This is a genomic window from Nocardia sp. XZ_19_369 (assembly GCF_015355715.1).
In the GTDB taxonomy this organism is placed as follows: Bacteria; Actinomycetota; Actinomycetes; order Mycobacteriales; family Mycobacteriaceae; genus Nocardia.
Genome location: NZ_JACVED010000003.1, coordinates 519045 through 867300, shown reverse-complemented (window position 1 = coordinate 867300; position 348256 = coordinate 519045). Strand labels below are relative to the sequence as shown.

Here is a 348256-nt window from a genome sequence, read left to right as displayed (position 1 = left end):
CAAAAAGATTTGCTGACTAAATGTCCGACCTCTCAACCGGGGGGTATGAGAAGCCGGAACCAATTAAATAATTGGCACTGACATTCATCGACACACTATTGAGTTCTCAAAGAACACACGCACACACTTCATCCCCGGCGCTAACCGGTTCGTCCGTGAGGCAACTTATCCAGCTTAGCTCAGCCGCTCCCCCAGAACCAAATCGGGGTCTCAGTCAAGCTAGTGTGAGCGTCAGGCGCTCCTCGTACTACCTCGTGTCCCTGGCCTTCGCTCAGCGTTTCCGCTGGCTTCTCGGCTCCGGGTCGGTGTCCGTGTCGCTCTGACTCGAATAAAGTTACGTGTCTGCGTGCACGATGTCAAATCGCCTGGTCAGGAAGGGTTTTCGGCGCTAACGCTTCATTCGGCCGCGCCGACTCGCTTTACTTCGCCGCCCAGAGCCTGCAGTTGCTCGACGAAATTCGGGTAACCGCGGTCGATGTGGAAGACGTCGTGCACCTCGGTGGTTCCGTCGGCAACCAGACCGGCGAGTACCAAACCCGCGCCCGCCCGGATGTCAGAGGACCACACCGGCGCGCTCGACAACCGCGGAATACCGCGCACCACCGCGTGATGCCCATCGGTCCGCGCATCGGCGCCGAGCCGGATCATCTCCTCCACGAAACGGAAGCGCGCCTCGAAGACGTTCTCGGTGATCATCGAGGTGCCGTCGGCGATCGCCGCGAGACCGATGGCCATCGGCTGCAGATCGGTGGGGAACCCGGGGAACGGCAGCGTGGAGAAGTTCACCGCGCGCGGCCGCTCGGCCTGCACGACACGGAAGCCGTCCTGCTCGAACGAGATCCGCGCGCCCGCCGAACGCAACTTGTCCAGCACCAGCGACAGGTGCTTCGGATTGACCCCGGTGACCCGGACGTCACCCATGGTCATCGCGGCGGCGATGCCCCAGGTCGCCGCGACGATGCGGTCGCCGATCACGCGGTGGGTGGTCGGCGACAACCGCTTGACGCCCTGCACCGTCAGCACCGAGGTGCCGGCACCGGTGATTCGCGCACCCATCTGCACGAGCATGTTGCATAGATCGACGATGTCGGGTTCGCGCGCGGCGTTGTCGATCACCGTCTCGCCCTCGGCGAGCACGGCCGCCATCAGGATGTTCTCGGTCGCCCCCACCGAGGGGAAGTCGAGCCGAATCTTGGCGCCCTGCAGCTCGTCGGCCCGCGCGACCACGCAGCCGTGCTCGATCTCGCTGGTCGCGCCGAGCAACCGCAGGCCGGCCTGGTGCATGTCCAGCGGGCGGGAGCCGATCGCGTCGCCGCCGGGCAGCGCGACGACCGCCCGCTTACAGCGCGCCATCAGCGGCCCGAGCACACACACCGACGCACGGAACTGCGTCACCGCGGGAAAGTCCGCGTGGTACTTCGGTTCTGCGGGGGTGTCGATGGTGACCACCCCGCCATCGATCGCGACGTCGCAGCCGAGGCCGCGCAGCACGTCACCCATCAGCGGCACGTCGAGAATGTCCGGGCAGTTCGTGATCGTGGTGGTGCCCTCGGCCAGCAAGGCAGCGGCCATCAGCTTGAGGACGCTGTTCTTGGCGCCCCCCACCGCGACTTCACCGACGAGTCTGTTCCCGCCGGTAACCAAAAACCGTTCCATGCCGCCTCTCCGCGTATTCGGCGCACTGTTGGGTGCAAGGATAGTTGCGGCACTGTTCCGCCACTCCGGGTATTCAGCGCACTAGTGGGTGCCACGGTAGTTCGGTTGCGGGCCGCCGGTCGGGTGCCGGGCTGAATTCACCCACCCCGTCGGCTTCGCCTCCTACCGTCCCCCGAGTTCTGGGTCTACCCGGGGTGTAACCCATGAACTCGAGGACATGCGTCCTCGCGTCTCGAGCATTATCAGGTGCTCGACCTGGTTCCGCCGGGCTTCCACAGGATATCGCCGCCGGGATTGGCCACGCGGCTCAGGATGAACAGCAGATCCGAGAGCCGGTTCAGGTACTTGGCCGGCAAAACATTCGTGTCGTCCGGGTGTGTCTCTATCGCTGCCCAGGCAGAACGTTCCGCGCGACGGGCGACGGTGCGCGCCGTGTGCAGCAGCGCCGCCAGTGGGGTGCCACCCGGCAGAATGAACGAATTCAGTGTCGGCAGTTCAGCATTGAACTCGTCGCACCAGCCTTCGAGCCGGTCGATGTAGGGCTGGGTGATGCGCAGCGGCGGATACTTCGGCTCCGCGACAACGGGGGTAGACAGATCGGCGCCCGCATCGAACAGATCGTTCTGTATCTGCAGCAGCACCGCACGCAACGGCTCCTCGGGCTGCCCTAGCGCGATCGCCACCCCGATTGCGGCGTTCGTCTCATCGCAATCGGCGTACGCGACCAGCCGAGGATCGGTCTTCGCCACCCGCGAGAAGTCGCTGAGACCGGTGGTCCCGTCATCGCCGGTGCGCGTATAGATCCGCGTCAGATGAACACTCACAGGACCAACCCTAGCTCCCCCGTCTTCCTGAGCCCTGTGCCGCACAGCGATGCGCTCGACTGTTGCGTTCCGGGCGGGCGGTCGGATCCGGAGGCAGGATCAACGCATTCGGCGGGTGCGGTCCGACGGGCGAGACTCCACCCAGGACAGAAACGCGGTCCGCGAGGCCCGATCCAGGGCGAGTTCGAAGCTGCCCTCCCGATCGGCCACCGCGATCACCGCGATGTCGTCGCTCATGATGTCGAATTCGTCGCCGACGGGTCCGCGGCGGTCACCGATCTCGATGCCCTGACGGTGAATTGTGCAGTCGGGGCCGAGTTTCAGGCTGGTCAACTTGAAAAAGACCATTCGGTCTTCGTCATATCGGAGCAGACCGTGCCGCCAACCCTGACCACCGCGGGCGGGCAATACTCGCAACAGTGCGGCGGTTCCGCCGCGCCGCAACATGATCAGGCGATAGGTCGAGGCCAGGGCCAAGAACACGAGCGTGAGCACCAGAATGATCAGGAGAACCATCCCGGTCTGCAATGCAGTTCGTCCCTTCGCTCTGTCGCCGTGTCGTCGACACCCCGCGGTCATTCAACCACGACACCAAGTTTACAAACTGGGGGGCCGTGTATTAAGACGACCGCAAGAGGTGTGAAGACGACTGTCGGCGGCGAAGGTCTCTTCGCCGCCGACAGTCTCGTGCTCGAATATCCGGTTGTCGCTTACGCGTTCGCAGCCTGCTCCGCCGCGCGGACCTGGGCCTGCGCCGCGAGCTGATCCTCTTCGCTGGCCGCCGAGTCGGCCAGCACGCGCCGTGCCGCCTCGACATCGACCTCGTCCGCGAACTCCGCGGACTCGGCCAGGATCCGGACCGTGCCGGCGGTCACGGAGAAGAAGCCGCCGTGCACCGCCGCGACGATGCGCTCACCCTCGGTGGAGACGATGGCCACCGTGCCGCCCTCGACCAGCTGGCCGAGTAGCGGCTCGTGACCCGGCATGATGCCGATCTGGCCCTCGGTGGTCTGCGCGCTGACGAACGTCGCTTGCCCGGCCCAGAGCCGTCGTTCGACGGCGACCAGGTCAACTGACATTTCCGACATCGGTGACTACTTTCCGGCGATCTTCTTCGCGGCCGCCTCGACATCGTCGAGGCCACCGCAGCTGTTGAACGCCTGCTCCGGGAAGTGGTCGAACTCGCCCTTGCAGACCCGGTCGAAGTCGTCGATGGTCTGCTCCAGCGGAACCACCGAACCGACCTGACCGGTGAACTTCTCGGCCACGATGAAGTTCTGGCCGAGGAACTTCTCCAGGCGACGGGCGCGACCGACGAGGACCTTGTCCTCTTCGGAGAGCTCGTCCATGCCGAGGATGGCGATGATGTCCTGCAGTTCCTTGTACTTCTGCAGGATCCGCTTCACCTCGTTGGCAACGGCGAAGTGCCGGTCGCCGACGATCGAGGCCTCCAGGATGCGGGAGGTCGAGGTCAGCGGGTCGACGGCCGGGTAGATGCCCTTCTGCGAGATCGGGCGGGAAAGCTCGGTCGTCGCATCGAGGTGGGCGAAGGTGGTGGCCGGTGCCGGGTCGGTGTAGTCGTCGGCGGGCACGTAGATCGCCTGCAGCGAGGTGATCGACCGGCCACGGGTCGAGGTGATGCGCTCCTGGAGCTCACCCATCTCGTCCGCGAGGGTGGGCTGGTAACCGACGGCCGAAGGCATGCGGCCGAGCAGCGTCGACACCTCGGAACCGGCCTGGGTGAACCGGAAGATGTTGTCGATGAACAGCAGCACGTCCTGGTGCTGCACGTCGCGGAAGTACTCGGCCATGGTGAGGGCCGAGAGGGCGACGCGCATACGGGTGCCCGGCGGCTCGTCCATCTGGCCGAAGACGAGGGCGGTGTCCGGGAGGACGCCCATCTCTTCCATTTCCAGGCGGAGGTCGGTGCCCTCACGGGTGCGCTCGCCGACGCCGGCGAACACCGAGGTTCCGGAGAACTCCCGTGCGATACGGGTGATCATCTCCTGGATGAGCACGGTCTTGCCGACACCGGCGCCACCGAACAGGCCGATCTTGCCACCCTTCACGTACGGGGTGAGCAGGTCGATGACCTTGATGCCCGTCTCCAGGATCTCGGTCTTACCCTCGAGCTGGTCGAATGACGGGGGCTTGCGGTGGATGCCCCACTGCTCGCCGTCGCGGCCGAGACCCGGGCTGTCCAGGCAGTCGCCGAGGGCGTTGAAGACGTGACCCTTGACGACGTCGCCGACCGGCACCGAGATCGGCTTGCCGCTGTCGGTGACGGGAGCGCTACGGACCAGGCCGTCGGTGGGCTGCATGGAGATGCAGCGCACGATGCCGTCGCCGAGGTGCTGGGCGACCTCGAGGGTCAGTGTCTTTGCCACCGAGGTCAGTTCGATCTCGGCGTGCAACGCGTTGAACAGTTCGGGAATCGAGCCCCTGGGGAACTCGACGTCGACGACGGGGCCGATGACTCGGACGACGCGACCTGAGTCTGCGCCGGTCCGACTCGTGTTGTCTTGCGTGACTGCTGCGGTCATTTTTCTCTTCCTGCGCTTAGTCGCGGTCCGAGCTCGAAGCCAGCGCGTTTACGCCGCCGACAATTTCGCTGATTTCCTGCGTGATCTGGGCCTGCCGCACCGAGTTCGCCTGCCGGGAAAGATCCGTGGCAAGTTCGTTGGCGTTATCGGTGGCTGCCTTCATTGCGGTGCGCCGAGCCGCGGACTCGGATGCCGCTGCCTCGAGCAACGATGAGTAGATACGCGTGTTGATGTACTTGGGCAGCAGGGCCGCCAGCAGCACATCGGCGTCGGGCTCGAACTCGTACTGCGCGTGTACATCCGCCGTGGGCGAATCGGAGACGAAGTCCTCACCCATGTCGAAGTTCTCATCGACATAGCTCACCTGGATGGGCGCCAACCGGCGCACCTCCGGGGTCTGCGTCAACATCGATACGAACCGCGTGTACACGATGTGCAGCTCGTCGACGCCTGCGATCTCGCCCGATCCGTCCGGAGCGGGCACCTGGCCGTCGGCGCCTGCCATGAAGGCGTCCACCAGGTGGTGGCACGCCTCCGAGGCATCGGTGTACTTCGGCTGCTGCGAGAACCCGTGCCACGCGGCGACCAGCGGGCGGTTACGGAAGGTGTAGTACGTGATGCCCTTACTGCCCATCACGTAGATCACCGGCTCTTTGCCCTCGCCACGCAGCGTGTGCATCAACTCTTCGGCCCGCTTGAGCACGTTCGAGTTGTAGCCACCGGCCATGCCGCTGTCACTGGTGATCACCAGCACCGCCGCCCGGCGCGGCTCGGCGCGCTCGGTCAGCAGTGGGTGGGTCAGGTTCTGCGACGCGCTCGCCAGCTCGCCGAGGACCTTGGTGATCTCCTCGGCGTACGGCTTGGCGGCCGCAACCCTGGCCTGTGCCTTGGAGATTCGCGAGGTCGCGATCAGCTCCTGGGCCTTGGTGATCTTCTTGATCGAATTCACACCACGAATGCGGGAGCGCAATTCACGCAAACTTGCCATCAGCGGTTCACACTCCCTTCATTCGTATCGGTACCACGAATAACTCGCATCAGTCCCGAACCTGGGTCACTTCTCGACGTGCTTGCGGGTGACCGACAGCGTCTCGACCTCTTCGTGCTCGAGATCGGCCGCCTCGGCCTCGTTCACCACACGGCTGCCATCGGAGGCGAGGAAGCCCTGCTTGAACTTGTCGGTCTCCGACTTGATCTGGTCGGCCGCCTCGTCCTTGAGGACCTTGCCGCCCTCGATCGACTTGAACGCGTCGCCCGCAACCCGGTGCAGGTGCTCGAGCAGCTCGTTGTTGAAGCGACGGATGTCGGCGACCGGAACCGAGTCGTAGTAGCCGGCGTCGACCAGGAAGATCGAGACGATCTGGTTCTCGACCGGAACCGGCGAGTACTGGTCCTGCTTGAGCAGCTCGACCCAGCGGGCGCCACGCTCGAGCTGCGCCAGCGACGCGGCATCGAGGTCGGAGGCGAAGGCGGAGAACGCCTCCAGCTCGCGGAACTGCGCCATTTCCAGGCGCAGCGAGCCGGCGACCTTCTTCATGCCCTTGGTCTGGGCCGCGCCACCGACACGGGAGACCGAGGTACCGACGTTGATCGCCGGGCGGACGCCCTTGTTGAACAGGTCGGACTCGAGGAACACCTGACCGTCGGTGATCGAGATCACGTTGGTCGGGATGAACGCCGAGATGTCGTTGGCCTTGGTCTCGATGATCGGCAGGCCGGTCATCGAGCCGGCGCCCATCTCGTCGGAGAGCTTGGCGCAACGCTCCAGCAGACGCGAGTGCAGGTAGAAGACGTCACCCGGGTACGCCTCGCGGCCCGGCGGGCGACGCAGCAGCAGCGAGATGGCGCGGTACGCCTCGGCCTGCTTGGTCAGGTCGTCGAACACGATGAGGACGTGCTTGCCCTGGTACATCCAGTGCTGGCCGAGGGCCGAACCGGTGTACGGCGCAAGCCATTTGAAGCCGGCCGAGTCCGACGCGGGGGCCGCGACGATGGTGGTGTACTCCAGCGCGCCACGGGCCTCCAGCGCGGTCTTGACGCCCGCGATGGTGGAACCCTTCTGGCCGATGGCCACGTAGATGCAGCGCACCTGCTTGGCCGGGTCGCCCGAGTCCCAGTTCGCCTTCTGCGCCAGGATCGCGTCGATGCAGACCGCGGTCTTGCCGGTCTTGCGGTCGCCGATGATCAGCTGACGCTGGCCACGGCCGATCGCGGTCAGCGCGTCGATGGCGGTGATGCCGGTGGCCAGCGGCTCCTCGACCGGCTGACGCTCCAGCACGGTCGCGGCCTGCAGCTCGAGCACGCGGCGCTCTTCGGCCTCGATCTCGCCCAGGCCGTCGATCGGCTGGCCGAGCGGGTCGACCACGCGGCCGAGGAAGTTGTCGCCCACCGGGACGGAGAGCACGTCGCCGGTCCGACGGACCTGCTGGCCCTCTTCGAGCTGGGCGTACTCACCGAGGATGACCGCACCGATCGAGCGGTCCTCGAGGTTCAGCGCCACGCCGAGCACGCCACCCGGGAACTCGAGCAGTTCGTTGGCCATCGCCGAGGGCAGGCCGCTGACATGCGCGATGCCGTCGCTGGTGTCGGTGACAACACCGACTTCTTCGATGGAGGTCTCGGGGGTGTAGCTCTGCGTGTAGCTCTCGATCGCGCTACGGATCTCGTCGGAGGAGATCGTCAGCTCCGCCATGTTCTTCCTGCTCTCGCTGTGTCGAATGTCGGGGGTGGGGGTCGGCAGCCGGCAAAGCCGGCGGGGTGGGTGGACCCTGCGTCGTCAGGTCAGGGACCGACGCAGCCGTTCCAGTCGGCCGATGGCGCTGCCGTCGATGACGTCGTCGCCGACGTGTACGACGAGCCCGCTCAGCAGACTCGGGTCGACCTGGACGTGCACCTGGACCGGCTTGCCGTAGATGCGATGCAGCGAGGCGGCGAGCCGCTCGCGCTGCTGCGCCGACAGTTCGATCGCCGCGCGCACGTGCGCCACGATCTGGTCACGGCGGGCCGCGGCCAGGTCGGACAGTTCGTCGAATGCCACCCCGACTGCCGTCTTCTGCCTGGTCACCACTTGCTCAGCCAGGGTTAGGGTGATGGATTCGGTCTTGCCGGTGAGCAGGCGATCGACCAGTTCCCGCTTGGCCTGGGCCGGCTTCGTCCGGTCGGAAAGGGCCTGCTCCAGCTCGGGGTTGTCGCTGATGATCCGACCGAGCCGGAACAGCTCGTCCTCGACCGCGTCGAGACGGCCGCTGTCGGCCGCCGACTCCAGCAATGCCTCTTGCCCGAGCAAAACCAGGGTGTCGACCAGGTCGGCGGTCCGGGACCAGTCCTGGGCCACCGCGGTGGTCAGCACGGCCAGGGTGGCCGGGCTGACCTTTCCGCTGAAGACCCGCTCACTGAGCTCGGCCCTGGCCGAGCCGGGCACCGACACGTCCGCGAGCGCAACACGCAGCGAACGCTGGTCGTCCAGCACGGCGACAACGGCGAACAGTTCGGACCCCGTCGTTGCCGCGACACTGTCGCTTCCGGTCAGAGCGGCCCTGAGCGCCTCCCGAGACCGGGCGCAGGCCTCGCGGCTCGCTGCGTACATGCTTCTCACTTTCGCGTCGCTACCTTCCGACCCCGATGCCGGCTTTCGACTCGTCGTCGAGTTCGGTCAGGAACCGCTCGATCGACGCCGCCTGCTTAGCTTCGTCCGAAACCGACTGCCCGATAATCTTTTCGGCCAAATCTACGGCCGTGTGGCCGAGTTCGGTGCGCAGTTCGGTCAGGATCTGCTGGCGCTGTGCTTCCAGCTGGCTGTGACCCGCGGCGACGATGCGGTCACTTTCGGCCTGTGCGTCCGCGCGCATCTGCGCGAGGATCTGCTGGCCCTGGGTGCGCGCTTCCTCACGGATGCGTGCGGCCTCGAGCCGGGCTTCGGCCAGCTGCTGCTGGTACTGCTGCAGCGTGAGCTGGGCCTCTTCCTGGGCGATCTCGGCGCGCTTGATGCCGCCTTCGATCTTGTCGGTGCGCTCGTCGAGCGTCTTCATCAGACGCGGGATCACGTACTTGTAGAAGAGGACCGCGATGATCGCGACGCAGACAATCGACCACACGATGTCGTACGTCTCGGGGATAAGAGGATTCACATCCTCTCCGCTTTCCGCTGCGAGAACAGAGAACTCGTTCATCGGAATCAGAAGATGAAGCCGGCGACGAGGCCGATCAGGGCAAGCGCCTCGGTGAACGCGATGCCGAGGAACATGGTGGTCCGGATCTGGCCCTGCAGCTCGGGCTGACGGGCGATGCCTTCGATGGCCTTACCGACGACGATGCCGACGCCGATGCCGGGGCCGATAGCCGCCAGACCGAAGCCGATGGCGCCGTATCCCTTGACCTTTTCAGAGGTGGTTGCGGCTTCCTGGGCCAGGTACGCGAGGCTCATGAGTCTTCCATTCCCTTTCTGTTGCACACCCGCCGGTCGGCGAGGTGTAGCAGGTTTTCCGGTAAGTCAGGCAGGTCAGTGTGAATCCGCGTTTTGCGCGAGTCCGATGTAAACGGCGGTCAGCAGCGCAAACACATAGGCCTGCAGGAAGATGACCAACATCTCGAAGAGCGTGAACCCCAGGCCGGCCGCGAGCGAGAACGGCGAGAACACCTTCATCCAGGCAGCGGCGTCGAACAGGAAGAACCAGGTAGCGCTGAAGAACAACACCAACATGATATGTCCGGCCAGCATGTTGGCCATGAGTCGGACCATCAGGGTGAACGGACGCAGGATGAACGTCGAGAGGAACTCGATGGGAATCAGCAGCAGATGCAGGGCAGGCGGCACATTCGGCACCACGATGCTGCTGCGCATGTACTTGACGAATCCGTACTTCTTGATACCCACGTAGTTGAACGCGATGTACGCCACAGCGGCCAGCACCAGCGGCATGCCGATTCGGGCGTTCGAGGAGATGTTCAACCCGGGAATGATGCCGGAGAAGTTCAGAAACAGGACCGTGAAGAAGACCGTCGCGATGAGCGGGAAGAACTTGCGGCCGGATTCCTTACCCAAAACTTCGTCGGAAATCTGTTCCTTGACGAAGACGAGACCGGTTTCGGCGACGTTCTGCAGCCCGCGCGGGATGATGCGGGGATTCCGGAATGCGAGGACCATCACGATGACCAGCACCGCGGTCATCAGGAGCCGGATACCCATCAAACGATCGATTTCGAACGGCGTACCCTCGAACAGCAGCGCTGGAGGGAAGAAGTCGGACAGCGATGGCGCGTGGAACTCGCCCGCCAAAGTGGTGACGCTCAGCGTTCTCTCCCGTGTTCGGGCCGTGGGTTCGGTTGATCCCACGGTTCGATCGGACATTGACGATCAATTTGGGTCGACTCAGGTCGGCTCGAAGTTCGTCAGCAGCTGTGCGGCGGGTTTTGATTCCACCTGGCGTCTGTACGTGTGTCGGCGACATCGTCGACATGCAGAACCGGAACCCTCAGAGCCCGGCACGGCAGTAAGCATAGCGGCACTCGGAGGGATCTTGGCGATCCCCCCTCGCTTGGTTGCTTGCTTACCAACACTTTACCAAGTTATCTACGACAGCGTGTAGGTGGGTGGGGATCAATCTTCCCGAGGCGGCGAATCCGGCGCCGTATCGGGCACCGTCACGTACGGAACGCGCTGCCGGACAACGCCATACGTCTCGGCCCCGAGCACGATGACCAGCGCGCCGATCACGGTAAGGAAAAGGACCATTCGGTCATAAAAATCGAATTGATTCAGTATTGCTATGACCAAAAGGGCCACCAGCATTTTGCCGACCCAGCTGCCGAGCATCACCATGCCCGCTGTGGTCGGCGGCAATTTCGCGCCGAACAACACCACCGCGGCGGTGGTCAGGATGAAGCCGCCGCCGATGGCCGAGCCGATCAACGCACCCCACAGGCCGGGCAGGCCCGCGGCCGCGGCACCGATCGCGACGGACAGCACGACCAGCACGCCGAGCCCGATCAAGCCGTAGCGCAGCGCTGCCTTGAGCGGGGCGTCAGGACCGGGAACGGGGGTGGGAGTAAAGCTCACGTCTGCGAACCTTACCCGGCGGGTGGTCCGTCCTCTGCGGCCTCCCCGCGACGCAGGCCCGGAATGGCCGTCACGACGAGGGCGAAGACCAGTCCGCCTGCCACCAGCAGGACGACCAGGGTGAGGTTCATCAGCGCCGTGCCGACCGCGCCGAACGCCAGGATCCCGACCCACAAGTAGATGAGTAGCACCACGCGCCGATGCGAGTGCCCGATCTGCAGCAACCGGTGGTGCAGGTGCATCTTGTCCGGAGTGGAGAAGCTCACACCGGCCCGCACCCGCCGGACGATCGCCAGCACCAGATCCAGCACCGGAATGAACATGACCGCACCGACCAGCAGCAGCGGCGACAACAGACCGACGATGTCGCGGGTGCCGAAGCCCTGCAGCGGGATGCGGCCCGACGCGCTGGTGGAGACCGCGGCCAGTACCAGGCCGATCAGCATCGAGCCGGAATCGCCCATGAATATTCGCGCGGGCTGGAAATTGTGCGGCAGGAACCCGAGACAGGCGCCGGCCAGCGCGGCGGCGAGCAAGGCGGGCGGGTAGGTGTCGACCGAGCCGCCCTGGTCGTTCATCAAGCCGAGCGCGAACACGAACACCGCGACCGCCGCGATGAGCCCCAAACCGGCCGCGAGGCCGTCGAGTCCGTCGACGAAGTTCATCGCATTCACCAGGGTCACGGTGACCCCCACGGTGATCAGACCACCTTGCAGCGCGTCCAGAAAGACCGTGGTGTTGTTGAACGGGTTGTAGATGCTGTACCAGCTCAAACCCATGACAGCCATCACACCCGCCGCGGTCACCTGTCCGGCGAACTTCGTCAGCGCGTCGAGGCCCCAGCGGTCGTCGACGATGCCGACCGCGACAATGATCGTGCTCCCGACCAGCACCGCGAGCGGAATATTCGGGCTGTAGTCGAAACCGTTGCGCAGCGCGGGCAGTTGGTGGGCGAACAGCATCGCCGCCACCACCCCGACGTAGATGCCGACACCACCCATCCGGGGAATCGGCTTGACGTGCACGTCACGTTCGCGCGGCACCGCAACGGCGCCGAACCCGATGGCGAGCACCCGGATCCCGCCGGTGGCCAGGAAGGTCACGACCGCGGAGATGAGCAGTACGAGCAGGAGCTCCCGTAGGGGAACGACGGCACCCGAACCGGTCATCCGCGGCACCCACCGCTCATCGGGTGGAGGCGCTGGTCAGCGCCTCCGGCGACATACCGAGCACGTCGGCGATGTCGCCGATGGGGACCGCGCCCTCGCGCAGGATGCGCGGCTGGTCGGCGGTCAAGTCGATGATGGTGGAGGCGACGGCGTGGTCGGCGGGGCCGCCGTCGAGGTAGACGCCGACGAGCTCACCCAGTTGGTCGCGGGCTTCGGCGGCGGTCTTGGCGGGCGGCTGGCCGGAGACGTTGGCGCTGGAGACCGCGAGCGGGCCGACTTCGCGCAGCAGCTCCAGCGCGACCGGGTGCAGCGGCATCCGCAGCATCACCGTGCCGCGGGTATCGCCGAGGTCCCAGGCGAGCGAAGGGGCTTGCTGCACAACGAGACTCAGGCCGCCGGGCCAGAACGCCCGGATCAGCTCGCGCGCCTGCGGGCGCACCGAGAAAACCAGGCCGTCGATGGTGTGCCAGGAGCCGACCAGGACCGGCACCGGCATGTCCCGGCCACGGCGCTTGGCCGCGAGCAGCTCGCTCACCGCGGTGGCATCGAAAGCGTCGGCCGCCAGGCCGTAGAGCGTGTCGGTGGGCAGCACGACGAGTCGCCCGGACTTCAGGGCGCTGGTGGCTGCGGTCAGTCCGGCGGCGCGCGTGTCGGGATCCGCGCAGTCGTAGACGGTACTCACGACGATCATCCTGTCACGGCGACCAGTAGGAGCCACCATCCGCTCCCCCGCCACTCCGTGACTTCAGGATTTGGACCGCGTCAGGTTCTGGTCGCGACGACGAAGCGCGGCTTTCCCGCGAGGTCCGGGTGCTCGACGATGTCGGTGAACTCGCCTTGTTTGCCCAGCAGCGCCGCGAGGTCCGAGCCGTTGGAGTCGTCGTGCTCGATCGCGGTGGCGCCGCCGCTGCGCAGCAGACGCGTGATGGTGGGGATCATGCCGCGGATGACGTCCAGGCCATCGGGGCCGCCGAAGAGGGCCAGGTGCGGATCATGATCAGCGACTTCGGGATCCAGCGTCGCGCCGTCCGGAATGTAAGGCGGGTTGGCCACCACGAGGTCCACGCGGCCGTCGAGTTCGGCCAGCAAGTTCGGATCGGTGACGTCGTCGGCGTACAGGGTGATCGCGGTGTCGCCGTTGTCGATGCACTGGTCGGCGTTGCGGCGGGCCCAGTGCAGTGCACCCGGATCGAGTTCCACCGCACGGACATCGGCGTCGGGGCGCGCGTGCGCGATGGCCAGGGCCAGCGCGCCGGAGCCGGTGCACAGGTCGACGACGATCGGGGTGTGATCGTGCGGCAGCGCCTCGAGTTGCGCCAGCGCCCAGGCGAACAGCAGCTCCGTCTCCGGACGCGGCACGAAGACGCCGGGCCCGACCGCGAGATCGATCTCGCCCATCGCCACGGTTCCGGTCAAGTGCTGCAACGGAATTCGCTGCGCGCGCCGGTCGACCAGCGCGCGATACTCGGTCAACTGGTCCGGCCCGATGAGCGGTGTCATCATCAGCCTGCTGCGCTCGACCCCGAGCACATGCGCGGCCAGGTGCTCGGCGTCGGCGCGCGGACTGGGCACCCCGGCCGCCTGCAGCGTCTCGATGGCGTCGTTGACGGCGGGGCGCAGCGCTACACGGGTCATGGACATGTCCTCGACTCTGCCCGAAAGGCCTTTACTCCGCTGCCATTCGGGCTGCACGATCCGCCTTGCCGAGCGCGTCGAGCAAAGCGTCCATGTCGCCGTCCAGCACGGCATCCAGGTTGTGCGCCTTGAACCCGATGCGGTGGTCGGCGATCCGGTTCTCCGGGAAGTTGTAGGTGCGGATGCGTTCGGAGCGGTCCACCGTGCGGATCTGGCTGGCCCGGCCGGCCGCCGCTTCCTGATCGGCCTGCTCCTCGGCGAGCGCCTGCAGCCGCGCGGCGAGCACCTGCATGGCGCGGGCCTTGTTCTGCAGCTGGGACCGCTCGTTCTGACAGGTCACCACGATGCCGGAGGGCAGGTGGGTGATGCGGACGGCGGAGTCGGTGGTGTTGACGCCCTGGCCGCCCTTGCCCGAGGACCGGTACACGTCGATGCGCAGGTCGGTCTCGTCGATCTGCACCGCTTCCACCTCGTCGGGCTCCGGATAGATCAGGACACCCGCGGCCGAAGTATGAATCCGGCCCTGCGATTCGGTCACCGGGACGCGCTGCACCCGGTGCACGCCACCCTCGAACTTGAAGCGCGACCAGACACCGTCGCGCGCGGCGTCGCGGCTCTTGATCGACAGCGTCGCGTCCTTGTACCCACCCAGGTCGGACACGGTGACGCCGAGGATCTCGACCTTCCAGCCGTGCCGCTCGGCATAGCGGACGTACATGCGGGCCAGGTCGGCGGCGAACAGCGCCGATTCCTCGCCGCCCTCACCGGATTTCACCTCGAGCACCACATCGTCGCCGTCGTGCGGGTCGCGCGGGGCGAGCAGATCCGCGAGGGTCTGCTCCAGCTCGGCGACCTGACGCTCCAGGTCGGGCACCTCGGCGGCGAAGGACGCGTCGTCGGCGGCGAGTTCCCGCGCGGCGGCGAGATCGTCGCGCGCGGACTTCAGCTTGGTGTAGGTCGCCATGATCGGCGCGAGCTCGGCGAATCGTTTACCGACCCGGCGCGCGGCGCCGGGATCGTCGTGCAGCGCCGGATCGGACAGCTGCGTCTCCAGCCCGGCGTGCTCGGCCAGAATGTCGTCGATCGCGGACGGTTGCGTCACGATGCTTCCTCTTTCTGATTTCCCAATGAAAGGACGCCATACAAAAACACCGACGCCCGGCCTGCTGAGCAGGACCGGGCGTCGGCGAGGAAGCTACTTGGCTGCGGCGTCGTCCGCGTCGGCCTTCTTGCCCGCACGCCTGCCGTAGCGAGCCTCGAAGCGGGCCACGCGGCCGCCGGTGTCGAGGATCTTCTGCTTGCCCGTGTAGAACGGGTGGCACTGCGAGCAGACCTCGACGTTGATGTGTCCGGACTCCTTGGTGCTGCGAGTCTGGAAGGTATTGCCGCAACCACAGACGACCGTGGTGTCGACATACGTCGGGTGAATTCCTGCCTTCATGGGTGTCCTCTCGATATTGGTCGCCGGGTCGCTCGCGCGGGAATCGCGGGAGCGTGAACCGGAACCGACTAGGCGGGAGGTCTGCTCGAACAGAGCAGACGCAACGACCGTTCAGTATGCCAGAACAGTCCCTACGCTCCCAAAACGCCCCCGGCAAGTGGTTTGTTCCCGCCCTAGGTACTCCCCCTGACGCCACCGCCCAAGGAAGTCCGGGCACGCGCTTTGCCGCTGTCTCAGGAAGCCTGAAGACGGGTAGTCGGCTACTCAGGAATGCGAACAGTTTCGTTCATAGAGTTTGAGACCTCAGCACAGGGCGCTCGTGCCAACGAACGTTCGAGGCCGCAGGAGCGCTCGCGGGAGCGGCGCTCGAAGGCGTAAGGGGCGTGTACCAACGCTCGAAGCCGCACAGTGGCGTGCCGTGACCCGAAGGGAGAACTTGTGAGCATCCGAGTCGCGTCGGCGATTGTCGGTCTGTTGATTCTCGCTGTCGTGGTCGGCTGGTGTGCCCTTCCGGACACCACGACCACGGCCGCACCGGGAACCGCCGTCTATTACGAGGCTCCGAACACCGCTCCGGAGGGGAGCGCGGTGGGCACCTCGGCGATCATTCTGGGTTTCATGATCAGCGGCGCGGCGATCATCGGTCTCATGTTCTTCTGCCCCAGTACGCCGAAAGGGCCCCGCGCTAGCGAGGCCCTTTCGGCAGTACAACTGGCGAACCTATTCGTCCAGAGCGCCCGGCGCGGTCTTGCTGACCTGCATCAGGAACTCCAGGTTGTTCTTGGACTTCTTCAGACGGTCGATCAGCAGATCGATCGCCTGGTGCGAGTCCAGGCCGGACAGTACGCGGCGCAGCTTGTGCAGCACCGCGGCCTCGTCGGGGTTGAGCAGTAGCTCGTCCTTACGAGTGCCGGACGGGTTGACGTCCACCGCGGGGAACACGCGCCGTTCCGCGATCTTGCGGTCCAGCTTGAGCTCCGCGTTACCGGTGCCCTTGAATTCCTCGAAGATGACGGTGTCACCGGTCGAACCGGTCTCCACCATCGCGGTCGCGATAATGGTGAGCGAGCCACCGTTCTCGATATTGCGCGCCGCGCCGAGGAACCGCTTGGGCGGGTACAGCGCGGTGGAATCGACACCACCGGACAGGATTCGGCCCGAGGCGGGCGAGGAGTTGTTGTACGCGCGGCCCAATCGAGTGATCGAGTCGAGCAGCACCACAACGTCTTTGCCCATCTCCACCAGTCGCTTGGCCCGCTCGATGGCGAGCTCGGCGACCGAGGTGTGGTCTGACGGCGGCCGGTCGAAGGTGGAGGCGATGACCTCACCCTTCACCGAACGCTGCATGTCGGTGACCTCTTCCGGACGCTCGTCGACCAGCACGACCATGAGGTAGACCTCGGGGTTGTTGATGGCGATGGCGTTCGCGATGTCCTGCATGATCGTCGTCTTACCGGCCTTCGGCGGCGAGACGATCAGGGCGCGCTGGCCCTTACCGATCGGCATGATCAGGTCGATGACGCGAGTGGTCAGCTTGTTGGGCTGAGTCTCCAGCCGCAGCCGCTGATTCGGGTACAGCGGGGTGAGCTTGCTGAACTCGGGGCGCCGCTTGGCCGCCTCGACCTCACCACCGTTGACCGTGTCCAGCCGCACCAGCGGATCGAACTTCTGGCGCTGGTTGCTCTGCTCGCCGTCGCGCGGAGCCCGCACCGCACCGGTGATCGCGTCACCGCGGCGCAGGCCGTTCTTGCGGACCAGGTTCATCGAGACGTAGACGTCGTTCGGGCCGGCCAGGTAACCGGAGGTCCGGACGAAGGCGTAGTTGTCCAGCACGTCGAGGATGCCCGCGACCGGCTGCAATACGTCGTCTTCGCGGATCTCGAGCTCGCGCGCCTCGCCGCCACCGGTGCCCGGCTCGCGGTCACGACCACGACGCCGCTCGCGGAATCGGCGTCCCCGCCTGCCGCGACCGCCTTCTTCGTCGTCGTCGTTGTTGTTGCGCGCGTTGTTGCGGTCAGCGTTCCGGCCGCCGGCGTTGCTGCCGCCGTTGCCGTTCTGGTTGTTGCGCTCGCCGGACTGGCCGCGCTCACCCTGACCACGCTCGCCCGACTGGCCGCGCTCGCCTTGATTACGCTCGCCCGACTGACCGCGTTCCTGATTACGCTCGCCCGACTGACCACGCTCCTGATTGCGCTCACCGGACTGGTTGCGCTCGCCCTGATTGCGCTCACCCGACTGGTTGCGCTCACGGCGCCGCTCGCCCTGTTCGGCATCCTGCTTCGGCTCGTCACCACGCGCATCGGCCGTCGCGGTCTCGCCGCCGCCGGATCGCGCCTGGTCACGGCCGCGCCGCTGCCGACCACGACCACGCTGACCAGCCTCGCGGCCGGAGTCCTCGGTGGACTCGGCCGTGCCGGCTGCGGGGGCCTCGGCCGGAGCCGAGTTCGCGGAAGCGGATTCCTTGACCGGGGCAGCTGCCTCGGCGACCGGAGTTTCCTTCGCCGGGGCGGTCGCCACGTCGAGGGTGCCCTGCTCTGCCCGGGCGGACGCAGGCCGACCGGCCGGCGCTTCCGAATTATCGGGTGTATCGGCCTTGGCGGAAACCGCGGACTTGGCCTGTCCCCCTTCGGGCTTTTCACCCTTAACCGGTTTTCCGGCCTGATTTTCCTTGATGGCGGCGATCAAATCGCCTTTGCGCATTCCGGAGGTGCCTCGGATACCGAGCTCCCCCGCGAGCGCGCGCAACTGCGGCAACAACATTCCAGTCAGCCCCGATCGTGCGACGTCGGTTTGTTCGCTCATCTTCGAAATCTGTCCGGAGTCACTTTCGCGGTCCCCCGGAGATGTTGGGTTGGATTCCACCCCGGGTGTCGCGAGCAGGTCCGTATCTGTCACGGAAATCCTTTCCTTCCCCCGATTGCCGTGTGCTGTTTCGAGGGTTCGTCCCGCAGTCCGGGCATTCTGCCGGACTCGGATGCGTCCGTCCGCTTCGCCACCGGTGGTGTGAGGTGGGAGAGATCATTCCAGTTGCGCAGCTACGCAGCACCCCCATGGCCTGGAGGCTCGAGCCTGGAGCCTGCTGGAGCGATTGCCCTGATGAAGCACCGGCGTCTGATGCGCACGATGTACGGACTCGCTCAGGATAGCTGCCCATTGGGAATCTCGGCAAGCCAGACGCGCCGTCAGTCGATGAGGACTCCATCGGCCAGTCCTGGTTCGACGACGCGCAACCCGTCGATCGCCGCGAGTTCACGGAGTTCGGCAGGGAATTCGCTGGTACCGAGGGCCAGTACGGTCGGACCCGCCCCCGAGACGGTGGCCGCGATACCCGCCGCCCGCAGCCGGGAAATCCAGCTGGTGGTCAGCGGTAGCGCGGGTGCGCGCTGAGCCTGATGCAACCGGTCAGCGGTCGCGGGCATCAGCAGGTCGGGCCGCTGGGTCAGGGCGACCACCGCCAGCGCGGCCCGGCTGACGTTGAACGCGGCGTCGCCGTGCGGCACCACCTCGGGCAGCAAACCCCTGGTGTGCGCGGTCGAGGAGCGTTCCTCCGGAATGAGCACGATCGGCCGCAGCGACGGATGCGCGTCCAGTCGCACGGCCCGGTAGACCCGGCCGTGATGCTCGGCCGCCGGCATCCCGTCCCGGCCGATGTCGGCGGCGCGATCGGTCTCGGTCCAGGACACCACGATGCCGCCGAGCACGCTGGCCGCCGCGTTGTCCGGATGACCTTCGAATTCCGCTGCGAGCTGCACCAATTGGTCGGCGGAGGTGGCCAGCGCCGGATCGAACTTCGCCGCGATGGCGCATCCCGCGGCCAGCCCGCCCACCACGGCCGAGGCCGAGGAGCCGAGCCCGCGCGAATGCGGAATCACGTTGCGGCACACCACCTCGAGCCCGTCCGCCCAGACCCCCGCCGACTCGAGTCCGCGCTCGATCGCGCGCACCACGAGATGCGAAGGGCCCCAGGGGACATCGTCGGCACCCTCACCCTCGACCCGGATGGTGAGCCCGGAATCGGTAGTGCGCACGTCGATCTCGTCGTAGATCCCCAATGCCATGCCGAGCGAATCGAACCCGGGACCGAGGTTCGCGCTGGACGCGGGCACCCGCGCGGTCACCGAAAGACCGGCGGGCAGCGTGCGACTCATGCTCGCGGTCCGTGGCCGCACCGACAGTTGGCCGTCGCGCGAATCCAATTCAGGCCAGCTCTAGTTCGGCGGCGACCGCGACCGGGTCGACCGGAATCGCCTGGACCTGCGGCATTCCCAGCAGCGCGGTGTCCGGGTCCTTGAGCCCGTTGCCGGTGACGGTGCACACGACGGTCAGGCCGGAGTCCAGCCAGCCCTCCTTGTGCGCGGCGAGCAGGCCCGCGACGCTGGCCGCCGACGCTGGCTCGACGAACACGCCCTCGGTCGCCGCGATCAGGCGGTAGGCCTCCAGGATCTCGTCGTCGGTCGCGGCGCGGAAGGCACCACCCGACTCCTCCTTGGCCGCCATCGCGCCGTTCCAGGATGCGGGCGCGCCGATCCGGATGGCCGTCGCGATGGTCTCCGGGTTGCTCACCGGGGCGCCGTTGACCAGCGGCGCGGCCCCCGCGGCCTGCACGCCGAGCATGCGCGGCAGCTGGGTGGTGATGCCGTCGGCGTAGTACTCGCGATAGCCGCGCCAGTACGCGGTGATATTGCCCGCATTGCCCACCGGCAGCGCGTGCACGTCGGGCGCCTTGCCGAGCACGTCGCAGATCTCGAACGACGCGGTCTTCTGCCCCTCGATGCGGGCCGGGTTCACCGAGTTGACCAGGCCGATGCTCGGGAAGTCCGAGGTGACCTTGCGCGCCAGCTCCAGGCAGTCGTCGAAGTTGCCGTCCACCTGAATGATCTTGGCGCCCAGCATGACCGCCTGCGCCAGCTTGCCCATGGCGATCTTGCCCTGCGGGATCAGCACGGCACAGGTCATGCCGGCCCTGGTCGCGTAGGCCGCGGCGGATGCCGAGGTGTTGCCGGTGGAGGCGCACAGCACCGCCCGCTGCCCCTGGTACTTGGCGTCGGTGATCGCCACGGTCATGCCGCGGTCCTTGAACGAGCCGGTCGGGTTCAGCCCCTCGACCTTGAGATATACATCACATCCGGTCAATTCGGACAGATGCGGTGCGGGCACCAGCGGCGTACCGCCCTCGTACAGGGTGACCGGCTCCCACTCGGCCGCACCCGCGATCCGATCGCGGTAGGCCGCGATCAGACCCGGCCAGCGGGAGTGCACTCCTGCTTGCGGCGCCACGCCGGAGCTCACCCATCCCGCCGGCTCCGCCGTCTGCCGTCCCCGGAGCGTACTCATTCTTCGGTGCCTTCCAATCTCAAAACACTGGTGATAGAGGTGACGGAATCCATTTCCGCAAGAGCGGCAACGGTGTCCGCGAGCGCTGATTCCACGGCGTGGTGGGTAACCACGACCAAGCGAGCACCCGTGCCGTGCCCCTCTTGGCGGACGGTCGAAATGCTCACCCCGTGCTTGGCGAATTCACCCGCCACCGCGGCCAGGACCCCGGGACGGTCCGCTACCTGCAGGTTCACGTGGTAGCGGGTGGGTGTATCGCCGATCGGCGCGATCGGTAGCTCAGCATAAACCGATTCGCCCGGAGCGCGACCACCGTAGAACTTGTTGCGCGCGGCCATCACCAGATCGCCGAGCACCGCGGAGGCGGTCGGTGCGCCGCCGGCGCCCTGCCCGTAGAACATCAGCCTGCCCGCGTTCTCCGCCTCGACGACGACTGCGTTGAAGGCGCCGCTCACGGCGGCCAGCGGGTGCTTGCGCGGCACGAGCGCCGGGTAGACGCGCACCGAGACGCGCTCCTTGCCGCCCTCGGCCACGGTCGGCTCGCCCGGTCCCGCGGCGACCCGCTCGCAGATGGCGAGCAGCTTGACCGTGCAGTTCAGTGCGGACGCGGTCTCCAGGTCCTCGGCGCTGATCTTGGAGATGCCCTCGCGGAAGACGTCGGCGGCGGTCACCCGGGTGTGGAACGCGAGCGAGGCCAGGATGGCGGCCTTGGCGGCGGCGTCGTAGCCCTCCACGTCGGCGGTCGGGTCGGCCTCCGCGTAACCGAGGCGGGTGGCCTCCTTCAGGGTGACCTCGTAGTCGGCGCCGGTCTCGTCCATCGCGGAGAGGATGAAGTTGGTGGTGCCGTTGACGATGCCGACGACCCGGTTGACGCGGTCACCGGCCAGCGACTGGATGAGCGGGCGGACCACCGGGATGGCACCCGCGACCGCGGCCTCGAAGTAGAGATCGGCGCGGTTGCGTTCAGCGGCCGCGGCGAGTTCGCCGGTGTAGTCGGCCAGCAGCGCCTTGTTCGCGGTCACCACGGATTTGCCCGCGTTCAGCGCGGCCAGGATGAGCCGCCGCGGCGGGTCGATGCCGCCGATCACCTCGACCACGATGTCGACGTCGTCGCGGGCGACCAGGGCGTCGGCGTCGGTGGTCAGCAGGTGTGCGGGCAGGCCGCGATCGTTGTCCGGATTGCGGACGGCGACGCCGCGCAGCACCACCGGCGCACCGACGCGCGAGCGCAGGTCCTCGGAGTGATCACGCAGAATCCGCACGACCTCGGTGCCGACATTGCCCATGCCGAGGACCGCGACGCCGATCGGCTGATCTCTCCCCCAGGTATTCCTAGCGAGATCCGTCATGATTCAACCTCCAAGCTGAGCAGGTCCGCCACCGTTTCCCGGCGCAGAATGAGTCGCGGTTGTCCGTCACGCACCGCGACGACCGCAGGGCGGGTCAGCTGGTTGTATCGGCTGGACATCGAATAGCAGTACGCGCCGGTCGCGGCGACGGCGACCAGATCGCCGGGGCCGACATCGGCGGGCATCCAGGTATCGCGGATGACGATATCGCCACTCTCGCAATGCTTTCCGACTACGCGCGCGACCACCGGCGCGGCCTCGGAGGAGCGGGAGACCAGGCGGCAGTCGTAGTCGGCCTGGTACAGCGCCGGGCGGATGTTGTCGCTCATGCCGCCGTCGACGCTGATGTAGCGCCTGCGCAGGCCGCCGTCGAGGGAGACATCCTTGATGGTGCCGACCTCGTACAGGGTGACCGTGCCGGGCCCGGCGATGGCGCGGCCGGGCTCCACCGCGATCTTCGGCTGCTGCAGGCCGATGGCGACCGCCTCGGCGGCGACCAGATCGAGCACCTTCGCGGCGAAATCGTCCAGCGGCGGCGGGTCATCGCTCGGCAAGTACGAAATACCAAGTCCGCCACCGAGATCCAGCGTCGAGATCTGCGAGGTGCGGTCGACGCCGAACTTTTCCACGGCGTCGTGCAGCAACCGCAGCATGCGGCGCGCGGCGATCTCGAAGCCGTCGATCTCGAAGATCTGCGAACCGATATGGCTGTGCAGGCCGACCAGGCGCAGGTTGTCCGCGTCGAAGACGCGAGCGAGCGCCTCCATGGCGTCGCCGCCGGCGATCGAGAAGCCGAACTTCTGATCCTCGTGCGCGGTCGAAATGTATTCGTGCGTATGGGCTTCCACGCCGACGGTGACCCGGACCAGCACGTCCTGGACCACCCCGGCGCGGCCCGCGATGGCTTCCAGGCGTTCGATCTCGATCAGCGAGTCGACCACCACGTGGCCGACACCGGCGGCCACCGCGGACTCCAGTTCGGTCGCGGATTTGTTGTTGCCGTGCAAGGCAATCCGCTCAGCGGGGAAGCCTGCGTGCAGGGCTACCGCGAGCTCGCCACCGGAGCAGACGTCCAGCGACAAGCCCTCGTCGCGGATCCAGCGGGCGATCTCGCCACACAGGAAAGCCTTGGACGCGTAGTGAACTCGCGCGTTGGTGCCGAACGCACGCACCATGTCGCGGCAGCGCGAACGGAAATCGTCCTCGTCCACCACGAACAGGGGGGTGCCGAATTCGGCGGCCAGCTCGTGCACCGGCACACCGGCCAGCCGCACCACGCCGTCGTCGTCGCGGGCGGCGTTGCGCGGCCAGACGTTCGCGGGCAGATCGATCATCTGCTGCGGATCGCGGGGGCGCTCCGGCAGATTGGGGGCGTGCGGGATCTCGGCATGGCGAGGCCCGGCGGGGTGCGCACTCATTACAGTTCCTCCCTGGCGCTCGTCTGAAAGTCCTTGTGCCCGTTCACATGCGCTCCGGCGCGCTGACACCGAGCAGGGCGAGGCCGTTCGCGAGGACCTGACGGGTCGCGTTGACCAGCACCAGCCGGGCGGCGTTGGTGGGGCTGACGGGCTCGTCGCCCAGGGGCAGCACGCGCAGGTTCTTGTTGGTCTGGAAGCGGTGGTAGGTACCGGCCAGCTCCTCCAGGTAGCGCGCGACCCGGTGCGGCTCGCGCAGGCTCGCGGCGCTGGTCACCACGCGCGGGTACTCGCCGAGGGTGCGGATGAGTTCGCCCTCCTCGTCCGAGGTCAGCAGCGCGAGATCCGGTGTCACCTTGTCGTATTCGAACTCGGCGGCATTGCGGGCGATCGACGCGGTCCGCGCGTGCGCGTATTGCACGTAGTAGACCGGGTTCTCGCTGCTCTGGCTGGTCCACAGGTCCAGGTCGATGTCGATGCTGGAGTTCACCGAGGAGCGCACCAGCGAGTACCGACCGGCATCGACACCGATCGCCTCGACCAGATCCTCCAGCGTGACCACGGTGCCCGCGCGCTTGCTCATTTTCAGGGCGACACCGTCTTTGAGCAGATTCACCATCTGCCCGATCAACACCTCGACGGTCGCCGGATCTTCGCCGGACACCGAGGCGATCGCCTTCAACCGACCGATATAGCCGTGGTGGTCGGCACCGAGCATGTAAATGCAGAGATCGAAACCGCGGGCCCGCTTGTTCTGGAAGTAGGCGATATCGCCGGCGACATAAGCGGGCTTGCCGTCGCTTTTGATGACAACGCGATCCTGATCGTCGCCGTATTCGGAACTGGCGATCCACCAGGCGCCGTCTTTTTCATAAAGATCGCCGGATTCGGTCAGCTTCGCCACGGCCTGCTCGACCGCGCCCGACTCGAACAGCGAGCTCTCGTTGAAGAAGACATCGAAGTCGGTGCCGAATTCGTGCAGCGACTGCCGAATCTGCGCGAACATCAGCTCGACGCCCTCGGCGCGGAACAGTTCCTGACGCTCGTCTTCCGGCAGCGACAGCGCCTCCGGGTGTGCGGCCACGATCGTGCTCGCGATCTCGCCGATGTAGGCGCCCGCGTAGCCGTCGTCCGGGGTCGGCGCGCCGGCGGCCGCCGCGACCAGCGACCTGGCGAACCGCTCGATCTGCGCGCCGTGATCGTTGAAGTAGTACTCGCGCACCACCTCGGCGCCCTGGGTCGCCAGGATCCGGCCGAGCGCGTCACCGACCGCGGCCCACCGGGTGCCACCGAGATGCACCGGACCGGTCGGGTTGGCGGAGACGAACTCCAGGTTGATCCGGCTGCCCTTCAGCAGCTCCGAGCTCCCGTAGGCCGTCCCGGCGGCGAGCACCTGCTCGATGATCGCGCCCTGCGCGGACGCGGCGAGCCGGATGTTCAGGAAGCCCGGACCCGCCACCTCGGCGGAGGCCACCTCATCGGTGGAGCTCAGCGCGTCGGCGAGCCAGGTCGCCAGATCTCGCGGATTCGTACCTGCCTTTTTCGCGACCTTCATCGCCACATTCGTGGCATAGTCACCGTGTTCAGGGTTGCGGGGGCGCTCGACAGTGACCTCGTCGGGGAGTACCGCGGGGTCCAGTCCGCGTTCGACAAGCACCTTCGCCGCAGTAGCGCGAAGGAGATCTGCAAGGTCAGCTGGAGTCACGAGTCTCTATCCTATGGTCTTGGCGGGTGTACACCTCGAGTGGGCACTGCGCCGGAACCGTCCGCAACCCACAGCAGCCCGCGGATCCATCACGTCGAGAGAGCACAACGAGCGATGCCGAGCAGTCCCAGCGCCAAATCGGCCAAAGCCGCCGCCAAGTTGTCCGGCTCCCATAAAGGGGGCGGCCGAGGACAACTTCCCAAGAAGAATCGTCAGATCCCCTGGTTGGCCATCGGCGCGGCCGTAGTCATCATCGCACTGATCGGTGCGCTCGCCTACAGCCTGGTACCCAAGTACCAGGAGAAGGCCAGCCTGGAGAAGTACACACCCAGCGCAGAGCGCAAAGACCCGTCGGACTCGATCGAAGGCGTGGTCAAGAAGGAGTACCCGGCCGGGCTGCACATCGGCCCCAACCAGCGGGTCGCCTACGACCAGAGCCCCGCGTTCGGCGGACCGCACGACGCCTCCTGGGCCACCTGCACCGGCGTCGTCTACGACAAGCCGATCCGGATGGAGAACGCGGTGCACTCGCTCGAGCACGGCGCGGTGTGGATCACCTACAACCCGGACAAGGTGGACGCCGCCGGTCTGGACTCGCTGAAGAGCAAGGTGCAGGGCAAGCCGTACTCGCTGATGTCGCCGTATCCCGGTTTGGACACCCCGGTGTCGCTGCAGTCCTGGGGGCATCAGCTCAAGCTGGACAGCGCGCAGGACAAGCGCGTCGGCCAGTTCATCACGGCACTGCGCCTGAACAACTACACGTACCCGGAGGTCGGCGCGGACTGCTCGACCATCGCGTTCGACACCGACAACCCGCCGCCGTTCGACCCGACGCCGCCCGGACCGGACGCGGTGCCGATGGATGGCAAGGGACTGCAGCCGGATCCGTCGGAGATTCCCGGTGGGTTGCCGGGCGTGCCCGGCGTTCCCGGACTGCCGGGTCTGCCCGGCGCGCCAGTGCCCGGACAGCCACGGCCGGGTCAGCCCGTGCCGGGTCAACCTGCGCCCGGTCAGCCCGCTCCCGCGCCGGGGGCAGGGAGCTAGTGGCCGCCGACGTCGAGCCGGACTCCACCGAGTCCGGCCTCGGTGCGCAGGTCCGTCGCCAGCGCACCGCACTGCTCGCCCTCGGCCTGATCGGGGCCATTCTGATCGGCGTCGCGCTCGGCACATTGATTCGACTGCCGCTCGACGGCTCGTCCGAACCGGACCCCGGCACCGTCGACGTCGGCTTCAACCAGGACATGTCGGCCCACCACGCGCAAGCCGTCGAGATGGCCGGCGTCGTGCTGGTCCGCTCCACCGACACCGACGTGCGCCGCCTCGCCTACGACATCATGACCACCCAGCAGAACCAGGTCGGTCGCATGCAGGGCTGGCTCCAGCTGTGGGGCGAACCCGCGCAGAGCATCGACGGCTACATGGGCTGGATGCACGAGCAGCCGACCGGCCACGGACACAACGGCACCACTGCGGCCGCGACCGGCCCCATGCCGACCATGCCCGGCATGGCCACCCCCGCCGACCTCGCCGCCCTCCGCCAAGCCACCGGCCCCGAGCTCGACACCCTCTTCTTGCAACTCATGCTGCGCCACCACCAGGGCGGCCTGCCGATGATCCAGTACGCCGCCGAGCACGCCGAAACCACCGCCGTGCGCACCCTCGCCGAGACCATGGACAAAACCCAGCGCGGCGAAGCCCAACTCATCACCACCATGCTCACCGCCCGCGGCGCCACCCCCCTCCCGCAAAGCTGACCCGCCCCCGAACACCCTTTTTGGCCAACAGCACCCGATGCGATACGCTTTCCCCGCCCGATCGACGGCCCCCCGCCACCGATCGAAAGCTATCCCGCCCTCGTAGCTCAGGGGATAGAGCGTCTGCCTCCGGAGCAGAAGGCCGCAGGTTCGAATCCTGCCGAGGGCACAGCATGAAAAGGCCCCGACCAGTGCGAATCTGGTCGGGGCCTTTCTCGTTCCACGGTGTGAGCTCGCATCGATGCCGCGCGATGACTCAATCTCACCCGGAGGATGCGCTCAGGCCTGAACGTAGCCGTGTGCTACATCGGCAAGATTCCACCACGAGACATGTTGGGTATCAGCAGATTCCATCGACCAGCGTTCGGACAGCCGATCGAAGAACGCATCGTCGCCGGTCTTGCCACCCTTCGGCTCACCGATGTAGACCAACCGCCGACCTCCCCGCGCCTCGAACGCAGCCAAGGCCCGAGACGCCACCGGATCTCCCCACCCCGGCGGCCAGCACAGGAACAACACGCAATCCCCGTTCAGCTCTGCCTCGAACTCGACCAACCCGCCGACCGGATGCCACACGTCCAGCTGACCCGCAGCACCCGGGAACGACACATTCGCAGTGCTGTTAGGCGGCTCCACATCGAACGCGGCCACATCCACACCCCGCGCGGCGAGCTGCCCGGCCCAGTACCCGCGCCCCGCACCCAGCTCGAGTACCCGTCGCCCACCGCTGAACTCCGCCAGCCACCCGATCGATTCCGGCGACGGCACCGCGTACGCGTATGCCGCTTGCAGAATCGTCTGCGCGAACGCCAGCCGCGCGCTGCCGTTTCGCCTGCCACCGTTGATAACCCGACGCCCACCATCCTCGCCAACCGATGGCGAAACGATGTCCCAATACGGATTCCCTGACTCCGACACACCGCCGGTCATGAAGTGCACCAGCCGCAGATCGAATGCGGCATCAGCGGCGGAATCGTCGGTCCCCGGCAACATCGGCGCCGTGTCGAGGTACTCCGCGACTTTCGGATACTCCAGCCGAAGCCGCTGCTCGCCCTCCAGCAGTGCTGCCAGTTCCATGCGTCGCTCGTTGGTCAGCGTGAGCCCGGTCATGCACTCAATTCTCGCTGGCGCACACAACTGCCCTGCCGGACGGCTTCTCATTGAACAACGCGGGCAATCGTCGGGTGGCGTGGGCGAACAGGTACGCAGGCCGATGCCGCGGCGATCAGCTCTGCCGCTGCTTCCGCGCGTACCACCACAGCAGAAGTGCCGTGCTCGTGAAAGGGATGATGCCGAAGGCCAATCCAGTGACCGCCCGGTCGGGATCATCGAGGTCTATGTAGTTCCATTTGCTGCCGAGGAACTGGGTGGTCAGTTGGAAGGTGGCGTGAAATCCTATGCAGGCCCAGAGGTTTCCGGTGGTGGCGCGAAGTGCGCCCTGCACGGCGGAGAATGCGAAGAAGAATATGGCGCGGTCGAGGGACCCTGCGGCGCCGATCAGGACTCCCCATGCCGTGAACAGTGCCGCTTGGCCGAGGACGGTGGCGGCGGTGGGCCAGCGTTCGCGGAGGTTGGCGAAGAAATATCCGCGGAAGATGAGTTCTTCGGGAAAAGCTTCGTATAGCAGTGCCAGTGTGAAGAGTGCGAGCATCGCCAACAAAGTCTGTGGTACCGGTGCCCGCACCGTGAGTTCGGCCCAGCCGAGCCAGATCATTACGGCTGCGGACAAAAAGGCGGGAATTCCCCAGCATGCGGCGCCGAAAAGGAAAGCGCGCCAACCAGGTCCGAACGACGACAAGCCGAGTCCGGACCACGGCCGACGATCGAGGAACCGGCGCGCCGCGTAGATGAACAGCACCGCACCCAGCGTCGCACCGACCGCAGCCGCCACATGGCGGCCCCGGCTGTATTCCGCGCCGAACACCAGGTCTGCCCCGCGAAACAGCACCAGCCACCAGACCGTCACCGCGACGAAAACTACGATCGACCTGACCGCCAACGCAGGCCGACCATCCTCGGAGCTCGCGAAAAACGCCACGTCACGACCGTATCCCGCACTTCAGGCGGTGCACATCCTACGAAATGGTGACTCCCGAACTCACAATTCCATTACCACTGCGGACGCGCGGTAAAGCCGTCGTGCGTCGTTCAGGCGCAGCTGAATTGGAAGGCGGCGGTCTGCGTAGCGTCAGGAATAACGTCCACCTTGACCGAGGTCGTGCTCTTCGGTTCGCAACCCGAAACCGAGGTGAACTGGGCCAGATAGCAACCGGGTGCGAGGTTGGTGGCGGCGGTGCCGTCCGGCCCGGTGGTCAGGGTGGCAAGGATCGGGCCCGCGGCGCAGGTGGTGACACCGATTTGCACGCCGGCGACAGCGGCCGGTTCAGCACCGGTAGTCGCCGCTTGCACCCGCAACACGCCCTGCCCGGCCGGCGCCGGGTCGGCTCCGGCGATTCCCGCACCCTGCGCGATCGCCAGCAAACCCACGCCGAAAACGGACATGCCGATCAATCTGCGCATTCGAATCTCCCTCTGCACGAACAAATATGGGCGGTCATCCGCACTCGGCAAATATAGGTCGCCCGACCGCCCGCCCGGTACCAGGACACGCGAGGCCACGGTCAGCGCCTTTTTCCACTCGACCGGGCGCGGGCTTGCCGTAACCTTCGAGGAAGCCGAAGGGGGCCGACGGAGGCGAGACGATGACTTATCCGCCGGGCGGGCAACCGCCGCAGGAACCGCAGTATCCGCAGCAGCCCGAGGAGCCCACCTCCTATCCGCCACCGCCGGGTGACCCACAGGTCGGATATGCACCGCAGGCCGGCGCTCAACCGTCCCGCAAGAGCAAGATCGGCCTGATCGTCGGCCTGCTGGCGGTGGTACTGCTGGCGCTCGGCGGCGCGGTGGTGCTCGGCGCCGTGCTGACTGCGCAGGGCAAGGGCCCGCTCGCCTCCGATGACAAGCGGATCGAGGTGGCCATCCACGACTTCTACGACACGCTGGAGTCCGAGGGCTTCCGGGCGGCCGCGGCCAAGGCGTGCGCGGCGGACCGGGCCGAGTTCGACGCGCTGCCCGAGGAGCAGAAGCAGGAGTTCGAGTCGGCGACGGTCGCGGTGAACATCGATAAGATCGAAGATGTCGCGATCGACGGTGCGGTCGCGACCGCGCACATCCTGGGCACACTCACCCTGGAGGTGCCGGGTCAGGCCCCCGACACGGACACGAGCACCACCGAGCACCTGAAGAAGGAAGACGGTAAGTGGAAGGTCTGCTCCGCGAGCTCGCCCAAGAATTGACCCCGCGCCGCGCCGATGAGTGACGGCGGCATGAGCGAGCGGACCACAGGCCCATCGTGCTGCGGCCCGTCCAGGCGAACCATGCTCGGCGCCATGGGCCTTGCCACCCTGCTGCCCTTCACGCGCCCGAGTTCGGCTCGGGCCCAACCGCATCCGCTGATCGCCACCGACCTGGAGGTCGTCACGATCACCGACCGCTCGGTGATCATCACCTGGACGACGGTGACGCCCGATGCCGCCGGACGACTGACGCCGGTGGACACCGACGCGGAAGTTCTACTGGCCCCGGCCGATTCGGCCCGCGCCCCAGTTCCCGTGCACGCCGACCCGCAGCCGACACCGTTCCACTACGCCGAAATCGACGGCCTCGAACCCGGCCGCACCTATCGCTTCGAGGCATGGTCCCACGGCGTGCGCGCGATCCCCGCGCTCTCGTTGACCACCCTCAGCCCGGGAACTCCCGAATCCACCGGCGAATTCACCACATTGGTGCCGCCGCCGGGCCGGCCATTGCAAACCCTCGCCCTCGCCAACGATGTGCACTACGGCGAGGAGGTCAGTGGTCTGCTGGTCGCCAACGTGCCGCCCGGCGTCCGTCAGGACATCCCGCCGTATCCCGAGGTGATGCTGGCCGCCCTGCTCGACGATCTGCGCCGGCCGGACCGCGGCGCCGAGCGCCTACTGATCGCAGGCGACCTCACCAACGAGGCGTCGCTGAAAGATGCGCGCGCCGTGCGTGCCCATCTCGACACCTGGGGCGCGCTCGGTACCGACTACTTCGTCGTGCGCGGCAACCACGATCGCCCCCATGTCGGCCCGGACTACGCGAGCTGCCTGCCCGCCCCCGCCGACCACCACGACTGCTGGGCCGAGGCGTTCATCCCGCGTCAGCAGCTGATCGAGCACGAGACCGGCGGCCTGCGCCTGCTCGGCCTGGACACCAGCGAACTCGACGGCTCCGGCGGCACCATCGACCGGCCACAATTCGATCTGCTGGCCGAGCGATTGCGCGCCGACCCCGACCGCCCGACCCTGGTCTTCGGCCACCACCCGGTCACCGTCGAATCGGGTTTCACCAATCTCGCGGGGCCGGGATTCGTCCTCAACGGCCGCGACAGCGCCGAACTCCAAGCCCTGTACGCCCGCTCCCCCGGCGTTTTCCTGCACCACAGCGGACATACCCACCGAAATCGCCGCACCCGCCCGGACGCCGCCTGCGCCGTGGAATTCCTGGAAGTGGCCGCGGTGAAGGAATATCCGGGCGGTTACAGCCTGCTCCGTCTGTACGAGGGCGGTTACATGCTCAACTTCTACAAAACCCGCACCGACGCTGCTCGCCGTTGGAGCGCGACCACCAGGTCCGAATACTTCGGCCTACTCCCGGATTACACGCTCGGCACCACCGCCGACCGTAATCACGTTGTCCTGCGGGACTTCTCGGGTCTGCACTGACCGGCCGGAAATTCCGGAAACGCCGCTGCCGGACCGATATCATCCGCGCACGTCGGACGCGGTATGTTGCTTAGGTAAGCCTCATCAACATGAGGAATTCCAGCGGAAGGACCGAACCGATGCCTGTCGGATGGAAAACGATCTCCGGAGTACTGGCCGTCACGGTAGCGGCGCTCGGCCTACAGGCATGCTCGAATTCGTCGGATGACACGCAAGAGATCACGGTCTACAACGCACAGCACGAATCGCTCACCAAGGAATGGGTGGCGGCATTCACCAAAGAGACCGGTATCAAGGTCACGCTCCGGCAGGGCGGTGACACCGCGCTGGGCAACCAACTCGTCGCCGAAGGCGCCGCCTCGCCCGCCGACGTATTCCTCACCGAGAATTCCCCCGCCATGGCACTGGTCGAGAACGCGGGTCTGTTCGCCGACGTGGACAAGCCGACGCTGGATCAGGTACCCGCGCAGTTCCGCCCGTCCACCGGAAAATGGACCGGAGTCGCCGCGCGCTCAACGGTTTTCGTCTACAACAAGGACAAGGTGGCGGCCGACCAGCTGCCCGCCTCGCTGCTCGACCTCGCGCAGCCGCAGTGGAAGGGCCGCTGGGGCGCGGGCGTCTCGGGCGCCGACTTCCAGGCGATCGTGGCCGCCCTGCTCGCGCTGAAGGGTGAGGACGCGACCCGCGCCTGGCTGAAGGGCATGAAGGAGAACGCGACGCCGTTCCCGAACAACGTGGCCACCATGAAGGCGGTCGACGCGGGCAGCCCGGACGGCGGCGTGATCTACCACTACTACTGGTACCGCGACCAGGCCAAGACCAAGGAGAGCAGCAGCCACACCGCGCTGCACTACTTCAAGAAGCAGGACCCGGGCGCCTTCGTCAGCATCTCCGGTGGCGGCGTGCTGAAGTCGAGCAAGAAGCAGGAGTCGGCGCAGAAGTTCCTGGCGTTCATCACCGGTAAGGCGGGCCAGGAGGTGCTGCGCGACGGCGACTCGATGGAGTACCCGGTCGCCAGCGATGTGGCCGCCAACCCGGCGCTGCCGCCGCTGGCCGACCTGCAGGCGCCCCCGGTCGATCCGTCCAAGCTGGACGCCAAGAAGGTCACCGCGCTGATGACCGAGGCGGGCCTGCTCTAGCCGTGGCCGTCCGGACCGCTGTCGCCTCGTCCCGGGTCGGTCGACCCGGGCCCTTCGTCACGACCGTCGCCCTGCTGCTGGTGGCGGCGACGTTCGTGCCACTGGGCTACATCGTGTCCGAGATCTTCTCGACCGGGCTGAGCCAGGCCGCGGACCTGGTGTTCCGGCCGAGAGTCGCTCAGCTGCTGCGTAATACGGTCGGCTTGGTGGTGTGCACCGTGCCGATCTGCGTGGTGCTCGGAGTTGGCCTGGCGTGGGTGGTCGAACGCACCGACGTGCCCGGAAAGGCTTGGTGGGGGCCGATATTCGCGGCGCCGCTGGCGGTTCCCGCGTTCGTGAACAGCTATGCCTGGGTCAGCGCCTTCCCCACCATGCACGGTCTCTCGGCCGGGGTGGTCATCGCAACCATGTCGTACTTCCCGCTGGCGTATCTGCCCGCGGCGGCCACGCTGCGCCGCCTCGATCCCGCCGTGGAGGAGTCCGCGCGGGCGCTCGGGTCGGGGCCGGTGGCGGTGTTCGCGCGGATCGTGTTGCCGCAGTTGCGGTTGGCTATTTTCGGCGGCGCACTGCTCATCGCCTTGCACCTGCTCGCCGAGTACGGCGCGTTCGTCATGGTCCGCTTCGACACCTTCACCACCGCGATCTTCGAGCAGTACCAATCCAGCTTCGCCGGCCCCGCGGGCAGCATGCTCGCGGGTGTGCTGGTGCTCTGCTGCCTGGTGCTGCTGGCGAGTGAGGCGGCGGTGCGTGGCCGCAGCCGCTACGCCAGGATCGGCAGCGGCGCACCGCGCGCAGCCGCACGAATCCGCCTCGGCGCGAGCACGATTCCGGTGCTGGCCGCGCTCGCCCTGGTGACCGCCGGTGCGCTGGGCGTTCCGCTGTGGACCATCGGGCGCTGGCTGCGCATCGGCGGCGCGCAGGTGTGGGACTTCACCGAGCTCGGCGAGGCGCTCGGGCAGACCATCGCGCTGGCCGCGGTGGCCGCGCTGCTCACCACGCTGTGCGCCTTCCCGGTCGCCTGGATCGCGGTGCGCTCCACCTCGGTGTTCGCCCGAATGGTGGAGGGCGCCAACTACATCACCAGTTCACTGCCCGGCATCGTCATCGCGCTGGCCATGGTGACGGTGACCATCCGATGGGCGCCCCCGCTCTATCAGACGGCGACCATGGTGGTCGCCGCCTACGTGCTGCTGTTCCTGCCCCGCGCACTGGTGAGCGTGCGAGCCGGGCTCGCGCAGGTGCCGATCGGGCTGGAAGAGGTGTCCCGGTCGCTCGGTAAATCCGGTCCGGTCACCTTCGCTCGAATCACCTTGCGGCTCACCGCTCCTGCCGCGGCCGCCGCCGGTGCGCTGGTCTTCGTCGCCGTCGCGACCGAGCTGACCGCGACACTGCTGCTGGCACCCAACGGAACTCGCACGCTGGCCATGCGATTCTGGTCGCTGTCCGGCGAATTGGATTACGCGGCCGCCGCGCCCTACGCCCTGATCATGATCGTCGCGGCGGTGCCGGTGACCTATCTGCTGTTCACCCAATCGCGGAAGGCGGCCGGAATATGAGTGAGCTCGTCGTTGCCGATGTGTCGAAGACGTTCGGTCAGCATCGGGTGCTCGGTGGGATCACCCTCGAGGTGCCGGACCGTACCTCGACTGCGGTGGTCGGCTCCTCCGGCTGCGGCAAGACCACGCTGCTGCGGGTGATCGCGGGGTTCGAGGCACCGGACGCGGGGTCGGTCGCGATCGGCTCGGAAACCGTTGCCCGCGATCGGTTCTCGGTACCGCCCCAGCGGCGCAACATCGGGTATGTCGCGCAGGACGGTGCGCTGTTCCCGCATCTGACCGTCGGCCAGAACATCGCCTACGGACTGCGCGGCGGATTCTACGGCCGGCGCAACGGCAAACACCGCGTCGACGAACTGCTCGACATGGTCTCGCTGGATCCGTCCTACGCGGAGCGCCGCCCGCATCAACTCTCCGGCGGACAGCAGCAGCGCGTCGCCTTGGCCCGCGCCCTGGCCCGCAAGCCCGACGTGATGCTGCTGGACGAGCCGTTCAGCGCCCTCGATGCCGGCCTGCGCGCCACCACCAGGCAGGCCGTCGCCGACACGCTGCGTGCGGCGGGCATGACCAGCATCCTGGTCACCCACGATCAGGAGGAGGCGCTGTGCTTCGCCGAGCAGGTCGCGGTGATGCGCGACGGCCGGTTCACCCAGGTCGGCGCGCCGGAAGAGGTCTACGCCGCGCCGAAGGACCTGTTCACCGCGCGCTTCCTCGGTGACTGCGTGCTGCTCGACGCGGTGGTGGACGGCGACGTGGCGAAGTGCGTGCTCGGCCGGATTCCCGTGCAGAAAGGCGCGCCGACCGGCCAGGTCACCATCATGGTTCGCCCGGAACAGCTTGTCGCCCATGAAGTTTCGGCAGGCGAGCCGGACAGCGGGGTGGTGCGCGATGTCGAATTCCGCGGTGCCGACGTGATGCTCACCATCGCGCTGGACGGCCGCAGCGACGCGGTACGGGTGCGCCGGGCCAGTGTGGCGGCGCCTGCCGCGGGCCGGCGCGTACGGCTCGAGGTGCTCGGTTCGGCTGTGGCATATGCCGAACCGAGCGTTGCCGCCTGAGGCGACCCTCGAACCCCGATGGAGCGAGCGGCGGGAATTGAACCCGCGTAAACGGCTTTGCAGACCGTTGCCTCAACCACTCAGCCACGCCCGCCTCACGATTGAGTGTGCCGTGCGCGAACTCCTGGATACACCGTTGCGCTCAGCCTGATTCGAAGCGCCAGGCTCGATTCAAAGCCACTGGGCCCGACCCGAAGCCACTGAGCTCGATTCGCAGCACGGCCCTGATTCCGAGCATGCGGCCTGATTTGCAGCACGCATGGAATGATCGGACCATGTCTCGGCCACGCCCGCTTCCGCTCGACCCGATCGAGGAGGCCCATCGCCAGTGGGTCGACCACGGCTGGGGGGACGTGGCCGACGGCATGGCCGCGGTGACCTCGCTGGTACGTGCCCAGCAAATCGTGATGGCCCGGGTGGACGAGGCGCTGAAACCAACCGGTTTGACCTTCTCCCGGTACGAACTGCTCATGCTGCTGAGCTTCAGCAAGACCGGCGCGCTGCCGATGGCCAAGGCCAGCGCCCGGCTGCAGGTGCACCCGACCAGCGTGACCAACACGGTGGACCGGCTGGAGGCGGCGAAGCTGGTCGAGCGGGTGCCGCACCCCACCGACCGGCGCGCAACCTTGATCGAGATCACCGCCGCCGGAAGGGAATTGGTCGCGCAGGCGACCGAGGAACTCAACACGAAGGTCTTCGCGCTGCCCGGCCTGGCGCCGGATCGGCTGCACACGCTGCTGCAGTTACTGGCGGAATTCCGACACGCCGCAGGCGACTTCGACACCGGCGGCGAGCAAGCCCGCTGGTCTACGAACCGGCCCGAATGAGACAGACGTACTGGACGGTTCAATACACCCCCTGATCGACCAGGCGGTAACGGTCCGGCATCCAACTAGCGAATTTCCCGCCCCGTCGTCTTGGCAGCGGGCGCAAAAGGGTTCACCATGTAAACCATGGTGCTGGTCTTGGGGGTATCGGCGGGCGCTGGTGGCGCACGCGCGATGCTGACACATTCCGATCAGCCGCATCTCCCGCCGATCGACCGCTGCGAGGTGCCGCGACGCGCCGGTGGCGGCGTCGAAGAACCCGTTTTCGAGGCCATCCGGCAGATGCGCGGCGCCGCCGACCGGCGCGACGAATTGGTCACCGGAACCGCGGTGACCTGCCGTTGCACCCTGCATGCCGACGCCATCCGGACCAGCGCGGGCCGCAATCGCCTCACCATCGTCGACGAACCGCTTGCCCAACTGCGCTACCTGCGCTTCACCGGCCAGTTGCCGGACGAGGGCACGGTGCTGCTCTACGACCTCGGCACGTCCGGGCTGACCATCACGCACGCCGACTGCCGCAACGACACCATCCTGGCCGGTAAACGCAGCACGGTGCTCGGCGGCGACGGCTACGACGCGCTGCTGCGCTGGCAGCTCGCCCGCGGCGGCGTGCTCACCGACAAGCTGACCAGCCGCAGGCATCGGGAGGCGCTGAGCAGCGAGCGGGTGGTCACCGCGATCGACCCCATCTCCGGCGACCGCGAGGTGGTCACCCGCAGTGACCTGGCCGAATTGTGCGCGGCGAGCATCCATCACTCGGCCTCGTTCGTGCGTCAGCTCATCGAGGAGAGCGGTGTGCAGCCCGACGCGATGGTGCTGCTCGGCGGCTGCACGCGCAGCCCGAGCATCCGCGAGGAGCTCGCGGAGCTGATCGACCTGCCGATCATCTACGACCCGGAACCCGACTACGTCTCGGCCCGCGGCGCGGTGTTGCTCGCCGCGGAGCGGCACAGCGGCGACGTGCGGATGCCGCGCGTGCGAGCGGGTGCGGCGCTGTCCGCATCGCTGGCGCACGGCACGGTGGACCGCCGCAAGCTGATCGCCGCGGTCGCGGTGACCGCGGCGCTCGGTGCGACGATCGCGGGAATCCTTGCCATGGACAACTCTTCGGCCGAACCCACCCACGGTGTCCCGCCGACGCCGATGGACATCGTCGGACCGTCGTCGTCGAGCTTCGGCTAGGGCGTCGGATTCTCCCGGCTAAGTGGATAACTATTCTGCCGGGCGCGCGCGGATCAGCGGTTGGTGAACTTCGCGGGACGCTTCTCGACGAAGGCGGTCATGCCTTCCTTCTGATCGTCGATGGCGAAGAGCGAGTGGAACACTCGTCGTTCGAAGCGCAGGCCCTCGGCGAGGGTGGTTTCGAAGGAACGGTTGACCGACTCCTTGGCGATCATGGTGACCGGCAAGGACATCGAGGCGATCGTCTCGGCGACCTCGAGTGCGGTGTCGAGCAGGTCGGCGGCGGGCACGATGCGCGACACCAGTCCGGCGCGCTCGGCCTCCTCCGCGTCCATATTGCGACCGGTGAGCACCAGATCCATCGCCTTGGCCTTGCCGACCGCGCGGGTGAGCCGCTGCGAGCCGCCGATGCCGGGGATGACGCCGAGCTTGATCTCCGGCTGCCCGAACTTCGCGGTGTCCGCCGCGATCAGGATGTCGCAGATCATGGCCAGCTCACAGCCGCCGCCGAGGGCGTACCCGGCCACCGCGGCGATGGTCGGCTTGCGAAACTGGGCGAGCCGGTCCCAGCGGGCGAAGTAGTCGTTGAGGAACATGTCCATATACGACTTCGGCTGCATCTCCTTGATGTCGGCGCCGGCTGCGAACGCGCGCTCCGAGCCGGTGATGACCACGGCTCCGACCTCGTCATCTCGCTCCAGTTCGTCGAGCGCGGCGATGACGTCGTCGAGGACCTGGGCATTGAGTGCGTTGAGCGCCTTCGGGCGGTTCAGCGTGATCCAGCCGACCCGGCCTTTGCGCTCCAGCAGAATCGTCTCGAAGTCGGTCACTCGGCACCTTCTAGGTCGGGGTGGTCAGGAATATCGGTGACGATACAGGAAGCAGGTATCTCACCCCTTCCGCAACGTCCCGCGGAATCTTTGAAGTTGTTGCACTACAACACAATTGGCTATCCGGGCCCGTTCCGGTCGCTCGTCAGCTCCTGGAAGACGCGCAGCCCCTCGGCGATCTTCCCGGCCGCGTGCTCGAGCTGCTCGGGCGGCAGGTACTTGCCGAACGCGGCCGCGTCGAGCAGCTGGTCACGGACCTGTTCGAGGTTCATCCTGGCCCAGTCCTGGCGGGAAAGTGGAGACACGGCCCGAACAATACCTCGAGTCGAACGCATGTTCGAGACGTGTCAACCTTCGCGTCGGAGTCGGTGCGCTGCGGCCTCAGGCGTCCGCGTTCGGGCCGACGCTTCGTTCCCGGATCTCGGTGACGATGGCCGAGAAGTCGCGGCCGCCGGACGACTCGTTGAACCGGTTGTAGATCTCCGCGGCGAGCAGACCGAGCTGACCGTCGATGCCGTTCTCGCGCAACGCGTTCGCGGCCAGACCCAGATCCTTGTTCATCAGGGCGGTGGCGAAACCCGGCTGGTAGTCGTTGTTGGCCGGGCTGGTCGGCACCGGGCCGGGGACCGGACAGTAGCTGGTCAGCGCCCAGCTCTGGCCCGACGCGGTGGAGACGACGTCGAAGAACGACTGGTGCGTCAAGCCCAGCTGCTCGCCGAGGACCAGGGCTTCGGACAGGCCGATCATCGAGATGCCGAGCAGCATGTTGTTGCAGATCTTGGCGGCCTGGCCGACGCCGGAGCCACCGCAGTGCACCACCTTGCCGCCCATCACCTCGAGCACCGGCAGTGCGTCGGCGAAGTCCTCGGCCCCGCCGCCGACCATGAAGGTCAGCGTGCCCGCCGCCGCGCCCGCGACCCCGCCGGACACCGGGGCGTCCAGCGCGCGATGGCCCGCGCCGATGGCGAGCACCGCGGCCGACTTGGCGTCGGCGACGTCGATGGTGGAGCAGTCGATGAACAGGGTGCCGGGCTTGGCGGCAGGCAGCAGCTCGGCGTACACGTCGAGGACGAGTTTTCCGTTGGGCAGCATGGTGATCACCACACCGGCATCCGCCGCCTCCGCCGCCGTACCCACCACGGTGGCGCCGTCCTCGACGGCCTGCTCCCGCGCGGCGGGCACCGGATCGTAGGCCAGCACGTCATATCCGGCCTTGACGAGGTTCGCCGCCATCGGCGCACCCATGTGGCCGAGTCCGAGGAATCCGATCTTTTCAGTCATTGCTCACCAAACCCAGTTCCTGATCGCCCAATTCGGCGAAGTATGCGTCAACCTGTGCGGCGGTGACGTCGGCGAGCGTCGCCGGCGACCACTGCGGGTTGCGGTCCTTGTCGATCACCTGCGCGCGGATGCCCTCCACCAGATCGGCCGAGGACAACGCCGCGATGGAGACCCGGTACTCCTCGTTCAGCACCGCCTCCAGGTTCGGCGCGGACCGCGCCGAACGCAACGATCGCAGTGTGACCTTCAGCGCGACAGGCGATTTCGTGAGGATATCGGCGGCCGCCTTCGCGGCTTCCGGTGCCTCGTGCGCCTGCAGGCGGGCGACGATCTCCTCCACCGTGTCGGCGCTGTAGCAGGCGTCGATCCAGTCCTGCTGGGCGAGCAGGACGGAAGCCGGTGCGGCCGAGGCGAACTTGGCGATCGCGATCTCCGCCGTCTCGGTGCGCAGCGTATCCAGCAGCGCCGGAAGGTGTTCGGAGGCGAGGTAGTAGTCGGCGAAGCCGGCCGCGATGGCGTCACCCGCGTTCATCCGGGCCGTGGTGAGCGCGACGTGCGTGCCGAGCTCGCCGGGCGTACGCGAAAGCAGATAGGTGCCACCGACATCCGGGATGAAGCCGATACCGACCTCCGGCATGCCGATCTTGGAGCGCTCGGTGACGATCCGGTGACTGCCGTGGCCGGACAGGCCGACGCCGCCGCCCATCACGATGCCGTCCATCACCACCACATAGGGCTTCGGGTAGCGGCCGATCAGTGCGTTGAGCACGTACTCGTCGCGCCAGAAGCGCCCGGTCGGCGAATCCGCGCCCGCCGCACCGCCGGTCGCGTCGGTGTGGATGGCGACGATGTCGCCGCCCGCGCACAGGCCGCGCTCCCCCGCACCGGTGACGACCACGGTGCGGACCTCGTCGTCGTCGGTCCAGGCGTTCAGCGCCTCGCTGATGGCCAGCGCCATCGAATGGTTCAGCGCGTTGATGGCCTTGGGCCGGTTCAGAGTGATGAGCCCGAGCCCATCCTGCTTCTCGATCAGAACTTCCGGTTCGCTGGTCATGCCGCTCCTACCACCGCGCGGGCGACGACCACCCGCATGATTTCGTTGGTGCCTTCGAGGATCTGGTGTACCCGCAGATCCCGGACGATCTTCTCCAGGCCATATTCGGCCAGGTAACCGTAGCCGCCGTGCAGTTGCAGCGCCTTGTTGGCGACCTCGAAGCCCGCGTCGGTGGCGAATCGCTTTGCCATGGCGCACAACTCGACCTTGTCCGGCGCGTCGGCGTCGAGCGCCGCCGCGGCCCGCCACAGCAGGGTGCGGGCGGCCTCCAATTCGGTCCGCATATCGGCGAGCTGGAACCGCAACGCGTCGTTGTTCAGCAGCGGTGCGCCGAACGCGCTGCGCTGCGCCAGATACGGCACCGTCTTGTCCAGCGCCGCCTGCGCGCCGCCGACCGAGCAGGCGGCGATATTCAGCCGTCCGCCGTTGAGGCCGTTCATCGCGATGCGGAAGCCGTCGCCCTCCGCGCCGAGCAGGTTGGCGGCCGGGACCCTCGCGTCTTCGAAGATCACCTGCCGGGTGGGCTGGGCGTGCCAGCCCATCTTCCGCTCGTTGGCACCGAAGGAGAGGCCCGGCGTATCGGCGGGCACGATGAACGCCGAAATACCGCGTGCGCCCGGGCTTCCGGTGCGGGCCATAACCACGTACACGTCGGTGGCGCCCGCGCCGGAGATGAATTGCTTTGCGCCGTTGAAGATGTAGTCGTCGCCGTCGCGGACGGCCTTGGTGCTCAAGGCCGCCGCGTCCGAGCCGACACCGGGCTCGGTCAGCGCGTAGCTCGCCAGCAGTTCCATCGACGTCAGCCGCGGCAGCCAGCGATGGCGCTGGGCGTCGTCGCCGTAGCTGTCGATCATCCAGGTCGCCATGTTGTGGATGGAGATGTAGGCCGCGATGGCCGGGCACCCGGTGGCGAGTTGCTCGAAGATGCGCACGGCGTCGAGCCTGCGCAGACCCGAGCCGCCTACGTCCTCCTGGACGTAGATGCCGCCGAGGCCGAGCGGGCCCGCCTTGCGCAGCACATCGACCGGAAAGTGTTTTTGCTCATCCCATTCCAGCGCGTTCGGCGCGAGGAACTCGTCGGCGAAGCCGCGCGCGGTGTCGCTGATCGCTTTCTCGTCGTCGTCGAGGATGAACATTCGTCAGTCCATCGTCGGGATGACAAACGCGTTGCTTTCCTTCATTCCCGAAGGCCAGCGCTGCGTGACGGTCTTGGTCTTGGTGTAGAAGCGGAACGAGTCGGGGCCGTGCTGGTTCAGGTCGCCGAAGCCCGAGCGCTTCCAGCCGCCGAAGGTGTAGTACGCGATCGGCACCGGGATCGGGACATTGATGCCGACCATGCCCACCTGCACGCGAGCGGCGAAGTCGCGGGCGGTGTCGCCGTCACGGGTGAAGATCGCGACGCCGTTGCCGTATTCGTGCTCGTTGGCCAGGCGCAGGCCTTCCTCGTAGTCCTTGGCCCGGACCACCGTCAGCACCGGACCGAAGATCTCCTCTTTGTAGATCCGCATCTCGGGAGTGACCTTGTCGAAAAGCGTTGCGCCGACGAAGTATCCGTCCTCGGCGCCCTCGACGGTCACGCCGCGGCCGTCGACCACCAGCTCGGCCCCCTCATCGATGCCGATCTGGACGTAGTTGTGCACCCGGTCCACGCCGTCCTTGCCGACGAGCGGGCCGTAGTCGGCGCCGGGATCGTCGGAGCGGCCGATGTTGAGCTTGTGCACCCGCTCGGTGAGCTTGGCCAGCAGGCGATCCGCGGTCTCCTCGCCGACCGGCACGGCCACCGAGATGGCCATGCAGCGCTCGCCCGCGGAACCGTAACCGGCACCGATCAACTGGTCGGCGACGTCGTCGAGGTCGGCGTCCGGCATGACGATCGCGTGGTTCTTGGCACCGCCGAAGCACTGGGCGCGCTTGCCGTTCGCGGTCGCGGTCTCGTAGATGTACTGCGCGATCGGCGTGGAGCCGACGAAGCCGACGGCCTTGATCCTCGGGTCGTGCAGCAGGGCGTCGACGGCCACCTTGTCGCCGTGCACCACGTTGAACACGCCGGGCGGCAGGCCGGCCTCGAGGAACAGCTCGGCCAGCCGCAGCGGCACCGAGGGGTCGCGCTCGGAGGGCTTGAGCACGAACGCGTTTCCGGTGGCCAGCGCCGGGCCCGCCTTCCACAGCGGGATCATGGCCGGGAAGTTGAACGGGGTGATGCCCGCGACGACGCCGAGCGGCTGGCGCATCGAGTAGACGTCGATGCCGGTGCCCGCGCTCTCGGTGTACTCACCCTTGAGCAGGTGCGGCGCGCCGACGGCGAACTCGATCACCTCGAGGCCGCGCTGGATATCGCCCTTCGCGTCGGCGATGGTCTTGCCGTGCTCCGAGGAGAGCAGTGCGGCAAGCGAATCCATCTCGTCCTGCACCAGCGTCAGGAACCGCATCATTACGCGCGCCCGCTTCTGCGGGTTGAACGCGGCCCACACCGGCTGCGCCGCTTCGGCATTCGCGATGACGGCCTGCACCTCGGCCGTGCTCGCCAGCGGCACCCGTGCCTGCACCTGGCCGAGATTCGGGTCGAAGACGTCACCGAAGTTGCCGGAGGTACCCGCGACGTGTTGCCCGCCGATGAAGTGAGTGAGTTCGCGAACCATGCCAGTCCTGTTCTGGTAGCCGACCGTGACACCGCAGCGCGGTATGCGGTCATCCTATAGTTGGACGTCCATGTATCTAGCGAGTGTGATTCATCCCACGTCGCACCTGAGGTGCCGAACACCCTGGGGCACGCGGTCTGCCAGGGGTTTCAGCCGGTTCTGCGGGCAGACTTCGAGGAGGGTCCAGCTCTAGTCCGACGGCTTCGGCGATCTGGTGAGCACATACGAGCCGACTCCTAGAGCAACGGCACCGATCACCAGCACAGCGACCGCTACGGCCAGCACGCTGTCGGTCCACTGCGTCACCGCCTGACCGGTTGCCAGGGCGACCGCGAGCCCGCCACCGATCACGAGCACCGTCGAACGCTGCTGCGCGAACAACACGAAGCAGACGGCGGCCACCAGCACGCTGAGCAAGAACGCCCACGGCCGATGGTCCGAGTCGACGACGATCGCGCCGACCAGTGCGATCCCGACCGCGATCGCGTACCCCAGCCAGGTTTCGACGAACGCGCCGATCCTGCTGAGCGCGAACCATATTCCGCCGACCACCAGCATGCCGAGGCCCACCCAGAGGTCGCCGACGCCGAACATTTCGTCGAGCGCCACCGGGATGGCCGACGCGCTGAAGATGCCGCAGGCGAGCATGCCGATCACCGAAGGAATAGCGATATAGCCGAGCACGGCGGCGACCAGTCCGGCGAGCGCCGCCCAGGACCCCGCGTCGGCGGAGCCGTCGTCCAGCGCGGTGCCCACCGCCCCCGTCACCGACCCGGCGGCGAGCGCCAGCAAAGCCCCGGCGAGCCGGATCCGGGAGCCGTGCGGATCCCGGTCGAACAATTTCGACGGTCCGCCGACCACGGCGATCGCGCCGAGGACGAGTCCGACCGATACGGCGATCAGCAGGGCCACTTGCGCACCGCGCGCGAGGTCGTCCCACGATGCGCCGATCACCAGTGCGATGCCACAGAACACCAACCCGGCACCGATGTACGCCGCGATCTCCGCGAGGATCTTCCCGCGCGGCCGCGGCTCGTGCGCGGCCAGCGCGCCCATCACTGCCTCGAACTGCGCCTCGGTCAGCACACCCTGCTCGACCAGCTTCCGCACAGCCAACCTCTGGTGTGTCGCCATCGCCCCATTATGTCCGGCTGCTGCCCCACCCACCGGCGATCGTCGATTCGACGCGCCACCCCGCGCGCCATCTGTTCAGCGAATTCGAGCTCGGGGCAACACGATGTGCACCGTGTCGATGACCCCGGTTGTCAGACAGCGGGTTCGACACGGTGCCGGGGTCGGCAAACGAACCCAGGCGATCGGGCCGCTCCGGGTTCGGCCGGTTCAGGATTCGGGGCCGAGCTCCACCACGGTGCCGGGGTGCGCGAGCGAGGCCACGGTGATGTGGCCACCCTTTGCCTGGTCGATGATCTGGCCTTGCCAGGCCACGAAGCAGGAGGCGATCTCGCTGTTGTAGGCGCGGGTGAGGATGGGTGCCAGCACCTTGGCGAGTTCGCCCTCGGCGGCGATCAACTGATCGCGGTAGGGGCCGTAGTACGGCAGGATTGCTTGCAGGACAACCGCTTCCACACCTTGCACCTGGGTGATGAACGGGTCGATCGCCGGCTGGTACCGCGCGAGCACCGGGGCGACCTCGGCGAGCACCGGGCCCGCCAGCTGCAGGATCGGCTGGTAGACCGAGCCGAGCGCGAAGGCTTCCGAGGAGAACGGGCCCGCCAGCGGAGCCAGTCCGATCAGCGAGGCGAGACCGCCCTGCTGCTTCGGCGCGGGCCAGCCGAGCGGGCAGGCGGGCTGTGCCGGGAGCGGGGCGGCGGCGAACGGGTTCGCACCGCCCGCGCCGCCGAGCGGAACGGAACTGTTCGGTGCGCCACCGCCGAGCGGGACCGAGCTGTTCGGCGCGCCCAGCGGAACAGAGCCGTTCGGCGCACCGGCATTCGCAGCGCCCGCGCCCGCACCAGGGTTGATGGCGACAACGGCGGGCGCACCACCCGATCCGAGCGGCACCGACTCGGCGGGCGCCGGCCCGCCCGGAGCAGGTGCGGCCGCAGTTGGCGCGGGTGCCTGCGGCGCCGAGGTACCCGCCGGAACCGAGGGTGCGGCGGACCTCGCGGCAGCGGCCGGTTGCTCCTGGGTGATCACCACGCTGGTGACCTCGTCGTCCTGGTTGACCGTCAGCGCGGTGACCGCGACGGCGCTGCCGATGACCGTCAGCGCGGCCACCGCGCGAATGGCACCGGCGAGCGCAGGCCGGGTCGTCGTGCGAGAACTCATCGGACCGTACTCCTTCTGATGTCTATTTGACCGGTGCCGCAGGCGAATTCGGTGCGGCCGCGGCGGGTTCGAACACGCCCTCCAGGTGCCAGACGCCGGTGAACCCGTTGAACGGTCCGCCGACGATGAGGCTGGTCCACTGCAGGGTGAACTTGCGGGTCTTCGCGTCGTAGGTGCCGGTGGCCGAGGGGCCCTGAGCGGCATCGGCGGTGGGCTTGTCGAACCACTGCTTGGCGACCCAGTCCCACACTTTCTGCACTTGCTCGGCGCCCGCCACCTGGGCGTCCTGCTTCTCCGGCGGCTTCGGCGCACCCTGGTTGAACTCCTGGTCGTTCCAGGAGGCGGCCCAGGCGGACACGTCCGCGGTCAGCTTGCCGCCGTCGTTCGTCACCGTCGGCGGCGGTACCCGGCGCTGGGTCTGCGGGTCCACCGGATTGGTGGAGATGCCGAACTCGACGGCGAAGAACTTGGTCGGCTTGGTGATCGACGCGGACAACGAATTGCCCTGTGCGAAGCCGGGTTTCGGTTCGCTCTGGTATCCGCCGATGCGCAGGCCGCCCGCCGTGCCCGATTCGAGCAAGGTGGTCGACCCGTTCTGCGCGGGGGAATCACCGTTGGGCATGTAGGGGCCCTTCTCCGGTGTGCCGCCCGGCTGCACCATTCGGAACCACGTTCCGGCAACGCTGTCACCGGACACCGAACCCGGTGTGAATCGCAGCAATCCGACCAGCGGCTCAGGCCCACTCGACGTCGGCGCGTCATCACTGCCGGAACAACCGGACACCACCAACGCCAGTGCGGCCAGCACCGTCGCGGCGATCATCTTGCGTGCGCTCATACCGGATCCCCTCCTACGTTCAGTCGGCCGAGTGGCTCGCGTTCTCATTTCCGGGCACCGCCAATGGGATTCGCACGCAGTGCCACGCGCTTGGCCGGCACGCGACCCGGCAGCCGAATGCCCTCCACCGCGGCGGCGAGCGCGAAAATGCCCGGCACCAGATAGCAGAAACCCAGCCCGCGGAACGCGCCGAACCCGAGCGGGCGGGTCGAGTCGTTCAGCGCGACAACGGCATCGAAGTTCCGGACGTTGTCGTTCATCGCACCGATGAGGGCGGCGAAGCGCGAAGTCATCGGCTGCCACCGGGTTTCGAGGGTGGTGATGCCGGTCAGGTCGGCCTCCGGGTGGGCCGTCCGGACGTCCGCGGTGTATCGACTGTTGAGCTCGCCGTCGGCCGCGACGAGAGTGACGAAGTAGCCCTGTAGCTTTCGGACCTCGTCGTGGGTGAGGATCGGGCCCAGGTCGTTGATCAGCGGTTGCGCCGCGGGTGAGGCCGGGAACAGGCCGCCGAGCAGCGGCACCGCGATCAGCCCGAGGGCGGCGAGCGCCGCGGTCGAGCGCCAGACCAGCGCCTGCTTACCCTGCTGCGCGCGCCGGAAGCCGAGCACCCCGGCACCGACGAGAATCGCGCCGGGCAAGGCGAGCAACCACGGCAAGGTGCCGAAAGGTGGTACCGCGGCGAGCTTTTCGTAGTTGTGCCGATTGTCGTCGATCGCGGCGATCATCCCGGACATGTGGTAGCGGATCTCCGGGTAGTCACGGACGAACTGGTCGACGCGCGGATAGCTGCCCGGCTGCTGTCCGCGCTGCTGGAGCGTGATGACGTTCGTCCGGGCGTCGTCGAGCACCTGCAGGTCGTGGCGGTAGCCGTCGATGCTCGACCGGGTCATGTACGGCTCGAACGCGTCGATCATCGCCTCCCCCTTGACCGCTCGCGGAAACATGCCGGTGCCGACCGGGGCGAGGACCAGCAGCGCGCCGAGCACGATGATCAGCACGAACGGCCACCGCTGCAACGGCCGCGGCGGCGCGGCCTCGGGATTCGAGACGAACTCCGAATACGCGGGCAGCCCCGACACGGTGGTCACTGCCGTTGCCGACGGACGATCCGGTCCGCGTTGAAGAACACCCCGGCCGCCGCGACCGCGACCACGAACAGCGTCGGCACCACCCATGCCGGGGTGTGCCGTCCGCGCGGGACCTCGACGGTCTTGGAGGCGAGCACCGGATCGGTGCGCGCGGGTTGCGCCTGGGCCACCGGCACCGCGGCGTCGACCGGAGGCTGAGTTCCGGCAGCAGGAGCAGCGGCCGGTGCGCCGGCCGCAGGTGGAGCAGCCGCCGCAGGAGCGCCGGGAGCCGGTGCCGCAGGAGCAGCCCCGGGAGCACCGGGCGCAGCGGCGATCGGTGCGGCCGCCGGTGCCGCCTGCGGCACACTGCCGCCGCGATACTGACCGGCCAGATGCCACAACCCGGTGAAGTTGTTGAACGGACCGCCGACGATCTGACTGGTCCACTCGATCACGAAATTGCCCGCGCCATCGATGGTGCCGTGCACCGGGCTGGTCTTGCCCGGCAGCCCGCCACCCGGTTTCGGCGCACCCTGGTTGAACACCTGGTTGTTCCAGGTGACCCCGAGACTGCTCAGATCACCGGAGAGCTGCCCACCGTCGGAGAACAACTGCGGCACCGCGGTACCGCCGCCGGTCTGCGGGTCGGTGGGGTTGGTCGCGGTGGCGAAATCTACGCCGTAGAAGCGGACCGGCGTGGTGACCCGGCCGGACTGGGCATTGCCCGCACCGTCGAACGCCGCGGCGGGCTGCGGCTGATAGCTGCCGCTGACCAGGCCGCCGTCGCTGCCCGCGGACAGCGTGGTCACCGTCTGGTCGCTGCAGGCCGAGTCGCTGTTGGCCAGGTAGGGACCGCCCGCGTCGCCGGTCGGCAGGATCATCCGGAAGAAGCTGCCGGTCACCGCGCCGCCCGAGCAGACGCCGGGGGCCAGCGCGAACAGACCGTTGAGCGGTGCGGGTTCGGCGTGTGCGAACGGCGCGGCCACTATCGACAGGCCGAGGGCGGCTACCGCGGCGGTGAGCCGATAAGAGTTCCGTCCCATGGATCGTCCTTTTGGTGGATTTGTGCAGATGGATTTCGGATTTAGGGCATCGCGTCCCATCGGAACTCGGCACGCGGCCCGCTGTCGCCCTTTGCATTCACGGTGAGCGCAACCCCGCAGCCACCTTTGTCGAATTGACCGGCCGTGTGGCACCTGGCGCTGTGATGGGCATCACCGTAGGATTAGTTTGACGTCCTAGTATCGGGCGCCAACTGGACTCGCCGGAGGACTCCCGTGGCCGACAGCAGCGCGCTTCATACGCCGACCAACCCCGTCCGTTTCGTGACCGCCGCCGCGCTGTTCGACGGGCACGACGCGGCGATCAACATCATGCGGCGCATCCTGCAGGCGCAGGGCGCTGAGGTGATTCACCTCGGTCACAATCGCGCCGTCAGCGAAGTGGTGGACGCGGTGCTCACCGAGGACGCGCAGGGTGTGGCGGTCAGTTCGTATCAGGGCGGACATGTCGAATACTTCGAATATCTCGCCGACGCGCTGAAAAAGGCCGGGGCGGAGCACGTCCGGATATTCGGTGGTGGCGGCGGCGTTATCGTCGCCGAGGAAATCGCGCGGCTCGCCGAATGCGGCGTCACCATCTTCTCCCCCGAGGACGGACAGCGACTCGGCCTGCCCGGCATGATCAATCAGCTGATCCGCGCCTGCGATATCGATCTCGCCACCGAACCACCGGTGCTGGACGCGGTGCTGGCCGGCGAACGCGCCGCCCTGGCCCGCGCCATCACCTGTATCCAGCAGGACACCCTGACCGACAGCGACCGGCAGACCTTGACCCAGGCCGCCGCCGCGCGCACCGTGCCGGTACTCGGCATCACCGGTACAGGCGGCTCCGGAAAGTCCTCGCTCACCGATGAATTGGTGCGCAGGCTGCGGTCGGACCAGCAGGACAAGCTGCGCGTCGCGATTCTCGCGGTCGACCCGACCCGGCGCCGCGGCGGCGGTGCGCTGCTCGGCGACCGCATCCGGATGAACGCCCTCGACGGCGACCACATCTTCTTCCGCTCGCTGGCCACCAGGGGCGGGCGCGAACTGCCGGACAATATCGACCTGATCGTGACCGCCTGCAAGGCAGCGGGATACGACCTGGTGATCCTGGAGACGCCGGGCATCGGCCAGGGCGACGCCGCGGTGACCGACTACGTCGACGTGTCCATGTATGTGATGACTCCGGAGTTCGGCGCCGCCTCCCAGCTCGAAAAGATCGACATGCTGGATTTCGCGGATGTCGTGGCGATCAACAAGTTCGAGCGCCGCGGCGCGGCCGACGCGCTGCGGGACGTGTCGCGCCAGCTGATTCGCAATCGCGCGGATTTCAGCGCGGCACCGGAGGACATGCCGGTCTTCGGCACCAGCGCAGCGACTTTCAACGACGACGGTGTCACGGCGCTGTACCAGCACCTGGCCGGGCTGCTGGCCGAACGCGGCCTGCGGCTGGAACAGGGGGCGCTGCCCCGGGTGAATACCCGCGTGTCCACCCGGTTCGCGCAGATCATCCCGCCCGCCCGGGTGCGCTACCTGGCCGAGATCGCCGAGACGGTACGCGACTACCATGCGACCACCGCCGCGCAAGTCGTTGCGGCACAGCGGGTTCAACGTATCGTGCAGGTCGCCGCCGAACTGCCCGACGATCAGGCCGTCGCCGACTTGGCCGCGACCGCGCGTGCCGAGCTGACCGCCGAGAACGCCGCGCTGCTCGCCGAGTGGCCCGCGCTCGCCGAGTCCTACTGCGGCAACGAGCAGGTGGTGCGGGTGCGCGACCGCGAGATCCGTACGCCGTTGCGCCGGGAGACGTTGTCCGGCAACTGGATTCCGCGGGTCGCATTGCCCAGGTTCACCGATCACGGTGAGTTGCTGCGTTTCCTGCGTGCGGAGAACCTGCCGGGTCGCTTCCCGTTCACCGCAGGCGTCTTCCCGTTCAAGCGGGACAACGAGGATCCGGCCAGGATGTTCGCCGGTGAAGGCGACCCGTTCCGCACCAACCGGCGCTTCAAGGTGCTCAGCGAGCATGCCGACGCGAAAAGGCTGTCCACCGCGTTCGACTCGGTCACCCTCTACGGCCACGATCCCGCCGAACGCCCCGACATCTACGGCAAGGTCGGCACCTCCGGTGTCTCGATCGCGTCGCTCGACGACATGCGGGCGCTGTACGACGGTTTCGACCTGACCGCGCCGACAACATCGGTGTCGATGACCATCAATGGGCCCGCCCCCACCATCCTGGCCTACTTCCTCAATACCGCGATAGACCAAGCGCTGGAACGCTTCTCGGCCGGCAAGGGACGCCGGCCGACCGACGACGAGGCCGCCGATATCCGGGCGAAGACCTTGGCGACGGTGCGCGGCACGGTGCAGGCCGACATCCTCAAAGAGGATCAGGGCCAGAACACCTGCATCTTCTCCACCGAGTTCAGCCTGCGCATGATGGCTGATATCCAGGAATGGTTCGTGCGCAACGGTGTTCGCAACTTCTACTCGGTCTCCATCTCCGGGTATCACATCGCCGAAGCAGGCGCGAACCCGATCAGTCAGCTCGCCTTCACCCTCGCCAACGGATTCACCTACGTGGAGGCGTATCTCGCGCGCGGGATGAAGATCGACGACTTCGCGCCGAACCTGTCGTTCTTCTTCTCCAACGGCATGGACCCCGAGTACACGGTGATCGGCCGGGTCGCCCGCCGCATCTGGGCCATCGCCATGCATGATCGCTACGCTGCCAACGATCGTTCGCAGAAGCTGAAGTACCACATCCAGACCTCCGGTCGCTCGCTGCACGCACAGGAGATGAGCTTCAACGACATTCGCACCACCCTGCAGGCGCTCATCGCCATCTACGACAACTGCAACAGCCTGCACACCAACGCCTACGACGAGGCAGTGACCACCCCCACCGAGGAGTCGGTGCGCCGCGCGCTGGCCATCCAGCTGATCATCAACCGCGAGTGGGGCGTCGCGGTGAACGAAAACCCGTTGCAGGGCAGCTTTCTCATCGACGAGCTCACCGACCTGGTGGAAGAGGCGGTGCTCTCGGAGTTCGACCGGATCAGCGAGCGTGGCGGCGTGCTCGGCGCGATGGAAACCGGCTACCAGCGCGGCAAGATCCAGGACGAGTCGATGCGCTACGAGCACCGCAAGCACGACGGCTCGCTGCCCATCATCGGCGTCAACACCTTCCGCAACCCGCACGGGGAGCCGAAGCACGACATCGAGCTGGCCCGCGGCACCGAGGCCGAAAAGCAGTCCCAGCTGAGCCGGGTCCGCGAATTCCAGCACCGGCACCGCGATCCCGCGCACGCCGCCCTGGCCCGCCTGGAAGCCGTCGCCCGCACCGACGACAACATCTTCGAGGTGCTGATGGACGCCGCCCGCTTCTGCACCCTGCAGCAGATCACCGACACGTTCTTCACCGTCGGCGGGCAATACCGCCGCAACGTCTGAGGGTTACTCAGAGGATTCGCACCTCGGGGACGGTCGTCATCAGGCGTGCCCACTCCGGGTACTTCCGCAGCTTCGCCTCGTGCAACGCCATGATCTTCGCGCGCAGCGTGGGATCCGGCGCGTCGGAAACGTCGGGCCCGATCGCGAGTTTCGCGACGTGCGGGATGATCCGCGGATCGCCGTCCAGGTGGACCGGGTCGTGCATATACCGCTCCAGCGCCGCCAGATCCTCGACCCCCACGCAGTAGGCGTGCGTCAGCCCCTCGGAGACGTCGCCGAGATTCTGGCCGACGGTGGCGAACGACACCGATTCGACCGCTGCGGTCCGCCGCATCGTCGCGAGCACCTCCGCCTTCTGCTCGTCCGTCGTCTCGTCGCGAAAACCGAAGCGCAACAGGTGAACAATCATGAAACCTCCTTATTTGAACCAGCGGGTTCAATCTAAGGAACGAACCAGTAGATGCACAAGACTGAACCCATGAGTTCATCTCAGGCGAGAGAGGCGCTACCATGCGGGGGTGACGGGAGCATCGACAGCACGGGGGCGGATCGACAAGCGGCAGGCGATCCTCGACGTCGCGTTCACTGTGTTCGCCCGCCGCGGCTACGACAAGACCTGCGTGCAGGAGATCGCCGACGAGGCGGGCGTCGCGAAACCCACGGTGTACAACCACCTCACCGACAAGCAGACGCTCTTCCGGCACGCCGTACTCGCCGCGGCGGATGCGGTAGCGGCCGAGACGCTCACGGTCATCGAGCGGCTCAGAAACCCGGGCGATGACCTACCGGCGGCCCTCATCGATATGGCCGGGGACCTACTGCGGGTGTGCTCCAGCGAACGCGCCCTGGCACTCCGGGCGCTGACCTACGCGCAGTTGGCAGCGTTCCCCGAGCTCACCGACGTTGTGCTGGAACGTACTTCGCAGCGCATCGCCGAGGCGCTGACCGATCGGCTGGCCCGCCTCACCCTGTCCGGCGGCTTGCGGACGACCGACCCGGCGCAGGCCGCTGAACAATTGCTCGCCCTGTTGACCGCGCCGTTGGAGGCGCGTTCGAAGCTCGGCACCCGCGCGGTCCCCGACGCCGAACTCCGGCGTATCGCCGAAGCCGCCATCCACACGTTCCTGTCCGCGTACGGATCCCACTGAATCCGGGTCCGGCACGGCGGCACCGTGTGACAATCGCCGGGTCAGGGCCATCGGCGCGGTTGGGACGACGGATATGAGTCTTTCGGGTATTCGAATCATCGACGCGCACATCCATCAGTGGGACCCGTTCAGCACGCCGCGCGTCTTCAGTTCGACGGCGCGGTTGTTGCGGGCATTGCCGATCCCGATGGATCTGGCCAAACGCCTTGCGCCGCGTCGGGATCGCGAATTCATCGGGGATCCCACCGCCTTCACCCGGCCTTATCTGCCAGCGGATTATCGTGCGGATGCCGGTGGTGAGCCGATCGACGCGGTCGTGCACATCGAGGTGGCCTGGACCGGGAAGGGCGCGCTGGCCGAAGCCGAGGAGACGGCGTGGGTGGCCCGGCTACCGTTCGGTGGCGGCAATCCCGAGCTCGGGGCGATTCTCGGCTGTGCCGATCCGGCGGCGCCCGACTTCGCGGCGCTGCTCGACGCGCATCTCGCCGCCGCACCCCTGGTGCGCGGCATCCGCGCGCACGTGGCGCATCACCCGGATCCGGATGTGCGGCCCTATGCCCCGCGCGCGGGCGCGCTGACCACCAAGGAGTTCCTGAACGGCTTCGGGCTGCTGGCCGAGCGCGATCTCTGTTTCGAGGCCTGGGTGTACTCGCATGCGCTGCCGGATGTGGCGGCGCTGGCCGCGCGGTTTCCCGAGGTGCCGATCGTGCTCAACCATCTCGCTACTCCCGCAGGGCTTTTCGGGCCGGTCGGCAAGCACACTGGAATCAACCCGGGTGTGCGGCGGGCACTGTTCCTGCGCTGGCGCGACGACCTGTCCGCGCTCGCCGAACAGCCGAACGTGGTTGCGAAGGTGAGCGGGTTGATGATGCCGATCCTCGGACATCCGGTGCCGCCCCGCGGCACGAGCACCCCGGTTCCGGTGCTGGTGGACCGTATACACCCGCTGATCGAGCATGCGCTCGACGCATTCGGCGCGGACCGGCTGATCTGGGGCTCGAATTTCCCGGTGGACAAACCGATTACCACCATCGCCGACAGCATCGATGCGGTCGCCACCGCGGTGACCGGGCACGGCGGCGGGCAGCCGGAGCTGGAACACATCTTCCGGAATACCGCGCGGCGCGTCTATCGGATCGATGCCCCGTCCGTGTAAACGCTCGCTACTGAAATCGACAGCCCCGCCGATTGGCACTGAAAAGCTCTACCCCGCATCAGGAATCAGGTCCGCAGGCAGATACTGCGTACCGAGCAAGGCGCCGAGACGGCAGACATGGTCGATGATGTGGTTGCCGTCGATGTCCATCGCGCCGGTGCGCCACGCGGTGAGCAGTTCGATGAAACCGCCGATGCCGACGAGGGTGCTCATCCGGAACTCGAGCTCGTCGGCCGCCGGACGCAGGTACGGACCGGACGTGGCGACCAGCAGGTCGGTGGCGTCGATGAGCATGGTTTTGCGGCGCTGCTCCAGCACGGCGCTGCCGGCGTGGTCGGCCAACAGGATGCGGGCGCGACCGTTGTCGTCGGATTGCAGGCGCACCGCGCGGGTCACGGCCGCACGCAGGATGTCCAGCGGGGGTTGCGCGCCGTGTTCGGTGACGATGGCGGCCAGGTCGGCGAAGACCTCGGTGCAGACGGCGTCCCACGCGACGCCGAGCAAGGCGTCGCGGTCGGCGAAATGCTCGTAGAAGTAGCGGTCGTTCAGCGCGGCCCGCTGGCACACACCGCGCATTGTCACGGCCGCCCAACCGTTTTCGAGCCAGATGTCGAGGGCCGCATCGATCAGCCGCGCGCGTCGTTCGGCGCTCCGCTCCGCGGCGGTGCGCCCACCCCAGGTCCGGGCCGGTACGCGCAGGCTCATGGTTGACAAACTACCGGACCGCGCGCCTAATTGGTGGCACGTGCGGCCAATTGGCTTCGTGGCACATGGAGGTGGCATGACCGAGCGAATCGTGACGCAGAACCCTGTCGGTACGACGGAACCGAGCACCGGCGAGGCGGGATCATGACCGGCACCGGGATCGACCACGAGGTGATCATCGTCGGCGCGGGATTCTCCGGGATCGGCGCCGCGATCAAGTTGCAGGAGGCCGGATTCGACGACTTCCTGATCGTCGATGAGGCCGACGGCGTCGGCGGCACCTGGCACTGGAACACCTATCCCGGTATCGCCGTGGACATTCCGTCGTTCAGCTATCAGTTCTCCTTCGAGCAGCGCGCCAGCTGGTCCCGGACCTACGCGCCAGGGCGGGAGCTGAAGGCGTATGCCGAATCGTGTGTGGACAAATACCAGCTGCGACCACGAATCCGGTTCGATACCACCATCACCGAGGCCGAGTTCGACGAGGACGGCTGCCGCTGGCGGCTGCACACCGCGACCGGTGACGAGCTGACCGCGCGCTTCGTCATCAGCGCCACCGGCGTGCTGACCCGGCCCAAACTGCCCGAGATCCCGGGCGTGGACGACTTCGCCGGCGTCACCATGCACACCTCGCGCTGGGACCACCAGCAGGACCTGCGCGGCAAGCGAGTCGCGATCATCGGCACGGGAGCGTCTGCGGTGCAGGTGATTCCGGAGACCGCGCCGGAGGTCGAGCAGCTCGTCGTGTTCCAGCGCACGCCGATCTGGTGCCTGCCTCGACTGGATCTGCCGCTGCCCAAACCGGTGCAGTGGGCGCTGCGAGTCCCCGGCGCCCGGTCGTTGACCCGGCTGATCAGCCAGACCTATGTGGAGATCACCTTCCCGATCGCCGCGCACTATCACACGAAGTTGCCGACGGCCGCGCTCGGCGAACGCACTGGCCTCGCCCACCTCCGCAACCAGGTGCACGATCCGGTGATCCGCGAAAAGCTCACGCCGCGTTACGCATTGGGCTGCAAGCGACCGAGCTTCTCGAACGACTATCTGGCCACCTTCAACCGCGACAATGTGGTGCTGGAGACCGACCCGATCGAACAGATCACCAGCACCGGCGTGCGTACGGCCAGCGGCACCGAATATCCGGTCGACGTGCTGATTCTGGCGACCGGCTTCAAGGTGATGGAATCCGGCAACATGCCGACCTACGATCTGCGCGGCATCGGCGGCCTAAACCTGGAGAAGTGGTGGGACGAGAACCGGCTGCAGGCCTATGAGGGCGTGAGCGTGCCCGGCTTCCCGAACTTCTTCTCCATCATCGGGCCGTACGGCTACAACGGCTCGTCCTACTTCGCGCTGATCGAGAACCAGACCAGGCACATCCTGCGCTGCCTGCGGCATGCCCGCGCGGGCAACGCGACCATTGTCGAGGTGACCCGCGAGGCCAACGACCGCTTCTTCCAGGAGATGCTCGACCGGCGCGGCGGACAGGTGTTCTGGCAGGACAGCTGCGCGGTGTCCAACAGCTACTACTTCGACAAGCACGGCGATGTGCCGTTGCGGCCGTCGACCACGGTCGAGGCGGCCTGGCGCAGTGGGCATTTCGACCTGTCCGACTATCGGTTCGCGACGTCGGTGTAGCGGTCGCGAGATTGTCGGTGCCCGTCGCTACGATCACCCGCATGAAAGCCACCGGCACCTTCTCCGTCACCTCGTTCGTCCCGACCGAGGTGGTCCCCGATCCGCCCATCGGCACCGCGCTGCCGGTCGGCGTCGCGCACATCGTGAAGGAGTTCGAGGGCGAGATCACCGGTCGCTCGGCGACCCTGTTCACTGCGGCCTTCGATCAGGCAGGCGGGACCGGGACCTATGTGGCGATGGAGTCGTTCGAGGGTGCGCTGAACGGCAACGCAGGCAGTTTCAACTTCGCCCATTCGGCGACGACCTCGGGCACCGACCGGACCGCCGAGTTCTTCACGATCGTCCCCGCCAGCGGCACCGCCGCCCTGGCGGGCATCACCGGCACCGGTGGCCTGAGCGTGGACGCGGAAGGCGGGCACCACATCTGGTTCGACTACGAGCTCGGCTGAGCTCCGCCGAGGAAAGTCGCCGCCAGTTGCCGAGTGAGGGTTTCCCGCGCGGTGGCCAAGGACGGGCCGTACCAGGTGAGGCTGCGGCCCTCGACCAGCGCCACCGGGATGCCCGGGAAAGCTTCGGGGCCATCGGTTCTGGTGAAGACGTAAGGCTCGTCGGGTAGCACGGCGAGCTCGATGCCGGTGGTCAATTCGTCGTCGGAGAGGCGTGGATAGCGGTCCGGGCGGTCGGCGTGCACCAGCCGCAATCCGAGGCGGGCGGCCAGATCGCCGGTGAAAGTGTTGCGGCCCACCACCATCCACGGATTGCGCCAGATCGGGATCACCGCGTTGCGCGGCGGAGTGGGCGGCGGTGGTGCCCAGACGGATTCGGCCGCAGTGAGCCAAGGCGGGACATCGACACCGAGGGCATCGGTGAACAGGCCCGCCAGCGAGACGAGGGCCTCGTCCACGGTTTCGATTCTGGTCACCCACACCGGAATTCCGGCTGCGCGGAGGCGGCCGACATCGATCTGCCGGTTCTCTTCCATATTGCACAGCACCAGATCAGGTGCGAGTTCGATGATGTGGCGCACATTCGGGTTCTTGGTCCCGCGTACCCGTTCGACGGCGAGATCGGCTGGGTGCGTGCACCATTCGGTCGCGGCGAGCAAAATCTCCGGACAGGAAACCGCGACGGCCTCGGTCAACGACGGCACCAGCGATACCACCCGCCGTGGCGGACGGACAATCTCCATCGTGGTGCCGAGGTCATCGGTCAGCGTTGCCTTTCCGACGCCGGTCGACTCGCCGCTCACGAACGGCTGCCCAGCACTGGACCCCACATTCGCCGCGCACTCACGACAACACCCGCCGGGCAAGCACGCGCAGTTCCTCCGGCGACACCGCGGGGATCATGCTGCCCGCCCCGAGCACCAGCAGATAGAGCAACTGCGCGAGCTGCCGCGCGTCGTCCGCGCCATATCCGCTCTCCCCCAGCAGAGTTCGCAGGAAGTCCAGCCGAGCCGCATCGATGCGCTCCTTGACTTCGGCCGCGAGCGGGTCGTCGATCGCCCACGAGCGTATCGCCGATTCCAACGTGGCCGGCCCCTCGTCCCGCAACACCAGATCCAAGAGCAGGTCCAGCTTTTCCCTGGCATCGAGTCGGTCGGCTGCCGTCACCTCACGCAGGTAACGCGTCGTCTGCACCTCCTCGAAGTGCGCGAGTAGCGCCGCTTTGTACCCGCCCATGCTCGAAAAGTGGTGGTAGAACGACCCGGTACTCAGCCCGGTGGCCGCGACCAGCTTGTCGATCGTGAGCCCGGCCGGGCCTGCCGTGCCGAGGATCACCAGGCCGGACTCCAGCCACGAACTCTTGCCTGCCATAACATTCAGCCTATAACATAAGTTTTGTTCTGTTCCTGGAACGTTGGCACGGCACGAGTTACGGAGGTCGCGATGACCGCGATAACACCCTCGTCCACCACCCGGCCCGTCCGCTGGGCCACCCCGGTCCACTTCGCCGGGGCTACCTTGCTCGGTCTGGTCGGTCTGGCCCATCTGCTGGTGGTGCATGTTTTCAACGGCGACGACGGCCCGGCCGAAGAGGTCGTCAACGCGATGTCCGCGCAGGTCACCGGATCGATGTTCGACGGCGGCAGACAGCTCTCCGTCTTCGGCCTGAACACCGGCTACAGCGTCGGAATGGGCTTCCTCGGCCTGCTTTTCGGCCTGCTGGCGATCGCCGCGGCACACGGCGCACCAGGCCTGATCACGCGGTGGTCGCTGTTCAACGGCGTCTGTGTGGCAGCGGCGGGCGGGACATTCTGGCTCGCCTGCCTCTACTTCCCCGAACCCGCCATCGTCGTGTCCGGGCTCGCCACGCTGTGCTTCGTCGCGGTGCTGGTCGGCGGGAATCGCGACACGGCCTGAGCACTGCCCCGGATACGGCCACAGTGGCAGCGGGTGGGCAACCCTCGGGCAGTTCCGGGACCGAGGCGATGCGCGCAGACTTGGTGAGGCATCCGGTGTCGGGAAGTCCCGGTCCCGTGCAACCGGACCAGATCCCGCCCCGAAAAGTCCGGAGGCAACCGCAAGCCCCGACGCCGGATGCTCACCAAACTCGCTCAGCTGTCGAACATTTGATACAGCGCGGTGAGCTCACGCAGCCCCGCCGCGGCGATCGGCTCCTCGGCCGAGGTCATCCGCATCGCCTTGCGCAGCAGCAACGGATCCAGATCGTCGGGGGCAGGCCGGAATTCGACCTTCGGTAGATCCGGCAACACGGCTTCGTTGCCGTAGGGATCGTCGGAGTCCACGGCGCGCAGGTCACGTTCGATACCACCGATGAGCGTGTCCAGGTCGAGGCCGCGCAGCGCGAGGATCTCGCGGGGCCGCTCGTCGAGCCGTTCGGCGAGCAGGTAGCAGACCGCGGCGACGTGCTTGCACGGCCACCCCGGGTCGGGACAGCTACAGGTGAAGTCCAGGTCGGCGGCGGTGGTCGGCAGCAGCAGCGGGCCGAGCGCGGTCGGCAGTGCGCCGGACGCGATCTCGGCGAGCATGCCGGGCGCGTCGCGGATGGTCTCGATGAGCAGCTCGACCTCTTCCTCGCGCAGCGGCCGGACGGTGAACACCGCGGTGAACGGACGCGGCTGACTGCCCTGCACCTCCGCGGTCACCGCGCCCGGCTCGATCCGGTAGCTCACCACCTGCCCGGCCCGCGCGTAGGTGCGCCCGCGCGACATGCGCCCGGCGTCGGCCATCTGCTCGACCGCGTCGATCAGTGCCTTGCCCCACCAGGTGCGCCCGAAACCGCCACGGCGGCTGCGCGCCTCGACCCCGCCGCGCACCGGCCGGCGCTTACCGAACTCGCTGTAGTCGATGTACGGACTCATTCGCCGACCGCCTCCGCCCCGAGCGTGAACAGCTCGCGCAGGTCGTCGGTGCTCAACTCGGTGATCCAGTTCTCCCCCGCACCGACGGCCAGATCGGCGAGTTGTCTTTTGCCGTTGATCATTTCGTCGATCCGCTCTTCGATGGTGTCGACGCAGACCAGCTTGCGCACCTGCACATTGCGCTGCTGCCCGATCCGGTACGCGCGGTCGGTGGCCTGGTTCTCCACCGCCGGATTCCACCAGCGATCCAGGTGCACAACATGATTGGCGGCGGTCAAGTTCAGCCCGGTGCCACCGGCCTTGAGCGACAACAACATCAACGGCGGGCCCGCGGGCTCCTGGAACCGGGTGACCATGGTGTCGCGCCGCTGCTTGGGCACCCCGCCGTGCAGGAACGGCACCTCCGTGCCGAAGCGCTCGACCAGGTAGGGCGCGATGAGCTCGCCGAACTCGCGGAACTGGGTGAACAGCAACGCTTTCTCGCCGTCGGCGAGCACCGCGTCCAGCACGTCCTCCACCAGCGCGAGCTTGCCGGAGCGATGGCTGCCGCGGTGCAGCACCCCGGAGCCGTCGCCGAGGAAGTGCGCCGGATGGTTGCACACCTGCTTGAGCCTGGTCAGCGCGCTGAGCACGGCGCCCTTGCGCGCCATGCCTTTCGCGTCCTTGATCTTGGCCAGCATGTCGTCGACCACCGCCTGGTAGAGCGCAGCCTGCTCGACGGTCAGGTTGGCGCGCACCGTCATCTCCAGTTTGTCCGGCAGATCCGTGATCACCGCCGGGTCGGTCTTCACCCGGCGCAGCACGAACGGCTGGGTGATCATCCGCAGCCTGCTGATGGCGTTCTCGTCCCGCTCGCGTTCGATGGGCACGGCGAAGCGGGCGCGGAACGTCTGCGGACTGCCGAGCACCTTCGGCACCGCGAAATCCATGATCGAGCGCAGTTCTTCCAGCCGGTTCTCCACCGGAGTTCCGGTGAGCGCCAGCCGATGTCGCGCGGGGAGCGAACGCGCCGCACGCGACTGCCTGGTCGCCGCGTTCTTGATGTGCTGCGCCTCGTCGAGCACGATCCGGTCCCACGTTTGCCGCTTCAGCTCGTCGAGGTCCCGTGCGAGCAGCGAGTAGGTCGTGATCACCAGATCGGACTCCGACACCGCCGCGTCCAGCTCCGCGCCCGAGCGCCGGCCCACGCCGTGGTGCACCCACACCCGCAGGTCGGGCGCGAAACGCTCGGTCTCGCGCTGCCAGTTGCCGACCACCGACATCGGGCAGACCAGCAGCGTAGGCCCCGGCATACCCCCGCCGGAATCGCCGGCGGCCTTACGTCGCCGCGCGGCATCCAGTGACAACACCACCGCGCCGTCCGCCGCCTTCGCCCCGGCCGACTTGCGACTCGGCTTCGCGGCCTGCCGGTCCCGCGCGTTCGCCGCCTCCCGCTCGTGCACCAGCAACGCGAGCACCTGGATGGTCTTGCCGAGCCCCATGTCGTCGGCCAGGATGGCGCCGAAACCCATGCGGCTCATGGTGACCAGCCACGCGAGGCCGCGTTCCTGGTAGGGCCGGAGCTGCGCCTTCAGTCCGACCGGCGGGGCGATCGGCTCGAGTTCGCGGGTCCGATCCAGGATGTCGGCGGCCCACCCGGTGGCGGTGACCTCGGTGACCGGCACCTGCTCCACCCGGCCGCCCGCGAGTTCGCCGATCAGGTCGGCGAAGGTGATCTCGGAGGTGTCGGTGTGCGCGGCCACGTAGCGGGCGGCGGCGGCCAGCACCTTGTGGTCGGCCTGCACCCAATCACCGCGCAGCTGCACCAGATCCGACTTGCTGCGGACCAGCCGCTCCATCTCCGCCTTGGTCAGCACGGTGTCGCCGAGCGCGAGTTCCCAGCGGTAGGAGACGAGTCCCGGCATGCCGACGGTGCTCTCGGCGGCGGGCACCGCACTCTCCACGCGCAGCCGCATGGTCGGGGCGCTGACGTTCCAGGCGCGCGGCAGCAGCAGTCGAACGCCTGCGGCCTGTAAGGCGTGCGCGCCGTGCTCGACCAGGTCGACGACGACCTCGGTCGGCAGCAGCAGGTCCATCGAGCGCGGATCGCTCGGCAGGTCGCGCAGCCGGGGGTACGCCCGCTGTGCCTCGCCGAGCTGCTCGACGGCGACCCGGAGCAGATCCGGATCACCCTGCAATTGCACAGGATTCGGCGCTTCGCCGTCGATACGCAGGCAGACCTCCAGCCGCCACAGCGCCACCGATTCGTCCGCGGTGCCGAGGTCGCCGTCCGGCTCCAGCAGGCGCAGCACCAGTTCCGGCTCGTCGCCGGTCAGCGTGGCCCGCCAGTGCTCCAGCGTTTCGGCGACCCGGTAGCTGCCCGCGTCCAGGGCGATATCGCGCACGAGCGCGTCCACCAGCGGATGCACCGAGTCGGGCGGGTCGATCATGGCCCGGGCGATCGGGTCGGTGAGCTCGGTGACCAGGTCGTCGAGCACCGCGTTGGGCCGGCCCGCCACCCGCAGCGCGGCGGGCATGGCCACCGCCAACTCGGCCAGCCAGGCGCGCTGCCGTTCGCCGCCGACCAGGCGCCAGCGCACCCACCACTGGCCGTCGGCGCGGCGCAGTTCCGGCACGATCCGCCCGGCCCGGACCCAGCGCTCGACACCGCGCGCGACGTGCGCCAGGAAGCGCAGGTCCCCCGCCACCGCCTCGGCCGGAAGTCGCTGCCGCAACGCCGCCGCCGCGGCCGCGGGCGCCATCGCGTGCGCGCGGACCTGCTCGGTCGCCGTGCAATCCGGCCCGATGACCAGCACGTCTGCCCGGTGCCGGAATTTCGACGCGCTCAATACGCCGCCCAACGGGTCGGGCAGCGCGGTGAGAGGGGCATCGTGCCAGAGCAGCAACCCGGAGCCCGGCGACCAGAGACCGTGCAGCATCAGCCCATCCAAGCAGGTGGGTCCGACACCGGCGCACCCACCGCGATCGCGCCGGTCTGGCTTTCTGCGGCGCGGCGGAACATACTTGAATATCCGCTGGTCAACGGAGGCAATCATGACGATTCTGCTCCAGGTTCTCGAGCAGAGCTTCACGCCGACGACGCCGTGGGAGCGGCGCAAATTCACCTTCATCAACGCCGAGAAGATGGTCGGCATGCGGCTCGACGGTCAGTCCGGCGTGTGGCTGGACCTGTCCCGCCCCGGTGAATCACAGCGCCTGGCCCGAACCCTCGACCCGCACGAGGCCATCACCTTCCTGCTCGCCACCTTCGCCAAGCTCGCCGAGTGCGAGGAGCGCGGCGGCTCGTGGCTGATCGGGCACGACGGCGCGAACGCCGAGTCGATTTCGGCCACCCGGTTCCCACCGCGGGCAAGCGAGGTCGCCGACGACGACCTGCTCGCCCGCGCCTGGTTGTGAAGGGTTGTTCTGCGCCGTCCCTGACAACTGCTCTCGCTACGGGTTCTACGAATGTCGGTCCATCCGGGTACAGCTGGCGCCATGGACCTTCGGCGTTGGCTGCTCGGCGCGCTCGTCGTGCTGTGCGCCGTCGGCTGCGACCAACTCGGCGTGGCGCCGGTGGCGCCCGCGCCCGGCAGTCCGACGCGGGTGGAGTTGGAGCAGCTGCTCGCCGCCGTGCGGGTGGTGCCGGACCGGCCGCATCCCGGCGGTTACGACCGTGGCTGTAAACCGGGGCAGGGCTGTGTGTTCGGGCCCGCCTGGACCGACGACAACGACGCCCCGGGCGGGCACGACGGCTGCGACACCCGCAACAACGTGCTCGCGGTGCAGCTGATCGAGGTGAGTTTCCGGCCGGGCACCCGCGACTGCGTGGTCGTCGGCGGTCTCTTGAACGACCCGTACACCGGCAAGCAGATCCGCTTCGACAAGGCCGACGCCAACGACGTACAGATCGACCACGTGTACTCGCTGGCCGCCGCCTGGGATCTGGGTGCCGCGCACTGGCCGCTCGAGCGTCGCGTCCGCTTCGCGAACGACGTCGAGGTCAACCTGCTCGCCACCGAGGGACGCACCAATCAGGCCAAGGGCGACAAGACGCCCGTCGAGTGGCTGCCACCGGCCCGCGCCAATCACTGCTTCTTCGCGGGCCAGTTCCTCGCCGCGGCCGCGCGCTACGACCTACCGCTGACCGCGGCCGACAGCACGGCGTTGCAGGGTGTCGCGCGGACCTGTCCCTGAGCTCAGCTGCCGGTCGCGACGGGCCGCTTCGGGTCGTTCGACCATTGCGACCAGGAACCCGGATACAGCGCCGCGTCGATGCCGACGACGGCCAGCGCCGCCACCTGATGGGCTGCGGTGACGCCGGAGCCGCAGTACACCGCGACCGGTTCGGCGGTGAATCCGGCGAAGCGGTCACGCAATTCGGCCGGGTCGCGGAAATGTCCGTTGGCGTCCAGGTTTTCGGCGGTGGGGGCGCTGATGGCGCCGGGGATGTGGCCTGCGCGCGGATCGATCGGCTCGACCTCGCCGCGGTAGCGCTCGCCCGCGCGGGCGTCGAGCAGCACGCCGCGCCAGCGGGCGGCCGCGTCGGCATCGATCACCTTCAGGTGGCCCGGGCTCAGCTCGACATCGCCGGGCTCCGGGTCTGGTTCGGTGCCGGTGGCGAGCTCGCCACCCGCGTCGGTCCAGCCGGGCAGTCCGCCGTCGAGGATGCGCACGTCGGCGATGCCCGCCCAGCGCAGCAGCCACCAGGCGCGGGCGGCCGCCATGCCGCCGGTCGCGTCGTAGACGACCACCGGATCGTCCTGGCAGATGCCCCAACTGCGCGCACACTTCTGCAGCGGCCCGATGTCCGGCAGCGGGTGCCTGCCGCGGGTGGGCGACGGCGGCGCGGCCAGCTCGGTTTCCATGTCGACGAACACCGCGCCGGGGATGTGGCCGTTCAGATAATGTTGCGGGCCGTCCGGGTCGCCCAGCGCCCATCGGACATCCAGCAGGCGAACCCGCTTGTCCGACAACACTTCCCGAAGCTCTACCGGCGAGATCAGTACCGCGCTCAACCCAGCTCCTAGTCCAGTAATCGCACCCTCGCGCACCGAATACCCCTCAGACTACGCATCTGAACTGGGCAATGTGGCTGCACCCCAGCGCTACTCACCGGTAGGACGGCGCGGGTACGGCGTGTCGTCGTAGACCCTGTGTCGAAGTCCGGCCGGATGCGCCGGATGGAAGTTCAGCGCAGTAGCCAGCGGCGACCGTTCCGCAATTCGGTCCAGTTTCGGCCGACTGGCCCGTGACGGAGCAGTCCAGTTACCGGCAGTATCGCCACAATGTCGAACCTTTCCCCGGCCGCCGAGGCACCCGCCGAGCTGGACAAAGAGCCTCTGGCCCCGAAGGTGGGGCTCGCCCAGCCGCTCGGTGCCGGCGCGGTCACCGCACTGGTGGGTTTCACCAGCGCGTTCGCCGTGGTGCTCAGCGGACTGACCGCGGTAGGTGCGAACGCGGCACAGGCGGCGTCGGGGCTGTTCGCGGTCTGCGTGACGCAGGCGATCGGCATGATGCTGTTGAGCTACCGGTATCGGATGCCGATCACGCTGGCCTGGTCCACCCCCGGCGCCGCGCTGCTCGCGAGCACGGGTGCGGTGGTCGGCGGCTGGCCCGCCGCGGTCGGCGCGTTCGTGATCGCCGGGGTGTTGATCGTGATCACCGGCCTGTGGCAGCGGCTGGGGAATCTGGTCGCCGCGATCCCGGTGGAGATCGCGCAGGCCATGCTGGCCGGGTGCTGCTGCCGCTGTGCCTGGCACCGGTGCAAGCGATACGGTCCAGTCCGGCGGTGGTGGTGCCGGTGATCCTGGTGTGGCTGGTGCTGCAACGGGTGGCCAAGCGGTGGGCGGTGATCGCGGCGTTCGCCACGGCGGCGATCGGGTCGGGCATCAGTATCGCGGTGCAGCACAAGCATCTCGACTTCGCGGCGATGGTGCCATCAGTAGAACTGACACTGCCGCACTGGAATTGGCAGGCGATGATCGGCGTGGCGATCCCGCTGTACATCGTCACCATGGCGTCGCAGAACATTCCCGGGACCGCGGTCATGAAATCCTTCGATTACCAGGTTCCGTGGCGGGCGGCCATGACCGTTACCGGTATCGGCACCATCGTCGGCGCGCCCGCGGGTGGTCACGCCATCAACCTGGCCGCGATCAGTGCCGCGCTCTCCGCTGCGCCCTCGGCCCATCCCGATCCGAAGAAGCGGTGGACTGCCGCCTTCACCGCGGGCGCTATCTATCTGGTGCTTGCTCTGGGTTCGGCGGCTCTGGTCACGTTCATCGCCACCGCGCCGAAAGGCGTTCTGGAAACCGTTGCGGGCCTTGCCTTGCTGGCCACGCTCGCGGCCGCGTTGACCGGTGCGCTGGCGTCGGAAAAACATCGCGAAGCAGGCATCGTCACCTTCCTGATCGCCGCGTCCGGTGTCGGTTTCCTCGGGGTCGGCGCTGCCTTCTGGGCACTCATCGCCGGGCTGCTGGTCCGCAAGGTTCTGAGTCACCGCGCCTGAACGCGCCGGACCCCGGCCGGCCGGCCGCGCGCCGATTGGTCAGCCGCCCAGGTTGTGAACAGCCGAGTTGGCGTGGGCATTGCAGGTGCGACCGGACCGTAGTCGCGACACCACCGAGTGCGATGCCGAGAGTTCTCGGCCAATGGCACATGGTGGAGGCAAACGTCGAGAACGCTCCGCCGTGGTGTGCCACTCACGGCAGTCGTCGTCAGGCGGGAGCCGGGGAGGGCATGTCGTGGCGTGGTTCGGCGACGGCCGAGGGTTCAGGGCTGGCCTCGGGGGCGGCGGCTGCGGTTTTCCCTCGGGCAAAGACACCGAGCCTGGTGTGGTTGAAGAGCACGTTGAGGGTGAATGATGTTGCCGCGCCGAGGGTTATGCCGCTGGTGAGCAGGATCTGGGCGGCAGAGGGGAAATGGACGAACATGTCCTTCGCCATGACCGGCAGCAGCCCGACGCCGAGCGCGGTGGCGACGATGGTGGCGTTGACCCGGTCGGCGAGATCCGCTTTGCGCAGCGTGTCGATGCCGACGATCGCGATGGTGGCGAACAGCACCAACCCGACCCCGCCGACCACCGGTTCGGGGATCGCGGCCACGATCGCGCCGAAGCGAGGCATCAGCCCGAGCACCACCAGGATCACCCCGCTGGTGGCGGTGACGTAGCGGCTGAAGACCCGCGTGGCCGCGACTGCACCGACATTCTGGTTGAAGATCGTGTCCACGAACGAGGTGAACACCCCGCCGAGCACGCCGGAGAGCCCGTCACCGACCAGCCCGCGCGCCAAATCGCCCTTGCCGATCGGCTTTCCGGTGATCTCACTGATCGCCAGCATGCTCGCCGTCGACTCGGCGAACACCACCGCCATCACCACGCTCATCGCGACCACCCCGGTGATCGGGAACTCCGGCGCGCCGAAGTGGAACGGCTTCGGCGGCCCCACCCAGTCGGCCCCCGCGATGCCGTCGGTGTCGATCAGGCCCATCGGGATGGCGATGACAATGCCGACCACCAAGCCGATCAGCACCCCCAGCTGGGCGACCATGCCGCGACCCAGGCACAGAAACACGACGGCGATCAGGAAGACGACAGCCGCGAGACCGATATGCGACGGCGCGGCGAACGAGGCCGCCTTCGGATCATTGCCGATGATCAGCCCACCGGCCACCCCGATCAGCGAGACGCCGACCACGGTGAGCACGGTCCCGGTGACCAGCGGCGGAAAGAACCGCACCAGGCGAGCGAACGGCACCGCCAGCGCGACGCCGACCACACCGCCGATCATCATCGACCCGTAGACCGCCTGGAGCCCGTACTCCTTGGCGATCAGAATCATCGGATCGAGGCCGATGAAGGTGGCACCGCAGATGATGGGCAGCCGCGCACCCGCGAGCTTGCCCACCCCCAGGCTCTGCACCAGCGTGATCACCCCGGCGATCAGCAGATCCGCACTGATCAGCAGGCCGATGGTGGCCCGGTCGAGCCCGGCGGCCGCCCCGAACACCAGCGGCACCGTGATGCAGCCGGTGTACATGATCAGCACGTGCTGGATGCCGAAGGTGAGCTGCCGCCCGAACGGCAATCTGCTATCGACGGGATGGGTTCCCTCTGCCATACCTATAGAACTAGCCGGTCTTCTTTACGTCGAGCGCCCGCAATGTTTCCCCCGCGTGACATCACTCGAATGCCGCTCGCCCAGTCAGCTCTCCCTTCGACCAGCCTGGGCGGTCACAGTTCGTCGGTGCCGGGCTCGGCGACCTCTCGTGCGGCGGTCCACTTGCGGCACGCCGACCTGCACCGACGGAGTCGCCCAGCCTTTTCCATCCACACCGCCTCCGGCGACGAAGACCCTATCGGCGCCTGATGTCGGTCAGGCCGATGGTGAACCCGGGCAGCGATCGGAATCGCAGATCGAACGGGCAATGACATTCAGGAGAGGACCCCGAATATGCTAGCGATAAAAAGGATACTGCTTGCGGTACTCACAATCGCCACAGCAGTAATTCTCGGCACCCCGGCAAGCCACGCCGGGGGGTATACCGAAGAACAAGAGCAGCGAATAGCCAGGGAGCTCTACAGTTTTCTGTGCGAGGACGGTGGCCGAGCGCCGCGCAGCCGTGTGTGGTATCAGGAGTACGCCGAAATCCAATGGCGTGCACCGTACGAATGGGACAACACCAACGAAGTTCGCGTAGATCCCAACGGCAATCGCACATACTATTACAACCCGCTCAATAGGACGCTGGTCGAGCTCTATGGCCATGAATTCAATCCCGCGACCAGGGAGGCGATGTGCTCGGACCCAACGTTGTACGCCCGGACGCTGAAAGAGAACGTCATCGCTCACAAGGGCGTCATCAAGGCGTGCTGTGCCACCGAGGACGGCATGGCGGAGTTTTTCAAGAAAAAGCTCGACGATCAAATCGCACTCAATGAGCAGCAAACCGAGGCCATTGAAGATCCGGACGATTATAAAGAGAGCGGCAAAGATCCAAGGTTCCTGGAGATGTGGATCTGTAACGCTGAGGACTTCGATTGCTGGTAAACCCACCTGCCCGCTCGAGCCGCACGCCGATGAGATCTAGACCCACTGAATGATCTCAGCATGACTCGATGATTGATTCGGCGAAACGATCGCACGCCCTGTGGGCTGCGGCTGTCGGCTGACGAACGCCGCCCCGCGGCATCCGCAAGGATGCTGCGGGGATTGAGCTGTTTCCGCCAGGCCGCACTGGGACTGCGACGCATCGACCCGGCCGTTGGCGAAGGCCGTCAGCCGGCTCAGCTTTGCAGGGCGGCCTGGAAGCGACGCATGCCGTCGAGCCAGCGGTCGTAGTCGGTGCCCTTGTGGCGGTACATCTTCAGGACCTCGGGGTGCGGCAGGATCAGGAAGTGCTCGGCCGCGACGCCGGCGACGATGATTTCGGCGACCTGGTCCGGGGAGAGCACCGCCCCAGCGGTTTTCACGGCCTTCACGGCGAGTTCGGCCTCGGCAGCGTGCTCACCAGGGACGAAGCCGGTGTGCAGGAGTTGGGTGTCGACGCCCATCGGGCAGACGCAGCTCACCCGAATGCCCTTGTCTCCGTAAGTGACCGAGAGCCACTCGGCGAATCCGACGGCGGCGTGCTTGGACACCGAGTAGGGCGCGGATCCGAGCTGGGTGAGCAGGCCGGCCGCCGACGCGGTGGACACGAAGTAGCCGGTCCCACGTGTCAGCCAGCCGGGTACCAGCAGGCGCGCGGCGCGGACATGGGCGAGCACATTGACCTCCAGCGCCGCCGACCACTGTGCGTCGGTGCTGTCCAGCCCTGCGCCACCGGCGATGCCCGCGTTCGCGAAATAGAGGTCTACCGGGCCGAATTCGGCCTCTGCGCGATCGATCAGCCCGCGGATCACCTGTTCGTCCGCGACGTCCCCGCCGACCGCGACCGCGGCGGCACCGAGGGACTCGGCGACCCGGGTCGCCGCGTCGGCATCGAGGTCGGCGAGCACCACGCGCGCTCCGTCGGCAACCAACCTGCGCGCCAAGGCCGCTCCGATTCCCGCGCCGGCCCCCGTGACGATCGCAACCTTGCCCGAAATCTCCATTCCCGCACCCTAGCGGGGGTCACACCGGCCCGCGTGCGGTTAGTTGCCGCGCGATAGTCGATGCAGCAGCGGCGCGGTGCGCGGGCCGACCAGCTCACGCATCACCAACGCCATATTGGTGCGCTCCACGCCGGGAATCTTCAATATCTGACCGGCGATTCGGTACAGGTCGTCGGCGTCCCTGGCGACCACTCGCACCGTCAGATCGGTGAGCCCGGTCATGCCGCACACCTCGGTCACCTCGGGCACCTCGGCGAGTTCGTCTACGACGGAGTCCAATTGGTGCTGATCGACGACCACCGCGACGAACGCCGCCAGCGGATAGCCCAGTGCGCGCGGCTGCACCCGGCGCTCGAAACTGCCGAGCACACCGCCCGCCTCCCAGCGCGACAACCGAGCCTGCACGGTATTGCGCGACAGTCCGAGTCGCGCGGCCAGTTCGACGCCGGTGGCTCTCGGGTTGGCGACCAGTTCCAGCAAGAGTCTGGCGTCGGTGGCGTCCAAGGTCACGTCGACGTTTTCTCTGGTCATACGACGCAGTATGACATCGGCGCGCCGGTAAGAATTGAGCATTATGCGTATTCGCGTGTCGATCACTTGCGCACATCGCATTATCGTGGATGCTGTGAGGTAGAGCACACCTGCCTGATGAGGAGGCGGTCACGATGCCAGACAAGATCGAGTACCCGGTTCAATTGGTCCAGCCCGACGGTCGCCGTGTGCTCGATCGAGAGCACGCGGCACTGGTCGCCGACGTCGGGCCCGAACAGCTGCGTGCGCTCTATCGGGACATGGTGGTCACCCGCCGCATCGACACCGAGGCGACCGCCCTGCAGCGGCAGGGTCAGCTCGGCCTATGGGCTCCGCTGCTCGGCCAAGAGGCCACTCAGGTCGGATCCGCGCACGCTCTGCATCCGGACGACTATGTGTTCTGTAGTTACCGCGAGGCCGCCGTCGCCTACTGCCGCGGCGTGCACCCCACCGAGATCACCCGGCTGTGGCGCGGTGTCGCGCACTCCTGCTGGGATCCGAACGCGGTCAACATGACCAACCCGAACATCATCGTCGGCTCGCAGGGCTTGCACGCGACCGGTTATGCCTACGCCGCGCACCTGGACGGCGCCGAGATCGCGACCATCGCCTACTTCGGCGACGGCGCGAGCAGCCAGGGCGACATCGCCGAGGCACTCGGTTTCGCCGCGAGCTGGAGCGCGCCCGTGGTGTTCCTGTGCCAGAACAACCATTGGGCGATCAGCGAGCCGGTCCGGGTGCAGAGTCAGACGCCGATCGTGCGGCGGTCCTACGGTTACGGCATCCCTGGCGTGCAGGTCGACGGCAACGACGTACTCGCGGTGCTGGCCGTGACGCGGCAGGCGGTGGCGCGCGCCCGCTCCGGTGGCGGGCCGTCCTTCATCGAGGCGCTCACCTACCGGATGGGCCCGCACACCACCGCCGACGATCCCACCCGCTACCGCTCGTCCGCGGAGACCGAGGAGTGGGCCCGCCGCGATCCGATCGACCGGCTACGCAGGCTGCTGGAGCGCGAGTCGCTGTTCGACTACCCGTTCCAGCGCGAGGTCGCCGAGCGCGCCGACGAGGTCGCCCGGCAGGTGCGCACCTCCACCATCGAGATGCCGAACCCCGGGCCGATGGACCTGTTCGAGCATGTCTATGCCACCCCGCATGCGCTCATCACCGAGGAGCGACGGGAGTACGCGCAGTACTTGGCCGGCGATCCCAGCGAGGCTGTCGCGAGACCGGAAGGAGTCCCTTCGTGATCACTACTTTCGCAGGCGCGCTGAACACCGGACTGCGCCGCGCACTGGAGGACGACCCCAAGGTCGTGCTCATGGGCGAGGACATCGGCCGCCTCGGCGGCGTCTTCCGGGTGACCGACGCCTTACAGAAGGACTTCGGCAACAACCGGGTCATCGACACCCCGCTGGCCGAATCCGGCATCGTGGGAACGGCTTTCGGGATGGCGCTGCGCGGTTACCGGCCGGTGTGTGAAATCCAGTTCGACGGGTTCGTCTACCCCGCCTTCGACCAGATCGTCTCGCACGTGGCCAAGATCCACTACCGGACGCAGGGAAAGGTGAACGCGCCCATCACGATTCGCATTCCGTTCGGTGGCGGCATCGGGTCGGTGGAGCATCATTCGGAATCGCCGGAAGCCTATTTCGCGCATACCGCGGGGCTGCGGGTGATGACGCCGAGCAACCCCGCCGACGCGTATGTGATGATCCGCCAGGCGATCGCGCTGGACGACCCGGTGATCTTCTTCGAACCCAAGCGGCGCTACTGGGACAAGGCCGACGTCGACTTCCTCGCGCTCGACCGCGACGGAGAACTGCCGGCCGATCGCGCCAGGGTGTGCAGCACCGGCACCGACGCCACCGTCGTCGCCTACGGCGGCACCGTGGCCACCGCGCTGTCCGCCGCGAAAATCGCTGCCGAGGAGGGGCATTCACTGGAGGTGATCGATCTGCGCAGTCTCTCGCCGATCGATTTCGACACCATCGAGGAGTCGGTGACCAAGACCGGCAGGCTGGTCATCACCCACGAGGCCCCCGTTTTCGCCGGTCTCGGCGCGGAGATCGCCGCGCGGATCACCGAACGCTGCTTCTACCACTTGGAGGCGCCGGTGTTGCGCGTCGGCGGATTCGACATCCCGTATCCCCCGGCCAAGCTCGAGAAGTTCCACCTGCCCGACCCGGACCGCATCCTCGCCGCGGTCGATCGAACCCTCGCCGCCTGACGCCGGTCCACCCGTAGTGAAAGGTGTCCACGTGGAAGATCGCGCCGACCAGTCCGGCAACGTCCTGGAATTCCGGCTCCCCGACCTCGGCGAAGGGCTGGCCGACGCCGAATTGGTGTCCTGGTCGGTCGCTGTCGGCGACGCGGTGGAACTGAATCAGACCATCGCCGAGGTGGAGACGGCGAAGGCGGTGGTCGCGCTGCCGTCGCCGTTCGCCGGGCGGGTGGTGGAGTTGCTCGCGCAGCCGGGGGAGACGGTGCTCGTCGGGGCGCCGTTGATCCGCGTGCAGAACGACGAGGCGGAGGCGGAGCAGGCAGGCGGCGCGAACGGTGCCGAGGTGTCGAGCGACGCACCCGGTGCGGGCCGGACGGCGGTGCTGGTGGGTTATGGGCCCGAGGGTGAAGCAATGTCGAGGCGCCGTCGGCCCGTTGCCGCTGTCACAGAAGCGGATTCGCGACAAGGACCGAACGGTGCGCCGGCGGAGAATCGACAGGCTGTTGCGCCAGAGGGCGAATCCGTTGACGCGCCAGCAGATTCGACCGAATCGGTTGCCGCCCGACCGCGAGACAGCACGACCGATGATGCGCGGGACTCCGAAGATGATGTCGCAGAGTCCCTGTCGGACGGCACCAGGCCGCAACTGACAACCACGAGGGCCGCTGCCACTCCTGCCGCCCGCAAGCTGGCGCGCGAATTGGGTATCGATCTGTGGTTCGTCGCGGGTTCGGGGCCCGGCGGTGCCGTCACCGTCGAGGACGTGCGCGGCGCGGTCCCGGTATCGCAACCGCGCACATCGGCGAGTCGACCAGAGACTGCTGCCGCCACCGATACCGGCGAGCCGGCCCGTGAGGTGCGTACACCGATCAGCGGCGTCCGCAAGCGCACGGCGGCGGCCATGGTGGCGAGTGCCCGCACCATCCCGCAGGCGAGCACCTTCGTCACCCTCGACTGCACCGCCTCGATGGAGCTGATCGACCACCTGCGCACCACCAAATCCTTTGCCGGGCTGACGCTTACCCCGCTGGCGCTGGTCGCGAAATCGGCGTTGGCGGCCTTGCGGGAGTTCCCCGGCATCAATACCTACTGGGACGAGGCGAATCAGGAGATCGTCACCAAGCACTATGTGAACCTCGGGTTAGCGGTGGCCACCGAGCGCGGCCTGCTGGTGCCCAATATCAAGGACGCGCACTCGTTGAGCCTGCGCGACCTCACCCGGGAGATCGGCTGGCTGGCCGAGACCGCGCGATCGGGCGGCGCGAGCCCGGCCGACCTGCGCGGCGGCACCTTCACCATCACCAATGTGGGAGTGTTCGGCGTCGACACCGGCGTGCCGCTGGTCAACCCCGGCGAGGCCGCCATCCTGTGCCTGGGCTCGATCCGCAAGCGGCCGTGGGTGTTCCGCGACGAACTCGCGATCCGCTCGGTCACCACCCTCGGCATCAGCTTCGATCACCGCATGATCGACGGCGAACTCGCCTCCCGCTTCCTCGCCACCGTCGCGAGCCTGCTCGAGGACCCGCTCACCTTGCTGAGCCGGATCTAGCCGCACACTTTTTGATTTCCCGCATATCGAATCGCATGCGATTTCGTGTGCGGGAAATCAAAAAGTGTGCGTGAGGATTGGTGGATGCGAGTTATGCACAGGGGTGAGTTGTGCACAGGTGGGCGGTGGGGGGGTAGGGCTGTGGGCGTGGGGAGGTGAGGATGTTCGCTATGGACGAGATACAGCTCCGCCGGAACGTGCTGAGCCGGGGGTATACCGACCACGACATCCGCCAGCTTTACCGCGGGCGGGAGTGGCGTCGCCTCGGTCATGGCTGTTACATCGAGGAAGCTGACTTCAGCAGCCGTGACAGTGCCGGTCAACACCGCATTCTGATCGAGTCGACGCTACCTGCGTTAGCCGCAGACACCATCGTTAGCCATCAGTCCGCCGCCGTACTGTACAAATTGCCTTTGTGGGCAACAGCTTTGGAGCTGGTCCACGTAACGCGGAACCGGCGCAACGGTGGACGGGTACGTCGTGCACTGAAAGTCCACTGCGCTCCTATCGCGGACGGGGTGGTGGAGATCGACGGCTGGTGGACCACTTCGCCTGCACGAACAATCGTCGACTTGGCCCGAACCCTGCCCTTCGAGCAAGCTGTAGTGGCGGGCGACGCAGCTTTGCGGATGCTCGGCGTTACGGGGTCGGAGCTGGCGCTCGAACTCGAATTCGCCCATCGCCGCAGTGGGATCTCGCAGGCACGGAGAACGATCGATTTCCTCGACGCCCGCAGCGAGAGCGTCGGTGAATCGCGGAGCCGGGTGATGTTCTGGCGGAATGGGTTGCCGATACCGTCCCAACAAGGCGAAGTGCGTTCCGCAACAGGGGAATTCCTGGGACGCGTGGACTTCTACGACCCGAAGACAGGCGTTGTCGGCGAATTCGACGGCCAGGTCAAGTACGGCCGATTGCTGAAGCCTGGACAAGAACCCGGCGATGTCGTCTTCAAGGAAAAACTTCGTGAGGATGCGCTCCGCGACGCCGGTCTGCGGATGGTCCGCTGGACCTGGCAGGACCTCACCGGCGAATCGGCGGTTCGCCGGTGGCAACGCGCCACAGACCACTCCCGCCACTCCCCCCACCCACACGTCACCATCACCCCCGCGCCCCTCCCCTGTCCCCCGCGGCCGCAGCTCCACCCGCTACCCACACAGGCGCACACTTTCTGATTTCCCGCACAGGGAATCGCATGCGATTCCCTGTGCGGGAAGTCAGAAAGTGTGCGGCTCGGGGTTAGGCGTCGGTGACGAGGGTGGTGGCGGCGGTGCGGATTACGGCGGGGATCTCTACGGGTTTGCGGGTTTCGGCGTCTACGTAGACGTGGACGAAGGTGCCGGTGGCGGCTAGTTCGAGGGCGTTGTCGGCCTCGCGGAAGATGGCCAGGTCGTAGGTGATGCTGGAGCGGCCGAGGCGGGAGATGCGCAGGCCGATCTGCAGCTGGTCCGGGAAGCTCAGGGAGCCGACGTATTGGCAGGAGGTCTGCGCGACAACGCCGAGGGCGGGGAGTTCGCGGATGTCGGTGCCGGTGGCGTGCATCAGCCACGCGTTGACCGCGGTGTCGAAGTACGAGTAGTACGTCACGTTGTTCACGTGGCCGTAGTGGTCGTTGTCCGCCCAGCGGGTCGGCATCGGCCAGAGGACCGGATACTGCTGCGTCACCCGGCCGACGATAGCTCAGCCGGGGCGGCGCCCTGCCGGTGGTCGCGCGGGCTGACCCCGAACTGGCGTTTGAAGGCGGTGCTCAGGGCGAAGGCGCTGCCGTAACCGACCTGGCGGGCAATGGCTTCGATGGTGGCGTCGGATTCGGCGAGCAGGTCGGCGGCCAGCGCGAGCCGCCATTCGGTGAGGAAGGACATCGGTGGCTCGCCGACCAGGTCGGTGAAGCGGCGGGCCAGCGCGGCCCTGGAAACGCCGACCGCCTCGGCCAGGCCGGCCACGGTCCAGCCGTGCGCCGGATTGTGTTGCAGCAGTCGCAGCGCCTTGCCGACCAGTGGGTCGCTGTAGGCGTGATACCAAGCGGGCGCGTCGTTGCGGGCGAACCAGGCGCGCAGCGCGGCGATCAGCACCATGTCCAGCAGCCGGTCGAGCACGGCGCCCTGGGCGGGCTCGTCCTTGACGGCCTCGTCGACCAGGATGTCGAGCAGCCGGGTATCGAAGTCGCCGCGCTGCAGCACGATGAGCGGCGGCAGCGCGCGCAGCAGGCGCTGACTGGCCGCGCCCGCCGACTCGTATGTTCCGGTGACGATCATGGTCGCGCCGTCGGCGTCGGTGCCCCACTGGCGCACGCCGAGACTCAATGTCTCGCAGAGGATTTCACCGTCGGGCGTCTTTGTCACATTGCCCGGATGGATGATCACCTGCGGCTCAGTGGCCGGATCGTCGGCGACGGTGTAGTGATCGGGCCCGCGGAAGATCGCGACATCGCCTTCGCTCAACTGCCGCGGCTTGTGCTTGCCCATCATGACCCAGGCATCGCCGCGCACCATCGACACCACGGCGAGCGGGGCCTCGTCCTGAATGCGCAGCGACCACGGCGGTTTAAGCAACGAGCACATCAGGAACGCGCCTCGGGCGCGTGGGCCTTCGAGCAGACTGGCGAGCGCATCCACGCCCCAAGAGTAGACGATGACGCATGCTCGTGAGCCGCTGAACTATGTTTCGTCTCGGCTGCGGACGGTGTACTTCAACCATGACAAACAGCACCACAGACCAGCACCGCATCCTCGTCACCGGCGGCACCGGCAAGACCGGCAGCCGGGTCGCGACTCGACTCACCCAAGCGGGCCACCCGATCCGGATCGGCTCACGCTCGGCGGACACCCCGTTCAGCTGGGAGGACCGCGCGACCTGGCCCGCGGCGCTAGCCGGCGTGCACACCGTCTACGTCGCCTACCAGCCCGACCTCGCGGTGCCCGGCGCCCCCGACGCGATCCGCGCATTCACCGCGGCGGCGGTACAGAGCGGAGTGCGCCGGCTCGTGCTGCTCTCCGGCCGCGGCGAGCCGGAGGCGGTGGAATGCGAGGAGATCGTCCAGGAATCCGGCCTCGAATGGACCATCGTGCGGTGCAGCTTCTTCGCGCAGAACTTCAGCGAGGGCGCGTTCAACGACTACATCCTGGCCGGGGAAGTCGCAATGCCCAATGGCGATGTGCCGGAACCGTTCGTGCACGCCGACGACATCGCCGACGTCGCGGTGCGTGCGCTCACCGAGGACGGGCATCAGGGCGAGGTCTACGAACTGACCGGTCCGCGCGCACTGACCTTCGCCGAAGCCGTCGCGGAGATCGCCGCGGCGACCGGGCGAGAGATCGCGTTCATCCCGGTGTCCCGCACGGATTTCGTTGCGGCACTGACCGAATACCAGGTACCCGCCGACGCGGTGAGCCTGCTCGACTACCTGTTCGGCACGATCCTGGACGGCCGGAACTCCAAGACCGCGGACGGTGTGCGCCGCGCTTTGGGCCGGGAGGCCAAGGATTTCACCGACTACGCACGGGAGACAGCCGCGACGGGAATCTGGAACATCCAGGGCTAGTGGATGGTTGGAAGAGGTAGAGGCTGTGCAGACAACCCCGTGGAACCGGATCGCAGCGTCGCGATCCGGTTTCCGGACCGGCGGGCCGACGATGTCTCGCCCCGGATGCCGCGCGGTGGGGCGGCCTCTTGTCGATACCGAGGGGGTGGGGAAACACCGCACTGTGATCGGTACCGTCGAAACTGTGCTGACTCCGACGGCCGATCGACCGACCCGCGTGGCCCGCGTCGCCGTGTTCACGGTGTTCGGCTTGAACGGGTTCTTGCTGGCCATGTGGGTCGTGCACATTCCACTGATCACCGACCGGACCGGTGTCGCGAAATCGACGCTGGGGATGTTCATCCTCCTGATGGCCGGTGCGGGCATCGTGGGCATGCGCATCACGGGCCCGCTCGCGGACCGGTTCGGTAGCCGGACACTGGTTGCCGCCGCCGCGATCGTCATGTCGGCGGCGGTGATCGGGCCGGGACTTGCGACCGGTCCGGTCAGCCTGGCGATCGCGTTGGCCTGCTTCGGTTTCGGCAACGGCGCACTGGACGTGTCGATGAATACCCAAGCGGTGCACGTGGAACGGGCGTACGGGCGCCCGATCATGGGGGCGTTCCATGCGCTGTTCTCGGGTGGTGGGTTGCTCGGTTCGCTGCTCGGCGCGGCGACGCTGCGGGCCGGTTGGGACATGCGGATGACGTTGGGGTTGGCGGCGATTGGCGGCGTGGCACTGACCCTTGCAGTGCTACCGCGACTGCTTCGCGACACCGATACGGCAGGGGCAGCCGAACGCGCTGCCGATGCGCGGATCGCTACGGAGGCCGTGCAGGACTCCCCGTCAGACCCGTCGGCCGCGAAAAGCACCGACCAACGAGACCGCAACCGAAAAGTGCTGGCACTGGCCGTAATCGCCTTCTCAGTGCTGCTCGCCGAGGGTGTGGCCGGCGACTGGAGCACGCTGCAACTCCGTGAACATCTCGGCGCCGACGCGGCCACCGCGGCCCTGGCCTTCGGCGCCTTCTCCGTCACGATGACCGCAGGCCGACTGGCCGCCGATCGGGTGAGCGGCGTCGTCGGCCGGGTCGCCGTGGTCCGCTACGGCATGCTGCTCTCCGCACTCGGCCTCGCCTTGATCATGGCATCCCCGTGGATCCCGCTGACCCTGTCCGGCTGGGCGCTGATGGGTCTCGGCCTGTCCGGCAGCGTCCCCCAGATCTTCACCGCGGCAGGCAATCTCGGCTCCGACAAGGCCGCGACCGACATGTCCCGCGTTTTCAGTATCGGCTACCTGGGCCTGCTCGCGGGCCCCGCGGTGATCGGCTGGCTCACCGCGGTGATCCCGCTGACCGCCGCGATGGCCGTGCCGCTGATCGCGGTGCTGGTGTGCTGCCGCTATGCCGGAGTCGTCGCGCCGGAGCCGACCGACCGGCTACGTCGGTGACACCAGGCACAGCGTGAGCGGGTCCGGTTTCGGGTAGACGATGGCATTGTCGTCGGTGAACGTCTCGCCGCACGCCGATTTGTCCGCGCTGCCGCGGATGATGCGCCCGATCTTGAAGTCGGCCGTGCTCGTGCAGGCGACCTTGGTGCTGGCGGAGAGGACGCCGCTCTCGATGCAGTCGCCTTCCTTCACGTTGAGGCGAAGGCAGAGCGTGTACCCATTCCGGCCGGTCTGGTAGTAGCTGGCGTAATCCTTGGTGGGGCAGTCTTTATTGACGCCGTCGATGCGCTGCGCCACCACATAATTCGCTTCGGCGTCCGAGCAATTCTTGGTGGCGAACTCGGCCTTGTACGTCGATCCCGACAGTTTCGCGCACTCGCCGACATCGACCTTGTCGCCATCAGCGGCGAGCACGGTACGAATGCCGAAGACGACGAGTCCGGCCACCACGAACACCGTGATGAAGGCGATCACCTTACTGAGACCGCTGCGACCGCGCGGACGCTGCGGCGGTGGGCCAGGCGGGAAGCCGGGCTGACCGGGCGGCGGAAAACCGGGCGGCGGAAAACCGGGCGGCGGAAAACCATTGTTGGGCGGCGGAAAACCGGGCGGCGGCGCGAACCCGTTATTGGGTGGGGGAAACCCCTGCGGCGGCGGATAGGCCGGACCGTAGCCCGGCTGCGGCGGCGGATAACCCGGTGCGCCGCCCGGCGCTCCCGGATAACCCGGCGGTCCGCCGTAACCCTGTCCTGGATTTTGATAGTTGGGCGGTGGCGTGGTCATGGATTTCCCCTCCCCAGGGCTCGAGCAATTTCACCGTGTGGCGGCGAACGAACTCCCAGAATCTAGCGGATAACGCGAGATTCTGTGCGCCCGGTAACCAGCGCCTAACGCATCACAGATACAGACCGGAATTCATGGGATCTTCCCGGACCGATTGAATCCGGGTGTCCCCGTCACGCAATGCCACCAGTTCCGCCAAGGTCGCACCGTCCGGACAGGCGGCATCGGCCGGGGTATCGGAATGCCTTTCCTTGGCGAGCCAGGCCGCCGATTCAGCGGGCGAAAGCCGACCGACCTCCAGCTGTGCCAGACAGCGGCCCGGCCGGGTGACCGCCGGATGCAGCCGGGACAAATCCTCGTTGGTAGTGATCGCGACCAGCACATCCCTGCCCTGGCCGAGCATCCCATCGGTCAGGTTGAGCAATCGCGAAAGACCCTGGCCCGCCGTCTCTTTCGCCTCGCCCCGGATCAGCTCGTCGCAGTCCTCCAGCACCAGCATGCGCCAGCGCTTGGTCTCGTCGTCGCCGTCGACGCCCGCCGCCACGTCCATCAGGTAGCCCGGCTTGCCGAACATCACCTCCGGATCGAGCACGCAGTCGAACTGGCACCACGGCGCCCACGCCCGCGCGAGCGCCCGTAGGGCAGTGGTCTTTCCGGTCCCCGGCGGTCCGTGCAGCAGCACCAGGCGGCCGCGCACATCGGCTGCGGTCAGTGCCATCAGCCGGTCCAAGGCACCCGCGACGTCACCAGGGTAGTTGCCGCGGATCGCCGACCACTCCGGCGCCGAGATGCTGTGCCCACGACGCTGCGGCCCATGGCCACTCATGTGCCAGAACCCCATCTCGATGGTCTCGCCCACCTCGGGCTGCGCGGCCGCGCCTTTGATCGACTCGGCCAGCACCGCGGCGGCCAGTTCGTCGGTCTCGGCGGTGACTTCGACCATCGCCGACCCACCCGACCAGCGGATCGCGCGCAACGACCAGCCCGCGCCGACCACCAGGGCCGCGCTGCTGTCGTCGTCCTGCACCGAGCGCACCACGCGACCGTGCGCGGGGCGCAGCAGCGCCTCGGGGTTGATCCGCTCGAACCGCGCGATGTGCGCGCAGGGCTGATCGCCGCGCAGGAACGGACTCACCGCGAGGGCATCGATCGCATCGCGGGTGGAGTAGGCGGAGTCGACGGTGACGGCCCACGGCAGCCGCTCGGCGAGATCGGCCGAGGGCTCACTCGGGTCGATCAACCGAAGAGGCTCATTACGTGCGGACACTCCGAGCATGATCGTGGTTACCGAGCCGCCGTGTCCAGCAAATTAAATCGCGGGCGATCACTGTCACAGCTTCCGCATGCAGAGCGTCATTCGCTCCGGCGTCGGGTAGACCAGGGCCCACTCCGCGGTGGTGTCCGTTCCGCACGTCATCCGATCCGTCGTTCCCCGAACGACTTTGCCCACCCGATATTTACCGAGATCGCAGGTCGTCTTCCGGCTGATCGAGCCGGGCAGGTCCTCGAAGCACTCGCCTTCGGCGGCGTTCAGGGTCAGGCACAGCCGGTAACCGTCCAGCCCGGCGCGCTTGTAGTACGCGTAATCGCCGCTCGGGCAGGCCTCGGTGCCGTTGTCGACCCGCACGGCCACCCGGTAATTGGCCTGCGGGTCAACGCAATCGGCCTTCTCCAGGTCGGCGTCGCTGGTGGTGCCCCATACCTTCGCGCAATCGCCCGCGGCGATCGTGTCGTCGGCGGGCGCCGATGGCATGCTGACCCAGAAGCCGATGACCAGACATACCGCGACGCCGACGACGAGCGCGGCGACGATGCCGATCCGGACCGCGCGCCCCGGCTTCTGGCCCGGCGGCGTCGGAGGGATACCGAGAGCCGTTGCGCCGTAGCCGGGTTGGGTAGGCAGCGAATGGCCCTGCGACATTGTGTGGGTTCTCCTCGAATCGTCTCGGCAGAATCTATCCCAGTACCGACGAACGACCCTCCGCCGGGATCGACGGAGGGCCGTTCGGGTGAAACCTTGTGTGCGCGCGGAGAACCGCGGTGTCTGCGGTGAAACCGCCGGTCTTACAGCGCTTTCAGTTCTTCGGTGACCGCACCGACGGACTTCTTCGCGTCGCCGAACAGCATGGAGGTGTGGTCGGCGTAGAAGAGTGGATTGTCGATACCCGCGAAGCCGGAGTTCATCGAGCGCTTGAGCACGATGACGCTCTTGGCCTGGTCGACGTTGAGCACCGGCATGCCGTAGATGGGGCTGCTGGCGTCCTCGCGGGCGGCCGGGTTGGTGACGTCGTTGGCGCCGATGACCAGGGCGACGTCGGTGCGGGAGAACTCACCGTTGATGTCGTCCATCTCCTTGAGCGCGTCGTAGGAGACCTCGGCCTCGGCGAGGAGCACGTTCATGTGGCCGGGCATGCGACCCGCGACCGGGTGGATGGCGTACTTGACCTCGACGCCCTTGGCTTCGAGCAGCGCCGCCATTTCCTTGACCGCATGCTGCGCCTGCGCGACGGCCATGCCGTAGCCCGGCACCACGATGACCTGGTTGGCGTAGGCCATCTGGATCGCGGCGTCCGCGGCCGAGGTGGCCTTGGCCTGCTTGGCCTCGCCGTCGCCGCCGGCTCCGGGAGCCGTTCCGCCGCCACCGAATCCGCCCGCCACGATGGCCGGGATGGACCGGTTCATCGCCTTGGCCATCAGGTTGGTGAGGATGGTGCCGGACGCGCCGACGATCATGCCCGCCACGATCATCGCGGTGTTGTTCAGCGCCAAACCCGCTGCGGCGGCCGACAATCCGGTGAGCGCGTTGAGCAGCGAGATGACCACGGGCATGTCCGCGCCACCGATCGGCAGCACGACCGCGAGGCCGAGCACACCGGCCAGCACGAGCACCGCGATCATCCACAGTTGGGAGACACCGTCATTGGTGGCGCCGATGCCGATCACCACGGCCGCCGCGACAGCGCCGATGAGCAGCAGCAGGTTCAGCGGCTGCTGCAACTTGCCGAGACCGATCGGGCGACCGGGCAGGATCTCCTGCAGCTTGCCGAACGCGATCAGCGAGCCCCAGAACGAGATCGAGCCGATGATCGCGGCGAACAGCGAGCCGACCACGATGTGCACGGTGGGCTCTTCGTCGAAGTGCGAAAACCCTTGGCTGTTGATGAATTCCGACCACGCGATGAGCGCGACCGTGCCACCGCCGACGCCGTTGAAGGCGGCGACCAGCTGCGGCATGGCGGTCATCTTGGTGAACTTGGCCGGCGGCACGCCGAGGGCGATACCGACCACCAGGCCGGCGATGATCAGGATCCAATTGCTGGTGTGCCGCACCGAGATCAGGGTCGCGACGACGGCGATGAACATGCCGACCGCGGCGATCAGGTTGCCGCGCACCGCGGTCTTCGGCCCGGTCAGGCCCATCAGGCCGTAGATGAACATGCCGAAGGCGATGATGTAGAGCCCGTTGACCAGGTAGGTCACATTGTCGAAGGTATGCATCACTTCTCCGCCTTCACCGGGGCTGCTTTTTTGCCCTTGAACATCCCGAGCATGCGGTCGGTCACCACGAAACCACCGATGACGTTCAGGGTTCCGAAGACGACGGCGACGAACAGGATGATCTGGGTCAGGATCGACGGATCCTGCACGTTACCGAGGGTGACCAGCGCGCCGAGCACGACGATGCCGTGAATGGCGTTGGTACCCGACATGAGTGGGGTGTGCAGGGTGTTCGGAACCTTGGAGATAACGGCGAACCCGACGAACCCGGAAAGCACCAGGATCGCGATGTTCGCAAGCAATTCGGTGTACATCAGGCTTCCACCTCACGTGTGACGCAGGAATCCGCGAGGACCTGATCACTGAAGTCGGGCGCGAGCTTCCCGTCGACCAGCATCAGTTCCAGCAGTGCCGAAATGTTCTTCGAGTACAGCTCGGAGGCGTGCTCGGGCATGGTGGCGGGCAGGTTCAACGGCGAGGCGATGGTGACCTCGTGCTTGACCACGACCTCGCCGGGTTCGGTGAGCTCGCAGTTGCCGCCGGTCTCCCCGGCCAGGTCGACGATCACGCTGCCGGGCTTCATGCCCTCGACCGCGGCGGCGGTGACCAGGCGCGGCGCGGGACGCCCCGGCACCAACGCGGTGGTGATCACCACGTCGAAGCCCTTGATCGCGTCTTCCAACGCCTGCTGCTGCTTGGCCTTCTCCTCGTCGGTGAGCTCGCGGGCGTACCCGCCCTCACCGGCGGCGTCGATGCCGAGGTCGAGCCACTGCGCACCGACCGAACGCACCTGATCGGCGACCTCGGGGCGCACGTCGTAACCGGTGGTGCGGCCGCCGAGACGCTTGGCGGTGGCCAGCGCCTGCAGGCCGGCCACACCGACGCCGAGCACCAGCACGGTCGCGGGCTTCACGGTGCCCGCCGCGGTGGTGAGCATCGGGAAGAAGCGGGTCGACTCCGACGCCGCGAGCAGTACGGCCTTGTAGCCGGCGACGTTGGCCTGGGACGACAGCGCGTCCATCACCTGGGCGCGCGAGATGCGCGGGATCGCCTCCACCGCGAAGGCTTGCACGCCAGCGGTTTTCAGCTTGCCGATCTGGTTCTCCGCGTTGCGCGGGGCCAGGAAGCCGATCAGGGTCTGGCCGTCGGACAGCTTGGCCACCTCGGCGTCGCTGGGCGGCGCGACCTTGACGACCACCTCGGCCGACCACGGATCGCCGATCGTCGCGCCTGCCGCTTCGTAGGCGCTGTCGGGAATGAGCGCGCCGAGCCCGGCACCGGACTCGACCACCACCTGCACACCCTGCTTCAGCAGGGACGGAATGATCTTCGGCACCAATGCGACACGTCGTTCGCCCGCGTTGGACTCGCGAACGACTCCGACACGCGCGCCGCGTGGCGACTCGGCGCCTACGCTCTGCGTTGTCTCCACTATGTCAGTTCCTTCTCGTGCTGAGCTTCAGGCATCAGATGGACGGCCGGACGATGTTACTTCAGAGTAAGGTCGCCCAAATCCTCGCAACTGTACCCGGCGCTTTGTGCAACCCGCTGAGACGCCCGTCACAAGATCATGCCGGATTCCGCCGGTTTGCCGGATTGCCGACTGTGGTGCGGACAACGTGGTCACCTCCCGCGCGTTCGGCTGATCGGATGAGCGCCGGTTCTGATGGTTGTCGGTTCAGGTGATCGCGACAAGAGCGAACCCGCAGGTCCATTACTTACCCGGGGGTTCGACAGCAGGTCAGGACGCGGTCGCGGGCGCGCAGAGTGACGCGCGTCATGCGCGTTTCGGCCGCGGGGGTGTTCCGTACCGCTCGTACGCCGTAAGGTCCAGCGTTGTGAACGACTGCGTCTTCTGCCGCATCGTGGCAGGCGAGGCCCCGGCAACGAAGGTGTACGAAGACGACACCCTCTGCGCCTTCCTCGATATCCGGCCCATCGCCCGCGGCCACATGCTGGTGGTGCCGAAGCAGCACGCCGCCGAGCTGGAGGATCTCGATGCCGAGCTCGGCGCGTACGTGTTCCGCGCCGGGCACCGGCTCGCGCTGGCCGTCCGGCGCAGCACCCTCGCCGCCGACGGCGCGAACCTGCTGCTCAACGACGGCACCGCCGCCTTTCAGACCGTCGCACACGTGCACCTGCACGTGATCCCGCGCAAGCACGGCGACAAGTTCCGCTTCGCGGCCGGCGTCGTACTGCGGCGCCCGCACGACGCGGAGTCCACCGCGGCCGCCATCCAGGCGGGGATCGCGGCGCTGGAGCGCGACGAAAAGCCGGGCCGCAATGGAAAACTGGGGATGGAACGCCCGGAAGAAGGAGCGCAGGAATGACCGACCCGAGCCTGGACCGGACCGAGCTGCCCGCCCGGCTGTCCGAACAGTGGGACGCGATCGCCGCGCTGGTCACCGACCTCGACGAAACCCAATGGCGCACACCGACATCGCTGCCCGGCTGGAGCGTGTTCGACGTGGTCGCCCATGTCGTCGGCACCGAGTCGTGGCTGCTCGGCGAGCGGCCGCCGCCGCACGACCCGACCACGGTGAAGACCGATGTGCGCACGCTGCCGCACATCCGCAACGAGACCGGCGTGCTCAACGAGATCTGGGTGGACCGGCTGCGGCCGCTGTCCGGCACTCGGTTGCTGGCCGAGTTCCGCGAGGTCGTCGACCGCAGGCGCAAGGCCCTTGCCGCCATGGACGAGCAGGAGTGGCAGGCGCAGACCCAGTCGCCGATCGGGCAGGTCAGCTACGGCCGGTTCATGCGGGTGCGGCTGTTCGACTGCTGGATGCACGAACTCGACATCGCCGACGCGCTCGGCGTGCGGGTCGACGAAGGCGGGCGACGCGGCGAGCTGGCGTTCACCGAGTTCCTCGGCAGTGTGCCGCGCGTCGTGGTGAAAAAGGGTGGGGCGCCCGAGGGTTCGCGGATCACGTTCACGCTGACCGGGTCACTGGCCCGCACGCTGCACATCCAGGTGGCGGGTCGCGCGGGTTATGTGGACGCGTTCGATGAGCCCGCCACGGTCGAGATCGCGCTGCCCGCCGAGGTTTTCGTCCGGCTCGGCGGCGGGCGCACGAGCGCGGACGAGCAGCTCGACGCGATCACCATCACCGGCGACGCGGAGCTCGGGCAGCGGCTGGTGCACAACCTCGCCTTCACCATCTGAGATGCGACTCTTCCTGTCCAGCTACCGGTTCGGTGCGCACTACGATCGGCTCGCCGCGCTGGTCGGCGAGCCGGGGCGAGTCGCGTTGATTCCCAACGCCTGTGACGCCTGGCCCGACGCGTGGGAGGCGGCGGTGACCAGTGATGTGGTGCCGCTGCGCAAGCTGGGCTATCAGCCCGAGACCGTCGACCTGCGTGACTTCGTCGGCCGCCCCGAGGAATTGGAGCGGACGCTCGCCGCGTTCCCGATGATCTGGGTACGCGGCGGCAACACCTTCGTGCTGCGTGCCCAATTCGCCCGCAGCGGCGCCGATCTCGTGCTGCCCCGGCTGCTTGCCGCGGACGCGCTGGTGTACGCGGGCTACAGCGCGGGCGCCTGCGTGCTGACCCCGGATCTGCACGGGCTGGAGTCCGCGGACGACCCGGCAGAGGTCGTGTCGGCGTGCGGCATCGAACCACTCTGGCACGGACTGGGTTTGGTCGGCCGCCGGATCGTGCCGCACATCGACTCCCCCACCGACCCGGCCGGCCAGTGCGCCCTGCTCGCGGAGTTCTATCGCGCGGAAGGCATCCCGCACTGGGCGCTCACCGACGACGACGCGATCGTCGTCGACGGCGAGCGCACCGAGGTGCTGATCAGTCGAGCGGCGTCATGAACGACCACAGCCGCTGCTCGAGGTCGCGCGCGCTGTAGTCGCGGTAGCCGTAGAACTGATCGGTGGGCTCGTAGAGGATTTCGGCGCCCGCCGCCTTGGCGTGCCGGAAATGCGCGTCCACGTCCTCGACCACGATCGACATGCCCTCGGTGCAGGCGCCGACGGTGAGCGGCGACTGCAGATTGAACTGCTCGGAGACCGCGTGCAACCAGATCACGCCGTCGCCCGCGGTGACCTCCGCGTGGTGCACGGTGCCGTCCTCGCCCCGGCTGAGCCGGCCGGGTTCCATGCCGAACACGGTGGTCAGGTACTCGTGCGCGGCGGCGATATCGCGGTAGACGAGCGTCGGGATGCGCCGCTGAATCTTGGTGTCGAGCATGGCCATGTCCTCCAGTGTGTCCAGCAGCTCCCGCGTTTCGAGGCTGCGGTGGTCGGTGAGCGTGGCGACCATGGTGGTGAGGCGCTGGCGCAGCCGATGACCGACGGCGAGCCTGCGGTCGAGCTCGGCGACGTGGCGCAGCATCACCCCCGTCAGATCCCAGGCGGGATCGTCGAGGGCGGCGGCCACCTCGTCCAAGCGCAGGCCGAGAGTGCGCAGCAGGCCGATCCGGTACAGCCGCTGCACGTCGTCGTTCGAGTACAGCCGGTGCCCGGCACCGCTGCGCCCGGACGGCGCGAGCAAGCCGATCTCGTCGTAGTAGTGCAGGGTGCGCACGGTCAGTCCGGTGACCGTGGCCAGCTCGCCGACCTTGACGTATCCGTTGGTGTTCGCCACACCTACGACGCTAGGACCTCACGTGGCGTGAGGTGCAAGGTCGGATTTCGGGTCGCGGCGGAACACGACCCAGCGCATCGCGCTGTACATGTAGACGGCCTCGCACCCGCCGGCCAGCAGCCTGGCCAGATGGTATTCCAGGCCCAGCGCGGTCAGACCGCTGCCGACACCGAGGATGAAGGCGACGTAGTTGATCGCGACGACCACCCCGTACACGGCGGCCTGCCTGCCGACCGGTGCGTGCGAATGGAAGTTGAAGGTGCGGTTGAGCACGAAACTGAGCCCGAACGCGCACACGTAGGCGATGGTGACCGACAACCACACCGGCAGGCCCCACCAGCCGTGAAAGATGGTGAGCAGTACCAGGTCGACGGCGAAGGTGAAGCTGTTGATCAGCGCGAAGCCGAGGAAAGTCGCGGGGACCAGAGTGTTCAGACCCCACGGCAAGCGCGCGACCACCGCTTCACACCATCGGGTGAACCGGTCCGCGAGGGTGTCGGTGGTTCTCGCCAGCTCGTGCACGCGGCCAGCCTGCCAGCGGCAGATGTCCGTCAGATGATCAAACGGCAAACCCGCCAGGTGCTCGGCTCTGCCGCCCGCGCCCGCTAGCGTGGATGTCGTGGACCTGCATGACCTGATCGACGCGCTCCCTGACGGTGCGGTCGTCACCGATCCCGACCTGCTCGGCAGTTACCGGCAGGACTGGGCCCGCGATCCCGACGCCGGCACGCCACTCGCCGTGGTGCGCGCTACCAGCACCGATGATGTCGCCGCGACGCTGCGCTGGGCGCATGCACACAAGGTGCCGGTGGTGCCGCGCGGCGCGGGCTCCGGCCTGTCCGGCGGCGCCACCGCGGTCGACGGCGGCTTGGTGCTGACTACCGAGCGGATGCGCACGATCACCGTCGACCCGGTCACCCGGACCGCGGTGGTGCAGCCCGGCCTGTTGAACGCCGAGGTGAAGCGCGCGGTCGCCGAGCACGGGCTCTGGTATCCACCCGACCCCTCGTCGTTCGAGATCTGTTCGATCGGCGGCAATGCCGCGACCAACGCGGGCGGGCTGTGCTGCGTGAAATACGGCGTGACAACCGATTACGTGCTCGGCATGGAGGTGGTACTCGCCGACGGCACGGTGGTTCGGCTCGGCGGGCCGCGGCTCAAGGATTCGGCCGGGCTGTCGCTGACCAAGCTGTTCGTCGGCAGCGAGGGCACCCTCGGCATCATTACCGAACTGACGCTGCGGCTGCTGCCCGCGCAACCACCGCAGACCACGGTGGTCGCTACCTTCGCGACGTTGACCGCTGCCATCGACGCGATCCTCGCGATCACCGCCGAATTGCGGCCCGCCATGCTGGAATTCATGGATTCGGTGTCCATCAACGCGGTCGAGGACGAGCTGCGGATGGGGTTGGATCGCAGCGCCGCGGGCCTGCTGGTCGCCCGCTCGGACGCGCCGGGCGAGTTCGCGAAGCGGGAAGCCGAGATCATGGTCGCCGCGTGCGAAAAAGCCGGTGCGGCCGAGGTTTTCCACACCGAAGATCCCGAGGAAGGCGAAGCCTTCACCGCCGCACGGCGTTTCGCCATTCCGGCGGTGGAGAAGCTGGGCACGCTGCTGCTCGAGGATGTCGGAGTGCCGCTGCCCCGGCTCGGCGACCTGGTGACCGGTGTCGCCGAGATCGCCGCGCGCAACGACGTGCTGGTGTCGGTGATCGCGCATGCCGGGGATGGCAACACCCACCCGCTGATCGTGCACGATCCGGCCGACGCCGCCATGACCGAGCGCGCGCATCGCGCGTTCGGCGAGATCATGGACCTGGCGATCGCGCTCGGCGGCACCATTACCGGCGAGCACGGCGTCGGGCGGCTGAAAAAGGCGTGGCTGCCCGATCAGCTCGGCGCGGACGTGATGGCCCTGACCCACCGCATCAAGGACGCGCTCGACCCGCACGGCATTCTCAATCCAGGCGCAATTCTCTAGTCCATGGAACATTTCCGGCCGCGAAGGAGTTCGACAAGATCATGACCACCAGGCTCGAGCACAATGTCGCCGATACTCGTTTCGAGATCTATCTCGACGACACCCTGGCCGGCTACGCCGACTACGCACAGCGTGACGACCCGAAGGTCCGCGATTTCCACCACACCATGACCTTCCCCGAATTCCGCGGCCGTGGCGTCGCCGCCCAAGTGGTCGAATACGCGCTGAAAGACTCGCGCGACAACGGCTACTCCGTCATCCCCACCTGCTGGTACGTCGAGAAATACATCGCCGACCACCGCGAATACGCGGATCTGATCGCCTGATCACGCGAAACGGGTGACCCGAGGAAAAACCTCGGACCACCCGTTCGGCGAAACCGCTATCCGTCAGCGCAGCAGCGCGCGCGACATGACCAGACGCTGAATCTGGTTGGTGCCCTCGTAGATCTGGGTAATCTTCGCATCGCGCATCATCCGCTCCACCGGGAAATCGGTGGTGTAGCCCGCGCCACCGAACAGCTGAACGGCGTTGGTGGTCACCTCCATGGCGACATCGGAGGCGAAACACTTGGCGGCCGCGGAGATGAACCCGAGGTTCTTCTCGCCGCGCTCGGCGCGCGCCGCCGAGGTGTAGACCATGAGGCGGGCGGCCTCGATCTTCATCGCCATATCGGCGAGCATGAACTGGGTGTTCTGGAAGTCGGCGATCGCCTTGCCGAACTGCTTGCGGTCCTTGGTGTAGGCGATGGCCGCGTCGAGCGCGCCCTGCGCGAGGCCGACGGCCTGCGCGCCGATGGTCGGGCGGGTGTGGTCCAGGGTCTGCAGCGCGGTCTTGAAACCGGTGCCCGGCTCGCCGACGATGCGGTCACCCGGCACCCGGCAGTTCTCGAAATACAGTTCCGCCGTAGGCGATCCCTTGATGCCGAGCTTGTGCTCGAGCGGGCCGACCACGAAACCTTCGTCGTCCTTGTGCACCAGGAACGCCGAAATACCGTTGGCGCCCTTGTCCGCATCGGTCACCGCCATGACGGTGTACCAGGAAGACTTGCCGCCGTTGGTGATCCAGCACTTGGAGCCGTTGAGGATCCAGTCGTCGCCCTCTTGCTTCGCGCGGGTGCGCATGCCCGCGGCGTCGGAACCGGCCTCGCGCTCGGACAGCGCGTAGGAGGCCATCTCGCCATTGACGATGTCCGGCAACACTTTTTGCTTGAGTTCCTCGGAGCCGTTGAGGATCAGGCCCATGGTGCCGAGCTTGTTCACGGCGGGGATGAGCGAGGAGGAGCCGCAGACGCGGGCGACCTCTTCGATCACGATGCAGGTGGCCACCGAGTCGGCGCCCTGGCCGCCGTAGGCCTCCGGCACGTGCACCGCGTTGAAGCCCGCCGCGTTGAGCGCGGTCAGCGCCTCCTCGGGGAAGCGGGAGTTACCGTCGACGTCCTTGGCGTGCGGAGCGATCTCCTTCTCCGCCAGCCCGCGGATGGCCGCACGCAGTTCGTCGTGGAAGTCCTCGAGCTTGAACAGGTCGAAATCGGGGTTTCCCGCCATGGGGCTCTCCTGGTCGTCGGTACACGTCGGCACTCAGTGCCACACCATTCTGGAGTATACGCCCAGGAACGGCCGCAACGTGCGGATACTCCCTGGCACTCAGTGTCAGATTGGTCGCACTGACCTAGATCAGAGACTACCGAGTTTGCGGGCGACGAGATCGGCGACCTGCCGGGGTGGGGTATCGCGGGGAAACACCGCGACGACCAGCTCATCGGCGGCGGGTCGCCGCGCGCCGCGCGGAATCGCGGCCAGTTCGACGCGCAGATCCGCCGCGCCCGCGTCCGACTCCCCGCGCACCATGCGCCGCAGCAGATAGTTGTGCGTGGCGGTCACCGCGGCGGTGTACTGCACCCGCGCCAGATCCGGCTCCTCGGGCAGCCGATCGCGCAGGTAGTCGGTGAACAACCGCTCGTAGCGGAACACGGTCACGATCTCGCGTTCGCGCAGTGCGGGCACCCGCCGCACCACCTGATACCGCCGCGCCGCGATCTCCCGCCACTGGGTGAACCGCTCGAAGACCTGCACCACCGCCTCGCACACGGTCTCCCACGGGTCTCCCCCGTGCGCGGTTAGAAACTCCGCAGCCTGTGCCAGCTGCGACTCGTGATCGGCGAAGATCACGTCCTCTTTCGAGCGGAACTGCCGGAAGAACGTCCGCCGGGAAATCCCCGCCGCCTCCGCGATCTCCTCGACCGTGGTCGCCTCGTACCCCTGCTCCGCGAACAACCGCAACGCCTGATCGACCACGGTCAGCCGGAACCGCGTGTTGTCGTCCCCGCTGCGCGGGCGGATGTCACCAGTAGTCACCCGCTCACCGTAGCGAGCCGAGCACGCGGGTTTACGTACCCGCGATGTTTCCGGGTCAGCCCAGGAGTTTGCTGCGCAGCGCCTGGTCTTTTTCGAGGACCATCTTTTCCAGCCCTGCTTGGAACTGCACCATGCGGGCGCGCAGGTCCGCGTCGTGGGCGGCGAGGATGCGGACCGCGAGCAGGCCTGCGTTGCGGGCGCCACCGATGGAGACGGTGGCCACCGGGACGCCAGCGGGCATTTGGACGATGGACAGCAGGGAGTCCATGCCGTCGAGGTATTTGAGGGGGACGGGGACGCCGATGACGGGCAGCGGGGTGGCGGAGGCAACCATGCCGGGCAGATGGGCGGCGCCACCCGCGCCCGCGATGATCACCTGAAGGCCGCGGTCGGCGGCTTCGCGCGCGTAGTCGAGCATGCGCTGCGGCGTGCGGTGCGCCGAGACGACGCCGACCTCGAAGCGAATGCCGAACTCCGCCAACGCTTCCGCGGCGGCTTCCATGGTCGGCCAGTCCGAATCGCTGCCCATGATCAGGCCGACCTGCGGGTTACTCATGCGTGCGCCTCACTTCGCTTGTCTGCCAGATCGATTCGCGCACCACGCTCACGCGTGCGGATCCCATCCATCGGTCCATACCGCGTGCGACATCCAATGTGCCGCTCGCTCAGCCTTTTCCCGCACCGCGGCGACGTCGTCACCGAGGATGTTGATGTGCCCGATCTTGCGGTCGGGGCGTTCGCCCTTGCCGTACATGTGCACCTTGGCGTCGGGCATCCGTGCGAACAGATGGTGCAGGCGCTCGTCCATCGACATGGCCGGCGCCGCGGCCGCGCCGAGGATATTGGCCATCACCGTGACGGGGGCCAGCGGGCTGGTGTCGCCGAGCGGGTAATCCAAAACCGCGCGCAGGTGCTGCTCGAACTGACCGGTGCGGGCGCCGTCCATGCCCCAGTGCCCGGAGTTGTGCGGGCGCATCGCCAGCTCGTTCACCAGCAGCTTGCCGTCGTGGGTTTCGAACAGCTCCACCGCCATCGCGCCGACGACGCCGAGCTCCCTGGCCAGGTTCAGCGCCAGCGTCTCCGCGGCGGCGGCCAGGTCGTCATCGAGGTCCGGCGCAGGCGCGATCACCACGGCGCACTGACCGTTGCGCTGCACGGTCTGCACCACCGGCCAGGTCGCGGCCTGCCCGAACGGCGAGCGCGCCACCATCGCCGAGAGTTCGCGCTTGAGATCCACCTTCGCCTCGGCGAGCAGTTGCACGCCGTGCGCGAGCTGCTCGGCCACGATCGTCGCGGCCTCGTCGGCCGACTCCGGCATCCACACACCGCGACCGTCGTAGCCGCCGCGCACCGCCTTGAGCACGATCCGCCAGCCCTGCTCGTCGCCGAACCGCACCGCCTCGTCGACGGTCGTCACCGGCGCGAACGCGGGCACCGGCAGACCGAGCTCGGACAGCTTGACCCGCATGGCCAGCTTGTCCTGCGCGAAGACCAGGGCTCGCGGCGGCGGCTGCACGTTCACGCCCTCGGCGACCAGCGCCTCGAGATGCTCGGTCGGCACACCCTCGTGGTCGAAGGTCAGCGCGTGCGACCCGACGGCCGCCTTGCGCAGCGCGGCCAGATCGGTGTGACTGCCGAACACGATCTCGGGGCTGACCTGGGCGGCCGGGTCGTCCGGATGTTCGGCGAGCACCCGTAGCCGCTGGCCGAGCGCGATGGCCGCCTGATGCGTCATGCGCGCCAACTGGCCACCGCCGATCATTGTGACGGTGGGCATAGCAGAGGGATCAAAGGACCGGCCGGTACTCACGTCGGACAATATTGTCATAACCGGCGGAAATGCCCTCGCGCGGGAGCCGCGCAACGGTGTCCGGCGGCAGTCCCCAGCGGTTGGACGACCCGAAGCGAGACCACCGGCTAGCGGTACACTCGGCCCCGTGTCATTCGTCGACGACGTGGTGAGCGTCCTTCCCAGGCCTGTCGCAAGGATCGCGCTCCGGCATCGGGAACTGATCAAGTTCGCCATCGTCGGTGCGACAACCTTTGTGATCGACAGCGGCATCTTCTATGCCCTGAAATGGACGGTGCTTTCCGAGAAGCCGGTCACCGCGAAGATAATCTCCGGTGTCATCGCGGTTATCGCGTCCTACATCCTGAATCGCGAATGGTCGTTCCGGAACCGGGGCGGTCGCGAACGGCATCACGAGGCCTTGCTGTTCTTCGGAGTCAGCGGCGTCGGCGTGGTTCTCGCCTTCATTCCGCTGTGGATCTCCAGTTACGTCTTCGATCTGCGCCAGCCCGATGTCAGCTTCACCGTCGAGAACATCGCGGACTTCATCAGCGCCTTCGTCATCGGCAACCTGCTGCAGATGGCATTTCGATTCTGGGCGATGCGCCGCTGGGTATTCCCCGACGAGATGAACGAGATCGCCGCCGAATTCGAAGACCTGGTCGAAGAGGAATTCGGCCGCAACTGAGCGGTCCGCTCAGCGCGGCTCGGTAACCACCGCGTTCTGCGTGCGATACGCCGACGAACCGAGGAACACCGCGAACAACGCGGGCCTGCGCCGCTGCAACTCGAGCCGCCCGCCGTCGGCCTCCACCAGCGCCCGCGCCAACGCCAGCCCCACCCCGGTCGAGCCACCCGCGGAGAATCCCCGATCGAAGATGTGCGGCGCCAGCTCGTCGCGCACCCCGTCCCCCTCGTCGGCGACCTCCACACACACCAGCGGATCTCGATCGACCCCGGGACGCACCGTCCGCACCGACACCGTGCAGGTCCCGCCGCCGTGCATCAGCGCGTTGTCCACCAGCACCGCGACCGCCTCGCGCAAACGCGAACCGGTGATCGGCGCCAGCAACGACTCGTCCCCGGTGAGGGTCAGCGCCCGGCCCTTCTCGGCGAACGGATGCGTCCACTCGGCGACGACGCCGCGCAGCTCCGCCATCACCGGCACCGGGTCGAGATCGGCGGCGTCCTCGTCGCGGGAGGCGCGGACCAGATCGTCGATCGCCTCGGTGAGCCGATCGACCTGCGCCATCGCCTCCTCCGCCTCGTGCACCACCTCGGGGTCGGCGTGGGTGGACAACTCGTCCAGCCGCAACCGCACCGCGGTGAGCCGGCTGCGCAGCTGATGCGAGACGTCGGCCACCAGGGCGTGCTCGCGCTGGAGCCGCCCGGCGATCTCGACGGTGGCCGAGTCGAGCACGTCGGAGACGCGATCGAGTTCGGAGATGCCGTGCCTGCGCGGGTCCGGCCGGAAATCGCCCATCGCCAGCCGGGCGGCCCTGGCCGCCACATCGCGCAGCGGATCGGCGACCCGGCGCGCGGTGATCACCGCGACCGAGACCGCGGCGCCGAGCGAGGCCAGCACCGCCAGCGCCACCACGCCGACGGCCTGGCGCTGCCGTGCGTGCATCGGCGCCGAGGGCACCTCCAGGCGCAGCGAGCCCTTGGTGCCCATGGACAGCGACTCGACCAGGGGGTCGGTCACCTGGTCCGCGCCGACGTCCGCGCGCGAGGCGTTGTCGTGCGGCGCCGGATAGATGATGGTGAGCTTGCCGTCCTGCGGTAGCAACGGTTCCACCGCGCGGGTATCGAGCTCGCCGAGCACCATGCCGTCGCCGTGTTCCTGGACGATGATCGCCGCGGCGATGCGCTCCAGTTTGCCCTGCAGATCGTCGCGGGTGATGTCCTCCACCCACAGCCAGGCCGTGTAGATCAGCGGCACCCCGAGTACCACCGTGGTGAGCGTCAGCACGGTGAGCATGGACCGCAGGATTCTGCGCCGCACGTCAGTCGGTATTCAGCCGGAACCCGACACCGCGCACCGTGACGATGCGCCGCTCGGCCATCGGCCCCTCGTCGCCGATCTTGCGGCGCAGCCAGGACATGTGCATATCCAGCGTCTTGGAGCCGCGCAGCTCGGCGTCGCCCCAGACCTCGCGCAGGATCGTCTCGCGCGGCACCACCTGGCCCGCCCGGTCGATCAGCACCTTCAGCAACTCGTATTCCTTGTTCGCCAGGCCGATCTCGATGCCGTTCACCAGCACCCGGCGCGCGGCGGGCTCCAGTCGGATGCCGCCGACCTCCACCGTGTCGTCGCCGATGCCGCTGCGCCGCAACAACGCCCGCACCCGGGCGAGCAGCTCGGCGAGCCGGAACGGCTTACCGACGTAGTCGTCGGCGCCCGCGTCCAACCCGACCACGAAGTCGACCTCGTCGGTACGCGCGGTGAGCATCAGCACGGCCAGGTCGGCGCCGCGAGCCCGCACCTGGCGGCAGACCTCGAGCCCGTCCATACCGGGCAGGCCGAGGTCGAGGATGAGCAGATCGTGATGGCCCTCCAGGGCCCGCTCCAGCACGGCGGGACCGAAGCGCTCGACGGTGACCGAGTACCCCTCGCGCCCCAGTGCGCGCGACAACGGCGCGGCGATCGCCTCGTCGTCTTCTGCTAGCAGTACGGCCGTCATTTGACCAGGTTAACGGTAGTCGCCGCGCTCGTCCCAGCGCGCGCCGCGCCCGTTGTCGCTCTGTTCGACATCGAAGACCTGGTGGTACAGCAGCGCGTGCACCTTCTGCACCGCCGGGATGTCGTCGAACTCGAGCGGTTCGGAGGAGGACGACTCGATGATCAGGGTGCCGGTGCCGAGCATCCGGTCGAACAGCCCGTGCCGGAACTGCACGCTCGAGATGCGGCTCATCGGAATGTCGATGCCGGTGTGCGTGAGCACGCCCTGGCGCACCAGCACCCGCCGTTCGGTGATGATGAAATGCGTCGTCTTCCAACTGAGAACCGGTACGACACAACGCCATACGATGATGATCAGCCAGATGACGAGCACCGCGATCAGCAGCGTCGTCCGCGCGGTCCCCTCGGCTTTACGCGAGGCGATTCCCCCGGCGAAACCGGCGAGCGCGGTGGCGACGATCAAGGTCACGATCGGCCAGAACAGCATCTTCCAGTGCGGATGACGATGCAGGATCAGCTGCTCTTCCGGCGCGAGTACGTCCTCCGGATACCCCATGGCCGGAACACTACCGCGTGAAGATGCCGAAATGCCTGACACCGGACCGGGTCGTGCTGCACAATCGTCTGCCTGCGTGTGTCGCACCCGCGCGGCCGCGAGCGTTCGCTCGCGTCGATGCTCTCAGTTGTGGAGTTCTCCGCTCGATCTGGCTCGTAGCTCTGTCCGTAACCAGCTCTGCTCGAACAACGTCGACGAACAACGACCTCGGAGGCATGTGTGACCAAGGACCTGACTCAGCTGGAGATCCTGACCGAACTCCAGCCGGTGGCCGAACAGAATCTCAATCGGCACCTTTCGCTGGCGCGGGAATGGCACCCGCACGACTACATCCCGTGGGACGAGGGTCGCAACTTCGCCGCGCTGGGCGGTGTCGACTGGGCACCGGAGCAGTCGAAGCTGAGCGAGGTCGCCAAGGTCGCGATGATCACCAACCTGCTCACCGAGGACAACCTGCCCTCCTACCACCGCGAGATCGCCGAGAACTTCTCCCAGGACGGCGCGTGGGGCACCTGGGTCGGCCGCTGGACCGCCGAAGAAAACCGGCACGGCATCGCCATCCGCGACTACCTGGTGGTCACCCGCGGCGTCGATCCGGTCGCCCTGGAGCAGGCCAGGATGATCCACATGACCAATGGCGTTTCGGCGCCGGACAACTGGGGCGGATTCCTGGAAAGCGTTACCTACGTGACGTTCCAGGAGCTGGCCACCCGGGTCAGTCACCGCAACACCGGCAAGGTCTGTGACGACCCGATCGCCGACCGCATGCTGCAGCGCATCGCCGCCGACGAGAACCTGCACATGATCTTCTACCGCAACATGTGCGGCGCGGGCATCGACCTGGCACCCGATCAGGCGATGATGGCGATCACGAAGATCCTGACCCACTTCATCATGCCGGGCGCGGGGATGCCCAACTTCCGCCGCAACGGCGTGCTGATGGCCAAGCACGGCATCTACGACCTGCGCCAGCACCTCGAGGACGTGGTGGCGCCGGTGCTCAAGCACTGGAACATCTTCGACCGCAACGACTTCGGGCCGCGTGGCGAGCAGGCACGCGAGGAACTCGGGGTATTCATCGAGAAGCTGGAGCAGGACGTGCTGAAGTTCGAGGAGCAGCGCGACCGCATGTTCGCCAGGGAAGCGGCGAAGGCCGCGTTGCAGCCCGCCTGAGCATTCGAACAGCCGCACAGCTTCCGGCTTTCCGTACTGCGACGCGCAGATGGGAAGCCAGAACTTGTGCGGCTGTTCGGTTTTCGATACGTCAGTAGCCGGCGCGCAGGTGGGTGACGTCGCCCGCGGAGACCGGCTTGTCGCCGATCAACAGCCGGCCCGCGTCGTCGATGTCGGTGGCGATACCGGTCAACGTCTGACCACCGGGCAGTTCGGCGCGCACCTCGGCACCCAGCGTCGCGCAGCGCTCCCGGTAGGCGGCGGCGAGGTCGGCCGTCTGCCAGCCCGCGTCGCGCCACGCGGTGAAGCGGCGGGCGAATTCGGTCAGCATCGACTGCACGATCAGCGTCCGGTCGGTCACCTCGGCCCCGGCCACGGTGAGCGAAATGGCATGCGGCACCGGCAGTTCCGCCTCGGTGAGGCTGACGTTCAGCCCCACGCCGACGACCACCGCCGGTACCTCGTTGCCCGACGCGACCTCAGCCAGGATGCCCGCCACTTTGCGGCCATCGATCAGCACATCGTTGGGCCACTTGAGGTTCGCGGCGACACCGGCCGTCGCGCGCAGTGCGTCCACCACGGCAATGCCGGTGAGCAACGGCAGCCAGCCGAGCACCGCCGGCTCGATGCCGGGCAGCCGCACCAGCAGCGACATCGAGATCTGAGCTCGCGGTGGGCTGACCCACGTGCGTGCGTGTCGGCCACGCCCTTGCTCCTGCGCCTCTGCAAGGAGTACCGCGCGATCGGCGTCCGGTTCGCCTGCTCGCGCGATCAGGTCCGCGTTGGTGGACCCGGTCGACTCCACCACCTCGATGTGGCGGAAGAACGACAGCTCGGGCGATTCGATGAGACTGCGTCGCAACTGCTCTGCAGCCAAAGGGGACCTGGTCACAGGGGCAGGCTACTTGGTGCGGGGTAGTCCGCCCGACGAGGTCGTATGCGACTAACCGACGAGCAGGTAGTCGATACTCGGTGCGCGGGCCGCACCGTCGACGCCCTCAGCGTCGCTGGGCGCCGTCTCGGTCCGGAAATCCGGGTCGACTATCGTCGGCTCGGTCTCGAACTCGTGCCAGCTCGTCCATGACGCCGCGGCCGCGTATTCCGCGACGGTCTTGCTCCATTCCCACATATCTGGGCTCCTCCCCCTGAGCACGAAAACTGGACTCCTCCAGGCTAACTGGACACCCATGGCGGCCGATACCGATTTTCTACCGGCGCAAACGCGCCAAAACGCCTGGAATCGCGCTTCCACATGGCGATCTAGCTGCGCTTTTTTACCCACCGGTAGCCCCTACTGGGTTAGTGGGAAGCACTGCTACTGGTTACACTCCGGAGCCATGACGAGTGTCCAGCAGCAGTCCGCGCAAGATCCGGCGGGCGCCCCCGACATCCACACCACCGCCGGGAAGCTGGCTGACCTGCGGAATCGGCTGGAAGAGGCGCAGCACCCGATGGGTGAGGCCGCGGTCGACAAGGTGCACGCCAAGGGCAAGATGACTGCCCGCGAGCGCATCCTGGCGCTGCTGGACGAGGGTTCCTTCGTCGAACTCGACGCACTCGCGCGGCACCGCAGCGTGAACTTCGGCCTGGACAAGAACCGGCCGCTCGGCGACGGCGTGGTGACCGGCTACGGCACCATCGACGGCCGCGACATCTGCATCTTCAGCCAGGACGTCACCGTGTTCGGCGGCAGCCTCGGCGAGGTCTACGGCGAGAAGATCGTCAAGGTGATGGATCTGGCGCTCAAGACCGGCCGTCCGCTGGTCGGCATCAACGAGGGCGCGGGCGCGCGCATCCAGGAGGGTGTCGTCTCGCTCGGCCTCTACGGCGAGATCTTCCACCGCAACATCCAGGCCTCCGGCGTGATCCCGCAGATCTCGCTGATCATGGGCCCGGCCGCGGGCGGGCACGTGTACTCCCCCGCGCTCACCGACTTCGTGGTGATGGTCGACGGGACCAGCCAGATGTTCGTCACCGGCCCCGACGTCATCAAGACGGTCACCGGCGAGGACGTCACCATGGAGGACCTCGGTGGCGCGCACACGCACATGGTGAAATCCGGTGTCGCGCACTACGTCGCCTCCGGTGAACAGGACGCGCTCGACTACGTCAAGGACCTGCTGTCCTACCTGCCGAGCAACAACCGCGCCGAGGCGCCGCGCTTCCCGGCCACCGACCCGATCGAAGGCGCGATCGAGGACTCGCTCACCGACGAGGACCGCGAGCTGGACTCGATCATCCCGGACTCACCGAACCAGCCCTACGACATGCACGAGGTGATCCGTCGCCTGCTCGACGACGACGAGTTCCTCGAGGTGCAGGCCGAGCGCGCGATGAACATCATCGTCGGCTTCGGCCGGATCGACGGCCGCAGCGTCGGCATCGTGGCCAACCAGCCCACCCAGTTCGCCGGCTGCCTCGACATCGACGCCTCGGAGAAGGCCGCGCGGTTCGTGCGCACCTGCGACGCGTTCAACATTCCGATCCTCACCCTGGTCGACGTGCCCGGCTTCCTGCCCGGCACCGGGCAGGAGTACAACGGCATCATCCGGCGCGGCGCGAAGCTGCTCTACGCCTACGGCGAGGCGACTGTGGGAAAGATCACGGTCATCACCCGCAAGGCCTATGGCGGCGCCTACGACGTGATGGGTTCCAAGCACATGGGTGCCGATGTGAACCTGGCTTGGCCGACCGCGCAGATCGCCGTGATGGGTGCCTCGGGCGCCGTCGGTTTCGTCTACCGCAAGCAGCTGCAAGAAGCCGCGACCGGCGGCGAAGACGTCGATGCGCTGCGGCTGCAGCTGCAGAACGAGTACGAGGACACCTTGGTGAACCCGTACGTCGCGGCCGAGCGCGGTTACGTGGACGCGGTCATCCCGCCCTCGCACACCCGCGGCCAGATCGTCTCGGCGCTGCGGTTGCTGGAGCGCAAGATGGTAACTCTGCCTCCGAAGAAGCACGGCAACATTCCGCTGTGATTCAGACCGCAACACCCGGTTGGGGTACAGCGATACCCTCGGTATGCCGCGCACACTGGTTACAGAGACGCAATGAGTGGATCCGAGGGTGATCGCATCACCCGTCCGCTGGTTTCGCATCAGGGAACACGCCTGATCAGGCAAAGAGAGGATCTGGCACTGTGACGACCGTGGCAGAAGAAGATGTTTTGACCGCCGCCGAACTGGACCTGACCGTCGGCTCGCTCGACGACGAGGTCGAGGCGGCGCACCACGTCGACGGGGCAGCGGCGACCGAGTCCGCGGCCGAGGCGGCCAAGCCGTTCTTCACCGTCGTGAAGGGCAACCCGAGCGACGAGGAGATCGCGGCGCTGGTCTGCGTGCTGACCGCGGCCGCGAACGACAGCGCGGCCGGTCCGTCCGGCCCGCCGGACATGTGGGGCCGCCCCACCTTCATGCACCGGGGCACCTCCCCGTTCTCCCCCTACGCCTTCCCACAGCTGTCGCACCTGCGCGGGTGAAGTTCGTCCTCGCCTCCGCCTCCCCGGCCCGCCGCGAAGTGCTGCGCTCGGCGGGCATCGACCCGATCGTCCGGGTGTCCGACGTGGACGAGGACGCGATCGCGGCCGCGCTGCCCGAGGGCACCGCACCCGACGTTGTCGTCGTCCAACTGGCCAGGGCAAAAGCCGCGGCGGTCGCCGCGACGATCCCCGAACTCGCCGCCGATTGTGTTGTCGTCGGCTGTGATTCGATGCTGCTGGTGGACGGCGAGCTCCAGGGCAAGCCGCACACCGCCGAGGTGGCCAGGGCCCGCTGGGGTGAAATGGCCGGGCGCAGCGCCGATCTGGTGACCGGGCACTGCGTCCTTCGCCTCCAGGACGGCCGCATCACCGCCGAAGCGATCGACTGCAGTTCCACCACAGTGCATTTCGCCAAGCCGGAGCCCGACGAGCTGGACGCCTACATCGCCACCGGCGAACCGCTCCAGGTGGCGGGCGCGTTCACCCTCGACGGGCTCGGCGGCTGGTTCGTAGACCGCATCGACGGCGATCCGTCGAGCGTCATCGGGATCGGGCTACCACTGCTGCGCCGACTGCTTGGCGACGTTGGGGTCGCCGTTACGCAGCTGTGGGGCCACCCGGCCGGCTGACGGCGGCGCGATCAGCGGCTCGGAGCCGCAGGTGTCGCCGACCGCGGGCACCGTGGCGACCTCGCGGTTGTCCGGCTCGCGCCGCAGTTCCGTTTCCCGGCGCAATTCGGTGTCGCGACGCAGTTCCGTCTCCCGACGCGTGTCCTGTTCGCGCCGCGCCAGCATCTCCAGCCGGACCACACACAGTTCCGGCTCGACGAACGGATGCAGGCGCACATTCACGTCGCCGCGTGCGCCGTTGCGGTCCAAGACCTCTTTGATCAGACCCAGGTGCACACCGCACACCACCTCGGAGTGGGTGCGCGCGAGTTCCCGCAGCGGGCAGGCCGTGAGCCGGATCAGCGCCTGCTCGGCGGTCTCGTTCGGATCGCGTTCCGGCGCGAAGCCCAGCTCCGAAAGCAGCGTCATGGTGACGTCTTTGGCGTCCTCCAGCGACTCGACCCGATGGTCACCGGCGTCCAGTTTCGCGCCCCAGGCCCGGCCTGCCGCGATGGCCGCCTCGGACCGTCGGCGCGGGTCGGGGCCGAGTTGGTCGGCGAGCACCTGTGCGAGTTCCTGGTAGCCGACCGATCGCTGCACCGCGCTGTAACCGATGCGCGGACGTCCGCGACCGCGGGGCGGTTGCTGAAATTGCCGCACCAGAGATTCCCGGGTGAGCACGTCCAGATGAAACCGAACCGTGGTGACGTGTTGTCCGGTGATTCTGGCCAGTTCCTGGGCGTCGAGAGGCTCGCTGGCGCCACGTAGGATCGCGAGCAGTCGCCGCCGCGGCCAAGAATCGGACATAGCTCACCCCTCCTCCCGGGAGACTTTATCGGATGCAGGTGCGATTTATTCGCTCATTCAGCCGATTTGTGATCTGAAACGAGAGTCACTAACGCCTCACACATACCATCGCTGTGAGACCTGAACCGCAGAAACTACCGTCTACCACGCGTGAAGGACCCACATCGTGCCCGCTGCTCCGGACCCACATCCCTCATTCGGTTCTTACGCACATCCTCACCGACTAGTAACCACAGAGTGGCTGTCGGCAAACATCGGCACGTCGGGACTCAAGATCGTCGAGTCCAACGAGGACATATTGCTCTATGACATCGGGCATGTTCCCGGCGCGATCAAGATCGATTGGCGGGGCGATCTGAACGATCCGGTCACTCGTGACTACATCGACGGTGCCCGATTCACCGAGTTGATGCGCGCCAAGGGAATCGAGCGAGACGATACCGTGGTCATCTACGGGGACCGGGGCAACGCGCAGGCGGCGCACACATTGTGGGTTTTCACTTTGTTCGGACACCAGGATGTGCGGTTGCTGGACGGCGGTCGCGGCGCCTGGATTTCCGAGGAACGCGACACCACCTTCGACATCCCGCACCGCACCCCCAGCGACTATCCGGCCGTCACCCGCGACGACAGCACCGTGCGGGCGTTCCGCGAAGACGTCCTCGCCCACCTCGGCAAGCCGCTGATCGACGTGCGTTCGCCCGAGGAATACTCCGGCGAGCTCGCCCACCCGCCGATCAACCCCGAGGACGCGGCGTTGCGCGGCGGGCACATCCCCACCGCCGCGAACATTCCGTGGACCGAGGCCTTCAACAACGACGGCCGCTTCCGCTCCCGCGCCGAGCTGGACGCGATCTACGGCGCGCTGGGCGCCGCGGACGATCTGATCGTCTACAGCCGTGTCGGCGAACGTTCCAGCCACACCTGGTTCGTGCTGACCTATCTGCTCGGGTTCGAGACCGTGCGCAATTACGACGGCTCGTGGACCGAGTGGGGCAACTCGGTGCGCATGCCGATCGCCAAGGGGACTGAACCCGGTGCGGCACCGGCCGGTACCGCACGCCGTGGCCGCGGCAGGTAGCGCACGCACGCCTTTCCGCCTGAGAGGGCGAGTGTGATCCACGACCTACTGATGAGTAGGACTGGCCGAGTGCGCCGTCTGTTGGCAGACTGCCTACACTCGCCCGAGACGTAGTTTCGTCGACCACGGGGCGACCAAAGATTGCACACAGGAGGCTCAGTGCCCAGCCATGCCAGCGCACGGATCACGAAGGTACTCGTAGCTAACCGAGGCGAGATCGCCGTGCGCGTTATCCGGGCTGCCAAGGACGCGGGCCTCGGCAGCGTCGCGGTATACGCGGAGCCGGATGCCGATGCCCCCTTCGTGAAGCTCGCCGACGAGGCGTTCGCCCTCGGCGGGCAGACCTCCGCCGAGTCGTACCTTGTCTTCGACAAGATCCTCGATGCCGCGTCGCGCTCCGGCGCCGACGCCATCCACCCCGGCTACGGATTCCTCTCCGAGAACGCCGACTTCGCCCAGGCCGTCATCGACGCGGGGCTGATCTGGATCGGCCCGTCGCCGCAGTCCATCCGCGACCTCGGCGACAAGGTCACCGCCCGGCACATCGCCGAGCGCGCCAAGGCCCCGATGGCCGCGGGCACCAAGGACCCGGTGAAGAACGCCGACGAGGTCGTCGCCTTCGCCAAGGAATACGGCGTGCCGGTCGCGATCAAGGCCGCCTTCGGTGGCGGTGGCCGCGGCATGAAGGTCGCGCACACCATCGAGGAGATCCCCGAGCTGTTCGACTCGGCCACCCGCGAGGCCGTCGCCGCGTTCGGTCGCGGCGAGTGCTTCGTCGAGCAGTACCTGGACAAGGCCCGCCACGTCGAGGCGCAGGTCATCGCCGACCAGCACGGCAACGTGGTGGTCGCCGGTACCCGCGACTGCTCGCTGCAGCGCCGTTTCCAGAAGCTCGTCGAGGAGGCGCCTGCGCCGTTCCTGTCCGACGAGGTGCGCGCGAAGATCCACGCCTCCGCGAAGGCGATCTGCCGGGAAGCCGGTTACTACGGCGCGGGCACGGTCGAATACCTGGTGCAGGGCGAGACGGTGTCGTTCCTCGAGGTGAACACCCGGCTGCAGGTCGAGCACCCGGTCACCGAGGAGACCGCGGGTATCGACCTGGTGCGCCAGCAGTTCCGCATCGCCAACGGCGAAGAACTGAGCATCACCGAGGACCCGACCCCGCGCGGTCACTCGTTCGAATTCCGCATCAACGGTGAAGACGCCGGTCGCGGCTTCCTGCCCGCGCCCGGCCCGGTGTCGGTGTACCGCGAGCCCAGTGGCCCCGGCGTGCGCGTGGACTCCGGCGTGGTGGAAGGCAGCGTGATCGGCGGGCAGTTCGACTCGATGCTGGCCAAGCTGATCGTCACCGGCGAGAACCGCACCCAGGCGCTCGAGCGGGCCCGGCGCGCGCTCGCCGAGTTCGAGGTCGACGGGCTGGCCACGGTCATCCCGTTCCACCGGGCGATCGTCGAGGATCCCGCGTTCATCGGTGACGGCAGCAAGTTCGACGTCTACACCAAGTGGATCGAGAACGAGTGGACCAACACCGTCGAGCCGTTCACCGGCGGTGCACCGGCCGACGACGACGAAGAAGACCTGCCCCGGCAGAAGGTGGTCGTCGAGGTCGGCGGCCGTCGCGTCGAGGTCTCGCTGCCCGGCCAGTTCAGCCTCGGTGGTGGCGCTGCCGCCGCCGCGGGCAACGGCGCCGGGGTGATCCGCAAGAAGCCCAAGCCGCGCAAGCGTGGCGGCGCGGCCGGCGGTGCCGCCTCCGGTGACGCCGTCACCGCGCCCATGCAGGGCACCGTCGTGAAGGTGGCCGTCGAAGAGGGCCAGTCCGTCGAGGCGGGCGACCTGATCGTGGTGCTCGAGGCCATGAAGATGGAGAACCCGGTCAACGCGCACAAGGCGGGTGTGGTCACCGGCCTGTCCGTCGAGGCGGGCGCCGCGATCACCCAGGGCACGGTGCTCGCCGAAATCAAGTGAGGTCGAGTCGGTTCGGCTCGCGCCGGGCCGATACGACCAGGTAGTGCTCGCGTAAACGCAGGGCGAATACCGCTTCGGGCGGGCGCTGGACCATGACGTCCGCGCCCGCTCTGTCGTATCGTGGTCCGGTGACCAGTACGCCGAGCGTCTCCGCCGTCGCGGAGATTATCCGCGCCCGCCGTGCGGCGGGAAGTCGCACCGACGGAAACCGGCTGGTACTCGTCGTCGAAGGCGGCGGGAGTCGCGGGGTCTACTCGAGCGGGATGGTCTCGGCCATCGAGGAACTGGGCCTCGGCGCGGTTTTCGACGCCGTCTACGGCACCTCGGCCGGAGCGATCAACGGCGCCTGGCTGCTGGGTGGACGTGCCGTCGCGGGCATGCGCTCCTGGACCGATCCGGCGATCATGCGCCGCGCCATCGACCCGGCCAGGCTGCTGCGCGGGCGGCCCGCCTTCGACCTGCGCTACCTGGTGCATCAGGTCTACGACGGGATCGAGCCGATGGATTTCCCGGCGATCCTGGCCAACCCCACCACCTTTCACCCCATCGCCACCGACGTCCGCACCGGCCGCGCGGTGGACCTGCACCCGTACATCGTGGACAAGCGCAGCCTCATGCGCGCGCTGCGAGCCTCCGCGGGGTTGCCGATCCTCGCCGGGCCGCCGGTCCCGCTCGGCGGTTCGCATTACTTCGACGGTGGCCTGACCGAAACCGTCCCCATCCGCACCGCCGTTCGCAGCGGTGCCACGCATGCGCTCGTCCTGCGCACCCGTCGCATCGACGAACAGCGCCCGCCCGCGTCTCTGCTGCACCGTGTCGTAGGTGGCGGGTATCTGCGCGCCACCGCGCCCGGTGCCTACCGCGCCTGGATACAACGCCCGCACCAGCAGGCCATCGAGGACCGCGCCCTCGCTGAACTCGGTGGCGCCGTCCTGCAGATCCATCCGCCCCTCGGCTCCCCCGACATCGACAGCGCCGCCCGCGACACCACCCTGCTCGCCGAAGCGCTCGCGATCGGCCGCAACGCGGTCCATACCGCGCTGTCCGACAACGCCCGCGTCGCCTGACCCTTCGCGCGCCGCCTAGCCGCCCGCGTCTCCAGATCGCCGCGTCACCAGACCGCGCCCGCGTCACCAGACTTTCTCCGCGTCGCCTGCGGTCATGCCCTCCGGCCGATCTCACGCACCTCGCCGCGCAGCCGATCCGATTGCCGCACACCGTTTCGTACGCCGCACACTCGCTACAGGAGGCGTGCGGCTTACGTGCAGGCTCTGCGATCGGCTAAGCCTCGCCCGGTGGAGCGGCAGGGCTTAGTCCAGCCGTACGGCGACGCCGTTGGAGAGGACGAAGTCGTGTAGCTCCAGGTGGGTCGGGGTCGTCTCAACTGGTACGTCGAAAACCAGTTGGGTGGTTGCCGATTGGCCCGGTGCCAGTTCGAACGAGTAGCCGTAGCCGTGCTGGGTGGATTGCCACATGGTGGCGGTGGCGTTGTGGTCGAACGGGGTGCCCTGGGTGTCGAACAGGCGCTGCCCGAAGGGCAGGAACCGCTTCGGCTCGGCGGAGATGTTGCGGATCTCGAGCGTGACGATCACGAACGAACCCGACGCCGTCTGTAGTCCCACCCGACGGACATCGGTATCGACGTCGCGCACCACGAACTCGAACTTCCCGTCCCGCACCGGCGTACCCGCGGCCGCCAGCCCCACCGACTCGGGCTGTTCCGGCGGTGGCGCCGGATTCTCCTCCGCCATCGCCGTGGGCGGCGGTGCGCCCGACCCACCCGAGTCCCCGACCCGGCCGGCCGGCGCCAGCAACGCGACACACCCCGCCGCCAGCATGAACGGCGTCAGAAAGACGACGACCAACGCACCGATTACCTTCGACAACACACCGCCACGCTTACGCCGCGGCCGCCGCACCGGAGCAGCCGACGGCCGTCGGCGAGTTCCCGAATACCGCTGCGACTTGGGCGGTTTCGCCGGAGCAGGAAAGACGCGCCGCCCGTATCCGGCGGGGTATCGCTGCTGCGGAACCATCGGACGAGCTTGCGCCCCTGGACGAGCCAGCTCCACCGGACCTGCAGCGCGCTGTTCGGATGAACGCGGCATTACCAAGGCGCGCAGACCCCGTGCCGCCGCACCGAGCTGCCGCGCCCCCGAAACCGGCTGCTGTGCCCGAGGATCCGACGCTTGGCCGACCGGCGCCGAGCCCCGCTGCGGCACTCCGGAATACGCATTCTGATCGGCGGACACCGGGCCCCGAAGAACAGGCCGCGCCGAATACGGCTGTGGTGGCGCATAACTCGGAGGCAACGTCTCGAGCCGAGTCTCTATCCGAGTAGGCGCGGGGCCCGGAGTAGGGAGCACTTTCGTGGACGAAGGCGAGTTCGGCGGACGGGCAGGTGCGGGGCGCTGGGCGTCGATGGCAGCACGCTCAGCGGCGGCTGACCGAGTCGGCGCGGAGTCCGGCACCGGCAGTACTTTTGTCAACGCAGGCGACTTCGGCAGACGGGGAGCGGGCAGCTGGGTGCCGACCGCGGCATGCGCGGCAGCGGCGAAATCGCCTGCGGTGGCATAGCGATCGGCGGGGTTCTTGGCCATGCCGCGGCTGATGACGGCGTCCAGGGTGGCGGGGACGGCGGCGTTGCGGGATGCGGCGCGGGGTGGGTCGGTCATCAGATGGGCGTGCATCTGCTGGGCGGGGTCGGTGTCGCCGTAGGGACGGCAGCCGGTGAGGCATTCGTAGAGGACACACGCGAGCGAGTACACGTCGGAGCGGGCGTCCGCCTTTCCGGTGAACCGTTCCGGCGCCATGTAGGCCAGGGTGCCGATCGCCAAACCGGTGGTGGTGACCGCGGTCTGGCCGATGCCGTGCGCGATGCCGAAGTCGATCAGATAGGCGAAGCCGCTGGCGTGCACGACGATGTTGGACGGCTTGACATCACGGTGTACCAGCCCGGCCCGATGCGCCACGTCGAGCGCGGCCGCCACCTGTCCGACGATGCCGACGGCTGCGGCGGGCGCCAGTGCCCCCGCGGCAATCGTGCTCGCCAGATCGCGGCCCTCGACGAATTCCATGTCGATGAACAGCCGACCGTCGATCTCCCCGAACCGATGGATCCGCGGAATACGCGGATCCCGCAATTGGGCCACCACCTCGGCCTCGCGCTCGAATCGCCTGCGATACCCAGCATCCGCGGCAAGTTCGGTCGGCAAGAGCTTCAACGCCACCCAGCGGGCATTCGCGTCGTCGTAGGCCAGCCAGACCTGCCCCATCCCGCCTTTGCCGAGCAGACGCTCCAGCCGATATCCCCCGAATCGCACCTCCCCCATCGCGAACCTCCAGTCACCGTCGACTTGTCCAGGCCCGGCCCGCCGGCCTCCGATCAACCCGAGGCGTCGCTGAAAATCGCCAGCTCACACCGCGAACACCGCAGAACCCAACCTCCTTCGGAGCCTAACCCCGCCCCGCCGACCCGGCCAGTGTGTCATCGACAACACCCCGCCGGACATTGCGAAGCCCGGCAACCCACCAACGGGACATGACGCGGCCGGAATCGAGCACACACTCACCTGATGTCCCGCTCGGCGAGCCCGCACAACCTGACCATCAGCGAACAGGACATGGCTTCGCGACCTCGTCTACCGGCCGTTGCCAGGCTTGCCCCGCCCATTGCCATTGCCGTTACCCGAGTTTCCGCTGGACTCGTCGCCTTGATCCGGCTTAGTGGTGTCCTGCTTCGGCTTGGGCGTGTCCTGCTTCGGCTGCTCGGCCGCCGGCATCGCGGGCATCCAGTTCGCGGCGCGGTCGGCGGTGCCGATGCAGTGCAGTAGCGTGCCGTCCTCGGCGAGTCCGCGCACATCCACGGTGGGATCGCACGGCTGCCAAGCGACCGGAAGGGTGACGGCCGGCGCGGGAACCGGCGCTGGGGAATTCGCTGCGACCGGGGGCAGGGTGTGCGCGGAGGCGACGTGCGGCGCCATCGTGGACGAAGGCCCGGGGCCCGCGGTCGGCACGGAAGTCGGTGCGGCGGAATCTCTTCCGGGTCCACCCGGCCGCCCCAGCCACAGCGCCATGCCCACCGCCACGAGAAGCACCACCAAAGCACCCGCCGCGACGCGCGATCTCGTCGTCTGCCGCGAACCGTCCTCCTGCGAACCGGGTCCGTGCCCGGCCGAACCGGTGCTACGCCCTGCCGCGTTTGCACGCAACGATTCAGCAGCCGCCCCCTGCCGCGAAACACCCTCGCCCGAACCGACGTCCGCCCGCAGACCACCGTCGCCGACTGAACCACCGAACCGCTCCGACCACGTAACCCTTTGCGCCGCAGCTCCCGCACCCGCTCGCGCCGAGTCACGCTGACCCGGAGCACGTCTCAGCGGCAGTGTCGCAGGCACATCAGCTGCTCGAAACGACTGCGGCAGAGCAGATGTCGAAAATGCCGCAGCGGAGGTCTGCACCGTCGGCACATCGAGCCCGGTGATCGCGGCATACGCGGCCGACGCCAATTCCCCTGCGCTGGCACACCGTTGCTCCGGCACCTTGGCCATGCCGCGCGCGATGACGGCATCCAATCCGGCGGGCACCGCGTGATTGAAGTCGGCGGCGAGCGGCGGGTCGGTCATCAGGTGCGCCATCAGCGACTGTGCGGCATCGCCATTGCCGAAAGGCCGTCGCGCGGTGAGGCATTCATAGAGCACGCAGGCCAGTGAGTACTGGTCGGAGCGGGCGTCGCCCGCACCGGCGAAGCGTTCCGGCGCCATGTAGGCCAGCGTGCCGACCACATTGCTGCTCGTGGTGATCGCGGGCTGGTCGACCCGATACGCCGTACCGAAGTCGATCAGATGCGCGACCCCGGCGGAGTCGAGCATGATGTTGGACGGTTTGACGTCGCGATGCACCAGCCCGGCCCGGTGCGCGGCATCGAGGGCCTCCGCGACCTGCACCACGATCCGCACCGCCCGCGCGGGCGCCATCGGCCCCTCGCACCGGAGCACGGTGGCGAGGTCGGTGCCTTCGATGTACTCCATATCGAGATAGAGCTGACCGTCGAGCTCGCCGAAGGAATGAATCGCCGCCAGATGCGGCCCGCGCACCTGGGCCGCCAGCCGCGCCTCCCTGGTGAACCGCTGCCGGTACTTCGGGTCGGCCGCCACCGAGGCGGACAACACCTTCAATGCGACCACACGATCGGCGCTGCTGTCGTGCGCGAGCCACACCTGTCCGGTGCCACCGCTGCCGAGCAATCGATCGAGGCGATAGTGGCCGAACCACGTCTCACCCATGGTGTTGAACCTCCCGCTAGCCTTCTCCTCATGGAGGAGCTACCCGAAATCCGTATCGGCACCGCGGAGCGTGAAGACGCTATGCGGCGTTTGTCCGATCATTTCGCAGCCGGGCGGCTCAGCGTCGCGGAATTCGACGAGCGCAGCGCGGTGATCGCGGCCGCCGTCACCCGCGGTGACATCACACCGGTCTTCGCGGATCTGCCGGATCCGCTCGTCAAAGCCGCTGCGGTGCCTGCCGAGTCGAGGTCCGGCTTCCTCGCCGGCTGGCCCGAACGGGCGATGGCGGTCGTTCCGATCCTGGCGGTCATCCTGTTCTTCACCACCGGCAGTTGGCTGTGGTTCCTGGCGATTCCGCTGATGGGCGCCCTGCTGTTCGGCAGCGGGCACGGCGGTCACGGTGGGCACGGTGGGCATGGCCGAGGTCACGACCGCCGCAGGGACTCGTGATGGAACCCATCGAAATCAACGCGGGGACTTGGTATTTGCGCGCACTGCGCGCCGACGACCGGATCGACGATCGCCCGGCCCTGGCCGAGGGCGGCATCACCGACCCCGGCTACGTCGCGCTGCGCACCGCCGGGTGGGCCGAGGAATCCCACTTCTCCTGGGCGGTCTGCGAACCGACCACCGCGGAGATGGTCGCCGAGGTCGGCGCCAGACCCCTCGGCGACGGCACCGCCGAACTCACCGGCTGGGCGCGCGCAGGATACGAACCGGCCCTCGAAGCCGGACTGACCACCGTCCGCCGATTCGTCGAGGGTGCCCTGGGCCTGCGCCCCACCATCGACTGAGCAACTACGGGCACCAACAGCAAATGCGCGGGCCGCCGGAGAGATCCCGGCTGCCCGCGCATAGTCGCAATAAGCGGTGTCGCCCTACTCGAAGCCGGCGATCACCCGATCGAGCGCGTCGACCGCGGCATCCAGCTCAGCGACACTGACGGTCAGCGGCGGCCGGAAGCGGATTCCCCGATCACCCGTGCCGAGGATCAGCACACGCTCACGTTCCCGCAGTGCGGTGACCACCTCGTCGCGCAACTGCGCCGACGCCACCGTCACCGCGCACATCAGGCCACGTCCACGCGGTTCGGTGATGCTCGGATGCTGCGCGGCCAGGATCTGCAGCCGATCGAGCAGATGCGCGCCCAGGGCCCGCGACCGTTCGATGAGCGAGTCCTGCTCCAGCACCTCGAGGATGCGCCGGACGCGCACCATGTCGGTGAGGTTGCCGCCCCAGGTCGAGTTGATCCGGGAGTTGACCACGAACACGTTGTCGGGCACCTCGTCGACGCGCCCACCCGCCATCACACCGCACACCTGGGTCTTCTTGCCGAACGCGATGACGTCGGGCTGCACGCCGAGTTGCTGGTAGGCCCAGGTGGTTCCGGTCATACCGACGCCGGTCTGCACCTCGTCCAGCACGAACAGCGCGTCGTTCTCGTGACACAGCTGCTGCATCGCCTGCAGGAACTCCGGCCGCAGGTGCCGGTCGCCGCCCTCGCCCTGGATCGGCTCGGCGATGAAACACGCGATGTCGTGCGGGTTTTCGGCGAAGGCGCGGCGGGCCTGGTCCAGCGCACGGGCTTCGGCCGCGTCGATGTCGTGGTCCTCGCTCAGGTACGGCGAGTCGATGCGCGGCCAATCGAACTTGGGGAATCTGGCGGTCTTGACCGGGTCGGTGTTGGTGAGCGACATGGTGTAGCCGGTGCGGCCGTGGAAGGCGCCGGTCAGGTGCAGCACCTTGGTGCCGAGTTCCGGTGCGCGGCCGTTGCTTTCGTTGTGCCTGCTCTTCCAGTCGAACGCGATCTTCAGCGCGTTCTCCACGGCGAGCCCGCCACCGTCGATGAAGAACAGGTGCGGTAGCCGCGGATCGCCGAGCACCCGCACGAACGTCTCCACGAACCGGGCCATCTCGACGGTGTAGATGTCGGAGTTGCTCGGCTTGTTGAGCGCGGCGGTCACCAGCTGTTCGCGGAACTCGTCGTCCTCGGCCAGCGCGGGGTGGTTCATCCCCAGTGCGTTGGACGCGAAGAAGCCGAACATGTCCAGATAGGAGCTGCCGTCACGTTCGTCGACGAGCTTGCAGCCGCGGGACTGTTGTAGGTCCAGCACCAAGTCGAAGCCATCGGCGAGGATGCTGGCCGACAAGATCTCGTGCACCCGGGCGGCGGGGGTGACCGCCGGGCGGGTGCGTTCCAGTTCGATGGTCACGCCACCGAGGATACGAAAATTTACGGTTTCTGTACAGGAAAGCGGATTAATTACACGTAACAGCTACCTGTCATAGAATGTCTGCAAGATGATGGTGCTTCGGGTCCTGACGTTGGCGGTCGCTCTGATCTCCTGCAGCAGCTGCTCGAGGTGCCGTGGTGAGGCCACCCGCACCAGCAGGACATAGCTCTCGTCACCGGCCACCGAATGGCACGCCTCGATCCCGGGGATGTGCTGCAATACGGCCGGGGCGTCATCGGGCTGCGACGGGTCGAGAGGAGTGATCGCGACGAATGCCGACAACAGCTGGCCGAGTGCCTCCGGGTCGACGTGCGCCGTGTAGCCGCGGATCACCCCGCGCGCTTCCAGCCTGCGCACCCGCGATTGCACGGCGGACACCGACAGGCTCGCCTTCTCGGCCAGATTCGACAGCGTGGCGCGTCCATCGGCCATCAGTTCCCGAATCAGCAGGCGATCGATGTCGTCGAGTGCAGGTCGTGCAGGTGTATCCGCCATCAGCGGAGACTAACCCAGGCGACCCCGCTCGTGGCAGGAACCTCACCCCGATCCTCCCAAGACATGGGACAGATACGCCGCAATGCGGCCGAAAGGTACGGCGGAGCAACAGATGACAGATGTACTCGGCGATCAGACCACTCGGGAACTCGCGGAGCGCGCGGCAGCGGTGCTGCGCGGACTCGGCGTAACGCCCCCGGAATCCGGCGATCTGCCCGCCCGCAGCCCGATCACCGGCGGACAGCTGATGACCCTGCAATCGAGCTCGATGGACGAGGTCGATGCCGCGATCGCACGGGCGGCCACGGCATTCGGCGCGTGGCGCACCGTGCCCGCACCGGTCCGCGCCGCGGTGGTGCGCAGGCTGGCCGAGCTGCTGACCACGCACAAGAGCGAGCTCGCCGAGCTGGTCACGCTGGAGGCGGGCAAGATCGGCGCCGAGGCCGCGGGCGAGGTGCAGGAGATGATCGACGTCTGCGAATTCGCGATCGGCCTGTCGCGCCAGCTCTACGGGCAGACGATGCCCTCGGAGCGGCCCGGCCACCGGTTGATGGAGACGTGGCATCCGCTGGGCGTCGTCGGGGTCATCTCGGCGTTCAACTTCCCGGTGGCCGTGTGGGCGTGGAACACCGCGATCGCGCTGGTCTGCGGTGACACCGTGGTGTGGAAGCCGTCGGAGACGACGCCGCTGACCGCGCTCGCCTGCCACACCCTGTTGCGCCGCGCCGCGACGGACGTCGGCGCGGATCCCGAAGTGCACCAACTGGTTCAGGGTGCGGCGAACGTCGGCGCCCGCCTGGTGGACGACGAGCGGGTGGCGCTGGTCAGCGCGACCGGCTCGGTCCGGATGGGCCGGATCGTGGCGCCGCGGGTGGCCGAGCGGTTCGGCCGCTGCCTGCTGGAGCTGGGCGGCAACAACGGCGCGATCGTCACGCCCTCAGCGGATTTGGAGCTCGCGGCGCGCGGCATCGTGTTCGCCGCGGCGGGCACGGCGGGCCAGCGGTGTACCACCCTGCGCCGGCTGATCGCGCACGCCGATGTGGTCGGGCCGCTGGTCGAGCGGATCGAGAGCGCGTATCAGCAACTGCGCGTCGGCAATCCGCTGGAGGACGGGGTGCTGGTCGGTCCGCTGATCGATGGCCGGGCCTACGCGGGCATGCGGGCCGCACTGGACAAGGCGCTCGCCGACGGCGGCGAATTGATCTGCGGCGGTGAACGAGTCGACGGCTTCGGCGACGACGCGTACTACGTGCGGCCGGCGATCGTGCGGATGCCCGCCCAGACCGCGGTGGTGCGCGAGGAGACCTTCGCGCCGATCCTCTACGTGCTGACCTACCACGACTTCGACAGTGCGATCGCCATGCACAACGAAGTGCCGCAGGGACTCTCGTCGGCCGTCTTCACCAGCGACCAGCGCGAGGCCGAGCGCTTCCTGGCCGCCGACGGCTCCGACTGCGGCATCGCCAACGTCAATATCGGTACCTCCGGCGCCGAAATCGGCGGCGCGTTCGGCGGTGAGAAGCAGACCGGCGGCGGCCGCGAATCCGGTTCGGATTCGTGGAAGGCGTACATGCGCCGGGCCACCAACACCATCAACTACTCCGCCGAACTGCCACTGGCGCAAGGCATCAAGTTCGGCTGATACGTAGCCGACACAAGGCCCGGCTCCGCGGAGCCGGGCCTTCGTCGTTTGCTCAGTCGATGACGGTCGGCAGCGTTTGCAGGCCGCGCAGGAAGGTGCTCGGCCGCCACTGCACCTCGTCGGCCATCTTCATGTTCGGATAGCGGGCCAGGATCTTCGCGAACGCGACCTTCGCCTCCAACCGCGCCAGCGGGGCGCCGACGCAGTAGTGGATGCCGTGCCCGAAGGCCAGGTGGCCCCCCTTGTTCAGGCCGGTCTTGCCGATCTCGAGGGTGTGCGGGTCCGCGAACTGGCCGGGGTCGTGATCGGCCGCCGCCAGCGACACCGACACCAGCTCCTCGGCCGGAATGTCGATGCCCGCCAACGTGACCGGCTCGGCGGTGTACCGCAGGGTGGCCAGGTGGACGGGTCCCTCGTGGCGGAGGAACTCCTCGATGGCCGCGGGAATCCGTTCCGGTGCGTGCGTGAGCTCCTCGTAGAGCACCCGGTCGCGCAGCATGGCGTAGAGACCGTTGCCGATCAGGTTGACCGTCGTTTCGTGACCCGCCACCAGGATCAGGAACAGCATGGCGATCAGTTCCCGGTCGCTGAGCTTGTCGCCCTCGTGATTGGCCATGATCAGCTGGGACAACAGATCCTCGCCGAGGTCCTTGGATCGCTCCGCGACCAGCCCGATCAGGTACGTGGCCAGCTCGATACTCGCGGCCCCGCGCTCGGCCGCTGTGGCATAGAACGGCGAATTCGCCAGGGCCTGTTGATCTTCGGCATTCTCGGCCGACGACGCTGTCATCGTGGTGGACAACTCCCGGAACCGCGCCCGATCTGCCGCAGGCACGCCGAACAGTTCGCAGATCACCGTCATCGGAATCGGCAGCGCGTAGCCGTCGATCAAGTCGACTTCGGACTTGCCCGCCATTTCGTCGAGCAAGTGATCGGCGAGCGCATCGATGCGCGGGTGCAACTGCTCCACGGTGCGTGCGGTGAACCCCTTGGTCACCAGCCTGCGCAGGCGAGTATGGTCCGGCGGGTCGGAGCTGAGCATGTGTTCCCACAGGTCCGCGCTCATCGTCGTGTACATATCGCCAGGTCGCAGCCGCGTCGTGATCGGCGCGAGGGCGGCCGCGCCCTTCTTGATGCGGTCGTCGGCGAGTACCGCACGAGCGAGTTGATAGTCGACCACCAGCCAGGAGGTCAGCCCGTTCGGCAGCAGCACGTGGTGGATCGGCCCTTGTTCGCGCAGCTCGTCGTACACCGGATGTGGGTTGTAGACGAACTCGGTGCCCAGTTTGATCAACGGCTTGGTCATGAGAACTCCCTGGCTGTCTTGCTGGTACTGCCACCACCACTGCTGACGTGCAGCGGATCCAATCCCCAGGACTCGGCGACCAGCCGCGCCAGAAAGCCCAATTCCTCGTCGGTGTGCGCCATTTCGGGTTTGATGCTCTCCAGCACCCACTGGATCTTCCCGTCGAACTCCGAGAGCCAGGTGGCCAGCGCGATCGGCTGCCGACCGGCCTGCGCGGTGTCGATGCCCTGGAAGACGCCGCGCATCACGAACATCGTCGGCGCCGCGCCGTGGCGCACCACCGTCGGTACGAACGGGTCCAATACGCCCATGTTCGAACACATTCCGACGGTGATCGGCGGGGTGTCGACGAGCCGTTCGACCACGCCCTCCGGGAGCACATCGACCAGGTCGGGCGGCATGTTCCGCGGACGCGATATTCCGCCGGCCCCGACCCCGCGCACCGACCCGAAGCCGGCTTTGCTGGCCGCGCGCAACGGCGCAAGGTCGAACTGATCCAGCCACTCCCGCTGCACCACGATCGGCACGCGGGCAAAGGAATTCGAGTCGATCTGATCCTGCTCGCGCAGAATCCGCACAGCGGTCATCAACACCAGCGGACCTGTCTCGCCGATCAGCCCGCAGTGCCGCAGCAGGTCCGCGACCAGCGCCAGATACAGCGTGTTGGCGGTGCCGCCGCGCTGGGCCGCGAGGTCCTTCCACCGCGCCGCGTCGAACGTGGCGATCACCGAGCCTTCATGCCAGCCGAGCGGCGCGGACGGCTGCGTCGAGCAGCGGCCGGACAGGGCTCGGCGGATCGCCTTGCGATGGGACGGATCCCGGCGCGCTCGCCGCGCTTCCGAAACCACCTCGCGCGCAACGGTTATCCCGCGGCGCGTGCCGTCCTTCAGGTCGTCGCGGAAGGTGACGGCGTCGGTGAGGCCCTCCGTGGTGGCGAGCTCGGGCTGGACCAAGCCGATGGCCGCCATCAGTCCCGCGTGGCCGTCGGCGATGGCGTGCGAGGCGATACAGGACAGGACCATGCCGCCGGACCGCGTCGGCACCGCCGACAGCCGCCACCCGTAGCCCCGTTCCGGGTCGAGCGGGTACTGCGCTTCGTCACTGGCCCAGGCCAGCGCGTCGGCGTCGTCGATCGCGGCATGCTCCAGGTGCAACGGCAAGGCGGTGTCCGCCAGTACCCAGCGCCAGCGGGCGAAGGGCACCCGTGGGCGGCGCACCCGCCGCATGAACGGGCCGGAGCGCAACTGGGCGTACATCTCGCCCAGCTCGTCCTCGGTGAGCCGGTTGGCCAGCACCGTCACCGTCTGGCTGATGACCGGTGCGCCGTAGCCGTGGTGCAGTCGCAGGAACGCCTTGTCGGTGAGACCGACGTACACCGGGGCCATCAGGAGGCCGCCCGATCGACGAGGCTGTGGCCGAAGCTGGGATCGGCCAGCCGCAGCATCCGCTCCTGGGCGACCATGGCCACCAATTCGCCGGTGCGGCTGAAGATCCGGCCCTGGGTGAACGCGCGCCCGGCACCTGCCGACGGTGATATCTCGTCGTACAGCAGCCAGTCGTCGACGCGATACGGCCGCATGAACCAGATCGAATAGTCCAGCGCCGCCGTCTGGATGGCGATGCCCGGGTGCAGCGCGACGGCCGCACCCAGCAGTGTCATGTCACTGGCGTAGGTCAGTGCGCAACTGTGCGTCACCGGGCAGTCGGGCAGTTCGCCGGTGTAGCGCAGCCAAACCTGTTGGCGCGCAGCACCGATCGCGGAATCGGGCACCGGGCGGATGTCCCAGCCCTCCCATTCGTTGCCCGCGTCGCCCACGCCGATCCGGGCCAGCTGTTCCGGGTCCGGCGCCTCCGGGCACGCGTCGGCATGCCGCACACCGCGGTCGCCGACGTGGAACGAGGCGACCATCAAGAAGGTCTCCCGCCCGTGCTGCACCGCCCGGATGCGGCGCACCGCGAACGACCGGCCGTGCTTGACGGTGTCGACCAAATAGTCGATCGGAATCTCCGACGCGGTCGACCGTACGAAGTATCCGTGTATCGAATGAACCTTGAATCCGGCGGGCATGCCCGCCGATCCCGCCGCCAGCGCTCGTGCCGCCACTTCGCCGCCGAATGTCCGAACCAGCGCGGTGCGGTGCTGCAGCTTGCCACGAAAGAAGTTCGTGTCGATCTGCTCCACCGCCATCGCGTCGAGTAACTCAACCATGGGCAAAACCTTTGCTTCAGAGATCCCAAACAGTGCTGGCGATGCACCCGTGCAGATGGAGCTCGGATAAATCATCGTGTGACACCTCGTACCAGACACAGTGAACCTCTGGTTAATCTAATTCAAGAGGGCTGTAATCCATTTCACAGTGAGTGAGAGTGTCTTTACGGAATACCGCCGTTCACCAAGGGCGCGAACCGCCCATATCCACTCTGAATACGTCGCTGAGCAGCAGGTATCAGAACATTGAGATTCCAGATCAGCCAGCCGTCGGCGACTATCACACGACGGCGCGCATGCATTGGATTGCCGCGAATGGACACCGAGAAGCGATTTACTGTCCGTTTACGATCGACTGATCAGCACTCGACTTTCTGAGAATTGCCAGCATTTAATAAACAGTTAACAATCGCGCATGGATTGTCCGATTCCTGCCGGTTTTTCTATTTCGAAATGCCGTCGTCGGCCCCGGATGACTCGATCCCACCGGATTCCCGCAGCGGGATCTCCTTCCAGAACAGCACCATCACCAAGGCGACCAGCGCGAGCACGGCGGCCGCCAGATACACCGTCGACATGGCTTCGGCGAAGCCGGTCTGCAATGGACCCGCCAGCGTCGGGTTCAGTTGCTGAATGACCGAACTGTCGTCGAGCACCTTCTGCACCGCGGCCGGGTCGTGGTGGACCAGCCCCTGCGCGAAGGCCACATCGGCAGGATTACTGCTGTGCAAACCGGCCAGCACGGCCTGCTGATACGCCGGCCGGGTCGACGCCGCTTCGATCGCGGCGGTCACCTTGGTCGGCAGCAGGCCGAACAGCGTCGACAGCAATGCCGCGACGCCGAGGGTGCCGCCGACCTGACGAAAGAAGGTGGCGGCCGCGCTCGATACACCCATATCCTTGGGCGCGGCGGCGTTCTGGATGGCCAAAGTAATGGGCTGCAACAGATTTCCCAATCCGAAGCCGGTGATCGCCATGAAGATCATGGTTCGCCACAGCGGCGTTTCCGGCGTCAGATAGTGGAACAGGAACAGGCCGACCGCGACCGTCGCCGTACCGATGATCGGGAATGCCCGGTACCGGCCGGTCCGCGTGATGAGCCGGTTGGACACGATCGAACCCACCATCAGGCCACCGACCATCGGCAACAACTGCAGCCCCGCGGCGATCGGGCTGGCCCCGCGCACGACCTGCAGATACTGCGGCACCAGGATGATGCCGCCGAACAGTGACGCACCGACCACCAGCGCGATCGCGACACCGAGCGCGAAGGTCCGATTCCGGAAGAGCCGCAACGGAATCAAGGCCGCCTCGCCCATCTTCGCCTCGATACCGACGAACGCGATCAGCCCGACCGCGCCGATCAGATAGCAGGCCACCGCGCCCACACTGGTCCATCCCCAACTACGGCCTTGCTCCGCGACGATCAGCAACGGCGTGATGCCGGTGGCGAAGGCCGCAGTCCCGAGCCAATCGACACGGCCGCTGGCTGGACTCCTCCTCGGCATCCGGACCACGCGATACACCACCACCAGCGCGACCAGCCCGACCGGAACGTTGATCAAGAACACCCAGCGCCAGCCGGTGATCCCGAGAATGGCGTGTTGACTGGCGAAGAGGCCGCCGAGTACCGGGCCGATCACACTCGCCGTCGCCCAGGTGGCCAGGAAATGCCCCTGATACTTGGCTCTTTCACGCGGACTGACGATGTCACCGAGGATGGCCGAGGCCAGCGACATCAACCCGCCGGCACCCACGCCCTGTACAGCCCGGAACACCGCGAGCTGATACATCGACTGCGCCACCGTGCACAGCAGCGATCCGCCGACGAATATCACGATGGCGGCGAGCAAAAATGGCCTGCGGCCGTACATATCCGACAATTTGCCGTACAACGGCGTCGTCAAAGTCGCGGTGATCAAGTAGGCCGTGGTGACCCACGCCTGCAACGAGTAGCCGGACAGGTCATCGGCGATGGTCCGCACGGCGGTCGCGGTGATCGTCTGATCCAGCGCCGCCATGAACATGCCCAGGACCAGGCCGCTCAGGATGACCAGCACCTGCCGATGGGTGAATCCTGCCGGACTGTCCGATACCGCGGCCGCGTCTACTCGCTCGGTCCGATGTCCGCGATGGGTCAGCGCCATCAGCAACTCCTGAAATCAGAAAATCACGCATCAGTTGTCGAAACTGCGGTCATTCCCATCCCCGGACCGCGGCGACCTTGCGCCCACGAACTCAGCATCACGAACCAGCAACGATAAACCTCGGTCACGATTCGGGAAACGAGGAGTGATGTCTATCTCTATGACCGGTTAGCTGTGATCCACGCCATAGCCGCCCAGGAACCGGCGCCGCCCGACTTCCGCCGTCCACTACCCCCAGACGACTCGCCCCACCAGGCGTTTTCGCATCCAGACTCTCAGTGTGTAAGGTTGGAGACACCCAACGCGGGGTGGAGCAGCTCGGTAGCTCGCTGGGCTCATAACCCAGAGGTCGCAGGTTCAAATCCTGTCCCCGCTACAAACGATACGGCCCGAAACCATAAGGTTTCGGGCCGTTTTCGTTGCCGGACTCGAGTGCGCGCCGCTGGTAACGATGCGCCCGACTCCATCGGCCGCGGGGCAAGCCAGACTACTTCCCGTCTATTCGCGCAAGCACTTCATCGACGATCCCATGCAGGTCGATTCCGGTCTCCGCTCGGGCCCAAGCGATTTCGTCGTTCTTGTAGTTGAAACCCCACCTGGGCCCGCTTCCTGGCGGATGGCGAACCGCAAGCAGCGCGATGACATCGTCGGTCGCTCGCCGCGGAAATTCGACGTAGGTGCCCATTCGGGTCGGGCGCTCGAGTACGGGCAGCGGGACGCGCGGTAGTTCCACACCCAGACTGCTCAGTGCGGCAACGATCGCCGCGCGAGTTCCTTCGGCGGTGTCGGGCAACAACCAGCGCGTGCGATCCCACAGCACAGCGAGCAGGAAGTGCACTGTGCCAGGCTCGGTAGCCCCCACCGTGTAGGCGATACCTTCAGCGCGTCCATGGATCGCGTGCCAGCGCGGGTTAGGGCTCAGCCCGTCCACCTTTGCGCCGGAATCCATTGCCCGCAGCCGTGTTTCGACGGCCGCAGCGTTGACGCCTGCCTGCTCGAGGGCCTGCCGCGCCACATCGCCGCTGTCGCCGCGCAGCACACCCAGGAGTGTGTGCTCCGGGCCGATCCAGCCATGCTTCAGGCGTATCGCCTCATTCGCCCCGATATTGAGCAGATCCATCTATTCATGGTGCACGGATCAGCGGTGCCCCGCAATACACAATGGTGATTCCGCGATAAACATGTCAGTCGAACTGTCAGCGCGATACTGCCACACCTACGCGGCAGTGCGGCAACGACTTTGGCAGCCTCGACACACACCGCCCGGCATATCGCGCTGTTAATGTCGCTTCAGATCGACACCGAACACGCGTCGACATCACAAAGAAAGTCATGCACCCATGAATAAGATTCGTTTTGCTGCCGCTATCGCTGGAATTGCCGCCGGGGCAACGATGCTCGGACTGCCTGCACAGGCATCCGCCGATGCGACGATTTCGGCGCCGACCGCAGTGTCCGCCCAGTACACACCGGGATCGTTCCACGCGGCCGAAATGTACTGTGCCCCCGGCATCGACGGAAAGGTCGTTTGGCTCCAAGGTGCATTCTACGAATGCAAGCCCGTCGATGGCGCCTTTGTGTGGGTCCCCAAGCCCTGATCGTAATTCGCAGGGCTTACTCGCTCGCCGGCCGGCGGTGACTTATTGCTCCGGCTATGTGCCTTCAACAGACGTTGGAGTCACATAGCCGCACCGCCGGCACCCTGCCGCTATCCCGCGAACTTGCACAATTGCAGCGTTCTGCTGCGCACAGCACCGAGACTTATCTTGTCACCACCGGAACCGTCGGCGCGCAATGGTTCAACACTGGGCACTCCTGCTTGTTCCGCATTTTCGTTGAGCGCGTACGGCTTGCCGTCCGGAGCGACGAACACGGCCTGGTCGCCGGCGCGGCATTCGATGATGCCGCGCTCAACGGTGAACGGCCATAGGTAGCCCAGGTTTTCGCTCGCCACGGGCTGACTGCTGGAATTCGGTTCCGGTAGCGGCACCGGGCTCGGCTGTGCGGGCGACTTCGGCCCGGCACCACCGCCGCACGCGCTGATCAGCAGTGCGCCGCTGCACGCGACACCGGTCAGGAGCAATCCGCGAACCATCGAACTCATATATTCCTCCGGTAACTCGATCTTCGACTTCCGATTACGTTGCACATCATTGGGTTTCGGATCGCCCGGCGGTAGATTGTGCTCGAGGTCGCCGGGCCGCCGCGATGGCGGCGGGCCCGTTCAGCTGTGCAGCACGGTCATCGGTGGGCGGGCGGCGGCGCGGCTCTCCGCCAGTTCGGCGCGGTTGCGCACGCCCAGCGTGTTGTACAGCGCGCGGATGCGTCGGTACATCGACCGCTCCGAAAGGTAGTTGTGCCTGGCGATCTCGGCGACGGTCATCGAGGTGCGCAGCATTCGCAGCAGCCGGGCATCGAATTCGTTCAGCTCGGGTCGACGGTCCGGCGTGCTCGACCGTGGTACCCGCCCGACGGCCGGGGTGACCTCACGCGCACGGGTGGGCTCCGGCCGCGGGCTGTTCACACCCCGATTCGGCACGGTGCCGAACACCGACGGGCTCGGCTTGTCAGCTCGGTCGAACAGATGCGCGCGGAGTATCTCGGCTTGTCGTTCCACGGCTATCGCGATGTTGATCACGAAGTTGGCGCCGGCCCGGATCGCGAAATACGTTGCGTGACCGGTGACATCGTTGGTGACCGCGACGATCAGGCCCATGGCGTGGGCGGCCCGGATCGACCGCAGGCTTTCGGCCTGATACTCGGTGTTGACCGGCAGCACGATCGGAGCGCTGTCGACGTCCCGGCGCGCGGCGAGCTGGTCGTAGTCGGCGAACTCGAGCCGGAACGACGCGGCGAACAGCGTCCCGCACGGCCCGTTCGTCGGGTCCATGTATTCGCGCAGACTCGGATGGACGAACGCGTTGGACCTGGTCACTTCTTCGGTGTCCCGGCACAGCTGTACAGCGTTCATGGAAATTCCCCCACTACTTCGATGGGTGCACCGTACGGCGCACCTGATCCTGGATTCCGCACCCGGTGCGGTGCGGTCTCGTCGAGCCATGACGGTCAGCCGATGAAGCCGCGGATCCCCTCCGAATCCCCGCCATGGTCTGCTACGGCCGCCGTTCCCGGGGCCGCCGATCACTCCTGTCTTTGCTCGTTACCTTCCTTGGACGCGGCGAACGCCCGATCGGTTCCATTCCGGGTCAATACTTTTGCAAACCCCGCATCACCTGCGCAAAGCAGAAGCGGCCCGCAACCAGAGGTTGCGGGCCGCTTCCCATGTGCCCGGGAGCGTGGCCTATACGCTCGACCAGGTGCGCGGTCTACTGCCCAGACCACGCCGTTGGGCTACACCTGCGGCGGCTCGATGCCGAGGTCGCGCAGGCTGTTTCGGTAGAGCTGCACGTTCGCGAGCTTGATGTCCTCGTAGCCACGGACGGTGTCGGCAAGGGCCGCGGCCTGGACCGCGCGGTCGTAGCCCGCCTCGTCGAGCGTGTCGGCGAGGGTCGTCACCATCTCGGTGTAGTGGGCGAGCAGGGTGCGCTCGACCCGGCGGACGTGGGCGTAGCCGAAGGGATCGAACTTGGTGCCGCGCAGCCGCTTTCCCTTGGCCAGCATCTTCAGCGTGAAGTGCCCGCGCGGCCCGATACCGATCTTCTTCTTGCGGCCCATCGCCCGCAGCACCGGCGGGTGCAGCTTGTAGGTGAGGTTCGCCCCTTCGGGCAGCTGACCCGCGACCTCGTCCAGGAAGGCCGGGTCGGTGAGGCGGCGGGCGACCTCGTACTCGTCCTTGTAGGCGGTGAACTTGTACAGCCCCTTGGCCACCTCTTCGCTGAACTCGGTGCGTCCGGTGACCCGCAGCTGTGCGTCCCAAATGTGTTGCACGGTACGCACATAGTCGCGGGCGACGCGGACGCCCTGGAAGCCGATCAGCTCCGTGGCACGCAGTTCGACGAGCCGCTTGGTCTCGCCTGACGCGGTAAGGCCTTCGAAAAGGTCTGCCGGGACCTGGATTTCGGCCTTCTTCGGCTGGGTACGGCCGACAGCCGCGGCGAAGTCGTCCGGGCGGGCGACCGCGACCCGGCCCCAGCGGAACGCCGCGATGTTGGCGTTCACCGCGACACCGTTGATCTCGATGGCCTCCTCGATCGCCGCCGCGGGCAGCCGCAGGCCGCCGAGCTGGTAGGCGGCGCCGACCATGAGGAAGTTGGCGGCGGCGGTATTGCCGAACAGCACCTCGGCAGCAGCGAGCGCATCGAAGGAGCGCACCTCCCGCGAGGCCTGCTCGAGCCGGGTCAGCAGCGCGGGGGTCTCCGGGTACTGAACGGACTTGTCGTACACCATGTCCCCGGTCGGGGTCTTGCTGGTGGACGCGACCGACAGGGTGTGCGTCTTCGAGCCGTAGGCCAGATTCTTGTTGTCGGTGGCGGTGAGCAGGTCGAAGGCGACGATGCAGTCCGCCGAACCCGGGGTCAGCCGGTTCGCGGGCTCCAGTTCGCCGGTGGCGAACCGCAGGTGCGAGACGACCGGTCCGGCCTTCTGGCTCAGGCCGATCTGGTCCAGGCTCGCCACCTCGTAGCCCGCCCGCAGCGCGGCGGTGGCCAGCACCTGGTTCACCGTGACGATGCCGGTGCCGCCGATGCCCGCCAGGAAGACGTTCTGTGTAGTCGCCGGCGCGGACACCGGCAGATCCGGCAGCACCGGCGGTGCGGGCCGCTGCATCACCTTGCGCTTCTTGGCCTTTGCCGGATCCGGCAGCTCGACCGTGACGAAGGACGGGCAGTCACCGTCCAGGCAGCTGTAGTCGGTGTTGCAGGAGGTCTGATCGATCCGGGTCTTGCGGCCGAACTCGGTGTCCACCGGCTGCACCGACAGGCAGTTGCTCTTGACGCCGCAGTCACCGCAGCCTTCGCACACCGCCTCGTTGATGACGACCCGGGTCGTGCGGACCGGCAGGGTGCCGCGCTTGCGCTGGCGGCGCGCGTCGGCGGCGCAATGCTGGTCGTAGATGAGCACGGTGACGCCCGGGACCTCACGCAGGGTGCGCTGCGCCTCGTCGAGCCGATCCCGGTGCCACAGCTTGGTGCCGGGGGCGAGATCGCGCTTGCGGTACTTCTTCGGCTCGTCGGCGCAGATGATGATCTGCGCGACGCCCTCGGTGGTGAGCTTGTGCGTCAGCATCGGGACCGCGAGCGCGCCTTCGGCGTCCTGCGCACCGGTCATCGCGACGACGTCGTTGTAGAGCAGCTTGTAGGTGATGTTCACCCCGGCGGCGACGCACGCCTGCACGGCGAGCTGCCCGGAGTGGAAATACGTTCCGTCGCCGATGTTCTGGAACAGGTGCGGCACATCGGTGAACGGCGCCTGGCCGATCCACTGCGCGCCCTCGCCACCCATCTGGGTGAGGCCGGTGACCTGACTGTCTTCCCGGCCCGACATGGTCACCATGGTGTGGCAGCCGATGCCGCCACCGGCCAGCGAGCCTTCCGGCACCGCGGTGGACCGGTTGTGCGGGCAGCCGCTGCAGAAGTAGGCGGCGCGTTTGGCGGGCAACACCGCCAGCGACAGTGGCTGGGGCAGCGGCCGTTTCATCTCCAGGAACCCATTGAGGGCCCGGCTGAGCGGCTTGGTGATCCGGCCCGTGGTGAGTTCACCGTCGTGGCTGAACAGCGGGCGACCGGCGGCGTCGCGCTTGCCGATGATCTCCGGCGCGTCGGCGGTGCCGTAGAGGATCTCCCGGATCTGGGTCTCGATGAAGGCGGTCTTGTCTTCGACGACCACGAGGCGGGTGAGGCCCTTCGCGAACTGCCGAACACGGTCGGGCGCAATGGGAAACGGCATGCCGATCCGCAGCAGCCGGACACCGGCGCGCATCAAGGCGTCGTCGTCCACGCCGAGGTCGATCAGTGCCTGCCGGACGGCGTCGAAAGTCGTTCCGGTAGCCGCGATTCCGATGGTGGCATGCGGCGGGTTCAGCTCGATGACGTCGAGGTCGTTGAGCGTGCTGTAGGCCTTGACCACTTCCCAGCGCGGGCCGTATAGGTCCGCCTCGGCGATCACGCTGTCCGTCGGCGCGGCCATCGGGCGCTGGAGGTAGCGGAAGGGCCTGCCCTCCCAGGTGATCTCGGGGACGATGATGTCGATGTCGCCCGCGTCGCCATCGACCGACCAGGCGCCGTCGGCGACATCGGCCACGATCTTCAGCGCGACAAGGCAACCCGAGGCGCGCGACAGCGCGACGCCGTGCAGGCCCATCGTGATGATCTCGCGGGCGTTGCGCGGGAACAGGACCGGGATGTTCATGGCGGCCAGCGAGCGCTCGCTGACGGCAGGCACGGTGGAGGACTTCGAGGCCGGGTCGTCGCCGACCAGCAGCAGCACCCCGCCGTTGGCGTTGGCCCCGTACATGTTCGCGTGCCGCAGCGCGTCCGTCGCGCGGTCCAGGCCGGGTCCCTTGCCGTACCAGACGCCGACGACGCCGTCGTGCGTGGCGGCGCCCTTGGGCAGATCCGCCTGGCTCCCCCACACCGAGGTAGCGGCGAGCTCCTCGTTCAGGCCGGGGACGAACGAAATATCGTGCTCGGAAAGCACGTCGGGCATCCCGGCCAGCATCTTGTCCACGCCACCGAGCGGACTGCCCTGATAGCCCGACACGAACGTGCCGACCCGGCGCCCGGCGCGCAGGTCGCGCACGTGCTGCTCCACCAATTGACGCGCGATCGCTTGGACCCCGGTGAGGACAACGGTGCCCGCGCCGACCCGGTAGCGGTCGGCAAGGTCATAAGGCGCCGGAATCAGATCGTGATCGGCGAGCTCGGTCATACATCCACCCGTCCGGTCGGCGCCGATCGGGCGCCTCCCTAGTTGAGCACTTGATGCCGATAGCCTGCCTTCGAAGCGCGAAATGAACAATAGGCGTCGATAAAGTTGAGCAGACTGCGCAATTTCACTGCTTGTGAATGGGCACACACTATGCACGATGTGAGGTTTGCTGTGACCTCCACCACCTGACGCCGAATCGGAGTGTTCCGGCGAACGGGACACGGCGGCGGCAAACATCGAGTGGCGGCTCCGTGATGTCCCGCTCCACAGACCGTGCGGTACCCACCCGGCCCAACCTGCGAGAGCTAACTGCTATTACAGGCGGTTCAGCGCTTGCGGCGGGCAGTGACCTTGGTCAAATGCACAGCTAGGGCGTTGTGAATTGTCCAATATGCCGGACCCGGTTGCGCGCGACGGCATGCTTAGCGCTACGTTCGCTGCGGATGGTGCCGCCGACCGCGGCCGCCTGTAGTCGTTGAGCCGAAAGGTGGTGTGCCGGTCCGACCTTCGGTTCGGCTGTGGGTATTGCTATCCGTCGGCCTGGCGAACGACGACGTTCGCCGCGCTTTCCCTTGCAGTGGTGGTCCGTCCGAGTTGCCGAGGCGTTGTCGGGGTCGGCGAGTCGGTCACGGCCGAGAATTCGAAGGAAAACCGTGCACAGAGTCCCGTTCAGGATTGCGATCCTGTTGTTGAGCGTCGTCTCGGTCGGCCTGCTCGGCCTACCCGTCAACGCTCAACCGCTCTATCCCACACCGGATCCGGATGTGTTCTATACCCCGCCGGCCGAGCTGGCGGCGCTGCGACCGGGCGACGTCGTCCGCGTCCGCAAGATCGACACCGGCCCGTACGTGGGCACCACGGGATGGCAGGTCGCGTTCCGGTCCACCAACTCGATGAACAAGCCGGTCATGGGGATCACCACCGTCCTGCTGCCGAACGGCGTCAAGAACCCGCCGCTCGTCTCCTACCAGGCGCTGATCAATTCCCTTGGCACCCAGTGCAACCCGTCGCGGTCGCTGTTCAACGGCGAACTCCAGGACGCCGTCGGCGCCATGCTGCCGATCGGTCGCGGCTGGGCGGTGTCGCTGCCCGACTACCTCGGCCCCACCTCCGCCTACGGCGCGGCCAGGCTCAGCGGCATGATGACGCTGGACAGCGTCCGGGCCGTGCAGAAGGTGGCCGAGCTCGGTCTCGGCGATTCGCCGGTCGCGCTGGCCGGTTACTCCGGCGGCGGCATGGCCACCGCTTGGGCCGCCGCACTACAGCCCACCTACGCCCCCGATCTGAAGCTGGCGGCCGCCGTCGCAGGCGGTATCCCCGCCGACCTCGAGGAGATGGCGCTGTCGCTCGGCTTCGCCCCGCACCCCGGCTTCGGCTTGGCCTTCGCCGCCGCCATGGGCCTCGAGCGGGAATACCCGGAGAAGCTGCCGATCTCGGATCAACTCAACGAAAACGGCCTCTGGTTCCGCGAATTCACCCACGACGCGTGCCGCAGGTTCCTGCTCTTCCACGGCGCCTTCCGCAACGCCGAACAGATGGCCGCGTCGAAGAGCCTGATGGACAGCCCGGTAGCCCGAGAAGTACTGCGCGAGAACAGCTTGCGTCACTTCGACGGCATCCCCACCGTGCCCACCTTCCTGTGGCAGGGCCGCTTCGACGAACTAACCTTCTACCCACCTGTCGCCGAAGTCGCCGACCGCTACTGCAAAGCCGGCGCCCCCGTCGATTTCCACACCTACGAGATCGCCGAACACATGACCACGGCCGTAGCCGGTTTCGCCGACGCCTGGAACTACGTGGAAGCCCGCTTCCGCGGTGACCCGGCCCCCACCAGCTGCTGAGCTAGCGCATCACCGACAAGTGGCCCCGGAGATCTTCTCCGGGGCCACTTTTCGTGCGTGGTCGAACTCAGCTGATGGAGCGGACCTGCTCTTCGTATGCGGCGCGGGTCTTTTCGTCGGCGGGGTGCAGGGCGCGGTCGCCGTCGAAGAGGCGGCGGACGAGGCGGACGGCGCGTTCGGGGGCGGCGGCGAGGGCCACGTCGATGGGGGCGAGGTAGTTGGGGACGGCCACTTCGGCCTTGCGGGTGGTGACGGTGCGCGCGATGGCGGCGGCGACGTCTTCGGGGTCGACGGTGGGCATGCCGTGGCCGAGGGCGAGGCCGGAGGAGAGGCGGGTGCGCACGGCCGACGGCAGGACGCAGCTGACGCTGACGCCCTGCGGGGCGAACTCCAAACGTGTTGCGGCGGAGAGACCTACGGCGGCGAACTTGCTCGCGTTGTAGACGGCGAGGCCCGCGACCGGGATCTTGCCGGCCAGCGAGGCCACATTGACGATGTGGCCGTGGCCGCGCTCGATCATGCCGGGGGCGACGGCGCGCATGCCGTGGATGAGACCCCAGACATTGATATCCATCGTGGCCTGGCCGACCACGTCCGGCTCGTCGAGGAACGGTCCGGCCGGCATGACTCCGGCATTGTTGACCAGGATGTCGACGCGACCGAGGTCGGCGATCACCTTGTCCCACTGGCCGCGTGAGCGCACGTCGAGCTCGTAAGCCTGCGCGCCGATCGCGGCCGCGGCGGTTTCGGCGGCGACGGTGTCGACGTCGGCGATCACCACCTCGGATCCCTTGGCCGCGAACAGTTCCGCGGTGGACTGACCGATGCCACGGCCGGCGCCGGTGATGAGGACGCGGGCGCCCTTCAGGTCGAAGTCGGGGTAACCGTGACCGAGAATTCTCATGCGAAGGCTCCTTGTTCGAGCGCACGGCGGGTGCGGCGCAGGGTGTGCTGGAAGGTGTCGATGCGGCGGCGGCCGTCCATGAAGTTGGGGCCCATCACCGCGAGATCGTCGGCGGTGGCGTCGAGGCGCAGGACCTTGGTTCCGGTCGCTTGCAGCTGCGCGATCTCGGCATCGAGCTTGGCGCTCATCCGGTTTCGCAGCTGCCGTTCGAAGAAGTGCCCGGCACTGGTCGCGGGAAGTTTCCCGGTCGAGGCCATGGGGGCGAGCACGATGACCTCGTCCAGTTGCTGCGGGATCAGCAGGTCCACCGAGGCCGTGGAACCCGCGCCACCGTCGATGAAGCGGCGTCCGGCGATGGGTACCGGCGGCAACCAGCCGGGTACCGCCCACGACGCGCGCAACGCCGCACCGAGCGGCGCCATCGGTGCATCGGGCGCCCCGAACGGAACCCGTTCTCCCGTCGCGTAATCCATGCTCACCAACCAGGTCGCCGGATGCTGCACCCAGGAACGACCAGGGTTCAGCCGCTCGGCGAGCTGCTGCAACCAGCTCGCGTCACCGCCGCCGACCGGCATCAGGCCGCTACCCGCGGTGAGCAGTGCTTGCCCGGAGTCGGTGCGGCGCAGCGGAAGTCGTACCGAACCGAGTCGAAGGCGCGGCATCGGCGGAAACCGACCGGGACCTGATCGCATGTGCGCCAACAGGATCGAGTTCGTGGAAGTGCCCTCCTGCATGGCGACCAGCTCGTCCACCGAGACGCCGCTGCCGAGCATGGTCACGTACTCCGCACCCGCGGAGGTCCCGATCAACACATCGGCCTCGCGGGGATCCCAGTCGAGCGCGTCCCGAACCGCGGCCAGTGCCGCGACGATCCAGGCGGCGCCGAGCGTGCCACCGCAACCGATGGCCAGGCCGCGGCGTTGCGACCCGTTGTTGTTACCCATGGTTCTAGACACTAGCAGAACTCAAATACCAGCGGTATCCGAAATCCGACGGTACGTAGAATCAGGGCATGGCACGTCTGACCCGGTCCGAGAGCCAGGCCCGCACCCGCGCTGACCTGATCGCCACGGCACGCGACCTCTTCCTGGCCGACGGCTACGCGAGCACCAGTTTGGAGCGGGTGGCCGAGGAGGCCGGCTACTCCAAGGGCGCGGTCTACTCGAACTTCCGCACCAAGAAGGAGCTCGGCCTCGAGGTGATCGAGCTCATCCACGCGACCAAATTCGCCGAGGTGACCGATCTGCTCGCAGCGGGTGACAGCTTCGAGGAACAGCTCGAGCGGTTTCAGGAGTGGGCCGAGCGGACCGTCGGCGATGTCGGCTGGACCATGCTCGAATTCGAGTTCGCGACCGTCTCCCGCGACGATCCCGCATTGCAGGCGGCGCTGGTGTCGAGCCTCGGCGTGGTGCGCGGCGCGGTGGCGGCACAGGTGCAGACGCTGGCCGACACGCTGGGGATCGAACTGCCGGTGCCCGCCGAGGATGCCGCGACCGGGATCCTCAGCATGGGCATCGGCCTCGGCATGCAGCGCGCCATCGATCCGTCGATCCCGGCCAGACTGATCACCGATGCCGTCCGGCTGCTCGTCACGCTCGGCGCGGGACCGCTCGCCGCGAAGAGCGCGGTCACGCCGTGAAGTGCAGGGTCCATTCGCCGCGATAGTGCAATCGGGTGACGCTGCCCGGCGGGATATCGATCCGCCAGAACGATTTCGGTGGTGCATCCAGGGTCACCAGCAGGGCCGCGCGAATGACAGCGGGATGGGTGACGGCGATGGTGGACTCACCCTCCGACGCGATCTCGGCCATCCAATACCTGGTCCGCTCGATCACATCCACCACGGATTCACCGCCGTGGCCGCGGAACATCGGGTCGGTGAGCCACGCGTAGAGCTCGTCCTGGGGCACCGACATCAGTGCCCCGCCCCGCCACGCCCCCGCATCGAGGTCACGTAGTCGGGTGTCCTCGTCGCCGGGCAGCCCTAACAGCGCCGCCGTCTCGACCGTCCGGCGCTCGGGTCCGGTGAGCACCCGCGGCGCGGCAAGCGGAGTGCACTCGGTGATAGCCCGGCGGCCGGCTTCGGTCAGCGATTCGTCGACTGGAAAACGTGCCTTCCGCATCGCCTCGGTCATGCCATGGCTGACCAGGTCGAGTCTGAGCACCTTTTGCACGCGAGAAGCGTACGGCTATGCGCATACGGCTGTTCCGCCTCTCCAGGAATTCGCGCCAGATTGGAGTGCAGTCCCGCCCAGGTCGCCTCGCCATCGGCGACCCTGGCTTGCTTGTCGGTGCCTCGGTGCACACTGAAGCCATGGCTCAGTTCTCCCCCGCTACCCAAGAGTGGTTCGATGGCGCGTTCCCCGCGCCGACGGCCGCTCAGCTGGGTGCATGGGCGGCGATCGCGGCGGGTGAGCACACCCTGGTGATCGCGCCGACCGGGTCAGGTAAGACGTTGTCGGCGTTCCTGTGGGCGATCGATCAGCTGGCCACTCGGGAGCAAACGGCCGAGCGGGCAGGCACCTCGGTGCTGTATGTGTCGCCGCTCAAGGCGCTCGCGGTGGATGTGGAGCGCAATCTGCGGGCGCCGCTGGTGGGTGTGACGCAAACCGCGAAGCGGCTCGGGCTGGATCCGCCCGCGATCACCGTGGGCGTCCGGTCCGGGGATACCAGCACGTCCGAACGCCGCGCGATGCAACGCACACCCCCGGACATTCTGATCACCACACCCGAGTCGCTGTTCCTCATGCTCACCTCCGCGGCCAAGGAGACGCTGCGGAATGTGGGCACGGTGATCGTGGACGAGGTGCACGCGATCGCCGGTTCCAAGCGTGGTGCGCATCTGGCGCTGTCGCTGGCGCGGATGGATCTGCTCACCGAGCGACCCGCGCAACGGATCGGCTTGTCGGCGACTGTGCGCCCACCGGACGAGGTCGGCCGGTTCCTGGTCGGCAACGCCCCGATCACCATCGTCTCACCACCCGCACCGAAGACCTTCGACCTGTCCGTCCGGGTGCCGGTGGCCGACATGACCGAACCCGGTGACTCCGACCAGCCCGGCTCGATCTGGCCGCACGTGGACGAGGCCATCGTGGATCTGGTGCTGGAACATCAGTCCTCGATCGTGTTCGCGAACTCGCGCAGGTTGGCCGAGCGGCTGACCGCGCGGCTCAACGAAACCTATGCGGCACGGCTGGGCGAGCCGGTGGAGACCGAGCACAAGCCGCCTGCCCAGCTCGGGGCCTCGACCGAGGTGGTGCACGGTGCGAGCCCGTTGCTCGCCAGGGCGCACCACGGCTCGGTGAGCAAGGAGCAGCGCGCGCTCATCGAGGACGATCTGAAGAGTGGACGACTGCGCTGCGTCGTCGCGACCAGCAGCCTCGAACTCGGGATCGATATGGGCGCGGTCGATCTGGTGGTGCAGGTGGAGGCGCCGCCCTCGGTCGCGAGCGGATTGCAGCGGATCGGGCGGGCCGGGCATCAAGTCGGCGAGATCTCGCGCGGCGTGCTGTTCCCGAAGCACCGCACCGATGTCATCCACTGCGCGGTGGCCTCGCAGCGGATGACCGCCGGGCAGATCGAGTCGATCCAGATTCCGGCGCACCCCTTGGACATCCTGGCGCAGCAGACCGTGGCCGCGTGCGCGCTGGAACCGATCGACGTCGACGCCTGGTTCGACATCGTCCGCGGCACCGGCAGTTACGCGGCGCTGCCACGCTCGGCCTACGAATCGGTGCTGGACCTGCTGGCCGGACGGTACCCCTCGGACGAGTTCGCCGAGCTGCGGCCGCGGCTGGTGTGGGATCGGGACGCGGGCACGCTCACCGGACGTCCCGGCGCGCAGCGGCTCGCGGTGACCTCTGGCGGTGCGATTCCGGACCGCGGCCTGTTCGCGGTCTACATGGTCGGCGAAAAGGCCTCGCGGGTAGGCGAACTCGACGAGGAGATGGTCTACGAGTCGCGGGTCGGTGACGTGTTCGCGCTGGGCGCGACGAGCTGGCGGATCGAGGAGATCACCTTCGACCGAGTTTTGGTGACGCCCGCGTTCGGGCAGCCGGGGCGGCTGCCGTTCTGGCACGGCGACGGCCTGGGCCGCCCCGCCGAACTCGGCGGGGCGCTCGGTGAGTTCGTGCGCAAGGTCGGCCAGCACCCGGAGAACCTGGACAAGCTCACCGCGGCAGCCGGACTGGACGCCTTCGCGACCGCGAACCTCGGCGCCCTGCTCGACGAGCAACGCACCGCGACCGGGCATCTGCCCACCGATAAAACGCTGGTGGTCGAGCGGTTCCGGGACGAGCTCGGTGACTGGCGGCTGGTGCTGCACTCGCCGTACGGGCTGCCGGTGCACGCGCCGTGGGCCTTGGCGATCGGGGCGCGGCTGCGCGAACGGTTCGGCGTGGACGCCGCGCCGAACGCCTCCGACGACGGCATCGTGGTGCGGCTGCCGGACACCACCGACGATCCACCCGGCGCCGAACTGTTCGTCTTCGAGCCCGACGAGATCGACGACATCGTCACCGAACAGGTCGGCGGCTCCTCGCTTTTCGCCTCCCGCTTCCGCGAGTGCGCGGCGCGGGCGCTGCTGCTGCCGCGCCGCGATCCGGGCAAGCGGGCCCCGCTGTGGCAGCAGCGGCAACGATCGGCGCAGCTGCTCGACGTAGCGCGCAAGTTTCCCGACTTCCCGATCCTGCTGGAGACGGTGCGCGAATGTTTGCGCGACGTCTACGATTTGCCGTCGCTGCGTGACCTGCTCAGCCGGGTAGCGCGCCGCCAACTGCGGCTGGTCGAGGTGGAGACGGCGACACCCTCGCCGTTCGCGAACGCCCTGCTGTTCGACTACATCGGCCAGTTCATGTACGACGGCGACAGCCCGCTCGCCGAACGCCGCGCCGCGGCACTGTCGCTCGACTCGAGCCTGCTCGCCGAACTGCTCGGCCGGGTGGAACTGCGCGAACTGCTGGACGCCGCGGTGCTCGAGCAGACCGAGCGGGAACTGCAGCGGCTCACCCCGGAACGGCACGCCCGCGATGCCGAAGGGCTGGCCGACCTGCTGCGCCTGCTCGGCCCGCTCACCGCCGACGAGGCCGCCGAACGCTGCACCGACGATCCGGCGCCCTGGTTCGCCGAGCTGGTGAAAGCGCGTCGCGCCCTGGAGGTTTCGTTCGCGGGTCGCAGCTGGTGGGTGGCCGTCGAGGACGCGTCCCGGCTGCGCGACGCGCTGGGGGTGCCGCTGCCGATCGGCACGCCCGCCGCCTTCATCGAGCCGGTCGCCGATCCGCTCGGTGATCTGGTGGGCCGGTTCGCCCGCACGCACGGCCCGTTCACTACCGAGGCGGTGGCAGCTCGCTTCGGCCTCGGCACGGCCGTCGTCGCCACCGCACTGCACCGGCTGATCACCGAAAAGCGCATCGTCGAAGGCGAATTCACGCCCGGTGCAGCAGGATCGGAATGGTGCGACGCGCAGGTGCTCCGCCGGTTGCGCCGCCGCTCCCTGGCCGCCGCCAGACACGAGGTCGAACCGGTATCGACGGCCACCTTCGGCCGCTTCCTCCCGTCCTGGCAGCACATCGGCACCGGTGAACTGCGCGGCGTCGACGGCGTCGCCACCGTGGTGGAACAGCTTGCGGGCGTGCCGATCCCGGCCTCCGCCTGGGAGTCGCTCGTGCTGCCCGCCCGGGTCCGCGACTACTCCCCCGCCATGCTCGACGAACTGATGGCCACCGGCGAGGTGATCTGGTCCGGCCACGGGTCGATCACCGCCAAGGACGGCTGGGTCGCACTCCACCTGACCGACCAGGCCCCGTTCACGCTGGCGCCGCCCGACGACATCGAACTGTCCGAGGTGCAACTCCGGCTGCTCACCGCACTCGGCGCGTCCCTCGTACCGTGGACACCGCCGGCCGAGTCGCCGGAGCCGGTACCGCTCGACCCGCCGAGTTCCGGTGCGGCCGACATGGAAGACACGGCGAGCGGGCGGAAGTCGGCGTCCAACCCGAAACTCGCCCCGGTGCCACAGGGCGGCGGCGCCTATTTCTTCCGGCAACTGTCCGATGCCACCGGTTTGCTCGACGACACTCAGGTGGCGTCCGCACTGTGGGAATTGGTCTGGGCCGGGATGGTTTCCGGCGATACCTTCGCGCCGGTGCGCGCCATGCTGTCGGGCACCACGCGGACCAGTACCGCCCATCGGACACCACGCCGGGCACCACGCGGGCGGGCCTATCTGCCGCGCCCGAGCATGCCGACGCGGTCCGGCCCGCCCGCGGTGGCGGGGCGCTGGTCGCTGCTGCCGGAGCGGGTGTCGGACAACACGGTCCGGGCCCACGCGACGGCGGACATGCTGCTGGAGCGATACGGCGTGCTGACCCGCGGCTCGGTGCAGAACGAGGGCGTGCCCGGCGGTTTCGCGCTGATGTATCGGGTGCTGACCGAGTTCGAGGACCGAGGCCGGTGTCGCCGTGGGTATTTCATCGATTCACTCGGCGGCGCCCAGTTCTCCACCACGGATGTGGTGGATCGGCTGCGATCGTTCGACAACGAGCGCAGTCGGCCCGGTGACACCAGGCCGCAGACCGGGAAAGCACTCGCGCTGGCGGCCACCGACCCGGCCAATCCCTATGGCGCCGCACTGACCTGGCCGAAGGGTGACGGTGACGGCGGGCATCGACCCGGTCGCAAGGCCGGTGCACTGGTCGTTCTCGTCGACGGCGACCTGGTGCTCTACCTCGAACGCGGCGGCAAGACTTTGCTCACCTTCACCGAAGACCCGAACGCCCGCCAGTCCGCCGCCCAAGCCCTGGCCGACCTAGTGCACACCCGCCGCGTCGACTCCCTGGTCATCGACCGGGTGGACGGGGAAACCGTGCACGGCAACACCTTCGCGGGCTTCCTCAGCGAAGCGGGCTTCTCCGCGACCCCGCGCGGCCTCCGTCTCCGGAGCCGCCCATGACGCAGCCCGGGATCCGGCATGCCCGAGGGTGACACCGTCTACCTGGCCGCGGCGCGACTGCGCGCGGCGCTGGAGGGGAAGACGTTGACCGGCAGCGACTTCCGCGTGCCGCGCTATGCGACCGTCGACCTGCGGGACCAGGTGGTGGAGAGCGTCAGCAGCTACGGCAAGCACCTGTTCATCCGGACGCCGACCGTGAGCATCCACACCCATCTCAAGATGGAGGGCACCTGGCGGATCTTCCACTGCGGCCAGCGCTGGACGAAACCCCGGGTGACGGCGCGGCTGGTGCTGCGCACGGCCGAGGTCGAGGCCGTCGGGTTCTCCCTCGGCAAGGTCGAAGTGGTGCGGGTCGGCGACGAACACCGGATCATCGACCACCTCGGCCCCGACCTGCTCGGCCCGGATTGGGACGTGGCCGAGGCGGTGCGGCGGCTGGAGCGCTATCCGGATCAGCCGATCGGCGTCGCGCTGCTGGACCAGCGGAACCTGGCCGGCATCGGCAATGTCTTCCGCAGCGAGATCTGTTTCCTGCGCCGCGTTCACCCGGTGACCCCGGTCGCCGACGTACCCGACCTGCTCGCGCTGGTGCACGAGGCACACCGCGTGCTGACCGAGGCGGTGCGGAAACCACCGCGGCGTGAACTGATCTACGGCCGGACCCACCGCCCGTGCCAACGGTGTGGCACCCCCATCGCCAGGGCGCTGCTCGGCGATCCCGCGCCCGCGTCGGACCGCATCGCCTACCGCGAACGCGGCATCTACTTCTGCCCCCGCTGCCAGCCGGTTCCCGGCAGCTAGGTTCCGGCGCGGAAAGTCCGCCACCGGACCAAGCCGGTTGGTTCGCCGCACCGAATCAACTGTGCAATCCAACGATGTGCTCGGCGTGCCCACCGGCTATTACCCACCGACCACTGTAATTTGCCACTCAGTTGCTAATGATCGGCGCGCTCGGCACGACTATCTCCGTGGCAGTCACGACACAGCACAGGAGCAGGCCATGACGACGGTATCGAGATCGAGCAGACGACCGCTGCTCGCGATCGCCTCGCGCCTCTTCTTCGCCGCGCTGGCGACCCTGGCCACCGCGCTGTTCAGTTACCTTCTGCTCCATCCGAGTTCGCCCACCGATACGCCCCGGGCGCCGCACCCGCCGATCTCCTCGGTGTCGCCGCGACCTTGACGAACTGACCGCAGCCCCATAACTTACAAGCTGTAAGTTAATGAGGAGTGCGGCATGAACGATCCACGGCAGTACGTGGTCATCGGCGGCGGACTGGCCGGCCTCGCGGCCGCGGTCTGGCTGGCCCAGGCGGGCAAGAACGTCACCCTGCTGGAACGGCGCGGCCGGCTCGGCGGCCGCACCCACGCCATGAAGGTGGATGTGGTGGACGACCCGCCGGACAACGGCCAGCACGTGATCGCCAGCGGCTACGACCACCTGTTCCGGTATCTCACCAGCATCGGCACCCGGCAGTACGTCGCCTTCCCGGAGCGGGCCACGCTGCGCTGGCCCGACGGCCGCAGCGCCACCATGAGCACCAAGGGCTTCGGCGCGCTGCGCACCCTGTCCGGCGCGCACCCCGACGCCAGTCTGCTCGAACGGGCCCGCGCCACCGTCGCGACCCTCCGGCTCGGCTGGCAATGCCTGCACCAGCCCGCCGACCTGCCCGACCTGACCACCGAGCAGTGGTTCAACCGCATCGGCATGCCAGCGAAAGCCCGTGAGGCCCTGTGGGATTGGCTGGCGCTCGGGGTCGCCGCCGAACCGGTGCAGCAGGAATCGGCGAAGGTGCTCGCCGACGTGATGGCCACCGGCATCCGCCTCGGCATCAAGCACCGACGCCCGGCCACCATCGGCTACCCGACCACCGACCTGGACACGCTGTTCATCACCGGTGCGCTGAAAGTCTTTGCGCGACATGGCGTCGAGGTCAAGCATCGCGCGGTGGCCCGGCGCATCAACATCGCCGACGGCCGGGTCACCGGGGTGGCGCTGGCCGACGGCACCACCGTCCCGGCGGACGCGGTGGTGTGCGCCGTACCCAACTCCAACATCAACGGTCTACTCGACGACCTGCCCGAGCACGCCGAACTCTATGCTGCCGCAGACAAATTGGGCTATACGCCGATCGTCAGCACCAACCTGTATCTGGATCGCCCGCTGGGCACCACGGCCGAGTTCGAGGCGTTGATCGGCGGTACCGGCGTGATCGATGAGGTCTTCGACCGCCAGCGGATGACCGGCCGCCCCACCGATCAGGCCTGGCTCTACTGCCTGACCACCAGCGGCGCCTACGAACAGATCCACAAGACCAACGAGGAGATCGTCGCCGAGCAACTGGACCTGTTGCGCCGCTACTACCCCGCCACCAAAGAGGCGAAAGTTGTTCAGGGACACGTGGTTCGGATGCCGAAGGCGACCTTCTCCCAGGTGGTCGGCACGCACGCGCTGCGACCCGGGCAACGCACCTCGGTGCCGACGCTGGTACTCGCCGGCGACTGGACCGCCACCGACTGGTCGGCGACCATGGAAAGCGCAGTACAGAGTGCGGCACAGGCGGTCGATCTACTGCTTGCGCTACCGTCAGTGCGGTGAGCACGGATCGCGCCACGTCCGACCACGTCGCCAAGCCACGGACGGGTAAGTCGACGACCGCCAAGCCCGCGGTCGGTCGACCGGCCCCCAAACGCCGGATGTCGGCGGCCGACCGGCGGGCTCAGCTGCTGGATGTCGCCCGCGACATCGTCGCCGCCGACGGTTTCGGCGCGGTCACCATCGATCGGGTGGCGCGCGAGTCCCAGGTCGCCCGCGCCCTGGTGTATCAGCAGTTCACCGACCTGTCCGGGCTGATGACCGCGCTGCTCGACCGCGAGTCCGAGATCGCGCTGGCCGGGGTCAGCAGCGTCGACTGGTCCGACGCCGTCGACGTGGATCAGGTCGGCCGCGGCATCCTCGCCTATCTGCATGCGGCGCCGACCAGTTGGCGGATCATCCTCAGCCCACCGGACGGCGGCCCGCCCGATCTGCGCGACCGCCTCGAACTCGGCCGGTCCTACGCCCGAGCGATCGGCGCGCGCCACCTGTCCCGCTACGCGGGTGTCACCGTCGACCCTGACGGGCCGACCGAGCGAATCCTGTTGGCGGCCATGGAGGAACTGGCCCGGCTGCACCTCACCGATCCGGCGAACTATCCGGACGAGATGGTGCTGCGCTACCTCCGCTCGCTCGTCGGCTGGGCGGTCCGGCTGGAAGCACCCCGCTGACCTGCGGCGTCGACAGCCTCACGAAAATCTCACGGACAGCTTGGTTTTCTTTCACCAAGGCGCGGATCTCGCGCCGGGGAGAGAGGAAAACACATGAAGCTCAGCACTTTGCTTGCGACCGTTGCGCTTTCGGCGGGCCTCGTCGCCGGAGGGTCGGCGGTGGCCTCAGCGGAGACGATCTACGTAGGCACCTACGGCACCGAAGCCGCGTGCCGGGCGGATGGCTCCGACGCACCCGCGCATCCGGACTGGACGTGGTGGGAGTGCCAGCAGACCCCCACCGGTGAATGGGATCTGTACTACTCCACCAACTGATCCCGGCCGGGCCGGTCCGGTGTGCCGGATCGGCCCGATCTGAAATGGCATACTCTCTGATCTCGTGCGTGTGCTGGTGGTCGAGGACGACGAAGGTCTGGGAAACGAAGTCGCGGCCGGGCTGCGCTCGGCGGGGTTCGCCGTCGACCTCGCCCACCACCTCGCCGACGCCGACCTGAAGATCTCCGTCAACACCTACGACGTTCTCATCGTCGATCGCGGCCTGCCCGACGGCGACGGACTGCACCTGGTCTCCGTCCAGCGCGCCGCGGGCCAGCGGGTGCCGGTGCTGATGCTCACCGCCCGCGACGGCCTCGCCGATCGCATCGCCGGTTTCGAGCACGGCGCCGACGACTACCTGGTCAAACCGTTTGCGATGCCCGAACTGGCCGCCAGGGTGCGCGCGTTGAGCCGCCGCCGCGAACATCCGGCGCCCGCGCGCCTCGTGCTCGGCGATATCGACATCGACCTGCCGCGCCGCCGGGTGCAGCGCGCGGGCATCCTGCGGTCGCTGACCCCGAAGGAATTCGCGGTGCTCGAGCTGCTCGCCACCCGCGCGGGCAGCGTGGTCTCGCGCAGCGAGCTCATCGAGTGCTGCTGGGACGAGATGGCCGAGCCCGCCTCGAATGTGGTGGACGCCGTGATCGCGCAGCTGCGCCGCGAGCTCGGGCCGCCGCAGGTGATCGAGACCGTGCGCGGCACCGGCTTCATGATCGGAAGTGACTCATTCGCACGTTGATTCCCACGGCAACGGCGTTGTCCGGTCGCTCCGCTAACGTCCTACCCGCCGTAGCCAGACTGCGCCGCACCCGTCGGCTGCTGACCGCCCTCATCACCGTGATCACCGCGACCTGCCTGATCATCCTCGGCGTGCTCGCGGCGATCATCGACGCACGGTCGCGGCACAATGCCATCGACGACAGCCTGGACCGGGTGGTCACCGGCCTGTGGCGCAGCGTCGAGTTCAACTCCGACGATCAGGTGATCGACCTCGAGTTGGTGGAGAAGGACGATCTGGCCAACGGCGAGACCGCGGTCCTGATCGTCACGAACGACGACACCGGGCACTGGCGGGAGATCTACGGGCACCTGCGGTCCTGGCTGCCACCGACCACCGGCGCGGAGGCGCTGGCCGACGATGCCGTGCGCGCGGGCGAGACCGTATTCCAGGACGGCTACGACAGCGCGGGCCGCCCGGTGCGGCTCGCGGCGACGCCGGTCTTCTGGGAGGACACGAAAACGGAGGCGGTCGTCGTCGCGGGCACCAATCCGGGACTGGTGGATCGGGACCGGGCGGTGCTGCTCTGGGCGCTCGTGGTCGGCGGACTGACGCTCGTCACCCTGTCCGCCCTTGCCGCACACGCGCTGTCGGGCCGCAGCATGCGCCAGGCGTTGCTGCTCGTCGAGGAGCAGGAACGCTTCCTCGGTGACGCCGCCCACGAATTGCGCACGCCACTCACTACTTTGGGGCTGGTCACCGCGCCGCGGCGCCGCAGTCCGCACGAGGTGGAGCGCGCACTGGCCGACGCGGGCGCGCTGGGGACCCGGATGGAGCGGATCGTCACCGGCCTGCTCGCGCGGGCCCGGATGCAGGCGGGGGTGACGACGATGGAGCGGGTGCAGTTGCTGCTCGATCAGCTCACCGAGGCGGTGGTCGAGGAGTTCCAGGCGAAGGTCGTCGTGCAGAGCGAACCGACGGTCGTCGTCGGCGACCCGAGCCTGTTGAGCCTCGCGGTGCGTAACCTGATCGAGAATGCGATCACGCACGGCGCGATCAACCCCGACGCTCCGGTGGAAGTGCACGTCGCGCAGGGGCGGGTCAGTGTGCGCGACCACGGCGCGGGGCTGCACCCGCAGCTGTCGAGCAATCCGTTCGCTCGCGGCGTCACCGCGGGGCGGGGCAGCGGCATCGGGCTGGCGCTGGTCGCGTGGATCGCCGAATTACACGGCGGCACCGCGACAATGGAGCCCGCACCGGGCGGCGGCACCATCGCGACCGTCGCACTGCCGCCGCCCGCACTCGGCCTCCCCTGACACGTCGCTACCGATTCGGTTGCCGCACAGCCTTGTTCACGCCGTCCACCGGCACCGGCTCCAGAATCTCGGGCCGCGGTTCGGGGGCGGCGATGCGCAGCGCATCGGCGGAGTCGTCGTCGGGCTGGGTCTGCGAACGGATCTCGGCCTCGACGCGGGCCCGATAAGTCGTTATCTCCCGCTCGATTTCGGCGTCGTCCCAGCCGAGGACCGGCGCGACGAGGCGGGCCACCTGCTCGGCGCAGTCGGCGCCGCGGTCCGGGTATTCGATGGAGATGCGGGTGCGCCGGGCCAGGATGTCGTCCAGGTGCAGCGCGCCCTCGGCGGCGGCCGCGTACACGGCCTCCACCTGCAGGTACGACGGCGCCTCGGTAATGGGTTGCAGCAGTTCGGGGTTGCCGTCCGCGAGTGCCAGCACCTCGTCGATGAGCGCGCCGTACCGATCGAGCAGGTGCTTGATCCGGTACGGGTGCACGCCGTATTCCTCGGCCAGCTGCACCGTCTGGTTGACCAGCGCGAAGTAGCCGTCGGCGCCGAGCAGCGGCACCTTCTCGGTGATCGACGGCGACACCCGGGCCGGAATGTCCTGTGCTGCTTCGTCGACGGCGTCGTAGGCCATCACCCGATAGGTGGTGTACTTGCCGCCCGCGATGCTGACCAGGCCGGGCGCGACCCGGGCGACGGCGTGTTCGCGGGACAGCTTGGAGGTCTCGTCGCTCTCCCCCGCCAGCAGCGGGCGCAGGCCCGCGTAGACGCCGTCGATGTCGTCGTGGGTGAGCGGAGTGACCAGCACGTCGTTGACCCGGTCCAGCAGATAGTCGATGTCGGCCTTGGTCGCCGCCGGATGGGCGAGGTCGAGGTTCCAATCGGTATCGGTGGTGCCGATGATCCAGTGGGTGCCCCACGGGATGACGAACAGCACGGAAGTCGGGGTGCGCAGGATGATCGCGGCGTCGCTGACGATCCGATCGCGCGGCACCACGATGTGCACGCCCTTGGAGGCCCGGACGTGGAAGCGGCCGCGCTGGTGCGCCAGTGCCTGCACCTCGTCGGTCCACACGCCGGTCGAGTTGATCACCACGTGCGCGCGGATGTCGGCGGTGCGGCCGTCCTCGCTGTCGCGCACCTGCACGCCGACCACCCGGTCGGCCTCGCGCAGGAAGCCGACGACCTGGGTGGAGGTGCGGATCACCGCGCCGTAGTGCGCGGCGGTGCGGGCCACGGTCATGGTGTGCCTGGCGTCGTCGACGACGGTGTCGTAGTAGCTGATGCCGCCGATCAGCGCGCTGCGCTTGAGACCGGGAGCGAGTCGCAGCGCGCCCATGCGGGTGAGGTGACGCTGCCCTGGAACGGATTTGGCGCCGCCCATGGTGTCGTAGAGCATCAGACCCGCCGCGACGTACGGTCGCTCCCACGCGCGGTGGGTGAGCGGATAGAGGAAGCGCAGTGGTTTCACCAGGTGCGGGGCGAGCGCGGACATTGCGAGCTCGCGTTCCTTCAGCGCCTCGCGGACCAGGCCGAACTCCAACTGCTCCAGATAGCGCAGGCCACCGTGGAACATCTTCGACGACCGGCTCGACGTGCCGGAGGCGAGGTCACGCGCCTCGACCAGCGCGACCTTCAGCCCGCGGGTGGCCGCGTCGAGCGCGATACCCGCGCCGACCACGCCGCCGCCGATGACGACCACGTCGAAATGGTCCTTGCCGAACCGCTCCCAGGCCGTCCTGCGCTGCTCCGGACCGAGGAACTGGGACTCCGGTTTCTTGGTCATGCTCGACTCCTCCAGCCGCGTTTGTCGACGACGTAGTGGTCTTGTTCGCGCATTCGATCGAGCTGCTCTTGCTACAGGCTATGCCAGGTGTCACGGATCTCTTCGACCACGGCGTCGCTCGTGTCGTTGAGCGCTACTCGTCGGTAACTGCTCTCGACCCTAATCGAGCGGGGCGCGGGCGGCCATGTGATCCACAGCCCGGCGCAGCGGCGGGCTCGGCGGGCAATCCGGCCCGAGCCCGTTGCCGGGAAGCCGGCGTGACCGTCGAGGACCCGCGTAGCCGCAATCGGACACAGCGCGCTCGGTGTTTAGTAACCTGCACGAATGCGTCGCTATGTGGCCGCCATCGACCAGGGCACGACTTCGAGTCGGTGCATCGTTTTCGATCGGCAGGGGCGCGTCGTCGGCGTGGCCCAGCGGGAACACGAACAGATCTTTCCACGACGGGGCTGGGTCGAGCACGACGCCGAAACCATCTGGAAGAACACCGAATTCGTGCTGGGTGAGGTGCTGAAGCAGCAAAAGCTCAGCAAAGACGACATCGCGGCGGTCGGCGTCACCAACCAGCGCGAGACCACCGTGGTGTGGGATCGGTCCACCGGCAAGCCGATTCACCATGCCATCGTCTGGCAGGACACCCGCACCGACCGGCTGACCACCGAACTCGGCGGCGATATCGGGCCGACCCGCTATCAGGAGCGCACCGGCCTGCCGCTGTCCACCTACTTCGCCGGGCCGAAGCTGCGCTGGATTCTGGACAATGTCGACGGTGCGCGCAAGCGGGCAGAGGCGGGCGAGCTGTGCTTCGGCACCATGGACAGCTGGGTGCTGTGGAACCTGACCGGTGAGCACATCACCGACGTGACCAACGCGTCGCGCACCATGCTGATGGATCTGAATACCCGCCAATGGGATTCGGAGATCTGCGCGGAGTTCGGGGTGCCGGAGTCGCTGCTGCCGGAGATCCGCAGCTCCTCGGAGGTGTACGCGGAGATCAGCTCCGGTCCGCTGCAAGGGATTCCGGTCGCGGGCATCCTCGGCGACCAGCAGGCCGCCACCTTCGGCCAGGCCTGCCTGTCCCCCGGCGAAGCCAAGAACACTTACGGCACCGGCAATTTCATGCTGCTCAACACCGGGACCACGCCCGTGGTCAGCAAGCACGGCCTGCTCACTACCGTCTGCTATCAGCTCGGCGACGGGCCCGCCGTGTACGCGCTGGAGGGGTCGATCGCGGTCACCGGCTCACTGGTGCAATGGTTCCGGGACAACCTGGGCATCATCTCCTCGGCCGACGAGATCGAGCCGCTGGCCCGCAGCGTCGAGGACAACGGCGGCGCCTACATCGTGCCCGCCTTCTCCGGGCTGTTCGCGCCACGCTGGCGACCGGACGCCCGCGGCGTCATCGCCGGGCTCACCCGCTACGTGAACAAGGCCCACCTGGCCCGAGCCGTGCTGGAGTCCACCGCTTTTCAGACCGGCGAGGTGGTCGACGCCATGCGCGCCGACGCCGAATCCGAGCAGCTCGACCTCGAACTGACCACGCTGAAGGTGGACGGCGGCATGGTCAGCAACGACCTGCTCATGCAGTTCCAGTCCGACATCCTCGACGTGCCCGTGGTGCGCCCCGTCGTCAACGAAACCACCGCCCTCGGCGCCGCCTACGCGGCCGGCCTCGCGGTCGACTACTGGTCCGGCACCGACGACATCCGGGAGAACTGGGCGGCCGACAAGACGTGGCAGCCGACCATGTCCGCCGAAGACCGCGACGAACACTGGAAGTCCTGGAACAAGGCCGTCGAACGCACCTACAACTGGGCGGATTGACCCGCTACTGTGCGGCGCGCGCCAGTCGGTCCACTGCCTCGGTCAGCGTGGCGCTGTCGGAGGTGGTGAAGCACATGCGCATCGAGTTGCGGTAGCCGCCGTCGACGGCGAAGGCGGAGCCGGGGACGTAGGCGACGCCTGCCTCGAGGGCACGCGGGAGCAGTGCCTGGGTGTCGGTGTCGTCGGTGAAGTCGGCCCAGACGAACATGCCGCCGGTGGCGTCGGTGCAGCGCACGCGGTCGCCGAAACGGGTGCGCACCGCGTGCACCAGCGACTTGGCGCGCTCGCCGTAGACGGTGCGCACGTGGTCGACGTGGGCGGACAGCCAGGTCTCGTCGGCGAGCAGGTCGGCGGCGATCTGATGGGTCAGCGCCGAACCGCACAAGTCCGCACCTTGTTTCAGCAGTTCCACCGCGCGGCACACCGGGTCCGGTGCGACCATCCAGCCGACGCGCAGCGAGGGCGCCAGGATCTTGGAGGCGCTCGACAGCCGAATCACGTTGCGGGAGTAGGTCGCCACGGGCGCGGGCGGCGGGTTGTCGAACCACAGCTCGCCGTACGGATCATCCTCGATCACCCAGAAACCATGTGCGTCAGCGAGTTCGGCGAGTTCGGCGCGACGCCGCGGGCTCATCGTCACCCCGCCGGGGTTGTGGAAATTGCTCACCGTGTGCACCAGGGCCGGGCGTTCGCCACGGGCGAGTAGATCGGCCAGCGCGTCGGTGCGCATGCCTTCGGCATCCAGCGGCACCGCGACGATCCGCGCACCGGCGGCCCGAAACACTTGCAGCGCACCGACATACGCCGGATCCTCCACAACGACCAGCGCGCCGGGGTCGAGCAGCACCTCGGCCAGCAGCGAAAGCGCCTGCTGCGAGCCATGGGTCACGAACACCTCGTCGATGGTCACCGACCTACCGAGCCGAAAAGACTCCCGCTCGGTGAGCACCGCGCGCAGCGGGCGCCAGCCAGGCGACTCGGTGTATTGCAGGCAGCCCGCGCTGCTCAGCGCCGCATCCGCAGCAGCCGCGATCCGCTCGCGCGGCATCAGTTCCGCATCCGGCAACCCGCCGGCCAGGCCGATGATCTCGGCGCGCGCGGTGAGTTTCAGCAGGTCACGGATCGCCGAGCTCTGCAGTCCGCCGAGCTTGGCCGCGAGCGGTGGAATGGTCGGCGACATGGGAACCTCCGAACGGAACGCCGAGTTACGCGAGCATCCACTGTCGCATACGAGTGACCAGGATATGAAACCGATTTCTCACATATTGAGAGCTTCGCGACCACCGGCCGCGAAAGCTCAGGACAGTGCCCGCTCCCTGATCGCGTAGATCTGCACCTTGCCGTCTCGCAACACCGTGGTGACTGTCTGCGGGTACACCCTGGTCTTACCGTCGGGATGGTGCTCGGTCAGATCGACATCGAAAGTGTCGGTCGCCACCTCGGTGATCCGCACACAGTGCGTGGTGCCTACCGGCACCTCCTCGTTGATCCCCTTCTGGATGACATCGGCCGGTGACACGTTCTCGGCATCGGGCGCCACGAAGCTCCTCGCTCGCTCGCCGCTGCGCTCCACGTAGAAGGAGTATTGGAAGCCGAGGATCGCCCCTGGTCCGGTGGTGGCATCGCCGCTGCCGTTGCCGACGGTCACTTTGCCGTCCTTGGTGGCCGGGCAGCTCAGTGCCGCAGTGGTGGTCGCGGCGGGCGGCGCGGCGGTGTCGCCGCCGGTGTTCCGGGACACCATGATCACCGTCACCGTCAATCCGACCAGGATGGCGAGTGCCAGGATGCCCGCAATCACGTTGCGGCCGGTGTGTGAGCCGGATTGCCGAGGCATCGGCGGCGCCACGACCGGCGTGGTCGGCGCCAACCGCTTCGCGATCGGATCATCCGCCCAGGACAGTCCCGGCGCACTCAGCGGCGGCGGTTTCGGCACGCTCCCCGTGTCGGTCGGGCGGTTCCACCACGAGTCCTTGTCCGGGTCCCCGGCAGACCGCGCGGGCTGCTCGCGATCGGCGGGCGGTACCCGAGGCGGCGCGGGCGGTCCCGGCGGCGGCTCGGCGACCGCTGCGGAATCAGGTGCACGGTACTGCGGCGGCGGTGTCGGCCCCGCGTCGGCGGCGGGTCGCCACACCAGCTCGGGATGGTCGGCCGTCTGCTCCGGCACCTGCCAGCGCGGACCGGTATCCCCCATCGGCGGGCCGAATTCGGCAACGGGCGGACCGAATTCTGAGACAGGCGGGCCGAATTCACCCACCGGAGGTCCGAAATCCGACGCGGACTGGTCGTCGGATTCGTTCTCCCTCGGATCACCGTCGGAGGTCACACCCAATCCTTTCCCCAAGACACACGTGTGGGGCGGTCGCGAACGACCGCCCCACCCGTCGAATCAACCCCAGTCGTCTCAGTACTGGAGTGAACCACCCCACTGGGTGGTCACGCCACCCACTTCGACCGTTTGCGGAGCCAGATCGCCCGGCTGCAGCGGAAGCTTAACTTGCGCGGCCGCTTCGAGCGCCGCGGCGCCGCCCGGCTGTTCCTTGATCCAGTTCTCGACGGCCGCCTTGGCCAGGTTGGCCTGGGTGGTGTCGAAGACGGAGACCGTCTTGTTGTCGGTCAGGCCGACACCACCGGTGTAGGTGGTGACCTTGACGGTGTTGGTGTCGACGTATTCGACCGAAACACCGGCCTCACCGGCACCGGCCGGGGTGCGGTACCCGATGGTGCCGACGTAACCCGACTCGTTGTTGAAGTGGTGGGTGTTGGCCACGTGGCCCGGCAGCAGCGCGCCACCGTCGATGTTCGCACCGATCTCCTGGTGCGGACCGGTCATCTCGACGACGGGCGCGGGCGGGGCCTCCTCCAGTCGCGGGGCCTGCCAGCGGGGCTGCTGCGGCTGAACCAGCGTCTCCGGCTGCTGCGCCTGGGTGTTCTCGTCGCCGCCCGGGGTGTTCTGGGTGCGCGGCGGCGTGTTCGGCGTACCCGGCTGCTGCGGCGTGGTGCCGGGCTGGGCCGGCGCCTGCTCGCCGTCCGGGGTATCCGGCGTCACCGCGGGCTGGGCCTGACCCTGCTGACCGGACTGACCCGGCACCGGCAGCGGCGCGATCCGCGGGGTGGTGACACCCGGCTGGGTCGGCTGCGCCAGTCGCGGATCCTTGTTCGGATTCGGCATGACCGGATCCGGCGTATTGACACCCGGCTGGCCCGGCGTGGTGACGCCCGGCTGGCTCGGACCCTGCGGCTTGTTGGGATCCGGCTTGTTCGGATCCGGCTTGGTGGTATCGGGGCTCGGCGGTGCCTCGTTCACCCCTGGCTGCGCCGGAGCGGGGCTCGGCGGCGCGGTGGTGGGTGGAATGGTCGGATCATTGGGAGCTGCCCCCGCCGGCGCCGCCAAGAGAGAGGCCACCGCGGCCGCGGCGGCCAGTGGCAACGAGGTGCTCGCCATCGCTCGCTGCGCCCGACTCGGCTTACGATGTTTCACTTTTCGCATTCCCTTTCCCGGGTGTGACCTGGGTACGGTCGCACTCAGTTGTCTCTGACGAGACGCCCGGTCGTCGAACGACGCGAAGGTCATTCGACGTTTCGACTGGGAACGATCCATCCCCCCGAACACCGAACCACGCGACCGCCCGCCGATCGCATCTCTGCGGGAAGTGAACCATATGTAGGCCTGATGGGCAATGTGAATGAAAACTTCACACTGCACGAACGCTGCTGAACCGCAAGACCATTCAGTCCAGGTCGTCGTGGCGCATCAACTGGCGTGCGGCTTCGGTCACCGAGCCGGTCAGCGAGGGGTACACCGAGAAGGTCTGGGCCAGGTCGTTGACGGTCAGATTGTTCTGCACCGCGAGCGCGATCGGCAGGATGAGCTCCGACGCGATCGGCGCCACCACCACACCGCCGATGACCACGCCGGTGGCGGGGCGGCAGAAGATCTTCACGAAACCCCGGCGCAGGCCCGACATCTTGGCCCTCGGGTTGGTGTTCAGCGGCAGCATCACCGTGCGGGCCGGCGTCTCACCGTTGTCGATCGCGGTCTGGCTCACGCCGACGGTGGCGATCTCCGGGCGGGTGAACACCGCGGACGCCACGGTCTTCAACCGGATCGGGCTGACGCCCTCGCCGAGCGCGTGGTACATCGCGATGCGGCCCTGCATCGCGGCCACCGAGGCCAGCGGCAGCAGGCCGGTGCAGTCACCCGCGGCGTAGATGCCGGGCACCGAGGTCCGCGAAACCCGGTCCACCCGCAGGTAGCCGCCGCGGTCGAGTTCGATGCCGACCCGTTCCAGTCCGAGGCCGTCGGTGTTCGGCGTGGAGCCCACGGTCATCAGCGCGTGCGTCCCGGCGACGGTCCGGCCGTCGGACAGCTTGACCACGACGCCCTCGGCGGTGCGCTCGACCGCGTCCGCGCGGGCGTGCTTCACCAGCTCGACACCGCGTTCGGCGAGCGCGTCCTCCAGCACGAGGGCGGCGTCGGCGTCCTCGCCGGGCAGCACCCGGTCGCGACTCGAGACCAGCCGCACCCGCACGCCCATTTCGGTGTAGGCGGAGACGAATTCGGCACCGGTGACACCGGAGCCGACCACCACCAGGGTCTCCGGCAGCTCTTCCAAGTCGTAGAGCTGACGCCAGTTCAGGATGCGCTCACCGTCCGGCTCGGCACCCGGCAACACGCGCGGGCTCGCGCCAGTGGCGATCAACACAACTTCGGCCTCGATGGTCGTCTCGGTGCCGTCGGCCAGCACGGCCCGCACGTGATGCGCGGCAAGGCCGGTAGACGTGTCGGTCAGCTCCGCGCGACCGGCGAGCACGGTGACGCCGACGGTCTGCAGCTTGGACCTGATGTCGGAGGACTGGGCCAGCGCCAGCGCCTTGACGCGGCCGTTCACCTCGGCCAGTTGCACCTTCGCCTGGTTCGGATCGAGGGTGATCCCGAGATCGCGGGCGCGGCGCAGGTCGGTGCGCACGCCGGTGGAGGCGATGAAGGTTTTCGAAGGGACACAGTCCCAGAGCACACATGCCCCGCCGATGCCGTCGCTATCGATCAGCGTCACCGACGCACCGTGCTGGGCTGCCACCAGCGCCGCCTCGTAGCCGGCCGGTCCGCCACCGATGATCGCTATGCGGGTCATGGATACCTCCGCTCTTGGTTGCGCACCGGGATCTCCGGTACCTGTCAACGTTATCGGGCGAGGCAGGCCCACCCGTCGCCCGGCCACCACCCCTCACGGAATCGCCACGCGATGCAGGCCCACCCGTCGCCCGGCCACCACCCCTCACGGAATCGCCACGCGATGCGGGTGTCTACACGGTCGCCGCGCCCGGAATACGCGACCGGAACACCGCATCTGGCCGGGATAGAGACGATCCTCGGATGTTATTGGCTACCCTTCTCTGGTGCCGATCTACGCCGCCTATGGGTCCAACATGGACTCAACCCAGATGCTCGAGCGCTGTCCGCACTCGCCCATGTCCGGAACGGGCTGGTTGGAGGGCTGGCGGCTCACCTTCGCTGGTGACGACATCGGCTGGGAAGGACCACTGGCGACGGTCGTCGAGGAGCCCGGTTCCCGCGTTTTCGTCGTGCTCTACGACGTGTCGCCCGAAGACGAGCAGCGACTCGATCGGTGGGAGGGCTCGGACTTCGGCATCCACAAGAAAATCCGGCTGCGCGTCACCCGCAGTGAGAGCGGCGCCGACCCGACGCTGTCCTGGTTGTACGTGCTCGACGCCTACGAGGGCGGCCTGCCCTCGGCGCGCTACATCGGCGTGATCGCCGACGCGGCCGAAAAGGCCGGTGCGCCCGAGGATTACGTGCATTCCCTGCGCACCCGCAACAGCCGCAACGTCGGCCCGGGCAATTTCGGCTGACAAACGAGACGACGTGGCCGGCCCGAAGGCCAACCACGTCGCGGTTTTTCTCAGCTCAGCGTGCGTTGAGCACGATATTGGTCAGCACCCGCACGCCGACCGCGAGCGCGCGCTCGTCGATGTCGAACGTCGGCTGGTGCAGGTCCAGCTGCTCGCCGTGCCCGGACCAGACGCCCAGGCGCGCCATCGCGCCGGACACCTCTTCCAGGTACCACGAGAAGTCTTCGCCGCCACCGGATTGCATGGTGTCGGCCAGCGCGTCCGGGCCGAGCTTGCGGATCGCGTCCTCGAACATCCGGGTGGACTGCTCGTCGTTGACCACCGGCGGCACGCCGCGACGGTAGTTCAGCTGATACCGCACGCCGGTGGGGGCGAGCAGTCCGTCGACGATCTCGCGCACCATCGGCTCCAGCAGCGACCAGGTCGCGTGATCGCCGGTACGCACGGTGCCGGTGAGCATGCCGGTCTGCGGAATCGCGTTGGGCGCCTTGCCCGCACTGACCGCACCCCACACCATCACGGTGCTGGTGCGCGGGTCGATGCGCCGGCTGAGCAGGCCGGGCAGCCCGGTGATCACGGTGCCGATGGCATAGACCAGATCGCTGGTGAGATGCGGGCGCGAGGTGTGCCCACCCGGCGAGTCCAGCACCAATTCGACGGTGTCGGCGGCCGAGGTGATCGCGCCGACCCGGATGCCGACCCGGCCCACCTCCAGGCGCGGATCGCAGTGCAGCGCGAAGATCCGCTCCACACCCTCCATCGCGCCGGTGGCGACCACGTCGATCGCGCCGCCGGGCATGACCTCCTCGGCGGGCTGGAAGACCAGGCGCACGCCGACCGGCAGTTCCGGCACCTCGGCCAGCGCGAGCGCGGTGCCGAGCAGGATCGTGGTGTGCGCATCGTGCCCGCAGGCGTGCGAGACGCCGGGCACGGTGGAGGCGAAGCTCAGACCGGTGAACTCCTGCAGCGGCAGCGCGTCCATGTCGGCGCGCAGGCCGATGCGCGGGCCCTCCGGCCCGATGTCACAGATGAGGCCGGTGCCGCCGGGCAGTGGCTGCGGGGTCAGCCCCGCCTTGATCAGCCAGGAGGAGATGAATTCGGTGGTGGCGAACTCGGTGCGGGAAAGTTCCGGGTTGGCGTGGATGTGCCGCCGCCACTGGACGAGGTCGACCGAGTGCTCGGCCAGCCAGCCCTCGACCGATCCCAGTCCCGTCCCCACGGTGTTCGACAATGCGACGAGGTCCGGACCCTCCACGAGTGCACACGCACCCGTGTCCGTCCCCGTAACCCGCTCGGCCGAACGGCCGGTAGTGCTCACCGAATCTCCTCCTGTCGTTGAACGAGCCGTTGCAACAACCTGTCCCTGTGTTCTTCATCGCCGGCAGCGGTGATCGCGGTACGCGCGAGAGCCAGCGCACCATCGACCACCGCACGATCCGCCGAGACGTTGACGCTCGCCGCGGCGAAATCCGGCTGGTGCGTCACCGCACCACCGGCATCAATTCCGATAACCGGATGGATGCCAGGAATGACATTGGTGACGTTGCCCATGTCCGTGCTTCCGAGCGGCCGCTGTGCCTCGAGCTCGGGTGCGATCGGCACTCGCCCCAATCGGGTTATCTGCTCGCGGTAGGCAAACAGTAACGCCGGATCGGGCGTCAGCTCGGTATATGTCGGCGCGACAGTCCGGATTTCCTGGGTGCAGCCGGTCGCAAGGGCGCCGGCCTCGAAACACGCTGACGCTCGTTGCATCAGGTTGTCGAGAGATACGGAGTCGACTGCGCGTAGGTAATACAGCAGTTCCGCACGTCCGGGCACGATGTTCGGGGCTACGCCACCATCGCCGACTATACCGTGGAGTTGCTGGCCAGGCTGGAGATGCTGTCTCAGCAATCCGAGAGCTACCTGCGTGACGGTGACCGCGTCGCCCGCGTTGCGGCCGAGTTCCGGCGCGGCGCTGGCGTGCGCCTCGCGGCCGTGGAAGGTGATGGCCAGATCGGCCATCGCCAGCGAGTGCGCGCCCGCGATGTCGAGCGGACCGGGGTGCACCATCATCGCCATCGCCACGTCGTCGAAGACGCCGCGCTCCAGCATCAGCACCTTGCCGCCGCCGCTCTCCTCGGCGGGCGTGCCGAGTACCAGCACGGTCAGCCCGAGCGCGTCGGCCACCTCGGCGAGGCCGAGCGCGGCACCGACCGACGAGGCGGCAATGATGTTGTGCCCGCAGGCATGTCCCATCCCCGGCAGGGCGTCGTACTCCGCGCAGATGCCGACGGTCAGCGGCCCGCTACCGAAGCTCGCGCGAAACGCGGTCGGCAGGTCGGCCACGCCGGTCTCGACCTCGAAGCCGCGCTCGACGAGCGGCGCGATGGTCTTGGCGACGCTGCGCGTCTCCTCGAACGCGAGCTCCGGCTCGGCGTGGATCGAGTGCGAAAGATCGACAAGCTGGTCGACCGCGGCCTTGATCGCCGCGTCCGACAGCTGCATGGCATCGGCGCGCGCGACGTCGTAGTCGCTGCGCGTTTCCTGGTGCCCGCTGCGCGGTGGTGGCATGGAACACAGTGTTGCACTGCGCCGCAAACCGAGCGAAGTCATGCCGGTCCGGGTCGCGCCCGGCGCAGCGGGTCGCCGTCGCGTCACCGCAGTTCAGTACGCCACATTCCGCCGAAGGACACAGCCGTGTCCCTCGGCCGCCGCGGGGTCAGCCGGTGGCGAAGGCCAGGTTCTCCGGCGTGGTCGGCACGGCCAGACCCGCCAGCGCCTCGGCGTGCAGCGCGCGCTTGATCACCGGCAGGTTCGGCTTGCGGTTGCTCGCCAATGCCGCGGCCTCGGCCACCGCGGTCGCCAGCAACGACTCCGCGTCGGCCTTGCCGTCCACGATGCCCGCGGCGATCGCCTCGTCGGCCGGGTAGCGGTAGCCGGTGGTCATCGCCTGCACGCAGACCTGGTTGGACAGCCGCTGGGTGAGCAGGGCGTTCATGCCCACGGTGAACGGCATGCCCAGGTGCACCTCGGGCAGGCAGTAGAAGCCGCGATCGGCGCGCATCACCCGGAAATCGTGCGAGGTGGCCAGCATGGCGCCCGCCCCGAAGGCGTGGCCGTTGATCGCGGCGACCGTCGGCATCGGGAACGTCAGCAACCGGGTGTAGAGCGAGTGCACGCGGTCCAGGTAGCCGTGCGAGTTCTGCAGGTTGGCGAACAGCCAGTCGGTGTCCAGGCCGTTGGTGTAGAACTTGCCGGTCGCCACGGTGACCAGCGCGGCGGGACCCTCGGAGCTCTCGACCTTGTCCAGCACAGCGTGGAACTCGTCGATCCAGTCCGGGTGAAAGCGGTTCTCGCTGTCGGTCTGTCCCTCGTTTCCGAGGTACAGGACGAACACTTCCCCTTCACGTTCCAGATACGGCATGGGTGCAGAATATCCGGCGCCCGGCAGCACCCCTACTCGCGGGTAGCTATCCCGGAGCGTGGCCGGAATTCAGCGTCGCGGCGGGGTGTAGTCCAGGCCGAGGTCGGCGCTGAACTCGCGCAGGAACTCCTCGAAGACCGGGGTCAGGTCGCTGAACGCGAAGTCGACCTGGCGGAGCACTTCCATGCACAGCAGGCCATAGAGCCGAATCCAGGACTTCAGAAACACGTGCGCCGCTTCGGGCGGCAGCTGACCGTCGATGCCCGCCGAGTAGGTGACCAATTGCCGCCGCAGTGAGGGATCGAGGGCGGCGAGCTCCGGCACGGCGAACGGTCGCGTGATCCACAGCACGGCAACCTCGTTCCGGAAGACGGCTTCGAAACGGAGAGCGCTCGCGTGACTGAGCGATTCGGGCGCGAGAGTGGTGGACGGTGTCGCGAACAGCCACCCGAACTCGGCCGGGTGCGCCACCGCCCAGGCGCGCATGGCCCGGCACATGGCGAGCAACCGACTCGACGCGGAAGCGCGGGCCAGACCGTCCCGGGCGGCGCCGACGGAGGCGGTCAGTTCGTCGTAGAAGTCCGCGGTGACGGCCTGTACGAGAGCTTCGTGCCGCGGGTAGTAGCGGTACAGCGCGGGCCCGCTCATGCCCATCTCGCGCGCGATGGCGTTGACGGCCACCGATTGCGGGCCGTTCTCGATCAGCAATCGCCGGGCCGTTGCCCGGATCTCGGCCATGGTCGCTTGCCGCGCCCGGTCCCGACGGCTTGCCGTACTCGGCGATGCCGCCCACGCCATCACACCGGACGTCGGCCAAGGCGCGGGCCTGGCCATCGAGGACGCGGTGGTACTGGCGGCCGCGGTCGGTCAGCACGGGGTAACAACGGGTATGCGCGCCTACGATGCCGCCCGCCGCCCGCGCACCCAACGACTGGCCCGGACCTCCGGCCGGATGGGCCGCGCGTTGCAAGGTGGCACGCCGGCCACCGCTCTGCTCCGCGACGTCGTGGCCCGATGCACCCCGCCCGCGGCGAACACCCGATTCACCGATTCGCTCTATGGCTGGACACCGCCGGGACTTGCCGCCGCCGCGCATTGAGCCCGCCGCGATCGACCTGCGGGTTGTCCGAGCGCACCCGCAAGCCCGTGTCAGGCGGACTATCGTGACGATCATGCTTGCCGAACAGGCCGCCGAGGCGATCGCCGAACGTACTGGAGTGCCGCGTCACCGGGTTGCGGTGGTGCTCGGCTCGGGCTGGCAGGAGGCGGCCGCTGAGATCGGCACCCCCGTCGCGTCCGTGCCGATGCCGGAGCTGCCCGGATTCGGGACGCCGAGTGCGCAGGGGCACGTCGGCATGATCCATTCGGTCGCGGTCGGTGCCACACCCACGCTGCTGCTGATGGGCCGCCAGCACCTGTACGAGGGCTACCAGCCCGCCGAGGTGGTGCACCCGGTTGCCGCGGCCGTCGCGGCGGGTGCCGAGATCGTGCTGCTCACCAACGCCGCGGGCGGTATCCGCGAGGGGCTGCGGGTCGGCGAGCCGGTGCTGATCAACGATCACCTGAACCTCACCGCCCGGACCCCGCTCACCGGTGCCACCTTCGTCGATCTCGTCGACGCGTGGGATCCCGAATTGCGCGCCCTGGCAAAAGAAATCGACCCCACCCTGACCGAGGGCGTGTATGCGGGCCTGACCGGGCCGCAGTACGAGACCCCGGCCGAGATCCGGATGCTACGCACCATGGGCGCCGACCTGGTCGGCATGTCGACCGTGCTGGAGGCGATCGCCTGTCGCGCGCTCGGTGCCCGGGTGCTCGGCATCTCCCTGGTCACCAACCTGGCCGCCGGCGTCACCGGTGGGCATCTGTCGCACGCCGAGGTGCTGGCCGAAGGTCACGCGGCCGCACCGCGATTGGGCAAGCTGCTGCGCGGCGTGCTGGAACGGGTGTAGATGCTGCGCTTCGGCACCGCCGGCCTGCGTGGCCCGCTGCAGGACGGCCCGGACGGCATGAACGTGACGACGGTGACCAAGGCCACCGCCGGACTCGTCGAGTGGCTGCGCGGGCGGTGCCTCGGCGGGGGCGCGGTGGTCGTCGGGCGCGACGCGCGCCACGGCTCCGCCGAATTCGCCACCGCGACGGCGGAAATCTTTGCCGCGGCGGGTTTTCCGGTGACCTTGCTGCCCGGTCCGCTGCCGACGCCGGTGGTCGCGTACGCGGTGCGCGAGCTCGGTGCGGTCGCGGGCGTGCAGATCACCGCCTCGCACAATCCGGCCACCGACAACGGCTACAAGGTTTACCTCGACGGCGGCTCGCAGCTGCTGGCCCCCGCGGACACCGAGATCGAGCAGTGCATCGACGCGGTCACCGAACCCGTCGCCCGCACCCCGGTCACCCCGGCGGACGACGACATCGTCCAGCGCTACCTGAACCGGGTGTCCTCGCTGCCCTCGGTGATCGGCGGCGCGGGTGCGCGGGCCGCGATCCGGATCGCGCTGACGCCACTACACGGGGTCGGCGGCCAGATGGTGGTGCAGGCGCTCGCCGCAGCGGGATTCACCGACGTGCACGTGGTCGAGGAGCAGTTCGAGCCCGATCCCGACTTCCCGACGGTCGCGTTCCCGAACCCCGAGGAACCCGGCGCCACCGATCTGCTGCTCGCCCTCGCCGCCCGGGTCGGCGCGGACGTCGCGATCGCGGTCGACCCCGACGCGGACCGCTGTGCCGTCGGAATTCCGCTGCCGGACAACACCTGGCGAATGTTGCGCGGTGACGAGACCGGCGTGCTGCTCGGCGACTGCGTGCTGCGCACCGCACCGCAAGACGCGCTGGTGGCCACCACGATCGTGTCATCGCGGCTGCTGTCCAAGCTCGCCCCGGCCCGCGGCGCCCGCTACGCCGAGACCCTCACCGGCTTCAAATGGCTGGCCCGCGCGGGCGACGGCCTGGTCTACGCCTACGAGGAGGCGATCGGCCACTGCGTCGACCCGGCGACGGTGCGCGACAAGGACGGCATCTCGGCCGCCGTGCTGACCGCGGACCTGGTCGCCCGCCTGAAGGCGGCGGGCCGCACGCTGACCGACCAACTCGACGACTACGCCCTGGAATTCGGCCTGCACAGCACCGATCAGGTGTCGCTGCGGCTCGATTCGGCGGCGGCCGCCGCGGACGTGGTCGCCCGGTTGCGCGCGAACCCGCCGGACCAGATCGCGGGCGAGCCGGTCAAATACACCGACCAGCTCCAGGTACGCGGCCGGATGCGCACGGACGCCCTCGTTTTCGAGAGTAGCGGCTCGCGCATCGTGATCCGGCCGTCGGGCACCGAGCCGAAACTCAAGTGCTATCTCGAGGTGGTCACCCCGGTCGCGGCGGCTGCCGAACTGCCCGCTGCCAGGACAACTGCGGGACAACACCTTTCCGCATTGCGCGATTACTGCCGGGGGCTCTGACCCAGCCGTCATCATCAGATGATGACGGCGATGCACTGTACCCACTGCGGCAGCGAGGCCATGATGCCCGGCTTCATCGAGGACTCCGGCGACAGTTCACGCGGCCATGCCCGCTGGGTCGAAGGGCCGTTGGAGATCGGCTTCTGGGGCGCGAAGCGGACCGGCCGCGCGCACTGGCTGGTCGATGCGTTTCGATGCAAGGACTGCTTTCACCTCGAGCTGTTCACCCGAGCCCAGGACGGGTGAACTCCCGCGTGCGGCGCACCGGGCCGACGCCCGGCAACGTCGCGCGCGGGTGACACCAGCGGCCTAGCGCGGGCCGAACTGGCGATCGCCCGCGTCGCCGAGGCCGGGGACGATGTAGGCGTGCTCGTTCAGGCCCGCGTCCACGGCGGCGGTGACCAGGCGCACCGGGTGGCCCGAATCGGTCAGTGCGGCAACCCCTTCCGGTGCCGCGACGACGCAGACCGCGGTGATGTCGGTGGCGCCGCGGGCGACCAGGAGTTCGAGGGTGTGCCGCATCGAGCCGCCGGTGGCCAGCATCGGGTCGAGCACGTAGACCGGGAGTCCGGCCAGGTCGGCGGGCAGCGACTCCATGTACGGGACGGGCTCGTGGGTGTCCTCGTCGCGGGCGATGCCGACGAATCCGATTCGGGCGTCCGGGATCAGCTCGGCGGCCACGTCGACCATGCCGAGGCCCGCCCGCAGCACCGGCACCAGCAGCGGCGGTTGCGCCAGTCGCGCACCCTCGGTCACCGCCACCGGCGTGCTGATCTCGAACCGCCGCACCGGCGCCTCCCGCAGCGCCTCGTAGATGAGGATCCTGGTGAGGTCGCGCAGCGCGGCGCGGAAGGCGGAATTGTCGGTGCGCTCGTCTCGCATCGTGGTCAACAGGGCAGCGGCGAGCGGATGGTCCACGGTGTGAGTGCGCATGAGGGAACGATAAAGTGACCGGTGGGTCCGCCGCCGACGCTCTACCCGAAAGTTTTTTCGGATCGGTGGGAACCGAACGGGAAGAGGGCGCGTCGAACCAAGTGAATGACGTACTCTGCCTGGGAACAACAGATGGGGGAAGCTCTGATGCGGAAGATGTCGGCGGACACCGAGGGCATCGCAGCCTATGGCGCGACCGCCCATGTGATGGCCGGGGAGATGGCGACGGCCGGTGCCGGCGCCGCTGCGGCCGAGCCCGCGCTGCTCGGCCCGATCATGGGGTTGATCGGTGGTGATTTCATGGCCGCGTATGCCGCCGCGCACGCCGGACACGTCGCCTCGATCGGCCAGCTGTCGGCGGTACTCGCCAGCATGGGTGGCGCGGCCACCGGCGCGGCGACGGTACTCACCGAGACCGACCTGAACAACGCGGGAGCGCTGCGGACCGTGGCCACCGAATTGGACGGCTGAGCCGGTGATCGATATCAACGCACTGGCCAAGCCGATATTCGACCTGCTTTCCAGCTTCGGCTCCGGCGTGCTGCCCACCGGCGGCCCCTCCGACGCGCTGCGCAGCACGTCGAGCGTGGTGGACCAGATCCACCAGATGGGCCGCGACAGCATCAACGGCATGAACACCGCGTGGGACGGCCAGGCCGCCGACGCCGCCACCTCGAAGGCGCTGCGGGTGCAGACCTCCGCCGCCACCATTTCCGACCGCGGCAACGACATGGCAACCGTGGTGAATCAGGCTGCGGCCGAGGTGGAAACGGGTCAGAAAGACCTCGCGGGCATCGCCCAGTCGTTCGTGAACACCGCGGCGAGCGCGGGCCCGGCCCTGGCCACCCCCGCGGGCCTGACGATGATCGTCGGCTCCGCGATCGACCATCTGGGCCAGGCGCTCAACGTGGTCGGCCGGGTGCAGAACGAACTCGGCACGCACACCGCGTCGATGTCCGAACTCACCCCGCCGCCGCCCACCCCGTCGCTCGCGGGCACGGCCACCTCCACCGCGGGCGCGCAGCAGCTGGCTTCGACCGCGACCAGCGCGCTGAGCGGTGTCGGTTCGATGGCGAGCAGCCTGATGAGCACCGCGATGCCCTCGACCACCAACTCGACGACGGTCGGCACCAAGTCCGCAACGCCGAGCCCGTCGGGCACACCCAAACCCGACACCGGCTCCTCGGGCATGCCCGACGGCACCGGCGTGAAGATCACGCTGCCCGACGGCAGCACCGTGGAGGCGCCGAACGAGAAGGCCGCGACCGCGGTGCGCTCGGCGATCAGCGCGGTCGGCACGCCGTACGTGTGGGGCGGCAACACCCCCGGCGCCGGCCTGGATTGCAGCGGGCTGACCAAGTTCGCCTACGGCGAGGCGGGCGTGGAGCTGCCGCGCCTGGCCGCCGAGCAGGCCACCGGCACCTCGGTCTCCCCCGGCGACCTGATGCCCGGCGATCTGGCCATCTGGGATGGCCACGTCGCGATGGTGATCGGCAACGGCCAATTCGTCGAGGCAGGCGACCCGGTCCAGATCAGCTCGATTCGAACGGAGAACTCAGGGATGGGCTTCTACGGCTTCTACAGGCCGACGTCATGACTCAACCGCAGGTTCCCAACGTCACGGTCGCGGCCAGCACCAATCGGTCGGGCACCATCTCGGTGCGGGCCACCGATCAGGGCATGCCGGTGGAGATCAAGTTCGAGCGCAGCGAATACCGGTACGGCGCACAATCTCTCGCGAACGAGATCATGCGGCTCACCAAGCGCTCCACCGTCGCCGCGAAGGCGCGCCGCCGCGAGCTGCTCGCCGAGGCAGGCATGCCCGCCGACATCCTGGACCGGCTCGGCCTGCCCACCCGCCAGGCGGCGGTGGACGAGCTGGACCGGATCGACGACGCGGACACCGGACCTACGACCTGGATGAGGCCAGTATGAGCGAGCGGAGCGAGCGAACAATGAGCACAGCTGCCCCGGCGCTCATGGCGGAGCCGAGCGCCAGCGAGGCGCAGGCATGAGTGCCGAGATGGACGCTCTGGTCGCGAACGCGACGCAGAAGCTGGAAGCACTCGAGGCCGCGCTGTACGGCCTCAAGCAGGTACGCGGGCGGCACACCACCGAGGACGGCACGGTCACCGTCGAGGTCGACAGCGACGGCGCGCTCGTCGCTTTGAGCCTCGCCGAGACGGTCACCTCGCTGCCGCCCGCCGAGGTCGGACAGCTGATCGTCTGGGCTTGCAGGCAGGCCGCCGAGGACGCGGGCAACCAGCGCTCGAAGGTCGTTGCGACACTGAACGAGTCATTCGTTCCCGCGGCGAACGACGCCCAAGGAACCGTTGGGGGCGGGCCGGATAGTGCCTGACGCGGAAGGTCGATAGGCTTCCGCTCATGGCTTCTGGAGACATCGTCCCGATCGAGCTCGGCCTGACCGACGGCGATCTCGTCACCCTGTGGGCACCGCGCTGGCGAGACGGTGACGACGAGTGGGAGGCGTTCCTCGGACACGAGGACGCCCTCTACGGTTTCGAGACCGTTGCGGAGCTGGCCGCGTTCATCCGGACCAACTCCGACAACGACCTCGTCGAGCATCCGGCATGGAAGGTCGTCGTCGCGCTGTCGGCGGTCGAACTGGAGCCGGAGGAGAACTTCTCCTTCGATCTGGTCGCGGTGCCCGAACTGGCCGCGGGCGACCCCGACGTGGACACCATCGCCGAGCTCGAAGACACCCTCAGCATGGTCCGCAACATCGGCGAGGTGTGCGAGCTGGAGACGGTGACCAAGTTCTTCGGGTCGCACCCGGTGCTCGGCGCGCTGCCCGGCGGCGTGAACGCCTTCATCGGGCGCGACGGCGAGGAACTCTGGGACCAGATCGGCGCCGCCATCGCCAAGGGCTGGGACAGCGTCCTCGACGCCATCGACTCCGTCGTGAAAACCCCCGACGTCGACGCGGAAGCCGTCGCCGTCGCCGAAGCCGAACTGCTGGCCGCCGAGGAGAACGTGGTCGACGCCGACGACGCCGCGGACAACGAGGAGGACGAGTTCGAACCCGTCGACCTCGACGCGGACGACGAGGACGAAGACGAAGAGGACGAGACGTTCTGGCACGAGGTCGGCATCGACCCGGTCAAGATCATCACCTCCGACGGCACCTACTTCACGCTGCGCTGCTACCTCGACGACGAGCCGATCTTCCTCGGCTCCGACAACGCCATCACGGTGTTCAACTCCGAGCGCGCACTGGCCAGGTACCTGGCCGACGACCACGAACACGACCTCGCCCGGGTCAGCACCTTCACCGACGTTCAGACCGCCGCGGTGGACGGTTCGCTCGAGGTCGAGGTCAGCGACGAAAACGTCTACGTGCTGCCCGGCCTGGCGGACGACCTCGCCGAAGGACCGGAAGCGGTCGACATCGAGCAGCTCGACCTCGCGGTCGAACTGTTCACCGACGCCTCCGACTACGCGGGCGACGACGTCGTGGAACAGGCACTGGCCCAGTCCAATCCGCTGGGCTGGTACGTCTCGTACCTGCTCAACCCGGACCCCAACCGGATGGCGCCCAACCCGCCGTTCGCCGCGGAGGCGCAGTCCTGGCGGGAACTGGAGCGCAACTTCGAGTCCCGGCTCAACCCGCAGTAGGAACGCGCCCTCCGCGAGGTGGGCGCGCGCACCTTCGAACTGCCACAGTTGCGCAGGGTCCTACTTCAGGCGGATCCAGATCTGTTCGGCGCGGCCGATCAGGCGGTTGTCCGAGCCGTAGACGGCGGTGGAGGAGAAGGCTTTACGGCCTTGTTCGCCGTGGCTCTCGCCGACGACGACGCACTGTTCGCCGACCTCGGGGCGGTCGTGCACGGCGGCGGTCATCGAGCCGAGAAGGGCGGGCCGGTCGAACATGTCGGGCAGCGACCAGCCACCGGGGCAGTCCATCGCGGCCCACAGCACGGCGTGGCCGAGCGGGAGCGAGTCGTCGGGGATCCACGGTGCGGCCACCAGACCGTCACCGACCGCACCCGCTTCGATGCGCAGTCCGTCCGGGCGACCGCTGCCGCAGACGAAGCAGGATGCGAACATCTCGTTGCTCCGGTAGGAGCTCGCCGCCTCGGCTGCGGTCGCGAAGGGCACGGATGGCGGTGCGTCCCGGTCGAATTCGCCTACTCGGGATTCCGCGAGCAAGGTGTCGCCGTCGTACAACTCCCCCGCCCGCACTTCGAGCGGCTTGTCCAGCGGCGGCGGGCTGCGCAGGATCACCGTGACCGCGGCATCCTCGTGCTGCTCGGCCAGCAGTCCACCCACGTAGCCGCCGTTGCCGGAATCGGGCGGGCCGTTGAACCGACTGGGGATCCGCAATGTCGCCATAGTTCGCCACGCTAGCGAACCGGCGAACCGGCACCCGCGCACCCCCACCGCGACCGAAGTCGGAACGGCCGCACCGCCGGTCTCCGGGGAACAACGACACCGCCGCGTCTCCACACGGCCCCATGGTCGACCAACCGCAACCGGCCGGACCATTCGGCCGACGGGGAACTGATGGCGGCAGCACCCGAGTGAGCACGCCACCAGTTCCCTGGTGCGGATCTGTTGCGCCCCTTGGCTACCCGAGGAGCACCGCGTAGCCGGGCTTGATGATGTCGTCGATGATGCGCAGCCGCTCCGGGAACGGGATGAACGCCGACTTCATCGCATTGATGGTGAAGCGCTCCAGATCGGTCCAGCCGTAACCGAAGGTGTCGGAGAGCTTGAGCATTTCCTGGCTCATGGTGGTGTCGCTCATCAAACGGTTGTCGGTGTTCACCGTGACGCGGAAGCGCAACCGGGCCAGCAGGTCGAACGGGTGCTTGTCCAGCGAGGGCACCGCGCCGGTCTGCACGTTCGACGACGGACACAGCTCGAGCGGAATACGCATGTCGCGCACGTAATTCGCGACGAGGCCCAGGCGCGCGTCCTCGATCGCACCGGGCACGCTGATGTCGTCGGTGATCCGCACACCGTGGCCGAGCCGGTCGCAGCCGCAGAAGGCCAGCGCCTCGTGGATCGACGGCAAGCCGAACGCCTCACCCGCGTGAATGGTGAAGTGCGCGCTGTTGGCTCGCATGTATTCGAAGGCGTCCAGGTGCCTGCTCGGCGGGTACCCGGCCTCCGCGCCCGCGATGTCGAAGCCGCCGACGCCCCGGTCGCGGAAGCGCACGGTGAGTTCGGCGATCTCGCGCGAGCGTGCCGCGTGCCGCATGGCGGTGAGCAGGCAGGTGACCACGATCGGCCGTCCCGCCGCCGCGGCCGCAGCCTCGCCCTCGCGGAAACCCGCCAGGGTGTGTTCGACCACCTCGTCGAGCGTCAGTCCCCGTTCCAGGTGCTGCTCGGGGGCGAAGCGCACCTCGGCGTACACCACGCCGTCGGCGGACAGGTCCTCCGCGCATTCCCGGGCGACCCGGCGCAGGCCCTCCGGCGTCTGCATGACGGCGACGGTGTGCGCGAAGGTCTCCAGATACAGCTCCAGCGAGCCGCTGTCGGCCGCGTCCCGGAACCAGTTGGCAAGCGCTACCTCATCGTTGGCGGGTAGGTCCTCGTAACCGCACTCGGCGGCCAGCTCCAGCACCGTGGCAGGCCGTAGACCACCGTCGAGGTGGTCGTGCAGCAGCGCTTTTGGCGCCTGGCGGATCGAGGCAAGGGTCAATGCGGTCGGTCCAGTCATGTAACGACGGTAGCCGCACCGCGCCGGAACGGCACCAGACTGCCGAAGTGGCAACCATCTCGTTGCCGACCTACCCTGCGCCGTCCCATAGCCGGACACCAACTGCCCGCACCGTGTACCCCGCTGACCTCCGATAACAACAGGTGTGTGCGGCACAGAACACACGCTGGTACCGGCACGTGAGATCGCCGACGATCTGCGCCGCACACCAATTCACGTGCGACCGCAGCTACTTCCCTAGGCTCGGCGCGCCGTAAGGATTCGCACTCGTTGCCGCCCAGCGTGCCTCGATTCGCATGACCACGGCACACGGCGCGGTACCCCACCGTCGATCAGCAGCGACCGGAAACGCTGCACAGCAAGCAAATTCGTATGCCGCTCAGCAGTCAGGCGTCGATGCGTCCGAGTACCAGTGGGGTGGCGGGCTTTTCGGTGGATTCACCAATGGCGAAGACATCCTGCAACGCGGCTACGGCGCCAGGGAAGGCGTCCGGGGTATCGGTGTGCAACGTCAGCAAGGGCTGGCCAGCGGTCACCGAATCGCCTGGCTTGGCATGCATTTCGATGCCGGCCCCGGCCTGAACCGGATCGCCCTGCCGGGCCCGGCCCGCACCGAGACGCCACGCGGCGATGCCGACACCCATCGCGTCGAGGCGGGTCAGCACGCCGTCGCGCTCGGCCCGCACGACCTCGGCGTGCTTCGCCGTCGGCAGCGGTGCGTCAGGGTCGCCGCCCTGGGCGCGGACCATCGCCCGCCACTGGTCCATCGCCCGGCCGTCGGCGAGCACGTCGGCGGGGTCGGTGTCCAGGCCCGCGAGGGCGACCATCTCGCGGGCCAGCGTGATGGTGAGTTCGACGATGTCGGCGGGTCCGCCGCCGGCCAGTACCTCGACCGACTCGGCGACCTCGAGCGCGTTGCCCGCGGTGCGGCCGAGCGGGGTGTCCATCGCGGTCAGCAACGCGACCGTTCGCACCCCGGCGTCAGTGCCCAATTCGACCATGGCCGTGGCCAGTTCGCGGGCACCGTCGAGCGTTTTCAGGAAGGCGCCCGCGCCGACCTTCACATCCAGCACCAGCGCCGCAGTGCCCTCGGCGATCTTCTTGCTCATGATCGAGCTGGCGATCAGCGGAATGGATTCGACCGTGCCGGTGACGTCGCGCAGCGCGTAGAGCCGCTTGTCGGCCGGTGCGAGATCGGCACCCGCCGCGCACACCACCGCACCGATCGCGGGGTCGGCGAGGATCTCGCGCATGCGCGGCACCGAGACGTCGGCCTGCCAGCCTGGAATGGCTTCCAGCTTGTCGAGCGTGCCACCGGTGTGCCCGAGCCCGCGTCCGGACAGCTGCGGAACCGCGGCCCCGCAGGCCGCGACCAGCGGCGCCAGCGGCAGTGTGATCTTGTCCCCCACCCCGCCGGTCGAATGCTTGTCGACGGTCGGGCGCGGCAGATCGGTGAAGTCCAGCCGGCTGCCCGACGCGATCATCGCACCGGTCCAGCGCGCCGTCTCCCGCCGCGTCATTCCGCGCCAGACAATCGCCATCGCCAGCGCCGACATCTGCTCGTCCGCCACCGCCCCCCGGGTGAAGCCATCGACCACCCAGTCGATCTGCGCATCCGACAGCTCGCCGCCGTCCCGCTTGGTCGTGATGATCGAAACCGCGTCCAGTGCCGTCACATTCGCCAGTCTGGCATGAGAACCCAGCCAAGTCTGGTTCTTGTCGGTGCGGTTCGATAGCCTCACCGCATCAATCTTTCGAGGGGCTAGGGGGCATCAATGACATCCGTACACATCGACCGCCGCGTGGGGAAGCTCGAAGCGCGGGTGGCCGACATCGAGGAGACGCACGGCGACGCGCTGTACGACCTGAAGCGGGAGGTCTGCGAAGTCAGGATCGTGCAGAAACGCAGCTTCGCGCTTCTCTTGGAGCACATCGGTATCCCGCCGAACCGCATAGCAGAGATCACCACCGCCACCCACGCCGAAGTCGACGCGGCACTCGACGCGGACTGCTGAGGCCGACGATGACATCCATACACATCGAACACCGTGTGGCGATGCTCGAGACACGGGTCACCGATATCGAAGACACCCACAGCGAGTCGCTCTACCAGCTCACCAGAAGTAGCGCGGGCTGCCGGATCGAGACCGGGCAGCTGATCGACGGCGTGAACCGATTGGGCCGAGGTATGGACCTGATCATGGAACGGCTTGGGATTCCCCCGCTCCAGTTCACGCCGCTGGCTCGGGCCACCGAGGCCGAGATCGACGCGGCACTCGACGCGGACTGCTGAAGCCGACGCCGGTTACACCTGACCGGCGTTCAGGTCGTCGGGGCCGAAGGCATGGGGTAGTAAGTCGCGGAGCGGAACGGGTCCGTCCTTGTGGTCGACCAGGAGGTCGGGCCCACCGTGTTCGTAGAGGAGTTGGCGGCAGCGCCCGCAGGGCATCAGAATTTCGCCGCGGGAATCGGTGACCGAGATGGCCACCAACCGGCCGCCCCCGCCCGAATGCAAGTTACCGACGAGTACACATTCGGCACACAGGGCCAAACCATATGAGACATTTTCCACATTGCACCCGCTCACAATTCGGCCGTCGGTGCTGAGAGCCGCCGCACCGACCGGAAACCGCGAGTACGGCGCATAGGCGTTGCGCATAACTTGAATCGCGTTGTCGTGCAGGGATTTCCAGTCGATTTTCGACATCGGGCACCTCTTCTGGAGCAAGCCGAACCAGGCCGTGCGGGGCCCTCGCCGGAACCCTTCACACATCAAGAAAGGTAAACCTAACCCGCCAGACTGTAGCGCAACGCACGGCACGCCGAATTAGTTCCGGCAAACCTAGAGGATTAGAGTCCAGAACAGATCGGTTCAGGTTCCCGGCAGCGGGCCGCAGCGCAGCCACCTGGGCATTTGCGCCCAACGCAGCCGGCCTCGGATCAATGAACCGGGTCCATCAACGACGTTGGAGGCACCGCACTCTATGACCACGATAGAAGCTCCGGCACAGCCGAAGCGGAAGACGCTGTACCGAGGCGACCCTGGCATGTGGTCCTGGGCGCTGCACCGGATCACCGGTGTCACCATCTTCTTCTTCCTCTTCGTGCACGTCTTGGATACCGCGCTGGTCCGGGTCAGCCCGGACACCTACAACCGGGCCATCGAGACCTACAAGAGCCCCATCGTCGCGCTGATGGAAATGGGATTGGTCGTCTGCGTCCTGTTCCACGGATTCAACGGCGTCCGCGTGATCCTGATCGACTTCTGGGCCAAGGGCCCGAAGTACCAGCGCGTGATGCTCTGGGTCGTTCTCGCGGTGGTGTTCGTGCTGGCCGCGCCCGCGATCGGGCGCATGTTCTTCTACTTGTTCACGGAGCACTGACATGAGCGCACCTGTTCTCGGTAAGTCGTATGACCGACCGGCCAGCTTGGACTCGCCGCGCTCGCCACGTGCCCGCGCGAACAACAATTTCGAGAAGTACGCGTGGCTGTTCATGCGCTTCTCCGGCCTGCTGCTGATCATTCTGGTGCTCGGCCACATGTCGATCATGCTGCTGCTCGACGGCGGCGTGAAGCGGCTCAACTTCGGCTTCGTCGCCGGCCGCTGGGCCAGCCCGTTCTGGCAGCTGTGGGACCTGTCCATGCTCTGGCTGGCCCAGCTGCACGGCGGCAACGGCCTGCGCACGGTGATCGCGGACTACTCCCGCAAGGACTCGACTCGATTCTGGCTGAACACGCTGCTGGCCATCTCGATGATCCTGATCCTGGCCGTCGGCACCTACGTCATCTTCACCTTCGACCCCAACATCAGTTAGGAACAGGCCACTCCGATGAGTGAATCGCGGATTCAGGAGCATCGCTACGACGTCGTGATCGTCGGTGCCGGTGGCGCCGGCATGCGCGCGGCGATCGAGGCAGGGCCCCGGGCGCGCACCGCCGTCCTGACCAAGCTCTACCCGACCCGCAGCCACACCGGCGCGGCGCAGGGTGGCATGTGCGCCGCACTGGCGAATGTCGAAGAAGACAACTGGGAATGGCACACCTTCGACACCGTCAAGGGTGGCGACTACCTGGTGGACCAGGACGCCGCGGAGATCATGGCCAAGGAGGCCATCGACGCGGTGATGGACCTGGAGAAGATGGGCCTGCCGTTCAACCGGACGCCCGAGGGCAAGATCGACCAGCGCCGCTTCGGTGGGCACACCCGCGACCACGGCAAGGCGCCGGTGCGCCGCGCGTGTTACGCCGCCGACCGCACCGGCCACATGATCCTGCAGACGCTGTACCAGAACTGCGTCAAGCACGACGTGGAGTTCTACAACGAGTTCTACGTGCTCGACCTGGTGATGAGCGAGACCGACCGCGGTCAGGTCGCGACCGGCGTGGTCGCCTACGAGCTGGCCACCGGCGACATCCACGTCTTCCACGCGAAGTCCATCGTGTTCGCCACCGGCGGTTCGGGCCGGATGTACAAGACCACCTCGAACGCGCACACGCTGACCGGCGACGGCATGGCGATCGTGTTCCGCAAGGGTCTGCCGCTGGAGGACATGGAGTTCCACCAGTTCCATCCGACAGGTCTGGCCGGGCTCGGCATCCTCATCTCCGAGGCGGTCCGCGGCGAGGGCGGCATCCTGCGCAACGCCAGCGGCGAGCGGTTCATGGAGCGCTACGCCCCCACCATCAAGGACCTCGCGCCGCGTGACATCGTCGCCCGCTCGATGGTGCTCGAGGTGCTCGAGGGCCGCGGCGCCGGACCGAACAAGGACTACGTCTACATCGACGTGACCCACCTCGGCGCGGACGTGCTCGAGGAGAAGCTGCCCGACATCACCGAATTCGCCCGCACCTACCTCGGTGTCGACCCGGTGACCGAGCTGGTCCCGGTCATGCCGACCTGCCACTACGTGATGGGCGGCATCCCCACCAAGATCCGCGGTGAGGTGCTGCGCAACAACACTGACGTGGTGCCCGGCCTCTACGCGGCCGGTGAGTGCGCGTGCGTGTCGGTGCACGGCTCCAACCGCCTCGGCACCAACTCGCTGCTCGACATCAACGTGTTCGGCCGCCGCGCGGGTATCGCCGCCGCGGAGTACGCGCACCGCACCGAGTTCGTGGAGATGCCGGAGCAGCCGGCGCGGATGGTGCAGGACTGGCTGGCGCTGATCCTGTCCGACCATGGCAACGAGCGGGTGGCCGACATCCGCACCGAGCTGCAGTACACGATGGACATGAACGCCGCCGTGTTCCGCACCGAGGACACCCTCAAGCAAGCCCTCACCGATATCCACGTGCTCAAGGAGCGCTACAGCCGGATCACGGTGCAGGACAAGGGCAAGCGCTACAACAGCGACCTGCTCGAGGCCGTCGAGCTCGGCTTCCTGCTCGAGCTGGCCGAGGTCACCGTCGTCGGTGCGCTCAACCGTAAGGAATCGCGCGGCGGCCACGCCCGCGAGGACTACCCGGACCGGGACGACGTGAACTTCATGCGGCACACGATGGCCTACAAGGAGAGCCCGGATCTCATCTCGGATATCCGCCTCGACTTCAAGCCGGTGGTGCAGACCCGTTACGAGCCGATGGAGCGTAAGTACTGATGACTGTGCATACCCACCCCGGCGGCTCCGCCGCCTCACCGGCCCCCGGCGTACTCGAGAAGACCCCCCCGGCCAAGCCCGCGCCGGTCCCCGAGGGCTCGGTGATGATCACCGTCAAGGTCGCCCGGTTCAATCCGGAGGACGACAAGGGCGCGCACTGGGAGTCGTTCCAGGTGCCGGTCCTGCCGACCGACCGCTTCCTCAACGTGCTCATCTACATCAAGTCCTACCTGGACGGCACGCTCACCTTCCGGCGCTCCTGCGCGCACGGTGTGTGTGGCTCGGACGCGATGCGGATCAACGGTGTCAACCGGCTGGCCTGCAAGGTCCTGATGAAGGACATGCTGCCCAAGGGCGGTAAGTCCATCACCATCTCGGTCGAGCCGATCCGGGGCCTGCCCGTGGAGAAGGACCTCGTGGTGAACATGGAGCCGTTCTTCGACGCGTTCCGTGCCGTGAAGCCGTACCTGATGACCTCGGGTAACGAGCCGACCCGCGAGCGCATCCAGAGCCAGGCCGACCGCGCCCGCTTCGACGACACCACCAAGTGCATCCTGTGCGCCTGCTGCACCACCTCCTGCCCCGTGTACTGGAGCGACGGCAGCTACTTCGGCCCGGCCGCGATCGTGAACGCCCACCGCTTCATCTTCGACAGCCGCGACGAAGGCGCCCGCGAACGCCTCGACATCCTCAACGACGTCGAAGGTGTCTGGCGCTGCCGCACCACCTTCAACTGCACCGACGCCTGCCCCCGCGGCATCGAGGTCACCAAGGCCATCCAAGAAGTCAAGCGCGCACTCCTGTTCGCCCGCTGACCTTTCCGGCACCCGAAGGCCGTCCGCATCGAAAGATGCGGGCGGCCTTCGCCGTTCGCGCACCCCGTCCCGCGCACCTCCGGAACCGCTCTCATCGCTGGCTGAACGGAAACTTCTCCAAGTGGTCGAGCAGCTGACCGAACAGCACCGAGATGGCGATGAAGGAAACGAACCAGCGCGCCGCTTGAACCGTCGCCTCCCACGGCCAGCTCCCCCGCCACCCGGGCCGCTGAGGTCCGGCTGTTGCCTCGAGCCAAATTCCCCTGCGGGCCACCGCCCAAGCGGCGATGAACAGGAACGTGGGGAGATAGCCGAACGGCCCCTTGGGCGGGTAATTGCGCCACTCCCCGAAGGCCACCAACATCAGCCCGAGCAATGCCAGTAACAGCGTGAGCCGGGTCGCCCAGATCACCTCCGTCAGCCGCAAAGCCACTCCCACCTGCGCTGATGGACTCGCCGGGCCGGCGAACAGCGCTCGCAGATTGAGCCTGCGCTGTTCGCGAAGCTGCGCGATGAGCTTTCCGATGTCCTCCCGACGTTCGCCGAGCCAGCTCCGCCAGAAGGTGGCGACATTCCGCGGTGGTCGCGCGAAACCCCGGTAGTACAGCAGGCCCCGCACCTGAGATCTGTGCCGCAAGAAACCGCGACCGAAGATGTCGTCTCGCTCTACGAGGTCGCCGCGCCGTATTGTCTGCCAGCGCAGCAACTTACGTCTTTCTCGGTGGTCGCGTCCCCGGCGGCCCGGCCGGTGATGATGACAGCGCTGCCATTCCCCGAGCACGCGATTGCGGCACGGGCGGCCCGTGGTGGTGCGGGGGTAATCGCACAGCACGGGCCACACCTTCCCACGCGACCACCACACCAGCACGGCCAATACCGCCAGGATGATCGGGAAGACGAGTGCGAAGGTCAGCGGCCATGGGATCCCCCAGGGGCTCAGATACTCGAGCACGCCGGCAAAGAGCCCCAACACCCGCCTGAGATGATCGAAGATCTCCCCCATATCGCGATGGTACGGGCCTGCCCATCGCGTCGCGGGCCGATTGACGAGGCGGCTTCGTCAGTTGTCGTAGGAGGCGACGCCGACCGGTCCGGAGCCCAGGCAGGCGACGAGGTGTTCTGTGCGGGAGGAGATTTGGAGGGCAGAGCCGCTGCCTACCAGTCGGACGAAGACGGTGTTGAGTCCTTGGCGGACCGGGACGGCGACGGTTTTGCCGTGCTCGAAAGCTACGGCCAGTTGACCGTCTCGGCTGGCGAGGTAGTTGAGTTGGGCGGTCCATTCGTGCTCGAGCATGGGGCCGTTGAGTGGGACGGGGACTTTGGCGCCACCCTCGATTCGGTAGCCGCAGTGAGGGTCCGGGCCGGGAATGATGTGGCGGTTCCACCAGACCTGCGCTTCGACGAGGGTGCCGCTGTCGGTGATCATGCGCAGGTGCGGGGTGGAGTCGGCGAAGGTGCCCGGTGCGGCGAGGGGTGCGAGGACCTGGCTGGTCAGGTTTTGCGGATAGGCCAGCGGGTTCAGGACGTCCCAGGGGACTTCCTGCTCCAGCAGTGGCACGCCGTCCCAGTGCTCGAGGGCCGACTTCACGTTCGTGACATAGGTTTTGGCCGGGCTGGGGCGCCAGGATCGGACGAAGGTGTAGGTGGAGCACAGGCTACTGACGACGAAAAGCACCACCAGCGGTAGCGCGATGCGCGGGCCGAGGTGCGTGCTGCCGCGCGGACTCGCCCGCAGTAACAACGCACCCAGGACCGCCAATGTCACGCCGAGGTCGGCGAAGTAGCGCAGCGACTGCATGAGTTCGGCCGCGGTGTTCGGACCGCCGCGAACGAGCGCCACGGGCACCTGCATCAGCAGCACATAGGCTGCCGCGAGCAACCAGACCGGCCACACCCGGCGGCGTACCCGAATCGACAGTGCCACAATCGAAATCAGCACCACCCACGCCGCGATCACTGCCCCGCCCGGCGGATCGGCCCACGGCGCGGCGGGCAACCAACGCTCCCACCGCCACGGTCCGCCGACCAATGCGGGCACCACGCCGAGCGAGGTCGTGTTGGGCAGCCAGTCGCGCATGCCCTGCGGATTGTTGTGCACCCCGGAAACGCCGACCACCGCCAGATACCCCGCCAGCCAGCAGAGCAGCACCAGGCCCGATCCCACCCACAACCGCAGGCCGCGCCGCAGCACCGCGCGAACGGCGGATTCCCGCCCGTCGACATAGTGGGCAAGCACCGCGACGGCGAACGCGACGAACGGGACGATCACCGACTTCTCGAAGAACAACAGCGCCACCGCGAGCACGACGATCCCGGACCAGGCGTATCGGCGCCGCCCGCTGCGCATCAGAAGCAGTGCGTCCCCGATCACCCAGGCGAGCGCGAATTGCAGTGGCAGCGCGTTCAACGCGGCCGCCCACCAGGCGAACGCAGGCAACGTCACCGGTGCGAACAGAAAGAACGTGAACGGGACGAGCAGCACCCATCGGGCGCCGAGCAGGATCCACAACACGCGGAGCACCGCCAGCGACACCGCGAGCTGCCACACCAGCAGCGAAATCACCGGCCCGGCCCAGACGAAGGGCGCCGCCTTCGTCACCACCCAGGCGGTGACGAAGGCGAGCGGCATGAAATGCCCGTCGTGGTCGTGCAACAGCAGGTCCGCGGAGAGCAGCGGATATCGGCCCGCCCGGCCGACCAGGATGAGGTCGTCCCAGTAGAAATAGCCGCTATCCGCCACCCAACCGCGGAGCGCGAGTTGCAGCAGGATCAAACATCCCGCAGCGACGACAACGGATGGCACGCGACCGAACCGACGCCGAACCGGCGGCACCGCCGAACGCGGGATGGGCACAACCCTCGTCGGCACGATCGCGGCGGTGTCCATGCCGACTCACCCTAGGCCCTGGATCGAAGTCCGGCCGGAGGCGCCGGACAGGACTTCGACACCGGATTAAATGGCGTGTTGCCCATGCCCAACTGCGGCGCTGTTGTCAGGCCGCGTATCCGGTCGCCTTGTCGATCTCGACGCGGACCGCGACCCGGACCTGACCCAGCGCGGGCTCGTCGTGGTCCTTGCCGTCGTACTTCCACGACAGCCGGTGGCCGACCCGGAGATCGTCGTCGTGGGTGATGGTGGCCCGGCCGCGCAGCTCGACGTAGTTCTCGCCGTCGGCGAAGTCGAGCACGGTCACGCTGACGCGCGGGTCGCGCAGCATGTTGCGGTGCTTGAGCCTGCCTTCCAGGGTGGAGAACAGCAGGTCGTCACCGTCGCGCAGCACCCACATCACGGAGGTCTGCGGACTGCCGTCGGCGTTGAGAGTGGCCAGGACCGCGTAGTTCTTGCCGTCGAGCAGGGCGATGGTGGCGTCGCTGAGCGTGATTCCCATGCGGTGGACAGTAATGGCGCGCCGAACAACCGGCTCACCGCTCCTTGCGATAGCAATGTGCCATCAATCCCGGAGGGTTGCCGGTAGGTTGATCTTGAACGTGCTCGCCGGACACATCGTCGGCCACGCCACGACGCCGTCGTGCGCAGGCCCGGGAGGAAGGCGCTCAACCCATGTACGTGCTCCGAACGGCGATCGCCACCACCATGCTGACCTGTCCCGCGCTCGTCGCGGCGGCCGCAACGGCCTCGGCCCCGACCAGCGCCGCGCACCAGCATTCGGTCGCGGCATACGCGACCTCGGCGGTCGTCACGACACACGCTCCGGGCTCCCGCCGCACAGTTCTCAACTCCGTGCTGTTCCCGGGACTCGTTGACACCGCGAGCCCTCGCCGCACGGTACTCAACTCCGTGCTGTTTCCGGGGCTCGTCGACACCGCAGGCCCACTCGGCACCAGTGGCGCGGCATTCGGACTCGGTCTTGCCGCCCTGATCGGCACCGGCAGCGCGGCGTTGGGGACCGGCAGCGTCGCCGCCGCACCGTGGGCCGCCTTCCTCGGCACCGGCAGCGCGGCCGCAGGCACCGGCAGCGCCGCACTCGCACCCCTCGGGGTGGTCCTCGGCGCGGGCGCCGCGCTGCTCGGCACCGGCAGCGCCGCGGCAGGCGCCTCCGGCAGCGTCGCCACCGGCGGACTCGGCACCCCGCTGGCCGTCCTCGGCGCGGGTAGCGCGGCCGCGGGTACCGGTAGCGCGAGCCTGGCGGGCGCGGGTGCGGCTGCCGCACCCTTCGCCGCGATGGCGGGCACCGGTAGCGCGATGGCGGGCACCGGTAGCGTCGCGGCCGTCCCGTTCGGCGTCGCGCTCGGCGCGGGTGTCGCCGCCGGAATCGCCACCGGCAGTGCGGGAATGGCCTCGCTCAGTGCTGCTTCTCCCGTCGCGGGCGAAAAAGCCGACCAGGACAAGACGGGGTCCGGCCTTGATAACGCGAGCCCCGCTGACGAGGCGACTGTCTCGAGTCCCGCCGACAAGACGGGCACCGCCCACCCTGCCGACAAGGCAAGCACCTCGAACTCCGCTGATATGCCGAGTACCTCGAATCCTGCGGACAAGACGAGCACTTCCCACCCGGCCGACACTTCGGCGAGCACCGAATCAACGACATCCGGATACCGCCCGCTGAAGTTGGGGCCATCGACCGGACCGGTTGGGCAACGATTTTCGACGCCACCGCAACGACGTGGTTCAGAACGCTGAGCGCCCCAGCTCACCTCGCCCTTTCGCACTGAACGCGAAGGCCGTCCACGCCGAAAGATATTGGCGGCCTTCGTCTTTCCAGAAGTAGCCGCGGATCTACAGCGCCGCACGGACTTTCGCGGCGAACTCATAGTCCCGCTGCCATTCGGGTCCGGTCGGCACCAGAATCGCTCGCCCTACGCCCCGCGCCGCGAAGGCGGACAGCTGGGCGGCCGCCTCGTCGACATCCGAGGGCAACCCCGGAACCACAGCGGCGACCGAAAGCGGCGCACGGTCGCGCTGCGCGGCGAACTCCTGCAGCTCGGCAACGTCTTTGGTCAACTGCTCCAGACCCGATTGGATGGTGATCCATCCGTCGGCGTAAGTAGCTGCCCTGCGCCGCGCCCGAACGCTGTTGCCCGCCACCAGAACCGGTGGTAGCACCGAACCGGGCGCGAGGGTCACCTCCAGCCCATCGTCCAACACGGTCGGCTGTCCGGTGACGAGCCCGGGCAGCACCTGCAACGCCTCGTCGGTGCGCCGACCACGGTCGGCGTAGGAGGCACCCGCCGCGCGCCACCCGATGTCGCCGTGCGCCGGATTCCCGGTGCCGACACCGACAACGAGCCGGTTGCCGGACAGCTGTTGCAGGGTACTGATCTGTTTGGCGGCCCAGGCGACCGGACGCAGCGCCAGCAGCATGACGTTGAAGCCGATACCGATGCGCTCGGTGACCGCCGCGGCGGTGGCCAGCGTGACGGTGCTGTCCAGCATCGGCGCGCTCGCCATCAGATGATCGGTGGACCAGATCGAATCTAGGCCGAGCTCTTCGGCGAAACGGGCACTCGCTCGCACATCACCCAGGATCGGCTGCGCGGGATCAGGGGTCGAGGTGGGCAGGATTACCCCGATTTCGATGGTCATCTGTAAGTCCGTTCACTCGCTATCGGCTGGTGTATGCCACGCTACGGGCCGACAGTGAGCGTCCCAATGGCCTGTTGGCTCACTGTCATGTCGCAAACGCTCATCGAATCCGACGACGGCGATCAGCCACCCCGCCCGCCGATATACCCTGACGTATGGGTCTGTCGCGACGGCAACTGTTGAGATTCGGGGGTGCCGGGTCGGCTGCGGTGCTGGTGGGCGCCGCGGCGGCCAGTAGCGGGCCGTTCCGGGTGCCACGCTGGTCCGACGATCCGTTCAGCCTCGGGGTCGCGTCGGGAGAGCCGACGGCCGACGGGGTGGTGTTGTGGACGCGGCTCGCACCGGACCCGTTCGCGCCGGATGGGTTGGGCGGCATGCCGTTACGGCCGGTGACCGTGGAATACGAAGTCGCGCACGACGAGAACTTCCGGCAGGTGGTGACGCGCGGGACCGCGGTCGCGACGCGCGAGTTGGCGCACAGCGTGCACCCGGAGGTCACCGGGCTGGCGCCGGATCGCTGGTACTTCTATCGGTTCCGGGCCGGGTCGGTGCTCTCGCCGGTCGGGCGAACACGTACCGCACCGCTGCCGGGGCAGCCCACCGCACGGATGCGGTTCGCCTTCGCCTCGTGCCAATCCTGGAGTTCCGGCTACTACACCGCGTACCAGCACATGAGCGACGAAGACCTCGATTTGGTGGTGCATCTCGGCGACTACATCTACGAACGTGGCTGGAATCGCGGCCGCGCGGGAATGTCGATGGAACCCCATCTGCAGGCCGAAGCCGTAGATCTGGCCGGCTATCGGCTGCGGTACGCCCAGGCCAAAGCCGACGAACCGCTGCGGGCCGCGCATGCCGCCTTTCCCTGGCTGGTCACCATGGACGATCACGAGATCGACAACAACTGGGCGGGCGAGGCGCCGGGGCTCGGCTTCGACATCTATCGGATCCCGGCGGTGTTCCGCCGGCGCAAAGCCGCTGCCTTCCAAGCCATGTACGAACACCAACCGCTGCGGATCGCCCAGCTGCCCGCCGGGCCGAGCATGCACCTGCACCGCCGCTACGGCTTCGGTGACCTGGCCCAGATCACCATGCTCGACACCCGGCAATACCGCGACAAGCAGGCCTGCGGCGACGGCAACACCGTCATCGACTGCACCGACCGGTTCGCCGCCGACCGCACGATATTGGGTGCACGGCAACGCGATTGGCTGATCGACGGTTTCACCACCTCGCCGGCCCGCTGGCAGATCCTCGGCAACCAGGTTTCGATGGGCCAGTCCGACCAGGATGCCGGACCGGTCACCGCTGTCGGCACCGACTCCTGGGACGGATACGTCCCCGACCGCAACGCCGTACTCGGCGCCGCCGCCGACCGCAATGTGGCCAACCTCGTCGTGATCACCGGCGACCGCCACCAGAACCACGCGGCCGATCTGCGCCGCGACTTCGCCGACCCCGAATCCCCGGTCGTGGCATCGGAATTCATCGGAACGTCGATCTCCAGCGGCGGCGACGGCGCCGACATGACCGAATCGGGCCGCAACCTCCTCGCCGCCAACCCCGACCTCAAATTCTTCAACTCCCAACGCGGCTACGTCCGCGTCGAACTGGACCACAGCCTGTGGCGCAACGACTTCCGGGTCGTTCCCTACATTCGCCGCCCAGGCGCCGCAATCCACACGCGCGCCAGTTTCGTGGTGCAGGACGGAGTTCCGGGTGTCACGCAGGCCTCGGAATCGGACAGCTCGTCTCAGCCACCCGACCCCGGTGTGACGGCGAGCCCGCCGGACAGCGGCCCGCGATAACCGCGGCATTCAGCTACGGCAGTGAAGGGCAGCACGTACCGAAGCTGAATGTCTACTGAGCCAAGGTGTTTCACGCGGTAGCCAGCTGGCGTGCCACCGGAACGGCGTCGCCCGCAGTCCGCCCGAACCCCTTGCCGATCAGGTACACCGCCAGGCTCACCTCCCACGCGAAGACCGGCAGCGCGGCGACGGATCCCCACGCGGAGAGCTGATCGTAGAGCCCGAACAGCACGGCGGTCGCCGATACGCAGATGAGCGGGCCGCCGATCAAACCGAGCACGGCGATGCGCCGTGGCACCAACCGGGAGCGGTACATCAGGGTGGCCAGCAACAGACTGTTCGCGCCGAGGATGAAGTTCGGCCCGAGCAAGAAGGTCCAATCATGGACGGCGACAAGGGCTTTGCTCACGGCGACCAGCGTCGGATCATCGATCCCCGCATTACCTCTGCGCAATGTCACGACCGACAGCACACTCACGGTGCCCATCGCGATGACAGCACCCTCGAGCAGCCGAGCGCACAGATAGCCGAGCGCCAGGCTCTTGCCGTACGGCTCCAGCACCGGATACAGCGTGGTCGCGGTGCCGATGACAGCCGCAACGAGCACGAGTTCGAGCAGCCCACCCAGCAGCACGCGACCGTCCGAGCCCGCGCCGACAACGTAATTCGCATCGGTCAGCACCGGCTGATACAGCAGCAGGCCGGCCACCGCGGCGACCTCGGTGATCAGGAAGAGCACACCCGCGACCACCGCCGTCGTTCTCCTCGAGTTCATGGGGACTCCTCCACTGCACACTGAGGTGTACGACGGACACCTCTTCTGCCGAGAACCCTAAGGTGTACGCTGTACACCCGTCAAGAGGAGAGCGCTGAATGGCCAACCGGGACACCGCCGCACCCCGCACCCCGCTGAACAGAGAGCGCGTGCTGCGCGCCGCCGTCGCGCTCGCCGACGCGGCAGGCCTCGACACCCTGAGCATGCGCAACCTCGCGCAGGAACTCGGCGTCGTGCCGATGGCGCTGTACAAGCACGTCGCGAACAAGGACGAGTTGCTCGACGGCATGGTCGATCTGCTGGTCACGGAGATCGGTCCACCCGAGGCCGGGCTCGACTGGAAGCCCGCGGTACGGCAGCGAATCCTGGTGGCGCGGCGCACCCTTCAGCGGCACCCGTGGGCGTCCCGGGTGATCGAATCCCGCCCGGCACCGACCCCGGCCGTGCTTACGTACCTGGATTCGATGATCGGGATGTTCCGCGCGGGCGGCCTCTCCGTCGACCTGACCCATCACGTGATGCACGCACTGGGCAGCCGCGCGTTCGGCTTCACCCAGGAGCTGTTCGACACCGCACCGAGCCCGGACCCGCAGACGCAAGCCGCCGCCTTGCCCGACATGTCGTCCAGATATCCGCACATCGCCGAGATCGCGGCGCGGGCCGCACACGACGACCAGTCCGTGGTCGGTCCGGGCTGTGACGATCAGTTCGAGTTCGAATTCGCCCTCGACCTGCTGTTGGACGGTTTCGAGCGGCTGTGGCGGCAGGGCTGGAGTTCTACCGCCTGAGGCCGCCTCGCCCGCGGCGATCAGCCCGTGTTTCCAGTGCGGTGTCCGAGGGTAAGGGTCGGCGCGCTGGCCCAGGCCTCGCCCGCGATCACCACGTGATCGAGAAAGCGGAGGCCGACGGTGCGGGCGGCTTCGGCGAGCAGGGTGCTGGCGCGGCGGTCGTCGAGGCTGGGGGTCGGATCGCCGGAGGGGTGGTTGTGCACGACGGCGAAGGCGCGGCCGTCGTGGCGCAGCACGGTGTTCAGGATCTCGCGGACCGGGACCGCCACCTGGTCGACGGCGCCCTCGGCGACGAATACCTTCTGCCGCAACTGGTTCTGGGCGTCACAGACCAGCACGAGGAGCCGCTCGACGCGGGCGCCGGTGAACAGGGGGCGGGCCGCCGCGGCGACATCCGCCGCGTCGCCAAGCCGAGGCAGGGTGTCGGTGCCGCCGCGGGCGCGGGAGCCGAGGTGGAACGCGGCGATGACGGCTGCGGCCTTCGCCACCCCGACACCGGCCCGGCGGGACAACTCTTCGGGCCTGGCCGCCGCCAATCCGGCCAGCCCGCCGTGTTCGACGAGTAGTTCCACCGCGAGGTCCAGCGCGCTGGCGCCGCGCCTGCCGTGCCGTAACAGCAAGGCCAGCAATTCGACATCGCTGAGCGACTGCGGGCCGAGGGCGAGCAGGCGCTCGCGTGGCCGTTGCTCGACGGGTACATCGAGGAGAGAGACCGGCATCGTTCCACCCCTTGGTCACGGCGACAGTGTCACGGAGTGTGCCAGGCCCTACCGACATGTCGGCCACGGACGCGGGGTCGCCCGAGTTGTCCGATCCTGCCGATTGCACATCGGCGTCCGTCGGGCAGACTGAGTGCGTCGAACGAGTACAGGGGCAATGAATGTTCACACCGCGCAAAGGAACCGCGGCATCGACGCGCGTCACGCCGCTGCCCGTGCTGATCGCCGCGCTCGCGCTGCTGGCGACGGCCTGCGCCGCCGACCGGGACCCCGTCGCACCGCCCGCCCCCACCCTCGATCGGTACTACCAGCAAACCCTGGCGTGGGGCTCGTGCGAGGGCTATCAGGGCGGCGCCGAGCTCGGCGCGGCAGGCATCGAATGCGCGCGTATGACGGTGCCGATCGACTACGGCAGACCGGACGGCGAGACCGCGCGGATCGCGATCTCCCGGCTGCGCGCCACCGGCACCAAGGTCGCGGCGCTGGTGACCAACCCCGGCGGGCCCGGCGCGCCGGGACTGAGTCTGCCGCTGGCCCTGTCGAAGTCGCCGGTGGCCGAGCGTTTCGACGTGATCGGGATGGACGTGCGCGGGCTCGGTGCCTCCACCCCGCACGTCACCTGCCGTTCGGACGCCGAATTCCAGACGGCGCAGCGGGTGCTGGGCCGGACCGACCCGCTCGCGGAGATCGACCAGATCGAAGAGGAGAACGAGGAATACGCCAACTCGTGCGCGCGGCGGACCGGGCTGACGCTGCTCGGGCATGTCGGCACCGGCGACGTCGCCCGCGATCTGGACGTCGTGCGGGCCGCGCTCGGCGAGCAGAAGCTGACCTACTTCGGCGGGTCCTACGGCACCCGTCTCGGTTCGACCTACGCCGAGCTGTTTCCGGATCGGGTGCGCGCGATGGTCCTGGACGCACCGGTCGATCCCACCACGAACATCGGCGACCCGGTGATCACCGCCGCCGGTTTCCAGCAGGCGTTCGACGCCTACGCCGCCGACTGCGCCAAGGCGCCGGACTGCCCGCTCGGCACCGACCCGCAGAAGGCGAACGAGGTCTACCGCGGTCTGGTCAACCCGCTGATCAAGCGCCCGATCGTCACCGCCGATCGCCGTGGGCTCGACTACGGCGCCGTCGTCACCGCGACGATCGCCTCGCTCTACCACCCCACGTCCTGGCCGAGCCTCACCCAGGGTTTGGCCGAACTCGCCAGGGGCCGGGGCGACGCGCTGCTCGGCGACGCGGGCGCCTACGAGCAAGCCTCCTCCGACGACGTGCATCGGGCGGTGCTCTGCCTGGAGGAGATCCGGGTGACCGACCGGGCCGTCGCGGCCGACATCGATCGCCGATCCCGCGCCGCCGCTCCGGCTTTCGACGACGGCCTGCCCACCGACACGGCTCCCCTGGACGCCTGCGCGTTCTGGCCGGTCCCGCCGACCACTCAACCGCACGTGCCCAACGCGACGGGCCTGCCGAAGCTCGTGGTCGTCGCGGCGACCGGCGATCCGGCGACCCCGTACGCCGGTGGTGTCACGCTCGCCAAAACCCTTGGCGCGGCGCTGATCACCTATGACGGCACCCAGCACGGTGCCGCGTTCGAGGGCATCGCCTGCGTCGACGAGCCGGTACTGAAGTATCTGGTCGACCTGACACCGCCGGCCGATAACCTGCGCTGCTCGGCCGTGCGTCGCTGACTACCCGTCCACGACCACGACCTCCGGGCGCGGCAGGGCGAACAATGCGGTGGCGGCCAGCTTTTCGAGATGGCGCAGCTGACGCTCGTGCACGACGATCCGGCGCAGTGCCTCGTTGATCGTGGCGTTGCTCGTCGAGGTGCCCATCACGGCGGCCGCGGCGGCGAGCAACTTCTGGTCGAGATCGATCCGCACGGATTTCATGCGTCCTCCTTCGTACATTCGCCATTTTGCGCTATTCCGCTCGCTCATGTCTGGCAAATCGTGCAGAGTTCGCCGGATCGACCGCCCCCACCACGAGAATTTCACGGCCACAGCATGTTCGGCGGCTATTACCGAGCCGCTACAGCACGCCCCGCACACACTTGGCATCGTCGCAGGCGCGGGCAGAACGGGGCGTGTATGGCCGCCGACGGGCACTGGTCAGCTCGGCGCCCGAATCCGCCGCCCGATGCCGGTAAGTGCGCAGCACAGCGGGGCCAGCTAGACACTTTGCCAAGCTGCGCGGCCTTTTGTTGTCGCCGGGCCCGAGCGGTGCTTGCATCGAGGTATGTTCACCGAAGCTCAGCTGTACTCACCGGTGACCCGGTCCGGCGACGGCGATGTGACCGTCCACCTGAGCGACGAGCACCCGGGCGTGCACGACTCGGACTACCGGGCCCGTCGCAACGACATCGCCGCGCTCGCGCTCGATTACGCACCGGGTAAACCCGTTCCGCAGATCGCCTATACCGACGAGGAACAGCAGGTCTGGCGGATCGCCTCGGCCGAACTGGCCCGCAAGCACCAGACCTACGCCTGCACCGAGGTGCTGGCGGCCTCGGCGCGCCTCGCGCTGCCCAAGGACCACATCCCCCAGTTGGACGAGGTCTCGGCGGCACTGGTGCCGCTGAGCGGATTCCGCTATGCCCCGGCGGCCGGTCTGGTGCCGCTGCGCCAGTTCTTCGGCTCGTTCGCGGATCGGACCTTCCACTCCACCCAGTACATCCGGCATCATTCGGCGCCGCTGTACACCCCGGAGCCCGATGCCATCCACGAGATCATCGGGCACGCCAATCAGATCGCCAGTCCGCGCTTCGCCGCCATCTACGAGGCGGTCGGCGCGGCGGTCGGGCGGCTGGAGACGGAGCCCGCGCTGAAGTTCCTCGCGAATGTCTTCTGGTTCTCGATGGAGTTCGGCGTGGTCCGGGAGGAAGGCGAGGTCCGTTGCTACGGCGCGGGATTGCTGTCGTCCTACGGCGAGATCGAGGAGTTCCGCCAGGCCGACCTGCGCCCGCTCGACGTCGCCGCGATGGGCACCGCGGTCTACGACATCACCCACTACCAGCCGATCCTGTACTGCGCCGAGTCGATCGCCGAGATCGAGGACGTGATCGGCGGCTTCTTCGCGTCGATGGACGACGAGACGCCGGACCGGCTGCGGCATTCGAGTGCCGCTGGGGCGCAGTAGGTTCGGCAGGCCCGAGCCGCGGCGGGCGGCTCGGACCTAGGCGCCTGCTCGGCCCTGACCGATCGGCAACCCGGCCTCCAGCAGATCCAGCATCCGGCCGACATTGTCGAGATTCAACGGCGTGATGCGCGCGATCGCGAGCCCCGCGCCGGTCAGCGCGCCGGCCAGGACCCGGATATCGAAATCGTCGGGTGTGCCGCCGACCCGTTCGGCCATGACGGCGGACACCATGTCGATGTTGCGTTCCATCTCCAGTCCGATGGCCGACCGCAACTCGGGCACGTGGTAGATCAGCGCCTGACGTTCCTGTTCGAAAGCCTGCTGCTCGGCGGGCAACTCCGCGAACACCGCCGCCATCGCATGGCGAAAGGCAGTCAGCGGCGAGAGTTCGGGCGGCTGCGCCCGGATGGCCTCGATCAGTACCGGATCGAGGTCGTCGGCGAGCACCAGCTGTTCCTTGGTCGGGAAGTAGCGAAAGAACGTGCTCGGCGAGACCTCCGCCGCCGCCGCGATCTGCTCGACGGTGGTCTCGCCGTACCCTTGCTCGCGGAACAGCCGGAACGCTTCCAGTCGAATCGTCCGGCGGGTCCGCTCCTTCTTCCGCTCACGCAGGCCGCGCACGGCTGGTTCTTCTCCGGACAGTTCAACCGACATGCGTCGATTCTGACGTATCGGTTCCCGCGACGCCGCCACGTCCGCCGTCGAGCCGCTCAACGGCCGGTACCGGCACCTCGACAGGTAGCTTCGCGCGCAGGAAAACAACGGCGACCGCAGCCGATACCGCGCACAGCGCCGCGCAGACCCAGAGCATCGCGGCCATGCCACCGACGAACGCGCTCTGCACCTGATGCAGGACCGCCGAGTCACCGAGCTGGTGCGCCGCCGCGACACCGGCGTTCACGCCGTCGGAGATCGGATCGCGGTTCAGCGAGCCGAGCTCCGAGCGGTACCGGGTGGCCAGCACGGTGCCGAGGATCGCGACACCGATGGTGCCGCCCGCCTGGCGCAGCGCCTGGATCAACGCGGAACCGGAGCCGGAACGTTCCTCGGTGAGCTCGCCCATCGCCAGCCCCATAGCGGTCGGCATTGCCAGGCCCATACCCACGCCGAGCAGGGTGGTCCACAGCGCGGTGAAGCCGTAGCCGCTGTCCACCGAGGTCAGCGCGCCCAGTGCGAGCGCACCCGCCAGCAGGGTGAAGCCGAGTCCGAGCATCACCCTGGTCCCCAGTTTCGGCAACGCCCGGTCGACCACCCTGCTGCCGACGATCAACCCGCCGATCAGCGGCAGCAGACGCAGGCCGCTGCCTAGTGCGTCTGTGCCGAGCACCGCTTGGAAGTACTGCGGCGCGGTGAAGAACATGCCGAACATCGCGAAGTTGACGATGATGGAAAGTGCGGTGCCCCAGCGGAATCCGGCGGACTCGAACAGGCTGAGATCGACCAGCGGATGCGCCGTCCTGCGCTGCCAGCCGACGAAGGCGCCGAGCAGCAGCAGGCCGGCCGCGACGATGGCCCAGCCGAGCCCGTTGCCCCAGCCGTACTCACCGATCCGGATGAATCCGTAGGTGAGCCCGAGCATTCCGGCCGCCGACAGCAGCACGCCGGGCACATCGACGCGGAATCTGTTCTCGCTGCGTGACTCCGGGACCAGCGCGAGAACGGCCAGCGCACCGATGATCACCATCGGCACATTGATCAGGAACACCGACCCCCACCAGAAGTTCCGCAGCAGCCAGCCACCGACGATCGGACCGAGCGGCAGGCCGATCGCGGTCGAGGTGATCCAGATGGTGAGTGCGCGCTGCCGGGCCGCCTGCTCCGGAAACAGCGACGGCAGTACGGACATGGACAGCGGAATCATCGCCGCGGCCGCGATGCCGAGCACCACCCGCGCGGCGATCAGCTGACCGGCCGAGGCGGCGAACGCGCAGGCCAGCGACGCGGCACCGAAGACGAGTAGCGCGACGAGCAGGAACTTCTTGCGCCCGTACCGATCGCCGAGCGCACCGGCGGGCAGCATCACACCGGCCAGCGCCAGCGTGTACGCGCTGCTGAACCATTGCAGCGCAGCGGTATTCGCATTCAGGTCGACGGCGAGTGTCGGCAGCGCCACGGTGAGCACCGTGACGTCGAGCCCGATGGTCAGCATCGCCACCGACAGCGCGCCGAGCGCGAGCCAGCGACGAGTCGAGTCGGTCTTCATGACTTTCCAAATTTGATAGTAACTACTTTTTGATAGTAGCTCTCATTTAGTAGCTGCTGTCAATACCCCGCTCCGGCGCGTGCACGGCCGACTCGCCGCGAAATCGCTAGGCTCGCGAACGATGAAGATCCGGGACTCGCGCCGCCGCGCCACACTTCGCCTCGGTTCCGCACTGGCCGCAGTGGCCGTGATCGCGGGCTCGGCCGCCACACCGTCGTTCGCCGCGCCGTCGTCGAGCCCGACGACGACGCCGTTCAGCACCCCGAACACCGACGGCTGCCCGCAGAAGACGCGCCCGCCCGCGCCGATCGACGAGTCCGAGGTCCCGGCGCCCGGGGAGCCGACGCCCACCGCGCTGCCCATCCCGACGCCACCGGTCGGCGGTGGCCGGCTGGGTGAATGCGGCCTGGTGCTGCCAAAGGGCGCACCCGCTGTGCCGCAGGATATTTCGGCGACCTCCTGGCAGGTGGCGGACCTGGACTCCGGCGAGGTGCTCGCGGCCAAGGACCCGCACGGCCGCTACCGGCCCGCCAGCACCATCAAGGTGCTGCTCGCCACGATCGCCCTGCGCACACTGGATTTGAACAAGGTGATCATCGGCACCCAGGACGATGCGAACGCGGACGGCACCCGGGTCGGCATCGGGCCCGGCGGCCGCTACACCAACCGCCAGCTCATGCAGGGCCTGATCATGGCCTCCGGCAATGACGCGGCCCATGCCATCGCTACTCAGCTGGGCGGCGAGGCGGCCACGGTGGCGAAGATGAACGAGCTCGCTAAGTCGTTGGGCGCCTTGGACACTCGCACGGCTACCCCCTCCGGCCTCGACGGTCCCGGCATGAGCACCTCGGCCTACGACCTGTCGGTGCTGTTCCGCGAGGCGATGACCATTCCGTTGTTCGCCGAACTCATCCACACCGAACAGGTCGACTTCCCCGGCTACCCCGCCAACCCGAAGATCGAGGGCGACAAGGACCATCCCGGCTTCCCCATCGGCAACGACAACCACCTGCTCTACGACTACGACGGCGCCATCGGCGGCAAGACCGGGTTCACCGACGACGCCAGGCAGACCTTCGTCGCCGCCGCCGAACGCGACGGCCGCCGACTCGTGGTCACCCTGCTCAAAGCCGACGTCCGCCCGCTGCGCCCCTCGGATCAGGCGGCCCGCCTGCTCGACTACGGCTTCGCACTACCCCGAGGCACGTCGGTCGGCAAACTCCCCGACCCGAACCGCAAGCAACCGAAAGTTGGTGCGACCCTTGCCTCCCCGCCGCCCAAGGAGCAGGAGACGCAGCCGCTGGCCGACGAGGACCATGGCGACGACCGCACCGTGTGGGTCGTCGGCGGCGTCATTCTGGTGCTCGCCCTGCTGCTCGGTGCGCGCCGGATGAACCGGCGGCGCTGACCCCTACAGGCCGACGCCGGGTTCAGTGCCCGCGTGGTCGGCGCAGCAGCGAGAGGGCAAGGGCGGCAAGGGCTCCCGCCCCGAAGAAGGTCGCGCCCGCGCCGACGGAGAGTTCACGGACCGACGTGCGCGGGCTGATGACGGCGGCGGGCGGTGCGGGGATCTCCGCTTCGGGTTCGTTGTCGGAGGCGGTGGCGGCCCAGGCCGTGGCGAACAGGATGATGCGGTAGGTGACGTAGCTGAAGACCATCAGGCCGATGATCGAGCCGAAGGCGGCGCCCGCCGGGCTGCTCAGCACCGTTTGCAGATAGATCGACGCGACGAACTTGAAGATCTCGAACACGACGGCGGCGAGCGCGGCGGCCTTGGCGGCGCTGGCCAGGGTGACCGGTTCGCGCGGCAGGCGGGCGATGATCCAGGCGAACACCGCCCAGGAGGCGAGGAAGCCCAGAAAGATCGACGCGATGGCCAGCAGGAAACGCGCGCCGGGCAGGTGCGAGAGGCCGAGGCTGACCAGCAACCGGGCACCGAGCGTGCTGGAGCCGAGCGCGGAAAGACCAAGGGAGACAACGAAGGCCAAGCCGAGGCCGAGCAGCGCGCCGAGGTCGGACAGCTTGGCCAGGAACCAGTTCTGCTCCTCGCTCTTCTGCTCCCACTGCTCGGTCAGCGCCGCACGCAGGTTCGCCATCCAGCCGAGGCCGGTATAGAACCCCGCGAGCAGGCCGAGGATGCCGACGGTGCCGCGCGAGTCGACGGCCTGGTCGATCAGATCGTTCAGTTGGGTGCCGAGCGAACCCGAAATGTTGTCGACGATCTTGGTCTGTAGCTCACCGAGCAGCTCCGGGTGGCTCGACAGCACGAAACCCGCGACCGCGAAGGCGACCATCAGCAGCGGAAACAGCGACAGCACGGTGAAATACGTGATGCCCGCCGCGTAGTAGTCGCCACGCTGCCGCTGATACCGCCCGCCCGCGCGCACCAGATGGTCCAGCCATGGCCGGGCCTGGATTCGTCGTTCGAGCCACGCCTTGATGTTGTCGATCACCTGCACCTGTTCGCCCCTTCAGGAGAGATCTCGCAGGCGCCCGACCGCTACCGGGCCAGCAGGCCCATGCGGTCGTATACCTGTGCGAGGGTGTTGCCGGCGATCTCTCGCGCGCGCTCGGCACCGGCGGCGAGGATACGGTCGAGTTCGCCCTGATCCGACAAATACTCTTGCACCTTCGCCTGCAATGGCGTGACAAATTCGACCAGCGCGTCGGCGACGTCGGCTTTCAGATCACCGTAACCCTTGCCCGCGTAATCCTGTTCGAGCGTCACGATCGGGTTGCCGGTCAGTGAGCTCAGGATCACCAGCAGGTTGCTCACGCCCGGCTTCTGCTCCGGGTCGTAGCGGATCTCGCGCTCGGTGTCGGTGACGGCCGAGCGGATCCGCTTGGCGCTGATCTTCGGATCGTCGAGCAGGTTGATCAGGCCTGCGTCGGAGGCGGCGGACTTGCTCATCTTCGAGGTCGGATCCTGCAGATCGTAGATCTTGGCGGTGCCCTTGACGATGTGCGCCTCCGGCACCACGAACGTCTTCTTGAACCGGGTGTTGAAGCGTTGCGCCAGGTTTCGGGTCAGCTCCAGATGCTGGCGCTGGTCCTCGCCGACCGGCACCTGATGCGGGCGATAGAGCAGGATGTCCGACGCCATCAGCACCGGATAGGTGAACAGCCCGACCGACGCGTTCTCCGAACCCTGCTTGACCGACTTGTCCTTGAACTGCGTCATCCGGCTCGCCTCACCGAAACCGGTGATGCAGCTGAGCACCCAGGCCAGCTCGGCGTGCTCGGGCACCTGGCTCTGCACGAACAGCGTCGACTTCTTCGGATCGATGCCGATGGCGAGCAGCTGCGCCACGGCGGCCCTCGTCTGGGCCCGCAGCGCCTTCGGGTCCTGCGGAACGGTGATCGCGTGCAGGTTCGGGATGAAGTACAGCGCGTCGTAGTCGTCCTGCATGGTCACCCAGTACTGCAGCGCCCCAAGGTAGTTGCCGAGGTGGAACGAGGTGCCGGTGGGCTGGATCCCGGAAAGGACCCGCTGCTTGCGTTCAGCGGCCGGGGTTTCTGCAGGAACGGACATGCCCCGATCTTTCCATGGCCCTCAAGCGGAATTTCGCTCCACCCAGTTACGCGGGTCCACACCCGGCATGCTCGGCCGTCCGGCGTCGACGAGCTGATGTTCGCGCCGCGAGACGAGTTTGTAAATCGGGGCGCTCGGCCCGGCCAGGGTGCCGCGCAGCACCGGAGGCACCACCGGCGGCGCAAGATGCGCGGTGCGCACGGCCTGCGCGAGCGCCCGATACGCGATCTGCTCGGCGCGCCCCCAGCCCATCCCGTACATCTGCCGGATCCGCGGCGGCAGGCTGCCCTGCACCAGCAGAAAGAACGCGGACGTGACCTGGTGCAGCGGCATCCGCTGCGGATACGGCACGCGCTGCCCGGCCAGGTAGGAGCCGACCAGCCGCGCCTCGTCGGTGAGGAACAGTTCGTCGGAGGCGAGGTAGGCGTCGAAGGACGCGCGGAACTCGGGGTAACTCGCCGGCGCCGCTTCGACGGGCATGCCGAACAACTCGGCCCAGCGCACGTAGTCCTGGTACAGGCCTTCGCGCTCGCCATCGGTCATGGGGCGGACCAGCAGGTCGTACATCACCTCGGCGGAGTCGAAGGTGAACGCCATCGTCATGTACATCAGGTGCGGGTCCAGCGCGGAGTATCCGGTGCCCGCGGGATGGTGCGCCCCCGCGTCCTCGGGCAGCGTGCCGCGCACCCTGGCGTGCTTCTTCGTGGTGAACGCCAGCGCCCGATCTGCCTCGGCCTTGCTGCCGAGGAACACCGCCTCGAACAGGTGGCCGGTGAGCGAGAGCCTGGTGTACGGGGTCATCCGGTGCTCGGTGTTCTCCGCGGTGCCGACGTAGAGCAGCGGATTAACAGCACCGACGACCAGGGCGCGCTGGCCGTAGGTCAGGCCGACCGCGCGCTTGCTCATCACCCGCCGGGCCATCGAGTGGTCGCTGAAGTAGCCGGGCTCGGACATCACTGCCTCCTCGTCGAGAGCATCTGGCAATAGCATCCGCCAGATTCGCGATTCTGGCAATACTCTCTGCCAGAATTGTGCCGTGCCAGAATCGGACTTGTGACTACATCGCGAAGCGATTCCGTGGGGGGTGGTGGCCGGGCGGCGGGTGAGCCTACATCGCGAAGCGATTCCGTGAGGGGTGGTGGCCGGGCGACGGGTGGGCCCAGCGATTCCGGGACAGCGCAGCGGACATACGGCGGGGTGTCCGCGGCAGAACGCCGGGCGCAACGGCGCGCGGCACTGCTGGAGGCGGCGCTGGAGATCATCGGCACCCAGGGGCTCGCCAAGCTGACCGTGTCGGGACTGTGTGCCCAGGCCGGGCTCAACGAGCGGTACTACTACGAGAGCTTCGACAGTCGCGATGCGGTGCTGACCGCGCTCATCGACACGATCGCCGAGGAGCTCGCGCTGGTGATCGTCGCGGCGGTCGGCACCGCGCCGAAGGACTCCAGGAGTACCGCGCGTGCCGCGATCGCCGCGGGCATCCACCTGCTCACCGACGACCCGCGCAAGGCCAAGGTCGCTCTGGTCGCCGGCATGGCGACACCGGAGTTGCGCGCCCGCACCACCGAAACCGTCCGGGTGTTCGCGCGGATGGTCGCGGCCGAGGGCATCGACTTCTACGGGATCGACGACCCAGACTCGGATCCGGCGATCGACTTCCGGGCCAACTACCTCGTCGGCGGCCTGGTGCAGACCCTCACCGCCTGGCTACAGGGCGAGCTGCCGATGACCCGCGACGAGCTGATCGAGCACACCACCGACGTGTTCGTCCTGCTCGGCGAGGATCTGGCGCGCCGATTGGCGTGACGCCGCGCCCAGGTCAGAGTTCCAGCGAAACGTCCTGCAAACCCGTCGTTTCACCTTGCAGGACAACGCGAAACGCGACGCCCTTGCGCGCCCAGTGGTCGGCACAGTCGCGCATCGCCTCGGCGAACCAGGCCCGCTCGGCCGGCTCGTCGGCCAGCAGGTGGTCCGAATCACGGAGCACGACAACGTATCCCGCACCCTCGCCGACGAAATCGTCCAGGTCACGCAGGCATTCGTCGAAGGCGTCCTTGTTCTCGCCGAAGTAGTACGGGAACTGGAGGGCGGCGGCGACCTCGTCGAACACCCGCGCGACGGTCTGCATCTTCGCGCCGCGTAGTTCGCGGACCAGGTAACCGGACGGCGCGCGGTAGCGCAGTCCGCTCAGTTCGGCGGCGTCGACGGTGACCGCGCCGAGGGCGGGCGCGGCCACCTGCTGTGCCCGCGAGGCGACCTCGATCGGTCGAGACAAGAACTGCGACAACGGCATTACCTTGGACATCAGCGCATCCTCGTGAAGGTCTCGTAATGGTCTCCGGTGTACCAGGCCGATCCGTCGCTGCCGGTGACGATGCGTTCGGCATCCCTGGACCGGCCGCGCTGCTTGGGATTGACGTCCCACTCCTGGTAGGTGATCGCTTTGCCCGCAGTATCTTTGGCGGCCAGCGTGCCCGCGCGGTTCATCCAGCGGTCGCCGCCCTTGGTGCCCGGCGCGTTCGCCGAATCAGGCCAGCGGCCCGCGTCGATTTCGCGCAGAGTGGTGTAGGCGCGGTCGGGAATTCCCGGTGCGCGACTGGCCGGCGCCTCCGCGGGCCGTGGCGTGCCCGCGGCGGGCGCACTGCTGGTGGGCCGGGCCGTTGTCGATGTGGCGGTGTCGCTGCCACCATCGCGCAGGCCGAGCACCGCGACGACGATCAACGCGAGTACCACCGCGCCCAGACCCGCCAGCGCGCGAACGGCCTTCGGCGACAAGTTCATCGGTACTGCACCGTGACCGGCGCGTGATCGGACCAGCGCTGGTCGTAGGCGGCGGCGCGGTCCACCACGGCCTGTTTGGCGCGCGTCGCGAGGTCGCCGCGGGCGAGTTGGTAGTCGATGCGCCAGCCGGTGTCGTTGTCGAATGCGCGGCCGCGATAGGACCACCAGCTGTACGGGCCGTCGACCTCCGGATGCAGCTTGCGCACCACATCGACGTAGCCCGCGGCGAGCAGCTCATCGATCCAGGCCCGCTCCTCCGGCAGGAAACCGGCGGACTTCAAGTTGCCTTTCCAATTCTTCAGGTCCCGCTCGGTGTGCGCGATGTTCCAGTCGCCGCTCACCACGAAGTCACCGGCGCGTGCGGTGAGGTAGGCGCCGAGTTCGGCCAGGTACCGGTACTTTTCGTCCTGGCGCGGCGTACCCGCGTCACCGGAGTGCACGTACACACTGGCGACGGTGACATCACCGAAGTCCGCCTCGAGATAGCGGCCGGACGCGCCGAACTCGCTGCTGCCGAAGCCGATTCGGACCGCGTCCGGTGCCCGGCGGGACAGGATCGCGACGCCTGCTCTGCCCTTGGACTCCGGCTCCGCATGCGCCAGGCACCAGCCCTCGGCCAGCGCGGGCGCGAGCGCCGCGCTGGTCTGCTCGTCGGTGGCCCTCGTCTCCTGGACGCAGACGATGTCGGCCTCCGTGGCGGCGAGCCAGGCCAGCATGCCTTTGCCCGCGGCCGCGCGGACCCCATTTACGTTCACAGTCGAAATGATGTAGGCCACCGGACGACCGTACAATGCTGGTCAGATGAACTCCCTCGGACACCGCCGTCCAGGAAAGAGTGATGACATGTCGTCCGACACCCCCAAGTCCCCCGCCGCCGCGCAACGCGCCACCAGCGCCGCCCGCAAGCCGGTCACCACCAAGCCCGTATCGGAGCTGCCCAAGGCCGTCAAGGCCCTGCATCTCGGCTCCGGTGACCCGCTGCTCCTGTTGCACGGCTTCATGATGTCGCCACACTGCTGGGAGCAGACCGCGGCGCGGCTCGCGAGCCAGTGCGAGGTGTACGCGCCCGCCTTCGCGGGGCACTGGGGCGGCGAGCGGGTGGACGGCTGGTCGGTCGACGTGCACCTGCTGGCCGACCGCATCGAGGATCAGCTCGACGACCTCGGCTGGCGCACCTGCCACATCGCGGGCAACTCGCTCGGTGGCTGGGTCGGTGTCGAACTCGCCAGGCGCGGCCGGGCCCGCACGCTCACCCTCGTCGCACCGGCGGGTGGCTGGCACACGCCGTCGCTCACCTCGCTGCGCACCAATCTGAAGTTCCTGTCGCTGGTCCCGATCGTCGAAATCGGCAAGCGCCTCGGCGGTTTCGCGGTCAACAACCCGATCGCCCAGCGCTTCGCACTGCTGTGGTTGAGCAAGAACGCCGCCGCGGTCTCCCGGCGCGACACCGCGGCCGCCATCATGGCCGCGCTGCACTGCCCGTCCATGCTGCCGTTCGTCGTGAGCAGCATGCGCGGTCCCGGGCAGGCCGACCTGTCCACCCTGGAGACGCCGGTCCGGTTACTGCTCTCCGAGTACGACCGCGTCATCCCCAACCGCGTCTATGCCCGCCGCTACCTGAAGGAACTTCCCGAGTCGGCCGACCGCATCGTCGTCCACGGCGTCGGGCACGTGCCCATGCTCGAGGCGCCGGACCGCATCGCGACCCTCATCGCCGAGCACGTCTACGCCAGTCGCAACCGCCTTCGCGCGGTCTGAGGCACGGGATATCCACAGGTCAGGAAGTTATCCACAGATCGGCAATAGGCCTCGATCCGGTCTGATCGGCGGCCTACTGTTCGAGGCATGGGGAGCACACCAGTAGATCGCGTGGTGCATCAACTTCGCGGCGACGTCGACGGGCTGTACGAGCTGGCCAACAACACCAACCGCGAGGTCAAGAGTACGAACGGCCTAGCGCGTGGTGTCGACCAACGGCTGCGCCGATTGGAGAAGACCAGCGGACGCCGGTTCGGCCTACTACTGGTCACACAACGACAGCACGGACATCGCCTGGAAGGCATGGAGTCCAGCTTCGAAGACGTTGCGGCACAGCTGAACCAGATCGGAACAGTGATGAGCCGGCACTCGGAGATCCTCGACGAGACGGTGAGCCGGCTGGCAACGCTCGAAGTCGTGGTGGGCGGTGTGGCAGGGCGGACAAACGTCCTGACCGACCGAGTGGACGGCCTCTCAGGTGGAATCGACAGCCTGACAGGGCAAATGGACGGCCTCACGGAAGGCGTCGATGGCCTGGCCGGGCAGGTGGATGGGCTCACGGAACGGGTGGATGGCCTGGCACAGCAGATGGACGCTTTCACAGACCGCGTAGACGGTCTGACCGGACGAATGGACACCTTCACCGGACAGGTCGACGGCCTCACCGGACGAATCGACGCCTTCACCGGACAGGTCGACGGCCTCACCGGACGAATCGACGCCTTCACCGGACAGGTCGACGGCCTCACCGGACGAATGGACGCCTTCACCGGACAGGTCGACGGCCTCACCGGGCGAATCGACGCCTTCACAGAACGGGTCGATGGCCTGGCGGAGCAGATGTACGCTTTCACAGACCGCGTAGACGGTCTGACTGGACGAATGGACACCTTCACAGAACGAGTCGACGGCCTCACCGGCCAAATCGACTTCCTCACAGTCGGAATGGACGGCCTGACGGGGCGATTCGACACTCTCGCAGAAGGCGTCGATGGTGTGACAGTGCGAGTGAGCCGCCTCGAAGATCAGATGGTTCAGCTGACGGCGGCGGTGCACCAGAACTCGGTGACGCTCGACCTGGTGGTCGAGCTACTGCGGAAGCAGCAATTGGTGCCGCATGAGGTCGAGGGGTAGCTGGTGGGCAGGACAGGACGTCGGTCTGCCGATGGGCGCTCGGCTGGTTGCCGGCACAGTGCGAAGGCCTCGGCACTGGCCCACCTGGAATGGAAGGGGTGCGTCGGGCATCGGGTTCGGCCGATCCGCAACGGTGACAACTCGACTCGGTTGGCGCCGCCGGGTGGGTGAGCTCAGGATGCGACGTCGGTCTGCTTGCTAGCGCTGCGGGGAAATCCCAGCAATAGTCGGCAGACCTCGTCGGGCACATCGAGTTGTGGGCAGTGGCCGACACCGGGGAGTGCGACGAACTCGCTGCCGGGCAGCAATGCGTGCAGGGCGCGGCCGGCGGACACCGGGATGATGCGGTCTTCGGTGCCGTGGACGATGAGGACGGGGCAGGTGAGGACGAGATCGGTGTGGCCGGCCGGGTGTTCGCGGGCGTAGCGGACGGCATCACGACCACGGGCGGCGACGGCGGCCATGTCGGGAACCGAACGTACTGCGGAGGTGAGGAATTCGGGATCGGCGACAATTTTTGGACCATAGACGAACAGCGCTACCGCGCGCCGTACCGCCCAGCGCACCAGGGCGGTCGGGATCGGCAGCGACCCGACCAGACGAAAGAACCGCCGGTATTCGCGCAGCCGCCCCACCCGCGCCAGCCAGTGGCGGGCCAGCAGTGGCTCGTCGAGGGTGACCACCGCGGTGACCGCACCACCTGGATGCCGTGCGGCAGCATGCAAAGCGGTTGCCGCACCGAGAGAGTTACCCACCAGGATCAACGGACCGTGCTCCGCGATGATCGCATCCACGAAGGCATCGAACTGCGGGGTCAACGGCCCCGGCCCCCGCTGGTCCGCCAGCCCGAAGCCGGGAAGGTCGACGGCGAACGCCGCACGGCCCGCCGCCGTCAGGCCGGCGAGGACACCGCGCCAGGTGTCCGCGCTGTCGGCGTAACCGTGCAACAGCAGGATCGGCGTGCCGGTCCCCGATACGGAAAGTACCCGGGTGCCGACATCGTTGTAGCGGGCGGTGGTTTCAGTGATCATCCGCCGGTCACCCCTTACGAGCACGCACCCACGCAAGGTGCGAAGGACTAACGGCGTTTCGAAGGCAGGACAAGAAATCCCGGGCGCGCACGCCGTTGTAGCGCACCCGGGACTCGGTGAAAACCGTTACGCCAGCAGACCCTTGGCGATGTGCGTCACCTGGATCTCATTGCTGCCCGCGTAGATCATCAGCGACTTGGCATCGCGGGCAAGCTGTTCCACGCGGTACTCGGTCATGTACCCGTTGCCGCCGAACAGCTGCACCGCTTCCATCGCGACCTCGGTGGCCGCCTCGGACGCGTAGAGCTTCATGGCCGACGCCTCGGCGAGCGTCGGCGGTTTACCGGCGCGACCCCGCTCCAGCGTGTTGAACACCATGTTCTGCACGTTGATCCGGGCGATCTCCATCTTGGCCAGCTTGAGCTGAACGAGCTGGAAGCGACCGATCTCCTGGCCCCAGAGCTTGCGATTCTTGGCGTAATCCAGGCAGAGCCGGTGACATTCGTTGATGATGCCCAGCGCCATGAAGGCCACGCCGACGCGTTCGGCGGTGAAGCTGGACCGGGCGCTCTCCCGGCCGTCGCCGCCCTTGTGCTCCTCGGTCTCGCCGAGCAGCCGGTCCTTGCCGAGGCGGACATTGTCGAAGAACAGCTCGCCGGTGGGCGAGGCGTGCAGGCCCATCTTCTTGAACGGCTTGCCCTGGGTGAGCCCCTCCATGCCCTTGTCGAGGACGAAGGTGAGCACCTTGCGCTCGCGCTTGTCGCCGCCGTCGCCCTCGTCGAGCTTGGCGTAGACGATCATCACGTCCGCGAACGGACCGTTGGTGATGAAGGTCTTCTGCCCGTTCAACAGGTAGTCGTCACCGTCGCGCCGGACATAGGTCTTCATGCCACCGAACGCGTCGGAACCCGAGTCGGGCTCGGTGATCGCCCACGCCGCAACCTTTTTCATGGTCACGATGTCGGCGAGCCAACGCTCCTTCTGGGCCAGCGTGCCGCGCGACATGATGGTGGTGGCGCCGAGACCGAGGCTGACACCCATCGCGGTGACCAACCCCATGCAGACACCGGACAGTTCGCCGACCAGCACCGCCATCAGCGATTCCTGCCCCGCGAACGGACTGCCACCGGAAGACTTTTCCCGCTTCTTCTCCGGCAACGGCTCGCCGGCCGCGATGGCGTCCTCTTTGGCACGCTGTTTGGCGAGTAGCTTCTGCACGGCCTCGCCGCCCATGGCGTCGATCCCGAACTCGCTGAACATCTTCCGGATAATCGGATACGGCGACAGTTCGCCGCTGTCCAGCGCGTCCAGGTTGGGCCGGATTTCCTTGTCGATGAAGGTCCGCACGGCATCGCGGATCATTACATCGGTCTCGGACCACTCGAACATCGTTGTTCTCCTACTCTCGCCCGTACGTCACGGTAGCCGTGCGGAGATGTCGTCGATCAGCCACGGTCCGTCGGTCTCGATCGTCTTCACATCGTGCCAACCGGCCAGCTCGGAGATGGCCCCGCCCTGCACCGCGAACACCTTGCCGGTGATCGGGCACTTGTCCGAGGCCAGGTAGGCCACCAGCGGCGAGATATTGGCCGGACTGAACGCGTCGAACTCGCCCTCTTCGATCTCGTCCGCCTCGGCCGCCATCATGGCGCCCATGCCGGGCGTGGCCAGGGTGAGACGGGTGCGCGCGATCGGCGCGATGGCGTTGACCCGCACCCCGTAGCGGGCCAGTTCGTCGGCCGCGACCAGGGTGAGCGCGGCAATCCCCGCCTTGGCCGCGCCGTAGTTGGCCTGGCCTGCGTTCGGCACCGTGGTTCCGGAGGCGGAGGCGGTGTTGATCACCGCGGCGTTCGGCTGATTGCCCGCCTTGCTCTGGTCTTTCCAGTAGGCGGCGGCGTGGTGCAGCACGGCGGCGTGCCCCTTGAGATGCACCGCGATCACCGCGTCCCACTGCGCCTCGTCCATGCCCGCGATGAACGCGTCGCGCAGGATGCCCGCGTTGTTGACCACGATGTCGAGGCCACCGAGCTCGGCAATAGCCTGGTCGACAACGTTCTTCGCGCCGTCCCAGGTGGCGATGTCGGCGGTGTTGGCGATCGCCTTGCCGCCGGCGGCGATGATCTCGTCGGCGACTTCTTGCGCGGGGGTGATGTCGGTGCCCTCACCCTCGTTGCTGCCGCCGAGGTCGTTCACGACCACGGCCGCGCCCTCCCGGGCGAACAGCAAGGCGTGCTCGCGGCCGATGCCACGACCCGCACCGGTGATGACGGCTACTCGACCTTCGAGTGCACCCATCGATGTCTCCTCTTCCTGAAGTCTGTGCTGAATATTGCGGCGGGATATCGGCTTTCGCCGTCAGTCGGCTATCTCAGCGAGTCCGTCGCTGAGCACCACGTCTTCGCCGCGCACGGTCTCGAAGGCGTAGGTCGTGACGCCGTCCGCCGAGCCGACCTTCCAGATTCGGGTCTCCAGGTCGTCACCGGGGAAGACCATCTTGGCGAAGCGCACCGCGAATCGCTTGAGCCGGTTGACATCCGACGCACCGACCTCGGCGAGCACCGCCCAGGACGCGAACGCCATGGTGCACAGCCCGTGCGCGATGATGCCGGGCAGCCCGGCATCCTTGGCGACCTGGTCGTCCAGGTGCAGCGGCACCGGATCGCCGGAAGCCGGTGAGTAACGGAAGGTTTGGTCGTCGTCGACGTGCTGCGGGACGACGGCCACCGGCGGTTGCGCGCGCAGGTTCTCATCGAACTTGTGCGCCGGGGCCGCCTCGCCCACCGTCTTGCCCGCGTCGATATTGCGGAAGAACGCGGTCAGATACTGCTCGTTGACCAGTTCCCCGTCCTCGGTGCGGCATTCGATGAGGATGGTGATGGCCGTGCCGTTGGACCGGCTGGTGTAGCCGGTCGCCTTGGCGCGCGAGACCAGCTTGTCGCCCGGCTGGATGGCTCGGTGGAAGTGGAAGTCCTGCTCGCCGTGCACGACCCGGCCGAAGATGTCCATCGGCGCGACCTCGATCACCGGCATCATCATCGCCTCGAAGACGGGGACGATCGCGAAGACCGGTGAGGCGACCTTGCCCGCGAGGTGCGCCTCGATCGGATCGTTGGTGGCGGCGGCATATTCGCCGATCCGCGCACCGGTCACCTCGAACGTCTCGTCGTCACACCAGGTTTCGAGGCCGGTGTCGTCGAACTCGACCAACCGCGCCGCAGTGGTCTCCGAAGTCATGCCGAGGCCAGCGCGTCGAGCTGCTCGAGCGACTTGTCCAGCTGCTTGAGGCCGTCCTTCTCCACCGCCTTGCCGAGCGCGCCCTTGATCAGCGCGCCCTCGAAGTCGCCGGAGACCAGGATGGTGCTGCCGCCGTCGCCCTTGGGCTGGATGTCGAAGGTGAATTCGGTCTTCACCCCGGCCATTCCGGTGCCGCCGAGGGTCAGCTTGGTCGGCTGCTGCACGGACACGACGGTCCACTCCAGCTTGTTCGCCATGCCGAGCATGACGATCTTGGCGACCAGCTTCGCGCCCTCGGTCAGCACGGCGGGCGGCTCCTCCATGAAGCGCTCGTGGATGGTGAACCACTTGTCCCAGGTGTTCGGGTCGGAGACGACCGTCCAGAGCGCCTCGGGGGTGGCGTTGACGTCCTTGGCGGCTTCGATGTGTCCCATGAGATGACTCCTCGTCGAGTGTCGTTGTGCGAGTTCGGTGCGGTTGACGCGGTGCTCAGCGGTCGGCGCGCTGGTAGGCGGTCACGACCGCCGCGCCGCCGAGGCCGATGTTGTGCTGCAGGCAGGCGGTGACGTTGTCGACCTGACGCTTGTCGGCGGTGCCGCGCAGTTGCCAGGTGAGCTCGGAGCATTGCGCCAGACCCGTCGCACCCAGCGGATGCCCCTTGGAGATGAGGCCGCCGGAGGGGTTCACCACCCACTTGCCGCCGTAGGTGGTCAGGTTGTCGTCGACCAGCTTTCCGGCTTCGCCCTCGCCGCACAGGCCGAGCGCCTCGTAGGTCAGCAGCTCGTTCGCCGAGAAGCAGTCGTGCAGCTCGATGGCCTGGAAGTCCTCCGGGCCGAGGCCGGACTGCTGGTACACCTTTTGCGCGGCATGGACGGTCATGTCGTAGCCGACCAGGTTCTTGGCGGTCTCGTCGAAGGTGGACTTGAAGTCGGTGGTCATCGCCTGCCCGACGATCTCGACCGCCTGGGCGGCCAGGTTGTGCTTGTCCACGAAGGCTTCGCTGGCGAGGATCACCGCGCCGGAGCCGTCGGAGGTGGGCGAGCACTGCAGCTTGGTGAGCGGGTCGTAGATCATCCGCGAGCCGAGGATGTCGTCCATCGAGTACTCGTCCTGGAACTGCGAATACGGGTTGTTCACCGAGTGCTTGTGGTTCTTGTAGCCGATCTTGGCGAAGTGCTCGGCGGTGGTGCCGTACCGCTTCATGTGCTCGCGACCGGCCGCGCCGAACATCCACGGCGCCACCGGGAAGAGCACCTCGGAGATCTCGGCGAGGGCCATGATGTGCCTGGCCATCGGCTGCTCGCGGTCGTCCCAGGTGGAGCCGAGCGAGCCGGGCTGCATCTTCTCGAAGCCGAGCGCCAGCGTGCAGTCGGCGAGCCCGCCCCGGATCGACTGTGCCGCAAGGTAGAGCGCGGTCGAGCCGGTGGAACAGTTGTTGTTGACGTTGACCACCGGGATGCCGGTCATGCCCAGCTCGTAGACCGCGCGCTGGCCGGAGGTGGATTCGCCGTAGACGTAACCGACGTAGGCCTGCTCGACCAGGTCGTAGGCGATGCCCGCGTCGGCGAGCGCCTTGGTCCCCGACTCCCGCGCCATGTCCGGGTAGTCCCAATCGGTGCCGTCTTCGTTCTTGCGGCGGCCCGGCTTCTCGAACTTCGTCATGCCGACGCCGACGACGTAAACCCTGTTCGCCATCGAACTCCTCACGTTGGTGCCTGCCCGGCGTGCTCCGCCGGGAACCGCCCGCAGGCGGCGTGACCGATCCGTCCGGATCCAGCTGAAACAAACATACAGAGATGTATGTAAGTACGCAAGGCGGTCAGCGTTACCGGAAGTTGCGGATATCGAATAGCCAGGTGGTAACGCCCGGCCGCCGACATACAGCCGAACGGGTAAGTCTTGCCAGTTCAGGCTGGTACGCATGCCTTTCCGGCGACCCGCGCGCGACGTTCACCGCATTGCTGTGACGTGACTCACTGCCCTCGATGACGTAACAGCCGCGTAATCGTTCGGAAATTCCCCGTCCACAACCGTGTACGACCGTCGAACGGTTGCTGTTGTTGATGCGGGGATGAGGAGTAAACGTGGTCGAGCTCGATACCCGATCGTCGAATGCGGACGGGATCGCCGCGGCGAAGGAAACACTCGAGGACTACACCCTGCGGTTCGCGCCACGGAGTTACCGGAAATGGAGCCCGGCCGTCGTCGGGATCTCCGCCCTCGGTGGCATCGCCTACCTGGCGGACTTCGCCATCGGCGCGAATATCGGTATCGCGCACGGCACCGGAAACGCATTGCTCGGAATCGGTTTCTTCGCGATCGTGGTGATGCTGACCGGATTTCCGCTCGCCTATTACGCGGCGCGCTACAACCTCGATCTCGACTTGATCACGCGCGGTAGCGGATTCGGTTATTACGGCTCGGTGCTCACCAATGTCGTGTTCGCCTCGTTCACCTTCATCTTCTTCGCGCTGGAGGGGTCGATCATGGCCCAGGGGCTGGAACTCGGCCTCGGCGTGCCGCTGTGGCTCGGCTATCTCGTATCGACGGTGCTGATCTTCCCGCTGGTCATCTACGGCATGAATACCCTGGCCACCCTGCAGGTCTGGACGACCCCGCTGTGGCTGCTGCTGATGGTGCTGCCGTTCGGGTTCCTGCTGGTGCGCCACCCCGACTCGGTGTCGTCGTTCTTCGCCTACGGCGGCGAGAACGGTTCCGGGGTAAGCATTTCCGGCACGCTGCTGGCCGCCGGCGTGTGCTTGTCGCTGATCGCGCAGATCGCCGAGCAGATCGACTACCTGCGTTTCATGCCGCCGCGCACGCCGGAGAACGCCCGCAAGTGGTGGGGCTGGATGCTGCTCGCCGGACCGGGCTGGGTGGTGTTCGGCGCGCTCAAGCAGGTGGTCGGGCTGTTCCTCGCGGTGTATCTGATCGCGAATCTGCCTGCCGCGCAGGGCATCGCGAACCAGCCGGTGCACCAGTTCCTGGAGATCTACCGGGACATGGTGCCGGGTTGGCTGGCCATGACGCTGGCTGTGGTGCTCGTGGTGATCAGCCAGATCAAGATCAATGTCACCAATGCGTACTCGGGATCGCTGGCCTGGACCAACTCCTACACCCGGGTCACCAAGTCCTACCCCGGCCGGCTGATCTTCCTCGCGGTGAACCTGGTGATCGCGCTGATCCTGATGGAAGCCAACATGTTCGACTTCCTCAACAACATCCTGGGCTTCTACGCCAACTGCGGCATCGCCTGGATCGTCACCGTCGCCACGGATATCGCGGTCAACAAGTACCTGCTGAAGATCTCGCCGAAGCAGCCGGAGTTCCGCCGCGGCATGCTCTACGACTTCAACCCGGTGGGCCTGGTCGGCTTCGGGCTCTCGGCGGTGCTGTCGATCATGACGTTCTTCGGCCTCTTCGGTGACCTGCTCAAGCCGTACTCACCGATCGTCGCGCTGGTGGTCGCGTTCGTCGCTACCCCGCTCACCGCGCTCGCCACCAAGGGCAAGTACTACCTGCGCCGCAGCGACGACGGCATCGACCTGCCGATGTACGACGAGCACGGCAACCCCTCCGGGGAAACCCTCACCTGCCACGTCACCGGCCTGGAATTCGAACGCCCGGACATGATCGCCTCGGCGCTCCCCGGCCCCGAGGGTGAAATCCAGTACATCAGCTCGCTGGCGCTGTCGACCGACAAGCAGGGTCACCACCTGCTCCCCCACCAGCACTGATCGCCGAGCAGAGACATGGCCGCGCAGGCCGCCGCCATGTCCCTGCGCCGTAGCAACACCGTCCCGATGGCGCCGCAAGCCGCTCTGTCGCTGCGATTTCGGCTAGAGTCGATGGCACATTGCCCACCCAGGGGGTCGGATGTTGTTGCGGCGGTTCGGGATTGCACTGGTTTCCGCGATCGTGCTGGTCGGCTCGGCAGCGACCGGCGCGGTGGCCACTCCGGCGGTCACCGACCGGGCACCGCTGCGACAGGCGATGGACGAGCTGATCGCCACCGGTGCGGCGGGTATCCATGTGCGGGTGCACGATCGGCACGGCGAGTGGACCGGTGCCGCCGGCGTAGCGCAGGTGGACCGCCCGGAGCCGGTGCCGGTGGACGGCCGGTTCCGTATCGGCAGCATCACCAAGATGTTCGTGGCCACGGTGCTGCTGCAGTTGGCGGGCGAGGGCAGGCTCGGGCTGGACGATCCGGTGCAGCGACACCTGCCGCAATTCGGCCTCGACCCGCGCATCACCGTCCGAATGTTGTTGCAACACACCAGCGGCCTGTTCAGCTACACCGGCGAACTGCAGCCCGACGGCACCTTCGAGGAGGGAATCCTGCCGATCTCGGGCAAGACGGCCGTGGACGCCTTCCGCCGGGATTACCGGCCCGACGAACTGATCCGGTCGGCTCTGGCCGAACCGGCGCTGTTCGAGCCCGGCGCCGACTGGTCCTACTCCAACACGAACTATCAGCTAGCCGGACTGCTGATCGAGAAGCTCACCGGTCTGCCGTACAGCGTGCAGATCTACGCCCGCATCGTGGCGCCACTCGGGCTCTGGGAGACCTTGGTGCCGGGCAGCTGGCCGGAGATCATCGGACCGCACGCACACGGCTATCTCTCCTTCGGCGACGGCGACGCAGAGATCACCGCCGATATGACCAGCCAGAATCCGACCTGGGCCGGGGCCGCCGGTGAAATCATCTCCTCCACCCGGGATCTCGACACCTTCCTGACCGCGCTGCTCGGCGGCCGCCTGCTCGCGCCACCACTGCTCGCGCAGATGCGGGCGACCCATGCGATCGCGCCGGGCGTGGCTTACGGCCTCGGGCTGATGGAACTGGAGTTGGGCCCGGACTGTGTCGGCCTCGGCCACAACGGCGGCGTTCCCGGCTACTACTCGGACGCCTACAGCACGGCCGATGGCAGTTCGCGCATCGAGGTGTCGATCACTACCGGTCCCGGCATGCGGATGGACGACCTCGAGCAGGTGGCCGAGCTTTCCACGAAAGCGCAGTCGGTGCTCGCCAAGGGGTTGTGCGGTCAATAGCGTCAGTCGGCCGCGCGGACGTCGGCGAGGGCGGCTTCGGCGATATTGCGCAGGTGCGCGGTTGCGCGGCGCCAACGGCGTTGCGCGCGTTCGTTGTCCGGGTCGACGAAGTTGGAGATCAGGATGCCGCGCAGGGCATCCATCGCGGTGTAGATGAAATCGCGGGCCTCTTTGCGGCGGATCTCGTCCGGCACGAACCGGGCGACCGCCATCAGCACGGCGTTGTTGACGAACGGCTCGACCTTCTCCATCGCGGCGGCCAGCACCGGATCGGTGCGGCCGGCCACCCACAGCTCGACGGTCGCGATGAACAGCGGGCCCTGGTGCAGCTCCCACAGGAACTCCAGCGCCGCGGCGACCGGATCGTCGCCGCGCTCGACCTTGGCCATCTCCCGCATCGCGGTCTCGGCACGCAGTTGCGCCAGGTGGCTGATCGCGGCAACCACCAGATCGGTCTTGGAGCCGAAGTGGTGCACCTGCGCGCCGCGGGTGACCCCGGCGCGTTCGGCGACCCGCGGCGTGGTCGTGCCCGCGTAGCCGTACTCGACCAAGCAGTCGATGGTCGCGTCCAGCAGCCGGGTGCGCATCTCGGTGCTGCGCTGTTCCTGGGTGCGGCGCTGCGGTTTCGCGACTTCGGTCCTGGCCATCCGGCGATTCTACACTTACATACAGTTCTGTATGTTCAGATGACGCCGGGTGTCAGGCGACCAGCGCGGCAGCCGCGACCAGGCGAGCGTCCCGACGGGCCACCGCGACGGTGATCGCGAACAGCAGCACGCCGACCACGGCGAGGCCGGCCCCGACCATGGCGGGCGCGGTGTAACCGAGACCGGCGGCGATCACGGCCCCGCCGAGCCACGCACCCGCGGCGTTGGCGATGTTCAACGCGGCGTGGTTCAGCGCGGCGGCCAGGGTCTGCGCCTCGTGCGCCACGTCCATCAGCCGGGTCTGCAGTCCGGGCGCCAGGGACGCACCGGTCGCGCCGACCAGGAAGGCGCCGATCGCGGCGGTGTACGGGTTGTGCGCCGCCGCAACGAATACGGCGAGGATGACGGCCATGCCGATCATCGAGGCGTAGATGGCCCGGTCGACGCCGCGGTCGGCGAGCACGCCGCCGACGATATTGCCGACCACCATGCCGACACCGAACAGCATCAGTACCACCGGCACCAGGGCGGCGGACATCCCGGCGACGCTGGTGAGGGTGGTGGTGATGTAGGTGTAGACGGCGAACATGCCGCCGAAGCCGATCGCCCCGACCAGCAGCGTGAGCAACACCTGCGGACGGCGCAGGGCGCCGAGCTCGGTGACCGGGTTGGTCATGGTGATGCCGGTGAGCTCCGGGACGTACCTGATCAGGGCGGCTACCGTCGCCAGCCCGATGACCGCGACCACCACGTAGGCGTCGCGCCAGCCGAGGTGCTGGCCGAGCCAGGTCGCGGCGGGAACGCCGACGACATTGGCGGCGCTCAACCCGAGCATAACCGCGGCAACCGCTTTCGCGCGCTGTCCGACCGGGGCGAGCGTGGCGGCGGCCAGCGAGGCCACCCCGAAATAGGCGCCGTGCGGCAGCCCGGACACGAACCGGGCGAGCACCAGGGTGTGGAAGGTCGGCGCGAGCACGGTTGCCACGTTGCCCAGCGTGAACGCCACCATCAGGGCGATGAGCAACTTCTTGCGGGACACCCGCGCGCACAGGGCGGCGAGCACCGGCGCGCCGATCACCACGCCGAGCGCGTAGGCCGACACCGCGTGCCCCGCGGTCGGCTCGGAGACATGCATGGCGCGCGCGATGTCCGGCAGCAAACCCATGGTGACGAATTCTGTTGTGCCGATACCGAACCCGCCGAGTGCCAGCGCGAGCATGGCAGGCAGATGCCAAGTCGTCCGCGCGGCTTCGGGGCGTGCGGGGGCCTGGGCGGCGAGGGGAGTGGTCACGTATCCATGAAACGCTTCCGCAGGCGGTTTCGCTTCCCGAGTAAACGTGAGGTGAGACACGCCGCCGTAAAGAAAACGTGCAGGTCAGAATGTAAAACCGCGCAATAGGGACACCTATCGTGGCACGACCTGGCAAATACCATTCGGAAACAATGCCGCACCCGGCAAGGCTCCCGGCAGCCGACCGGCCGGATGTGGGCAGCGTCATCGGATTCGCTTACGCCGTCGAGCCATTCGGCTCAGGCGGCCGGTGACTCGCGCTGCTCGAAGGTGCGCCGATACTCGGCGGGCGTGACCCCGACGACCGCCGCGAAGTGGCGGCGCAGATTCGCGGCGGTGCCGAAACCACACAGCCTGCCGATCCGCTCGATGCCGAAGTCGGTGGATTCCAGCAGTGCCTGCGCACGGGCCAGCCGCTGGGTCAGCAACCACTGCTTCGGCGTGACCCCCATGGACTGCCGCATGCGCCGGTGAAAAGTGCGCGGACTCATGGTGGCGCGCGCCGCGAGCGCTTCGACGGTGAGCGGCTGATCCAGATGGGCGACGGCCCATTCGAGCGCCGGACCGAGGTCGGCCTCGGCACGGGCCTGCACGGACAGATCCACGAACTGCGCTTGGTCGCCCGACCGTCGCGGCGGGGTCACCAGGCGCCGGGCCAGCCGGTTGGCGACGGCGGCGCCGAAGTCGCGGCGCACCAGGTGCAGCGAAAGATCCACGGCGGCGGTCATTCCGCCGCTGGTGAGGATGTCGCCGTCATCGACGTAGAGCGCCGTGCCGTCGACCTGGACGGCCGGATGACGACGGGCCAGGATCGGCGCGTGCTCCCAGTGCGCGGTGACCCGGCGCCCGTCCAGCAGGCCCGCCGCGGCCAGCGCGAACATGCCGTTGCACAGGGCGACCATCCGCGCTCCCCCGCGATGCGCCGCGCGGAGCCCGTCGAGTAGTTCCGGCGGCACCGGACGGTCGCCGGTGACGCAGTCGTAGGCGATCGAGGGCACGAACACGGTATCGGCGCGCAGCAGTTCGTCCGGACCGTACTCGGCCCGCAGATAGGCGCCGCCGCCGATCGCCGACTCGGCCGCGGCGGGCAGCACCGAGCACACCCGCAGTTCGTACCAGGGATCGGCGAGGTCGGGGTGCGGGGTGCCGAAGACCGCGGCGATCACGCCGAGCTCGTAGAGGTCCCAGGGATGCAGTGCCCCGGGCGTGACGGCGATCGCGACGACATGACCGGTCATGGCCGCCAGCTTATGGCAGGAAACGTTCGGTCGAGGTCGGTCCTGCCACTCACACCCCGGCGGTCCGAGCTTGAAAACTGGTCTGCGGGCGCCCACTTCATCAGCACGCACGACATCGACGGAGGAATCATGACCAGCGACCACACACCGGTGACCGTGCTCGGTCTCGGCCGCATGGGCGCGGCGATCGCCCAAGTCTTTCTGCGCAACGGCCACCCCGTCACGGTGTGGAATCGCAGTCCTGATCGGGCGCCGCACCTGGATGGGCTCGGCGCGGTCCGGGCGGTTTCGCTCACCGAGGCGCTGAAGGCCGGGGAACTGATCGTCGTCTCGGTGCCCGAGACCGCGATCGCGGCCACCCTCCTGCACACCGCACCAGAAGCACTGGCAGGCCGCACGGTAGTGAATCTGTCGACGGGACGCCCGGCCGAGGCACGCGACCTCGAAGCCTGGATCGCCGAACAAGGTGGGCGCTTCCTGGACGGTTCGATCCTCGGCATGCCGGAGACGATGGGCACGCCGGAGTCGACGATCATCTACAGCGGTTCGCCCGAAGCGGCGACCGACCAGCAGGCCGTGATCGCCGAGCTGGGCACGGCGAAGCACCTCGGGGCAGACGCCGGGCTGGCCAGTGTGCACGACTTAGCGGTACTGGCAGGCATGTACGGCCTGTTCGGTGGCTTCTTCCAAGCGGCCGCCATGCTGCGCGGCGCGCACCGGGACACGGCGGAACCCACCGGTTCGCTGCTGGTGCCATGGTTGCGTTCGGTGATCGATACTTTGCCCGCACTCGCGGCCCAGATCGATAACGGTGAATTCCCGCCGATCATGGCCAGCGTCGATGAGCATCAATTCATTCTGCGGATGCTGCTGGACGCGAACCGCGACGCGGACGTACCCACCGACCTGCTCGATCCGCTACTGCGGTTGTTCGATTCAGGCGTCGAGCACGGCATCGGCGCAGACAGCCTGACGCGAGTAGTTCCGCTACTGCTCAACAGTCCCGCCCGCGCCTAGAAACAATCCGGGCACCCGTACCACCGAGTGGTGCGGGTGCCCGTCATTCAGAACAGCTTGCCCAACCAACTCGGCCTGGGCGGAGGAGCTCATCCCCCGGCGCCGGATCAGCTCCAGCGCCGGGTTTGTTCACCGACTCAACGCAGTGCGCGAGCCAGGTTCGCGTCGAGCGCGCCGAGGAACTCCTCGGTGCTCAGGTAGCCCTGGTCACCGCCGACGAGCGAGGCCAGGTCCTTGGTCATCTGGCCGCCTTCGACGGTCTTGATGACGACATCCTCGAGGGTCTGCGCGAAGCCGATCACCTCGGGGGTGTTGTCGAGCTTGCCGCGGTGCTCGAGCCCGCGCGTCCAGGCGAAGATCGACGCGATCGGGTTGGTCGAGGTCGGCTTGCCCTGCTGGTGCTGACGGTAGTGCCGGGTGACGGTGCCGTGCGCGGCCTCCGCCTCACAGGTCTTGCCGTCCGGGGTCAGCAGCACCGAGGTCATCAGGCCGAGCGAGCCGAAGCCCTGCGCCACGGTGTCGGACTGCACGTCACCGTCGTAGTTCTTACAGGCCCAGACGTAACCGCCCTCCCACTTCATGGAGGAGGCGACCATGTCGTCGATGAGGCGGTGCTCGTAGGTCAGGCCCGCCGCGTCGAACTGGGTCTTGAACTCGGCATCGAACACGTCCTGGAACGTGTCCTTGAACATGCCGTCGTAGGCCTTGAGGATGGTGTTCTTCGTCGAGAGATACACCGGGTAGTTCTGCTGCAGGCCGTAGTTGAACGAGGCCCGCGCGAAATCGATGATCGAGTTCTTGAAGTTGTACATGCCCATGACGACGCCGCCGTCCTCGGGCATCTTCACGACCTCGTGCTGGATCGGCTCGCTGCCGTCCTCCGGCGTGAAGGTCAGGGTGACCGTGCCCGCTTGGTACACCTTGAAATCGGTGGCGCGGTACTGGTCGCCGAACGCGTGCCTGCCGATGATGATCGGCTTGGTCCAGCCGGGCACCAGGCGCGGCACGTTCGAAATGATGATCGGCGCGCGGAAAATGGTGCCACCGAGGATGTTGCGGATGGTGCCGTTGGGCGACCGCCACATCTTCTTCAGGCCGAATTCCTTGACGCGGGCCTCGTCCGGGGTGATGGTCGCGCACTTGACGCCGACCCCGTGGCGCTTGATCGCCTCGGCCGCGTCGACAGTGACCTGGTCGTCTGTCTTGTCCCGGTACTCGATGCCCAAGTCGTAGTACTCGAGATTCACATCGAGATACGGATGGATCAGCTTGTCCTTGATGAACTGCCAGATGATCCGGGTCATCTCGTCGCCGTCGAGTTCGACGACGGTACCTTCAACCTTGATTTTGGACATGGATCTTCGTGTCCTCCTAGGATGGTGCCCTCATTGCACGGCCAGGTGAACACGCTTGTGAGCGGACCCCAGCTGTTCCAACAGACAACGTATATGCCCCGCGTTGTCCGCGAGACGTGTGGTGCAAACAAGACAAGCGTACTGCTGCCGATGATCGTGGTGTGCGGGCAGCCCCCCGAGTGAGAAACCCCACGAACTTACTGACTGGTAGGTCATTGCGCAATTCGCAGGTCGCCGCGCCGGACGCACACGGTCCGCGCACCGCCGGGCAGGCGACACGCGGACCGCGGGGTGGTCTTGTCGATCAGACTCCGACGTGCACCGGGCGGGCACCCTCCTCGGAACCCTCGATCAGGTTCTCCGGCCGGTCCCGGATCATCAGCGCGATCACCGGGACTGCGGCGAGGAAGAAGCCCGCTCCGACATAGAACGCCACGTCGTAGCTGTGGATCGAGGCGCGGGCGACCAGGTTGTCGATCGTCGGGTGGTTCTCGGCGTAGGTCTTGGCCGTCTGCACCGAGATGGTGGTCAGCAGCGCCGTGCCGACCGCGCCACCGACCTGCTGCGCCGCGTTCAGCAGCGCACTGGCCACGCCGGAATCCTCTTCCTCCACCTGATGCAGCGCGACCGTCTGCATGCCGACGAACAGCGGACCCATGCCGAGCGCGATCAGCACCTGGGCGGGCAGCACGCTCGTCGCGAAGCTGTCGCCGAAGTCCAGCTGCGCCAGCCACACCAGACCGACCACGCCGAGCACCGCACCGGCCACCATCAGCGGCCGCGGACCGATCTTCGGTAGCAGCGCGCTGGTGATGCCCGCGGAGATCGCGATGCCTGCCGGGAAGGGCAGGAACGCGAAGCCCGCCTTCAGCGACGAATAACCCAGCGTGATCTGGAAGTAGTAGCTGAGGAACAGGAACATCGCGAACATGGCGATCGGCACGAGCAACGCGGCGAGGAACGCGCCACCCCGGTTGATCTCACCCGGAATATGCAGCGGCAGCAGCGGATTGGCCGAGCGCCGTTCGATCACCACGAAGGCGATCAGCAGCGCGGTCCCGGCGACGAGCAGGCCGAGGGTGCTACCCGCCAGCCAGCCGTCGTCGGCGGCGCGGCTGAAGCCGTACACGATCGCGATCAGACCGAGCGTCACAGTGACCGCGCCGGGCACGTCGTAGCCGCCGGTGCGCGGCGTCGGCACGTCCTTGACCACCCACACCAGCGCGCCGAGCAGGGCGAGCAGCGCGATCGGGGTGTTCACCAGCAGGCACCAGCGCCAGGAGGCGTACTCGGTGAGCGCGCCGCCCGCGATCAGGCCGAGCGCGGCACCACCGGCGGAGATACCGGCGAACACGCCGAATGCCGTTGCGCGCTCACCGGGTTCGGTGAAGGTCACCGACAGCAACGACAACGCGGCGGGCGCGAGCAAGGCCGCGAACGCACCCTGCAGCGCGCGCCCGGCGAACATCTCGGCGCCGTTCTGCGCCAGACCGGCAAGTGCCGACGCGGCGGCGAATCCGACCAGACCGATGATGAAGATCCGGCGTCGCCCCAGGTAGTCGGCGAGCCGACCGCCGAGCAGCAGCAGGCCGCCGAAGATCAGCGTGTAAGCGGTCAGCATCCACTGCTTGTTGCCGTCGCTGATGCCGAGATCGTGCTGCGCGAACGGCAGCGAGATGGTCACGATGGTCGCGTCGAGAACCACCATGAGCTGGGCCAACGCGATCACCGCGAGAGCAAACCAGCGGGCGGAACCGCCTTGTTTTGTCACCGTGGACTCCTCATCTTTGGACACTGTGCGGCTATCCTGGCATCAGACGACATTTGGCGTCAAGCGAAAAATGTCGCAATCCGACATTTGGCGGTTAAAGACACGAAACCACTAGGTTGCGATAGGGTGTGAACATGCTCGAGTCACCGACGCCGACGAGCGCGCGTACCGCGGCGGAGACCCCCGCCAGCGCAGGGCCGAACGCCCATCCCGGCCTGCGGGAGCGCAAGAAGCAGAAGACCCGGTTGCGCATCATCGAGGTCGCGCTGGAGCTTTGCGACGCACAGGGATTCGACGCGACGACGGTCGAACAGATCGCCAACGCCGCCGACGTCTCGCCGCGCACGATCAACCGATACTTCGACAGCAAAGAGGACATCGTCCTCGGTCCGATCCAGGACTTCGGCGAGACGGTCGCGGAGACCTTGCGCACACTCCCCGTCACCGGCAACGAGCTGGAGTCGATCCGCGAGGCGTTTCTGCTGGTGATCGACCACGCCGCGAGCGAGTCCGCCGAGGGACCGGTCTCGTTCCGGCAGTTCCAGCAGATGCAGCGGATCATGCGCAGCAGCCCGGCGGTCAGCGCGCGCAGCCTCGAGCACGCCGACAGCAAGAACGTCGCGATCGCCGCGGTGGTCGCCGAACGACTCGACAGCACCCCCGACGCGCTGCCGGTGCGGCTGATCCTCGGCGCCTGGCAGCTCATCGGTCACCTGGCGATGGAGTGCGGTGAGAGCATGTTCGACTACGACAATCCGCAGGCAGCGGCCGCGGCCGGCCGCGACTCCTTCACCACGGCCTTCGACGAGTTCACCCGGGTGTGCGGCGCCGCGCGACCCGGCGCGACCCGCTGAGTTCGGCTCCGGATTTCGGTCGCCGATCGGGCGCCGGTTATGATGCCGTCAGGTCATGAGTGCCAGCGCGAAGCCCCGGCTTGCTGGACGGCAACCCTCCAGCAGCGGTGGGGTGCTCCGGGTGATGACCGGGCTCTCGAAGGTCGAGAGCAAGCGCGCTTTCCAGGAGGTTCCCGAAATGTGTTGTTGTACTTCGCCGTTGACCCGATAACCCGTTAGTTCTGGCGAACAACCTTTTCTTTGGAGCAAAGCTCATGAGTGATTCCACCGTGCCCGCGGCCGACGTCGACCCGACCGCGCAGTGGTCTTTCGAGACCAAACAGGTGCACGCGGGACAGGCCCCCGACAGCACCACCGGCGCCAGGGCCCTGCCCATCTACCAGACCACCTCCTACGCCTTCCGCGATACCGAGCACGCCGCCGCGCTGTTCGGGCTCGCCGAGCCGGGCAACATCTACACCCGGATCATGAACCCCACCCAGGACGTGGTGGAGCAGCGCGTCGCCGCGCTCGAAGGCGGTGTCGCCGCACTGCTGCTGGCCTCCGGACAAGCCGCGGAGACGTTCGCCATCCTGAACCTGGCCTCGGCCGGCGACCACATCGTGTCCAGCCCGCACCTCTACGGCGGCACCTACAACCTCTTCCACTACTCGCTGCCCAAGCTCGGCATCGAGGTGTCCTTCGTCGAGGACCCCGATGACCTGGACCAGTGGCGCGCGGCGATCCGGCCGAACACCAAGGCGTTCTACGGCGAGACCATCGCCAACCCGAGCAGCGCCATCTTCGACATTCCCGGTATCGCCGCCGTCGCGCACCAGGCCGGGCTGCCGCTGATCGTCGACAACACGGTGGCCACGCCGTACCTGATCCAGCCGCTGGCGCACGGGGCCGACATCGTCGTGCACTCGGCGACCAAGTACCTCGGCGGGCACGGCGCCGCGGTGGCGGGCGTGATCGTCGACGGCGGCACCTTCGACTGGACGGTGACCGACGCGCAGGGTCAGCCGCGCTTCCCCGGCTTCACCACCCCGGACCCCAGCTACCACGGTGCGGTGTTCGCCGATCTCGGCGCGCCCGCGTTCGCGCTCAAGGCGCGCGTGCAACTGCTGCGCGACCTCGGCTCGGCGGTCTCGCCGTTCAACGCGTTCCTGATCAGCCAGGGCATCGAGACGCTGAGCCTGCGCATCGAGCGGCACGTCGCCAACGCCAAGGCGGTGGCCGAATTCCTGAGCACGCACCCGGACGTCGAAAAGGTCATCTACGCCGGTCTGCCCTCCTCGCCCTGGTACGAACGCGGCAAGCAACTGGCCCCCAAGGGCCCCGGCGCGATCGTCGCCTTCGAACTGCGCGGCGGTGTCGATGCGGGCAAGAAGTTCGTGGACGGATTAGTCCTGCACAGCCATGTGGCTAACATCGGAGATGTGCGCTCCCTCGTGATTCACCCCGCGTCGACCACACATTCGCAGCTGACGCCCGCCGAGCAACTGCTCGCCGGGGTCACTCCGGGCCTGGTCCGCTTGGCGGTGGGGATCGAAGGGATCGACGACATCCTGACCGATCTGCGCGCCGGTTTCGCGGCGGCGGCGACGTGAAGGTGAGTACCGAACCGAGTGTGGCCCGTTCGTCCGGGGTGGCCCTGCCGCCCCCGGACGGGCGGCTCGGCATCATCCCCATCGGCGATGTCCGGCTGGAGAGCGGCGCGGTCATTCCGCAGGTGCATCTGGCCGTGCAGCGCTGGGGTGAGCTCTCCCCCACGCTGGACAACGTGGTGCTGGTCGAGCACGCGCTGACCGGCGACTCGCACGTGGTCGGGCACCCGGACGACATCCATCCGCTGCCCGGCTGGTGGGACGGGATGGTCGGCCCCGGCTGTCCGCTCGACACCGACGAGTGGTGTGTCGTCGCGACGAACGTGCTCGGCGGCTGCAAGGGCAGCACCGGGCCGTCGACGCTGGCGCCCGACGGAAAGCCTTGGGGCTCCCGGTTTCCGGAGATTTCCATCCGGGACCAGGTGGCCGCCGAAGCCGCGCTGCTGGATCGGCTCGGCATCGCACGGCTGGCCGCCGTGGTCGGCGGGTCGATGGGCGGCATGCGCGTGCTGGAGTGGATGGTCGGCGCACCGGATCGGGTCGGCTCCGCACTGGTGCTGGCCGTCGGCGCCCGGGCCACCGCGGACCAGATCGGCACGCAGACCACCCAGATCGCGGCGATCAAGGCCGATCCGGACTGGCAGGGCGGCGATTACCACGACACCGACCGCGCGCCGATGACCGGCATGGGCATCGCCCGGCGCATCGCGCATCTGACCTATCGCACCGAGGACGAGCTGGACCACCGGTTCGAGAACAGCGCGCAGGGCGCCGAGGATCCGTGGCGCGGCGGCCGATACGCGGTGCAGAGCTACCTGGATCACCAGGCCGACAAGCTCTGTGGCCGTTTCGATCCCGCCACCTACGTGCTGCTGACCGAGGCGATGAACCGGCACGACATCGGGCGCGGGCGCGGCGGGGTGGCGGCGGCGCTGGCCGCGACGCCGGTGCCGTGCGTCGTCGGCGGCGTCGACTCCGACCGGCTGTATCCGCTGCGCACGCAGCAGGAGCTCGCCGAGGGGCTGCCCGGCTGCGATGGACTCGAGGTCGTGCACTCGCGCGACGGGCACGACGGGTTCCTCACAGAGGCTGCGGCGGTGTCGAAGTTGCTGACCGAGACGATGCGGTTGGCGCAGCAGAGTCGTCAGCCTGCTAGCTGAATTCGCCTGCGTCTTTGGACGATGGCGCGCCCATCAGTAGGCCGACGATGGCGTGCACGAATCCTTGCAGGCGTTCGCGGGGATACTCGTCGGGCTCGCTGACCGCCAGCCTGCCGAGCATCTCGGCGACCTGTAGCAGCGAGTTGGTGAGCAGCGCGGAATCCACTCCGGCCCAGCGTGGTTCGAGTGCGGTACCGACGCGCACCAGCGCCTCGGCCTGATCGAAGATGCCCGCGCGGGAATGCCGCAGTGCCTCACGGTATTCGTCGGGGGCATTGCCCGGTCCGGCGAGGATCAGGCGCCAGCGGGTCGGATTCTCCAGTGCCACACCGACGAACGCCTCGACGGTGGCCGAGGCCGCGACCACCGGGTCGGCGCCCATCAGGTCGGTCGGCAAGGTCTCGGCGACCTGCTCGAGGCCGCGCTCGCGCTCCCGTTCCAGTAGTGCCGCAACGAGTTCGGCGCGGGTCTTGAACACGGTGTAGAGCACCGGCTTGCCGACGCCGGCCTCCTGGGCGACCGCCTCCATGCTCAGCTCGTGCAGTTCCACCCGGCTCAACACCGCGAAGGCGGCGTCGAGCAACTGCGCCCTGCGCTGCTCCGGCGGCAGGCGTGGCGCGTAACGCCGGCGCGGCCGGTCCGCCGCGGTGCGCGATGTGGTCACTGCCGCTTCACCTCCATGCGCTCCATCCTGACAGCATCGCGGCCGCGATTCCGCATCCCGTCGGTCACAAATGCTACGCAATCGTTGTATTCATTGCACGCAATTGCTACGGTTGCGTTGTATTCACCCCCGGTGCCGGGGCGATCACCGCAAAGGAGCACGTGATGCAGTTCGATCCGACCACCCTGCGCCGGGACGACTACGGGTTCTTCGGCCCCGATTCACCCAGCTGGAAGGTCTGGACCGCACCCACCGCGGTCATCGGCTTCCAGCGGGCCGTCGTGCTCGAGCACTTCGATCCGTTCCTCACCGCGGCCGTCGCCGACTCCCGCGGCATCTACAGCGACCCGCGCAAACGCCTCGACCACACCTTCTCCTACTTCCTCATCGCCGCGATCGCCGACGGACGCACCGCCATCCAGGCGGCCGAGCACCTCATGCGGATTCACGCGCCGATGACCGGGATCGAGCCGATCAGCGGAAACCGCTACAGCGCGAACAGCCCCGAGACGCAGCTCTGGATCCACATCACCGGCTGGCATTCCGTGCTCAAGGCGTACGAGGTGTTCGGCCCCGGGCTGACGCCGGAGGAGGAGACGCGGTTCTGGCAGGAGTGCGCGATCGCGGCCGAGTTGCAGACCTGCAAGCCCGAGGATGTGCCGCGCTCACGCGCCGAGGTGCGCGCGTACTTCGAGCGGGTCCGCCCGCGGCTGTGCACCTCCGAGCGCGCCGAAGAAGGCATGCACCACCTGCTGTGGACCTCACCGCGCAACGGGGCCGGGATCTCGTATGCCATAGGGAGCAGGCTGCTTTCGCTGACTTCGGTGGCGACCCTGCCGAAGTGGATGCGCAAGCTGGGGCGCTTCGATCGGCTCGGCATCGTCGATCTCGCGGTCCGGCTGCCCGCCAAGGTGCTGGTGTGGGGTTTCAGCCGGTTCAACTCGTTCGGCCTGCTGGTCGCGGCGCCGTTCGTCGCGCCGATGGCGGGACAGATCTTGAAGGAGCACATCAACGCGGCGCCGCCGGCCAGGCTCGAGACGGTGACCCCGGCCGAGGCGCGGGCCCTGTACGGGCGATCCGGGCGGGCCGAACTGGTGGCCGAACCAGCCTGAGTTTCGCGACAACCCGCCGCGTCGAGGGGTGCGGCGGGTTGTTCAGCGGGCCCGGCGCGCCTGCTCGATCAGGTTGATGTTGGTTTCTATCCAATCACGTAGTGCCGCAATGGGTATGCGTCGTCCTGGTCTTCGTCGCCGACCCCACGGCCTGGCAGCACAGCAATGCCGACATTGCCGAACTGGCCGTCCACAACGCGGCCTGGAACGCCGCGTTCACCGCGATGCCGAACTCCCGCAGCGAATTCCATTCGCTGCGCGAACGCGGCCTGCTCCGGGAGAACGCCGTCAAGAACGCGATGATCGCGGCCACCTACGTCATGCTCGCCGCCACCAGCCTCGGCCCCGATGAACGGCTGGGATGCCGACCTGGTCAAGCAGGCCATCGGCATCGGCGACCGCGCCGAGCTGGCCATCGCGGTGCTGGTCGCGGTCGGGTACAGCGACACCGTCCCGCCGCACCCTGGTCGCAGGGCGCGCGATCAGACGGTCTTCACCGAGCAGTACGCCCGCTGAACCCGTTGGCCGCCAAAGCTTCCCGGTACTAGCCGACGCCCAGGGTATTGATGGTCGCGGCGATGAAGACGATGGCGGAGCCGAGCACGGTCAGCGCACCGACGTCGAACGGCTTGCTGCGCACGGCGAGCAAGCCGACCTGTGCGGTCGGCAGGCAGAGCCGGAACGCCGCGGCCAGCAGCGTCGCTCCGCCGAAGAACAGCGCGCCGCGGCGCCACCGGTCCTGCGCCACGAACACGATCGCCACCGCGATGACCAGCGCCACGACCACCATCGGCAGATGGCAGCGCAGGAACGGGGAGCTACTGGCTGCCCGGTGGTCCGCGGTGGACGTGTCGGCATCGGTCACACCCCGATTCTGACAGACTCCCCCGGTCCACCGCCGCCGACGGGCTCAGTCGGCGACCGCGACACCCTCGATCTCGATGAGATGCTCCGGGGTGAACAGGGCGGCCACGCCGACCAGGGTGACCGCGGTTTCGGGGAACTCGTAGTGCACGCGGGCCGCGGCACCGGCCGCACCAAGCGCCTCGAACTTCGACGGGTCCCAATCGACCACGTAGAACCGGACGCTGACGAGGTCGGCGGCCTTACCGCCCGCCGCCTCGAGCGCGCGGCCCAGGTTGAGCAAGGCCTGCGTGGTCTGGGCGGCCAGGCCACCCTCGACCACCCGGCCCGAAGCATCGGTGCCGACCTGCCCGGAAATGTGAATGATCCTGCTACCGGTGGCCGACGTCGCGTGCGCGAAGCCCGGTGCGGGTGGTTGGGTGTCTACCGGATTGTGCGAGGTGCTCACCATCCGCGCATCCTAACCGCCAGATGAGGACGATTGCCGCACACGGGGTTTCGCTCAAAGGCAGTGACCGTTGCGCTGGCGCCCACGGTTCTGCGGTGTCGACCTCCCAGGTGCCGCGGCATAGGCTGCGCGGAATGGGGATGGTGGGCAGACGCATTCGCGCCTTGTGCGTCACGGTGGCGATCGTGGCGGGGGCTGGTGCCGCGGCGGGGCCCGCGCAGGGTGTGGGTGCGGCGGGTTGCGGTGGCTGGCAAGTCGACACCCTTGTACAGGGTTTGGAGCAGTTGGAGAACCTCGAACCGGACGGCCGTGGCGGGTTCTACATGTCCGCGGATTCGAAGATCTATCACCTCGATGGCGCCGGTCAGGTGCGGACAGTGCTGGAAAACCTGCGGGTCCCCCGCGGCCTGCAACTGGTCGGCTCGAATCTGTATTTCCTTGCCGGGGGCCAGTTGTGGCAGCTGGACACCGGGACCGAACGGCTGACCTCGGTGGCACCGCTCGACGGCAACGGTCTGCTGCGGTTGCCGGGCGGCGACCTGCTGACCACCTGGGTCGGCACCGAGGGCGGCCCGTCGAAGGGCCTGACCCGCTATCGACCCGACACCGGCGCCACCGTGCTCAACTGGTCGCCGGTGCCACGCTCCGAAGGCCTGGCGCTCGACCCGGAGCACGGCGCCGTCTACACCGACGACCTGTTCACCGGCCGAGTCATCCGCGTCCCGCTGGACGCCCCCGATCGATGGACCGTCATCGCCACCATCCCCGGCCTGTTCCCCGGCCTCGACGACCTGACCACATCCCGCTCCGGCGCCCTCTACGTCGCCGCCCACACCGCAGGCGAGATCCACCGCGTCGACCCGACCACCGGCGCCACCTGCGTCATCGCCGCCGGGCTCGCGATCGGCCAAGCCGGCCCCAGCTCGGTCCGCATCGCCCCCGACGGCAACACCTGGGCCCTCTACACCACCCTCTTCGACGGCACCCTCCGCCGCCTCCGCCCCCCACCCGACACAGACCTCGCCCCCATCCAGCTCCCCTGACCCCGGCAATCAAGCGTCCCCCCTGTGCCGTATCGGCTGGTCGGCCAGAGCGACGTCAGTCTCGAGTATCGGCGGGCGGTAGGTCGGCGAAGCGCAGCGGCGAACGCCTGATTGACTGTCTGCCGTGTTCCGACTGATGTTTCATGAGCCCGCGATACCCGGAAATACCGGGAATGCGATTCGACTGGTGGCGGGGACCGGGTGTGAGCTGCATCTGGTCGAGCCGTTGGGGTTCGATCTTTCGGAGGCCAAGTTGCGGCGGGCCGGGTTGGATTACCACGATCTGGCGTCGGTGACGGTGCACAAGGATCTGGCGGCGGCGTGGGCGGCGGTGCGGCCGGAGCGGGTATTCGCGTTCACCACGCAGGCCACGACCCGGTACACCGACGTGGCGTATCGGGAAGGGGATGTGCTGCTGTTCGGGACCGAGCCGACGGGGTTGCCCGCGGCGGTGCTCGAGGATCCGCATGTCACCGATCAGCTGCGCATTCCGATGCTGCCGGGGCGCCGATCGATGAATCTGTCCAACGCCGCCGCGGTCGCGGTGTACGAGGCGTGGCGGCAGGTCGGGTTCGACAGCGGAGTGTGACCGCCGCGCACGAATTCGCCGCTGGCGCACGGAGATTGCCAACGAGCTCCGGCCAGGCGCGACGACAGGTGCGCGAAAAGGCCTAATACGCAAGCGATTCAGCGAATCAGCGATCGATCTCGAAACGCTTGAAGCGGGAGGTGGCGCCGGCCGCCAGGCGGACGGCGCTCTTGGGCACTCCGTAATGCTCGGCGAGCAGTTCGATGGCAGCCTTGTTCGCTTTGCCTTCGACGGCCGGGGCGCGCACGTACAGCTGGAGGGTGCCGTCGTCGAGGATTTCGACGAGCGGGCCCTTACGGCTGTTCGGTTTTATGGTCGCCCGGACCGTTGTCGGCACTCTTGTCTCCCGTCGCCGTGCTACCCGCGGCCCCTGCGCTTTCCGTGCCGCCGGAACCGGACTTCGTAGCCGCGCCGGCACCCACCGGTGTCGATTCTGCCGGAGCGCCGCGCTTGCCCCGCCGCAGCACCAGCCGCACGATGCCCCAGACCACGGCGGCGAGCACCACCAGGAAGCCGAGCCACGGCAGCGCCTTACCGGTGAACACGACCGCATCCTTCAGCCAGTCCACCAGCCCGTTCCAGCCGCTGACGATCCCTTCCCAGAAGTTGTCGGCGCGGTCTTCCTCGGCCTTGGTGGTCGCGGTGGTGACGTCGATGGTGAGCGTGGACAGCGCGACGTCGTCGTCGAGGTGGCGCTTCTGCGCGGTCAGGCTGTCGAGTTCACCCTGCCTGCTCGACAGCGCCTGCTCGGCGTTGAGCAGGTCGGCGGTGTTGGTCGCGCCCGCGATGAGCCCGCGCAGCCGGTCGACGGAGGCCTGCAGTGCCCGGATCCTGGCGTCCAGGTCTTCCCACTGCATCGTCACGTCGTCGCGGTTGGTGTGCACCCGGGTGACGCGGCCGAGGCCGCCGAGCCCGTCGATGAACGCGTCGGTCTTGTCCGCGGGCACCCGGACGGTCAGGGTGGCGCTGGGGTCTGCGTCCTCGGTGCCGGGCTGTTCGGTCCGGCTGTCGATCCGGCCGCCTGCCTCGCGCACCCGGTCGGCGATCTTGGCTGCCGCCTCGATCGGTTTGCCCGCGGTCATCTCTACGCTGCCGGTGACGACTTCCTTACGCACCGTGACGGTTTCATTGCCGGTGTTGTCTTTGCGTGGCGCGGCCCCCTGGTCGCGCAGCCCCGGCGGCACGGAGGCGGGCGCCGGCGCGGACTCCACCGTGGCGTAGGTCGACGGCCGGCCCGGCGGCGCTGCTCTTTTGGCGTCGTTGTCGCCGGAGCCGCAGCCGACGAGCAACGTCAGACCGAGCAGACCGATGCACAGCACAGCAAGCTTCCGCATGATTCGCACAGTAGCCCCTGTTACCGCACGAACAGCCCGACATAACTGTTCTCTAGAGCCCTTCTAACACTTCTCTAAAAGTGTGGGCGGCCAGGTCATTCGCCGAGCCGAGCGGTGATCTTCCTGATCCGCAGCGCCAGGGGCGGATGCGTGCTGTAGAGCCGATCGCCCAGCGCGACGAGGCGGGGGGTTGTCTCGGACTCCCAGCTGCGCAGACCGGCCGCCAGTTCACGACCGTAGCCGAGGTCGACGGCCGCACGGTCGGCGGCGTATTCGTCGCGGTGACACTGTGCGCTCCTGGTCAGCGGTTCCACGATCAGCAGGACAACGAACAGGAGCGCGGCACCGAACCCCACCACCGGTGTCAGCACGATGGCCACGACAGGCAGTAGACCCACCGCCGCGACGAATCGAGCGAACGGTGCTAGCGGGCCGAGGATCCTCGCGATCCGCCCGAGACGCCTGCACACCGCCCACAGCACGCGCCCCGGCAGGGCGATCCACATGTCGACCAGTCGCACCCGGGGATCGACGTTCAGGTGGTGCCCGAGTTCGTGCGCGAGCACCGCTTCGAGCTCCCCCGAATCGAGGTCGGTGAGCGCCGAACTCGTCACCGCGACAATACGACTGGGCGCGGCGAGGGCATTCGGGTCATCGGATTGCTCCACCCACAGCGAGTACGGCCACCCGTCCACGCCTGGCGCGCTGGTGACCTGCTCCCATGCCGCGGCGAGGAGCTCGTCCTCCGGTGGGATCGGGTGCCGAAACCCGAATGCCTTGGCGAATTTCGCACGATTGGGCGTGAACCACGCCGCATCGAAGAGGCTGACGCCGAACAACGCCCACACCACGACGGCCGTCACCGCCAACCAGATCCCCACCCACGCGCCGAGGACCAGAATGATTGCGGCACTGAGCAATACGGTCGGCAACGCGAGCAACAGTGTCACGATGATCGCCAGGTAGCGAGGACGCACGGCTGGTGCGGTGGCGCGCCGTGGCGAGCCGGCATCCGAATGCGCTGGCATGGTGTCTCCCGATTTCCGACGGGGCCGCGCTGGCAGAACGCCTCATCCTATGGCGGCGATATCCGGGGAGGAAGACGAGTTTTTCATGGGCTCAGCGGAAGTCGCGCGACTTGGAGTCGACGCGCAGGTCCAGCCGCCGCAGGTGTTCGGCGACGATGCTGACCGCCCCCTCGGCGTTCTGCACGCGACCGCGGATGAGCAGGGCGGGCGCACTCTGCGCCAAGCGGCGGTAGCGGGCCCACAGCCCGACCGAGCAGACGACGTTCACCATGCCGGTCTCGTCTTCCAGGTTGAGAAAGGTGACACCGGCGGCGGTGGCGGGACGTTGCCGGTGCGTCACCGCGCCGCCCACCAGCACGCGCGACCCGTCCCGCACGGCAAGCAGCCCGGCGGCGGGAATCACGCCGAGCGCATCGAGTTGCGGGCGCAGGAATTCGGTGGGATAGCTGCCCGGGGAGACGCCGGTGGCCCAGACGTCGGCGGCGGCCAGTTCGAGGTCGCTCATGCCGGGCAGCACGGGGGCGGTGGTGGCGGCGCCGGTACCGGGCAGCCGATCCGCGCGTTCCCCCGCGGCGGCGCCCGCCGCCCAGAGGGCTTCGCGCCGGGTGCTGCCGAGACCGCCGAGGGCACCCGCGGTGGCGAGTGATTCCGCTTGCACGACAGTGAGTTCCACGCGGCCGGTCAGGTCGAGGAAGGAGGTGTACGGTCCTTGATCTCGTGCGGCGACGATCTTTTCGGCGAGGTCGTCGCCGATGTGCCGGACCGCCGCCAGGCCGAGGCGCACCTGGGTGCCGTCCTGCTCCAGGGTCGGTTCGGCGCGACTGGCGTTGATGTCGGGGCCGTGCACCACGACGCCGTGCCTGCGGGCGTCGGCGACCAGGGATTGCGGGGAGTAGAAGCCCATCGGCTGCGCCCGCAGCAGACCGGCGCAGAAGGCCGCGGGGTGGTGCAGCTTGAACCACGACGAATAGAACACGATCGAGGCGAAACTCTGCGAATGACTCTCCGGGAAACCGAAATTCGCGAAGGCGTAGAGCTTCTCGTAGATCCGGTCGGCCACTTCGCCGGTGATCCCGTGCAGTTCGCGCATGCCACGGTAGAGGCGTTCCTTGAGGCCTTCCATGCGCTCCGGTGAGCGTTTGGAGCCCATCGCGCGGCGCAGCTGGTCGGCCTCGGCCGCGGTGAAGCCCGCGACGTCGACGGCCATCTGCATGAGCTGTTCCTGGAACAGCGGCACACCGAGCGTGCGGGCCAGCGAATTCTCCAGGGCCGGATGGTCGTAGGTCACCGGCTCGGCGCCGTTGCGGCGTCGGATATACGGGTGCACCGAACCGCCCTGGATGGGGCCGGGCCGGATCAGCGCCACCTCCACCACCAGGTCGTAGAACTCGCGCGGCTTCAGCCGGGGCAGCGTCGCCATCTGGGCTCGCGACTCCACCTGGAACACACCCACCGAGTCGGCGCGCGAGAGCATCTCGTAGACGGCGGCTTCCTTCAGATCGAGCTTGTGCAGCTCGACGATCTCGCCGGTGTGCTCGCGCACCAGGTCGATCATGTAGTGCAGCGCGGAGAGCATGCCCAGACCGAGCAGGTCGAACTTCACCAAATCGATGGCGGCACAATCGTCCTTGTCCCACTGCAGCACGCTGCGGCCGGGCATCCGCGCCCACTCCACCGGACAGACGTCGGCGATGGGGCGGTCGCAGATCACCATGCCGCCGGAGTGGATACCGAGATGCCTAGGCAGTCCTTCGATTTCGGCGGCCAGCCCGAGCACCTCGGCGGGAATGTCGGTACCGGTCTCGCCGCCGACGCCGGTCCACCGGCTCACCTGCTTGCTCCACGCGTCCTGCTGGCCCGGCGAAAAGCCCAGTGCGCGTGCGGCATCGCGGACCGCGGACTTGCCGCGATAGGTGATCACATTGGCCACCTGCGCGGCGTACTCACGGCCGTACTTGGTGTAGACGTGCTGGATGGCCTCCTCGCGGCGGTCGGATTCGATGTCGACATCGATATCGGGTGGCCCGTCGCGTTCCGGCGAGAGGAAACGTTCGAACAGCAGGTTGTTGCTGACCGGGTCGACATTGGTGATGCCGATCGCGTAGCAGACGGCCGAGTTGGCCGCCGAGCCACGACCCTGGCACAGGATGTCGTTGTCCTTGCAGAAGGTGACGATGTCGTGCACCACCAGGAAGTAGCCGGGGAATTCCAGCTCGTCGATCACCGCGAGCTCGTGCTCGATCTGCCGGTACGCCTGCGGGTTTCGCTCCGGCGGGCCGTAGCGCGCCGCGGCGCCCGCGAGGGTGAGCGCCCGCAGCCAGGACTTCTCGTCGTGGCCCGCCGGCACGTCGAACGGCGGCAGCTTCGGCGCGATCAGCTTCAGGTCGAAGGCGCATTCGCGGGCCAGCGCGACCGCGTTGCGCACCGCCTGCGGGCAGTCGGCGAACAACCGCGCCATCTCCGCGCCGGAGCGCAGATGCGCGCCGCCGGTGGGGGCCAGCCAGCCGGCGATCTCGTCCAAGCTCTGCCTGGCCCGGATCGCCGCGAGCGCCATGGCCCGGCGGCGCTGACCCGGCCCGGCGAAATGCGCTCCGGTGGTGGCCAATACGGGCAGCCCGAGGCGGTCGGCCAGCGCGATGAGGTGGGCGTTGCGCTCGTCGTCCTCCGGGATGCCGTGGTGGGTGAGTTCCACGCTCACCCGGTCGGCGCCGAACCGCTCCGTCAGGTCGCGCAGCGCGGCCTCGGACCGTACGAGACGCGTACTGCCCGAACGTAAGTCGTGTTCGAGCGCTTGACGCAGATGACCCTTCCGGCAGCCGGTCAGGATCTGCCAGTGCCCCTCGGCGGCCGCGGAGAGCGCGTCGAAGTCGTAGCGGAGGATGCCCTTCTCCCCTGCCGCCATGTGGGCGGCCGCGATCTCCCGCGACAGCCGGCGATAGCCCTCCTGGCCGCGAGCCAGCACCAGCAGGTGTGGCCCGGCGGGATCGGGAGATCCGGTGCGCGGCATGAAATCCGGGATGGTGACAGGCCCGCGGCGCGGGGTCGTCTCCGCCTGCGTGCCCAGCGACAGCTCGGCCCCGAAGACCGTCGGCATCCCGCATTCCCTTGCCGCCTCCGCGAACCGCACGGTGCCGTAGAAGCCGTCGTGATCGGTGAGCGCGATCGCCTCCAGGCCGAGCCGCACGGCCTCCTCCACCAGCTCCTCCGGCTGGCTCGCGCCGTCGAGGAAGCTGTAGGCCGAGTGCGTGTGCAGCTCCGCGTACGGCACCGTCGGCCCGTCGGCGGGCAGCGCGGGCCCGGCCAGGTACTCCCCGCGCTTGCGGGACCAGGCCGGGCTGTCGCCGCCGTCGCCGGGGTACATCGCGTCCGGGTTCGTCCGGCCGGGTCGCCCCGACAGCACCCGCTCCAGCTCGGACCAGGTAGGGGGACCGTTGCTCCACCCCACCGCGGCTCACCTCCTCATACGTCAGCTGGTCGGCAGGGGCGCCGTCGAGCCCTCGGCGAGCGCCGCTTCGACATCGTCGAGGCCCGCGCGGATCAGGGCGCCGTAGGCGTCGTGGGCGAGGACATCGAGGTGCCCGCGGGCGATGGCCAGCTGCATGCGGGCGGCTTCGAAGTCGCCGACTCGCCGGTGGCTGTCGGCCAGGTTGAGATACAGCGACGGCAGGAAACTGCGGAGCCCTTCGTCCAGCGGGATGCCGGGGCCGAACACCGCGGCGAGCGCCCGCCGGTCCCAGAGCAGCGCGGCGGCGGCGGTGTCCTGCAGATCGGCTAGGTGATGCGCGATCACGCAGCGGTGCAAGGGATCACCGCCCTCACCGATCTCGTCCCACAACTTCTCCAGCGCCTGTCGCGCCGCCGCTTGGTCCCCACCACCGAGCCGCACCGCGGCAAAGATGTCCGCCATCCGATCGTCCGCCATGCGCCGAGTATCGCACATATGTTCGATCGATTTCGAGAGGTTGTTCGACCCGTGTTCACCACCTCGACCCCAGCCCCGAAAAGTGAGCAGTGCCACTTGGCGAGTAAACTTACTTCGGAGTAAGTTCATGCCAACCGAACTGCAAAGGAGCAGCGATGAGCGAAGCATCCGCTGACACCGGCCTGCCCGAGACCCGGCGCGGCCGTCGCAGCCGCGACATCACGGGTCGGCATGTCCTCATCACCGGCGCCTCCTCCGGGATCGGCAAGGCGGCGGCGATCGCCGTCGCGGGCAAGGGCGCCACCGTGTTCCTGCTCGCCCGCCGCGCCGACGAACTCGCCTCGGTGGTCGACGAGATCAAGGCCGCGGGCGGCAGCGCCTACGGATACCAGTGCGACGTCACCGATTCCGACTCGGTGGACCACGTCGTGAAGACCATCCTCGACGAGCACGGCCACGTCGACATGCTGGTGAACAACGCGGGCCGGTCCATCCGCCGCGCCATCCACCGCTCCACCGACCGGCTGCACGACTTCGAGCGCACCATGGCGGTCAACTACTTCGGCGCGCTGCGGATGACGCTGGCGCTGCTGCCGCAGATGCGCGAGCGCAAGTTCGGCCACATCGTCAACATCAGCAGCGCGGGCGTGCAGGTGGCGACACCGCGTTTCGCGGCCTACCTGGCCAGCAAGGCAGCGCTGGACAAGTTCGCCGAGGTGGCCTCGGTCGAGACCATGGCCGACGGCGTCACCTTCACCACCATCCACATGCCGCTGGTGCGCACCCCGATGATCACCCCGAGCGGCGACCAGGGTCCCAGCGAATCCCCCGAGTGGGCGGCCGCGACGATCGTGCGCGCGCTGACCGAACGCCCCAAGCGCATCGACGTGCCGCTGGGCACCTTCGCCGAATACGGCGCCCTGCTCACCCCCAAGTTCCGCGACCGCATCCTGCACCGCTACTACCGCGCCCTGCCGGACTCCCCCGCCGCCAAGGGTGAGCAGGTGGAGGACACCGAAGAAGCCGCGGAACCCGCTGTCCCCCAAACTGTCCCGCGCCCGCGCTCGGCGGCCCGCCGGGTCACCGGCACCGCCCTGCGCCGCGCCGCCCGCTGGGTCCCCGGCACCCACTGGTGATCACGACATCGGCCGAGCGAGCCCGGTGATGTCCGGCTCGCCGAACCAGGCCGCCCGAGCAGAGCAGCGAGCTGCGCGGTTCGGCACCGAACGGGACCTCGTTGCGGTACCGGCCGAATGGACGCTCCGTGGCGTCGCGGTTCAGTCGACGGGCAAGGCCTGGATCGTGTCCACCGCGAGGGCGGTTACCGCCTTGGGAGCGGCATTGCAGCTGGGTTGACGCGCCGGAAAAGCGATGGTGCGCACGGTAACCCGCCAACGACGGCCGTCGCGGTGGGTGACCAGTGCGGCGGTGTCGTTGTCGAGGGCAACCGTGAGATCGTCGACGGCGGCGGAAACCCGTTCGCGCACCGCGACTTCCGCGACCTGTTCGACCGGCGAGTAACAGCTGCGGCCACGCAGGCCGGTGTTCGAGACCGCGCCGCGCCGGGCGGCTTCGACCATCTCCGCAGCGGAGGCGGCGTCGAGCCGCCCGTAGGTGAGCCCGGACGGCAGCAGCACCAAGGCGGGCGCGAAGCGGTGACCGCCGGTGTGCGAGCACTCCCACGCCTGCCCAGGGTATTTCGTCGCGAGTTCCGCGGCGATCGGGCGGCCGAGCAGCGCACAGCACTGGTCGCGTTTGCCGTGCGCGCACACCAGCACCAGCGGATCGGCAACGGGCACACCGATTCCGGGCGGCGGACCGGCCAGCAGATTCAGGTCGACATCGAGCAGTTGCTTCAGATCGGTGATCTCGAAACGCTCGCACCAGGACCCCGTCGGCCGCGAGCTGGCGATCAAAACCGTTCGGGTGCCGGTGAATTCATTGCGACCGGGGCGCCGGATCAAGGTCGGGCGCACGTGCGCGGCGGCGGTCCGCACCGCCAGCTCGGGCGTGATCTCCGGGCCGAGCACCTCGTCGCCGATCACATCGCGACCCCAGGCACCGGGGTGTTCGATGCACAACCAGCCGGTCACCTCGGTGGCGCTGCCGGACAGTGGAGTGTGCACCGCGGCGGCGGAGCAGAGCATCCCCTCGAAGCCGGTGTGGTTCACGCTGCGAGGAAAGGATGAACGGCGGCCGCGAAGTCGCGGTAGCGGTCGCGGTGGATGCTGTGACCGCAGGCGAAGGCGGTGACCGTGCAGTCGGCGATGGCGGCGCGCATGAGCGCCAGCTTCGCCGGATCGACCATGCCGCCGGGGCCGCCGCGCAGCACCAGCGTCCGCGCGGTGATGTCGGAGAGCCGATCCCACCACTCCGGGTTCGGCTTGCGGAACTGTTCCAGCGCGGTCCTGGTCATGGACCGGTCGAAGGCCAGCACCGCGCGCGGATGCCTGGCCAGGCTGCTCGTGGCGTGCCACAGCTCGGGCACGGTCGGGAAACGGCGGGTCAGCCGCAGTTCTTCGGCGCCGGACTGCAACGGCAGCGGGCACTCCTCGATGACCAGGCGGCGCACCAGCTCCGGGCGCTCCTGCGCGACGCAGGAGACGGCGTAGCCGCCCAGCGAATGGCCGACCAGATCAACCGTGGACAGTTCCAGCCGGTCGCACAGTTTCAGGACGTCGGCGCCGAATTCGTCGAACCGGTACGAGTCGGTGTGTGAGCTGCGGCCGTGGCCACGCAGGTCGGGAATGATGACCCGGCGGCCCACCTGCACCAGCGCGCGGGCGAACCGGTCCCAGGTGTGCCCGTCCCCGCCCATGCCGTGCACCAGGACCACGGGCACGTCGGCACCCGCGGTCGCCCCCGAATCCCGGTAGGCGATCCGCACGTCACCGAAGGCAAGTCTGGTCACCGCGAGATCCACGATCTTCGAGAGTACTGGGGTTGTCATCTTCCGACCTGCGACTTGTCACACGGATCACGTGAGCCGGGCACCACATCGTAGGTCGCACGCCCTTCGCCGCCCGCGTGTCGAGCGCAGGACTCGGGCGCAATCGCGATGGTCTCGTCGAGCAGGGCAGCCGAAATTGCCTGGCGAATCCCGGTGGGCCGCGAAATACTCCGCGCATGCCGTCATTCGCGGATTACGACCGCCGAAACTACCGCACCGTCGATGTGGCCACCGGATACGACGGATGGGCGCCGACCTACGAGCAGACCGTCATGGACGAGATGGATCTCGCGCTGCTGGCCCGGCTGCGGCGTCCGGGGTGGCCGCGGATACGCCGCGCCGCCGACCTGGGGTGCGGGACGGGGCGGACCGGCGGCTGGCTGCGCACGCAGGGGGTGTCCCATATCGACGGTGTCGATGTGAGCGCGGGGATGCTGGAGCGGGCCGCGGCACGCGGGGCGCACACCACGCTCACCCAGGCGGACGTGCGCGTCACCGGGCTGGCCGACGGCAGCTACGACCTGGTGATCGCCTCACTGATCGATGAGCACCTGCCCGAGTTGGCCCCGTTCTACGCCGAGGCGTGGCGGCTGGCCGCGCCCGGCGCGCTGTGCGTCCTGGTCAGCTTCCATCCGCAATTCATGATGACGACCGGAATGCCGACGCACTACACGCCCCAGGGTGGCGAGCCGGTGGCGATCAGCACGAACCTGCACCTGCTCAGCGAGCATGTGACAGCGGCGCTGGACGCGGGCTGGGTGCTCGCCGAGCTCACCGAGACGCTGATCGACGACACCTGGCTCGCGGCCAAGCCGAAGTGGCGGGACCTGCGCGGGCAGCCCTTCACCATGGCGACGGTGTGGTCGCGGCCCGCTCAGTCGTAAAGTCCTTCGGCGCGCCAGATCTCGTCGTGATAGACGAGCAGTAGCACCCGGACGTCGGGCGGCGCACCGTCCAGCTGGACTTGCGCGCGTGCGGTGAAAGTGGTTGGGGCGTCGGGGTTCTCGGTCGGCTCCGGCACCCACCAGCGCTCGTCCACCGGCCACGGCCCCGCCCAGCCGGTCAGCCGCCACTGCCTGCTGCCCCAGTGCAGGCGGGCGGGGTCGGCGCTGAACAGGGCGCGCTCGGTGACCTGGATCGGCGTGCCGTCCACCGCTTCCAGACGCACCTGCGGCCGATTGAGCAGAAGCAACGCGGGGGCGGGCTCGGGTAACCGGCCCGGCCACGGTTGGGCCGGGTCGGCGGCGGGCACGGGTTCGTCACCGAGCGCGACCAGCGTGATGCGCTCGACGGGCCCGCGGCCGCCGCTGAGCACGCCGACCCGCACCGCTTCGCCACCGAGCAGACCCTGCACCCGGACCAGCGCGCGCCGGGCCCGCTCTTCTTCCTCGCCGACCCCACCCCACAGCCCGAGCTGCAACGCACCCGCCGCCACCACCTCGACCGGTTCCAGGCGCAGCAGGGTGATCGGCGCGGTGGGCCGGTCGCGCCGGGTGAGCCAGCCGTCCAGCTGCCAGCGCACCCGGTCGGCGGTACCGTCCGGGGTCAGCGGTTCCGCGCACCGCCAGATCCGCGAAAGCTCCTCCCCCGCATCGGTTTCCGCGAATATCGATAATCGGGTGCAGGCCAGGCCCGCGTTCGACAGTTCGGCGTGCAGTTGGGCGGCGAGCATGCGGCCCGCGAAAGCGGCGGCATCGACCCGTTCGATCGGCGGGTCGCAGGGATACTGCACCGTTAGATCCTTGGGTGGCTGCCGCGCGGAGGGTGGGCGCTCCGGCTGGGCCTGCGCGCACCGGTGCGCCAGCACCGCGTCGGCGCCGAACCGCGAGGCGACCTCGGCGGGCGACAGCGCGGCGAAATCACCGATGCGGCGTAAACCCAAGCGGTGCAGCAGATCCACCAGATCGTCGCGCTCCGGCGCGGCCAGGCTCGGCTCGACCGCGAGCTCACGCACCGGCATCGGCGCGAGAAACCGCGCACCCGCCCCGACGGGCACGATCGTGCCGCGCCGGGCGGCGATCACCGCCGTGGACAACTCGTCGGCGATGCCGATCTGCGCCTCCACCCCGGTGGCGGCCGCCGCGTCGACGAGCCGCTCGGCCGCCGCCTCCTCGGAACCGAAGAACCGGGCGGCACCGCGCGCTCCGAGCACCAGTAGACCGGGCCGCAGCACCTCCACCCCGGGCACCGTCGCATCCACGGCCGCCACCACCGGCTCGAACAACCGCGCGTCCCGATCCGGATCCGCCTGCGCCAGAAACAAATCGGGACACTTCGCCTGCGCCTCCCGCCGCTTCAGCCCGCGCCGCACCCCGTCGGCGCGCGCGATCGCCGAGCACGCGATCACCCGGTTGGCGAAGAGCACGGCCACCGGCTGGGTCGCGGGCAGCCCGGCCACCGCGGCGGCGGCGACCGCGGGCCAATCCGGACACCACAGCGCCAATACCCGCGCCGCGCCCTTCGCTCGGCTGGGCAGGATCACGGTGCCGCACCGCACAACTCGACCGTCACGACGCCGCCTCCTTGGCCTCCACCGGCACGGCGGTCCGCGTGGGTGTTTCGTGCGCCGCCCATTCGACCCGGCCGGAATTCGAACGGAGGTCGAGGCGGCCGCGCCTGGGCGGGCCCGCCTTGCCGCGCACCTCGACCTCGAGACCGAGGGAGTGCAGGCGGCCGCGGCCGTGCCCGAGGCCCGAGTAGCCGGCGATGCGAGCGTCGAGGTGCAGGGCGGCGCCGGGCCAGCGGCCGTCGGTGACCACCAGGGTGGCGCCCTTGCTGCGGGCGCGGGCGGCGATCACCCGGGTGCGTGCCGGGGCGACGGCGGTGCCGCCGAGGCCGAGCACCACCAGGTCGAGGCCGTCGAGCAGGACGGCGGCCACCTCCACCGGGTCCGGGCCTGGATCGGGGATCACGGCCAGCCGCTCCAGCTGGGCGCCCATCTCCACCGCGGCGAGCAGGCCGAGCCGGGGCACCCCGACCACCGCGGCGTGCCCACCGTCCTCGGTCACCGCGGCGAGCAGGCCGGCCAGCAGCGACCGGGCGCCCGTGTAGGACACGACCGACCCCTTGGTCAGGCCACCGCCGGGCAACAGCGCGGCGAGCGCGGGCGGCACCGCGAGCGACTCCCGGCGCAGTTCGGCGTCCAGCGGTATCCGCTCGGCCGCCGCTTCGCCGCGACCGGGTATCGCCGCCATTCTTCTGCGCAGCTCAGCCACCGTGGGCGGGCTCTCCCGAGCTACCGCCTGCGGTTGTGCCCCCTCCTGCGGTTTCGCATCCGAACCCATCTCTACCACCTACTTCCCACGATGGACCCGAGGCGACGCCACGGAACGAACCCCCAGGTACAGGGGTCAGCACCGATTCAGCTATCGATCCGTATCGAATATACGTTCGATACCTGCTCAGTAGAAACCGACCCCCGGGTTCCGTCAAGAGCCCACCCCCGCACCCACGATTTCGAAATGATGCCGTTGTAAACCGCGGCTCGGTCTGTACGCAGTCGTTATCGCGGCAGCAAGTCAGGACCCGCCCGCGAGCGGGTGTCACAGTGACGACGGCCGCCGACCACGACGCACGCGGCGGCAGACAGATCGACTACCAAGTGCGGCACCGGCGTTCAGGATCGGCAAAAACCAGGGCGCGGTTCGTGTCAGCAAACTCCGTAGGGCACCTTGTTTTCCGCTACCCTCGCACCGTGACCGAACGCGCTCGTCCCATTGTCGGCCCCGACTATCTGGTCGCCGGCCGCTACCGGCTGCAGTCGAAGCTGGGTGGCGGTGGCATGGGCGCGGTGTGGCTCGCGCACGACCGGCTGCTCGACCGGGACGTCGCCATCAAACAGGTCCTCTCGACGGCCGGGCTGCCGGAAGCAGAGGCCAACGAGATCCGCAGCCAGATCATGCACGAGGGCCGGGTCGCGGCCAAGCTCTCGCACGAGCACGCGATCGCCGTGTACGACGTGGTGCTCGAGGCGGGCGAGCCCTGGCTGGTGATGGAGCACTTACCCTCGCGCAACGTGGCCAAGGCGCTCGCGCTGGTGGACACGCTGCCCCCGATCGAGGTGGCGCAGATCGGCGCGCAGGTCGCCGACGCACTGGCCGCCGCGCACGCGGCGGGCATCACGCACCGCGACATCAAACCCGGCAATATCCTTGTCGCCGACCGTGGTCCGATCGTCGGCATGGCCAAGCTCAGCGACTTCGGCATCTCGCGCGGCGCGGGCGAGCACTCCGACGATCCCGACGGTGTCATTGTCGGCACCCCCGCCTACCTGCCACCGGAGGTGGCCCGCGGCGCGCAGCCAACCACGGCCAGCGACGTGTTCTCTCTCGGTGCCACGCTGTACACCGCGATCGAGGGGCAGCCGCCGTTCGGTCTCGACGAGGACAGCGATGTGCTGGTGCACCGCGCGGCCATGGCGCAGATCATCCCGCCGACGCGCAGCGGAATGCTCACCGACGCACTGCTGCACATGCTCGAGCCCGCGCCGCAGCGGCGGCCGACCATGGCCGAGGCCAGGGATGAAATCCTCACCGCGGCTTTCGGTCCCGGTACCGGGCCCTACATCATCGGCGCGCCGGTGCGCACCGAGGACGGCACCATTCCGGCGTGGGCGGCGCGGAATTCGGCCTCCGGCCTGCGCAGTCCGCACTCGACCCCGCTGCCGCGCCCGCACCGCGCCCCGGTGGGCGCCGCGGCGGCGGCCCCCGCACCGCAGCGCAGCAAACCACCGCAGGCCAGCAACGCGCCGCTGGCCATCGCCATCGGACTGCTGATCGGTCTGGTCATCATCATCGCCGTCATCATCGCGGTGATGTAACCTCGGCGCGGATCAGTCGATGCGCCGGTGATGGGCCCAGCGGGTCAACGCATTCCGGTTCGACTGCTGGGTTTTGCGCAGCACATTGGACGCGTGGGTTTCCACGGTCTTCACCGAGATGAACAGGTTTTCGGCGATCTCGCGGTAGGTGTAGCCGCGGGCGAGCAGCCGCAGCACCTCCAGTTCCCGCGGGGTCAGCGAATCGAGTTCCGGGTCCAGCGGTGGCTCGGGCACCTGCGATTTGCCGGTGAACGAGTCGAGCACGAACCCGGCCAGCCGCGGGCTGAACACCGCGTCGCCGCCGGACACCCGGCGGATACCGTCGGCCAGTTCGGCACCCGAAATCGTCTTGGTCACATACCCTCTCGCACCCGCGCGGATCACCGCGATCACGTCCTCGGCGGCATCGGAGACGCTGAGCGCCAGACACACCGGCCCCTCTTCGATACCCGCGAGCACCGCGACGCCACCACCATCAGGCATGTGCACATCGAGCAACACGACATCCGGCTTGGTCGCCTTGATCCCGGCGATCGCCTCGGCGACTCCCCCGGCCTCACCGACCACTTCCATGTCGGTCTCTCGGCTCAACTCCGCCCGCACACCCGACCGGAACACTGCGTGATCATCAACCAGAAAGACCCGCACGGCCAACTTATCCGCCTCTCCGCGTATTCAGGCCAGACCTAGGTGCCGCGATAGTAACGTCGGCGGCTGGCAGTGACGCAGTGGCCAGGTTAGCCCGTACCCGATGAGTTACCCATGTTCGCACGAAATCAGTTATCCGGATGCAGTCCGGTCGCCGCGACGTACGGCGGAGCTGGCGAATCGTCCGGTTTCTCAGCCGAGTTCGCTTCGGCTACCGTTTCCGGCTCACCGGAATCCGTGCGCGGCATCATGATTCGCACCTCGGTGCCGCGGCCGGGAGTGGACAGGATCTCCACCTGGCCGCCGCGGCGTTCGATCCGGCCCCGGATGGATTTCGCCAGGCCCTGCCGGTCCTGCGGCACGGCGGCGGTGTCGAAACCGGCGCCGCGGTCGCGCACGAAAATGCTCACCTGGTGCGGTTCGGTCTCGGCGAACAGGTCGATCTCCGGGACACCCGCGTGTTTGGCGGCATTGACCAGTGCCTCCCTGGTGGCACCGAGCAGCGCGGTGAAATGTTCCTTGGGCAGCCCGGCACCGGTCTCGCCGATATCCATCGACACATCGCCGACGGTCACCGGGGTCACCTTCACGCCGTGCTGATCCTCCACCTCGCCCGCGATGGTGCGCAGCGCGGCGGCCAGGCTCGACTGCGCCGGACCGGCATCCTCGAACAACCATTTGCGCAGTTCCCGCTCCTGGCTGCGGGCCAGCCGCACCACCTCCTGCGGGTCACCGGCCTGGCGCTGGATCAGGGCCAGCGTCTGCAGCACCGAATCGTGCAGGTGCGAGGCGATCTCCTCGCGCTCCTCATTGCGGATGCGCGCGGAGCGCTCGGCGTTCAGTGCCCGCATCATCCGCAGCCACAGCGGAACCGTCAGCAGCCCGGCGCCGACCAGCGTGACGGCCACCGCGATCAACGCGGACCCGAGCGAGCTCAGATCGATCCTGGCCAGCACCACCACGCCGAGCCCGGCCACGATCAGCGTGCCGCCCGCCACGATGCGCGCCCACGTCACCACCGAGGGGCGCGCGGGCAGGCCGAGCAGCGACCTGGGGCCGTCGGCGTCGTACTCCCGCCACACCAGCGCCGCACCGATGGCGACCACGATGATGGGAGCGATCACGCTCGCCGCGGTGCCGCTGAACATCCACGACACCCCGATGGCGAGGCCGACCCCGAGGATGGCGAGGCCGATCGCCTGCCGCCGTTCGGAACCGGGCGCCTTCGCTACATCCGAGCCGCCCGGCGTGAAGATCCACAGCAACCCGTACGCGACGATGCCGGCCCCGGCCGCGGCGAGCAGCACGAACGCCATCCGGACCTTGAACACGTCGACGCCGAGGTGATCGGCGATCCCGCCCGCCACACCGCCGATGATCCGGCCGCCCGAACGCCGCACCATCCGGGCGTGCGGCGGCGGCCCGGGATCGAACACCGGCGCAGGCCCGAAACCGCGCGCGGCCTCGAACCCCCGCGCGGTATCGAACCCTCGGGTGTCGAACGAGGGCGCAGACGGGTACATGCATTCGATAGTGGCACGATCCGCCGACAGCTAGCCATCAGGAATCCCCCTGATCTTCTGCCGGACCTCGGAGGACGACCTGACCGGGCGAGTCCAAAAGGTTCAGTAAATTCTTCAGGGTTATCCCCGATGTGCGGATGTGCTGGTCAGGCACACTATGGGAACCATGACGAAAACGAGCTTCGGGGATCAGCTCCAGCAGATCTGGCGTACGCGCCCGGTGCGATTGCCTCGACAGGGACCGATCGCCGGCGTGGCGGCCGGGTTCGCGCAGCGGTACAACGTCGATCCGGTACTGGTGCGGGTGGCCTTCGTGGTGTCCGCGATCTTCGGCGGCTCCGGAGTCGTGCTCTATCTGCTGGCCTGGCTGCTGTTCAGCGCCGCCGGTGACGAGTCGTCGGCGGCGGAGTCGCTGGTCGGCAAGGGGCACAGCTCGCAGTCGCAGACCAAAACGATCGTATTGATCGTCGCGCTCGCCATCGCGGTGAGCACGATGGGCCCGGTCGGGGTCGGCCTCGGCGGGTCGGGACTGATCAGCATGGCGTTGATGCTGGCCGGCTGGTGGATGATGCACCTGCGCAATCCGGAACCACCGCCGGGGACCACCAGTGAGTTCAGCGGGTACCTCGCGGACAACGGGATCATGGCGACCGGCTACCCGGGTGCGGTCTTCCCGCAGGGTGCGCCGCGCCCCACCAGCGACGTTTATGTACCGCCGACCAGCGTGTACACGCCGTACACCAAGCTGCCGGACGCCTATGTACCGGAAACGTCGGGCACCGAAACCGTGCTGCCGCACCAGGATTCCGGAGCGAGCGAAACCGGCCAAGCCCACGAGGCCGGCACGGACCTGCTGCGCAAGCGAGACGCGAGCGATCAAGGCTCTGCGGCAAGCGATTCCGCGGCTCCGTCCGAAAAGAGCGACGCACCAAGCGGATCCAACGCGACATCGGACACTGTCCTGCTCGACAAGGGCGGCAACACCACCGAGGTCATCGACCAGCGAAGTGCCGCAGCCCCAACGGCTTCCGCCCAGGCCGGCACTCCGTCACTCAGCAAAGCGGCACCGAGCTCGCCCGCCGTGCTGAAGCCGCCGACCCCGGCCACCCTCGGCCGCACAACCCCGCCTTCCTGGGATCCGCTCGGCGTCGCCCCGCTCGCCTGGGATCTGCCCGAGCCGACCCCGGTGCGCACCCTCGTCGCGCCGCCGCCGAGGCGTCCACGCTCCCGGCTGACCCCGGTGGTGCTCGGCCTGGCCATCCTCGCCGCCGCCGGCGCGGGCGCACTGGCCGCCTCGGGTGTCGAGTGGATGACGCCCGGCCGGATCGCGGCCGCCGCGCTGGCGGTGATCGGGCTCGGCCTGGTCCTCGGCGCGTTCCTGCGGCGCGGGTACGGCCTGCTGGTGCTGACCGCTCCGCTGGCCGGGTTCGTCCTGCTCGCCTCGGCGATCGGCCCGATCGACTTCGACCGCGGCGCGATGGGCGAACACGTCTGGACACCGACCGCGGTGAGCCAGTTGGAGTCGCACTACACCGTCAACATGGGATCGGGCACGCTGGATCTGCGCCAGCTGAACCTGACCGAGAACCGCACCGTCGACGTCGAGGTCCGGATGGGCGACTTCCAGGTGTGGCTGCCGAACAACATGAAGGTCGACACCCAGTGCACCCAGACCATGGGTGAGGTCAAGTGCGTCAACGGCCTGACCGGCCCGACCACCGAGGGTGCGCCCGTGCTCGATCTGAATATCAATGTCCGAGCCGGAAACGCGGAGGTGCACCGTGGCTGACAAGTCCAACGAATCCACCGAGTCCCGCCGCGGCCCCTCCGCCTCGCTGCTGATCGTCGGCCTGCTCGCCCTCGGCGTGAGCGCCTGGGCCTTCGTCGGCCCGTCGTCGTGGCCGACCACCAGTGTGGTCCCGGTCGGCTGGATCGTGGTGCTCGCCGCCATCATCGTCGGCATCGTGCTGGTGGTCTCCCCACGCAAACGCGGCTGATCGAAGCGAAACAAAGAATGGCCCGTCCATCGGACGGGCCATTCTTGTTGCGCTAGTAGGGATTCACTCCCATTCGATGGTGCCGGGCGGCTTGCTGGTCACATCGAGGACGACCCGGTTGACCTCCGGCACCTCGTTGGTGATCCGGGTGGAGATCCGCTCGAGCACCTCGTAGGGCAGCCGGGTCCAGTCGGCGGTCATCGCGTCCTCGCTGGACACCGGGCGCAGCACGATGGGGTGACCGTAGGTGCGGCCGTCGCCCTGCACGCCGACGCTGCGCACGTCCGCGAGCAGCACCACGGGGCACTGCCAGATCTGCCGGTCCAGCCCCGCCGCGGTGAGCTCCTCGCGCGCGATGGCGTCGGCCTGGCGCAAGGTGACGAGCCGGTCCTCGGTGACCTCACCGACGATGCGGATGGCCAGACCGGGTCCGGGGAACGGCTGGCGGCCGACGATCTCCTCGGGCAGCCCGAGCTCGCGGCCGACCGCGCGCACCTCGTCCTTGAACAGCAGGCGCAGCGGCTCGACCAATTCGAATTCCAGGTCGTCCGGCAGGCCGCCGACATTGTGGTGGCTCTTGATGTTCGCGGTGCCGCTGCCGCCACCGGACTCGACGACGTCCGGGTACAGCGTGCCCTGCACCAGGAATTCGACCTTCGGCACGGTGCCGCCGCCCTGTTCGACGACGACCTCGGAGACCGCGTCCTCGAAGGACCGGATGAACTCGCGCCCGATGACCTTGCGCTTCTCCTCCGGGTCGGTGACGCCCTTCAGCTCACCCAGAAACTTCTCGACCGCGTCGACGGTCACCAGCTTGGCGCCGGTCGCGGCGACGAAGTCCTGTTGGACCTGCTCGCGCTCACCCGCCCGCAGCAGGCCATGGTCGACGAACACACAGGTCAGCCGGTCCCCGATGGCCCGCTGCACCAACGCGGCGGCCACCGCGGAGTCGACACCGCCGGACAGCCCGCAGATCGCGTGCCCGTCGCCGATCTGCTCGCGCACCGCGGTGATCAGCGAATCCGCGATATTGGCCGGGGTCCAGGTGGCGCGGATGCCCGCGATCTCATGCAGGAAGCGGCTGAGCACCTGCTGTCCGTGCGGCGAGTGCAGGACCTCGGGGTGGTACTGCACGCCGGCCAGGCGGCGCGCGCGGTTCTCGAACGCGGCGACCGGTGCGCCCGCGGTGGTGCCGGTGACCTCGAAACCCTCGGGCGCGTCGGTGACCGCGTCGCCGTGGCTCATCCAGACCGGCTGCAGGGTGGGCAGTCCGCCGTGCAGCACGCCACCGTCGACACTGATCTCGGTGCGGCCGTACTCGCGGGTGCCGGTGTGCGCGACCGTGCCGCCCAGCGCCTGCGCCATCGCCTGGAAGCCGTAGCAGATGCCGAAGACCGGCACGTCGAGATCGAACAGCCGCGCGTCCAATTGCGGTGCGCCCTCGGCATACACGCTGGACGGGCCGCCGGACAGGATCACCGCGAGCGGCTGCTTCTCGGCGATCTCCTCGACGGTGGTGGTGTGCGGAATCACCTCGGAGAACACACTCGATTCGCGGACCCGCCGGGCGATCAGCTGTGCGTATTGCGCGCCGAAGTCGACGACGAGGACCGGTCTCTGTGTATCTGCCACGGCCATAGTTTAGTGAGCACACTTTGTGCCCGAGCCATCGGCACAGCACCGACGCCGAGCCCAGCTCCAGCAAGCAAAAAGGCGAGCCAGCAAATCGCCCCACCCGCCCCCGCACCGCTGGCTATCCTCGTGCTCGTGCCATTCGCCCGCGCGATCGACGCCGACATCCACTACGAGGACAGCGGCGGGAGCGGCCCGGTGGTGCTGCTAGCACATGAATTCTTCATGGACCGGACGATGTTCGCGGCTCAGATGGCCGCGCTGGCACCGGAATTCCGGATCGTCTCGTGGGACGCGCGCGGTCACGGCCGCACCAGGGACGAGGGCCTGCCGTTCACCTATTGGACTGCGGCCCGCGACGCGCTGACCGTGCTCGACCACCTCGGCGCCGAACGTGCCGTGGTCGGCGGCACCGCACAGGGTGGCTTCACCGCGCTGCGCACCGCGCTCATCGCGCCGGAACGGGTGTCGGCGCTGATCCTGATCAGCACCGAGGCCAACGGCCCGACACCCGAGCAGTCCGACGCCACCCAGCAGTTCCTCGAGCAGTGGTACGACGACGGATCCCGCCAGCAGGCGGCAAATCAGCTGGCGTCCTGGCTGATCGGCGACGACAAGTGGTACCGGACCATCTGGACCACCCGCTGGATGCTGCGCGACTGCCGCGGCATCGAGGTCGCGGCGGGCTGCCTGCTCAGCCGGGATTCGGTGCTGGAGCGGCTGTCCGAAATCACCTGTCCCGCCTTGGTCATCCACGCCACCGACAGCGGCATCCCGCCCGACCGGGCCAAGCAGCTGACGGAGGGGCTCACCGGCGCCAGCTACGTCGAGATCGCGGGCGCCCGGCTCGCGGTCACCATGACGCACCCGGAGCCGGTGAACGTCGCCATGCGGCAGTTCCTGCGCGAGCGGATCACGCCCTCGCACGCACGGTAAGGCTCACGCGCGAACGCTGAGCCCGACCTTCTGGAACTCCTTGAGGTCGGAGTAGCCCGCCTTCGCCATCGAACGACGGAGCCCGCCAACCAGATTCAGCGAGCCGAACGGGTCGTCCGAGGGGCCGAACAGCACCTGCTCCAGGCTGGGGCGCACCGCGTCGCCGGTGCCCTCCTCGAGCTCCCATTCGACGCCGAGCAGCGAACCACGCGGCACCGAGGGGTGCGCGGCGGCGGACGGCCAGTACCAGCCGCGCCCGGGCGCCTCGGCGGCCAGCGCCAGCGGCACGCCGAGCATCGCGGCATCCGCACCACAGGCGATCGCCTTGGCGAGCTGCCCGGAGGTTTCGACGTCACCGTCGGCGATGACGTGCACGTAGCGCCCGCCGGTCTCGTCGAGGTAATCACGGCGCGCGGCCGCGGCATCGGCGATCGCGGTGGCCATCGGCACGCCGATACCGAGCACCTCGCGGGTGGTGGTCGCGCCGGGGAACGAGCCGTAACCGACGATGACACCCGCCGCGCCGGTGCGCATCAGGTGCAGCGCGGTCCGGTGATCGCTGACCCCGCCCGCGACCACGGGCACGTCCAGCTCGGCGATGAAGGTCTTGAGGTTCAACGGTTCTCCGTCGCCGACATGCTCGGCGGAGATGATGGTGCCGTGCACCACGAGCAGGTCGACGCCGGCCTGCACCAGCGCGGGCGTGAGCGCACGGGCGTTCTGCGGGCTCACCCGGACCGCAACCGTCACACCGGCCGCCTTCACCTGCGCGACAGCGGCAGCGAGCAGCTCCGGCTGCATCGGCGCGGCATGCAGCTCCTGCAACAGCGAGACGGCACGCTCGTAGCCGCCCTTACCGACGAGCTCGAGCAGCTGATCGATCTTCGCGGCGACATCCGCGTGCCTGGCCCACAGCCCCTCGCCGTTGATCACGCCGAGCCCGCCCAGCCGGCCGAGCTCGATCGCGAACTCCGGCGACACCAGCGCGTCGGTGGGATGCGTCAGGAACGGGATCTCGAAACGGTAGGCGTCGAGCTGCCACGACAGCGACACCTGCTTCGACGAGCGGGTCCGGCGCGAAGGAACGATGTCGACATCGTCCAGCTCGTAGGTACGCCGGGCGGTCCGGCCCATGCCGATCTCGACCATGTCGCGCACGTCTGTCTCCTATCTATTGGCCGCGCGGGCGCGGCGTGTTCGTGGCCCCCCGTGTACCAGCATCGCGTAGCGATTCGATGAGGGGTGGCGGTCGGGCGGCGGGTGGGCCTTGTTGCCGAGCGGACGAGACTCGCGCCTGCGGCGCATGCGCTTCGTCCACTCGGCAACAAGACGGGCCACGAACGGCGCTCGCAGAACTCGCGCTGTGGTGGCCGTGCTCGTGATGGGAGGCTGCGGCTCAGGCTAGCCGTCGGCGTTCAGCAGCTCGTCGCGTGCGCGGTCGGCGCCGGGTGTCGGCGGGCTGGTCCGGGCATGGGCGTACGGCTTCGTGTGCCATAGCCCGATCCCGAGCAGGTCTAGTTCCTGCACGGACCTTGCGGTCTCGTGCAGGACCATCATGCGGGCTAGCCGCGACCAGTGTAGTTAGGGGCCTCGACGGTCATCGTGATGTCGTGCGGGTGGCTCTCTTTCAGGCCCGCCGCGGTGATCTGCACGAACTGGGCTTCCTGCAGGTGCGCGATGGACTGGGAGCCGGTGTAGCCCATGGCCGCGCGCAGGCCGCCGACGAGCTGGTGGATGACCTGGTTGACCGGACCGCGGAACGGCACCCGGCCCTCGATGCCCTCCGGCACCAGCTTGTCCTCGGCCAGCACGTCGTCCTGGAAGTAGCGGTCCTTGGAGAAGGACTTGGCCTGGCCGCGGCCCTGCATCGCGCCGAGCGAACCCATGCCGCGGTAGCTCTTGAACTGCTTGCCGCCGACCAGGATCAGCTCACCGGGCGACTCGGCGGTGCCTGCGAGCAGCGAGCCGAGCATCACGGTGGACGCGCCCGCGGCGATCGCCTTGGCGATATCGCCGGAGAACTGGATACCGCCGTCGGCGATGACCGGGACACCGGCGGGCTTGCACGCGGCGACGGCCTCGAGGATGGCGGTGATCTGCGGCGCGCCGACACCGGCGACCACGCGGGTGGTGCAGATGGAGCCGGGACCGACACCCACCTTCACCGCGTCCGCGCCGGCCTCGACCAGCGCGGCCGCGCCGGCCCGGGTGGCCACGTTGCCGCCGACGATCTGGATCCGGTCACCGACCTCGGCCTTGACCTTGGTGACCATCTGCAGCACCTGCGCCTGGTGGCCGTGCGCGGTATCGACGATGAGCACGTCGACGCCCGCGTCGGACAGCGTCATGGCGCGCGACCAGGCGTCGTCGCCGACACCGACCGCGGCACCGACCAGCAGGCGGCCGTCGCGGTCCTTGGTGGCGTTCGGGTACTGATCGGTCTTGACGAAGTCCTTGACGGTGATGAGCCCGCGCAGCTTGCCGTTGCCGTCGACGATCGGCAGCTTCTCGATCTTGTGCCTGCGCAGCAGGCCGAGCGCGGCCTCCGCGGTCACACCCTCCTGCGCGGTGATCAGCGGCGCCTTGGTCATTACCTCTTCGACCCGGCGGTTCTGGTCGACCTCGAAGCGCATGTCGCGGTTGGTGATGATGCCCACAAGGCTGCCGACCTCGTCCACCACCGGCAGACCGGAGATGCGGAAGCGCGCGCACATGGCGTCGACCTCGGCGAGGGTGTCGTTCGGGCGGCAGGTCACCGGGTCGGTCACCATGCCGGCCTCGGACCGCTTCACGGTCTCCACCTGGGCGGCCTGATCGGCGGCGGCCAGGTTGCGGTGCAGCACACCCATGCCGCCCGCCCTGGCCATCGAGATGGCCATCCGCGCCTCGGTCACCGTGTCCATGGCCGAACTGACCAGCGGGGTCCGCAGCCGGATGTCCCTGGTCAGCTGGCTGGAGGTCTCCACAGAGCTGGGGATGAGATCCGAGGCGGCGGGCAGCAACAGCACATCGTCGAATGTGAGGCCGAGCATGGCGATCTTGTTCGGATCGTCACCACCCGTAGATGGGCGGACAGCGGTGCGTTCGCCCGATACGGGATTACTCATTCGGATCGACCCCTCCTGGACGTCGACAGCGACCGACGCCGGGGTCACCGGCGCCGCGCGCAGTTGATGGGATGGACTGGTGGCTCCGGGAATCGTGTCGGGTGCTCGCCGGGGCCTGACACCATGGTATCTGTCCCGCAAACTCATCGACGAAGTGAGCCCACCGGCGAAACTTGCGGCCTACATAGCTGGCGCAGACCACCCTGTTCTGCGTACCGTGGGGATGTGCGTGACCATCTACCACCTGGCTTGCCGCCGGATCCGTTCGCCGGAGACCCCTCCGACCCGTCCGCCGCGCTCGACGCCATCGAGCCCGGTGAGCCGCTGGATCCCCACGAGCGCCTTGCGGTCGAGGAAGATCTCGCCGACCTCGCTGTCTACGAGGCGCTACTAGCGCACCGCGGAATCCGCGGACTCGTGGTCAGCTGCGAAGATTGTCGGCAGGATCACTACCACGACTGGGACATGTTGCGCGCCAACCTACTTCAACTGTTGGTCGACGGCACCGTGCGCCCGCACGAGCCCGCCTACGATCCGACGCCGGAAGCGTATGTCACCTGGGACTACTGCCGGGGATACGCGGATGCCTCGATGAACGAGGCCTTCCACGGCGACGGATTCGACGGATTCGACAACTGAGGTTCGAGCCACCGAACCGATGACGCGTCCCCCGCCGGGGCTCGCGCACCGCGGCGTACAGCGCTGTGATTTTCACCGCACCGTCACGGGGGCGTGACACCCGGACAAACAGAAAACCGACTGCCCGTTGGCAATCGGTTCGCGTCCTGTTGGAAAGTTTCTCGGTGGTTGCCGGCTAACTGGTGGTCCCCGCGCCGCCGGACCCGGTGGGTACGACGAACGTGGTGCCCGGATTGCCTTGCGTCGGTACCCGAGTCGGTGCGCCGCCGTTGTCCGAGGTCGGCTGAACCGCCGTCGGTTCGGCCACGGTGGTCGGGTTCGGCGGCGGCTGGGTGACGGTCGGCTCCACCGTCGGCGGCGTGGTCACCGTCGGCGGCAGAGTCGGCTTGTCGTTGGTCGGGGTGGGCGGATCGGTGGGGTCGGTCGGCTGGTCGCTCGGATCGGCCGGCTTGGTCTGCTGCACCGGCGGCACCGTGGCGTCGACCGGCGGGACCGGCTTCGGCTTGGCACTGGTGCTGGTCACCGAGTCGGTCGGCTTCGTCGAGGTGCCCTGGTCCAACTGATCGGCCAGGTCGGTGTAGCCCATGGCACGCAGTTGGCTGACGAGTCGCTTCCACTCCAGCATCAACTGGTCGTGCTTTTGGGGGCTGTCCACCTGATCGGCGTTCACCCGCGCCTGCTCCAGGCGTTCCTTGGCCTGCACGGGGTTCTGATTGATCAGCTTCGCCGCTTCGTCCAGATCGGTGCCTGCCCGCTGCGCCACGGTGCTCTGGGCCGCCTGATTGAAGACGACCTCCTTGACCCTCCACAGCGGATCGCCGGGCTCGGAGTTGTAGGAGAACGCCGTCATGCCGCCGAAGACCAGGGCGAGTGCCGCCGCAGCGCCGAGCAGCGGGCGAACCAGCCGGAGCCGGCCACCGCCGCCCTGTGCGCCGACGCGCACCTGACGGGCGCCGATCTCCTGGTTCACCGCGGCAACGATCGCATCCAGATCCGGCGCCGCGGTCATCGGCGGTGCGATGATCTCGGCCCGCCAATCCGCGAGCATGGCCGCGAGTTGATATTCCTCCGCGCTGTCGGTCCGTACCGGGCCATCGCTTGCGATGGCGTCGATCAACGCATCGTCGCGGCGTACCGCAGCGATATCGACCGGGCCGGTGTCTCCGGACGCGTCGGCGTAGGGACCGCTGTTTCGCGATCCAAGCCGCGCTTTCCAGTCACCCCGACCGCGCTCGCCATCCCTAGCCATACATTTCACCTGCCCTCGCCACTTGAGACTTCAGTTTCGCGAGTGCCCTGTGCTGGGCCACTCGTATCGCCCCCGCCGTACTGCCCACGGCGACTGCGGTTTCTTCGGCTGACAAACCCATGACCAATCGCAGGATCAAGATCTCTCGATGTTTTTCGGGGAGTGTCGCGAGCAGACGGTTCATCTGCCTGCTCGTCTCCGATTCGAGAGCTCGTTGTTCCGGACCATGGTCGGTGGATATGACATCTGGTACTTCGGCCATTGCCTCCGCCTTGTTACGGGCGGCATTGCGATGGGCGTCGGCGACCTTGTGCGAAGCGATTCCGTAAACGAAGGCCATGAAGGGCCTGCCCTGGTCTTGATACCTGGGCAAGGCGGTCATCACGGCCAGACAGACCTCCTGCGCAACATCATCCGCGGAGAGCTGCCCACGCTCCGCGGCTCCGATCCGCGCGCGGCAATAACGCACCACGAGCGGGCGGATCATCTCCAGTACCTGAGCTAAAGCGGATCTGTCGCCCTGCGCAGCCGCAGCGACGGCGAGGTCCAACTCTTCGCCCATGTTCGTCATCGTCAGAGAGATTCCCGGCGTTACAAGTGGCACGGTCGTGATGACCAGTGCTTCCGCCGAAGCGGCGGAACGGAACTAACAATAGCGATACAGCGCCCGGAACAAGGCAACACGGTCACCGTTGGAACCATGGGCACCGCGCAACCTGATGCAGCCGGGCTTAACGCCCTACGGTCCGCTACCCCGCCGTGCTCGGCCGGAACCGGCCGCCACGTCGAACGATGGTCGCGGCACAGTCCTCGGCCTCCGCGGCGGCGCCCGGCACGGCCAACCCCGCGCGCAGCATCGCGCTCGCCCAGCGCAGCGGCAGCAGACCGTGTTCGCGGCACTGTTCGGCAACCTGCTCGGCGAGCGCGCGCGACCGGTCGTGGTCGTCCGCCGCCGCGGCCGCCGCGGCGACCAGCAACCGGGATTTGACCAGATGCCGCACCGACGGCGCGCGCTCGGCGAGCGCGAGCGCCGCCGCCGCATGTTCGGTCGCGGGCTCGACAGTGCCTGCGGCAAGGGCGGTTTCGGCGCTGACCCACTGTCGGCGGATGGCGGGCCGCCAGCCGAGCTCGGCCGCGGGCCGCACCGCCGCGCCGCGCGCGAGCAGCCGCCAGGCCAACGCCACCCGCCCGATGCCGAGCGCGTCGGCCGCGAGACCGGTCAGCGCGTCACTGATCGCGTCGCCGCGCTCGAACGGCAGCTCGGAGCGGACGGAATCCACCGCGCGGTCACCCAGCGCTCGCGCCGAGACCAAGGCCGCGGCCCGCCCGTCGCAGGCAGCGGCGCGGGCGTGCCAGCCGAGCTGGCGCAGCAGCGAACCCTCGGTGCTCGCGGCCAGCGAAAGCAGCACCGGATCCGTGCTGCGGGCGCGGACGACGCGCAGTTCGGCACGGGCCGCGGCATAACGACCCTGACCGCCGAGAATCACCGCTCGATACCACGACCCGAGCGCGTCGGGCGCCGTCGGCAACTCGGCAGCGGCGCGGCCGGGGCACGCGCCGAAAGCACTCTCAGCGAGGATCTCGAATCGGATATCTCCGAGCGGAGCAGGTACGAACACGGCCGAAACTCTAGCCGGGGTGCGCTGGAGATGGCCGGGAGAAAGACCGGAGCCCACCAACCGGCAACCACTCAGCATTTCCAACACTTTGCGATGTTTCCATCAGGTAAATCTCGTCCCGGCAATCCCCGAGCGCTCACGATCGGAATTCACACGCGTTTCGCGCAATTAACCTCTGCGCCCCGTTTCCGCCATCTCGGATCCGCTCGCACCACATGCCGTCGTGCGGCACTGTGACTACCCCCACCCGGTGGCCGATGGACTCTGACCGGGCCGATGCCCCTGAAAATAGGGTCTACCAGCGGAAATAAGTCCTGCCTCGGAGCAGCGCCGAGCCATCGGCCACTGGTCAACCGATCAGTATCGCCGGAACCAATGCGAAAAGTAAACAGCTCGGAGGTTAAATTTCGCAGCCTAAGATTTGGGAAACTACTGCGCCGAACTATTGACGGAATTTCGCGGCTGGACCTAACGTAGCTCATCGCCACGGTCGGCGCCGCGCGAAATTGCAGCGACCGCAACGGGCGAGCACAGGGGCACCCGCCGACACAGCGCCGTGGCCTACCACACTTTGCAGAACAACTGCTCGACAACGCTGACGAGCTCGCACCACGAGGAGTTCACACAATGCCCATGCCGACCCACCTCCCCGGGCCGAACGCCGATGTCTGGGATTGGCAGATGCGAGGGTCCTGCCGCGGGCAGGACTCGGCCGTGTTCTTCCATCCCGACGGCGAACGTGGCCGAGCCCGTACCGCGCGCGAGATGCGCGCCAAAGAGATCTGCCGGGCCTGCCCGGTGCTGATGCAGTGCCGCAGTCACGCACTGAAGGTCAGCGAGCCCTACGGCATCTGGGGCGGCATGTCCGAGACCGAACGCGAGATGCATGCCCGGCGCAATCGGCGCCGGATGGCGGTTTAGTTGAAATTCTTCCCATCCATACGGTGCGGTGCGCCGAATCCCTAGCAAACAACCGGCAGGCGATACGCGGTCACCACCGCCACGCCTGCAGCGGCGACCACCCGAAGCCGCACACCCTGTCGAGCCCTGCGTTTCGCGGTTAGCTATCGGCGTGTCACGGCGTGTCTCTTGTTAGAGCCACCTGGCGTGTCGAAGTTTTCCGCAAAGTCGCTGGGCCACAGGTGGTTTGCCGACACCCCAGCCGAAAGGAGGTTATAGCGGCACGCTACGGTGGTGACCGATGACACAGAATGGAGCGTTGTGACAACGCGGCAGCCGGCCGCAGAGGGCGACTCGTTCCGAAGAGATGCCTTCCCACCCGGTGTGGATTCTGCGGTTACGGCCCGCGCCGCCGAGAGCATCGAACTCGCCCTCCTGCTACATCGTTGCGGCGAGTCCGACCAGGAAGCCTTTGCCGAGCTATATGACCGGACGTCCGCGCGCGTCTTCGGTCTGGTGCTGCGCGTGCTGCACGACCCCGGCTATGCCGAGGAGACGACGCAGGAGGTCTACCTGCAGATCTGGCGCACCGCAGCCAGTTTCGACGCCGACAAGGGGTCGGCCGTGACGTGGTTGATGACGCTCGCCCATCGGCGCGCGGTGGACCGGGTACGCGCCGAGCAGGCGCACACCCAACGCGAGGTCGCCTACGGAATTCGGGTGCTCGGTAACGAATTCGATGAAGTAACCGAAGAGGTAGAGCGAAGGCTCGAACAACAGGCCGTCCTCGAGGGACTCGCGACACTGACCGAGACCCAGCGGGAGGCCATCTCGCTCGCCTACTACGGCGGGCGGACCTACGCGGAGGTCGCGCATTACCTCGGAGTAGGGTTACCGACCGTTAAGTCCCGAATTCGGGACGGATTGACACGACTCAAAAGAAGTTTGGGGGTGACGTGAGATGAACGAACGCCAGGTCGATCTCGCGCACACCGTCGCGCTCGGATCGATCGACGACGTAGACCACCATGAGGTGCAAGAACTGCTCGACACCGAGGACCCCGCCCTACGCGCGGAGTTCCTCAGGGAGATCGGGCAGACGAGAGAAGCACTCGCCGTGCTCGCCACCGCGACGGCGACCCCACCGCCTGCCACTCTGCGCACCCGGTTGCTCGCCGCCATCGCCGCCGAACAACCGGCTCCCCCGCCTCTCCGCGTATTCAGGCCATACGAGTAAGTGCCCCAAGACTCGCGTTCAGGGCCGGCGGTCGAGTGCCGAGCAGTTTTGGACGTTCCCGACGAGTTACCCATGTACTGACGAAATCAGCAGTCACGATCGCAAAACGAAAGCCCCCGGACCGAAGTCCGAGGGCCTTCTTGGTTTTTGGCCCAGCTCAGTGGCTGTGGCCGTGGTGGCTGTGGTCGGGCGCCTCATCGGCGGGCTTCTCCACAATCGCACTCTCGGTGGTGAGGATCATCCGCGCCACCGACGCCGCGTTCACGACGGCCGAGCGGGTCACCTTCACCGGGTCGACCACACCGTCGGTCAGCAGGTCTCCGTAGGTGAGGGTGGCGGCGTTGAAGCCGTCCTTGCCCTCGGCGACCTTGCTGACCACCACGGAGCCGTCCACGCCCGCGTTGGTGGCGATCCAGAACAGCGGCGCCGACAGTGCGGTCCGCACCACCTCGACGCCGACGGCCTCGTCGCCGGAGAGCGAGTCGCGCAGCTCGATCAGCTTGGCGGCCGCCTGCACCAGCGCGGAGCCGCCACCGGGCACGATGCCCTCCTCGACGGCGGCCTTGGCCGCGCTCACCGCGTCCTCGACCCGGTACTTGCGCTCCTTGAGCGCGGTCTCGGTGGCCGCGCCGACCTTGATCACCGCGACGCCACCGGACAGCTTCGCCAGGCGCTCCTCGAGCTTCTCGCGATCCCAGTCGGAGTCGGTGGCCTCGATTTCCCGGCGCAGCTGCGCGCTGCGGGCCGCGATGTCCTCTTTGGTGCCGACACCGTCGACGATGGTGGTGTCGTCCTTGGTGACGACGATGCGCCGCGCCTGGCCGAGCACGTCCAGGCCGGCCTCGCGCAGGGTGATGCCCAGGTCCGGGTTGATCACGGTGCCCGCGGTGACCACGGCCAGGTCGTCGAGGAACGCCTTGCGGCGGTCGCCGAAGAACGGCGCCTTCACGGCGACGGCCTTGATCGTCTTGCGGATGGAGTTGACCACCAGCGTGGACAGGGCCTCGCCCTCGACGTCCTCGGCGATGATCAGCACCGGCTTGCCGGATTCGGCGATCTTCTCCAGCAGCGGCAGGAAGTCCGGCAGCGAGCTGATCTTCTCGCGGTGCAGCAGGATGAGCGCATCCTCCAGCACGGCCTGCTGGCTGTCGGTGTCGGTGACGAAGTAGGGCGAGAGGTAGCCCTTGTCGAACTGCACGCCCTCGGTGACCACGAGCTCGGTCTGCGTCGTCGAGGACTCCTCGACGGTGACGACGCCGTCCTTGCCGACGACGGTCAGCGCCTTGCCGACCATCTCACCGATTTCCTCGTCCCGCGAGGACACGGTGGCGACCTGGGCGATCGCCGTCTCGCCGGACACCGGGGTGGCCGCGGCGAGCAGCGACTCGGAGACCGCGTCGGCCGCCTTGGCGATGCCGGAGCCGAGCGAAATCGGATTCGCGCCCGCGGCAACGTTCTTCAGGCCGGCCCGGACCATCGCCTGGGCCAGCACGGTCGCGGTGGTGGTGCCGTCGCCCGCGACATCGTTGGTCTTGGTGGCGACGCTCTTCACCAGCTGCGCGCCGAGGTTCTCGAACGGATCTTCCAGGTCGATCTCGCGCGCGATGGTGACACCGTCGTTGGTCACGGTCGGGCCGCCGAAGGCCTTCGCGAGCACCACGTGGCGGCCGCGCGGGCCGAGGGTGACCTTGACGGCGTCGGCGAGCTTGTCGACACCGCGTTCCAGAGCCCGGCGAGCCTTCTCGTCGAACTCGATCTGCTTTGCCATAAGTCCTATTCCTTGGATTTAAGAGCTGAGACGACTCTGCCCCGGTCCCCGCTCAGGGGAACCGGGGCAGTGTCATGACGACTCGATCCCGGCGGTCGGGTGAGCATGGAACGTCACCACTCGATCCCGGCTCACGCCGGAACGACCGCGCGGAGCGCGGGTCACTTGGTGACGACGGCCAGCACGTCGCGCGCCGACAGGATGAGGTATTCCTCGCCCTGGTACTTGATCTCGGTGCCGCCGTACTTGCTGTAGATGACGGTGTCACCTTCCTTGACGTCGACCGGGATGCGGTCACCCTTGTCGGTGACGCGTCCTTCGCCGACGGCGATGACGGTGCCCTCCTGCGGCTTTTCCTTCGCCGTGTCGGGGATGACCAGGCCGGAGGCGGTCGTCGTCTCGGCCTCGTTGGCCTGGACGAGGATCTTGTCCTCGAGCGGCTTGATGTTCACGCTCGCCACGTTGAGCCCTCCACTTTCAGGGGATGTCGTCCGCAACTGTTGTTCCGGACCATCGGTATCAGGTTTTGGTGCTGACCCTGTCGCATAGCCCCGTCGTCGCGGGTGCCGGGACCCCTGCTCAGAAGTCAAAACTGCTTGGCACAAGCACAGTGCGTCGACCGGAAGAACCGGCCGTACGCGTTCAGCAGTGCCGACTAGCACTCTATACATGAGAGTGCCAGCGCTCAAGGCCGGGATGTGCCAATTTCAGATCGCGCGGCCTTCCGGCATTCGCTCGCGCGAGCGCTCCGACAGACACGCGTGGTCGCCGACACGCCCAACGCACGCCCGGAGGGGTTTTCAACAGATCTGGAAAACTGTAACGTTCGGATAACGGATTGTGACAGTATTGACGACGGTCGCTGTCCGACCGCTGTGTTCGTCACGAACCAGTGCCGTCGGAGACCAGGGGTTGTCACAGAACGTACGTCGCTACAGCGCTCGGCGTCACCGAATACCTCAGCGTGATCCGAAGTTCCGGCGTCATCGAACACCCTGCGTCACAGAAGAACCAGCGTCACCCGAAGTACCCGCGCCACCAGAGCTGCATCAGAGAGCTAGCCACACGTGATCCATCGCCGGTCCCCGCGACCTATCCGGACTACGGGACCGCACCGGTTCCGCAATCCGAATCGTTCGTCGAGTACCCGGCGACCGGGCAGTCCATTCGAGATGGTCGGTGACACAGAGCGCTCGCAAGGGGCGAGTGCTCGTGCCGCACAGGACCATCCGCTCGAAGGGAGGTGAATGAACATGCGAACATCCCTCGGCATCTCGGCCGGGTCCGAGGTCGTGTGCTCGGCGCTGGTCGCCACCGCGTCGAACGGCGCGCAGAGCTTCGACTACCGCGTCGTCTCCGCCGACGCGGCCCACTCCGACCTCGGCGACCTCGTCGCGTCCTCGATCGAGCTGATGACCACCCAGCTGCCGACCACGCAGCTGCACGACGTCGGCTATCCCGTCGGCGCGCGCTTCGCGGGCGCGCACCCGCGCACCCCGGAGCCGCCGACCAGTCGCCCGCCCACCAGCGTCGCCGTCGCGTACCGCAGCAAGGAGCAGGCGCAGGCGATCCGCTCGGCCACCGGCAAGCAGCGGGAACTGCGGCTGGTCCCGGAGGGCACCGCCGCGCTGACCTACCTGCGCCACACCGGCCTGCTCGACCGCTACGACACCGTCGCCATCGTCGATCTCGGCGCGACCGGCCTCACCGTGACCGTCGCCGACCAGGCCGACGGCACCGTGCTCCGGTCCGAGCGCACCATCGCGATCAGCGGCAACGCCATCGACGACCTCATCTACCACCACCTGGTCGACCTGCACTACGCCCGGCGCGGCACCCGCCCCAACCGCGGCATGCTGACCAACCGCGGCCGCGCGGCCAAGGAACACCTGTCCATCGCGCCCGCCGTCACCATCGACCACGTCGCAGGTCGGCCGCTCAAGCTGACCAGGGCCGACTTCGAGGAGCTGATCTCCGACCTGCTGCGCGAGGCCGCCGTCTTCGCCGCGGCCGTGTTCGCGCGGGCGCCCAAGTTCCCGCAGGCGGTCACGGTGATCGGCGGCGGAGCCAACATTCCCGCCGTCGTCGACACGCTCGGCGACCAACTCGACGTGCCGGTGTTCACCGTCGAGGATCCCGACGCCGTGATCGCGAAAGGCGCCGCGCTGGTTGCCGATTCGGTGCAGCCCTCGGTGTTCCCGGTGGCCGCGCTCGGCGCCGACGCGCCGGTCGGCACGTTCACCAAAGTGGTCGGCACCCTGGCAGGCGCGATCGTGGTGGTCGGGCTGATCATCGGCTACGGCGTGAAAACCTTCGCACCCACCTCGGACGACGAGGTCTCCCCCGCCGGCACCACCAGCAGCGTGTCGCAGCTACCGCCCGCACCGGGCAACGGCGTGCCGCCCACCGGGGCGGGCACCTCGACCAGCGGGCGCAATCAGGAGAGCACCAATCGTCCGCCCGGCGGCAACCTTCCGTCGATCACCCAGGATCGCGGTCAGCCGTCGAACACCCCGACACCGGTCCCCGTCACCCCGCCGACCCAGCCCACGCTGCGTCCGGACCCCAACCTCCCGGTCATCCCGTTCCCCGAGCTGCTCGGCCCGCTGTTCGGCAATTCCCTCGGCCCCCAGGCTGGTTCGTCCGACCAGGACAAGAACAAGCCCGGCACCCAGACACCCACCGCACCGAAGTCCGCGCCGACGCAAGCCCCGGCGCAGTCCCACCTGCCGGTGCTGCCGCGACAGAATTCGGGTTCAGTGCGTCCCGGTGGGACGAATCCGGAACCGTCCGGCGAGTCCGACTGACCCACTTTTGGCCCCAGCAAAGCCCTGGGGCACAACCGTTCAGCTGACGCGGCTGATGGAGACGGGGAGGCCGGGGTCGGTGGCGACCGTCAGCGCAGACGGTTTTGCGCCGCCGGCGATTACATGGGCGCCCAGTGCGGCGATCATTACCCCGTTATCCGTGCACAGGCGGGGCTTGGGCACGCGCAGCGTCAAACCGGCGGCCGCGCAACGCTCCTCGGCCATCGACCGGATACGCGAGTTGGCGGTGGCGCCGCCGCCGAGCACCAGCGTGTCCACGCCGACGTCCTGCGCCGCGCGCACCGCCTTCATGGTGAGCACGTCGGCGACCGCCTCCTGGAACGACGCCGCGATATCCGGGATCGGCAGATCCTCGGCGGTCAGCCCGCTGCGCTGCGCGGACTCGACATACCGGGCGACAGCGGTCTTCAAGCCGGAGAACGAGAAGTCGTAGCGCGCGTCCCGGGGACCGGTCATGCCGCGCGGGAATGCGATAGCCCGCGAATTCCCCTTGGCCGCAGCGGCATCCAGCGCGGGACCGCCCGGGAAACCGAGTCCGAGCAGCCGCGCCACCTTGTCGAACGCCTCACCCGCCGCGTCGTCGACGGTGCTGCCGAGCTCGACGATCGGCTCGGCCAGATCGGTGACGTGCAGCAGATGGGTGTGCCCGCCGGAGACGAGCAGCGCCACGCACGGCGGCATCGGACCGTGCTCCAGCGTGTCCACCGCGACATGCCCGCCGAGGTGGTTCAGCGCGTAGAACGGCACATCCCACGCCGCCGCATAGGCTTTCGCGGCCGCTACACCGACCAGCAGCGCGCCGGCCAGGCCGGGGCCGATGGTCACGCACAGCGCATCGGGCTTGGCGATACCCGCCACGGCGAGCGCCCGGCGCATGGCGGGCACGATCGCCTCCAGGTGCGCGCGCGACGCGATCTCGGGCACCACGCCGCCGAAGCGCGCGTGCTGGTCCACGCTGGAGGCGACCTCGTCGGCGAGCAGCTCACAGGAGCCGTCGGCGTGCCTGCGCACGATGCCGACTCCGGTTTCGTCGCAGGAACTTTCGATGCCCATGATGATCACGAGAGGACCTCGTCCGGGAGAGGTAGCGCGCTGAGCGCGGGCCTGCGCATGGTGTAGGCGTCGGCGCCGCTGGGATGGTAGTAGTTCTTGCGCAGGCCGATGATGTGGAAGCCGTGCTTGGCGTACAGCGCGATCGCAGGCGTGTTGTCGGTGCGTACCTCGAGGAACACCGGCCCGCCGCGCTTGCCCGCCTCCGCGAGCAACGCCTCGAGCAGCAACGTGCCGATGCCCGCGCGCAGACAGGTCGGGTCGACACCGATGGTGTGTACCTCGGCCTCGGGGTGTTCGTCATCACCGAGCAGCGCGACACCGGCGTAGCCGACCATTCGCCCGTCCCCGTCGCGGGCGGTGATGTAGCGATTGTGCGGTGCGGCCAGTTCCGACTGGAACGCCACCGCGTGCCAGGGGTCGTCCTCGGGAAACAGCAGCTGCTCGAGTTCGACGCAGCGCTCGATGTCCGCGGCGACCATCGGCTCGATTCGGATGCTCACCGGCTTACGCTCCCGTCCGGTCGAGCGCGCGGTAACTCTTCTCGACGGCATCGGGCCTGCGCAGGTACAGCGGAACCAGTGCGGCGGGCACCGCGCGCGCGAGCAGGTCGGCCGCGGCGGCCTGCACCAGCCCGGCGGGTGAGGGCGTCTCCACCGGGAGCACGGGTAGGTCGAAGAAGTCGACATGCGAGGCGGATCCGGCGACCACCGTGGCCTGCGCCATATCCACGTCGCTCGGCTTGGCCACGTCCGGCCCCGCGACGCGCACACCGTCGCGGTAGCGCGCCCAGTACACCTCGCGGCGGCGCGCGTCGGTGACCACCAGCAGCTCGCTGCCCGGTGTGAGGTCGGACACCGCGTCGGCGGCGATCGCGTCGAGACTGCACACGCCGTACACCGGAAGTCCCAGCGCGTCACCGAAGGCCGCGGCCGTGGCCATGCCGACGCGCAAACCGGTGAACGGACCCGGGCCGATGCCGACCACGATCGCGTCGAGGTCGGCCCTGGAACGGTCTGCCTCGGTGAGACATTCGAGGATCTGCGGGGTCAGCACCTCGGCATGCGCGCGGGGGTCGACGCGGACGCGGGAGGCGAGCGTGCGCGCCTTCGCCGGGACGGCGGCGCCCGGTGCGGCCTGCTCCAGTTCCACCAATCCCGCTGTCACGGCGGGTGTCGCGGTGTCGACACTTAATACCAGCATGATTGACCCAACGATACCGGTTGGTAGCTGCCGTCGGTGCGGAGCTACCTAGTAGTTAATCGACCCATTCCCATTCGGCGGTGCGCACGTCCGAATCCGGTTCGCGCGAAAGCAGCACCCGCAGGTGCCGGTCGGTCAGGTGTTCCACGACCCCGCGACCCCACTCCACCACGACCACCGCTTGATGCAGATCGGTGTCGAGGTCGAGAGCGTCCAGCTCGTCCAAGTCGCCGCCGAGCCGATAGGCGTCCACGTGCACCAGCGGCACCGCGCCGTCACCCTCGCCGGCCCGGTGCTGGCGGGCGATGATGAAGGTCGGCGAGCTGACCCGGCCCTGCACCCCGAGCCCCGCGGCGATGCCCCGGGTGAGCGCGGTCTTGCCCGCACCGAGCGGACCGTCCAGCACCACCAGGTCCCCCGCGCCGAGGCCGGCGGCGAGCTCGCGGCCGAGCGCCTCGGTGTCGGCGACGGTGGGCAGGATCCGCTGCTGCCGATCAGCCACTTGTCACCTCCGAGACGCTGTCCTGCGTCGACTCGATCGCACCCGCGCGCACGAGCAATCGATCGAGCGCGTCGTTGACGATATCCGGGAACTGCAGGTGCGGCATGTGCGCGGCGTCGTCGAACCGGATCAGTTCACGGTTCGGCAGCTGGCGGGCCAGGGCCAGCGAGTTGCGGAACGGGATCACCAGGTCGTGCACGCCGCCGAGCACCAGCACCGGCAGCGGCGCGATGGTGGGCAGCGCGGCCGATTCGTCGTGCAGCTCGATGGCTTTCAGGAATTTCACGACGGTCTCGACCGGCGTCCGGTCGATCATCATGGTGGTGAACCGGGACAGCGTGGGACTCACCGGACCGTGGAACGAGCTGACGTGCAGGATCGGCGAGATCACGTGGCGCGCCGTGGTTCGTCCCGCCTGGGCCAGCGCCGGTGCGGCGAGCACGGCCATCCGCACCCGGTCGATCGCGGGATTGCTCAGCAACTGCGTGATGCCCGTCTCGGTGACCTCGGCGGCGGCCGTGCAGAACAGCGCGACCCCGATCACCCGCTCCGCGAACAACTCCGGGAACTGCGCGGCGGCGGCGAGCACCGCCATGCCACCCAGCGAATGACCGACCAGCACCACCCGGCCGGTCGGCGCGCTCGCCTTGATCACCGCGGCGAGATCGCGGCCGAGCTGGGCGACGGTGCAGCTGTCGGTCTTCGGCGTGCCCGAGCGGCCGTGCCCGCGCAGGTCGAACAGCACGATCCGCGCGCTTGCGCCCCAGCGCTTTTCGAGGTCACGGCGCTGAAAGTGGAAGGACTCCATGGTGTTGCAGAAGCCGTGCACGAAGATCACGGTGACCGGCGCGTCGGTGGGACCGCACTCACGGGTGGCCAGGCGGACACCGTCCTCGGTGAGCACCGCGCCGGACCGATCCTCGTCGATGAGATCGAAGTTCTCGTCACGATATTCGTCGCGGCGAGCGGGCCAGAGCACCCGCGAGCCCATCCGGCGCAGGGCGTGCGCACCGGCCAGCGCGCCGACCACGCCCGCGGTGGCGAGGCCGCCGCGGACCGCGGTGATCCGGCGGCGGCGCTTCATCGGTCACCACCTACATAGCGGCGGACGGCTCTGCCGCGCGGCGAGCAGACCACCTCGTAGTTGATCGTGTCGAGCCGGGTCGCCCAGTCCTCGGCGCGCGGTTCGCCTTGGCCGCCGCCGAACAGGACGGCGACGTCACCCTCGCGGACGTTCGCGGCGTTGTCGCCGAGGTCGACGACGAACTGGTCCATACAGACCCGGCCGACGTTCGGGTGCCGCGCGCCGCCGAGCCATACCTCGAATCGTCCACTCAGCGGCCGGAATACACCGTCGGCGTAGCCCGCGGGGATCAGTGCGACCGTGGTGTCGCGCGGGGCGATCCAGGTGTGCCCGTAGGAGACACCCTCACCGGCCGCGACACGTTTGACCTGGACGACGTGCGCCTGGAAGGTCATCGCCGGGCGCAGCCCGAAGTCACCGAGCTCGGGCACCGGGGACAGTCCGTAGACAGCGATGCCCGGGCGGACCATGTCGAAAGCGAGGTCCGGGCGGGTCAGCGTGGCGGGCGAGTTGGCCAGGTGCACCAGTTCCGGTTCCAGGCCGTGTTCCTTCGCGGCGGCGATGGCCTCCAGGAAGCGGTCGCGTTGCAGATTGTTGGTCGGGTGCTCGGGTTCGTCGCCGCGGGCCAGGTGGGAGAAGATCGCGCGGAAACGCACCGCTTGCTCGTCGACCAGCGCCCGCAGTTCCGCCAGCGCCTTCGGGTATTCCTCCGTCGACAGGCCGTTGCGGTTGAGGCCGGTGTCCACCTTCAGGGTGACCGTCGCGGTGCGGCCCGTGTGCCGGACCGCCGCCTCCACCGCGCGCAACTGGGACAGCGAGGAGACGCCGATCTCGATGTCGGCGGTGACCGCGGCGGCGTAGTCGGCACTGGAATCGTTGAGCCAGCTCAAGATCGGCGCGGTGATCCCGCCCTGGCGCAGCAGCAACGCCTCATCGATCGTCGTGACCCCGAGCTGGGCGGCACCCGCGGCGAGCGCGGCCTTGCCAACCTCGACAGCGCCGTGGTTGTAGCCGTCCGCCTTGACCACCGCCATGACGGCGGCGTCGCCCGCGTGGTCACGGAGGATGCGCACGTTATGGGCAATGGCATCCAGATCGATGACCGTCTCCACCTGCGCGTGCATGCCTGTTCCGCCTCTCCGGATATTCAAGCCGGACTCAGGTGCCACGAGCGTGGCGCCGGCGGCCGGCAGTGAGATCGTGGGCGAGGTCAGCCCGTACCCGACGAGTTACCCATGTGCTTTCGATATCAGTTGTCTCGATGTGTTCGGTGGAAGTCTATTCGCGTGGCCATGGCTGGTTGCGGTGAGTGGTCGCGGCCGTGTCCGGTGGCACAGGCGGGGCCGCTGGACTATTACCCAGTGAGCTCGGGTCGGGCGAGGGCTCGCAGGGTGCGGATGGCGGGGCGGAGGTGGTGGAGTAGGGGGGTCGCCGATATGGGGGCGGCTTCGGGGTGGCCTTCGTGCGCGGCGAGGTTGGCGGCGAGCGAGTGGGCACGGGCGGCAGATGCGGCGGCCCGAGCGGGGGTGTGGCCGGCGGCGAGTAAGGCTCCGATGATGCCGGAGAGGACGTCGCCCGCGCCTGCGGTGGCGGCCCAGGATGCGCCTGCCTCGTTGACGAGGACGGGGGCATCGGGGGTGGCGACGAGGGTGGCTCGGCCCTTCAGCAGGACGGTGAGCTGCCAGTCCTCGGCGAGGGCGCGCGCCGCGGCCACTCGGTCCGCGCCGATGTCCGCGCCGGTCAGTCGGGCGAATTCGCCTGCGTGCGGGGTCAATACGGTCGGGGCCGAGCGGCCGCGTACCAGCTCGGGCTCGGCCGCGAGCATGGTGAGGCCGTCGGCGTCCACCACGACGGGCAGGTCGGTGGCGAGGATTTCGGTGAGCCGTTTGCGGGCGCCGGCGTCGGTGCCCGCACCCGGACCGAACACCCAGGCCTGGACCCGGCCGACCTCCGAGACATGCTGGGTGGCAATGACTTCCGGGAACTCGGCGAGCACGTCGGCGCTGCCGGTTCCGGCGTAGCGGACCATGCCCGAGGTCGCCAGCACCGCGGCACCGGTGCACAACACCGCGGCACCCGGATAGTCGGCGCTGCCTGCGCAGACGCCGGTGACGCCCTGGGTGTACTTGTCGTCGTGCTCGTCCGGCACCGGCCAGCTCGTACCGATCGACGCGGGCGCCAGCGCCGCCAGCTTCGGCTCCGGCAGCCGTAAACCGATGGGCACCAGTTCGATTCGCCCGCAGTGCGGCGCGGCGAGCACGTGCACCGGCTTGTACGCGCCGAACGCGACGGTGACGGCGGCACGGACGGCCGGACCCGTGATCGCGCCGGTATCCGGATCCACCCCGCTGGGCAAATCCGCGGCAACGATCGGGACATCCAGTGCGGCAACGAGTTCCGCGGCATCCGGGCGCAACGCACCACGACCGGAGATGCCGACGATGCCGTCGATCACCAGGTCGGGCGAGCCGACCTCTTCGCGCACCCTTCCACCTGCCTTGCGCAGCGCCGCAAGACCTTTCGCATGGGCGCGGGCCGGGTTCAGCAGCACCGCGGTCACCGCGACCCCACGACGGCGCAGCATCGATCCGGCCCACAGTGCGTCGCCGCCGTTGTCACCGGAGCCGACGAGCAGGGTCACCGAGCGTCCGGCGACCCCGCCGGTGCGCGCCCGCAGCTCGCCCGCGACGACGGTGGCCAGGCCGTGGGCCGCGCGCTGCATGGGGACACCGTCCGGCACCCGGGTGAACAGCTCGGCCTCGGCCGCGCGCACTTCGTCGGCGGTGAAATAGCCCCGCTGCGTGGACATGGTCGATCCTCCACTGGGTTGTTCGGCACTGCTTGTCGATCACCGCGGGTGTGCCGAGGCGCCGAGAGCGCCGCGCAGGCCCGCAACTCCAGCAGACTACGCTTGGCCATCATGTCTATGGTCAAGCGCCGTGCCAGGTCAACGCAGGTAGTCACCGGATGCGCGCTGGTAGCGGCGCTGCTGGTAGCCGGGTGCGGTGGGGGCGACACGGATTCCGCCGCGACCACCACGAAGCGGTCGCCGCAGTCGACGACCTCGGCCACGACGCCGCCGGGCGATACGAAACCGGCGGCCGTCACGGTCGCGGTGGACGACATGAAGTTCGCCCCCGCCGAGATCACCGTCAAGACCGGCGACACCGTCACCTGGCACTTCGCCGACAAGGCCCCGCACACCGTGCAAGGCATCGGCGACAAGGCCATGGGTCTCAACAGCCCCATCATCGACAAGGGCGACTGGAGCTACACCTTCACCGTTCCCGGCACCTACCGCTACCTCTGCTCGCTGCATCCCGAAATGCGCGGCACCATCACCGTTCAGTAGTCCACGCCTGCGCCAGGTCCCGCCCGACGCCCGACCGGGTCAGACGGGACGGTACTGACGAGTGCGCGGACTTCGCGCCGAGCTCGTGTTCAGGGCTTCGACAGCAGCCACGAGTGGTGCAAGCTCGGGATCGGCCGCGGCTTGGCCGAGGGCACTCGCGAGTGCGGCGTCGTGCGTGGGCCTGGCCTGTTCCAGCAGCGTCAGTCCCGGCGGTGTGACGTCGGTGTAGATGCCGCGGCGGTCGTCGGGGCACAGGTAGCGCTGCAGCAGCCCGCGGTCCTCCAGCCGGGTGACCAGGCGGGTCGTCGCGCTCTGACTCAGCACGACCGCCTCGGCGACCTGGTTCATCCGTAGGTGACCGCCCGGCCCGTCGTGCTGACGGCTGAGCACGACCAGCAGCGAGTACTCGCGGACGCTCAGATCGTGGCCCGCCTGTAGCGCCCGTTCGATGTGCGCCTCGATCCGATCGTGCAGCAGCGAGAGTGCGTACCAGCCATCGGCCAGGCCGGTCAGGGCGGCATCCGCGGTCATTGCGTTCCTTCCGCGTAGGGATTGTCCCTCCAGGGTAGATGACTATCGCGATAGCCCGCGCTTGCAATTATCACGCGTCTGCAATTATTGTTGACGCCCGTAAGGCTCAGGCGCAACTTATCGTGGAGGCCCTCGCTCATGCCGCTCGCACTCCTCGCCCTGACACTCGGGGCATTCGGAATCGGCACCACCGAATTCGTCGTCGTGGGACTGCTCCCCGACATCGCCGACACCTACGCGGTGTCCATCCCGACCGCCGGGATGCTGGTCACCGGGTATGCCCTCGGCGTCGTGGTCGGCGCGCCGCTGATGACCGGGCTCGGCACGCGGGTCTCCCGCAAGCGCATGCTGCTCGGCATGCTGCTGCTCCTGGTGGCCGGCAACGTATTGTCCGCCGTCGCACCAACTTTCGGACTGATGCTGACCGGCCGCATCGTGGCCTCGCTGGCGCACGGAGCGTTCTTCGGCATCGGCGCGGTCGTCGCGGGCACCGTGGTGCGGCCGGATCGGCGCGCCGGTGCGATCGCGATCATGTTCACCGGACTCACCGTCGCCACCATGGTCGGCGTGCCGGTCGGCACCCTGCTCGGCCAGCACTTCGGCTGGCGGCTCACCTTCCTGATCGTCGCGCTGGTCGGGCTGATCGGCTTGCTCGGCGTCGCGCTGCTGGTGCCCGAACAGCCCGCGCCGCAGGACGCGAGGCTGCGCACCGAACTCGCCGTCTTCCGCAACCCGCAGGTACTGCTCGCGATGGCGATGACCGTCCTCGGCTTCGGCGGTGTCTTCGCCGCGATCACCTATCTCGCGCCGATGATGACCGAGGTCACCGGCTTCGCCGACAGCTCGGTCACCTGGCTGCTGGTGCTGTTCGGGCTCGGCTTCTTCGCGGGCAATCTGATCGGCGGCAAGTTCGCCGACCGGCACCTGATGCCGATGCTCTACCTGTCCCTCGGCGGCCTGGCCGTGGTGCTCGCCCTGTTCACCCTCACCGCGCACAACAAGATCGCCGCCGCGATCACCGTCGTGCTGATCGGCGCGCTCGGCTTCGCCACCGTCCCGCCGCTACAGAAGCGCGTGCTCGACCAGGCTTCCGGCGCACCGACTTTGGCCTCGGCGGTCAATATCGGCGCGTTCAATCTCGGCAATGCCATCGCCGCTTGGCTCGGCGGCCTGGTCATCGCGGCAGGCTTCGGCTACACCGCTCCTAACTGGGTCGGCGTCGTCCTGGTGCTCACCGCGCTGGCCCTGGCCGTCTGGTCCGGTGCTTTGGAACGCCGCTCCACCGCCGAAACGGCCTCGGCCCCAGCAGAATCCCTGGTAGTCGCCCGTCCCTGACGGGCATACCCGGTGCCGTCGGGTTCGGTGTCGTGAGCGGCACACGACAGAAACACCACTCGCGCTTTGCCGCTCCGGAGGCGAGTCCACCCCGAACGCGAAACACCCCGAACCATTGGATGGTTCGGGGTGTTTCGGCGAACGGACTATTCGACGGTGACGGACTTGGCCAGGTTGCGAGGCTTGTCCACGTCGTAACCGCGCGCCTGGGCAACCTCGGCGGCGAAGATCTGCAACGGCACCGTCGAGAGCAACGGCTGGAACAGCGTTGGCGCCGAGGGGATCTCGATGAGATCGTCGGCGAACGGACGGACCGTGTCGTCGCCCTCCTCGGCGATCACGATGGTGCGCGCGCCGCGAGCCTGGATCTCCCGGATATTGCTGAGCAGCTTGGAGTGCAGCACCGCGCGACCCTTGGGCGAGGGCATCACCACGATCACCGGCAGCCCCTCCTCGATCAGCGCGATCGGGCCGTGCTTGAGCTCACCCGCCGCGAAACCCTCGGCGTGCATGTACGCCAACTCCTTGAGCTTGAGCGCACCCTCCAGCGCCACCGGATACCCGACGTGGCGGCCGAGGAACAGCACCGTCGACACGTGCGCCAGCTCGCGCGCGATCGCCCGCACCTGCGGCGCGGTCTCCAGCACCCGGGCCACCAGCTTCGGCATCGCCTCGAGTTCGGCGAACTCGCGGGCCACCTCGTCCGGGTACTTGGTGCCACGCGCCTGCGCCAAGGCCAGCCCGACCAGATAATTCGCGGTCACCTGCGCCAGGAACGCCTTGGTGGAGGCGACACCGATCTCCGGCCCGGCCCTGGTGTAGAGCACCGCGTCGGACTCGCGCGGAATCTGCGCGCCATTGGTATTGCAGATCGCCAGCACGCGCGCCTTCTGCTCCTTGGCGTGCCGCACCGCCTCGAGCGTGTCGGCCGTCTCGCCCGACTGCGACACCGCCACCACCAGCGTCGACCGATCCAAAACCGGGTCGCGGTAACGGAATTCGCTGGCCAGCTCCACCTCGACGGGCAGCCTGGTCCAGTGCTCGATCGCGTACTTGGCCAGCAGCCCGGAGTGATACGCGCTGCCGCAGGCGACCACGAAGACCTTGTCGAAGTCGCGCAGCTCCTGATCGGCGAGGCGCTGCTCGTCCAGCACGATCCGGCCGCCGCCCTCCTGATCGTGGGTGAAATGCCCGATCAGGGTGTCGGCGACCGCGGCGGGCTGCTCCTCGATCTCCTTGAGCATGAAGTAGTCGTGGCCACCCTTCTCGGCGGCGGCCAGATCCCAGTCGATGGTGAACGGGCGGGTGCGCGCTGTCGCGTCGTCGCCCGCGAAGTCGGTGACCGTGTAGCTGTCCGCAGTGATCACCACGGCCTGGTCCTGCCCGAGTTCGACCGCCTCGCGGGTGTGCTCGATGAACGCCGTGACATCGGAGGCGATGAACATCTCGCCCCGGCCGACGCCGACCACCAGCGGGGTCGACCGGCGCGCCGCGAAGATCAGATCGGGATGATCGGCATGGGTGAAGACGAGCGTGAACGCGCCTTCCAACCGGCGCACCACCGCGAGCGCGCTGGCCGCGAAGTCGCCCGCCGTCGGCCCGTCCGCATAAGCCCTGGCCACCAGGTGCACGGCGACCTCGGTGTCGGTGTCGCTGCGCAGCTCGACGCCCGCTTCCTCCAGCTCGCGGCGCAGCGGGGCGAAGTTCTCGATGATCCCGTTGTGCACCACGGCGACCTTGCCGCTGTCATCGCGGTGCGGGTGCGCATTGCGGTCGGTCGGCGCGCCGTGCGTTGCCCAGCGTGTATGCCCCATTCCGGTGGTGCCCGCGAACCGCGCCACCCCGATTTCGGCGAGTTCGGCCTCCAGATTGGCCAGCTTGCCTGCCTTGCGTTCCACTGCCAACGCGCCCGCGCCGTCGACGATCGCCACACCCGCGGAGTCGTAGCCGCGATATTCCATGCGGCGCAACGCGTCAACGACTACGCCGAGCGCGTCCCGGTATCCGACGTACCCCACGATTCCGCACATGGCTCACCAGAGTACTTATCGGATAACGTTCTCGTCGTGTCGGCGTCTGTGAAATCGCTCCTGAGCACCCTGACCAGCCGCGGCCCCCATCGGGTGCTGCGCGGCAATCTGGCGATCGCCGGGCAGCCGGGGGTGGTGTTCACGCCCGAATCCGGGCTCAACCTGCCCGCCGTCGCGTTCGGGCACGGCTGGCTGACCGGCGCCGCCAACTACCGTGCGCTACTCGAGCATCTCGCGTCCTGGGGTTTCGTCGCCGCCGCGCCGGATACCGAGCGCGGCCCGATTCCGTCACACCTGGGTCTGGCCACCGATCTGCTCACCACCCTGGACATCTGCACCGGCGTGCGGCTCGGTGACGGCTCGATCAGCGTGCACCCCGACCGGCTCGCGCTGGTCGGGCACGGCATGGGCGCCGGGGCCGCCGTCATCGCCGCGACCCAGCGCGAGGTCGCTGCGGTCGCAGCCCTGTTCCCCGCGCCGACCGCGCCGTCCGCGGAGAACCTCGCACCCGACCTCGACACGCCCGCGCTGATTCTCGCCGGTGCCACCGATCTCGCCTCGGTCAGCTCCAACGCCATCCCGCTCGCCACCGCCTGGGGCGGCCCGTCGGTGTTCCGGGCGATCGACGGCGCCTCACACAACGGCATCATCGAGGGTCGCCGCGTGCTGGCCGCCGTCGGCGCGGGCAAGCACGAATCCAAGACCGCCCGCACCACCCGAGCCCTGCTCGCGGGCTACCTGCTCGCCACCGTCGCCGGCGACAAGACCTACCGCCCCTTCGCCGACCCGGAGGCCGAGATCCCGCACACGGTGGTCGTCGATCCGGACGCCGAGGACGAGACCAAGCCGCCGAAGTTGAAGGTCGGCCAGCTCGCAAGCTTGCTCCGCAGGTAGCGCCATGGACATTCGGCTCGGCGGTTAGATCAACCAGGTTTCGCGCTGGTAGAACGCGGCTTCTTCGTCTTCCTGGTCGACGGGGAGCACGTCGCGGTTGGCTTTGCGGGCGGCGATGGAGCGGGCGACGGCTTCGCGTTGCTCGCGGGCTTCGGTTTCCAGGCGTTCTTTTTCTTCAGCCTCGGCGCGGGCCTTGTCCAGCTCGTCCGAGTGCGCTGCCCAGAACTCGCGCAGGGCGGCGGCGGACTTATCGGCGAGTTCCCGGCTGGTGTCCGCGGTCTTGCGGTTGATCTCGTCGAGTTCGTCCAGCAGTTGTGCCGAGCGGCGGCGGCATTCCTCGGCGACGCGCTCGATCTCCTCGGCATAACTCACGATGTCGATTCTCCCCGATCCGCAGGTGGACATCAGCTCGCGGCTCCGCACCGCCGCTCGACGCGACCACTATCCGAGCGCACCGGACTGACCGGGCGCTCGCTCACTTCCTGATTCGACCGCACCTCAGGCCTCCGGCTCCCCCACTGCGCGGTGGCGTGCTCACAGCGGGCCCGCTTCGGCCAGGTCGCCCATCGGGCCTGCCTCGGCCAATTCCGCGCCGCTGTCGAAGGGTGCCTCCGCATTCTGTTCGCCCGGCATGCGTTTGGGCGTGTGCTCGCCGTCTTCCTCGCGCCGCATAGGCGGGGCGCCGGGTCGACCGCCTGGTTGGCCGGTGTTCTCCTCGGCGTCGGGCTGCTCGACCGACTTCTTCTGTTCCGGTGCGGCCGGAGCGGGGTCGGCGTGCGACGACTTGTCCGCAGGCGGCGCGGACGGGCTGGAGTCGCTGGGTGACTTACCCGCGGGCGGCACCGAGTCGGCGGGTGGCGGCTTCTCCGCCGATGGCGCGGACGGGGCGGGATCAGTGGGCGACGGCTTCTCCGCAGGCGAGCCATCTTTCGGCTCGCTCATCTCCAGAACCGGCATCCCGTGCTCGTCGAGCCGCAGACTGAACTCCTGCGTCTTCCCATCGGCTTCGGACATCATCAACGTCAACTGGCCGTCCGGCCCCATCTCGAACTTCAGATGCTTACCCGCAACATCGAATTCGGCGGCGGGCTTACCGTCCGGCTTCCCGTCGTGATCCCGGTCCGCCTGGCTCGGATCGATGACGTCCTCGACCAGCTGCACCGCGCCATCGACGCCGTCCTTGATGATCCCGGTCAGTGAGCTGATTCCCGCGTCGACGAGGTTACTGATCCCGGACGCCAACGGCGACAACTGATTCGCCACCTGACTGAGCGCCGGGAGGCCCTCCAGCGACGAGGTGTTCGGCACCTGCACGGTCGGTGTCGACGGCACGCTGGGTGTCGATGGAGTGCCCTGGTTCGACGTCGACGCCGGCGTCGACGGAGATTCAGGTGTCGATGGCGAAGCAGGCGTGCTCGGTACCGACGGCGAAGCCGGAGTCGAAGGCGTGCTCGGCGACGGCGACGCGGGCGCACTCGGCGCAAGCGAGACAGGTGTCGCCGGCGTGCCGGCCGGAACGGTTGGCACCGTGGGATTTCCGGGCTGGGTGGGCAACGCAGTGTCCTTCGGCGTGCCCTCACTCTTCGGCTGCTCCGGCACCGGCATCCCCGCCGGACGCGGATAAGCCGTGTCGGGCACCTGATTCAGCGCACCGATGAGCGGTTCATAGACGTTCTCGACCCCTTGGTCGGTCAGGTCGCAAACTTCGCTGAACTTGCGCACTTTGGCCGTGTAATCAGGCTGGAACACCTTGTCGAGCCAGTCGCGACACCGCTGCTGGATCCGGTCCCGATAGTCGGTGCCCGGAATCAACAGCACGATGTCTTGCGCGACGTTGCCCTCGGCGAGTTCCGGGAAGATCCGCCACAGCTTGCTGAGCAGGCTGTTCTGGGTGATGTTGCTGAAGGAGATCGACGTACCCGAGATGATGTCGTCGACGTCTTCCGGGGTCTTCCCGTCGATCTTCACCGCCTCGCCATGCTCCAGAATGTGTGCCACGACATCGGCTTTGATCTTCACCGCGCTGCGCAAGGCGGCGATCGAGCCGGCCAGCGCCCGCCAGGCCGTCCCGGCCGTCTTCCAGTCGGCGTCGGCCCGCCCGACCTGCAGATTCAGCATGTCGATCGCGGCATCGGCGGCCTGCCCCTGCCACAGCGACGGCAGCGCCTGCGCGGAAACGCGCTGGCTGTCCACCTGCACCCCGGCGTCCTGCAGCACCTCCTGCAACCTGGCCGAGGCGTTGTACAGCTTGTCCTCGTTCAGCCCGTTCTGCTCGTAGAAGCGCTGGTGCAGCTGCGCATAACTGGCGAGGTCGGCGGGCGGGTCACCGAAGGCGCGGCGGTAGCGCGGCTCGAAATGTTCGAAGTACACAAGACTTCGAGAGCCGATGTCGAGGTAGTCCTTGATCGGCGCGTGTGCGGGCACGGTGAAAACCACGGCTACTCCCCTGCCGTCGCGGTGTTGGCGTCCCGGAGCTCAGGGTTGGATGTCACGGCCGGCCTTCGCGATGTCGCCTGCGGTCTCCTGCACGGTGTCCGAGTACCGCACGACCGAGGCGCCGAGCGCGTCCGCCGTGGTGATCGTCGCTTCGGCCCAGTTCCGCATCCAGTGGCCGATGCGCTCGAAGCCCTGCTGGATCTGTTTGCCGTGCTCGGCGTAGTGCGCGCCGGCATCGCCGGGCCCGAACGCGTTGTCGGTCACGTCTTTCGATCGCTGCGCCACGACCTGCCCGGATATCCGTAGATCGGCGGCGAGCCGTCCCAACTCCCCCGTCTGGACCCCGACCATGCCGCTCGGATCGCCGGTCATCTACGCCCCTCCGTGTTCGCCGAGTGCCGCCATACTTCCTTCGACGCGCGCACCCGGCGTTCGGTTCCATCGAATCCACGGGGTCGCGACGACCCCGCCGACGGAACTACGTGCCGATCTTCCCGTGGTCGGTTCGCACCCACTCCGACGATCCGTCCGGATGCCGGTGGAATTCCCAAGCGGCGTAGTCGCCGTCCTTCTCGACGACCGTGACATGGTCCGCGAGGCCGTCGTGGTCGTAGTCGGTCCACACCTGCATGGCGTCGGCACCGTTGGTGGTGATGGTGTCCAGGGTGCCGTCACCGTCGATGTCCTGGGTGGGGTGGTGCAGTTCGATCGCGCCGAGACCATCCAGCGACGAGGATGCGTCGATGCCGGGCAGTTCCAGACCCGGCAATTCACCCGAGGTGATCATTACTCCTCCTCAGCAGGACTCGTGATGCTGTTCATCCGGTCACCCGACAACAGCGCTATCGCTCCATCCTGACATCCATGGGAGCTCGACGCAGCCCCCTGGGCCTCACTTCTTCGGCATCAGCAGCCACAGCACCAGGTACAGGATGAACTGCGGGCCGGGCAGCAGGCACGAAACCACGAAAAGCAGGCGCACGACATTGGCATTCCAGCCGAGGTAGTCGGCGATGCCGCCACAGACTCCGGCGATCCACTTGTCGTGGGTGGAGCGGGCGAAACGGCGGGCAGGTGCGGTCATGATCTTCCCTCTCTGGTGGTGATCTCTTCGAACTCCACTCTGCCCAGCCGCGCCTGGTCGCGCATCGCTCCGTGGACCGATACCTACCCTGATTTCCCCGTACCCCAGTTCAGGGTGTGACCCCGAGTAAGTCCGACCGGGTGCATGGCAGGCAGCCTTGACACGGCAGACTTAAGACAGTGAGGGAGCGTCAGCGAGTGAACCGAAAATACAGCGTGCCGGTGCGCGCGACGGAGCCGAGCGCCAGCGAGGCGGAGTCGTGAGCACCACTCTGCATGCGCGCGGCCTGTCCGCGGGACACGGCGAACGCACCCTGTTCGACGACCTCGATCTCACCCTGGCACCGGGTGACGTGATCGGCCTGGTCGGCGCGAACGGCGCGGGCAAGTCCACGCTGCTGCGCATGCTCGCGGACCGGCACACGCCAACCGGCAGCATCACGCTGAGCCCACCCGACGCCACCGTCGGTTATCTGGCGCAGGAACCCGAACGGGTACCCGGCGAGACGGTCCTCGAATTCCTCGGTCGCCGAACCGGTGTCGCCGAAGCCCAGCGCACCATGGACGCGGCCGCCGAGCGCATCGCCGACGGCGGCGAAGACGAGTACTCGCCCGCTCTGGAGCGCTGGCTCGCCCTCGGCGGCGCGGATCTGGACCAGCGCGCCGCGGAGATCGCCGCCGATCTCGGCCTGATCGCCAGCCTGCCCAGCGGCCTCGACACTCCGATGACGGGCCTGTCCGGCGGCCAGGCCGCACGCGCGGGTCTGGCCTCGGTGTTGTTGTCGCGCTTCGACATTCTGCTGCTGGACGAGCCGACGAACGATCTCGACCTGGACGGCCTGGCCCGGCTGGAGCAGTTCGTCACCGGCGTCCGGGTACCGCTGGTGGTGATCAGCCACGATCGAGAGTTCTTGGCGCGGACGGTGAATCGCATCGTCGAGCTGGATCTGGCACAGCAGCAGGTAGGCATCTACGACGGCGGCTACGAGGCGTATCTGATGGAACGCGAGATCGCCCGCCAGCATGCGCGCGAGGCCTACGAGGAGTTCGCCGACACCAAGTCGGGTCTGGAGGCGCGCGCCCAGATGCAGCGCAACTGGCTCGAACACGGTGTGCGCAACGCCCGCCGCAAGGTGCGCGACCCGAAGAAGGTCGACTCGGACAAGGCGGGCCGCAAGATGCGCGCCGAGTCCACCGAGAAGCAGGCCGCCAAGGCCAGGCAGACGCAGCGGCGCATCGAACGCCTGGACGTGGTCGAGGAACCGCGCAAGGAGTGGGAGCTGCGGATGACCATCGGCGCCGCGCCCCGCAGCGGCTCGGTGGTGGCCACCCTGTCCGACGCGACGGTCACTCTGGGTGACTTCACCCTCGGCCCGATCAACATCCAGGTCGACTGGGCCGACCGGATCGTGCTGACCGGCGCGAACGGCTCCGGCAAATCCACCCTGCTCGCGCTCCTGCTCGGAAAGATCCAGCCGGACAACGGAACTGCCTCGCTCGGTTCCGGCGTGGAGATCGGCGAGGTCGATCAGGCACGCGGGCTGTTCCGCGGAACCACCTCGCTGGCCGACACTTTCAGTGCGCAGATGCCGGACTGGCCGGACGCGGAGGTGCGTACCCTGCTGGCCAAGTTCGGGCTGCGCGGCTCACATGCGTTGCGCGCCTGCGAAACCCTGTCCCCCGGCGAACGCACCCGCGCCGCCCTCGCGCTGTTGCAGGCCCGCGGCGTGAACCTGCTCGTCCTCGACGAACCGACAAACCATCTGGACCTGCCCGCCATCGAACAACTCGAGCAGGCCGTCGAATCCTTCACCGGCACACTGCTGCTGGTCACCCATGACCGGCGCATGCTGGACACCGTGCAGTCCACCCGTCGCTGGCACATGGAGTTGGGCAAGCTCACCGAAACCACCTGACCGGCGGCGCATCACCGCGATGTGCCGCCGACCGGCGTGGCTCAGACCGAGGCGACGCGCTTGGCGAGATCGTCGGCGAGTTGCCTGGCCTGCGCGGGATCGGTGGCCTCCACCATCACCCGGACCAACTGCTCGGTTCCGCTGGGGCGCAGCAGCACTCGGCCGGAGTCACCGAGGATGCGTTCGGCTTCCTGTACCGCGTCCCGGATTTCGGGCGCCGCCGCGACCACGGCTTTATCGCTGACCGGCACGTTCACCAATACCTGTGGCACCGTCTGCAATACGGTGGCCAGCTCGGCGAGGCTGCGCCGGGTACGGGCCATCCGCGCCATCAGCTTGAGGCCGGTGAGTACGCCGTCGCCGGTGGTGCCGAACTTCGGGAAGATCACGTGCCCGGACTGTTCCCCGCCCAGCGTGAAGCCACCGCGGCGCAGTTCCTCCAGCACGTAGCGGTCGCCAACGGCGGTGGTGAGCAAGGTGATTCCGGCCTCGCGCATCGCGATGTGCAGACCGAGGTTGCTCATCACGGTGCCGACCAGGGTGTTCTTCGCCAGCTCGCCGGCCTCGTGCATATCGAGGGCGAGGATCGCCAGGATGACGTCGCCGTCGACGACGTTGCCGTCGGCATCGGCCGCGAGGCACCGGTCCGCGTCACCGTCGAGGGCCAAGCCCAGGTCGGCGTTGTGCTCGCGCACCGCCTGCCGCACCGTGTGCAAATGCGTTGAGCCGCAACCATCGTTGATGTTGAGGCCGTCCGGCTCGGCATTGATCGCGATCACCGTCGCGCCCGCCTCGCGGAAGGCGGCGGGCCCGACCTCGGCGGCCGCGCCGTGCGCGCAGTCGACCACCACGGTCAGCCCGGACAGATCCTGCGCGGTCGCCTCGACCAGATGCTCGACGTACCGCTCGTGCGTGCTCGCGACGCTGTACTGCTCCGGAATGGCCACGCCGTGGTCGCGCGCGCCGGACGCGTTGACCACCCGCCCGATGCCGCGCCCGGTCGGTCGCAGCGGGGTGTCCTCGGCGAGCAGCGCCTCGATGCGGTCCTCGATGGCGTCGTCGAGCTTGTGCCCGCCTGCGGCGAAGATCTTGATGCCGTTGTCCGGCATGGGATTGTGCGAGGCGGAGATCATCACGCCGAAGCACGCGTCGTAGAGGCCGGTGAGGTAGGCGACGGCGGGCGTCGGCAGCACGCCGACCTGCAGCACGTTCACCCCGGCGGCGGTGAGCCCCGCGGTCACCGCGGCCTCGAGCATCTCACCGCTGGCTCGCGGGTCGCGGCCGACCACCGCGAGGGGACGCTTCTTGCCACTGCTCAAAATCTGGGCGGCCGCACCTGAAACGCGCAGCGCCAGTTCCGGACTCAACGACTCGTTGGCCAACCCACGGATTCCGTCGGTGCCGAACAAACGTCCCATACCTCAGCCCCTCATCGGTGGATCCGCGGCGTGCCCGAAGGCCACAGCCTGTTGCCACGAAGGGCCCCGAGAACGCCGCGGGTTGATACAGCACGAGAGCAGGCGACCAGCCGTGCTGGCGCCTGCTCTCGTACAGCTTGCCCGCCGACCACACCGCCCCCGGCACCTCCAGGGTGCCGGATGACGGTGGTCGACGAGGCCGAAATCAGCGCTTCGAGTACTGCGGCGCCTTACGCGCCTTCTTCAGACCGTACTTCTTACGCTCGACGGCACGGGGGTCACGAGTCAGGAAGCCGGCCCGCTTCAGGGCGGGACGGTCGTCCGGGGTGACCTCGATCAGCGCGCGGGCGATGGCCAGACGCAGGGCGCCGGCCTGCCCCGACGGACCGCCGCCGTGCAGCAGGGCGATGATGTCGAAGTTCTCGGCCCGCTCGACGGTCACCAGCGGCGACTTGACCAGCTGCTGGTGCACCTTGTTCGGGAAGTAATCCTCGATGGTGCGGCCGTTGAGCACGAAGTTGCCGGAGCCCGGCACCATGCGCACGCGGACGACGGCTTCCTTACGGCGGCCGACGGTCTGCACCGGGCGGTCGATCACGACCGGGGCGAAGGTCTCCGCAGCGACCTCGGCCTCTTCGTAGCCTTCGCCGTCCTCGACAACCTCAACGGCGTCGAAGTCCTCGACAACGGCTTCCTCGTTGAACTCCTCAGGAGCGGTCACTGGGCCACCTGCTTGATCTCGAACGGAATGGGCTGCTGGGCGGCGTGCGGGTGGTTCGGGCCTGCGTAGACCTTCAGCTTGCCCGCGATCGCGTTGCCGAGCTTGTTCTTCGGGATCATGCCCTTGACGGCCTTCTCCACGAGCCGATCCGGACGGCTCTCCAACACCTGACCGACAGTGCGCGACTTGAGGCCGCCCGGGTGCCCGCTGTGGTGGTGGATCAGCTTGTCCGCCTTCTTGTTGCCGCTGATGGCAACCTTCTCGGCGTTGATGATGATGACGAAATCGCCACCGTCGAAGTTCGGTGCGTAGGTCGGCTTCGTCTTGCCACGCAGCAGATTCGCTGCCTGCACGGCGAGACGGCCGAGCACTACGTCAGTGGCGTCGATGACGTACCACTGACGGGTCACGTCACCCGCCTTGGGGCTGTACGTAGGCACAGTGCTTCCCTGTCTGTAGTCGGTGTTGCCGGCCAGGCATGTGGTCGAAGCTCCCGGCGGCCGGTGGAGACCCGGGTTTCGATTGCACAGCCGGTTGCCCGGCCATCCATACGCCAACGAGCCACAATACCAGCCCGGATCGGACGCTCTAAATCGCGTCAGATCTGGATCGGCGGACCGGGATCGATGGCCCGCCGCGGACCGGGCAGCAGGTAGCGCAACGTGTCGATGCCCGGCTGCTCACAGTCCTGATCCACGACACCCCGATCGCTGCGCCGGCCACCCGCCGCATGCCCGCGAGCGGACGAGATGCCCGGCCGGACCTCGTTGGTCACGTACGGCGTCAACGGACAGGCGATCGGGTCGGCCGCCGCCAGCGGCCCCGGTGCCGCCGTCAGGGTCACCTCGGCCGCGGTCAGCTCGACGCGCTCACCGCCGCCCGGCAGCGCGACCACGGCCAGCGCCACCGCGCCGACCACCGTGTGCGCCCCGAACAGGTTGTCCTTCATCTTGTTCCAGAGCTTGCCCTTGCGGGGCCGGCCCTCGTCGTCGTCGGATTCGGGCTCCTGCCACGGACTGGGCCGTTCCGGCGCGGCATCGGACTGCGGCGCCTGATACGAGCGCTGGCCGGGTGGCGGCCCACCCTGGCTACCCGGAGCGGCGGGCCGAGCGGGCTGGTTCTCGGGGTACTGCCCCGGCGGCCGGGTGAAGCGGCCGCCCAGCTCGGCGAGGTTCGGCGGAAGCCCGCGCGGCACCTCGTCGCGGCTGATCCGCGTAGTCGGATCCTCGCCGGTCGTCGGGTAGCCGGGCCCGTACTGCACGGGCGGCACCGTTCGTGGCGGGGACGAATCCATGTGGGGTTGCGGGAGGTCCGTTCGGCGCTGCGACGACTCCGCTTGGCGCTGTGCCGATTCGGCCTGCCGATGCGCGGCACCGGCCTGACGCTGTCCTGGCGCGGCCTGCTGCGGCGCGGATTCGGCCCGGTAGTGCCCGGCCGGATCGCGGAACTGCGGGCCAGGATCCTGGAACTGGGTGGGGTCCACCCGCGGCTGCGCCGGTTCGGCGTGCCTGCCCACCGGCTCCGGCTCTTCCGATTCGGTATCGGTCACCAACAGGTGGGCGGCACCCAGCACAAGGGCGTGCATCGGATGATCGGCGACCTGCAGCCGATGGCCGAGGTGATTCTGGAACGCCAACCGCAGCGCGTCGTTGAAACACACGTTGCCCGACAGCAGCACCGTCGAGGTGTCCGCGCCGATCGAGCGGGCCGCGGCCATCACCTCGATCACCACGTTGTCCGCGGACCTGGCGTCGCGCATGGACTCCACGGTCACCGGCACGTCGACCGACTCGGTCGGCTGTTCGTCGTCGCCGTGCACCGCGACCACCAGCATCGTCCGGCCGTCGGAGTACACGCCCGTCGCGCCGATGCCGTGCGGCCTGGCCTGATCCGGCGGGTGCACCAGTCCGAGCGCGCGCACATACCCCGACAGCGCGATGCTCTCCGGCAGCGGCTCGACGGTCACATCGAGCTGCTCCACCAGCGCGGCGTACACCTCGACCTTCTCGTCCGGCCAGCCGTCCGGGTACGGCAGCGCCACCAGGTCCGGCTTGCCGCGCAGATGCTTGCCGATGGCGGCGAGCGGGTTGTACATCCTGGCCCGGAACACCAGCTCCGCGGGCCAGGTCGCGCCGGCCACCACGATCTGCGGGTGGCCGAGGATGTCGCGCACGTCGGCGATGGCCATGCCGAGGTCCGGGCGCTGCCGGTCCACGCCGGCGGTGTGCAACCGTCCCGACGAATCCGCCAGCAGATATGCCGGCGGTGTCCACATGCCCTCCACCTGAACCGGGCGGATCGGTGTGCCACCACCACCCGCGGCCACGGACACCACATCCCAGCCGAGATGTACCGCCCCTACTCGCACCGTCACAGGCATAAGTGTGCCTGGTGTGTGGCCGAGATGCTTGCTGTTGTCCGGAGCCCCCGGTCGGGGCCGCAAAATCGATCGCCCATCACGCGGCCGAGGACTTCAGTCGCAGCCGTCGCCAGGTGATGACGGCGAGCACCAGGGTGATCAGCAACAGCACACCGACGTCCAACGCCCAGATGCTCGCCGTGTGCTGCCACAGAGTGTCGGGCTGTGCGTTGAGGAACACCTCGCGAATGTTCACCGTCGACGCTCCGGCCGCATACCCCCAGCGCGCCGGGAACAGCCAGGACACCTGCTCGAGCACGACGCGACCGGTGACTGGAATCAACCCGCCCGCCATCACCAGCTGCACCATGATGGCGACCACCAGCAGCGGCATCACCTGCTCGTTCGACTTCGCCAGCGACGAAAGCAGCAGGCCGACAACGACACAGCACACCGCGGTCAACGCGATGTCGATGTACAGCTCGGCGCTGCCGGAGGCCAGCACCGCACCCTCGCCCGGCCGCTTCTTGCCCGCGAGCACGATGCCGACCAGCACCGCCGACTGCAGCAGCGCGGTGATACTGAACACCGCGATCTTCGCCGACAGGTACGCCGACGGCAGCAACCCGACCGCGCGTTCCCGCTGGAAGATGGTGCGCTCGCCGACCAGGTCACGCACGGTGAGCGTGGACCCCATGAAGCAGGCGCCGAGAATGAGCACCACCAGCAGCTGCTGGGTCTCGCCGCCGCCGGTCGGCACGAAGGTGCCGTCCGGCAACGCCTTCAACGCCCCGCGCTGGAAACCGTCCTTGCCCGGCACCACCAGCGAGAGCGCGCCGAGGATGAACGGCAGGATCACCAGGAACGACAGATAGCCGCGGTCGGCCAGGATCAGCCGGATCTGCCTGCGGCACAGCGTCGAGAACTGTTTGCCGCCACTGGATTGCGGCGGCGAGCCCGCGGACCCGTATTGCTGCGGCGGCGGGGGTGGCGGTGGCGCGAACGCCTGCCTGGATCGATACGCGGCGAACGCCTGATCCGGATTGGCGGCCACGTTGGCGAAGATCTCCGCCCAGTCGGTGGTGCCGAGCGCGGCACCGACGCCTGCCGGGTTGCCGCAGTAGGCGGTCTTGCCGCCCGGCGCGAGCAGCAGCACCTGGTCGCACATGTCCAGGTGCGCGATGGAGTGCGTCACCACGATCACCACGCGGCCCGCGTCGGCGAGCTCGCGCAGCATCACCATCACCTGCCGATCCAGCGCCGGATCCAGGCCCGAGGTCGGCTCGTCCAGGATCAGCAGCGACGGTCCGGTGAGCAGTTCCAGCGCGACCGACGCGCGCTTGCGCTGGCCGCCGGAGAGCCGGTCCACCCTGGTATCGGCGTGCTCGGTGAGCGAAAGTTCTTTCAGCACACCGTCGATCACCTGCTGCCGGTCGGCCCGGCTGTTGTCCGGCGGCAGCCGCAGCTCGGCCGCGTAGCCGAGCGCCTGGCGCACGGTGAGCTGACGGTGCAGCACATCGTCCTGCGGCACCATGCCGATCCGGGAGCGCAAGGCCTCGTATTCGGCGTGCAGGTTGCGGCCCTCGAAGGTGACCACACCGCCGGAGGGCTGCGTGGTGCCCGCGATCAACCTGGACAGCGTCGACTTGCCCGCGCCGGACGGACCGATCAGCGCGGTCAGCGTGCCCCGGCTGGCCTGCATATTGACGTCGACCAGCAGCTGCTTGTTGCCCTCGACGGTGAATCCGACCCCGTGCACCGCGAGCCCCTGCTCGGCCACCGGCTTCTGCCGCAGGACCAGCGTGCCCTGCTGGACGACGAAGTCGATATTGCCGATGGTGATGATGTCGCGCTCGCGCAGCACCGCCCGCTGTTGCCGGTGGCCGTTGACGAAGGTGCCGTTGGCGGAGCCGAGGTCCTCGATGGTCAGCCCGTCGGCGGCCGCGACGAGACGCGCGTGCTTGCGCGAGGCCAGCGGATCGTTGACGACGATCTGGTTGTCGGTGGTGCGGCCGATCGACAGTCCCCCGGCCGGCAGCCGATCCGCCCTGGCGACCGCCGCGGTCGACGCCCGCGCGCGCACCGGCGGCATGTTCGAGGTGTCGGCCCGGGTCGTCATATTGATATTGACCTGCGGCGGCGCATCCTGCGGCGGTTGATAAGCCGGCCGCTGGAACTGCTGGGCGGGCCGCTGGCCCGACATCGGCTGACCCGGCATCAGCTGACCGGGTATCGGCTGGCCGGGTATCGGCTGCTGACCCGACTGCGGCGGCCGCACCGAAGGGCGCTGCGGGGGTTGCGGATTAGCGGGTAGCAGATGTAGCAGCGGTCCACTGATCGCGTCGCCGAGCCGCACCTGCGTCGGCCGATCGATCGAGACCGCCTGGGTCAGCCGGCGCGCGTCGACGAACACGCCATTGGTACTTCCATTGTCCGACAACACCCAGGCGCTACCCTGCCATGCGAGCGTCGCGTGCACCCGCGAAACGAGCGGGCTGTCGACGAACAGCGTCACCTCCGGCGCACGACCCATGGTGACCTGCTGGCTCGAATCGAAGACTCGTTCGTTTCCATCATGGCGCACGGTGATGGTCTGCGCCCCCGGTGAAGACATGCAGCGGATACTATTCCATCACCCGGACATCGGCGGTGCCCCCGACGCGCCTCATACCCCGATCCGGCGACCGATGTGAACGCGATACCGGCCGATTAGGGGGATCCTTGCCGAAAGTCCGTGCGACGGCGACCATTACCGCCGCGCTGATCGTCGTGCTGCTGGTCGCGGGCTGTACCCGGCTCATCGATGGCCGCGCCGTCTCGATCTACGACGACCCGTTCAAAGTGGCAGGACTGCCAACCACCAGCGGTCCCAGCGGCCCCCGGGACGGTGTCGAGGACAGCACGCTGAAGGCGACCAACGGGGACGGTAGCGCCGAGGACACCTTGGCCCTCAACGCAGTCGAGGACATCCAGACCTACTGGCGCAGCGAGTTCGGCAAGGAGTTCCAGAACGCCGATTTCCAGCCGGTCGAGAAGCTCATCTCCTGGAGCGCGAAGGCGCCGCGCAGTGATTCCGTCGAGTTCTGCAAGGAGACCACCTTTCATCTGGTGAACGCCGCGTACTGCCGCTTGGACAACTCCATCGGCTGGGACCGCTCGGTGCTGCTGCCCGCCATGACGGAGACCTTCGGCAAGATGGCCGTGGTCATGGTGCTCGCGCACGAGTACGGGCACGCGGTGCAGACGATGGCCAAGCTGGTCGGCGCCAAGGATCCGGTGATCGTCAAGGAGCAGCAGGCGGACTGCTTCGCCGGTGCGTTCATGCGCTCGGTCGCGGAGGGCAAGTCCAAGCACTTCACCATCAATACCTCCGACGGTCTCAACTCGGTGCTCGCCGCCACCGTGGCCATCCGCGACTCCGACCCCGACGATCCGGAGAGCGTGCACGGCTCGGCCTTCGAGCGCGTCACCGCTGTGCAGGTCGGTTTCACCGACGGCCCGAAGGGCTGCAAGCGCATCGACATGGACGAGATCACTCAGCGGCGGGGCAATCTGCCGAAGGACTTCAAGGACGACACCGGCCGCGGCGAATACGAGATCAACAAGGAAACCCTGATCGAGCTCAGCAAGGCCCTCGCCGCGCTGCTGCCGACCAAGCCGTCACCGACCTATGACTACTCCGGCGCCAAGATCACCTGCCGCAACGGGGTGCCCACCGAACCGGTCAGCTACTGCCCCGAGAAGAACACCATCGGCACCGACATCCCCGCCCTCGCCCAGCGCGGCACCTCCAACTGGGATGTGGACGACCCGCTGCCGCTCAAGGTGACCGGCGACTACAACGGCTACATCGTCTTCATCTCCCGCTACACCCTTGCGGTGCAGCAGAACCAGGGCCTGCAGCTCGTCGGCGCCAAGACCGGCCTGCGCGCGGCCTGCCTGTCCGGCGTGATCACCGGCAAGCTCGCCCAGCCGGGCCGAACGTCCGGCCAAGGCGACATCAGCTTGGCCGCAGGCGATCTCGACGAAGCCGTCTCCGGCCTGCTCACCGACGGACTGGCGGCCAGTGACACCGAGGGCAATACCGTGCGCAGCGGTTTCGCCCGGGTGGATGCCTTCCGCGCCGGTGTGATCAACGGCGAAAAGACCTGCATGTCAAGGTATTCCTGACCTGAAGATCGGCGCGTCATCCGCCGAACGGTGGCGGGGCCATCGGCTCGAACCGCAGCACCCGATTGCCGAGCATGACCTCGGCGCCCGGGACCAGCACCATGGATTGGTTGGGGGCCAGGCGAATCCAGTCGCGGTAGCCGGGCAGGCGAGTGCGGGTGCCGTTGGTCGAGCCGCGATCCACCACGGTCACATCCCAATTCATGAGGTGGATCTCGGCGTGCGCGCGGGACATGCCGCCCGAGGAATCCTCCACCCGCCACGGGACCAGGCCGCGTTGCGCGGCATCGGAATGCTCTGGGTCGCGGCCGATTACCGCATCCGCGGCGAGCACGAAGGTGATGCCGTCGTCGAGGATCAACATGCCGAGCGGCGGCCGGACCACCTCGATCAGCGGCTGCGTCTGGTCCACCGGCATGCCGCACACCGTGCAGAACGCCGCGCGTGGATCGCTGGGATGTGCTCTGGCGCACTTGAACCCCATCACCTTGACGGTGAGCGCGGTGGACTTCGCGGTCGCTTCCAATCGACGCTGCAGGTCCGGGTCGGGCGGCGGGGCCGGCGTGGTGCCGCGCAGCTGGGTCGGCGCGTGCTGCGCTTCCGGTGCGCCGCCGGTCCGGTGCGCGGCGGTCGCCGCCTGACTTCCGGTGGGCGGCTCCGCTTCTCGCTGCTGCTCCGGTGGCGGTTCGTGGTCGATGCGCGCGGTCGGCAGCGGCGCCTCCTCGTCGCGCCGGTGCGCTCCTTCGCGTACTGCACCGGACCGGGCCCGCGCTCCGTCGGACCAGATGATCGCGCCACCCGCCTGCGCGATGCCCTCGACCAGCCAGCCGATGCCGCGCTCCGCGGGCAACTCGGGGATGCGCCCCTTCGCGTCGTCGACGAACAGCGCGACGGCCCGGGCAGGCACGCCGGCCACCCGATCGACGGTGAACGCCGCGTCACTGCCCCGGTACCGCTCGACCGCGCCGGCCCCGGCCAGCACCGCCGTCACCGCACCGTGCAGGAAGATCGCCACTCCACCGTTTTCGGCGGTGGATAGAATCCCGAAATCGATCGGCTCCCCCGGGCTGATCTGCTCGGCATGCTTCATCAACCAGCGTGTGGCCTCCCGCGCCACCAAGGCCCCCGGTCCGTTCGGCTCGTGCTCGGTGGCCGTACGAACCAATTCGGCCAGCGATTCCAGGGCTAGCGCGGCCGGCGAATCCTGGGTCGGCCTGCCCTGTCCGCGATGCGCGACCACCACCACCGACCCCGCGACGCGCGCCACCGCGTGACTACCGACAACGACCTCGACCTGCCGGTCCATCAAAGGAATCGGCCTCGGCGAAGCGGGCGCTGCGGGGTCTTTTGCACACGACCCAGGGTATTGCAATCCCACAACTATCGGGCCCCCTGTCCGGCGTCCGTCCGGTAACTTCAGTGGCAGCACGTGGAGGAAACGAGGGGCCGGTCATGGTTCGCACATCACGTATCGCGCTGGTCGCATCGTGTCTCACAGTGGCTGGTCTGCTGACCGGATGCGGCGGTGTGCCAGGCACCGCCACCGCAGGTGAGATCGACGTACGCCAGCTGGAAGTCGGTACCTACGCGGTCGACCGCCACCGGTACGACCAGGACGCGGGCGACAAAGCCGCGCTGGTCGAGGGCATGCGAATGTCCGACGCGGTGATCCCGACCGTGCAGATCGATCCGTCGCTGAAGGTCGGCCGGGGCAGCGCCGTGGTCGCCGACGCCGAGCAGGCGCTCGATTTCGTCGCCAAGCCCTCCAAGCCGGTCTTCGACGACCGCAAGCTGATCACCGGCTACGCCGCCAGCGGCGCCGATCGCCCCGACCCCGAGGGGCAGACCAATCCGGCCCCCGAGGCCACCGCGGTCACCATCGCGTTGTTCCGCTTTCCGGACCAGGCGACCGCGAAACTCGCCGCCCGCGAGCTCGAGGACGTCGACATCGCGATCTCACCGGAGAACCGCAAACTGCCCTCCACCGCCTACCCGGACGCCTACATCCATTGGCGCCCCGGCGTTCCCACCGTCGGCACCTTCATGGCCCACAAGGAATTCGTCATCTCCTTGTTCATCCAGCGCCCGCGCCCCGACAGCACCGATCTGGTGGAGTGGGTCGACAAATCCCTCGCCGCCGAGGTGGCTCAGCTGGACAAGTTCCAGGCCACGCCGCAGGAGAAGATCAAGGATCTGCCGGTCGACCCCGAGGGGCTGCTCGCCCGCGTCGCCGTCAGCGACCGCAAGAACCGCACCCCCGACACCGCCACCTTCGCCATTTTCGGCCCGCACCACATGGTGCACCGCGCCGACGACGAATCCGCACACCTGCGCCTGATCCAAGAGGCGGGGGTGGACCGTCAGGCCATCGCCGACGACAGCTACATCGCGCGTACCAGAGATAGCGCCGCCGCCCAGGAACTGGCCGCCGGATTGATGGAAAGCGAAGGCGCACACTACGACACGCTGGGGGCACCGAAGGACGTGCCCGGCGCGAAATGCCTGCAGCTCAACAGCAAAGGCAATCCGGAACGCGAATACAAGTTCCGGTGCTACGTCTCGTACAAACGTTATGTGGGTGTCGTCACCAGCGACAAAGAACCGGATGTCCGGCAGAAGGTGGCGGCCGAATACGCGCTGCTGGCGAACAGTCTGTGAGGCGGTGCAGCAACATTATGGTCAGGTGCTGCGGCACGCGGTGACGTAGGATTCCGCGGGAACCACAGTCGTCAGGGGAGGGACCTTGCAGCCGCACGCGAAGACGATGCCGCGCCGAACGACGTATGCCCTGGTCGCGACGGCAGCACTGGTGGTCGTCAGCGGTGGCTGCGGGTCCGACGAGCAGCGTGCGAACAACCCGCCGCCGGCCATCGATCTCAGCAGGCTCGATGTGGGAAATTACGAGACGAAGCCGCGTCAATTAGGCACCGTGAAAAGTCTCGACCAGGCTCGAATTATCGAAGCGGAACGGCTCGGCAATTTCGTCCCCGCGGCCCTGGACATCGATCCCCGCTTCGTGCACGGCAATCCGTTCATGGCCACGGTGTTCGTCGATCCGGAAGCCGCCCTCGGCAAGGTGATGGCGGTGGACCGGTTCGCCGAGGCCGCGCCGGATTTCGTCGCAGGGTTTCAGAGCTTCGGCCGTACCGAGGCCGAGAACCGAGGCATTGATCTGATGAACGCGGTCATGGTCTTCCCCGACGAACAGAAGGCCAAGGACGCGGCCGCGGCGCTGGAGCGGGTCGATTACGAGGCAGGCGAGCGCAACACTGCCGTGCCGATCCCGAAATACCCGGCGGCACACGCCCATTGGCAACCGAACCAGCAGTCGATCGGATCCTGGTATGCCACCGGCAAATTCGTCGTCTACACGTGGGTTTACGACTATCTGAAGATCTATATCGAGAAGGTCGACCTACCCGCCCTGATCGCGCTGGTGGAGAAGAGCCTCGACGCCGTGGTTCCGTCCATCACCGAGTTCACGCCGACACCGCCCGACCAGCTGATGAACCTGCAGATCGACCTGGACGGCATGCTGAACCGCACCATCGCACGCCCCAGGGAAGACTCGTGGCTCAATCCGCCCGGTGCTTACCACGGCCGCACCGCCATCCATTTCGCCAATAACGCGGCCGAGGTGCTGCGTGACATCGAGAAAGCGGGCGTCGACCGTTTCGCGGCGAATGGGATCGACCTCTATCGGGCCCGTGATGCCGCCGCGGCCACGACCTTGCAGCAAGACCTCGGCGGACTCACGAAGCGATTCAAGACGGCCGACTCCCCCGCCAACCTGCCCGTCGCCGAATGCAAGGAGTACATCGGGCGCGGCAACCTGGCGATCCGCTTCTACTGCTCGGTGTCCTACGACCGCTACGCGGCGTTCTCCGCGTCGCACCAGTTATTGGACGCTCAACAGCGGATCGCCGCCGAATATACAGTGCTGGTGAATGCCCGATGAGGCGCGCGTTCCTGATCCCCTTCGCCGCCTTGCTCGCGGCGGGCCTCACGGCCTGCGGATCCACCATGCCCGGGACCGTCGAACCCGCCGAGATCGACATTCGCACACTCGATACCGGGTCCTACCCGACCGAGCCGCTCAATGCGCACGACGACGATTACCAACCGGATTTCATCACCATGCCGCACATCGCGGCGATGCGGTTGTCGGACTACGTGGTGCCCGCCTACGAAATAGACCCGAAACTGAAATACGGCCAGCTGCCGTTCGAGATCACCCGCGGCTCGCTACCGTCCGAACTCGGTATCGAACCCGACCTGAAACCGATCGCCGCGCGGCACAAACTGCTGTTCGGCTTCCGGACAACCGGTTTCGATCAGAAGACGTCGATCATTCCGTCCGGGTGGCCGGCCAAGACCCGGCAGAACACCACGACGATTTCGACGATGGTCATGCAGTTTCCCGACGTCGAGCGGGCAACGGCGGCAGCATCCGAGTTCCATGACGCCGACTTCGCCGCCAACCGGGACAACCAGCGGGTACCACTGCCGAAGTATCCGGCCGCCCGGGCACAGTGGCGTCCGGATGCGCCGTTCCTGCGCAGCGCCCTGGCCCACGGCCCTTATGTCGTCGCACTGCTCGTCTCTTCCAACGGCCCGGACCTGCCCGCACTGACGGCGCTCGCCGAAAAGACCTACGACGTCCAGCTTCCGGTGCTGGACCAGCTGAAGCCGCTCACCGAAGAAGAGACCTATCAGCTGCCGTGGGACCCGGATCATCTGCTGAGCCGCGCATTGAATCCGAGCAAATTCGAACGACCGGCTATCGGCACGCAAGCGCTCTACAATTTGCGCGGCATCGTCCAGTACGCCGATGATTTGAGCGTCGCGAAACAGCGCTTCAGCGCGATGAACGCCGACCGCTTCGCCGTATCCGACGGAACAATCGTGGCCCGCACCCCCGACGCGGCGGCGGCGAAGAAGATTGTCGCCGAAAGGCTTACCCCCGCTCCCGTCGCACAGGATGCCGCCGCACCACCGAATGTGCCGGATTCGGCCTGTGTCGAGCACAGACAGGAAGCCTTCAACTTCGAGATGAAGCGATTCACCTGCGTCGTCGCTTACCGCCAATACGCGGGATTCGTGACCGGTAACCAGTTGCTCGACGTCCACCAACGCGCCGCCGCGCAGTACGCAATCTTCGCCAACAGCCGGTAATGCGACGCGGCCATCCCATCCCGAGCGGTCCAGTATGCTGCCGCGTGGGGAGCACCGACTCAGGAGATTGTGGATCATGGCGATAAGCCCCGGCACCATCGTGGGCGGGTACCGCGTCCAGGGCGTGCTCGGTGCGGGCGGCATGGGCACCGTTTACCTGGCCAAACATCCCAGCCTGCCGCGAATGGACGCGCTGAAGGTGCTCAGCGGCGAACTCAGCAACGACCACGAGTTCCGCACCCGCTTCGAGCGCGAAGCCAATCTCGCCGCCGGACTCGACCATCCGAACATCGTGTCGGTCTACAACCGTGGCGAAGAAGACGGCCGGCTGTGGATCGCCATGCAGTACGTCGACGGCACCGACGCCTCCGCGGAGCTGACCCGCGACCGGCATTCGATGAATCCGCTACGCGCACTACGCATTACCACCGAGGTGGGCAAAGGTCTCGACTACGCGCACCGAAAAGGCTTGCTGCACCGCGACGTCAAGCCCGCCAACTTCCTGCTCTCCTCCAGCGAGGGCGACGAAGAACGCGTCCTGCTCACCGATTTCGGCGTCGCCAAATCCAACGACGACACCACCGAACTCACCCAGACCGGCAGCTTCGTCGCCACCATTGCCTACGCCCCACCCGAACAGCTGGTCGGCGGACGCCTGGACCATCGCGCCGATATCTACAGCCTCGCCTGCGCCTTCTTCAAGCTGCTCACCGGCCGAAATCCTTACCCGGCAACGCAACCCGCGCTGGTCATGATGGGTCACCTGCACGAGCCACCACCGCTGGCCACCGCCGTCGACCCCGGTCTACCGCCCGCCATCGACCACGTCTTCGCCAAGGCGCTGGCGAAAGACCCCAATGGCCGGTACAACACCTGCCGCGAATTCACCGACGCGGCGGCGAGCGCGCTCACTCCCGGGTACAACCCCGCCCCCACGAACACCTCGCCGACCTATCCCATCCAGGTCTTCGATCCGCGACCGAATACCGATCCGCGCGTAGCGGTTTCGTCGCCACACGCAGTGGTGACCGCTCCGCCCAGTTCTCGTAAACGGTGGTTCGTCGGAGCAGGTGTCGGTGCCGTCGTCGTCGCCCTGGCCGTAGGCATCGGGATCTGGACGCTGGGCGGGAACGACGCCGCCAATACCAGTGCCGCAACCGGCACAGTGGCGGCCGGTTCCACCGTTGCGGTGAGTTCGTTGCCGTCGATCGAACAGGCTCGGGCTACCAATCCGGCATTCCGCGGCAAGACCATCACCGTGGTTGATGTGCCACGGAGCAAACAGGTTTCGATTTTCCTGGGTGGTTCGGCGCAGACGAAGTTCCTCGAAGACTTGGGTTTCGTCTACAACCCGAACTATCCGAAACAGGGTGATGAGCCGTTGCGCTTGCTGCCCAACGCCGAGTCGCTCGAGGTCAACGCGGACAGCTTCGTGCTAGCGGTGCGGACCGACGAAGACGCTGGCAGCGGCGGGCTGCGCGGATTGCCCTATCAAGTCGCGGGTACTCGGGCCACGGTCATTCCGCTGGACGATGCCGAAGCTGTAGCGGCGTTCCGCAATTGGGGTGCCGGCTCGGAGAAGGTGTTGCTCGACAAGCTGGTTCCGCTGTTGCAGAAGCGGGTCAAGTAGGTCCGACCAGCCTCGGCGATGTCGCGGACCATGCGGTCCGGGTGCTATGTTGCCGACTGCGATACGTCGTCGCCGCAGGCTTGACCAGCGCGCGAACGTATTCCGGGGGGATCGCTGTTCGTCGGATGCCCTCCTTTGCCGGTCGATGGAGGGAACGATGCGGAGACCACTCAGAACGCTGGCAGCCGGACTCATCGTCCTATCGGTGGGTACAGCTGGGTGCGGGTCGGATTCACCGCCGCCGCCCGTCGTTGATGTCAGCCAGCTCGATGTGGGTAGCTATGCGACCGCACCGCGCGAGATCGGCAAACCCGGATTCGACCGCGCGAGATTGAGTGAAGGTCAACGCCTCGCCAGCTTTGTCCCGTTGCCGATGGACATCGACCCGCGATTCACCGTCCAGTCCGGCTCCGGCACCAACGTCACCCTGGGATTCATCGAAACCGTCTATGCCCTCGAACTTTCCGCCGATCCTTTCCGGGCGATCACACCAGGTTTCATAGCGGGCTTCTACAGCCTCGGATATTCCGAGAGCGATATATTGATCGCCACTTCACTCACGAATACCGTGCTGTTGTTCTCCGATCAGCAGGCCGCCACACTGGCCGCACCGGCTCTCGCACAGGCAGTCGCCGAGAAGAAGGGACTGAGCGCACCCGTCGCCATCGGCAACCGTCCGGATGCATTCGCGTTCTGGAAACCGGGGACTCAGGAGCTTTACGCGTTCCAGGCGAGCGGGCAGTACGTCATCTACACCACGATCAGAGATCGAGCCAAGATCCTGCTCGAGACCACCGATCTACCCGCCATGGTCGCGCTCACCGAGAAGAGCTTCGATACGGTGGGTACCCGGCTTCGCGAGTTCCGCCCGACGCCACCGGACAAGCTGACAGATGTCCCTCTCGACCGCGACGGCATGCTCGGGCGTTCATTGACTCGACCGAGAGAAGACGATTGGAGCAATCCTCCCGGCCTCTACGACCGCACCGGTGCGCTCCATATGAGCGATGATCCGCTGAGCGATAAGAAGCTCTTCGAGGAAGCCGGGGTCGACTGGATAGCGAACTCCGCCGGAAACGTCTACCGGGCCGAGGATTCAGCAGGCGCGCAACTCATTCGGGACCGGCACAGTGAATTGAGCAAACTATATCGCCGGATCGACCCGCCGAAGAATCTGCCCGACGCACGCTGCCGTGAGTTCCGGGCGAAGAATTCGCTCGTCCTCAGATTCCATTGCGTGGTGTCCTACGACCGCTATACCGCAGAGGTGCGGTCGGGCCAGCTGATCGATGTACAGCAACGGATCTCGGCGCAGTACGCGATTCTCACGAAAGCGAAATGAGCCGCATGATCAACCCACGTATGCGGCACGTGTCCGCTGCCCTCGTGCTGCTCATCGCCACCGGGTGCGGCGCACCGATGACCGGGACACCGCAGCCAGGTGAGATAGATGTCCGTTCCCTCGACGTCGGCCAATACTCTACGGAGCCGCTGGATACCTACTCCGAATACGCGCACTCGGTGCGCCGCGGAACAGCACTGGCGATCTCGCGCCTGGCAAACCATGTGGTGACCGGTATCGATATCGACGCCAAGCTGCGCTACGGCACCGGCGTGCAGGAAATCGCCAAGCCCGACGATGTCAAGAACGTCCTGGCGGAACCGGGTGTGTCGATCGCGGCTCGGCACAAGATGCTGTTCGGATTCGCCTCCGGTAGTAGCGATTTCCGGGCGGAGCCGCACATGGCCGTGCCGCCGGATGCGACGCTCACCACCGTGGCGGTCATGCAGTTTCCTGACCCAGGGTCCGCAGAACGGGCTGCGGCCGAATTCGAAGAGGCTGACTTCTCCGTGGCTTCGGACCAGAACGAGCGTGTGCAGCTCGCGAAGCACCCACGGGCGCATTCCCATTGGCGGCCCGGCACTCCGACGATCGGTTCGGTCGTCGCGCACGGAAACTATGTGGTCAATACCTTTATCTCCACAGCCAGGCCCGACCTCGCCGACCTGACCGCTCTTGCCGAGAAGGTCTACACGGCACAGCTGCCGATGCTCGACACCCTCGCGCCCCTGTCGGCCGAACAGGCCCTGCGATTGGACCTCGACCCCGAGGGTGACATTCGTCGAATCCTCAATCCAGGCAAACTCGATATACCCAGTGTCGGCAGTCTCGCGGCATACAAACTGCAAGGATTTCTACATTGGCAGACAGACCGCACTGCGGCGAAAGATCTTTACGCACAAGGTGAACGTTTCGTCTTCTCGAGCGCCTACTCGTCGACAACGAACAGCTACACCAGGGGAATCGCCCAAAGCTTCGGTAAGGGCATCGGCAGATTCTTGGACGGAGCCATCCTGATCCGAGCGCGGGATATCGACTCGGCGCAGGCTCTTTGGTCGAAGATTCTCGACGCACCGGATACGAGTCAGGCACCGCCCAGAGTTCCGAACAGTAAATGCGCCGAGCTTCCGACGGAGGGGTACGTCAGGGACTGGGTTTGCGCCGTTCGGTACCGCAACTACGTGGGCTATGTCTGGAGCACCCAACTGCAGGACACACAGCAGCGCGCGGCCGCTCAGTACGCACTGCTCGCCAACAGCCAGTAGCACGTCGGCTCCGGCCACACCCCGGCTCTTTCCTTGCCGTTATACCCACGATCTGCTGTAGCGGGAGCCATAGTGGTTGGGTAAGGTACAACCAGCCAGCCCACTCGCCAATCAGAACATCAGCGAGCAGGGGGAAGGAGGGGAGCCGAGCGCTGGCGCTGCAAACATGCCATATCGACCACGTCCGTAGCCTGACGAGCGGCCCATACGCGGCCCCGCCAGCACGGGCGGGCAGGTCGAAGGATGCTGGAGTCTGGTCTCCGTTGGGGGAGATCCAAACTTTCTCGAGTCGGATGGAACCGATCAGACCTACCGAGCGTCCAATCAGATGTACAGGCCAACTGGGGGCTTCTGCCGTTGGCCGAGACGGGAAACCGAGAAGGAGCCAAAATGGCAGGACAGCTCGAAGCGAACGAGATCCTCATCGAGAAGTTCGCACAAAACGCCAGGGATCGTCACGCTGACCTGATGAAGGCGATCACCCTGCTGGATAAGAAGTCGGACGACACGACCATGACCTGGCAAGGCCAGGCACGGGCGGCGTTCGATGCGCTGATGGACAACTACTTCGCCCAGGCGCGCAAGCTGAACGACACGCTGGACCAGACCGCCGACAAGCTCAGCAAGGCGGGTAAGTCCTTCGCGGCTCAGGACGAGCAGTTCGCCCAGCAGGTGGCACAGCAGGCCTCCAGCCTGAACCTGCCCTGATCGCTCAGCCGAACCACCAGATACCAAGGAGAAGCTCCAGATGGTAGCAAACGACCCAAGCACAATTTCCTCCAACTTCGGCGCGGTCGAGGCTGGCGCGCAGTCCATCGTGGCCGAAGCGCGGAACATCACGGCCATGCTCGAGGATTTCCACAAGCAGGTCACCGACTTCGTGACCAACTACTGGAAGGGTGACGCCAACGAGGCATTCGCCCAGCTCCAGTCGCAGTGGAACACCAGCGTCACCCAGCTGAACGCCACGCTGGAGACCGCCGGTCGGGCTGTCAGCAGCGGTAACACCGATCTGCAGGCCACCGACACCAGCCTCGCAGGCCTTTTCTGAGATCCTGTCTCGGCCAATTCGGGCCCCCGGCAAGCACTTTGCCGGGGGCCCGAATTATGTGAACTGCCGCGGTGCTACCCACGCCAGAATTCAGGGAATGACGCGGACAGAACTACCGAAGTTCTCACACGTGGTCGACAGCGCTTGCCAATTATTGTCGGCATATTGGCAGCCGATGCTGACCTGAATTCCATACTCCAGCAACACATGCCAGCGGACAGTAGAACCGTCACCGGGCCGCTCGGTGTAAGCAAGAGTGGAGCGCCCTCCGTAGACGACATCGCGTTTCAGCTCGGACATCACCCCGGCCGGCCGTTGCTTCATCTGCGTCTCGAGCCGCGCCGCAACCTGTTCATAGCTCGACCCAGGTGCTACCGGCGTTTGCGTCACAGTGACACGTAGCCGGGCGCCATCGTCCGGGGAAAGTTCGACCCGAGACCTACCGCCAGCGTCGGGAGCCGACGCCATGTGCCAACCATCCGGCACCTGAAAACGAATGCGCCCATAGGTTTCCGGCCCGACGGCAACAGTGCTGCTAGGCGGGCCGACGGTACTGCTCGGCAGCGATTCGCTACTCGGCACCGAAGGGCCGGGCGCGGCAGTCGGACCGTCATCGGGTCCGTTCAGCAGCACAACCCCACCGACGATAGCGGCACCGACAACGACAATCGCAGCAACAGCCGCGCCCACATAACCGAGCCCGCTGCGCCGAGGCTGTTGCGCCGCAGCGCGTTCGCGCAACGGCTGCATCCATTCGGTCTGCGGCAACGCGGTCGGCAACTCCGGTTGCTGGATCGGTTCGGTCTGGTGCCCGCGGATCAGATCGGGACCGGTCAGCGCCCGCAGCGCGACACCCGGTCCACACCGCTGTTGCACGGCCGCGCGAAGCACATCGAGCTTCGCCGCATCGGTGACACCGACCGACTGCGCCAGATCGGCAGGCTGACCATCGAGCAGCCGGTCGAGCAGCGCGCACAGGGTGGTGAAGCCGCTCGATTCCGGCAGTATCTCGGCGAGCGCGAGAGTTGGCGCGTGCTCACACGATTCGACGTGCACACCCTGATGACTGCGGATGACCGTGCTGGCCGTGGTGGTGAGCGCACCGAATTCCAGCACCAGCGTCCGACGACTGTGGCTGGTGCCCTCGTCCGCCGCGACGGCCCGCACCGCCAACTCCTCGAACACCACGTCCGCGGTGAACCGCCGAGCCGCCTGGTCGAGCACGGAACGCCGAGACGCACCCCATTCCGTCGGACAGATCACCGTGATCCGCTCGCACGGCGCGCTGACGCGCAGGTTCTCCAGCACGGCACCGAACACCGCGACCAAACCGTCGACCACGGACGGGACGCGCGGCAGCAACGCGACAGCCTCGGCGGGCACGTACTGCACCACGGAACTCACCTGCGTCGGCGGTGTCAGCGACTCACCGACCACCAGGTCGAACCCGTTGCTGCCCAACACGATCGACGGCGCCACGTCCCAGTGCGTCGTCGCGCCGCGCGCCCAGACGCGCGTGTCGGTGACCACCAGCTCGACGGTAGCCATCAGGTTTGCGGCGGCATCCAGGCCGTTTGGATCAGGCCCTCGGTGTTGCGCGTGACGTACGTGCCGCGGCCCGGCGGCATCGGGCTCGGCCGCGTCGTCCCCATCAGCACACCCTCGTCCCGGCTGCAGCTCATGATCAGGCCGGCCGACCCGAGGTCCTTCATCCTGGCCAGCGTCGCCTCGAACATGGCACGTCCCGCGCCACCGGAGCGCCGCGCGATGATCAGATGGAAGCCGAGGTCACGGGCGTGCGGCAGGTGTTCCACCAACGCCTGGACCGGGTTACCGCTGGAGGTTGCCACCAGGTCGTAGTCGTCGACGACGACGTACAGCTCGGGGCCGCTCCACCATGAGCGATCCTTCAGCTGCTGCGGCGTCACGTCGGGACCCGGCGTCCGGTTGCTGACGTACGCGGCGAGATCGGCCATGTTCTGCGTGAATTGGGGTGCGGTCGAGCCGTAGCCAGCGAGGTAACCCTCCGGGACTATGCCGAGCATCGAGCGCCGATAGTCGCCCATGATGATCCGCGCCTGGTCCGGGGTGTTCGACGCGGCGATGCCCTCGATGATGGAGCGCAGCAGCGTCGTCTTTCCCGACTCGGTGTCGCCGATGACGATGAAGTGCGGGCTCACCGCGAAGTCGAGGTAGACCGGGGCCAGCTCGGCTTCGTTGATACCGATCGGGATTCGCAAGCACTTGACCGACTGGTCGACCTGGGTCGGCCAGTTGCCCGCCAGGTAGAGCAGCTGCTCGCGCGGCAGCTCCTCGGGCAGCATGCGCACCGGCGGGGCCGGCCGGCCCGGGGTCAGGCGGGCGATGGTCGAGACCGCCTCGCCGACGGCCTGACCGATGTTGGTCGGGTCCGAACTGCCATCGATACGTGGCAGCCCGGTCAGCATGTGCAGGCAGTCCGGCGTCATACCGCGGCCGGGGCGGGCCTGCGGAACCATCGAGGCGAACTTGCGGCCGAGGTCGGAATCCATCGGATCACCGAGGCGCAGTTCGATTCTGGTGGCGATCTGGTCCTTCAGCGCGGGCCGCGCCTCCGCCCACCGGTTCAGCGCGATGACGATGTGCACGCCATACGACAGACCCTGCACCGCCAGGTTCATGATCACCTGTTCGAGCATCTCGAAGTCCTGGCGGATCGAGCCGAAGCCATCGATCACCAGGAACACATCGCCGAACGGATCCTCGTGCGCGCCGGTCGCGGCCGGGCTGCTGGACGGATCCATCGCGCGCAGCCTGCGGAACTCGGTCATCGACTCGATGCCGAGCTGCCGGAACCGGGCCTCGCGCTGCCGCACGATGGTGGTCATCTCGGCGACGGTGCGCCGGACCTGGTCCGCGTCCAATCGGCTTGCGACGGAACCGACATGCGGCAGCCCCTGCAGGCTCATCAGCGTGCCGCCACCGAAGTCGAGGCAGTAGAACTGCACCTGCTCGGCGGTGTGCGTCAACGACATGGCCATGATCAGCGTGCGCAGCGCGGTCGACTTACCGGACTGCGGGCCGCCGACGACGGCGACGTTGCCGCGCGCACCGGACAGGTCGACCACCAGCGGGTCGCGCCGCTGGTCGTACGGCCGGTCGACGATGCCGATCGGCGCGCGCAGCGTGGCCACCGCCGAGTATTCGCCGGTGAGGATGGAGCGCGGGATCAGTTGGTCCAGCGTGGGTGCCTCGTCCAATGGCGGCAGCCAGATCTCGTGCGCGGGACGGCCGTGGCCGTTGATCCGCGAGACCAGCATGTGCACGTTGGAGACCTGGTCGCCGTCCTCGGTCTGCTGGTCGGCGGCGCTGGGCTCGGCGGGCAGCGGAACCCGGTCCACCGCACGGAAATCCACGTGGGTGGCGGTGAACGGCCGGGCCTTGATGTCGATCTCGCCGGACTGGGTGGCGACGGTGATGTCGCGCTGCGAGCCGCCGCCGACGTAGGGGCCGGAGACGTAGGACGCCTGGAAGCGCACGATCTCGCCGGAGTCCGACTTCAGGTAGCCCCCACCGGGGTTGTTCGGCAGGTTGTAGGCGTCGGGCACGCCGAGCACCTGGCGGGATTCGTTGGCGGAGAAGGTCTTCAAGCCGATCCGGTAGGACAGATGGCTTTCCAGGCCCTTCAGCTTGCCCTCTTCCAGGCGCTGCGAGGCGAGCAGCAGATGCACGTGCAGCGAGCGGCCGAGCCGGCCGATCATCACGAACAGTTCCGCGAAATCCGGGTGCTGGGTGAGCAGTTCGGAGAACTCGTCGAGCACGACGAACAGGGCAGGCAGCGGGTCCAGGTCGGCGCCCGCCGCACGGGCCTTCTCGTATTCGGAGACGTTGGCGAAGTTGCCCGCGGCGCGCAGTACCTCCTGGCGGCGGTTCATCTCACCGGCCAGCGCGTCTTTCATACGGTCGACGAGGTCGGCTTCTTCTTCCAGGTTGGTGATGACGGCCGCGACGTGCGGCACGCTGTCGAGCCCGAGGAAGGTCGCACCACCCTTGAAGTCGACGAGCACCAGGTTCAGTTGGTCCGGCGAGTGGGTGGCCAGCAGGCTGAGCACCAGGGTGCGCAGGAACTCCGACTTGCCGGAACCCGTTGCGCCGATGCACAAGCCGTGCGGGCCCATGCCGTTCTCGGCGGCTTCCTTGATATCGAGTTCGACCGGCAGGCCGTCGGCGCCGACGCCGAACGGCACCCGCAGCCGCTCTCGGCCGTAGCGCGGACGCCAGGCGTGTTCGGGGTTGAACGAGCCGATGTCGCCGAGGCCCATCAGCTGGCTCCAGGTCGAAATGACCTCGGAGTCATCGGTTTCCACGTCGCTGCTGCGCTGGGTCGCCGCCCGGTACGGCGCGAGCCTGCGGGCCACCTGCTGCGCCTGCTGCGGGCTGATCCGGTCGATCAGCGCGAAGCGCTCCTGGTTGCCGGTCGCGCCGCGGCCGACGCACTCGCCGTTCTCCACGATCATCTTGATGCCACGCGAGACCGCCAGCCGCGGTGCGTACCCGCACAGGTCGATGATGGTGACGCCCTCGTAGCCGGATTCGCGCAGCTGATCTTCCTCGGCCTCCAGCAGGCCGCCGTCCACGATGATGACGATGTGCACCATGTTCGCGTTGGCAGGCTGGTTACGCGAGTAGCGGACCCGGTTGCCGAGCAGCGGCTGCAGGCCGGCCATCGCCTCCCGGATCGAGCCGTAGAACATGCGCTGGGTGCCGATGCCGTCCTGCGCGTCGGGGTGCTGGGTGTGCGGGAGCCACTTGGTCCATTCCCACTCCCGCGCGGTGTCCGGGCCGCAGACCACCGCGACGAGCACCTGGTCCGGGGCCTGGAACATGCACAGCTGCAACAACATCGCGCGGGTCATGTCCCTGGCCTCGACCCGGTCGCCGTCCAGCGCGATGGTCGCGAAACCCTTGACCGCGATCGCCGTCGGCAGGTCGGGCACGGTCGAGTGCGCGCGCACGAAGCGGCGCAGCGAGACGGCCGCGATGGGCTCCAGCTCTTCGACCGGTCCGGTCTCCGGCGCGACCAGGCGGGTCGCCAGTCGCTGGCCGCCGACGCCGATGCGGGCGTGGCAGAAGTCCTTGTCGCCCGCGCGGCGCTCCCACATGCGGCTGGTGCCGGCGAGCATCCAGATCAGGCCGGGCTCGGGGTGGCTCCATTCGACCGAGGCGCGCTGCTGGGTGGCCGTATTGTCCACGTCCCGGCGCACCTGGTCGAGGTAGCGCAGATAGTCCTTGCGATCTTCGTTCGCCTCGGCGGCCTTGGCCCCCTTGCCGCCGCCCTGACCTGCGAACATGCCGACCATCGAGAACATCATCATGAGCGGGAACATCATGCTCATCGGGTTCGATCCGATGCCGCCGCCCTGGGTGAACAGCAGCGCCATCATGCCGACCATGCCGATGATCATCACGACCGGCATCAGCTTCATCAGCAGATTGCCGGGGGTCACCCGGGGGATCTCGGGCGGCGGCTGCAGCGTGACCTCACCGCCGGGCGAGCGCGGCATCTCCCTCCGCGCGCGGCGCTGGAACCGGACGGTACTCATTCCCGCACCTCGCTACCGCTCGGCGCCGGAATGCGCTGGCACATGATTCGGACGCGACGCTCCCTCATGGTGCGAGAATCCCCCTCCTCGACTGCTGTGATTCCGGCTCAGTGTAGAGGCAGCAGCGGACATGTCGTACAGTTCGACCAGCATTCTGCTGCCCGAAACGTGGGTTCGCAAACTCGACGTCGGCTCTCGAGTTTGCGAAAATACGAGGTAGAAGACGAGTTGGGGGAAGCTTGACGCACGCGCGACTTGACCACATCGATGAAAACTCCGCGCACGGCATCGTCCGCGCACCAGATCTCGCCCGGGTGACGATTCTCGCCAAACACACCCAGGTAGATATGGCGATCCCGGTCGACGTGCCTGTTGCCCTGGTGATCCCGAGTGTCGTCGACATGGTCGCACAACACAGCCGCACCAACGACTTCGACAACGAAGGCGAGCGCTTCGAGCCGGCCGAGTGGGTGCTCGCCCGAATCGGTCATCCCCCGTTCTCCAATTCGCTGAGCCTCGGCGAGCACGGTGTCCGCGACGGCGAGCTGCTCATGCTGGAGAGCGCTTCGCATACCGCACCGACGCCGCTGTTCGACGACATCATGTACAACGTCGCGATCGCCGACACCGACCATTACCGCAGCTGGACCCCGAAGGTCGCGCGGATCACCGGTTCCGTGCTCGCCGCGCTCACCATGCTCGTCGGCTGTCTCGGACTGCTGCTCTCGCCCGATGCCCTGCCCTCCTGGGTCAGCGGTTCGGTCGCGCTCGCGGTCACGATCCTGCTCGTCATCGCGTCCATGGTGCTCAGCCGGATGTACGGCGACACCTCGACCGCACTGGTGCTCGGCGGCTGCGCGCTGCCGCCCGCGTTGACTGCGGGCATGCTCTACGTACCCGATCACTACGGCTGGCCGCACATCCTGCTCGGCGCCGTATTGTTCGGCGCCACCGCGGTTTTGGCGTGGCGGGTCAGCGGCGTCGGCCTCGCGCTGTTCATCGGCGCGGCCACCCTCGCGCTCTACGCGGTACCCGCCGCCCTGGTCGGGATGCTCACCGGGCAGCCGGAACGCGCGATCGGCGCGGGCGCCGCGGCCCTCGGACTCGCCGGCCTCGCCCTGGCCCCGCGAATCTCCATGCTGCTGGCCAAACTGCCACTGCCACCGGTCCCCTCGCCCGGCACCCCGATCGATCCGACCGAAGACGACCCCGACGATCACCGCGCGCTGCCCACCATGGAGGCACTGCGGGTGAAGTCCGAGCGGGCCCGCATGTACCTGGCCGGTCTGGTCGCCGCCACCACCCTGGTCACCGTCGTCGGCGCGCTCGCCAGCACCGACCCGGAGGCCGAGAACCCGTACTGGCAAGGCATCGCGCTCGCCCTGGTCTGCGCGGTGGTCCTGATGTTCCGCAGCCGCACCTACGCGGGCGCCGAACAAGCCGTTGTGCTCATCGCGGGCGGCGCAGGCATCGTCCTGATCATGTTGGTAGGCGCGGGTTTCGCGATGGACCAGCCCCTCGCCGTCTTCGGCGCCGCCATGGTCATCCTCATCTCAGCCCTGATCCTCGGCATCATCATCCCGAACCAGTCGGCCACCCCGCCGATGCGTCGCGGCGTCGAACTGCTCGAATACGCTTTCGTAGCCGCCGTCCTCCCCCTGGTCTTCTGGGTGGCCAGCCTCTACTCCCTCGTCCGCGGGCTGTGAACCGGATCCTGCGCACCGGTGCGGCAGCGGCGGTGCTCGCACTGAGTGTCTCGTTCGGGGTGGGAGCGAGTCAGGGTGTGGCACATGCTGATCGGCCGCCGCCGGTCGACCCTGGGCAACTGCCGGCGGGAGACCCCGCAGTTCCGCCGGTGAAGACTGAGCAGAAGTCCAACTCTGCGTGTGTGAGCACCCAGCAAGGCGGGGAAGGCCTCGCTACTCCCGCACCACAGCTCGCCCTCGATCTGCCCCGGGCCTGGGAATTCTCCCGCGGCGCAGGACAACTCGTCGCTGTCATCGATACCGGCGTCGTACGTCACCCGCGCCTGCCTGACCTCGACGCCGGTGGCGACTATGTCGCCGAAGGTGGCGACGGCACCAGCGACTGCGACGCACACGGCACGGTAGTCGCGGGCATAGTTGGCGCGAAACAGGTTGAAGGCCAAGGCTTTTCTGGCGTCGCGCCCGAGGCCCGGATTCTGACGATTCGGCAAACCAGCAAAATGTTTCAGCGAGCCGGCCGAGAAGGCGAACAACGCCCTGAGGATCCACCAGACGGTTACGGCGATATCAATGCGTTGGCATCTGCGGTTCGGCGGGCAGCGGACAAAGGTGCGACGGTAATCAATATCTCGCTGGTCCTATGCACTCCGGGCTACCACAATCCTGCCGATGGACCGCTGGGCGCTGCCCTGCGATACGCCGCCCTCGAGCGCAACGCCGTCGTCGTGGTCGCAGCAGGTAACAAGGAACAGAATTGCAATGCAGGCAACCCTGGGATCGATCCGCTCAACCCGAGCGGTGACCTATGGAAGAACCTGAGCACCAACGTCACCCCCGCTCGCTACGACGACTACGTCCTCACCGTCGGCTCCATCGACCGTAACGGGCAACCATCGGCTTTCAGCGTGCCCGGACCGTGGGTAGGTGTCGCAGCACCCGGTGAGGACATCGTGTCCCTCGATGCCCGCGGCACCGGCACCATCACCGGTTTCGTCAATCAGCAAGGTGGTGTCACGCCACTGAAAGGCACCAGCTTCGCTGCGCCGTACGTCGCCGGTGTCGTCGCGCTCGTGCGCGCTCGCTTTCCCGAGCTGACCCCGCTGGAAGTAATCAAACGCATCCAAGCCACCGCGCACGCACCCGCTGAGGGATGGAATCCGTATGTCGGTTACGGCGCCGTCGATCCGGTAGCCGCGCTGACCAACGAGGTCCCGCCCACGCTGCCACCGAAGCAGCCGACCAGTCCCCGCAGTATCCAACTCGCAGTCGCCGCACCGCCACCACCGCCGGACAACCGAGCCCGCAATATCGCTCTGGTCGGTAGCGCAACCGTCGCGATCCTGCTCACGCTCGGCATGCTCGCGTCCTTCCCGATCCGCCGCAGATTCGGCGTCACCGGCGACGACATGTGACGCCACAGCATTCTCGTTGAACAACAGTGGGTCTCAGCCGCAATGGCTGAGACCCACTGTTGCGTAGAAGAGGGTTCTGGCATCACTCGCCAGAACCCTCTTCCTTCGTCAGCCGGGTGGCCGGATCGGTGGTCGGCTACCCGCTCGAATGACCTGACTCGAATATCGGTCAGATATCGTTGTACGTGTAGGTGACCTCGTACAGCTGGTTGCCATTTGTGTCGATACCACTGGGGACGCAGCTGAACTTGGCAGACATCGCATGGGTGCCGAGCGGATCCCGGCTCGCGTCATAGTCGGCTTGCTTACGGGACGCCTCATTCCAGCACTGGTCGTACGACATGCCTCCTGCGTGGGCCACACCGGCGCTCAGCACGCCGAGACCGCTGGCTGCGGCAACGACGACGGAGGCGGAGGCGATCGCCTTCAAGGTGTTCTTCATTTTCTTCCCCTCTTCAGTCAACCGAGCGACCCGTTCGCTCGGATTTTCGGCTGAGATCTCGGCGGCAGGCTGGCTGAGCAGCGCTGACGTCACGATCCCCCCACCCGAAACTTGTTCTGACACTTGGTTCGACGCACCAAGATCATGTTCGGTTCCATCGATTCCAGAATTTTTCGGATCCGCTCGTGTCCCGTCGGCGGAGAAGGCTCGGATCGGCGACTCGCGGGTTCGACCGAGGAACGACTGTGCGGCAGGTAGCGTCTGCACAGCGAACTGCGGTACATAAGGTGCCGGATCCGATCAACGCAGGTAGTTCCCATGAAGCAGCAAGAACAAGCACCCGACGGCACGCCCGATACCGAGGGGTTGAGCCGGCGAGAGGCGTGGGAGCAGGCCACCGGCGTGCCGATGATGCTGCTCGCCGTGCTGTTTCTCGTCGTCTACGCCTGGTATGTGCTGGATACCGGCGCCTCGCCAGAGCTGGACGCTTGGCTCAGCCGGGTCGACATTGCCATCTGGGCTTTGTTCGCGATCGACTTCGGGACGCGATTCGTCTTGTCCACTCGACGGTGGGAGTTCCTGCGCACCCATCCCGTGGAGCTGCTGATCGTGCTGATTCCGCCGTTTCGCCCGCTACGGCTGGTGCGCGCCGCGGTGCTGGTGCTCGGCACCCTCAACCGGCAATCGCTGACTCAACGGTCGCGCCTGTCGGTGTTCGTCGGAACCAGTTCGATACTGGTGCTCTTCCTGTGCAGCCTGGCCTTCTTCGACGCCGAATACGGCGTGGAAGGCAGCAAGGTGCTGAGCTTCGGTGACGCCCTGTGGTGGTCGGCGGTCTCGGTCACCACGGTCGGCTACGGCGACGTCTACCCGGTCACCGTGGAAGGCCGGCTGATCTCCCTGGTGCTGATGACCTTCGGCATCGGCCTGATCTCCTTCGCCATCGGCACCACGACCAGCTGGGTGATCGATCAGCTGAAGAGCGTCGAGGAGACCGCCGACCGCACGGATCGGGAGATCGGGGTGCTGGTCGAGGAGCTCCGTTCGTTGCGCGCCGAAGTCGCCGCATTGCAGGACAACTCCGACGGCTCGAATGCCGTTGTCGCGGACGGCCGTTAGCCGATTACTTGGCGGCGACCGGTTGCTTGGCCGGGTTCGGATCAGGGGCGACACCGTCGTGGGCGACCATGGCTTCCTCGCGGCCCATGGTCGGCCCGCCGGCCAGCAAACCCACGATCGGCCATGGCGCGGGCTCCGGCGTCACGCCCGATTCCGGGTCCATACCAAGCGCTTTCGCCGCATCGTTGTTCTTGATGCCGTAGCGGACACCGGTGTCGGACACGTAGAACATGCTGTCCTTGCGGCGACTGTCCGGTTCGATGCCGGTGGTTTGCACGAAGGCGCCCGAGCCGGGCTTGAAGTAAACGGAGTCGACGTTGTCACCCTTGCCGTCGGCCTGGGCGAGCGGTACCAGCTGGGCTTTGCTCGACATCGGCAGGTCGCTGGCGTCGATCACCGACAGGTTCGCGCGCACGGCGACGTCGGCATTACCCGCCGCGCCGGGGATCGGCTTCCACGACAGGCAACTGACCGGACGGGAATTGGCCTGGACGATCGTCGGCGCGGCAGCCGGATAGGTGTCCACCTTCAGCGCCTTCGACGGGCGCGCGTGATTCGCCTCGAAATCGCCGATTGCCGTGTTGTGGTCCGGGTTCGGCTGCGAACTGCGGACAATTTCGGCGGTCAGCGGATTGATCTGCTGCAGTCCGTCGCGCAGGATCACGTAATTCTGATCAGCTTTACCTGCGAGTTGAACTACGGTGCCGATCTTCAGATTGTTGATCGAGTACCCGTCGGGCTGCCCACCCGGATCGTCGATCTTCGGCGGCACGATCGGATTCACTTCGGGAATGGAATTCAGCAGCCCTTCACTGATGGGTCGCGGCGTCGCCCCGCGGATCTTCAGCGGACCGGTGACGGACGGGTCGGTCATGTCGACCCGGGCACGCGTCTTGTTCCACACGAGATAGGTCGCGCTCTTACCCTTGACCAGCAGCGCCTTGTCGTTCCCCATTTCCGCCGCTTTGTCGCCGAGCTCGAGGTCGCCGATCAACACCGATGTGCTGCGGTCGTCGCTGCCGTCCGCTTTCAACGAATCACAGACGGTCCAGGCCCGCCCCTTGCCTGCTTTGTCGAAGATCAGCGAACCAGGCGCACCGGGGATGCCGATGAGCTGGCCGCGCGGCTTCTTGCCCAGCTCGGAATCCTTGACGACCGCAGGCTTGGACGCGTCACCGGCGGCCAGCCGGGCCGAGGCCAGGTTGAGGGTCGGGTGCACGACATCGCCGATCACCACGTAGACGCCGCCGGACTCCTTGGCGATCAGGATCTTGCTGTTGTCGATCTTGGCTTGCGGTCGCAGCAGTGCGAGGACACCGCAACCTGCCAATACCACGATCGCCAGAACGAGCCCGACCGCATAGGCCCGCGACTGCGAACGCATCGGGTCGTGCAGCATCCGCACGTCCCGGCGGACCAGCGCATGCTCCATCCGGCGAACCAGAAAGCGGTAGCCGCTCACCTGCCACCGAGTGGTGGGTTTTGAAGGCATTATTCCTCCCCCGAACAGTGCTCACATTCGCGCAACACAGTACAGTTCCCGAGGACTCTTGTTCAGCTCGCCCACTATTATGGGCCGACACCGGGTACTTGGGGGACGACGATGGCGGAACCTGCCGGGGCGGGACCACGGCCGCTCCTTGGCCGAATCTCGCTGCAGAATCTGTTGATTGCGCAGGTGATCGGCTTCGTCGCGGGGGCGGTCGCGTTGATTGCCGGCCTGCAACCGCTGATTGCCCTCGGGGTGGGCATCGTCGTCGCACTGATTCCGCTGATTCCGATCGCCAAGCGCACCGTGCTCGATTGGATCGGCACCTGGTGGCGCTACCTCACCAAGCGGGACTACACGATCGGCCAGACCGTCGACTTCCGCGGCGCCGACGGACGCTCGCTCGGGCTGTACTGGGACGGCAGCCGAGTTGTGACGGTGGTCGAGGTGCTCGCCCCGCCCGGTGGGCTCACCCGTATCGCTCGCAACACCGTGCACGCCTCGCACCTGCTGCCGCTGCCGGAACTGGCGAAATGCCTGAATCAGCACGACATCCTGCTCAGCGGCATCGATATCGTCAGCCACGGACACCGCAGCCGGTCCGGCACCCCCGCGGGCAAGATCTACGAATCGCTGCTCGGGCCGCTACCCGCCACCGCGCATCGCACCGTTTGGTTGGCGATCAGCTTCGACGCGGTCGCGTGCCCGGAAGCGGCGGCCCGGCGTGGCGGCGGAGCGGAGGGCGCGTCGCGCGCGGTCACCATCGCGACCCAGCGCATCATGCGCACGCTCGAAGACGCCGACTGCAACGCCCGCATCCTGACCGCACCGGAAATCCGCAAGGCGGTCCTGCAGATCACCAGCGGTTTCGATCCGCGCACCCTCGAACATCGTTGGCGCTACGCCGAAATCGGCAACAGCGTGAACATCGGCATGGCCGTCGACCCGAAGCGACTCGGCTCGGACCTGCTCGCCCAGCTCTGGGTGGCGCCCTCGCGCGGCACCACGGTGGCGGTGCGGCTGCGGCCGGGTAGCTCGGCGGAGTCGGTGAGCGTCGGCGCCGCGTGGCGGCTGACCGCGCGGGAACTGCCGGAGCGCCACAAACTCGCGGGGATGGTGTCGATGAACGGCAGGCATCGCGACGGGCTGCTCGCGCACCTGCCGCTCGCCGTGCCCGGCGTGGACGCCACCGTCCCGATGAGCGAATACCCGATCGACGTGATCGATGCGCTACACCTGCCGTCCTCGGGCTGTGGTCAGCTGATCGGCTCCGACGACGAAGGCAACGGCGTCGCGGTCCGCATCGTCGGCGCGGGCATCTCCACCGTCTATGTGGCCGGGGAGCTTTATCTCGCACAGCAATTGGTGTTCCGCGCGCTCGCGGTCGGCGAACGCATCCTGATCCGCACCGACCGGGCGCACGCCTGGGAGAACCTGGTCACCACCATCGGCAATCCGGAGCGACTGACCCTCGCGGTCGAAACCCACCAGTCCGACGCGGGTTTCACCGCGACCGTGGTGGACGGTGTCCTCGCGCCCGCCCCGCACGCGGGTGTCACCACCATCTACGTCACCGGCGACCCGATGGGCTGGCCCGCCACCCGCCCGGACCTGTCCATCCACCAGCCCGCGGCGATCGGCAACCACGTCATCCTGCGCACCGGCACCGCGCAGGTCGACCTCACCCTGGTCTCCATCCCCCGCGAAGCCACCTACATCGGCCACCCGCGCGGTCGTCGCGGCGCACCGGTCGGTGCCACCGGCTGACCCCGCGCATCTTCTGGGCTGACGCCGGTCACGTCACCGCGTCGTGGCAGTGGTCAGCCCGGGTAGGGGTCGACGTTCCGCGCTACCCGCAAAGTTCTTGCCCACCAGGACAATTGGCGGAGCATGCGGGCGGCGGCGTCGATGGCGGCGCCGTCCTGCGTTTCTCCTGCGGCGTCGAATTGCTTCTTGGCCTGGTGGAAGCTGACGGTTTCGCGGATCGAGACCATGTGGATCTCGGCCACCACCTGACGTAATTGCTCCACGGCGCGCAGGCCGCCGGAGAGCCCGCCGTAGGAGACGAAACCGATCGGCTTGGCGCGCCATTCGTGTTTCGCCGTGTCGAAGGCGGTCTTCAGCGAGGCCGGATACCCGTGGTTGTACTCGGAGGTGATCGCGACGAAGGCGTCCGCGGCGGCCAGCCTGGCCCGGTAGTCCGCGACCTCGGGGGTCTCGGTGAGGTCGGCCGGCAGCGGCGTGTCCGCGAGATCTATGACGCCCGTGTCGAACTCGTCATGCGCGCGTAGTGTGCGCAGGAACCAGTCGGCGACCACCGGAGCGAACCGCTCCGGACGCACGCTGGCCACGATGACCTCGAGCCGCAACGGAGTGTCCATCGCGTGAGCTTAACGCGCGCGGAGCACGCCGCCGCCTGCACCGGCTGAGGCGGGTAAGCGGACCCTGTCCACCGTCGGCCTCGACGAGTCAGGCACGATATGCACTGGCTATCAGCCTGACCGTGGCATAGGGTTCGACTCGGGAGGGGGGATTTGTGATACTCGGGCGCTGGTTGCTCATCGAAACGCTCGGACACGTCGACACCTGGTCGCTGCTTGCGGTCGGCACGGCGCCCCGGGAATGGAAGTCGTTCCAGCGCGCCGTTTCCACCCGATTACAGCCCCTCATCGCCACCGCCTACACCACCGGCACCGTCATCGACCAGCAACTGCCGCAGTCCCGGCACGACTGGTCGGGCCAGCGCATCGTGGTAGTTCCGCTGCACGGGCCCGACGAACGGGTGCATGCCGTCCGACTGTGGGTGGGCACCGGCGATCCGCCACCGCCGGTCGGTGTCGCCGCGTTCGCAGTCGACGCGCGAGCCCGGCGGATCGAGGCCCTCCCCTACGACCTCGGACCACATTTCCAAGACGGCCGCATCGTGTGGATCGGCGCCGAATCCTTCGAGCTGATCGAACGTTTCGACGGCGCACTCGATCTCGTCGCCACGCTGGCCAGATCGGCACCCGGCGACCGGTGGCTCGACACCGCGACCGTGCGTGCGCGGACCGGTCCGCGCACGCTGCTGCTCGCCGCCCGTAACCCCGACGAGAACCGGTACCGCTGGCTGGGTCTGGCCGTCGATGTCACCGATAGTGTTGCGCCCCAGCGCAAATCGTTCGAGGCAGCGACCCTGGACCTGCTGCGCGGCGCACAGCCGAACCTCTACCTCGCCATCGTCGACCTGGCCCAGGTGCGGCTGATCCGCTGGGTCACCGAGCCGGTGCCGGGGTTGCGCTGGGGTCGCGGCACCGACGAGCGCACCGTGCCACACCCTGCCGACCGGGAACGAATAGTCTGCGCCCGCAACGACATCCGCTCCGGTGCCGAGAAGGTCACGCTGGCGGCGGTGCGGATGGCCACCGACACCGGCGACTGGCTCGTCGCCGACCTGGAGGCCTCACCGCTGCCCGGCGGAACCACGGGTGCACCGGTCCCCGAATTCGCGTTGGTCCAACTGGAAATCATCGACGACCAGCAACCGTCGGCCACTGATCAACCGCCCGTAACCGAGTGACCTGTCAGCCTGCAACGGCCTTCGCCGTCGCCGCCACGAACTCGGCCAACCCTTGCTGCGGCGCGATCACCGCACTGAAACCCAATGTCCGCCTGGCCCGTTCGGGATCGGCGACGAAATGACGGACATCGCCGATCCGGTATTGACCGGTCACCACGGGCGCGGGACCACCACACGCCTTCGCCATGATCGAGGCGACCTCCCACAGCGTGATCGCCCGCCCGGACGCGATATTCAGCGGAACGAACCCGGGCAGCGCCCGCTCGACCGCCGCGAGCACAGCCACCGCGGCGTCGCGCACATGCACGAAATCTCGGACCTGCCCGCCGTCCTCGAACACATGCGGTGCCCGCCCCTCGTCCAGCGCGGCCCGCACCTGACCCACCATCCCGGCCCGGGCGCCTACACCGTAGACCTGGTGCATCCGCAGCGCGGTCACCGCGCCACCGACCTGCAAACCCCAAGCGAAGGCATAGTTTTCCTGCGCCACCTTGCTCGCGCCGTAGCTGCCGCGCGGGCGCAGCGGTGCGTCCTCACTCACCGGCTCCCAGGTCAGCACGTCGCCGGTGTGCGGAGCCCGGTGGTCGAACATGCCGCGATCCAGATCCGCGCGTCTGCGCAGCCCTGGGAAGAACGGCCCGCCGCGCACGCTGCGGTAGCGGCCCTCGCCGTACACGCTGATCGATGACGCGAGCACCAGGCGGCGCACCTTCGCCCGCTCCATGGCGCCGAGTAGCGCCGCGGTGCCCAGATCGTTGTGTGTCGCGAAGTCGGCCGGACCTGCGCCCGCGGTCACCGCGGCGAGATGGCAGACGACGTCGATGCCCGCGAGCAGCGGCGCGAGCGCGTCGGCATCGCGCACATCGACCCGCGAAACACCGTCGGGCGGCTGCGCGTCCGGCCCGTGCACGGTGTCGAGCATCAGATCGATGCCGACTACTTCATGACCCGCGGAAGACACGACCTTGCACACGTGTGTTCCGAGGAAACCGGCCGCGCCGGTGACCAGCACTCTCATTCACCGCACCCTTGTTCGGCACCCCCGCATGGGTCAGGGTAACGCGAACGGGAGCGACACTCCGGTATGAACGCGGCACCGATCGCAGGTGTCGGTCTCGGTGACCGCGGCCACCGAGCGGCGGATCAGGTCCTTGAACGGCACCAGGTTGCGCTTGAACTCGGCGAAGACATCGACCGCGTGCACGCCGGTACCCTCCTCCAGGCCCGCATCCAGGTCCGTCACCAAAGCGACTGCGGCGTAGCACATCTCGAGTTCCCGAGCGAGCACAGCCTCGGGGTGACCGGTCATGTTCACCAGCTCCCAGCCCTGCCCGGCGAACCAGCGGCTCTCCGCCCTGGTGGAAAAGCGGGGGCCTTGGACGACGACCATCGTGCCCGCGCCCTTCATCGGCAGCACATCGTCGGCGGATTTGATCGTCGCGGTACGGAGCTCGTCGCAGTACGGGTCGGCGAAGGAGACGTGCACGCCACCGCCGTCGAAATAAGTCTGCGGACGGCCGGACGTCCGGTCCACCAGCTGATCCGGCACCGCCACCGTGCCGGGACCCCAGTCCCCGCGCAGGCTGCCCACCGCGCACGGCGCGAACACCCGCCGAACCCCGAGTGAACGCAACGCCCACATGTTCGCCTGGTACGGCAGGGTGTGCGGAGCGAACTCGTGACTCTTGCCGTGCCGCGGCAGGAAGGCGACCGGCCGCCCCTGCACCTCGCCGATCGCCACCGGCGCGCTCGGCGCCCCGTACGGGGTTTCTACCTCGACATGTGTCGCCTCGTTGTCGAAGAAATCGTAGAAGCCGCTGCCGCCGATGACGGCGAGCGCGGGCCTGGCATGCGAACTCATGCCCCGATTCTCCCGTCCCGTGGGCGTCCGCTGCTCAACGGGTACCGCAACTCTGTGCGCACGCCAGGTAGAGCCTTGTCGGTGCACTCGGCAATGATGGCGGACGAGGTGCTCGTGGTCGGCCGCATCGTGCCGGCTCGTGGCGCAGCCGAACATCGGGCTGCCGCTCGGCCGCGTGGCACCGTGGAATAGGCGCTGACCTGACAAGTCGGGCGGGAAACTGTACCCTAGGGGGGTATGAATTCCGGTTCGACCGTAGACCGGCAGCCAGCGAGGAGACATGGTGACAACCAGCCCCCAGGACCACGCCGCGCACGATCATGCCGCGCACGGCTACATCACCGCGAAGGACGACTATCTCAAGCGGCTGCGCCGGATCGAAGGGCAGTCGCGCGGACTGCAGCGCATGGTCGAGGAGGAGAAGTACTGCATCGACATCCTCACCCAGGTCTCCGCGATGACCAAGGCATTGCAGGCGGTGGCGATGGGGCTGCTCGAGGATCACATCAGTCACTGCGTGGTCGACGCCGCGGTGGCGGGCGGGCCGGAGGCGGAAGCCAAGATCAAAGAGGCCACCGACGCCATCGCTCGGCTGGTCCGGTCCTGACCGTCGCACGCTGAACCGTCGAACTGTAAGCAAGCTCTGCGGGAGAGCTGCGACCACTGGTTCCGCGACCAGACGTTGCGGCGGCAAGCCTCGCTTCCCGCACACCTTTTGACATACGCACGCGTGTCGGTGCGGCAAGTCGGTGTGCGGGAAAGCAGAAAGTGTGCGGGATGGGTGCTGCGGCGATCCGCCGGGAGGCTAGCCATGGCAGCGGCGTGAGTTCTTCGGCAAGCCAACGGGAGGCTAGCCGTGCCAGCGGCGGTAGACCTCGGCGGCGCCGGGGTGCAGTGGGACCGGGGCGGTGCCGATGAGGGAACGACCGTCCAGGAATTGGGTGCCCGCCGCTTCGGTGGGCACCAGCGAATCGGCCTGGTACACCAGGAGTTCGACGATCGACGCGGCGATATCCTCGGGCATGGAGGCGGCGGCGAGCAGCAGGTTCGCCACTCCGATGGTGTGTACGGCGACACCGCCGGGGTAGGCGTCGGCGGGGATCTCCACTCGGTCGTACACCGGTCCGAACCGCTCTCGCATCGGCACAGCGAGATCGCCCATGTCGACAAGCCGCATACGCGCGGGGATTTCGAGCACGCTCGTCGGCACGCCACCTGCCCACAGCAACGCGTCCGCCTCCCCCGCTGCCAGCTCCGCCATCGCCGCCCGTAACGGCCGATGCGAAACCTGCACGTCCACTTCGGGGTTCAGCCCCGCTACCCGCAGGATCCGGTCACCGGTCAACGCCGCCCCGGACCCTTCGGCGCCGAGATTCACCCGGGTGCCCCGCAACTGCGCGACGCTGCCGATCGCACTGTCCGACCGCACCACGAGCTGCAGGTAGTTCTCGTACACCCGGCCGAGCGCCAGCACCCGATCCGTCGTATCCCCCACCGAATCCGACAGCGCCAGCGCCGCATCCACCTGCCCACCCGCCAGCATCGCCAAGTTCTCCTGCGACCCCGACGTAGTGACCCGCTCGATCCGCACGTCACCTTCCTGAGCAGCAGCGGCGGCCAGCAATCCTGTGAACGCGTAATAGAACCCGCCCACCTCGCCCGAAGCCAACCGCACCACCGGCCCGCCCCCACTCGACCCGCACCCGGCGATGCCCGCCGCGGCCACGCCGGTCAGCGCGAGAAATCCCCGCCGCCCCATCGTCACCATGGCGCCACCGCTAGCCGGGTTCGGTACTCGCCCACCGAGCCGAGCATCACCCGCCGGTTCCAGCGTTCGGTCAGGTGTGCTCCGCCGACGGCAGTGGAATGCGGGCCGCGACGCCTGCCACGCAGCACACCGAGCATCGCCCGCATCAACCTATTCCAGCGCTCGGTCACGTGCGCGCTACGAAGATCAGCCGAACGCGGGCGACGAGGCCGGCCGAGTGCCACATCGAATGCGTTCTCTATCAACCACTTCCAGTGCACCGTCATGGCTGCTCCGCCGCTGGCAGACGTATGTGGATGGCAAGGCCGTGGGGGTAAACCTTTTCAACGGTGAGGGTCCCACCACGGGCTTGCGAAAGGGCGGCGGCGATGGGCAGGCCGAGGCCGGAGCCGCCGCTGACGGCGGTCGAGCCGCGGAAGAAGCGGGTGGTGAGCCGGTCGATCTCGTCGGCGGGCACACCGGCGCCGTTGTCGTGGACGGTGAGGGTGACCCAGCCGGGCTCGCCCGCGATGGTGACCACGGTCCGCGTGCCGGGTCCCGCATAGCGGCACGAATTGCTCAGGGGCACATCGAGAATCTGGGCGAGCGCGTCGGCGGAGACCGCGACGTCGGCGTGTTCGATCGACGGACCGATCCGCAGTTCCTGCCCCGCCGCGTCGTACGCCGAGCACCACGCGTCGAAGCGGTCGGCGACCACCTGGACCGCATCGCAATGGTTGTCCTCCGCGGCGAGCCGAGCCGCGTCGAAGGCGGCGGGTGTTTCGGCGACGGCGAGGGTGAGCAGGCCGTCGAGCAGCGCGGTCAGCCGCTCGACCTCGGCCGCGGCGCTGCGAAAGGTGTTCGCCGCCTTGTCGGGGATCGCGGGCTCCAGCGAGTCGAGGCGAATCGTCAACGCGGCCAGCGGGTTCCGCATGGCGTGCGCGGTGTCGGCGACCAGCTGACGTTGTGCGTCCACCGAATCGGCGACGGCCAGCGCCATGGCGTCGAAAGATTCGGCGACAGCCCGCATTTCGGGGGGACCGCCGTGATGCGTGGCGATCGACGCCGGATGCTTGGCGGCGACCGTCTCGGCCCGCGGCTTGGGCAGTGTCGCGGTGAGATCGGCGACGGCGTGCGAGAGCGCGCCGAGCGGCCGCAGCACCCAGCGGCTCAAAGTCAGTGCGAGCAAGGTGAACAGCGCCATCGCGATCACGCCGCCCAACACGATCAACGCCCACGTGCGCGCGATGTCGGCGCGGGCCCGCGCGGTAGACGCCTGGATCACCACGGCCCCGCTCACCTGCACCCCGGTGCCGACCGGCCGCGCGACCAGCATGGTCGGCGCACCCCACGGGGTCAGCTGCGCCACCGCGTGCGGACGTTGATTGCGGCGCGCCGCCGCCACCGCGGCACCGATCTCCGGGTCGTCGATGCTCGCGCCACCATTGGCGGTCGTCGCCCCTTTCGCGTCGACCACCAGCACGTTTTCGCCGTACAGCTCGTGATAGCGACCCACCTCGTCGGACAGTGCCCGGCTATCCCCCGAGGTCGCGGCGGCCGCGGCGAGATTCGCGAACCGGTCGGCGTCGCCGGAGCGGGCGAGCACCAGCTGCTGGGTCCGGCTCGTCGCCACCGTCAGCGACAGCGGCACGGCGAACGCCAGCACCGCGATCGCGGCGAACACGGTCAGCGCGATGAGTAGGCGGCGCCGCATGGCCTGCCCCCGGTCATTGCCCCCACCGATACCCGTAGCCGCGAATGGTGGTGATCAGTCCCGGCCGATTCAGCTTGGCGCGCAACCCGGTCATGTGCACGTCGAGCGACCGGGACACCGCGACGAACGCGTCACCCCAGATCCGGTCCATCAACTGCTGGCGGCTCACCGCGGCACCCGGCCGCTCCACCAGCGCCTGCACCAGCTCGAATTCCTTCTGCGTCAATGTGATCGGCGCACCGGCCACCTCGACCAGCCGCGCCTGCAGATCCACCCGCACGTCACCGGTGACGACCACCGCCTGCGCCGGTTGCGCCGCGGCGGCCGCACGCCTAGTGACCGTTTCCAGCCGGGCCATCAATTCCGCGATCCGCGGCGGCTTCACCAGATAGTCGTCGGCGCCGCCGCGCAACCCGCGCACGATCGAACGTTCGTCGCTGCGTGCGGTCAGAATGAGCACCGGCACCTGACTCACTTCACGCAGCTGCCGCAGCACCTGCAGCCCGTCCCCGTCGGGCAGCCCGAGATCGAGAATGATCGCGTCGTAACCGCGGTGCGTCATCAGAATGTCCGCGCCGCGCCGTTTGCGCTCCGCCCGGTAACCACGGGCGTTCAGCGCCTCGACCAGCGCGTCACCGACGCCGTCGTCATCTTCGACCACCGCAAGCCGCACGCGCCGATCCTCCCACGAGGGGCGGATCGGCGCGTGTGCCGGGCCGTCGGTCACGCAGTGGTGAGCCGACGTTCCGGCTCGGCCGTCCCGATACCGGTCCCAGTTCCGGCGTCGGCGGCGGCCTGTTCGGCTTCGATGGTCGAGGAGGCCGAGGTCTCCCGCATGAACAGATAGGTGAGCAGCGAGATCGCGATGCACCCCGCGACGTACCAGAAGTAGACCGACTCGTGGCCCGCCTTCTTCAGCGTCAGGGCGATCGTTTCGGCGGTGCCGCCGAAGATCGCCACGGTCAGGGCGTACGGCAGGCCGACGCCGAGCGCGCGGATCTTGGTCGGGAACAGCTCCGCCTTCACGATGGCGTTGATCGAGGTGTAGCCGGTGACGATCACCAGCGCGCCCATCATCAGTGCCCACGCGCCGATCGGGTTCTTGGTCTGCCCGAGGATCGTCATGATCGGCACGGTGAGCAGCGTGCCCGCGACACCGAAGAAGATGAGCAGCTTGCGCCGCCCGATCCGGTCGGACAACGCACCCGCCAACGGCTGCAGCACCACGAACGCCAGCAGGGCGAAGAAGTTGATCCAGGAGACGGTTTCCTCGGGGATGCCGACGCTCAGCTTCATGTACTTCTGCATGTACGTCGTGTACGTGTAGAAAGCCACGGTGCCGCCGAGGGTCAAGCCGACCACCAGCAGACATTCCCGGGGGTACTGCATCAGCATCCGCAGCGAGCCGCGCGGCGCGGTGCTCGACGCCGTGACCGCGTCGCCCATGCTGTTCACCAGCGGGACCGACTCGGCCGCCGCCGCTTCGAACTGCGCGGACTCGTCCATGCTGCGCCGCAGCCACATCACGATGAGCGCGGCGGCCGCACCGATGACGAACGGGATGCGCCAGCCCCAGTCGTACATCTGGGCCTTGTCGAGGAACTGCTGCAGGATGATCTGCACGCCCAAGGCGACGAGCTGGCCGGCGACCAGCGTCACGTACTGGAAGCTCGAGTAGAACCCGCGCTTGCCCGCCGAGGCCACCTCGGACAGATACGTTGCGCTGGTGGCGTATTCGCCGCCGACCGAAAGGCCTTGCAGCAGTCGCGCCAGCAGCAGCAGAACCGGCGCCGCGATGCCGATCGTCTGGTAGCCGGGGGTCACCGCGATCAGCAGCGAGCCACTCGCCATCACCGTCACCGAGAGGGTCAACGCGGAACGCCGCCCGTACTTGTCGGCGTAGCGGCCGAGCAGCCAGCCACCGAGCGGGCGCATCAGGAAGCCGACGGCGAACACCGCGGCGGTGGACAGCAGCTGCGCGGTCGGATCACCGGACGGGAAGAACGTTTTCGCGAAATAGATGCTGAACGCGGCGTAGACGTACCAGTCGTACCACTCGACGAGGTTGCCGATGGATCCGCGCAGCACGTTCGCGACGACCCGCCGCTCGCCCACGGGCTTTGTCGTAGTCACAAGATCTCCTTCTTCGACGCATCAGCGCGTCAGCCGAGACCGAGTGTGTCTGCTGTCACAGCGGCAAGGGAATGCCCAGAGCCCCTTCCTAACAGTCCCTTAGGAGTGTCAGGGCTCTCGCCGGATCCAGGTGCGATGAAGACCTTTACACAAAGCACCTCGCACAAGGTTGCAGCCTTGTGCGAGGTGCGATTCAGAAGCTTTGCGGCTGTGCCGGCTCAGCCGTTCAGCAGCGGTGCCAGCGTGCGCAGCCCAGCGAGGTAGTCCTCGTTAAGGACCTGCACTGCGACATGGTTGCCACCGGCGTCCAGGTGCGCCGTGAGCTCGGCGGCGACGTGCTCCGGGCTGCCGTGCGCGATGACGGCGTCGAAGACCCGGCTGCCGGGGTCGGCGAGTTCCGCGTCGGTGAAGCCGAGCCTGCGCAGGTTCGAGGCGTAGTTCGTCAGGCCGAGGTAGAACCCGACGGTCCCCTCTGCGACGGCATGCGCCTGCTGCGGGTCGTCGGTCAGTACGACCTTGTGCTCGGACGCGATCAACGCGTCCGGGCCGATCTCCGCCCGGGCCTGCGCGGTGTGCGTGGACGGCACGAAGTAGGGCAGCGCGCCCAAGGACCGCTGCGCGGCCAGCTTCAGCACCCGCGGGCCGAGGGCGGCCACGGCGCGGCGCTCGGCAGGCACGTCCAAAGCGTCCAGGGCGTCGAGATATTCGACGAGGGCGTCGTAGGGCTTGCGGTACTCACCGGTGTGCTCCGGATGCCCCGCACCGATACCGAGCAGGAAGCGTCCGGGGAAGCGCGCGTCGATCCGGTGGAACGACTCCGCGACCTCCTTCGCGGGCACGGCCCAGATGTTCACGATGCTGGTGGCCACCTTGATCGTCTCCGTCGCCTCGAGCAACGGCTCGACGGTCGACAGGTCGGCGGGCGGCGACGCGCCCAGCCAGAGCGTCCCATAGCCGGATTTCTCCAGCTCCTGCGCGTCTTCCGGGCTGAAGAGGTTGTACGCCCGCCATACACCGAATCGTCCGAGACCCTCGATTGTCATGCTTTGCGGAACCACCGTCCCGCCCTTCCTATTCCGGCCGAGATCCACAAAAATTCCTGCCCCGAATTGTTGGTGGTGCCCAGCTACCGGCGCCTACCGCGGTGGCAGGCGCGCCGAACGGGCCAAGCCGCGCCGCATCGAGGTCGCCAGCGGATCGGCGCAGCAGAAGACGATCGAAGCCGGATCGTCCAACTGAACGACTCGGCGCCCGCGCCGCAGCCGACTGCCGGTTGTGCGGCGCGGGCGCAGTGTCGGCCAGGAATTCAGCCCCCGCAACAACTTTCGCCCGACGGCACGGTGCGCACTTCCCTGGTCTGCGCGTTGCGCGCGGCAAGATCCGCGTCGGCGGGATAGTCGACGGCGATCAGGCTCAGACCATGCGCGGGAGCAACGGTGACCGAGCTGGAGCGCTCGGTTTCGTTCAGCAGCCCGCCGACCCAGTCCGGCGTGCGGCGCCCCTCACCCACCGCCAGCACGGCACCGACCAGGCTGCGGACCATGGACCAGCAGAAGGCATCCGCGCTGACGTACGCGGTGAGCAGGTCGCCGTCGCGTTCCCAGTCGAAGCGCTGGAGTTCCCGCACCGTAGTCGCGCCCTCGCGGCGGCGACAGAAGGCCGCGAAGTTGTGCAGGCCCAACAGCTTTCGAGACGCCGCGCGCATGGCATCGATATCGACGTCGTGGCGACAGCCCACAATGCTGCGGGCCTGCAGCGGTTCGGCGCCGTAGGGGGCGGTGGTCAGCCGGTACACGTAGTGCCTGCGGATCGCCGAGAAGCGAGCGTCGAATTCGGCCGGGACGAGGCGAACGTCCTTGATCCGCACATCCTTCGGCAGGAAGCGCGCCATCCGGTGCACCAGCTTGGCCGGGTCGAGCTCGGCGGTCGTATCGAAGTGGGCGACTTGCCCTTCGGCGTGCACGCCGGCGTCGGTGCGACCCGCGACGGTCAGCTGCACCGGTTCGCGGAACACCTTGCTCAGCGACTCCTCCAGCACGCCCTGCACGGTGCGCAGGCCGGGCTGGCGCGCCCAGCCGGTGAAATCGGTTCCGTCGTAACTGATGTCGAGCCGGAATCGGGGCGCCGGACGCGCGGGGGCGCCGACCAGCGTCGCATCCATCGTCGGCTCGGCCGAAACCTGCTCCGGCGCAGCCGAATCCGACGAGCTAGCCGACAGCATCGAGTCCTCCGCGCTCACTTCGATCTCCTGGTCAACGAACGAACCCGCCGACCCGCGGAAAGCGGGCGGCGGGCTCGATCAGAAAATTCCGACGCGAACGCCGGGCATCCTCAGGCCTTGTCTTCGGTGGCCTTTTCGTCGGCAGCCGGGGCCTCGACCTCAGCGGTCTCGGCAACAGCGTCGTCGGCCTTGTCCTCGACAACCTCAGCGGCCGGGGCCTCTTCGGTCTTCTTGGACGAGGCGACACGGCGAGCGCGGTCGGCCTCGTTGGTCACGGTCTTCTCCCGGACCAGCTCGATGATGGCCATCGGCGCATTGTCACCCTTACGCGGCAGCGTCTTGGTGATGCGCGTGTAGCCGCCCTCGCGACCCTCGAACGAGGGGCCGATCGTGGCGAAGAGCTCGTGCACGACGTCCTTGTTGCGGATCACCTTGAGCACCTCGCGACGGTCGGCAAGGGTGCCTGCCTTCGCCTTGGTGACAAGCTTCTCGGCGTAGGGACGCAGTGCCTTGGCCTTGGACTCGGTGGTCGAAATTCGACCGTGCTCGAAGAGCGCCGTCGCCAGATTGGCGAAGATCGCCTTCTGGTGCGACGCCGACCCGCCGAAGCGAGCACCCTTCTTGGGCTTGGGCATTGTTGGTTCTCCTTGTGTGAGGCCGGGCCGGGGTGCCTACCCCGCGTCTGGCCTAGAGCTGTTCGGTCTCGGCGTAGTCCTGCTCGCCACCGTCGGTGTCACTGAACGTGCCGCTGTCGCTCCACGTTCCGGTGCTCGCGTCGTAACCCACCACAGACGAAGGATCGAACGACGCCGGGCTGTCCTTGAGCGAGAGGCCGAGCGCGTGCAGCTTGACCTTGACCTCGTCGATGGACTTCTGGCCGAAGTTGCGGATGTCCAGCAGGTCCGACTCGGTGCGGGCAACGAGCTCGCCCACGGTGTGCACACCCTCGCGCTTGAGGCAGTTGTAGGACCGGACGGTGAGGTCCAGGTCCTCGATCGGCAGACCGAACGAGGCGATATGGTCCGCCTCGGCCGGCGAAGGGCCGATCTCGATGCCTTCGGCTTCGACGTTGAGCTCACGGGCCAGGCCGAAGAGCTCGACCAAGGTCTTACCCGCCGAGGCGAGCGCGTCCCGTGCGCTGATGGAGTTCTTGGTCTCCACGTCCAGGATCAGACGGTCGAAGTCGGTGCGCTGTTCGACACGGGTGGCCTCGACCTTGTAGGTCACCTTGAGCACCGGCGAGTAGATCGAATCCACCGGGATCCGGCCGATTTCCGCACCGGACGCCTTGTTCTGCACGGCGGGGACGTAGCCGCGACCGCGCTCGACCACGAGCTCGATCTCCAGCTTGCCCTTGTCGTTCAGGGTGGCGATGTGCATGTCCGGGTTGTGCACGACGACGCCGGTCGGCGGCACGATGTCACCGGCGGTGACGGTGCCGGGACCCTGCTTGCGCACGTACATCGTGACCGGCTCGTCCTCCTCCGAGGACACGACCAGGCCCTTGAGGTTCAGGATGATGTCGGTGACATCTTCCTTCACGCCGGGGACGGTGGTGAACTCGTGCAGCACGCCGTCGATACGAATGCTCGTGACCGCGGCCCCCGGAATCGAGGACAGCAGGGTACGCCGCAGCGAATTGCCCAGGGTGTAACCGAAACCCGGCTCGAGCGGTTCGATGGTGAACTTCGAGCGGTTCTCGGCAACGACCTCTTCGGTCAGTGTCGGACGCTGTGAAATCAGCATTTAGGATCATCCTCCTGTTTGGGCGCCCGCTATTTGACGCCTCGTTTTAGGGGTTGTGCATGATCTGCCGGTATCAGCAGATCATGCACCGTGTAGCAGCGTGTTACTTCGAGTAGTACTCGACGATGAGCTGTTCCGAGAGCGGCACATCGATCTGGGCGCGCTCGGGCTGCTGGTGCACCAGGATCCGCAGACGGCCCGGGATGACCTGCAGCCAGCCGGGAACCGGCCGGTCGCCGACGGTCTCGCGCGCAACCTGGAACGGCAGCGTGCCCAGCGACTTCTCCTTGACATCGATGATGTCGTACTGGGTCACCTGGAAGCTGGGAACGTTGACGCTCCGGTTGTTCACCAGGAAGTGGCCGTGGCTGACGAGCTGGCGAGCCTGACGACGGGTACGGGCCAGACCGGCGCGGTACACGACGTTGTCCAGGCGGCACTCGAGCAGACGCAGCAGGTTGTCACCGGTCTTGCCCTTGAGGCGGTTGGCCTCTTCGTAGTACCGGCGGAACTGCTTCTCCATGACGCCGTAGGAGAAGCGAGCCTTCTGCTTCTCCTGCAGCTGGAGCAGGTACTCGCTCTCCTTGATCCGCGCGCGGCCGTGCTGGCCGGGCGGGTACGGACGACGCTCGAACGCCTGGTCGCCGCCGACGAGGTCGACGCGCAGACGACGCGACTTGCGGGTGATGGGGCCTGTATAACGAGCCATTTTTTATCTCTTTCCTTTCCCGCTAGACGCGACGACGCTTGGGCGGACGGCAGCCGTTGTGCGGCTGAGGGGTGACGTCGGAGATCGTGCCGACCTCGAGGCCCGCGGCCTGCAGCGAACGGATCGCGGTCTCGCGGCCCGAACCCGGGCCCTTCACGAAGACGTCGACCTTCTTGACGCCGTTCTCCTGCGCCTTGCGGGCAGCGTTCTCGGCGGCGAGCTGCGCGGCGAACGGGGTCGACTTACGCGAACCCTTGAAGCCGACGTGGCCCGAGGACGCCCACGAGATGACGTTTCCGGCCGGGTCGGTGATCGACACGATGGTGTTGTTGAACGTGCTCTTGATGTGTGCGTGGCCGTGCGGGACGTTCTTCTTTTCCCGGCGACGCGACTTCTGGGTCTTCTTGGGGCCGGAGGCCCTGGACTTCGGAGGCATCGGTTATCCCCTACTTCTTCTTGCCGGCGACGGTGCGCTTCGGGCCCTTGCGGGTGCGCGCGTTGGTCTTGGTGCGCTGACCACGCACGGGCAGCCCACGACGGTGGCGCAGACCCTGGTAGCAGCCGATCTCGATCTTGCGACGGATGTCGGCCTGCACCTCGCGGCGCAGGTCACCTTCGACCTTGAGCTCGGGCGAGGTCTCGATGTAGTCACGCAGCTGCGTCACCTGATCGTCGCTGAGGTCCTTGCTGCGCAGGTCCGGGCTGACGCCGGTGGCCGCGAGGATCTCCTTGGAGCGGGTACGGCCGATGCCGTAGATGTAAGTCAGCGCGATCTCCATGCGCTTTTCACGCGGGAGATCAACGCCCATGAGACGTGCCATGTGGCAGGTTCCTTAGCTGTTGCGGAGGTCTGCTCCCTGTCCGTCCCCTCGTCTTGGTGGGGCACCGGCCTCCGTACCGGTGGTTGGCGCACACGCCTTCCGAGCGAACCCGGAATACCGCAGCGTGCGGCTGGAGCTGGGAGTTCTTCTTTAGTTGGCCAAGCCGATCAGTGATCGGTGCCCGGCTGGTGATCGCTGGGAGTTGCCTCCCGCTTGATCAGCCCTGGCGCTGCTTGTGGCGCAGGTTGTCGCAGATCACCATGACCCGACCGTGACGGCGGATCACCTTGCACTTCTCGCAGATCTTCTTGACGCTCGGCTGAACCTTCACGTCCGTCCAATCTTGTTGTGGTTCACACAGGTGTGAACACAGTTTTTCCCCAGCCTTTTCGCTGGGGAAGTCTGTTGTGCCGCTCTGTCGAGCGACGGTCCTTCGGTCCCGCCCGCAGGGGCGAGTGCCGCTCTCACGAGCGACGGCTCGGTCCCGCTTCAACTGGCGAAATCCCGCCCTACCGAGCCCCGTGCGGGGGTCCGGGGGCGAAGCCCGCCGGGCGGGGTGTGGGGGTTGCACCCCCACAAAACACCAAGTCAATCGACCACCGGCGAGCGCTCTCCGCGAGCAGAGATCGCCCGATTCGATTTACTTGTAGCGGTAGACGATCCGGCCGCGCGACAGGTCGTAGGGGGACAGCTCGACGACCACGCGGTCCTCGGGGAGGATACGAATGTAGTGCTGCCGCATCTTCCCGCTGATGTGCGCGAGAACCTTGTGACCGTTCTCGAGCTCGATCCGGAACATCGCATTGGGCAGCGGCTCGACAACTCGACCCTCGACCTCGATGGCCCCGTCTTTCTTCGCCATGTCCTCCGCGATCCCGGTTACGCTCAACCTGGTTTGTTTGGCTTGTTTCTGCTTACATGGATCAATCGGCCGAAACCGACCGACGACATGCAAACAGTCGGCGCATAGGTGCACCGCCGCTCCAGCTTACCGGTACCGGATGGTTCCGGCAAAAATGGGTGTCGGTGGTAGCCCTCGCCGGTACTCTCTCCGCCCCGATCAGAGCACGAAATCAGGGGTCGCAGCGCCCTGGCCTCCTGCCCCTCTGCGGTGTCCGGACGTCGCGTAAACTGACCGCTGTCCAGGTATTAGAGGGTCGAGCAGATCTAGGGGGATCCGTGAGCGAGCGCAGCGAGCGAACCCCAAATGCAGCGCCACCGGGCACGATGGAGCCGAGCGCTAGCGAGGTGGAATCGTGAGCCGGAACAATGACGGCCTCCCCATGCTGCCGCCGTGGCTGTCCGAGAGTGATGTCACACAGGTCGGCTACGAAGCACCGGTGCAGAACCTTCCCTCCGACGATGTGATCGACGAGAGACCCGGCCGCCGACGTCAAGAGAAGAAGCGCAAGGGTTGGCGCCGGGACAAGAACGACAGCCCGGCCACCGAAGAGCAGCAGCCCGAGGCCGGCCCGCACGGTCGCACACCTGATGCAGGTTCCCGTTCGCCGCAGCCCGATACTCCGCGCGCGGACCCGTGGCGTCAGCCTGGACTGGATGCCTACGTCCAACCGCGTACGGACGACGTATGGCAGGCCGGCCCGCCGCAACGTACCGAAGCGCCGGCACAGCGCACCGAAGCACCAGCGCAGCGTCCGGAGGCACCGGCTGCGCGGACCGAGGCACCTCCGCAGCGCACCAGCGGACCCGCACAGGGACTGCCGACCCGGAACCCCGGCCCGCCGCCCCCTGCCTTCCAACCGCTGGGCAGTCGCACCGAGCCGCCCGTCTCGAACGACCCGACCACCCGGCACCAGCCCACCCGGCCCGATCTGCCGCCGCCACCGGCGCTCCCGGATCCGCCGCCGCAGGCGTCGACCCCCATTCCGGAAGCACCGCCGCAAGCCTCGACCAATGTGCCGCAGGCTCCCGCGGAGCGTTACGCACCGCCCGAGCCCGATGGCCCGCCGCCGTGGCTGGCCGGACCGCGGCCCGAGCAGGCGACGACCGCACCGGCCGCGCCGCCGCACCGGCCACCGCTGCCGGATCCCCCGCCTTTGCCCGATCCCCCACCGGCGCAAGGTGGCTCATCGACGGCTCCGTCCGCCGAGCAGACACCGCAGGCACGACCGGACGCACCTGCACGCGCACAAGAGCCGCCTGCCGCGAGCCGGATACCGCAGGCACCGGGCGACAACGCCGCCGAACGACCGGGCACGCCAACACCTTCGGCGCCACCCACCCGACCCGGGCCGCAGGATCAAGGCCGCGCGCCCGGCGACAGCGCCGTTCCCCCGGCGGCGCCCGTAACCGGGCCGCAGGGACGCGCACCGCAGGCGCCGGACCGTGAGCAGCCGGGCGCGGCGAACGTTGCCGGTGCGACAACACCTCCGGCCGCCCAGCCCGGTCAGGAACTTCCGTCCCGTGGACCCGCCGCGGGTTCGGCACCGTCGAGCCCGATCGCCCCGGCAGTGGGACAGTCGTCACCCGGCGACACCGTTGGCGCGCCTGAGCGACCGCTCGGCCCGTCCACCGTTCCACCAGCTGCGAACGGCACCGCGGTACCGCCGCCGCCGGCCGAACCTGCCACACCAGGCACCGAACGCCCGGAATCCAGTCAGCAACAACGCGACAACTCGCTTCAGGCACCCGGTTGGGTGCCCTCGTCCAACACCGGAGCGACACGGCCGTCCGCCAGCGGTCGGCATCGCCTGCCCGCTGAGATCGACGGGCTCCTAGGTACACCCGAGGAGTCGGCGCAGCGCCCCGGCGGACAGCCGCAGCCTCGGAATGACGTCCCGCAGCCGCCAGTTGGGCCGTACGCACCGGCTAGTCAGAGCGGACCAGGCGGCCCGACCGGATATCCGCCGCAGGCGACCGGCGGGCAGGCCCCGAGCAGCGAGCAGCCCGCACCACCGGCACCGAGCGAGCCGTGGCGCAACGCCGCGGCACCGGTGTGGGCGGACGAATCTGTAGTTCGGCCACCGTCCGTCGGCGGGCAGGCACCCGGCAGCGAACAGCCAGGACCGCCCGCACCCGGCGTTCCTTGGCACAACCAAGCAGCACCAGCAGCCCAAACCCCGAGCCGGACAGCACCGTCCGTCGGTGGGCAAGCACCGGTCAGCGAGCAGCCAGGACCGCCGGCGCCCGGCGTTCCTTGGCACAACCAAGCTGCACCGGCAGCCCAAAACCCCGGCCAGACAGCACCATCTGCTGGCGGACAGGCACCAGGCAACGAACAGCCCGGCCCGCCCGCACCTGGCGTTCCTTGGCACAACCAAGCTGCACCGGCAGCCCAAAACCCCGGCCAGACAGCACCGTCCGCGGGCGGACAAGCACCAGGCAGCGAGCAGCCGGGACCACAAGCGCCCGAGGTTCCTTCGCGTGCGCCAGGCGGATTCGCCGGACCTCAGGTCGGTGGCCAGGCACCGGGTGGGTCACCGCCCGCACCGCCGCAACCGCCGGGCCAGTGGGGTCGTCCGCCGGGCGGTCAGTACCAGCCTGGCGTGCAGTACCAGCCGGGGCCGCCGCCATCACTGGACGATGTGCCGATGCGCCGGGCCAAGAAGTCGCCAGGCAGCGGTTGGCGTAAGGCCGTGCATCACGTGTCCGGCGGCGCGATCAATCCTGGGTTGTCCGCGGAGGAACTGCGGTTGCAGGAGCTGGTCGCCCGGATCCGGCAACCCGTGCGCGGCGACTACCGGATCGCGACGCTGTCCCTGAAGGGTGGTGTCGGAAAGACCACCACCACAATGGGTATCGGCTCGATCTTCGCGTCGATCCGCGGCGACCGGGTGATCGCGGTGGACGCCAACCCCGACTTCGGCACGCTGTCGCAGCGGGTGCCGCTGCAGACCAGGTCCACCGTGCGTGACCTGCTGCTCGACCCGTCGATCCAGCGCTACTCCGATGTCCGCAGGCACACCTCGCAGGCCACGAGTCGCCTGGAAGTGCTTGCCAGCGAACGCGATCCGGCGGCGTCGGAGGCGTTCAGCGAGGAGGAATACCGTGCGGTCGCGCGGATCCTGCAGCGCTTCTACAACATCATCCTGACCGACTGCGGTACCGGACTGATGCATTCGGCGATGTCGGGCGTGCTGGATCTGGCGCACTCACTGGTGCTCATCTCCTCCCCCGCGATCGACGGCGCACGCAGTGCCGCAGCGACTTTGGACTGGCTGTCGCTGCACGGACACGATCACCTGGTCCGCAACGCGGTGGTGGTGATCAACTCGCCGCGCGCCGGATCCCCGAACGTCGGCATCCAACAGCTGCGGGAGTACTTCCTGTCCCGGTGCCGCGCCGTGCACATCATCCCGTTCGACGCGCACATGTCCGAGGGCGCCGAGATCGATCTGCACCGCCTGCACAAACACACCAAGCGCGCCTACGTCGAACTCGCCGCCACCATCGCCGACGATTTCGCCACCGATCACCGCCGCTACCAACCCTGAAACACCCTCGTGTCACACCGTCACGTGACAAGTGGGTTGCCAACCCTCGGCTACCGATCGAGCAGAGTCATATGGTCGCCAAAAGATCTTCAGCAGCGACCATATGACTCTGCCGACCTCGAAATGCCCGGCAACGCAACTACACCAGCCGTATCCAACCGCTCGGTGTCTCGCAGACCGTCCATACCTCTCACAGGGCTTACAGTCCTTGCGACAGGTATGGACGGTCTGCGAAACCTCACGAAGCGACCGCGCGCGAAAACTGTTCGCGAACTAGCGGTCTGGCGACTAGTGCGGAGTTACCACTCCGGGAGACGACGTCTGCCCGCGAGGATGTCGCGGACGAGATCGTCGTAGGCATCGGCGAGTTCGGCAAGGTGATGCCAAGCGCCGTGCAGTCTTTCGTCGCGTGCGTCGAGGGTCATCAGCGCGTGGTGCGCGCGCACCGAGGACTCGGCGAGGCGGTCGATGACCGCGCCGACGGTTTCGGTGTGCAGGGTCGCACCGAGCCGGTGCTGGGGCACACTGCGCGCGACCCAGTCATCGATGGCCATGACCAATTCCACTCTGCGGCGCTCGATTTCGAGGACCACCGTCGGGTCGGTATCCACCGAACCACCGCGGCCGACCAGTCGCCGCTCGTGCAGCACCGCGAGATCGCGGGCGAACCAGAGCAACGGACCGCCGACCACGCGGTGTCCACGACACGCCCGAACAAGTAGATCCGAGGTGGGAAGCAGTCCAGGAGCATGTGACTGCACCACCGAATCGGCACACCGCAGGGTGCCGGGAAGAGCCATTACGACTGTTGTATCCGAACCTGCCACGTTGCCTCGCCGTCATCGCCGCACAACACCGGATCAGGACGTTCATTACAATAAACCTCTGAAGGCACCTGTCAAGCGTTACCGGGCCGTAGGAAGTCACGAAGAGTACACTTCGTTACCTGCACGACCAACCGAGGAGCAAGATGGCGGACGGTCCGACGTACCACCGGATCGCAGACCTCCTCCGCGAGGAGATCCGCGCAGGCAAGTGGAAACCGGGTGATCGGTTGCCCAGCCACACGGAGCTGGCCGAGCACATGCAGGTCTCGCTTACCACCGCTCGCAATGCGATTCAGGTGCTTGTCACCGAAAATCTCGTCTACACAGCGACTTCCCGCGGCACCATCGTGCGAAACCAGGAAGTTCTGGAATCAGTTGTCACCGACCATATCCGACACGACCGGCCGAAGTCGCCGCACGACATCTTCGAGGAGATCGCGCGCGCCGCGCACCGGACGCCGTCCAAAGAGTTCAGCGCGAAGATGGAGCCTGCGGGGCCCTCGGTCGCGCTGTGGCTCGGCGTGCCCGAAGACTCCTGGGTGCTGGCCAGGACGGTCGTCCAGTATCTCGACAACGAGCCGTGGTCCTGGGAGGTCAGCTTCTATCCCCGAGACCTGGCCGAGGCCACCGGAATCGACTCACCGCACGACATTCCGGAGGGCACCACCCGCCGGCTGGCCGTCAGCGGGCACGCCGAGACCGCCCATCGCGACACCCTGACGGCACGCCCCGCCACCGCGGAGGAGGCCACCGTGCTCGGCGTGGCGGCGGGCACGATCCTGCTGGACCATCTGCGGATCGGCGCCAACCACGAGCGGGTCACCAGGGCGACCCGGCACCGTTCCATCGCCGCGAGCAACCGGCTGGCCTACCAGCTCGGCGATGCCGAAGGCCTGGCCGTGATCGGGCGCACCCTCGGCGTGCCGTACGGGCCGGGCATCGCGACGGCATGAGTATCATGCTCCGCCAAGCGACAATTGGCGACCTAGGCGTGATCTGCCGTTTGCGCCTGCAACGCACCGCGTGGCTCACCACGCGCGGCTCCGATCAGTGGACGGTCGCGGGTCGCGGCCTGCCCATCGAGATCTTCGCGCGCTCGGTCGGCCGGTCGATGGACGCCGGTGAGACCTGGATCGCGGAGGTCGCGGGCGAACCCGCGGGCACGATCACCGTCAACCGCCATGCCGACCCAGGGCTGTGGTCGCCGTGGGAATTATCCGACGCGGTTGTCGTCCACTACATGATCGTCGACCTCCGCTTCGCCGGACAGCGCATCGGCCAACGACTGCTCGCGCACGCGGGATGGCTTGCGCGCCAACAGGAACGCGACTGGGTTCGCCTCGACGCCTGGACCACCAACACCGAACTGCACGACTACTACCGCAGAGCGGGCTTCCAATTCGCGCGCATCGCAGGCCCGATAGCGACCGGCCCGTCCCGCGCCCTGTTCGAACGTCGCGCCGACAGCTGGGATTTCGACGCCGCGGTCACGGTCCCCGCCGCCCGCGTCACCGGAACCACCCCGAACCTCGGCATCGTCCCACCGAGCTCGACCGCTAATTTCGCTGCGGGCCAACCCAACAACTGACCCGTACCGCGTGATCGCCCACCGAGCCACCACCGCGTCGGCAGCTCGCCCACGGCTACCTCGACTCGGCGGCGGCCCGACTCCTACTGGGTAGGCGGCATATACGCGATCTGCACCATCTCCTGGCCCTTGCTGCGCGAGGCCAGCGTGCCGCGGCCCGGCGGGAGCTTGCTGGGCCGGATCTCACCGATGATCTTGCCCTCGTCCCGGGAGCCGCTCATCACCAAGGTGTCCACCGACAGGTTCTTCAGACCACCGATGATCGGGTCGTAGAGCGCGCGCGACACGCCACCCATGCGGCGGGTGACGACGAAGTGCATGCCGATATCGCGGGCCTGCGGCAGGTATTCGATCAGTGCGGCGAACGGGTTGATGCCGCCGGTGGCCACCATGTCGTAGTCGTCGACGACGATGTAGATCTCCGGCCCTTCCCACCAACTGCGCTCGCGCAGCTGCTGCGGGGTGATGTCGGAACCGGGGATCCGCTTGGACAGGAACTCCGCGACCTCGGCGATCATCGGCCCACAGGTCTGCGACGAGGTGGAGTATCCGGCGAGGTGTTCGCCCTCGACCACGCCGAGCATGGTGCGCCGGTAGTCGATCATGATGATCTTCGCCTGGTCCGGCGTCGAATTCTCCACCACGCCCGTCACGATGTTGCGCAGCAGCGTGGTCTTGCCGGATTCGACGTCGGCGAAGGCCATGAAGTGCGGATCCGTGCCGAAATCCAGCACGAGCGGCTGCAATTCGGATTCGCCGAGCCCGACGACCACCCTGGTCGGGCTGAGCTCGATGCCCTGTTCCCTGGCGATGGCCAGCAGGTCGTCGCGGTTGAACTGCAGCGGCAGCATGCGCACCTCCGGTGCCCGCCTGCCCGCGTGCAGTTCCGCGAGTTCCTGACGCGCCAGGGTGACGCCGTCGGCCAGCGATTCCGGATCGGAGTTGGAGTCCAACCGCGGCAAGGCAACCAACATATGCAGCTGTTCCGGAGTGAGACCGCGGCCCGGACGACCCACCGGAACCTGGAAGGCGGTGCGCCGCCCCATCTCCGAGTCGGTCGGATCACCGAGGCGCAGCTCGAGCCTGGTACCGATCTGGTCCTTGACCACCGGCCGGATCTCGGCCCACCGGGACGCGCCGATGATGAGGTGGATGCCGTACGACAAGCCCTGCGCCGCAATGGCGGTGATCTGCGGCTCCAGCACGTCGAACTCTTCGCGGATCACGGCCCAGCCGTCGATCACCAGGAACACGTCACCGAATCGGTCGTCAGCCAACGGATTACCCGCCGACGCCGCGCCGTCGGGCACGTGCGCCGCCGCGGCGAACTTACGCCGCCGGAACTCGGCCATCGACTCGATGCCGAGTTCGGCGAAGCGTTCCTCGCGCTGACGCATCAGCGAGGTGAGCTCGGCGATGGTGCGCCGGACCCGGTCGCTGTCGAGCCGGCCGGCCACCGAGCCGACGTGCGGCAAGCCGACCAGGCCCGCCATACTGCCGCCACCGAAATCCAGGCAGTAGAACTGCACGTGCTGCGGGGTGTGGGTGGCCGCGGCGGCCATGATGATGGTGCGCAAGGTGGTCGACTTGCCCGACTGCGGGCCACCGACGACCGCCACATTGCCTTGGGCGCCTGCCAGACTGATGGTCAGCACGTCACGACGCTGCTCGTACGGCTTGTCGATCACGCCGATCGGCATCCACAGCTGACCGTGCCGGTTGACCGGCGAGCGCCAGTCCGGGTCGGGCAGCAGCATGTCGACCGTCGGAGATTCGTCGAGCGGCGGCAGCCACACCTCGTGTGCGGGGCGGCCGTGCCCGGTCAGGCGTTTGACGACCACGTCGAGCAGCGAGTCCGGGATCCCCTCGTCCGAGCCGGGCGCGTTGAGCGCCGACGGCGGCGGTGGGAGTTCGAGCAGCGGGTTCGACGGCGACGGCGGCAGATCCAGCGCGGAATCGTCTTCCACCGGTTCCGGCGTCTCCACCGGGGCGGCGGTGAACACCGCGAGCCGCTGGCCACCGACCGGACTGCCGTCCTCACCGGTTACCGTGCCCACCGGCGCCACATAGGGACCGGACACGTAACTCGCGTTGAACCGCAACGGATCCGAGGCGTCGCTCTTCAGATAGCCGGCACCCGGCACGCTCGGCAGGTGGTAGGCATCGGTGATGCCGAGGACCGCGCGCGATTCGTTGGCTGAGAAGGTGCGCAGACCGATGCGGTAGGACAGGTGCGACTCGAGGCCGCGCAGCTTGTTCTCCTCCAGTCGCTGCGAAGCGAGCAACAGGTGCACGTGCAGCGAGCGGCCGAGTCGGCCGATCATCACGAACAACTCGGCGAAATCCGGCTTCTGCGAGAGCAGTTCGGAGAACTCGTCGACCACGACGAACAGCGCTGGTAGCGGATCCAGCGGAACGCCTGCGGCCCTGGCCTTCTCGTAGTCGGTGACGTTCGCGTAGTTGCCCGCCGACCGCAGCAGTTCCTGGCGCCGGTTCATTTCACCGGCGAGCGCGTCTTTCATGCGGTCTACCAGGGACAGTTCCTCTTCCAGGTTGGTGATCACCGCGGCGACGTGCGGCAGTGAATCCAGCCCGAGGAACGTGGCGCCACCCTTGAAGTCGACCAGCACCAGGTTCAGCGCGTCCGGCGAGTGCGTGGTGACCAACGAAAGCACCAGCGTGCGCAGGAATTCCGACTTACCGGAGCCGGTCGCGCCGATGCACAGACCGTGCGGGCCCATGCCGTTCTCGGCCGACTCCTTGATGTCGATATCGACCGGCGTGCCGTCGGGGGTGATGCCGATCGGCACCCGCAGCCGTTCCCGTGCGGTGCGCGGCCGCCATACCCTGGCGGGATCGATCTGCGCCGCGTCCTGGATCTTCAGCAACGCCATCAGCCCCGGGTCGGCCGTCGAACCCTCACCGAGACTGACGATCTGGGCCGCCGTGGCCAGCCGATAACGCGACAATGCCCGCGAAAACGCCTCGGCCTCCGCCGAAGTCACCACGTCGGCGGTGGCGAACTTCTCCACGCCCGCCGCGCTGCGGGCGGACACGTCACCGTCCGCGGCGACCAGCTGGAGTCCGCGGCGCGCCGCGAGGCCACCCTCCGGTGCGGTGAGGTCGAGCACGGTCACCGAATCGAGGCCCGATTCGCTGATCAGTCGTTCGTTGCCGTTGACGTACCCGTCATCGATGATCACCACCAGGTGCAGCCGCCCCTGGGTGGGTTGCGGGTTGCGCATGAACCGGCCGCGCTCCATCAGCTCGGCCGACAGCGCGGTCTCCAGCTCACCCAGCGAGGTATACATCATCCTGGCCGAACCCATGCCGTCGCGCAGGGTCGGATGTTGCAGGTGCGGAAGCCATTTCGCCCAGCCCCAGGCCCCGTCCGGGTCCGCGCAGACGATGGCGACCGCGAGATGGTCGGGCCCGTGGAAGGTGACCAGCTCCATCAGCATCGAACGCGTCAGCATGCGCGCGTCCTCGGTCGGGCCGCCGATGTTGATCGCCGGGAAGGCGCGCAGCGACACCGCGGTCGGCAAGCTGTGCACCACCGAATGGGTACGCACGAACCGGCGCAGTGCGACGGTGGAGACGGGCTCCAGGTCCTCCAGCGGACCGGTCTCCGGCCTGGCCAGCTTCGTGGCCAGCCGATGGCTGCCGATACCGACGCGCACGTGGCCGAAGTCCGGGTCGTTGGGCCTGCGCTCCCACATCCGCCGGGTGCCGACCAGCGAGGGCAGGTCGGCCGGGTCCGGATGGCTCCAGGCCAGCGTCTCCAGCTGCTTGTTGCCGGTGCGCCGCACGTCCTTACGGATCTGATCGAGGTAGCGGAAGTAGTCCTTGCGTTCCTCGTTGAGCTCGACCGCGCGCTTCCCCGTGCCACCGCGGAAGCCCGCCATCATGCCGACCATCGACATCAGCATCATCATCGGGAACATCATCGACATCGGATTGGCCAGCAGATTGCGGCCCATCATCGCCATCATCGCGATCATGCCGATCACCGCGACCACCATGACGACCGGCATCAGCTTCATCATCAGCGGGGCAGGCAGTGCGCGCGGAATCTCCGGCGGCGCGGTCAACGCCACCTCACCACCGGGTGCACGGGGCGGCGCTATCCGCGGGCGCCGTACGAAACCTTCGATAGCCATGAGTCCTTCGATCCGTCGAGCTGTCTGCGGTCGGCACGGAGCCCGCCGCTAGGGGTCGTATTCGGCGTCTATCTCCCTGCGTCTGCGGCGGAACGGAATCGCCACCGCGATACCGATGGCCAGGGCGGTCAGGCAGGTCAGTGAGCCGATCACCGCGATCCGGCGCGGCCGAGGATCGGGACCGGGCGGGATGACCGGCGCGGCGATCACCCGGCCGACATCGGCTCCGGCGTTCACCGGACGATCGGGCAGTTGCGCGGTCAGCGCGGCCAGCGGGTCGATCAGGCCCGCGCCGATCGCGTCGTCGTGGCCGGTGCCCGGCGCCTGCGCGGTGCGCACGATGCGGTCGATCACCTGCTGGGCATCGAGATGCGGGAAACGCGAGCGCACCAGGGCGGCCAGTCCGGCGACATACGGCGCCGCGAAACTGGTGCCGTCCACCGGACGGATGCCCTCGGTGGTCTGCACGCCGTTGACCAACCCGACGCCACCCGGCTTGCTGTCCAGCGACACAATATTGCGGCCGATCGCGCTGACCCCGATCCACGGTCCGTGCAGCGACAGATCCGACGGCTTACCGTCGGCGTCCACCGACCCCACCGCGAGCACATACGGCGAGAACCATGCCGGGCTGGCGACGGTGGTGACCGCGCCCCATCCGGTGCCCTCGTTCTGGTTCTTGCACGGGCCATCGGACTCGACGTTGCCCGCGGCGGCCACCACGACGACATTGCGGTCGTAGGCGTACTTCACCGCGGCACCGAGCGAGGAGTCTGCGGTATCGGATCCGGCTGGGCTGCAGGCCACTTCGGAGATGTTGATGACGGTGGCGCCGAGGTCGACCGCGCGCACCACGGCCGCCGCCAGGGTGAGCACGCTGCCGTAGCCGTCGGCGCGGATGGCGCCGGGCGCCCGGTCACCCGCGCGATCCTTCTTCTCGTAGGCGAGGCTCAGCTGCCGGATGGTGAGGATCTCGGCCTCGGGCGCCACCCCGGCGAACGCGTCGCCCGGACTCGGCTGGGCCGCGATGATGCCTGCCACCAGCGTGCCGTGCCCGTCGCAGTCGACGCTGCCGTCGGTGTCGGAGACATAGTCGCCGCCGGTCTGCATGAAAGGCAATCGCGGATGCCGATTCACTCCGGTATCGATCACCGCGACCTTCTGCCCGGCGCCCCTGCTGAACTGCCAGGCCGAGGGCAACTCGAGGACCCGCTGCGCGATCGGCGGCTCGTTCGGCGGGGGGCCGGTGAGCGCGGGCTCGGCGCACAGGTCGCGCTGTTCGGTCGGCTCCAACGGCGCGGGACGACCGCTCAGCGCCTGGGCGATGGCGAGCGCACCCGGATCGATGACGGGCCGCGAGATCGCGGAGGCGGGCGGCGCCGGTGCACCCACCAGGCCGATCACCGCGGCGACGCAGGCCATCCGCAACAGGCTGCGACGGAAGGCGCTAGGTCTCATCGCTCGCTGCGCTCACGGGGTCTCATGGCTTGCCTGCGCTCATATGTTCCTGGCCATCGAGTAGACGTTCATGATCCAGAGCACCAGCGGGATCAGCATGATGATCAGCAGGTATTCGAAGATTTCGATCATCCGCCTGGTGACCGGGGTGACCTCGATGTGCGGTCCGATCACGCCGAAGCCGACGGTGCCCGCCGCGAAGGCGACCAGCAGGCCGACGCCGAACATCTCGAACTCCGTGTCGCCCATGGCCGTACCGAGGATCAGCGCCACGAAGATGACGATGCCGCCGGCGATCAGCGTCGCGGCCTGGGTGAGATCGGCGAAGGAACGGCCGCGCAGGCACAGGATGATTCCGGTGACGACGGCAAGCGTGAGGCCCTGCCAGCGGGCGGCGCCCAGCGGGTCGGCCGCGCCGAACGCGCCGATCACCGCGCTCAACGTGCACGCGATGATCAAGCCGGATTGGTACTGGTTGGCCGCGCGGGCCCGCTCGCCGAGGCCGGCCGCCGACGGCAGCGCGGTGGCGCCGATCGCGCCGATGCCCTCGATGGTCGGGCGCTGTTCGTGATCGGCCGGGTCGATCGCCGCACCCGCGGTGGGCACCGGCGGGATCGGCAGCCGGGCCAGGCCGGCGGCCATCCGCGGCACCATCGACAGCATCGCGATGCCGACGATCACGAGGGCGGCGGACAGCTTCGGCAGGCCGGGATGCCAGATGAGATACACCGCGGCGGAGACACCACCGATCACGCTGGACGCAGCCGCAGCCGAGAACAGGGTGGCGCCGCTACCGATGAGCTTATAGCCGAGCACGGCGGCCACCAGCGTCACCGAACAGGCGAGCAGCAGATGCGCGCTGCCGAGCGCGCCGGGCACGAAAAGCGCGGCACCGCCGAACAAGAGCAGCAGACCGTCCAGCGACAGCCAGGTGGCGGTCGTCGGGTCCAGATACTTGCGGGCGGCGAAGCCGGCGGCGACGAAGGCGCCGATACCGGCGGCCGACAGTACGAACGCGGGCGCGAGCGGATCACCGTGCCCGCGTGAGATCACCAGCAGCGTCAGCGCGGTGAGCACCGTCAGCACCGAGGTGACCAGGCCCATCCAGCGCGCGGAGTTACCGGTCCAGCTGCGGAATTCCTCGGTGGTGAGCCGGGAGACCGCGTCGATCACGTCGTCGAAGAGCGCGGGCGCTTCCTTCGCGGTGACCGAGCGAAGCACGAGCAGTTCGCCGTCGTGCACGTCCGCGTCGTTGAGCGTGCGGCTCGGCGCGAAGGCCTCTTGACCGATGCGCGCCAGGGTCCAGTGCTGGGCCTGCAGCGGCACCGAGTCGTCTTCGGCGTCGACCTGTTCGGGATTGCGCGATTCGATCAACGCCACCAGGTCGCCGATGAAGCTGGCGATCGGGACGGTTGCGGGCAGCCCGACATCGAGCTGAGTGTTGCCGCCGATGACGGACACTCGACTCAGCTCCGGCTCAGCGGCACGTGTGCCACTGGATGGTGACTCGATCAACGACCCCGGACCCCCGGCCTCTCCACTGGCGATTGTTCACGCCCCAATTGCACTGCATGGAACGTCTTCTGAGCGAACGACTCAGACACAGTCAGACTCTCATGTAGACAACACTTGCGTTGCAACCTCCCGGCAGCTGAACCTAATGTAACGGACAGACCAGGCACTGCGCGATCGGTAGTCTGGGGGGCATAAGAACTTATCCGCTACTACGAACGAAGACTTCGGGGTCCGACAGCCATGACCGGCAATCGCCAAGCACAACGCGCCTTCGACGCCGGAATTCTGTCGCTCGGACTGTCCATCGAAGGGCAGGAATCCGCGCGCGACCTCGAGTACGCGAAACTGGCCTTCCAGCGCGCCACCGAGTGGGACCCCACCATGTGCGACGCGTGGCTCGGCCGCGCGGCCGCCGGTGAGCTCACCAAGGACGTCTTGTTCAACATGCACAAGACCAGCACCAGCACGCTGTACCGGGAGCAGCGCAGGCTCGGACTGCGGCCGCGTGAGCTCGCGGGCCGGTTCCTGCCCGGCCTCTACATCGACTACCCGCTGGCCAGCTACACCGAGATCTGGCTCGCCTGGGCCGCGCAACTGATCACGGACAAGGAGTACGACGAGGCCGAGCGGGTGCTCAACGACCTCGACGCGCACCGCAGGTCCCAGCTGAGCGACCCGGATCGCGAGATCGACAACCGCATCTGCGCTTATGTGCGCGGCGTGCTGCACTACAACACCCAGCGCTGGCCCGATGTGATGACGGTGCTGGCCGGGTCGGCCGAGTGGGACGACCCGTATCTCGCGGCCGGTGCGAACGTCATGGTCGGCACTGCGTGCGCGCAGCTCGGCTTGTTCGGTGAGGCGATCCGGCGGATGGAACAGGCCGAGGCGGGCCCGATTCCGGCGGCCCGGTCCACCGCCATGTTCTGCCGCGGCCTGTGCCTGCGCGAATCCGGCAACGAAGAAGTAGCGCAGGGCCTGTTCGAGAAGGTGTATTCGCAGGCACCGGATTTCGAGGCGAACACCACCGCGATGCGCGACCGCACCTACCGGATCAGCGTCACCTCCCGGGAAACGATCGACGCCCGCACCGACAAGTGGGATGCGGCCTCCGCGCCGTCGATGAAGCAGCTCGAGCAGGCCGAGACCGAAGACCGGGCCAAGAAGATCCTGGCCGAGGCCCGCGCCGAACTGGACTCCCAGATCGGTTTGACCTCGGTGAAGACCCAGGTGGCCAAGCTCCAGTCGAGCGCGCAGATGGCGAAGATTCGCGCCGAGAAGGGCCTGGCCGCCGGGGCGCGCGGTCAGCACCTGGCCTTCACCGGTCCGCCCGGCACCGGCAAGACCACCATTGCCCGCGTGGTCGCCAAGATCTATTGCGGCGTCGGCATCTTGAAGACCGACAAGGTGGTCGAGGCCAAGCGCGTCGACTTCGTCGCCCAGCACCTCGGCGGCACCGCGGTGAAGTCCGAGGCGCTGATCGACAGCGCGATGGACGGCGTGCTGTTCATCGACGAGGCCTACACCCTGATCCAGACCGGTCTGCAAGGCGGCGACTCGTTCGGCCGTGAGGCCGTCGACACCCTGCTGGCCCGGATGGAGAACGACCGCGACCGGCTGGTGGTGATCATCGCCGGATACGACGGCGAGATCGATCGCCTGCTCGCCGCCAACGACGGTCTGGCATCCCGGTTCTCCAAGCGGGTGCAGTTCCCGTCCTACACACCCGACGAGCTCGGTGAGATCGGCAAGGTCATCGCGCATAAGCGGGACTCCCAGCTGTCCGACGAGGCGCACGAACTGCTCGTCAAGGCCTGCACCCAGCTGTACTCGATGCAGAGCACCGACCAGAGCGGTCAGCCGCGCCGCGGCGTCGACCTCGCGGGTAACGGCCGGTTCATCCGCAACGTCATCGAGGCCGCCGAGGAAGAGCGCGAGTTCCGCCTGGCCAACGACGAGACGCTGGACCTGGCCAACATCGACGAGTCGATGCTGATGCGCATCGAGGCCCCGGATATGCACACCGCGCTCACGGGCATTCTCGCCTCGCTGAACGTCGGCTTCACCGGCTGACCAAGCGCCGCACGGGTCCAGCGCCCATGGGCTGAGCGCTGGCCCTGCCGACTATTGCGGCGGCTCGAGCGGCAGCTGATCGCGTGCCGTGAGCGCTTCCTTCGGGGACAGGTTCGCGCCGGGCACCATCTGGCCGATGATGGCCCAGGGCGCGAGGCGCGGGGTGTCCCCCAGGCCGAGCACGCCGGCGGTCTCCATATCCGGAACGCCGTAGCGGACACCGTTGTCGGCGACGTAGAACAGGCTGCCGCGCCGCGGGCTGCCGGGCCCCATGCCGGTCACCTGAACGAACTCGCCGCTGCCCGGCGGGACGTACACCGCGTCCACCCGGTCGCCGGTTCCGTCGGAGGTGGCCAGCCCAACAGTCTTCGCCTTTTCCGCGATCGGCACGCGCACGCCGGCCAGCAGGGTGATCGAGGCGCGTTCGGCCGGGCCGTCGCCCGCGTCGGCCTTGCGGTTGGCCGGGGCGGTGCCGGGTGTCTTGGACCACGCCACACAGGCCACGGGGGCGTCCTCGGCGTTCAGGATCTTCGGGGTCTCGACCGGAAAGTCGTTGACCGGCAACACATGTACCACCGGCACCCGATCGAGCACGTCCGGCGGCATGGTCGGGATCTCGCTCATCCCGTGCGAGTCGGCGAACCGGATCACCTGCGCGGTGAACGGGCTCACCGGCTGCAGCCCCTCGGCGAGCACGGCGTACAGCTGCGGCTTGCCGTCGCCGACATCGCGCACCGAAATCACGCCGCCCACCGGGATTTTCGACAACGGCCCCGGACCGGGCTGGCCCGCCTGCGGGATCTGCGGGGCCGCGAGCGCGGGGACTTCCGTTGTGGCGCCGAGCATTCCGGTGCCGATCGGGCGCGGGCGGTGCATTGTCAGATTCAGCGCGCGGATCAGCACCGAGTTGGCGGGGTCGACCTCGGCCCGCTTGCCGTCGTAGACCAGGTAGGTCTTGTCGCTGCGCTTCACCAGCAGCGCCTCGTCCTTGGTGACCGTGCGGATCCGATCGCCGAGGGCCGGGCGGCCCGCGATGACGGTGGTGGTGCCGCCGGTGGCCGAGGCCGCGCTGCCGCCCTGCGACAGCGGGATCGTCTCGCACAGCGACCATTCCGACCGGGAGCCCTGCGACGACCCGGGCAGGGCGCTCGGCGCACCGGGGATGCCGACCATCGGGCCGCGCGGCATGCTGTTGAGCTTGCTGTCCTTCACGCCGTGCGGCTCGGCATTGCTGCCGGTGATCAGCCGGGCGGAGGCGAGGTTCAGGACGGGGTGCAGCGTCTTGTTGCCGTTGTCGGACTCCACCACCACATACAGCGCGCCGCTCTGCTTACCCGACACGATCAGCGCGTCACCGATAGCGCCCTGTGGCCGCAGGAAGCTCAGAATGGCCGCACCGGCGATAATAAGTATCCCGAGCACCGCGCCGACCCACAGCGAGCGCACCTGGGACCGCATCGGATCGTGCAGCATCCGCACATCGCGCCGTACCAGCGCGTGATCCAGTCGGCGCAACAGGAATCGGTACCCGTTGACCTGGGCTCGGGTAGTCAGCTGTGCCGGCACAAGGTCTCCATCGAACTGTCGAGAACCATCTTCATCGACACGGTACCGTAATTCCAGGACGGCCCTGAACCGATGAATTCATGGCCCATCGGCGGTGGCCGAACAGGTGGCAGACAGGGACTTACGCGGTGACGACAAGTGTGAACGAGACCAGGCCCGCCGGGGCGGACGAAGCGGAAGGCACCGGCGCCTCGACGCGGAATGCCGACCGGCCCTCGGCCTATGACACCCTGCGCGACCCCGAGTTCTGGCTCTTCCGTATCTATCCGCTGCGGGTGCTCGTTCCGGTGGTGGTGCTGGCCGCGACGCTGGCCTGGATCATCCTCGCCACCACGGAATCGCTGTGGGGCGCGATCGGCGCCGGCGCCGCTTTCGCGGTGCTGCTGCTGATCCCGATGCGGGGCCGCACCCCGGCGGCGCGGATCGGCGGCGCGCTGGCCCGGCGGCGCAGCGGGCTGCGCCCCGCCGACCAGCTGGCCCAGGCGCCCGCCTTCGATGTGCCGTTCAGCGAGGGCGGCGGTTACGGGGTGCGCTGGGACGGCGAGCTGCTGCTCACCATGCTGCGGATCGACCCGCCGCCGGACGCGCTGACGCTGCTTCGCCGCGGTTCGCTCAGCACCGACCAGCTGCTGCCGCTCACCGAGATCGCCCGCTGCCTCGATCAATTCGATCTGACGCTGGCCGGGGTCGACATCGTGAGCACGGGCGCGCGCACGGCGGGCACCGGCATCATCTCGCACCTGTACGACCGCATTCTCGGCCCGCTGCCCGCCATCGCGCACCGCACCCTCTGGCTGGTGCTGCGGCTGGACCCGCTGGCCAACGCCGAGGCGGTGGACAAGCGCGGTGGGGGCGGCACCGGCGCCCTGCGCACCGCGATGATCGCGACTCGCCGGGTGGCGAATCGGCTGGCCGCCCACGACATCGCCACCTCGGTGCTGACCGCCGCCGAAATGAACAGCGCGGTCCGCGAACTCACGCACGGCTTCGAGCTCGATCAGCTCAGCGAATCACCCGGCTCGCTGGAGTATCAGGGCCGCTACCTCACCCACTATCAAATCGGCGCGGACATGGTCGGCCCGCGCGGCCTGGCCGATATCTGGACGGTGCAGAGCCTGTCCACCACGGTGACGCTGCGGCTGCGGCCCGGCGCGCACCGGCACGACACCCGGGCCGACCATGTGGGCACCGTGGTGCTCAATGCCGTGGTCCGGTTCGATACCACCTTCGAGCCGGAGGAGCCGCCGCTGCCCGGCCTGCGTGAGCTGCCGGGTAACCAGCTGCGAATCCTGTTGGACACCTTGCCGATCGGGGCGGCGGGCCGCTGGGGCTCGGACGCCGGGTACCGCGGCACCATCGCCGCGCTCACCGATATCGCGGTGCCGACGGCGGGGTGCGGACAGCTGATCGGCGCCGACGAGCTCGGCCAGGGCATCGCGGTGCCGCTGGTCGGCGAGGGCACCCGGCACCTGGAGGTGATCGGCAACCTGGATCTGGCCCAGCAGGTGATCCTGCGGGCGACCGCGCTCGGCGCGCACGCCATCGTGCACACCGCCCGGCCCGACGCTTGGCACACCATGGTGACCAATCTCGATGCGCCGCAGGTGATCTCGATCGCGCCACGGTCGGCGGGCGCCAGCTATCACGCGCCTGCCGCACCGCCCTTGCCCGCCGCGCCCTACCCGAGCACCACGGTCGTCGTCTTCGACGGCATCGCGCCGACCGCGCACGCGGGTGGCGCCACCATCGTGCATGTGCGCACCCCGGATCAGCCGCCGGCACCGATCGATGCCGACGTCACGTTGGTCCAGGATCCACACGCGCCGAACCGGATCACCGTGCGCACCGCCACGGCGAGCGCGACCGTGTTCATGGTGACCACGCCGGACGAGATGCATTACATCGGCGAATCGCTCGCCGCGCGCTGAGCCGGAAAGCACTGCGCTGAACGGAAGCCCGTAGCGCCGGCCTCGAAAACCGAAACGGCCGACCGGAACTGGATGTCCGGCCGGCCGTCAGGTGACGGACATGTCAGAAAGCGGCGAAACCGTCGCCGACCTTGCCATCGGCCTCGAGCGCACGCTGCAGCGCGTTCTCCACCTGGGCGCCGAGGGCGTCCAGCTTCGTCAGCGTGTCCTCGAGCCCCTCGAGGAGCATCTTGTTCTTCGCGTCGAAACCTGCCTTGGCCTCCGCACCGGCCAGGTTGTCGTGGAAGGCGTTGGCGGCCGAGGTGAAGGAGTCGATCTCGCCCTTCATCTTGCCGCCGTAGTTCTGCAGGTCGTCGTACAGCGCGTTCATGGCTACGGGGTCGTAAAGAATGGTCATCTTTTAATTCCTTCGAGCGATGGATTGTGAAATGGAGTGGAGCAGACCGATCAGGACTGGTCCATGGCCTGGAGCTTGCTCTTGCCATCATTGACGGCCTGGGTGAACAGGTCGAAGCGCTTGTTCAGATCCTCGGCCTCGTCGTGCCATTCCTGCGCTACCTGGACGAACTTGGACGACGCGTCGCCCTTCCAGCCCTTGAGCACATCCTGCGCGGCCTGGTCGATCTCCTTGACCGAGGTGCGGAGGTTGTTGATGGCGGTCTCCAGATCGCCGACGACCCTATCGATTCCGGTGGCTTCGACACCAACAGCCGCGTCCGAGCCGCCGAGTGAGGTGAGTGACATTTCTTTGACCTTTCGTCATATGTGCGGACCGTTCCTAGACAAACGGTCTCGTTGATATCCGAGACAACCGAAGTTGCCACCCGAGTACTACTGAGGCAGCCACCTCCCCCCGGGCAGTCCCTCGATCAACGTGGCGACTGCTTGCGCAACCCGGTGGTCGGTACCTGGCGTGACCGTGGACCAGACCTGCTGATCCGGGGAGACCGTTGGCGCGGCGACGATCCGCCCGCGGGCGGTGTCGTACACGGCGACTGCGCCGGGTGCCCTTCTGGTCACGCCGTCCTCATGGGTGCACGCCACGATTTCGGCGTAGGCGTGCGTTGCGCCGAAGGCGAGCCCCAACTTGGTGGCGTCGCGATCGGGGGCACCCAGGGCATAGAGAGCGTCGGTGAGCTCGCTGGCCGTCGCGGCCGAGTCGAGCCGCTCGGCCAGCTGCGCGGCGGGGACGCTGAAATTGGGGATGTCGGCGGCGGGACACGGATCCATGGCGGCGAGCAGCGGCCGCACCAGATCGGTCGCCGAGCCGTCGGTCCACACCTGGCGCACATCGAAGTCGTCGCCGGAGCGGACGGCGACCGCGTGCGTATGCCCGCGTCGCACCACACAGACTCGGCGCGAACCGTGCTCGGTGTAGATGCGCGCTACCAGTTCCTGCTCCGGCAGCGCCAGCGTGAACAGCGTGACCGCCAGCTCCGCGTCTACTTCACCGTGCGCGTCGATCAGGCCGTCGTCGGTCAGGGTGGCCACCGCATGTTCCTGTGCCCGCTGCCATTCCTCGTACGAATCCTGCTGCGGCCCCACCGATAAGGCCAGTGGCAGGGTCTGCACGCCGATCCGGTCGGCGACGGCGAGCAGCGCGTCGTTGGTCAGCGTGGTCACGGCGCACCGCCGGATTCGGTCCGAGTCTCGGTGGGCGCCTTGGCCACCGGCTCGGTACCGCCGAGCACCGCTGGGGCGGCTTGGATTTCGCCTTCGAGCCCGATCTGGTCGGCCTCACCGGCCAGGCTGGCCCGCGGGAACCTGTTCGAATCCTGGGACGCGCCTGCCGCACCCATCGCACCGGGGGCTACCGGCGCGGACTGGCCGGTCGCGCTCGTCGTGCCGACCTGGCTACTGCGGGCCACCGGCTCGGCGGTCGTGGTGGATTGCGAATACACCGGCGCGCGGTAGGCGGACAGCTCCCGCGGCGGCAAGGCTGGCATCGCGAACGAGCCGATCGGCATGCCCGCGAACCCCGGCATGGACTTCGGCGCGGCAGCCGCTGCCGCGGCCGCGGACTGCTCGGCGATCCACGCCTGTTCCGGCGCGATCTTCGGCGGTTCCTGATGCTGCCACGGCGTCGCCAACGGCTCGGCGGCCGTTTCGTAGCTGCGCATCACCCGCGACGCAACGGCTTTCGCGACGTCTGCTTCCGCTTCGTTGTCCGCGGCAATCGCACGAATCGGTGCGCCGAGCATCGCGCCCACGCTCTCCACCGCCTGCTGCACCTGCTTGATCTTCTCGATCTCTGCTGTGTTCGGCATGGCCAGTCTGGCCACCTCGTACGCGGTGACCTGCGCCTGCAGGCGCGCGGCGTTCGAGCTGGCGGTCGCGGCCGCGTCCACCAGCCATTGGCGCAGGGTGGACACCTTCTCCATGACCTCGCCGCTACGCCCGGACTGCCATGCGCCGCGCAGCGCAGCAAGAACCTGCTCGTATTCGAGCACCGCCGCGCCGAAAACCGTGGCGAGCCGCGCCCATTCGGCGGCTGCCTCAGCCATCGGCAAGGAGCCCGGTCCCGTGGTGAGATCCTGCGCGAGCCGCTCCGGCGGCCGAGCCTCCCACACCACGCCGGTGAACCCAGGCTTCGGTGGTTCGATCATTGCTGCGCTGTGCCTTTCCAAGACAGGCCTTTCCAGTGGACTTCGCCTCAGGCGGACCTGCCGCCCGCGGCGCCGAAGTCCGCGACGCTGTCACTTTCGATCTGGCTGAACTCCTTGGTGTGCATCCGCAACGTGGCCGCCAGCTTTCGCATCTCCTCCACGCTGGCCTGCGCGCTCGCCAGGTACGAGGTGGCGACCTCGTTCCCGGTCTGCGCGGCCCGGCCGGAGACTTCGTCGATTCCAGCAGGCTGGATCGTCAATGCCTCCTCGGCGGCCTGTAGATCCGCGGCCAGTCGATCGGCAAGTACGTCCAGGCCATTCGAGGCCTTCCCTGCCGCGGCAGGGTCGAACTGGACGCTCGCGAATGCGTCCCCTATCCCGTCAGCACCCATGAGATTCTCCTAATCGGTCAGAGCGTGAGTTCTTTGTCCGGCGGCGGTTCCGAAGTGCTGTCGGCCGCGCCGACCACCGGCAACGAGACCCCTTCGATGTGGCCCACCACTTCGTCGCCGTGCTGGCTGGTCACCATCTGGCCGCGCAGCGAATCGCTGGTCGACTCGCCGTCCCTGCCCATTCCGGCCATACCGGCCGCACCCGCACCGGCCATCGGCATCATGCCGCCGCTGCCACCGGTAGTGCCGGCGGTCGACATCGACGCGGGCGCAACGGAACTCGACCCGAGACCACTCAGCCCGCTCAGCGACCCGACCGAGCCGCTCGCGACCCGGGTGCCCTGCCACGGGTTCAACGGAGCGGCAGGTGCGCCGGCAGCAACTCCGGGACCGGGGCCTGCGAACGCACCGGGACCGCCGACACCGGCCGCGCTGGCGGCCGCCGCTTTGGCCTTCTCCTCATCGGAAAGTCCCGTGCCCTCATGGGCTTTCGAGTCGACCGTCTTCGGCGCGCTGAGCGCCGAGCTGGCCTGGGCGAGCTGACCGAGCGACTGTGCGGCCGTGGTCGCGGTGCCGATCAGCGGTGTGACCATGCTCATCAGCTGACTGAGCTGGTCGGCACCGCCGGCACCCGCGACGCCCTTGGGCGCGTTGGTGATCGGGACCTTGGTTCCGGCCTTGGTCATGGTGCCGCTGTGGCCGAGCAGTTCGCCCTTGGTCTTGACGGTGATGCCGATCGCCTCGGCCATCGCCTCGACCGCGGACGCGGCCAGAAACACCTGTCCCGCAGGGGTTGCGGCATACAGCGGCGACGCGGCGAGGATGGCGGAGAACTTCGCCACCACCGCGGACATCAGCCCGGCGCCGGTGAAGACGCTGCCCGCCGCTTCCGTGAGCACGACCTTCTCTTCCATGCTCTGGGCTTCCAGCTTGCCCGCGTCCGCCTGGGCCTCGCCCGCCTTCTTCGCCGCCTCCATCGCGGCCATGCCCTGCCAGACCGACATCGCCGTCTGGATCGCGGACGTGCCGACCTGCATGACGGTTTGCATGACGGTCGAGATGCCGGACAACAGCTGGGTCGGGTCGGGCGCAGGCGCGGGCGCCGCCGCGTTCTGCGAGCCTGCGTTCGCGGGAGCGGGCGCTGGTGCGGGCGCACCCAGCTGTCCGCTGCCGAAGGCCGAGGCCAGGTCGGTCAGCGGTCGCATGAGCGCGGTGAGATCCAGCGGCGGCAGCGGCGGCATCTCCGGCAGCTGGATGAACGACGGCATCTCCGGCAGGTTCGGCAGCCCCATGTTGTGCAGGATGTCGTTCACCGGCTGGTCGAGCATCGGGGCAAGGGCACTGCCGCGCAACAGATCCAGCACGGTCGGATCCAGTGGCTCCGCCCCCGGCGGTGGGATGGCCCCGGGCGTCGTCATGACTGCGAGCTGACCGATCCGATGGCCGCACCCGACGCGCCGTCGGTGACCTCGTAGGTGCTCGCGGCCTGATGCGCGGTCAGCGCGGTGCCCGCGTGCACCGCGGCCAGCTCGGCCACCGAGCTCAGATGGTTCGCCTGCGCGAAAGCGAACGAGGCGAGGAACTCCTGGCCGATCAGGCCGAACACCGGCACGACCGTGGCGATGGTCGCCGCCTGGTCCACCGCGCCCGCCGAGGCGACCCCCGCGGCCATCGCGGCCGAGGCGGAGCCGTAGGCCCGAACCGCATCCGGAACAACTTCAATGTGATTCATGACTGACGTCCAATCCCGTAACCCCACATGGGGTTTCGACAAACCTTACCTATCGGAGCAACACTTCGCTGGCACTGTGTGCGCGTCATCCGGTCACGTCACCGCGCTTTCCTCGTTGTACGCCGTGACCAGCTCGGCGCGCTCGGCGAAGGCGCGATATGCCGCCGCCTGTGCGGTGTCCACCAGTGCCTTCTCGAAGTCGGCCGGCGACAGTTTGGCTATCGCACCGCCGAGGCTCAGCCCGACCAGCGCGCCGTTGCCGTCCACCGAGGCGGTGACCGCCCCGTCCGGTGACGTCTCGGTCGCCAGGATCCCGGCGGTCGCGTCGTTGAGGTCACGCAGCCGGTACATCTGCTTCTGCACCCGCGCGAGCAACTCGTCCATCGTCTCGACCATGACTACCTCCCGAATCCCCGTCCCAGTCAGACTGATCGAAGCCAGCTCTGCGGCTCGGTCTCGTACTCCTGCTCTTCGATGATCTCTTGTCTGGCGACTTCCTGCTCGGTGGGCAGACCGGTCATCGACAACATCTCGGGAGTGAATCCCGCTTCCTTCAGCTGCGCCCGGCGCGCCATCCCGGCCCGATTCGCCGACTGCTTGCACAGCCGCAGGATCTCGGCGGCCAGGGCTTCCGGCGCGCGGCGCAATTGGTCTTGGTCGAGCTTGATGCCCAGTGGCAGACCCTGTTCGGTGGTGCGCACCGCGATAGAGCCGGTGAGCGAGGTCACCGTGAATTCCGTCGGAAACTCCTGCGGCGTATCGCCTTCAGGTGTCGTCATACCCGTCCCCTCCCCTCAGATGGGATCAATAACAGCTTCTCACGCATGTCAACTCCTTATGCGCGATCGTCTTTGATGGCCTTGACCACCTCGGCGATGTGAGAATTGATCAACGCTCCCAACCGTTTGGTGTCCGCGGCAACCACCATGGTCGGATTGCCGGGCATAATGACGTATCTTCCGTCGTCCACCAGATCCCGCCACCGCATATACATGTTGGTGATACCGCGGGGGCCGAATCGGGAATGGCCCTGCTGCACCACAATGGTGCCGTCCAACGTCGCGTCCGCCTTATTGAACGCCTCGCTGCGGCTGTCCACCGCGTCGTCGAAATCCTGGATCTTGGAGCGTCCATAGGAATAGTCGAACTCGTCCGCGGCGCGTGGCTCGACCAGTACGAAATCGGACTGCTTTCCCGCCGGAACTTTCGGCAGCGCGGCGGCCACGGTGTCGCCGAGCGAGAGCACCTCGTGTTCGGTCAGCGTGAAACCTTCGGCGTGCCAGAATGTCCGGCCCGGTTTCTGGGTGATCACGTAGGCGAGGTCACCCTTGCGGGCGGCGAGCATTCTGACCACCCCCTTCGGGTTCCGTGGCTCCTGACCGTCGAGGCCACGCACGATCAACCGGATGTCCGGACGAGCGATCGCGGCCAGGATCTCTTCCAACTCGTGACCCCAGCGCGACCGCACACGCGCCCACGCCTCGTGCATCGCCGCGCGGGCGTCGTCGTAGAACTCGGTCGAACTGGTGTACACGAGCGGTTCCGGCACAAGGTCCGCCTGCGTCGCGTCCCACGCCGCGGCGAACTCGAGGTCGGTGAAATCCCAGGTACGGTTCATTGCTCCACAACAGGTTTGACCACGACCGGCGCCTCACCGATCGCTTCTTCCAGATGCTCGGTGGAATCGAGGAAGTCGGCGCGCTTGTGCTCCTTCGTGTTTCCGGCGGCACCGGGGCCGGGGCCGGGGCCCATGCCCATCCCGGCGTTCGACGCGAGACCCGCACGTGCGCCGGTCGCGGTACCGGTGGTCGTTGCCTCGGCCCGCGGGAACAACTTGGACGCCTTGTCCAGGTTCTCGCCCACGCCGGCCCCCTGCGGTATACCGGGGCCGGGTCCGCCACCAGCGCCTTTCGCCGAGGCTGCGCCCATCGCCTTCTTGGCCTGCTCCTCCAGGTCCTTCAGGCTCGGAATGCCGGGCAATCCAGCCATCCCGGCCTGCTGCGCTGCCTGCTGCATCGCACCGGCCAGTTGCTGCCCCATCTGCTGGGCCGCTTGCGCGAGCTGCTGGCCGATCTGCTGCGCCTGCTGCGCGGCTTGTTGGGCAGCCTGCTGGGCGGCTTGTTGCGCAGCCTGGCGTTGCTGCTCCTGTTCGCGGCGCTGCTGCTCCTCACGCGCCTGCTGCATCTGCGCTTCCATGGCCTTGCGCTGCGCTTCCATCTGCTGGCGCTGCTGCTCGGCCTGCTGCTGCAGTTGCCGCTGCTGATCCTGGGTCTGCTTCTGGGAGGGAACCCCGGGAGGTCCGGGAGGTCCGGGCGGTCCAGGGGGTCCGGGCGGGCCGGGAGGTCCGCCGGGTACCTGGGCCTTCACCGGCGGAATGGGATCGGGCAGCGTCGCGATCACCTGGTCGGCATGCTCGACGCCCGGCACATACGCGCCGTTCATCGCGCGAATGTAGCCCTGGCGACGCACCTCTTCGGCGCGAGTCTTGTGCGCCGCCACCGACT

General features: G+C 67.9%; 324 protein-coding genes, 3 tRNA genes, 2 pseudogenes and 1 riboswitch (1 of these 330 running past the window's edge). Of the genes and pseudogenes, 125 read left to right on the top strand and 204 right to left on the bottom strand.

Annotation, left to right across the window (positions count from 1 at the left end):
- Positions 1-396 precede the first annotated feature (396 nt).
- From murA to argS, 23 genes are all read right to left on the bottom strand, one after another.
- Positions 397-1656: a UDP-N-acetylglucosamine 1-carboxyvinyltransferase gene (murA, locus tag IBX18_RS15445; RefSeq protein ID WP_107654455.1), complete on the bottom strand. Its 1260-nt coding sequence runs from the start codon at positions 1654-1656 to the stop codon at positions 397-399.
- A gap of 242 nt (positions 1657-1898) precedes the next feature.
- Complete coding sequence (locus IBX18_RS15440; RefSeq protein ID WP_194834305.1) at positions 1899-2480, bottom strand: cob(I)yrinic acid a,c-diamide adenosyltransferase; 582 nt, start codon at positions 2478-2480, stop codon at positions 1899-1901.
- Between the two features lie 99 nt (positions 2481-2579).
- Positions 2580-2996: a DUF2550 domain-containing protein gene (locus IBX18_RS15435; protein ID WP_186818745.1), complete on the bottom strand. Its 417-nt coding sequence runs from the start codon at positions 2994-2996 to the stop codon at positions 2580-2582.
- Between the two features lie 194 nt (positions 2997-3190).
- Positions 3191-3568: a F0F1 ATP synthase subunit epsilon gene (locus IBX18_RS15430; RefSeq protein WP_194834304.1), complete on the bottom strand. Its 378-nt coding sequence runs from the start codon at positions 3566-3568 to the stop codon at positions 3191-3193.
- Between the two features lie 6 nt (positions 3569-3574).
- A complete protein-coding gene (gene atpD, locus IBX18_RS15425) occupies positions 3575-5023 on the bottom strand; it encodes a F0F1 ATP synthase subunit beta (protein ID WP_107654451.1) in 1449 nt (482 codons plus the stop codon).
- 16 nt (positions 5024-5039) lie between these two features.
- Positions 5040-6011 carry a F0F1 ATP synthase subunit gamma gene (locus IBX18_RS15420; RefSeq protein WP_147139484.1) on the bottom strand — a complete coding sequence of 324 codons (972 nt, stop codon included), beginning with the start codon at positions 6009-6011 and terminating at the stop codon, positions 5040-5042.
- Positions 6012-6077: 66 nt separating this feature from the next.
- A complete protein-coding gene (atpA, locus tag IBX18_RS15415) occupies positions 6078-7715 on the bottom strand; it encodes a F0F1 ATP synthase subunit alpha (RefSeq protein ID WP_194834303.1) in 1638 nt (545 codons plus the stop codon).
- Positions 7716-7799: 84 nt separating this feature from the next.
- Positions 7800-8609, bottom strand: a complete 810-nt coding sequence (locus IBX18_RS15410) for a F0F1 ATP synthase subunit delta (RefSeq protein WP_135235072.1) — start codon at positions 8607-8609, stop codon at positions 7800-7802.
- Between the two features lie 19 nt (positions 8610-8628).
- Positions 8629-9192: a F0F1 ATP synthase subunit B gene (locus IBX18_RS15405; RefSeq protein ID WP_107654447.1), complete on the bottom strand. Its 564-nt coding sequence runs from the start codon at positions 9190-9192 to the stop codon at positions 8629-8631.
- 5 nt (positions 9193-9197) lie between these two features.
- On the bottom strand, positions 9198-9446 hold the full coding sequence (locus IBX18_RS15400; RefSeq protein ID WP_107654446.1) for an ATP synthase F0 subunit C: 249 nt from the start codon (positions 9444-9446) through the stop codon (positions 9198-9200).
- Positions 9447-9521: 75 nt separating this feature from the next.
- Positions 9522-10370, bottom strand: a complete 849-nt coding sequence (gene atpB / locus IBX18_RS15395; RefSeq protein WP_167768945.1) for a F0F1 ATP synthase subunit A — start codon at positions 10368-10370, stop codon at positions 9522-9524.
- 249 nt (positions 10371-10619) lie between these two features.
- Positions 10620-11078, bottom strand: a complete 459-nt coding sequence (locus IBX18_RS15390; protein WP_107654445.1) for a hypothetical protein — start codon at positions 11076-11078, stop codon at positions 10620-10622.
- A gap of 11 nt (positions 11079-11089) precedes the next feature.
- Positions 11090-12247, bottom strand: coding sequence for an MraY family glycosyltransferase (locus IBX18_RS15385; RefSeq protein WP_107654444.1), 1158 nt, complete (start codon positions 12245-12247; stop codon positions 11090-11092).
- Between the two features lie 16 nt (positions 12248-12263).
- On the bottom strand, positions 12264-12929 hold the full coding sequence (locus IBX18_RS15380; protein ID WP_135235070.1) for an L-threonylcarbamoyladenylate synthase: 666 nt from the start codon (positions 12927-12929) through the stop codon (positions 12264-12266).
- Positions 12930-13009: 80 nt separating this feature from the next.
- Positions 13010-13882, bottom strand: coding sequence for a peptide chain release factor N(5)-glutamine methyltransferase (gene prmC / locus IBX18_RS15375; RefSeq protein WP_194834302.1), 873 nt, complete (start codon positions 13880-13882; stop codon positions 13010-13012).
- Between the two features lie 31 nt (positions 13883-13913).
- Entirely contained in the window at positions 13914-14984 is a 1071-nt protein-coding gene (gene prfA / locus IBX18_RS15370) for a peptide chain release factor 1 (protein WP_194834301.1), read from the bottom strand.
- Positions 14985-15077: 93 nt separating this feature from the next.
- Complete coding sequence (gene rpmE, locus IBX18_RS15365; RefSeq protein WP_194834300.1) at positions 15078-15323, bottom strand: 50S ribosomal protein L31; 246 nt, start codon at positions 15321-15323, stop codon at positions 15078-15080.
- 720 nt (positions 15324-16043) lie between these two features.
- Complete coding sequence (rho, locus tag IBX18_RS15360; RefSeq protein ID WP_194834299.1) at positions 16044-18218, bottom strand: transcription termination factor Rho; 2175 nt, start codon at positions 18216-18218, stop codon at positions 16044-16046.
- Between the two features lie 287 nt (positions 18219-18505).
- The gene (gene thrB / locus IBX18_RS15355) at positions 18506-19471 is read right to left on the bottom strand and encodes a homoserine kinase (protein WP_194834298.1); all 966 of its coding nucleotides are present in this window, start codon (positions 19469-19471) and stop codon (positions 18506-18508) included.
- Between the two features lie 49 nt (positions 19472-19520).
- The gene (gene thrC / locus IBX18_RS15350) at positions 19521-20582 is read right to left on the bottom strand and encodes a threonine synthase (protein ID WP_194834366.1); all 1062 of its coding nucleotides are present in this window, start codon (positions 20580-20582) and stop codon (positions 19521-19523) included.
- A gap of 71 nt (positions 20583-20653) precedes the next feature.
- On the bottom strand, positions 20654-22006 hold the full coding sequence (locus tag IBX18_RS15345) for a homoserine dehydrogenase (RefSeq protein WP_194834297.1): 1353 nt from the start codon (positions 22004-22006) through the stop codon (positions 20654-20656).
- Entirely contained in the window at positions 22003-23424 is a 1422-nt protein-coding gene (lysA, locus tag IBX18_RS15340) for a diaminopimelate decarboxylase (protein WP_194834296.1), read from the bottom strand. Before lysA ends, IBX18_RS15345 begins: the two co-directional genes overlap by 4 nt.
- Before the next feature lie 43 nt (positions 23425-23467).
- Positions 23468-25126, bottom strand: coding sequence for an arginine--tRNA ligase (gene argS / locus IBX18_RS15335; protein ID WP_194834295.1), 1659 nt, complete (start codon positions 25124-25126; stop codon positions 23468-23470).
- Positions 25127-25240: 114 nt separating this feature from the next.
- Here argS and IBX18_RS15330 point away from each other — a divergent pair, with 114 nt between their 5' ends.
- From IBX18_RS15330 to IBX18_RS15320, 3 genes are all read left to right on the top strand, one after another.
- A complete protein-coding gene (locus IBX18_RS15330) occupies positions 25241-26170 on the top strand; it encodes a DUF3105 domain-containing protein (protein ID WP_194834294.1) in 930 nt (309 codons plus the stop codon).
- A complete protein-coding gene (locus tag IBX18_RS15325; protein ID WP_194834293.1) occupies positions 26170-26880 on the top strand; it encodes a DUF305 domain-containing protein in 711 nt (236 codons plus the stop codon). Before IBX18_RS15330 ends, IBX18_RS15325 begins: the two co-directional genes overlap by 1 nt.
- Positions 26881-26976: 96 nt before the next feature.
- Positions 26977-27049 (top strand) — tRNA-Arg (locus IBX18_RS15320).
- Between the two features lie 110 nt (positions 27050-27159).
- On the opposite strand, the gene IBX18_RS15315 is transcribed toward IBX18_RS15320, so the two are convergent.
- From IBX18_RS15315 to IBX18_RS15305, 3 genes are all read right to left on the bottom strand, one after another.
- Positions 27160-27990 carry a hypothetical protein gene (locus tag IBX18_RS15315; protein ID WP_194834292.1) on the bottom strand — a complete coding sequence of 277 codons (831 nt, stop codon included), beginning with the start codon at positions 27988-27990 and terminating at the stop codon, positions 27160-27162.
- A gap of 115 nt (positions 27991-28105) precedes the next feature.
- Positions 28106-28918, bottom strand: coding sequence for a CPBP family intramembrane glutamic endopeptidase (locus IBX18_RS15310; RefSeq protein ID WP_306796269.1), 813 nt, complete (start codon positions 28916-28918; stop codon positions 28106-28108).
- Between the two features lie 110 nt (positions 28919-29028).
- Entirely contained in the window at positions 29029-29400 is a 372-nt protein-coding gene (locus tag IBX18_RS15305; protein WP_194834291.1) for a hypothetical protein, read from the bottom strand.
- 182 nt (positions 29401-29582) lie between these two features.
- Here IBX18_RS15305 and IBX18_RS15300 point away from each other — a divergent pair, with 182 nt between their 5' ends.
- The 5 genes from IBX18_RS15300 to IBX18_RS15280 all read left to right on the top strand — a co-directional run bounded on the left by IBX18_RS15300 (position 29583) and on the right by IBX18_RS15280 (position 35381).
- Positions 29583-30176: a hypothetical protein gene (locus tag IBX18_RS15300; RefSeq protein ID WP_194834290.1), complete on the top strand. Its 594-nt coding sequence runs from the start codon at positions 29583-29585 to the stop codon at positions 30174-30176.
- 93 nt (positions 30177-30269) lie between these two features.
- Complete coding sequence (locus IBX18_RS15295) at positions 30270-31628, top strand: metallophosphoesterase (RefSeq protein ID WP_228540964.1); 1359 nt, start codon at positions 30270-30272, stop codon at positions 31626-31628.
- A gap of 119 nt (positions 31629-31747) precedes the next feature.
- Positions 31748-32767: an iron ABC transporter substrate-binding protein gene (locus tag IBX18_RS15290; protein WP_194834288.1), complete on the top strand. Its 1020-nt coding sequence runs from the start codon at positions 31748-31750 to the stop codon at positions 32765-32767.
- A 2-nt stretch (positions 32768-32769) separates the two neighbouring features.
- Positions 32770-34323, top strand: a complete 1554-nt coding sequence (locus tag IBX18_RS15285; protein ID WP_194834287.1) for an iron ABC transporter permease — start codon at positions 32770-32772, stop codon at positions 34321-34323.
- On the top strand, positions 34320-35381 hold the full coding sequence (locus IBX18_RS15280; RefSeq protein ID WP_194834286.1) for an ABC transporter ATP-binding protein: 1062 nt from the start codon (positions 34320-34322) through the stop codon (positions 35379-35381). Before IBX18_RS15285 ends, IBX18_RS15280 begins: the two co-directional genes overlap by 4 nt.
- Positions 35382-35400: 19 nt before the next feature.
- Here IBX18_RS15280 and IBX18_RS15275 read toward each other — a convergent pair.
- Positions 35401-35475: transfer RNA gene (locus IBX18_RS15275), tRNA-Cys, on the bottom strand.
- A 181-nt stretch (positions 35476-35656) separates the two neighbouring features.
- On the opposite strand from IBX18_RS15275, the gene IBX18_RS15270 reads away from it, so the two are divergent.
- Together IBX18_RS15270 and IBX18_RS15265 are read left to right on the top strand one after the other, a co-directional pair.
- Positions 35657-36208, top strand: a complete 552-nt coding sequence (locus IBX18_RS15270; protein ID WP_107660064.1) for a MarR family winged helix-turn-helix transcriptional regulator — start codon at positions 35657-35659, stop codon at positions 36206-36208.
- 126 nt (positions 36209-36334) lie between these two features.
- Positions 36335-37393 (top strand): Hsp70 family protein, encoded by a 1059-nt coding sequence (locus IBX18_RS15265; RefSeq protein WP_147139527.1) that lies wholly within the window; start codon positions 36335-36337, stop codon positions 37391-37393.
- A gap of 53 nt (positions 37394-37446) precedes the next feature.
- Here IBX18_RS15265 and IBX18_RS15260 read toward each other — a convergent pair whose 3' ends face one another.
- The 11 genes from IBX18_RS15260 to IBX18_RS15210 form a co-directional block, all read right to left on the bottom strand.
- Positions 37447-38223 (bottom strand): enoyl-CoA hydratase, encoded by a 777-nt coding sequence (locus tag IBX18_RS15260; RefSeq protein ID WP_194834285.1) that lies wholly within the window; start codon positions 38221-38223, stop codon positions 37447-37449.
- A 119-nt stretch (positions 38224-38342) separates the two neighbouring features.
- Positions 38343-38528, bottom strand: coding sequence for a DUF6374 family protein (locus IBX18_RS15255; protein WP_147139531.1), 186 nt, complete (start codon positions 38526-38528; stop codon positions 38343-38345).
- Between the two features lie 76 nt (positions 38529-38604).
- The gene (mmsB, locus tag IBX18_RS15250) at positions 38605-39504 is read right to left on the bottom strand and encodes a 3-hydroxyisobutyrate dehydrogenase (RefSeq protein WP_194834284.1); all 900 of its coding nucleotides are present in this window, start codon (positions 39502-39504) and stop codon (positions 38605-38607) included.
- Positions 39497-40558 carry an enoyl-CoA hydratase/isomerase family protein gene (locus IBX18_RS15245; protein WP_194834283.1) on the bottom strand — a complete coding sequence of 354 codons (1062 nt, stop codon included), beginning with the start codon at positions 40556-40558 and terminating at the stop codon, positions 39497-39499. The genes mmsB and IBX18_RS15245 overlap by 8 nt, the downstream gene beginning before the upstream one ends.
- A complete protein-coding gene (locus IBX18_RS15240) occupies positions 40555-41694 on the bottom strand; it encodes an acyl-CoA dehydrogenase family protein (RefSeq protein ID WP_194834282.1) in 1140 nt (379 codons plus the stop codon). The genes IBX18_RS15245 and IBX18_RS15240 overlap by 4 nt, the downstream gene beginning before the upstream one ends.
- A gap of 3 nt (positions 41695-41697) precedes the next feature.
- Positions 41698-43197, bottom strand: a complete 1500-nt coding sequence (locus IBX18_RS15235) for a CoA-acylating methylmalonate-semialdehyde dehydrogenase (RefSeq protein ID WP_194834281.1) — start codon at positions 43195-43197, stop codon at positions 41698-41700.
- Between the two features lie 189 nt (positions 43198-43386).
- Positions 43387-44331, bottom strand: a complete 945-nt coding sequence (locus IBX18_RS15230; RefSeq protein WP_194834280.1) for a DUF2157 domain-containing protein — start codon at positions 44329-44331, stop codon at positions 43387-43389.
- A 207-nt stretch (positions 44332-44538) separates the two neighbouring features.
- Positions 44539-45486, bottom strand: coding sequence for a hypothetical protein (locus IBX18_RS15225; RefSeq protein WP_194834279.1), 948 nt, complete (start codon positions 45484-45486; stop codon positions 44539-44541).
- Between the two features lie 22 nt (positions 45487-45508).
- A complete protein-coding gene (locus tag IBX18_RS15220) occupies positions 45509-46324 on the bottom strand; it encodes a hypothetical protein (protein ID WP_194834278.1) in 816 nt (271 codons plus the stop codon).
- A 44-nt stretch (positions 46325-46368) separates the two neighbouring features.
- Positions 46369-47412: a hypothetical protein gene (locus IBX18_RS15215; protein ID WP_194834277.1), complete on the bottom strand. Its 1044-nt coding sequence runs from the start codon at positions 47410-47412 to the stop codon at positions 46369-46371.
- Positions 47409-48434, bottom strand: a complete 1026-nt coding sequence (locus IBX18_RS15210; RefSeq protein WP_194834276.1) for a hypothetical protein — start codon at positions 48432-48434, stop codon at positions 47409-47411. Before IBX18_RS15210 ends, IBX18_RS15215 begins: the two co-directional genes overlap by 4 nt.
- A 234-nt stretch (positions 48435-48668) precedes the next feature.
- Between IBX18_RS15210 and icmF the strand changes: the two genes are divergently transcribed.
- The gene (gene icmF / locus IBX18_RS15205; RefSeq protein WP_194834275.1) at positions 48669-51887 is read left to right on the top strand and encodes a fused isobutyryl-CoA mutase/GTPase IcmF; all 3219 of its coding nucleotides are present in this window, start codon (positions 48669-48671) and stop codon (positions 51885-51887) included.
- 7 nt (positions 51888-51894) lie between these two features.
- On the opposite strand, the gene IBX18_RS15200 is transcribed toward icmF, so the two are convergent.
- Entirely contained in the window at positions 51895-52296 is a 402-nt protein-coding gene (locus tag IBX18_RS15200; RefSeq protein WP_194834274.1) for a Dabb family protein, read from the bottom strand.
- Between the two features lie 109 nt (positions 52297-52405).
- Here IBX18_RS15200 and IBX18_RS43105 point away from each other — a divergent pair, with 109 nt between their 5' ends.
- Together IBX18_RS43105 and IBX18_RS15190 are read left to right on the top strand one after the other, a co-directional pair.
- Positions 52406-53035 (top strand): TetR/AcrR family transcriptional regulator, encoded by a 630-nt coding sequence (locus IBX18_RS43105; RefSeq protein WP_194834273.1) that lies wholly within the window; start codon positions 52406-52408, stop codon positions 53033-53035.
- Positions 53036-53108: 73 nt separating this feature from the next.
- Positions 53109-54191, top strand: a complete 1083-nt coding sequence (locus IBX18_RS15190) for an amidohydrolase (RefSeq protein ID WP_194834272.1) — start codon at positions 53109-53111, stop codon at positions 54189-54191.
- Between the two features lie 48 nt (positions 54192-54239).
- On the opposite strand, the gene IBX18_RS15185 is transcribed toward IBX18_RS15190, so the two are convergent.
- The gene (locus IBX18_RS15185) at positions 54240-54896 is read right to left on the bottom strand and encodes a TetR/AcrR family transcriptional regulator (protein WP_194834271.1); all 657 of its coding nucleotides are present in this window, start codon (positions 54894-54896) and stop codon (positions 54240-54242) included.
- Between the two features lie 144 nt (positions 54897-55040).
- On the opposite strand from IBX18_RS15185, the gene IBX18_RS15180 reads away from it, so the two are divergent.
- Together IBX18_RS15180 and IBX18_RS15175 are read left to right on the top strand one after the other, a co-directional pair.
- Positions 55041-56534: an NAD(P)/FAD-dependent oxidoreductase gene (locus IBX18_RS15180; RefSeq protein ID WP_194834270.1), complete on the top strand. Its 1494-nt coding sequence runs from the start codon at positions 55041-55043 to the stop codon at positions 56532-56534.
- 41 nt (positions 56535-56575) lie between these two features.
- Positions 56576-56983, top strand: coding sequence for a DUF3224 domain-containing protein (locus tag IBX18_RS15175; RefSeq protein ID WP_194834269.1), 408 nt, complete (start codon positions 56576-56578; stop codon positions 56981-56983).
- Here IBX18_RS15175 and IBX18_RS15170 read toward each other — a convergent pair.
- Together IBX18_RS15170 and IBX18_RS15165 are read right to left on the bottom strand one after the other, a co-directional pair.
- Positions 56968-57783 carry a helical backbone metal receptor gene (locus tag IBX18_RS15170; protein ID WP_306796268.1) on the bottom strand — a complete coding sequence of 272 codons (816 nt, stop codon included), beginning with the start codon at positions 57781-57783 and terminating at the stop codon, positions 56968-56970. The two genes, IBX18_RS15175 and IBX18_RS15170, sit on opposite strands and share 16 nt — an antisense overlap.
- A 40-nt stretch (positions 57784-57823) precedes the next feature.
- Entirely contained in the window at positions 57824-58351 is a 528-nt protein-coding gene (locus IBX18_RS15165; protein ID WP_194834268.1) for a TetR/AcrR family transcriptional regulator, read from the bottom strand.
- Positions 58352-58423: 72 nt separating this feature from the next.
- On the opposite strand from IBX18_RS15165, the gene IBX18_RS15160 reads away from it, so the two are divergent.
- A complete protein-coding gene (locus IBX18_RS15160; RefSeq protein WP_194834267.1) occupies positions 58424-58897 on the top strand; it encodes a hypothetical protein in 474 nt (157 codons plus the stop codon).
- Positions 58898-59091: 194 nt separating this feature from the next.
- Here the strand turns inward: IBX18_RS15160 and IBX18_RS15155 are convergent, their stop codons facing one another.
- Entirely contained in the window at positions 59092-59859 is a 768-nt protein-coding gene (locus IBX18_RS15155) for an SWIM zinc finger family protein (protein ID WP_194834266.1), read from the bottom strand.
- Complete coding sequence (locus tag IBX18_RS15150) at positions 59856-62777, bottom strand: DEAD/DEAH box helicase (protein ID WP_194834265.1); 2922 nt, start codon at positions 62775-62777, stop codon at positions 59856-59858. Before IBX18_RS15150 ends, IBX18_RS15155 begins: the two co-directional genes overlap by 4 nt.
- Before the next feature lie 115 nt (positions 62778-62892).
- Here IBX18_RS15150 and IBX18_RS15145 point away from each other — a divergent pair, with 115 nt between their 5' ends.
- Together IBX18_RS15145 and IBX18_RS15140 are read left to right on the top strand one after the other, a co-directional pair.
- A complete protein-coding gene (locus IBX18_RS15145) occupies positions 62893-63255 on the top strand; it encodes a hypothetical protein (RefSeq protein ID WP_135235032.1) in 363 nt (120 codons plus the stop codon).
- 81 nt (positions 63256-63336) lie between these two features.
- Positions 63337-64035: an HNH endonuclease family protein gene (locus tag IBX18_RS15140; RefSeq protein WP_194834264.1), complete on the top strand. Its 699-nt coding sequence runs from the start codon at positions 63337-63339 to the stop codon at positions 64033-64035.
- A 2-nt stretch (positions 64036-64037) separates the two neighbouring features.
- Here the strand turns inward: IBX18_RS15140 and IBX18_RS15135 are convergent, their stop codons facing one another.
- On the bottom strand, positions 64038-64856 hold the full coding sequence (locus IBX18_RS15135) for a sulfurtransferase (protein WP_194834263.1): 819 nt from the start codon (positions 64854-64856) through the stop codon (positions 64038-64040).
- Between the two features lie 270 nt (positions 64857-65126).
- Between IBX18_RS15135 and IBX18_RS15130 the strand changes: the two are divergent.
- A pseudogene (locus IBX18_RS15130) lies at positions 65127-66349 on the top strand (benzoate/H(+) symporter BenE family transporter).
- A 208-nt stretch (positions 66350-66557) separates the two neighbouring features.
- Here IBX18_RS15130 and IBX18_RS15125 read toward each other — a convergent pair.
- Positions 66558-67961, bottom strand: a complete 1404-nt coding sequence (locus IBX18_RS15125; protein WP_194834262.1) for a uracil-xanthine permease family protein — start codon at positions 67959-67961, stop codon at positions 66558-66560.
- 333 nt (positions 67962-68294) lie between these two features.
- Between IBX18_RS15125 and IBX18_RS15120 the strand changes: the two genes are divergently transcribed.
- A complete protein-coding gene (locus IBX18_RS15120) occupies positions 68295-68891 on the top strand; it encodes a hypothetical protein (RefSeq protein WP_194834261.1) in 597 nt (198 codons plus the stop codon).
- 236 nt (positions 68892-69127) lie between these two features.
- Here the strand turns inward: IBX18_RS15120 and IBX18_RS15115 are convergent, their stop codons facing one another.
- Together IBX18_RS15115 and IBX18_RS15110 are read right to left on the bottom strand one after the other, a co-directional pair.
- Positions 69128-69934 carry an SDR family oxidoreductase gene (locus IBX18_RS15115; RefSeq protein ID WP_194834260.1) on the bottom strand — a complete coding sequence of 269 codons (807 nt, stop codon included), beginning with the start codon at positions 69932-69934 and terminating at the stop codon, positions 69128-69130.
- 39 nt (positions 69935-69973) lie between these two features.
- Complete coding sequence (locus IBX18_RS15110) at positions 69974-70465, bottom strand: Lrp/AsnC family transcriptional regulator (protein WP_107660062.1); 492 nt, start codon at positions 70463-70465, stop codon at positions 69974-69976.
- A 134-nt stretch (positions 70466-70599) separates the two neighbouring features.
- Here IBX18_RS15110 and pdhA point away from each other — a divergent pair, with 134 nt between their 5' ends.
- The 4 genes from pdhA (at position 70600) to IBX18_RS15090 (ending at position 75407) form a co-directional block, all read left to right on the top strand.
- On the top strand, positions 70600-71712 hold the full coding sequence (gene pdhA / locus IBX18_RS15105) for a pyruvate dehydrogenase (acetyl-transferring) E1 component subunit alpha (RefSeq protein ID WP_194834259.1): 1113 nt from the start codon (positions 70600-70602) through the stop codon (positions 71710-71712).
- On the top strand, positions 71709-72692 hold the full coding sequence (locus IBX18_RS15100; RefSeq protein ID WP_194834258.1) for an alpha-ketoacid dehydrogenase subunit beta: 984 nt from the start codon (positions 71709-71711) through the stop codon (positions 72690-72692). Before pdhA ends, IBX18_RS15100 begins: the two co-directional genes overlap by 4 nt.
- A gap of 31 nt (positions 72693-72723) precedes the next feature.
- On the top strand, positions 72724-74235 hold the full coding sequence (locus IBX18_RS15095) for a dihydrolipoamide acetyltransferase family protein (RefSeq protein WP_194834257.1): 1512 nt from the start codon (positions 72724-72726) through the stop codon (positions 74233-74235).
- A gap of 170 nt (positions 74236-74405) precedes the next feature.
- Positions 74406-75407 (top strand): hypothetical protein, encoded by a 1002-nt coding sequence (locus IBX18_RS15090; RefSeq protein WP_194834256.1) that lies wholly within the window; start codon positions 74406-74408, stop codon positions 75405-75407.
- A gap of 64 nt (positions 75408-75471) precedes the next feature.
- On the opposite strand, the gene IBX18_RS15085 is transcribed toward IBX18_RS15090, so the two are convergent.
- Together IBX18_RS15085 and IBX18_RS15080 are read right to left on the bottom strand one after the other, a co-directional pair.
- Positions 75472-75867 (bottom strand): thioesterase family protein, encoded by a 396-nt coding sequence (locus tag IBX18_RS15085; protein ID WP_194834363.1) that lies wholly within the window; start codon positions 75865-75867, stop codon positions 75472-75474.
- A 26-nt stretch (positions 75868-75893) separates the two neighbouring features.
- A complete protein-coding gene (locus IBX18_RS15080) occupies positions 75894-76847 on the bottom strand; it encodes an AraC family transcriptional regulator (protein ID WP_194834255.1) in 954 nt (317 codons plus the stop codon).
- Between the two features lie 80 nt (positions 76848-76927).
- Between IBX18_RS15080 and IBX18_RS15075 the strand changes: the two genes are divergently transcribed.
- Positions 76928-77773 carry an NAD(P)H-binding protein gene (locus IBX18_RS15075; protein WP_228540960.1) on the top strand — a complete coding sequence of 282 codons (846 nt, stop codon included), beginning with the start codon at positions 76928-76930 and terminating at the stop codon, positions 77771-77773.
- 184 nt (positions 77774-77957) lie between these two features.
- A complete protein-coding gene (locus IBX18_RS15070; protein WP_306796267.1) occupies positions 77958-79202 on the top strand; it encodes an MFS transporter in 1245 nt (414 codons plus the stop codon).
- Here IBX18_RS15070 and IBX18_RS15065 read toward each other — a convergent pair.
- From IBX18_RS15065 to IBX18_RS15040, 6 genes are all read right to left on the bottom strand, one after another.
- Entirely contained in the window at positions 79191-79985 is a 795-nt protein-coding gene (locus IBX18_RS15065; RefSeq protein WP_194834253.1) for a hypothetical protein, read from the bottom strand. The two genes, IBX18_RS15070 and IBX18_RS15065, sit on opposite strands and share 12 nt — an antisense overlap.
- Positions 79986-80097: 112 nt before the next feature.
- Positions 80098-81225: a DUF5925 domain-containing protein gene (locus IBX18_RS15060; protein WP_228540958.1), complete on the bottom strand. Its 1128-nt coding sequence runs from the start codon at positions 81223-81225 to the stop codon at positions 80098-80100.
- Between the two features lie 90 nt (positions 81226-81315).
- Positions 81316-81906, bottom strand: a complete 591-nt coding sequence (locus IBX18_RS15055; RefSeq protein ID WP_194834251.1) for a hypothetical protein — start codon at positions 81904-81906, stop codon at positions 81316-81318.
- A gap of 143 nt (positions 81907-82049) precedes the next feature.
- Positions 82050-83465, bottom strand: coding sequence for an NAD(P)(+) transhydrogenase (Re/Si-specific) subunit beta (locus IBX18_RS15050; RefSeq protein WP_147129372.1), 1416 nt, complete (start codon positions 83463-83465; stop codon positions 82050-82052).
- 17 nt (positions 83466-83482) lie between these two features.
- On the bottom strand, positions 83483-83797 hold the full coding sequence (locus IBX18_RS15045) for an NAD(P) transhydrogenase subunit alpha (protein ID WP_107654393.1): 315 nt from the start codon (positions 83795-83797) through the stop codon (positions 83483-83485).
- The gene (locus IBX18_RS15040; RefSeq protein WP_147129256.1) at positions 83797-84915 is read right to left on the bottom strand and encodes a Re/Si-specific NAD(P)(+) transhydrogenase subunit alpha; all 1119 of its coding nucleotides are present in this window, start codon (positions 84913-84915) and stop codon (positions 83797-83799) included. Before IBX18_RS15040 ends, IBX18_RS15045 begins: the two co-directional genes overlap by 1 nt.
- Before the next feature lie 406 nt (positions 84916-85321).
- Here IBX18_RS15040 and IBX18_RS15035 point away from each other — a divergent pair, with 406 nt between their 5' ends.
- Genes IBX18_RS15035 through IBX18_RS15025 form a run of 3 tightly spaced genes read left to right on the top strand, consistent with a single transcriptional unit; the run spans position 85322 to position 87304 of the window.
- Positions 85322-85813, top strand: a complete 492-nt coding sequence (locus IBX18_RS15035; RefSeq protein WP_107654391.1) for an HIT family protein — start codon at positions 85322-85324, stop codon at positions 85811-85813.
- Complete coding sequence (locus IBX18_RS15030; RefSeq protein ID WP_194834250.1) at positions 85810-86649, top strand: maleylpyruvate isomerase family mycothiol-dependent enzyme; 840 nt, start codon at positions 85810-85812, stop codon at positions 86647-86649. Before IBX18_RS15035 ends, IBX18_RS15030 begins: the two co-directional genes overlap by 4 nt.
- 1 nt (position 86650) lies before the next feature.
- The gene (locus tag IBX18_RS15025; RefSeq protein ID WP_194834249.1) at positions 86651-87304 is read left to right on the top strand and encodes a Type 1 glutamine amidotransferase-like domain-containing protein; all 654 of its coding nucleotides are present in this window, start codon (positions 86651-86653) and stop codon (positions 87302-87304) included.
- Here IBX18_RS15025 and IBX18_RS15020 read toward each other — a convergent pair.
- Together IBX18_RS15020 and IBX18_RS15015 are read right to left on the bottom strand one after the other, a co-directional pair.
- On the bottom strand, positions 87285-88079 hold the full coding sequence (locus IBX18_RS15020; protein ID WP_194834248.1) for a MerR family transcriptional regulator: 795 nt from the start codon (positions 88077-88079) through the stop codon (positions 87285-87287). The genes IBX18_RS15025 and IBX18_RS15020 overlap by 20 nt on opposite strands.
- Positions 88080-88097: 18 nt before the next feature.
- A complete protein-coding gene (locus tag IBX18_RS15015) occupies positions 88098-88601 on the bottom strand; it encodes a GtrA family protein (RefSeq protein ID WP_234390728.1) in 504 nt (167 codons plus the stop codon).
- A 97-nt stretch (positions 88602-88698) separates the two neighbouring features.
- On the opposite strand from IBX18_RS15015, the gene IBX18_RS15010 reads away from it, so the two are divergent.
- Both IBX18_RS15010 and IBX18_RS15005 read left to right on the top strand, forming a co-directional pair.
- Positions 88699-90057: an FAD-binding oxidoreductase gene (locus IBX18_RS15010; protein ID WP_194834246.1), complete on the top strand. Its 1359-nt coding sequence runs from the start codon at positions 88699-88701 to the stop codon at positions 90055-90057.
- Positions 90058-90098: 41 nt separating this feature from the next.
- Positions 90099-90383 (top strand): GNAT family N-acetyltransferase, encoded by a 285-nt coding sequence (locus IBX18_RS15005; protein WP_147129262.1) that lies wholly within the window; start codon positions 90099-90101, stop codon positions 90381-90383.
- Between the two features lie 63 nt (positions 90384-90446).
- On the opposite strand, the gene IBX18_RS15000 is transcribed toward IBX18_RS15005, so the two are convergent.
- From IBX18_RS15000 to IBX18_RS14985, 4 genes are all read right to left on the bottom strand, one after another.
- Complete coding sequence (locus IBX18_RS15000; protein ID WP_135235011.1) at positions 90447-91604, bottom strand: acyl-CoA dehydrogenase; 1158 nt, start codon at positions 91602-91604, stop codon at positions 90447-90449.
- 129 nt (positions 91605-91733) lie between these two features.
- On the bottom strand, positions 91734-92414 hold the full coding sequence (locus tag IBX18_RS14995) for a TetR family transcriptional regulator (RefSeq protein WP_194834245.1): 681 nt from the start codon (positions 92412-92414) through the stop codon (positions 91734-91736).
- Between the two features lie 55 nt (positions 92415-92469).
- Positions 92470-92970, bottom strand: coding sequence for a 5-(carboxyamino)imidazole ribonucleotide mutase (purE, locus tag IBX18_RS14990; RefSeq protein ID WP_194834244.1), 501 nt, complete (start codon positions 92968-92970; stop codon positions 92470-92472).
- 48 nt (positions 92971-93018) lie between these two features.
- Positions 93019-94242, bottom strand: a complete 1224-nt coding sequence (locus IBX18_RS14985; protein ID WP_194834243.1) for a 5-(carboxyamino)imidazole ribonucleotide synthase — start codon at positions 94240-94242, stop codon at positions 93019-93021.
- A 109-nt stretch (positions 94243-94351) separates the two neighbouring features.
- Between IBX18_RS14985 and IBX18_RS14980 the strand changes: the two are divergent.
- Positions 94352-94876: pseudogene (locus tag IBX18_RS14980) on the top strand (GtrA family protein); the annotation flags it as partial.
- A 24-nt stretch (positions 94877-94900) separates the two neighbouring features.
- Here the strand turns inward: IBX18_RS14980 and IBX18_RS14975 are convergent.
- From IBX18_RS14975 to IBX18_RS14965, 3 genes are read right to left on the bottom strand one after another with little or no spacing between them, the layout of a single operon-like run.
- Positions 94901-96208: a HAMP domain-containing sensor histidine kinase gene (locus tag IBX18_RS14975; RefSeq protein ID WP_194834242.1), complete on the bottom strand. Its 1308-nt coding sequence runs from the start codon at positions 96206-96208 to the stop codon at positions 94901-94903.
- A gap of 1 nt (position 96209) precedes the next feature.
- Entirely contained in the window at positions 96210-96887 is a 678-nt protein-coding gene (locus tag IBX18_RS14970) for a response regulator transcription factor (RefSeq protein ID WP_135235006.1), read from the bottom strand.
- A 9-nt stretch (positions 96888-96896) separates the two neighbouring features.
- Positions 96897-97442, bottom strand: a complete 546-nt coding sequence (locus IBX18_RS14965) for a PH domain-containing protein (protein ID WP_194834241.1) — start codon at positions 97440-97442, stop codon at positions 96897-96899.
- Positions 97443-97661: 219 nt separating this feature from the next.
- On the opposite strand from IBX18_RS14965, the gene IBX18_RS14960 reads away from it, so the two are divergent.
- The gene (locus tag IBX18_RS14960) at positions 97662-98615 is read left to right on the top strand and encodes an acyl-ACP desaturase (RefSeq protein WP_194834240.1); all 954 of its coding nucleotides are present in this window, start codon (positions 97662-97664) and stop codon (positions 98613-98615) included.
- 91 nt (positions 98616-98706) lie between these two features.
- Here the strand turns inward: IBX18_RS14960 and IBX18_RS14955 are convergent, their stop codons facing one another.
- Positions 98707-99507 (bottom strand): biotin--[acetyl-CoA-carboxylase] ligase, encoded by an 801-nt coding sequence (locus IBX18_RS14955; protein WP_194834239.1) that lies wholly within the window; start codon positions 99505-99507, stop codon positions 98707-98709.
- A gap of 51 nt (positions 99508-99558) precedes the next feature.
- Positions 99559-99744, bottom strand: coding sequence for a hypothetical protein (locus IBX18_RS14950; RefSeq protein WP_194834238.1), 186 nt, complete (start codon positions 99742-99744; stop codon positions 99559-99561).
- Positions 99745-99952: 208 nt separating this feature from the next.
- Here IBX18_RS14950 and IBX18_RS14945 point away from each other — a divergent pair, with 208 nt between their 5' ends.
- The 3 genes from IBX18_RS14945 to IBX18_RS14935 all read left to right on the top strand — a co-directional run bounded on the left by IBX18_RS14945 (position 99953) and on the right by IBX18_RS14935 (position 102722).
- Entirely contained in the window at positions 99953-101593 is a 1641-nt protein-coding gene (locus tag IBX18_RS14945) for an acyl-CoA carboxylase subunit beta (protein ID WP_194834237.1), read from the top strand.
- A 161-nt stretch (positions 101594-101754) separates the two neighbouring features.
- On the top strand, positions 101755-102093 hold the full coding sequence (locus IBX18_RS14940; protein WP_194834236.1) for an acyl-CoA carboxylase subunit epsilon: 339 nt from the start codon (positions 101755-101757) through the stop codon (positions 102091-102093).
- Positions 102090-102722 (top strand): nucleoside triphosphate pyrophosphatase, encoded by a 633-nt coding sequence (locus IBX18_RS14935; RefSeq protein ID WP_194834235.1) that lies wholly within the window; start codon positions 102090-102092, stop codon positions 102720-102722. Before IBX18_RS14940 ends, IBX18_RS14935 begins: the two co-directional genes overlap by 4 nt.
- Here IBX18_RS14935 and IBX18_RS14930 read toward each other — a convergent pair.
- The gene (locus IBX18_RS14930) at positions 102648-103508 is read right to left on the bottom strand and encodes a metalloregulator ArsR/SmtB family transcription factor (protein ID WP_194834234.1); all 861 of its coding nucleotides are present in this window, start codon (positions 103506-103508) and stop codon (positions 102648-102650) included. The two genes, IBX18_RS14935 and IBX18_RS14930, sit on opposite strands and share 75 nt — an antisense overlap.
- Before the next feature lie 166 nt (positions 103509-103674).
- On the opposite strand from IBX18_RS14930, the gene IBX18_RS14925 reads away from it, so the two are divergent.
- The 3 genes from IBX18_RS14925 (at position 103675) to IBX18_RS14915 (ending at position 107621) form a co-directional block, all read left to right on the top strand.
- The gene (locus tag IBX18_RS14925; protein WP_194834233.1) at positions 103675-104589 is read left to right on the top strand and encodes a sulfurtransferase; all 915 of its coding nucleotides are present in this window, start codon (positions 103675-103677) and stop codon (positions 104587-104589) included.
- 159 nt (positions 104590-104748) lie between these two features.
- The gene (locus IBX18_RS14920; RefSeq protein ID WP_194834232.1) at positions 104749-106554 is read left to right on the top strand and encodes an acetyl/propionyl/methylcrotonyl-CoA carboxylase subunit alpha; all 1806 of its coding nucleotides are present in this window, start codon (positions 104749-104751) and stop codon (positions 106552-106554) included.
- Between the two features lie 128 nt (positions 106555-106682).
- A complete protein-coding gene (locus tag IBX18_RS14915; RefSeq protein ID WP_306796266.1) occupies positions 106683-107621 on the top strand; it encodes a patatin family protein in 939 nt (312 codons plus the stop codon).
- A gap of 243 nt (positions 107622-107864) precedes the next feature.
- Here the strand turns inward: IBX18_RS14915 and IBX18_RS14910 are convergent, their stop codons facing one another.
- Positions 107865-109886 (bottom strand): serine/threonine-protein kinase, encoded by a 2022-nt coding sequence (locus IBX18_RS14910; RefSeq protein ID WP_194834230.1) that lies wholly within the window; start codon positions 109884-109886, stop codon positions 107865-107867.
- 309 nt (positions 109887-110195) lie between these two features.
- Positions 110196-111839 carry a serine/threonine-protein kinase gene (locus tag IBX18_RS14905; protein ID WP_194834229.1) on the bottom strand — a complete coding sequence of 548 codons (1644 nt, stop codon included), beginning with the start codon at positions 111837-111839 and terminating at the stop codon, positions 110196-110198.
- A gap of 30 nt (positions 111840-111869) precedes the next feature.
- On the opposite strand from IBX18_RS14905, the gene IBX18_RS14900 reads away from it, so the two are divergent.
- Positions 111870-112289, top strand: coding sequence for a DUF1707 domain-containing protein (locus IBX18_RS14900; RefSeq protein ID WP_194834228.1), 420 nt, complete (start codon positions 111870-111872; stop codon positions 112287-112289).
- Entirely contained in the window at positions 112289-112633 is a 345-nt protein-coding gene (locus tag IBX18_RS14895; RefSeq protein ID WP_194834227.1) for a hypothetical protein, read from the top strand. Before IBX18_RS14900 ends, IBX18_RS14895 begins: the two co-directional genes overlap by 1 nt.
- A gap of 84 nt (positions 112634-112717) precedes the next feature.
- Here the strand turns inward: IBX18_RS14895 and lat are convergent, their stop codons facing one another.
- The gene (gene lat, locus IBX18_RS14890) at positions 112718-114052 is read right to left on the bottom strand and encodes an L-lysine 6-transaminase (protein ID WP_194834226.1); all 1335 of its coding nucleotides are present in this window, start codon (positions 114050-114052) and stop codon (positions 112718-112720) included.
- A 63-nt stretch (positions 114053-114115) separates the two neighbouring features.
- Entirely contained in the window at positions 114116-114568 is a 453-nt protein-coding gene (locus tag IBX18_RS14885) for an Lrp/AsnC family transcriptional regulator (protein ID WP_040732134.1), read from the bottom strand.
- 112 nt (positions 114569-114680) lie between these two features.
- On the opposite strand from IBX18_RS14885, the gene IBX18_RS14880 reads away from it, so the two are divergent.
- Entirely contained in the window at positions 114681-116210 is a 1530-nt protein-coding gene (locus IBX18_RS14880; protein ID WP_194834225.1) for an aldehyde dehydrogenase family protein, read from the top strand.
- Positions 116211-116262: 52 nt separating this feature from the next.
- Here the strand turns inward: IBX18_RS14880 and IBX18_RS14875 are convergent, their stop codons facing one another.
- The 4 genes from IBX18_RS14875 to IBX18_RS14860 all read right to left on the bottom strand — a co-directional run bounded on the left by IBX18_RS14875 (position 116263) and on the right by IBX18_RS14860 (position 121872).
- The gene (locus IBX18_RS14875; protein ID WP_194834224.1) at positions 116263-117516 is read right to left on the bottom strand and encodes a cytochrome P450; all 1254 of its coding nucleotides are present in this window, start codon (positions 117514-117516) and stop codon (positions 116263-116265) included.
- Positions 117513-118901, bottom strand: a complete 1389-nt coding sequence (locus IBX18_RS14870) for a hypothetical protein (RefSeq protein ID WP_194834223.1) — start codon at positions 118899-118901, stop codon at positions 117513-117515. The genes IBX18_RS14875 and IBX18_RS14870 overlap by 4 nt, the downstream gene beginning before the upstream one ends.
- Entirely contained in the window at positions 118901-119725 is an 825-nt protein-coding gene (locus IBX18_RS14865) for an acyl-CoA thioesterase II (protein WP_194834222.1), read from the bottom strand. The genes IBX18_RS14870 and IBX18_RS14865 overlap by 1 nt, the downstream gene beginning before the upstream one ends.
- 443 nt (positions 119726-120168) lie before the next feature.
- Entirely contained in the window at positions 120169-121872 is a 1704-nt protein-coding gene (locus IBX18_RS14860; protein ID WP_194834221.1) for an MDR family MFS transporter, read from the bottom strand.
- Positions 121873-122174: 302 nt separating this feature from the next.
- On the opposite strand from IBX18_RS14860, the gene IBX18_RS14855 reads away from it, so the two are divergent.
- Positions 122175-122248, top strand: a tRNA-Met gene (locus IBX18_RS14855).
- Between the two features lie 111 nt (positions 122249-122359).
- Here IBX18_RS14855 and IBX18_RS14850 read toward each other — a convergent pair.
- Positions 122360-122992, bottom strand: a complete 633-nt coding sequence (locus tag IBX18_RS14850; protein ID WP_194834220.1) for a Clp protease N-terminal domain-containing protein — start codon at positions 122990-122992, stop codon at positions 122360-122362.
- Between the two features lie 220 nt (positions 122993-123212).
- Here IBX18_RS14850 and IBX18_RS14845 point away from each other — a divergent pair, with 220 nt between their 5' ends.
- Positions 123213-123470, top strand: coding sequence for a hypothetical protein (locus IBX18_RS14845; protein ID WP_194834219.1), 258 nt, complete (start codon positions 123213-123215; stop codon positions 123468-123470).
- A 110-nt stretch (positions 123471-123580) separates the two neighbouring features.
- Here IBX18_RS14845 and IBX18_RS14840 read toward each other — a convergent pair whose 3' ends face one another.
- The 3 genes from IBX18_RS14840 to IBX18_RS14830 form a co-directional block, all read right to left on the bottom strand.
- Positions 123581-123976 (bottom strand): DUF2511 domain-containing protein, encoded by a 396-nt coding sequence (locus tag IBX18_RS14840; RefSeq protein ID WP_228540955.1) that lies wholly within the window; start codon positions 123974-123976, stop codon positions 123581-123583.
- A gap of 120 nt (positions 123977-124096) precedes the next feature.
- Positions 124097-124843 carry a DNA-binding response regulator gene (locus tag IBX18_RS14835; protein WP_194834218.1) on the bottom strand — a complete coding sequence of 249 codons (747 nt, stop codon included), beginning with the start codon at positions 124841-124843 and terminating at the stop codon, positions 124097-124099.
- A 380-nt stretch (positions 124844-125223) separates the two neighbouring features.
- A complete protein-coding gene (locus tag IBX18_RS14830; protein ID WP_194834217.1) occupies positions 125224-128697 on the bottom strand; it encodes an indolepyruvate ferredoxin oxidoreductase family protein in 3474 nt (1157 codons plus the stop codon).
- Positions 128698-129383: 686 nt separating this feature from the next.
- On the opposite strand from IBX18_RS14830, the gene IBX18_RS14825 reads away from it, so the two are divergent.
- Positions 129384-130538 carry a lipase family protein gene (locus IBX18_RS14825; protein ID WP_194834360.1) on the top strand — a complete coding sequence of 385 codons (1155 nt, stop codon included), beginning with the start codon at positions 129384-129386 and terminating at the stop codon, positions 130536-130538.
- Positions 130539-130605: 67 nt separating this feature from the next.
- Here the strand turns inward: IBX18_RS14825 and IBX18_RS14820 are convergent, their stop codons facing one another.
- Both IBX18_RS14820 and IBX18_RS14815 read right to left on the bottom strand, forming a co-directional pair.
- The gene (locus IBX18_RS14820; RefSeq protein ID WP_194834216.1) at positions 130606-131442 is read right to left on the bottom strand and encodes an SDR family oxidoreductase; all 837 of its coding nucleotides are present in this window, start codon (positions 131440-131442) and stop codon (positions 130606-130608) included.
- The gene (locus IBX18_RS14815; RefSeq protein ID WP_194834215.1) at positions 131439-132386 is read right to left on the bottom strand and encodes a patatin-like phospholipase family protein; all 948 of its coding nucleotides are present in this window, start codon (positions 132384-132386) and stop codon (positions 131439-131441) included. Before IBX18_RS14815 ends, IBX18_RS14820 begins: the two co-directional genes overlap by 4 nt.
- Before the next feature lie 68 nt (positions 132387-132454).
- Between IBX18_RS14815 and IBX18_RS14810 the strand changes: the two genes are divergently transcribed.
- Complete coding sequence (locus tag IBX18_RS14810) at positions 132455-133081, top strand: TetR/AcrR family transcriptional regulator (RefSeq protein ID WP_194834214.1); 627 nt, start codon at positions 132455-132457, stop codon at positions 133079-133081.
- Here IBX18_RS14810 and IBX18_RS14805 read toward each other — a convergent pair.
- Positions 133071-133616, bottom strand: a complete 546-nt coding sequence (locus IBX18_RS14805; protein WP_306796265.1) for a histidine phosphatase family protein — start codon at positions 133614-133616, stop codon at positions 133071-133073. The two genes, IBX18_RS14810 and IBX18_RS14805, sit on opposite strands and share 11 nt — an antisense overlap.
- 140 nt (positions 133617-133756) lie before the next feature.
- Here IBX18_RS14805 and IBX18_RS14800 point away from each other — a divergent pair, with 140 nt between their 5' ends.
- The 8 genes from IBX18_RS14800 (at position 133757) to IBX18_RS14765 (ending at position 144007) form a co-directional block, all read left to right on the top strand.
- Positions 133757-138391 (top strand): ATP-dependent helicase, encoded by a 4635-nt coding sequence (locus IBX18_RS14800; RefSeq protein WP_194834213.1) that lies wholly within the window; start codon positions 133757-133759, stop codon positions 138389-138391.
- 18 nt (positions 138392-138409) lie between these two features.
- The gene (locus tag IBX18_RS14795; RefSeq protein WP_194834212.1) at positions 138410-139192 is read left to right on the top strand and encodes a DNA-formamidopyrimidine glycosylase family protein; all 783 of its coding nucleotides are present in this window, start codon (positions 138410-138412) and stop codon (positions 139190-139192) included.
- Positions 139193-139391: 199 nt separating this feature from the next.
- Entirely contained in the window at positions 139392-139574 is a 183-nt protein-coding gene (locus tag IBX18_RS14790) for a hypothetical protein (protein ID WP_107654341.1), read from the top strand.
- Positions 139575-139628: 54 nt separating this feature from the next.
- Positions 139629-140990: a hydroxysqualene dehydroxylase HpnE gene (gene hpnE / locus IBX18_RS14785; protein WP_194834211.1), complete on the top strand. Its 1362-nt coding sequence runs from the start codon at positions 139629-139631 to the stop codon at positions 140988-140990.
- 98 nt (positions 140991-141088) lie between these two features.
- On the top strand, positions 141089-141658 hold the full coding sequence (locus IBX18_RS14780) for a TetR/AcrR family transcriptional regulator (RefSeq protein ID WP_194834358.1): 570 nt from the start codon (positions 141089-141091) through the stop codon (positions 141656-141658).
- Positions 141659-141751: 93 nt separating this feature from the next.
- Positions 141752-141973: a hypothetical protein gene (locus tag IBX18_RS14775; RefSeq protein ID WP_194834210.1), complete on the top strand. Its 222-nt coding sequence runs from the start codon at positions 141752-141754 to the stop codon at positions 141971-141973.
- Between the two features lie 64 nt (positions 141974-142037).
- Positions 142038-142712 carry a response regulator transcription factor gene (locus IBX18_RS14770; RefSeq protein ID WP_194834209.1) on the top strand — a complete coding sequence of 225 codons (675 nt, stop codon included), beginning with the start codon at positions 142038-142040 and terminating at the stop codon, positions 142710-142712.
- Positions 142709-144007 carry a HAMP domain-containing sensor histidine kinase gene (locus IBX18_RS14765; protein WP_194834208.1) on the top strand — a complete coding sequence of 433 codons (1299 nt, stop codon included), beginning with the start codon at positions 142709-142711 and terminating at the stop codon, positions 144005-144007. Before IBX18_RS14770 ends, IBX18_RS14765 begins: the two co-directional genes overlap by 4 nt.
- 7 nt (positions 144008-144014) lie before the next feature.
- Here the strand turns inward: IBX18_RS14765 and glpD are convergent, their stop codons facing one another.
- Positions 144015-145778: a glycerol-3-phosphate dehydrogenase gene (gene glpD, locus IBX18_RS14760; RefSeq protein WP_194834207.1), complete on the bottom strand. Its 1764-nt coding sequence runs from the start codon at positions 145776-145778 to the stop codon at positions 144015-144017.
- A 324-nt stretch (positions 145779-146102) separates the two neighbouring features.
- Between glpD and glpK the strand changes: the two genes are divergently transcribed.
- Positions 146103-147602: a glycerol kinase GlpK gene (gene glpK, locus IBX18_RS14755; RefSeq protein ID WP_194834206.1), complete on the top strand. Its 1500-nt coding sequence runs from the start codon at positions 146103-146105 to the stop codon at positions 147600-147602.
- A gap of 4 nt (positions 147603-147606) precedes the next feature.
- Here glpK and IBX18_RS14750 read toward each other — a convergent pair whose 3' ends face one another.
- The 4 genes from IBX18_RS14750 to IBX18_RS14735 form a co-directional block, all read right to left on the bottom strand.
- Positions 147607-148782 carry a PLP-dependent aminotransferase family protein gene (locus tag IBX18_RS14750; RefSeq protein ID WP_194834205.1) on the bottom strand — a complete coding sequence of 392 codons (1176 nt, stop codon included), beginning with the start codon at positions 148780-148782 and terminating at the stop codon, positions 147607-147609.
- A gap of 117 nt (positions 148783-148899) precedes the next feature.
- Positions 148900-149925, bottom strand: a complete 1026-nt coding sequence (locus IBX18_RS14745) for a hypothetical protein (RefSeq protein ID WP_194834204.1) — start codon at positions 149923-149925, stop codon at positions 148900-148902.
- A 78-nt stretch (positions 149926-150003) separates the two neighbouring features.
- Complete coding sequence (locus tag IBX18_RS14740) at positions 150004-151044, bottom strand: hypothetical protein (protein ID WP_228540954.1); 1041 nt, start codon at positions 151042-151044, stop codon at positions 150004-150006.
- 286 nt (positions 151045-151330) lie between these two features.
- Positions 151331-152734, bottom strand: coding sequence for an NAD(P)H-quinone dehydrogenase (locus tag IBX18_RS14735; RefSeq protein ID WP_107654333.1), 1404 nt, complete (start codon positions 152732-152734; stop codon positions 151331-151333).
- 265 nt (positions 152735-152999) lie between these two features.
- Here IBX18_RS14735 and IBX18_RS14730 point away from each other — a divergent pair, with 265 nt between their 5' ends.
- A complete protein-coding gene (locus IBX18_RS14730; protein WP_150404309.1) occupies positions 153000-153473 on the top strand; it encodes a gamma-glutamylcyclotransferase in 474 nt (157 codons plus the stop codon).
- A gap of 55 nt (positions 153474-153528) precedes the next feature.
- On the opposite strand, the gene IBX18_RS14725 is transcribed toward IBX18_RS14730, so the two are convergent.
- The 4 genes from IBX18_RS14725 to IBX18_RS14710 form a co-directional block, all read right to left on the bottom strand.
- On the bottom strand, positions 153529-154680 hold the full coding sequence (locus tag IBX18_RS14725) for a M20 family metallopeptidase (protein ID WP_194834356.1): 1152 nt from the start codon (positions 154678-154680) through the stop codon (positions 153529-153531).
- Between the two features lie 107 nt (positions 154681-154787).
- On the bottom strand, positions 154788-155960 hold the full coding sequence (locus IBX18_RS14720; RefSeq protein WP_194834355.1) for a M20 family metallopeptidase: 1173 nt from the start codon (positions 155958-155960) through the stop codon (positions 154788-154790).
- A gap of 214 nt (positions 155961-156174) precedes the next feature.
- Positions 156175-156879, bottom strand: coding sequence for an enoyl-CoA hydratase-related protein (locus IBX18_RS14715; protein WP_194834203.1), 705 nt, complete (start codon positions 156877-156879; stop codon positions 156175-156177).
- Between the two features lie 69 nt (positions 156880-156948).
- Positions 156949-157617, bottom strand: coding sequence for a TetR family transcriptional regulator (locus IBX18_RS14710; RefSeq protein WP_194834202.1), 669 nt, complete (start codon positions 157615-157617; stop codon positions 156949-156951).
- Here IBX18_RS14710 and IBX18_RS14705 point away from each other — a divergent pair.
- The 4 genes from IBX18_RS14705 to IBX18_RS14690 all read left to right on the top strand — a co-directional run bounded on the left by IBX18_RS14705 (position 157616) and on the right by IBX18_RS14690 (position 160574).
- Complete coding sequence (locus tag IBX18_RS14705) at positions 157616-157978, top strand: FAD-dependent monooxygenase (protein ID WP_255528049.1); 363 nt, start codon at positions 157616-157618, stop codon at positions 157976-157978. The two genes, IBX18_RS14710 and IBX18_RS14705, sit on opposite strands and share 2 nt — an antisense overlap.
- Before the next feature lie 73 nt (positions 157979-158051).
- The gene (locus IBX18_RS14700) at positions 158052-158831 is read left to right on the top strand and encodes a purine-nucleoside phosphorylase (RefSeq protein ID WP_194834354.1); all 780 of its coding nucleotides are present in this window, start codon (positions 158052-158054) and stop codon (positions 158829-158831) included.
- Positions 158832-160328: a phospho-sugar mutase gene (locus IBX18_RS14695; RefSeq protein WP_194834200.1), complete on the top strand. Its 1497-nt coding sequence runs from the start codon at positions 158832-158834 to the stop codon at positions 160326-160328.
- A 21-nt stretch (positions 160329-160349) separates the two neighbouring features.
- Positions 160350-160574 carry a hypothetical protein gene (locus tag IBX18_RS14690; protein ID WP_194834199.1) on the top strand — a complete coding sequence of 75 codons (225 nt, stop codon included), beginning with the start codon at positions 160350-160352 and terminating at the stop codon, positions 160572-160574.
- A 63-nt stretch (positions 160575-160637) separates the two neighbouring features.
- Here the strand turns inward: IBX18_RS14690 and upp are convergent, their stop codons facing one another.
- Positions 160638-161261 carry a uracil phosphoribosyltransferase gene (gene upp, locus IBX18_RS14685; RefSeq protein ID WP_194834198.1) on the bottom strand — a complete coding sequence of 208 codons (624 nt, stop codon included), beginning with the start codon at positions 161259-161261 and terminating at the stop codon, positions 160638-160640.
- A gap of 147 nt (positions 161262-161408) precedes the next feature.
- Here upp and IBX18_RS14680 point away from each other — a divergent pair, with 147 nt between their 5' ends.
- The 5 genes from IBX18_RS14680 to IBX18_RS14660 all read left to right on the top strand — a co-directional run bounded on the left by IBX18_RS14680 (position 161409) and on the right by IBX18_RS14660 (position 164897).
- Positions 161409-161732, top strand: coding sequence for a DUF2563 family protein (locus tag IBX18_RS14680; protein WP_194834197.1), 324 nt, complete (start codon positions 161409-161411; stop codon positions 161730-161732).
- Between the two features lie 4 nt (positions 161733-161736).
- Positions 161737-162858 carry an NlpC/P60 family protein gene (locus IBX18_RS14675; RefSeq protein WP_194834196.1) on the top strand — a complete coding sequence of 374 codons (1122 nt, stop codon included), beginning with the start codon at positions 161737-161739 and terminating at the stop codon, positions 162856-162858.
- On the top strand, positions 162855-163196 hold the full coding sequence (locus IBX18_RS14670; RefSeq protein ID WP_107654327.1) for a hypothetical protein: 342 nt from the start codon (positions 162855-162857) through the stop codon (positions 163194-163196). Before IBX18_RS14675 ends, IBX18_RS14670 begins: the two co-directional genes overlap by 4 nt.
- Positions 163197-163272: 76 nt before the next feature.
- A complete protein-coding gene (locus IBX18_RS14665; protein WP_107654326.1) occupies positions 163273-163620 on the top strand; it encodes a YbaB/EbfC family nucleoid-associated protein in 348 nt (115 codons plus the stop codon).
- 26 nt (positions 163621-163646) lie between these two features.
- Positions 163647-164897: a primosomal protein gene (locus IBX18_RS14660; RefSeq protein WP_194834195.1), complete on the top strand. Its 1251-nt coding sequence runs from the start codon at positions 163647-163649 to the stop codon at positions 164895-164897.
- A 60-nt stretch (positions 164898-164957) separates the two neighbouring features.
- Here the strand turns inward: IBX18_RS14660 and IBX18_RS14655 are convergent, their stop codons facing one another.
- From IBX18_RS14655 to IBX18_RS14645, 3 genes are all read right to left on the bottom strand, one after another.
- A complete protein-coding gene (locus tag IBX18_RS14655; RefSeq protein WP_194834194.1) occupies positions 164958-165614 on the bottom strand; it encodes a hypothetical protein in 657 nt (218 codons plus the stop codon).
- A 235-nt stretch (positions 165615-165849) separates the two neighbouring features.
- Positions 165850-166947, bottom strand: coding sequence for an adenosine deaminase (locus IBX18_RS14650; RefSeq protein ID WP_107654323.1), 1098 nt, complete (start codon positions 166945-166947; stop codon positions 165850-165852).
- Between the two features lie 386 nt (positions 166948-167333).
- The gene (locus tag IBX18_RS14645; RefSeq protein ID WP_194834193.1) at positions 167334-168623 is read right to left on the bottom strand and encodes a thymidine phosphorylase; all 1290 of its coding nucleotides are present in this window, start codon (positions 168621-168623) and stop codon (positions 167334-167336) included.
- Between the two features lie 99 nt (positions 168624-168722).
- On the opposite strand from IBX18_RS14645, the gene IBX18_RS14640 reads away from it, so the two are divergent.
- Positions 168723-168962, top strand: a complete 240-nt coding sequence (locus IBX18_RS14640; protein WP_194834192.1) for a hypothetical protein — start codon at positions 168723-168725, stop codon at positions 168960-168962.
- Between the two features lie 41 nt (positions 168963-169003).
- On the top strand, positions 169004-169240 hold the full coding sequence (locus tag IBX18_RS14635; protein WP_194834191.1) for a hypothetical protein: 237 nt from the start codon (positions 169004-169006) through the stop codon (positions 169238-169240).
- Positions 169241-169252: 12 nt separating this feature from the next.
- Here IBX18_RS14635 and IBX18_RS14630 read toward each other — a convergent pair whose 3' ends face one another.
- Positions 169253-169654, bottom strand: a complete 402-nt coding sequence (locus IBX18_RS14630; protein ID WP_194834190.1) for a cytidine deaminase — start codon at positions 169652-169654, stop codon at positions 169253-169255.
- Positions 169655-169931: 277 nt separating this feature from the next.
- On the opposite strand from IBX18_RS14630, the gene sdhC reads away from it, so the two are divergent.
- The 4 genes from sdhC (at position 169932) to IBX18_RS14610 (ending at position 173360) form a co-directional block, all read left to right on the top strand.
- Positions 169932-170330 carry a succinate dehydrogenase, cytochrome b556 subunit gene (gene sdhC / locus IBX18_RS14625; RefSeq protein WP_147129325.1) on the top strand — a complete coding sequence of 133 codons (399 nt, stop codon included), beginning with the start codon at positions 169932-169934 and terminating at the stop codon, positions 170328-170330.
- A gap of 1 nt (position 170331) precedes the next feature.
- On the top strand, positions 170332-170763 hold the full coding sequence (locus IBX18_RS14620; RefSeq protein ID WP_107654318.1) for a succinate dehydrogenase hydrophobic membrane anchor subunit: 432 nt from the start codon (positions 170332-170334) through the stop codon (positions 170761-170763).
- 30 nt (positions 170764-170793) lie between these two features.
- Positions 170794-172545 carry a succinate dehydrogenase flavoprotein subunit gene (gene sdhA / locus IBX18_RS14615; protein WP_186818323.1) on the top strand — a complete coding sequence of 584 codons (1752 nt, stop codon included), beginning with the start codon at positions 170794-170796 and terminating at the stop codon, positions 172543-172545.
- A 104-nt stretch (positions 172546-172649) separates the two neighbouring features.
- A complete protein-coding gene (locus IBX18_RS14610; RefSeq protein ID WP_228541176.1) occupies positions 172650-173360 on the top strand; it encodes a succinate dehydrogenase iron-sulfur subunit in 711 nt (236 codons plus the stop codon).
- Positions 173361-173451: 91 nt separating this feature from the next.
- Here IBX18_RS14610 and IBX18_RS14605 read toward each other — a convergent pair whose 3' ends face one another.
- The 3 genes from IBX18_RS14605 to IBX18_RS14595 form a co-directional block, all read right to left on the bottom strand.
- The gene (locus IBX18_RS14605; protein ID WP_194834188.1) at positions 173452-174363 is read right to left on the bottom strand and encodes a hypothetical protein; all 912 of its coding nucleotides are present in this window, start codon (positions 174361-174363) and stop codon (positions 173452-173454) included.
- Positions 174364-174420: 57 nt separating this feature from the next.
- Positions 174421-176247 carry a hypothetical protein gene (locus tag IBX18_RS14600; RefSeq protein WP_228540949.1) on the bottom strand — a complete coding sequence of 609 codons (1827 nt, stop codon included), beginning with the start codon at positions 176245-176247 and terminating at the stop codon, positions 174421-174423.
- A gap of 106 nt (positions 176248-176353) precedes the next feature.
- On the bottom strand, positions 176354-176749 hold the full coding sequence (locus IBX18_RS14595) for a PPOX class F420-dependent oxidoreductase (RefSeq protein WP_194834187.1): 396 nt from the start codon (positions 176747-176749) through the stop codon (positions 176354-176356).
- Between the two features lie 173 nt (positions 176750-176922).
- On the opposite strand from IBX18_RS14595, the gene IBX18_RS14590 reads away from it, so the two are divergent.
- Entirely contained in the window at positions 176923-178002 is a 1080-nt protein-coding gene (locus tag IBX18_RS14590; RefSeq protein ID WP_194834186.1) for a hypothetical protein, read from the top strand.
- A gap of 96 nt (positions 178003-178098) precedes the next feature.
- Here IBX18_RS14590 and IBX18_RS14585 read toward each other — a convergent pair whose 3' ends face one another.
- Positions 178099-178905 (bottom strand): LLM class flavin-dependent oxidoreductase, encoded by an 807-nt coding sequence (locus IBX18_RS14585; protein WP_194834185.1) that lies wholly within the window; start codon positions 178903-178905, stop codon positions 178099-178101.
- Positions 178906-179060: 155 nt separating this feature from the next.
- Between IBX18_RS14585 and IBX18_RS14580 the strand changes: the two genes are divergently transcribed.
- Positions 179061-180713: an alkaline phosphatase gene (locus tag IBX18_RS14580; RefSeq protein WP_194834184.1), complete on the top strand. Its 1653-nt coding sequence runs from the start codon at positions 179061-179063 to the stop codon at positions 180711-180713.
- Between the two features lie 70 nt (positions 180714-180783).
- On the opposite strand, the gene IBX18_RS14575 is transcribed toward IBX18_RS14580, so the two are convergent.
- Entirely contained in the window at positions 180784-181488 is a 705-nt protein-coding gene (locus IBX18_RS14575; RefSeq protein WP_194834183.1) for a DUF4386 domain-containing protein, read from the bottom strand.
- Positions 181489-181586: 98 nt separating this feature from the next.
- On the opposite strand from IBX18_RS14575, the gene IBX18_RS14570 reads away from it, so the two are divergent.
- Positions 181587-182276, top strand: coding sequence for a TetR/AcrR family transcriptional regulator (locus IBX18_RS14570; RefSeq protein WP_194834182.1), 690 nt, complete (start codon positions 181587-181589; stop codon positions 182274-182276).
- Between the two features lie 20 nt (positions 182277-182296).
- Here IBX18_RS14570 and IBX18_RS14565 read toward each other — a convergent pair whose 3' ends face one another.
- Positions 182297-182995, bottom strand: coding sequence for a RadC family protein (locus IBX18_RS14565; protein WP_194834181.1), 699 nt, complete (start codon positions 182993-182995; stop codon positions 182297-182299).
- Positions 182996-183156: 161 nt separating this feature from the next.
- Here IBX18_RS14565 and IBX18_RS14560 point away from each other — a divergent pair, with 161 nt between their 5' ends.
- Entirely contained in the window at positions 183157-184692 is a 1536-nt protein-coding gene (locus tag IBX18_RS14560; RefSeq protein WP_194834180.1) for an alpha/beta hydrolase, read from the top strand.
- On the opposite strand, the gene IBX18_RS14555 is transcribed toward IBX18_RS14560, so the two are convergent.
- Positions 184693-184896 (bottom strand): type II toxin-antitoxin system VapB family antitoxin, encoded by a 204-nt coding sequence (locus tag IBX18_RS14555; RefSeq protein ID WP_107654306.1) that lies wholly within the window; start codon positions 184894-184896, stop codon positions 184693-184695.
- 346 nt (positions 184897-185242) lie between these two features.
- Here IBX18_RS14555 and IBX18_RS14550 point away from each other — a divergent pair, with 346 nt between their 5' ends.
- Positions 185243-186142 carry a phenylalanine 4-monooxygenase gene (locus tag IBX18_RS14550; protein WP_194834179.1) on the top strand — a complete coding sequence of 300 codons (900 nt, stop codon included), beginning with the start codon at positions 185243-185245 and terminating at the stop codon, positions 186140-186142.
- 36 nt (positions 186143-186178) lie between these two features.
- On the opposite strand, the gene IBX18_RS14545 is transcribed toward IBX18_RS14550, so the two are convergent.
- Together IBX18_RS14545 and IBX18_RS14540 are read right to left on the bottom strand one after the other, a co-directional pair.
- Complete coding sequence (locus IBX18_RS14545) at positions 186179-186796, bottom strand: TetR family transcriptional regulator (protein ID WP_194834178.1); 618 nt, start codon at positions 186794-186796, stop codon at positions 186179-186181.
- Positions 186786-188345: an MFS transporter gene (locus IBX18_RS14540; protein ID WP_194834177.1), complete on the bottom strand. Its 1560-nt coding sequence runs from the start codon at positions 188343-188345 to the stop codon at positions 186786-186788. Before IBX18_RS14540 ends, IBX18_RS14545 begins: the two co-directional genes overlap by 11 nt.
- Before the next feature lie 121 nt (positions 188346-188466).
- Here IBX18_RS14540 and IBX18_RS14530 point away from each other — a divergent pair, with 121 nt between their 5' ends.
- A complete protein-coding gene (locus IBX18_RS14530) occupies positions 188467-189753 on the top strand; it encodes a serine hydrolase (RefSeq protein WP_228540947.1) in 1287 nt (428 codons plus the stop codon).
- Between the two features lie 22 nt (positions 189754-189775).
- Here IBX18_RS14530 and yhjD read toward each other — a convergent pair whose 3' ends face one another.
- The 3 genes from yhjD to IBX18_RS14515 are packed head-to-tail and all read right to left on the bottom strand — an operon-like array spanning position 189776 to position 192831.
- Positions 189776-190804 carry an inner membrane protein YhjD gene (gene yhjD, locus IBX18_RS14525; protein ID WP_194834175.1) on the bottom strand — a complete coding sequence of 343 codons (1029 nt, stop codon included), beginning with the start codon at positions 190802-190804 and terminating at the stop codon, positions 189776-189778.
- Between the two features lie 41 nt (positions 190805-190845).
- Positions 190846-191877 carry a tryptophan--tRNA ligase gene (gene trpS, locus IBX18_RS14520; protein ID WP_107654300.1) on the bottom strand — a complete coding sequence of 344 codons (1032 nt, stop codon included), beginning with the start codon at positions 191875-191877 and terminating at the stop codon, positions 190846-190848.
- A gap of 21 nt (positions 191878-191898) precedes the next feature.
- On the bottom strand, positions 191899-192831 hold the full coding sequence (locus IBX18_RS14515) for an oxygenase MpaB family protein (RefSeq protein WP_194834174.1): 933 nt from the start codon (positions 192829-192831) through the stop codon (positions 191899-191901).
- A 243-nt stretch (positions 192832-193074) separates the two neighbouring features.
- On the opposite strand from IBX18_RS14515, the gene IBX18_RS14510 reads away from it, so the two are divergent.
- Positions 193075-193683, top strand: coding sequence for a TetR/AcrR family transcriptional regulator (locus tag IBX18_RS14510; RefSeq protein WP_306796264.1), 609 nt, complete (start codon positions 193075-193077; stop codon positions 193681-193683).
- 13 nt (positions 193684-193696) lie between these two features.
- Here the strand turns inward: IBX18_RS14510 and IBX18_RS14505 are convergent, their stop codons facing one another.
- From IBX18_RS14505 to IBX18_RS14495, 3 genes are read right to left on the bottom strand one after another with little or no spacing between them, the layout of a single operon-like run.
- Positions 193697-194182, bottom strand: coding sequence for a barstar family protein (locus IBX18_RS14505; protein WP_194834172.1), 486 nt, complete (start codon positions 194180-194182; stop codon positions 193697-193699).
- Positions 194182-194658 carry a ribonuclease domain-containing protein gene (locus tag IBX18_RS14500; protein WP_194834171.1) on the bottom strand — a complete coding sequence of 159 codons (477 nt, stop codon included), beginning with the start codon at positions 194656-194658 and terminating at the stop codon, positions 194182-194184. Before IBX18_RS14500 ends, IBX18_RS14505 begins: the two co-directional genes overlap by 1 nt.
- On the bottom strand, positions 194655-195374 hold the full coding sequence (locus IBX18_RS14495) for an exodeoxyribonuclease III (RefSeq protein WP_373889192.1): 720 nt from the start codon (positions 195372-195374) through the stop codon (positions 194655-194657). The genes IBX18_RS14500 and IBX18_RS14495 overlap by 4 nt, the downstream gene beginning before the upstream one ends.
- 127 nt (positions 195375-195501) lie before the next feature.
- On the opposite strand from IBX18_RS14495, the gene IBX18_RS14490 reads away from it, so the two are divergent.
- Positions 195502-196416, top strand: coding sequence for an alpha/beta fold hydrolase (locus IBX18_RS14490; protein ID WP_194834169.1), 915 nt, complete (start codon positions 195502-195504; stop codon positions 196414-196416).
- A gap of 87 nt (positions 196417-196503) precedes the next feature.
- Entirely contained in the window at positions 196504-197550 is a 1047-nt protein-coding gene (locus tag IBX18_RS14485) for a hypothetical protein (RefSeq protein WP_194834168.1), read from the top strand.
- A 173-nt stretch (positions 197551-197723) separates the two neighbouring features.
- Here IBX18_RS14485 and IBX18_RS14480 read toward each other — a convergent pair whose 3' ends face one another.
- The 6 genes from IBX18_RS14480 to IBX18_RS14455 form a co-directional block, all read right to left on the bottom strand.
- On the bottom strand, positions 197724-198581 hold the full coding sequence (locus tag IBX18_RS14480; protein WP_194834167.1) for an alpha/beta fold hydrolase: 858 nt from the start codon (positions 198579-198581) through the stop codon (positions 197724-197726).
- A gap of 126 nt (positions 198582-198707) precedes the next feature.
- Positions 198708-199970: an acyl-CoA dehydrogenase family protein gene (locus IBX18_RS14475; protein ID WP_194834166.1), complete on the bottom strand. Its 1263-nt coding sequence runs from the start codon at positions 199968-199970 to the stop codon at positions 198708-198710.
- A gap of 27 nt (positions 199971-199997) precedes the next feature.
- A complete protein-coding gene (locus IBX18_RS14470; RefSeq protein ID WP_194834165.1) occupies positions 199998-200876 on the bottom strand; it encodes an SDR family oxidoreductase in 879 nt (292 codons plus the stop codon).
- A gap of 60 nt (positions 200877-200936) precedes the next feature.
- Positions 200937-201815 (bottom strand): MaoC/PaaZ C-terminal domain-containing protein, encoded by an 879-nt coding sequence (locus IBX18_RS14465; RefSeq protein WP_194834164.1) that lies wholly within the window; start codon positions 201813-201815, stop codon positions 200937-200939.
- On the bottom strand, positions 201812-202249 hold the full coding sequence (locus IBX18_RS14460; RefSeq protein WP_194834163.1) for an SRPBCC family protein: 438 nt from the start codon (positions 202247-202249) through the stop codon (positions 201812-201814). Before IBX18_RS14460 ends, IBX18_RS14465 begins: the two co-directional genes overlap by 4 nt.
- Before the next feature lie 55 nt (positions 202250-202304).
- Positions 202305-203510, bottom strand: a complete 1206-nt coding sequence (locus IBX18_RS14455; RefSeq protein WP_194834162.1) for a lipid-transfer protein — start codon at positions 203508-203510, stop codon at positions 202305-202307.
- A 389-nt stretch (positions 203511-203899) separates the two neighbouring features.
- Between IBX18_RS14455 and IBX18_RS14450 the strand changes: the two genes are divergently transcribed.
- Entirely contained in the window at positions 203900-205552 is a 1653-nt protein-coding gene (locus IBX18_RS14450; RefSeq protein ID WP_194834161.1) for a cytosine permease, read from the top strand.
- A gap of 139 nt (positions 205553-205691) precedes the next feature.
- A complete protein-coding gene (locus IBX18_RS14445) occupies positions 205692-206867 on the top strand; it encodes a serine hydrolase (protein ID WP_194834160.1) in 1176 nt (391 codons plus the stop codon).
- Between the two features lie 2 nt (positions 206868-206869).
- Here the strand turns inward: IBX18_RS14445 and IBX18_RS14440 are convergent, their stop codons facing one another.
- The 3 genes from IBX18_RS14440 to IBX18_RS14430 all read right to left on the bottom strand — a co-directional run bounded on the left by IBX18_RS14440 (position 206870) and on the right by IBX18_RS14430 (position 210043).
- Positions 206870-207514: a TetR/AcrR family transcriptional regulator gene (locus tag IBX18_RS14440; RefSeq protein WP_194834159.1), complete on the bottom strand. Its 645-nt coding sequence runs from the start codon at positions 207512-207514 to the stop codon at positions 206870-206872.
- Positions 207515-207566: 52 nt separating this feature from the next.
- Positions 207567-208733, bottom strand: a complete 1167-nt coding sequence (locus IBX18_RS14435) for an MFS transporter (protein WP_194834352.1) — start codon at positions 208731-208733, stop codon at positions 207567-207569.
- Between the two features lie 311 nt (positions 208734-209044).
- Entirely contained in the window at positions 209045-210043 is a 999-nt protein-coding gene (locus IBX18_RS14430) for a helix-turn-helix domain-containing protein (protein ID WP_194834158.1), read from the bottom strand.
- A 129-nt stretch (positions 210044-210172) separates the two neighbouring features.
- On the opposite strand from IBX18_RS14430, the gene IBX18_RS14425 reads away from it, so the two are divergent.
- Positions 210173-211060 carry an NAD(P)-binding domain-containing protein gene (locus tag IBX18_RS14425; RefSeq protein WP_194834157.1) on the top strand — a complete coding sequence of 296 codons (888 nt, stop codon included), beginning with the start codon at positions 210173-210175 and terminating at the stop codon, positions 211058-211060.
- Positions 211061-211197: 137 nt separating this feature from the next.
- On the opposite strand, the gene IBX18_RS14420 is transcribed toward IBX18_RS14425, so the two are convergent.
- Positions 211198-212415 carry an NADP-dependent isocitrate dehydrogenase gene (locus IBX18_RS14420; RefSeq protein ID WP_107654281.1) on the bottom strand — a complete coding sequence of 406 codons (1218 nt, stop codon included), beginning with the start codon at positions 212413-212415 and terminating at the stop codon, positions 211198-211200.
- Positions 212416-212719: 304 nt separating this feature from the next.
- Complete coding sequence (locus IBX18_RS14415) at positions 212720-214186, bottom strand: MFS transporter (RefSeq protein WP_306796263.1); 1467 nt, start codon at positions 214184-214186, stop codon at positions 212720-212722.
- A gap of 134 nt (positions 214187-214320) precedes the next feature.
- On the opposite strand from IBX18_RS14415, the gene IBX18_RS14410 reads away from it, so the two are divergent.
- From IBX18_RS14410 to IBX18_RS14400, 3 genes are all read left to right on the top strand, one after another.
- Entirely contained in the window at positions 214321-215040 is a 720-nt protein-coding gene (locus IBX18_RS14410; protein WP_194834155.1) for a TetR family transcriptional regulator, read from the top strand.
- 51 nt (positions 215041-215091) lie between these two features.
- A riboswitch (SAM riboswitch) is annotated at positions 215092-215202 on the top strand.
- 92 nt (positions 215203-215294) lie between these two features.
- Positions 215295-216632 carry a bifunctional o-acetylhomoserine/o-acetylserine sulfhydrylase gene (locus IBX18_RS14405; protein WP_194834154.1) on the top strand — a complete coding sequence of 446 codons (1338 nt, stop codon included), beginning with the start codon at positions 215295-215297 and terminating at the stop codon, positions 216630-216632.
- A gap of 38 nt (positions 216633-216670) precedes the next feature.
- Positions 216671-217789 (top strand): homoserine O-acetyltransferase, encoded by a 1119-nt coding sequence (locus IBX18_RS14400; protein WP_194834351.1) that lies wholly within the window; start codon positions 216671-216673, stop codon positions 217787-217789.
- Here IBX18_RS14400 and IBX18_RS14395 read toward each other — a convergent pair.
- Positions 217782-218453: a TetR/AcrR family transcriptional regulator gene (locus tag IBX18_RS14395; protein ID WP_194834153.1), complete on the bottom strand. Its 672-nt coding sequence runs from the start codon at positions 218451-218453 to the stop codon at positions 217782-217784. The genes IBX18_RS14400 and IBX18_RS14395 overlap by 8 nt on opposite strands.
- Positions 218454-218617: 164 nt before the next feature.
- Here IBX18_RS14395 and IBX18_RS14390 point away from each other — a divergent pair, with 164 nt between their 5' ends.
- Entirely contained in the window at positions 218618-219565 is a 948-nt protein-coding gene (locus tag IBX18_RS14390) for an oxygenase MpaB family protein (protein ID WP_194834152.1), read from the top strand.
- A gap of 94 nt (positions 219566-219659) precedes the next feature.
- Here the strand turns inward: IBX18_RS14390 and IBX18_RS14385 are convergent, their stop codons facing one another.
- A complete protein-coding gene (locus IBX18_RS14385; protein ID WP_194834151.1) occupies positions 219660-219878 on the bottom strand; it encodes a hypothetical protein in 219 nt (72 codons plus the stop codon).
- Positions 219879-219913: 35 nt separating this feature from the next.
- Between IBX18_RS14385 and IBX18_RS14380 the strand changes: the two genes are divergently transcribed.
- Entirely contained in the window at positions 219914-220081 is a 168-nt protein-coding gene (locus IBX18_RS14380; RefSeq protein ID WP_194834150.1) for a hypothetical protein, read from the top strand.
- A 28-nt stretch (positions 220082-220109) separates the two neighbouring features.
- Here the strand turns inward: IBX18_RS14380 and IBX18_RS14375 are convergent, their stop codons facing one another.
- Positions 220110-220355 carry a DUF3017 domain-containing protein gene (locus IBX18_RS14375; RefSeq protein ID WP_228541161.1) on the bottom strand — a complete coding sequence of 82 codons (246 nt, stop codon included), beginning with the start codon at positions 220353-220355 and terminating at the stop codon, positions 220110-220112.
- Between the two features lie 120 nt (positions 220356-220475).
- Entirely contained in the window at positions 220476-220880 is a 405-nt protein-coding gene (locus IBX18_RS14370) for a RidA family protein (protein WP_147129360.1), read from the bottom strand.
- A gap of 131 nt (positions 220881-221011) precedes the next feature.
- Between IBX18_RS14370 and IBX18_RS14365 the strand changes: the two genes are divergently transcribed.
- Both IBX18_RS14365 and IBX18_RS14360 read left to right on the top strand, forming a co-directional pair.
- Complete coding sequence (locus IBX18_RS14365) at positions 221012-221920, top strand: SMP-30/gluconolactonase/LRE family protein (protein WP_194834149.1); 909 nt, start codon at positions 221012-221014, stop codon at positions 221918-221920.
- Positions 221921-222044: 124 nt separating this feature from the next.
- Positions 222045-222509, top strand: a complete 465-nt coding sequence (locus tag IBX18_RS14360; protein WP_194834148.1) for a tRNA (cytidine(34)-2'-O)-methyltransferase — start codon at positions 222045-222047, stop codon at positions 222507-222509.
- A gap of 106 nt (positions 222510-222615) precedes the next feature.
- Here the strand turns inward: IBX18_RS14360 and IBX18_RS14355 are convergent, their stop codons facing one another.
- The 5 genes from IBX18_RS14355 to IBX18_RS14335 form a co-directional block, all read right to left on the bottom strand.
- Positions 222616-222846 (bottom strand): DUF167 domain-containing protein, encoded by a 231-nt coding sequence (locus tag IBX18_RS14355; protein WP_194834147.1) that lies wholly within the window; start codon positions 222844-222846, stop codon positions 222616-222618.
- Complete coding sequence (locus IBX18_RS14350; RefSeq protein WP_194834146.1) at positions 222803-223843, bottom strand: DUF4349 domain-containing protein; 1041 nt, start codon at positions 223841-223843, stop codon at positions 222803-222805. Before IBX18_RS14350 ends, IBX18_RS14355 begins: the two co-directional genes overlap by 44 nt.
- Positions 223844-223938: 95 nt before the next feature.
- Positions 223939-224871: a M48 family metalloprotease gene (locus IBX18_RS14345; RefSeq protein WP_194834145.1), complete on the bottom strand. Its 933-nt coding sequence runs from the start codon at positions 224869-224871 to the stop codon at positions 223939-223941.
- A gap of 91 nt (positions 224872-224962) precedes the next feature.
- Positions 224963-228316 carry an error-prone DNA polymerase gene (locus tag IBX18_RS14340; protein WP_194834144.1) on the bottom strand — a complete coding sequence of 1118 codons (3354 nt, stop codon included), beginning with the start codon at positions 228314-228316 and terminating at the stop codon, positions 224963-224965.
- 21 nt (positions 228317-228337) lie between these two features.
- Complete coding sequence (locus tag IBX18_RS14335) at positions 228338-228793, bottom strand: hypothetical protein (RefSeq protein ID WP_107654268.1); 456 nt, start codon at positions 228791-228793, stop codon at positions 228338-228340.
- Between the two features lie 155 nt (positions 228794-228948).
- On the opposite strand from IBX18_RS14335, the gene IBX18_RS14330 reads away from it, so the two are divergent.
- A complete protein-coding gene (locus IBX18_RS14330) occupies positions 228949-229929 on the top strand; it encodes an SDR family NAD(P)-dependent oxidoreductase (RefSeq protein WP_194834143.1) in 981 nt (326 codons plus the stop codon).
- 141 nt (positions 229930-230070) lie between these two features.
- Here IBX18_RS14330 and IBX18_RS14325 read toward each other — a convergent pair whose 3' ends face one another.
- On the bottom strand, positions 230071-230940 hold the full coding sequence (locus tag IBX18_RS14325) for a sucrase ferredoxin (protein ID WP_194834350.1): 870 nt from the start codon (positions 230938-230940) through the stop codon (positions 230071-230073).
- Between the two features lie 20 nt (positions 230941-230960).
- A complete protein-coding gene (locus IBX18_RS14320; RefSeq protein WP_194834142.1) occupies positions 230961-231743 on the bottom strand; it encodes an alpha/beta fold hydrolase in 783 nt (260 codons plus the stop codon).
- A 176-nt stretch (positions 231744-231919) separates the two neighbouring features.
- Here IBX18_RS14320 and IBX18_RS14315 point away from each other — a divergent pair, with 176 nt between their 5' ends.
- Complete coding sequence (locus IBX18_RS14315) at positions 231920-232627, top strand: class I SAM-dependent methyltransferase (RefSeq protein ID WP_194834141.1); 708 nt, start codon at positions 231920-231922, stop codon at positions 232625-232627.
- Here IBX18_RS14315 and IBX18_RS14310 read toward each other — a convergent pair.
- Both IBX18_RS14310 and IBX18_RS14305 read right to left on the bottom strand, forming a co-directional pair.
- Positions 232618-234240 (bottom strand): DNA polymerase Y family protein, encoded by a 1623-nt coding sequence (locus IBX18_RS14310; protein ID WP_306796261.1) that lies wholly within the window; start codon positions 234238-234240, stop codon positions 232618-232620. The two genes, IBX18_RS14315 and IBX18_RS14310, sit on opposite strands and share 10 nt — an antisense overlap.
- A 10-nt stretch (positions 234241-234250) precedes the next feature.
- On the bottom strand, positions 234251-235027 hold the full coding sequence (locus tag IBX18_RS14305) for a hypothetical protein (RefSeq protein ID WP_194834140.1): 777 nt from the start codon (positions 235025-235027) through the stop codon (positions 234251-234253).
- A 410-nt stretch (positions 235028-235437) separates the two neighbouring features.
- Between IBX18_RS14305 and IBX18_RS14300 the strand changes: the two genes are divergently transcribed.
- Complete coding sequence (locus tag IBX18_RS14300) at positions 235438-236562, top strand: serine/threonine-protein kinase (protein WP_194834139.1); 1125 nt, start codon at positions 235438-235440, stop codon at positions 236560-236562.
- A gap of 12 nt (positions 236563-236574) precedes the next feature.
- Here the strand turns inward: IBX18_RS14300 and IBX18_RS14295 are convergent, their stop codons facing one another.
- Together IBX18_RS14295 and IBX18_RS14290 are read right to left on the bottom strand one after the other, a co-directional pair.
- Positions 236575-237210, bottom strand: coding sequence for a response regulator transcription factor (locus IBX18_RS14295; protein WP_107660037.1), 636 nt, complete (start codon positions 237208-237210; stop codon positions 236575-236577).
- 128 nt (positions 237211-237338) lie between these two features.
- Complete coding sequence (locus IBX18_RS14290; RefSeq protein ID WP_373889189.1) at positions 237339-238733, bottom strand: PspC domain-containing protein; 1395 nt, start codon at positions 238731-238733, stop codon at positions 237339-237341.
- A gap of 157 nt (positions 238734-238890) precedes the next feature.
- Between IBX18_RS14290 and IBX18_RS14285 the strand changes: the two genes are divergently transcribed.
- Together IBX18_RS14285 and IBX18_RS14280 are read left to right on the top strand one after the other, a co-directional pair.
- Positions 238891-240522, top strand: a complete 1632-nt coding sequence (locus tag IBX18_RS14285) for a PspC domain-containing protein (RefSeq protein WP_194834138.1) — start codon at positions 238891-238893, stop codon at positions 240520-240522.
- Positions 240515-240730, top strand: coding sequence for a hypothetical protein (locus IBX18_RS14280; protein ID WP_147143800.1), 216 nt, complete (start codon positions 240515-240517; stop codon positions 240728-240730). Before IBX18_RS14285 ends, IBX18_RS14280 begins: the two co-directional genes overlap by 8 nt.
- Positions 240731-240793: 63 nt before the next feature.
- On the opposite strand, the gene guaA is transcribed toward IBX18_RS14280, so the two are convergent.
- Positions 240794-242368: a glutamine-hydrolyzing GMP synthase gene (guaA, locus tag IBX18_RS14275; RefSeq protein WP_194834137.1), complete on the bottom strand. Its 1575-nt coding sequence runs from the start codon at positions 242366-242368 to the stop codon at positions 240794-240796.
- 129 nt (positions 242369-242497) lie between these two features.
- Between guaA and IBX18_RS14270 the strand changes: the two genes are divergently transcribed.
- On the top strand, positions 242498-243298 hold the full coding sequence (locus tag IBX18_RS14270) for an alpha/beta fold hydrolase (RefSeq protein ID WP_107660035.1): 801 nt from the start codon (positions 242498-242500) through the stop codon (positions 243296-243298).
- A 3-nt stretch (positions 243299-243301) separates the two neighbouring features.
- Here IBX18_RS14270 and IBX18_RS14265 read toward each other — a convergent pair whose 3' ends face one another.
- The 3 genes from IBX18_RS14265 to guaB all read right to left on the bottom strand — a co-directional run bounded on the left by IBX18_RS14265 (position 243302) and on the right by guaB (position 246405).
- Complete coding sequence (locus IBX18_RS14265; RefSeq protein WP_147143790.1) at positions 243302-244456, bottom strand: GuaB3 family IMP dehydrogenase-related protein; 1155 nt, start codon at positions 244454-244456, stop codon at positions 243302-243304.
- A gap of 243 nt (positions 244457-244699) precedes the next feature.
- Positions 244700-244855 carry a hypothetical protein gene (locus IBX18_RS14260; RefSeq protein ID WP_194834136.1) on the bottom strand — a complete coding sequence of 52 codons (156 nt, stop codon included), beginning with the start codon at positions 244853-244855 and terminating at the stop codon, positions 244700-244702.
- Positions 244856-244860: 5 nt separating this feature from the next.
- The gene (guaB, locus tag IBX18_RS14255; protein WP_135234891.1) at positions 244861-246405 is read right to left on the bottom strand and encodes an IMP dehydrogenase; all 1545 of its coding nucleotides are present in this window, start codon (positions 246403-246405) and stop codon (positions 244861-244863) included.
- Between the two features lie 225 nt (positions 246406-246630).
- On the opposite strand from guaB, the gene IBX18_RS14250 reads away from it, so the two are divergent.
- A complete protein-coding gene (locus tag IBX18_RS14250; protein WP_022567296.1) occupies positions 246631-247044 on the top strand; it encodes a DUF5319 domain-containing protein in 414 nt (137 codons plus the stop codon).
- A 175-nt stretch (positions 247045-247219) separates the two neighbouring features.
- Here IBX18_RS14250 and IBX18_RS14245 read toward each other — a convergent pair whose 3' ends face one another.
- The 3 genes from IBX18_RS14245 to IBX18_RS14235 form a co-directional block, all read right to left on the bottom strand.
- Complete coding sequence (locus IBX18_RS14245; RefSeq protein WP_194834135.1) at positions 247220-248293, bottom strand: anti-sigma-D factor RsdA; 1074 nt, start codon at positions 248291-248293, stop codon at positions 247220-247222.
- Positions 248286-248864 (bottom strand): sigma-70 family RNA polymerase sigma factor, encoded by a 579-nt coding sequence (locus IBX18_RS14240; RefSeq protein ID WP_107654257.1) that lies wholly within the window; start codon positions 248862-248864, stop codon positions 248286-248288. Before IBX18_RS14240 ends, IBX18_RS14245 begins: the two co-directional genes overlap by 8 nt.
- A 178-nt stretch (positions 248865-249042) precedes the next feature.
- Positions 249043-249912 (bottom strand): hypothetical protein, encoded by an 870-nt coding sequence (locus tag IBX18_RS14235; RefSeq protein ID WP_194834134.1) that lies wholly within the window; start codon positions 249910-249912, stop codon positions 249043-249045.
- A gap of 627 nt (positions 249913-250539) precedes the next feature.
- Between IBX18_RS14235 and IBX18_RS14230 the strand changes: the two genes are divergently transcribed.
- The 3 genes from IBX18_RS14230 (at position 250540) to IBX18_RS14220 (ending at position 252049) form a co-directional block, all read left to right on the top strand.
- Positions 250540-250833, top strand: coding sequence for a WhiB family transcriptional regulator (locus IBX18_RS14230; protein WP_014981828.1), 294 nt, complete (start codon positions 250540-250542; stop codon positions 250831-250833).
- 363 nt (positions 250834-251196) lie between these two features.
- Positions 251197-251772, top strand: coding sequence for a sigma-70 family RNA polymerase sigma factor (locus IBX18_RS14225; RefSeq protein WP_107654256.1), 576 nt, complete (start codon positions 251197-251199; stop codon positions 251770-251772).
- 1 nt (position 251773) lies between these two features.
- Positions 251774-252049, top strand: coding sequence for a hypothetical protein (locus IBX18_RS14220; protein ID WP_194834133.1), 276 nt, complete (start codon positions 251774-251776; stop codon positions 252047-252049).
- Between the two features lie 157 nt (positions 252050-252206).
- Here IBX18_RS14220 and groL read toward each other — a convergent pair whose 3' ends face one another.
- On the bottom strand, positions 252207-253817 hold the full coding sequence (gene groL, locus IBX18_RS14215) for a chaperonin GroEL (protein ID WP_194834132.1): 1611 nt from the start codon (positions 253815-253817) through the stop codon (positions 252207-252209).
- A gap of 161 nt (positions 253818-253978) precedes the next feature.
- On the bottom strand, positions 253979-254278 hold the full coding sequence (groES, locus tag IBX18_RS14210; protein WP_014981824.1) for a co-chaperone GroES: 300 nt from the start codon (positions 254276-254278) through the stop codon (positions 253979-253981).
- A gap of 792 nt (positions 254279-255070) precedes the next feature.
- On the opposite strand from groES, the gene IBX18_RS14205 reads away from it, so the two are divergent.
- Complete coding sequence (locus IBX18_RS14205) at positions 255071-256624, top strand: Hsp70 family protein (RefSeq protein WP_194834131.1); 1554 nt, start codon at positions 255071-255073, stop codon at positions 256622-256624.
- Positions 256625-256663: 39 nt separating this feature from the next.
- On the opposite strand, the gene tsaD is transcribed toward IBX18_RS14205, so the two are convergent.
- From tsaD to IBX18_RS14170, 7 genes are all read right to left on the bottom strand, one after another.
- Positions 256664-257707 (bottom strand): tRNA (adenosine(37)-N6)-threonylcarbamoyltransferase complex transferase subunit TsaD, encoded by a 1044-nt coding sequence (tsaD, locus tag IBX18_RS14200; protein WP_147143558.1) that lies wholly within the window; start codon positions 257705-257707, stop codon positions 256664-256666.
- The gene (gene rimI / locus IBX18_RS14195) at positions 257704-258198 is read right to left on the bottom strand and encodes a ribosomal protein S18-alanine N-acetyltransferase (protein ID WP_107654252.1); all 495 of its coding nucleotides are present in this window, start codon (positions 258196-258198) and stop codon (positions 257704-257706) included. The genes tsaD and rimI overlap by 4 nt, the downstream gene beginning before the upstream one ends.
- A gap of 4 nt (positions 258199-258202) precedes the next feature.
- Complete coding sequence (tsaB, locus tag IBX18_RS14190) at positions 258203-258898, bottom strand: tRNA (adenosine(37)-N6)-threonylcarbamoyltransferase complex dimerization subunit type 1 TsaB (RefSeq protein WP_194834130.1); 696 nt, start codon at positions 258896-258898, stop codon at positions 258203-258205.
- 55 nt (positions 258899-258953) lie between these two features.
- Positions 258954-259400, bottom strand: a complete 447-nt coding sequence (gene tsaE, locus IBX18_RS14185; protein ID WP_194834129.1) for a tRNA (adenosine(37)-N6)-threonylcarbamoyltransferase complex ATPase subunit type 1 TsaE — start codon at positions 259398-259400, stop codon at positions 258954-258956.
- Positions 259393-260484 carry an alpha/beta fold hydrolase gene (locus IBX18_RS14180; RefSeq protein ID WP_194834128.1) on the bottom strand — a complete coding sequence of 364 codons (1092 nt, stop codon included), beginning with the start codon at positions 260482-260484 and terminating at the stop codon, positions 259393-259395. The genes tsaE and IBX18_RS14180 overlap by 8 nt, the downstream gene beginning before the upstream one ends.
- Positions 260481-261608 carry an alanine racemase gene (gene alr, locus IBX18_RS14175; protein WP_194834127.1) on the bottom strand — a complete coding sequence of 376 codons (1128 nt, stop codon included), beginning with the start codon at positions 261606-261608 and terminating at the stop codon, positions 260481-260483. The genes IBX18_RS14180 and alr overlap by 4 nt, the downstream gene beginning before the upstream one ends.
- Before the next feature lie 230 nt (positions 261609-261838).
- Positions 261839-263293, bottom strand: a complete 1455-nt coding sequence (locus IBX18_RS14170) for an NAD(P)H-hydrate dehydratase (RefSeq protein ID WP_194834126.1) — start codon at positions 263291-263293, stop codon at positions 261839-261841.
- Between the two features lie 111 nt (positions 263294-263404).
- On the opposite strand from IBX18_RS14170, the gene IBX18_RS14165 reads away from it, so the two are divergent.
- On the top strand, positions 263405-263836 hold the full coding sequence (locus IBX18_RS14165) for a cupredoxin family copper-binding protein (RefSeq protein ID WP_228540937.1): 432 nt from the start codon (positions 263405-263407) through the stop codon (positions 263834-263836).
- Between the two features lie 39 nt (positions 263837-263875).
- On the opposite strand, the gene IBX18_RS14160 is transcribed toward IBX18_RS14165, so the two are convergent.
- Positions 263876-264367 carry a MarR family winged helix-turn-helix transcriptional regulator gene (locus IBX18_RS14160; protein WP_107654246.1) on the bottom strand — a complete coding sequence of 164 codons (492 nt, stop codon included), beginning with the start codon at positions 264365-264367 and terminating at the stop codon, positions 263876-263878.
- A 138-nt stretch (positions 264368-264505) separates the two neighbouring features.
- Here IBX18_RS14160 and IBX18_RS14155 point away from each other — a divergent pair, with 138 nt between their 5' ends.
- The gene (locus IBX18_RS14155) at positions 264506-265702 is read left to right on the top strand and encodes an MFS transporter (RefSeq protein WP_194834125.1); all 1197 of its coding nucleotides are present in this window, start codon (positions 264506-264508) and stop codon (positions 265700-265702) included.
- Between the two features lie 146 nt (positions 265703-265848).
- On the opposite strand, the gene glmS is transcribed toward IBX18_RS14155, so the two are convergent.
- On the bottom strand, positions 265849-267732 hold the full coding sequence (gene glmS / locus IBX18_RS14150) for a glutamine--fructose-6-phosphate transaminase (isomerizing) (protein WP_194834124.1): 1884 nt from the start codon (positions 267730-267732) through the stop codon (positions 265849-265851).
- 36 nt (positions 267733-267768) lie between these two features.
- Between glmS and IBX18_RS14145 the strand changes: the two genes are divergently transcribed.
- On the top strand, positions 267769-268626 hold the full coding sequence (locus tag IBX18_RS14145; RefSeq protein WP_194834123.1) for a dienelactone hydrolase family protein: 858 nt from the start codon (positions 267769-267771) through the stop codon (positions 268624-268626).
- Positions 268627-268650: 24 nt separating this feature from the next.
- Here the strand turns inward: IBX18_RS14145 and IBX18_RS14140 are convergent, their stop codons facing one another.
- From IBX18_RS14140 to IBX18_RS14120, 5 genes are all read right to left on the bottom strand, one after another.
- Positions 268651-268998 carry a hypothetical protein gene (locus IBX18_RS14140; protein ID WP_194834122.1) on the bottom strand — a complete coding sequence of 116 codons (348 nt, stop codon included), beginning with the start codon at positions 268996-268998 and terminating at the stop codon, positions 268651-268653.
- A gap of 162 nt (positions 268999-269160) precedes the next feature.
- Positions 269161-271062, bottom strand: coding sequence for a hypothetical protein (locus tag IBX18_RS14135; RefSeq protein ID WP_194834121.1), 1902 nt, complete (start codon positions 271060-271062; stop codon positions 269161-269163).
- 39 nt (positions 271063-271101) lie between these two features.
- A complete protein-coding gene (locus tag IBX18_RS14130) occupies positions 271102-271434 on the bottom strand; it encodes a hypothetical protein (RefSeq protein ID WP_194834120.1) in 333 nt (110 codons plus the stop codon).
- A 106-nt stretch (positions 271435-271540) separates the two neighbouring features.
- Positions 271541-271849, bottom strand: a complete 309-nt coding sequence (locus IBX18_RS14125; RefSeq protein ID WP_107654237.1) for a DUF6802 family protein — start codon at positions 271847-271849, stop codon at positions 271541-271543.
- A gap of 105 nt (positions 271850-271954) precedes the next feature.
- The gene (locus IBX18_RS14120) at positions 271955-272146 is read right to left on the bottom strand and encodes a PspC domain-containing protein (protein ID WP_194834119.1); all 192 of its coding nucleotides are present in this window, start codon (positions 272144-272146) and stop codon (positions 271955-271957) included.
- A 259-nt stretch (positions 272147-272405) separates the two neighbouring features.
- On the opposite strand from IBX18_RS14120, the gene IBX18_RS14115 reads away from it, so the two are divergent.
- Entirely contained in the window at positions 272406-274061 is a 1656-nt protein-coding gene (locus IBX18_RS14115; protein ID WP_194834118.1) for an ABC-F family ATP-binding cassette domain-containing protein, read from the top strand.
- Positions 274062-274102: 41 nt separating this feature from the next.
- Here IBX18_RS14115 and glmM read toward each other — a convergent pair whose 3' ends face one another.
- From glmM to IBX18_RS14090, 5 genes are all read right to left on the bottom strand, one after another.
- Positions 274103-275479 carry a phosphoglucosamine mutase gene (gene glmM / locus IBX18_RS14110; protein ID WP_194834117.1) on the bottom strand — a complete coding sequence of 459 codons (1377 nt, stop codon included), beginning with the start codon at positions 275477-275479 and terminating at the stop codon, positions 274103-274105.
- 205 nt (positions 275480-275684) lie between these two features.
- Positions 275685-276200: a 30S ribosomal protein S9 gene (rpsI, locus tag IBX18_RS14105; RefSeq protein ID WP_194834116.1), complete on the bottom strand. Its 516-nt coding sequence runs from the start codon at positions 276198-276200 to the stop codon at positions 275685-275687.
- Positions 276197-276640 (bottom strand): 50S ribosomal protein L13, encoded by a 444-nt coding sequence (gene rplM, locus IBX18_RS14100; RefSeq protein ID WP_135234871.1) that lies wholly within the window; start codon positions 276638-276640, stop codon positions 276197-276199. Before rplM ends, rpsI begins: the two co-directional genes overlap by 4 nt.
- A 158-nt stretch (positions 276641-276798) precedes the next feature.
- Complete coding sequence (locus IBX18_RS42060) at positions 276799-278580, bottom strand: hypothetical protein (RefSeq protein WP_228540935.1); 1782 nt, start codon at positions 278578-278580, stop codon at positions 276799-276801.
- Positions 278581-278656: 76 nt separating this feature from the next.
- Positions 278657-281173, bottom strand: coding sequence for an FHA domain-containing protein (locus tag IBX18_RS14090; RefSeq protein ID WP_194834115.1), 2517 nt, complete (start codon positions 281171-281173; stop codon positions 278657-278659).
- A gap of 107 nt (positions 281174-281280) precedes the next feature.
- On the opposite strand from IBX18_RS14090, the gene IBX18_RS14085 reads away from it, so the two are divergent.
- Positions 281281-282729, top strand: coding sequence for a metallopeptidase (locus tag IBX18_RS14085; protein ID WP_194834114.1), 1449 nt, complete (start codon positions 281281-281283; stop codon positions 282727-282729).
- A 16-nt stretch (positions 282730-282745) separates the two neighbouring features.
- Here the strand turns inward: IBX18_RS14085 and IBX18_RS14080 are convergent, their stop codons facing one another.
- Positions 282746-284035, bottom strand: coding sequence for an FHA domain-containing protein (locus tag IBX18_RS14080; protein WP_194834113.1), 1290 nt, complete (start codon positions 284033-284035; stop codon positions 282746-282748).
- A gap of 146 nt (positions 284036-284181) precedes the next feature.
- On the opposite strand from IBX18_RS14080, the gene IBX18_RS14075 reads away from it, so the two are divergent.
- The 8 genes from IBX18_RS14075 to IBX18_RS14040 all read left to right on the top strand — a co-directional run bounded on the left by IBX18_RS14075 (position 284182) and on the right by IBX18_RS14040 (position 293192).
- On the top strand, positions 284182-285387 hold the full coding sequence (locus IBX18_RS14075; protein WP_194834112.1) for a hypothetical protein: 1206 nt from the start codon (positions 284182-284184) through the stop codon (positions 285385-285387).
- Positions 285388-285493: 106 nt separating this feature from the next.
- The gene (locus IBX18_RS14070; protein ID WP_228540933.1) at positions 285494-286687 is read left to right on the top strand and encodes a hypothetical protein; all 1194 of its coding nucleotides are present in this window, start codon (positions 285494-285496) and stop codon (positions 286685-286687) included.
- Complete coding sequence (locus IBX18_RS14065; protein ID WP_194834110.1) at positions 286684-287904, top strand: hypothetical protein; 1221 nt, start codon at positions 286684-286686, stop codon at positions 287902-287904. Before IBX18_RS14070 ends, IBX18_RS14065 begins: the two co-directional genes overlap by 4 nt.
- Before the next feature lie 76 nt (positions 287905-287980).
- Complete coding sequence (locus tag IBX18_RS14060; protein WP_194834109.1) at positions 287981-289534, top strand: serine/threonine-protein kinase; 1554 nt, start codon at positions 287981-287983, stop codon at positions 289532-289534.
- Between the two features lie 205 nt (positions 289535-289739).
- Positions 289740-290876 (top strand): hypothetical protein, encoded by a 1137-nt coding sequence (locus IBX18_RS14055; RefSeq protein WP_194834108.1) that lies wholly within the window; start codon positions 289740-289742, stop codon positions 290874-290876.
- Positions 290877-290920: 44 nt separating this feature from the next.
- Entirely contained in the window at positions 290921-292141 is a 1221-nt protein-coding gene (locus IBX18_RS14050) for a hypothetical protein (protein ID WP_194834107.1), read from the top strand.
- 390 nt (positions 292142-292531) lie between these two features.
- Positions 292532-292849, top strand: a complete 318-nt coding sequence (locus IBX18_RS14045) for a WXG100 family type VII secretion target (protein WP_147134931.1) — start codon at positions 292532-292534, stop codon at positions 292847-292849.
- 40 nt (positions 292850-292889) lie between these two features.
- On the top strand, positions 292890-293192 hold the full coding sequence (locus IBX18_RS14040) for a WXG100 family type VII secretion target (protein WP_194834106.1): 303 nt from the start codon (positions 292890-292892) through the stop codon (positions 293190-293192).
- A gap of 90 nt (positions 293193-293282) precedes the next feature.
- Here the strand turns inward: IBX18_RS14040 and IBX18_RS43100 are convergent, their stop codons facing one another.
- Together IBX18_RS43100 and eccCa (IBX18_RS14030) are read right to left on the bottom strand one after the other, a co-directional pair.
- The gene (locus IBX18_RS43100; protein WP_194834105.1) at positions 293283-294722 is read right to left on the bottom strand and encodes a type VII secretion-associated protein; all 1440 of its coding nucleotides are present in this window, start codon (positions 294720-294722) and stop codon (positions 293283-293285) included.
- A 17-nt stretch (positions 294723-294739) separates the two neighbouring features.
- Positions 294740-298774: a type VII secretion protein EccCa gene (gene eccCa, locus IBX18_RS14030; RefSeq protein ID WP_194834104.1), complete on the bottom strand. Its 4035-nt coding sequence runs from the start codon at positions 298772-298774 to the stop codon at positions 294740-294742.
- Between the two features lie 239 nt (positions 298775-299013).
- Between eccCa (IBX18_RS14030) and eccD (IBX18_RS14025) the strand changes: the two genes are divergently transcribed.
- Both eccD (IBX18_RS14025) and mycP (IBX18_RS14020) read left to right on the top strand, forming a co-directional pair.
- Positions 299014-300480 (top strand): type VII secretion integral membrane protein EccD, encoded by a 1467-nt coding sequence (eccD, locus tag IBX18_RS14025; protein ID WP_194834103.1) that lies wholly within the window; start codon positions 299014-299016, stop codon positions 300478-300480.
- A 182-nt stretch (positions 300481-300662) separates the two neighbouring features.
- Positions 300663-301892, top strand: coding sequence for a type VII secretion-associated serine protease mycosin (gene mycP, locus IBX18_RS14020; RefSeq protein WP_306796260.1), 1230 nt, complete (start codon positions 300663-300665; stop codon positions 301890-301892).
- A 169-nt stretch (positions 301893-302061) separates the two neighbouring features.
- On the opposite strand, the gene IBX18_RS14015 is transcribed toward mycP (IBX18_RS14020), so the two are convergent.
- A complete protein-coding gene (locus IBX18_RS14015) occupies positions 302062-302427 on the bottom strand; it encodes a hypothetical protein (RefSeq protein ID WP_194834102.1) in 366 nt (121 codons plus the stop codon).
- A gap of 225 nt (positions 302428-302652) precedes the next feature.
- Between IBX18_RS14015 and IBX18_RS14010 the strand changes: the two genes are divergently transcribed.
- The gene (locus tag IBX18_RS14010) at positions 302653-303453 is read left to right on the top strand and encodes a potassium channel family protein (RefSeq protein ID WP_194834101.1); all 801 of its coding nucleotides are present in this window, start codon (positions 302653-302655) and stop codon (positions 303451-303453) included.
- A 4-nt stretch (positions 303454-303457) separates the two neighbouring features.
- Here IBX18_RS14010 and eccB (IBX18_RS14005) read toward each other — a convergent pair whose 3' ends face one another.
- Positions 303458-304945: a type VII secretion protein EccB gene (gene eccB, locus IBX18_RS14005; RefSeq protein ID WP_194834100.1), complete on the bottom strand. Its 1488-nt coding sequence runs from the start codon at positions 304943-304945 to the stop codon at positions 303458-303460.
- Positions 304946-305056: 111 nt separating this feature from the next.
- Between eccB (IBX18_RS14005) and eccE (IBX18_RS14000) the strand changes: the two genes are divergently transcribed.
- The gene (eccE, locus tag IBX18_RS14000; RefSeq protein ID WP_194834099.1) at positions 305057-306709 is read left to right on the top strand and encodes a type VII secretion protein EccE; all 1653 of its coding nucleotides are present in this window, start codon (positions 305057-305059) and stop codon (positions 306707-306709) included.
- A gap of 53 nt (positions 306710-306762) precedes the next feature.
- Here the strand turns inward: eccE (IBX18_RS14000) and IBX18_RS13995 are convergent, their stop codons facing one another.
- Entirely contained in the window at positions 306763-307323 is a 561-nt protein-coding gene (locus IBX18_RS13995) for an NADPH-dependent FMN reductase (RefSeq protein ID WP_194834098.1), read from the bottom strand.
- Positions 307324-307496: 173 nt separating this feature from the next.
- On the opposite strand from IBX18_RS13995, the gene IBX18_RS13990 reads away from it, so the two are divergent.
- Positions 307497-308501: a GAF domain-containing protein gene (locus IBX18_RS13990; protein WP_228540930.1), complete on the top strand. Its 1005-nt coding sequence runs from the start codon at positions 307497-307499 to the stop codon at positions 308499-308501.
- A gap of 4 nt (positions 308502-308505) precedes the next feature.
- On the opposite strand, the gene IBX18_RS13985 is transcribed toward IBX18_RS13990, so the two are convergent.
- On the bottom strand, positions 308506-309519 hold the full coding sequence (locus IBX18_RS13985; RefSeq protein ID WP_194834096.1) for an NAD(P)-dependent oxidoreductase: 1014 nt from the start codon (positions 309517-309519) through the stop codon (positions 308506-308508).
- 33 nt (positions 309520-309552) lie between these two features.
- A complete protein-coding gene (locus IBX18_RS13980) occupies positions 309553-310362 on the bottom strand; it encodes an S-methyl-5'-thioadenosine phosphorylase (RefSeq protein ID WP_194834095.1) in 810 nt (269 codons plus the stop codon).
- A 283-nt stretch (positions 310363-310645) separates the two neighbouring features.
- Here IBX18_RS13980 and IBX18_RS13975 point away from each other — a divergent pair, with 283 nt between their 5' ends.
- Complete coding sequence (locus tag IBX18_RS13975) at positions 310646-310969, top strand: metal-sensitive transcriptional regulator (protein WP_306796259.1); 324 nt, start codon at positions 310646-310648, stop codon at positions 310967-310969.
- Between the two features lie 243 nt (positions 310970-311212).
- Here the strand turns inward: IBX18_RS13975 and IBX18_RS13970 are convergent, their stop codons facing one another.
- The 14 genes from IBX18_RS13970 to infA form a co-directional block, all read right to left on the bottom strand.
- A complete protein-coding gene (locus IBX18_RS13970) occupies positions 311213-312130 on the bottom strand; it encodes a TAXI family TRAP transporter solute-binding subunit (RefSeq protein WP_194834094.1) in 918 nt (305 codons plus the stop codon).
- Positions 312124-312396 carry a hypothetical protein gene (locus IBX18_RS13965; RefSeq protein WP_194834093.1) on the bottom strand — a complete coding sequence of 91 codons (273 nt, stop codon included), beginning with the start codon at positions 312394-312396 and terminating at the stop codon, positions 312124-312126. Before IBX18_RS13965 ends, IBX18_RS13970 begins: the two co-directional genes overlap by 7 nt.
- Positions 312393-313823 (bottom strand): HAMP domain-containing sensor histidine kinase, encoded by a 1431-nt coding sequence (locus tag IBX18_RS13960; RefSeq protein ID WP_194834092.1) that lies wholly within the window; start codon positions 313821-313823, stop codon positions 312393-312395. Before IBX18_RS13960 ends, IBX18_RS13965 begins: the two co-directional genes overlap by 4 nt.
- A gap of 13 nt (positions 313824-313836) precedes the next feature.
- A complete protein-coding gene (locus IBX18_RS13955) occupies positions 313837-314496 on the bottom strand; it encodes a response regulator transcription factor (protein WP_194834091.1) in 660 nt (219 codons plus the stop codon).
- Between the two features lie 50 nt (positions 314497-314546).
- On the bottom strand, positions 314547-315956 hold the full coding sequence (locus tag IBX18_RS13950) for an MFS transporter (RefSeq protein ID WP_194834090.1): 1410 nt from the start codon (positions 315954-315956) through the stop codon (positions 314547-314549).
- A gap of 218 nt (positions 315957-316174) precedes the next feature.
- Positions 316175-316999, bottom strand: a complete 825-nt coding sequence (locus IBX18_RS13945) for an LLM class F420-dependent oxidoreductase (RefSeq protein ID WP_194834089.1) — start codon at positions 316997-316999, stop codon at positions 316175-316177.
- A 263-nt stretch (positions 317000-317262) separates the two neighbouring features.
- A complete protein-coding gene (truA, locus tag IBX18_RS13940) occupies positions 317263-318117 on the bottom strand; it encodes a tRNA pseudouridine(38-40) synthase TruA (protein WP_194834347.1) in 855 nt (284 codons plus the stop codon).
- 170 nt (positions 318118-318287) lie between these two features.
- Positions 318288-318812 (bottom strand): 50S ribosomal protein L17, encoded by a 525-nt coding sequence (gene rplQ, locus IBX18_RS13935; RefSeq protein WP_107654204.1) that lies wholly within the window; start codon positions 318810-318812, stop codon positions 318288-318290.
- A 52-nt stretch (positions 318813-318864) separates the two neighbouring features.
- Entirely contained in the window at positions 318865-319923 is a 1059-nt protein-coding gene (locus IBX18_RS13930) for a DNA-directed RNA polymerase subunit alpha (protein WP_014981770.1), read from the bottom strand.
- A 103-nt stretch (positions 319924-320026) separates the two neighbouring features.
- Complete coding sequence (rpsD, locus tag IBX18_RS13925) at positions 320027-320632, bottom strand: 30S ribosomal protein S4 (protein WP_107654203.1); 606 nt, start codon at positions 320630-320632, stop codon at positions 320027-320029.
- Between the two features lie 22 nt (positions 320633-320654).
- Positions 320655-321068 (bottom strand): 30S ribosomal protein S11, encoded by a 414-nt coding sequence (gene rpsK / locus IBX18_RS13920; RefSeq protein ID WP_040731638.1) that lies wholly within the window; start codon positions 321066-321068, stop codon positions 320655-320657.
- 10 nt (positions 321069-321078) lie between these two features.
- Positions 321079-321453 carry a 30S ribosomal protein S13 gene (rpsM, locus tag IBX18_RS13915; protein ID WP_147134984.1) on the bottom strand — a complete coding sequence of 125 codons (375 nt, stop codon included), beginning with the start codon at positions 321451-321453 and terminating at the stop codon, positions 321079-321081.
- Between the two features lie 217 nt (positions 321454-321670).
- On the bottom strand, positions 321671-321784 hold the full coding sequence (gene rpmJ / locus IBX18_RS13910; RefSeq protein WP_011207363.1) for a 50S ribosomal protein L36: 114 nt from the start codon (positions 321782-321784) through the stop codon (positions 321671-321673).
- Between the two features lie 309 nt (positions 321785-322093).
- Entirely contained in the window at positions 322094-322315 is a 222-nt protein-coding gene (gene infA / locus IBX18_RS13905) for a translation initiation factor IF-1 (protein WP_003418601.1), read from the bottom strand.
- Positions 322316-322709: 394 nt separating this feature from the next.
- Between infA and IBX18_RS43095 the strand changes: the two genes are divergently transcribed.
- Complete coding sequence (locus IBX18_RS43095; RefSeq protein WP_306796258.1) at positions 322710-325907, top strand: AAA family ATPase; 3198 nt, start codon at positions 322710-322712, stop codon at positions 325905-325907.
- A 299-nt stretch (positions 325908-326206) separates the two neighbouring features.
- Here the strand turns inward: IBX18_RS43095 and IBX18_RS13895 are convergent, their stop codons facing one another.
- Positions 326207-326599, bottom strand: a complete 393-nt coding sequence (locus IBX18_RS13895) for a DUF4254 domain-containing protein (RefSeq protein ID WP_194834088.1) — start codon at positions 326597-326599, stop codon at positions 326207-326209.
- Between the two features lie 278 nt (positions 326600-326877).
- On the opposite strand from IBX18_RS13895, the gene IBX18_RS13890 reads away from it, so the two are divergent.
- Together IBX18_RS13890 and IBX18_RS13885 are read left to right on the top strand one after the other, a co-directional pair.
- Entirely contained in the window at positions 326878-327687 is an 810-nt protein-coding gene (locus tag IBX18_RS13890; protein ID WP_107654201.1) for a GntR family transcriptional regulator, read from the top strand.
- Positions 327684-328322, top strand: a complete 639-nt coding sequence (locus tag IBX18_RS13885) for a GNAT family N-acetyltransferase (protein ID WP_107654200.1) — start codon at positions 327684-327686, stop codon at positions 328320-328322. Before IBX18_RS13890 ends, IBX18_RS13885 begins: the two co-directional genes overlap by 4 nt.
- A gap of 83 nt (positions 328323-328405) precedes the next feature.
- Here the strand turns inward: IBX18_RS13885 and eccCa (IBX18_RS13880) are convergent, their stop codons facing one another.
- From eccCa (IBX18_RS13880) to eccD (IBX18_RS13870), 3 genes are read right to left on the bottom strand one after another with little or no spacing between them, the layout of a single operon-like run.
- Complete coding sequence (gene eccCa, locus IBX18_RS13880; protein WP_194834087.1) at positions 328406-332482, bottom strand: type VII secretion protein EccCa; 4077 nt, start codon at positions 332480-332482, stop codon at positions 328406-328408.
- Positions 332483-332530: 48 nt separating this feature from the next.
- The gene (gene mycP / locus IBX18_RS13875) at positions 332531-333940 is read right to left on the bottom strand and encodes a type VII secretion-associated serine protease mycosin (RefSeq protein WP_306796257.1); all 1410 of its coding nucleotides are present in this window, start codon (positions 333938-333940) and stop codon (positions 332531-332533) included.
- A 39-nt stretch (positions 333941-333979) separates the two neighbouring features.
- Positions 333980-335401, bottom strand: coding sequence for a type VII secretion integral membrane protein EccD (gene eccD, locus IBX18_RS13870; protein ID WP_306796256.1), 1422 nt, complete (start codon positions 335399-335401; stop codon positions 333980-333982).
- Between the two features lie 294 nt (positions 335402-335695).
- On the opposite strand from eccD (IBX18_RS13870), the gene eccA reads away from it, so the two are divergent.
- Entirely contained in the window at positions 335696-337528 is a 1833-nt protein-coding gene (gene eccA / locus IBX18_RS13865; protein WP_194834085.1) for a type VII secretion AAA-ATPase EccA, read from the top strand.
- 51 nt (positions 337529-337579) lie between these two features.
- Here eccA and eccB (IBX18_RS13860) read toward each other — a convergent pair whose 3' ends face one another.
- Positions 337580-339094 (bottom strand): type VII secretion protein EccB, encoded by a 1515-nt coding sequence (gene eccB, locus IBX18_RS13860; protein ID WP_194834084.1) that lies wholly within the window; start codon positions 339092-339094, stop codon positions 337580-337582.
- A gap of 128 nt (positions 339095-339222) precedes the next feature.
- Here eccB (IBX18_RS13860) and eccE (IBX18_RS13855) point away from each other — a divergent pair, with 128 nt between their 5' ends.
- A complete protein-coding gene (gene eccE / locus IBX18_RS13855; RefSeq protein WP_306796255.1) occupies positions 339223-341022 on the top strand; it encodes a type VII secretion protein EccE in 1800 nt (599 codons plus the stop codon).
- Positions 341023-341125: 103 nt separating this feature from the next.
- Here the strand turns inward: eccE (IBX18_RS13855) and IBX18_RS13850 are convergent, their stop codons facing one another.
- From IBX18_RS13850 to IBX18_RS13800, 11 genes are all read right to left on the bottom strand, one after another.
- Positions 341126-341419: a type VII secretion protein EsxR gene (locus IBX18_RS13850; RefSeq protein ID WP_107654193.1), complete on the bottom strand. Its 294-nt coding sequence runs from the start codon at positions 341417-341419 to the stop codon at positions 341126-341128.
- Between the two features lie 50 nt (positions 341420-341469).
- Complete coding sequence (locus IBX18_RS13845; RefSeq protein ID WP_194834082.1) at positions 341470-341766, bottom strand: WXG100 family type VII secretion target; 297 nt, start codon at positions 341764-341766, stop codon at positions 341470-341472.
- An 87-nt stretch (positions 341767-341853) separates the two neighbouring features.
- Positions 341854-342645 (bottom strand): ESX secretion-associated protein EspG, encoded by a 792-nt coding sequence (locus IBX18_RS13840; RefSeq protein WP_194834081.1) that lies wholly within the window; start codon positions 342643-342645, stop codon positions 341854-341856.
- Positions 342642-343628 carry a PPE domain-containing protein gene (locus IBX18_RS13835; RefSeq protein ID WP_194834080.1) on the bottom strand — a complete coding sequence of 329 codons (987 nt, stop codon included), beginning with the start codon at positions 343626-343628 and terminating at the stop codon, positions 342642-342644. Before IBX18_RS13835 ends, IBX18_RS13840 begins: the two co-directional genes overlap by 4 nt.
- A 47-nt stretch (positions 343629-343675) precedes the next feature.
- On the bottom strand, positions 343676-344020 hold the full coding sequence (locus IBX18_RS13830; protein WP_194834079.1) for a PE domain-containing protein: 345 nt from the start codon (positions 344018-344020) through the stop codon (positions 343676-343678).
- 17 nt (positions 344021-344037) lie between these two features.
- Entirely contained in the window at positions 344038-345438 is a 1401-nt protein-coding gene (locus IBX18_RS13825; RefSeq protein ID WP_194834078.1) for a hypothetical protein, read from the bottom strand.
- Positions 345435-345752 carry a type VII secretion target gene (locus IBX18_RS13820; RefSeq protein ID WP_194834077.1) on the bottom strand — a complete coding sequence of 106 codons (318 nt, stop codon included), beginning with the start codon at positions 345750-345752 and terminating at the stop codon, positions 345435-345437. Before IBX18_RS13820 ends, IBX18_RS13825 begins: the two co-directional genes overlap by 4 nt.
- 93 nt (positions 345753-345845) lie before the next feature.
- Positions 345846-346148 (bottom strand): YbaB/EbfC family nucleoid-associated protein, encoded by a 303-nt coding sequence (locus IBX18_RS13815; protein WP_107654186.1) that lies wholly within the window; start codon positions 346146-346148, stop codon positions 345846-345848.
- Positions 346149-346174: 26 nt separating this feature from the next.
- Positions 346175-346531: a hypothetical protein gene (locus IBX18_RS13810; RefSeq protein WP_135234829.1), complete on the bottom strand. Its 357-nt coding sequence runs from the start codon at positions 346529-346531 to the stop codon at positions 346175-346177.
- 56 nt (positions 346532-346587) lie between these two features.
- Positions 346588-347370, bottom strand: coding sequence for an ESX secretion-associated protein EspG (locus tag IBX18_RS13805; RefSeq protein WP_194834076.1), 783 nt, complete (start codon positions 347368-347370; stop codon positions 346588-346590).
- A protein-coding gene (locus tag IBX18_RS13800) for a hypothetical protein (protein WP_194834075.1) crosses the window boundary here: on the bottom strand, positions 347367-348256 show its end. It continues 967 nt past the right edge of the window; only the last 890 of its 1857 coding nucleotides appear in the window; its start codon lies beyond the right edge, outside the window; the stop codon is at positions 347367-347369. Before IBX18_RS13800 ends, IBX18_RS13805 begins: the two co-directional genes overlap by 4 nt.

Bases quoted from the DNA above. Each gene is read 5' to 3' on its own strand.
- IBX18_RS13820 (WP_194834077.1), bottom strand. From the start codon at position 345,752: ATGAATCACATTGAAGTTGTTCCGGATGCGGTTCGGGCCTACGGCTCC.
- IBX18_RS15180 (WP_194834270.1), top strand. From the start codon at position 55,041: ATGACCGGCACCGGGATCGACCACGAGGTGATCATCGTCGGCGCGGGA.
- IBX18_RS15200 (WP_194834274.1), bottom strand. From the start codon at position 52,296: ATGATTGTTCACCTGTTGCGCTTCGGTTTTCGCGACGAGACGACGGAC.
- IBX18_RS14440 (WP_194834159.1), bottom strand. From the start codon at position 207,514: ATGGCCAGGACCGAAGTCGCGAAACCGCAGCGCCGCACCCAGGAACAG.
- eccE (WP_194834099.1), top strand. From the start codon at position 305,057: ATGGCGGAACCTGCCGGGGCGGGACCACGGCCGCTCCTTGGCCGAATC.
- IBX18_RS14720 (WP_194834355.1), bottom strand. From the start codon at position 155,960: ATGCAGCTGTCGGACGCGGCGATCAAGGCCGCGGTCGACCAGCTTGTC.
- IBX18_RS15150 (WP_194834265.1), bottom strand. From the start codon at position 62,777: ATGCTGCACGGTCTCTGGTCGCCGGGCTCCGGGTTGCTGCTCTGGCAC.
- IBX18_RS15045 (WP_107654393.1), bottom strand. From the start codon at position 83,797: ATGTACACCGAATTGCTTGCGAACATCGCGATCCTGGTGCTTTCCGGG.
- mycP (WP_306796257.1), bottom strand. From the start codon at position 333,940: ATGAGACCTAGCGCCTTCCGTCGCAGCCTGTTGCGGATGGCCTGCGTC.
- IBX18_RS14375 (WP_228541161.1), bottom strand. From the start codon at position 220,355: ATGGTGGTCGTGGCGCTGGTCATCGCGGTGGCGATCGTGTTCGTGGCG.
- IBX18_RS14240 (WP_107654257.1), bottom strand. From the start codon at position 248,864: ATGACGAACATGGGCGAAGAGTTGGACCTCGCCGTCGCTGCGGCTGCG.
- IBX18_RS14635 (WP_194834191.1), top strand. From the start codon at position 169,004: ATGCTCGAGACACGGGTCACCGATATCGAAGACACCCACAGCGAGTCG.
- IBX18_RS14290 (WP_373889189.1), bottom strand. From the start codon at position 238,733: ATGTACCCGTCTGCGCCCTCGTTCGACACCCGAGGGTTCGATACCGCG.
- groL (WP_194834132.1), bottom strand. From the start codon at position 253,817: ATGGCAAAGCAGATCGAGTTCGACGAGAAGGCTCGCCGGGCTCTGGAA.
- atpA (WP_194834303.1), bottom strand. From the start codon at position 7,715: ATGGCGGAGCTGACGATCTCCTCCGACGAGATCCGTAGCGCGATCGAG.
- IBX18_RS14670 (WP_107654327.1), top strand. From the start codon at position 162,855: ATGACTCAACCGCAGGTTCCCAACGTCACGGTCGCGGCCAGCACCAAT.
- IBX18_RS15315 (WP_194834292.1), bottom strand. From the start codon at position 27,990: ATGACCGGGCTCACGCTGACCAACGAGCGACGCATGGAACTGGCAGCA.
- IBX18_RS14930 (WP_194834234.1), bottom strand. From the start codon at position 103,508: ATGTCCGATTCTTGGCCGCGGCGGCGACTGCTCGCGATCCTACGTGGC.
- IBX18_RS14600 (WP_228540949.1), bottom strand. From the start codon at position 176,247: ATGGACACCGCCGCGATCGTGCCGACGAGGGTTGTGCCCATCCCGCGT.
- guaB (WP_135234891.1), bottom strand. From the start codon at position 246,405: ATGAGTAATCCCGTATCGGGCGAACGCACCGCTGTCCGCCCATCTACG.
- IBX18_RS14850 (WP_194834220.1), bottom strand. From the start codon at position 122,992: ATGGATCTGCTCAATATCGGGGCGAATGAGGCGATACGCCTGAAGCAT.
- IBX18_RS15230 (WP_194834280.1), bottom strand. From the start codon at position 44,331: ATGGCGACACACCAGAGGTTGGCTGTGCGGAAGCTGGTCGAGCAGGGT.
- IBX18_RS14040 (WP_194834106.1), top strand. From the start codon at position 292,890: ATGGTAGCAAACGACCCAAGCACAATTTCCTCCAACTTCGGCGCGGTC.
- IBX18_RS14605 (WP_194834188.1), bottom strand. From the start codon at position 174,363: ATGGGGGAGATCTTCGATCATCTCAGGCGGGTGTTGGGGCTCTTTGCC.
- upp (WP_194834198.1), bottom strand. From the start codon at position 161,261: ATGCGCACTCACACCGTGGACCATCCGCTCGCCGCTGCCCTGTTGACC.
- IBX18_RS14180 (WP_194834128.1), bottom strand. From the start codon at position 260,484: ATGAAGCGCCGCCGCCGGATCACCGCGGTCCGCGGCGGCCTCGCCACC.
- IBX18_RS15005 (WP_147129262.1), top strand. From the start codon at position 90,099: ATGACCACCAGGCTCGAGCACAATGTCGCCGATACTCGTTTCGAGATC.
- IBX18_RS14650 (WP_107654323.1), bottom strand. From the start codon at position 166,947: ATGACTGGACCGACCGCATTGACCCTTGCCTCGATCCGCCAGGCGCCA.
- purE (WP_194834244.1), bottom strand. From the start codon at position 92,970: ATGAGTAACCCGCAGGTCGGCCTGATCATGGGCAGCGATTCGGACTGG.
- sdhC (WP_147129325.1), top strand. From the start codon at position 169,932: ATGACCACGATAGAAGCTCCGGCACAGCCGAAGCGGAAGACGCTGTAC.
- IBX18_RS14870 (WP_194834223.1), bottom strand. From the start codon at position 118,901: ATGGCCCCGGTGTACGTCGGTCTCACCGACAAGGCGTTCCTGCGACTG.
- IBX18_RS14455 (WP_194834162.1), bottom strand. From the start codon at position 203,510: ATGGCGAACAGGGTTTACGTCGTCGGCGTCGGCATGACGAAGTTCGAG.
- atpD (WP_107654451.1), bottom strand. From the start codon at position 5,023: ATGACCGCAGCAGTCACGCAAGACAACACGAGTCGGACCGGCGCAGAC.
- IBX18_RS15025 (WP_194834249.1), top strand. From the start codon at position 86,651: ATGCGACTCTTCCTGTCCAGCTACCGGTTCGGTGCGCACTACGATCGG.
- IBX18_RS14860 (WP_194834221.1), bottom strand. From the start codon at position 121,872: ATGGCGCTGACCCATCGCGGACATCGGACCGAGCGAGTAGACGCGGCC.
- IBX18_RS14970 (WP_135235006.1), bottom strand. From the start codon at position 96,887: ATGACGGCCGTACTGCTAGCAGAAGACGACGAGGCGATCGCCGCGCCG.
- IBX18_RS15085 (WP_194834363.1), bottom strand. From the start codon at position 75,867: ATGCCGACCCGCTGGGCGGACAACGACCACTACGGCCACGTGAACAAC.
- IBX18_RS14910 (WP_194834230.1), bottom strand. From the start codon at position 109,886: ATGGGGGAGGTGCGATTCGGGGGATATCGGCTGGAGCGTCTGCTCGGC.
- IBX18_RS14125 (WP_107654237.1), bottom strand. From the start codon at position 271,849: ATGATCACCTCGGGTGAATTGCCGGGTCTGGAACTGCCCGGCATCGAC.
- IBX18_RS14580 (WP_194834184.1), top strand. From the start codon at position 179,061: ATGGGTCTGTCGCGACGGCAACTGTTGAGATTCGGGGGTGCCGGGTCG.
- IBX18_RS14740 (WP_228540954.1), bottom strand. From the start codon at position 151,044: ATGGCGAGCACCTCGTTGCCACTGGCCGCCGCGGCCGCGGTGGCCTCT.
- IBX18_RS14840 (WP_228540955.1), bottom strand. From the start codon at position 123,976: ATGAGTTCGATGGTTCGCGGATTGCTCCTGACCGGTGTCGCGTGCAGC.
- IBX18_RS14550 (WP_194834179.1), top strand. From the start codon at position 185,243: ATGTTCACCGAAGCTCAGCTGTACTCACCGGTGACCCGGTCCGGCGAC.
- IBX18_RS14945 (WP_194834237.1), top strand. From the start codon at position 99,953: ATGACGAGTGTCCAGCAGCAGTCCGCGCAAGATCCGGCGGGCGCCCCC.
- IBX18_RS15330 (WP_194834294.1), top strand. From the start codon at position 25,241: ATGCCGAGCAGTCCCAGCGCCAAATCGGCCAAAGCCGCCGCCAAGTTG.
- IBX18_RS14555 (WP_107654306.1), bottom strand. From the start codon at position 184,896: ATGAAATCCGTGCGGATCGATCTCGACCAGAAGTTGCTCGCCGCCGCG.
- rplQ (WP_107654204.1), bottom strand. From the start codon at position 318,812: ATGCCCAAGCCCAAGAAGGGTGCTCGCTTCGGCGGGTCGGCGTCGCAC.
- IBX18_RS13960 (WP_194834092.1), bottom strand. From the start codon at position 313,823: ATGCGGCGCCGCCTACTCATCGCGCTGACCGTGTTCGCCGCGATCGCG.
- IBX18_RS14820 (WP_194834216.1), bottom strand. From the start codon at position 131,442: ATGAGAATTCTCGGTCACGGTTACCCCGACTTCGACCTGAAGGGCGCC.
- IBX18_RS14695 (WP_194834200.1), top strand. From the start codon at position 158,832: ATGCTGCGCTTCGGCACCGCCGGCCTGCGTGGCCCGCTGCAGGACGGC.
- eccCa (WP_194834104.1), bottom strand. From the start codon at position 298,774: ATGAGTACCGTCCGGTTCCAGCGCCGCGCGCGGAGGGAGATGCCGCGC.
- IBX18_RS14485 (WP_194834168.1), top strand. From the start codon at position 196,504: ATGGGGAGCACACCAGTAGATCGCGTGGTGCATCAACTTCGCGGCGAC.
- IBX18_RS15175 (WP_194834269.1), top strand. From the start codon at position 56,576: ATGAAAGCCACCGGCACCTTCTCCGTCACCTCGTTCGTCCCGACCGAG.
- IBX18_RS14435 (WP_194834352.1), bottom strand. From the start codon at position 208,733: ATGCTCGCGCTGGCACTCGGCGGGTTCGGTATCGGCACAACAGAATTC.
- IBX18_RS15055 (WP_194834251.1), bottom strand. From the start codon at position 81,906: ATGTCGCAGGGCCATTCGCTGCCTACCCAACCCGGCTACGGCGCAACG.
- IBX18_RS14575 (WP_194834183.1), bottom strand. From the start codon at position 181,488: ATGAACTCGAGGAGAACGACGGCGGTGGTCGCGGGTGTGCTCTTCCTG.
- IBX18_RS15210 (WP_194834276.1), bottom strand. From the start codon at position 48,434: ATGGGACGGAACTCTTATCGGCTCACCGCCGCGGTAGCCGCCCTCGGC.
- IBX18_RS15435 (WP_186818745.1), bottom strand. From the start codon at position 2,996: ATGGTTCTCCTGATCATTCTGGTGCTCACGCTCGTGTTCTTGGCCCTG.
- IBX18_RS14205 (WP_194834131.1), top strand. From the start codon at position 255,071: ATGCGAACATCCCTCGGCATCTCGGCCGGGTCCGAGGTCGTGTGCTCG.
- truA (WP_194834347.1), bottom strand. From the start codon at position 318,117: ATGGATGCGACGCTGGTCGGCGCCCCCGCGCGTCCGGCGCCCCGATTC.
- IBX18_RS14660 (WP_194834195.1), top strand. From the start codon at position 163,647: ATGGCTTCTGGAGACATCGTCCCGATCGAGCTCGGCCTGACCGACGGC.
- IBX18_RS13830 (WP_194834079.1), bottom strand. From the start codon at position 344,020: ATGGGTGCTGACGGGATAGGGGACGCATTCGCGAGCGTCCAGTTCGAC.
- IBX18_RS14640 (WP_194834192.1), top strand. From the start codon at position 168,723: ATGACATCCGTACACATCGACCGCCGCGTGGGGAAGCTCGAAGCGCGG.
- IBX18_RS15140 (WP_194834264.1), top strand. From the start codon at position 63,337: ATGGACCTTCGGCGTTGGCTGCTCGGCGCGCTCGTCGTGCTGTGCGCC.
- IBX18_RS15165 (WP_194834268.1), bottom strand. From the start codon at position 58,351: ATGGCAGGCAAGAGTTCGTGGCTGGAGTCCGGCCTGGTGATCCTCGGC.
- IBX18_RS13980 (WP_194834095.1), bottom strand. From the start codon at position 310,362: ATGAGTTCGCATGCCAGGCCCGCGCTCGCCGTCATCGGCGGCAGCGGC.
- IBX18_RS14260 (WP_194834136.1), bottom strand. From the start codon at position 244,855: ATGATGGTCCTGCACGAGACCGCAAGGTCCGTGCAGGAACTAGACCTG.
- tsaB (WP_194834130.1), bottom strand. From the start codon at position 258,898: ATGCTGGTATTAAGTGTCGACACCGCGACACCCGCCGTGACAGCGGGA.
- IBX18_RS14800 (WP_194834213.1), top strand. From the start codon at position 133,757: ATGGCTCAGTTCTCCCCCGCTACCCAAGAGTGGTTCGATGGCGCGTTC.
- IBX18_RS15385 (WP_107654444.1), bottom strand. From the start codon at position 12,247: ATGACCGGTTCGGGTGCCGTCGTTCCCCTACGGGAGCTCCTGCTCGTA.
- pdhA (WP_194834259.1), top strand. From the start codon at position 70,600: ATGCCAGACAAGATCGAGTACCCGGTTCAATTGGTCCAGCCCGACGGT.
- IBX18_RS14305 (WP_194834140.1), bottom strand. From the start codon at position 235,027: ATGGGTTCGGATGCGAAACCGCAGGAGGGGGCACAACCGCAGGCGGTA.
- IBX18_RS14370 (WP_147129360.1), bottom strand. From the start codon at position 220,880: ATGGTGAGCACCTCGCACAATCCGGTAGACACCCAACCACCCGCACCG.
- IBX18_RS14330 (WP_194834143.1), top strand. From the start codon at position 228,949: ATGAGCGAAGCATCCGCTGACACCGGCCTGCCCGAGACCCGGCGCGGC.
- IBX18_RS15405 (WP_107654447.1), bottom strand. From the start codon at position 9,192: ATGAACGAGTTCTCTGTTCTCGCAGCGGAAAGCGGAGAGGATGTGAAT.
- IBX18_RS14420 (WP_107654281.1), bottom strand. From the start codon at position 212,415: ATGTCCAAAATCAAGGTTGAAGGTACCGTCGTCGAACTCGACGGCGAC.
- IBX18_RS14965 (WP_194834241.1), bottom strand. From the start codon at position 97,442: ATGGGGTATCCGGAGGACGTACTCGCGCCGGAAGAGCAGCTGATCCTG.
- IBX18_RS14515 (WP_194834174.1), bottom strand. From the start codon at position 192,831: ATGTCCGAGCCCGGCTACTTCAGCGACCACTCGATGGCCCGGCGGGTG.
- IBX18_RS14230 (WP_014981828.1), top strand. From the start codon at position 250,540: ATGCCCATGCCGACCCACCTCCCCGGGCCGAACGCCGATGTCTGGGAT.
- IBX18_RS13850 (WP_107654193.1), bottom strand. From the start codon at position 341,419: ATGACCATTCTTTACGACCCCGTAGCCATGAACGCGCTGTACGACGAC.
- IBX18_RS14060 (WP_194834109.1), top strand. From the start codon at position 287,981: ATGGCGATAAGCCCCGGCACCATCGTGGGCGGGTACCGCGTCCAGGGC.
- IBX18_RS14540 (WP_194834177.1), bottom strand. From the start codon at position 188,345: ATGAAGACCGACTCGACTCGTCGCTGGCTCGCGCTCGGCGCGCTGTCG.
- IBX18_RS15220 (WP_194834278.1), bottom strand. From the start codon at position 46,324: ATGAGCGCACGCAAGATGATCGCCGCGACGGTGCTGGCCGCACTGGCG.
- IBX18_RS15145 (WP_135235032.1), top strand. From the start codon at position 62,893: ATGACGATTCTGCTCCAGGTTCTCGAGCAGAGCTTCACGCCGACGACG.
- IBX18_RS14120 (WP_194834119.1), bottom strand. From the start codon at position 272,146: ATGACCGCACCTGCCCGCCGTTTCGCCCGCTCCACCCACGACAAGTGG.
- rpsM (WP_147134984.1), bottom strand. From the start codon at position 321,453: ATGGCACGTCTCATGGGCGTTGATCTCCCGCGTGAAAAGCGCATGGAG.
- IBX18_RS14530 (WP_228540947.1), top strand. From the start codon at position 188,467: ATGAAGATCCGGGACTCGCGCCGCCGCGCCACACTTCGCCTCGGTTCC.
- IBX18_RS15300 (WP_194834290.1), top strand. From the start codon at position 29,583: ATGACTTATCCGCCGGGCGGGCAACCGCCGCAGGAACCGCAGTATCCG.
- IBX18_RS14160 (WP_107654246.1), bottom strand. From the start codon at position 264,367: ATGACCGCGGATGCCGCCCTGACCGGCCTGGCCGATGGCTGGTACGCA.
- IBX18_RS14380 (WP_194834150.1), top strand. From the start codon at position 219,914: ATGAACGGCTGGGATGCCGACCTGGTCAAGCAGGCCATCGGCATCGGC.
- guaA (WP_194834137.1), bottom strand. From the start codon at position 242,368: ATGGCCGTGGCAGATACACAGAGACCGGTCCTCGTCGTCGACTTCGGC.
- IBX18_RS14750 (WP_194834205.1), bottom strand. From the start codon at position 148,782: ATGTCGCCGACCATTCCACCGCTCGCGGCCAAGCTCGGCGGACTGCAG.
- IBX18_RS14460 (WP_194834163.1), bottom strand. From the start codon at position 202,249: ATGGGACACATCGAAGCCGCCAAGGACGTCAACGCCACCCCCGAGGCG.
- IBX18_RS13810 (WP_135234829.1), bottom strand. From the start codon at position 346,531: ATGACGACACCTGAAGGCGATACGCCGCAGGAGTTTCCGACGGAATTC.
- IBX18_RS15120 (WP_194834261.1), top strand. From the start codon at position 68,295: ATGCTAGCGATAAAAAGGATACTGCTTGCGGTACTCACAATCGCCACA.
- IBX18_RS15280 (WP_194834286.1), top strand. From the start codon at position 34,320: ATGAGTGAGCTCGTCGTTGCCGATGTGTCGAAGACGTTCGGTCAGCAT.
- IBX18_RS15185 (WP_194834271.1), bottom strand. From the start codon at position 54,896: ATGAGCCTGCGCGTACCGGCCCGGACCTGGGGTGGGCGCACCGCCGCG.
- IBX18_RS15400 (WP_107654446.1), bottom strand. From the start codon at position 9,446: ATGAGCCTCGCGTACCTGGCCCAGGAAGCCGCAACCACCTCTGAAAAG.
- glpD (WP_194834207.1), bottom strand. From the start codon at position 145,778: ATGACCAAGAAACCGGAGTCCCAGTTCCTCGGTCCGGAGCAGCGCAGG.
- IBX18_RS14950 (WP_194834238.1), bottom strand. From the start codon at position 99,744: ATGTGGGAATGGAGCAAGACCGTCGCGGAATACGCGGCCGCGGCGTCA.
- IBX18_RS14715 (WP_194834203.1), bottom strand. From the start codon at position 156,879: ATGCCGTATCTGGAACGTGAAGGGGAAGTGTTCGTCCTGTACCTCGGA.
- IBX18_RS14830 (WP_194834217.1), bottom strand. From the start codon at position 128,697: ATGACCGAGCTCGCCGATCACGATCTGATTCCGGCGCCTTATGACCTT.
- IBX18_RS13845 (WP_194834082.1), bottom strand. From the start codon at position 341,766: ATGTCACTCACCTCACTCGGCGGCTCGGACGCGGCTGTTGGTGTCGAA.
- IBX18_RS15090 (WP_194834256.1), top strand. From the start codon at position 74,406: ATGGACGAGATACAGCTCCGCCGGAACGTGCTGAGCCGGGGGTATACC.
- IBX18_RS14880 (WP_194834225.1), top strand. From the start codon at position 114,681: ATGACAGATGTACTCGGCGATCAGACCACTCGGGAACTCGCGGAGCGC.
- hpnE (WP_194834211.1), top strand. From the start codon at position 139,629: ATGAACGATCCACGGCAGTACGTGGTCATCGGCGGCGGACTGGCCGGC.
- IBX18_RS15295 (WP_228540964.1), top strand. From the start codon at position 30,270: ATGGGCCTTGCCACCCTGCTGCCCTTCACGCGCCCGAGTTCGGCTCGG.
- glpK (WP_194834206.1), top strand. From the start codon at position 146,103: ATGCGTCGCTATGTGGCCGCCATCGACCAGGGCACGACTTCGAGTCGG.
- IBX18_RS14570 (WP_194834182.1), top strand. From the start codon at position 181,587: ATGGCCAACCGGGACACCGCCGCACCCCGCACCCCGCTGAACAGAGAG.
- IBX18_RS15115 (WP_194834260.1), bottom strand. From the start codon at position 69,934: ATGGAGATTTCGGGCAAGGTTGCGATCGTCACGGGGGCCGGCGCGGGA.
- IBX18_RS14710 (WP_194834202.1), bottom strand. From the start codon at position 157,617: ATGGCCGAGATCCGGGCAACGGCCCGGCGATTGCTGATCGAGAACGGC.
- IBX18_RS14405 (WP_194834154.1), top strand. From the start codon at position 215,295: ATGAGTGATTCCACCGTGCCCGCGGCCGACGTCGACCCGACCGCGCAG.
- IBX18_RS14350 (WP_194834146.1), bottom strand. From the start codon at position 223,843: ATGCGGAAGCTTGCTGTGCTGTGCATCGGTCTGCTCGGTCTGACGTTG.
- IBX18_RS14690 (WP_194834199.1), top strand. From the start codon at position 160,350: ATGACGGCGATGCACTGTACCCACTGCGGCAGCGAGGCCATGATGCCC.
- atpB (WP_167768945.1), bottom strand. From the start codon at position 10,370: ATGTCCGATCGAACCGTGGGATCAACCGAACCCACGGCCCGAACACGG.
- murA (WP_107654455.1), bottom strand. From the start codon at position 1,656: ATGGAACGGTTTTTGGTTACCGGCGGGAACAGACTCGTCGGTGAAGTC.
- IBX18_RS14500 (WP_194834171.1), bottom strand. From the start codon at position 194,658: ATGAACTTGTCGCCGAAGGCCGTTCGCGCGCTGGCGGGTCTGGGCGCG.
- IBX18_RS14475 (WP_194834166.1), bottom strand. From the start codon at position 199,970: ATGTTCGAGTGGTCCGAGACCGATGTAATGATCCGCGATGCCGTGCGG.
- IBX18_RS14245 (WP_194834135.1), bottom strand. From the start codon at position 248,293: ATGGCTAGGGATGGCGAGCGCGGTCGGGGTGACTGGAAAGCGCGGCTT.
- IBX18_RS14220 (WP_194834133.1), top strand. From the start codon at position 251,774: ATGAACGAACGCCAGGTCGATCTCGCGCACACCGTCGCGCTCGGATCG.
- IBX18_RS14325 (WP_194834350.1), bottom strand. From the start codon at position 230,940: ATGCTCTGCTCCGCCGCCGCGGTGCACACTCCACTGTCCGGCAGCGCC.
- IBX18_RS15000 (WP_135235011.1), bottom strand. From the start codon at position 91,604: ATGGCGGGAAACCCCGATTTCGACCTGTTCAAGCTCGAGGACTTCCAC.
- IBX18_RS15190 (WP_194834272.1), top strand. From the start codon at position 53,109: ATGAGTCTTTCGGGTATTCGAATCATCGACGCGCACATCCATCAGTGG.
- IBX18_RS14900 (WP_194834228.1), top strand. From the start codon at position 111,870: ATGGAGGAGCTACCCGAAATCCGTATCGGCACCGCGGAGCGTGAAGAC.
- IBX18_RS14080 (WP_194834113.1), bottom strand. From the start codon at position 284,035: ATGGACCGGCAGGTCGAGGTCGTTGTCGGTAGTCACGCGGTGGCGCGC.
- thrB (WP_194834298.1), bottom strand. From the start codon at position 19,471: ATGAGTCGCACGCTGCCCGCCGGTCTTTCGGTGACCGCGCGGGTGCCC.
- IBX18_RS14905 (WP_194834229.1), bottom strand. From the start codon at position 111,839: ATGGGTGAGACGTGGTTCGGCCACTATCGCCTCGATCGATTGCTCGGC.
- IBX18_RS13805 (WP_194834076.1), bottom strand. From the start codon at position 347,370: ATGAACCGTACCTGGGATTTCACCGACCTCGAGTTCGCCGCGGCGTGG.
- IBX18_RS13825 (WP_194834078.1), bottom strand. From the start codon at position 345,438: ATGACGACGCCCGGGGCCATCCCACCGCCGGGGGCGGAGCCACTGGAT.
- IBX18_RS14655 (WP_194834194.1), bottom strand. From the start codon at position 165,614: ATGGCGACATTGCGGATCCCCAGTCGGTTCAACGGCCCGCCCGATTCC.
- IBX18_RS15110 (WP_107660062.1), bottom strand. From the start codon at position 70,465: ATGACCAGAGAAAACGTCGACGTGACCTTGGACGCCACCGACGCCAGA.
- trpS (WP_107654300.1), bottom strand. From the start codon at position 191,877: ATGTCCGTTCCTGCAGAAACCCCGGCCGCTGAACGCAAGCAGCGGGTC.
- IBX18_RS14470 (WP_194834165.1), bottom strand. From the start codon at position 200,876: ATGGGTGCACTCGAAGGTCGAGTAGCCGTCATCACCGGTGCGGGTCGT.
- IBX18_RS14795 (WP_194834212.1), top strand. From the start codon at position 138,410: ATGCCCGAGGGTGACACCGTCTACCTGGCCGCGGCGCGACTGCGCGCG.
- IBX18_RS14565 (WP_194834181.1), bottom strand. From the start codon at position 182,995: ATGCCGGTCTCTCTCCTCGATGTACCCGTCGAGCAACGGCCACGCGAG.
- IBX18_RS14490 (WP_194834169.1), top strand. From the start codon at position 195,502: ATGTCGTCCGACACCCCCAAGTCCCCCGCCGCCGCGCAACGCGCCACC.
- IBX18_RS14285 (WP_194834138.1), top strand. From the start codon at position 238,891: ATGGGAACCATGACGAAAACGAGCTTCGGGGATCAGCTCCAGCAGATC.
- IBX18_RS14895 (WP_194834227.1), top strand. From the start codon at position 112,289: ATGGAACCCATCGAAATCAACGCGGGGACTTGGTATTTGCGCGCACTG.
- IBX18_RS13965 (WP_194834093.1), bottom strand. From the start codon at position 312,396: ATGACGGTGCACTGGAAGTGGTTGATAGAGAACGCATTCGATGTGGCA.
- IBX18_RS15125 (WP_194834262.1), bottom strand. From the start codon at position 67,961: ATGGCAGAGGGAACCCATCCCGTCGATAGCAGATTGCCGTTCGGGCGG.
- IBX18_RS14425 (WP_194834157.1), top strand. From the start codon at position 210,173: ATGACCAGCGACCACACACCGGTGACCGTGCTCGGTCTCGGCCGCATG.
- IBX18_RS14845 (WP_194834219.1), top strand. From the start codon at position 123,213: ATGAATAAGATTCGTTTTGCTGCCGCTATCGCTGGAATTGCCGCCGGG.
- IBX18_RS13995 (WP_194834098.1), bottom strand. From the start codon at position 307,323: ATGGACACTCCGTTGCGGCTCGAGGTCATCGTGGCCAGCGTGCGTCCG.
- IBX18_RS13885 (WP_107654200.1), top strand. From the start codon at position 327,684: ATGAGTATCATGCTCCGCCAAGCGACAATTGGCGACCTAGGCGTGATC.
- IBX18_RS15305 (WP_194834291.1), bottom strand. From the start codon at position 29,400: ATGCGCAGATTGATCGGCATGTCCGTTTTCGGCGTGGGTTTGCTGGCG.
- IBX18_RS14430 (WP_194834158.1), bottom strand. From the start codon at position 210,043: ATGACCGGTCATGTCGTCGCGATCGCCGTCACGCCCGGGGCACTGCAT.
- glmS (WP_194834124.1), bottom strand. From the start codon at position 267,732: ATGTGCGGAATCGTGGGGTACGTCGGATACCGGGACGCGCTCGGCGTA.
- IBX18_RS14865 (WP_194834222.1), bottom strand. From the start codon at position 119,725: ATGGTTGAGTTACTCGACGCGATGGCGGTGGAGCAGATCGACACGAAC.
- IBX18_RS15225 (WP_194834279.1), bottom strand. From the start codon at position 45,486: ATGAGTTCTCGCACGACGACCCGGCCTGCGCTCGCCGGTGCCATTCGC.
- IBX18_RS14610 (WP_228541176.1), top strand. From the start codon at position 172,650: ATGATCACCGTCAAGGTCGCCCGGTTCAATCCGGAGGACGACAAGGGC.
- infA (WP_003418601.1), bottom strand. From the start codon at position 322,315: ATGGCGAAGAAAGACGGGGCCATCGAGGTCGAGGGTCGAGTTGTCGAG.
- IBX18_RS14780 (WP_194834358.1), top strand. From the start codon at position 141,089: ATGTCGGCGGCCGACCGGCGGGCTCAGCTGCTGGATGTCGCCCGCGAC.
- eccA (WP_194834085.1), top strand. From the start codon at position 335,696: ATGACCGGCAATCGCCAAGCACAACGCGCCTTCGACGCCGGAATTCTG.
- rpsD (WP_107654203.1), bottom strand. From the start codon at position 320,632: ATGGCTCGTTATACAGGCCCCATCACCCGCAAGTCGCGTCGTCTGCGC.
- IBX18_RS15065 (WP_194834253.1), bottom strand. From the start codon at position 79,985: ATGACCACGCCACCGCCCAACTATCAAAATCCAGGACAGGGTTACGGC.
- IBX18_RS13970 (WP_194834094.1), bottom strand. From the start codon at position 312,130: ATGGTGACGATGGGGCGGCGGGGATTTCTCGCGCTGACCGGCGTGGCC.
- IBX18_RS15420 (WP_147139484.1), bottom strand. From the start codon at position 6,011: ATGGCAAGTTTGCGTGAATTGCGCTCCCGCATTCGTGGTGTGAATTCG.
- IBX18_RS15235 (WP_194834281.1), bottom strand. From the start codon at position 43,197: ATGGTTCGCGAACTCACTCACTTCATCGGCGGGCAACACGTCGCGGGT.
- IBX18_RS14815 (WP_194834215.1), bottom strand. From the start codon at position 132,386: ATGGGTAACAACAACGGGTCGCAACGCCGCGGCCTGGCCATCGGTTGC.
- IBX18_RS14665 (WP_107654326.1), top strand. From the start codon at position 163,273: ATGAGTGCCGAGATGGACGCTCTGGTCGCGAACGCGACGCAGAAGCTG.
- IBX18_RS14170 (WP_194834126.1), bottom strand. From the start codon at position 263,293: ATGTCCACGCAGCGGGGCTATTTCACCGCCGACGAAGTGCGCGCGGCC.
- IBX18_RS14130 (WP_194834120.1), bottom strand. From the start codon at position 271,434: ATGACCGGCGATCCGAGCGGCATGGTCGGGGTCCAGACGGGGGAGTTG.
- IBX18_RS14480 (WP_194834167.1), bottom strand. From the start codon at position 198,581: ATGATCACTGAAACCACCGCCCGCTACAACGATGTCGGCACCCGGGTA.
- IBX18_RS14390 (WP_194834152.1), top strand. From the start codon at position 218,618: ATGCAGTTCGATCCGACCACCCTGCGCCGGGACGACTACGGGTTCTTC.
- IBX18_RS14545 (WP_194834178.1), bottom strand. From the start codon at position 186,796: ATGTCGGTTGAACTGTCCGGAGAAGAACCAGCCGTGCGCGGCCTGCGT.
- IBX18_RS15270 (WP_107660064.1), top strand. From the start codon at position 35,657: ATGTCTCGGCCACGCCCGCTTCCGCTCGACCCGATCGAGGAGGCCCAT.
- mmsB (WP_194834284.1), bottom strand. From the start codon at position 39,504: ATGACTGAAAAGATCGGATTCCTCGGACTCGGCCACATGGGTGCGCCG.
- IBX18_RS14320 (WP_194834142.1), bottom strand. From the start codon at position 231,743: ATGACAACCCCAGTACTCTCGAAGATCGTGGATCTCGCGGTGACCAGA.
- IBX18_RS14075 (WP_194834112.1), top strand. From the start codon at position 284,182: ATGGTTCGCACATCACGTATCGCGCTGGTCGCATCGTGTCTCACAGTG.
- IBX18_RS14630 (WP_194834190.1), bottom strand. From the start codon at position 169,654: ATGTCGAAAATCGACTGGAAATCCCTGCACGACAACGCGATTCAAGTT.
- IBX18_RS14700 (WP_194834354.1), top strand. From the start codon at position 158,052: ATGCTTGCCGAACAGGCCGCCGAGGCGATCGCCGAACGTACTGGAGTG.
- IBX18_RS15265 (WP_147139527.1), top strand. From the start codon at position 36,335: ATGGTGCTGGTCTTGGGGGTATCGGCGGGCGCTGGTGGCGCACGCGCG.
- rpmE (WP_194834300.1), bottom strand. From the start codon at position 15,323: ATGAAGGCAGGAATTCACCCGACGTATGTCGACACCACGGTCGTCTGT.
- IBX18_RS15240 (WP_194834282.1), bottom strand. From the start codon at position 41,694: ATGTTCATCCTCGACGACGACGAGAAAGCGATCAGCGACACCGCGCGC.
- IBX18_RS14810 (WP_194834214.1), top strand. From the start codon at position 132,455: ATGGCACGTCTGACCCGGTCCGAGAGCCAGGCCCGCACCCGCGCTGAC.
- eccB (WP_194834100.1), bottom strand. From the start codon at position 304,945: ATGCCTTCAAAACCCACCACTCGGTGGCAGGTGAGCGGCTACCGCTTT.
- IBX18_RS14790 (WP_107654341.1), top strand. From the start codon at position 139,392: ATGACGACGGTATCGAGATCGAGCAGACGACCGCTGCTCGCGATCGCC.
- IBX18_RS15245 (WP_194834283.1), bottom strand. From the start codon at position 40,558: ATGACCAGCGAACCGGAAGTTCTGATCGAGAAGCAGGATGGGCTCGGG.
- IBX18_RS14465 (WP_194834164.1), bottom strand. From the start codon at position 201,815: ATGACTTCGGAGACCACTGCGGCGCGGTTGGTCGAGTTCGACGACACC.
- IBX18_RS14365 (WP_194834149.1), top strand. From the start codon at position 221,012: ATGGGGATGGTGGGCAGACGCATTCGCGCCTTGTGCGTCACGGTGGCG.
- IBX18_RS14090 (WP_194834115.1), bottom strand. From the start codon at position 281,173: ATGTCTTCACCGGGGGCGCAGACCATCACCGTGCGCCATGATGGAAAC.
- IBX18_RS13815 (WP_107654186.1), bottom strand. From the start codon at position 346,148: ATGGTCGAGACGATGGACGAGTTGCTCGCGCGGGTGCAGAAGCAGATG.
- IBX18_RS15160 (WP_194834267.1), top strand. From the start codon at position 58,424: ATGACCGCGATAACACCCTCGTCCACCACCCGGCCCGTCCGCTGGGCC.
- IBX18_RS14505 (WP_194834172.1), bottom strand. From the start codon at position 194,182: ATGTCCAAGGTAATGCCGTTGTCGCAGTTCTTGTCTCGACCGATCGAG.
- IBX18_RS14495 (WP_373889192.1), bottom strand. From the start codon at position 195,374: ATGCTGGCCTGGCTCGCCGCCACGGAGGCCGACATCGTCTGCGTCCAG.
- IBX18_RS14070 (WP_228540933.1), top strand. From the start codon at position 285,494: ATGCCGCGCCGAACGACGTATGCCCTGGTCGCGACGGCAGCACTGGTG.
- IBX18_RS14010 (WP_194834101.1), top strand. From the start codon at position 302,653: ATGAAGCAGCAAGAACAAGCACCCGACGGCACGCCCGATACCGAGGGG.
- IBX18_RS14985 (WP_194834243.1), bottom strand. From the start codon at position 94,242: ATGACAATATTGTCCGACGTGAGTACCGGCCGGTCCTTTGATCCCTCT.
- IBX18_RS14835 (WP_194834218.1), bottom strand. From the start codon at position 124,843: ATGAACGCTGTACAGCTGTGCCGGGACACCGAAGAAGTGACCAGGTCC.
- lysA (WP_194834296.1), bottom strand. From the start codon at position 23,424: ATGAGTGCGCACCCCGCCGGGCCTCGCCATGCCGAGATCCCGCACGCC.
- glmM (WP_194834117.1), bottom strand. From the start codon at position 275,479: ATGGGACGTTTGTTCGGCACCGACGGAATCCGTGGGTTGGCCAACGAG.
- IBX18_RS15290 (WP_194834288.1), top strand. From the start codon at position 31,748: ATGCCTGTCGGATGGAAAACGATCTCCGGAGTACTGGCCGTCACGGTA.
- prmC (WP_194834302.1), bottom strand. From the start codon at position 13,882: ATGACCCGTGTAGCGCTGCGCCCCGCCGTCAACGACGCCATCGAGACG.
- IBX18_RS14590 (WP_194834186.1), top strand. From the start codon at position 176,923: ATGTACGTGCTCCGAACGGCGATCGCCACCACCATGCTGACCTGTCCC.
- IBX18_RS15155 (WP_194834266.1), bottom strand. From the start codon at position 59,859: ATGAGTCCGTACATCGACTACAGCGAGTTCGGTAAGCGCCGGCCGGTG.
- IBX18_RS14705 (WP_255528049.1), top strand. From the start codon at position 157,616: ATGGTCGCTTGCCGCGCCCGGTCCCGACGGCTTGCCGTACTCGGCGAT.
- IBX18_RS13890 (WP_107654201.1), top strand. From the start codon at position 326,878: ATGGCGGACGGTCCGACGTACCACCGGATCGCAGACCTCCTCCGCGAG.
- IBX18_RS14410 (WP_194834155.1), top strand. From the start codon at position 214,321: ATGCTCGAGTCACCGACGCCGACGAGCGCGCGTACCGCGGCGGAGACC.
- IBX18_RS15075 (WP_228540960.1), top strand. From the start codon at position 76,928: ATGACAAACAGCACCACAGACCAGCACCGCATCCTCGTCACCGGCGGC.
- IBX18_RS14315 (WP_194834141.1), top strand. From the start codon at position 231,920: ATGCCGTCATTCGCGGATTACGACCGCCGAAACTACCGCACCGTCGAT.
- IBX18_RS14885 (WP_040732134.1), bottom strand. From the start codon at position 114,568: ATGGCGGATACACCTGCACGACCTGCACTCGACGACATCGATCGCCTG.
- rpsK (WP_040731638.1), bottom strand. From the start codon at position 321,068: ATGCCTCCGAAGTCCAGGGCCTCCGGCCCCAAGAAGACCCAGAAGTCG.
- IBX18_RS14045 (WP_147134931.1), top strand. From the start codon at position 292,532: ATGGCAGGACAGCTCGAAGCGAACGAGATCCTCATCGAGAAGTTCGCA.
- eccCa (WP_194834087.1), bottom strand. From the start codon at position 332,482: ATGGCTATCGAAGGTTTCGTACGGCGCCCGCGGATAGCGCCGCCCCGT.
- IBX18_RS14585 (WP_194834185.1), bottom strand. From the start codon at position 178,905: ATGACCATCGAAATCGGGGTAATCCTGCCCACCTCGACCCCTGATCCC.
- IBX18_RS13985 (WP_194834096.1), bottom strand. From the start codon at position 309,519: ATGAGAGTGCTGGTCACCGGCGCGGCCGGTTTCCTCGGAACACACGTG.
- IBX18_RS14595 (WP_194834187.1), bottom strand. From the start codon at position 176,749: ATGGGAATCACGCTCAGCGACGCCACCATCGCCCTGCTCGACGGCAAG.
- IBX18_RS14165 (WP_228540937.1), top strand. From the start codon at position 263,405: ATGTCTATGGTCAAGCGCCGTGCCAGGTCAACGCAGGTAGTCACCGGA.
- IBX18_RS42060 (WP_228540935.1), bottom strand. From the start codon at position 278,580: ATGCCTGTGACGGTGCGAGTAGGGGCGGTACATCTCGGCTGGGATGTG.
- IBX18_RS14620 (WP_107654318.1), top strand. From the start codon at position 170,332: ATGAGCGCACCTGTTCTCGGTAAGTCGTATGACCGACCGGCCAGCTTG.
- IBX18_RS14735 (WP_107654333.1), bottom strand. From the start codon at position 152,734: ATGACCCGCATAGCGATCATCGGTGGCGGACCGGCCGGCTACGAGGCG.
- IBX18_RS15030 (WP_194834250.1), top strand. From the start codon at position 85,810: ATGACCGACCCGAGCCTGGACCGGACCGAGCTGCCCGCCCGGCTGTCC.
- IBX18_RS14335 (WP_107654268.1), bottom strand. From the start codon at position 228,793: ATGGCGGACGATCGGATGGCGGACATCTTTGCCGCGGTGCGGCTCGGT.
- IBX18_RS15410 (WP_135235072.1), bottom strand. From the start codon at position 8,609: ATGTACGCAGCGAGCCGCGAGGCCTGCGCCCGGTCTCGGGAGGCGCTC.
- IBX18_RS15345 (WP_194834297.1), bottom strand. From the start codon at position 22,006: ATGACGGATCTCGCTAGGAATACCTGGGGGAGAGATCAGCCGATCGGC.
- IBX18_RS14155 (WP_194834125.1), top strand. From the start codon at position 264,506: ATGCCGCTCGCACTCCTCGCCCTGACACTCGGGGCATTCGGAATCGGC.
- IBX18_RS15430 (WP_194834304.1), bottom strand. From the start codon at position 3,568: ATGTCGGAAATGTCAGTTGACCTGGTCGCCGTCGAACGACGGCTCTGG.
- IBX18_RS13930 (WP_014981770.1), bottom strand. From the start codon at position 319,923: ATGCTGATTTCACAGCGTCCGACACTGACCGAAGAGGTCGTTGCCGAG.
- IBX18_RS14065 (WP_194834110.1), top strand. From the start codon at position 286,684: ATGAGGCGCGCGTTCCTGATCCCCTTCGCCGCCTTGCTCGCGGCGGGC.
- IBX18_RS13835 (WP_194834080.1), bottom strand. From the start codon at position 343,628: ATGATCGAACCACCGAAGCCTGGGTTCACCGGCGTGGTGTGGGAGGCT.
- IBX18_RS14560 (WP_194834180.1), top strand. From the start codon at position 183,157: ATGTTCACACCGCGCAAAGGAACCGCGGCATCGACGCGCGTCACGCCG.
- IBX18_RS14345 (WP_194834145.1), bottom strand. From the start codon at position 224,871: ATGCCAGCGCATTCGGATGCCGGCTCGCCACGGCGCGCCACCGCACCA.
- IBX18_RS14775 (WP_194834210.1), top strand. From the start codon at position 141,752: ATGAAGCTCAGCACTTTGCTTGCGACCGTTGCGCTTTCGGCGGGCCTC.
- IBX18_RS14680 (WP_194834197.1), top strand. From the start codon at position 161,409: ATGCGGAAGATGTCGGCGGACACCGAGGGCATCGCAGCCTATGGCGCG.
- alr (WP_194834127.1), bottom strand. From the start codon at position 261,608: ATGCACGCGCAGGTGGAGACGGTCATCGATCTGGATGCCATTGCCCAT.
- IBX18_RS13945 (WP_194834089.1), bottom strand. From the start codon at position 316,999: ATGACAATCGAGGGTCTCGGACGATTCGGTGTATGGCGGGCGTACAAC.
- IBX18_RS14445 (WP_194834160.1), top strand. From the start codon at position 205,692: ATGTTGTTGCGGCGGTTCGGGATTGCACTGGTTTCCGCGATCGTGCTG.
- IBX18_RS14875 (WP_194834224.1), bottom strand. From the start codon at position 117,516: ATGACCAAGCCGTTGATCAAACTGGGCACCGAGTTCGTCTACAACCCA.